This window comes from Gracilibacillus sp. JCM 18966 (genome assembly GCF_055392695.1).
Genome location: NZ_AP043883.1, coordinates 2,076,174 through 2,537,546 on the forward strand (window position 1 = coordinate 2,076,174; position 461,373 = coordinate 2,537,546).

Consider the following 461,373-nt stretch of genomic DNA (forward strand, 5'->3'; position numbering starts at 1 on the left):
AGACAGCGCTCTTTGAAAAAGACAATTTAGCGCCATTTCTTGTGCTATAATGTTATGACAAAAGAACAATAAAGGAGGTATGTTATGTATGATGCTTTTCCAAAAACAAGAGTAAAAGTACAAGGAGGGTTTAATGGATATTCAGCAATTCAGACAGAAATACGACGAACCAAGAGTAATGTTATAGCTGTGGAATGTTATCCTGCTATAAATGAAGAGGAAATTCTAGAGCGGTTAATAGCACCGCTAGAACCGGGGTTAATTATACAAGCTACAGAACAGTTCTATACGGTGGAAAAAGTCACAACCATGATTGAAGAAAACTTAACAGAAGATCGAATTTTTGGTGTAGTTAGTCATCATCAATTGCAAGACTTTATAGATGGAAAACAACAAGAGATATTACAACAAAAAATCCAAACTGTTTTGGCAAGTAATCAATCTGTGGTGGTATATGGAGTTGGAGCTTCTTTGCTCTACCCAGCTGATCTATTGATCTATGCAGATCTGTCCAGATGGGAAATTCAAAAAAGATATCAATCTGGCACCTATAGTAATTGGCAAGCCAATAATGCTGGAGAAGATCCTTTACGTATGATCAAACGTGGTTACTTCTTTGAGTGGCGTGTGGCGGACAGGCTCAAACAGCAATTGTTTAATTCGATTGATTATTTCCTGGACACTCATCAAGCTAATCAACCTGTAATGTTAGAGGCAACGGCTTATTTTGAAGCATTAGAGCAGATTGCCAGACAGCCTTTTCGTTTAGTGCCATTCTTTGATCCTGGAGTCTGGGGTGGTAACTGGATGCAGGAAACCTTTGAAGTGGAACAGTATAAGGACAATTTGGCATGGAGTTTTGATGGTGTTCCAGAGGAGAACAGCTTATTGCTGGCAACAAATACAATTCAGATGGAAATCCCAGCTAATAATCTTGTATTCTATCAACCTGCAGCTTTATTGGGCGAACGAGTCTATGATCAATTAGGCAAAGAATTTCCAATCCGTTTTAATTACTTGGATACAGTAGGGGGCGGTAATCTCAGCCTGCAAGTGCATCCATTAGTAGAGTATGTACAGAAGACATTTGGCATGACCTATACGCAAGATGAGAGTTATTACATTATAGAGGCGAAGGATCAGGCCTCACTCTATTTAGGGGTTAAAAATGGTACCAATAAAAAAGAATTAATGAAAGCGTTGCAACATTCAGCTTCAAGCGGTGAGCGTTTTCCTGATGAACAATATATTTATCAGCGTCCAGTGAAAAAACATGATCATTATTCCATTCCAGCAGGAACTATTCATAGTGCGGGTGCGAACACCGTGGTATTAGAAATAAGTGCTACTCCTAATCGTTTTACCTTTAAACTTTGGGATTGGGGTCGGCTTGGTTTAGATGGCTTGCCTCGTCCTGTCCATTTAAATCATGGAGAGCCTAATATTGTGATATCACGTGATCAAGACTGGGTAGAACAAGAATTATGCAATCAAATGGAGCTTATCGCTGAATATCCAGAATGGCAGGAAGAACGTACAGGGCTTCATAAAACGGAATTTATTGAAACGAGAAGACATACCTTTACTGGCATGGTTTTGCATCAAACTCATGGCAGCGTCAATATGTTGAATTTGGTCGAAGGGGAAGAGGCAATTATTGAGAGCCTTGATCACAGTTTTGATCCGTTTGTGGTGCACTATGGAGAAACCTTTATTATTCCGGAATCAGTGAAACAATATACGATCCAGCCGTATGGCAGGAGTATAGGTAAACAATTAATGACAATTAAGGCATTTGTGCGCTAAATCATAGGAGGGGGAATAGTGTCTCAAATGTTTTATCTATGTTTAGACATAGGCGGTACCGAAATAAAGGTGAATATACTAGATCAAAATTATCAATGTTTCTATCCAGAAGATTATCATTACCCATCTAAGGCACAATCTAGCAAACAAGAGATTCTCAAACATTTTACAGTAATTTTGGAGGAACAATTACAGAACTTCAAAGGCTCGATAGAAGGAATTGGCTTTGCCTTCCCTGGTCCATTTGATTATTTCCATGGGGTTAGTTTAATGCAAGGATTAGGGAAGTTTGAGTCGCTCTATCAAGTAAATATAGCTAACTTTGTTCAACAATGGCTGCTATCTCAAAGATACACAAGTGGGTTTCCAATTTGCTTTGAAAATGATGCGGTTGCTTTTGCCATCGGAGAGTATCAGGAAGGTGTTGCCAAGCAAGCAGAGAAAATGATCTGCCTTACTCTTGGGACAGGATTTGGTTCCACTTTTATTGAGCAGGGGCGAGTAGTTCGCAGTCAGTATGGTTTGCCAGACAGTGGTATGCTTTATCAACAGCCCTTCTTAGATGGTGTAATTGAGAATTACTTATCGGCTAATGGTCTAGCTAGCATTGCTCAGCAATTTTCGTTGGAAGATTGGGATGGATTAAGCGTATCAAAGGCAGCAGCTGCTGGCTCTAATGAAGCCCAGCAGGTGTTTCACCAATTTGGAGTAATGGTTGGAATAGCACTCCACCCTTATGTACATGCCTTTGCGCCAGATTGTATCGTCTTCGGTGGACAAATTTCGAAGAGTTTTACCTGGATGGAAAAAGGTATTGAAGCAGGTATGGATTATCAAAAATCACTGGATATGATCGCAAGCCCGTATGGTTCAAGGAGTACATATAAAGGTTTATGTCACCAATTAAAGCAACTGTAAATAATAGGAGGATGAAAGATGAAGAAAAAGTGGAAATTACAACTGATCCATCATTCGCACACTGATATTGGCTATACCGATCGACAAGAAAAGATTGAACGTCACCATGTAGAATATATCAAATCGGTCCTTGATATATTAGAAGCGAGTGAGAATGGCTCTAGACCGGAATGGAAAGGGTATAAATGGACATGTGAAAACTATTGGCAGGTTGAGCGGTTCTTTGAGCAAAGTAGTGATAGTGACAAACAGAAATTTATCCAATATGTACAGTCAGGTCAGATTGATATCTCTTTAACCTATTTGAATATGACTGACCTTGTCGATAATGACATTTTAGATGCTATGTTTAAAAAAGGAAGAAAATTCTCTAATGAACATCAGCTTGATTTGGATTCAGCTATGACAGCAGATATCAATGGATTTTCATGGGGATATGCAGAAACAATGCATCAGAACAGCATTGTAAATCTCTATTCCTGTTTACATACTCATCATGGCATGTTCCCGCTCTATAAGAAACAGATCCCCTTCTGGTGGGAAACACCAAATGGAAACAAGATTTTAGTTTGGAATGGTGATCATTATCAAATTGGTAATGATTTTATGTTGATTCCAAATAGCTATCGCATAGATAATGGGACAGAGATAGTTACATCAGATGATCAAATGGCCATTGCAGAGCAGCGTATTTTCGAATATTTGGAGAACCTGGAAGCAGAAGACTATCCCTTCGATTTTGTTCCTAATATGATTTCAGGGATTGTAACCGATAATTCACCACCTAATCCTCGGCTAATTGAAATGATTCATAAATGGAATGATAAGCATGGCGGTCAAGTGGAGATTGAATTAACTACTCTACATCAGTTCTTTGATTTTCTACGTAAACAGGAGCTTGATCTTCCAGTGTATGCAGGTGACTGGACAGACTGGTGGTCAGATGGAGTTGGCTCCACCCCTGCCCCAACTAAGATCTATCGGGATGCTCAACAGAAGTATCACTTATCACAGAAACTAGATCCACAAGGTAAATGGGGGCGTGAATCTCTTTTGCAAGAAGCGGAGTATCAATTGATGTTATATGCAGAGCATACATGGGGTTATGCCTCTTCCGTCAGTGAACCGTGGAATACGCTTGTGAATGATTTAGACTATCGTAAGGCAGCCTATGCTATTAACGCCAATCGCCTTATTTCACAACATTTGGATCAGATACTTGGTCACTTGGGAGAAGTGCCACCAACAATTGATCGGGAAAAGTATTTTAAAGTAGTCAATCCCCATGATTATCCAGTGACGGATTATGCTACTGTACCGATAAAACATTGGGAACATATCGATGGCAGGTATTTAGCATGGGATCGAGACAATTATATTGATGTGATCGATTGTGAAACAAATGAGAAACTTGCTGCCCAGCTTACACCAATACCAAATGGTGATGTCATTGAATTTGCCATTTCTTTAGCGACAAAGGAAGAGAAGCTGTTGAAATTAGTGAAAGGTGAAGCACCAAAGAATCCACGACACGCTAACCATGCACATATTGGCACTGACAGAGTAGAAGATATTGCTCCTTATCCGGGTTATGAAGGTGTACCGGATACTCATGTAGTAGAAACCAAACACTATCGATTAGCTTTTGATCAGCAATCAGGAATTACATCCTTACGAGATAAGAAAAATAAAAGAGAATTGATCCATCCAGACGCACTATATGCACCTTTTACAGGAGTATATGAGAAGACACCAATTACAACGGATGCCTGTACTGAAAGAAGATTGATGGGACGAAATCGTAAAGGGAGATTGGTAGATCGTTATACTGCTAGTCTAAAACATATCGATATAACTAAAGACGGAGATTTATTTACTGCCGTTCAAATGGATTTTGAACTAGAAGGTACACAGATGTACACGGTGATCCTTAAGGTCTATAAAGAACTGCCGAAAATTGCTGTAACGGTTAGAATTCAAAAGCAGAATGAGTGGGCACCGGAAAATCTTTATATTCCACTGCCATTTAGTGCGGACAAAGATGGTGAATTATTTATTGAAAAGACTGGTGCTGTGCTTCGACCGGCAATTGATCAACTGCCAGGAACTAATACGGAGTTTTTCTGCTTACAGAATGGGCTTGCCTTTACAGGAACAGACAGTTCACTTCTAATAGCAATCAAAGATACACCACTGATTACCTTAGATTCTTTAGCACATCATCCTATTGAATTAGCAAATGATCAGCAGCATGACAAGAATCGACAACCCGTTTATTCTTGGATTATGAATAATTTCTGGGAAACAAATTTCAAGGTTGATTTATCAGGTTTCTATGAGTTTGACTATCAATTATACCTTGTTTCTGAGCAGCAGAATCCAAAACGATTATTGGAAAAGTGTCAACAATTAAATCAAGGCCTGCTTGCATTCCCGGTTAACCCTAGTAGGGAAGGAGCTTGATGATGAAAAAATTGCATGTCGTGTTTAAGACATACTTAGATCTTGGTTTTACTAGCTGTCGAATAATTCGACCGTTGATTTTTGTTAACAATAAAGTTCAAGTTACTAATATATCAAACCCTTGATATTTGGACCTTGATTCGGATAAAATAGTCTTTGGTGATTTTGGAATCTTTTCGTTCCAAGTGATTTTCTTTTTTCCTTTTACTCCATAAGGTGGTTTAGAAAACCAACTGAGATTTTTATTGGAATGAAGTAGTAAAAGGTAATTTTTAATGTTAAAAAGTGTTAACAGAGACATTTATGTTGGACAAGTATTTGGCCTGTTACCCCAAGATGAGAGGATTGGAATTTTAAATATGAAAGATAATTTTTGGCGTGAATTACCACGACCGTTTTTTATATTAGCACCAATGGAGGACGTGACAGATGTCGTGTTTCGCCATGTAGTAAGTGAAGCAGGTAGACCTGATGTATTTTTTACAGAGTTTACAAATACGGAGAGTTATTGTCACCCAGAGGGTAATCAAAGCGTTCGTGGGCGTTTGACTTTTACAGAAGATGAACAACCAATTGTAGCCCACATATGGGGAGATAAGCCTGAATACTTTCGAGAAATGAGTATTGGGATGGCGAAGCAAGGTTTTCGAGGGATTGATATCAATATGGGCTGTCCTGCACCTAATGTGGCAGGGAATGGCAAGGGGTGTGGCCTTATCCGTCGTCCTGAAGTTGCAGCAGAGCTCATACAAGCAGCAAAGGCAGGAGGGTTACCTGTAAGTGTAAAAACTAGGCTTGGTTACACCTATGTAGAGGAATGGAAGGATTGGTTGACACACCTATTGAAACAAGACATTGTGAATCTATCCATTCATCTCCGTACAAAAAAGGAAATGAGCAAAGTAGATGCACATTGGGAGCTTATTCCAGAAATTAAGAAACTTCGTGACAAGGTGGCACCAGATACACTTTTAACCATTAATGGAGATATACCCGACCGTCAGACAGGCTTGAAGCTTGCTCATCAGTACGAGGTGGATGGGGTGATGATTGGACGTGGTGTTTTTACCAATCCATTTGCCTTTGAGCTGCAACAGCGGGACCATAGTAGTAAAGAATTGCTCGATCTTTTGAGACTGCACTTGGATCTCTTTGATGAGTATTCGAAATTAGAACCTCGTTTGTTCAAGCCTCTTCGTCGCTTTTTTAAGATATATGTTCGTGGATTTCGAGGTGCAAGTGAATTAAGAAATCAGTTGATGAGCACAGAATCAACGGATGAAGTGCGTGAACTGCTTGATGATTTTGAACAAAAGAATATGGATAAGACTTTGTGAAAATATACCTTGTCTCAATAAAAAGAGGCTGGGACGAAAGAGTAAGTAAAGAAAGGAAAATTCAAACGTTAATATTTCTGCACGGATACCGCTCCGTCAAAATACTCCGCTTTCCGTGGGCACGGCTTCAGCTAACTTTGCAAAGAAAACCGCTTTGCAAAGTGGATCTTCAGCTCGTGCTGTTCCCACAGGAGTCTCCGTATTTTGACTACGCTAAAGTAGAATAATGTTCGGATTATAGCGATTGCTGTTTAGTTATGTCCCAGCCCCTTTTTTGACATTAAATTAAGATTCATTGTGATCTTCGCGATTAGCTTCTTTCATCGGCAAAAATTCAAAAATCTCACCAGTCTCAATGGAATGAGCAAGTCGCTCTAACCAGTGGCAATAGCTTTTGTATTCCTCAAGTTGTTGCAAATCTTGTTGTGCCCGCTGCTTTAATTTTTCATTAACTTCCTCATCATGAAGGACTTCTTGTAATTTTTTGATTGCATCATTAATAGAGGATAGATTTAATTTAGCTTCTCTTTCCCATTTATCCCCGAAAAAGTTAGAGAAATATTGAAAGAAATCTTTTTCAGCCATAAATAAGTCCTTACGAGAACCTTTTTTCCAAACTTTCTTTACAATGTTGATATCCTGTAGCTTTCTTACAGCAGTACTCATGCTTGGTTTACTCATGCCAAGATCATTTTTCATATCATCGAGAGTCAATGGGTCATGTTTGAAATACATCGTTGCGTAAAGTCTTCCGATAGATGGTGTGACACCATAGAGATCCATTGTTTCGGCAATGGAGTTAATGACTTCACGTTCTGCATCCTCTAGCAATTCTTCTGCCTTCTGCTGTTTTGCACCATTCTTATCTTCCAATGTTAACCCTCATTTCTTCTTATTATATAAATTAAAATAGTTAAATTTAATTTTAATTACTTTAATTTTAACTATAACGCATCTTTCGTGAAAATCAAAATTAATTTTACTAAAAATAGTGGTTTGTTTACAATGAAAAACGAATATGATATATTTAACTTGTTAAATACGTTAAGAAATAATTTAACAAAATTAATAAAGGGGGCAACTTTATGAAAAAAATGTTCATCAACGGGGAATGGACAGAAGCTCGCTCCGGGGAGAAGAGAAGCATCATCAACCCGTTTAATCAAGAAATTATTGCAACAGTAACAGAAGGAAACGAGGAAGATGCAAAATTAGCTATATCAGCTGCTCGAGAAGCCTTTGATTATGGCGATTGGAAATATACACCTGCAAATGAACGTGGGAAAAAAGTACTTGAAATTGCAAGTTTGATTGAAAGGGATAAAGAAGAACTAGCAGAATTAGAATCACTGGATACGGGAAAAACCATCACAGAAAGTCGTGCAGATATGGACGATATCGTGGAAGTTTTCCGCTATTTTGCTGGTTTAGCGGATAAAGATGGTGGTGAAATCATTGATTCACCGATTCCGAATAGCCAGAGTAAGGTTGTTCGAGAACCTGTCGGAGTTTGTGGTCAAATCACACCATGGAACTACCCACTCTTACAAGCAGCTTGGAAGATAGCTCCTGCACTTGCTGTGGGCAATACGATTGTTATGAAGCCGAGTGAAATCACTCCTTTAACTACCATTAAAGTGACAGAACTAATGGAGGAAGTAGGTTTTCCAAAAGGGGTAGTCAATCTTGTCCTCGGTAAAGGGAATACAGTTGGTAACGAACTAGCCGTGAGCAATGATGTTGATCTTATATCTTTCACTGGGGGAATCTCTACAGGGAAGAAAATCATGCAGGCTGCAAGCGAAAATGTAAAAAAAATTGCGCTTGAACTTGGAGGGAAAAACCCGAATATTGTTTTTGCGGATGCTGACTTTGACACAGCAGTTGATCAGGCTATGAATGCTGTATTCTTTCATGCAGGACAAGTTTGCTCAGCTGGTGCTAGGTTGCTAGTAGAAGATTCTATACATGACCGTTTTGTTGAAGCACTTGCTGAAAGGACAAAACGAATTAAATTAGGAAATGGATTTAATGGAGAAACTCAATCTGGACCATTAATATCCGAAGAGCATCGAGCGAAAGTAGAAAAATACGTGGACATCGGAAAGCAGGAAGGAGCAAATGTGTTAGTTGGAGGCTCACGTCCTGAAGAACCTGAACTGCAAAACGGCTTTTTCTATTTGCCTACAATATTAACGAACTGTCATTCTACTATGCGCATCGTACAGGAGGAAGTATTTGGTCCTGTTTTAACGGTTGAACGCTTTAAAGATGAAGACGAGGCAGTGCGACTTGCTAATGACACGATTTACGGGTTAGCTGGTGCAGTATGGACCAAGGATGTTGATAAAGCAGAGCGTGTTGCAGCTGCATTACGGATGGGAACCGTGTGGATTAATGATTTCCATCCATATTTTGCTCAAGCCCCATGGGGTGGATATAAACAGTCAGGTATAGGGCGAGAATTAGGGAAGCTTGGATTAGAAGAGTATACAGAAACGAAACACATTTATCGCAACCTTAAACCAACACCGCTTCATTGGTTTAAGTGATTTTACTATAAACGTAGGGGAGACTTTGGGCAAGTAGTACGATATCCTTGCCCAATTATTGTTGCTAAGCAATATCTTAAGGAGGTTCGTGAAATGAACGAAACATTTGACTATGTAATCATCGGTGGAGGTAGTGCAGGTTCTGTACTCGGTAATCGCCTAAGTGAGGATGGAACAAACAGTGTTCTTATATTAGAAGCAGGACGTAGTGACTATCCATGGGATCTATTAATTCAAATGCCAGCAGCACTTCCATTCCCAGCTGGAAAAAGCTTATACGACTGGAAATACGCATCCGATCCTGAACCATATATGAATGGAAGGCGCGTCAAGCATGCACGCGGAAAAGTGCTTGGAGGCTCAAGCTCTATTAATGGAATGATCTACCAACGTGGAAATCCGAAGGACTATGAACGATGGGGAGCAGACACCGGTATGGAAACATGGGACTTTGCCCACTGTCTTCCTTATTTTAAACGATTGGAAAATGCTCTAGCAGCAGATGCAGATGATGAGCTTCGTGGACATGATGGCCCGATCAAATTGGAACGAGGACCAGCAACTAATCCTTTATTTCAAGCCTTCTTTGACGCAGCTGTTGAGGCTGGCTATTCCAGGACTAAGGATGTCAATGGTTATCGTCAAGAAGGGTTTGGCCCGTTTGATAAGCATGTGTATAAAGGGAGACGGTTGTCAGCTTCTCGTGCTTATTTACATCCGATTAAGAATCGTAAGAACCTTACAATAAGAACACGTGCCTTCGTGACCAATATTGAAATAAATGGGAACAAAGCTGAAGGTGTAACCTATCGACGCAATGGAAAGATCCATCATGTAAAAGCGGGAGAAGTGATTTTAGCAGGTGGTGCGATTAACACGCCACAGCTACTTCAGCTATCAGGTGTAGGCGATGCAGAACATCTACGTTCAGTTGGAGTCAAACCGAAAATTAATCTTCCTGGTGTGGGGGAGAACCTCCAGGATCATCTTGAAGTATATATTCAACATGCTTGTCCTAAACCAGTATCTGAACAGCCTAACTTAAAGAAATGGAGAATGCCTTGGGTCGGCTTACAATGGATATTCGGTCGTAAAGGTCCAGCGGCAACTAACCATTTTGAAGGTGGAGGTTTTGTACGTTCGAATAATGACGTTGATTATCCAAACTTGATGTTTCATTTCCTTCCCGTAGCAGTAAGGTATGATGGACAAAAGGCAGACACAGATCATGGATTCCAAGTACATGTAGGACCTATGTATTCTGATGCACGAGGATCCTTAAAGATTCGGTCAAATGACCCGAAAGAACATCCAAGCATGGTCTTTAATTACCTTTCTACTGAGCAGGATCGACGTGAGTGGATTGAAGCAATACGAGTTTCTCGGGAGATTCTGTCCCAACCCGCTATGGCACCATATAATTCAGGAGAGATTTCCCCTGGTCCTACCGTCCAGACGGATGAAGAGATACTGAATTGGGTGGCTAGGGATGCTGAAACTGCACTTCACCCATCATGTACGGCAAAAATGGGTCCAGAATCAGACCCGATGGCTGTTGTAGATCCTAATACGATGAAGGTTCATGGGCTTGATAATGTACGAGTAGCTGATGCCTCTGCAATGCCTTATGTTACGAATGGTAATATTCATGCACCAGTGTTAATGCTAGCAGAGAAAGCAGCAGACTTAATTCTTGGTAAACAGCCGTTACAGCCTATTTATGCTAGCTATTACCGTCATGGTTTAGATCCTGCTCATGCAGGTACCATAACGAACTAAAATAATAAATTACTAAAAAGAAGCATCTAGTTGCAAATGTAGTGCAATTAGATGCTTTTTTATTAGAATACCTATCTACTTTTAAGAGGATATAAAGAAATGCAGAGGACGACATCCTCTGCAAGATATGAATAAAATTTTTATATTTATAGTAATCAATGTCCGTAAAAGGCTCTGCCTCAAGCCTCGAAAAGATAAAGCATAACAGCCGCTAAGCATTTGTTTAAAGATGTGAGAACCTCACTGACCTTTACTTTACCCATTCATTGACTAATTCTTGATTCTCATCGATCCATTTCTTCGCACCATCAAGTGGTTTATCGGCACTTTCCACATAGTCGATAAGTTGTCCGATTTGTTCATCATTCATCTTCCAATTATTAAACCATTCACTAACCTCTGGATAATCTTCATTAAATCCATCTCTAGTAGCATGATGAATTTTCTCTACTCCTCCGTAGGTGTTTTGTGGGTCTTCCAAGAATTTTAAATCATATTTGGAGAAGACGGAATGTGGCGTCCAAAGCGGTGCTACGATCGGTTCTTCGTTTTCGACAGCATCTCTTATCTTAACTAACATGGAAGGCTCTGAGCTTGGTAAAAGTTCAAACTCAAGATGATAATCTTGAATAACTTCGTTTGTCACTTCCATTGTTCCTGCACCAGGATCAAAGCCAACAATCTCACCATCGAACAGTTCTTTATGGTCGTTTAAATCTTCTATACTATTCACTTCATTTAAATAACTTGGCACTACTAACCCTACTTTAGCATTGTCAAACCAAGTATTCTCAGAAAAATTAACCGTATCCTTATATTTCTCGTAATAATTGGCATCTTGGACAGGTAGCCACACTTCTAAATTAACATCCAATTCAGCATTTTCTAAGGCTTCCATCATAATGCCCATATCCAATACATTTAATTTCACATTATAGCCCTTATCTTCTAAAATTGCTTTCCACATATTTGTTACGGCGATATTCTCTGCCCAGTTAATTTGCCCAATTGTTATTTCTTCCTTTTTTCCACTTGATCCATTTTCTGAATCACCCTTAGTGTCTCCACATGCTGTCAGTATAGTAATCACGAAAAGTGTTAAAATAATACTGAGTGCTTTTTTTGATTTCTTCATTGAAAATAACTCCTTTTCTATATATTTATTAAAAATATTTCAAATTGATAAATTGTTTAGAAATATTTTAATCATTATACCGAATAACATTCTGCTCAAAAGAACAATAGGCCAATCTAATTAGTAAGTACGTCTATTTTAATTGGTAAATTTGTTAAATTTTTTTTAAACGTTCTTTATACTTTTATCTTAACGTGTTTAGATTAAATGTCAAGAGGTATTACGTGATTTTAGTTAATTCTTATAAAAGCAAGGAATTCAAAATAGTGATTTTAGGAGCTTTTAGATGATGCTCGTTTCCCTTAACCATACACTTGAAAATTGCTGAACTTTCTATTTAAGGCTAAAATAGAAGGAGAAAGGAAAGGTGTTATAAAATGAAACAAAAATATAATCCATCATTGCCACCTAAAACCTGTACAATTGATAAATTAGTTACCATTCCAGCAGATGTGGAAAAAGTATTAATGGGTAGAAAGACGGCAACAAGACGTAATGGACGATATGCAGATATCGGTGAGATTATGGAATTAAACAACAAGAAGTATCGGATAGATAACGTATATAAACAAACTCTTGGAGAATTGAGCGATGAGGATGCGCAGCGTGAAGGCTATAAAAGCCTAGAAGCCTATAAGGAATCAATTTTATCCATGCATCCAGGGATGCCTTGGCTGCCCAAAATGGAAGTTTGGGTACATGAGTTTAGTGAACTTGAGGAATGATCACACAACATAAAAAAGCATCTGAAAAGCAGATGCTTTTTTTCTTAATCCTCTAGATCGTAGCGGCCACGGTCTTCGCCATAGTATTGGTTATATCGCTTCTTGAATTTGTAGAACAGATACGAGCCAAGAACCTTTAAAATAGCGTAACCTGGAATACCTAGTATTACCCCGATGACTCCAAATAAATTCCCAGCAATCAATAATACTAGGATAATGGTTAATGGATGGATTTGCATGGTTTTGCCCATAATGTTCGGTGAAACAAAGTTTCCTTCTAGAAATTGAACAGCAATCCAAACAATCGCTAGCTTTAGTAGCATAAATGGCGAGTCTACAATCGCAATAATAACAGCAGGGATGATCGCGATGGTTGGGCCTAAATAAGGAACTACGCTCGTAATCGCGGCAACAATAGCTAGTGTAAAGGCATAATCTAATCCAATAATTAAGTAACCAATGAATAATAGAATCCCAATAACTGTAGCTACGATGATTTGACCTTGAATGTAAGAACCAACTTGTGTATCCATATTACTTAGAATTTGTTTCGTATCATCTCGGAACTTCGGCGGAAACACCTTGATCATAAAGTTTTTGAATTTTTCTCCATCTTTTAATAAGAAAAATAAAATAATTGGGAAGGTGACAATGGCCACAACTGTACTAGTTACTTTGCTTGCAACATTTTGCACGCCTTGAAAACCGTCAGAAATATAAGTGCCGATTAACTGTGGCAGCTCGCTTAAACGATCCATTAACCATTGATAGCCTTCATCATAATAAGGCCCTAAAAACGAATTTTGTACCCAATTCGTAAAGCTTTCCCCAAATTGTTTTAAATAATTTGGAAAGGATTGGACTAAATCCTTCACCTGAGCCTCGATAGCTGGTGCGGTTAACAAAATAATACCTGTTAAAGCCCCACTAATTCCGAGAATGAGTATTACAATTCCCCAAATACGCTTGATACGAAATTGTTCCAGTAGGTTAACAATCGGATTCAACAAATAGTAGGCAATAAAAGCGAGAATCACAGGAGGGACAATCGTAGATAAAATAACCTCCAATGGATAGAAAATAAATGAAATTTTTGTATAAATATAGATCATTATTCCAATAAGTATGAAGATACCTAATATGTAAAAAATATTTTTTCCACCAATAAATTTTAAAAATCTATTTGATGATTCCATTCTCTGTCTCCAGCTCCTTATCATACAATATAACCTTGCTAACATGCCATCTCGATGTCTTTCCATTAGTAATGTACCATAATATTGCTATATTTCCTATTGATAACTTTAAGATTTTAAACAAAAAAGGTGATCGATACCTTATAGAAGATGTGACATGCTGATTGATATGGATGCTACTATAGAATGGATAGGAAAAATTAACGAGGTTTACCGTACCAGAAGATGTGAAAAGTAGTACTCGGATTGTCAGTCTAGAGGAACTACAAAACTTACAACAATAGAATAAAAGAAAGGGGCTAGGACATAACTAAACAGCAAGCGCTATAATCCGAACATTATTCTGCTTTAGCGTAGTCAAAATACGGAGACTCCTGTGGGAACAGCACGAGCTGAAGCCGTGCCCCCGGAAAGCGGAGTATTTTGACGGAGCGGTATCCGTGCAGAAATATTAAGGTTCGGATTTTCCTTTCTTTACTTACTCTTTCGTCCCAGCCTCCAAATCCTATTATTAATTTCTCGAACCTAACACTCTTAAGCTATTAATTAGTAAGGAAGGATTTTTCAAAAAACTCTAACAAATATTCTAGTGTAATAGGATCACTGTAAGTAGAAGCTTTTGTATCAATTGCATAGACATGATCATTTTGAACAGCAGGTATGTTTTTCCAAGTTTCCGTTTCTAAGAACGAATTCTCCTTTTCTGGATCCCTGCTCAGAATAATATAGTCACCTGCAAATTCAGGTAGTAGTTCAGTAGAGAATGTATGAACTCCAGACTCTAGTGCCATTTCTTTTACCTTTTCTGGCATGTTTAATCCCATAGCCTGGTATAATATTTCTGTACCACGAGCATAATTATCTCCAAAAACATAAAATTCTTTATTACCACTTTCTATGACAGAAACAGTGGCATCTTCTCCGATTTTGTCCTTGATTTGTTCCCCAATTTTACTAGCACGGTCCTTGAAATTCTCTACCCATTCATTCGCTTCTTTTTCTTTGTTTAAGAGTTTTCCGATTTCCATTTGTTGAGCTAAATAGTCTAATTTACCCCAAGTATAAACAACGGTTGGTGCCATTTCATTCAGCTTGTCTATATTTTTAGTCTGAGCACCGGCGATGATGAGATCAGGTTCAAGCTCAAGAATTTTCTCAAGATTTTCTTCAGAAACGACTTCCACACCTTCTAATTTTTCTTGAAAGAGAGGATTGTTTTTTGTCCATTGATCAATCCCTACAATATTACCATCTAAGGAAAGAACATTTGGACCATTTGTGAGTGCCACAATACGTTTCGGTTCATCTGGAACTTCAACGGGGCCAGTTTCAGATTCATATGTAATGGTCTCTTTAGTTGTGTCAGATGCATTACTTGTATTGGCAGACTCTGTGCCACTGCACGCACCAAGGGACAGGGTCAATAAAACTATAATTGGTATAAAAAGCTTTTTCAATATGATCGGCTCCTTTTCGAATTAGTAATGATAATCATTTTCAATTGCTTCATAAAATATACTAATCATAAATAAGAGGAATGTCAATATACTTTATAGACCTAATTCACATTAAATAGCGATTTTTGAACACGTACGGACAAATGCAGATTGACGCTACATACCCATGATGATATGATAGAAATATATATTTTAGAAAACTATCACTAAACGAATACGATTAAAAACGGCTATTTAATAGTATTGCATTAGTTGTACAGACGAGTTTTCGAATAATAAGAGAATCTTTGTTTTGGTCATCTACTAATAAACTTATCTATTGGGGGAAACAGTATGAGTCAAGAAGTGAAAAATGCTATTCAATCAGGCAAGACGGTGCTTGGAATCGAGCTTGGGTCTACTAGAATTAAAGCAGTTCTTATCGGAAAGGATAATGAGACAATTGCTTCCGGGAGCCATGATTGGGAAAATAGTTATATAGACAATATGTGGACATACAGTGTTGAAGAGATTTGGAAGGGGATACAAGATAGCTATCAAAAGATGGCACGAAGTGTAAAGCAGCAATACGGAATTTCTCTAAAAAAGATTGGAGCTATTGGCTTTAGTGCGATGATGCACGGCTACATGGTGTTCGGTAGGGATGGAGAACTTCTTGTACCTTTCCGCACTTGGCGAAATAATATAACCGAAGAGGCTTCCACAGCATTAACAGAACTTTTTAACTATAATATTCCACAAAGATGGAGTATTGCTCATCTTTATCAAGCCATTTTGAATCAAGAAGATCACCTATCAGATATACATTTTCAAACAACGTTAGCGGGTTATGTTCATTGGAAGCTAACAGGTCAGAAAGTACTTGGTATTGGTGAAGCGTCTGGTGTTTTTCCTATTGATTTAGAGGCGAAAAATTATAATCAAGAAATGATACAACAATTTAATAGCTTAATTGAATCTAGAAATCTACCTTGGAAGCTTGAGGAGCTTTTACCTAGGGTATTAGTTGCTGGGGAAAATGCGGGTGTACTGACTGATGAGGGAGCAAAGCTACTCGATATAAGTGGTGAATTAGAAGCAGGAATTCCTCTATGTCCTCCTGAAGGGGATGCTGGAACAGGTATGGTTGCTACGAATAGTATAGCCAAACGCACTGGAAACGTGTCGGCCGGTACCTCTGCATTTGCTATGGTTGTTTTAGAGAAGGAATTATCTAGAGTACACCCTGAAATTGATCTCGTTACTACACCTACAGGTAATTTGGTGGCGATGGCTCATTCTAATAACTGTTCCTCAGACTTGAATGCATGGGTTAGTCTATTCGAAGAATTCTCAGGCGTTATGGGGAACAAATTAGATAAAAATCAATTATACGGTGCTTTATTTAAGCAAGCTCTCCAAGGTGATGCCGATGGTGGCGGACTTCTATCTTATGGCTATCTATCAGGAGAGCATATGACCCATTTTGAAGAGGGACGCCCGTTGTTTGCTCGTTCTTCTGATAGTAATTTCAATCTTGCTAATTTCATGCGTGTTCAATTATTTACAGCCTTTGGTGCAATGAAGATAGGAATGGATATTCTTCTTAAGGAAGAAGGCGTAAAACTAGATGAAATTCTTGGCCATGGTGGCTTGTTTAAAACAGAGGGTGTTGGCCAAAGTGTGCTAGCGGCTGCACTTAATGTTCCAGTTTCCGTGATGGAAACGGCCGGAGAAGGTGGTGCATGGGGAATTGCCTTACTTGGTTCTTATATGCTCAATAAAGAAGATAATCAATCCCTAGAAGAATTTCTAAATGACAAGGTATTTGCAGGTCAGGTAGTGAAAACACTGTCCCCTAATCCAAAAGATGTTAAAGGATTTGAACAATTTATGGAACGATACAAGAAAGGTCTTACAATAGAAAGAGCAGCAGTAGAGAACCTTTAATGAATAAATCCAATTGTGAAAAATAATTGAATTTATTTCAAGTGTGGGGGAGTACCTTTATTGTATGGTAAAATAAAGATAAAGGAAACGCACAAAGTCTACACTTGAGGAGGATTCAACTATGACGGAATCACCGAATAATGATAAAGCATTACGTTTGAAATCAATGCTTGAGGAAGCTCTTCAACCACTAACGGATAAGATTGGTTTATTGGAGCAGGAAGTAAAAGAGCTGCGAAAAGAACAAGCGGAACTCAAGCAAATTATCCATCAAAGATAAAATTAGGAGTCTATTCAGGGGATGGATAGACTCCTTTTTCATCTGGCCAACCTTTTCATAACCAAAATAAGAAAGGCTTGAAATAATAAGCTATTCATATTAAAATAGTAGCAACTTAAGTCGAAGCGGAGGTGGATAGAGGTGTTGAATGATACTGTTTTTGTGCACGGATTTTGGACTGAATTCCTATATTTTTGCCGTGCAAAATTTGCTGTTTTAGTTGTTAACGGGATACGTATGTCCTTTTTTAACAACTAAATAGTAACAAAAACAGTGAAAACATCTCTTACCCACATTATATATAGATGACGCTAGGGAGTGGTCTTTTTCGTGCTCTCTTTTAAATTAATGCGTCGTCAATGCTTTTAAAAAGCCATGGGATGTCCTATGGCTTTTTTTGTTGGGAAAATAGGAACAGGAGGATAGACATCGTGATTGCATGTAGTATCAATCAAGTGACGAAGATGTATGGCGGTCATATGATTTTTGAAAATATATCATTGGAATTAAATGAAAAGGAAAGAGTAGGGCTGGTTGGGCCGAACGGTAGTGGAAAATCAACCCTTCTAAAATTACTGGCAGGCGAGGAACTACCAAACCAAGGACAAATCCATTGGAAAAAAGGATCACGAATTGGCTACCTTGCTCAATTTTCTATGTTTCAACCAGATATATCTGTAAGGGAAGCTTTACGGACAGCTTTTTCTGAATTGATTGAATTAGAAAAGAAGATAGGGAACTTAGAAAAAAGTATGAGTCAAGAAATGGGTGAGAAAGATTTACAGAAGCTTGTCGAGCAATATGGAGTATTTCAAGACCAATATTTATCCAAAGGAGGGTACGCCATCGATAGTGAAATCGATAAAGTGGCAAAAGGGTTAAATATTGAGGGAATGTTAGATCAGACGGTAGGGGCACTTAGTGGTGGCGAGAAAACGAAGGCTGGGTTGGCCTATATATTATTAAAAGAATCAGATTTATTGTTATTGGATGAACCTACTAATCATTTAGATGTTTCAGCGATAGAATGGCTTGGAAATTATATAAAGAATTTCACTGGAACCGTGGTGATTGTATCCCATGATCGGTATTTTTTAGATGAAACGGTGAATAGAATTGTCCATGTCGAGAATGGCGACCTAGAGAGCTTTGACACCAATTATTCTGATTATGTAACGGAAAAAGAAGCTCGTTTACTTCGTGAATTTCATGCATATGAAGAACAGCAAAAGAAAAGGAAGAAAATGAAAGAAACGATAAAAAGACTAAGAGAATGGGCGAATAGGGCAAAACCTCCAAATGAAGGTCTCCATAAAAGAGCTAGAAATATGGAAAAAGCATTAGAAAGAATGGAAAAATTGGATCGCCCTGTGTTAAATCGGAAGAAAATGAACTTGAAAATCGATGCAGGAAGTAGAAGTGGTAAGGATGTGATACAGCTGAAGGCAGTTTCGAAAGCATTTTTTGATAACCAGCTTTTTCAAGATGTCAATCTCCATGTTCAGTATCAACAAAGAACCGCAATCGTCGGAAATAATGGAACAGGAAAAACTACGTTATTAAAGTTAATCTTAGGACATCTTAAAGCAGACAAAGGAGAGGTAAGGATCGGGAGTAATGTGAAGATTGGCTACCTGTCACAGCATACTTTTTCTAAAATGGTAGACAGAACGGCAATCGATGTCTTTCGTGACGAAGTGAAAGTAACAGAAGCGGAGGCAAGACAGATATTAGCAAAATTTCTATTCTACGGCTACAGTGTATTTAAAAAGGTTTCCCAGCTAAGTGGTGGAGAAAAAATGAGGTTGAGATTGGCCCAGCTTATGTATCAGGATACCAATTTATTGATCTTAGATGAGCCTACGAACCATTTAGATATAGATTCATTGGAAGTATTAGAGGAAACGCTTGAACAATACGAAGGCACCATTCTTGCAATATCCCATGATCGTTACTTTCTAAATAAATTATTTGATAGGATTTTCTGGATCGAAGATGGGCATGTGCATGTATGGGAAGGAAACTATGACTGGGCTAAGCTAAAAATGAGTGAGAAAAGAACTTAGCAAAAAAAAATGCCGCATGAGTAAAGACTTCATGCGGCTAAATTTACTGTTTCACTTTTCTACGAGGGAATCCAAACAAAATGGCAGTAATTCCACAAATTCCAAGCAATATTGGATAAAAGGAATAAGGCATAATACTTAAGGGTGATATCGAAGCAAGTCCTGCCACTGCCAGCATTTGGCCACCATATGGTACGATTCCTTGCCAACAAGCGGCGAAAATATCAAGAATACTTGCCGATTTTCTTGGGTCAACATTATACTTGCTTGCAATATCTTTTGCTAACGGCCCCGTCATTATAATGGAAATCGTGTTATTGGCAGTACTAATATCTGCTACACTAACAAGCCCAGCGATACCAAATTCAGCCCCTTTTTTCGATTTGATCTTGTTAGAAACTACATGAAGTAAATAATCTATCCCTCCATTGTATTGAATAATTCCGATTATTCCTCCGATAAACAATGCTACAATTGCAATATCCTCCATATTCAATACGCCTTGTGATGCAGCCTAGAGCAGAGTTGAACCAGTGTAGGAACCATCTATGATACCAATCGCACCAGCAAGGATAATCCCACCGATTAACACAATTACCACATTCACTCCTAAGATGGCTACGATTAATACAGCAAGATAAGGTATAACTTTCGCAAGATTATAAGAATAGTCCTCCAATTGATTGATATGACTTCCTGAAGTAATGAACCATAATATAAGTGCAGTAATCAATGCGCCGGGAAGAACGATAAAAAAGTTTGTTTTAAACTTATCGCTCATCGAAGTGTTTTGGGTTCGTGCGGAAGCGATCGTAGTATCCGAAATCATCGATAGATTATCACCAAACATAGCCCCACCAATCACAGTAGCCATTGCTAATGCCATAGGAATATCCGTTTGATCAGCAATACCAATTCCAATAGGAGCAAGTGCGACGACAGTTCCCATCGATGTCCCCATTGTAATGGAGATAAAACAACCAATTAAAAATAATCCTACCATTAAAAGGTTTGCAGGTAGGAGGGAAAGCCCAAGGTTCACGGTCGCATCAACTGCGCCCATACCTTTTGCTACTTCCGAAAAGGCACCTGCAAGCACAAAAATGATGCACATTAGCATAATATTTTCATGCCCAGCCCCCTTTGTGAAGATTTCAATTTTTTTAGCTAGTTTTACTTTGCGATTCATGAAAATGGCAACAGCTGCCGCAATAATGACCGCCACATTCAGTGGCATATTAGAAAAATCCTTTGTCAACACTCCTGTGCCGATAAATAACAATATAAATATGAGTAAGGGGAATAATGCCGAGGCCTTCCCTTTAGTCTGTTGAGTCATGTTGTATTCCTCCTGTTTATATAGGTTAATGCATGGTCATGCCACCAGTTATGTTAATTGCTTGTCCTGTCATGTAATTCGAATATTTTGAGGCTAAAAAGACCACCACATATGCGACATCTTCAGGAGTTCCTGTTCTTCCAAGTGGCACCTGTGAAAAGTCCTCTTCTCTAATTGCTTCTTCATTCAAACCCCTCAAATTACCACCAATCACTCGTTCTTTACGTTTCATGTCCGTTTCAATAATACCAGGACAGACGGCATTCACATTAATTTGGTCTTGCGCAAGCTCGAGAGCCATCACTTTAGTAAGCCCAATGACTGCATGCTTAGAGGCAACATAGCTCCCCATTAGGCGATAGCCGTTTTTTCCAGCCTGTGAAGCAATATTGATAATTTTACCTCCAAAGCCTTGATCCTTCAGTTTATTCGCAACGACTTGGCTACATAATTGCACACCTTTAGCATTTATATCCATTGTTTTATCCCAATCTTCTTCTTTTATCTCCGTAAAGTAATCCATTGTCGAAATGCCAGCATTGTTCACTAGGATATCTATTTTTCCAAAATGATGAATAACCTGTTTTATCATATTATGGACATCATTTTTGTTAGAGACATCTGCCTGGAAATAGAATAAATTTTCATCATCTGTCTGCTTGGTTTCTTGAATATCAATAGCGGCAACCTTTGCGTTAGATGATAAAAGAGCCTGAACAATAGACTTTCCAATACCGTTTGCTCCACCTGTAACGATGGCGACCTTTCCAGATAAATCAACTTTGAGCATAGAATAACCTCTTTTCTATAATAAAAAACCCTCTTCAAAAGCAAGAAGAGGGTGAAGTAAGATGAATGTCTCTTCTTATCTGTTAGCTATTTGCTACTGGAATTGGCACATTACTCTTAAGAGTTGTTGCCGAGGATTCATAGGGCCAGTCCCTCCCCCTCTCTAGATAAGAACATATAGGAAAGTTAATGCTCTTTAGTTTACAACTAGAAACAAGTTATAGTCAAGTGTTTCACTAGGAATTACACCTGTAAAATTTGCCATTCTTTCGTTAATCATTCTCTCTGCTACTAAACGATGGGAAAAATATTGAATGAATGACAATTTAATGGTAGGTTATAAGAGTGATATAATATATTATTTTAAGAGGTGATGGAATGGAGAAGCATAACACCGAAGATTTACAACAAACGGAAGTAGCAGAGGAACAGGAAACAGAAAAGGAACGATTTGTTTCAAATGAGGAGAAAAAAGAGAACAATTCCTCCATAAATTTTGATTTTGGAGAAAGTGTAAAAGAGACAAAGGGTATTCTGAAGGATGCGATTTTAAGACCACATGCTATCGTGAGCTCTACTCGAACAATCCGTATGGAAACGAGTGCACTAATTTTATTATCATTATCATTATTGATAGGTATTTGTTATTTTCTTTTCTATAAATTTGGATTTGAGGGAATGCTCAGCTTATTTGCAGATGTGGGCGTAATGTTTATCATAACGAGCATCTTATCTTGGATGATTACCTTTGCAATCGGCTATTTTTCTCTTTACTTACTTTTAATGTATTTCGGAGATCGTAAAATGGATCATAAAGAATTGTTAACGAAATATGCGATTGTGAATATTCCTTTTACATTAGTTTTTTGTTTAGTGATTTTATTTTTCGGATTTTTAATGGTAGATTTGTTTGTCGTTACATATGTTTTTGCCTTAATGCTCTATGGGGTAATTCATATTTATCTTTACCTTGTACATATGAGAAAACCGAAATTTGATTTGTACTGGACAATTGCGGGCTACCTATTAGTCTTAATTGTTGCTACACATTTATTGAATGGAATTGATTTTTCAGCATTTTAAAAAGCAGGAGTACACCTCTTGCTTTTTTATTGTTTAGCTAACTCTGTCACTATTAGCAAGATACAAGAAATTTCTCCTCGGAATATATGTTAAGCTAAAGATAAAGTTTTGTTTGAAAGGTGGAGGATAATGGGCAAAGTTGTTTTAGATATCTCGATGTCTCTGGATGGTTATATTAGTGGTCAAAATGATAGTCAGATCCAGCCATTAGGTGATGGTGGAGAGTTTATTCAAAATTGGTTATTTGATGGTAATGAATCAAGCAGTTATAACGATTTCTTCAAGCTTTCTAGTACAAATAAAAAAGTTTTTGACAATACGGTAGCTAATACAGGCGCGATGATAGTTGGGAGGAGAACCTTCGATATTGTAAAAGGATGGGGTGGAAGTCATCCAATTCAAGGTATTCCTATCTTTGTTGTAACACATCAAAAACCAGATAGTTATATAGAAGAGAATACAACGTTCACCTTCGTTACAGATGGGATAAAAAGTGCAGTTGAGCAAGCGAAGAAAGCAGCGCAGGATAAAAATATTAGTATCGGGACCGCACATATTGCACAGCAATGTATTCAAGAAGGTCTATTGGATGAAATGCTACTACATGTATCGCCAGTTCTGCTTGGTGGAGGAATTCGCTTATTTGAGCAAAATAGCAAAGTAAAGCTTAAAAATATAGAAACGATTGCTGCTGATAATGTGACTCATCTAAAATACAGTCTCTTGTATTAATTTACAAGAGACTTTTTCTAATCTTTTTATAATGATGAAACCAAGGCTGTCTTTCTTCGATTTGGGCAGCTAGCTGAAGTAACAGGTCATCTTCACCGAGTCTAGCAAAGAAGTGGGTCCCAACCGGTAATCCATCTTCAGTCCAATAGGTTGGAACACTCATTGCAGGCTGTCCCGTAGCATTAGCAATTGGCATTAGTGGATTGTAATCTAGCATATTATTTAACATTTGTTGATAGGCCGTTTGCTTAGTCTCTTTGTTTTCTCCGATTTTTTTTGGTAACTGATTCAAGGTTGGAGTCATCCATACATCTATTTCTTCAAAGAATTCTAATATTTTTTGTGCTTCGCTTTGAATATAAACACGTGACTCCTCATATTCTAGGGCTGATAAATTTTTACCGAATTCCAAAATCTCATAAGTAAGCTTTTCTACATTATCACGATTCACCTCTTGGCCTATCATTAGTCCAGAATGTTTTATAATGGTAGAGCCACTTCCAAGCCAAATATTAATAAAGTGATGTGCGAGTGAATCTAAATCAAATGTTGGCATTTTGTCCACGACTTCATGTCCCAAATCCTTCATTAACTCTACTGTTTCTTCCATATTCTTTCTTGTATCATTGTCAAATGAAACATGAGAATTAGTCTGATAGCGAACAGCAATCTTTAGTTTATTTGTTTTTTTCGTTACGTTCTCTAAAAAATTCGTATATGTCTTGAAGCTTGGATATATTGTATGTTTTCCAACTCCATTTAAGATATCTAACAATGCAGCACTATCCCTAACAGACCTTGTAACTGCATGATTAATGGAGAAATGATTCACATAAGGGCTATATGGCAAACGCCCTCGGCTTGGCTTAAAACCGAACAATCCGCAAGCAGATGCTGGAATTCGAATCGATCCTCCACCATCGTTAGCATGAGCAAAGGGTATTAATCCAGCGGCTACGGCTGCTGCGGATCCCCCACTTGAGCCACCTGGAGAGCGTTCGAGATCCCAAGGGTTTCTCGTTGGACCGAAAAGCTCGGGCTCAGTGGTAGGAAGAAAGCCAAATTCAGGTGTATTGGTTTTTCCAAGGAAGATGAGGCCAGCTTGTTCAAATCGGTTAACAATTTCATCATTTTCAGGTGCGATGACATCCTGGAGCATAACAGAACCACTTGTATGCCTAGCCCCTTTAATGGCATTTAAATCTTTTATCAGAAATGGAAGTCCCGCAACTTTTCCATTAGTAGCTTGCATTTTCTTTGCTTGTTCTCGACCACTTTCAAACATTTCGAGAACCACTGCATTTAGTATCGGGTTATATTTTTCTATTTGATAAATATAAAAGTCGGTAAGTTCAACGGGAGTAAGTTCTTTATTATCAAGTAGCTGTTTTTGACCTAGTGCATCTAATCCAAGTAAATCATCAAATTGTTTCAATTGTAGACCTCCTTGTTTTTAGTAATTCATTTAGAATAGCATAACAGAAAAAATGAACCTACGATATAACCCTAGAAGTAATAATCATTATGTTAGCTATAGACTAAAATAGCCAAAAAAAGGTATCTGCAAAAATTGCGGTATATCCATGTCGTATTTTGCTGAATTCATCAACAATGATGGTCATTTTGTACTAAAAAATAAACACCACTCACTTCTGATGGTTAATTATTACATAAATAACATTTATCTGAAATAATGATTATTTACTGTAAGCGCATACATGATATGATGAAACTATCTTTAAAGAAAGGAGGGCTGAAGTTTAGAGACGGAATATATAGAACAAAAAAATGAAAAGGACGTGAGAAAATGAAGAGAAAAAATTTTGTTAAATTGCTTGTAACTAGTCTAATTTTCACTCTTCTTGTCGGTTTATCATTTCAATCTGTTTCTGCAAGTACACCGGATTTTAGTATGACGGGCTTTGCTACCTTCGATGGTGGAACCACTGGTGGAGAAGGTGGAGATACGATAACAGCCCAAACTGGAGATGACATTATCCAGGCACTAAAGAATAAGGATGATAATACCCCACTAACGATTTATGTTGATGGTACGATTACACCAAACAATACATCAGATAGTAAGATCAATATTAAAGATGTCTCTGATGTTTCCATTTTAGGTGTTGGTACAAATGGAGAGTTGGATGGAATAGGAATCAAAGTATGGCGAGCAGATAATGTGATCATTCGAAACCTCACGATCCATGAAGTTAGAGCTGGTGATAAGGATGCCATCAGTATTGAGGGTCCTTCTAATAATATATGGGTAGATCATAATGAACTGTATGGTGACTTAAATGTAGATAAAGATTATTATGATGGTTTATTTGATGTTAAAAGAGATGCCCATAATATTACATTTTCTTGGAATTATGTGCACGACAGCTGGAAAGCAATGTTAATGGGCTCTTCCGATAGCGATGATAGTGATCGAAATATTACCTTTCACCACAATCACTTTCAAGATCTAAATTCACGTGTTCCTGCTTTCCGTTATGGAGAAGGTCACTTATATAATAATTATTTCGAAGGGATTATTGATACAGGAATCAATGCTCGCATGGGCGCTGAGCTACTGGTAGAAAACAATGTCTTTGAGGATTCTAAGGATCCATTAGGTTATTGGTATAGTGACGAAACTGGCTACTGGAATGTCTCCAATAATCTATATATCAATAGCACTGGTAGTCAACCAACCACATCAACAACAAATTATACTGTTTCCTATAATTACAATCTAACCCCTGTAGAGGATGTGAAAGCAATGGTAACGCAGTATGCAGGTGTAGGGGTAGTTCAGCCTTAATGATAAGGGGCTGGGACATAACTAATCAGCAAGCGGTATAATCCGAACATTATTCTGCTTTAGCGTAGTCAAAATACGGAGACTCCTGTGGGAACAGCACGAGCTGAAGATCCACTTTGTAAAGCGGTTTTCTTTGCAAAGTTAGCTGAAGCCGTGCCCACGGAAAGCGGAGTATTTTGACGGAGCGGTATCCGTGCAGAACTATTAACGTTCGGATTTTCCTTTCTTTACTTACTCTTTCGTCCCAGCCTCTTGATAAAATAAAGAGAGCATATATGTTTTGACGTTGTGCACGGTTTAAGAGTTTATTGCTTTATCCCAGTATTAATTAGTTTTACATCCACATTAAAATTAATTGTGGTTTCTGGAAATTTTTGGTGCCATTCCTTTGCAGTTAATTTCCCGTCTTTTTTATGTGCCCGATATATGCTACCAAGTCCAAGTGGATCAGAGTTAGCATTTTGTAAAGTAGCTAAAAGCTTTTTGTACTGCCTTTTTACTTCTTCTTCTACTTCTTTTTCTAATAAATTGGCAAACTGTTCATTCTCGTCCTTAAAGGTTTCTGATGTTTCGTTTAAAATGACTTTAAGATTTACATCTGTTTGGTAAGACAATTCCTTAATGTCGGTTAACCTTGTCTTACTTTCTCCATCTATTATTAAGAAACTAAGATGGAGCTGATCCCGATTTGCTTGAGGGGCACTTAAATATTTTAAAAAAGGTTCACGAGAGATGGAGAGATGTATCTGCCTATCGTGTACTTTATTTTGAAATAAATTCACTAAAAAGGCATCCTCCATTGATATTTTCCCCACGTATTCGTCATTTTGAAATAGTGCCATACCAGTTATTGCAATTTTATTATCCGTTAAGGAGATTAAAGGCATGATGGGATCCTTGCCAGGGTCTTCATATGTATGGGTAAGTTTATGAAGGGAAACATTCGGTATACTATCCCCCTTAATTTCCTTTTCAATTAATTTTTCCATATATTGACCCATATCAATATCAGCATTTTCTTGTCCTAGTAAAAGTATGTCCTTTGCGGTCGTTTCACTCACCGCTAAATACATCATATCGGAAAGACGCGCATCTCGAATTAAGACATTCAAATAGTTTTTAAACCCTTTCTCTGCCGTTTCTTTTCCATATAGAACTAAACGAATTTGGCCAGGTAAAAAAGTAAAGGATGATTTTTTTTCTGCGTTTTGATTCGCTTCTTTAATGGTTTTTCCTTTACCATAATTTATCGTTGTTACGTTTTCTGCTTGTTCATCAAAAATATAAGAGAGAATAACGGTTTCTATAAGATTTTCTGATTCTTCGCTAATATCGATACCATATGTATTGATAATGGCATGTTGCTCTATAATTTTGGTCTGCATGCAGGCAGCTAAAAAGACGAATGAAATTAATACAAATACAAACTTAATGCGATAAATCTCGACCACCACTCTTTCGTTTCCATCTTTTTTTTATAAGTACCATTGGAAGAAGTAAGAGAGGATAAACATAAACAATCCAAAAACCAAATTCTGCTACACTATCAATGATTTTTCGGATAAGAAAATAATCATCGATAAAGGTACTAGCAATCAATATGACGATTGCTAAAATATATAAGGTTGTTTTTTGTTTAACCTGATACAGTCTTTTTATTCCATAGGTTATCGCCCACATCAATAAGATCATATTTGGTACGACAACCATCATCCATTCAGCTATGACGATGTAATCAAATCGTTCAATAAAGGTAAGATTTTGTATTTTGAACATGTCTAGAACTGTCCATTCTAGTTTTAACAATTGGTCACGGCTAAAATACCCAATGGATATAACAGTCAATATCAAGACGATCATTGATGACCATATAATTGCTAGATAAGTTGGGAAACGGACCTTCTGTTTGTTTTGAATAAATGGATAAACAAAGAACAGGATTTCAAATCCCATAAAGGTATAAGAGGTTGCCTTTGCCCCTTTCCATAATTCCGTAAATGATGCTTGAAACATTGGTTGAAAGTGGTTAAAATGCATGAACCTTATCGGCTCTACAAGCAATCCAAGTAGCCAAATCGAGAGAAAAAAGAAGAGAAAAAAAACGCCAACAATCGCTTGAAGTCCTCCTCGAACACTGTAAACAACTAAACTTAATAATAGTAAAGCGACCACGAAATTGTTTAAGTTTGGAGCGATAAAAATCTTTAATACTTCGATATAGGTTATTATCACTGATAAAAACGCTAGGATAAAATGGATAATGTAAATAGTCCCGAGCAATTTTCCTAACCATTTCCCGAATAGATCGGTTTGAATTCCTAAAATATCGGCATTTTCATACTGCTTAAGGATAAATAGCATGGCAGATATGACCATTACAATAAAACCAGAAGCAAGTATAACCGAAATCCAAGCATCTTGTTGTGACTCTTTAAAAATAAACCTAGGAACCCCCATTATTCCTACACCTATTTGAATAAAGCTTATAAGGAAAAATAAATAAAATGCTTGAATGCGTAAATGCGATTTTACTTTCACATTAATGTCCATAATTCACCTACTCATCTATGTCTTTCTTTCTCTTCGCTTTGTTTTTCTTGTATCGTTTTATATCTTTTGGCTGGTAGGAATAAAATCTTTTACTCTGATAGGCAATAGGTAACCGGAACAATGCTTTATTGAGATCTTCCCATCTAAAGGGATAAATAGGTGTTAAATATGGTCTTCCTAAAGATTTTATTTTTAATAAATGGATGAGCAAAAAACAAGTCCCAAACATTATACCGATTAAGCCTAATAATCCGCCTAATATAATCATAGGAAAACGAATGATTCGTATGGCTGTACTCATCAAGTAATTAGGGATAGTGAAGGAAGCCAGTGCACTAATTGCGACAAGAATGATTAAGAAATTACTTGTTATCCCTGCCTGAACAGCTGCAGTTCCGATGACAATACCTCCAACAATACCGATGGTCTGCCCAATCTTTGTTGGCAACCTTGCTCCAGCTTCTCGCAGTAATTCGATGAAAAACTCTAGAATTAACACCTCAATAATCGGTGGAAACGGTACGATTGCTCTAGAATTCCCGATAGTTAATAGCTCCTTTATTGGAATAATCTCATAATGAAATGTAGTGGCAGCTACATATATAGGTGTCAGAAAGATGGATAAAAAAATCGCAATAAAACGAACAGATCTTAAAAAGGTACCTGCATGCCAACGCATGTAAAGATCCTCTGTAGATTCAAAAAAACTAAAAAAAGACGAAGGCGCAATAGTTGCTGTCGGACTATTCTCCACTAATAAGCCAATCCTACCTTTATCTATAGCATAGACAAATCGATCGGGTAGCTCTGTTAAATAAAATTGTGGGAAAATAGTTAGCGAAGAGTCCTCAATATATTGCATTAATACAGAGCTGTCTTCAATTTGGTCCACTTCTAGTTCCTTTAATCGCTGACGCATCGTATTAATATCTGTTTCATTGGCGAGAGACTTGACGTAAACTAAACGTGCTTCACGAGGGAAACGCTCACCTATCATTATTTTTTCTAAGACAAGGTCTGTGGAGCGAATACTCCAACGAACAATATTCAAATTAGTAATCATCGACTCAGTAAAAGCAACTTTTGGTCCTAAAACGAGGGATTCTGTTTCTGCTTGTGTTAAATCTCGTTTTTCTTTTTTATCTAATAAATAAGATAACGCCGCGTCTTCATTTTCTACATAGATATATACTTCTCCAATTAGTATTTTATCTAGTATTTCTTCGAGTTTTTCAATCTTGCTCCCACTTCTTAAAGGTATTTCATTTAGAATCGATTGATTTGTCCATTTTGATTTACCATCTAATAAAGGCTTTAACATAAATTGCTCGACCATCTCTGGTTCCACTAAATAGGAGATGTAAAAGACAGCAATCCTCGCTTCAGACTTCTCAAAAATGGTAAAGGATAAATCTGGGTTATTCTCAAATTTACTCTCCATCAATGTTTTTAATTTATCGACACTTATTGGGAAAAGCTTACTAGATTTATTTTTACCCTTCCGCATATAGATCACCCAAAATTATTAGAGTTTTTATTAAAACATTCTCTCCATGAACTGCAAGAAATATAACAAATCGACTTATTTTGATAGTTAATTAATAAAGGGTAGTGGTTAAGCTCGCTTAGTTCCAAAACTCGAAGTCAATGAAGGAGCTCGGTATTTACTAGGAGAGGGAATGAAATAGGAAAAGATCTGGAAGGAAATACTTATTTAAAGCTAAGGTAGAAACAATACCGTTTTCGGTAGTTTCTACCCTTATCAATTTCTAAAACATTTTTTTCCACATCATAATATTTACTATGATTAAAATTGCTAGATAAATGTATTGCCCAGCCACTATATTTAGGAAGATAAAATGAACAAGGACAAATACCCCTCCTAATAATAGTAGGAGAATTGCTTTTCCTGCTTGGTTTTGTTGAGCAAATTTAAAGGATTCTGAAAAAGGTAATCGTTCATTATAGCAAGTGATTCGATAACTAATAATGGCATATATAAATCCTGCACCAAGTAAGCAAAGTAAGAATAGGCTAATATCTATGCCAAATAAAATAAGGAATATCACGCTCAGTAATAGATAAAGCGGAATAAAAAGATTTGATAAAAATGCCTTTAAAGCAGCTTTGTGAATATATTGTATTCGTCTAATTGGAGCAGCCTTGTATATCCATGCGCCTTTATACTTCTCAGAAAAGCCTAGCATAAGCACTCCTGAAGGAAATAAGATGAAAGATAGATACATGTTAATAAACGCATTACTTTGCTGAAAAGATCCATTTCCATCGATAGAAGAAATATTGAATATAAAAATAAATGGAAATACCAAAGCCATCCCTAGAATCGGATATACTTTTAGCTTAAACTCCCTTTCATTTTTCATCATTCTGCTAGAAAACAAGAAGAAAGTCCTTTCCTCCTTGCTTCGACAAAGGATCTTTGCCCATAGCTTCGTCCAACTCTCTCTTGGTTTATGATTCGCAGTAGGTTCTGAGAGCAGTTTTTCTAGATTTTTCTCGAAGGAAGGGAGCAGCTTGATATAAATAAGAAAGGAAACAACAGGTATGATTATCCCGAGTATCATTAGTATAAGGTTGCCTTGATCGAATTGTTGTTTCATGACTAGATCAAACAGTGCCCCATACCACATTGGTGGAATCAGCACTTGCCACCATTGGAAATTAAGTGAAAAACCCATATCTACAAAATCAAAGGAACGTGCAATTAATTGATAGCCAACGACCATTGCAATACTGAGCGTAATCTGAACATAATTAATCATATCTTTTAATTTCTCTCCATCAAAAAAACGGAGTACAAGTAGATATATGGTAGCAGTAATGATCAAGATCAACAAATTTACTAAAATAAGGATAGATAAGCTTAATAGAAAAAAAACAAATCCATGTATAATTAATCCTACAATGAGTGGTAGTCCAGTAAACGCTCCGGTTAGGAAGAATAGATAAAAGGTAATATGAATAAATTTAGCTGCACTGATTGTACGAGTATGAATCGGCTTTGTTCCAAGTATATTGCGATCCCTAACATCTAACAGTACAGTCGAAAAGTCAGAAATCATAGAAGTCGTAATGATAAACATGACAATGCCAAAAAATAAACTCATTTGAAATAGATACTGTTCTCCTATTAAAAAAGGGATTAGGATAATACCCATTAAAGCATAAATTCCCAATGACTTTATGAACTGATTCCCGCGACTTTGTGATCTATTATCATTGAAAATGGTTGGAACCCTTCGACTATCCATCGTGAATTTAATCATTAGAATATGGCGCATCGTTTTATAATCTATTTGAAATTTGGTGAATAATGACTCGAATTTATCTAATATTTTTAATGTCGTGTAATCTGTCATCCTCTATCACCATCTTCTATAACTGATACAAAGGAACTTGCCAGCTCTGTATGCTCTGAAAAGCCAGTTAATTCGTTAAAAATTTGCTCAAGTGATCCTTCTTTATTTTGTTTTTTTAGATCTTCAAATGATCCGTCCGCAACAATTTCTCCATTATTTAATAAAATAATTCGATTACTTATTTTTTCGACAACCTCCATAATATGAGAGGAATAAAATATCGTCTTTCCTTGTTGTGCTAATTGGTCTAGAATTTCTTTCACAATCATCACACTATTAGCATCTAGCCCACTTAAAGGTTCATCTAAAAATAGTAAGTCTGGATTATGTAGGAGACTAGCAATAATTAAAATTTTTTGTTTCATTCCTTTTGAAAAACCTGCAATTCTTTTATTAATCGCATACTTTAAATCTAGCAGTTCCATTAATTGATATATTTTTTTCTCTATAATATTAGTTTCCATTCCGTATAATTCACCAATGAAATGCAAATATTCATAGGCCGTTAAATTATCGTAAATTTCTGCATTTTCAGGAACATAGCCAATTCTCCCTTTATAAGTAGGATCCTGCTTAGCTAATCTTTGACCGAAAATTTCAATTTCCCCTTCATATTCCTCTAATAATCCGAGCATGATTTTGACTGTCGTACTTTTGCCAGCTCCATTTGGACCAATATACCCAATAATTTGTCCCTGGTAGACATCTAAATTAATCGCATTTAAGATTGTTTTCTCTCCAAAGGTTTTCGTTAAGTTTTGGATCGATAAGACTTTTTTAGCATTCATTTGAACACTCCTCTTAAAAATTACAGCTAGAATCCTTATTTTACATGGTATCATAATTTTGGTATAAATTGGAGGTTGCTAAATATAGAAGGAACACTTGCCTATTTTCTAAAGTAACCCTTACCTTCTTATAGGCTGATGCATAGGATAATAAAGAAATATAAAGGAGAGGATGAAATAACGATGCCTTATTGGACAAATCAACAGCATTCTCACTATTGGGGGCATAATCCTAATCAATGGCAAGGCCATCAACAGATGTTTTCAGACCATGGCATGAATCCATTTGTCGTGAACATCGAGCAAGCTTCATTAGTAAATAATACATTTCGTACAGCATTATGGACTGGGAAGCATTTACAAGTTACGTTAATGTCCATAGGAGTTGGGGAGGATATCGGATTAGAAAGACATCCAAGTACTGATCAGTTTTTACGTATTGAATCAGGGCAAGGAATTGTATTGATGGGAGATCATCCAAATCAATTAACTTTTCGACAACAGGTAGCCAAGAATAGTGCTATTATGGTACCAGCAGGTAAATGGCATAATTTGATCAATACAGGAAATTCTCCAATCAAACTTTATTCAATATATGCACCACCTGAGCATCCTTTTGGTACGGTGCATCGTAGAAAAGCGGATGCCATGGCAGCAGAAGGATAATGGCCGAAGTGGAAGGGAAAAGCGTCTGTAAAAAGTTACAGCCGCTTTTTTTATACATTAGGAAAGCATTTTTGCAGGTAATAATACGACGAAACGGAAATTTTGAAGTCCAAAGTATAAGAAACTCTAACGTATCCGTTAAAGGGCGAGCGAATGCGAGATTTTCTAATATGGAAGTTCTTTTTATAGAAGAAGGAATGCACTGGACAAGTTATAATAAGTTTAGCAAATGCTGGGACCATCTTATGTTATGTTTCCTACCTGTTATTCCACTATTTCCGCAACTGATGTGACATTTTGCCAAATGAAAGAAAGAACGTTGCATAATAAGGAACTGTAAAAAATTCTATGAAAACTAAATGGGATGGAAATAAAGTTCCAGATAATAAGGTGAAGTTGTAGATTATAATTTAAAATGGTTGGGAATTCAAGAAGAAAAAAATTAGCACCAGAGAGTGGAGATAAACGAGGCCGTGTCAAATAAACCAGTGCTTTTACTACACTGGCTACTGTGACCTGCTCTGCTGTCGGCCGCCACCCTTGACTTTGTTTGCGGTCGTGGTAGTGATTCCGTTGGCGGATGGCAAAAATAAAGCCTATACGGCTCCCATCCGCCTGTCTAGCGTACCACGACCGATCCCTTCTAAGCTCCAATGGCCGGGGCCCCGTCCCCAACCATTGATCCCTAAGAAGGGGCACGACAGTCAAGGGCAAGCAGTTTCACGGTGGCTAAGTGATTAGCCGTACGGTTGTAGGTTAAGCAGATGTCTTTTCTGCCAAGAAGTCCTCCGCTAACGCCAGTAGTTGTACCCATTTACCAGGCATGAACTGGATATTAGCTAATTCAGGAAGCGTCACAGGTACCTTTTGCTCCAATGAGGCATGAGGACGTAAAAAGTTAAAATAAGCCACAAATAAGGTGACAAAAGATACGGATCCAGCTTCTGAACCAAACCCAGTCGTAGGACGATAGTTGCCTTTGAACGTACGGTTTAAGCGCTCAATGATTTGTTTTAACGGTCGATACTCTTTTGACACCGGATCTTCATTGGTTAAGCCAATCACACGAGTGATATCAAAGTGGATGTCATGTTGCGCAAAGTAATGCTGTGCCAAGATGTAAATAGGATTACCATCTACTACAAAGTTCAAGTTGTCAGGGAGTTTATCTTTCTCACCAAACTTTTGTAAGACATCATCTATCGCGCGAACAGCGACTTCTGTATCACGATGCGGCGATACAGGATAAGCTAGGATGAGCTTTTTCACCGCATCAAAGAAAAAGACAAGATAATGCCAGCGCCCTTTGACACGGATGTAGGTTTCATCGCCACAAAAGCTGTTTGATAGCTGATAAGGATAATGGTCGACAAAGGGTTTCATCCGAAGTGCCACACTGTTTATGTAGTTAAGAATCGTTTGGTGGGAGACCTTCACCCCATGGATATCGTACATCATGGCAGCTGTTTTGCGGGCACCGATCCCGTAATTGACATAATACGTTAAGATCAATCCTAAAACGTGTGGAGAAGCGTGAATACGAGACAAATCCACTTTCGGTTGCACGGGAGATGTAGCTGCCATCGGCTGGAAATCAAAACGAAAAGCACGAAAGAGATACCGCACCTTAAATGCTTGCGGATCTTCTTTAAAACGTTGCTTCTCTTCTTTGGTCATATGGCGTAAGTTACGTTGATAAAAAGAACAACCGTTGTTTTTACATTTGTAAATATCAAAATCTTTACGTTCTTTAATGCGTTCTAGCACGTAAGAACAATGGGGACATTTAAGGATAGCTTCTTTCGCAAAACGATTCTTTTGATTAAATAAACAATCACACACCTTACACAAATACTGTCCTTTGTCTCCATTATTGGCATAAAGGTAATCAGAAGGAGCTGTACATTTTGGGCAGGTGAGCGTCGCTGGAACTTTCACCACACTATTTTTCCGGCGGGCGACTGGCTTTAATACCTTGCCATATTGAAGGTGGTACGCCTTCAATAATTGTTGAAAATCTAGTTTTTCCAGCTTTTCGATGATGGGCATCTCATCGACTTGTAATTTTCGATAAGGTTGATTGAGAGGTTCATCATAAGCTGGTCGAGCAATAGATTTACCTAACACCATGCCTAGTAAAGCATAAATAATTCGTTCTTGATACTTGATATATTGAAGTAAATAGTATATAAATTGAGGTAACAACTTGTCACAACCTTTCTTAGGGATTTTGAGTGTGTGGTTACCTCATAAATACCCTATTTTGAAGGGGGTGGCAAGTTTTTTTGTGTAAAAAGTTATTAAATCAAGCTTAAAAGCTATTTGGGTAAGAAATATTTTGACAATACGCATAATAAAGAAGGAGGGAAAAGATGAAGATACGAATAGATATTGATGCCAAGCATGAAGAGTCATCGATTACCATTCATGCTAAGGAATGGACGAAGGAAGTCGAAGAGCTAGTTAACTTATTGCAAAACAAACAGCCTAAAAGAATTGTATCTGTTCAAGAAGATCGATCCATTCTATTAAACCCTGAAGAAATTGATTATGTGTTTGCTAGAAATCGCAAGGTGTTTGCCATGATAGGTGGGGAATGTATGGAACTAAAGATGAAATTGTATGAAGTAGAAAAACTCCTTCATGTCTCTGGATTTATTCGATTCTCCAAGTCTGTTGTAGGTAACATTAATCAGATCGATCGATTTGAATTATCCTTTAACGGCAATTTGTGTGTCTTTTTTAAATCTGGAAGTAAGGAATATGTCAGTAGAAAATATGTACAGGAATTAAAAGCACAAATTGTGGAAGGGGGAGAATCACGTGATCATTGAAGTATTAAGAAGAAGTTTAATAGGTATTGCGATAGGGGCATTAGTGACATTCGTAGCGTTAACGATTCTTGTTATTTTCTCCATTGAATCTACTGTAATCGAGATATGGAGGCACTTTCTTTCTAGTATGCTTATGGGTGTTTATTTTAGCTTAGCATCACTCATATTTGAATCTGAGCGTGGGAGTTTGTTGAAACAAACCATCATCCATTTTGTACTATCCTTAATAGTCATATCTATTGTATCTATATATGCTGGTTGGGTTCCTTTTACTCTTTGGTCGCTAATAATAGGATTAGGCATATTTCTATTGACGTATTTTATGATGTGGATTGGCATATATACCTATTACAAAAAACTTGAAAAATCAATGAATGAAAGTATTGAAAAAAGATGATGCACAGGAGGTAGGTACATGATTAATGTTCAGGGTATTAGTAAGAGATATGGTTCGATAAAAGCACTGAATGATTTAGACTTCTCTATTAATGAAAGGAGTTGCTTTGGCTTAGTCGGGCCTAATGGTGCGGGTAAATCTACTTTTATGAAAATACTGGTAGGTGTCATTGATCGTTTTGATGGCGATATCCAAGTTTTTAATCAATCTGTGAAAAAAGATCAGTTAGCGGTAAAAAGATGCATCGGTTACGTTCCGCAGGATATCTGTCTAGAAGAAACACTAACAGCTAATGATAATTTAACCTACTTTGGTAGACTTTATGGTTTATCGGGTGAACATTTACGTAATCGAATACGAGTTGTCTTAGAACAAATTGGTTTAAGCGAAAGAGCACATGACAAAATTTCCAAGTTTTCTGGAGGAATGAAGCGCCGTTTAAATATCGGCTGTGCGATTCTTCATGAGCCTTCCGTCATCGTATTAGACGAACCAACCGTCGGAATTGATCCACAATCACGACATTCCATTTTTTCATTGATTTCTGAACTAAAAAAACTCGGAAGTACGATTATTTATTCGAGCCATTACATGGAGGAGGTTGAGCAAATATGTGACAGTGTTGGCTTTATTGATAAAGGGAAATTGGTAGAACACGGAACGATGAAGCAGGTGCTTGATAAACACCGAAATGCTGCCATTTTTGTTGCAAAAGATGGCCTGGTGACAGAAGAATTGACAGCATATGGAGATGTTATGCAAACAGATGCCGGTTTTTTTATAAATTGTGCTGACCCTTTATCGACAATGGGAATAATGATTGAGCATTTTCGTGAAAATGGTATTACTCCAGATAGGCTAGCATTAAGCCAAACTAGATTAGAGGATATTTTCTTTCAATTAACGGGTCTCCGTTTAAGAGACAATGGTTAGGAGTTGATCGTATGTGGGCAATAACATTAACAGAATTAAAAAAGAATGCTCAAGATAAAGGGCTTTGGTTTTGGACTTTTATTCTACCAATTGTATTTATTGTCGGTTTTATCGCTATTTTTTCCGGTGGAGAAGAGATGGACACACAGGCATTAGTAACACAGATTGTCCCTGGATATACAGTAATGTTTTCCTTCTTTATCATGATTTCCATTGTCATTGCTTTTGTAAAAGAACGGGATGGAGGAATGGTTGCTCGAATTGCCAGTACTCCTTTACCCATTAATCGATATTTTATCGGAAAATGGATACCCTTTATGCTTATTGTGATCATTCAGATTATTGTACTATTTACCTTTGGGGTGTTGGTATACGATTTACCTTTAGGAGATCCGCTTTCCCTTATTGTCTTATCATTTGTCCTTGCTTTTCTTTCGACTAGCTGGGGTATGGCAATGGCAGTCCTAGTAAAAACAGAAAACATGGGAATCGCCTTAACGCAAATTATTGCATTAGGTGGTGCGATGCTAGGTGGATTATGGATGCCACTTGACATGATGCCAGCATTTATACAAGCAACTGCAAAATTTCTTCCTCAATTCTGGGCATTAGATGGCTATAAGAATATCCTATTAGAAGGTGGTACAATAATGGATATTTGGCTTTCTATTCTGATTTTGCTATCTTTTGGGCTCATTGGTGCAATCATTGCATTCGTTTCTTACCCACGCTTCTTACGACAGTCTAAAAGCTAACGCCCGAGTTTGTATCTTTATTTAAACCGCTTTTATAGGCGGTTTTTTTGTTTATTGTAGAAATGAAGATTACTCGCTAAAATAAAGTCCATTTTGAAAGGAAAAGCTGCACGAAATGACGTTTATAGCCGGAATAAAAGCCAAAATAAAAGGAAAGCCATTGTGAAATGACGTTTATAGCCAGGATAAAAGCCAAAATGAAAGGAGAGCAGTTGTGAAATGGCGTTTATAGCCAGGATAAAAGCCAAAATGAAAGGAGAGCCGTTGTGAAATGACGTTTATAGCCGGAATAAAAGCCAAAATGAAAGGAGAGCTGTTGTGTAATAACGTTTATAGTCAGGATAAAAGCCAAAATGAAAGGAGAGCAGTTGTGAAATGACGTTTATAGCCGGAATAAAAGCCAAAATGAAAGGAAAGCCGTTGTGAAATGACGTTTATAGCCGGAATAAAAGCCAAAATAAAAGGAAAGCCATTGTGAAATGACGTTTATAGCCAGAATAAAAACCATTTGAGAAGAAACATCCCTTACGTCCCCCATTCACATATTTTTGTTTACAAACATTCAGTATGTATGTTAAAGTGGAATAAAATAAGAAGAAGGTGGGATTATATTGAAACTAAATAGTTTTTATCCAGTTATCATGACAAATGAGGTTAATAGTACAAAGGATTTTTATACTAAGTATTTCGCTTTTCATGTCACATTTGATGCTGATTGGTATGTTAGTTTAAAGCATGAGACAAATGATTATGAGCTTGCCGTTTTAAATCAAGCTCACCAAACTGTTCCAAACCCATTTCGCCAAACAGCCCAAGGCTTAATTTTAAACTTCGAGGTGGAGGATGTTGATTCATTGTATGAAAAATTAATTGTACAAGAAAAGCTGCCTTTACAACTAGATCTTCGTGATGAAGCATTTGGACAACGTCATTTCATGACAAGAGATCCCAATGGTGTGTTGATAGACGTGATTAAAATTATTCCTCCAGATTCATCCTTTTTGGAACAATATAAAGAAGAAGTATGGGAGGAATAGAGGTGGGGGAATACGTATCATTAAAATATTATTTTGGAACGGAATTAGCGATTCGATTAGCAAAGTTGATCGAGCCTCACGATACCAACTTTGAAGCGACTGCTTTTATTAAGACGGTATCATCTTTAGTAGAGAATAAGGAGTTAAAACAACGTGTCGAAGTCATTACAGATGCACTTAGGGAATTTTTACCGGAAAATTATGAAGATAGCTTATCGATTTTATTACAGTGTCTTGGTCCAGAAAATGAAAAGGAAGAGGGGATGTTTAAGGAAGGTTATTTTCTGATGCCGGTTGCCTTTTTTGTTGAGAAATATGGGCTAGACCATTTTGACCTATCTATGAATGCATTACATGAAATCACTAAACGCCATACATCGGAATATGCCATTCGTCCATTTTTAGCAAAAAACACAGAAAAATCTATTGCCTATTTAAAATTATGGTCCGTTGATACCAATCCACATGTTAGAAGGTTAGTAAGTGAAGGAACGCGGCCACGACTTCCATGGGCAAAACGAATCGGTTGGATAAAAGGAGAAGTAGAGCAAAATCTTCAACTTTTAGAACCATTGATGAATGATTCTTCTCGATATGTAAGAAAATCTGTCGCCAACCATCTCAATGACTTAACAAAAGAATCTGCTGACGATGTGCTATTATGGATAGAGAACCATATGGAACAAAAAGCTTTTCATCCGCAAATCCTTACACATGGTTTGAGATCATTAAGGAAGTTAGGAAATGGGAAAGCTTTAGAAATAGAAGAAAGAATTAAGTAAGGTGTGAGCTGTTATGAGGAAAACCAAAGAAGATACAGAATTAACGATTCAAGAATTGCTGAAGATTGCGAGAAGCCTCTTCACTGAAAAGGGCTACGCGAACGTAGCATTAGAAGAGATAGTTAAAGAAGCAGGTTTGACACGTGGAGCATTATATCACCATTTTAAAAATAAACACGGGCTGTTTCTTGCCGTATTTGAAGCTGTTCAACGAGAAGTTGGAGAAAAGGTGGAAGAAGAAGCGGCAAAAAGCTCTGATATGTGGGAGCAGCTTTTGCTTGGCTGTCGAGCGTTTATCACCTCTTCCGTTAAATCCCAAAATCAAAGAATATTATTAATAGATGGGCCAGCCGTGCTAGGCTGGGATACCTTCCGCTTAATGGATGAAAAGTATTCCATGAAATCGCTAAAGGAACAATTGTTAAAAATGAAAGACCATCAATTGTTAATGCCTGTATCCATCGATGCCATGACACATTGTCTCTCTGGTGCAATGAATGAAGCCATATTATGGATTGCAGAAAATCAAGAAGGCGTGGAGAGTAGAACAGAAGAAGTAATGGAAAATTTATTTTTGATGATAAAAGGATTTGAAAAACTATAAAATAAATATTTTGGCCTCCATAGAGAGAAACAATTAATATTAAACTTCCCTAATCGTCCTTTTTATAGTATATTATTACTAGATAAAAAGTTTCACTATGATTTAATCGTGATCATAGGTTCGGGAGGAAATAATGGTGGCAATACTTCATATTAACCAAATACTTAACATTACCATTAGACAAAATAATCAATCACAATTATTTTTGTCAAGGATTGCAGATATCCAAGAGGAAGCTTTAATCATTGAGTTTCCATTATCCCTAGAAAAAGAATGGGATCCCGTCATATTTCACCCTGGTACGAAGCTGAAGATAGATTTGATTCATCAAAATAGCCGCTTTCAATTCACTTCGGAAATCAACGGTAAAACAGAAGACAAAATTCCACTACTACTTTTAAAAAGACCGAGTGAAGCAGATATCGAAAAAATCCAATTAAGGCAGAATTTTCGCGTTCCAGCCAATATTGACATGCAAATCGTACAAGATGGGGAAAATTCTACCTTCTATACTATTGATGTAAGTGCTGGTGGACTTTCCTTTTATGATAAAACTTGTTCTTTTAAGAAAGGTGATCGAGTAGCAGGAATCTTAGAACTTCCTTTTCGTACAGAAAAATACGAGGTTTCTTTCTTAGCAAAGATCGTAAGAGTAGTAGCCCAAAATAGCAATATTAAAATAAAAAAAACGGCGATTCAATTTACCGATATTGAGGAGAAAGACCGAAGAAAAATTATTCAATTTTGCTTTAAGAGACAGTTAGAGTTAAAGGAGAAAGGAATTAGTTATCCATATTAACGATAATTTTACTTAGGCAGTGAGAACCTAGGGCTGAATGCATCTTTTGCATTTCAGCCAAGGTTCAATGGCTGGAGATTAATTTTGGATATATTTATTAAAAACTTCGCTAAAATCCTTTTGTGTATTTTCATCATAAGTCGTATTGAACCAGTCAAAAGCAAATTTAGTTGCTTTTTCAAATTCTGTTGAAATGGTCCCATCATGGAAACGATTGTCCGTAAATAATGATTGAGAAACGTTTAAACTATTTTGTGCAAATTCCTTATTTCGTTCATTTTCATCTTGTATATGGGAAATCGCGACTAAGGATTTATATAAATCTGCGATGGCTTCCCCTTCTTTTTTATCGATATCAACCGATATAGCTTTTCCACCTAAGGAAAATTTAATCTCCAAATCTAAGTCTACTGTACCTGCTGTTTCTACAGATACATTTTTAATAGGATGGCGATAATAGTCATATCTGTAAATATTACGCTTACTACTTGTTGCCTTTTCTCCATCTAAGTGAATAAGAGCACGATTAGTGAAGCAATATTCATCTGATTTCGATTTAATTAAAAAATGAATCTTCTCTCCATCCTCATGCAGAACATAATCATCGGATTCTGTTTTGTCAAAATCCTCTGGTTGAATAATCTTTCCAATATCACTTAACCCTAGTGCATCACTTGCGATTTTTTTAAACATCCATTTTCCTCCTAAGTTTGATAGAATTACTACTTATTATTTTAAAATATTATGTTTTTTAAGTGAACCCTTTATAAATAATTCAAATTTTTGGTAGTAAAATTTACTTTTTAATCATAAATTAGTAGCCCCAAATAAGTGCTGTATCTCATCTATTTCGCTGGAGCGCACATCACTTTCAAGCTCTTGCACCAATTCCATTGATTGCTTCATAGTTTTCCCATCTAGCGTTTCCAACCACATTAAATCAACCGTATAAATATGAGTCAAGACCTTTGCAATCGAGGAAAAACCAGCTTGACAATAATTCTTTGATCCGATTTATGATAACATCGTTAGCCCAAGCATGGTAATCATACATTTTTATAATTGATTTTCCCTTCAAATTATCCATATCTTTTCCTCCCTCATTTTATTATGAGCATTATAATGGGAAATAATTAGATAAATTAATTACGTTCCTCTTTACACGACACAGTAATAGGATGATATTGCTCATAAATTTCGTTAGCATTTCTAACAATAGGATGGAATATGATAAATTATATGATAAATTGTAAATATAGAACGTGATATTAGCAGTATTTAAGTGATATAGAATTATTTGACAATATTAATATATTCATAGTATTATACACATACTTATAATTAAATGGGGGGATGTATTTTTATGAAATTAAAGCGCTTACTATTCATGCTTATTTCACTACTTGCCATATCATTATTTCTTGTAGCATGTGGAAGTGATGATTCAGAAGTAGAAGGAGATGCAGATTCAAATTCAGGTGATGGTGGAGAAGCTACAGAAGAAGCACCTGATTTCTTAAGTATTCTTACTGGGGGAACAAGTGGTACTTACTATCCTCTGGGCGGGGAAATGGCGTCTACGATTACGGATGCTACAGGTATACAAACAGATGCTTTATCCTCAAATGCTTCGGCAGACAATGTGATCGCATTGCAAGAGGGGGAGGCAGAATTAGCTTTTGTTCAAACAGATGTGATCGATAATGCAGTAAATGGTGTCAATGCATTTGAAGGAAACAAAGTAGAAAACGTGCAAGCCATTGGATCACTCTATCCAGAAACGATCCAAATCGTAACAACAAAAGACTCTGGAATAAGTTCAGTGGAAGACTTAGCTGGTAAAAAAGTATCTGTCGGGGCACCTGGCTCTGGTACGTATATAAATGCAGAACAAATTTTAGAAATACACGGGATGACCATCGACGATATTGATGCACAAAATTTAGATTTTGGTGAATCCACTGGTGGAATCCAGGATGGTAATATTGATGCAGCTTTTATTACTGCAGGTACACCGACAGGAGCGGTCGAAGGATTAGGGGCAACAGTCGATGTTTCGATTATTCCAATTGCAGAGGAAAAAATTAATGAACTAGTAGAAAAATATCCATTCTATGCAAAAGATACGGTAAAGAAAGGCACGTATGGACTAGAGGAGGATGTCAACACCGTTGCAGTTCTAGCAATGCTTGCAGTTACTGACGATGTTCCAGAAGACACTGTTTATGAAATTACTAAAGCTATCTATGAAAATGCAGACAGTATGGCACATGATAAGGCATCTCTCATTTCACTTGAAACTGCTCTAGATGGAATTGGCATTGAAGTACACCCAGGAGCACAAAAATATTTCGATGAAAAAGGTATTAGTGCGGAATAAGTGGCATCGATGCTATAAATGAACTACTTAGCCGGCTGCCTACTGTTTTTTAAAAATGGCAGGCGGCTTTTCTGTCTTTATTCAATTATAAATACGGGTGACTATTAAATGAAACGTAAACTATTTGCCTCTAGCATCATTTTCGTTCTTTGTGCTGCACTTGTTACCGTAACTTTTAAGCTTCCTTTTATAACAGCATTGGTTTTCTATAAAGAAAATACAGAACAAATGAATGCATTTTTGCCAATTGAAAAAGGTGAAGTTTTTCAGATTATTTTTACCCACTCGATTCATCTTACAGACGTTGTCGAAAAATATAAAATTACAGACGACTTAGGAATGGAGCAATTTGAAATCATTTATGAGCATTTTGGTATTGGCATGCCCTCAAATGCACAAGAAGGAGAAGAATTTGTCTATGAAGATGGGAAGTATCATATTAAAAATCTAAACAATTATTTTCCATCTATGAATATTCGAAATGGAAAAACTGTTTCAGAAAATCGTCTTGTCTGGGGTACTGCAGGAGAGCCAGATGATGGTCATATGATCTGGTTCAATCAATATTTTAAACCAGGTGCTTGGTTTCATATAGAGGTAGAGAAACTTACCTTGTGGGAATATTGGAAAGGAGTGAGAATTCATGAGTGAAGAAAAACAAGTCAATACAGTAACGGAAGAAGAGCAACGAAAATTACTCGAAAAATATGATGCCGAATCAAATACTAGGAATTTAAAAGGAATCATGGCAAAGGCCGTTTTTGTTATCCTGATTGCTTTTTCCTTGTTTCAAATATATACAGGTGTTTTTGGACAATATACAGCTTATCTCCAACGAACTGTTCACCTTGGTTTTGCCCTAGTTTTAATTTTTCTCCTGTTTCCTGCAATCCGAAAAAAGAAAAAGGATCAAATACCTTGGTATGATTACCTGTTAGCGTTACTTGCCATTGTCGTTTGTGCTTATTGGCCAGTTTACTATGACACTCTCGTTCAGCAAATTGGAGGTATCAACCAAGTACAAATGATAATTGGAGGTATTGCCACTCTCTTGGTTTTAGAAGCAGCGAGACGGGCTGTAGGCCTACCAATCACGATTATCTCCATGCTATTTCTATTGTATGCATTATTTGGTCCTCAAATGCCTGGCATGCTCATACATCGAGGGCTTAGTTTAGATCAATTAATCGAGTCGATGTTTTTTACAACAGAAGGAATTTTAGGGACACCACTACAAGTGTCTTCTACTTACATTTTCTTATTTCTATTATTTGGCGCCTTTCTCGTTCAAACAGGAGTGGGACAATATTTTAATGATTTAGCGATTGCAATAGCCGGCAAACGAACTGGTGGACCGGCAAAGGTAGCTATTTTTTCAAGTGCCCTCAATGGTACGATATCGGGAAGCTCTGTTGCGAACACCGTAACAACAGGGTCCTATACGATTCCAATGATGAAAAAATTAGGTTATCGTAAAAACTTTGCTGGAGCAGTTGAAGCAGCGTCATCTACTGGGGGACAGATTATGCCACCGATTATGGGTGCTGCCGCGTTTTTGATGATTGAATTTGCCGGTGAAAGCTACTGGAATATTGCGAAAGCAGCAATCATCCCTGCAATTTTATATTTTGCTGGAATTTGGATTATGACACACCTTGAAGCTAAAAGAACAGGGTTACATGGATTAAAAGATGAGGAATTGCCAAATAAGAAAGAAGTGTTTAAAAAGATTCATCTTTTATTACCAATCCTTGCTATTGTTTTGTTCCTATTCCAAGGAATGAGTGTAGAAAGAGCAGCATTATATGGTATTTTAGCTACCATTATTGTCAGTTTGTTTAGAAAGGACACGAGAATAACACCACAAAAGTTTGTTGAGGCATTGCAGCAAGGTGCAAGAACAGCACTAGGTGTAGCAGCAGCAACTGCTTGTGCAGGTATTATTGTAGGGGTCGTCACGAAGACAGGACTTGGGTTGAAATTAGGAAATGGTTTAGTAGATATTGCAGGTTCTATCTCTTTTTCAATAGAATCCCAGCTATTACTTACTTTGTTCTTTACAATGATTGCTTCCATTATTCTTGGAATGGGCTCACCAACTACAGCCAATTATATTATTACATCAACCATTGCTTTGCCGGCAATTCTTGCTTTAAATGATAGCTTAGAGGTAGCTATTCCAGTATTAGCTGCACATATGTTTGTATTTTATTTCGGAATCCTCGCAGATATTACACCTCCTGTTGCGTTGGCAGCTTTTGCGGCAACTGGTATTTCTGGTGGTGAACCGATTCGAACTGGCTTGAATGCAGCAAAGCTTGCTATTGCGGCATTCATTATCCCGTACATGTTTGTCCTTAATCCGACCCTGCTAATGATTGAGGGAAGTTACTTGGATATAGGCTGGGCGCTTATCACAGCGATGCTAGGGATGCTCGTCATAGGAGCTTGTATGATTGGCTTCTGGTATCGCAAATTACATTGGACCGAGCGGATTATTACACTGCTGACAGGCCTAATGCTCATGTATCCAGAAGGTTATTCTGATATTATTGGTCTAGGAGTTTTCCTCATATTATTTGTTATTCAGTTCCTGACCAGAGCAGATAAAAAGGGAAAATTACAGCATGCAAATGCTTAGGGAAAAGGTGATCTACCATACTGGGGATCGCCTTTTTTGCACAAAGAACCGGAATACTAGACCAGTAAAAATGACGATAGAAAAACAACGGAGCCGCTATTTTTTAAAATTTCTTCTGAAACTTTTTTTCCCCTTATTACGTATGAATGTTATGATGAAAGAAATTTGATTGGAAATTGAGGTAAGATAAATGGACATCCAACATTATAAAGACTCTTGGATACAACCAAAAGTAGAGAAGGCAAAAGAGTATTTTAATCAGCTATTTGAAGATGTTCGCGAGCAATCCTTTGTCAATACTTTAACGACAGATTTAGAAGCATGGAAGCAGTCTCACATTCGCCCCTCTCTATTAAGAAAATCGAGAAAAGATACGAACTATCAACCTTATTTAAAATGGCTGAAATATACGGGTAAATTAGACGAATATTTAGATCGAAGTATTTCCTACATATACATGCGAGATCTAGGTTATTCATTAGCTGATCATGGGATTCAAGCAAAGATAAATCGTGCAACAAATTTTGTGAAGAATTATGTAATAGACACTAGTAATCACGAGCCTTTTCGATTAAGTACTCTCTATAGATGGGCGCAAAAGGAAGGAATAGAATCGACTTTTTTTTGGTTAATTCAAAAATTAAAATTAGTCTCCAAGCAACTTCCAGAAGCTATGGATAAAGAAAATGCACAACGAAAATTACTAAAAATTATAGCAGGAGTATTGTTGCAGGAGCTCGATCAATTAGATGAACAGTCCTCCGCTGACTTGCGTAGAAATAGACTAGACCAAGCGGTGAGGCTAGGTTATAGCTATGGATTAACCTATCCGTTTATCGATGATTTACTAGATGCCAATATATTGTCCAAAAAAGAGGAAGAGCAATTTTCCTCTTGGATCCGAACAACACTAGCGAAAGAAAAGGTAGCTGAATTAAAGAATTGGGAAGGAGAAAACGGTGATTTAGTCCGATTTGTTTATAAGGAATTGAAGGAAGCCTTTGAGTATATAAGGATGATTCAAGCAAATCTTGATGAACATCATTTTTTCGAGTTAAGCTATCTGTTTTTTCATGCCCAGGAATTGGATCGGGATAAAGATATAGATCATCCTAATTACACGAATGATGAATTGTATTTACCTATTATCTTAAAATCAGCATCCTCTAGAATGATTGTCCGATCCTTGATCGGAATGAAGGACAATGAGACAAATCAACAACGGATGTTCTTTTACGGAATTTATAATCAGTTAGCAGATGATCTAGCAGATATTAATCAAGATCAGAAAAGTGGAGCCGTTTCTTCCTATACTTATTATTTGAAATACTATCAGCAAAGATCAGACTTAGTAAATCCTTTTGAACTTTATTGGACGGTAATTTATCATTTGATTCATCGCGTATATGATTCCGATCAAAAAACGTGTGAAATCATTTTAAATCGTGCGATAAATGGTTTAAAGCGTTTGAAAATTCGTATGGGTGAAAAGGCTTATACAGAACTTATGAAGATTCTGACACAACGAATGCCTGAATTTAATCGCTTCCTACAACATTTAGTCCAGAAAGCCGATAATGTAGATTTCTTCGATAAATTACTTCGGGATCACTTTATTCAGAATCTACGTGATCAAAAACAAGTAAAAACGGATTTTTTCCAAACGATCAAGGATATAAGAAATCAAATTAATCAATTATTACCAATCAAGGAAGGGAATGGAGCAAGAGAATCGATTTCTCATGCAGCAAATTATAGCATAGAAGGGGCAGGGAAGAGATTAAGACCGATTGTTACTTGGTTAATGGGTGTCCAAGTTTATCATTTTCAACCATCCTCCATTATTCCATTAATCCGTTCTTTAGAATATATGCACACGGCTTCCTTAATCTTTGATGATTTGCCATCTCAAGATAATGCCTCCTATCGCCGTGGAAGAGAAACATTACACGAGAAATATAATACAGCCATTGCTGAATTAACAGGCTTATTTCTAACGCAAAAAGCGTATGAAGAACAAGCCTCACTTAATTCCTTTGACCCTAGTACTGTATTACAATTAATTCAATATTCTGCTCAAAAAACAGCAGAAATGTGCAGAGGCCAAGCTATTGATCTAGCGTCAAAAGGAGAGGAACTAACGATAGAAGAGTTAAATGATATGTGTTTTTATAAAACGGGAATTGGCTTTGAGGCATCTTTAGTCATGCCTTCCATTCTCGCAAAAGCATCGGAAGAAGAAAGAAGTTCACTTAAAAAGATTGCCTACCATGCAGGTATCGCTTTTCAAATAAAAGATGACCTTTTGGATGTAGAGGGTGATTTACAATTACTTGGTAAGCCAGTCGGCAATGATCAACAAAACAACAGCTCTACATTCGTAACCATTTTAGGAATGGACGGTGCTAAGAAAGAGATGTGGAACCACTACTGTGAAGCCGTAGAAACGATCGATAGATTACCATATGAAACAAATTTTTTAAGACAGCTGTTAGATTTTTTTGTGAATCGTGAGTATTAAGCCAGCCCGTTGAAATTAGTTGCGTCAAAAGAATAGTAAAGAAAGAAAAATCCGAACGTTAATATTTCTGCACTGAAGCTGCTTCGTCAAAATACTTCGCTCAGTCAGAAGAATGTTCGGATTCTCATTCACCCTATTTAGTTTATGCCTCAGCCACTTTTTCATTTCCTCAATAATAGAAGTATAAAATACGGGGCACCGATTAATGCTGTCATGATACCTGCCGCAATGCCTTCTGGCTCAATAATGTTTCGACCAATCGTATCTGCAATTAATAATAAAAGGCCACCAATCAAAATGGCAATTGGAAGATAAAGCTGGTTTCTTGGCCCTATAATGGATTTGGCAATATGTGGAGCCATTAGACCAACAAAGGCTATTCCGCCTGTTACCGATACGGCAGCTGCAGCGAGTGCAACAGCTGCAACCAAAAGTAACACCCTTTCCTTCTCAACACGAACTCCCACTCCAACCGCAACAGGCTCACTGAAGCTGAGCAGATCAAGCTTATTCGCTTTATATAGAGTGAATGGAATAAGAATTAATAGCCATGGCAGTATTGCTATAATAAATGGCCAATCAGTACCCCATATCGAACCCGCTAACCATTTGGCGATAAAATCTACTTTTTCTCGCTCAGATGAAGATATAAGGACAACCATAAGTCCCGAGCAGGCCATCGAGAAACCAACACCTACTAGTATCAGCTTAATTGGTTGTAACCCAATTCCCTTAGTATAAGAAAAAATATAAATTAATATCGCAATAAGAAAGGCACTGATAAATGCAATGATAGGTAGTGCATAAATAAAGGAACCAACATCAATAGGAAAGTATAAAAAGAAAATGGCAACCCCAATGCCTGCACCTGCATTAACCCCGATAATCCCAGGGTCAGCCAAATCATTTCTCGTGATACCTTGTAAAATGGCACCAGATACTGCCAATGCCATACCTGCCAGGATAGTAATGATTATTCTTGGCAAACGAATAGAATAAATAACAAACTCCTCTTTAAACGTACCCTGCCCTATAAAAGTAGGAATGATGCGATTAAATGAAACAGAAGAATAACCAATCCCTAAGCTGATCACGGCAATTAAAATAACGGAAGCAACAAGACTTATTACGATAATACGCTGTTTTGTTGTTTTACTAGTAGTCGGAATCAAAATGCTTTCCCCCCTCTACGAACGATGATTAAAAAGAAAGGGAGTCCCATTATTGCTACAATGGCTGCAACAGGTGTTTCAAAAGGTGCATTAATTGTTCGGCCAGCCAAATCTGCTAATACCATAAATGTCGCTCCAATAAAAACAGATAGTGGGAGAATTTTGTTATAGTCTGCTCCGATTATAGCACGCACAATATGTGGAACCATAAGACCAACGAAGGCTAAATTCCCTACCAAAGCAACAGCTGCTCCTGCTAAAATACTAATGAGAAGAAATAGTATTGCTTTGATGATAAGTATATTCTGCCCTAATCCAGTTGCTACATCTTCATTCAAACTGAGCAAGGATAGCTGTCGACTTAAAAACAAGGAGATGATGACACTTATTAAAATACAAGGCACAACCATTTTTAGCTGATTCCAATTAGTTCCGATCATCCCCCCAGCAGTCCACATCGAAACATCCTTCGATATTTTGAAATATATGCCAATTCCATCAGCAATCGCGTAAAGAAAGGCAGAAACAGCAGCGCCTGCGAGCACAATTTTTAATGGAGAAAAGCCCCCTTTTTGGACAGATCCTATGCCAACAACAAGTAGTGTTCCAAGTGAAGCACCAATAAAGCAGGCGATCATAATGGTAAAGTAATTAGCAGAAGGGAAAAAAGCTACGGTAATAGCCAGTGCTACATTTGCTCCAGAAGTTACACCTAGTAACCCTGGATCTGCTAGTGGGTTTCTTGTTACCCCTTGCATGATTGTCCCTGAAACTGCTAGTGCAGCACCAACAAAAAGTGCAGCAATAATTCGGGGTAACCGAATCTCCCTAAGCATGGTGAGGGTCTCGCTTTCCAAAGATGTGGTTATAGAAAGCCATACATCGTGTAAGGAAGTGTTAGCCGCACCAAGCCATAAGGCCAATATAGACGAGCCTAGCATGAAACAGATGCTAGCTATTAATTTGAATGAAAAATACTTGGATTTATTGATCATGATATCTCAGCTTTCTTCTTTTTTATCGAGTCAATCGTAATGCAGAACGAAGTTAGAATAATAATTATTCATCCAAAAAATGTTCCTTGAAAAATTCTAATTGGTATTCTAATGTTATTGGATCATTAAAATAGAATCCCTTCGCATCTGCAACAAAGACATGATCTTTTTGAACGGCGGGAATATTTTTGAATGTCTTCGTTTCCATAAAAGATGATTCTGTTTCCTCCGTCTTACTAATGATTAAATAATCTCCAACATAATCAGATAATACCTCTGGAGACAATGTATAGTAACCAGCTTCCAATGCATTCTCCTTCACTTTATCAGGCATTTTCAAGCCCATTTCTTGATAAAGAATTTCTGTACCTCTACCCCAGTTATCTCCAAATACGTATAATTCCTTATCGAAGTTCTCAATAACCGTTACTGTAGCATTTTCACCAATTTTCGCTTTAATTTCTTCGCCAGCTTGTTTAGATCTTGCCTTAAAATCCTTAATCCAGTTAGCGGCTTCCTCTTCTTTATTCAGTAGCTTACCGATTTCAAGGTGCTGTGTTAAATAATCCACTTTGTTATATGTAAAGGTAACCGTTGGTGCAATTTCTTTTAATTTATCAATATTTTTTGTCGTAGAAGCACCAATGATCAAATCAGGATTCAGCTCCATAATTTTTTCAAGATTTTCTTCTGATATCTCCTCTACACCTTCCAGGTCATAGTGTGGATTTTGCTTAGCCCAAGAATCTACTCCAATGAGTGGTACATCAAGTGCTAGAACATTACCAGCATAAGTAGAAACGACAACCACACGCTCTGGATTAGCGGGCACCTCCACAGGACCATTTTCTGACTCATACGTAATGGTTTCTTTCTCCTTTTCATTGACAGTTTCTCCATTCGTTTCTTTATTGCTACTACAACCTGTAATAAATAGAATAACTAAAATAACGAGGGCGAAGCTTATTTTTCTCATAAAAATTATCTCCTTTTAGAAAAACTTATTGATATTGATTATCATTTTCGCTTATAATGATAATAGTTATCATTATCGTTTGTCAATATAAATTTAAATAGAAATACCTTTGGAGGAGGAAATCCATTTGCTTAAAGAAGAATGTTTCGATGTAACCATTATCGGTGGAGGCCCGGCTGGACTTTATTCAGCCTTTTATAGTGGACTGAGAGAGATGAAAACAAAAATTATCGAATTTCAGTCACAATTGGGTGGGAAGATACATGTATATCCAGAGAAATTGATTTGGGATGTTGGTGGATTACCGCCTGTAACAGGAACACAGCTTATTGATCATTTAGTAGAACAGGGCTTAACCTTTGAGCCTGAAGTTGTGTTAAATGAAAAGATAGAATCAATTGAAAAAGACGAAAATAATCTTTTTATTCTTAGAGGAAGTAGTGGGAAAATCCATTATTCCAAAACGGTTATCATTGCAACAGGTAGTGGTATCTTAAAACCACAAAAGTTAAATATTAAAGGTGCAGATCGTTTTGAAGTATCGAATTTACATTATACGGTTCAATCATATAAGCGCTTTAAGGATAAAGTAGTTCTCATTTCAGGGGGACGTGACGCAGCGATTGACTTGGCTAATGAGCTAGAACCAATCGCGAAAAAGGTATATATTACGTACCGAAGAGATAGCCTAACTGGTCACGAATCGCAAGTAACACAGCTATTAAATAGCTCGGTGGAGTGCTTTTTTCAATCCTCGATTACCAAGCTTATCTCCTCTAACAGAAAAACCATTAATCAGGTGGAGATCACTCATAATGAAACGAATGAGTCTACATATGTTGATATTGATGAACTTGTGATTAATCATGGCTTTGATCGAGATTCTACCTTAATAAAAAACAGTAAGATTGAAATTGAATTGTTGGATGACTTCTTTATAAAAGGAAGTACAAAATCAGAATCTTCCATTGATGGCTTATTTGCTGCGGGAGATATTATTAAGCACGATGGTAAGGTACATTTAATAATGGGGGCTTTCCATGATGCTACAAATGCTGTAAATAGTGCCAAAAAGTATTTAGTGCCCAATGCCGCGGAAATCGCCATGGTTTCTTCCCACAATGATATTTTCAAAAAAAGAAATGAAAAGCTTGTCGAAGAAATGCTTCGATGATGAGAGCAGACAGCGATCGGCTGTCTGTTTTTGCTATAATCATCACACATGATTTACTGGAAAGGGGTATAATAAACTATAGGTATAAATATTCAACGAAAGGAAGATAAAATGGGCTCAACAGAAGCAGGATGGAAATTTGACAATAGCTATGAAGATTTGCCTGAGTTTTTTTATAGTAAAGTAGAGCCAACACATGTTAAAGATCCAGAAATAAGAGTACTTAATCATGCATTACTCCAAAGCCTTGGCTTAGCAGCAATATCAAAAACTGAAATGCTCGGAGTTTTTTCTGGTAATAAGATGCCGGAAGATACCCAATCTATTTCACAAGCATATGCAGGACATCAATTTGGGAATTTTACGATGCTTGGAGATGGACGAGCTGTATTAATTGGAGAGCAGCTTACCCCAGCAGGTGATAAATTTGACTTACAGTTAAAAGGGGCAGGGAAAACACCCTATTCTAGAGGTGGTGATGGCAGGGCAACCTTAGGCCCGATGTTAAGAGAATATATTATAAGTGAAGCAATGTATCAATTGGGAATACCGACATCACGTAGTTTGGCGGTGGTTACGACTGGTGAAGAGGTTAGACGAGAAGTGGAATTACCTGGTGCGATTTTAACTCGTGTAGCTTCTAGCCATTTGCGTTTTGGTACATTCCAATATGCTGCTGCTTTTGGTGAAGAAGACGACATTAAACAATTAGCCGATTATGCAATTAAACGACATTATCCAACTTTGAAAAGTAAACCTAATCCATACCTTTCTTTAATAAAAGAAGTTGTAAACAGACAAGGGAAATTAATTGCTAAATGGCAGCTTGTCGGTTTTATTCATGGTGTGATGAACACCGATAATATGACAATAAGTGGGGAAACCATTGATTATGGCCCATGTGCCTTTATGGATGAATACGACCCCGCAACTGTTTTTAGTTCCATCGATATTCAAGGTCGTTATGCATATGGCAATCAACCAAATATAGGTGGCTGGAATTTAGCTAGATTTGCGGAAAGCCTATTACCTATATTACACGATGAAGAAGAACGAGCCCTTGAATTAGCACAAGGTGCGATTGAGGAGTTCTCCGATATATTTTATGCCGAATGGATAAAAGGGATGAGAAGAAAGCTAGGGTTATTTAATGAGGAGCAAGAGGATGAAAAATTAATTGAAGAACTCCTACAATTGATGCAGCAATATAATGCGGATTATACGAACACCTTTCGAGCTTTGACTTTTCATCAAACCAACAGTCAGGTATTATTTGAACGGGATGAATTTAAAAAATGGCAAACAAAATGGAAACAAAGACGCGAAAGACAAGCAGAGTCCGAAGAAGAAGTCCTAGACTTAATGAAAAAAAGTAATCCTGCAGTTATTCCTCGAAATCATTTGGTCGAAGAGGCGATTGAAGCGGCTGTCACAAAAGAGGACGATAGTGTAATGAAGAACCTACTTGATATACTCGCTGATCCTTATGCACATACGAAAGAACAAGTGGAGTATGCAGCACTTCCACCAAAGTCAAAGCGACCACAACAAACGTTTTGTGGAACATAAGGATTAGTGCTTCAAAATGGGAGAGGAGTAAAACGATGTATGAATTAAAAACAAGAGAAAATGATCGAGATGTACTTGAATTTATTGAAGCAATTGAGCATGATAGAAAGCGTGAAGATGCATTAAAACTACTCGATATTTTTACAAAAACGACGGGTTATCCTGCAAAAATGTGGGGCACGACTATCATTGGCTTTGGTTCATATCATTATAAATATGCTTCTGGACATGAAGGAGATGCACCACTCGTCGGATTTTCTCCGAGAAAAGCCAAGATTAGTTTGTATTTTGCTACAGGTGCCGAACGAGAGGAATTGTTATCTCGTTTTGGTAAGCATACTTCTGGAAAAGCTTGTGTGTATATTAACAAATTAGCGGATGTAGACGTGGAAGTGTTGAAGGAATTAATTCAACATTCCATTCAATTCTTACGAAAAACTTATCCAGAAGGTTAAACATACATTTGTCGATATTTTGTTGGAGTCATACCTTCATTTTCTAGAAAAAGCTTATTAAAATAACTTGGATTAGGATAACCAGATTTTTCGGCAATTTCTTTAATCGTAAGTTTTCTCTCTTCTAATAATAATTGCTTGCTCCATTGCATACGGCAAAGTGTTACAAAAGCCATTGGAGTCATCTGTGTTACCCGTTTAAACAATCGACAGAAATAATAAGTACTTACTCCAGTTTCCTTTGCCCAGTATTCTAGGTCAAATGGCTCTGGAGCTTTTTCTTGCATTTTTGGTAACAGTGCTTGGATTCTTAAATCTAATTCTTGTTTAGAAGTTGATTCCATAGGTACCGCTATATTAGTAAACGTAGCTAGAAAAGAGTAAGTAATGGTTGATAATTGGATTAGCTGTAAAAAGCTATTATCATCTGCCTCTTGTAATAACTTTTCATGCACCTTCTCCAATTTTGCGATATCTGGTAATCGCCATAGAATAAACCTACCAAAACCAGTCTCTGATAAAAAGCTATGCAACGTACTTCCATAAAAATGTACCCATCTAATACTCCATGGATCCTTTGTACTACTATAATATCTTTGTTCCTGTTGTGGAAAATAAAGAAAAGCATCCCCTCTATGTAAGGTGTATTGCTTCCCTTCTATTTCTAAAAAACCACTTCCAGAAAGAATAAAATGAATACTAAAATTATCTAATGATCCTGCTTCACGATAGACAGCATGGTCTTTCGCCGATTCGTAACATCCGACTGACTCAGGTAGAATCATATATTCATGTTTTTTTAAGGTTGGTAGCAAAACCTGACGGTACATTTTCATACCTCCATAAGGACAATATTTTGTTATTTGATAGCAAAAAGCTTCTATTTTTATTTTAAATTAAATCGATTATAATAACAATAAAGTTATAGGGGAGGTAATTATATGTCGATAAAATGGGGAGTTATAAGCACAGCAAATATCGCACAAAAAGCAGTGATTCCGGGGATTAAGGAATCGGAAACAGGTGAAATCTATGCGATTTCTAGTCGTAACTTAGAAAACGCAAAAGCAATAGCAGAGCAATTAGACATTCCGGTTGCGTACGGAAGCTATGAAGAATTATTAGCAGATTCGAATATTGATGCCATATACATCCCGTTACCAAATCATTTACATAAAGAATGGTCCATTAAAGCGATGGAGGCAGGAAAGCATGTACTCTGTGAGAAACCTGCGGCATTAAATGCAAGGGAAACTCGGGAAATGGTGGAAGCAAGCAAAAAGGCTGAAGTGGTTTTTGCCGAAGCATTTATGTATCGTTATCATCCTAGGTATCAAATGATCCAAGAGTTATTGGCGAAAGGTGAGATTGGAGAAATTCGTGGACTTCATGGAGTTTTTACCTTTAATAGTGCATCTGCGAAAGAAAATGTGCGCTTTAAAAAGGCGTGGGGTGGAGGTTCCTTGTATGATGTTGGGGTTTATCCAATTAGTGCTGCAAGAATGATTCTGAAAGAGGAACCTCAGGCAGCAACCGTTCATGCACTTTTTTCAGAACAACATGATCAGGTTGACATGATGGCATCAGGAATTTTGGAATTCGATCATGGTGTGGCACTTACCTTTGATTGTGGGATGTGGGCAGACTTCCGTAATCGATTAGAAATTCTAGGGACAGAAGGTAAAATTGAGGTGCCATCTGCATTTGTTGTCAATCAAAACGAACAAGATCATTTCTTTGTTCACACGAGTAAAGGCACTAAAGAAGTAGAGGTTCCATATGTTAATCAATACGCATTGCAAGCAGATGCGGTGGGACAAAGTATTCTAAACGGTAAGCCTTTACCATATCCTGCAAGTGATGCCATTTTGAACATGAAGGTGCTTGATGCTTGTTTGACCTCTGCTGAAGAGAGAAGACGTGTAGAGATTAAGGAGGAGGAATAACGTGAATACCATTCAAATTAACGGACTTGATAAGCCGGTCACTACTTTAATTCAAGGCTCCGATTATTTCAAGCCAAGTGTGTATGATAAAGTTTGTCAGGTGTTAGATCGATATGTTGCAATTGGTGGGAATACAATAGATACTGCCCATATTTATTGTGGTGGGGAAAGTGAAATTGCGATTGGTAAATGGCTGAAGGAGCGCAACAATCGTGAGGATATCGTTATTTTAACGAAAGGAGCGCATCATGACCAAAATGGGCCACGTGTTAATCCTGAGGCGATAAAACAAGATCTTTCCGAGAGTCTAGAAAGACTCGGAACAGATTATATTGATTTATATGCACTCCATAGAGATGATCCAGATGTGCCAGTCAGTGTCATCATTGATGCATTAAATGAGCATATCGAAGCTGGCCGAATAAAGGCTATTGGTGGTTCCAACTGGACGACAGAACGAATCCAAGCGGCAAATGATTATGCTAGTTCAAAAGGTTTGATAGGCTTTTCATTTAGTAGCCCAAACCTTAGTCTAGCAAAGGCAAATGAACCATTTTGGAAAGGATGTGTCTCAACAGATAGTGCTGATATAAAATGGCATGAAAAGACACAATTACCTATCCTATCTTGGTCCTCACAAGCTAGAGGATTTTTCACTGGAAGATTCACACCAGAGGATCGTAGTAATGAGGATCTTGTCCGTGTCTTCTATAGTGACGCGAATTGGGATCGTTTAAGACGAGCAGAAAAATTAGCAAAAGAAAAAGGAGTAACAGCAATTCAAATTGCTTTAGCCTATGTCCTGAATCAAAAATTTCCAACATGTGCATTAATTGGTGCACAGAATGAACAAGAACTAGTATCCTGCTTGGAAGGATCAGAAATTGAACTTTCTTCCAATGAAGTAGATTGGTTAGAAAATGGGGAGTAAACAAAAATACAAGCTGACAGCATTTAGTCAGCTTGTATTTTTAAGTCCGCATTTAAAAGTTTGGTAAGATTCAACAAACATCGCAAACTTGTTTATGGTAATAGCTCTAATAATGCATTTATGTTAGCAGATACCCATTTATCTTTATGGTGAGCAGCATAAATAGCAATACTGTCCTCAAATTTTGTCTTTTCATAATGAAGTTTGCCTTGATCGATTTCCTCTTTAACAACAAATTGCGGGAGCATTGATTTTCCTAGACCCAGGAGAACACATTTTTTAATAGCTTCTATACTTGGTAATTCCAATTTATTCTCTGTAGGCTGACTATGGTAAGTTAAATATTCCTCAATGATTGGTCGCCAGCTACAAGTATATTCTGTTACCAGCATGTTTGTCGTTTCTTTTTTGGGAGGATGTATTAAAACTAGTTTTTCGTCAGTCAGTTTGTGAATTTTTAATTCGGATGAGAGCCAGCTGTTCGTTTCCACAAGGAGCGCCACATCGATTTCATTTTGTTTTAATTGATCCGCTAAATCCTCATAGTCGATCGGTTTTACTGTTAAATGGACTTCAGGGTATTGATGCATAAATGCTGTGATAATGTTAGGGAGCCAATAGATTAGTAAGGATTCACTCACCCCAATGGTTAGATCCCCACTCGGTTGATCTGTTTGTCTTATGACTTCCTTCGATTCCGTATATAAACGAATGATATCTAACGCATATGGGAGAAAACGCTCTCCAGTTTGAGTTAATACGATTTTTTTTCCAAGACGATCAAAAAGTGGATAACCAAGCTCCTTCTCCAATTCCTTTATATGTGCGGTTATAGAAGACTGTGCATAACCTAATTGTTCTGCCGCTTTCTTAAAGCCGCCTACATCTATAATTGTACGAAAGGTAATTAGATGACGTAATTCCATTTTTTCACCTCATTATTATCATTTTTTCTGAACTAAATTATCTAAAATATCTATTTTACTGAACATTAAATGTATTATACACTAAATATAAGGAAAAAACGAGATGTTATAGGAAGGATGAGGAATATGAAAGTATTGACTGTTGTCACACATCCGAGAGAGGAATCGTTAACATTTGCAGTTGCTGATAAATTTATGCAAGGCCTAAGAGATGCAGGTCATGAGATAGAAGTGCTTGATTTATATCGAAGTGGATTTAATCCAGTATTAAAGGAGGAGGATGAACCGGATTGGCAAGCAGAACAACAACAGTTCTCATGGGAAGTAGAAAAAGAAATGGAGCGTTTGGAGAAGTATGAGGCATTAGCTTTCATTTTTCCATTGTGGTGGTGGAGTGTGCCTGCCATGTTAAAAGGTTATATTGATAGAGTATGGAATTATCATTTTGCTTACGGTAACCAAAGATTGAAACATCATCATGTGCTTTGGCTTAGTTTAGCAGGGGCACCAATAGAAAGGTTCGAAAAAAGAAAATATGATTCAATGATGAACCATTATTTTAATATAGGCTTGGCAGATTATTGCGGGATACCTAGTTCTCAATTTGAGCTATTCTATGACACGATAAAGGTTAAGTCGGGCTACACAGAGCATTGGTTCCAACGAGCATACAAGCTTGGATATCATTTTGACAGGAATGATAGATCAAAGAAGAACGTTTTAGATAACGAACGTTAACGTTTCGCTAACCGCACGTCCGCTGATGGAAAATTTCCATTTAATAAAAAGAAAGCAAGAAGGGCTATGATACCCTTTCTGCTTTCTTTTTTTAGTAATAAGGTGGATAATACGGCGGAAAAAGAAATGGATACAGTAGCAGGCCACTTAGTAAACCTAATGGATAACGGTATGGTCGAAAACGACGATAATATCTTCTTGGATAATAGCCATAACCGAATTGACGGTCTGTTTCTCCCTCTTCTACATTTTCTGGTATGAGAATCGTTACATTATCATTATCTACTGCTTGGATAATCCCTTCAAATTGTGTTCCATTACTTAATTGTCCCATTACATAATAATCCTTATAACGATCACACAGGTTCTTCATATTACTAGTTTGATAAGCAGGTAATGTTTGATTTTGATAATGCATGATTTTACTCCCCTCTCTTATAATCGCATTTTTGCTTAATTGTTAATTCTCCTATTTAGGATATTCACCTATACCTTTTAATGTGAAAATATCGATTAAGAAAACCTCAGTGTAAAATCAATGTTAAGTTTGTTAATCCTGTATATATTGTTTGTTTGAATTCTGTAAAAAGAACAAAATTGCTGTATTTATATGTTTTAATAGCTTTAGTTTGATATATGGAGCAACTTTAGTAGGCGAGGAGGTTATAAAATTGCAGCATGTTGAAATGAAAAATATAGCAAAGTCCTATGATAAAGAGCATTATGTGTTAAATGGTATTGATTTAGAAATAGAAGAAGGAGAATTTTTTGTTCTTGTAGGACCTTCAGGATCTGGTAAAAGTACATTATTACGAATGATTGCAGGGCTTGAGGAGATATCTGGTGGAATATTAAAAATTAATGATAAAGTAGTGAATCATTTACGCCCAAAGGATCGAAATTTGTCTATGGTATTTCAAAACTATGCTTTATATCCACATTTATCAGTGGAACAAAATATTTTATTTGGCTTGAATGCGAAAAAGGTCAAAAAACAAGAACAGAAAAAAAGATTGACCGAAACAGCTGAAATGATGGGACTAACAGAACTGTTAAAACGAAAGCCCAAACAACTCTCAGGTGGGCAAAGACAGAGAGTTGCTTTGGCTAGGTCTGTTGTAAGTGAAGCACCTCTTTGCTTAATGGATGAGCCTCTATCCAATTTAGATGCAAAGCTTCGAGCACATATGCGCATGGAAATTAGGCGTCTACAAAAGAAACTAGGATTAACGATGATTTATGTCACCCATGATCAGGTCGAGGCAATGACAATGGGAGATCGGATTATGGTCTTAAATGATGGTAAAATCCAACAAGTTGGCGATCCTATCTCTTTATACAATAACCCCGCTAATTTATTTGTTGCTTCTTTCATTGGATCACCAAAAATCAATCTCGGGCAAGCTATGATCAAAGAGGAAGAAATTATTATTGAGGATTGCTTACATATACCGCTTCAAAATGCTGATATAACAAATCTTAAAAAAAGAGATCATCTTACTATAGGAATAAGAGCCGAGCATTTATTCAAAGGAACACCAGAAAACAAGACACATCAATTAGAAATCATCAATGTGGAACATCTCGGAAATGAAACATTACTTACATTTGAAGTTGGGCAACAGTTTTGGACAGCAAAATGGTTAGGGCAATGGCAAGTTACAGCTGGGGATATGGTTCCAGTCCAAATATCTATTGACAATATGCATTTCTTTGATACTCAAACAACTGAATTGGTACAAGCGGCTCCAAATGTAACAAGAGATCAAGGGGTTATTGCCATATGAATGATATAACGGTTCGTACTGAGACAGATTATGCAATAGAATTTAACAAAATAAAAAAGATACACCGAATTCAGTCATTTTTTAAAGGTATCCTGTTTCTTTTACCTTCTATCTTGCTGTTTAGTGTCTTTTTGTTTTATCCAATGATGAAGACCATTTATCTAAGCTTTTTCTTAACTGATAATAGTGGGGCGACGACAGTGTATGTGGGCCTTGATAATTTTAAAGCAATTTTTTCGTCACCCATATTTTTGCAAAGCTTAAAAGTCACATTGCTATTTGTTGTTTATACCGTTCCGGGAACAGTTTTAATCAGTCTTGTACTGGCCATTCTAGCTAATGAAAAATTGAGAGGAATTGGTATCTTTCGCACGATATTTTCTTCCACAATGGGTATTTCTGTTGCAGCAGCTTCTGTCTTCTGGATGTTTCTATTCCATCCTACGATTGGCTGGCTGAATCAAATTTTAGCAACATTAGGTATAGAGGCTATTGGTTGGTTAACAGATCCAGATTGGGCACTTTTGTCTGTTTCTATTTCAACAATATGGATGAACATAGGTTTTACGTTTTTAATTTTGCTAGGTGGACTTCAATCTATTGATTCCTATTTATATGAGAGTGCTGATATTGATGGGGCAAGTTATTTTTACAAGCTTAGAAGAATCACGATTCCAATGCTCTCACCGACATTATTTTTTGTTATTACGGTTTCCTTTATTAATGCTTTCCAGACCTTTGGACAGGTAGATATGTTAACAAGAGGTGGACCACAGAATGAAACAAATGTTATCGTGTATTCCATTTACCAAGAAGCTTTTATGAATTATCAGCATGGTTCTGCAAGTGCTCAGGCGATCGTCTTATTTGTCATTATATTAGTCCTGACTCTTATCCAGTTTAAGCTAGGGGAAAGGAAGGTGCATTACCAATGACCGTACCGATTCACCAAAAGATAATTTTTTATTTATTGCTTACGATTTCAGCTATAGTAATTTTTGCGCCTGCAATTATAGCCTTTTCAATGAGTTTTATGTCAAATCAAGAGATCATGACAGGGACATTAATACCCTCTTCCTTTACATTGGATAATTATGTGCAAGTCTTTGATAGATTTCCCTTATTTCAGTTTTTGCTAAATAGTCTTATTGTTTCATTAGCTATTATGGTAGGACAACTTACTTTATCTAGTTTAGCAGCATATGCATTTGTTTTCTTAGAGTTTAAAGGAAGAGATATTTTGTTCTTTGTTTTCATTGCAACAATGATGGTTCCTTTTGAAGCATCGATCATTCCGAACTTTCAAACAGTTCGGGACATGGGATGGATTAATACATATACAGGTCTTACACTACCATTTTTTGCGATGGCCTTTGGAACATTCTTGTTAAGACAAAGCTTTAAGCAAATTCCTAAAGAATTGAAGGAAGCTAGTGAGATAGCAGGAATTGGTGATTTTAAGTTTTATTTAACTGTTGTTCTACCGATGGCAAGAACGAGTCTTGTTACACTAGGGGTTTATGGCTTTTTAACCTCATGGAATATGTATTTATGGCCATTGCTCGCTACAACCGATGAAACAACAAGAACTGTTCAGATTGGCTTACGACAATTGCAGTCACAGGAGCAATTGAATGAATGGGGCGTTATTATGGCGGGAGCAATTATCGTAGTTCTACCAACATTAATTCTTTTATTCTTAGGACAAAACAAATTACAAAAAGGTCTGGCAGAAGGGGCACTGAAGTAAGTAAAGCTTTATAGTTTTCAAATAATCAAAAATAAAGGAGTGTTTAAAACAAATGAAAAAAATGTGGTTAGCTTTGATGTTATTATTTTTTGCGCTTATCGCAGTAGGCTGTAATTCGAATGATGCCGATGCAAGTGAGGGAGAAGAAACAAGTAATGGATCTAGTGAAGAAGTAGATTCTAGTGAGGAGAAACAAACTGTGACATTTTGGCATGCAATGGGTGGTGCTGCACAGGAAGCCCTTAACAAAATTGTAGATGATTACAATCAATCACAGGACAAAATTCAGGTTAATGCAGAATACCAAGGTACATATGATGAAGCTTTGACCAAATTTCATACAGTGGCAGGTACGGACAGTGCGCCGACAATGATACAGGTTTTTGAAATTGGTACAATGTCGATGATTAACAGTGGACATATCGAGCCTATTCAAAATTATGTAGATAAAGATGATTATGATATGACAGGCTTAGAGGAAAATATAATCAACTATTATAAAATAGAAGATAAATTCTATTCCATGCCGTTTAACTCGTCTACTCCTGTTATGTACTACAATAAGGATGCATTTGAAGCTGCTGGGTTAGACCCTGAAAATCCACCAGCAACTTTTGAAGAGATTGAAGATGCAAGTAGAAAAATTGCAGAGAGCAATCCAGAAATGAAAGGATTTGCCTTACAAGCATATGGATGGTTATTTGAGCAATTATTAGCAAACCAGGGTGCCCTTTTAATGAATAAGGACAATGGCCGCTCTGATACCCCTACTGAAATCGGCTTTACAGAGGAACAAGGGAAGTCAATATTCAATTGGGTAAAAAATATGATTGATGAGGAAACATTTGCTAATTATGGAACGAATGGTGATAACATGGTTTCTGGTTTCTTGGCGGAAGATGTAGCGATGTTTATGCAATCATCTGCAAGTGCTCGTGATGTCATTGATAATGCACCATTTGAAGTAGGGGTTGCCTTTATTCCACATCCAGAGAGCACGGAGCGAGAAGGAGTTGTCATTGGCGGAGCTAGTCTATGGATGGTAGATGGAAAAGAGCAAGCAGAAAAAGATGCAGCATGGGAATTTATGAAGTACTTGCAAACACCAAAAGTTCAAGCAGAATGGCATGTGGGAACAGGGTATTTCGCAATCAATCCAGCTGCATATGAAGAGCAAGTCGTACTTGACGCTTACAAGGAGATGCCACAATTACAAGTAACAGTCGAGCAATTGCAATCTACCAAATCTTCTTTTGCGACACAAGGTGCAATTATGGATATGATTCCAGAAGGTCGTAGAATTGTGGAAACTGCACTTGAAACGGTCTATAATGGTGGAGATGTTGATGAGGCTTATCAAAATACGGTAGAACAATTAAATCAAGCTATTAAAAACGCAAATGCAGCTAGAGGTGAGTAAATATTATATCTTTCCCATCAAAGTGAATATTATTTCGCTTTGATGGATTTTTCTATCAGGAGGGGAAAGAGATGACAAAAATCTATGGTCATCGTGGTAGTAAAGGGGAATACCCAGAGAATACGCTATTAAGCTTTCAAAAAGCATTGAATGATGAGGTAGAAGGCCTAGAATTAGATGTTCATATGACAAGAGATGGAGAAATTGTTGTGATCCATGATGAAACGTTAGATCGCACGACAGATGGTTCAGGATACATTAAAGATTTGGAGCTAGGTTATATTAAAACGGTAAGTGCGGGAAGCAAATTTGACCATTTCGAAAATTACCATATTAGTTGGGATAACGAAAAAGTGCCAACATTGGAGGAAGTTCTACAGCTTATAACTGGCAAAAATATTGAACTGAATATTGAACTGAAAACTTCTATTATCACCTATTCTGGCTTAGAGGAAAAACTCCTATCTATTGTGAATCGTTGGAATAGCGATGCTAAAATCGTTTACTCCTCGTTTCACTTACCAAGCTTAGTAAGATTAAAAAATACAGATCCAAGCGTTAATATTGCTTGGTTACTACATGCTCCTATTTCTAATCCAAAAGACTATATCGAGACATTCGAACTAGAGGCATTACATGTAGAAAAGGATTTGATTCTTTCTAGCTTATATAATCCATTTCATACAGTGAGTGAGTATGTTCGTGTTTGGACTGTGAATGAAGAAGACGAGATGAAAAAATTGATAGATTTAGGAGTGAATTCAATTATTACAGATTATCCACAAAGAGCAGTAAATGTAAGGATTAAATAAGAAAATTGCTCCTATGGGCACAACACTCATGGGGCAATTTTTTATTACAGCTAAAACCGTTCGTAAGTCTTCTACCTCAAGGTTTTAGAAGATCAAAGTTAGGATAAAAATGTTGATTCTTCCTTTCCTTTTGATTTTGTCCACGAAGTATCCTTTCATCCAGTTCCTCTGCACTTTTTTTATTTAATGTAGAGGGGCTGGGACAAAAGAGTAGTAAAGCAGGAATAATCCGAACGTTAATATTTGTGCACTGTAACCGCTCCGTCAAAATACTTCGCTTTCCGTGGGCACGGCCTCAGCTAACTTTGCAAAGGAAACCACTTTGCAAAGTGGATCTTCAGCTCGTGCTGTTCCCACAGGAGTCTCCGTATTTTGACTACGCTCAGTCAGAAGGTTGTTCGGATTTTCCTTCTTCCTATTTAGTTATGTCCCAGCTTTATTGTTCCTGTCTAATTTGATTCATCCAGTGGTGTATTATTGATAAACGCTTGTTACTAGGGTTTTGTTTTAACATCAAGAGTTAAATTACTTTGACTCTCATTCTCAAATGCATCGATTGCTGTTACCTCTATTGTATAGCCTGTGTCCGGTTTAAGGCCTTGAACCGGCAGTAATAGAGGATCAGGTACCGGATTCCTATAATATTCCGAGAAAGCCTCGTACTCTAGAGCAACCTGACCGGTATCTTTTTCTCTAGCGACCACCTTATAAGAATGTACCAACAGATTGTCGTTTGCTTGTGTGAACTTAATTACAACCCGGTCTGAGGAAGCTGGATTTTTCACAGCGGAAATTTCGGCATCTTTTGTAAAATAAGGGGCTTTATGATCTCTCGTTTCAGTGTATTTAAATGTTTGAGGCTTGAAAGGACGCTTGATAACCCAATCTTCACCCACCCATGCATCATTATGAAAATCACGCCGCTTTATCACAACTTTGTTTTTGTACGCTTCCACGATGAGCCCCTGGCTGATCGTTTCATGACCAGGAGGTAATTCCCCTTGCAAGTAACCGGCTTCTGTCCACATATATTTAACCGAGGAAGTACCGACAGACGTAAAGTTTTCTTGGTGGATTGTTCTAGGATCATCCAAAGGGTAATGGGTATGACCAGAAAAATTTATGCTTTGTGGGTATTTTTTCAAAGTGTTATAGAGAAGATCCCGGTTAGTAACAGTTCCCCATTCACTTCCAAAGACAGTTTCTGTGAGGGGCTGATGCAGGAAGACAAAAATTGGTTTTCTTGGATCGTCCTTTTCTGCTTCGTTCAATTGTTTGTCTAGCCACTGAATCTGTTCTTTGGAGTAATAACCTTCCGTGACCCCGTTTTCCGGGCCCAGCCATATGAAGTGATAATCTTTGATGACTTTGTGCCCATATATCGCACCCATTCCAGTTTCGTCGAGAAATCGCTTTTGGGCATCTTCTATTGAGAGTCCGTTCCAATAATCATGGTTCCCAATTGTGAAGAGGGAAACGGCTTGAGGATTTTTTTTCTCATTATAAATCGAAAAAAAACGTTCATATTCCTCCTTTAATCCGTAATCAGTTAAGTCCCCTACAACTACAAAGGCATCTTGATGGGGGGCATGTTCATTAAGTTGATTCAGAGCGGTTTCAAACTTTGGTAGGTCCTCCATCCCGTTTTTTTCTATATGTACATCGCTGATGACAGGGAAAATGACCTCTGGCCTTTGTCCTTTGTTCATATTTTGCTGATCTGTTTCTTGAGCAGAAAAAGCCGTGAGAGGAAATTGAAAAACAACAAAGACCAGTAAAGAAACCGTAAAACAGACTATTTTCGTTTTTAGGCTAAATCGATTCATGCATATGTTCCCTCCAATTTTTAGTATTGGTCACTAGTATAATGGAAGAGTTTTAAGCCCGCATGAATAGCTCGTAAAAATTGAGTTAAGCATCGGCTACTTCATTTAAAAGAAGACAGATTGAGGAAAAAATTAAGGGAGTCATAAGTCGTTATGTGCAATCATCAGTGGGGATAAGAAAACCCCACTGATGGAAGTGAAACTTTTAATTTTGTTGATGCTATTGCTCATTGTATTCTTCTATTACTTGTGCGCCTCCTGCTTCTTTCCATTCTTCGATTGCCTGATCAAATCCCTCATTATCAATTTGGCCCAAGAAATATTGATAAGTCGCATCTGTTATTATTTGTGTTAAGGTTTCTGATTTGGATGCCCAGGTCGCAGATTCTAGTGCCGCGGTTGGGTCATGCACTAAATAATCATTGTTATCTTTATATAATTCTTCAGCCTTTGCACGTGGTTCATATTCAAAATAACCAATATAACGGCCATTGGTATCTGGTTCACCAATTTCTAATGAAGTATATGGTAATATTTGTCGATTAAACGTATCTCTATTTTCTTCAATTACTTTTCCTTTTCCATCGACAACCTCATAATGCTCGCCTTCCACTCCCCATAATAAGAGATTTGCCCCTTCAGGTGTCATGAGATAATCGAAGAAGGATAAAATGCCTTTGAGCTCTTCTTCTGTTTCAACTGCTGCTTTAGGAAAGATCAGCATACTGCCATAGCCAGGAATTGATCTTGTTCGATATTCACCATCTGGCCCTTCAATATAGTTGTGAACATCTAAAACTACATCTGGATTGATTGCAAGGGCATCTTGATACATGCTTTCCACATCACCCATTGTTCCAATATACACACCAGCAGTTCCATTCTTTAGTAGTTCTTGTTGATCTGTTTTACTTGTTACTGGTGCATCTTTATTTATATAACCATTATCAAATAAACTTTTAAAATAGTCCATTGCTTCTCTATATTCAGGGAACATAAATTGTGGTAATAACTGCCCATCCTTTTCTCCCCAATTATTTGGAGCACCATGCCATGTAGCAAAATTTTCAAAGGTACCTAATATCTCACGGTCTGTTAACCCGATTGTGTCGTCCTTTCCATTTCCGTCAGGATCATCCTCTGTAAATGCTCTCATCATTTCATATAATTCCTCCAAATTGGTTGGAGTACCAAGCCCTAGATTATCGGCCCAATCCTTACGATAGATTAATCCTTGGCGGGATAATGGTCTGCCAGCATACAAAGTATAGATTTTACCATCTACGGCTGTGTTTTTAAGGATATCTTTATTCAACTTTGATAAATTCGGATAATCATCTAAATATGGCCCAATTTCCCAATATTGATCGTCACGGATAGCAGCTTTTTGCTGGTCTAATGTCACATCTTTTAATAAAAAGACATCAGGAAGGTTATTTGTAGCAATAGCAGTATTTAAATTTTCTGCATAATTGTTATCTGGTACCCATCTAATATCTAGCTGGGTATTCGTTTCTTTTTCTATTAATTCTTCCAAACGTTTGTCAGGTACTTCCGGAACGTGCAGATTTAACATGATTGAAATTTCTTGTGGTCCAGAGTCACTATTTCCACCCTTATTATTTGAAGCGCTTTCATTATTGCTGCAACCTAATAACAAAAATCCGATTAAAACAAGGTAACATGGGATAAGTACTTTTGACCAATTTTTCAATATTTCTCCGCCCCTTTATAACTATTTTAAGAGAATACATCACAAGTCAGAATTGCGCGATCGACCTGTGAAAGAAAATAAACCATTTTTTCGTATCATGCCCCCTTTCTAATAGAATGAAAACGTTGTTATTAAATGATACACTGCTGTAAAGCAAAAAACAAGCCTCTTTTTTAGGAAGAGTTAATGCTTTGTTAGTAATTCCATGACTATGCTATAATAGTAAAGAATATTTCCACGAATAAAAATTTATTCCTAGTTTCCTCGGTAAATCATCAACCTACGTACATAAATAATTCAAACGAAGAGAGGAATGTGTAGAGCTTGGGCGTATTATGGTCAAAATTCTCTGAAGTTATCTTATCTGTTTTACCGATAACTGTGATTGTACTCATATTGAACTTCACTTTAACTTCTCTTGATATTTCTCTTATAATCCGTTTTCTGATTGGCGCTGTATTTATTATTATTGGTCTTTCCATTTTTTTATTTGGGGTTGATATTGGTATTACACCTATAGGTACATTAATGGGGAAAACGGTTGCTAAATCGAATAAATTATGGATTGTTATTGGTGCTGGAATCTTTTTAGGATTTTTTATTTCCATAGCAGAGCCTGATCTACACATTTTGGCTGGCCAAGTAGAGACGGTAACATCAGGAGTGATTTCAAAATTCATTATCGTGGTTGTTGTGTCCCTCGGGATTGCAGTGTTATTAGCAACTGGACTTGTACGAATTGTTTATAGCTTCCCCTTATATAAGCTTTTAACGATTCTTTATGGATTAGTATTTATTATTGCTTTATTTGCTTCTAGAGAATTTTTAGCAATCTCATTCGATGCTTCTGGTGCTACAACGGGTGCCTTGACTGTGCCGTTTATCTTAGCACTTTCTTTAGGGATATCTGTACTGAAGAAGGATAGTAAGGCGTCAGAAAAAGATAGCTTTGGGCTTGTGGCTATCGCCTCGATTGGCGCGATTATTACTGTTATGCTGATGAGTATTTTTTCTGGTGCAGAAGAATTAAAAGGTAGTACAGAACAGGATCATACGATTTCGAACTCGATCATTGGACCGTTTTTAACGGAATTTGGTCATATAGCACAAGAGGTATTAATTGCTTTGCTGCCTATTATAGTCATATTTTTAGTATTTCAAAAAATTTCATTCAAATTATCAAGAAAGAGTTTTCGAAAGGTGATCAAAGGTCTTGTTTTTACATTTATTGGATTAGTTTTATTTTTAGTTGGTGTAAATGCAGGATTTATGGATTTAGGTATGGAATTAGGATATAGTATTGCCTTATTGGACAATAAGGTTTATATTGTGGTCATAGGCCTTATTCTTGGTATTGTTACGATTTTAGCAGAGCCAGCTGTATATGTTTTAACAAATCAAATAGAAGATGTTACTAGTGGTTATGTAAACAGAAAAGTTGTATTAATCACTTTAGCAATTGGTGTTGGTATTGCCATTGCTTTATCGATGTTAAGAATATTGATCCCAGAACTACAGCTCTGGCATTATTTATTACCTGGATACTTACTCGCCATTATTTTGACTTATCTTACACCAAAATTATTCGTTGGGATAGCCTTTGATTCTGGTGGGGTTGCTTCAGGGCCAATGACAGCAACTTTTATTCTAGCCTTTACACAAGGGGTTGCTGATGCTGTGGAAGGGGCGGATGTTATTGTTGATGGATTTGGTATGATAGCTATGGTAGCATTGACTCCATTAATTACGCTACAGATTCTAGGGCTCATTTTTAAGGCTAAGTCTAGAAAGGGAGGTTTATCCTAATATGATGAATGAAAGCACCACACCTCACTTCGAATTAATGTATGTCATTGTGAAGTATGGTTTAGGAAGCAAAGTGATCAAAGAGGCCAAAAAATGTGGCGTATCAGGTGGAACAATTGTGCTTGGAAAAGGTACCATTCATCATAAAATATTGAACCTATTAGCTATATCGGATGTTCGAAAAGAAGTAGTTCTAATGATTTCGAATAAACATATTTCTGAAATAGTATTAAAGCATTTGAACAAAGTATTTGAGTTTGATAAACCAAATCATGGTATAGCTTTTACTACTTTAATCACGACTTTGCTCGGAACTAGAAGCTGTCAAATCAATGGTACAGAAGAAAGAGGTGACAGAAAGTCCATGTTTCAAAACATTATGGTTATCGTGGATAAAGGAGTAGCAGAGGATGTCATTAGTGTAGCGGAGTCTGCTGGTTCTAAGGGTGGTACAATTATTAATGCAAGAGGATCAGGAATTCATGAGACAAGTAAATTATTTGCGATGAACATTGAACCTGAAAAAGAAATAGTGATGATTTTATCGGAGGAAAAAGCAACAAATGGGATTGTCGATAAAATTAGAAAAGATTTAAAAATAGACGAACCTGGAAATGGAATTATCTTTGTACAGGATGTAAATGCAACTTATGGTATATACAAATAGAAAAATAGGGTATCAGGAGGACAACATGGAAGATTTACTACAACTAAAAGACAAAAACATTGTAATTATGGGAGTTGCTAATGAGCGAAGTATTGCATGGGGAGTGGCCGAATCTTTGAGTAAAGCGGGAGCCAACCTTTTCTTTACTTATCGTAAAGAGCGTTCATTAAAGAAATTAAATAAACTGTTGGACACAAATGAAGTAGAAGCAAAGGCAGTCATTCAATGTGATGTGAATAATGATGAAAGTATTGCACATGCCTTTTCTGAAATTGGGGAAGACGTGAAGGTTATACATGGTATTGTTCATTCCATTGCTTTTGCGCACTCTGAAGATCTTAATGATGATTTTGTTAATACCTCACGTGATGGATTTGCTTTTGCGCAAGATACAAGTGCATACTCGCTTGTAGCTGTTGCTAGGGCTGCAAGACCATATATGACAGAGGGTGGCTCCATCATTGCGATGAGTTACTATGGAGCAGAGCGTGTTGTTCGTGGCTATAATGTTATGGGAGTTGCAAAAGCTACATTAGAGGCATCAGTAAAATATTTAGCTGCAGACCTTGGAGAAGATAATATCCGAGTCAATGCAATTTCCGCTGGTGCCATTCGGACACTTGCGGCAAAGGGTGTCCCATCGTTTAATGAAGTATTGAACAAAATTGAAGAAAATGCTCCATTAAAACGAAATGTTACAAAAGAAGAAGTCGGTGACATGACACTCGCCATGATGAGCCATTTGTCTCGTGGGGTGACTGGTGAGATCGTTTATGTTGATTCAGGGTATAATATATTAGGTATATAATAGAATAAGGCTGGATTGAGGTCTTTGTTCTCAGTAGTAACCCGGACTTTATCTCATTAACTTGAGGTAAAGTCCGGGTTTTGCATTTTACAAAATCTGTTTTGTTTATCGCTATATCTAAAATATTCATCAAATAAATATTATAAACAGTACCTTGCATTAAACAATAGTGAGTGGTATTATATAATTATAAGTATTATTTTTATTCAGGTACTGTTTATTAAACAGTAGTGAATATAAGTGTAGGTGATAACAATGAATATACAATTTAAAAAGGGTGCCCTAGAACTATGTGTACTCGCTTTACTGGATAAACAGGATAGATATGGCTATGAATTAGTCCAAAAAATTTCGGATCAAATAGCTATCTCTGAAGGTTCCGTGTATCCATTATTAAGGCGTTTAAAGAAGGAGCAATATTTCACAACCTATTTACAGGAATCAACCGAAGGCCCATCACGTAAATATTATCAATTGACAAATAAAGGGCGGGAGCATTTACATGAACTTATGGAAGAATGGCAACATTTCACAAACGGTGTAAATCAGATTATAAAGGAAGGTGTCAAGCATGAATAAAAATGAATTTCTGAATAAGCTAGATAAGTCTTTAAACAGACTACCGTATGAAGAACGGAAAGATATTATACAAGACTTTCAGGAACATTTTGAAATAGGAAAAACAGAAAATAAATCAGAGAAGGAGATCGTTTCAGCATTAGGATCACCAAACCAAATTGCAAAAGAAATTCTAGCTAATTACTATTTAGAGAAAATAGAAACAACTTCATCGACTAAAAATATTTTTAGTGCCATATGGGCTGTAATTGGTTTAGGATTTTTTAATCTGGTTATTGTTGCAGGTCCTTTAATTGCGATAGCAGCGATTATTTTAAGTGGGTGGGTTGCCGGAGGAGCATTTACGATATCGCCACTTTTGTTTCTTATAAATATAATCATTTTCCCTGGACAATTTAATTATCTTGATTTGTTTTCATCTATTGCTCTAACGGGTGTTGGTCTTTTATTAATTATTGGCATGTATTACGTTACCTACTGGTCACAGAAAGGATTTATTCAATATCTGAAGTTTAATGTTCGTATGGTAAAGGGAGGGTTGAAGCATGACTAAATTAAAAAAGGTATTACTAGGAGCATTTATTTGTATTATTGTTGGTGGACTAGGAACTATTTTCTCGTACCGCATGTATGCACAGTCATCTAGTGTGGAAACAAAAGAAATAAATGCTGAAAATATCGAAAATATTAAGATGAAGGTGGATAATCAAAGAGTGGAGGTTATCCCTACGTCTGGCACAACTATAAAGGCTGAACTTACAAGGGAAGGAATAACCAATAGTACGTTTACGGTTGATGAAAAGGATGACACTGCAGAAATTCAGATAGAAGATAAAGAGCGTTCATTTTTTAGCTTTCATTTTCATAATTGGAAACAGAAGCTTAAATTATTTATACCAGAGAAAGACTATCAAGCAATAACAATAAAAGTTAACAATGGAGAGCTTGAGATGGAAGAAGTCCGTACTACTGATTTAGAAGTGGATACAAATAATGGAGAGATTGATATGAACCATTTACAAACTGTAACTTCTATGATTAGTACAAACAATGGGAGCATTCATCTTGAGGATATTATTTCCGATTATATTCAGGTGAGTACTAAAAATGGGGAGATAGAGATGAGTGATATAATAGGCGATTTGAAGGGAAGAACAAATAATGGCTCGATTTCTCTTGTAACAAGCAATTTAGATCGTCCAATTGATCTTGAAACACACAACGGGAAAATAAATATTCAGACGGAAAAAGAGCCAACTAATGTTAGGTTTGATACAAGTGTTCACAATGGGAAGATTACCATTTTGGATGACACTAATTTTTCCAACATTATTGGTGATGGTGATAATCTAGTAAAATTAAAGACCTATAATGGAAGTATTAAGGTGACAAAATAAAAATTAAGGGAGCAATTAAGTTGGCTCCCTTTCAATGATTTCTTTATAACTCATCTGGTAATTTATTTTTGTACATTTCGATGACATTTGAATTATCTTTTAAGGTAGTAATAGTTTTTTGGTTTGGTTTCGTAAAGATTGTTTGATAATCCCTTTCACCATATTGCTCTTGTATCGGAAAGGCTAATTTTTCCTCAGTTAAAGAAAATTCAGCTTTAACACCTGGCTTGTTCCCTCTTGCATCTAATCTGATCCATTTTTCGAGTGAATGAAGATAAATACCATTTAATGCGTGAATAGCATAACCTTTGTCAGGTGTATCAAAGAGCATAAGTTTTTGGTAGCAGAAGCCTGTTGGAATACCCACCCTTCTTAATATTGCAGCTAGAAGATGGGACTTAGCATAACAGATTCCTTGTTGATGTTTTAGCACTTCTGAGGCACTGCAAGTTACCACAGATCCTTGGATATCCCAAGAATGTGGGATCTCATCTCGGACAAATTCGAATGCTATTTTAACCTTTTTCAATTCCGAAGATGAAGATGGCCGATCGAATAGATGATTACATTTCCTTTCAATTAATGGATTAGAAAAATCTATAATATCGGATTCTTCTAAGTAATCTGGAAGATAACTTGATTCGGGTAACATACTTAGTCCTCCTACCTTTTGTATAATAATACAATAAAAATTATTTTTATACAATGGTATGGATCCAAATTCATTTCCAAAAATTAATAAGTTTCGAGATATTCTGCATAAAATCGTCGATTTGGTTTTCTCCGATCCTTCTTTGGCTGTACCATTTTCTAATTGATTCCAATATAAAAATAGGGATAGATTTACCTGCAATGAGGTGATAATATTCATCATACCCCTTTCGTAAATGTTCCCATCGATAGTCATTACCAGTGTTTAAATATTCAGAAACATCAATTACCTTGGCCCTGCCATTTTGTAAAAGAATATTTCTTAGATGGATATCTCTAGGGTTCATTCCTTTCTGGCGAGCATATTCTCTTGCATTATCTACATCCTGTACAACCTGTTTTGGAATGTATATCCCTCTAAGCAGACAGTCGTAAAGCGTTATTCCTTCTTCATATTGCAAAACAAGGTAATTTTTATGATAACCATAGCATGTCGAGAAATAAGAAGAGGTACCGAGTCGATGATAAATCTCAGCTTCTTGTTTTATTTTTTCTTTCCTTTCCTCAGAGTATAGTTTATAAGCATATTGAGGTAAATGTATATATTGAAATACAGCAGCATCTGTTCCGATTCCGATACACTTCAATACATCAGAATTGCCTTCAATCGTTACAGGCTCGTTATCAGAATTTGAAATAACTTTTATTGTTGACAAATAAGGATCTGCTTCCAACCAATCGTTTGGCATCAATGCATGCTCCCTTCGTGTTGAAAAGAACTGTTCCCTCTCCATTGTTATCAAGTATAACCCAAACATCTCAAAAATAGTATTATTTCATTTGGAGATGGAAGTCTCACTTGATGTATTATAGAATTATAGAATATACCGCATAAAGGAGGGGGAAAATATTGCGATCAGAGCAAGAAATAATGAGTCTAGTTATGGACTTTGCTGAAATGGATGAGCGTGTAAGGGTAGTCGGTATGAATGGTTCAAGAACAAATGACAGAGTAAAAAAAGACCTGTTCCAAGATTATGACATTGTCTATATTGTAAAGGATATGTCCTCGTTTATTAGAAATAAAGACTGGATAGATTATTTTGGAAAAAGATTAATCCTACAAACACCTGAAGCAATGACCCTATATCCAGCAACATTAGGTAATTGGTTCTCTTATCTAATGTTATTCGAAGACGGAAATCGCATTGATTTAATGTTAATTCCTTTAGAAGAGTTGGATGCCTATCTTGGGGATGATTCTTTAACAAAAATATTGTTGGATAAAGACGATCGAATCAGAGAGAAGCCAATACCTAATGATCGAGATTATCATGTAAAAAAACCGAGTGCAGCAGAATTTGATGATTGTTGTAATGAATTTTGGTGGGTAACAACCTATGTAGCGAAGGGACTATGTCGTAAGGAATTTCTATTTGCAGCTGATCATTTTGAAAAAATTGTTCGCAAAGAATTATTTCGAATGCTTGAATGGAAGGTTGGTGTGGAAACAAATTTCCAATTAAGTGTAGGCAAATCACATAAATATCTAGATAAATATGTTTCGAAGGATGTATGGAATCGGATTCTTACTACTTATAAGCTAGATAGCATTACTGCCTGTTGGGATGCATTATATATCGCAATTCAACTATTTAGGGAGACTTCGATAGAATTGGCTAAAAACTTTGGTTATCATTATCCAGATTATGATGAGAAAATGAGTGGATATCTAATTGAGTTACAAAAATTTGATAGTTAAATGGTTAGCCAGGCGCAACTTGTTGCACCTGGCTAACATTATGTTAATTGTTGTTCGGCAAATTCCTTATAAAGTGCATGATTTGCGACTAATTGCTGGTGTGTTCCAACACCTGTAATTTGCCCTTTTTCGATAAAAAGGATTTTATCTGCATCTATAATAGTAGACAGGCGATGGGCAATAACAAAGGTCGTTCTACCCTCCATGAGTTTCATTAAAGCTTTTTGAACAATGCCTTCTGACTGGCTATCAAGACTTGCTGTCGCTTCATCCATCATTAGGATTTTCGGATTGCGTAAGAAAGCGCGAGCAATCGCAATTCTTTGGCGTTGACCACCTGATAGCTTCACTCCGCGTTCTCCGACTTCTGTATCTAACCCATTAGGAAATTCTTTAATAAACTGAGCAGCATAAGCCATCTCAGCAACCTGCCATAAACGTTGATCATCAATTTCTGAAATGTCTTCCATCCCGTAACAAAGGTTTTCTCTTATTGTACCTGCCATCATGGGGCTATCCTGAGAAACATAACCAATCTGACCACGCCAAGATTTCATGGAAAGCTTTTGAATAGGTGTATCTCCTATACGTATAATACCTGATGATGGTCGATAAAATTGTTCCATTAAACCGAAGATCGTCGTTTTACCACCACCACTCGGGCCAGCAAAAGCAACCATTGTTCCAGGATGAACCTCAAATGATATATCTTTTAAAACAATCTCTGATTTATCGTAGCCAAAGGTGACATGATCAAAATATATTGTTTTATTTGCAATATCTAGATCAATACCTTCCTTATCCTCTTCTAATTTCAAATCGAGAATCTCCATTATTCTTTCCGTGGCACCCTGTGCTTTTTGTAATTGGGTAAAGAACATCGCAAAGGATGTGATTGGATAAATGATTTGAAAAAGGTAAAGTAGGAAGGCAACAAGAGAACCTGTTGTCATCGTTCCTTCCTCGACTCGAATTCCTCCATAGCCGATGATCATCACTATGACAATCATATTAATCAAATACATCGTTGGCCCGACTAACGCAAAAATTTTGGCTTCTTTTAAACCAAAACTAAAAAGCTTTGTAATGTTTTTAAAGCCTTTCGTTTGCTCTGCCTTTTCCGCATTAGAGGACTTCATTAAGCGTATTTCTCCTAAGGTTTGCTGAATACTACCAGAGAAGTTTGCCGTTTCATCCTGTAGATTCCTAGAAATCTTAGACATTCTCTTTCCTAGTGGTAATAGAACAGTGACCGCAATCGGTACAGAAATAAGCATGAGTAAGGTCATTTTCCAATCCATAATAAATAAGATGATAATCGCACCAATGATTGTAATAATCCCTGTAATAAATTGAGGGAAGTGTTGTGTAATGAGATCTTTCACAATACTCGTATCATTGACAACCCTGCTGACTGATTCTCCACTTTTATTTTTATCAAAGTAGGAGACGGGTAAACGAATAAACTTTGTCCACATCTGTTCTCTTAATCTCGCAACTATTTTCTGACCAACATAGGCCAAGGAATAGGTAGACACACCATCAAGCACTGCTTGTAAGATGAACACGATTACAATAACAGCAATTAATGTAATATTCAGATTGCTGGCATCAAAGCCATCGACCATTTGACGCGTTAAAAGTGGGATGGTTAACCCCACTAATGTCGTGAATAAACCTCCAACTAACCCAATCACAAGTGCTAATCTTGGAATTCTAGTAGATAGAATAAGTGATAGAAATTTATTTTGCTTTTTTTTCAAAATGACCCTACTCCTTTTCAATAAAATAACAAACACTTCGCTTATGTTACATACGGAAGTGTTTGGCAAATTGTTTCATTATTTTTTGTTTTTGCAAAAAAACTCGAATCATTTTTCCTTGCCCATAATTCCGTAGAAGAAAAGATTCATAATATCCTCTGTATATGGAAGAATTTTATTACCGATATTTTTCTGTTGAAGGAAATTTTTATACATTTGAATATGCATCATAATAGACTCTTCGGAAATCTGCTCGTTAATATAACCATCCTTTTTCCCTAATTGAATTAATTGATGGAAGAAAGGAATTGATTTTTCTTGATAGATCTTCTCTAAAAAAGACGGTGCTCCATGCAAGTCGTTTAATAAGTATTCGTAAACTTCTTCATGAATTTGTTCCGATAATTCCGCTTTATGAAAAATGAACTGCTTTATTTTCTCGGGGAATGGTTGATCGGAATCGAGTATTTCCACATACTCGCCAAATAACTCTTCGACATAAAAAATCATGGCTTGCTTTAGTAGCTTATCTTTACTTCCGAAATAATTATAAATGGTCACTTGAGAGACGCTAGCCGTATTCGCAATTTCTGCTATGGACACACTTTTAATCCCTTTTTGTAAAAAAAGAGAAACAGCTGTATTTAAAATGTTGTTTTGTTTTTTTTGTTTTCTTCTTTCAAATCCGTCCATTTCCTTCACCTCACTTCATATTGTATGTAAAGTTTTGAAATAAAACAAGTAAAATATTTCATAAAGAGGTTGCAGAATCAAATGAAATCTAATATTATGAAATATATGAAGTATAATATTTCAAAACTTTTATTGGGTTGATTAAATTGGAGGGGATAGGATGACCGTTGTACAGGTTCAAAATGTAGAAAAAAGGTTTGGCTCCTTTCAAGCATTAAATAAGATTAATTTACAAGTTAATAAAGGAGAGGTTTTCGGTTTTATCGGACCGAATGGGGCAGGGAAATCGACGACTATCCGTGTGTTGTTAGGGATCATCCAAGCTAGTGCAGGAAGTGCAAAGATCTTTGGAATGGATGTATGGAAGGAGGCTGTACAGATCCATCATAGAATTGCCTATGTACCTGGTGATGTTCATTTATGGGAAAACCTAACTGGTGGGGAAGTGATTGATATATTTCTAAGGCTCAGAGGTAAGGTGGATTATAAGAAAAAAGAGAAGCTTATCGATTTATTTCAATTAGACCCAAGGAAAAAATGTGGGACCTATTCAAAAGGGAATCGACAAAAGGTAGCTCTAATCGCTGCATTTGCATCGGACGCAGAATTGTTCATTCTAGATGAGCCAACCTCTGGATTAGATCCATTAATGGAACAAGTATTTCAGCAATGTGTTGCAGAAGTGAAGAAGAATGGAAAAAGTGTTTTGCTTTCTAGTCATATTCTCTCTGAAGTTGAAAAGCTATGTGACCGAGTCGGGATTATTCGACAGGGTGAGATGATTGAAACAGGTACTTTAGAGGAATTAAGTTATTTAACAAGAACAAATTTGAAGCTAACAACAAATAGTGCGATCAAGGATTTGTTTGAATGGTCAGGGATACATGAGCTTCAGAAAGAAAATGGTGATTATATATTCCAGGTTGATACAGATAAACTGCCAGAAACTATGACTAAATTAAGTAGCTATGGAATTATAAAAATCGAGAGTAAGCCGCCAACTTTAGAGGATTTGTTTATGCGTCATTATGAGCAAAAAGGATAGAAAGGAGGATGAATATGCGATTTCATTCCTTACAGAAACTACTAGCATGGAAGTGGAGACAAAGTAGAGTTAGTTTTATGATCTGGGGAGTCTCTCTAGTACTGATTACAGTTGCTACTGCCAGTGCTTTTAGTGGGTTATATCAAAATGAGCAGGAAAGGGCTGCAATGGCACAGACGATGGAAAATCCTGCAATGACAGCTATGGTTGGACCAGGATATGGTTTAAGTAATTATACTAATGGTGCGATGATGGCACATGAAATGCTTTTATTTACGATGATTGCCTTTGCTGTGATGAGCATTCTAATGGTTAGTAAACAAACTAGAGCAGAAGAAGAGGATGGTAAACTAGAATTAATTAGAGCTTTACCTGTTGGAAGGCTTTCACCATTAATGGCTTCCTTCATTACTGTTTCCTCCTATAATATTATCATCGGTTTATTGATAGCTTTTGGTCTTGTGGCCATGAATATCGATGGTATTGGAATAGAGGGATCGTTCTTATATGGAATAACGCTTGCTTGTGGTGGGTTAATTTTTACAGCGATTACGGCAATTTTTGCCCAATTATCACAGACTGCAAGGGGAACACTAGGCTATTCTTTTACCTTTTTACTTTTGTTTTACTTTATTCGAGCTATTGGAGACGTATCAAATGAGGCTTTAAGCTTAAGCTCTCCACTAGGTCTCCTTCTTCGAGTGGAAGTATTTGTGCACAACTATTGGTGGCCAATTCTTATAACGTTCATGGTTTATCTAATCCTTGTCGCTGTCGCCTTTTTATTGAATAATCGAAGAGATGTTGGAGCAGGATTAATTGCTACCAAGCCTGGTAGAAAAAAGGCATCAGGGTGGATTCTTTCAACTATAGGATTAGCTCTTCGAATTCAGAGAACCTCTATCATTGCTTGGTTAGTGGCGATGCTTCTATTAGGGCTATCTTACGGATCAGTGTTTGGAGATCTAGAGGCCTTTTTTGAAAATAATGAAGCAATTAAGCAAATGCTTGGCAGTAATGCGAACTATTCCTTAACCGAACAATTTATTACTATGCTAATGGTAATACTAGCTATATTCTCTACGATTCCAGCCCTTATAACCTTTCTCAAAATAAAAGGAGAAGAGAAGAAAGAACGCTTGGGAATGCTCCTAACAGGTACTGTATCGAGATGGAACATTGTCGGTGTCTATTATTTAATCGGAATCCTTCTATCCACTATCTCACAATTTTTGGCTGTTTATGGATTGTGGATTAGTTCTAGCTTTGTCATGGAGGAGCCGATTCCTTTTATTAACTTTTGGAAGGCAGGGATGGCTTATTTACCAGCAAGCTGGTTTTTACTCACAATCGCTCTCTGTATCTTTGGGTTTCTGCCTAAATGGACCCCAATAATTTGGGGATATTTAGTTTTCTCCTTCATCGTGGTTTATTTAGGTGAAATGTTAGATTTGCCGGAATGGTTAGCACAGTTATCCAGCTATTCACATATTCCACAGCTCCCGGTCGAGGCATTTGATTGGTTACCAATCATCGTTCTAATCGGTCTAAATCTAATAGGCACCGTTGCTGGATTTATTGGTTTTCGAAAAAGAGATGTTATCGGCTAGTGGCTGGGACATAATTAAATAGGGATAATGGGGAATCCGAACAATTTTCTGACTGGGTTACAGTGCAGAAATATTAATGTTTGGATTTTCTCTATTTAATTATTCTTTTGTCCCAGTCTTTTTTTGTCGATATACATAAAGGATTAATTAAATAATATTTGAATTTTTCAAAAAATAAGATATAATTTCTGAAATGATAATAAGAGGGGGAATAAAATGAAAGCATTAGAAAGAGTTAGCAGTTTTGTTGGAAATACCTTTGCGATTTGGGTCGTACTATTTGCAATCTTATCATTTCTCGTACCAGCAGGCTTTACATGGTTAGCAGCATATATTACGCCATTATTAGGAATTATTATGTTCGGTATGGGACTCACACTCTCCACTAGTGATTTCAAAGAAGCATTTAAACGACCAAAGGAAGTAGCAATAGGAGTTGTAGGACAATTCCTAATCATGCCATTAATTGCCTTTGCGCTTGTAACCATTCTACCTGTATCAAAGGAGGTCGCAATTGGAGTGATTCTCGTTGGATGTTGTCCAGGTGGTACTTCATCCAATGTGATGACATACTTATCCAAAGGAGATACAGCATTGTCGGTTTCGATTACTGCGGTTTCTACGATTCTGGCACCGGTTTTGACACCTGCACTTATTTTTCTTTTTGCCAGCCAATGGCTAGAAGTATCGGCCGCTTCCTTATTTGTATCAATCGTACAGATTGTTTTAGTACCGATCTTGTTAGGCTTACTTGTTAAAGGATTGTTGAAGGATAAAGTAGAAGCAGGGGTAAAGGCAATTCCATTAGTATCAGTTATTGGTATCGTAGCAATCGTTGCAGCAGTAGTAAGTGTGAATCAAGAACAAATTGCAAAAATGGGCTTATTAATATTTCTTATTGTCGTCCTTCATAATACATTTGGCTATCTATTAGGTTATGGGCTTGGAAAACTTACTAAAATGGATCCAAAACAGCAAAAAGCTGTATCAATAGAAGTCGGGATGCAAAATTCTGGTCTTGGGGCTACGCTGGCAGCAGCACACTTTAATCCACTATCTGCTGTTCCTAGTGCTATATTTAGTGTATGGCATAATATTTCTGGACCGATTGTAGCAACTGTTTTTCGTAAACTACAAGAAAAAGAGGATAATAATCTGCAGAAGAGTGAAAGTGCCTAATATATAAAAAGATCAGGTTCTCATAAGAGAATCTGGTCTTTTTCTCGTTAGAGACAAAAAATTAGTCCGCTTTCTTGATTTCCATCTTCATCGTGTTTGACACCTTATCTGATTGGTAGCTTCCTTTTGGGAAAATAAAGGTCCAGGGCATGCTTGTTTTTGGAGGGATGTGTAATCTATTTTCTTGAAATGAATGACCAGCAATCATTTCTTGCTCTTGAAAAATAACTAAATCTACCTTGCTTAAATCCACTCCTGTTTCGGAAAAATTGTGAATTAAATTCGTATACAACAATTGATCCTTATGGTTAAAAGCATAGCGAATGGTATTGAAGGTAATCGCTTGTTTCTGATCTTCCTTTGTTGAGTGAAACACCTGTTCAATTATGGCTAAATCACCTTTAGCAATGGTCTTTTCCCAAGCGGCTTCTAATAATAATCGTTGCATTTGCTCATCTCCCTATAACTTTCTTTGATTTAATCATACTTATGAAGGAAAAGCAAAAAGCAGGCACCACATGTTGTGCCTGCTTCTTCGTTATTCTGATACTGGTACAACTGATCCGTTGTATTCTTCTTCGATAAATGTTTGAATTTCATCAGAGCGAAGCACTTCTACTAATTTTGCCAATGCTTCATTGTTTTCGTCTTCGCTACGAGCTGCAATAATGTTAACATATGGTGACTCAGAGCCTTCCAAGATTAATGCATCCTCTGTTGGAACTAAACCTGCTTCCAAGGCATAGTTTGTATTAATAGCTAGAATAGCATCTTTTTCTCTTTCATAGAACTCAGGTAAAAAGCCTGGGTCGATACTAGCATCAAATTCAAGGTTTAGAGGATTCTCAACAATATCATCAACAGTTGCAGATTGTTTATCTACATTCTCATCAATTTTGATTAAACCTTCTTTTTCTAATAGAGCAAGAATTCTTCCATGGTCTGGTACATTACGACTCATAATAAAAGTTGTACCCTCTGGAATATCATCGATATTGTTTATGTTCTTTGAATAAATTCCCATTGGCTCAATATGAATACCACCTAAATTAACAATATCAAAATCAAATTCTTCTTTTTGTTGCTCGAAGTAAGGTATGTGTTGGAAATAGTTCGCATCTAATGTTCCATTATTTAAGTCTTCATTTAAGAATGTGTACTCTTGATAGGCTTCCACCTTAAGTTCAATGCCTTCTTCTTTTAAAATAGGAGCAGCTTTTTCTAATACTTCAGCATGTGGCACACTGGTCGCACCAACTGTAATAGAAGTTGTCTCCTGGTTTCCTTCTTCATTGCTTGCATCCTCATTCTCTGAAGTTCCACAAGCTGCCAATACGATTAATACAGATGCTGTGAATAATAAAGCTAGTAATTTTTTCAAAATAAATCATCCCTTCTAAATTTTATCTTTTATCTACCGCTTTGGATAGTAAATCCCCAATTAATTGAAAAACAAACACAATAGCGATAACAAATATGGTACATATAAGGACTACATCGAAATCTCTTCTTAAGAAACCTTTCATATAGGCAAGATCCCCAAGTCCACCTGCACCAATTATACCAGCCATTGCTGTATAGCCGATTAAGGAAATAGCTGTTACCGTAATACCTGATATAAGAGCAGGCATTGATTCCGGTAAAAGCACCTTAAAAATGATGGTGTGAGGTTTTGCCCCCATTGATTTTGCTGCTTCGATAACACCTTTGTCTACTTCTTTTAATCCTATCTCTACCAGTCGTGCATAAAAGGGAGCCGCTCCAATAATTAATGCAGGGAGTGCAGCCTTCCATCCTCGAATCGTACCTATTAGAAAATCAGTGAAAGGAAATAAGAGTAGGATCAAGATAATAAATGGTATGGCTCGAAACACATTGACAACCGTTGCAGTGACAAAGTTAATAAAGCGATTTTGCCAAAGGTTTCCTCTATCTGTTAAAAACAGCAATAGCCCAAGTATAATTCCAAGAATGAGAGTTCCAGCTACGGAGATGAGTGTCATGTATAAGGTTTCTTCTGTTGCTGTCCATAAATCCTCCATGTTTACATTTGGAAATAATTCTTTAAGCATGACGTAACACCTCAACTTCCACACCAGAGGTTTCAATAAATTGAATAGTTTTGGATAGAATATCTTTCTCTCCGTTTAATTCAATATACAATGTTCCATAGGCACCTTCTCTAGTTGGGGCAATAGAGCCTTGTAGAATATTAATTTCTACATCAAATTTTCTAACGATTTCTGTAATGAGGGCCCTTTTAGCATCATTACCAATAAAGTGTAGCTTGATTACTTCACTATTGTCATGATTGGTTATGAAGTTCTGCAATTTATCTTGTTCATGCTCTAATGGATTTAATTGCTGAACAAATCGCTTTGTAGTAGCTGACTTCGGACGAACAAATACATCCAATACGTCTCCCGTTTCGACAACTTCTCCACTCTCCATAACAGCGACTCGATTACATATTTTTTGAATGACATGCATCTCGTGTGTGATCAAAATAATAGTAAGACCTAGTTTCTGATTAATGGACACAAGTAATTCGAGAATATCATCGGTTGTTTCAGGATCTAATGCAGAAGTAGCTTCATCACAAAGCAATACCTCTGGATCATTGGCAAGTGCACGGGCAATGCCAACTCTTTGTTTCTGACCACCACTTAGTTGTGCAGGATAGGAATTTTCTTTTCCAGATAATCCTACTAGATGAATTAATTCAGTTACCTTTTCAGATCTCTTGGCTTTTGGTACACCTGCTATCTCTAGTGGAAAGGCAATATTATCAAATACGGTTCTAGACCAAAGGAGGTTAAAATGCTGGAAGATCATACCGATCTTTTGACGTTTTTTCCGCAGCTGAGCTTGAGACATATTCGTTATATCAAGCTCTTGTATTGAAACAGTACCATTTGTTGGTTCCTCTAATCGATTAATCAATCGGATAAAGGTACTTTTTCCAGCACCACTATAGCCAATTACACCAAATATTTCTCCTTTTTCTATGTTTAATGAAACATTATTGACAGCTTGCACTTGTTGTTTATTTGTCTGATATAGCTTTGATAAGTTTTCAATCTTAATCAATCAGCCCACTCCTTTCTCTGGGGTAGAAAAACAAAAAATCCTTTCTGTACAAGAGGACAGAAAGGATGTATGCTCCGCTTAGTCCTCTTATCTTTCAAAGCGAACTTGCTTTGATGGAATTAGCACCTATCAGAATCATCTGACGGTTGCTGGGTTTCATAGGGCCAGTCCCTCCACCTCTCTTGATAAGAGTATTACTTTTATTATAAAGGTAATCATAGCATGACAAATAAGTGAAGTCAATAAGTCTACTAATTGTTGTAATCATCGGACTTTTCAGAAAATTCAACTCTAGTACTTTGAATAATTTTTTACTCTTTTACTCTACTATAGTAGCGCATTAGACAATTTTCGACTATAATAGACAATTGGTAGATTAAATGAAAAGAGGTTAAGAGATGAAACATATCGCAATAATTGGTAGTAGTGGTGGGAACCTCTATAACCTTGGTGGAAAAAAACCAGCTAAGCTACTAGAAGAAATTAGAGTTCAAGCAAACAGTGCAGGAATGAAGCTTCACGCTGTCCAGTTCGTTGGTGCTGAAGAAAGCATGGACTCTGCAAAACAAGACACAAAGGCGTCTTTATGGCAACTTGATGAAAGTGGAACATTTACTCAAAGTGAAAGAGCTAATCTTAGTGTCGTAAATGAAGAAGCGCGATTATTGGATCAGAAAATTGCCGATTTAATAGAAGAAGAGCAAATAGATGGATTAATTGTAATGAGTGGTGATCCAAATGATACGAATCAACACGTCATTCGTGCTGCCGCTAAGAAACAAGTACCAGTAGTAGGAACTGGTGGTACTTCTATGGCAACTATTGCCACCTTGGGTGCTAGAGTAATAGCAACCTCTGGTACCACTGGAACAACCAATCGAACGAGGGCTGTTTCGTTTATTACTTCTTTAAGTAAAGAATTTCAACTGTCGTATCGCCCGATTTTAGGAAGCAATCCATCCAATCAAATATCAAATGGGCTCGGATGGCGAAATATCAATATTCGTGGGATCATGATGTCGGCATTACCAGGTTTTATCGCAATGGCTCTTATATTGGCATTAAGTAAAATACCAGCACTTTCTGGTTTAAGTGAGGTGTTCGATCTATTAATTGGTGCACTTCCTGTTGTTATTGCCGTTATTGCCGCAAAGCAGGTTTCAGAATTAGATGAAGTGTCTATTGTTGCAGGTGTTATTGCAGGAGTATTGTCGGTTGATGGCGGGATTATTGGTGGAATGATCGCTGGTATTCTTGCAGGGGTCCTGGTGCGTATACTCTTCCGAAAATTTGTTGAATGGCGCTTTCCAATGACAACAGTCAACATTGCTGCAGGTGGAATTGCTGGATTATTCTCTGGATTATTAGTTTATTATTTTATTGCACCAATTGCTTTATTTATAGGTGATGGAATAAAACAGTTAATTGAGCTTGCGGTAGATTTTAATCCGATTCTTGCTGGTACCATTGCGGGAGTGTTAATTTGGCCAGCCATTATTGGTGGGGTCTATCATGCTGCCATCTTGCCGATTGTATTGCTAGAAATGGAGCGTACGGGGAACAGCTTTTTAGGTGCTGTTGATATGGTGGGATTAGTAATGGTAGCTGCTGGTATTAACTTAGCGAATATTATTCGACCACGTGATAAAGGAGAGGCAGCAGTTGCCGTTCCAGGCTTTCTAATCAATCTTGGCTTTGGAACCTTTGTTGAATCAGCCTACCCATTTATGTTTTCGAGCAAATGGATTTTCGCTGGAGCTCTTCTATCTGGGGGGATAGGTGGTGCATTAGTTGGCTTTTTTGAGGTTCGTGGAACAGCCTATGTTCCTACCTTTACGGCACCATTGCTTGCCAATCACTCTCTTGGCTTCATCATTGCAATGCTTGTACCATGTCTAGTAGCATTTTTTGTTACATTAATTGTAAATCAGATAAAACGAGCGAAATAATGCTAGAAGAAGTCTATGATAGCTGCATTGCTTTTATAGACTTCTTTTAACATTAGTATCTCTGGATCCTTAATTGGTAAGGGATTGAATTGGTGCAGGTATCCTTCCACCACGCTGAATAATTTTCTCAGAACTAAAAGAACTAACTCCGATTATCGGTGCTCGACCAAGTAGTCCGCCAAATTCGACCGATTCGCCTTGTTTTTTGCCGATCACTGGAATAACACGTACAGCTGTTGTTTTTCGATTGATCATGCCTATTGCAGCTTCATCCGCTATGATGGCAGCAATGGTTTCTTCGCTAGCTGATCCATCTAGTGCAATCATGTCTAATCCAACAGAGCAGACACATGTCATCGCTTCAAGCTTTGATAATTCAAGAGCACCATCCTCAATACCACGAATCATTCCATTATCTTCACTTACTGGTATAAAAGCGCCACTTAAACCACCAACGTAGGAGCTGGCCATCGCCCCACCTTTTTTGACCGCATCGTTCATGAGTGCTAATGCGGCAATGGTTCCATGTGTACCGACACGTTCTAAACCAATCTCTTCTAGTATTTCCGCAACACTGTCATTCATAGCATTGGTTGGTGCAAGCGACAAGTCCATTATACCAAATGGGACGTTTAGTCTTTGTGCTACTACACGCCCAATTAATTCACCTGCCCTTGTAATCTTAAATGCCGTATTTTTGATCACATCAGCTATTTCTCCCAAATCGGCATTTGGGAATTTTTTTAATGCATTTAATACAACACCAGGACCACTTACTCCAACACTTAACACTACTTCCCCTTCACCCGTGCCGTGAAAGGCTCCTGCCATAAATGGATTATCCTCAACCGGATTACAAAAAACAACTAGTTTGGCACAACCAATACTATTATGATCTTTCGTTAGCTCCGCTGTTCGCTTTATAATCGATCCCATGCTTGCTACAGCATCCATGTTTATTCCTGTTTTCGTTGTAGCAACAGAAATAGAAGCACATACTCTTTCTGTGAAGCTTAGTGCCTCTGGGAGTGCAGAAAGTAGGGCTTGATCTCCCTTGGTTATCCCTTTATGTACCAATGCAGAAAATCCACCAATGAAATCCACATCTAAACATTTAGCTGCGTCATCTAATATTTTGGCTAATTCTATTACTTGTTGCTTTGATGCATTTCCTAGTAATTCTGCGACAGGTGAGATCGCAATTCGTTTGTTGATAATTGGCACCCCATATTCCTCCGCGACTTGGTCAGCAGTTGTTTGAAGCTCCTTTGCATAGTGCGTAATTTTTTTATAAACATTCTCTTTTAATTTATCAAAATCTGAATCCATACAATCCCGTAAGCTAATCCCCATTGTAACCGTTCGAATATCTAAATGTTCCATTTCTACCATTCGTATTGTTTCTTGTATCTCTGTGAATCCTATTGGCATAATTGATTTCCTCCTTAAACACGATGCATTGCTTGAAAAACATCTTCAAGTTGAATGTTAATATTCAGTCCAAGTTCCTTTTCAACAGGTTCGAATTTTTGTTTTAAATGATTAATATTACTACTGTCTTGAATATCTATAATCATAATCATTGTGAAAAAATCCTGCAAAATCGTCTGACTTATGTCAGAAATATTTATATGATTATCTGCTAATACATTAGTAACTTTAGCTATAATTCCTACTTTATCCTTACCTACAACACTTACTACTGCTCGTTTTTTCAATTTTATCACCTCTATTTCGTTAGTATGCTCATTATAACACGGAATATCGATATCGCATTTTTGCTAAAACCATTATTTTCGCATAAAATATAGGGGTATTAAGAATTGGAGGGCTTCTGATGAAGGAAATTAAAATGATTGCATTAGACATGGATGGCACGCTTTTAAATAATCAGCACCAAGTCTCCGACGTAAATAAAACTGCAATAAAAAGAGCCCAAGATAATGGGGTAGAGGTGATTATCTCAACAGGTCGTCACTATCAAACAAGCTCTATTATTGCAAAAGAATTAGGTTTACATTATTTGATTACGGTGAATGGTAGTGAGATTTGGACAATGCATGGTGACTTAATTGCAAGACAAACATTGGATCCAAGTATTGTTATGAAGCTTGTAAAGCTTAGAGAGGAGCATCAAACATGGGCTTGGCTTGCTTCTGTTGATAAAATTTGGCGGGGAGAGACTCCTGAGGATATTGAAGCACATGAATGGCTGAAATTTGGCTTTGACACAGACGCCCCAGAAATAAAGGAAAAAATTAACCAAACATTGTCAGAATGGGAGGATGTCGAGGTAAGTAATTCTAGTCTAACCAATATTGAAGTCAATGCAGTCGGAGTGAATAAAGCAGCGGCAATTGAAAAGGTTTGTGAAAGAATTGGTATCACCATGGATCAGGTGATGACGGCTGGTGATAGTTTGAATGATATAAAAATGATAGAATTAGCTGGATTAGGCATCGCGATGGGAAATGCTCAGGAACCTGTAAAAAAAGCAGCTGATTGGGTAACCGCTTCTAATGATGAGGACGGAGTAGCCCTTGCTATTGAAAAGTGGGTATTATCATCGACTTAACAGTAAAGTATTTTCGTGTAGTGCTGGATCCTGAAATATTTGCTAGAAATGATAGAAATTTCTGAAAATAGGTAGCTATTACTTGCAGTGAACCATTTGATGTAATAACTTATTATATGGAGTGAATTTTTATACTGGACTTACGCATTGTTCCATTTCGTGCTAAAATAGAGGATATGGAATAATACATAAGTAGTGATAAATTAACAAAAGGAGCGATTAGGAGAATGGCAAAACAACAATTTGGTGTGATAGGTCTTGCTGTTATGGGGAAAAACCTTGCCTTAAACGTAGAGAGCAGAGGTTATTCTGTAGCAGTTTTTAATAGAACTTATCAAAAAACAGAAGACTTCTTGAACAATGAAGCAAAAGGGAAGAATTTCGTTGGAGCAAAAACGATTGAAGAATTTGTTGATTCCTTAGAGAAGCCGCGTAAGATTATGTTAATGGTACAAGCAGGGCCAGCTACTGATGCGACGATTGCTTCCCTACGGCCATTACTTGATAAAGGTGATATTTTAATCGATGGTGGGAATACGTTCTTTAAAGATACCATGCGTCGTAATGCTGAGCTTGATGAATCTGGAATCCACTTTATTGGAACAGGTGTATCAGGTGGGGAAGAAGGAGCACTCAAAGGCCCTTCCATCATGCCTGGTGGACAAAAAGAAGCATATGATTTAGTTGCACCAATTTTCGAAGCAATTTCTGCTAAAGTAAATGGCGACCCTTGTGTAACTTATATCGGACCGAATGGTGCTGGACACTATGTCAAAATGGTTCACAATGGTATAGAATATGGAGATATGCAACTTATTTGTGAAGCATATTTTATTATGAAACACGTGCTAGGTCTAGGTGCTGAGGAGCTTCATGAAGTATTTAAAGAATGGAACAAAGGTGAACTAGATAGCTATTTAATCGAGATAACAACAGATATCTTTAAGAAAAAGGATGCTGAAACAGGAAAACCAATGGTGGACGTGATCCTAGATACTGCTGGTCAAAAAGGTACGGGAAAATGGACAAGTCAAAGCGCACTAGATCTAGGGGTACCATTACCGGTTATTACAGAATCTGTATTCGCGCGTTTTATTTCAGCAATGAAAGAAGAGCGTGTGGCAGCGAGCAAGGTATTACAAGGGCCATCTGCAGCGGACAAGCCGTATGAAGGAGATAAGGATGAACTAATTGAAGCGATTCGTAAAGCCCTTTATATGAGTAAAATTGTTTCCTATGCACAAGGTTTTGCTCAAATGAGAGCAGCATCTGAGGAAAATGATTGGAATCTACGTTATGGAGATATATCCATGATCTTCCGTGGAGGATGTATTATTCGTGCACAATTCCTACAAAAAATTAAAGATGCATACGATCGTGAGCCAGGTCTTGCTAATCTCTTACTAGATCCTTACTTCAAAGAAATTGTAGAAGGCTATCAAGAATCATTGCGTAAAGTATTATCGATCGCAATGGAGCGTGGAATTCCAGTTCCTGGATTTGCAAGTGCCTTAGCTTATTATGATAGCTATCGTACAGAAACATTGCCTGCTAACCTTTTACAAGCACAACGTGATTACTTTGGCGCACACACATACCAACGTGTGGACAAAGAAGGAATCTTCCATACAGAGTGGTTAGAGGACTAATAATAAAATCCCTCTTGCATATATGCGAGAGGGATTTTGTTATTATCATAGACCTTCTTCGAATAATAGCACTCTAGCTGGGGCTGCTTCTGTATCAATTAATTTTAATGGTGCAGCGACCATCAAATATTCTCCAGGTGTGACTTCAGCAAGACGTAGACCTTCCATAATAATAATCTCTTCTGTGAAAAGCTTGCGATGAGTTGGGTTCCCTTCTTGACTACGTTCGATTCCTAATGTATCTATTCCTACACCCGCGACCTGCTTTTGAATGAGGTAGTCAGCGCCGTCTTCTTTTAAATAAATAAAGTCGAAATCAAACTCGTTCTTCGCAAAGGAGGAATTTTTTGTTTTCAATAAAAGAAAATCATTTTCAAAAATAGAATGCGCTTCCAAATCTGTGCGACTTATTCCATCTTTAGCATTCGTTAAATCTAATACCTTTACCTTTCTAATTAATTTTTCTAATGAGATCGATTCAAATGTATCCCCGTCGTTCAACATATGAAGGGGTGCATCAATATGGGTTCCGCTATGAAGGTTTAATTCCATTGTTGTACTTGTAACATAACCGGAGGTATTTCGGTCAAAATGTGGTTTAATTGCTTGAATATTTTCCCATACTTGCATTTCTGGATGAATCGTCATTGAAATATCATAGAATTTCACTTTTAATCTCTCCTTTTTAGATAAGAAAGAGCAACCTAAAACGATTGCTCTTCCTCTTGTTCTACTATTTTTCAGGTGTAATGTTCCACCATTTAAAACCGTCTTTCGCTAATAACTCATCAGCTTCCTTCGGTCCATTTGTTCCTGATTCATAATTTGGAAAGTCTGCTTTTTTCTTGGACCAAGCATTTGCGATAATATCAATAAATTTCCAAGAAAGAGCAACCTCATCCCAGTGTGTGAAATTAGTGGAATCACCGCGCATACAATCATGTAACAGAATTTCATATGCTTCTGGAGTATTCATCTTGTCACCAGAATTATTGTCATAACTTAATGTGATTGGAGTAGAGGTAGCACTATAGTCACCTTTCTTCGCATTAACATGCAATGTGATCCCTTCATGTGGTTGGACATGGATAACGAGTAAGTTAGACTTCGTTTCATGTTCTTTTCCATAATAGAGGTTCATCGGTAAATCTTTAAATTCGACTACAATTTCAGTGGATTTTTTCTCCATACGCTTACCTGTACGAATATAGAATGGAACTCCAGCCCAGCGGAAGTTATCAATCATGAGTTTTGCTGCTACGAACGTATCTGTATTTGATTCAGGGTCCACACCATTTCCTTCGCGGTATGCGGGTAATTCCTCACCATTTACCATTCCACGGCCATATTGACCACGGACAATATATTGGTCAAGATTGTCTTCTTCAAAGAAGCGCAATGCACGCAACACTTTTACTTTCTCACTACGAATTTCTTCAGGTGTTAGCTTAATTGGTGGATCCATAGCGATCAATGCGAGCATTTGCAACATATGATTTTGCATCATGTCTTTTAAGGCACCAGCACTATCATAATAGCGTCCACGCTCTTCAACACCTAGAATCTCACTTGACGTAATTTGAATATTTGAAATATATTGATTATTCCAGAGTGGCTCAAATAATGCATTGGCAAATCGAATTACTTCAATGTTTTGGACCATTTCTTTTCCTAAGTAATGGTCAATACGATAGATTTGATCCTCAGAAAAAGCTTCACGAATTTGGTTATTTAATTTTTCGGCAGACTCATAGTCATGACCAAATGGTTTTTCGATAACAAGTCTAGTCCAACCTTTTGTTGTTGTTAAACCTTCTGACTTTAAGTTTGCAGCAAGTGTACCAAAGAAATTAGGCGCCATCGAAAAGTAGAATAGACGATTTCCGTCAGTTTCATGCTTCTCATCAAGCTGATTGATAAGGTTCTCTAACTCTGCATAATGCTCAAGGTCTTGAATATCGAAAGGGTTATAATGAAAATGGCTAGCAAATTCATCTGGATCAATACTTGGATCATTTAACCCGTTTATAGATTCTTTTACATTATTTCGGAAGTCTTCATTCGTTAGTGGTCGTCTTGCAACACCAATTACGGCAAAGTTCTTTGATAATTTTCCATTACGATAGAGTCGATAGATGGAAGGATAGAGTTTTCTATTTGCAAGATCACCTGTTGCACCAAATATAACAATAACTGCTTTTGGGTTATTCGTTGTCATTAACTTAAACTACCTTTCTTCATTTAATTATTAATAAGCGAGTTATACGCATATGTGTCACGATATGCTATAATCAAAATGTTTCTTAAAAAATAGGAATGCATAATGGCTTTTATTTCATTTGCTAATTATACATGATAACATATAAATTGGTAAAATGACGTGATTGTCATAAATATATACTATCACTTATTAAAAAAATGACAAAACAAAATACATAGAATTTTCAAAAAATTCAGGAGGATATGATGAAAAATTACCAAGGATTTCTAATTGATTTAGATGGAACAGTGTATAAAGGTACAGAAAAAATCATAGAGGCTATAGAGTTTGTGAAAGAATTAGAACGAAAGGGGCTCCCCTATCTATTTCTAACAAATAATTCTACCAAGCATCCAAAGGATGTTTCAGAAAAATTAGTTAATATGGGCGTCCCAAGTACAGCTAAACATGTCTTTACGACAAGTATGGCGACAGCAAGCTATATAAAGGGACAAAAAACGAATGCAAAAGTCTATGCAATCGGTGAAGAAGGACTCTATATGGCGCTTAAGGAATGTGGGCTTGAGCTCGTAGAAGAAGATGCAGATTTTGTCGTAATGGGACTGGATCGAAATATAAATTATGAAAAGCTAACAAAAGGGGCACTAAATATTCGCAAGGGCGCAAAATTTGTCGCAACAAATGGTGATGTAGCATTACCAACAGAAAGAGGCTTCTTACCTGGTGCTGGTTCCCTTATTTCTGTTCTAACTGTTACTACAGGAATACAACCAACATTTATAGGTAAGCCTGAATCAATCATTGTGGACCAAGCTCTAGAAGTACTTGGCACAAAGAAGGAAGAAACACTTATGGTTGGTGACAATTATGCTACAGATATATTAGCAGGAATGAATGCTGGCATTGATTCTGTACTAGTGCATACAGGTGTGACAACGAAAAAAGATTTAGAAACAATAGAAGCAAAGCCAACCTATTCAATAGATAGCTTAGCAGAGTGGACGTTTGGTGAATAACTAATACTATGTTTAAGAAAGAGCCAAGTAGAGGATTTCTTCTATCCTTTGCTTGGCTCTTTTTTTGTACGTACAGTTTAACAAGAATAATTTCTTACTAATCTCAGTCTAAGTTAGGATTCTATTTCCGTAGTACTTTTGTTTTTCTTTTTCCCCATCCGATTTGTAATCATGACCCCGATGATGACGAATAATCCTCCTAAAATTTGAACGAAGGAGATTTGCTCCTTTAAAAAGATGACAGCACCAATCATGGTAAATACAGGAATTAAATTAAGAAAAATAGAAGCCCTTGATGGACCAAGCTCTTGTACTCCTTTGTTGTATGCCATCAATGCGATAAGTGATGGAAATATACCGAGATATAAGGTTCCACCTATGATCGCCCAAGACCAATTAATTTGTTTGATCTCCTCCCACTCGATCGGGAGTAATGGAATAAAGAGGATAATAGCAATGACAGACATAACGAGTAATGCACCATATGTTGGGAATTTCCAAGTGTGTTGCTTAATGAAAATAGAATAAACGGACCAACTTACCATTGCTAGTAGCATAATTAAATCTCCAATATTTATTTGGAGATTGGTAATGACCTCTAATGATCCCTTCGTGATAACAAAAAATACGCCAAATAAAGAAATAAATACACCGAATAGCTGTTTTGCTGTAAAGCGATCGCCAAATAATATAAATGCCAAAAGAAGCGTGAAAATAGGTGTAGATGCTTCTACAATTCCAGCATTAATCGTGGTAGTGTAATTTAATGCTAAATAGACAAAAATATTAAATAATACGAGACCTGTCACAGAAAGTGCTAAAATAGCTTTCCATTCCTTTTTCCAAAGGGCACGGTTGTTCTTCCATTCTCTGTATCCAAGAGGAAATATAACGAATGCTGCAATAATGTAGCGGAAGAAAGATAGTGTAATTGGTGGAATCTCTGCGGTTACTGGCTTTCCGATAATTAGATTACCAGCATAGAAGATAGCAGCCAGAATTAATAATAAATATGCCTTCATCTAATCACCTCCAATTTACCCATCATAACATGTTTATTCGAAAGTGAAAAACAAAAAACCAGTAAGCTCTGATGCAAACTGGTTTTGAGAATCACTCGTTATTTGGATCTAATTTCTTGTCTCATAAAGAGTAAATAGGATAGGGCAAAACATACAAGAGTTGCAGCAATGAGTCCAGTTAATTGAGGCCAAATTAATAAAAGACTTTGGCTCAAAGGAAGCGGACCTGCTATAGCACCTGTCGTTTGCTCAACTGTTAAAGGACCTAGGCTTCGAACAGATGGTGACATGAGTGTCGTTGTCGATTCTGTAAAAAGGTAGTTTGGAGAAATTCTCATTAAATTGAGCACCAGTCCTTGTTTACTTATTGCGTCTGATGTGCTTGCGATATTCTCAGGATTGAGAATCGACTTTGATAATAGCTCTACTAGCATTGAATAGAATAGACTAAAAAAAATCCATATTGCAATCGATGCTAATGCGGATGTAGCAGCTTGCTTGAATCGAACGGAAAACAGGATACCTAAATTAAGCCAGAAGGCAATATAGGCAATACACAAAATTAAGAAACAAATAATTCGTAAGAATTCTTCTAATGTAGGTGGAATACCTAAAATTAGAATACCGAAGGACATTACTAAAAAGCCTAATGCAAAGAACAACAGAGCATTTATAAGTAATGCTGCCGCAAATTTCCCATTCAAAACAAAATCCCTAGGTATAGGTTGTGCCATTAATCTACTTAAGGTCCCTTTATTACGTTCTGAATTAATGGCATCAAACCCAAGAGCAACACCAAGTAATGGTCCTAAAAAACCTACGAATGTAATAAAAGAAGGTAAGGTTCCATCAGAGATGGTAAAAAGCTTTAAAAATAGAAAAGCACTTCTTGCCACTTCTTTTGTTTCCTCAGCTGCGGCATCTAAGGCATCCTGAATATTTGTAATAGCAGTGTAGAGTGAACCGATACAAGTAAAGGTAATAATAAGGAGCAAAATAATTATTCTCCAGCTCGTAATATAATCTGTAAATTCCTTTCGAACGATCGCCTGGAATGCGGTCATATGACTACTTTTTTCTCTGTTCGGGATGGTAAACCATTTTTGTATGTTCCCTTTAAGAGTTTGGAGCCTCTCCACGACTATCACCTCCTTCAAAATATCGATGATAAATTTCGTCGAGGCCATAATTTTTCTTTTGTATTTGTGTTAAGGATATATTGTTCTGAACGATGATTTTCGCTATATCTGCAGATATATCATGATCCACATAAATTTCTAATTTATCTAAAGCTTGTTCAATATGATTGACACCCCTTAATGTCCGGATTTTTTCGATTAATTCAGAATCAATAGGTTCTGCTTTGACATAGATGATGAATAAATCTTCAAAAAATAATTGTTTAGCTAATTCCTCCATATTTCCTTCTGCTAAAAGCTTCCCTTTGACAAAGATGCCAACACGATCGCAAATTTGCTGTACCTGATGTAATTGATGGGAAGAAAGTAGTACAGTAATTCCATCTTCTTTATTCAATTGTTGTATTAATTTCAGTATTTCTCTAACACCTTCAGGGTCAATACCGAGGGTTGGTTCATCTAAAATAATGACTTCAGGATCTTTCATTAAGACATCCGCAAGCCCTAATCGTTGACGCATACCCCGAGAATATTTTCCTGCTTTTTTGTTTGTTGCATCTGTTAGTCCGACCCTTTGTAATAGATAGTTAGCACGTTCTTCTGCAAGTTTGCGTGACAAGCCGTTTAAGCTCGCGGTATAGAGGAGGTTTTCAAATCCAGTCATATGCTCGTAAAAGCCAAGGTCATCTGGCAAATATCCTACTCTACGCTTCACTTCAATTGGATTGGATGTAGAGTTAATTCCACAAACATGAACGGACCCAGTTGTTGGCTCACTTAATCCAAGCATCATTAAGATGGAAGTGGATTTTCCTGCTCCATTGGGTCCTAATAATCCAAAGATCTCACCTTTTTTTATCGCTAAGGAGAGGTGATCAACTGCATATTGTTCGTCATATTGCTTGGAGATTTCGTCTAGTGTAATGATCGGTGATGACATAATTATCTCCTCCCAAATTTTCTAAATATAAAGTAAAGGCCACCTATCACGATGAGAATGATAAGAATAGCTACAATGCCCCATAATGTAGAGGTTTCGACTGCTACACGAAAACTTGCATCCGAGGAAGCTTCCGCAGTTTCCGCTGTGAAGGTGGTTACATAATCCCCTGCAATGGCTTCATCCGGTGCGGTTAGTGTTGCTTTTATTGTTTTGGTTTCTCCTGCTTTTAATGAAGCAATTTTGTCTGAATTGAATTCTGATTCCCAATTAGGCGGAGTGGAAGCTTTTACGGAAATATCAGATAGGGTAGCAGTACCAGTATTTTCGATTACTAAATTCACAGTACGGGAATTTCCTGCTGTAACATCTGTGCTTAAATTTCCTTCTGGAGTACTTATTTTCAATTCGTACGAACCTGTTATAACGGCTTCTAACGTTGTTTCTGCAGAGGTAGAGCTATTAGCTGCTTTTATTGGGATGGAGTAGGTATCTGCTTTTACATTTGTCGGTGGTGTTACTTCCACTGTAATATCCTTTGATGCATTTGGTTCTAGTGCTACTGAAGTTACTGCTTTTCCATCTGCTTTAAATTGTACACCCCAGCCTTCTTTTGTTCCTGCACTCAAAGCATAGGTTTGTTCTTCAGCAGTACGATTTTTTAAGCTCACTGTATAAGAAAAGGTAGCATCAGCATGCCCCTCCATATTTGGCTGTTCCGATGTTAATTCAGTCGCAGATGTACCTTCCTCCGATACCGTTGTAATAAAAGGTAATTCTGCATAATCATCGCCTTCACCATCTGCAATAAGCGTAAATTGATAATCCGCCTTTTTAATTTCTAATGGAACGGTTACATCGAATTGGATACTTTGCTCACCATTTTCGCGTACAGATAATTGACTAATATCATTTCCACCAGCAGTAATTGTGTAGTTCCAACCTTTCGGGAGTCCTTCTACATCAAAGGTCATATTCGATATCGAACTACTTTTGTTAAGCACAGTGACGTCATAGCTTAATGTTTCTCCTGGTGTGACGGATAAGCCTGTATAAGGTGTGTAAAGAGAGATTCCACCTGCTGCTTCTACTTTTCCAATAAATAAAATAGGAAATAATAACAACACGGAACATATTAAAGATATAATTTTTTTATACATGGTTAGATCCTCCTTAAAATGATTTTTCAGTGAGTGATACGTGGAAATTACGTAGTTGGATTTGTTTTTTTGAAAAAAATTTGTACAATGTAAATAAATTGTTGATGAACTCTTAGAGGGGGGATCATGTTGGAAGAAGATCATTTGTTATTAAAACGAATGGCAGATGGACAAAAACAAGCATTTGATAGCTTCTACGAAAAATATCATATCTACATTTTTCAAATTGCTTATAAGGTTGTGAGTAATCGTAGTGAGGCGGAAGATATTTGCCACGATGTTTTTCTCGAGATTTATCAAAAAGCGATACAATACAATCCCGAACGAGGAAGTGTAAAAGCATGGATAGGAGTGAAGACAAGGTCAAGAGCAATAGATCGTTTGCGGAAAAAATCAGGTCTGTTAACAAATAAGCTCGAAGATATCCTGATGAATGCTTCTCCTTCTGCAGATCAATATGTAATAGAAAGAATGGAAAAGGAGCTACTCGTTAATGCGATGAGCCGTCTTCCAAAGGAGCAACAACAAGCAATCTATCATATGTATTTTGAGCATTTTACCCAAAAGGAGATTGCATTTAGGTTTAACCGACCACTCGGTTCTGTTAAATCATCTATTCGTTATGGACTCCAAAATTTACGGAAGCAAAAATCATTACTACGTTGGTATGGTTCTAGTGGAGGTGACAAATAAATGAGCAGTAACCATTTGAAGGAAGAAAAAATCATCGACCTGCTTGATGGTAATGTTTCAGAAGAAGAAAAATTTGAAATTCAAAACCATATAAATACATGCCCAGAATGCCAAGGAGTATATAAATTTTGGCAAAATACGATGGAAAGTATGACAGATGTTTCCCCTTCTCCTTCACTAAAGGAGAGATTAGATGAATCGATCGAAAAGAAAAAAAGTCATCGTTTCATTTCATTTAAACCAATAATTCTCACCGCTAGTCTAGCAATTGTGGCTTTTCTGTTCTGGGGATTAAATGATATTGTTTACCAAAGTAATACGGTTCAACCGGAATATGAAATTTATCAAAATAATGAAATCAATGAGGAAAGTTTATTTACCAATAGTCCACATGTAGAAGTACAACAGCTTGTTTCGTTTTCCAATACTAGTAATATTGACGGTGCTTTATGGGTCAATAAAGAAACACAGGAGATGTTACTTAAAGTAAAGGGGCTAGAGGGCTTGGAGCAAAATGATTATCAGCTTTGGATCGTTGACCAGGATAATCATGCTGAAGGTGAATTATTAATGGTAGATACGAATGGTGAGGCAAAAGTATTATATCGTTTAAATGACTTATCGGAATATAAGCATATAAAAGCAAGTGTAGAACCATTGGGAGGCAGTAAAACTCCTACAGGTCCAGAAACATTCTTTGTCGATTTTGATTAGGTGAAGGAATGGATAAAGAAAGGAACCGAACTACTTAGAGCTTTTTCTTAAGGCTCTAAATATAGTTCGGTTTTTCTAGGCTCAAGGACATAACCCTACTGATGGAAAATTACCTTTTTTCTATTTCAAATAAATCGTCTAGTTTATTACTTACATAAGTATGGGAATCTCTTACCCCTAAATTATAAAAGGTTGGAGCTATTTCCCTCATAAAAAAATCTAGAAGAAATCCTGCCTGTAAATTTCCTAATTCCTCGTTATGTTCTCTTAAGTAGTAATCTTGAATGAGAGTAATAAATTCATTTCTTTCTTCATGACTCAATGTAAAGGGGGATTTCATGTTAATGACTCCTCTCATTAGGTAATGATTTCCTATAGCCTATCAACACGAGCTGTCTTTAGCAAGTTATTTCGCAGCTTTTTGCAATTTTTGAATCATTTTTAGCGATCTACCTGTACCAATTGCTACGGATTCTAACGGGTTTGGAGCAAGATGTACGGGAACATTGATTACTTTAGAAAGCCATTTTTCCATCCCTTGTAGTAATGCTCCCCCTCCAGTCAGTGTAATTCCTTGGTCTACTATATCTCCACTTAGCTCTGGTGGACAATTTTCTAATGTGTCTCGAATGGAGTTTAGAATAGCCTCTAATACTTCTTTTATCGCGTATTGCACTTCGGTAGATTTAATTTCAATCACTTTAGGTAACCCTGTTACAAGGTCTCGTCCACGAACGTCCATTGTTTTTTCATCATGTTCAATGAGGGCATGTCCGATTTCTATTTTAATCTTTTCTGCTGTGCTTTCCCCAATAAGGACATTGAAATGTCTTTTTATATACTGGATAATCTCTTCATCGATGTGATCCCCGCCAATTCGAACAGATCTACTTGCAACAACACCACCGAAAGAAATAATCCCTACCTCGCTTGTTCCGCCGCCAATATCGACAATCATACTTGCTTGAGGCTCTGCCACAGGAAGATCTGCACCGATAGCAGCTGCGATCGGTTCTTCTATTAGATGAACTTCTTTCGCTCCATAGCTTTTAATAGCATTATCAATAGCGCGTCGTTCTACAGCCGTACTACCTGATGGCGTACAAACGACAACGGTAGGCTTTCGCATAGAGATTCCAGCTTTTTTACTGACTTTCTTTAACATAGCTGTTAACATTTGAGTAGTGGAATCAAAGTCTGCAATCACGCCATTTCTTAATGGGCGAATTGGAATAATATGTTTTGGAGTCTTCCCAATCATACTTTTCGCTTCATTTCCGACAGCAACGACATTATTTGTCTTTGTATCTAGTGCCACAACGGCAGGTTCATTTAATATAATTCCTTTGGTTTTGGTATAAATTAATATATTTGCGGTTCCTAGGTCAATACCAATTTCTGTATTTGCAAACATTACGTACCCTCCATTAATTCTATATCATAAATCTCTACCTTTATAATTGTTCTATTTTTCATAGGAAATTATGACCGTATTATGGATGGAAGTTTTTGTTAATGCAAAAAAACTAACTTTAGTGTGAAATTTTAAAAGCGAAAAATTCATTATAATAAAACTTCTGTTGATAATCTAGTATAATAAAGGTAGTTAATAGCATCAGACGTGTGGATAAGATTCCTGTCTAGTCGAATGATAAAATAGATGAGTGAATAGAAGCGTGCCTAAAAAAATAATCTAGGATGATTAATATGGATGTATTTGCACAATTAGCGGAGGAAAGGATAAAAAAGCTATAGAGGAAGGGGAATTTGATCAACTAAAAGGGAGAGGGAAGCCATTAAAGCAAGATGATTTATCACACGTTCCAGAGGATTTGCGGATGGGATACCGTCTGTTAAAGAATAGTGGTTTTCTTCCAGAGGAATTACAAATAAACAAAGAATTAGTAACATTAAGAGATTTGATCAAGTCATGTGATAGCGAATCAGAAAAAAAACGTCTGGAGAAAAAACTTACAGAAAAAGAGCTACGACTAAGGATGCTTATCGAAAAACGCGGTATAAAAAAATCACCTGTGTATAGGCAATATCGTCACAAATTAGATCGTTTATCACAGCGTTAGTTCGTCCTTAGAGATGAAGGAACCTCAAAATTTGTGATATCTAAAGATAACCCTGTCTATGCATATGTCCCAATTGGCATGACAATAATATTTAGAAAATTAAAGGTGACGATAATGTTTCAAACGTTTATAGATCAAATATTAAATAAAACATCACAGCGGAATGAGAGAATAAATCGAATTAGCGAAATGCCGTTCGACAATCGTTATAGATGGATAGAAGATCTCGAAGAGTCGATGAAGTTAGATGCTCAAAGACCAAAGTCGATTCTTTTCTTTGATATAGATCGATTTAAAAATGTGAATGATATTGCAGGCCGACAGATAGGAGATCAGGTAATTGAACTAGTCGAAGACAGGATTAATGAACATCTTCCAGAAACTTGTAATTTGTATCATCTTTTTGGTGATCAATTTTTGGTGTCAATTGACAACACAGTCAGTCAGAGCTTCTCGCTTGCAAACCAGCTCATGAAAGCTATTCAACGACCAATTTTTGCGGAGAATCATGAATTCTACCTTACCGCAACGATCGGCATTAGTCATATTCAAGAGTCTGATATAAAGCCTTCTGAACATATCCATCAAGCAAGGTTCGCAGTAAGGCATGGAAAAACAAAAGGTGGAAATCAAGTAAATGAATATAAAAGCTTTATGGGAGCAATATATAATGAGTTAATCTCACTGGAATCCGATATCATAAAAGCAGTACAATTCAATGAGTTCTATCTTGTCTATCAGCCTAAGGTAGATGTTAAGACAAATAAAATGATCGGACTAGAAGCCTTATTAAGGTGGAAACATCATCAATTAGGAGAAATTTCACCATCTAGATTTATTCCGATAGCAGAGAAAATCGGTATGATCCATTCTATTGGAGAATGGGTATTAAGAGCAGTTTGTCAACAATACCTGGAATGGAAGCGTATTGGTGTTCCACCAATTTTGATTGCCATTAATGTATCTGCACTCGAGTTACAGCAACCTTGCTTTTATCATCGAGTAATCCGTATTATAGAGCAGATGGGGATGGATCCAAAGTATCTGGAGATGGAAATAACAGAAAATAGCTTTATACATAACCCAGAAGAATGTATTGAAACAATGGAAAAGTTAAGAAGTATAGGAATTTCTTTATCGATTGATGACTTTGGTACCGGCTATTCCTCGATAGGGTATTTAAAAAAATTCCCGATAGATTATCTAAAAATTGACCAATCCTTTTTGAAGGATGTATGTACGGATTCTGGAAGTGCCGAAATTATTAAATCAATGATTCATCTTGGTCATACCTTTGGTTTAAAAGTAGTAGCGGAAGGGGTAGAAGGAGAACATGCATTAAGTTTTATTCGTAATGTAGCGTGTGATTACTATCAAGGCTATTTCTATAGTCAGCCACTAGAAGCAGACAAGGTGATGGATAAGCTGCTAACAAGTTAAATCAATAACTTTTCTAGAAAATAGAGTTTTTCTAAAATATTAGGATTAACAAATTAGAATAGGTGGTATTATATGATTAATGTTTTATTTATTTGTTTAGGGAATATTTGTCGTTCGCCAATGGCAGAAGCGGTCTTTCGTCAAATAGCCAAGGAAGATGGAATGGAGAAACGCTTCTTTATTGATTCTGCTGGAATGGGGAATTGGCATATTGGAAAGCCGCCACATCAAGGGACTAGAGCTAAGCTAGATCAAATGAAAATTACATATGAAGGACAAAAAGCGAGACAAATAAATCCAAAGGATCTGGAGAATTTTGATTATATTATTGCAATGGATCAGCAAAATATCAATGATTTAGCAGAACTGGGTAAAAATTCAGAAAAAGTAGTAATCAAAAAGCTGATGGATTTCGTTGAAAATGCTAAGGAAGAAAATGTGCCGGATCCATATTTCACCAAGAATTTTGACTATACGTATGAACTTGTAAAAGAAGGCTGTGAATCATTGTATGCTTATATAAAAAGGAAGCATCTATGAGATAAATGAGAATAAGAGGTGGATAAATTATGGGAAAACAAAAACTTGTCAAAGGAATTATTTTTGGGGCAGTGATTGGAGGATTAGTATCCTTAGGGGATCGAGATACGAGAAGGTATGTTCGTTCTAAATGTCAGGTGACCAAACAAAGGGCCCAATTCTATATCAAAAATCCTTCCGATTTAGTCCGTGAGCTTAATCAATTTTATCAAAAAGGCTCCGAGCAATTATCAACAGGTTTGTCTCAAGCCCTGGAGATTTTAAATCAGCTACAAGAAATGACGAGAAAGATCGATAAAAAATGAGTCTGAACAATAGGGCGGGCTCCTCTATTCTTGCTAATGGTAAGCAATTACTCCATGAGATTATTGATGATGATGTTCCGGGGCTTGGGGCTCAGCTCGCCTATTTTCTTTTGTTATCATTATTTCCTTTTATGATTTTTTTAGTAACACTAATCGGATATCTACCGTTTGATGATATTAGTGTCACAAATCTTATTTCTAAATACGCACCTGAAGAAATTATGACACTTATCAATAACAATCTAACACAAATCATGAATAGTCGTAATGGAAGCTTGTTGTCGATTGGTATTATTGGGACATTATGGTCTGCGTCGAATGGAATTAATGCCTTGATTCGTTCATTTAATCGTGCTTACGATATTGAGGAAGAGCGCCCTTTTTTCATCACTCGTTCAATTGCGATTTTTCTTACGATTGTAATGCTTTTAGTTATTTTGGTCGCCTTTATTCTACCAATCTTTGGGCGGGCGATTGGTGTTTATATTTTCTCCTTTATGGGATTATCCGATGATTTCATAAATCTGTGGAATACGCTAAGGTGGGTAATCTCCTCTGTTATTTTTTTTATTGTTTTAATCGTTCTTTATCGTTTAGCTCCTAGTAAAAAGGTATACTTTAAGCATATATATGTTGGAGCAATTTTTGCTACGGTAGGTTGGCAGTTAACCTCTCTGGCCTTTTCGTATTATGTTTCTACATTAGGTAATTATTCTGCAACCTATGGAAGTCTTGGTGGTGTTATCATTTTAATGATTTGGTTTTATTTATCTGGAATTATCATTATAATAGGCTGTGAAATTAATGCATTCTATGAAAAGAAACGGATGTCTAAAAGCTAGGCATCCATTTTTTCATTTCTGTTATTGCTTATTCTTCTTCAATAATCGTAGTCCATTTAGAATAACAAGTATGGTACTGCCTTCGTGACCAATGACACCTAATGGCAAATTAATTACCTGAAGGAAATTGGAGGCAATGAGTGTAAGGATAACTGCAATGGAAAAGAGAATATTTTGTTTAATAATTCGATTCATTTTTTTGGATAGTTTAATAGAATCTACTATTTTAGGTAGGCTGTTTTTTACCAGAACCATATCTGCTGTTTCTAATGCCACATCCGTACCAGCCCCCATAGCAACACCTAAGTTAGCAGTAGCAAGTGCAGGAGCATCATTAATTCCATCTCCGATCATCGCTATCTTGAAACCACTGTTTTTCTCTTGTTTGATTGCATCTACCTTATCCTCTGGTAAACAATTAGCCCTAAAATCATGAATATCAATTTCTTTTGCTATTTCTTGTGCTGTTTGCTCATTATCTCCTGTTAACATGATGGTTTTGATTCCTAATTGCTTTAAATCATTTACTGCGTCCATAGCCTCTTGTCTTAGCTTATCCTGAAGAACGAATAATCCAAGAATTTCTTCATTTCTTTTTACAAAAATGACTGTTTTCCCCAACCATCTGTCACTTGAAATATCATGTTTTTGGACAAATTGCTCCACACTAGCATCACCCACAAGTCGCGTATTCCCTATTAACCAATGCACATCACCTACTTTAGCTTGAATTCCTTTTCCATCAAGATGAGTGATATCTTCTATTTCTATCGCTTTGATCTCCGTTTGCTCTTCACACCAATTAGAAATAGCGTGTGCAAGTGGATGATTGGAATACCTTTCGACCGAATAAATGATTTCGATAAGACGTTGGTCAATATGTTCGAAAAATGTATTTGTTACGACAGGTTTCCCTTCTGTTAAGGTTCCTGTTTTATCAAAGGCAATTGCGTCGATCTCCCCTAATGTCTCCAAATGCGCCCCGCCTTTAAACAAAACACCATTTCTTGCACTACTAGAGATAGCGGACAAAGTCGCAGGCATAATAGATGCAACTAGTGCACATGGAGATGCTACTACAAGTAAAATCATAGCTCGATAGATCGTATCATTCCAAGACCAGTCTAATAAAAAATGAGGGATAACCATCATCATCGCAACCATCCCAAGGACTACTTTCACATAACTGTTTTCAAAACGTTCAATAAATGCCTGAGAGCGTGATCTTTCCGCTTGCGCTTGTTGTACTAACTGAATGATTTTTTGAAATAAAGTTTGCGATGGAAGGGTATGAATACGAACAGTTATATTACCATTTAGGTTGATTGTACTTGCAAAGACGGCTTCTTCTTTTGATTTGGTAACAGGAAGTGATTCTCCTGTAAGGGCACTTTCATCAACCGATGTATGTCCTTTAACAATTAAACCATCTGCTGGAATTCGTTCTCCTGCCTTTATTAAGATGTGGTCACCTATTTTTAAATTAGCGACAGGTACTTTTTGTACTTTATTATTTAATAATAGGTTCGCAGTCTCAGGTTGCAAGTCCATTAATGCCTTTAATTCATGACTACTTTTGTTTTCGGTATAGGTTTCTAGTGCACCAGATAGAGCAAAAATAAAAATTAAAATGGCCCCTTCTGTCCAATGACCAATCGAAGCAGAGCCGATTGCAGCTAACACCATTAAAAGTTCTACATTCAGTTTCTTTTCTTTTATCGTTTCGATTATTCCTTCTTTGGCCTTGGCATATCCACCAACGATAAATGCGGTAAGTAAGAGAATAATGGATGGTGTTTCGGAAGGTGTTTCATGAAAAATCCATGCAAGCAATATTAGAAGACCACTAGTGAGAGCCATGATTAGCTCAAGGTGTGTTTTTAATTTTTTGCTAATGACAGAAAAAGAAAAAGGAATACCAATAGAATTTTCAAAAAACATCTTAATATAACTCATCATTTTGCCTCCTAACGAGAATGAAATTCATTCTTATTATTTATAATTATTATAAATTAATAATTAATATAATTATAAATTAATTATGACAAAAGTCAATAGGTTCATTCCTTAACTTGTGATTAATGTGTAACAGTTAATTTTTGATGATAAATACAGTGAATTAAAATGTTGAAATATAAAGCATAAACTGTTATCTTTTAAATTAAGAAAAATATATAACAACTTAAAGGGGTGGCGAAAAATGAAGAGATTTTATTTGTTTATTGCTATTTTAGTAATGATGGTTCTTTCTGCCTGTGGAACAGGTGATGAAAAAGAGGAGGCTTCAGCAACGAAAGAGGATGCTGTCTGGAGTGGGATCGAAAAAAGAGGTAAAATTATTGCTGGGACATCTGGTACATTAGTTGGAGCTTCTACATATGAGGAAGGTACAGACAAATTAACAGGATATGACGTAGAGCTGATGCGCGAGATAGGTAAGCGATTAGGGCTTGATGTTAAGTTTGAAATCATGGGAATTGACAGTATGCTACCGGCTATCCAAAGTGGAAGAATAGACGTTGCTGTAAATGATATTGAGATAACAGACAAACGAAAAAAACAATTTGCATTTTCTAATCCATATAAGTATTCCTACACGACAATGGTTGTTCGTAAAGAAGATAATTCTGGAATAAATAGCTTAGAGGATTTAGAAGGAAAGCGTGCTGGTGGTGGAGCAACAACAATTTTTAGTCAAATTGCGGAGCATTTTGGTGCAGAGGTTGTCACCTATGGGAATGCACCAAACGAGGCATATTTAAGAGATGTGCACAATGGGAATACAGACGTGATTGTCAATGACTATTATTTATCAAAATTTGGTGTAGCGGCATTCCCAGAGTTTGATATAACCCTTCATCCAGATTTGAAATTTCATCCAACAGAACAAGCTGTGGTAATGGATAAAGAAGCAACGGTATTACAAACAAAAATAAACGACGCATTGCAAGAGATGCGTGAAGATCGTACATTATCTGAATTAGCAATAAAATTTTATCAAGAGGATGCCTCTAAAAAACCTGAAGGTGAAATTGAGGAGATTGAAGGTCTTGATCTATAAGGTGTGAAATATAAATGCAAGATTTTTTTGATGTCAAACTAGCATTAGAAAATTTACCATTTATTTTAGGCGGGCTCCCGATGACTATTGCTGTCTCATTCGTAGCAATGGGATTAGGGCTCGTGCTAGGGCTATTTATTTCCTTAGCTAGAAGCTCAGAATATCTTATATTGCGTTATCCGGCTAGAGTCTATATTTCTTTTATGCGCGGAACACCAATTCTAGTGTTTTTGTTTATTTTATATTATGGATTACCAATGGTTGATTTAAATTTATCGGCATATCTAGCTGCAGTTTTAGGGTTTGGCCTTAATAGTGCTGCATATATTGCTGAGGTAATTCGTTCTTCCTTAAACAGCGTACCAAAAGGACAGTGGGAATCGGCAAAGGCTCTTGGATTTAATTATTGGCAAACATTAATGAAAATTATATTACCACAAGGAACGAGAATTGCAATGCCACCGTTGACCAATGTTTTTTTAGATTTAGTAAAGGCAACCTCTCTGGCTGCAGTTATTACAGTGCCTGAACTTTTCCAAAAGGCGCAAATTGCAGGTGGTCGTACATTTGATTCCTTAACGATGTATATATTAGTTGCCCTTATATATTGGCCGCTTTGTATTATCATTGCCTATTTTCAAGAAAAAATGGAAGAGCGTTTTAGTAGATATGTGAAATAGAGGGACAAATCAATGATTTGTTCTTTTTTTCACATTTAAGATACATACAATCACTTATGATTAGTGAATTCCCTTTATGGCGTAAATGAACAAGAAAAAAACTTGATCACAAAAAGGAAATATAGTCAACAGGGTAAAGGCTACACTGTATAATTAGCATGCACTATTTCTCTAACATAACTATTTTCCCATTTCTCCTTTAGAAAAATTGGCTTAAATAGCTATGATTGCGTCTCCAAGTTGCTTTACTATATAACTAACCAATTGGTTGTTAGTATTTCAATGGTTTGATGAAAGGTGGGGCGTTATGCTAAAGGTTGCTGTTGTAGGAGTTAACAAAATCGGGAAGCTTCATTGCCAATTTTATCATCAACATAATGACACTGAGCTCGTAGCCGTTTGTGATTTGATTAAGAATCGTGCACAGCAAATGGCAGAAACGTATCATACAGCATGTTATACGGATCTAGAAAAAATGCTTGAAACTGAGGAAATTGATATTGTAAGTATCGCGACTGCAGGGGTAGAAAACGGTAGTCATCATTTTAAGCCGGCTATGACTGCAATTAAAGCAGGAAAAGATGTGTTAGTGGAAAAGCCAATATCTAATAGTATCGAGGAAGCACGTGAAATGGTGCAATTTGCAACACATCAAAATGTACGTTTTGTATGTAATTTAAACCATCGATTTGTCCCTATAGCCAGTAAAGGAAAGAATTTAATCGACAATGGTAGTCTAGGAGCTTTATTATTTCTTAATATGAAGTTAACGATCCAAAATCCAAAGGACATGACAGAGTGGTTCCATATGAGGGCATTGCATCCACATTCGATTGATGTTATGCGTTACTTTGGAGGAGAAATACGTCGTGTACAATCTTTTATGACAAAAGCCCCCGAGAGAAACATATGGTCTACTGTTTCGATAAATATGGAATTTGCTTCAGGAGCAGTTGGTCATCTAACGGGAAGCTATGACATGTCTAGAATTCATCCGATTGAATATTGCGAAGTTGGTGGAACGAAAGGTCGTTTTGAAATAGACAATGTGTTCGAACGATTACTGTTTTTTCCACATAACAGAGATGAGATACTTATGGAACATAATTCTATTTTTTCAGATATTGGAAGCTTCCATGATACCTTTCTGTATCGTTTTGCTGATTTTATCCAACAGGTAAAAGAAGGTGTGCCACCTGCTGAAATGAATGCCTCTAGCCATGATGCTCTTGCTGTACAGGAAGTGATTGAAGCCGCTATTCAATCTCAAAAAAATGGTGGGGAAGTAGTGGATATTTCAAATGTCCAAGGAAAATCAAATGTTTAACTTATAAAATGTAAGCGATTACACGATTCGACAAAAACTATTTTATAAAAGGAAGTGAAAAAATGGGGCGTGTTAATTATCTTACGGTAATAGTTTGGTTTTTACTATCTTCGTTTCTTCTTTTCGGGTGTAGTAGCTCAAATGAAGAAATAACAACTGATGAAAAAGGGAGCACAGAAGGTGAGGCAAGTAATGAAGAAATGACAGAAATTACATTGTTAATGGGAGAGGCAGATGATACGGAAGGTTTTAGAGCGGTAACGGAGGCGATGGAAGAGGATATTGGGATCAAAACAAAAATTGAATTACGTCCAGGAGGACCAGAAGGAGAAAATATTGTAAAGACTCGTCTCGCCACTGGAGAAATGTCGGATATTTTATTATTTAATTCTGGATCATTGTTAATGGCATTAAATCCGGAAAAATATTTTGTCGATTTGTCGGATGAGCCATTCGTTGACAAAATAATGGATTCTTATAAAGAGGTAGTGAGTGAAGAAGGAAAAATATACGGTATTCCAGAAGGATCGAGTCAAGTAGGAGGCTGGTTATATAACAAGCGTGTCTATGAGGAACTAGACTTAGAGGTTCCGAAAACATGGGATGAATTAATGGAGAATAATGAAAAAATTAAGGAAGCTGGTAAAGTACCTGTCATCGGTACCCATGGTGAAATTTGGACTTCTCAATTACCGATTCTTGCTGATTTCTACAACGTGCAAAGAGAGGTGCCAAATTTTGCAGAGGAATACACTGCTGGAAAGGCGAAATTTTCTAATACTCCAGAAGCTCAAAGAGGATTTGAAAGAATACAGGAATTATATGAGCGCGGTTTTATGAATGAGGATTACACTGTTGCAGAATATGGTCAAGGTAGACAAATGTTGGCGGAGGGGGAAGGAGTTCATTATCCAATGTTAACCCAAGTATTAGAAAATATAAATGAAGATTTCCCTGAGCTAGTAAATGATATTGGTATTTTCCCACAGCCTAGTGATGACCCTAGTATTAATGGGTTTACTGTTTGGATGCCGAATGCATATTTAATTAACAAAGATTCAGAAAAGGTGGAAACAGCAAAAAAATGGATGGACTATTTCCTGTCAGATAAGGCAATAAAGCTTTACGAAGAAAACTCGAAAAGTATTGGACCGTACGTCATAGAGGGTGTTGAGCTTCCAGAGGATTCGTATACTGCGGTAAAAGACGTAGTGCCTTACTTTGAGTCAGGGGATGTCGCACCTGCATTAGAGTTTGTCTCTCCAATCAAAGGGCCGAACTTGCCCCAAATATGCACAGCTGTAGGCACTGGACAAATGACAGCAGAAGAAGCTGCTGAAATGTACGATGATGATGTTGAGAAACAAGCGAAACAATTAGGGATGGAATGGGACTAAGGTAATCATGAAACAGTTATTCCCGTTCTGACTCTAAAGGAATTTTACTTTCTGATAGAAAGGAGCTGACATAGATGAATAGTTCGGCCAAGAAAATGTACCCATTCGTTTTTCTCATTCCTGCCGCACTTGTTTATTGTACTTTCTTCTTGTTTCCAACATTAATGGCGTTCTTCTACAGTATGACATGGTGGACATTAGATGATTGGGAATTTATTGGTTTTGAAAACTTTGTGCAGTTTTTTCAAGAGCCTTCCTTAAGAATTGGGTTCCGTAATACATTGATTTATGCTTTCACGACAATGGGCGGAAAGGTGATACTTGGTTTATTCCTTGCAGTATTCCTATGTTCAAAAATAAAGAATAAAGATTTTCTTCGTTCTATTGTATTCTTCCCTGCATTGTTAAGTACGATTGCTGTAGGTTTTACTTTTAGCGCATTAATGCACCCAACAGATGGGATTATTAATAAAGCATTATCATTAGTAGGGATAACAGGACCTAATTGGCTCGGAGATGCAAAGATAGCATTATTATCAGTTGCGATGACAGATATATGGAAAGGGGTTGGGATTGCTACTGTTATTTTTATTGCAGGGATTATGGCGATACCAAATCATTATTATGAAGCATTAAAAATAGATGGTGGGAATGCGTTGCAATCGTTTTTTTACATTACCTTACCACTTTCACGACCAGCCTTAAATACTGTAATCATTCTAGCATTAATCGGTGGATTGCGAACCTTTGACTTAGTATGGGCGATGACTGGTGGTGGGCCAGGCTTTAGCTCTGACCTTTTAGCATCGATTGTCTACAAACAATATGCAAGTGGCTTTTTCGGCCTTGCAACTGCAGGTAATGTCCTATTGTTTTTGTTTGTTGGTTTTATAGCTTTCCCAATCTTCAAACTGCTTAATCGGAAAGAGGTGGACCTATGAGTGGGAAACAAGAAGGGGTTATAGAACAAGCAACTACACGATTAGAAACAAAGAAAAAAGCTTCGAAGAAATGGTTTTTGTTTGAGACTTTCGCTGTTTTATTTGCTGCTATCTTTTTTGGAATTCCATTTTATTTTGTGATTATTAATTCCTTTAAAAATAGTGCAGATGCAGCGAAATTGAGCCTAGCATGGCCAGAGGCATTTCAATTTTTCGCCAACTATAAGGAAGTATTAACATTAAATGACGGGGTCGTATTGAGGGCATTTTTGAATAGCTCTCTTATTACAATCGCATCGATTATAATCATCATTTTTATTTGCTCGATGGCAGGCTTTGTATTATCACGCAGACAAGGAATGGCAAAAAAACTCAATTACGTGATTCTAATGGGGCTGATGATTCCACCAACCATTGTTCCTACTATTTGGGTGTTACAACAGTTAGGACTTTTTAAGTCATTTCCAGGCATTATTTTACTAGAATCTGCGTTGCACTTTTCATTTGCTTGTTTATTGTATACGGCCTTTGTTGCTACCATTCCACGAGAACTTGATGAAGCAGCATTGATGGATGGATGTGGGCCATTTCAATTATTCTTTAAGATTATCTTTCCATTATTAAAGCCAGTAACTTCTACGGTTATCGTATTATCTTCCATACAGATTTATAATGACTTTGAAAATATGCTCTATTTCTTTCCAGGTGCGGAAAATGCCACCGTCCAACTAACACTTTATAACTTTACGGGTGTTTATGGAACATCTTATCACTTATTGTTCGCAGACGTATTGTTGATTTCCATCCCACCGTTAATCTTGTTTATTTTCTTCAATAAAAAAATAGTAGATGGAATGACTGCTGGGGCAGTGAAAGGCTAAAAGGGGTGTCGTAAATGACCTAGTGAAAGGCGTAATAAGCTATGCGGGGCCTATTGCCACCTTATATGCTAGGAGTAGTAGTCTAATGAAGGAGGAGAAAAAATGAAATTAGGCGTTAATTCCGTTCTTTTTAGTGGATACGATCTAAAGACAGCCATTCGATACATCAAATTTTGTGGCTATGACGGTATCGAACTATCATCTATTGTAGGCATGGTGGAGCATTTGACAGATACAGCAAGTGATGCAGAACTTGCTGAAATAAGGAAAATGGTAGAAGAGGTTGGACTTGATCTTTATTGTGTCGAGGCTGCAACAAATATACTTGTTGCCGAGAACCGTGAACGAACCAAAAGAGTTTTTGAACGTGCCGCCAAACTGGGAATTCCGATGGTAACAACAGGAAGTGGTGGAAAGTCTGATGATGAAGAAAGCACAGAAGATTCCATCCGAGCGATTGAAGAATTAACACAGGCAGCAAATGATATGGGTATACAATATGCATTAAAATTACACTATGGGCAAAGTATTTACAATACGAAAACAGCTCTTCGGTTGATGGATGAAGTGAAACATTCAGCATTAGGATTGAATTTTGATGCTACCCATGTTGGTCGTGTGGGAGACGATCCAGTCGAAGCATTGGATGTTCTGTCAGATCATATTATTCATTCACATATCCGTGATACCTTTATGGAACAACTACAGATTGCTTCCCCTGAATTTCAAACAGCAGGTAGGGGAACCGTTCCACTAAAAGAAGTGGTGGATAAAATGACGGAGGTCGATTATCAAGGGGCGACAGTATTAGAGATAATTGGAGCAAAGGACTACGAATTACCTGAGATTACGGCGATTGCCGCAGAAAGTAAAGGATACTTACAGCGTTTAATCGAAGAGGCGAAGGAAAAGAGGGGGGGATTCCAGTGTTAAAAGTAGCAGTTGTCGGTGTTGGTAATATCGGAAAAATACATTGTAAATATTATAGTGAAAATCCAGATGTAAAATTGGTTACGGCATGTGATTTAATCGAAGAGCGTGCACAAGCTATGGCTAATCTGTACGGAATCCAGGCGTATCAAGACATGGCGACAATGCTGAAGGAAGAGGAAATAGATATTATAAGTATTGCTACAGCGGGAGAGGAAAATGGTGGAGATCATTATACTCCTACCGTAATGGCAATAGAAGCAGGAAAAGATGTGCTCGTGGAAAAACCCATTTCCAATAATATCGAAAAAGCTCGCGAAATGGTTCGACTTGCCTCTCAGAAGAATGTTCGCCTAGTAAGTAATTTAAATCATCGTTTCGTTCCAGCAGCTTATAAAGGCAAAGAATTAATCGAAAAAGGTGATTTAGGCACAATACTTTTCGTAAATATGAAACTAACGATCCAAAACCCGAATGAAACAAGTCCATGGTTCCACTTACGGGCACTTCATCCACATTCGATTGATGTGATCAGTTATTTTGCAGGTGATATTAAACGAGTGCAAGCTTTTATGACAAAGGCACCTGGGCGAAATATTTGGTCGACCGCTTCCATTAATCTAGAGTTTGCCTCTGGCGCTGTTGGTCATTTGACTGGTAGTTATGATATGTCTGGTCGTCATCCGATAGAATACTGTGAAGTGGCTGGGAATAAAGGGCGATTTGTTATTGACAATGTCTATGAAAATTTCACGTATTATCCACATGAGAATGAAGAATTACTAGTTTTGCGGAATTCTATCATGACCGGTGTTGGTAGTTTTCAAGAGACATTTAAAAATAGATTAGACCATTTTATCAAGCAAATATTAGATGAAGTAGAACCCGACAATATGGAAGCATCAGGTGTGCATGCACTCGCTAGTCAGGAAGTAATCGAAGCAGCTATTCAATCACAAATGGCAAATGGTAAGGTTATGGAAGTTCCCAAAATAGATAAGGAAATTTAACATAAACCATAGCATGAATTCGTAAGCGTATTCGATTAAACGAACAATAAGATTGTCTAAAATCAGTGGGGACGACGAAGCCCCCACTGATAAAGGTCTCCTATTATCAGTGAATAATTAATTATTTTGTGAATTAGCTTGGCAAATTCTAACGAGTAAAAAAATGATTGTGAAAGGAGTGGGATGTGAATTGAGGATAGAAAGCAGTTTGTATATGGAAGAAGAAGAGTTTCCATTCTGGATTGACCATACTGTTCATACAACCCGTAACACACCACCAATACACGCACATGATTTTATTGAGTTAGTTTATGTCACAGAAGGCGAGGCGGAGCATCTTTTTGAAGGGGAGCACTATCCATTATCAAAAGGGGATGTCTTCATCATTAATCCTGGGGAAGTACACACCTATCAAGTCAAACCAAATAGTGAATTAGGGATTGTTAATTGTCTCTTTATGCCTAGCTTATTTAATGAAGCATGGTTACGTGGACTAGGAATATCTGAATCGATGGACTATTTCTATGTACATCCATTTTTAGAAAAATGCGAACGATTCCATCGTTGTTTAAAATTAAGAGGACAAGAGGCAGAAGATATTCGAGCTAAGTTAGAAGAACTTGCAGACGAATTTAAAAGTAAAAGAAAGGGATATTCTCCTTTAATTCGCCTACAACTAGTACAGTTGCTTATTGTATTATCGAGAATCTACGTAAGACAAAACGTTATTACAGAACCATTAAATGTTAAAGCACATGAAAGGAAAATGTTTATACAACGGATTTGCGGTTATTTGGAAAGACATTACGATCAGAAGATAACCATTGCTAGTCTATCTGAACTATTCAATATTAGTACTCGTCATTTGAATCGAACTTTCAAGGCGGAGACAGGAAAGACAGTTATTGAGTTTATTCATCACATTCGGATTACAAGAGCAATGAAATTGTTAACAGAGACGAATGAAAAGGTAATTTGGATTGCGATGGACGTAGGTTATGATGATCCGGCATTTTTCACTCGATTATTTACGAGGAAGGTCGGTTGCTCACCTGGAAAATATCGTGATCAAAGTAATGTAGAAACCTTACAAAGTGATCTGCCAGGCTGTTAATCAATTGTATAGGGAGGATTCTATAATGAAAAAACCGAATGTTATTATGTTTGGTATCGATAGTTTAAGACGTGATTATATGAGTAGTTACGGATATCATCGCTTGACTACACCACACATGGACAAAATTGCAAGTGAAGGAGTGTTATTTGAAAATCATTTCAGTCCGAGTATACCGACTACGCCAGCATATGCTTCTATGCTTACAGGTATGGATTGCTTTGGTACGGATGTTGTGGCGTTAAGACATCAAGGAGGCCTAGGAAATCATGTGAAAACATTACCAGAAATTTTGGCGCAACATGATTATAATACAACATGTATTGGTTTTACCAATAACCCTTCTTCAAGAGGATTTCAAAAATACTTAGAATATGAAGCATGGCAGCCTGACGAAACAGGAAGATGTCCAAAAGCCGAAAATTTGAATGAAGTAGCTATTCCTGAATTAAAGCGGCTGAATAAAGAAGATAAACCATTCTTTTTATTTTTAAGACATATGGATCCTCACTCACCGTATTTGCCACCAAGACCATTTGAACGCATTTTCTATGATGGTGATGAAAAAGATCCAACCAATCAATCGATGGAACCTGTCTATAACTTTAAACCACATGCAGACTTTTTTAAGTCATGGATTCCACAAGGAGTTACCGATCAACGCTATGTATGCGCCCAATACGAAGGCGCTATAGCCTATATGGATGCATGTATTCAGCATATTTTTACTACGGTAGAAGAGTTAGGAATTGAAGAAGAGACATTGATCGTGTTGACATCAGATCACGGTGAGACATTATATGAGCATGAATGCTTTTTTGATCATCATGGCATGTATGACAATTGTTTAATTGTTCCCCTCATTCTTAAGTTCCCTGGACAATTAACGGAAGGAAAACGTATCACAGATACTACGGTGATCCAAGATATAACACCAACTATTTTAGAGTTATTAGGGATTGAAACAGATATTGCTTTTAATGGACAAAGTCTAGCCCGTGCTATAAAAGGGGAGGAATTGGCACCAATAGCAGAGTTTTATATCACGGAATGTACCTGGATGAGAAAGCATGGCTGGCGTACACCAGAATGGAAGCTGATCCAAGCATTGGAGCCAGATTTTCATTTTAAACCAGAAATAGAATTATATCATTTGGTGAAGGATCCTGAGGAAATTCATAATCTAGCTAGTGAAGAACCTGAAATGGTATACGTTTTACAGCAAAGAATGAAAAATTATATTGCTGAACGTGAAGCAGAGACCGGAAGGGTAAATCCTATCTATACAAATATTCATTATCACGGATTAGAGGAAGGACCACTAAAATCTTCTCAAGAAGCTTATGATAAGTTATATCTTGGTTCGATATCCAATGCACGAAAGATTCAAGCCAAATAAAGAGACTGGGACAATAGGGGAGAATGAGAATCTGAACCAGCTTGACTCTGCCACTTTGCAAAGTAAGCAGAATGCTGTGCACAAATATTAATGTTCGTATTTTTCTTCTTCCTACTCTTTTGTCCCGTTCTCTAAAGGGAGGAAGCTTATGGGGACTTTTGGTATACTTAAAATTCCTGAATGGATAATAAAGTTCACCTATGTTAATCTGTTATGGATTAGTTTTTCTCTAATAGGTTTGTTTCTGTTTGGTTTGATACCAGCTACTATTTCCATGTTTGCGATTTTTCGAAAATGGATCATGGGTGATACAGACATTCCAATACTAAGGAGTTTTTGGTTGTTTTATAAAGAGGATTTTATAAAAAGTAATTTGCTGGGGCTGATTCTGTTTGTTGTTGGAATCACTTTATATATTGATTTTCAATTGCTTCAGCATGCCAGTAATAATGCTTGGATAACGATTATCTCTTACGTAGTTGCCGTGTTAACCTTTATGTATATCTTAACAGCCTTGTACGCATTTCCAGTTTTTGTTCATTATAAAATGTCCGTTATCAGCGTGTTGAAACACTCCTTTTTAACGATGATCGTATCTCCCCTTTCTACATTGATGATAGCTGCTGGAAGTATTATACTATACTTATTGCTCAGGAATTTCTTAGGGCTAGTGGTTATGATAGGACCTAGTCTATTTGCCTTTTTAGTGATGTTTTCTGCATATCAGTCCTTTTCTAATATTTGGCGATTAAAAAGCGTTTAAGTAGTGAGAAATGAATATAATAATAGATCATCTAGTCTTAAAGGATTAGATGATGTTTTGTTGGACAGGAGTAATTCCATTCGACGTTTATTCCTTCACGTCGAATAGAATACTCGTTTATTTTTGTAAAAGTTTCTCGAGTCTTTTGGAGGAAGGATTCTTTAACCAATCCTCCCAGGTTAGCCCTACATTCCTTAGAATTTCTTCAATTCTTCTATGGAAGGGAAGACCTTCTTGTTCCAGTTGCATTTCCATCGGGTCTTCTTGCCCTTCTAAAATGCTCTCGATCCAATTATCTAGTTGATTCTCTAGTTTGTCTGCAATCTGAGGATGAGAAAGTATTAGATTTACTGTTTCTTGTGGATCGTGGTGCAAATCATATAATTCCCTTGGTGGACGAGAGAAGGGGCCGCTGTCTCTTGTACGAATCAATTTGAAACGATCATTCCTTACACCTCTTGCTGCTTGCCATGCACATTCACTTAAATAGATAGTGGACTCTGTTCCGTTAGCTTCCCCCAACATAGACGGCCATAAACTTTTACCATCAATGTCTTTTAGTAATGTGGAAGATAAATCAATTGCTTCCAAGATCGTAGGCATCAAGTCGACTTGTTGAACCATTCCTTTTACTCTTCTTCCTTCAGGGATTTGGTTAGGCCATCTTATAATCAATGGAACTTGTACGGTTGTATCATATAGGCCACAATGATCCCAGTAGATGTCATGTTCTGTTAAACTTTCCCCGTGATCACCAAAAATAATAAGCATTGTTTCTTCCTTAATATTCAGTCTCTCTAAATAGTCATCTATTTCCCTTAATTTATCATCTAAGTAGCGTACTTCTGCATCATATAATGCATTGACGTATTCAGCATCTGTGACAGGACCTAATAAGTCAAAATGATGATGTTTAAAAAAAGGATAGGCTAAATGACTATAGGCTGGTTCCATACTCTTGTTTTGTTTATCATAAGGGTCTTTGCTGAAATCATAAAAATTTTTCACATATTCTTTTGGAGGTAAGTATGGAGTATGAGGATCCCAGTAATGAAGGAATAGAAAAAAGTCTTCATCTTTGTGCTCCCTGAGCCAAGGTTTCGCCAGTTCATTTATCGTGGCACCGTCGATCCAACGTCTATTTCCAACACTATTAATATAGTAACGAAATCCTCGTGCAAACCATTCTTTTAATTGGTATAAGTTATCCACAGCACCAGTTGTAAATCCAGATTGGCGTAACATAGTGGGTAGCCATTGTGTAGATTTAGAAAGGATACTTAGTTGTGATCCGTGCGAGACTACTCTTGTTCGCAGTCCTACTTTTCCAGTAAAAATAGATGTATGAGCAACTTCTGTTGGTATATCAGATGCAAATGCTTTTTCAAACAGCACGCCTTCTGAGGCAATTTGATCAAGATAAGGACTTGTTGGTTTACTATATCCATAGCAACCTAATCTGTTTGCTCTGAGAGAATCAAGTGAAATCATGATGATCTTCAAAAAGACAACCCCCTTCTTCTTGTCATGATATCTTCATTCTAACTAGATTAGATCTTGTTATCGACACGGATCAAGCCATGTTCATGGTCAATTGCGCCAAGAAGGCTCTAAATTTTTTAAAGTAATTCTCTCTTGTTGATGATAAAATGAAAAAAGAAAATCTTACTATAGAAAGGAGATAATTCTATTGATAAACATTCAATTAATGAATGAGCAGGATTTTGACTTTTTCACAGATATGTTATACGAGTCGTTTTACATTCCAGAAAATAAGCCTTCCAAGGAAGTGTTATTAACTTCATCCCAGTTGAAAAAATACAGTGAAAGTTGGGGGAGAGAAGGGGATAGAGCCATTATTGCTTATACGAATGAAGGTAATCCTATCGGGGCAGCTTGGTATCGCTTATTTACAAAAGAAAACCAAGGTTACGGCTATATCGATGAACAAACTCCTGAATTAGGTATTGCGATTAGTAGTGAAGGAAGAGGAAAAGGAGTTGGAACCATACTCATGAAAAGTTTAATCAAGTCGGCTAATGATGATGGCTTTTCCTCCTTATCACTAAGTGTCGACCCAGAGAATTTAACAGCATTACACTTATATCAAAAATTAGGATTTCAAAAATGCGGTGAGTCTGGGACTTCTTGGACAATGGTTTTAGCCATTAATAGACCCCATCTTAGATGAGCATTTACTGTTTTATACCGATAACTCGCAGCCTTTTATAATCTGCTACCCATTTTCCATCGATATACAACTTATCTTTTACTTCGGCTTCAATACTTTCTAGTGTTTTCACCATCGCTTGTGTATCCATATCTATAAACATATTAGAAGCGAACATTTCGATCCAATTTCTTAAGCCATCCTCACCATGAAGAACGGTAGGTCGATCAAAGTGATGAGCAAATACAACTCGAAATCCTACTTTCTCCATTAGAGCAGAGTATTGACCAATACTAGGAAAATACCATGGGTAACGATCAGAATTCTCACTAACTTTTAAATGTTTTTTCAATTGGTCAGTTATAGTTTGAACATTACCTTGACCACCAAATTCTGCTACAAATCTTCCTCCAGGCTTTAAAGCATGGTGAATGTTGCGAAGGGCTATTTCAGGTTGTTTTACCCAATGAAGGGTAGCATTGGAAAACACAGCATCAAACTCATTGGAATAGTCCAGTTGTTGGATATCTTGTACTTGGAAATGAATATTAGGATATTTTGCTCTTGCTTTGTTGATCATATTTTCCGATTGGTCGACTCCGATGACATTTGTCCCGTATTTCGAGATTCTCTCAGCTAAATCCCCTGTACCACAGCCTAAATCAAGAATATTTTCCCTTTTCCTTGGTGCTAAAAGATCAATGACATCCTCTCCGAATTTTGAGACAAATACATGCTTTTGGTCATATAATGTTGCATTCCAAGAGTCAATCGCCATGAAACCCCTCCCACTTAAAATTATAAATAGTATATAAGTAATAAAAAAAGTTTTCAATCAACTTCCAATCGATAAAGCAATATTTAGCCATTTTGGATGGAGTTTTGAGTATGTATAGAGAATAAGCTATTTAAGGGGGAAAAACAATAAAAAGTTTTTTCGGGAGGTTCCTTTTATGAATAAACAAGTAAACAGTGTGAACTATAAGTGAATTTTATAATGCATAGAAAGTTCCCTTCAATGAAACTTGTTTTTGAATAATATAGGATGATCCATCATATGCTATCTTAAAATTGTTTGGTTTCGAAATAGGTACAACTGTTATAAAGGTAGGTTGATTGGATTGAATATCGCGGACATCATGACAGTTATTGGTTTTATCTTTGTTACGGTAATATTGCTTGTTCTAATCGTGATGGGCATCTATCTATACCTAATAGACCGATCGCAAAAACAACACCCTGTACTAAGAAATTATCCTGTAATCGGACGTATCCGTTACTTTTCTGAAAAAATTGGACCAGAGCTTAGACAATATTTTTTTAACAATGATAATGAAGGAAAACCTTTCTCGCGTAGGGATTACCAACATATTGTTCGAAAAGCAAAATATAAGCGTGATGTCATTGGTTTTGGATCACAAAGGGACTTTGAGGAAGCGGGTTTCTATATTCGCAATTCATTGTTTCCGAAGCTAACAGAAGAGTTAAAAATGGATCATGATACAAGGGTAGCTACATATCGTTATTTGCTGTTAAAGGATCCCTTGTTTATGGATAGAGAAGAAAAGCTTGAAAAACATGAATCAGAAGCTTATTTATTACCAGAAGAGGATGCAATAGTAATTGGAGAAAAAACGACACATCCCTTCATAGTAAGAGGGCAAATTGGGATGTCTGCTATGAGCTATGGTTCGCTTGGAGAAAAAGCAATTACGGCTTTGTCTGAAGGGCTAGGTATTGCTAAAGGTACTTGGATGAATACAGGGGAGGGGGGATTATCTGAATATCATTTAAAAGGTGGGGTTGATATTATTATGCAAATTGGCCCCGGCCTATTCGGTGTTCGGGATAGGGATGGTAACTTTGATTGGGATGAACTACTTGAAAAGAGTAAACTACCTCAAGTTAAAGCATTTGAAGTAAAGCTGGCCCAAGGAGCGAAAACACGTGGTGGTCACATTGATGGAGAAAAAGTAACAGAAGAAATTGCAAGAATTCGTCGTGTTGAGCCATATAAATCTATAGATAGCCCTAATCGTTTTACTGATTTTAGCGATATTCCATCATTGTTTGGATTTATTGATCAAATTCGTCAACATACTGGCAAACCTGTTGGTATGAAGATTGTTGTTGGCAGTCCTGATGAAGCAGATGAATTAGCACGAAGTATCCGTGATTTAGCTACCGGTCCCGACTTTATTACAATTGATGGTGGTGAAGGTGGAACAGGAGCATCCTACCAAGAGTTAGCTGATAGTGTTGGCCTTCCGATTCGGTCTGCATTACCACTAATTGATGAAGCATTAAAAAAATATGAGATACGAGATCAAGTCAAAATCATTGCCTCCGGAAAATTATTTTCTCCTGATCGTGTAGCTATCGCATTAGCAATGGGGGCAGATCTTATAAACATTGCTCGTGGCTTCATGATAACAGTAGGATGTATTCAAACATTAAAATGTGCATCCAATGCATGTCCTGTTGGTGTAGCAACAACAGATCCAGAATTGCAGAAGGCACTCGTCATTGATGAAAAGAAATGGCGAACAGCTAACTATGTTATAACGATGAGAAAAGGACTTTATAGAGTAGCCGCTGCAGCTGGTTTAGATTCTCCAATAAAATTTAATCGCCAGCATGTTGTATATAAGGATGAGAAAGGAAAAATAGAACATTGGTAGAAATAGTATTTAATGAGTTAGTCAAAATTTAGTAACAAAATGGATATCTCAAAGTATGGAAGGCCATTTTGCTCAAGGAATAAGATGAAGATATCCGTTATCAAGGCAATATCAGTCATTTTGCCAGATAATTAAGGTGAAAATGGCTGTTATCCAGTGAATAAACACCATTGTACCGAGGAGATCATAGAAAACTAAACCTACATTGTCCTATTATTTTGGGAGGTGATCCATCCAAAAAAAGTCCATACTCACTCTTTCTAAAAATTCTGTAAACATTGTAATTATAATTTTATTCTTTTTTTGACTATGATACTATGAAACAGAATTACTTTAGTTTGAAAGACTTATATGAGAAAAAGAGGTGTCGTATTGATGAAGATTATCGTAGCAGGTGGAGATGGTTTTTGTGGATGGCCTACCGCACTTTATTTATCTAAAAGAGGCCATGATGTTTCTATTATTGATAGCATGGTAAGAAGAAAGATTGATAGTGAGCTACATTCTAATTCACTTACACCAATTGCAAGTCTTGAAGAACGAGTTGCAAAATGGAAAGAACTAACGGGAAAAGAAATCCGAATTTATGAAGGAGATCTTGTGCATTACGATTTCTTAAAAGAAGTTTTGAAAAGAGAAGAACCAGATGCTTTTGTCCATTTTGCTGAACAAAGATCTGCTCCTTACTCAATGATTGATCGAGAACATGCGGTGTATACTCAGACGAATAATGTAACCGGTACACTGAATGTTCTTTTTGGTATAAAAGAATTGGTCCCTGATTGTCATTTGATAAAGTTGGGTACACTAGGAGAATACGGTACTCCAAATATTCAGATAGAAGAAGGCTATATTGAAATCGAACATAAAGGTAGAAAAGATGTACTACCATTTCCGAAACAGCCTGGCTCCTTCTATCACCTGTCAAAAGTACATGATAGCCACAATATTATGTTTGCTTGTAAGATCTGGGGCATCCGGGCAACAGATTTAAATCAAGGAATCGTTTATGGATTAGATACAGAAGAAACACGACTTGATCCCGTACTAACCAATCGATTAGATTATGATGGGGTATACGGTACCGCATTAAACCGATTTATTATTCAATCAACAGTTGGTCATGACCTAACAGTGTATGGAAAAGGCGGACAAACAAGAGGCTTTTTACATATTAAAGATACCGTACGCTGTATTGAAATTGCAGCTGAAAATCCTGCAGATCATGGCGAATTCCGAGTCTTTAATCAATTCACAGAAGAATTTAGCGTTGGAGATTTAGCGAATAAGGTCCAAAATGTAGCACAACAAGAAGGATATCAAGTCAACATTTCGAATTTAGATAATCCAAGAGTAGAGCTTGAAGATCACTTTTTCCATGCAGAAAATACGAAATTAAAAGATCTTGGATTGGAACCACATTTATTAGATGATGAAGTGATAAGAGAAATCCTTAAAACAGTAGAAAACCATAAGGATCGTGTCATCGAAGCGAATATTTTACCAAAAGTTACTTGGAAATAATATGTTGGCTCTCCTGACAAATTCCAAATTCTGAAGGATGATTTCCGAATGAAAATTTTACTGATCACCGAAACATTTTTACCTTCAACCGACGGTGTCGTAACACGACTAACCAATAGTATCCGATATTTCATTAAAGCTGGGCATCAGGTGCAGATTATTGCACCTGATCTCGGTGTGTATGAATTTGAAAGTGCTAAGGTTATTGGTGTTAAGGCCCGTCGTTTATTCTTTTATCGTTCTAAACTATTTGCCTTTCCTACACCAAAAGTAAAAAAGATGATTCGAGATTTCGATCCTGATGTTATGCATGTTGTCAATCCTGCACTTATTGGGGCAGCGGGTATTTACTATGGAAAAAGGTTAAACTATCCATTGCTTGCTTCCTTCCATACGCAAGTACCCAAATATGCTGACTACTACCATTTATCGATTTTTAAAGGATTGCTATGGTGGTATTTTCGGAAATTACATAACAATGCTGATCTAAATCTTTGTACATCTCAGGTAGTGCATAAAGAACTGGTGGAACAGAACTTTAAAAATTTACATGTATGGAAACGCGGAGTAGATACCTCCTTATTCCATCCACGTAATTTTCATAAAAAAATGCGGGAGACTTTATCTGGCGGCCATACAGATAAAAAACTTTTACTCTATGTTGGGAGATTGGCTCCAGAAAAAGAAATTGAAAAGATTAAGCATGTGTTAGAGGCATCATCAGAGTTCGTATTAGCTATCGTGGGGGATGGTCCACATCGCAGTTCATTAGAGCGGCATTTTGCTGGAACGAATACTGTCTTTACAGGGTTCTTGCATGGACAAGCACTAGCTGAGGCTTATGCTTCCTCAGATGTTTTTGTATTTCCATCAACAACAGAAACGTTAGGCTTAGTGATAACGGAAGCAATGGCTTCAGGTCTACCAATTGTTGCAGCGAAAAGTGGACCGACCTGTGAACAAATCAGTGATGGTCAGACGGGTTTACTATATGATCCAAATAGGAAGGAAGACTTTACAACAACTATATTGCAATTCGAAGATGAAACATTAAGAAAAAGGTTAGCAAAAAGGGCAAGAGAAGAGATTGCAGAGATGGGTTGGGATGAACAATCGAAGCAGGTATTAAATTTTTATCTCCAACTAGCGGGCAAAAAGAACAACAGCTATCAAATATCAAAAAAGCAAAACAAATAATAGAGGTTAGTGTCTTGTTATGAAGCGTTCAAAAGAAACGAATAATAAACGAAAAAGTGGTCCCTTTCAGTTTTTACAATTCGGCGTAATCGGGATTGGTAATGCATTAATTGATATTGGTACCTTAAATCTTTTATTAATCCTATTTTATACTGAGGATCGAATGATGCTAACTATCTATAATTCCATCTCGTATACTTTAGCAATAGCGAATAGTTATTTCTGGAATGCGAATATTACCTTTAACCGTACATCGAAAGGGAGTAGCTACCAAAGAATCGGTTTTTTAATTCAAAGCATGATTAGTTTAGGTATAAGTAACGCTGTATTTATTGGATTAAATAATTTCTTGGAATGGCTACATGTTCAAAACTGGTTAAGATATAATATTGCAAAGGGACTAGCAATGCTATTATCTTCATTAGCCAGTTTTTTTATGGTGAAATACATTGTATTTAAAGATTATAAAAGATCTACTAGAAAATAATATGCTGGAAAGTTACAATAAATTCCTTAATAGGAGGGTGGACATGGATTTCTATGTGAAAGAAGGAGGAGTAAGGACCAAGCTTCCCTATGATCAGTTAGACATTTCTGGAAATGAAGAATTTGGATTTCGTCCATTTCAACTAATGGTTGCGTCTGTGGCAGGCTGTAGTGCTTCTGTATTCCAAAAGATTCTCACTAAAAAACGCATCAATATCGATGATTTAACTATATCAGCAGAGGTAAAACGGGATCCTATACAAGCTAACAGGATTAGCTCTATTTCCTTGACATTTATGGTGAAAGGACATCATTTAGACCGGGATATTTTAGAGAAGAGTCTAGAGATTGCAAGAAAAAATTGTTCGATGATACGTACAATAGAGAACTGTGTAGACATTACTGAAAAACTAGAAATTATTCCACTTAGCAAATAATGTATAATTTTCCTATCCTTTTGTCAAACTAAGCAAAAAACGAAAGGGCGAGAGCGATGGAGAAAATAGGGCTAACGGTTGTGCTTTGTTTAATGACACTTAGTGCACCACTATTAGTAACGGCAAAAGAAAAAATACCTGAAAATGTTGAATCGATTAAGGAAGAGAATACGTTTCATCAATCAAATAACAAAGAAAAACAGGTTAAATTAGACAAATCGCTTAAAAAATTATTGGATGATGAAGATATAAAGATCGAAAATGAGAGCTTAATCAAGATGCTGAATGAAACGAAAATAAAACCATCCTTCTTTTCTATAGGTTATCGCGGCAATATTTATTTAGGTCATTGGCCATTAAATTATGAATCGGAGAAATCAAACATTAAGTGGGATTTTCAATTAGTTAACACAAATGAAGTGGAAAATAAAAGTGTTGAAAATGATGAAGAGATTTATTATCAGCAGTTAGAAGAAAAACGCGTAAATGGTGGATTGACTGCCAAAGTAGAAAAGCCTGACCAAATAAAGCAGCTTATTTTAAAAGAAGCAAAGAAAAGTTATTCTTTACCACTTTCCTTCCAGACTGTGTTTGGCGAAGATACGAAATTAAGTAAGACATATGAGGTTCCCGCGGGTCAAAAGGGTGAATTAGCTGCATATGTTCCTGCTTTACTCGAAAAAGGAGAAGTAACCTTTGGGGAGGTTTATATTGAATTAAGAGGGACAAAGAAAAAGATTGTGATTCAGAATGTAACGAAGCAGGAGGTAGGTGCCTTTATTCCTGTTAAGAACTATGTTACTTTACAATACCTCCCAAAGGGGTAAATTGGTAATTATACCATTATTATTATAAAAGGATAAAAGCATAACTTCATCCGTTCACGGGAAGCTAAAAATAAAAAAGGTGATTTGGATGAAAAATTCTTATGTAATCTTATTGGTAATATTTTGTTTCAGTTTTTTTCCACTGCAGGCCTATGCCAATAGCTATGGTTGGGGATACAAAAAAACAACAGATCATACTCAACCAGAAGTGGGAAAATATAAGCCGATTCTAGAGAAATATAATAGCTATTATGTCGATCCCTCAGGAGATAAGCATGTTTATTTAACCTTTGATAATGGCTATGAGGCAGGATATACAGAACAAATTTTAGATGTGTTAAAGGAAAAGAATGCACCAGCAACGTTCTTTCTGACTGGCCATTATGTAGAGGATCAGCCTGAGCTAACGAAGCGAATGCTTGACGATGGTCATACAATTGGAAATCATTCAGATGGTCATCGAGATTTTACGAAGCTTTCTAAGCAGGAATTTACAGAAGATCTTGAGGTTTTAACGAAAAAAATTAAAAAGGTATCAGAAGATGCCAATGTTCAGTATGTACGACCACCAAAAGGAACTTTTAATGAGCAATCATTACAATGGGCGAACGAATTGGGTTATACACATATTTTTTGGTCTTTAGCCTTTGTAGATTGGAATGAAGGCTCAGAAAAAGGCTGGAAGAATGCCTACGATCAAGTGATGGAACAAATACACCCAGGTGCCATTATTTTGATGCATACTGTATCTAAGGACAATGCGGATGCTTTAAGCTATCTTATTGATGATTTACGTAAGAAAGGCTATGAATTTAAAAGCTTAGACGATTTAATGCTAAAACAGCTTTTACCACAGTCTGTACTAGGTTTCGAATAATTTTCTATTGACGGGGATTTTTGTGCAAAAATCCCCGTCCTTTTATTCTTCATCTTCTAAAACTCTGTACGCCATATCAAATAATGTTAACTGGCTATCCATTATAGGCTCAGCGGATTGATCTTTAATATGAGTATAGCTTCCATCACTATCTTGGATGCGCGCTTTTGCTGTATCATGTAGCATAATTTGCAGTATATGATAAATTCTTGATTTAATTCTCCCCTCAAAAATAGGAAACATTATCTCCACACGTTTTACCATATTTCTAGTCATAAGGTCAGCAGAGGAAAGAAACAGTTTTTCTTCTCCATTATGATGGAAATAGTAAATCCGACTATGCTCAAGAAACCGTCCAACAATACTCCTTACCTGAATGTTGTCACTCACTCCATCCAAGCCTGGTTTTAAACAGCAAATTCCTCGAATAATCAAATCAATTTGAATACCAGCCTGAGAGGCTTCATAAAATTTTTGGATTAATGGTTTATCTGTTAAGGAATTCATTTTGGCAATGATTCTCCCATTACCATATTGTTTCTGATAATGAATTTCTGTATCTATATATTGAAGCAAATCATTTCTAATATCAAATGGTGCCATGGATAGATGATGAAAGGTTGGTTTTTCTGTATAACCACTTAAATAATTAAAAAAATTAGTAGCATCAATCCCAAATTTGCGTTTTGTCGTTAAATAAGACATATCTGTATAAAACTTTGCCGTTTGATCATTATAGTTACCTGTTCCTAAATGGACGATTCTTTCAATTTTTTGATTGGTTCGTCTTACAATTAAGGTGATTTTACTATGTGTTTTTAAGGAAATCATTCCGTATATAACATGACATCCAGCCTTTTCAAGTTCTTTTGCCCATTGAACATTATTCTCTTCATCAAAACGTGCCTTTAATTCCACAAGGACGGTCACTTGTTTTCCCATTTCCGCTGCTCGCTTTAACCCATCAATGATCGGAGAGTCGCCACTTACTCGATACAAGGTTTGTTTAATTGCTAATACATTTGGATCAGTAGCTGCTTCGCTTATTAAATCTACAACAGGTTCAAATGATTCGTATGGATGGTGTAGGAATACATCTCGTCTACGTACAGCATCATAGATACTTTCGTCTTCATAAATATCCTGGGGAGGCTGGGGGATTAAGGTTTGATAAATTAGCTGATCAAAATCCTTTTTAACATGGTTGCAGAAATCAGATAAAAAGGTCAAATCGAGGGGACCGTCTATCACGTATAAATCTTTATGATGGATTTCTAATACATGTAGTAAAAAATCAATCATTTTTGGACATTGTGCACGGGCATCGACCTCTAGACGAACTGCCGCCCCCCATTTTCGTTTTTTAAGTTCCTTTTCAATTTCCTTTAATAAATCCCGTGCCCCTTCCTCATGTATAGTCATATCGGCGTTTCGAGTAATGCGAAAAGTAGTTGTTGATTTTACTTGATAGCCTTTAAAAAATTTGCCGATAAAATAACAGATTAAGTCCTCTAACAATATATAGTCATGTCCTGAATTTACTTGGATAAAACGATCCAGTAATGCAGGTACTTGAACTATAGCTGTTTTAACAGCTTGATCATATAAATCCTCAAGTCGAACCGCTAAATTGATCGACTTATTTAAGAGCATAGGAAATGCCCTATATGCATCGATAGCCATTGGGGTAAGCACTGGAAAGATTTGATCATCAAAATATATCTCTAACATGTTGATTTGTTCAACTGTTAGATCTTCCATTGATAAAATCTTTATATTCGTTTTACTTAATGAATCGTGAAGTAGCTTATATATATCATATTGTTCCTCAACAAGCTCATGATTAAAGGAAGAAATATAAGCAAGCTGTTCCTTAGGTGTTAGCCCAGATTTATTATCCTTCCGATTATATCCTGCCTTCACTTGATCCTTTAATCCAGCCACCCTTACCATAAAAAATTCATCTAAGTTAGATGAGAAGATGGCGAGGAATTTTAAACGTTCTAATAATGGATTACTTTCGTCAGCGGCTTCTCCTAAAACTCTTCTATTAAAAGAAAGCCAGCTAATTTCTCTATTATTATAATAGGTAGGATGACCTAGCTCTTCTTTCGTTTCAATTGTAGCCATTCAAATCATTCCTTTTTCGTGAACTATGAACATTTGTTAGTAGTGGTTAATGAGATGATAGACTCACCATTACTTTTCTATCATAACGCTATGAAAAGGAATTTTTGTTAATGCTATGTTAATTTCATGTAAATTAATTCTTTACAATTTTGGCTTGAAGATTAATTCAATATCTGTTTTCACTATTTTCTCGAGATGCTTTTTTTGTTTTTCTGCCTGGTATTCCTCTGGTGACCAATCACCTATACACTCTAGCTCAAATATAAATCTATCTTGCTTTCTTGTTATCGATAAATCAGTAACAATCTGTCTTCTCGTAGCATCTAAGCAATAAGTAAATTTTAATATAGCTCCAAGATGACGAAGCTTTTTACGTTCTTCCTTTAGAAACCATGTTTTGTATGGCTTTATAAATTGTTTGAATAACGTATTATTTTTATAGGATGCAATCAAGGCAATCATTAATCGCTCGCGATGCATTAACCCATCAATCGTACGGTTTGCAAGTAAATAGAACGTATGCTGAGCACTTGCTTCTGCATCAATGTATTCTCCTAAATGACACAAATAGCTCGCTCGTTTTAATAAAGACCAATCTTTCTTGCTAAGATGGATTACACCATTGTCCTTCAAATAGTGAAATAGCCTACGAGTAAGGTATTGGACATGAATGATTTGCTTTGAATCAAGGTTATAATCATTAATTAATTCTTGAATGCTATCTTCCAACACATTAGGGAAGAGTAGAGACCCCATCTCCTTTGACAATTGCTCAAAGAATACACCATCTCGTAATCCTTTCCTACTGAGAATAAAGCAGTCTGCTTGGATGGTTTGATATAGTGTATGGAAAACCTCTATAGCAGGAATGATAATGTCTGCTCTGTCCTTCGATAATCCTTCTACTTTTAATAGTTCTTCCTTGTTCCGTGAGGTTAAATAATGACTAACTGTTTGGATGTCTGTATCATACATCTTATATTGATGGAGTCCTGCTAGCGGATATTTTTTCAGATTTTGTTCGATTTGCACAAGGTTCCGAGCACTTCCACCAATAGCAATTAACGGAACTTCTTTTCCAACTAACCATGGCAGATGATGGAATTCCTTACTTAGAAAATGATGAAGTTTTTCAAGCTCTTCGTAAGTGGGAATATCCTTCTGGAAAAATTCCTTAAGAGTTAATGCTCCAAATGGGAAGCTGTGTGATTCGACTAGTTCTCTTTTTCTAAAATAAGTGACTTCGGTACTACCACCACCAATATCGACGGTAATACCAGTTTCAATAGAAGTAGAGTTTACTACAGCTAGAAAACCATAGAAGGCTTCTTCCTTTTCAGATAAAATGCGCATATGAAGATTCGTTTTTTCCTTCACAATTGCTTGAATATCTAGTTGATTCTCAGCTTGTCTAATTGTAGCTGTAGCAACACATACGATCTCTTTTAAATCATAAGTAGCCAATACATGCTTAAAGCTAAGTAATGTCATGATGAGCTTATCTATCCCTGCATTTGTTAATTGGTTGTTTGTATCCAAGAATGTTCGAAGTCTCGCTACTGCCTTTACATTTTCAACCTCTTTTAACCGACCACCTTTTTCTCGTAGATAGATAACTAAGCGCATAGTATTCGAACCGATGTCAATTATGGCATAATATTGCTTTTTCATTGTAACCACCTATTTTTATTGTTGTGTATTTGGTTTGATTATACCATAATGGAAAGAAAATACTGAAAAAGGAAAAGGTGTGTCTGTAATGTGGAAAGAGCAAATTGATCTAACATCATCTTATGATTTTGATTACATACTTATGCGTTTGGCTATGGATCCACTAAACAATATTAATAAATTGGAGCGAAGAATTACAATTCCTCTCAGAGTAAAAAATAAAAATACATTAGTAAAGGTCACCTCCCTAGGTACGACGGAGAAACCGAGCTTTCTATTGGAAGGAAGTCAAGAGGAACAAAAGGCGACGGTATTGGAACAAGTTAAAAAAATCTTTGCATGGGATGAGGATTTACAGGCAATTCAAAAATTCTTTGAACAGACTGACCTAAAGCAATTATTTAAGAAATATCCTTATACACCACTTGTAAAGGAATTTGATTTGTTTAGCAATCTAATGAAAACAATAATCCACCAGCAATTAAATATGTCTTTTGCCCAAACTTTAACTGAGCGATTCGTGAAAACATATGGAGAAAAAGTAGAAGACACATGGTTTTATCCGGAACCAGACAAGGTTGCAGTGATTCCATACGAAAAGCTGCAAGCAATGCAATTTAGTAGAAGAAAGGCAGAATACGTCATTGATACTGCCAAACAAGTTGTTCAAGGTCATATTAATCTCTCTACCTTCGAGACAAAAAATGATGAAGAAGTCATTTCAACATTGACGAAATTGAGAGGAATTGGCCCATGGACAGCCCAGAATTGGCTCATGTTTTCTCTTGGTAGGAAAGATCTTTTTCCAGTAGCAGATATAGGGGTGCAAAATGCATTAAAGAAGTATTATGATCTAGAAAAGAAGCCAACCCGTGATAGGATGCAAGGCTGGAGCGAGAAATGGAAGCCTTACCGTTCCTATGCAACGATGACACTGTGGAGAAGTATAGAGGAACGGTAAGCACGAAGCGCACAAGCCATCAGTGGGGAAAAACTCTCCACTGATGGGAGCTCAATATATTACGAAGGCATGTTAAGTAAGAGCTGTTGATAATTGTTGGCTTGTTCTTTATCACCGATAGCCTGATAGCTTTTTTGTAAATATTGTAGTGATTTAGGATTTTCAGGATTTAACTCCATTTCCCATTCAAAGCACTGAATAGCCTTCTCGTATTGCTCGAGTTCAAAGTATAATTCTCCTAACGCGAGTTGCTCATCAGGATTGTTCTCATATTGGCCCATTTTACATAGTTTTCTCGCAATAGGTAGCTTTGTATTTGGAAGCTTTTCCACTAATTCTTCGATCGAATAGAAGGGCAGTAGCTTAATAATACAATGATGGATTAATGGCTCTAATTGAGCCGAATCTTCGATAAGTTCACTTAACAAAGGAAATATCTCCTCTGTGTATCGCGACAGCTGTTTTCCATTCATTTGGTGTATAGCATTTACTAACAAATCAAGAGGTATTGCTATTTTTTGCTTTATTAGATGATGGACGATGGTGGTGTATGCTTGTTTTGATTCGAGTTTATTGTAGATCGTTAAGCAGCTAGGATCGTGTTCAAGGAGCTTCTCCCACAACGAAATGATGCAGTCATCAGGTAATAGGTCTTCGATTAATGTATCGAATTGCTCTATAGCTGAAATGCTAATAGGAGGCAGATTTTGAAGGATATGATCATAGTTAGCAAAAAGTATATCAAAAACTCTGTCTTCTTTTTGTAATAATCGTATCACACGGTTAAATTGGGTAGTAGATAATTGTTGTTGAGAAAGCTTTGCTTCTAGATAAAGGGCGTCGTTATCGAAGGAAAGATCTGTCATTTCATCATACAGAACTTTATATTTTTGAAAATCTATGTGATGGATCATGTCACTTGCAAATCGATCATGAGGTCGTACTTGTGCATAAGTTATGAGGGTACTAAACGCTTTTTTTAGTTGTCCATTTCTTCTATATTGGTAGAAAACTTTTTTGCAAAGTGCTTGAATCTTCTTCTCATTAATAAAGTTGTCGAACATGGATAGTATATATAGCATTTCGTTATCGTTATATTTATCTTTTAGTTTTTGAAACATTTGATTGAATGAAATGGTGCGATAGTTTTGAATAGTGGATACAAAAGCTTCAGTGAGAGGGTGTGTAGCATTGTAAGTAGTTCCATAACGGTATGCAGTAGCTAAAAAGCTGTTCCTTCTTACTTCGGTAGTTTTCTTACCATTTATACACTTATTCTTATAAAAAATCACTGTGTAATATTGATTGTTTTTACTAATAGCATCTAATATTTTGGCCTGTTTGAATATCGTTAATTTTGTTACTGTCATTGGGATTTTTTTCTTGTTATGATGTAAAAGGTTAATTTTGACCATATAAAACAACTCCTTAATACCAGGATACGTTTATTTTAACATAGTTAATTTTTTCAATAAAGCGGGACTTTAACATTAATAGATAGAATTAGTCGTAGAGCTCGGTTAAATGTAAATTGTTTGTAATGTTTTATGGAAATGAGATATTTATGGATACGGTTATGCTATGATAGAAAAAAAGCTAACTAGGAGGAATACAATGCTAAAAGAAGTGATTTGGTCAATAATTTTAGCATTAGCCTTTATTTTTATCCCTTTTGGAGTTGTTATATAAAATATAGATACTTAATCAATAGAGCCAATCTACTATAGTAGGTTGGTTTTTGTTTTTTAAATTTAAAGAAAAAAATTTGAGCAAAAGTCTTGAAAGTCAAAAAAGGTCAAAGTATAATATGAGTTACATAAAGGTCAAATATAGTCAAAGTCAAATTGACCTTTAAAATTGAAGGAGGAATGAATGATGAAATGTCAGCATTGTGGTATTCGTCAAGCAACAATTAATGTAAGCCTTCGATTTAATGACCAAACACAATCCTTGCATGTATGTGAGACATGCTTTCAAGAAATACAAAACAAAGCACAAAATCCATCTGGAATGTTTGGAGACAAAGGATTTGAAGGCTTCTTTGCAGGAGGAGCAAGTGGTTCTCATAAGGCAACTTCCAGTACTTATACGACGAATGGATCTAACGGAAATGGGTTACTAGATCAACTTGGTAAAAATTTAACAGATGCAGCAAGAGCAGGTTTAATTGATCCTGTTATTGGGCGTGATAATGAAGTGAAGCGTGTAATAGAAACATTAAATCGTAGAAATAAAAACAATCCTGTACTAATTGGTGAACCTGGTGTTGGGAAAACAGCAATTGCTGAGGGATTAGCACTAAAGGTTGTGGAAGGAAATGTTCCAGCTAAGCTTTTAAATAAAGAAATCTATATCCTTGATGTCGCATCTCTTGTAGCTAATACAGGGGTTCGAGGACAATTTGAAGAAAGAATGAAACAACTTGTATCAGAGTTGCAAGAACGTCAAAATGTTATTCTTTTTGTTGATGAAATTCATTTGTTAGTTGGGGCAGGAACTGCTGAAGGATCTCAAATGGATGCAGGAAACATCCTAAAGCCAGCATTAGCACGTGGTGAGCTTCAATTAATTGGAGCTACTACCTTGAAAGAATATCGAAAAATTGAAAAGGATGCAGCACTTGAACGTAGATTCCAGCCAATTATCGTAAAAGAGCCTAGCATGGAGGAAGCTGAGCAAATCTTGCTAGGGTTGAAAGAACGATATGAGAACTACCATAAAGTTAGCTATCCAGATGAAGTACTTCGCGCTGCAGTAGTACTATCTAAACGCTATATTCAAGATCGTTTCTTACCTGACAAAGCAATTGATCTACTTGATGAAGCTGGGGCTCGTTTAAACCTAGCGGTAGCAGAAACAGACCATGATTCATTACAGCAACGACTTGATGAAATTGCCAAAGAAAAAATGGAGGCAGCAGAACGAGAGGATTATGAACGAGCAGCAAATCTACGCCACCAAGAGATTAAATTAGAGAAAAAACTAGAAGAACAAACAGAATCACCAAAAGCTGTCGTTTCTATTGAGGATATTCAACAAATAATAGAAGAAAAGACAGGAATTCCTGTGCGGAAAATTCAATCAGATGAACAGTCTAAGATGAAAAATCTAGCACAAAACCTAATGGGAAAAGTAATAGGACAAGAAACAGCTGTCAATAAAGTAGCTAAGGCCATTCGTCGAAGTAGAGCAGGCTTAAAAGCAAAAGGTCGTCCAATTGGGTCCTTTTTATTCGTTGGTCCAACTGGTGTAGGTAAAACAGAATTAACCAAGGCACTCGCTGAAGAATTATTTGGTACAAAGGATGCCATGATTCGCCTTGATATGAGTGAATATATGGAGAAACATGCCGTTTCCAAAATTATTGGTTCGCCACCAGGATATGTAGGTCATGAAGAGGCTGGACAATTAACAGAAAAGGTCCGCCGCAATCCTTATAGCTTAATATTGCTTGATGAGATTGAAAAGGCACATCCAGATGTGCAGAATATGTTCCTACAAATTATGGAGGATGGTCACTTAACAGACAGTCATGGTCGAACCGTAAGCTTTAAAGATACGGTGATTATTATGACAAGTAATGCAGGAACAGGTGTGAAAAATATAACTGTCGGATTTAATAGTGACAACAATGAAGCAGTATCAACACTTGAAAATTTAAGTGATTATTTCAAACCTGAATTCTTAAATCGTTTCGATGCAATCATTCCTTTTAATGAGTTGACAGAAGCTAACTTATTAGCGATTGTCGATTTAATGATTGCTGAACTAGAAGAACACCTCAAAGACCAAGATTTAGATATAACTATATCTAAAGAAGCCAAACAATATATCGCGGATAAAGGCTATGATCCACGTTTTGGTGCAAGACCATTACGACGTGTTATCCAAGATAAAGTAGAAGATGGAATCACAGATGTTGTTCTTGAGGAGGAAGAAGTCAAGAAATTAAAAATTGTCTTTGAGAACAATGATATTGTGGTGAAAAAAGCATAAGAAGGAATTAAAACTCTAGCCAGAAACGGCTAGAGTTTTTTATTGGGGTTTGTGGAATCTGAGTTTAATGCAATATATTACATAACAAAAGGAAGCACGATAGACTAGATAGGAAAGTCGACCGTGCTTGTTTAATAGTATTATTTCATTTTATGCAAACATTATTGAAATATGACTCTGAAGGTTAAAATGACAAAGGTAAAAAAATTAGGGTTTTTCATTCTTTTTCGTTTCATGTAAATCCCTCCATTTTTTATTGTAACTCAAGAGTAGCATCGAAAAAGAGAGGGTGAAATGAATTTGTTAGAAAATGTACCCACCTTTTTCCTGAAGGATTCTGTCTGGAATAGAAACAAAGGATAAAGAATGAAAGTATCATTTTTTGGTATAATAAAAGCATGATTTTATTATCTTACAACAGAGGGGGCGCTAGATTTGGTATTTCAACAAAATGAATTCGACGTATTAGAAAAAGTAATGGTGTGCCCACCAACCTATATGAGAATTACAAATGTTATAAATGAAACACAAAAATTTTATAAAGACGAGAATATAGATGTAGAAATTGCCAATAGACAGCATGAGCAATTTGTGAGAACCCTAGAGGAACATGGCGTTAAGGTGCTATCCATTGATCCTAAAGAAGAACTAAATGAACAAGTTTTTACACGTGATATAGGCTTTACAATTGGTGATACGGTTTACATATCGAAGATGGGGAGTGAAATAAGGGAACATGAAGTCGAGCTCCTAGAAGAATTTTTGAAAAATAGAAATTTTAATTACATGAAATTAACTACCCCTTCCATTGAAGGAGGAGATGTAGTACTTGCGGGAGATAGAGTATGGATCGGTATTAGCGAAAGGACCACCTATCAAGCTGTCGATGCTCTTCAGGAAATAATTCAAGATAGGAAACTCATGCCTATACCGATTAGTGAAGACATTCTCCATTTAGATTGCGCATTTAATTTGCTCAGTGAGAAAGAAGGTTTAATATATACATCAGCATTCAAACAAAGAGAACTGGATAGATTAATGGAAATGTATGATCTAATCGAAGTTTCGGATGATGAACAGTTTACACTTGGTACCAATGTCTTTTCGATTGGTAATAAAACAGTGATTTCTCTTCCTGAAAATAAAAATGTTAACTCTGAATTACGTGCCAGGGGTTATCAGGTTATAGAGGTAGAGTTTTCAGAGATAATCAAATCTGGTGGAGCATTTCGTTGCTGTACATTACCAATAAGAAGGACAAATAGATAAAATATTGGAGCTTGGTGACATACCAAGCTTTATTTCATTGTGTTAACCATTCGTATTACTTTTTTGAAACCTTTTATTCACCTTAAACGTAACAAGGATTAGGAGGTGAGTCTTTATGCAAGATTTCACTAATGGTTCGATAGAAGATCTGGTAGAATTCCTCCCTATTATTGCTCCACTTATACTTATTCAATTGATTTTAATGATTATTGCAATTATTTCACTTATAAAGGCGGATGACACAAATGGTCCTAAACCTATATGGGCAGTAATTATTGTTTTTCTCACTTTTATCGGTCCAATCTTATATTTCATTGTTGGAAGGAGACAGTCATAACATGTCGGTTATAAAGGTGGAGCAATTAAAAAAGGTCTTTAAAGGTAAAGAAGTAGTGAAAGGGATAAGCTTTGAATTAAATAAGGGAAGATGTGTTGCTTTACTAGGGCCAAATGGCGCTGGAAAAACAACAACATTACGTATGCTTTCCGGATTATTAAAGCCTAGTAATGGTTCGATCAAGTTTCAAGAGAAGAATGCTCTAAATGATATTAGGTATTCTATTGGTTATTTACCTCAATATCCAGTTTTTCATTCATGGATGTCAGGTAAGGAATTTTTAATGTATGTCGGCGAGCTTGCCTACCTTTCCAAAAAAGAAGCCAATGAAAGAGCCGAAGAATTATTAAAAAAAGTAGCAATTGATGATGCGAAAAATCAAAGAATTAGCAAATATTCAGGTGGAATGAAACAAAGACTTGGAATTGCACAAGCGATGATGCATAAGCCGAAGCTTCTCATGTTGGATGAACCAGTATCCTCACTAGATCCAATTGGTCGGCGTGAAGTACTTACACTGATGGAAGAATTGAAGGAAGAAACAACTATTTTGTTTTCCACTCATATCTTAGGGGATGCAGAAGAAATTTGTGATGATTTATTATTATTACATCATGGTGAAATACTAGAATCAGGATCTATCGATGATCTGCGAAAGAGACATCAATCACCTAAGTTTGAGCTCAGCTTGCGCGATAGTGCAAATAAATATGTGGACAAAATCGAAAGGCTAGAATCTGTGAATACGATCGTACTTGAGAAAGGTGAACTTCATATTTTTGTTAATGATATTGCTAGAGCCCGTGCAGAGATTTTAACAAAAGCAGTGCAAGAAGATTGGCCTATAGTAAAGTTTGAATTAAGTCGAACATCTCTTGAGGATTTGTTTATGAAGGTGGTGCAAAGCTGATGCAATGGAAGACAATTTTTATGAAAGAGTTATTGGAAGATTGGCGGAGTTATAAATGGATCTGGGTTCCACTTGTTTTTATATTGTTCTGTATTATGGACCCATTATCTACGTATTATTTACCACAAATCATCCAAGCGGTTGGTGGCTTACCAGATGGAGCAGTTATTGATATACCTGAAACAGAACCAGAAATGGCAATTATGATGAGTCTCACTCAAATGAGTATGCTCGGCGTGTTAGTAGTTATAGCCATTACAATGGGTGTTATCGCAGGTGAAAGAAAAAGTGGCGTTGCAGAACTTATTCTAGTTAAGCCAGTCCGTTATGTAACTTATATTTTGGCTAAATGGAGTGCCAAGCTTTTATTAGTATTTGTCTCTTATTTAGTAGGAATGCTTGCAAGTTGGTATTATGTAAATTTATTATTTGGTGAAATTACAATTATAGAATTCTTCAGTTTATTCTTGTTCTACTTTGTTTGGCTCATATTTGTTGTCACGCTCACTGTTTTTTATAATACAATGATGAAGGTTCCTGGACTTGTCTTAACATCAACAGTTATAACAATAATGGCGATGTCAGTGTTGAACCAAATTTTTTCATTTCGTTTACCCTGGTTACCAAATAGTATTAGTGAGCATATAACCACTATGCTTACTGAAGGCTCTATTCCAAATGAATTGTGGATGGCATCAGCCATTACCCTGGGTCTCTCATTGATTCTTTTACTATTTTCAAGATATATTTTTCAAACAAAAGAAATGGCGGAATAGAAGAGTATTAATAATTAATGCTCTTTTTTACTTGCTACAACTTTCATTAATTGATAATATAAAATTTACGGGGCATTAGCTCAGCTGGGAGAGCGTCGTGCTGGCAGCGCGAAGGTCATCGGTTCGAGCCCGATATGCTCCATTTTTTTTTTTTTAAAATTAAATAATCACTTCCTAGCTTTCCTTAAAATATTTTTCAGGTGATTTCCCAACAATCAAACGAAAGTCTTTAATAAAGTGTGCCTGATCATAGTAACCCAGTCTTGTGTACAGATCTGCCCAATTCTTAGTACTACCCTTATCAATGCTTTCCACTACTTCATGAAGTCGATAACGCTTGATTACCCATTTAGGGCTAACGCCAACATAGCGGTCAAACAAGCGTTGAAGCGTTCTCACATGCAAATTGAATTTGTTCGCCACATCTTCCACTTTGATAATTGACCGATCTTCTCTAATGAATAAAACAATTTGAGAGATTAAATCAACTTTTTCATCAGGTTCCGGCAGATTAGAACATATTAGCTGGTCTATTAGTGGAATAGAGAGTTCAGCCACATCATGGTTTTGAAAAAGTTGATCTCGAATCGTTTTACTGTCTATATGGAAAACCTCTTGAAAGTCGATCGATTTTTCCGTTAGTTGAGATATATCCTTTTTCCAGAGTGGATAGAAACCTCCAGGCAAAAACTTTACACCAAATACCGAGCCCCTACCTTCTAACAAATGGGAAGAAATAGTGCGCTTTATTCCATGAATACTGGCATAATCTTTTTCGAAAACCAAATTAATATTAGGATGTGAAACAACATGTTGTTCGTATGGTGTGTCCTCTAATAGATCCCATCTTACAAACCAATAATGTTGAACAATAGCAGATGCTTCAATACTAGGTTTATAGCGATGAAGAGTAAACTTCTTACTTCCTTCCTTTGAATGTAGAATCCCTTTTGGAACTGTAATTACTTTTTTCAATAATTCTCACACCTAACTTATATGTTTGTCGCATTTATACAATACATTTTGATGAGGTTATTATACCATACTAGTAAAATGGAATAGGAGGAATGACAAATGGATTTGAGTTACGATTTTTATATCAATGCACCAATAGAAAAGGTATGGGAAACGCTGGTATCCGATGAGGGGGTACAGCAAACCTTTTATGGATGTACGATCCGATCATCTTTTATACCAGGTGAGACTATTTCCTATATCGGACCTGGTAATGATGGTGAGGAGACAGTTCATGTATATGGAAAGATATTGACATGTAATCCATTAGAAAAACTGAGCTTTACGGAACATCCTGGTCCTTCGTATAATCAAGATCATGCTAACCTTGAGACACGTATCACTTATACTTTAACTACTGTTGGAAACTGTACGAAATTAACTTTAATAAATGATCTATGGTCACAAGAACATCCATCCTATAAAAGCACGAAAGACCATTGGCCAATGATTTTAAGTAATATCAAAACTTTTACGGAAACAGGGAAACAACTTGATTTTGGATTTTAAGCCATAGCGATTGATGCTATGGTTTTTTTGAAATTAAAGTATCGAAAGAATAGTCGCCAAACGGTATGAGTTACAAGATAAAAGGCAATATCTTGGTAATGTCACAATTACATTGCACGATAACCAAAAAAAATAATATCAGGTTGAATACCACTGTAACTTTTTGTATTAAAACAATACAAAAAAGGGAAAACGAATAATAAGAATTTTTCATAACATACTAGCAAATAGAAGGTAGGTGAACTGGATGAAAATAGGGGTACCAAAAGAAATGAAAAGTAATGAGAATCGGGTAGCTATGACACCAGCAGGAGTGCTGACACTAACCCAAGCTGGCCATGAGGTGAAGGTGGAAACAGGTGCTGGTGTAGGCAGTGCTATTTCGGATCATGCCTATGAAGAAGCTGGGGCAGTAATTGTACAAACGGCAAGAGAAGCTTGGTCACAGGAACTAGTAGTAAAGGTCAAAGAGCCTCAGCCAGAGGAATTTGTCTTTTTTAGAGAAGGCTTAATTTTATTTACTTATCTACATCTTGCTGCAGAACCAAAGGTAGCTGATGCACTTATTGAAAATAAAGTAACTGGAATCGCGTATGAAACGATTCAAGCTAGAAGTGGAGGCTTACCACTCTTAGTACCAATGAGTGAAATTGCTGGGAGAATGTCTATCCAGGCAGGTGTGCGGTTTTTAGAAAAGGTTCATGGTGGTAAAGGTGTGTTAGTTGGCGGTGTCCCAGGAGTATCCCCAGCGAATGTTGTCATTATAGGTGGGGGAATTGTTGGAACAAATGCTGCACGAATGGCAATTGGATTGGGAGCTAATGTTACGCTATTAGATATAAATATACAAAGGCTGCGAGAATTAGAGGATCTATTCCAAGGTAAAATAAGGACACTTGCTTCTAATGAATACAATATTAACGAACAAATAAAAACAGCAGATTTACTAATTGGTGCTGTGTTAATCCCAGGTGCAAAAGCGCCAAAACTGGTAACAGAAAAAATGATTAAAACAATGGAAGAAGGCTCGGTAGTTGTCGATGTAGCCGTTGATCAAGGAGGAACGATCGAAACGATTGATCGTGTTACTACCCATGATAATCCTATATATGTGAAGCATGGAGTTACTCATTATGCAGTTGCCAATATCCCAGGAGCAGTACCGAAGACAGCAACCTATGCACTAACAAATGTTACCATCCCATATATCGTGCGCCTAGCAAATCTTGGCTTACAGGGGTATGTGAGGAAAGACCCAGCATTTGCTAAAGGTTTGAACACCCATCAAGGAAAGATTGTCCATGAAGCAGTTGCGAAGGGGTTAGACAAACGATTTATAGAGCTTTCGACAATATTTGAATAAAAAAAAGGGCTTATTGTCAGTGCAAGCCCAACTGGATTGCACTTCACTTTAGCCCTTTTTTCTATTTATAGAATGCCAGCTCTTCTTCAATCGCTGCTTTTATTTTTTCTAATGTTTCCTCCGGTGTTTTCCCGTGTACCCTTTTACCATTTACCATAGCGTATGGCTTGAGACGACACAATCCACAAAAATTCAAACAGTCATGTATTAGTACAGCAACCTCCGGATATTCAGATTCAATAATTTCTTCTATATCAAAGGTAGTTATTAAATTACTATCACAAACATCTACCACCACGATTCCTATTTTGATCACCTTCCTTGCCTGCTTACGACTTCCTAGGATCGCTTTTTAAATGAATGCCATCTGCCCTATTTTGTCATTTATCAGAAAAATTATGAATGCTATTATAGCATTATAAGAGCCATTGTAAAAGAAATGGGGCTATGATTGATACAGTTATGGCAGTTATTGTCATCGCCAATGCACTAATAGCACCCTCAAGCTCTCCAAGTTCTAAAGCTTTTGCTGTTCCAATTGCATGAGAAGCTGTGCCAATACCTAACCCTCGTGCAACGGGATGGTCAATACGGAAAATCCTTAACATAAGTGGTGCAAACATTGCCCCACCAATACCTGCAATCATTACACCGATAGCAGCAATAGTCATGTTGCCACCAACTGAATCTGCAATACTTAGAGCTACAGGTGTTGTCACAGATTTAGGAGCAATAGATTGTATGATTACCTCCTCAAAGGAAAACCATTTAGCAAAAACAATTCCACTGGTAACTCCAATGATTGAGCCAATTGCAACACCAATGAAAATGGTTGTGGCATATTTCTTAACTAAATGTCGTTGCCGGTAAAGAGGTAATGCTAAGGCAACGACAAGGGGGCCTAGAAAATGATCTAACCATTGTCCACCTATCATGTACGTTTGATAAGGTATGTCGAAAATGATGAGTAGCAAAACAAAGAAAAGGGATGTGATAAAAATAGGCAATGTGAATGGTGTCGGAATTATGTGATACAATTTTTTACTAAGATAGAAAATAAGCACTGTTAGTATGATGAACAATATTCCAAGTATTAGTCTACTCATAGGATTCAACTCTTTTATGAAGAATTTTCTGAGAAATAATTGCTGTAATAACAGTTACGATTAACGTACTCACGAATGCTATTGGTAGGATTAAAATCCCTTTACCATTTAAAAAATCAAGGTATTCCACTATTCCTACTGTTACGGGAACAAAAAAGATCGGCATATCCTTTAGTAAGAGGTCAATTCCTTTTTCTATCCAATGAACTCTAATTGCTTTTACTTGTAGCAAAAGAAAAAATAGTAGCATGCCAATGATGCTACCAGGAATCAACAAAGAGAAAAGATCTTGAATCCACTCTCCAATATAATAAAATAAAAACAGCATACTGATTTGCGCTGGAACCAGTATATATTTCATCCTGATAAATCCTCCAAATAAAATAATGAAAAATCACTATCTTATCGTAGCACTTTATCCAATCGATGACAAAAAATTAGATTGCTTCTTCGCCCTCCTTTGCTGTTTCCGAATGGTGCAAATAATTCGCTTTCGTGATCACAAATAAGTCATAAATTGGATGATCCATTTCAGAGTGGTTAATTTGTTGGAAAATCTCTGGATAAGTAACATTTGCATATATGACAAAAGGCACCTTCAAAATGGCCTTCATTGAACGGATATTAGATTTACGGATTTTTATAAAAATCGCCTCAATCTCTTGTTGGTAAAAAAGCTCTTCAAAAAATGCGTCTTTTGCTAATTGGTTATATCCCTTTCCAAAATAAGGCTTGCCGATCCACGTCGCTAAAAATCCTGTATTATTCTGAATATCAAACAAGTTTATTGTTCCAATTGGGTTGTAGTAATCATCTAGAATAGTACGAGAAATTAATTCTCCGTTCTCCTCTGCTTCCATTGTCTTTTTGGTTAAAAAATAAAATTCATCTGTGGAATATGCCTTTTGTCTTACATATGGAAAAACCTCTGGGTGCTTCAATAATTCATATAGGGCTGGCACGTCTTGTAAATCTCTCTTTTTTAACATAAAAAATCCCTCCTATTCGATGGAGGGTGTGATGAAAAAGGCAGCTTTGCCCTATAGTGTGTCTCATCCACCCTCGAATTTTTATCAAAAAGCCACAAAAATTCGGGGTGGGAATCGAACCCACTAGAACCAATATCTCAGTATTGGTGGCGCACCATTTGCCTTCCCTTATATGTCATCAAATAACAAAATGAAATTACTAAAAAACTCATTATTATCTTACACAACAATCACTGCAATTGTAAATAGTTTTTTTGTAAAAAAAACAAAAAAATTCTTTGTAATAAGAAGTAATATTAAGGAAAGTTTATAAAATATACATTTAGTTAATGTAAATGCCAAAATATTCAGTTATTTGCTTTAATATGACCAATAATTAAACTATTTAAGTAAATCTTCTAGTGCTTTTTCGATATGAGAATATTGGAACGAGTAACCACTCTTTATTGCTTTTTCAGGAAGAACCTTTTGCCCTGATTCTACAAGTATACTCATTTCACCTAGTAGGGTCTTTATGGCAACTCTTGGAACTGGTAACCAGTTAGGCTTATGAAGTGTTTGAGCAATAACTTCTGCCATTTTGCTATTTTTTATAGGACTTGGTGCGGTCATATGAAAGGCTTGATCAATCGTAGGATGATCTAATGAAAATAAAATCATTCCAATGACATCCGTGATATGAATCCATGATACCCACTGCTCGCCTGAGCCAATTTTGCCCCCAACATACCATTTGAATGGCATTGTCATTAAAGGCAAGGCACCTTCCGTCCCTAAAATGACACCAAACCTTGCAATAACCGTACGTACACCATAAGTATTCGCTTCTAGGGCGGTTTTTTCCCAAGCTTCTGTTACTTCTGCTAAAAAATCATTTCTTGATTCCTTTCTTGATTCTGTAAATGTTTCTGTAAGAGAAGTACCAAAATAGCCGACTGCAGAGGCATTGATTAGCACAGCAGGTTTATATTTCATTTCTTTTATCATATCGATGATTGCATAGGTAGCTTTGATTCTACTTTGATAAATACGATCCTTCTTTGATTTAGTCCAATATCCAAAAAGGGACTCCCCTGCCAAATTTATGATGGCATCCAATGGTGGTAATTGAGCAATGGGATTTAGATTCTCATTTAACCAACCGATATAGGTTATTTTTTGCTTATTCCTATGTTTATTGGGATGCCGAGTTAGGATAAATACCTCGTCTCCACGATCAATTAAATGCTTGGTAAGATGTTGACCAACAAATCCTGTACCACCAGCTATCGCTATTTTCATCGTCTCACTCTCCTATTTTTGTTTTTCAATAGTAAACGACTGTAAGAAAAATCTAAGAATCCCCCCCCTTTGAAGAACGTGTGTTTGTGTGATAAAATGGTAGGGAAACGAGGTGAGTGTTTTGCCAACCATTTCAAAAATTACCGTTCAAAAGAAACAAAAGTATCGATATAATATTTTTTTAAAGGAAAATGACAAGGAATATTATGCATTTAGTGTGGATGAAGATTTACTAATTTCTTATCATCTCCGAAAAGGTATGGAATTAACCAAGGGACTGATCGATCAAATTCAAGAGAAAGATGCCTCCTATAAAGTGTATACCCTATCTATACGTTTCTTAAGTTACCGAATGCGATCTGAGCAAGAATTAATAGAATATTTACAAAAAAAAGACATAGAAATCACATACATCAAGGAAGTTGTCCAAAGATTAAAACGGGAGAGTTTACTAGATGATTTAGCATTTAGTGAAGCATTCGTTCGAACCAGAATCCAAACAACATCAAAAGGTCCTATATTAGTTAGGAAGGAGTTAAAGGACAAAGGTGTGGAAGCAGCTATCATTGATAGAGCCTTAGAGCTTTATACGTATGATAAGCAATTTGAGAAAACGAAACGATTAATTGAGAAAAAAATGACTAATTCGTCTAAGAAATCTTTCAAGCAACAATTGAATGCCGTTAAACAAAACATTCTTCAAAAAGGCTTTACGCTTGAATTAATTCATGACGTTTTGCAGGAAATAGACTTAGGAGAAGACGCCGAAGCAGAATATCAAGCAGTTGTTTATCAAGGTCAAAAAATACAAACCAAGTATCAAAAGAAAGATACAGGTTATAAGCTAAAACAAAAAGTAAAAGCAGCTTTATACAGAAAAGGCTTTGATGGAGAATCCATTCAACGATTTATAGATGAATATATGGAGGAAGACTTATAAGGAAGAGCACGACTCCTTAGCTCTAATTACAAGCTATAGTGTTTGGATTCGTGCTTCTTTCACTTAATTACTCACAAGGCTTGTGATTTGTTCGATTGCTTCATATACATCATCGACGATGTGTTTTGCTTTAGCCTGTACTTCAATCGGTGCTGATGACATACAGAAGCTATTTGGTGTCATTTCAAACATTGGAATATCATTATAAGCATCACCAATAACGGCTATTTCCGAAGGTTTAATATGTAAATGCTTGGCTAATCGCTTTAATCCATCTGCTTTACTTACACCCTTTGGTACGATATCCAAACAATTCGGGTCAGAAATATAGGATTCGATACTTATTCCGAAGAGGTTCTTTATTTCTTCTTCAATAGATACTAACTGTTTGTTTTCTCCTAACAACATATACTTACTGGGATTAATTTCTGTTCCATACTTATCGATGAAATCAATCCCTTCTATTAATGGGAAATAAAGAAAATTCTCCATCGCTTTTAATTCCTCTGTTCTCTTCGAAATATAGATCTCATCCTTTGTAGAAATACAAACAAGATGTGAGTAGCTTGTAATATGCTCATGCAACTTGTAGCTCATTTCTAAATCAAATGTTCTCTGGTGGATAAAATCATGGGAATCAGACAAAACAAATGCGCCATTTTGACTTACTCTATGGGCATTTTTCTTAATTTCTTTACAAATTTCAAGGATGTCTCGATCTAACCTCCCAGTAGCAATAGCAAAGTCGATCTCAGTTTTTGATAAGCTATGTATAGCTTCAATATCCTTATTTTTAATTGTGTTTCCAGACTTTAATAACGTTCCGTCCAAATCTGTTGCAAATAATTTAATCATGAAGAAAACTCTCCCTTCTGCCCCTAGTATACTTCTTTTTCAATAGAAGTTCTAACAGTAAGGATATGTTACTTCCATTCACCTTTTGGATCATGCTACAATAAGAGTAATATTAAATGGTGGTGCGTAAAATGGAGAGAAGATATAGTTCCTATACTGTAGAGGAATTAAGAAAAGAAATGGCAAATCTTAAGGAAAAAGTACAAAAGGCTGAACAGCTTGGTAATATAAGTGAATATGAAATATTAGAACGGAAATTACAAATGGCAGCGGCCTATCTTGTCAATCCGGCTGATTTTAAAAAAGGCGATAAATATGAGCTTGCGAAAGACCCAGGGCATCAATTTCAAATTACCTATATTAATGGCGTATTTGCTTGGGGACACCGCATTAATCTATTGGGACAACACTTGGAACAAGAAGAAGCAGTGCCGTTATCTATTCTTGGCGATAAAATAGAAGGGTGATTATGACACTCCATAATCCTAAATTAAAGGAGCTGACTCAAAAATTGTCAGCTCCTTTAAAAAGTCGAGGAAACCTGTTTATCCACATTTAATTTACTTTGTAGTTTTTCCTCTGAAAAAATCCAGCCTGTATAAGAATTCATTATTCGCTGATTATCGTCGATTTGTACTACAGCGACAAATGGATAATGACCAGCTGTTCGATAACGTAGATCGATAAAACGAATTTCACTGAAGTCATCATACATGTTCCATTCCCAGCGATAAATCGGGGAGAAGGAAAGAAAAGCAGCGATATTTTTATCCTTTTTCGCAATCTCGAATAACCTATTATCTGGTACAGGCATCTTATCAAATTGGTCATTTACGACAATGTGTCCATCTTCTACTTGACCAACATAGTAAAAGTCTTTCGTAGTGATGGCAATTCGCCATATATTTTGCTTCGTTGTCGGTGAAGTAGCAATTTTTTCGGTATGGTCAAAGTGTTCGTAAATCAATTTAACAATTTCTCTCTTGTCCATATATCTTTTAATGTAATACAATAATATAATAAAATAGATGGCAAGCCATGTGTAGCCTGGAGTGGCACCTAATATCCATGCAATAATCCCAATAACATGAAGACTAAAAATATAGGGATCAAAGGTGCTAATAAAACCGTGAGCTACCCATTTTTTTGTGAATGGGCGATAGGCTTGTGTGCCATATGCGTTAAAAATATCAACAAAAACATGCAGAATTACTGCAAGAGATGTCCATAACCAAAGATGTAAAAAATTCACCTCGGGTAAGAAAAGGTAGATTATAGAAGAAATAGCGATTCCCCAAAAGATTACTAATGGAATCGAATGAGTAATACCTCTGTGATGTCTTAAATAGGTGGCATTATTTCGTAATTTCAAGATTGTATCAAAATCAGGTGCATGGGAGCCGACTATGGTACCAACCATAACAGCTGTAAATAGTGCAGAGTCCTGTTGTACAACTGGATCTAAAGTGGCAATACCACCAAGAGCAATGCCCATTGTGATATGTGTTGCAGTATCCATTCTTAGTTGCCCCCTATAAAAAATTATCTAACTCGAATAACACTTTTTCTAACAACATTGTAACATGAAGGATGAATTATTGTGAAAAATAATCATGATCATATAGCCATTACTATTAATATACCCCAATTTCGTAAAGATTTAATCGATTGGTTTGAAAAAGAACAAAGAAATCTTCCTTGGCGCAAAAATCAAGATCCATATCGAGTATGGGTGTCAGAAATTATGCTACAACAAACAAAAGTGGATACCGTTATTCCATATTTTAATCAGTTCACTAAATCTTTTCCTACATTATCTGCCTTAGCAGAAGCAGATGAACAAGAAGTATTAAAGGCATGGGAAGGATTAGGGTATTATTCTCGAGTCAGAAATTTGCAAACAGCGGTACGGGAGGTAGTCGAAAATTATGATGCTAAGGTGCCAGATGACGTGGAGTCACTTGGGAATCTAAAAGGAGTTGGTCCATATACAAGAGGTGCCATACTAAGTATTGCGTATAATAAACCAGAACCAGCGGTTGATGGAAACGTAATGCGTGTATTGTCAAGAATATTATTGATTGAGGAAGATATTGCTAAGGCCAAAACAAGGAAAATTTTTGAACAAGCTGTCCGTGAACTGATATCAGAGGAAAATCCATCTTATTTTAATCAGGGATTAATGGAGCTTGGTGCACTCATATGTACACCGAGAAAGCCAAGCTGCATGCTTTGTCCTGTTCAAGATCATTGCACCGCATTTGCAAAAGGTGTAGAGCAATCATTACCAATAAAATCAAAAAAAACAAAACAGAAAATAGAGGACCACTTTACATTAGTGATCGAAGATGAAACTGAAAAGGTTATGTTAGAACAAAGACCAGATACTGGGTTGCTCGCTCAAATGTGGCAATTTCCAATGGTAAGCAAAAAGGAAGTAAGCGAGTCATTGCTTCAAACCTATATAAAGGAAAAGTTTGAAATAGATGTAATTCAATTAGAAAAATTAAAGCCAGTTAAGCATGTTTTTTCCCATATTACATGGAATATGGATGTTTGGCGAATAAAAGGAGTAGGCCAACCAAAAGGATTGATGCTGCCTCTAGATGAAGTAACACAATATCCGATGCCTGTTTCACATCAAAAGGTATTATCTCAAATACAAGAATATAACGGTAATTAAGCCATCGCGTGGCCGAATTGATTTAACCATTTTTTTCTATTTATAATTCGTGGATAAAAAGTTTTTAGGTGGGTAAATTAATGGTCGTGGAGGTGATTATGATGGCTAAACAACCAAACAAAGCTAACCAAGCACAAGCAAGCAAAACAAATGCTCAAGAGGTTAAGCGCCAAAACCAACAAGCTGCTCAAGGTCAAGGACAATTTGGTACTGAGTTCGCTAGCGAAACAAATGCTCAAGAAGTAAGAGCACAAAACAGAAAGTCTGAAAGCAACAAAAAATAACATTTAAATCAAAGGCTTAGATCATTCTCACAATGATCTAAGCTTTTTCTATATATAGGGATATTTACTTATTTTTACATAGATATATTCGGTTCATTCTAGTTGTATTATTTTATTTTATAAAATTTTATCGTTATAATAAAGGATGACCTAAAAGACGCATCTTAAGATGTAAATAAAAATAAAAAAATTATAGGAAGGAAGATACGTATGGATGGCCTTGAACCAGGTAGAAACATTCAAATACAGAGCTATAAACATAATGGTCAGCTCCATCGTATCTGGGATACAACGACCATATTGAAGGGAACGAACAATCGCGTAATTGGGGCAAATGATAAAACCCTTGTGACAGAAAGTGATGGTAGAACATGGATTACAAGAGAACCAGCAATATGTTTCTTTCATGTGAAATATTGGTTTAATATAATCGGAATGTTACGTAATGATGGCATTCATTACTATTGTAATATTAGTTCACCGTTTGTTTTTGAGGATGGCGCTGTTAAATATATCGATTATGATTTGGATGTTAAAGTATTTCCAGATATGACTTATACCCTTTTGGATGAGGATGAATATGAGCTGCACAAGGAACAGATGAATTATCCCAAAGTATTAGACAAAATATTAAAAAATAATGTAGAGCACTTATTACATTGGATTAGACAGAGGAAAGGACCATTTTCACCTGAGTTTGTAGATCAGTGGTATGAGCTTTTTTTGACCTATCGATCTTAAAACTTACACTAACATAGAGAAAGGTGAATATCATTTGGATAGTATTAGAAGATATATAAAATATGTTGTACCATACAAATGGAAAATTTTATTAACGATATTTATCGGGATCATTAAATTTGGGATCCCTTTATTAATTCCATTAATTGTTAAATATGTCATTGACAACATTATCGGTTCTGAAACAATGAGCTCCAATGAAAAATTAACAGAATTAGCTTGGCTCATGGGTGTAGCTGGATTTGTTTTTGTTGTGCTACGTCCACCAGTTGAATATTACCGCCAATATTTGGCCCAATGGACTGGAAATAAAATCCTATACGATATCCGTGAGAGATTATTTGATCATATCCAACGCTTAAGTATGCAGTTTTACGCAAGGACGAAAACCGGTGAAATCATTTCACGTGTTGTTCATGATGTGGAACAAACGAAAAATTTCGTAATGACTGGACTTATGAATGTTTGGCTGGACATGGTTACCATCTTAATTGCGATCGGAATTATGCTTTATCTTGATGTTTGGTTAACGATTGTGGCCATTGCATTATTTCCTTTATACGGAATATCAGTAAAAATATTTTATGGAAAGCTTCGAGAATTAACAAGAAAAAGGTCACAAGCATTGGCGCAAGTACAGGGACATCTACATGAACGCGTTCAAGGGATTCCTGTTACAAGAAGCTTTGCATTAGAGGAATATGAACAGGGGCAATTCGATAAACAGAATAAAAATTTCTTAGATAGAGCGATTGATCATACGGCGTGGAATGCGAAGACATTTTCGGTGATGAATACGATCACGGATCTTGCTCCATTATTAGTAATTGGCTTTGCCGGATATTTTGCTATAACCTCTGGATTAACGGTTGGAACAATTGCTGCTTTCGTAGGCTATATGGATCTTGTATACAACCCTTTACGACGCCTTATTAGTTCATCAACAGTACTAGTGCAATCCATTGCTTCTATGGATCGGGTCTTTGAATTTATTGACGAAAAATACGATATTAAAGATTCACCAAATGCACAAAATTTAGAAAAAGTAGAAGGCGAAATTGAATTTGATCATGTTTCTTTTCGCTATGACGAGGAAGAGGAACTGGTATTACAGGATATTTCCTTAAAAGCGAAAAAAGGGGAAACCATTGCATTAGTAGGGATGAGTGGTGGTGGAAAATCTACCATTATTAGCCTGATACCTAGATTTTATGATGTAACGAGTGGTCAGATTTTACTCGATGGAACGGATATTCGTGACGTTAAGGTTCGATCATTGAGAGACAAGATTGGTATGGTGTTACAGGATAATATTCTCTTTAGTGAATCAATTGCTGCGAATATTCGCATGGGAAACCCTGATGCCACAGACGAAGAAGTAATAGAAGCTGCTAAAGCGGCAAATGCACATACATTTATTAGTGAATTATCAAATGGGTATGATACTCTAGTTGGCGAGCGTGGAGTGAAATTGTCAGGAGGGCAAAAGCAACGAGTCGCTATTGCACGTATTTTCTTGAAGAATCCACCATTATTGATATTAGATGAAGCAACTTCTGCATTAGATTTGGAGAGCGAAAGCTTAATACAGGGAGCATTAGAGAAACTAGCCTCTGATCGCACAACGTTTATAGTAGCACATCGATTGTCAACCATTACTCATGCTGATCGTATTATTTTAATTGAAAATGGTCTTATTAAAGAGGAAGGAAATCACCAGAAATTAATGCAAAAGCGAGGAAGCTATTATAACCTCTATCAAATCCAGGAATTAGATGAACAAAATAATTGAACCAAATGAAGCCCTTACTATACAGCTCTAGTAGGGGCTTTTAATTTAAGGTAATATTCGTTTTTTCTTTTCCTCTATTTCGATTACCATACCTTGATGAAACTTTTGGTAGCTGTAAAGCAATGTTTGCAGATGAAGAATTTCTTTATGATATTCCATTAAACGAGCGGCTAATGGGAGTAGGGACAATGGATCTTCTTCATCCTTTTCATAAAGTTGAAACAATTGATCTACAACGTGAGGAATGTTTGGTGTTGTAATCTCCTGCACCAATTTTGTTTGGTTTCTTCTAATTCTTCCCATAGCACTTAATAATAATCTCTCATGAGAATAAATAATTTTATCTAACTCCTTCACAAGTACACCTTGGAATTCCTTTGGTATTGTTTCAATCTTGTTGTCATATTGGTGAAACGTTTCTAATGTTTCGAGAGATTTTTTGGATGTGATAATCATTTGCTTAAAAACCGCTAGTCTACGCATTTTAGGGATTCGGTTTTTTTTACGGTAAATTCTCTCCTCGCTAAACAATAAATAAGTATTGTCAATAAGCTTGATTTCCCTTTGTAGCTTTTCTACTTCCACCTTCAATGCTGGCTCATCGGAAAGGTGTCTTGTCGAAATACGAAGCCATTGTAAAATCTCCGTTGTTACTCGGTTAATATGTTTAAATAATTTTTGCTCATAATTAGGTGGTAAAAAAACCATATTTACGATAAATGCTGAAACAATTCCTAAGCTTAACGAAAAAAATCGCAATCCTGCGAAATGTAGGAGCAACATTTCAGTCGTTTCCATAATCGCAAGTATGGCAATAATAGCAAGCGCGATTGTGTTTTCATTCATTTTTAGATATAGACATATTCCAATAACGATAATAGTTGTAAATCCAATAACAATAGGATCATTCCCTATCGTAAAAACAACAATTGCTGCAATACTGACTCCAATTAAATTTGCATAAATTTGTTCAAACATCGTCTGGAAGGAGCGGTAAATGTTTGGTTGGATCGCAAATGCTGCTGCAATTCCAACATAAGTTGGTGATGGAATTCCGATTAGATTGGCAACATATAAAGCTACAGCTACAGCAATACCTGTTTTTAACATCCGTGCCCCGAGCTTCATATAAATGTTCCTCCCAACTTTTAGTTCGTTTTAAAATTAGTTGCAAAAGACGTACCCACAACCTCTTTTGTAGATATACTGCACTTTTTTCACAAGTATACCACCGATAATGGAATGAAAAAACTTCAGAGCATAGAAAGGGTATGAAAATTTTAAATCAGAGAAGAATAGGAAGAAGGTCAACTATAAAGTATACATGAGAAGGAGTAGCATGATGGAAGGCAAAAAAAGGATTTATTCGCTCTAGCATCCATTCCACTAATGATGACATTAGGAAATTCTATGTTAATACCTGTATTACCCATAATCGAGAAAGAAATAAACATTACATCCTTTCAATCCAGTTTAATCATTACTGTCTATTCCGTTGTAGCAATTATATTAATTCCTTTAGCTGGCTACTTATCCGACAAAATAGGCAGGAAGAAAGTAATCATTCCTAGCTTATTATTGACAGGAATTGGCGGATTGATTGCTGCGTTTGCAGCATGGAGTATGGATGAGCCCTATTTTCTTATATTAGTTGGGCGTTTTTTACAGGGGGTGGGGGCATCAGGTGCGTTCCCAGTAGTTATCCCAACAGTTGGTGATTTATTCAAGGATGAAGAAGAGGTCAGTACTGGACTTGGCTTAATTGAGACATCGAATACGTTTGGAAAGGTTTTAAGTCCCATTATAGGTGCCGCTTTAGCTATAGCGATCTGGTATTTACCATTTATTTTTATTCCGATATTCTCGGCAATCTCCATTATATTAGTACTATTTATGGTGAAAACACCGAAAAAAGAACAAGAATCAAATCAAACATTTTCTGAGTTTTTAGGATCTCTAAAAAAAGTCTTTCATTATAACGGCAAATGGCTTATGACAACATTTATTATTGGGAGTATCAATATGTTCGTTTTATTTGGGTTTTTGTTTCATTTGTCAACATTACTTGAGGACAGATACTTAATAGATGGTGTGAGAAAGGGGCTTTATCTTGCCATTCCGCTTTTGTTTCTTTGTCTTGCCTCATATGGTGCCGGAAAAAAAATAGGGAAAAACAAAATAATGATGAAATGGTTAATCGCAATCGGTAATATTATTGCTGCTTGTGCCTTATTTTTTGTGAAGAGTGATGCAAGTATTGTTAGTGTTCTTTTCTTATTAACAATAGCAGGTGTTGGTATTGGTGTGTCATTACCTTGTCTAGATGCCCTTATTACAGAAGGAGTAGAAAAAGATGTTAGGGGGACGATTACCTCATTATATAGCAGTATGCGTTTTTTAGGTGTAGCGGCAGGTCCACCTATCATTGCCATTATTATGGAGAATAACTTGTCGGTTTTATATTGGTTTTTAGCAGCACTAAGCATCGTAGCCTTTCTTATTACTTTGTTTTTAATCAAACCAAGTCAAAAAGTGCAACCATCTCTTTAACAAAGGAAATCCGGACTAAAACTCCGGGTTTCCTTTAACTCATCTTCTGAAATGCTGTGTCAATACAACGAATGGTTTCTAATATATCAGCTTCTGTGTGGGCAATCGTTAAAAACCACGCTTCGTATTTTGATGGAGCCAAGTTAATACCTTGTTCTAGCATTAATTTAAAAAATTGACCGAATTTCTCTCCATCCGTTGCCTCTGCCTGAGCATAATTGGTCACTTTTTCCTTTCCGAAATAAAGGGTTAGTGCACCTTTTAATCGATTTACTGTAATATCAATGCCATATTTTTGAGCAGCTTTGTTCATTCCGTCTTCGAGTATCGCTCCTAAGTAATCAAGGCGATCATATAACCCTTTTTCACTTAAAACCTCTAAACAAGCAATTCCAGCTGATATGGATGCAGGATTACCTGCCATTGTTCCAGCTTGATAGGCTGGTCCTAATGGTGCCACCTGTTCCATTATTTCTTTTTTTCCACCATATGCACCAATTGGTAATCCACCACCGATTATTTTTCCCAGTGCTGTCATGTCTGGTTCGACTCCTACTAATTTTTGCGCAGAACCATATGTAAAACGGAAGGCCGTTATTACTTCATCATAGATAACAAGAGAACCATTTTGGTGCGCGAGCTGATTTACTTTTTCTAAAAAACCAGGGTGGGGTTCCACAATGCCGAAATTACCGACAATTGGCTCAACTAAAACAGCAGCTACTTGGTCGCCCCAATGATGGAGAGCTTCTTGAAAAGCTTCCATATCATTAAAAGGAACAGTAATGACTTCCTTTGCGGTTGCTTCTGTTACTCCAGCTGAATCGGGGTTTCCTAATGTAGATGGACCTGAACCCGCTTGGACAAGTACCGCATCAAAATGTCCATGGTAACAGCCAGCAAATTTAATTATTTTTTCACGATTTGTATAAGCTCTTGCAACTCGAATTGTTGTCATCACAGCCTCTGTTCCTGAATTGACAAAGCGAACCTTATCCATTGAAGGAATAGCAGCTTTTAGTTTTTGAGCAAAAATGTTTTCCAATTTTGTAGGGGTACCAAATAGCACGCCATTTTCTGCTGCCTTTTGAATAGCATTCGTAATATGTGGATGGGCATGACCAGTAATAATAGGCCCATATGCGCCGAGATAATCAATGTATTGATTACCGTCAACATCCCAAAAATAAGCCCCCTTTGCACGCTCCATATATACGGGAGATCCTCCACCAACTCCTTTATATGCTCGAGATGGTGAATTTACTCCACCTACTATATGTTTCTGTGCTTCTTTATGTAAAGCTTCTGAATTAGTAAACTGCATAATAAATCCCTCCATGAAAGAAAATGCATGATTAATTATAGCACTAACTACCATGAAGGGAAAAATAATCTGTTACAGGACATGTTTAATTTTGGAAATATATAAACCTCTAATAAAAAAGAAGTAAACCGCATAAATAGCTAAATAACAACTTATTAACATGACACTAGGCCATAATACAGAAGCACTTAACATATTTTGTAATGCCTTAAAAGCAAATCCTGCGTGAATCACTGCAACTGTAAAAGGGATAAAAAACAAGTAGGCAATCTCTTGAGTAATACTTGCCTTCATTTCTTTTCTCGTTAAACCAATTCGGTACAATGCTTTATATTTGCTAATGTCTTTGTCTAAATCCTGATATAATTTGAAATAGAGAATGGACCCCGCTGCTAAGAAAAATAGTACACTAATGAATAGCCCAAAGAATAAGGTGTGTGCAAGAGTTTTTTTCATCATTACATAGAAATCAGCACTTGCATCTATTTCTACTATGTCATTATTTACATGTTTCATAATCTCTACTATTTGATCTGCTTGATTGGTCCAATTAGGAACATTCATTGCTGTGTAACGATATTGTTCATTTGGATCAGCAACATTGGCGAATTCATCAAAAATTTGATCAGGTACGACGATTGTATAACGAGTGTGTATCGTTGTATTAATGACTGAAGTGATAGTATCAACATTAAGCACAGCTTGAAAATTATTTGAGCTAACGGTTAATTCCTCAGGAAAATCAGCTTCTCCAGGTAAAACGATATTAGGAAGCATAATATACATCTGATCTTCCTTTATACTCTGTTTACTTGAATATTGATTTAGATCTGCTATTTGCTGATAATCGGAAAAAGAAATTAGATCAGCCCAGTTCATTTCCCCTAGATTCTCGAGCTGTGCCTGAGTTCGATTTACCGTGATGGATTGATAGTTGATGTTAGCTTGTTCAAATTTTTGTAAGACAGTATCCATTTCTTTATCCATCATGGCAATATTATCTTCACCTTTGGCTAAAAATGAAACATCTTGCGGGTAATAAGCGTTCGCTTCTGCTTCTGCACTTTTAAAAGCACCAAATAATACCCCAGAGGCAGTGAATGCTACAGCACTTAAAATGGTTACAAAAAATAATAATCTTGCATGATCCTTTAATTTATAGCTTAAGTCAGATATTGTTAGCAAATTTGTTTTATGAAAGTAAAGATTTCTCCTTCTTTTCAATAAATAAATGAATGCAACCGAAAATTGAGTAAACAACAAATATGTTCCAGGGATGATTAATAATAAGATGTAAAACATTCGATAAACGATCGTGATAAGGGTAGAGGTGGCAGCTAAATAATATGCTACTATAACTAGAGCTAATCCTAAGATACTTAATACCCAGGAGAACTTAGGAGGGCGTTTGTTCGCTTTCACTCCTCGTAATAGGTCTACTACTGCATTTGTCTTCAATGTCCAAACTACAAAAATAGAATTGAATTCAAACATCAAGAAATAACTTATGACAGTGATAATGATAGCCTTTGGTGCTATATGAAAACCTAATGTTCCTTCTAGTTCTAGTATCTTGGAAAAACCCATAATAAATAAATTTGCAAATAGCATGCCAACTAGAATTCCTGCAAGTATAGAAACAACACCAATGATCGTATTTTCTAGTATGAGCATCCGGTTTAATTTTGACTTACTAATTCCTAATGTCATTAACAAACCATACTCTTTTTTCCTTGATTTAATGAAGGCACCAGTCGAATACATAACGAACAGAAAAGAAAAACCAAATATGATGATCTCTGCTGCCATAATCCCTCTTTGGACGCCTTCCCGAAATTCATGTCCATCAATTTCAGGATGAAACATAATAACAGCATAGATAAAGAACACGGCAACAGAGAACATACAGCTAAAGAAGTAGCTCATATATTGACGTGCATTGCGCTTTACATTATTAAATGCGAATTGTCTGAAGGTCATCTGTATCACCTCCAAGCATTGATTGAACATTTAATATTTCCTGGAAAAAGGTTTGACGATTTTCCCCTTTATAGAGCTGGTTAAAAATTCTTCCATCCTTAATGAATAGTATCCTTTCACAGAAACTTGCAGCAAAAGGGTCATGTGTTACCATTAGGGTTGTTGCCTCCTGCTTTTCATTTAGAGTGGAAAGGGCCTCCATTACTTGCTTTGATGCTTTAGAATCTAAGTTTCCTGTAGGTTCATCTGCAAATATAATGGCGGGTTGATGAATAATTGCCCGGGCAATAGCAGCACGTTGCATCTGGCCGCCAGATACTTCAAAGATTCTATTTTTTAAAATCGTATCAATCCCTAGCTGTTTGGCAACTTTACTAAGTTTTTTCTCCATTTCATTTACCTTACACCCGTCAAGAGTGAGTGGTAGCATTATATTCTCTTCTATGGTTAAGGTTTCTAATAAATTGAAGTCTTGAAATATAAATCCCATTTGCTTTCTTCTGAATTTTGCGAGCTTTGTTTTGGAGAGTTTTGTAACATTCTCGTTATTAATTTCGATAGTACCTGCAGATAATCGATCAATAGTAGAGAGAACATTTAATAAGGTTGTTTTTCCGCTACCTGATGGACCCATTACCCCAACAAATTCTCCTTTTTCAATTTCAAATGAGATATTATCGATGGCCCTATGTTCAATGCCACGATTGTTTCCGTATATTTTTGAGATATTTTTTGCTTCTAATAATGGCATAGTAATCCAACCTTTCCCACTGTAGTAATTTTATTATAAATGCAATATGTCGAGATAACCTATTCATAATTCTTTCAAAAGTAAAAAGAAACCTTACATTATTGTAAGATTTCTATGAAGCGTTAAAGGAAATGGAGATCTTAGTGCCCTTCTTAACCTCAGAATCAATGGAAACCTGATGATGTAATTCATCACAAATTTGTTTCGTTAAATAGAGTCCCATCCCAGTGGACTCTTGATAATTTCGGCCATTTTCTCCAGTGAAAAAAGGATGAAATACCTGTTTAATGTCTTGTTTAGGAATACCAATACCTTGATCTATTATGGATAAAGTATAATAACCATATTGATTGTCAGTAGAAAAGGTTATGTTAGTCTTTGTTCCACTTGCGTATTTAATGGCATTACTTGTAATTTGTCCAAGGACGAAACCTAGCCATTTTTGATCAGAATAAATATACGTATTAGATGGTATCTCTATTTTTGGATATACATGATGGCGTATAAAGCTGGATTTATACTCTTGAATGACTGTTCTGACTAGTTGATTCAGATCAATCTTTTCCACATGGAAATCTCGTTCGAACTGTTGTAATCTAGATTGGTATAAAGCAAGCTGTAACCCATTCTTCATCCGATCTAGTTCTTCTTCCATATCCTGCTTGAATGCATGGGGGAGATTTATTTGCTCATTTTCGATGGTTAAACTTATTACGGATAATGGTGTTTTCATTTGATGAACCCATTGCTGCATAAACATATTTTCCTGTTTCTTCTCCGCATGTAGCTTTTCTAACTGTTGCTTATAAGCGTGATACTGTTTCTCGTAATGCTCCTTTAATTGTCTCGTTAATTGATCTGGAGCATCTGGAAGCCATGCAGCCTCGTTCGTTTCCTTTGCGGTAAATTGATATATTTCTCGATACTTCATATAACGAAAGATATGATAGATAACTAAAAAACTGGTAGCAACAAGGAGCATATACATCAGATTTGCAGTACTAATCGCTTCAGCACTAACAGAGCTTGCCAGTCTTGCGATGATTAAAAGAATACCAACTTGCGAATAAAAGAAAAGAATGGATATGAGTTGATCCTGTACATATGCTTTCATTTATTGTTCACCCATGTTTTTTCAAGTTTGTAACCCGCACCTCGTATGGTAGAAATGGCTTGATCAATCCCAAGCTCAGATAATTTTTTTCTGATACGAGTGATATTGACACTTAATGTATTGTCATCAACAAAATCTTGATCGTCCCAAAGCCTTTCCAGTAAAAATTCCCTAGAGATAATTTGATCTGGATGTGTTAAAAATGCTTGAGCTAGGAGGCATTCCTTTTTTGTTAATAGTACTTCTTTGTCTTGAAAGGAAAGAATAAACGTCGTTGTATCTAATGTAAGACCTTCAAAATCGATTACTTGAGTCGATTTTTCCGTGCGATACTCTCCATATACACGTCTTAAAATACTTTTAATTTTCGCTAATACAACTTCCAGTTGAAACGGTTTTGTAATGTAATCGTCTGCGCCATTTTCAATAGCCATTACTTGATCCATCCCGCTATCCCTTGCTGATATAAAGATGATTGGACAATTACTACGTGCACGAATTTTACGACACCAGTAAAAACCGTCGAATCGTGGTAGGTTTATATCTAATAGAACTAGATGAGGTTCCCACTGTAAAAATTCCTCTTGAATAAGATCGAAGTCGTCCACCGTTTTTATTTCATAATCATATTTAGATAAAAAATCAGCAAGAATATCTCGAATTTTTGGATCATCTTCTACTATATAAATTTTGATCAATTGTCATCACCTCTACTTGTCCATCGTAAACTAAAAGTAGGAATAAATAAAGTGAGACTGCCATCAAGGGACAGGTTATTCCAATAATGGTTACCTCTGTAGTTCTATTAGTTTAGAGTTAGCTGTGAAAATATAAATAGAGTGGAGATTGGTCTAGAATGATAGCAATCATTTCTGTTTTGATCATTGGGGTATTATTATGTGGGAGCTTATACGCATTTATTTTTGGAAAGGTTCATCAAAGAAGTTATTTTTCATACGAAATTTTTTATACTTTACTCGTAGTGTACTTTACTGTTCTAACATCCTTTGCATGCTTGTATTTCGTTTTGTCCTTCCACGGAGTACTCTTATTAGAAGATGGTGAGCTTAAGAGGTTATCACCGTTTGAAACATTAGCACATTCCTTTTATTTCAGTGGAGTTACTTTAATGACAGTCGGTTATGGAGATATTACGCCAATCGGCTGGGGGAGACTACTTGCTTTACTGGAGGCATTGATTGGTTACATTTTACCGCCCGCGTTTTTTATTAAGATTTGGCAAGGAAATGATAGACGTCACAAGTAGTTTTTAGTTGAGTCTTTCTTCTAATTCCAGTACGCTAGAAGGAGTAAATTTCATTGGAGGGATTTGAAGTGACAGTAGAAGTTGGACAAGAAGTACAAGACTTTGAACTAATGAATAACAAAGGTGAAACAGTTAAGCTATCTGATTATAAAGGGAAACATGTTGTTCTTTATTTCTATCCAAAGGATGATACACCAGGCTGTACAACGGAAGCGTGTGACTTTCGCGATAATTATGAGAGCTTCCAGGATCTTGATGCCGTTATTTTAGGAGTGAGTCCAGATTCCGAAGAAAGTCATAAAAAATTTATTGATAAGCATAGTTTGCCGTTTGAACTACTCGTTGACGAAGACAAGAAGGTTGCGGAGCAATTTAATGTTTGGCAATTAAAGAATAAATTCGGTAAAGAGTATATGGGAATTGTTCGTTCCACCTTTATTATAGACAAACAAGGAATTCTTCAAAAAGAGTTTCGTAATGTACAAGTAAAGGGACATGTTGAAAAGGCATTAAGCTATATTCGTGAAGAATTAAGCTAATCCCTTCGAGCCATAGCTTATGAAAAACCTCAATGAAGGAAACAGGAATCGAAAGCATAGATCGATTCCTGTATTTTTTTGTACGTTAGGAAAGTATAAAATTTCTACACAGTGGCGTTTCGACGTAGCTGAAATGTTAAGGTACCAAGTATAAGCAAAACTAGGCATTCGCCAAAGGACGAGCGAATGCGAGTTTTTCTAATGCGTTAAGAAAGCATAAGAGTTCTACACAGCAGAAGTTCAACGTAGCTGAAATTTTATGGTGCAAAGTATAAGCAAAACTGAGCATTCGCTAAAGGACGAGCGAAAGCAAGTTTTTCTAACAAGAAACAATGGAGCAAATCGAATTTTCCAATATAAAAGTGATTAAAGCATAAAATCAGCAATAATTCGTATACTTTTATTGACAGAAAAGACTTGAAGGGTTTACACTAATTATAAGGATTATAATTTAATAATTGTGTTAATACAGTTTATATTGTAAACTAGTTATTAATAATTAAAAATAATTGTAGGAGAAAGCGAGGTGCATGGCGGGTGTCGGAACATATGTTACAAGAGGCTGTTGAAAAGCTAAAGTCATCTGGAGTTCGTATCACACCACAGCGTCATGCGGTGTTGGAATTTTTATTAAATGCAGAAATTCATCCTACTGCTGATGATATTTATAAGGCTTTAGAAGGTAAGTTTCCAAATATGAGTGTAGCTACCGTATATAATAATTTACGAGTTTTTCGAGAAATTGGTCTTGTGCGAGAGCTAACCTATGGAGATTCTTCTAGTCGCTTTGATTGTAATACTTCTAAGCATTATCATATTATATGTGAAAGCTGTGGAAAAATAGTTGATTTTCACTATCCTAGCTTGGATGAAGTGGAATCATTGGCAGAACAAATTACAGGATTTGATGTTAGCCACCACCGAATGGAAGTATATGGAGTATGTCAAGAGTGTAAAAAAGATAAAAAACAAATTGTTTAATATCAAAACACACGAGTTATTGCTCGTGTGTTTTTCTTTAGACTTAGTATTTCAACAAGGAAAACCTTCACCAATGGAAGTATCATTCTAACTTCTCTTGGAGTTGTAGCTTTCATCAAATTCTTTACCTTCTAAACTCTTATCTAATGTTAAAGGCTGCTTACAATGCATACAAGCATCCACACGACCTAGCATTTTTGTCGGTTTTTCACAGGTTGGACAAATTATTGGAACTGCTCTTGTGGACAATAGCCCAATCCAAAAGTAAACAACTGTACTAAATACGATTGCAATCATACCAAGAATAATAAAAATAAGCATAAGCCATTCTACTTTTTTGACAAGTAAACCAATGTACATAATTCCAAAACCGATAAAAATGAGACTCAATGCAAAGGTACGTATTCGATTAATTTTATTTTTATAAGTTATATCTGACATTTTGCTTCCTCCATGACCTAGCATAAATCAAATCTATTTTGTAGTATAGCATATTTCTACAATTTTTGTGCAAGCACTTGCTTCATCGTTTATGATGTATATAGGAAGATAAGAAGAAGGTGTTCTATGTTGGATTTAAATGTTTTTCCTCAAGCTGTAGCTTATTATTTTAAGGAATGGAAGGAATTTGAGATGCCTTTTCATCACCACGAAGCTACAGAGATTATGTATGTAATTAGTGGAAGCTGTAGGGTTGAGATAAATAATGAATGTATTGGTATGCGAAAGGGACAATATATAATTATTCAAAGCCATATTCCGCATCGCCTTGTTGTTGAGAAGAACAGACCTTGTCGAATGTTAAATTTGGAGTTTGAGTGGAGAAGTGGCGAGCAAAGACTCATTTCACTGGAAAAATTAGCGAAGCTAGATGACTCATTTCCATCTGCAATTTTATCTGAGGAACCTTTTTTTATATTAAGAGATGCTGATCATATATATTATACGTTAAGAAATTTAGTATTTGAGCTAGATAATCAATCAAACGAAAACTCTATGATGATTGATAACCTCCTTTTGCAGTTACTATTAATTATTGCTAGACAGCGTAGGGAACAAAATCATGAAGAAAATGGTAAGAACGAGAACTATGTAAAGAAGGTTATTACATATATTCACGAAAATTATGATCATGACATAACCGTGGAGCAATTAGCGAACGTGGCTCATATCCATCCGAGCTACTTACACCGAATTTTTAAACAGTCTACAGGTATGACATTACACGAATATATCTCAAGGGTTAGAATAGAAAAAGCCAAAATGTTATTAGAGAAAACAGATATTGCTGTAACGGAAATCTCTTCATATGTAGGAATTAATACAAGTCAATACTTTAGTAGTGTCTTTCGTAGAAGTACCGGATTAAGCCCATCTAATTATCGTAGACATTTTAGGGATATATAAATGCTAGGATTTTATACATTTTTCTTCTGATAAGCGATTATTTTTAAATCGCTTTCAATCAAATCGTGATAAGCTATTTTTAAACGATTTTATCAAGGAGGAAATGGTAATGACATTTAAAATTGCTTTTATCGGTGCAGGTAGTATTGGGTTTACGAGAGGACTGTTACGAGATATATTATCCGTACCAGAATTCCAGAAGATTGAGGTTACCTTTACTGATATTAATCAAAAAAATTTAGAAATGGTTACACAGCTTTGTCAGCGAGATATTGATGAAAATGGCTTAGATATTCAAATTAAAGCAACAACTAATCGCAGGGAAGCTTTAAAGAATGCAAAATATATATTTAATGTTGTACGAATAGGTGGATTGGAAGCTTTTAAAGCTGATATTGAAATTCCATTAAAGTATGGAGTAGACCAATGTGTAGGTGATACACTAAGTGCTGGTGGAATTATGTATGGGCAACGTGGAATAGCAGAAATGTTAGAGATCTGTAAAGATATTCGTGATGTAGCAGATGCTGAGGTACTCTTATTAAACTATGCAAATCCAATGGCTATGTTAACATGGGCATGTAATCAATATGGTGGGGTTCGTACAATTGGGCTTTGTCATGGTGTGCAAAATGGGCATAAGCAAATTGCCGAGGTGTTAGGAAAGAAAAGAGAAGAAGTAGATATCATCTGTGCTGGTATTAACCATCAAACATGGTATATTCAAGTGAAAGTAGCTGGTGAGGATAAAACAGCTGAACTATTAGAAGCATTTGAAAACCATTCAGAATATAGCAAAACAGAGAAAGTAAGAATTGATATGTTAAGAAGATTTGGTTATTTTAGTACTGAATCCAATGGCCACTTAAGTGAATATTTACCATGGTATAGAAAGCGTCCAGAAGAAATTAATGACTGGATTGATTTAGGAACATGGATCAACGGGGAAACTGGTGGATATTTAAGGGTATGTACAGAAGGACGTAATTGGTTCGAGACAGATTTTCCTAATTGGTTAAAAGAGCCGGCATTTGAATTTAAGCATGAAAATAGGGGAGAGGAGCACGGTTCTTATATTTTAGAAGGATTAGAGACTGGACGTACATATAGAGGCCATTTTAATGTGGTGAATAATGGTGTTATCGGCAATCTTCCTGAAGATGCGATCATTGAGGCGCCCGGGTTTGTAGACCGAAATGGTATAAGCATGCCCGTTGTTGGCGACTTACCATTAGGCCCAGCAGCAGTTTGTAATGTGAGCATTTCTGTTCAAAGATTAGCTGTAGAAGCAGCTATTCATGGTGATGATTATTTATTGCGACAAGCAATGATGATGGATCCATTAGTTGGGGCTGTTTGTAATCCAAAGGAAATTTGGCAAATGGTTGACGAAATGCTTGTATCGCAAGCGAAGTGGTTACCACAATACCGTGATGCCATTACGAAAGCAGAAATAAGATTAGCAGAAGGTCCTTTAGTACCGACAAAAGATTATCGAGGAGCAGCAAGACGAAAGGTCAAAACTGTCGAAGAAATGGCACAAGACCGTGAAGCAGCGAGCAAAAATGCGGGCGAGGCGGACAAGGGAGACTTCTAATTAGGATATAACCTATAACGGCTATTGATGAGAAAATAGGAGGTGTTAAAAATGAAAATCATTCCTTTAGGTATATGGGGAGGTTATCCAAAAGCAAATAGTGCAACCTCTTCGTTCTTAATTGAAGATAAAGGATTTCATCTCTTATTGGATTGTGGTAGTGGAGTGTTATCCTCTCTGCAAAACTATATTTCTATAGACGAGCTTGACGCTGTCATTCTAACACATTTTCATCATGATCATGTGGCCGATATTGGTCCATTACAGTATAGTAAGTTGATACAAAGTCAATTAAACAATGATGTAAAAACATTGCCTATTTATGCCCCCAATCATGAGAAGGATTTTTTTCAAAAGCTTACATTTAATAAACATACAAAGGGAAAGGTATTAGAAGAAAATAAGGAATACGCAATAGGACCATTTGTGATCCATACGATCAAAACTACCCATCCAGCATATTGCTTAGCGATAAAGCTAACTGTAGAGGGTCAATCAGTCGTATTCACTGCAGATACAGAATGGTTTGTAGAGCTTGGTTCCTTTTCTTCTATGGTCGATTTATTAATTAGTGAATCGAATCTTTACAAGTCTTTTGAAGGTCAAATTCCCGGTCATATGAGTGGTAGACAGGCAGGCCTACTTGCAAAGGAAGCAAAGGTAAAAAAATTAATCCTAACACACCTTCCACATTTTGGTGAACTGAATCAGTTAGTTGCGGAAGCGAAACAAAATTATAAAGGAGAAGTAGAAATAGCAAAAGTGGGGAAAAGCTACTTTCTCTCCAACTAAAAAACGGGCTCTCCCAGAGCCCGTTTTCTAATGGTTATTTATTTTGCTTCATAGCCTGATGCAAAGATCGCGACAAAGAAGGTGATACATACACCTATAACTAATGTAAGACCCACGATAATCCTCCTTTTAAACGTTCGAACCGTTTACAATAACTTTCCACTATTATACCGAAAGATTATTGGTTTGTGAAGTTATTTTATCTTTGGAACTTATGCTTTTAGGAAGTCTCGCTTTATCCTTTTACCGAACCCATCATACCAGCAACAAAGTGTCTTTGCATCACAAAGAAGACGATGGCTGTCGGTAATGTCGCAATAACAATTGCTGTCATAATTAAGCCATAATCAGGTGAATAACCTGCACCAAGATTTGAAATTAATAATGGAATGGTCTGGTTTTCGGGTGATTGTAATACAACCAATGGCCATAGATAATTATTCCAGCTGTTCATAAAGGCAATGATCGCAGCTGCGGCATAAGTCGTTTTCATTGTTGGTAAATAAATTCGGAAGAAGATTCCCAACTCACTGAGACCATCAATCCGTCCTGCTTCCACTAATTCCTTCGCAAACATTTTTGTGTTTTGACGAAAGAAGAAAATAAAAAACGCAGTAATAACTGTCGGTAAGATCGCAGCAGCTAATGTATCAATACCTAGAAAAGGAACATTTGCTGATACACCACCAAAGAAACGATAGAGCGGGATCATAATTGCTGCAAATGGAATCATCATGGATAATAGTAAAATATTAAATACCATGTCCTTCCCACGTGAGCGATAAATCTCAAAACCATAGCCAGCAAGTGAACCAATTAATAGTGTCAAGAACGTAGTGATAACAGCTATAATAGTTGAGTTAATTAGCGCTGTTCCAATATCGACTGTGTTGAATAGTCCTTTAACATTTTCTATAAAATGGGTACCAGGTAACAACTTACCTTGGGTAACATCGACCGATTTATTCGTCATACTTACAAGCATCCATAAAAAAGGGAAGATGGAGATAATCGATGCGATGCTAAGAAATAAATAGGTGAATATTCGTTTTACTTTCTTCATTTTCGATCACCTGCCACTTTAAATTGAATGAAGGATAAGATCACAACTAAGATTACGATGACATAAGACACAGTAGCTGCATAACCGAAATCAGGTGTATATTCAAAGGAAAGGTTATAAATGTACATAGAAATCGATAGTGTTGCATTCCCTGGTCCACCATTTGTAATATTCATGACCTCATCAAATAATTGTAACGTACCGATTGTAGAGACGATGGATGTAAAGAGAATAATCGGCTTTAACATCGGGATGGTGATATAGAAGAATTGTTGAATACTAGAAGCACCATCAATTCTAGCTGCTTCATACATTGATTTATCTACATTTTGAAGGGCAGATAAGTAGAAAATCATATTATAACCAGTCCATCTCCATGTAATCGCAATAATAATCGTTATTTTGGCTAGGAAAGGATCTGCTAACCAATCCAATGGCTCTGAAATAAGGGAAAGATCCATCAAAAATTTATTAACTAAACCATCAACAGCAAATAAATATTTAAAAATTACCGCATATGCAACAAGAGAGGTAACACATGGTAAGAAGATAGCTGTACGAAAAAAACCTCTAAACTTTAAAGTCGAATCATTTAATAGCACAGAAAAAATTAGTGCCAAAATAATCATTGCAGGGACTTGGACAAGCAAATAAATGAATGTATTCGTTAAAGCTGAGATAAATGTTGGATCATTAAAGAGTCTAGCATAGTTTTCAAATCCAACGAACTCAAGGTTTGCCCCCATTCCAGATTTCAGTGAAAGAATGAATGCCTGAACCATCGGATAGAAATAAAATAAACTGATTCCGAGGACAGATAATAAGATGAATAACCAACCAATGTAATTTTTTCGCAATTTATTGGAAAAACTTTTTTTATTACTCGGGTAACTAGTTCCGTGTGTAACCTGACTCATTTTCTCACTCCTCTTACCTTGGGATTAACGATGGAACCTGTAGTGAAAAGAAGCCCTTGGTTGGGAACTATTTCTGTAAAGAGATTTAGCACATACCCAAGGGCTTCTTCACTCACTTATTTAAATTGTGCTTCCGCTTGAGATTGAGCATCTGCTAGTACATCCTCTAAGCTTTTACCATTTAAGTAATTCTGTATTTCTGCTGCTAGAATATCTTCAATTCCGTAAGTGTTCATTCCATAATCAACTTGAGGAATCTCTTCCATCCACTTTGAAAAATCAGAAATAAGCTGTTGACCGCCAAAAAATTCATTTTCAACCTGATATGCTTCACTTTCAGCTGCTGGAGTATATGTTCCTAATGCACCAACCTCTGTAACAAGCTCATCATAAAATTCAACATTGGAGCCAAATGTGTTGGCAAGGAATTCAGCTGCTTTTTCTTTACCATCTATATTTAACACATAGAAAGAGCTTCCACCTTGGTTAGAGGCATTAACTGTTCCTTCGATGTCCAATCTTGGTGTAGGAGCGACTGCCCATTTTCCAGCCTGTGATTCCTCCGCTTCAATACTAGGTGCAATCCAGTTTCCTGCTGGAACGGTTGCGACGTCTCCACTGTTAAATGCTGCAATATATTGTGACCAATCAGAGTTGAGTTTTACCATATCCGCTTCCATAATTGCTTTATAATTTTCTAGGGCTAATCTTAAAGGTTCATTATCTACGAGGTTAATATTCCCTTCTTCATCTGTATACCAAGCACCAGCACTTTGCATCATGACACGAAGAATTCCTAAGTCATTCGGGTCTAATGATAGAAAATTATGTCCAGTCTTTTCTTTTACTGTTTTACCAATTTCGATATATTGTTTCCAAGTTATGTTTGTAAGATCTTCCTTGGTAAATCCTGCTTCTTCCAAATAATCTGTTCGATAAAATAGTCCTGTTACCCCTGTATCAAAAGGTAATCCGTATTGTTTTCCGTCAAGACTCGTTGGTGGTAGTTTATAGCTAGCAAAATCTTCTTTGTTAAAATAGTCACCAATTGGATAAAAAGCGTCTGGATAAGACTGCAAGAAGCTTTGGGCACGTTGATCTTCAATTAAAACAATATTGGGCATACCTTTCATTGTGCCAGAACTTAAACCAGTATTTAGCTTTTGAACAATGTCGTCTTGGGCATTTTCAATAATATCTAATTCAATTTCTTCCTCACCTGAATATTTTTCTTTGGCTAATTCAAGTGCTGCAATATTAAAATTAGGATCCCAAGCCCAAGCAGTAATGGTGTTTCCATCAGATCCTCCTTCATCTGAACCGCTTTCATTCCCTCCAGAACATGCTGCTAGTGTAAGAATTAGAGCTAAGAACAAGAAAAAGAGTAATTTTTTTGATATACGTTTCACTTTATAAAACCCCCTTATAAAAATTTGCAAGCGTTATCAACGCTGTAACATTATCGTAACAAAAAAAACTAAAGGTCGTTAGAACGATCTTTAGTTGATATTTTGAATATTTTTAGATATTTTTATTCTGTCGAATACAAAATGGTATTTATTTTAGAAAATGGTATTATTTTTAGGTAGATATGGTTACTTCTGATTCTCCAGCTCCTCTATAATAGGGAGGGTAATCACTACTTTTGTTCCTTTATTTAATTCACTTGTGATGTTCACACCATAATTTTTCCCATATAACAACTGGATTCTCTCATGGACATTTCGCACACCGATCCCACTAAATAGCTGTCTTTTGCCTTTCATACCAATCGCCTTACGATCGATCTTTTCCTCATTGATTCCATCTCCGTTATCTACAATTTCACAAACTAGTGAATTTTCTCTTTGGGCCATTAAAATCTGAATATAACCATGCTTCTTTTTCGTAAAAGCATGAAAAAAGGCATTTTCAATAAATGGTTGTATGACAAGCTTTGGCAACTGAAAATGGAGGCAATCTGGTGAAACTAAATAATTTACCTTGATTCTATCGCCATATCTTGCATGGTTTATGAGTACATAATTTTTTAAATTACCCAGCTCCTGTTCCACTGTAATCAATTCATCTACATCACCAAGTGCATTCTGAATTAGGGAGATAAAGGCATCTATCGTGTTAAATGCTGTCTCTTTCTTTCCTTGCTTGATCATAAATTTAATCGATGCTAGTGTATTATAAATAAAATGTGGATTAATTTGATGTTGTAATGCTTCTAACTCAGCCTTGCGTTGCTTTTCCTGTGTTCTTAGCAGTATCTCTACATAGTCATGGAGCTCGTTTAACATGTAATTAAAAGAATTGGCGATTTTCTTAGCTTCATATCCACCAGTTTCTTCTAATGGCTTGGTAAATTGATACCTAGCCATATCGGAGATTTGATTAACCAATTTACTAATAGAAACCGTCATTTTCCTTAATATTAAAAAGACAATGAAAACAGCAATCAATACAATGAGAATACTAATCAAGATGATTTCATTTGTATCAACTAAATTGCTTTGCACCTTATCCTTGTCAACAAGGTTGACAATATACATATCTAAAGTTGGCAAATATTCTGCTAACATTAAATAGTCTTCGTTAAAAATGTTTACATTGAGGTATTCGATTCCTTGGTTTTCAATATTCTTAGCAGTTTGTAGTAACTTCGGTTCTTTTTCTCCAATTTTTTGATGGAAATTACTTGAGATGATTTGGCCGGAACTGTTTATCAGAAGAACATTATTTCCTTCACTCGTATAGCCTTCATAGAAGCTTCTCAAATCCTTTTCTCGAATAGAAACATACTGATATCCATAGATTTTACCAGTTGAATGCTCTGTTAAAGCCTTTGATACAATTACCATAGGGATGTTATTGGTTAAATTTGATTGATCAAATTGGTAGATGATTTCATTTGGACGTGCTTCTGTTTGTTTCGTGATCGCATGGTTCCTTAATTCCGTACCTTTTACTGGCCAATTAAAATAATTCATATTAAATATTTCATTATCCAAGCTCATAATAATTAAATTGGCTTCATTCGGATCAATTTCTGCAAAAATACGTTCCATTTGCGTCTTTATTTGGTAATAAGAGCGTGATTTTTCTATATCATTAGACGTTTCTTCCTGAAGTCGTCGTTTTATCGTACCGTTTTCATCTACTTTTATAGAGGTGGAGACAACCGAATAACTAAAAGTATTGAATCGATCTTTTATTTGTGTTAGTACTTTTGTATTGGTAATGCTAAATGTTTCCATAAAAAGATTGCTTGACATACGGATAGAGCTTATCGTTATAAAAATAGATACAGCAATGATGCTAATGACCATTACAAGGAAAATTTTTATAAATAAATTATTATCTTGAATGATATGGACTATTTTTTTCATCATTGCTTCCTCGATTCCTTGCTGTCGAATTCCGCCGATACTGACTAGGTGATAAGCCTGTTGATTTTTTGAAGACCTTACAGAAATAGCTCGGATCAGAATAACCAACCATTTCGCTTACCATAGCTATTGAGACCTTGCTTGTCTCAAGAATTTCCATAGATTTTTTTATTCTAACCTTGCTTAAATATTCACTAAATCCTTCTTCATGATGGGTGCTAAAATAATTGGATAAATAAGAAGGATTAAAATGAAAATGATCTGCTAGGATTTTCAAAGTTAAATGTTCTGCATAATGACTATCAATATAATTTAAGAGCATCCGCATATTAGGAGATTGTTCATCTCGATCTAAGTGAACGATGCTTTTTACTTGTTCTAGAAATTCATGAAAAATGGCAATGGCCTCTTCTGCATCATTCGCTTCATTGATACGTGCAAAATACTGGTACTTGGATTCTTCTAGGTTCGTTATTTCATATTTCATATTACCTAGTAAAACAATAGAATTAAAGATAATATTTTCAAGCCATGATTTAAACTCGAAGACATCACGACTATACTGTTTCCTTAAGATGGTAATATGTTCTGTAAGATAGGAAAATGCATCATCAAATTCCTTCCTTTTAAAGAGAAAAATAAATTGATTCAAATCAAAATTCAGCTCTGATTCATGGTCATGTGGTAATTGATCATAGATGATGTATTTTTTTTCTGGTAAATAAAAAAGGTAATGCTTTAGTTTGCCTAGATGGTCTTGATAGCATTGCTGAAGATTCTCTAAAGAAGAGAATGGTGCAGCAATCAGCCAAGTATGATTAGTATACATAAATTTATCTTTAAAATGTAAGATCGATTTTTTAATAGATGATAATTCATATTTCTCAAAATTATATAACAATAAGAATTCCTTCTCATTCACCGAAATATCATATACTGCTACATCAGGTTTTTTTGTGTATTCTTCTAGTAATGATGTCTTGAATAATGAATCCTCTTGCTCAAGGATTATACTTACAAGTAAAAATTGATTGTACGGTAAAGATTTTTTCCATTGAGTTTTGGATAGTTTCGGTTGGTAGCCTTGTAATATTTTCTTTAACTGTTCTTCAATGGATTGTATCTCTTGTTGTTTAGGTTCCTTGCTTCCTATTGTAATGTTATTTAGTGTCTGAATAAGTTCCTTTGCATTTAACTTCGGCTTGAGAATATAATCAGCTATTCCGTGTTGGAAGGTTGTTCGTACATAATCAAAATTCTCAAAGCTACTCAAGATAATAATGTTGACCGCTGGATTTTTTTCTTTTGCTATTTTCACTAATTCGATTCCATCCATCTCTGGCATAACGATATCCGTAATAATAATGTCAGGCCTTTCCTTCTCTAACAATGCTAAAGCCTCTTCCCCATTCGCAGCTTCCCCAATTATTTGATAGCCTTCCTTTTCCCAATCAATATAATTTATGATCCCTTGTCTAATTAGCATTTCATCATCAACAATGAGAACCTTGTATAATTTATTCAATGGATGAACCCCTTTTAAAGTAATGAATAATGTGCACTATTTCTTTGGATTTGAGTTAAATCGATTATATATATTGTAATCGTTCTCCATTCACTCGTAAACTGCTTGTCTATTTTCTTCTGTATGGGAAAGTGATTCATTTTTTTTGGCTTACTTACATACATTAGATTAAGTATTATCTACTATATTACACATAAACTGGCGGTACGGCTCACTTCGAGTAAGAAATGTAAGTGGGGGGTAACTGCCAGTAATTGTCCATATGGCTAAACAGCATATGAACCCCTCACTCCGAAGATTTTCTCTTAATTATTTTCTCGTTAGTTCCAACATTTTTATAGAAAGAAATGCTTACCAGGAGGTTTTGGAATGGATATACTGAAAAAGGTGCAAGCATACCGGGAGAAACAAAATCAATTAAAATGGGAAGGCACTTTTAGCGATTATTTAGAGCTTTTAAAGGAGAGGCCTTATTTAGCACAATCTGCCCATTCAAGAATTTATCAGATGATTCGAGATCAAGGGGTAGAAGAAGTAGATGGAGTAAGAGAATATGCCTTCTTCCGTAATGATTTATTCGGTTTAGAAGAAGCTTTAGAAAAATTAGTCGAAGAATATTTTCATCCGGCAGCAAAACGATTAGATGTTAAAAAGCGTATCCTGCTTTTAATGGGTCCAGTTAGTGGTGGAAAATCGACTTTAGTTACACTTCTCAAAAGAGGGTTAGAAGAATATACGTTAACAGATAGAGGGGCTGTATATGCTATAAAAGGGTGCCCTATGCATGAGAATCCACTTCATCTTATTCCTCAACATTTAAGATCAGATTTTGAAAAAGAGTATGGAATAAGGATAGAAGGAAGTCTGTCACCACTTAATCAGCTAAGACTGGAGGAAGACTATGGTGGTAGGATTGAAGACGTCTTAATAGAGCGGATATTTTTTTCAGAGGATAGAAGAGTTGGAATTGGTACGTTCAGTCCATCAGATCCTAAATCTCAAGATATTGCCGATTTAACCGGATCGATTGATTTTTCCACCATTGCTACTTATGGTTCCGAATCTGATCCAAGAGCTTACAGATTCGATGGTGAACTGAATAAAGCTAATCGTGGCTTAATGGAATTTCAAGAAATGCTGAAGTGTGATGAAAAGTTTCTCTGGCATTTACTTTCTTTAACACAGGAAGGGAATTTTAAAGCAGGTAGATTTGCATTAATTTCCGCAGATGAGATGATCGTTGCACATACAAATGAATCAGAGTATCGTTCGTTTATATCGAATAAGAAGAATGAAGCTTTACATTCTAGAATGATTGTCATGCCGATCCCGTACAATCTGAAGGTGGATGAAGAAGAACGTATTTATCAAAAAATGATTGAAGAAAGTGATATACAGGATGTGCATATTGCCCCACATACCTTGAAAATTGCAGCAATGTTCACCATATTAACTAGATTGAAGGAATCAAAGCAAAATAATATTAGTCTATTGAAAAAATTGTATCTTTATAACGGTCAGGATGTTGAAGGCTTTAGTGATCAAGATGTTGTGGCATTAAAGAAGGAATATGCTGATGAAGGAATGACAGGTATTGATCCCCGTTATGTTATTAATCGTATTTCTTCTACCATTATAAGAAAAGAGATGCAGGCAATAAACGCTTTAGATGTATTGCGATCATTGAAGGACGGGTTAGATGATCATCCATCTATCACAAAGGAACAGAAAGAGGACTATTTAGATTTCATTTCCATCGCAAGAAAAGAATACGATGAGCTTGCAAAGAAGGAAGTACAAAAAGCATTTGTCTATTCTTATGAGGAATCTGCAAAAACCTTGATGAATAATTATTTAGACAATGTGGAGGCATTTTGTAATAAAACGAAATTAGAAGACCCATTAACAGGGGAAGAAATGCATCCAGATGAAAAATTAATGCGTTCCATTGAAGAACAAATCGGAATTTCTGAAAACGCAAAAAAACCATTCCGAGAAGAAATTCTGATCCGAATTTCCGCCTATGCTCGTAAAGGGAAGAAATTCGATTACCAATCACACGAAAGATTACGTGAGGCGATTCAAAAGAAATTATTTGCTGATCTGAAAGATGTCGTTAAAATTACTACATCAACCAAAACACCTGACGAACAACAATTAAAGAAAATGAATGAGGTTGTGGCAACACTCGTCGATGAGTATGGTTACAATACACAATCTGCCAATGATCTATTGCGATATGTAGGTAGCTTGTTGAATCGATAACAAAGTTATAGCAACTTTACCCGGACTTTCTTTCAAGTTCGGGTATTAGTTGTTTTATGATTAGAAAATAGTATTCATATTTGATAGGAAAGCAGTGAATTTACTAAAAAGGAATTTTCCTTCCAATAAACACTTAGTCATTCAGATAACTCTTAATCGCTTGCTTTAAATGTCCTTCCGCTTTATGAAGATACATTTCGGACTCTTGTAAACTGCTATTTGTAATTGCCATAAAAACAGCATTTTTTAATTGATTATTCGTTTCTTTCATCAAATTTTCTGCTTGTTGATCACTAATACCGGTTAATTCCTTAAGCATCTCATTTCCTCTTTTAACCAGTTTCTTATTAATCAGCATCATATCAATCATCTCATTTTGATAGACCTTCCCTAATCTTATCATGGTGACAGTTGAGATCATATTTATAGCTATTTTTTGTGCAGTACCTGCCTTTAATCTTGTTGATCCACGAATAATCTCAGGACCAACTACTAATTCAATCGCAATATCACTCATTATGGAGGAGATCGATTGTTGATTACAGCTGATGGATATAGTGGTTGCCTTTACTTGGTTTGCATAACGAAGAGCTGCAACAGAAAATGGCGTGGAGCCACTAGCACTTATGGCTATGAGAACGTCTTTTTCACAGAAAGAATCGTGTTGCAATTCTTGGATAACATTATTTTGATCATCCTCATGCTGTTCAAGTGGTTCCCACATAGCTTCTTTTCCACCCGCAATTATGCCTTTCCAGCGTTCAGGATTAATAGAGAATGTAGGGGGGAGTTCCACGGAATCTAAAATACCGATTCTACCACTCGTGCCAGCACCAACGATAAATACTCTTCCCCCAATCTTCCACTTGTTTACGATTAGGTCGATTGCTTCTGCAATTTTTTCTATGTTATCTTGTATTGCTTTTTGAATAGTTTGATCCTCTTGGTGCATTAAATTAACAATATCCAATGAACTCATCTCGTCAATAGTAAGAGAGTTGTTATTAACAGATTCTGTTACAGGAGTTTCCATTAATAGTCTTCCTTTCTCAACGTTCTAAATCTAGCATGAATTTATACCGATCTGCACGGTAAGAAGATTTTACAACTTCAAAGGTGGTTCCATCAGCTAATTGAGTTACTCTTTTCATAAAAAGCACTGGTGAATTTTCTTCAATCTTTAAATATTGAATTTCTTCTTCATTAGCAAGTGTTGCTTCAAATATTTGGCTTGCTTTTCCTATCCTTAATCCCAATTTGTCTTCAATGTAATAATATAAAGAGCTTTGTGCAATTTCGTCAGTTAAGCCCTTGATCAAGTTAGCAGAAATATACGTTCTTTCTAGCGCCATTGGTTCGTCCTCTGCAAGGCGAATACGTTTAATTTCGTAAACAGGTGTATAAACAGGAATATGGAGCTGTTCTGCTAATCCCTCGTTTGCAGGTATAATTTCAAAATTAATTAACTTATTACTAGGTTTCATACCACGTGCCTTCATATCCTCTGTAAAGCTTGTTAATCCATTTAAGTTTTGTTCAAGCTTTTGCTCTGCAATAAACGTTCCTTTTCCTTTTATTCGGTATAGATAATGTTTATTCGCAAGGTTTGTAATGGCCTGCCTTACTGTCATTCGACTGATGCCAAGTTGCTCTGCATACTCTCTTTCAGAAGGCAATGAATCACCAGCCTTATACTCACCACTTTCAATTTTCGTTTTGATTTGTTCCTCTAATTGATGATAGATTGGGATTGGCGAATGTTTATCAATCATAAAGTAAATAACTCCTTCCAGCTAACATTCATGTCTTAAGTAATCTTATTATAGCACTATTGATTTTTGAAATATCCATTTTACTTATCATTCTAGACTATCTTACTCATTACTGTAAGCAATATTTCCACGGCATATGGTCGTAATGACATCATTGTCTTCGTTCAACAAGACAATATCAGCGTCTTTCCCAACCGTAATGCTCCCTTTTTTCTCATAAATACCTAATTCCTTTGCTGCATTTTGCGAGGACATACAAATAGCAGCCTCGATAGAGCAATCTGTAAATTGGATGATGTTTTTAAATCCATCTCCTAGCTTTAAGGTGCTTCCAGCAAGGGTACCATCTTTTAAGGTTGCTTCTTGATTTTTAACGGTTACCTCTTGTCCGCCTAAATCATAAACACCGTCCTTTAAGCATTTCGCTCGCATCGAATCGGTAATAAGTATAAGCTTGTTTTCCTGTTTTTGTTGATAGGCGATTTGAACGGCTTCTTTTGTGGAATGAACACCATCTGCAATAATTTCAACCATTAAGGAATCATTGTTCCATGCGGCACCAACTACCCCAGGTTCTCTATGGTGAAAGCCTCTCATTTGGTTGTACAGATGAGTAATGTGAGATAGGCCGTGTTTTATTGCACGGTTGATCTGTTCGGAGCTTGCATCGGTGTGCCCAGCTGAAGCAATAATTCTATTATTTTTAAAGTATTCAATCAGTTCGCTACTTCCGTCTATTTCAGGGGCTAATGTCACTAATTTAATCTTTCCTTTTGCTAATTCGTTCCACTTTTTGAATAGTTCCAGATTAGGTTTTTGAATATGTTCGGCTGGCTGTGCACCTTTACGGGTTTCATTGATAAATGGTCCCTCTAAATGAATTCCTATTATTTCAGCCTGTGTAGCTGGTTGGTTGCTCATATAATTAACAGTATTAGATAACGCCTTTTCTATCGATGTATTACTTTGCGTCATTGTTGTTGCCAAAAAACTAGTGGTCCCTTCTTTTGGCAAAGCCATTGCCATTTTATGAAGAGCTTCAGAAGTTCCATCCATCACATCCGCTCCATCTGCTCCATGAATATGAACATCAATGAAACCAGGAATGGCCTTTATCGTTTTTCCTGACAAATCCATTATTTCAAAATCATCTGGAGTTCTCAAATCAGTTAAAGTTCCAATTTCAGTTATTTTTGTATTTTCTATTTTGATAAAACCAGAGTCAATAATAGCGGTATCTGTATATATCGTAACATTCTTTATCAATAATTTTTGACTCATCTCTACACACCTCATTCGACGTTTTAGATTCAATAGTAAGCATACCAATTTAAGATATAGTTGTCTATACATAAATACAGGTGTTATTAAAATGAAACACTATTCTTAACAAATGTAGTATTGTTAACTGTTCACGCTTTATTTTCACTAAATTAAATGGAAGGAAGAAAGCATATTGACGTAAAATTTAAATGAAGTTAATATATGTATAGACAACTGTACATTATGGTTGGATTGTTGGAAATAAAAAAGAGAAAATGCTAAGGAGTGGAGCCAATGAAATCTTAAAATATGAACCATGGGAAAATATAAAAGGGATTAATTTAGTTGTAGTAAGTGTTATTGATACAAAATTAATTAAATGATTTAAGATGAATATTAATTGTTTCATTCAATAATATAACGGTAAATAGGTGTCTTAATTCTGTCAGATAATTAACAATAAAAGGGAGGAAGAATGTTATGATGAAATATCTTCAAAATATTGGTCGTTCCTTAATGTTGCCAGTAGCGGTTTTACCTGCAGCGGCAATTTTAATGGGACTTGGATACTGGATAGATCCAGAAGGATGGGGAGAAGCAAGTGCGGTTGCCGCATTTTTAATTAAGGCGGGTGAATCGATTGTTTCAGGACCTAGTATGTCTATTTTGTTTGCTGTAGGTGTTGCTTTTGGTATGTCAAAGGATAAAGATGGATCTGCTGCGTTAAGTGGATTAGTTGCCTATCTTGTCGTGACCACCTTATTATCAACAGAAACGGTTGCTCTATTACAAGGAGTAGATGTGGAAGATGTTAATGCTGCATTTGATAGTATTGGAAATCAATTCATTGGAATATTATCTGGGATAGTAGCTTCCATTATGTACAATCGTTTTAGTCATATAAAGTTACCAGATGCACTAGCATTCTTTAGTGGTAAACGACTTGTGCCTATTATGTCGGCGGTTACAATGTTGTTGGCATCTGCAATTTTATTCTTTATTTGGCCATTCATTTATTCTGGACTTGTTTCTTTTGGTAAGGCCATTATTGATTTAGATGCAATTGGTGCAGGTCTATATGGATTTTTCAATCGGTTACTAATTCCCACTGGATTGCATCACGCGTTGAACTCTGTTTTTTGGTTTGATGTTGCAGGGATTAATGATATTGCTAATTTCTGGTCTGGTCAAGGTGAAAAAGGTGTAACTGGTATGTATCAAGCAGGCTTTTTCCCTGTTATGATGTTTGGATTACCAGCTGCTGCCTTAGCCATGTATCAAACGGCAAAAACGAAAAGAAAGAAAATGGCTGCAGCCTTATTATTAGCAGCAGCATTTGCTTCTTTTTTTACCGGTGTAACAGAGCCGCTTGAATTTTCGTTTATGTTTTTAGCGCCAGCACTATATGTTGTTCATGCAGTTTTAACTGGTCTTTCGTTAGGTATTGCTGCTATGTTTGATTGGACAGCAGGCTTTGGTTTTAGTGCAGGTTTTATTGATTTTGTATTAAGTTCAAGACTTCCCTTAGCCAATCAGCCATTTATGCTATTGGTTCAAGGTATGGTATTTGCGATCATTTATTATGTTTTATTTAGGGTTTTAATTTTAAAATTTAATTTTAAAACACCTGGACGAGAAGAGGATGAAGACATGGAAGAATCTTCAACAGCTTCAACAACCTCAGGAGATAAAATCGCTGAAATGGCTGAGGAGATTTATGCTGGACTTGGTGGTGATGAAAATGTCTTATCTGTAGATAATTGTGTGACAAGGTTAAGGTTAGAGGTAAAGGATATGGATAAAGTAGACCAGCAGCGAATTAAAAATACCGGTATACCAGGAATCAATATTGTAGGAAAAAATAGTATTCAAGTTATTGTTGGTACACAAGTACAATTTGTTGCTGATGAAATAAAGAAAATGAGAGAATAGAGGCCATTATCTTCAGGAGAAGGTTGAAATAGTGATTAGTATATCGATGTTCTATTAGTTTGAGCAAAATTAATAGGACATCTAATTTTTTGGTGTGTTTAGGAATTTGAAATTTTTGTAATAAACAAACTCGACAGATAAGTGCGAAATATGAAATAAACGAGGCTATCACTAGTAATTAAAGTCAAAGGGGACAACTTATTATTTAGTAAGGAAAATACACCTTTCTAAGTAATGTAACGACTATATTTCAAGATTTTCAAATAAACACAAAAAGAATTTAAATAATCTATAGTTTTATGTTGTTTCCCATAGTAAAATAGGTTATATTATGGATGTAATGATTAATCATTACTTTATTTGGATGGGAGTTAAGTAAAGCAGTAGAAAGTACTACTAATGGGGGTATAGGACGTGACACAGCAGGAATCCAGTGAGAGATTCTGGAAAAAATTTTACGGTCCCAATATGGGATACCTTGAGGAACAGTATGAGCTTTATTTACAAGACAGGGACTCTGTTGATGCAACGCTTCAAGAAATGTTTGCACAATATGGAGCTCCTAAAGAAACGGGCAATGGAACAGCAGAGGTCGTTAAGGGGAGTAGCTTGCCGTCTCAATTTAATGCAAAACAGTTAACCTCAGCAATCAAGCTTGTTGAGGCTATTAGGCGTTATGGACACTTGAAAGCGAATATTTATCCAGTTGGTTCAGGGAAGACAAGTGACACTACATTAGTAAACCCGGAACATTATCATCTCTCAAAAGAGATTTTGGAAGCGATTCCCGCGGATTGGGTTTGGGACAAAAACATGGTCGGAGTAACGACTGCAAATGATGTAGTAGAATATCTCATGGCACAATATGCTGGATCAATTTCTTTTGAGTACGATCATGTAAACAATGATGACGAACGCTACTGGTTCCAAGATAATATTGAATCAGGGAATTATCGTTTTACATTAAGTGATGACGAAAAAAGGCAGTTACTAGGTAAAATAGTAGATGTAGAAGGATTTGAGAACTTCTTAGCTAAAACGTTTGTTGCACAAAAGCGATTTTCTATTGAAGGATTAGAGATGATGGTTCCGATCTTAGACCATATCGTACAGAAATCCTTCTATGATGAAACAGAAGAGATTCTAATGGGAATGGCTCACAGAGGTAGGTTAAGTGTATTAACTCATATATTAGGTAAGCCATTTGATAAACTATTCTCTGAATTTCATCCATCAGCTGATAAGGAATTAGTTCCATCATCGCCAGGCTCAAGAGCCATTACTTATGGATGGACTGGTGATGTGAAATATCACTTTGGAGCAAAGCGCCAATTAGGAGAAGAGAAACCTTCCCCAACAAAAATTACACTTGCTCATAACCCTTCACACTTAGAGTTTGTTAACCCGGTTGTAGAAGGATTTACACGAGCAGCACAGGATTTTCGATTTCAAAAGGGAAGAACTGAACAAAATTTTGAAAGAGCATTTAGTATTTTAATCCATGGGGATGCTGCATTTATTGGAGAAGGTGTTGTCGCTGAAACTTTCAACCTTAGTGCATTACCAGGATACAAAACCGGTGGAACTATGCATATTATTGCCAACAATCTAGTTGGTTTTACAACAGGACAGGAACAAGGAAGGTCCACCCGCTATGCTAGTGATCTAGCGAAAGGGTTCGAGGTACCGATCATTCATGTTAATGCAGATGATCCAGAGGCTTGTATTTCGGCAGCAAAGCTTGCCTATGACTATCGTAAAAAGTTTCAGAAAGATGTCTTAATTGATCTAGTTGGTTATCGCAGATATGGTCATAACGAAATGGATGAACCAAGAGCAACCCAACCTAAATTGTACAAAAGTATAGATCAGCACGACACTTGTGCAACTGTGTATGCGAAGAACCTTCAGGACCAAGGCATTATTCAAGAAAACGCTTTTGAAGAAATGAAGGAAGCCGTTTTCAATAAACTTCAAGGTATTTATGATGAAATGACGGAGAGCACGAACGAGAATCCGGAGGCATTACCTGTACCTAAAGCCTTACAAACAAGCTTGAATGATATTGAAACAGCTGTTCCAAAGGAATTACTATTATCACTTAATGAAGGAATATTGAAGCGTCCTGAAGGATTTCAGGCATTTAAAAAGTTAGAAAAGATTCTTCAAAAACGTCATAATACTTTCGCTAATGAGGAAAAAGCAGATTGGGCTGTTGGAGAAGCTTTAGCTTATGCATCCATTTTGCAAGATGGTATTCCAATTCGTTTATCTGGTCAAGATTCTGAGCGAGGAACCTTTGCACATCGTCATTTAGTATTACATGATATAGAGACAAATGACACGTATTGTCCACTTCATGGTTTGGATGAAGCAAAGGCAACATTCGATGTTCATAATAGCCCTTTATCAGAAGCAGCTGTACTCGGCTTTGAGTATGGCTATAGTGTGAAAGCACCAAAGACACTAGTAATATGGGAAGCTCAATTTGGTGATTTTGCCAATGCAGCACAAGTTATTTTTGATCAATTTATTTCTTCTTCACGTGCTAAATGGGATGAGCGATCTAATATGGTCATTCTATTGCCACATGGTTATGAGGGGCAAGGGCCTGAACATTCCAGCGGTAGGGTGGAAAGATTTTTAACAATGGCAGCTGAAAATAACTGGATAGTAGCAAATGTTACATCAAGTGCGCAATTCTTCCACCTATTACGTCGACAAGCGGCATTAGTGGATAGTGAAGCTGCTAGACCATTAATTGTCATGACACCGAAGAGTCTATTAAGAAGCTCTCGTGTAGTTTCCACACTTGATAAATTCACGAATGGTAAATTCCAACCATTAATGCAGCAACCAGGTTTAGAATGGACTTCTAAGAAAGCAAAAAGATTACTAATCGGAACAGGAAAAGTAATGGTAGATATTGAAGACAAAATGAGTGATAATCAAGCAGCGTATGAAGATGTTCATGTTCTACGCTTAGAGCAAATCTACCCATTCCCTGAACAACAAATTCGAGAAGTGATTGAAGGTTGTCCAAATCTAACAGAAGTAGTGTGGGTTCAGGAAGAACCTCGAAACATGGGTTGCTGGAATTTTGTGAAAGAGCTACTATTTAAAATGCTCGAAGAAAAGAAAATTGATTTACATTATGTTGGTAGATGTCAACGCTCATCGCCATCCGTAGGTGACCCACATATCCATAAAGCAGAACAACGAAGCCTAGTAAAAAGAGCATTAGAGCTTTCTGAAGGAGGAAAAAACTAATGAAAGAAATTAAAGTCCCAGAATTAGCAGAATCTATTACAGAAGGTACAATTGCGGAATGGTTAGTGAGTGAGGGGGATGCGGTAGAAAAAGGCGACCCAATTTGTGAATTAGAAACAGATAAAGTAAATGTTGAGGTTAACGCAGAATATGCTGGTGTCTTAAAAGAATTTGTAAAAAATGCTGGCGATGATGTGGAAGTAGGAGAAGTTATTGCCAAAATAGATGAAAATGGTGAAGCAGTAGATACAAAAGAGGAATCGAAGTCAGAGGACTCTGAAGCTACTGCCCCTTCTAAGGAAGAGAAGCAGGCCACAGATAATAACGAAGCCTCTACACCAGAGCCGAAAAAGTCTGGTAAAGAGCAAAAGGTTGTCGCTTCCCCTGCTACGAGAAAGAGAGCACGTGAATTAGGTATTGATTTAAATGATGTCGTACCAACAGATCCATTAGGTAGAATTCGTCCTGAGGACGTAGAACATTTATCCGATGCTTTAAAAGCGGAGAAGCAAAAGCAAGCTTCAAGTGACAGTAAGAGTAAACAACAGATTTCTACTAACTCTTCTCAGCAGGAATTTGATAAGCCTGTGGAAAGAGTAAAGATGACACGCCGTCGTCAAACAATCGCTAATCGTTTAGTTGAAGCACAGCATACAGCTGCTATGTTAACAACCTTTAATGAAGTCGATATGACAGCAGTGATGAAGCTGAGAAGCGAGAGAAAAGACAAATTTTTAGAAAAGCATGATGTGAAATTAGGCTTTATGTCTTTCTTTACAAAAGCTGTTGTTGGAGCATTAAAAGAATTTCCTTATATAAATGCGGAAATTCAAGAAAATGAGATTGTCCTCAAGAAATTCTATGATATTGGTATTGCTGTTTCTACTGACGATGGTTTGGTTGTTCCAGTAGTACGTGACGCTGATCGACTAGACTTCGCAGGAATTGAATCTGAAATTGGTAGGTTAGGTGCCAAAGCGAAAAATAAAGAACTTCAGATTTCTGATTTACAAGGAGGCTCCTTTACCATTACAAATGGTGGGATCTTTGGATCATTGTTATCCACACCAATACTAAATACACCACAGGTGGGTATTTTAGGGATGCATTCGATTCAAAAACGCGCAGTGGTCATGCCTGATGACTCTATTGAGGTGCGACCAATGATGTATATTGCCTTGTCTTATGACCATCGAATAGTAGATGGTAAAGATGCAGTACAATTCCTAGTTCGAATTAAGCAATTGCTGGAAGACCCTTACGATCTCTTGCTAGAAGGATAGATTTGTAAAAACGTTCATTAACCGAAAAGGTTAATGAGCGTTTTTTTGCGTATAAAAATGATTAAAGTACAGCAAATGGGTTGGTGAAGTCTTTGATAATTTGGACATTAGAATAGATGAAAAAATATCGTGAAATACTTAATCATTCTGCCAAAACTTGCATACAATAAAATAATACAAGCAGAGGAGGGGAAGGATGACTGATTATAATTTTGTTATAGCGGAAGAGGATTGGTCCCTCCATAGAAAAGGGTTTGACGATCAGAAGAGACATCAGGAGAAAATAAAGGATGCCATAAAAAAGCGCTTACCTGATATCGTCAGTGAAGAAAACATTATTATGTCTCGAGGCAAGGACATTATTCGTGTTCCTATTCGCTCATTAGATGAGTATAAAATACGATACAACCAGTCGAAGAATAAGCATGTTGGTCAAGGAAATGGTGATAGTAAGGTAGGAGACATAGTAGCTCAAGACGGTACACCACAAAAAGGTCAAAAAGGGCAAAAAGCAGGTGACAAACCTGGTACAGATTACTATGAAGCAGAGGTGGATTTTGAAACACTGGAAGAAGCATTCTTTCAGGAATTAGCTTTACCTAATTTAGAAGAAAAAGAGAAGGATAATATTACGATAACAGATGTTGAGTTTAAAGATATTCGTAAAAAAGGATTAACCGGAAATATAGATAAGAAAAGGACAATGCTTGCCTCTTATCGTCGAAACGCATTAGAAGGTAATCCGTCGTTTACTCCTATTTATCCTGATGATTTACGATATAAAACCTGGGATAATATTATTAAACCTGAATCTAAAGCGGTCGTTCTTGCCATGATGGATACAAGTGGGTCAATGGGCCAATTTGAAAAATATGTAGCTAGAAGCTTTTATTTCTGGACTGTACGGTTTTTGCGGAAAAAATATGAATCAGTAGAAGTCGAATTTATTGCCCATCATACGGAAGCAAAAGTAGTGGATGAAGAATCCTTTTTTACGAAAGGCGAGAGTGGGGGAACAATTTGTTCTTCAGCCTATCGAAAAGCACTAGAATTAATTGAAGAAAAATATCCTCCAAGCAGATATAATATCTATCCATTTCATATATCGGATGGAGACAATTTAACCTCTGATAACCGAAGATCCCTTGAGGCTGTCTCAAAATTATTGGAGCATGCAAGTTTATTTGGATATGGAGAGGTCAATCAATACAACCGTTATTCGACATTAACTCAGGCTTTTAAAGACATTGATCATCCTCGTTTTAAGCAATTTATTTTACGAAATAAAGAAGATGTATTCTATGCAATGAAACACTTTTTCCATGAAGAAAAAGCTATCCTATAGGGTAGCTTTTTTTTATATATTTTATTATCAAAATTGCCCAAATATTGCGAAAATAATTCGAAATGTAAGAGAGTGTAACATTTTTCTCTCTTGTTCAACAAATATCATAAAAATCATTGCAATGGCACACTTTAATATAGTATAAATTAAAGTGTACCTTTTTTAGAAAAAGTCGACTTTACCTTCTAAGTATGAAAATGATCAGATTTAAGTCCATTTTTCTTGTGATATGGTTATCCATACAATATAAAGGGAAAGATTAGAAGAAAGAGAAAAGGAGGAGCTATAATTGGGAATTTTATTAGGTATTATTGCTATTATTTTAGTGTTAGCGATTGCTTATGCAATGAGTAATGACAGGAAAAACATTAATTATCGTGCAATTGTCATTATGTTAATCGCACAGCTAGTTACTACATGGTTTATGTTTATGACATCCATTGGTGCAGCTATTATTAACTGGATTTCCAGTGTATTCAACAAGTTGATTGAATTTGGAACAGAAGGGGTTAATTTTGTTGTTGGAGGAATTGAGGGAGAAGGGGTTTTCTTCTTTAATGTTCTATTAATTATTATTTTCTTTGCCACATTGTTATCTGTGCTTACTTACCTACGAATTTTGCCAATTATTATTAAATATTTTGGGGGACTCATTTCCAAAGTTACTGGGCTTCCAAAGGTGGAATCATTCAATGCGGTAAATAGTATGTTTTTTGGTCAATCAGAAGCATTGCTTGCGGTAAAATCTCAATTTTCAAAATTGAATAATAATCGCCTATATATTGTAAGTGCATCGGCAATGGGATCTGTTTCTGCATCGATCATAGGATCCTATATGCAAATGCTTCCAGCTGAATATGTTCTTGTTGCCATTCCCTTAAACATGTTTAGCGCTCTTATCATTGCATCCATTATTGCACCTGTTAAGGTAGGGGATCATGATGATGAGATCGATGTAAAGAATGTTTCAGAATCAAAAAGCCTTTTTGAAGCAATGGGAAATGGTGCATTAGATGGTGGGAAAATAGCCTTAATCGTAGCTGCAATGCTGATAGCTTTTATTGCATCACTAGAAGCGGTGAACTGGGTAATTCAATTTATTTTTAATGACATTACTTTAGAGCAAATATTAGGTTATATCTTAGCTCCAATCGGCATATTAATGGGGATCTCTCCAAATGAAGTAATCGAAGCAGGAAGTATTATGGGAACAAAAATTATTACAAACGAATTTGTTGCAATGCTTCAGCTACAGCCATTAGTAGATACGTTCTCTGAAAAAACTGTAGGAATTGTTACTGTCTTCCTTACAAGTTTTGCTAACTTCTCTTCTATTGGTATTATTGCCGGTACCGTACAAGGAATTGATAGTGAAAAAGGAGCAGCCGTATCGAAATTTGGTTTCAAACTATTGATCGGAGCAACGTTAGGTTCCATTCTATCTGCAACAATTGCTGGATTATTTTTATAAAATTAATAGCCTGACATATACTAAAAAAGCACAAATGTTTACTAAACATTTGTGCTTTTTAAATAGGATTATAGCTAGTAAAGGAAGTGATGGTAGGATGAAGCATATTGCGGTTTATTGTGGCTCGAGAAAAGGTAAGTCTTTAGCTTATGAAGAGGGGGCACGTGAGCTTGGAAAGGAATTGGCAAAACGAAATATTACTTTAGTTTATGGAGGCTCAAGTACAGGATTAATGGGGTCTGTTGCCGATGCAGTCCTAGATACTGGCGGTAAAGTGATTGGTGTGATCCCTAATTTTTTTGTTGAACAGGAGGTAGCTCATCAGAATTTAACAGAGCTAATTACTGTTGAGTCCATGCATGAGCGAAAGGCAAAAATGGCAGAATTAGCAGATGGATTCATTGCGTTACCTGGTGGTCCTGGAACCTTAGAGGAATTATTTGAAATTTTTACATGGGCTCAAATTGGTATCCATCAAAAACCAATTGGTATGTTAAATATACAACAATATTACCAACCATTGGCAAAATGGTTAGATCATATGGTATCAGAAGGATTTATGAAAGAGGAATTTCGATCCTTAGCGATGTTAGAAGATGAGCCGGCTTTCTTAATAAATAGGTTTATCAAGTATGTTTGAAAGGATGGATACGTGGAATAACCTTAGTAATCAATAAAAAAGAGGTGTCAGATGATGGATAAATATGGATTGTACATAAACGGAAAATGGATCGATACAGAAGATACATTAGAAGTACTGGATAAGTATTCACAGAAACCATTTGCAAAAGTATCAAAAGCATCTGAAAACGATGTGGATCTGGCAATTTCTAGTGCATTGGAGGCATTCGAAACAAAAAATCTATCTCCATATGATCGGTATAAAATCTTGCAAAAGAGTTCAGAATTATTGCTCGCAAATAAGGAGGATTTAGCCAAAACGATTGTTTTAGAAGCTGGTAAGCCATTAAAGCAGGCGCGTAGTGAAATAGATAGATCAGCTCAAACCTTTTTAATAGCCGCAGAGGAAGCCAAAAGAATTCATGGTGAAGGAGTGCCTGTAGAGGCAGCACCAGGTTCAGAGAATCGACTTGCTTTTACTATAAAGGTACCTGTAGGTGTAGTTGGCGCCATCAGCCCCTTTAATTTCCCATTAAATTTAGTAGCTCATAAGGTTGCCCCGGCACTTGCAGCAGGAAATGCTGTTGTATTAAAGCCGGCAAGTAAAACACCTATATCCGCCTTGAAGCTTGCAAAAATTCTTGAAGAGGCAGGACTTCCAGCTGGACTTTTACAAGTCTTGGTAGGTTCTGGTTCTACTGTTGGAAAATTAATGATGGAAGACGAAAGAATTGCACTCTATACATTTACCGGAAGTGCAAAAGTGGGACTTCAATTAAAACAAGAAACTGGTCTTAATCGGCTCATTTTAGAATTAGGCAATAATTCGCCAGTAATTATCGATAAAGAGGCAGACCTTAATCATGCGGCTAAAACACTAGCTGGTCAAAGCTTTGCCTTTGCTGGACAAGTGTGTATTTCAGTACAAAGAATTTATGTGCATGAAACGATTAAAGACATTTTTTTAGAGAAATTGATCTCTGAGATTAACCAATTACAGGTTGGAGATCCTAATGATCCCGAGACAGATGTCGGTCCAATGATTGATGTAAAAGAAGCAGAGCGAGCAGAGAAATGGATTCAAGAAGCAGTAGAAAAAGGAGCAAGAATTGCTATTGGTGGGGAAAGAAAGGGGGCTTTATTAAAGCCTACCATTCTTACGAATGTGCAGCCTCAATTTAGGGTAGTGTGTGAAGAGATTTTTGCGCCTGTCGCAAGTGTGATTCCATTCCATGATCTTGATGCCTGTATTCGTGAAGTAAACCAATCAGATTATGGCTTACAAGGCGGAATTTTCACGCAAAACCTTGACACAGCGTTTTATGCAGCTAAAAATGTAGAGGTTGGCGGTTTTATGATAAACGATGGTTCCCAATATCGTGTTGATTTAATGCCATATGGTGGAGTAAAGGATAGTGGAAACGGAAAGGAAGGACCAAAATACTCCATAGAAGAGATGACAGAAGAACGTTTGATTGTAATGAATTTGAGAAAATAATTAAAGTGAAACCTGTTTCCATCATTTGGAGCAGGTTTTTACAGTTCTCCCATACATACTTACTTGCGTGATTAGAATAAGTATAAGTATAATCATTAATAGCTTCGTTTATTATAAAAAGCATTATTTTATATACATAAATGTAACAGAATGGTGAAGATAGGAGAGGAAGAAACTCTAATGAATAGGAAACAAATAATATTTACAGGTGGAGGAACAGCTGGGCATGTCATGGTTAATATGGCCATTATCCCTGAGTTTATTAAAGATGGGTGGGATGTGGACTATATTGGTTCAAAAACTGGAATAGAAAAAGAGTTAATTGCAACAATAGAAGGAGTAACTTATCATCCGATCTCTACTGGAAAGCTGCGAAGATATTTTTCAAAGGAAAATTTCAAGGATCCGTTTAAAGTGTTAAAAGGGACTTTACAAGCTTATCGCATTATTGGGAAAAAGAAGCCTGCCGTGATTTTCTCCAAGGGTGGTTTTGTCTCTGTACCAGTATTAGTTGCAGCAAAAATGAGAGGAATACCTGCAGTGATTCACGAATCAGATTATACACCGGGGCTTGCAAATAAGTTAGCAATGCCATTTGCTAAAAAGATTTTGGCGACTTTTCCTGAAACGATGAAATATTTACCCGAGAAAAAAGCGGAATGGATAGGTGCAGTAGTACGTGAGGAGCTATTTAATGGTAATCGGAAAAAAGGTTATGAGTTAACTGGACTGGATAGCCGTAAGAATGTATTGCTGATAATGGGTGGAAGTGCTGGGTCGAAAAAGATAAATGATGCCATCCGGGAAGGCTTAGATGAACTACTTTCTGATTTTCACATTATTCATATTTGTGGGAAAGGTTTGGTTGATGATTCTATTCATCGAAAGGGCTATGTACAATACGAGTATGTACAAGACGAATTAAAGGATTTCTTAGCCATTACGGACCTTGTGTGCTCTAGAGCTGGTGCCAATGCTATTTTTGAATTTTTGGCATTACATAAACCGATGCTCTTGATTCCATTATCTTTACAAGCAAGTAGGGGCGATCAAATTGTGAATGCCAATTCATTCGCTAATCAAGGTTATGCCAAAATATTAGAGGAAGCTTCATTAACAACTGAATCTTTAATAACGGCAGTCAAACAATTAAAAAAGGATAAATATGTGATGAAAGATAATATGCGCAATTATAAAACCAGCGAAGCAAAAAGAAGGGTTATCGAAATTATTAAAAATGAAGCAATTCATTAAACTACAATTTCCTTTTAGCATCAAACGTTGTTGAATCTTTCTACCAATTAGTTGTATATAAACTGCAAAACTCAGACGCTTAAATTTTTGGAGCGAAAAACTGGGTTTTGCTTAGTATTTATCACTGTATTCGAGGAAAGTAATCAGATGGAATTTTTGAAATATGTTAGAAACGACTCGCTTACAGCTGAAATGTTTCTTTCTTGATACACACTAAAAAAATAACGATCTAGTCGAATGCCACTTATAGTTAAATACTTTAACGTGTTTAACTTCAATTCTTTAGATATAGCTGACTTTGAAACAATTGATACACCTAGACCAGATTCTACGGCTGATTTAATTGATTCTGTGCTTTCCAATTCTAAAATAACATTCAGATTTTCAGGATTTAGTTGATTTTGAATTAACTTTTCTTCAATAACCTGTCTTGTTCCAGAACCACGTTCTCGCAAAATTATGGGTAATGAGAATAATTCTTTGGGTAAGATTTGATCTTTACTCCCAATATAACGATGCCAAAATAAAAGAGAAGAAATCAGTACTAATTCATCATTCATAAAAATAGACTGATTTAGATTCGAATAAGAAACCATTGATTCAATAAAGCCTAAATTTATCTCTTCATTGAGGAGTTTTTTTACAATTATTTCAGAGTTAAAGACTTTTAAATGCACGTTAACTTGTGGAAATTGTTGTTTATAAAGTCCTAATAGTTTAGGAAGAATATGCTCTGCAATTGTTAGACTTGCTCCGATCTCTAAGTCCCCATTCATTTTTTCCGACAATAAAGTGATTTCATTTTTAGTTTGGTTCACTAGTTTTAATATTTGCTCTGCATTTCGAAAAAGAAGCTTTCCTTCGTTGGTTAAGTTCACTTTCTTTGTGGATCTATTGAACAATAAAACTCCTAAAGAATTTTCAAGCTGTTTAATCTGTGAACTTACCGAAGGTTGTGATAGATGTAAATTTTTTGCTGATTCAGAGAAGTTTCGTTTCATTGCAACAGTATAAAACACTTTCAAATGATCAAAATTCAATTAAAATACCTCCCTAACATTCACTTCTCACATAAAAATCTCATTTTAGCTCTAAAAAAATCGAATTAATATCAAAACTAATATTAATAATGAAACATACCCGACTATAGATACAATAACTGGTCTCATACCAGCTTTCTTAAGATCAACAAAATTCACATTCAAACCTATTCCTGCCATAGCCATCGAAATCAAAAAGGAGCTAATAGTCATCAAAGAATGGGCTATAGATACGGGAATTAAACCAAAAGAATTGATAATTGCCATACCTAAAAAACCGAAAATAAACCACGGTACAGGCAATTTATTACGATATATTAGAGAACCCTCTTCTTTTTTTTGAAAAATCCTTCCTATTATAATTGATACAGGTATAAGTAAAGCAACCCTACCTAGCTTCGTAATAATGGCTGTATCGTAACTGAGTTGATTCGTAGCCAAACCTGTTGCTGCTACATGTGATACTTCTTGAAGAGTAGCTCCTACAATCACCCCAAATTCTACTGAATTTATGTTAAATATGGAAAAAGTCAATATATAGATAATAGTTGCTAATGTTCCAATTATCGAGATACACGCAATGGCTACTACTGTACTTTGTTTATTGCTCTTAATTATTGGTGCAATAGCTAAAATTGCAGAAGCCCCACAAACTGCAGTACCTACTGCTATTAATGTAGTGATTTGTTTTTCCACAGAAAGCAATTTTCCAAAATAAAGAACTAGTGACAAGGAAAATGTGATAACGATTACATTTATACAAAAAATAAAATACCCATCGGCTAAAATTTGGTAGATGTTTAATCTTACCCCCAGTAAGATTATACCAAGTTTTAGCAAAGACTTAGTAGTAAAAACAATTCCTGATTCAGCATTAGTCGGAAGCACAAACATCCTTTTCCACATCATACCAATAAATATAGATAGTATCATAACACCCATTATAGATAAAATCGGTAGCTTGGCAAGAATGGTAGATATTAAAGCAATTATTATAGTTATTAATATACCTTTAAGCTTTATTTGAATAAGTAGCCATATTTTACGTATCAAGCTTCCCTCAACCCCTAACGAAATCTTAATATGCTATTTACTGTAGCATAAAACTTAGTAGTTAAGTTATTACTTTTTATAATAAGTTACATTACAAATTTATATAAGTTATTTCGTTCCCTTGTTTCCTTTAGTTTTGAAAATCAATCCTATATAAAGTTTTTTTTAGCTTGAAAAAGACATAACTAACCATTACAATGAATACAAATGATTTAGTGGTTGGGTCACCCGTTCACTGGTTGATAAAAGCTAGAATGGAGGAATTTGTTGAAAATCCTAGTTACTGAACTGATGTGGAAAGAAGGGTTAGATGTTTTATCGAGAGTAGCAGATGTGAACTATGATAAATCATTATCAGAAAAATACGACGAATTGCTTCAAATGGTTAAAGATGTTGATGCGATGGTTATTCGTAACCAGACCATGATAACGCCACTACTTTTGGAAAAGGCAAAACAATTAAAGGTTATCGGACGTCTTGGAGTGGGGTTAGACAATATAGATATTCAAGCTTGTAAAGAAAGAGGTATAACAGTTGTATATGCTCATAATGCTAATGCTATTTCGGTAGCAGAGTATGTGATGAACGTTATACTATCTTTTAGAAGAAATCTATATGAGGCAAATGCTAGTGTGAAACAGGGAAAGTGGGATAGACAGCAATTCACGGGCAATGAAATATATGGTAAAACACTGGGTTTAGTTGGAGTTGGAGAGATTGCACACCGAATTGCAAAAAGAGCATTTGCCTTTGGAATGGAAGTAATCGGATACGATCCATTTCGTTCCACTTATGATTTCTCGGTTGCAGAAACAGGAATTCGACTAGTCACATTTGAGGAATTACTAAGTAAATCAGATTTTATCAGTATACATGTTCCCTTATTACCAACTACTAAAAAGATGTTTAATATAGACATTTTTAAACTTATGAAAAGTAGCAGTTGTCTAATTAATACCTCCAGAGGTGGTATTATCGATGAACATGCTTTGAATGAAGCATTGAATAATCAATATATAGCTGGTGCCTATCTTGATGTATTTGGTATTGAACCGCCTGATGAAGACAATGAGTTATTATTAAATAATAAGGCAAATCTTACTCCGCATATTGCTGGATTAACGGAGGAATCTCAAATAAGAACTTCTGTTCTAGTTGCTAATGAAGTGTTAAAAGTAATGAATGGAGAATCTTCTCTATTTTCTGTATGAGAAAGGAAGAAAAGCATGTTCCGCTCGATTAATTTTCAAAAAACTACCATTTCAAGATCAGTGGTTGACTATATCAGAAATCTAATTATTAATGAAGACTTAACACAAGGGGAAAAGCTTCCCTCTGAAAGAGAAATGTCTGAGATTCTAAATGTTAGTAGAAATACTGTTCGAGAGGCATATCAGATTTTGTCTTCTTTAGGTTATGTCCATATTAAACACGGGCAAGGTGTATTTGTGTCAAGTGATACAGAATCCATTCAGCAGTGGGCAGCATCATTTTTTAATAAAAATGATCAATTAATTGAATTATTTGAAATAAGAAAGTTATTAGAAACGCAAAGTGTAAAATGGGCTGTGAGCAACATTCAGCATAAACATATCGAGGAACTAAATAGTTTCATTGACAAGGATCTTGATTACATCAAAAATAAAGAGAAATACATTGATATCTCTTTAGCTGATCAAAAATTTCACTTGCTGATTTCAAAATTGTCAGGTAACTCCGTCCTATATAGAATTATGTATAATTTAATAGACTTGATGAAAGAAGTAAGGATGGAAACATTACAAATCCCAGGACGATTGGAAAAATCTGTAGAGGAACATCGGGAAATTTTGAAAGCATTATCGAATAAAGACGCTATACAATCCGAGAGAAAAATGCTAGAACACTTAAACAGTGTTGAAAATGCATTAATCAAAAAAATGTCAGAAAAAAAGAGCTAATTTAAAAAATTTTTAAAAATGTAATCGATTACACAAAGGAGAGTTTTATTTATGAAAATCAAAAGCATGGAATTATTTAAGGTTCCTCCAAGATGGCTATTCTTAAAAATAGATACCGATGAGGGTATAAAAGGTTGGGGAGAACCAATTGTAGAAGGAAAGACTGACACTGTAAGAACAGCTGTGAATGAATTGAGCGAATATTTAATTGGCAAAAATCCATTACATATAGAAGATCATTTTCAAGTGCTCACTCATGGCTGGTTTTATAGGGGTGGACCAATATTATCTAGTGCCGTTTCTGGAATTGAACAGGCTCTATGGGATATTAAAGGGAAATATTATAATGCCCCAGTATATGAACTGCTCGGAGGAAAATGCCGTGACAAGGTTCGAGTGTATAGCTGGATAGGAGGTGATCGTCCATCTGGCGTAGCAGAGGCAGCAAAAGAACGATTAGAAGCTGGCTTCACTGCAATTAAGATGAATGGAACGGAGGAACTTAATTATATTGATTCTCATTCAAGGGTAACTGCAGCAGTTGAGCGGTTAGCAAAAGTTAGAGAGATAGCAGGAGAGGATTTCGGTATTGCTATCGATTTTCATGGCCGTGTTCACAAAGCAATGGCAAAAACTTTAGTGAAGGAAATGGAAGCGTTTCACCCTATGTTCATTGAAGAACCAGTTTTACCTGAACACAATGAAGCATTGAAACAGTTAGCTGCATATACATCCATTCCAATAGCTACAGGTGAGAGGATGTATACAAGATGGGGATTTAAAAGCATTATTCAGGAAGGTATAGTAGACATTATTCAGCCAGATCTATCCCATGCAGGTGGAATATTAGAAACAAGAAAAATTGCAGCAATGGCTGAAGCCTATGATATTGCAGTTGCTCCTCACTGTCCATTAGGTCCAATTGCTTTAGCATCTTCCTTACAATTAGATGCTTGTACACCAAATGCACTCATCCAAGAGCAAAGCAAGAATATTCATTATAATGTCGACTATGATTTAACTGATTATCTTAAAGATCCATCCGTATTTGATTATCAAGAAGGTTTTGTACGAATACCAGAAGGTCCTGGATTAGGAATTGAAATCAACGAAGAGAGAGTACGACAGGCTGCAATAATAGGTCACAATTATAGAGCACCAATCTGGCGTAATGAAGACGGGTCATTAGCAGAAAGGTAAGCAAGGAACATTTACAAATAAATTTAAGGAGGTCAATAATGAAACCGCTTTATATATTAATGTATGCATTATTATTATCGATTACTTTCATCGTAGGCTGCCAAGATGATGAAAATACGAGTAAAGATGAGGAAGGTAAAACGGTTATAACCATGTGGAATCGCCTCTCAGGTTTGGATGTCTATCTTCCTGAAATAATCACCTCTTTTGAAAAAGAGTACCCAGATATTAGAGTTGATCTCGAGAATCTGCCAGTAGAGGCCCAGGAACAGCAGTATCAAGCTGCAGTTCAAGAAAATAAATTACCAGATCTTTTTACAACAGGTGGAGGATACGGTGTACCACAACTAGTTGCAGCGGATCAGATCCGGTCTTTGGACGAAGTCTTTACAAATGAGGTAAAAGAAAAATTTGTAACAGGTTCATTTGAATCAGGGCAAACTGTAATGGATGATAAAGTTTACGCATTTCCTGTTTTTTCTCCTTCTCATGGTGCTTTTATGACTTATTATAACAAAGATCTGTTAGAAGAACTTGATATTAAGCCAGAGGTACCTGACTCATGGGAAGGCTTCATGGAATTGGGACAAGAAATTTATGAGAAATCAGATGGGACTAAATATGGATTACTTATCGGTATGCAAGCAGGCTGGTTGATTTCAGATGTAACCTTACAAATGGCAAAAGCTTTAACACCAAAGACAGAAAGAGATTGGACAACAGGTGAGTTTAATTTTGCGACTGAAGGTGTGATTGAAACAGCCGAATTCTATAAAACAATGCTTGATAATAATGTCATGTCTATTCAGAGCCTAGAATTAGGTGCGCAGGACGTCTATACTCAGTTTGCTAATGGCCATTCTGCATTTATGTTTGCTGGAAATTATGTGGGGGCGCAACTGAAAGAGCGTGGATTAGAAGATTTTGGAGTTGCAAAATTACCAACCAAAAATGGTGAAGGTATACAATACGGGGAGAAGGCCACTCCGGAAATGATCGCAGTTTCAAAATATACAGATAACTGGGAAGAAGTGAAAATTTTTATTAATTACTTGATAGACCATATGTATGATTACATCGTTGAAAGTGGGACCTCTGCACCAGCTTTAAAACTAGAACATGTCGGAACAACAGAATCAAAATTAGCTCAGTTTAATGAGATTGCCGAAATTATGAATGAAGTTATGGTAGTAGCACCAAATCCTGCTCAAATTAACCCTGATACAATCAAGGTCAATCAAGAACATGGTGAAATGGCTCCAAAAGAAGGATTAGATACCATTATAAATGGTTATTTGACCGGACAGATCAAAGACTTAGGGGGTACACTTCAAGAATTGACAGATGCGAATAATAAAGCGCTTATGGATGCGATAGAGCAATCTGAAGGAAAAGTGTCGATAGAGGATTATATGTACAAAAATTGGGTACCTGGTCAAAATTACGTTAAGGAGGATTATCAATCCCGATAATTCGGTTGCAAATAGCAACAATGAGGAGGTGTAAAATGTGAAAGATAGTAGAGTGTTTGAGCAAAAGAATCACAATAAAAACGTATTCTCAATCAACAGGAAACGGTATATTTGGGCGTATACTTTCATGATGCCGCAAATAATTTGGTTCATTGGTTTATCTATTTATCCGATAATAATGAGCTACGTATACGCTTTTTACGATTGGAATGGGCTGGAAGAGCTAGATAACTTTATCGGCTTAGCTAATTTTAAAGAATTACTGCAAACACCTGAATTCTGGAATGCCTTTCAAAATTCACTTATTTACGCGATAGGTTTTACTACTGTGTCAGTGACACTAGGTTTAATATTGGCATTAATTCTAAATGAACCAAAATTTAAAGCAAAAGGTTTTTATCGGACGATTTTTTTTCTTCCTGTGGTCACCACTGCTGCAATCGTTGGTATCATAATGCAGACCATGTTTGGAACTCAAGGGACAGTTAACCAGCTTTTAATAGCGCTAGGAATTATGCAAAAACCAGTTTCCTGGTTATTAGACCCAATTCTCGCGATGATTTTATTAATTGTGGTTGGTTCATGGAAAAACATTGGAATAACAATGATTTATTGGTTAACTGGATTACAAACCATTCCTCAAGACATACATGAGGCAGCTCAAATTGATGGAGCGGGGTATTGGAAGAGGTTAAGATATATTACATTACCCTTACTCGCGCCAATTGGTTTTACCATTTTACTCCTCACTTTAACAAGCAGTATGCACGTATTCGACCTTGTAAAAACTTTAACCAATGGTGGTCCTTACTATTCTACTGAGACGTTAGAATTATATATTTATCGATATGCTTTTGCTTCTGTTGGCGGAGGGGCTCGAACAGGTTTTGCATCTGCGGCAGGTGTATTATTAGGCTTGTTTGTGTTTCTAATTACTGGTTTATTCGCTGCAATTGGTTGGACCATTAATCGGAGGAGGAAAAATAATCTCATTAAAATTAATAGGGGGATACAAACATGAAATCAATGCGTATAACCCATCTTTTTGTCCATTTTCTTTTAATTATAGTTGGGATTGTTTGGATATATCCATTTGTATGGATGGTTTTTTCCTCGTTAAAAACGAATAATACATTCTTAAGCTCAGGCGTTAATCCGATACCAGAGAAATTCCATTGGGATAACTTCTCCAGGGCATGGCAGGTTGCTAATTTTGAGGGGTATTTTCTAAATACAGTGATCATTACATTAACTGTCATTCTAATTGTGGTAGTACTCAGTTGTCTTACGGGATATGCGATTGGAAGGGTCAATTTTCCTGGAAGAAAAGTTATTATTGGGATTATTATTGGATTTACTTTCATTCCAAAAGGTTACACCATTATTCCATTATATCAGTTTATGGTTCTATTAGGATTAAATGATTCATTGCTAGGGGTGATTGCAGCAGAATCATCGGGGGCACATGTGTTATTTATTTTATTGTTCGCTTCCTTCTTTGCGAGGGTTCCAAAAGAATTAGAGGAATCTGCAATGTTAGATGGGTGTGGTTTTTTAGGAACATTTTTCAAAGTAATCTTGCCTACTGCAAAACCTGTTTTTGCAACTGCTGTTATCATGCAATTTATTTGGACGTGGAGTTCTTATTTAGTACCACTTGTGTTAACGATTACAAAACCTGAACTTAGAACTTTGGCAGTTGGTATGACAGCATTTACGGAACAATATTCAACAGATTGGACAGGAATGGCTGCAGGAGCAACCATCTCACTTCTGCCTGTTATGCTTATTTTTATTGTGATGCAACGCTATTTCATTGAAGGAATTGCCGGATCAGTAAAGCAATAAGCTTTTTAATGTTAAACTTTACTATTTTTATAAAAAAGGGTGTCTCTATGGAAATAATAAAACAATTGAAAGAATCTTCTGTGGTCATCATTTACCGGGGGTATAGCGCAGAGAAGTGTTTAGAACTAAGTAAAATACTCATGCAAGCTGGACTTCGATTTTTTGAAGTAACAATGAATTCGGAGCATGCATTAGAAGCCATTAAATTACTTCGAAATAGATTACCAAGTAATATTCATATCGGTGCAGGTACAGTAACTACAGTTAAACAGGTAAGATTGGCAGCTGAAATGGGCGCAACTTATATAATTTCGCCTAATACAAATACGAAAATTATTAGAACAACAAAAGAGTTGGGATTAGTTTCTATACCAGGTGCGTTTACACCAACAGAAATTGAGTTAGCTTGGAAAACAGGTGCTGATATGGTAAAAGTGTTCCCAATTAACATCGTTGGACACCAATATATAACCCAGATTCGAGGACCACTTAATCAAATACCATTGATGCCAAGTGGTGGCATAACGTTAGATATGGCAGAAAATCTTTTTAAGGCGGGAGCATCAGCAATTGGAGTTGGAGTCCATTTATTAGGAAAAGAATATGTTGATACAATTAATCGAGAAGGTTTACAGGCAAGTGCAAGAAAATTAATCCAAGCATCTTCGGTGTCGAATTAAAAATATATTAGTAGTTTTTCTTTAAATGTGGCTAGCCACAGGGGTGAACAGAATTCTCCCAAATGATCCTTAAGACCATTATCTAGGAACATCACAAGACGCCCAAGTGTTTTTTAAAAAATTATTGCAGGTCAAAAGAGTAAAAAATAAGTCCAAAAGATGGGCTTAAATATAATATACGAGGGGTGATGATTATGAACCATTTTATCAAAATGCAACAAAAGTTAAATATTCAAAAAGGACAGTTAGGTCTAGCCTGGACTGGTCAAGCAGGATTTGTCTTTGTTGACGAAAACAAGATAGTCTATCACATTGATCCCTATCTTTCTAATGCATGTTCCAAAACGGTAGGATTTCATCGCATGATTGAACCACCTGTCCAAGCAAACCAATTGGAAGCTGATTATGTTTTTATTACGCATCATCATAAAGATCATTTAGATCCCGATTCCATTCCAGAAATATATAAGGCAAACCCTGCTGTTACTTTTCTTGCACCACCTTCATGTCTCGACCTATTTATCGAGATGAACATTCCGAAAGATAACATCAATGTTATAAGGAGGGGAGAAAAGCAAAGAATAGGGAATTTAAATGTAGAAGCCGTTTTAGCTATTCACACAGAGGATAGTTTAGGTTATGTACTGGAATTAAATGGTGTGAAATTATATATAAGTGGTGACACCACTTATTCTGATGAGCTAATTCTCAACGAGCAATTGGATTTAATGATGGTATGTATCAATGGTAGGCTAGGATGTATGAATATACCTGACGCTACAAGACTTACAGCACACATCCAACCAAAATATGCCATTCCAATGCATATTGACATGTTTAAAGAAAATACTGCAAATCCAAAGGAATTTGTGAATCAAGTGGAAAATTATAGTGGAATTGTAAAAGGATTTACGATGAAGCATGGTAAATGGCATATCTATGATCAAGCTTTTGGGCTTTTTTTAGCAAATGAATAAGAACCCGCGAACTATAGTTTTCATAATCTTGAAGTTAGTATTTCGTTAATTATTAACTATCTATTTCTATTCATTCAAAAGGATGTGTTTAATTTGAAGCATAAATTTCTTATTCACTATAAAGGTGATCATGTAGGAGTAGCAACAAATGAAATTAAGAAAGGGGAAGAGGTGAAAGGAGTTTACATGGATGATGATACTTCCATCGTGATACATGCAAAACATGATATACCACTTGGGCATAAGATAGCTTTAGTAGATTTAAAGGAGGGGGAATTTGTTATTGAATATAAGACCCAAATTGGTTTAACAACAAAGGTTTGGCATGCTGGAGACTATGTTCACACACATAATATTAAAACGGCGAGGTGGTAATAATGACGAAACAATTGTATGGATATCGTAGAGAAAATGGAAGGATAGGTATACGAAATCATGTAATAATTTTACCAGTAGACGATATTTCGAACACAGCATGCGAGGCAGTCGCCAATCAAATTAAAGGTGCGTTGGCACTACCTCATTCCTATGGAAGACTTCAATATGGAGAAGATTTAGAGTTGCATTTTCGAACAATGATAGGTACAGGGAGTAATCCAAACGTTGCTGCAGTAGTAGTTATAGGGATTGAGGAAAATTGGTCAAAAAGAATTGCAGATGGTATTGCTAAAACAGGAAAACCTGTCACGTATTTTTCCATTGAAAGATATGGAGACCTAGAAACGATTCGGAATGCCTCTTGGAAGGCAAAAGAGTATGTACAATGGGCATCTGAAATGACAAGAGTACCAATAGAATTAGGGGAATTAACTGTCAGTATAAAATGTGGGGAATCTGATACTACAACAGGATTAGGATCTTGCCCGACTGTTGCAAGGGTAGTAGATCGATTAGTAGATGAGGAAGCCACCGTATTGTTCGGTGAAACATCTGAACTAACTGGTGGAGAACATATTATTGCAAACCGCATGGTGACACCAGAATTGAAACAAAGGTTTCTAGAAATGTATAACAATTACGTTGGTTTTATTAAAAATCAAGGTGTTGATCTGTTGGGCTCACAGCCAACACAAGGAAATATTGCAGGAGGACTGTCAACGATCGAAGAAAAAGCTTTGGGTAATATTGCAAAAACAGGTACAAAAGAGATTGTTGGTGTTTTGACGCCTGCAGAAACTCCAGCTAATGGGGCGGGATTATACTTTATGGATAGCTCATCTGCAGCCGCAGAGCATATTACATTAATGGCAGCCGGTGGTGCAGTGGTACATTTCTTTCCAACCGGACAAGGTAATATCGTTGGCAATCCTATTGAACCAGTGATTAAGTTAACTGCTAATCCGATTACTGCTACGACTATGAGTGAGCATATTGATGTCGACGTTAGTGGATTACTAACGCGTGATATTAATTTGCATGAGGCGGGTAATCAGTTGATGGAGATGCTTTATCGAACAGCAAATGGCCGATTGACAGCAGCCGAGGCATTAGGACATAGGGAGTTTGTCATGACGAAGCTATATCCAAGTGCTTAACAGGAAATACAAATTTCAATTATTAGAGGGTGTCTAGTTTAGTATGGCAAAATTACAGTTCCAAATTGATCAAGTTTATCAATATGGAGTTAATCTATTAGTAGAAGTAGGTTTAAATGAGTATGATGCAAATATGGTAATGGATTCACTAGTGAGAGCAGAGCTTGAGGGAGCGAGTAGTCATGGTATTAATCGATTAGTAACCTATGCAAAAAGAGTGAGAGAAGGAAGAATAAATGCAAATCCGGATGTGAACATAGAACAAATAGGCTCATTTTTAAAGGTTGATGGAGATAATGGTTTAGGACAGATTGTGGCGATTAGAGCTTTAGAGAGAGCGTTCGCAGTTGCTGAAGAATTAGGTATGGTAGGAGTATTTATTAAAGGAAGTAATCATTTTGGAACAGCAGCTTTCTATTGCCAAAAAGCATGCCAAAATAATATGGCATTGATGGCGACTACTAATTCGCCACCCGGTATTGCTCCTTGGGGAGGGAAAAAAGCATATTTCGGTACGAATCCTATTGCTTTTGGCTTTCCTGTCCGTAATAAACCACCAATAATCATTGATATGTCTTCGAGTGTTGTAGCACGAGGGAATATTATTTTAGCCAAAAAAAATAATCAACTAATTCCTTCTGGATGGGCAGTTGATCAGAAAGGAAAAGCGACCGAAAACCCAGAGACAGCTCTGAATGGTGCTTTACTTCCATTTGGTGGTGTTAAAGGCTATGCCTTAGCATTGGCTGTAGAGGTTTTATCCGGGATATTAACTGGAGCTGCGTTTGGCCCATATGTTCATAATCTATACAGTGAAAAGAATGCAGAGGCAAACGTCGGACATAGCTTTATCGTAATGGACATTCGTAAATTAGGGGATTTAGAGCAATATTTTGAAAGAATTGATTGTTTAATAGATGAAATGAAAGACTCTCCCAAAATAGAAGGAGTTAAAGAAATCTATTATCCGGGTGAGAGGAGAAATAAAACTTATAAAAATAGTAAGATTAATGGAATGAGTTTAACAGAAGAAATTGTGAAGGAATTGAGCAGTTTTGGATTAGAACACGGTTTGATATTTCCTAATCCAATATAATCCTCTTGTAATAATTACTCTACAAAAGGTGGTAATAGTTATGAAGAATACGGTAGAGAATAAATCTTTATTTATCAATGGTATTTGGACCGAACCAATACAACAAGCTACCATTCCCGTTATAAATCCTTCTACTGAAGAGGTTATACGTAAAATAGGATATGGTGGAAAAGATGACGCAGCTTTAGCAGTGGAAGCTGCGGAAAAAGCTTTTCGAGAATGGTCCCAATTTTCAGTACGAGAAAGATCAAATATGTTACATCATGTTGCAGATTTACTAAGAGAAAAAAGAGAGCAAATTGGTAAAGTTTTAGCAGAGGAATCTGGTAAAAGATTACATGAGGGAATCGGTGAGATTAATTTCGCTGCTGAGTATTTTCAGTGGTTTGCTGAAGAGATTAGAAGACCTCATGGACATATTGTGCCAAGTGATGTACGTAATAAATCACACATCTATTATACAGAACCAGCAGGGGTTGCTCTAACACTAACACCATGGAACTTCCCTATATCTATACAAGCTCGAAAGATTGCTCCGGCTTTAGCTGCTGGTTGTACCGTTGTTGCTCGGGGGTCGCAATTAGCTCCTTTATCAGTAATAGAACTATTTAAGTGTTTAGAAGAAGCTGAATTTCCAGACGGTGTAGTAAATTTAATACATGGTCCGGGGGCACAAATGACAGAAGCTCTGATGTCTCACCCTGCAGTTAAAGTTGCTAGTTTTACAGGTTCAACAGAAATAGGAAAAACAATTGTACAACAATCTGCAAAAGGACTCATACGGCTGGCACTTGAATTAGGTGGGGATGCACCATTTATTGTATTTAACGATGCTGATATGGATAAAGCTGTAGAAGGGGCAATGATTGCAAAATTTCGAAATAATGGCCAATCTTGTATAGGAGCAAATCGATTTTATATTCATGACAGTGTATATGATGAGTTCGTTACTAAGTTTAGAGAATCTATCAGTGCAATGAAAGTTTCAGATCCAGTCAATGACCTATCTTCTGACTTAGGACCCGTAATAGATTTAAAAAACAAAGATCGTTTAGAACAGTTGGTAAGGGAAGCAGAGGAATTTGGAGCAAGGCGTTTAACATCAGATGTAAAGATACCTTCTATAGGTTATTATGTAGCACCTGTAATGTTAGATAACATCCCAAGTAAATGTAATTTGGCACAAACTGAAATATTCGGACCAATCGTAGCAGTGTATAGATTTTCAGAGGAAAAGGAAGCAATAGAAAAGGCTAATAACACAAACATGGGATTAGCTGGCTATCTTTATACGAATGATATTTCACGAATTGAGCGATTACAAAGAAGTTTAAAAGTTGGTGTATTAGGTTTAAATAACGCACTTCCATCAGTAGCGTATGCACCGATGGGTGGAATGAAGCACAGTGGCTTAGGAAGAGAAGGCGCAAGGCATGGTCTCGAAGAATACCAGGAAGTAAAATATGTTGCACAGGAATTTGATCTTTAATATTCGAATCATAGGTATAGTTACCAACCCTTATGAATAAAGTCTTGCCAAATATGATAACGTTTACATTATATGAGTGTAAAGTGTATGATAATACGCTTTCACATATTTTATCAAAGTAAAAGGAGGGGAGAGGTTCACAAAAGGTGTTCTCTAGATACTAATAAAATTACAGGAGGAACCTAATATGAAAACAAGGACAATTGTAGTGTTAATGGTTTTTATTACATTATTTTTAGTTGGTTGTTCCATCGGTAGTACAGAGAGTAATACTGATAATACATCTGATAGCACCAATAACAGTGAGATAAGTGAAGGCGATGGTAGTGCCGGGGGAGGTACACAGAGTATTGAATTAACTTATGATTCCGATTTATCAGGAGAAATAACATTTTGGACTTGGACTACTGACACATATGACGATATTATAAAAGCATTTAATAAAACTTACCCAAATATAAAAGTAAACAAGGTGGTACTAGAAACTGGTGATCTACACAATAAGCTACAAACAACTTTAGCTGCTGGTGAAGGAGCTCCCGATGTATCGATGGTTGAAATAGGAAATTTTCCGAGATATAGTGTGGATAACTTCTTAGAAGACCTGTTACAACCTCCTTATAATGCAGGAAGATATCAAGATTTAGTACCTGAATTTTATTGGGAGCAATGGAAATCTATTGATGGAAAAAGGCTATTAGGAATGCCTTCAGGTATTGCACCAGGAGTGTTCTTTTACAGACAAGATGTTTACGAACAGTTAGGCTTACCAAGCGAACCAGAAGAACTAGGGGAATACATTAAAGACCCAGAAAACTTTATGACAGTAGCCCAAACTTTAACCGCTAATGGTATGTATATTATGGAATTCAATGATTCACCATTTATTCATACAGTAGATTCAGTAGGCTACTTTGATAGTGAATTGAATTGGTTGCGAAATACAGACTTAATCGCTGAAAGGTTAGATTATGTGAAACGAGGTGCACAATTAGAGTGGGCACCACATTTATCAGGATTGTACAGTGAAGAAGGTAAACAGTTATTGAAGCAAGGAAAATTAGTTTCCTTACCTTCAGGAAGCTGGGCAGTCAGAGCTATTGAAGCCGCAGTACCTGAACAAGAAGGAAAGTGGCGTGCTACTAGTATGCCTCTAGGAATAAATGTAGCAATTGGAGGATCGACCTGGGTTATACCATCACAAAGCGAGAATAAAGAAGCTGCCTGGGCATTTGTTGAGTGGATGAATGTTACTGAAGAAGCATGGAAAATTTTTGTGGATAATAATCTTCAACCTGCATGGAATCATATTACTAGTTTGCCTTGGTATCAAGAGACAACTAATCCATTCCTGGGTGACCAGAAAGCAAATCGGTTATATGCAGAATTAAGCGATCAACTTCCAATTCGCAGATATACCCCACTCGACGGAAAAGCATGGCCTATATTTATTGAGAAAATTAATGAGTCTATTGCAAAAAATATAGATTCGAACACTACTTTGCAACAAATAGAGGATGCTGTTCTTAAACAATTAGCTGATGACATCCGTGATTTAAAAACAAAAATAGAAACCCCAACGGAATAATAACTTTAAAATAATACGAAAAATCCATAGAAATACTCCATGGATTTTTCTTCTTTCCATTTTAGCTAGAAAAATTGTTCAATCGATCCACTCTTTGAAAAATAGAGTGACACAACGAATAATTCACAAATGCTAATAAACTAAAAGCAATTAGTCCAGTTAAAGGAGCAATGTATAGAATAACCACTAACAAAGCAATATTCAGTAATATGATTAAAGTAGTCGGAAAATATACGATAGATAATAGAAATGAATTTTTTATCGCATATTTTATATTCACTTGATAGTGTGTGACGACTGGAAATAAAAACACTGATGTAGCTAGGAATAATAAGCATACAATTAATAAGCAAACAATTAATACCGTTTTCATATTTGAAGAAATTTGTGCTAAAAAAAAGTAATCGATAGAAAGGATAGCTGCAAAGATCAACCAGATAACACCAAGGATAAAGTTTTGGACAAAGTTATTTTTAAAATATTTAAAATACGTATGGGTAATTCTAGTAACCCCACCTTGCGTTTTCCAGTGTCTAATAACACTTACCATAGCAGAAGTGGCTGGAAAAATAGTGACAATCGGTATACAAGACAAAATCCAAAGAAAGTTAAGAATAATTAGATGTGAAAAACCCTCTACAAATATGTATAATTTACTGTTCACATTATCACCTGATTTATATGAATTGTTTTCTAAAGAAAGTAACTATTATTTAGTTTTATGACGATTTCGATAGTATCTCGGACTTACACCATAGTAAGCTGTAAATTGTCTAGTAAAGTAATATGGATTTTTAAATCCTACTTCTTCAGCAATTTCAAGTATTGGATCAGACGTGTATTCCAAGAGATTTGCAGCTTGTCGTAGTCGCATTTTTAACAAATATTGTACAATGGAATCCCCCACCTCTTGTTTAAACAGGTGTGACAATCTTGATGGAGATAGGGCCACCGTGTTAGCGAGTGATTCTATCGAGTGTTTCTTTTTTAAATTTACTTGGAGATAGTCTAATAACTTTTCTACTCTTTCATCAATTTTTGGAGCTTTATTTTTTGCATTATATTGAGCAAGCAGTAAGAGAATATACTCTAATGAATTATAAGCAATGCGATTATGAATAGCATCTTGTTGTATACTGCAGTGCTGAAGTTGCTTGAAAGTCTGTAATAATTTATTATGAGTAATTTGATTTTTGATACTAAGAAAAATAACATTATTCGACTTCTCTAACGATTTTAATAGATCTAACCAATCTCCTTTTGGAGTAAAATGTGCCCATATAAAATTCCATGGTTGTTCACTGTTTGTTGCATAATAGTGTGACATATTAGGGGGGATTATAACGACATCACCAGCTTGACAATTCCAGTTTCTCCTTAATACTTTATAAATCCCTGTACCAGAAAGGGTAAAAGTAATATGCCAATTCCTTGCTCCATCAGTACGGTTGACGACATATCCTACAGCCTTATTGTAATGGTCACATACTAAAATACCCGGTGGACGTGTATGTTTAGTTATAGCAGGATTGTTAATGAAATCAGTCATTTTCTGCATTCCTTTTTTAAAGAATTTCTTCATATAATAATTAGAAGCATCTTTTACGAGAATCAAAGGTTTTGTATAGTATAAAACGGAAATATCTTCATCTATTATACAATTGTTCCATAATATTTAACAACAGTTTTCTATAGGTTTTCGTTAAGGGGCTTAATTTTGAAAGGGAGAGTGTTTAATATGAAGCAGAATGTCAAAATTGGTACAACTTATTATCCAGAACATTGGCCAAGGGATAGATGGCAAAAGGATATTCAATTAATGAAGGAAGCAGGAATTAATGTATTAAGACTTGCAGAGTCAGCTTGGGCCAAACTTGAACCAAGAGATGGAGATTTCGATTTTAGCTGGTTGGATGATTTTATTTCCATGATATCGGAAGAAAATATGGAAGTTGTTTTAGGTACACCAATTGAAGCATCTCCAGTCTGGCTGCGCCATGTGAATCCGGAAGTTGTTGCACATGATCGATTTGGTCGTATCCATGCTGAAAGGGGATTTCATTGCCATAACAACTCAAATTTTAAATATTATGTCGATCGCTTAGTAAATAAATTGGCAGAACATTATGCCAAGAATCCGATTGTAGTTGGATGGCAGATTGACAATGAACTTCGGAGCGTACCTTGTTACTGTTCTGAATGTGAAGAGGGATATCGGAATTGGTTAAAGGACAAGTATAATACTTTAGATAACCTGAATAGAGCATGGGGGACAACATTCTGGAGCCAGGTGTATAATGAGTGGGAAGAAATAAAACTGCCAACTGCTGATCAATTAACAAAGTCAGTAAGTCAAATACTTGACTACAAGCGATTTCAATCTGATTCCACTGTAAATCATCTAAATCGTCAGGTTGAAATTATCAAAAAACACGCACCACATCATTTTGTCACTCATAATACAATGGGCTTGTATCCTGGTTTGGATGTATATAACTTATCTGAGAAGCTAGACTTCATAAGTCTTGATATTTACCCAGATGTGGATGCGGATAATACTTGGACATGCCTGAGTTTGGATATACATCGTAGTGCAAAAAAGGATAATGTCTGGGTAATGGAACAGAAAAATGGCTATTTTAACTATAGTAATTATAATTTAGCAATTGAACCTGGATTAGTACGATTGTGGGCATTACAGGATATAGCTAGAGGATCCAATGCAGTACTTTTTTATCGATGGAGATCTAATGGATATAGTTGGGAGCAAAATCCGAACGGTATCCTTAGACATGACGGTTCGCCAAGAAGAGCCTTTGATGAAATAAAACAATTAACAAATGAATTGCAAGATTTCAGTGAAGCATTAGCAGAAACAAAAATACAGTCACCTGTTGCAATTATTCACAGCTATGACCATATCTGGTCCTTTGAAGCACATACTCAATATAAAAATTTTGATTATCGAAAGCACATCGTTTCGTATTATAAGGCGTTACTTCAAATGGGCATAACTCCTGATTTAGTAGATCCTCGGATGGATCTATCTGAATATCGTTTAGTTATCGCGCCATCATTAACAATGGTATCGGATGAAATACAAGCTAATTTGAAAGAATATGTGGAAAATGGTGGTCATCTTATTATTGGAGCAAGAAGTGGATTTAAAACGTGGGAAAATACCACCATTGATACTCCATGGCCCGGATTGTTGACAGATTTGGCAGGTGTTAATGTAGATGAATTTGAAGTATTACCTGATCGTTACTCAAACAGTATTTCCTATAATAATAAGGAATATGAAGTAAAAGTCTGGTTAGATATGCTAGAGTTAAAAACAGCAGAAAGTTTAGCCACCTATACGAAAAAATTCTATGCTGGTCGGACAGCTATATCCAAGAATCTTTACAAATCTGGAATCGTTTACTTTGTCGGAGTGATGGGAAACGACACCTTAGTGAGTGATTTGCTAAAAGATATAGCTAATGAATCTGCTTTAGCTTATACATTATTACCAAAAGGTGTTTACAAAACTTGTAGAGAAAACAAGGAAGATAAGTATTATTTTTATGTGAATATGAATACAGAGCCGAAAGAGATAACCATTCCAGAAAAAGGAATAGATATCCTCACAGGTAAACATGTAACAGGTAAGGTTATGATAGAAGCGTTAGATGCTATAGTAATTCAATGAGTGAAAATAAATGGATGTTCAGAGCTAACTAAAACTTGTTAGCTCTGAAGTCTCGTGAATATCTTGGAAATATGAATGGAGGAGGAATTATTAAGTGAAAAAGCATATGGATATAAAATATGGTAAGAGGATTTTAAGCAATTATTTAACACAACTAGAACGCTACATTGTTGTAACGATGGATATACCCTGGAAGCTATGTAAGCATTTATTTGAAGAGAATATGCCAGTGCAAGTAGTAATTATCGATACGCTGGACAAAGAGACATTAGATAGGTTAAGTTGTTCATTCCCTAAAGTTAATAGCATTGTCGGTCTCGGTGGAGGGACGGCCATAGATGCCGCTAAATATTTTGCCTATCTACAAGATTTGACTCCAATATTAGTACCAACGATTTCCTCAACAAATGCACCTTTCAGTGATTTTATTTCTATTAAAAAAGATGGAAGTGCATTTGGCTTTAAAATAGCTAGTTACCCGAAACAGTTAGTAATTGACTATGATATACTATCTTTATCAGACCAGCGTCTTAACCGTGCAGGATACGGAGACCTATTATACATGCAAACAACATTAAATGATTGGTTGATTGGAGCGAAAAAAGGAAGACTTGCGTCAGTTAATCCAAAAGTGAGGCAAAGAATCGAGGAAATGATGGGTAAAGTAACGAAACATGCAAAAGAAATAGGAAACGTAACGGAGGATGGATTGCATCTTCTGATGGAAAACACAAGATTCTCGACAGAATTATATAAGGAACACCCAGATGCACCCATAAGTGCGGGATCAGAACACTTATTTGCCTGGAATTTAGAAATGACCACTAAGAAAAACTATATACATGGTGAAATAGTTGCCCTCGGAATTGTAATTGTCTCCTATTTACAGCAATTTTATTTGTCTAATAGTAGTTTAAAGATTCTCCGTCAAGCCTTGGAGGATGCACAAGTAATCTATCATCCAGATGACATTGGAATCACCTGGCAGGAAATAAAAGAAACGTTAATGACTGTCAACGGGTATAACCATAAATTTCGTCGGTTTCACACGGTGTTTGATTATGTAACTTTTACTTCTGATGTATTAGCTAATTTAAAGGATTACTTATATAAAGAGTGTAGTGAATGTGAGGTGTAAAATCGTTGAAAAATAAAGAAAGCAAGGGAGTGGGAAAAGGTGTCAAAATATATTCAGCATACAATTAACCAATTAGAATTATATCGCCCTTCACAAAGAAAGAGAAATGACCATAATGCCTTTTGGAAAGAGACCTACAATGAAATAAGGAAGAAACCTCTAAACAGTGTATTGAAAGAGCTTGATTATCCGATCTCGCAAATCAGTGCTTATGAACTAACCTATCATGGGTTTGATGAAACAGCCATAAAAGCTTATTATTTGTTGCCAAAGAAGTTTCAAGGAAAGCTACCATGTTTAATTTCTTTTCATGGATATGCTGGTAGTAAAGGCGCTATTGCTGATTACATGAAGTGGCTGATTCAAGGATATGCGGTTATTGCAGTTGATTGCAGAGGACACGGACAAAGTGGTGATTATTCCAATTATTCTAGCAATGAGATGGGAAGTTGGGTAACACAAGGTATTTTGGATAAAGAAGAGTATTATTATCGAAAGGTTTATATGGATGGAGTTAGAGCTATTGATTTTGCTTGTACTCGTTCTGAAATTGATCATAATAGAATGGCTTTAATAGGCACAAGTATGGGCGGAGGGATTACATTAGCAGTAGCAGCACTTGATAGTCGGCCGAAATTAGTAATTGCTGATATACCTAATATGTGTGATATTGAATTGGCTATACACGAAAAATTAGAGGGTTCATTAACTTTTATTGAGCGTTTTTTAGATCGCCACCCTGAGCAAATAGAACAAGTATTTTCAACTTTATCTTATTTTGATAATTTGAATTTAGCTGCTAATATTAATTGCAGAATTAGAGTTTCTGTAGGTTTAAAAGATCCGATCTGCCCTCCGAAACCTGTGTTTGGGGTATATAATCAGATAAATGCACCGAAAACATTAGAAGTTTATCCTTTTGCTCAACATTTTGTACATCAAGAAGAGCATATTAAAAAGACACTTTTATTTGTAAATGAGTATTTATAAAAGACAAAACATTTTAAAAAAAGATATTGTGTTTTATTATTTAATATAGTATCATATGTGTAATCGATTACTTAATCTATATACATAGTTCTTTAATTTTTAGTTTTGCCGATAAATAAAAAGTTTAACAATATGATAACGATTACACATATTGCGTAGAGAAAGAAACTTAGAAACTAATTATTTTTTAAACAAAATAGATAATTAATTTATGTGATAACGATTACACATAGAATTTTACAGAAAAGGAAGTAGATTTGTTGTGAGTATATTAGTTATTGGTAGTTTTATGATGGATTTAGTTGTTCGAACCCCAAGAGCACCGGAGGATGGAGAAACAATTATAGGGGATAACTTCTCGAGATTTCCAGGTGGAAAGGGGGCAAATCAAGCTGTAGCAGCTGCGAGACTTAATGAGAAAGTAACGATGATAGGTAAACTCGGAGGGGACCAATTTGGTGATGAAGCCATTAAAACCTTAATTAATGAAGGTATAGATACGAAATATCTGCTTCAGGATTTCAATGAGAACACGGGAGTTGGATTAGTAACATTAGAAAGAAACGGGAATAATCGAATTATTGTCGTTCCAGGTGCTAATTTACGTTATTCTGTAACCGATTTGGAGAAGGTTAAAGAGGTAATTAAAGCTTCAAAAATACTAATTGTCCAATTAGAAATGGATATTGAGATGGTAGAAAAAGCGGTATCGATGGCAAATTATTATCATACTCCTGTTATCTTAAATCCTGCCCCAGCAAGAGAACTAAGTGATAAGTTATTAAGTCAAGTCACTTATTTAACCCCCAATGAAACAGAAGTAGAAATATTAACTGGAATTAAAGTTAATGAAATAGGAGATGCAGAAAACGCTGGAAAGGTATTATTAAAAAAAGGAGTAAAAAACGTCATTATTACATTGGCTGAAAAAGGATCACTAATAGTTAATGATAACGGAGTAGAACATGTTTCTGGCTTTTCAGTAAAGCCAGTTGATTCGGTTGCTGCAGGAGATTCCTTTAATGGTGCATTAGCAGTTGGAATTGTTAAAGAGTTGCCTTTGCCTGAGGTAGTCAGATTTGCAAATGCTGTTGGAGCAATAACAGTGACAAGAGAAGGTGCGATACCTTCATTGCCATATGCTTCTGAAGTCGAATCGTTTATTACAAATTTAAATGGTTCAGTTGTAAATTAAGCTGATTTTTATTCTCAATTTAAAGGAGGTGATTGTGAAGATAGTAAAAAGCTACAAGATTAATAGATGCAATAGTGAATACGCTTACATAATGAGATTTTCTATTCTATTGTATAAGTGTTCTACTCACTGAAAAATAAAAAATGACTAAAAGGGGTGTTGTTATGTTACGTAAAAAACGATTTGTATTATTAATAATTATGAATGCTCTAGTACTCTCATTACTCGTTGCGTGTGGCGATGGTCCTACTTCAAAAGCTGGGAGTGGAGGGGGAGAAGCAAATACTGATAGAACAGTGATTAATTTTTGGACACCTAAATGGGGTGAATCAGAAGAAGAGTGGTTTAATAAATGGATTGATGAATACAACAACTCCCAAGACGAAGTGTTGGTGAAGATGGAAGTAATTCCAGGTGATGCATGGGATCAAAAAATTACAGCAGCACAAGCTTCTGGTGAAGGTCCGGATATTACAACAATGAACTATAACAAAATCATTTTCTCAGCTGATCAAGGCAAGATACAAGCTCTGGATGAATACTTGGATCCGGGGGTTTGGGAAGATCTTCATGATAATATTGAAGAATTTGTAACATACAACGGTAAACATTATGCGATGCCATTACTTGCTGAACCTTCTTCCTTGTTATATTACCGGAAAGATTTCTTTGAAGAGGCGGGTTTAGACCCTGAACAACCACCTACCACATGGGATGAGTTGATAGAATATGGTAAGAAACTAAAAAAAGACAGAAGGTCTGGACTAACGGCAGCTGGCACTACCGATGAACTGGCATGGACACATTGGGGTCTTCAGGGAATGATTGGAGGACACCCAATTAGTGAAGATTGGTCAGAGGCAACGGTTAATAATGATAAGTATAAAGAGTTATTTGAATTTTGGAAAACACTATATGATGAAAAAATAATGCCTGTACAAATGCCAGGCGGATACACGGATATTCAAGCATTTGCTGAAGGAAGAACAGCTATGACAATTAATGGATCATGGGCAGCAAATCAGTTAAAAACGGATTTCCCTGATGTGGTAGAAAATGTAGGTGTTGCAGTATTGCCAACACCAGATGGAAATCAAGAAAAAACTACTGCTTCATTAGGTGGCTGGACGTTAACCATTGACGGAAACTCAGAGCATCCTCAAGAAGCTGCTGATTTTATATCATATCTTTTAGCTGGAGACACAGAGATCTTAGTAGAATTTTTTAGAGATGCAACAAAATTCTCAAAGTTCTCAGCGCGTAAATCAGTAGATGAGGCAATTAATTCTGATCCAGAAGCACAGAGTGATCCATGGAGAAAATTAGTCGCAGAAGAAGTTATTCCTTATGCAATTCCTGAACCAATTTATGCATGGGAAATTAGTTTAGCTTACGCGACTGCACTGGAACGAGTATATAAAGAAGATCAAGCTATTGAAAAATCACTTGCACAAGCTGAAAAGGAAATTAAGGACTATATAGAAGCAAATGATTATTCTGAAGCGAAACCTCAACAATAAAGACTAAAATTTGCACAGTGGGAGGTTAGTATATATGTAATTAACCTCCCCTATTAGAAGGTGGTGTCTATAGTGGATAAATTTACTACACAGAGAAAGAACGATGTGAAAACAGCATATATGATGCTCCTCCCACTTTTGGGTTTATTATCAATCTTTGTGATTATTCCTTTAATATATGCAGTAAATGTAAGCTTCAACCAATGGAACTTCTATCAGGAAAATGTATTCATAGGATTTAAAAATTACAAAACGGTATTAACTGATCCGTTGTTCTATGATGCATTGCTAACTGGCGTGAAATTTACATTGTTAGTTATCCCAGCTCAATTTATTTTAGCGTTTCTATTCGCTCACTTAATTAAAATTTTGACAGGGAAAATTGGTGGCTTTGTCAAAACTTCCATATATATTCCTCACGTAATATCTGGAGTAGTGGCATCCATTATCTTTATTTTCATCTATGACTATGATGGTGGTTTTGCCAATTACATCATCGAGTTAGTTGGAATTGGTCAAATAGCTTGGCTTGCGGATGTAAAATATGCATTGGGCAGTATTGCAGTACCAGCGGTGTGGCTGGGGTTTGGAATGACTACACTTATTATGCTTGCTGGCTTAAATGACATACCTAAAACATATTATGAGGCTGCAGTAATTGATGGTGCAAATGCATTCCATAAAATGATATACATCACTATACCATTATTAAAAAATGTATTTTTGTATCTCACAGTTGTTGGAGTTACGGGTGCTATTCAGCAATTTGATCTTCCATACATGATGACAGGTGGGGGCCCTTTAAACTCGACAATGACCCCTAATTTATTTATATATAACCATTTTAAAAGCGATCCTTATATGGGTTATACCGTAACATCTGCTTTGCTGTTATTTGTTATGTTAGGAACGTTGTCAGCAGTCGTGTTTAAATTGTTTAATTCCAAAAAAGGACTAGATGGTTAAGTGAATATGAGGGTGAGTAATAATGAAAAACATGGTTCAAGATGTGTTTCTGAAAATAATAGGTATATTTGTGGCAATTGTCTCCATTTTTCCTTTAGTTTGGATGGCCATTGCTGGATTTAAAAAAGAATCGGAAGTTTTAGCTTATCCATTTAAATTTTTCCCATCGGAGTGGATTTTTACTAACTATATGGGATTATTTGAAACTTCGGAGTTTATACGGTCTATTGGGATTACACTAATGGGGGCGGTGATATTTACCTTTTTGATAATATTAATTAATTCTATGGCAGCTTATGTCTTTGCCAGAATAGATTTTCCATTAAAAAATTTCTGGTGGATGTATGTCATTATGACACTTTTTATCCCATCTATGGCAATTCTAATTCCATCATATATCGTAGTTGCTAAACTACAAATGCTTAACACTTTGGCAGTATTAATTGTTCCTGGAATTGCATCAGCAATGAATGTGTTTTTGATACGCCAATTCTATCTGAATATTCCGACAGAGTTAGAGGATGCTGCATTTATGGATGGTGCATCAAGATTTAAAATCTATTGGTATATTTTTGTTCCACTCTCGGTACCTGTGTTTGTTCTTGTAGGTATTACAGCATTTCTCGGTTTCTGGAATTCATTTATTTGGCCAATTATGGTTATATCAGATGAGAATTTGTATCAGATTATGCAATTGCTAGCTTATTTCCGATCTGATCAAAATAATGAGTGGGGAATGGTAATGGCAGGTTCCACTGTTGCTGCATTGCCAGTAATCATTTTGTTTTTCATTTTCCAAAGATATTTAATAGAAGGTATTAAGATTTCCGGAATAAAATAATACACATGGGAAGGGAGATGACCATGTTAAATCTTGAAAATGAGTATATACTAGTTGCTATTGATAAAGAAACGGGGAGTGTTAAACGTATTTTTGATAAGCAAAAACAGATAGATTATATTTCTCAGCAAGCAAATAGCGTTCCATTTCATGTTGAATATGAACAAGCTACTATTACTAGTGAATTTTCTGAATTTAAATATACATTTTGGAAGAGAGATGAAGCAACAGGTTACAACTTTCAATGGACAATTACTCCTACCATACAGGTATATGCAAAGGTTTATCTAGAAAAGAAATCAAAAGACATTTACTTTCATTGCGAACTTGTGAATGAATCCGAGTTACCCGTAGTAAATTTGGAGTATCCAATTATCTCCAATATTCTTCCGATTACAGAAAATGGGGAGCAAGATTATTTTATCCATAGTTTTGCTACAGGAATTAAAATGAATAATCCACTGGAACATTTTGGGGATAACTCCAATGGTTTTAGGTATATGCCTTATCCAGAAGGTTTTTCGGGATCAACGATGCAATTCTTTAGTTATTATGGACTGAATAAGGGGGGGTTGTATTTTGCTACAACGGATAGTGAGTCCTATTCGAAGTGGCATAATTTTTACATAAATGAAAACAAATGGCTTGAAGCATCATTTGGTCATGCGTGTCAGGACATCGGTCCGAAAAAAGGAATAAAAGTTCCGTATCGAGTTACAGTAAAGCTGTTAGATGGGTTGGATTGGTATGAATCTGCAGATATCTATAAAAGGTGGGCTGTTAAACAATATTGGTGTAAAAATGGGCCAATAGCTGATGTAAGTGAAACGGAAAAATCCACATGGCTTATGGAAGAAATGGGTGTAGCAACTTTTGGAATTAATGCAGGTCATGATCGTTCCAAGTGGCTGGATAATTTTCACGACTATATTGATACGAAAATGTTTCATATTTTAGGACCTGATTGGCCACACACTGTTCAAGACTTTGGAAATCATATTCCTGGAGGAATGGCGGATTGGTTCCCAACTAAATTCAATGCACAAACTTTAAATGCTATTACCAGACATGGGGATAAATATGCACCATTTGAATTTGATTATCTATTTAATATTAATGGAGCTGATGGAGATAAAGGGAGAAAAGCATTACAGCAATTTCCTCAGGATTCGCTTAAAAGTATTGATAAATATAAATTTTCATTATTATGTCCAGTAGATCCATTTGTCCAGCATTTACATGTAGAAAGAGATTCCTATTTGCAGGAAGAAATGGCTGTAGATGCTATTTACTATGATATATCAGCAAATAATATTTTGAAGGTTTGTATGGATAATTCACATGGACATCCAATAGGTGCGGGAAAATTAATTACCGAAGCTTATAGGGAAAACTATCTCAATACTAAACAATCTATGAAAGAAGCTGCTTCCGGAAAGTATATTCCAATGGGTACAGAAATGATGAATGAGGTTTTTTTGGATGTATTAGATTATTATCAAGCTCGAGCTGGCGGACAGCCAGCAGCACCACTTGAAGGATGGAATGTCAAAGAATTATTCAGATTTGGAAAAGTAGAACTGATACCAATGTTCACATATGTCTATCATGAATTTGGGGAAGTAAGGATTGACGGCTGGGGAAAACTAGTGGAGGAAATTGGAGACTTATTTTATTTTACAGTGGCTCGCACGTATCTATGGGGGGGATTATATGAACTAAACTATGAATATAGCCCGATGGAAATGGTTGAAGGGGAGGAAAATTTAGGAGAGGAACATTATTATAAGTTTGAAGAGCGAAAATATGCTTTCTCTCCTGAAAGAGCAAAGTATCTTTCTCAGTTTGCTAGATTAAGAACAGGTCTAGGGAATAAATATTTAGCCTATGGGAAGATGCTGAAACCTTTGAGGTTCACATGTGAAAGTATCACGCTTGACTGGTTTCATTATAATTGTAATGTTCATTTCAAAGAATATGAGGATACTGGAGTAATTGAAGTACCCTCAATAGTTCATTCAGCATGGCAGTATCGACAAAAAAGTGTTGGTTTATTTTTTGCAAATGTTCATAAAGTAAAACAAAACATTCAATTAGAACTAGACTTAAATGAGTTTGACTTAAATAATAAAGACAGAGATATCAGGGTGCTTTCTATAGCCGGTAATGAATTATCTAGAAGTAAATGTGATTCAAACGCTAAACGAAAAGTAGAGATTTCCATTCCAGGTCGAGATGCAGTCCTGATAGAGATATGTTAAGAACAATGTATGAAATAAAATCATAACATTGTTGATAATCTTTAATAGTGGAAAAGCAATCACCATTTTTATCCTGATTTGTGCTTATTTTTGTTGATTAATTATTTACGGTGTATTACAATATCTGTAAACGATTACAGGTGAGAGGCCGTGATAATATGAAAAATAATGTAACAATTAAGGATATAGCAAAAGAATCAGGTGTTTCAACTGCTACAGTTTCAAGAGTTCTAAGTAACAGAGGATACGCTAGTGACGAAATTAAAGAAAATGTTTTAGCTGTTGCTAAAAGATTAAATTATCGTCCTAACGGAATTGCCAAAAGCTTGAAAATGCATAAAACGAATACTATCGGTGTTATAATCCCTGACATATCGAACCCTTATTTCATGAAAATTGCAAAGGGAATTGAAGATGTGGTTCAAGAAAAAGGCTACAATTTACTTTTTATGAGTGGTGATGAAAATCCTAAAAAAGAAAAAAAATTATTAAAAGTACTCATGGAAAATAGAGTAGATGGTATCATTTTAGCAACTTCAGGCGGAAATGATGAAATAATTAAAAATATTTATGAAAGTACACCAGTAATTTTGCTAGATAGAAAACTAAAAAACGCAAATGAAAAGATGGATCTAGTAGTAGAAAATAATTTTGAAGGTGCATACCAATTAGCTAGTTATCTTATTCAAAAAGGACATGACAAAATAGGTATAGTAAATGGTTCTTTAAATGTAAGTACTGGTGAAGAAAGATTTTCAGGTTTTAAGAAGGCTATACAGGATTACAGCTTAAGTCTTGATGAGGAATTTATTTTTAATGGTCACTTTACTGTAGAAGATGGAAGGCAGGCAGTAGAAAATTTTATGTCGTTAAAAAATAAACCAACTGCCATTTTATCTTTTAATAACACGATGACTGTTGGTATTATTCTTGAGTTAACAAAAAGAGGAATGCAAATCCCAGAAGATGTATTCGTTGCATCATATGGTGAAACAGAACTTACTCAGCTAATCGATCCTTTAGGAACAATATGTATAAAACAATCGCCATATAATATGGGAATTCGTGTCGGTCAAATTGCCATGGATCGTTTAGTTAATAATTTGAACGGACCTACTCATGAAGTCTTTAATCCGATTATTGAATTACCAGAAGCTGGTGAAATATTGGGAGAGTAAATTAGAAAAGGAGGGAGAACAATGTCGGTTTTAGACTATGTAAGAAAAGCGATGGAGATAGAAGCGACAGCTATTAATACGTTGTTAGAGCAAGTTGGAGGTAAATATGAAGATGCTATAGAACTTATCCGAAGTGCTACTGGTAAAGTAGTTATTACTGGAGTCGGTAAATCAGGACATGTGGGGAAAAAAATAGCAGCATCTTTATCAAGTACAGGAACTCCAGCATTTTTTGTTCATAGTACAGAAGGGGTCCATGGTGACTTGGGTATGATAGAGTCTAATGATGTGGTAATAATGATATCCAATAGTGGGGAGACTGCCGAGTTATTGAACCTTCTTCCGTCATTAGAGGAAATAGGTGCGAAGAAGATTGCCATTACATCAAAGGTAAATTCTTCATTAGCAAAGGCATGTGATGTGGCACTTACCTATCAATATGAAAAGGAGGCTGATCATTTAGGATTAGCTCCTACTACAAGTTCAACAATTGTGCTTGTGATTGGTGATGCTTTAGCCGTAGCGCTTTGTGAACTAAGGAATTTTACTAATAAGGATTTTCACCTATATCATCCAGGTGGAAGTCTTGGTAAAGAATTATCGAAGTAAAAATTATTTGATGGAGGCAAAAAAATGACTTTTTTAGGAACGTCAATACGTGATTTATACCGTCAGAGAGACGCAAAACGGAAGAGGGCATCAAGCTATGATACAACAGGTGGGAATCGAGATTTTCTGAAAATATACCCAGGAGATAAAGTAGATATTTGTACACTTCAAGGTTCAGGTTGTATCACACATATTTGGATGACGATGGCTCCTTTAAATGATGATATGGAGGAGTTTCTTCACCGTAAGGTAGTCATTCGTATGTTTTGGGATGGGGAAGAAAATCCAAGTGTTCAGGCACCGATTGGTGATTTTTTTGGAATGGGTCATGGTATTACGAAGAATTACTCATCAGCACCTTTGCAAATGAGCCCGGAAGATGGGAGGGCATTAAATTGCTTCTTTCCGATGCCTTTTGGAGAGAAAGCAAGATTAGAAGTTGAAAGTAATGCAGATGAGGCAATAAAGTTTTATTTTTATGTGGACTACGAGCTATACAATAACGATATTGACAGCCCCTTGAGATTCCATGCAGTCTGGAATAGAGAGTTAACAGAAGGAATAGATGATAATATATCTAATGCTCTATACTGCTTCGGAGGTAAGAATAAGACTGGAGAAGAAAATTATGTGCTTTTAGATGCTGTTGGAAAAGGACACTATGTAGGTTGTAATTTAAATATTCATAATTTAAGATTTACCCAAGAGTGGAATTGGTATGGTGAAGGAGACGATATGATCTTTATCGATGGCGAGCCTTGGCCTCCTTCATTGCATGGGACTGGTATGGAAGATTATTTTAATACTGCTTGGTGCCCTCAGCAGGAGCAGAACACGCCATATCACGGAATTATATTGGGCGGTGGTCCCAACTGGTCGGACAAGATTTCTGCATATCGATATCATATTCAAGATCCCGTTACATTTGATAAATCTATTAAAGTAACAATTGAGCATGGTCATAATAATAATAGAAGTGATGATTATTCTAGTACAGCATATTGGTATCAGACGGAGCCACACCAAACAATCCATCCGATACTATCTGTAGAAAAAAGGCTACCATTACCAGACATAAAACCATTTGATTCAAAAGATATGAAAAAGTGCTTTGATTATTAAATTCAACTCAAAAATTATTATGATTTATCGTAATAAATCTAAAGACTAATAACCAGTTTCTCTGAAATATTTTTTCATAAACTGCAAACGTTTACAAATCATTGCCCAACACAGGTGATTACTAGAGATATTTACAAGAAAGAGGGGTGAATCGAATTAATAATTATGGAAAGCTTACTTATCCTGTATTTTCATCAGAACTAATATCTTTAATTAGCAAAGGGAAAATATACAGTCTTCAATACACATTAGAAGATGAAATTCCTGTCATACCAGGTCATGCTCCTTTTTCGATAAGTTCCTACTTACGTCATAGTGATACAGAAAATGAGTTCGAAGGGTCCGCCGGAGCTGCTACTGAAATGGTTATTATGGGGCAACACACAGGAACTCATATCGATGCACTCTGTCACTTTAGTAAAAAAATAGGTGATCAACGGTATTTCCATGGAAATAAACCTGTAGCCGGATCAGAAAATGAAAAAGGTATTCATACTTGGAGTATTGAGAAAATGCCCCCAATTATTCAGAGGTGTGTGTTACTTGATATTGCAGGATCTTTAAGTAGAGATGTATTAAAAGACAGTTACGTGATTACAAAGGCGGATATAGAATCCTGTCTAAAATATCAGGGTATTAAATTAAAACCTAAGGATTGTGTCTTATTAAGAACTGGATTCTCGAAATATTGGAAAAAGGATAATGAACGATTTTTGACTAGTCATGCTGGTGTTAATTTAGAATCAGCAAGATATTTAGTGGAACAGGGTGTGTCCGTTGTTGGTGGAGACACACCCACCTTTGAAGTATTACCTTCTCCCAAACATGATGTACATGTCTATTTACTTGTTGAACAAGGGGTGCCAATAATAGAAAATTTATATCTAGATGAATTAGCCCAAGATAAAGTTTATGAGTTTGTGCTAATTGTTACCCCACTCAAACTGAAAGGTGCTACTGCATCTGTTATACATCCAATAGCAATTTGTTAAATAAAAAATAAACAAATGGGAGGTAGAACTATTGATCAAATTCAAAAAAATAGCTATCGGTATTTTGACAGTATCTATGGTATCACTATGTTTTCTGTTATTTGTGGAAGCGGAATCAAATAAGGATGGTGGAGAGGTAATGAGTGGACTTATCGCAACAAAAGCAAAGAAAGTCGCGAGAGTTACTGGACCAACACTAGAAGGAGAGGATATACCTAATCCCAATCAGACAGATGTCAATTATGGTTTAAGAGCTACTGATCTAGGTGTTATCTGGGATGCTACAACGAATCCAGAAGATAGAAAAGTTATGATTGCATTTGGTGATTCTTATGATGAGGGCTGGGGTGGCTTTGGCGGCGGAGGTGACAGGGAAGGTTGGAGAAGCAATTTACTTGCCCTGTCAAAGGATAATGATCTTTCAGACGGTTTAGCATTTTCGTCTATGATTACATCCGAGGATGACCCAGACTATGCGAAGGAAATTATTTACTCAGAGAAAGATACATCAGGAAATGGGGATTTTACTGCTATTCCAACAGCAGGTGTGACGATAGAAGATCGGCATTATATTCATTACATGCAGATTAGAAATTGGGGTTCTGCTGGGAGATGGAATACTAACTTCTCAGAAATAGCTTATTCGGAAGATGAAGGACAAAACTGGACAAAATCTGGTGTGAAATGGGGAGCTGATAGTAAATTTGCTCAAGCTGCCTATGTAAAACATGAAGGCTTTGTATATATGTTTGGAACGCCTTCCGGAAGAATGGATCATGCTTATTTGGCTAGAGTGGAGGAATCAGAATTTCTTAATAAGCAGGAATATGCATATTGGAATGGAAATGAGTGGATAAAAGATAAAGAGGAAGTAGCTATTCCTGTCATCGATACACCTGTTAGCGAATTAACAGTAGTATATAACTCTTATTATAACAAATGGATTATGGTGTACTTGAATGAAAATCGTTATGCAATGGTAATGAGAAGTTCAGGAAATTTAACTCATGGGTGGTCTCCTGAAACAGAGATTGCGACAGGAGCAGAGTTTCCAGGACTATATGGAGGTTATATCCACCCTTGGACAAATGATGGACAAGATTTATATTTCTTAATGTCTGAATGGGGACCTTACAATGTTGTCCTAATGAAGTCTGAATTAAAAGAGGGTGACCCTAAGCCAAATCTTATCTCCGACCCTTCCTTTGAAGATCAATCCACAGAGGAGATTGCAGAACCATGGTCCCTAGAAAATGGAGAAGGTGGAGTAGATGTAGATAGTAATCACTCTAGAAGTGGCAGTAACAATGCGTATTTAAGAAATGATACAGGCTGGAATGGCCTTACGCAAAAGATTACAGTAAAACCGAATACTAAATATAGACTACATGGATTCATAAGGACCTCTCAAAATAATAACGCTGGCTATTTTGGTATCAGAGATGTGAATGGAGAAATCCTAAAGGAACAAAAGTTCGATAGACATGATAATTATAAAAAGTTAATAGTAGAATTTGACTCCGGAAACAATGATTTTGTTACAGTATTTACTGGAATGCATGCGAACGGGGATACATGGGTACAAATGGATGACTATTTATTGGTTGAAGTTGATACTAATCCTCCAGAAATTACGTTAAATGGTGAATCGACAATCGAAATACCGCTTGGTGGTGATTTTAGTGATCCTGGAGCAACCGCCTTTGATTACTTAGATGGTGATATTACCGACAAAATAGAAGTATCAGGTGAAGTGAACACAAATATAGTTGGTAATTATTTATTGACCTATAATGTAACTGATTATGATGGTAATCAAGCAAAAAAAGTGGAACGTAAAGTAATTGTATTAGGTGAAAATTACACAATGTCGAATGTGAAATTCCATGATTCAGAAGGTAATACATTAAAAACACTTCCACAGAAGGGATTTATTTCAGCAACGGCAGACTTTCGAAATAATTCTAAAGAAGATAAAGACGTAACCTATGTGCTTGCTTTATATAATAAAAAAAATGAAGTTATGAATGTTTCTAGTGTAACAAAAAAATTGAAATCTGGAGAAATGGAAACCTTTACAGGTGGATTTAATATGCCTGGCAACCGTTCTGGCTATTACGCAAAAATTTTCCTAAGTGACATATCAACAAAGTTAAATCCAATTTCAAATGTCGAAGAAATTACGCAATGATACAGGTTAGAAAGGAGGTAATAATATTGCCATGTAGAATTCCTGGATGGCTTTCCAAATGGTTGGTCTTTAGAAATAGTGATCCTTCTATTCAAATAACGTTAAACGAAGAACAAAAAGATAAAACCAAAAATATTGCTTTAATAGAAGCGAAATGGCAACGGGAAACGAAAGAACATGCAGACATACAACTAAATATGCAAGTGCGAAGTCCAAAGGCAAGCTGTAGCTGGAAACCACATCTGTGCCCACAAGAAAATATGGTGGTTGGAGATTTAGTTTTCCGATCACCAGCTATTATATTAGAGAACGAAAATGAGATGCTTGCATTGATTCCGGATTTAGATTTTTTAGAGACACATCGAACTGCTCCGCATGTAATGGACTATGTGGAAACAGATAAATGTCTTTACTATGGTTTGACCCATTATGAGAAGGTAAATCATGTCTACTTTCAGAGAACAAAGCAACCGTACTTAGTAAAAAATAATCAGCCATTGTTTCGATTTTATTTAGTTTGTTGGGAGAAAAACCAACCATCTAGAGATTTTTCACCTGTTACAACCTTTATTTGGGAGAAATTTGCTAGGAAAAGGATGATTTTAGAACAAGATCAACAATCGGATTTTAATACTACGATTGAAGACCTTGAGATTTTTGCTAAAAGGACCTATGATTGGGCATTTAACAAGTGGTCAAAAGTAGTGTGGCAAGAATTTGATTTAAACCAACTAAAAGTAGGTGGCTGTGTTTTTATTGTTCGAGCATCTCAATCCCCGAATAATGGAGACTCGGATAGTTGGCGTGAAAAGAAAAGTATATGGAATCAAGCCTGGTTCTCTAGTTTAAGAAGTGCCTATGGATACCGAATTTGGGGAGAGCATTGGAATAATCAGGAGATGATTCGGAAGGCAGAGTTAGCTAAAAAATTTGCTTTATCAGCACCACAAACACATGGTCTTTTTCCATCAGTTTACCGTGCAAGTAAACTACAGCAATGGGAAAACGGCACATGGGGGCATTCAGATAGGAGACCTCAGAGCCATGAAGAATTCGGTCATCTTTTAGATATGTCATGGACAGGAATTTGGATGCTGAAGTGGTATAAGGATATTGAGCGTGATCAGAGATTAATAGACTACGTCGAGACTTATGTAGAGCGTTTACTAGAAACACAGGCAACAAATGGGAGTTTCCCAGCCTGGGTACATATGCAAACAGGAGAGCATTCACCTTATTTAGCAGAGAGTCCTGAAACATCCATGCACGTGTGGCTATTAACGAAAATGTATGAGGTTACCAATGAAAGTCAATACTTAGAAGCTGCTTTGAAAGGTATAAAATTTGTGATTCATGAGATAATTCCAACAGGACGTTGGGAAGATTTTGAAACCTATTGGTCTTGTTCCAGACAATGGGATGGAAAGCAATATGGTGTAAAAGATGCTCGAAGTGGTTTGTATAACCAGTGTAACTTCTCTATATATTGGACAATAGAAGCCCTGCAATTACTCTATACAATTACAAAAGAGTCTGTATATCTTCAAAAGGGAGAACAGTTATTAGCAGAACTCTCCTTGTATCAGGCTGTGTGGGAGCCTGAATATGTAACAGTACCTGTATTAGGTGGATTTGGTGTAATGAACTCAGATGATGAGTGGAACGATGCAAGGCAAAGTCTGTTTGCATGCACCTATTTTAATTATTATCGAATTACTGGAAAGGAAGAGTACAAATATAGAGGTATTTGGGCGATGAGAGCTGCTTTTTACATGATGTATTGTCCTGAGAACCAAGTAATGAAAAAAATATATGAAGATAAATTTCATTATTTTAGTGAATTGGATTATGGATTTGAAATGGAGAATGCCCATCACGGAGCAAATGGGTCTTATACTGACATTGAACCAGGTGAGTTTACCATATTTGACTGGGGAAATGGGTCAGCTGCTGCAGCACTAGGCGAATTAATGCTAGTCACAGGAGACAAATAGGGACTATTAACAATAGTGTTATAACTTTACGGAGATTATGGTCGGTCGAAGTAAAGTTGAATATAAGATTAATAATAGAGAAAGGAAGGATCAAATGGTTGAATTTAATGGATTAGGTATGGGATTAGGAAACTTATCTAGGCTATCGAAAGCAAAAACCAGATCAATAAGTGCTGAAAATTTTGATGGTGCGAAGGGAAAGGGTGGAATGGCAACAGAAGGGACAGGTGCCAATGCAGGCCGTGATCTAGGTCGGGGGTGGAAAATTTCACCTTCAATTATGATTGAGGCAAATCAATCATATACAATCGCTGAAATTGATGGCCCTGGAGTTATCCAACACATTTGGATGACTTGTTTCCCAGCTCATTGGCGAACCCTAATATTAAGAATGTATTGGGATGGGGAAGAAAACCCATCAATAGAAGTACCTTTTGGAGATTTTTTCTGTAACGGATGGAATGAAAGATGTCATGTTAATTCAATACCAGTTGCTGTGAATCCAGCTGGTGGTATGAATGCATACTGGGAAATGCCGTTTAGAAAATCAGCGAAAATCACAGTGGAAAATATTAGTGAAGATGAATTCCCTTTATACTATCAAGTGGATTATAGCTTAACAGATATTCCAAATGATATCGCCTATTTTCATGCACAATGGAGACGGAGTAATCCTTTACCATATAAAGAAGTACACACCATAGTAGATGATATAAAAGGTCATGGACATTATGTAGGTACTTATATAGCTTGGCAGGTTAATAACAATGGCTGGTGGGGAGAAGGAGAAATTAAATTTTATATGGATGGAGATGAAGAATTTCCAACTATATGTGGAACAGGTACGGAGGATTACTTTGGAGGTGCTTGGAATTTTGAGCATCCTAAAGGCGAATATGGGACCTTTTCTACCGCCTATCTAGGAATGCCACAGATCATAAAACCAGATGGACTTTATCGTGCTAATCAACGTTTTGGAATGTACAGGTGGCACATTATGGATCCAATTCGTTTTGAAGAAGATTTACGTGTAACTATCCAGGCATTAGGCTGGCGTTCTGGAGGTAGATATCTTCCATTGCAGGATGATATTGCTTCTGTTGCATATTGGTATCAAACTGAGCCACATCAATCTTTTCCTAAACTACCAAGCAAAGATGGATTAGAAAATATCTAATGCAATAAACAATATCACGTACTCTTCTTGATAGGAGTGCGTGATTATCATGAGGAAAATTTTTCGTATTGATTAATTGAACTAATACTATGATGAATAACGATATTGGCACTTTGATATAGTTATAGTAACAACACAGAAAGACAAAAAGACTTAGAAAATCTCACTTCAAAATAAGGAGAAGATTCATGCCGAAAAAACTAACAGCATTAAGTATCCTTCTATTATTAGCAGCCGTAATAGGAATTGCTGTATATTATCAAAATAGTACCATAACCAACGATTTAGATGGTAAATTATCGAAAAGTAAGGATCGAGAGGAAGGGTCAACTGGAAAAAAATCTAAAAATAAAGGAAAGTATCAAAATCCTGTTTTTACACCTGTATTCGCAGATCCTTCGATCATTAGAGGGGATGATGGCTTCTTTTATGCTTATGCAACAGAGGATGATTGGGGAGATGGTATGGGGACTAAGGTTGCCCCTGTAATTCGTTCGGAAGACCTTGTGAACTGGAAGTATTTAGGTTCAGCGTTTGAAAGTAAGCCCAATTGGAAAGAAGGCTGGGTTTGGGCACCTGACGTAAGTGAGCTAAATGGCAAATACTATATGTACTATACTAAATCAACTTGGGGAGACCAAAACCCTGGTATTGGGGTAGCAGTTGCAGACCATCCTGCAGGACCTTTTGAAGATCATGGAAAACTATTAGATTCAGAACAAATGGACGTATATGCCATTGATCCGATGTTATTTGTGGATGGAGGTACTCCATATCTGTTTTTTGGTGGAATTACATCAGGCATTTTTGCTATAGAATTAACCCCAGATGGTCTGTCAACTGTTGGTGAAAGAAAAGATATAATTGGTACGGGTTATGAAGCACCTTATATTATAAAACGAGATGGATATTATTATTTCTTTGGGTCGAACGGATCATGTTGTAATGGTGCCGATAGTTCATACAATGTTGGAATGGGACGATCAAAATCACTCTTCGGTCCTTACTTAAATAAAAATGGCGAAGATTTGTTATATCACCGTGGAGACGTTCTATTATTTGGAAATACACCATCAGAAGAAGGGAAGGGGCATATTGTTGGACCTGGCCATAATGCGATAATTACAGATGATGTAGGTGTAGATTGGATCGTTTATCATGGTATTCCTGCAGATAATCCTACACTGAGTAGTGGTGCAACAAGAAGACCATTATTCATAGATAAAATTGAATGGGTGGACGGTTGGCCAAAATTGGAAGATATAAATCCCAGTATCACCCTTAAAGAAAAGCCAGTCATTAATAATTAGATTGAATTATGTACTTATCAGCCTAAAGAGGTGCATTGATTAATACAGTATAACTTAGCTGAGAGCCTTGCCAAATGATTATTGCATATTCTGCTCCAGTTCATCAAACGGTCACAGTGTAAGTTATTAGAAAAATAACAAGGAAGGGTGAAATAATGGATCAAGCAATAACGATTGGTGCAAGCTATTATCCTGATCATTGGCCAAGAGAACGTTGGCAAACAGATATTCAATTGATGATCGAAGCTGGCATTAAAACATTAAGAGTAGCTGAGCTCTCTTGGTCTAAGCTAGAATCGAGAGAAGGTCAATTTGATTTTGGTTGGCTAAATGACTTTATAGAAATAGCTTCTAAGGAAGGTATTGAATTTATTCTTGGTACACCAATAGAGGCATCACCGGTATGGTTACGAGATAAATATCCAGAAGTCGTAAGACATAATAAATTTGGTAGAATTCATGGTGATAGAGGCATGCATTGTCACAATAACTCAACATTTCGTTTTTATGTTAATCGCATTGTGACAAAAATGGTCGAACACTTTGGTGATCATCCTGCTGTTATAGGCTGGCAGATCGACAATGAACTAAGAAATGTCGATTGCTATTGCAATGAATGTGCTCACAAGTTTCGTGAATGGTTAAAGGATAGATATGGAACATTAGATAAGCTAAATGAAACATGGGGAACTCATTTTTGGAGCCAGATTTATCATGATTGGGAAGAAGTTATGTTACCATCTGCAGATCAATTAACGATTTCTGTTAGTCAAAAGCTAGATTTTACTCGTTTTGGTTCCGATTCTACAGTCAATCATTTAAACGAACAAGTCGATATTATTAAGAAACATGCACCACACCAATTCGTAACCCATAATATGCTAGGATGGTATCATAAATTAAATTCTTATGATATTTCGAAAAGATTAGATTTTATTAGTTGGGACAGTTATCCTAGCGTTGATGGAGATAATAATATTGAATGTTTTCTTCATGACCATTTCCGGGCAACTAAACAAAAAAGTCATTGGGTCATGGAACAAAAAAATGGTTATTTTAATTATAGTGATTATAACTTAGCGATTGAACCTGGACTTGTAAGATTATGGACATACCAAGATATTGCCAGAGGGGCTAATGGTGTCATGTATTATCGTTGGCGTTCTAATAGATGGAGCGGTGAGCAGAATCCAAATGGTTTGTTAAGACATGACGGTACACCTAGAAGAGCCTATTATGAAGCACAACAGGTAACGACAGAAATAGCAGCATTTAGAGAGGATCTAGCGAATACAAAAGTAGAAGCACCAGTTGCCATTATTTACAGTTTTAATCAGATGTGGGGCTTTGATTCACATGTTCAATACAAAAAATTTGATTATCGGGGCCATTTGTTAACCTATTATAAAGCATTAAATCGTATGGGTATTACCTCAGATTTGGTTGATCCTACGACTGATTTGTCTTCTTACAAGTTAGTTATTGCACCATCAATGGCGATGGTGAATGATCAAATATACAATAATTTCAAAAAATATGTAGAAAGTGGTGGGCATTTAATTATCGGAGCAAGAAGTGGTATGAAGACATGGGCAAATACGACGACTGATAGCCCGTGGCCAGGCCTGTTTGCAGAACTCGCAGGTATTGAAATTGATGAATTTGAAGTACTACCTAATCGTTATATGAATACGATTACATATAATGGTAGAGATTATGATGTAAAAATATGGTTAGATATGCTTGAACCTAAAACGGCAGAGTCACTAGCCATTTATAATAAGAAATTTTATGCTGGCAGAACAGCAATCTCGAGGAATACTTATGGTAGAGGAATCGTGTACTATGTTGGTGTAATGGGAAATGATGAGCTAGCTAGTGACCTTCTGTATGATATGGTAAGAGCATGTAATTTAAATCCGATACGCTTACCAAAAGGAGTCTATTTATCTAGTAGAGTTAATGAGAATAAGCGATATACTTTTTATATTAATAGAAGTAATCAAACTGCTCATGTTCATATACAAGAAAGAGGATATGATATTCTGAATAGAAAGTCAGTTTATGGAAAGGTTCAACTTAATGGATTAGACGTTTTAATCTTACAAACAGACCTTTAGTGGAAAATAAGTATGATCTCCACCTGTATGGGATAGGCCTGATGACTAATCATGTAAATGTTGCGCTCTAATGTAGCGGTCTTAGTTTGTGTACTCCTCTATTACTGGGGACTTAGAAAAAACAATCTACATGCTTAGAGCTAGGAGGGGTTATATAATGGACAAAAAGAATGTAATCTTTATTATGACTGATCAACAACGCGCGGATTCTATTGGACCAAATCGTAAAGAAAATGCTGACTATCCTCATATGGAGCAGTTACGGAAAGAGTCAGTTGCATTTGATAATTTCTATACAGCAGCTTCGCCATGAGTGCCATCCCGTCATTCGTTTTTAACGGGAAGACAGCCATGGAAAAATCAAGTACACGGCAACCTTAAATTTGGGGAAGAAGGGGATACAACCTGGATGCAAATTCTTCGTGATTACGGATATAAATGTGTTTCTGTAGGAAAAACGCATATGGTGCATGCGGGAAGTTTCCATATTCAAATCCCAGTTGGTAAAACATTTGGAAATAGTGGTGATTGGAATCACTTTGAACCTAGTGCTTCACCAGAGCAAGAAGATTTATATTATGATATTCATGCTGCTAGACGGGCATGTGATGCGCCGGATAGATTAGATGATGGTGCGGATCCGTTTGCTATGTTTATAGGTTTTCATGCCCCACATGAACCGTATATGATGCCTGAAAAATATTTGGAATATTGCAAACCAGAGGATGTGAGCCTTCCTAAAAACCGACACGAGAACGAATATGAAACTAAATCTGAAGCATATCGCAGACGAGTGGATTTATTTCATGAGAAGTTTGGAAAAATGACTGACGATATGGTTCGAAAAGGCATTGCCGGTCATTATTGTTTACTGAAAATGGTCGATGATTGTTTAGGACTGATTATGAATAAACTTAAAGAGAGGAATTTGTTAGAAAATTCAATTATTGTATTTGCGTCTGACCATGGAGAAATGCTAGGAGAACACGGAATTTTTAATAAAGCTGCTACTTCATACGAAGCAGAAATACGTGTACCATTTATGATACGTTTTCCAGATGGATATAGAGCAGGCGAAACAGTAGAAAGCTTTGGTTCTAGTATAGATTTTGTCCCTACACTATTGGATATAATGAATCTAACATTGGATATATCCTTACCAGGACATTCATTATTCCCTTCTGTTAAGAATGGTATATCTGTTAGAGAATATGTAACCTTAGCAGATGGAAATGGAATGATGGGTATTCGGACAAAGGGTTATAAGCTTTGGTATAATCCTCATTTTAAAGATGGAGAAATGTATGATCTAAACAAAGATCCAAAGGAGATGAATAATTTATACCATGAACCAGCTTATAAAACATTGCGTGGAGAACTATTTGAACTAATGCTTCATGCACGAGTAATAGATGATGTTTGTGATAATGCGCCAACAAAAAAGGATATATTGCGTCATAAAGAAGTAAAATCCTCTTATGAACCAGAGGTAGTCTGATTTATTAGCAAAATCTTCTTAAATAGAGGAGGTTTGGAAGAAGGATAAAAAAATCGATTTTGAATTCCAAAAAAATTAATCTTTATGAAAGACGTAACAAACGTACTTCTTATATTAAGTTTGCACAATTGATCATGAGTAAAAGATGTGAGTTGAGTTACTCACATCGTTTGCTCGTATAAAGTTTTTTAATTATCTAAAAAAGTACCGGAATAGTAGGAGCATAGTTTGAATGATCTTATTAGTTATGTTTTTAATGGGCATTTTATTAGGTTTTACCGGAACAGGTGGTTCAGGGTTTATTATTGGACTATTGATTGCTTTTTTTAATATTCCCGTACATACCGCACTAGGTACATCCATAGCTGCAATGGTTTTTACGACTTTATCAGGTTCCATTAGTCATTTTAGGGAAGGAAACACAAAATTGAGAACAGGTATATGGATAAGTATTTATGGTGGAATTGGTGCATTTTAAGGAACTTTATTATCACGGCAAATTGAATCCAATCAGCTAGTGTGGATGACTAGCAGCATGTTAATTTTATCTGGAATATTAATATGGATGCGCACCAAAATGCATCAACCCCAAGAAGAAAAGAAAAATAATAAAAGTAGCTTGTCCTATTGGTTACGTGTTATCATTGTCGGACTTGGAACAGGCGGTTTATCTGGGGTATTTGGAATCGGCTCTACACCGTTTATCCAGCTCTCGTTACTGGTGTTCTTTGGGTTTTCAATGAGAAAAGCGATTGGAACAACTATGCTTATCATTTTACCAATCGCATTTTTCGGGGCTGTTGGATTTCTGCAAGCCGGTTTTTTTAATTGGATTCTTTTTTTAAAAGTGGTTGCAGGACCAATGATAGGTTCATACATTGGTGCAAAATTTACAAATAAGGCACCTTCTGCGGTTGTTCGTTTTGCTATGATATCAACCCCGATTATTGGTGGGATAATTATGTTATGGTAATTCAAAAGGAAAGGAGTTGAAAACATGGAACCTGTTCAAATGATAGTTCAAACAAAGTATGGGAAGGTTAAAGGGAAATATGATGTTAATTCCACTACTTTACAATGGCTTGGAATCCCTTATGCTAAGCCCCCGGTGAAAGAACGACGTTGGAAAGTATCAGATCCACCGGAAAAATGGGAGGGATTATTAAATACCACCGAGTATAAAGACCGTTCCGCTCAATTGGTTGACGGAAAACTAATAGGAAGTGAAGATTGCTTATATTTAAATATATGGAAACCTTTAAAACAAAAAACAGTGCGACCTGTATTGGTATTTGTACATGGAGGTGGCAATGTAACAGGATCTGGGGAAGATTTTAATGGTGAAAATCTTTGCAAAGCTACTGACAGTGTAGTTGTGACGATTAATTACCGCTTAGGGGCAATGGGATTTTTTCGTCATCCTTCCATCAGAAGTGGTGATCCAGCTACTGATTCTGGTAATTTTGCTATTCTTGATATACTACAAGCATTTGACTGGGTAAAAAAGAATATTGCAAACTTTGGAGGAGATCCTCATAATATTACAGCTGCTGGGCATTCTGCCGGTGCCAGAAATCTGTTAGCAACATTAATATCACCTCTAAATCATTCATTATATCATAAGGCAATCATTTTAAGTGGTGGTATGACTAATTGTGATCCTGCATTAGGGGAAAAGCGTTCACAAGATATCGTGGAACAGCTTTTAGTCATGAAAAAAGTAGTGAATTCTAGACAAGATGCAAAAAAGTGGTTGAAGGATAACAATTCTACCACCGTTTATTCTTTTCTAAGTAATTTGCACGCTAAGGAAATTCTTAGTCTTTACTCAGACTCACCGTTACAGATGCAACCTTTTCCTCACTTATTTAAAGATGGAGCAGTTATTCCAACAGAAGGGGTTCCATCCAAAGGGATACCTGTAATACCAATGATAATTGGTAGTACAAATTCTGAATTTTCTTCATTCGTAACGAGGCACGCTTACTTTTCTTCATTCGTTTCAGATAGATTTTTAAGAAATTGTAAAAAAGAAGAGAAGCTATTTTATGCAGCTACAAATTATGGTAGCAAACTATTTGCAGCTTTTAACGCGGAAAGTACAGCAACATCTATTAGTAAGGGTAATCATAATGATTCTATCTACGTGTATCGGTTTGCGTGGGGAACAAAAAATGACGTTATTTCATCAGATTTGCAATTATTATTTGGAGCCTTTCATGGTGCAGATTTAGATTTCTATTCAGGTATGGTTACTGGATTAGCAAGAGACGCAGGATCAAATTATTTTAATGAACATAATAAAAGAGGGCGTCAAAAACTAGCTTACAGGATGAGACAGTATTTGAAAAATTTCATTTATACAGGCAATCCTAATGGTGAGCAAAAAAGAGATCTGTCCTTAATAGAATGGAAGGATTGGTTGTCAAGTAAAGGTATTCTCCTATTGGATGCAGACTTAAAACGTGAATGGATTAGCATGACAACAGACACCTTGAGGAGGGAAGAGATAATTGTAGAAATGGAAGAAGAGCTAGATAAAACCGATCGTGAGAAGCTGGAAAATTTATTTTTTAAAGAGAGATTTTTCTGGTAGTACGTTAGATATATCTTTTCTCATTGTGTCAAAGGTCGATGAGACTACGATTAATGTGGAGTCAGTGGAGATGAAGAAATCTCCCCATAGATGAATAGATAACTGTAAAATTACCAAAAAATCTAAGCTTAATTCTTAAACAGCCATTTGTTTCTACTATCTACCAGAGTATTTTTTCGAAAAGACGAAGGTGTACTTTTAACAATTTTTTTGAACTTACGAATGAAATAAGTAGTATTTGTAAATCCAACTTCTTGCGCAATTTCATTAATGGTCAACGATGAATTAAGGAGTAGTAATTTCGCTATATAGATGCGGTACTGATTAACAAATTCCAATGCAGTCATTCCGTATATTTTTTTCATGCAACGATTTATATAGGCTTCATGGAAATTAATTGCAAGACTAAGCTTTTGATTTGTAAAGTTTTCATTATAATGTTGCTTTAGGTAGGAACATGCTAATTCAGCAACTTTATGGGCCGTAGTGGGATAAGTTGTTTGTTCTGATAAGGCTAATTCAATCAATATATCTTGAAAAATTAATTGTTGTTTCCATTTATTAAGCACAATAGATTGTTGCTCTAAAATACCTAGCTCTGTTAACATATCATAAATTACTTCTGCAGAGGAGATTTTCTTATACTGATGTAGGACGATCTCGAATTGATAGTTCTGGCTGTTCCAACTATTAAATGGAGATGGTTCGGTTTCCCATTGCCATCCCCCTATTGTGTTGAACTGTACCCAAAACAAATTAGTTGTAGAAGGGGCAAGTTGGTGAAAAAAATATTTAGATTGAGGTCTTAAGATTACATACTCCCCAGCATTTACTTTCCACTCTTTATTATTAGCTTCTCTTATATGAATTGCACCTTTCGTAACAACAATTAAATGAAATACACCATTTTGAATTTGCCCTAATTGATTATCCACTTCTTGAAAAGTAATGGTATGACTAACCATATAGTGAGGTAGTGGAGGACATTGTAAATAAAGTATTGTCATTTTCACACCTCCAATAAAGGGTTCATAATGTACGATTTTTGGTTCGTATCATCTATTGTGAATGGTGGTAAAAAAACTTATAATTTCAGTAACTTTATTGATATACCATTATTTTATTAAGTTAATAAAGTAATATTCCTATAAATGATAACGCTTACGTATTATGACTTAAGTATTCTGCCTTACTTTGGCGTATTAACGCTAACCATAAGAGGGGAAGGTAGCAGTCTAAAAGCGTAGCATTGACAAATAACGTTTACAACTTTATTGGTTGGATTACAAATTATTACTAAGATTTTTCCATTTATTAATGGATAAAAGTCTAGAACATTTTGAAAGGAGGTTGTTTGACTTTTAAAAAAGCTTAGACATAATAAACGGGGGGGAAGACATTTGAAAAAGTATACTTATGTTCTTATGTTTTTTATGTTATTTATGCTATTATTGACAGGCTGTTCAATTGGCGGAAGTCAAGTTGGTGGTCCTTCACAGGGTGAGACCAATCAAGAAAGCGATGGTGAGGGTACCTCTGAAGAAGGAGAAACAACGGAGATAGGCAGTTTAACGGAAAAGCTAACATATGATTCTAGCCTTTCAGGTACAGTTACCTTCTGGACGTGGACTCCTGATATTTATGAACAAATCATTGTTGAATTTAATAAGGATTATCCGAATGTTGAAGTAGAATTGGTTGGATTAGAGTTTGGAGATTTACATGATACCTTACAAACAACACTTGCAGCGGGAGAAGGAGCTCCAGATGCAGTACAGGTTGAACAAAATCAATTTGCAAGGTATTCAACTGGTGATCTTGTAGAAGATTTACTACAGCCACCATACAATGCAAGTCGTTATCAAGACGGTACATCTGAGTATAATTGGGAGAGATGGAAGTCAGTCGATGGAGAAAGGTTATTAGGAATGCCTTGGGACGTTACGCCAGGTGTATTTTACTATCGTGAGGATCTTTATGAACAGGTAGGGCTTCCTAGTGAACCTGAGGCATTAGGAGAATTTCTTAAGGATCCTGAAAATGTTATAACTGCAGCGCAAACGTTAGCATCTAGTGGTATGTATATGTTTGAATGGAGAGATTCCCCTGCTGTTCAATACGGAGATGCTATTGGTTACTTTGATAGTGAATATAATTGGCTTCGTAATGATGAAAAAATGGCAGAATTATTAGATCTTGTAAAAAGAGGTCATCAACTAGGATGGGCCCCACAAATATCAGTTCTTGCTTCAGATGAAGGGAAGCAGCTTGTAAATCAAGGGAAAGTTGCCTCTTTTCCAATTGGAAGCTGGGGGGCAAGGGAACTAGAAAATATATTTCCTGAGCAAGAAGGAAAATGGAGAGTTACGACAATGCCGCTTGGGCTGTATGTTGGGTTGGGAGGGTCATCTTTTATGATCCCCTCTCAAAGTCAGAACAAAGAAGCTGCTTGGGCATTTATAGAGTGGATGAATATGGCAGAAGAGGCTTGGAAAATATTTGTAGAGCATTCCGTTCAGCCAGGGTGGAGACATATTACTAGTCTACCATGGTATCAAGAGCATACAAATCCATACTTAGGTGGGCAACAGGCTTATCAGCTCTATGATCAGATTGCTTCTCAAATTCCTGTACGAAGATTGACTCCATTGGATGGGCAAGCATGGCCACTTTATATTGAAAAAGTTGCGGAAGCCATTGACCAGAATATTGATTCCAAAACAACCTTACAACAAATAGAGGACAACGTACTTAATCAACTTAGTTCGGAGATTGAAGAGTTAAAAACAAAAATGGATAATTAAAATTATTATCTATAACGGCTGTCAGATTACTGACAGCCGTTAATTTAGGGAGGAAAGACTATCGTATTTCGCTAACCATTCGTTTTAAGAAAACTCCCACAGATAATAGTCTCACTTTATTTCTGTTAAAACCGTACCTATGCTTGATCCATTATGTATATTTATGAAGTTATTCCTTGCATTAATTTTTAACGTAATAATACTCATATCATCTATCTTAAGGTTCACCTCATAATTTTCTTTGATAAGAACAATATGATGAAATACATCCGTATTAAAAATATTCGATAAGTTATAAGAAGCAAGCAGTTGCTCTTTATTTGTAGCGTAAATCTTTTTTTTCGGAATGTCAATTTTCCAATCAATTGTCATTATTTCATTCACTAATTGAAATAATGTACAAACACCGTTCTCCCCTTTAAAAGATTGATTTGTCTCAAACAGGAAGGAGAAAAAACGGTGCTTCTTTAGTTTGTCATTCAGCTCCGTAACCGAATCGATAAACCTTCCATCAAAAGTTGGCAAAACAGGTCTTGCCAGCTTATCTTTTGAAGGAAGCTCCAATATTAAATTGGTATCATCCCACGCTAAACGACCAACCCTTACTTTTCTTCCGTTCATATCATGTGGTTCAAAACCATGATAAACAATATAATCATCTAATCCGTTTGGCCCTTTGACAACAACATGGTGTCCAGGGCCAAAACAGGCTTCATTCGTTTGAAGTACTGGTTTGCCGTTTCTCCATTTCTTCCAGCTTGTATCCTTCATTCCTTCAGACCCCATAGGTGTATCTGACGTAGCATAGTAAACACCATAAGAATCATCTCCAAAAAATCCTGCACTATACATCTGGTAATATAAGCCTGATTTTTTTACTACAAACGGTCCTTCATTCCAATAGAATGTGCCTTCCTTATTTCCTTCCCAGCGATATTCTGGTTTTACAACCAAAGTAGGATTCCCACTCAGAGTAGTTAAATCAGTCATCCGATCCACCACATTTCCAGTACCAATTACACCATTTGGCCCTCTTGTGTATTTATTTCGGACATTGTAAAACAGATAATAAGAACCATCTTCATCCTTAAAGGGATGCGCATCAATGGACCATTCATCTGTTAAAGGTTCACTAGCTAATTGAAATGGACCGATTGGGGAGTTACTTGTTGCCACTCCAATTCGTCTAATTTTATCATTACCTGTTCCGTCATCATTCATAACTGTACCGGTTACATACATATAAAATCTACCATTTTCGTATATAACTTCTGGTGCCCACAAATCAATTTGTGCCCAATGATTTGGTCCATTCGAAGCTTTTAAAGCTATTCCAACTTTTTCCCAATCAATAAGATTGTTCGAACAATAAACAGGAATTTCTTTCGCAGCGGTATGATATAAGTAGTATACACCGCTGTATTTTAGTACAGCAGGGTCTCCGTGATCTGTATTTTTAATGGAAATAACAGGATTTTTATAGGTCATGTTCTATTCCACCTTACTTGAAAATTTATATATAACTAATCCCTTTAGATTCGAAGGATTCGAAGAATTTTCCGAATAACTTCAACCATTCCAATCACTTTTTATACGATATGTTGCCAAACACTATTTCGTATTGATTCATTTTGGTTGTTGGAGGAACTGCGAGGTAAGGCACTAATTTCACCACTATAGTTTCTGATACTGAGTTTTAAAGCATATTATTAAACTATATTAACAAAGACTACTCAACGCATTATATCAAATCAAAAATTTATTATCTACCATAGATTCATCCAAAGCATATACTATGTATGTATTATATGTATAATTAGCTGTATCCAATTATTTTTAAAATTACAAAAAAAGCTTGTCAATCTCATAGATGCATGTTAGGATAAAAAAAACAAGGTAAGTGAATGAAGTGAAAGAACTTTTCAAATCCTAAATGGATACGGAAACAATAGAAATAAAGACAATTGCATTTGTGTAAATATGTAATCGATTACATATAATGAGTGGCTAGAAGAGCTGATTCTAGTTCCAAGATGACCTCCATCTGTCGTAACTATACATGTCCCTCACCACCATGAAAATACAATCCAAATTGAGTGGATCCTTTTCATTAACTCCAAATTCTTTTTTAATTGTGTAAACGTTATCACACCTAAGAAATTATCTAATTTTAGGAAATAGAATATTAAGTATTGATTTGTAAACGCTGACATTAATGAAAGTTAGTTAATCTAAACCTTCTCTTAGTAAGTTTATCAGTAGTTTGTTTTCTTTGAAAGGAGTGATGTATCTTGAATGAATAGTAAAACGCTTTCATATAATAATTTTAGGGAGGATCATTTAGATGGAAACAAAAATCAAAGTAATATTTCTATTTTCTATTTTGTTTATGATTTTATTAGCTGGCTGTAACATTAATTCTGGCGCAGATACAAAAGAACCGACAGCAGCAGATACTGATAATGAGGTAGGTGAAGAAGGTAAAGAAGGTGAATCAGGCGAAATAGAGTATACATATGACTCTAGTGTTTCAGGTGAAATAACTTTTTGGTCTTGGGATGCTATGTTTGAAGATATAATCAAGGAATTTAACAAAGTATATCCCAATGTAAAAGTGGAATTAGTCAATATGGAATTAGGTGAATTACACGATAATTTACAAACTACCATTAATGCAGGAGAAGGAGCACCAGACGTTGCTCATATGGAACAATTTCAAATAGCTAGATTTCAATCAGAGGGCTTGCTGGTAGATGTTTCTCAGCCTCCTTATAATGCTGACAGATTCCAGGACCTGTTTTCAGATTACAATTGGACCCGCTGGCAATCTTACGATGAAACACGACAATTGGCATTGCCGTGGGATATTGTGCCAGGAGTGTTTTATTATAGAACAGATATATACGAACAAATGGGATTTCCAACAGATCCTGAAGAACTAGGAGAATTCCTACAAGATCCGGAGAATGTTCTAACAGTAGCACAGACATTATCTGCAAACGGTATTTACATGTATGAATGGAGAGATTCCCCAGCTATTCAATATGGTGATTCTGTTGGCTATTTCGATAGGGAATACAATTATTTACGTAATGATGATAGGATGGCTGAACTTTTAGATATTGTAAAGCAAGGAGTTCAATTAAATTGGGCACCACAAATGTCCATTCTATACAGTGATGAAGGAAAACAATTAGTTAATCAAGGAAAGGTAGCATCATTTCCAGCGGGGAATAATGCAGCACGTGCCCTCGAAGATATTTTCCCTGATCAGTCAGGAAAATGGAGTGTTACCCGAATGCCTCTAGGGATTAATGTCGGACTAGGTGGATCAACGTTTGTTATTCCTGAACAAAGTGAGAATAAAGAAGCTGCATGGGCATTTATAGAATATATTACTTTAGCAGAAGAGGCTTGGAAAATATATGTAGAAAAAGCGGTACAACCAGGTGTAAGTCACATTACTAGTCTGCCATGGTTCCAGGAGCATACTAATGAATACTTAGGGGGAATTCAAGACTATAAATTCTATGACACACTCGATGAAGCAATTCCAGTTCGTAAATTTTCTCCATTAGAAGGAGCAGCATGGCCACTTTACATTGATAAAATAAATGAAGCTATTGATAAGAACATTGACTCAAAAACAATTTTGCAACAAATCGAGGATAATACACTAAAACAGCTAGGTCCTGAAATAGAAAAACAGTTAGAGGAAATGAATATGAACTAAAGTATATAGGGCTAAGTTATAACTAAAGTTGGAAAGAGAGAATCCGAACAATCTTCTGACTGAGTGCTGTCAAAATGCGTAGATTCCTGTAGCAACAGCACGAGCTGAAGATTCTCCTTAAAAAGTTAGCAGACTGCCGTACTCATTGTAAAGGAAACACTGCGAAAGTTTACTTGAGAAATTTTGACTTATGCTCTATAGGTAAAAGCAAGTATTTTGACAGTGCGGTTAGAGTTCACAAATATTAACGTTCGGATCTTTCTTCCTTAGCTAACCATTTGTCCCAGCCACTTGATTTGTACTTGAAGATAGGAGGGATGACCAAATTGTTAAAGATATTCCATAGATATTTAGTCAGTATTATTGTTTTTGCCGTACTCATTACATTTGTTGTTATATGGAATAACAATCGGGGATATGATGACACAGTTATGGCCGGAATACCAGAATATAACGAGGATGAACTTCAGTCTATCTTGGAAGATGAAAACATTCAAAATAAATTAGAACCATCTTTTTTTGAATACTATGAAACCCATAATAGTAATGGGGCAGAGGATACTAAAGGATTTAATTTAAATATTCCTTCGATAGAATATACACAGATAAGTGAAGTAAACGCAACTGTTTTAGAAGATGTAGGTGGAAAATCAAATGAAGTAGTTGCATTAATGGAAGAAAATAGTTGGGTGGAATACACGATTGAAGTACCGGAATCTGGTTATTACCAAATAGGAATGAGCTACTACCCATTAGAAGGAAAACGATCCTCTGTGATAAGGAGTATTCAAATAGATGGAGAATATCCATTTTTTGAGGCGAAGAAATTAACCTTTCAACGAATGTGGAAAGAAGATGAAGAAACTTGGTTTGATAATCAAGGGAATGAATTTAATCCTGCTAGAGTAGAAGTGCAAGGATGGCAATACAAAGAAATAAGAGATTCTGAATCAAAAGTAGCTGAACCACTAAGGTTTTATTTAACTAAAGGCAAGCATACGCTTCGCATCAATGCAATTCGAGAACCTGCTGCTATTGGAGAAATAAAGATCTTTTCACCAATAGTGTTGCCAACTTATGAAGAAGTAGTACGAGACTATAAGAAAATGGGATACAAGGAAACAGAAGGAATCCAAGTCAAGATTCAAGCGGAAGAATCTATCCTTAGATCTGATCCTACACTGAAACGAGTGGAGGACCGTGAAGCAATAACCGAACCATTTAATCCAGATGTTATCACACTAAATACATTCGGTGGTCAAGGATGGAGAACAGGTGGACAATGGGCAGAATGGGAATTCGAGGTTCCTGAAAGCGGTTTATATAATATCGGGATGCGCTACGGACAATGGTATTTAAATGGAGTCCCAACTCAAAGAAAAATCACGATTGATGGGGAGTTACTATTTAAAGAAATGAATGCAGTGACTTACCAATATAAACAGAATTTCGATATGAAGAGATTAGGAACAGGTGATGGTGAGTATTTATTTTATTTGGAAAAGGGTAAGCATACGATTCGAATGGAGGTGCAAGTAGGCGCATTAGGTAAATTGCTTGATACTGTCCGTTTAACAACTAACAAACTATCGCTAATAAGTCGAGAGGTAATCAGAGTTACAGGGACTGAGCCCGACCCTAATGTTGATTGGAATTTAGAAGAAAGCATTCCAAACCTAGTCCCTCGTCTTCATGCAATGGCGAGGAATTTGGATAATGTGATCCAAGCATTGTATGACTTTGGGGTGGATGAAGGTAGCTCAGACATTAACACCTTATATGAAGCAAGGGATACGTTTATCAGTATGGCAGAAGATACTTCCAGCATTCCTGGGCAATTTGAAACAATTAATAATTTGCAATCTAATTTAGGACTTTGGATGAATGGATTAAGTTCGCAGAGCTTATTACTTGATTATATTTTAATCCAGTCGCCAGATGTTCCGTGGCAACGTGCAACAGCAAAATGGCATGAAAAATCGAAGATAGCTGCATATGATTTAGTCAGCTCTTTTACAAAGGATTACAGTGGAATTGGAAATGTCTACGAAGGTGAAGATGTGTTAGACGTGTGGGTCGCACGGGGTAGAGATTGGGTAGATATTATTAAACAAATGATTGATGAAGAATTTACACCTGAAACAGGTATTAAAGTAAATGTAAATACAGTTCCTGCAGGGAAAATGGAGGTTCTGTTATTAGCAAATACTGCAGGTCTTGCACCAGATGTTGCACTTGGGGTTGAAGGGGAAATGCCGATTGATTTTGCAGTAAGAAATGCACTGGTTAACTTAAACGAATTCTCCGACTATAAGGAGGTAGCATCGCGATTTAGACCAGGTGCATTAATACCATATAAGTATAATAGTGGAGATTTTGCATTACCAGAGAATCAGAATTTTAATATGCTTTTTTATCGCTTAGACATCATGGAAGAACTAGGTATTTCAGAGGACGAAATACCAGAAACATGGGATGAGGTTATGGAAATTATTCCACTATTGCAACAAAATGGAATGGATTTTTATTATCCGCATGCACCTAATGATACGACTCAAGCAATTAACGAATTTGCGCCTTTTTTATTCCAGCACGGTGGAGATTTATATGATGAGGCAGGGATGAAATCTGCATTAGATACACCTGAGGCATTAGAAGCAATGGAAATGTGGACAGAACTGTTTACCAATTACAAGATTGAAAAACAAGCTGATTTTTATAATCGTTTTAGATCAGGGGAAATGCCTATCGGTGTTGCAGATTATTCCACTTATATTCTTCTTTCAACCGCAGCACCAGAATTAACTGGTTGGTGGAAGATGGTACCTATGCCAGGTATTAGACAAGGAGACGGACAAATAAACCGTTCTACTGGTGGTCTTGGTCAAACAGGAATTATTTTCAAAGACACAAATATGAAAGAGGAATCCTGGGAATTTTTAAAATGGTGGACTAGTGCTGATTCCCAAGAGAGATTTGGCTCTGAGTTAGAGGCACTACTTGGTGTTGAGGCTAGGTGGAATACTGCGAATGTTGAAGCATTGGAGAGGCTGCCTTGGAATGAAGACGATTTAAATGCAATCCTAGAGCAATGGGAATGGTTTAGGGAGCGAGAAGTGGTAATTGGAGGTTACTTTACAACAAGACATATAGCGAACATGTGGAATGAAATAGTACTAAATGGAAAACTGCCGAGAGAAGCAGTTGAAGAAGGTGTTAAAGAAATTAATAAGGAACTCCGTAAAAAGCGTGAAGAGTTTGGTTTAGATGTAGATGAAGGAACTGAGGACGGAGGAGGCGGTGAATAATTATGAATACACTTAAAGATGCATCGATCTTTAATGAATCAGTGCGTCCAACTCCTAAAGGGAAATGGGCACTGTTATGGTTTAATTTAAAAAGAAATAGGGCTTGTCAAGAAAAGTGTGTAAGTTATTCTAAATACTTCAGCACACGTTCATTAAGGTGATCATGAATTAACAGCTGATTCATGACCATTGCCCATTGTTGAATATGGCCGCCTTCCCATTTATTTTCAAGTTCTTTGGTTCGTAAATATAATACTTTTAGAAGGGCGTTCTCGTTTGGGAATGCTCCTTTTTTTGTCACTTTTCTAAAGCTGGAATGTATACTTTCTACGGCATTCGTAGTGTACATAATTTTGCGTATCGCACTTCCATAATCAAATAATTGTTCCACATGGGAGAAGTTTCGTTTCCAAACGTCAACTGCTCCAGGATAGGTAGCCCATTGTTGTTGAAAGGTTTCAAATGCACTATGACATGCTTTAAGGCTTGGTGCTGCGTAAACCTTTTTTAATGCAGCAGTAAAAGCTTTATAGTCTTTACTTGGAACATACTTAATCGAATTTCTAATGAGATGAACCATACAGCGTTGTACGACAACTTGTGGGAAAATGGCACGAGCTCCATCTTCTAATCCACTTACTCCATCCATAGAAATAAAGAAAATATCTTCTACACCACGAGCTTTTATTTCATCAAAGATTTGCATCCATTTATGCTTACTTTCCGTTTCATTTAACCATAAACCAAGAATGTCTTTCTTTCCTTCCATGGTATAGCCTAACATGGTATAAACAGCGTATTTCTTGGTTTCGTAGTCGTTACGTACGGTCGTATAAAGACAATCTACGAACACAAAAGGATAACAGTTGCTTAAAGGACGACTTTGCCACTCTTCTAAATCAGGAAGCACTGTATCCGTAATATCGGATATCATTTCATGAGACACGGAGAATCCATAGATATCTTCAATCGTGGATGAAATATCTCGCTGAGACATTCCTCTTGCATACATGGAGATGACTTTATCCTCGATGGCAGAAACATCTCTTTTACGCTTGGGAATGAGGTGTGGTTCAAATGAACCGTCACGATCACGAGGTACAGCAATATCCACTTCGCCAGCAGTCGTTTTGACTGTCTTTTTTCCGTACCCGTTCCGTCTATTGTTTGTTTCCTTTTCTCCTTTATCATTGGATTCATAGCCCAAATGATGATTCATTTCACCTTTTAACATCGATTCAAACATCGGTCCGAATATGTCCTTTAATGCATGTTGCATATCTTCTACAGACTTTGGTTGATACTGTTCAATAATCTTGTTAGCTAATTCTACGGAGTTAGGATCTCTTTTGGGTTTGCCCATTTAAAACACTCCTTTAGCTTTATAGTTATTATTCTACCAAATAAAAAACTGTGTGAGTAAGAAACCGTACGCATTTCTTACTTACACAGTTAATATTACACTCCCAAGAAATAAGATTTCCTATCTGTTGCTTTCTCCATTCCTGCTTTTTTTTACTTTTTTCACCATCATTCCAATTATTGTTTCTGTAGCACTTAGTTTTTCTTATTACAATATTGTAGAAGCTCCAGAATTTATTGGTCTATCAAACTACAAATTATTGTTTGTTGATGATGATATTTTCCTGAAATCCGTAGGTATTACGCTGAAATTTGCGTTTATCACTGGACCATTAGGTTATATAATCTCTTTTTTCCTAGCATGGTTAATTAGTCAAATTCCGCAAAAGTACCGATTTTTTTATACCCTTTGTTTTTATACACCATCGATTACAAGTGCTGTTGCAATGTCGGTTGTTTGGTTGTATTTATTTGCTGGGGATCGTAAAGGTTTATTCAACCACTGGTTAATTGAATTAGGGATCCTAGATGAACCATACCTATTTCTGCAAAATGTTGAATCAATCGTTCCAGTAATAATCATTGTATCACTGTGGATGAGTATGGGGACTGGATTCTTAGCTTTTTTAGCAGGTTTGCAAAATGTCCCAACAGTATTGTATGAGGCAGGTAAAATTGATGGAGTCAAGTATCGATGGCAAGAATTAATTTACATCACACTACCATCTGTCAAACCACAATTATTATTTGGGGCAGTATTACAGGTAGTGTTTTCCTTACAAGTATTCGATGTAAGTATGCAACTTGTTGGTATGCCTAGTCCACTATATGCAGGACATACGATACTTGCACATTTGCATGATTATGCGTTTATTCGTTTTGAGATGGGTTATGCATCAGCAATTGCGGTAATTCTATTTCTATTAATGCTAGGGTTAAATAGGCTAGTATTTAAAGTGTTAGGGAGGGATTAAGTCATGAGTCGTGGAATAGTGAAAAAGAAATTTGATTGGGGCGGTTTGTTTCTGTATGTTTTCTTAACCGTTGGCGGATTGTTGATGTTGGCACCACTAGTTTATATGGCCTCAACAGCAGTCAAGCCGATAAGTGAACTATTTTTATTTCCACCTAGGTTTTTTCCGATAAACCCTACACTCGTTAATTTTCGTGATTTGCTTTTGGTTACAGGTACTTCTGTTGTACCCTTTTCGCGATATATATTTAACAGCGTTGTTGTTACAGGGTCTATTGTTGGTTTAGGAGTGCTCATATCTGCTATGGCTGCTTACCCATTGGCAAAACATAATATGCCATTTAAGAAAACTATTTTTAATTTAATTGTTACAGCTATCATGTTTTCTCCGATGGTGCTACAAATACCTCAATATTTAATGATTAGTAAATCAGGGTTAATGAATACTTATTTTGCCATGATTTTACCTTACCTCGCAGCACCTATCGGTATCTTTTTAATGATCCAATTCCTGAAGCAAATTCCGGATTCATTAATCGAGTCAGCAAGAATAGATGGTGCCTCGGAAATGCGTATATTATTTACTATTATTATACCTTTGTTAAAGCCTGCTCTAGCGACATTTGCTTTATTAAGTTTTATTCAAGCTTGGAATGATCCCTATGCTTCCATGATGTATACCACGAAAGAAGAATTGAAGACGCTTCCATTAGCCATTCAGACGATTCAAGGTGGTGCTGGAGTAATTGCTCGTGTTGGCACATTTGCCGCAGCAAGTTTTCTTATGATTGTTCCAACTATCATTGTGTTTATTATTACACAGAAAATGGTCCTACAAACAATGGCACATTCGGGGCTAAAGGAATAGGAGGGATATTAGTTGAGAAAATTGTTTAAGAGACTAAGTGTACTCTTCATTACAATTATAATCCTATTAACTCCAATACGAGTGCTAGCTGAAACACCTTATGAAGGTTATATATGGAGTAATGCGGGAAGAGATATTGAGTCCATTAATGGCTATTTGTATGAGGAATCAATTGATGGCGCATATCTTTCTACAGGCGCATTCAATGGTCCGGAAGATATCTTTATTACAGAGGATGACTCGATATATGTTGTTGATACTGGAAATAATCGTATAGTACATCTAAATGAAAACTTTGAAGTTATTAATACGATAGGTGATACGGAAGGACCCGGAATGTTAAATGGACCTAAAGGAGTTTATGTAAAAGAAGAAGATGGTACTATTTACGTAGCAGATACAAAAAATCAAAGAATTGTTATTTTTGATAAAGATGGAAACTTTCTAAGGGAGATGAAGGCACCGGAAAGTCCTTTATTAGGAAAGAACTTTACCTACTCCCCTTCAAAGTTAGTGGTAGATAAACGAGATTATCTCTTTGTTGTGAGTGAAGGGAATACGAAAGGCTTAATGCAAATTGATCCAGAGGGTGAATTTAAGGGATTCTTTGGTGCAAATGATGTAGGTTTTAGTTTGAAAAGATTAATTGTACAATTGATAGCCACTGAAGATCAAGAGGCGAAGTTAGAGTCCGTTCAACCCCTTGCTTTTTCTAATCTTGATCTTGATAAAGACGGATTTATATACACGACAACACTTGGAACAAATGAAAATCAAATAAAACGATTATCCCCTGTAGGTGTTGACACTTTAAATAGTGAAGTAAATAAATATGGCGATTTGGAAAATTATGGTGCATATATTGAAAATACTGCTTTTATCGATTTATCTGTAAATGACCATGGTTTAATTACAGCGATAAACTTACAAACAAGTAGGATTTATCAATATGATAGATTAGGTAATTTATTATTTATATTTGGTGGTTTAGGGGACCAAAATGGTGTATTCACAACGCCTTCTAGTATTGAGCAGAATTCCAAGGGCGAAGTATTTGTAGTAGATAAAGGTCGTAATCGGGTGGATGTTTTTCGAACAACTCCTTTTGCTAATTTAGTTCATGAAGCATCAGAATTGTATGTACAGGGTAGATATGAAGAAGCTCGAGAAATATGGGAGCAGGTTATAAAGTTGAACGGTAATTATGATATTGCCTATCAAGCCATTGGCAAAGCACTTTACCGAAATGAGCAATATAAAGAAGCTATGGAATATTTTAAATTAGCTAATTCTCGCTCCGATTACTCAGAGGCATTCAGGGAATATAGAGTTGAATTTACAAGAGAAAACTTTGCTTGGATTTTTTTTGGAGTTATACTCCTTTTCCTTTTCTTTAAAATTGGAGTTCCTTTATTGAGAAAAAGCATATTCAGAAAAAATATAGTAAAAAAGTCGGCTAATAGAAGGGGAGGGAAGGTAATTTGAGTACTTTTCAGATGATGCAACAGATAATGATGCATCCTATAGACTTTTTTCGAGACTTGCAGCATCCCGAACGTGTAAGATGGATGGATGGGTTATTACTCCTTTTTTTAGCTTATATCGTTAGAATGGCCTCCCTTCTATTAATTGGGTACCACTTTGAGTCAAGAGAGCCATATGAAATTTCATACCTTCATGAGTTCATTTGGTTATTTATTCCTTTGTTAACATGGTGTGTGTCTAATTGGAGTGTTAGTACGATATTGGATGGTGAAGGAAAATTTAAAGAAATACTAGTTGGTACTTGTTATTGTCTCGTACCATACATCATTTTTAGTATTCCTCTTTCGTTAATTACTAATATCATTGCATTGAATGAAAGCTTTCTATATGTATCAACGGCAAATCTAATTTATATATGGGTTGGCTGGCTAATCCTTTGCAAAATGAAAATATTACATGATTTTGAGCTTGGTAAACTAATATGGATTACGTTCATAACGATATTAGGAGTATTGATTATATGGTTTATCGGGATTCTTTTGTTTGGTTTAATGAGTCAGTTTATCAATTTTTTCTTTGACATATTGAAAGAATTAAGATTTCGCATGTAGGAGGTGGCTATAAAATGAACTTATCATCACACCAACCATTAATAAAGCTTCTGATTATCGTGTTAATATTTAGTGTCCTTCCATTAACTAGCTCTGCAGAAGAAACGAAAGAGAATGAAATCGATCAAACAAACGAAGTAATAGAAAACGTAACCGAAAATTCTGAGACTAATAGTAATAATGAGCAATCTCCAACAAACGAAGGAGCTCCGCCACTTATGGAGGAAAGTGGTGAACTATTCCCAGTTACAGCGACAGAAAAAGTTGCAGAGAATGAAATGTTTGAAATGTATATAGATAGAGAAAACGGAAACATGAGAATTAAAAACAAACAAACAGAGAAGGAGTGGCTTGGTGCACCTCAAGTGGATAAAAACACGCTACCGAATAATAAAGCCTATATGGATTCACCAATTCATATAACTTATACAGATGGGGCTAGTATTTCTAGTACTTATACATTAAAAGACTCGAGTAATCAGCAAGATATAGAATTAATAGACGAAGGAGTAAGAGTCACATTTAATGTGTCTGAATTAAAAATGTCTTTTATAATCGAATACCGACTTACAGAGAATGGATTTGAAGTTAACATACCATTTGATTCAATAAAGGAAGAAGGTTCTGTGAGACTCGTTAGTTTATCCGTATTACCATATTTCCATTCAGCAAAAGAGTCAGATAACGGTGCTGTATTAATACCGGATGGATCCGGTGCGTTAATGCAATTTAAGGAAACACATCCAGTCTATTTTAGTGGTTATTCGCAGCCTGTATACGGCCCTGATCATGCATTTGCTGATGAGATAGGTGAAGTTTTGGCAGATGACTGGCGACGTGCAGATCCACCAATGGAAAAAATAGCACTGCCGGTATTTGGTCTTTACAAAAACAAATCTGCATTTTTAGGAATTATTACAGAAGGTGAAGGAGCAGCGAAAGTTAATGTAACCCCAGCTGGAATTCGTAATATACCTTTATATAATACAGGTGTTGAATTTGTATATCGTAAGCAAGATATTTCATTTATCGGTTCATCTGGACAGATTCCTTTGTTTCAAGCTAGTAAAATTGAAGGAGAACGAAAAGTAAAGTATGTATTATTAGAGGATGAAAAAGCGGATTATGTAGGAATGGCTCATGCTTATCGCGATTATTTAACCGAAAATGTTGGTCTTAAGGAGCAAAGCGATGAAAATATCCCTTTACATGTAGAGATTCTCGGGGGAATTAAAAGAGATGAAATACTAGGCTCTACATTCATTGAGATGACGACATTTGAACAAGTAAGATCGATAATTGATGACTATAAGAATAAGGGAATTAAACATCTGGAAATTACTCTAAATGGCTGGGGCAAAGATGGTTTGTATGGCAATCAACCAAAGCATTTCCCTATCGAAGGAAAACTTGGCGGTAAAAAAGAGTTGGAAAAATTAATAAAATATGCTAACAAAAAAGGAGTTTCACTGTACTTACAAACGAATTATGTAAGACCTTTTCAAAAAAGTGATGGATTTAATATTCGCAGGGATACAATAAGAGGAATAAATCGAGAAGTAATGACTAGTCCAAACTGGTTTGTATCAAGCAGGTACAGCAACTCAGACGAATTCTTCAACTTATTGAAGCCGGATAAGGCATTGGAGTATATAAAAAAAGAGATGGACGATTTCAGCGATCTGAATATAACAGGTGTACATTTGGAATATCTTGGGGAAATGTTGTACTCAGATCAAGATTCAAATCATTTTGTCAGTCGTGATCAATCTACAAAGGTGTGGAAAGATTCTTTAGAAACACTAGGTCAAAAAGTAGATAAAATTAGTGTTGATTATGGCTTAGCATATACTTTAGGAAAAATAGATGTCATTAAGAATATTCCTTTAGATTCTAGCCATTTTGTTTTTGCTGATAGGTCAATACCATTCTATCAAATAGCAATTCACGGATTAATACCTTATACTGCAGAACCATCAAATCTAAGAGATGATCAGAAATATCAATTTTTAAAAGCTTTAGAATATGGTGCATTACCAAGCTTTGAATTAACCTATGCACCTTCAAGTGATTTACAAAGAACAATGGAGGATCGGTTATTCAGTTCAGAATTTGATTATTGGTTTGAAGAATCAATAGAAGAATATGAAAAATATGCTGATATTTATGAGGGCATATACAATCAAGCTATTGTAAATCATGAGCAATTAGATCAAGAGCTCTTCAGGACTACTTATGCTAACGGTAATCAAGTAATTGTTAATTATGGTCGTGAAGTGGTGAAGCTAGATGGAGTGGACATAAAAGGTAACAGTTATGCTTTAGTGAAAGGGGAGAATAATTAAGTATGAAATTATCAATGAAAGCAAGAAACGTACTTGAAGGATATTCATTTGTATCTATATGGATTATCGGATTCTTCCTTTTTATGGCAGTTCCTTTAGGTCGTTCACTCTTTTACTCATTTAATGAAATGAATCCATCCAAAGGAGGACTTAAGGCATCATTTATTGGTCTAAACAATTTTAGAGAAGCTTTTACAACAGATATCCACTTCTTGCCTTTATTATTGGAAACACTTACAAGTATGGTAACACAAGTGCCACTCATTTTAATTTTTGCGATTGTTAGTGCCTTATTATTGAGTCGTAATATGGTAGGAAAAACTTTTTTTAGAGGAATATTTTTCCTTCCAGTAATTATTGCCTCTGGAGCAGCACTTCGAAAATTACTAGAGCAGGGTGCTGCTAATTTACCAATCTTTTATGATTATGATTTATATCGTGTTCTCAACAATTTTATTCCAGAAGATATTCTGGATGTACTATTAAAATATGCAGACTCTTTAACACTTGTAATGTGGGATTCTGGTGTACAAATTCTCATATTTCTTGCGGGATTACAAACGATACCAAGATCATTATATGAAGCGGCCACTATCGATGGTGCAACAAGCTGGGAACTTTTTTGGAAAATTACATTCCCAATGCTTATGCCAATGATTCTAGTCAATACATTGTACAGTATAGTAAATTCCTTTACGAAGCCTGATAATGTCTTGATGAATCATTTGTTACATGTTGTTTTTGTTTCAAACGATTACGGATATGGTTCAGCTATCGGTTGGTTGTACTTTATTACCATTTTTATCGTACTTGGTATTGTTTTACTTATCTTTAGAAAGTCAATGAGAGAATTATGAAAGGAGGTTAAATTTTATGAATTTACCGCTTATTCAGTCTATTCAAAAACAAAAGAAGAAATATCATAGTGCAATCTATCTGGCGAGACGAGTGAAATTAGTCTTAGGTAAAGTTTTTCATTATGCGATGTTATTTTGCTTATCCTTCGTATTTGTATATCCATTATTATATATGATTTCAGAATCGTTAATGCGATCTCAAGATGTTGCAGATGCAACGATACAATGGATCCCAAAAGTATTTACTTTGGAGAATTATGCGATAGCATTTAATGCGATTAACTACTGGAATGGACTGTTAAATAGTGTCTTAATTTCATTTGGTAGTGCTCTATTTCAAATTATAAGCTGTTCCTTTATAGGGTATGGATTTGCTCGATATAAATTTCCTGGAAAGGGTCTCTGGATGGCATTATTAATTTTTACATTTCTGGTGCCTCCACATACGATTGTTGTTCCACTTTACACCTTTTTTAGTGATTTAGGATGGATAAATACTTTGTACCCATTTATATTCCCATCATTATTTGGGTTTGGTTTAAAGGGAGCATTATTTGTGTTGATTTTTATCCAATTCTATCGAGGTTTACCGAATGTATTGGTGGAAGCTGCAAGAATAGACGGTGCAGGACCTTATCGAATATATTGGAGGATTATGTTCCCTTTAGCGAAACCAGCAATGTTAGTTGTTTTTCTGTTCTCGGTTGTGTGGAATTGGAATGATGTTTTTCAACCAAATATGTACTTGCTAGTACCTGACTTTTTTAATCTTGCTCAAAACCTAGCCACTTTTAATGGAAGTGCAAATCAGGAGGGGTTAGCTCAGGTCTCCAATCAAATTACAGCTAGTGATGCACTAGGACTTGCACCTACGAAAATAAATCAGATAATGGCAGCAGTCATGCTGACTATTCTGCCAATAATGATACTTTATCTGTTTGTTCAACGATCCTTTGTAGAAAGTATTGAACGATCTGGAATCACTGGGGAATAATTCTTGTTTTTAGGAAGGCCTTCTGAAGAAAGCATAGAGGAAACGCATCTCTATGCTTCTTACCATAAGGTGTGGATGGCTTTAACAAGTTTAGGGTGGAGCTAGAAGATGGAAAGATATTACTTATCCAAATATTAAATATCACTGTAGGTGGCATACAATCTTTAAGCGAAAATAAATTTCTTAGGTGTGAAATTATAATAAATGATAAAGATAGGTGAAAAAGATGAAGATAGTAAACAGTCAATGGTATGGAGCCTTAGAACTTCTTTCTAATTTGTTAATTTTAAATTTCCTATGGTTGATCTCCTGTCTTCCAGTGATAACGATATTTCCTGCAACAACAGCAATGTATAGCGTTATCCGTAGGTGGAAGAGAAATGGAGAAACGAAGGTTCTGTCTGTATATTTTCATTTTTTGAGACGTCATTTCAAACAAGGTATTTTCATTGGAGCTCTATGGGGAATATTCTTAATTGTGTTTTATTTAGATTTCCAACTTTTTTTACAAATCGAGTCAAACATGATTATATTAATACCCCTGTGTTTTATGGGCCTTATTTTTCTATTTACTTCCTTGTTTTTATTTCCTATAATGTCACATTATCGAATGAACTGGAAGGCAACGATTAAAAATTCTTTTATCATGTCATTTGCTTATCTGCCTACTACGTTGCTAAATTTATTAATTATGGTTTTACTTACGGTAATATTACTCTACATTCCGATCACTATAGTGTTAGTGTTTGGTATTGGGTCTTACTTGAATTTATCTCTTTGCTACAGAGTGTTTCAAAAAGTCGATGCATTACAAAATGTATAAAAATCGTAAGTTAATTCAGATACCTTAAAGCATAAATTTCATTACTATTAATATAGCGCCGCCTAGATAACTAGGCGTATGCTTTTCATTAATATCCTTTTTTCACTAAATCAAGTTTACCTGTGGCTGGGTCGATTACTAGACCATGTACTGGTACATCCTCTGGCAATAATGGATGGTTTTCAATAATTTCAACCGATTTCTTGACAGATGCCGCTGGATCCTCAAAGCCAACTAACCATTCATTTGGATCTACTTTTAGTTGATCAATGGCCGATTGTTCAATTCCTCTATCCTTCGTTAATTCAAGAAAAGCATCTGAATCGAAGTTCGTCATACCACAGCCGTGGTGAGCAATGACAAATACTTCGTCTGCTTGAAGTGCATGAATGGCCACTAATATACTTTTCATTGTACTATCATAAGGATCATCTAAAATTGCCCCAGCATTTTTGACCATTTTGACATCACCATTTTTTAGGTTTAATGCTTTTGGTAAAAGTTCAACGAGTCTCGTATCCATGCAAGTAAATACAACGGCACGCTTATTCGGAAACTTGTCTGTAGCGTAAGCCTCATATTTTTTGTCTACTACAAACTTCTCGTTGAATGAAAGAATTTCATCTAATAACATGATGTCCATCTCCTTTTTTCTATACATAAATATCATAATACAATTTTCGGCAGGTTTCAAACCTGTTTCTTATCGTCAAACTATTACTCTATGAAAATTGACGAATTGTCTATTAAACTTTAATATTAAAAGAGATATTCGTAGGCAAACGATCCTGCACAGAAGAGGAGAGGAAATTTTGAAACATGTAAATTGGTATAGAATGGTCGTAGTGTCCGTTTTCGCTTTCGCTTTCTTTCATTTATTTATACCTATGACGAGTGCACAAACAGAAGAAGAAATGATCGATATTATTGTTACATATAATGATGGTGTACCTAATAATAAAGAACTATCAAAAAACTATCATGTGGAGAAATATGAAAATGAGCGTAACCTCCATAATTTATCGATGAAAATAGTCACAGTGCCAACTACAGAAATGGAAAAATTTAAAAAAGACCCAAATGTAAAGTCTGTTTCCATCAATCAAAATTATACGATAGATATTGCGGAAGAAAATCCTCAAGCTACGATAAATGAGACAAACTTAGAAATGATTGGGGCAGATGATGCGCATAGGCATAAGCTTACTGGTGATAATGTGAAAATCGCTATACTAGATACAGGCTTTGCTAAGCATGACGATTATCAAATAAAAGAGGGCTTTTCAGCCATTAACGAGAATGAGGAAGAGAATAGTAACACAGAGGAATATGATGTTGATTACGAGGGACACGGCACACATGTGGCAGGAATTATCGGGTCAAGTACTTATGGAGTAGCACCAGATGCAGATCTTTATGGTGCAAAAGTATTTGAATACGATGAAACAAAAGGAAAAATAAAAGGTAACTCGATTGATTTAATTCAAGCGATTAGTTGGGCGATTGAAAAAGAGGTTGATATTATCAATATGAGCTTAGGAACACCAACAGAGGATGAAGCTGTTCATGAGGCGATAGTAAAAGCTTATGAGGAAGGAATCCTACTAGTTGCTGCAAGTGGAAATAATGGTGGAGCTGTAGAGTATCCTGCTGCCTTTGAAGAGGTGATTGCAGTTTCAGCAGTGGAAAGTGATCAAAGTATTGCAAGCTTTTCTGCAACAGGTTCAGAAAATGAACTAACAGCACCTGGGGTTAATATTACTAGTTTGTCTACGGAAAATAGCTATACCCAAAACAGTGGTACTTCCCAAGCAACACCACATGTAACTGGAATCCTTGCGATTCTGAAACAAAAATTGCCTAATCATTCGGCAACTGAATTAAGAGAATTAGCACAAAATCTCGCCAATGACTTAGGGCCACAAGGTCGTGATTCTGAATACGGTTTTGGACTTGTACATTACTCTGATAAACCACCAGTGATTGCATATGAGGGGGAAAAGGATACGTTAACAATATCAGTTGGCGAGCCCTTTGATTTTCCTGAGATAACGGCAACAGATGATTTTGATGAAACGGTTCCGGTTGAGAATCTACTAACAAACAATGCGACAGGGGAAGAAATTAAGTGGGAGGAATTCTCCAAATCCCCAGCTATAGGAGAATATACACTTCAAGCAACTGCTGTTGATTCTGTGAAAAATACGGATCGACTTGTCCTAAATATTATCGTCAAACAAGATACGGAGGCTCCGATGATCACTGGCGTGGAGGAGGACCAGAAAACCCTCGCTTACGGAGATAAATTCACTTTTCCAGAGGTACAAGCAGTAGATAATATAGATGAAAATGTTGAGTTATTATTAACCATTAAAAATAGTGATGGAGAAACAATAGATAAGAATGCCTTTTCCACCAAAAAACCAGGAGAATACCAATTCCTTTATCAAGCAACAGACGATAAAGATAATTTCTCTGAGCATCTAATAAAGGTAACTATTCTGCCGGAAGAAATGAAGGAAGACATTCAAACAAAAGAACCAATAGTAAACAATAAAGAAGAGGAATCAGCAAATGCAGAACCTACTTCCAACCAGCCTGAAAATGACGCTGACGTTGTAAAAAGTGAAAGAGAACGAAATATTGCAGACAATAAAGAGAGCCAAATGAACGAATTACCAGACACCTCCAGCTTCTTTGGTAATTTTATTTTAGCAGGACTCGCCCTTCTCTTGGTTGGGTTGGTTCTCATACGAAGGAAGAAAAGAACTCTGTAAATGAATAACAAAAGTATAGAAACGAATCCGGTCGAATTATCGATCGGATTTTTCTGTATTAAACATTTAATAAAGAAGCATTTACCAAAAATCCTAATTCCCACTATTCCTGTGAAAAGTGTTATAATCTATTCTAAGTATGTTGTGTAAGGTGGGTGATGTAATGCGAAATTCGGATGACAAGGAATGGGATATCATAGATGAGGATTTGTATGAAGAACTGAGTGCCGAAGAAATGCTCGAATTATTAGAAGAAGAACGACGACAATTATTAGAAAAAGAAGAGCAAAACGAAAAAAAGAAAAGAACACTTCATATTCCAAAATGGGCATTAATGTCTATTGTTATCGCCATGTTTATCCAGGTTATCGCTATTTTTCCACAGACCTTCTCCATACCCGCCATTGATTTTATTAGAACCTCCACTATATTAATGCAAGACGACCAAGTGAACCAATATCGCGAAGCAGTTGTTGTTATCGAAGGAGAAAACAACAAGGGAACAGGTTTTGCTATTTCTGAAAATGGGTATATCTTAACGAATTATCATGTCATAGAATCACAGCCGACTATAACTGTAGCTTTTGAAAAACAAGGGCTTTATCATGCAGAAGTAGTCAAGGCTTTACCAGAAATAGATATTGCTTTATTGAAAATAGACGGGGAGAAGCTACCATTTCTTCGTTTAGCGGATAAAGTGACAGAAAAAGATTATCAGAATGTCTTATTTATCGGAAATCCACTACGTTTTAATGGAATTGCCAATAAGGGCCAAATTATTGGGACAACACAACTAACAGATTGGAATACCCCTGTGTATATGTTAAATGCCCCTGTGTATAGAGGAAATAGTGGTAGTCCAGTATTAAACCAAGCAGGAGAAGTAATAGGTGTCGTATTCGCAACGATAAATCACGAACAGTATAGTAAAGTAGGTCTAGCAATTCCAATAGAAGAAATTAACAACCAATTACCGGTTAGGTAGGTAAATTTTCATAAAGATATCGAGTGTTTTACCGCAACGTGACTTTTATACTAGGTTTTGAAAATGAAATTTAATGATTTGTAATGAAAGCATGGTAGCACTGTAACTTTGTTATCAATTAAACTAGAACAGTGTAAAGTTTTTATTAAAAGTTGGTGAATGAAAATTGTTACAATATAAACAACTAGATAACATTCTCAAAAATATTATGGATAATACAGCCAAAAATAATATAAATATAGCGAAAATTATAAATGCTGGTGGTGATCTACAATGCTAGAGAACCAGTTAGCAAATGAAATAACATTAGAAGATCAGATCGAAATGATACAAAGAGGTGATGAGCAGCTAAAGAATGATATAATTAAAGCATATCAGCCTTTTATCGCGAAATGTGTATCCGAAGTATGTAAAAGGTATATTGAACAATCGAGTGATGATGAATTCAGTATCGGTATGATTGCCTTCCATGATGCTATGAATATGTATTCAAGAGAAAAAGGAACGTCTTTTCTCGCTTTTTCGCAGGTGATTATTAAGCGAAAAGTAATTGATTATATAAGAAAAGAAAAAAGGCAGTATATTGTTCCATCCCTTGAAAACATGGAGGAAACAGAATTTAATCAGACACCTCAAGAGATTAAAGAAGCAACACGTATTCATCAATTAAAGATGGATGCATGGAACCGACAACAGGAAATACTAGAATTAACGAGGCAATTAAAAGCATATAAAATAACGTTTCAAGAATTAACGCTTATTTCACCGAAACACCAGGATGCAAGGGAATCAGCAATGTTTGCTGCGAATATTCTAGCGAAAAACGAAGCCTTAAGGGAATATGTATTGACTAAGAAAAGGGTTCCAATAAAAAAATTACTAAAGGAAGTTCCAGTAAGTAAGAAAACACTAGAAAGAAACAGAAAATATATTCTGACTATTTTTATCATCTTAACTGGTGATTTCGTTTACTTGAGAGAATACCTTGAGGGGGTAGATCCGTGAAAAAAGGTATTATTGTGGAACATAAAAAAAGGTATTCCATTGTCATGGACAGGCAAGGATTGTTCCACAAGGTTAGGCCATTACAAAAGGAAGAAATTGGGATGGAGATCCAATTTAAATCTAAATCCTACATATGGGATCATATATTGCCACTATTTAGAGGAGTACCGTTCAAAATCGCTACAATGGCCATTATATGTGTTTTACTTTTAAGTCCTATATATTTATGGGTTTCGAAGGAAGACGTATACGCAGTAGTAAGCATTGATATTAATCCAAGTATCAATGTGTCGATTGACCAAAACTTTCAAGTTTTGAAATTAGAGGCGCTAAATGAAGATGCAGAGCAGGTTGTTAGTCAAATTAATTGGCAAAACAAATCATTTTTTATAGTATCTGAAAAAATTATTGAATTATCCCAAAATACTTTTGAACTTTCCAATGATTCTCCTGTTTTAATGGCGATTAGTTATCTTCATCAAAAAAATGAGAAGAATATGATGGATGAACTTAATCAGTATTATGGGGAGAATCAACATGAGATGGCGATATATGAGGTAAAGGAAGCAATTAGAAACGAGGCTCAAAAAGAACAAAAGTCAATGAATGAGGTTGCGGCACAGGAACTAGAGAAAGAGGCAACGGCTATTTCGACATCTTCGGTAGAGGAGAATGAGGAGTCACTTCCTGATTTGGATGAAGAAGAAGAAGAACTTATTCATAATTTTTACCAAGATCATCTAGAGGAAGACGAAGACGATAGCGATCCTGTACCTGTTGAAAGCGAAAAAAGTAAAGAAACAAACGATTCTGTTGCCACTCTGTTACCTCCACAAGCTAATGATCAAGCAAGGGAAAATAACGCAATAAAGGGGCAAAACTCCCAGAAGCCTGGTCTTGCAATGAGCCAAAACAAAGTTAAAGATACAATAAACGAACGAATACCTGAGCATGCGAAGGAAAAAAGCCGTGTGAACCAAAACAATAGCTATACTAAACAGATCAGTCAAAGTAAAGACAACCATAAGAAGCAAAAAGCTAATCAAAAGAAACAAGAAAGTCGACCAAATGTCAACAAGAAGAAACAAGAAAAAAAAATTTAATTCCAAAGCTAATCATAATGCAAAGAATGGAAAATCAAACGCTGCTCCTAATTCGAGAAGGGCATATCCATAATCTTTATTTGTTCCATAACCGTTCAGATTGTGAATGGTTTTCAGTCATGTCATCATAATTTAATTTTATATGTATGAGAAATAGAAAGTGACCAAATTAGTGGCCACTTTCTTTTAATTACAGCGTAAAGCGTCCGTAATCCTCCTTAAAAATGGAGAAGCTCAAGGAAGTTAAGGAGGAAACGGTCGCTAAACATCCTGGTAAGTTTCGCTAACCATCAAGGGGGAAAAATCACCCCCTTGATGGAAGTCTCACTTTACCACAGCGTAAAGCGTCCGTAATCCTCCTTAAAAATGGAGAAGCTCAAGGAAGTTAAGGAGGAAACGGTCGCTAAACATCCTGGTAAGTTTCGCTAACCATCAAGGGGGAAAAATCACCCCCTTGATGGAAGTCTCACTTTACCGTCATTTGGCTTAGTAAGGCATGATCTATATAGTGTAACAATTCTTCATGTGTCATCGATAACCATTCCCTTGAAATAGGGTAATGATAGGCGTGGAGAAATTGTTCAATTTTTTTTGCAAGTAAATCATCATTTGTTCGAACCATTAAGACTAACAAATCGTCCCAATGCCCCCATAAAGTAAAGTATAAAGCTTTGTCATAGTCTATATTTTGCACCATTCATTCCCCTTTCTTACCTTTTTATTTCATCTAGTGGAGGGGATTCTTCGTTTTATCATTTCCATACCGCCCAATAATCCAAAATTAAGAGTTAATATAGGCGATAATTATTCATGTGAATTTTTGCTAACCAACAGTAGAGGATGAATGGAAGAAAAACACCTCATCGTCGTGATCATGGCAGGTCCGACATGCCCAAACCGTTGGAAAGTCTCGCTTTATACATAGTATGCACGACTTCTAGGTTGTGAAACCATCAGTTTTTATGGTGGATTTTCCAAGATTTTTATATGGAATACAAGGATAAACCTTTATTTTTCAACAAATAATAATGATAATTCTGATGAAAAGGAGGGAATGTCATGAATTGGAAAAGAACTGCTCTAGCCATCACATGTGCTACGACAATTTCTTTAGCAGCTTGTGGTAATAATGATTACGGACAAGGTAATAATGATGTAAATAATAATACTAGGCCAATTGGATATAATCAGACCTCTGATGATCCAATGAACGATAGAGATATAAACAGAGGTCATGGACCAAATGATCAATATCAAAACCAAGAAGGTCGAGATCCAGGTAGCTTTATGAATAATCAAAACCCTGGCTATAATGGTAATAATGGGACGAATAACAATAACCAAAATACTAATCAAGAGTCCGACAATTATGAAGTCGCAGAAAAAGCACAGGATCGTATTAAGGAAGAACTTCCAGAAATTAATCGCGTATATGTATTAACGACTGAAAACAATGCTTATGTTGCTGCATCTTGGAACAAAGATGGAAATGATACAAGTGAAACAGGGAACGAAATTAGTGATAAGGTCCGAAAACAGATTACCGATATTGTGAAATCTGTTAATAAAGATATCGATAATGTGTATGTTACTACAAATCCAGACTTCTTCGATTTAGCTGATCGTTATGCACAAGATTTAGATGCTGGCGAGCCAGTGGAAGGCTTTTTTAATCGAATTGGAAATATGTTAAATCGAGTTTTTCCTGAGCAAGAAGAAGCTTCCTAATTATTTATATATAAGGACAGGTACCGAACATGGATACCTGTTCTTTTTTTGCATATTCTACTTATTTATGATATAGTGGTAACAATTCCGATAAAACAGAGTAAAATAGTATGAATTAAATAATATTGACGGAGGGTTTAAAGTGGGGAGAGAATTTTTGGATGTATTTGAAGAATGGGCGTCTTCCTATGATGATGCAGTGACTGGAAATGACCCTCAATATAGAGATGTATTCGAAGGATATGATACAATACTAAATGAAGTGGCAAAGCTCACGGTAGGGAATGTATTAGAATTTGGGGTTGGGACAGGGAACCTTTCGGCAAAGCTCATCGCAAAAGGCCACACCGTGTTTGGCATTGAGCCTTCAGATCCAATGAGAGAGCTTGCTCAAAAGAAATTTCCACAATTAGATATTAAAGACGGAGATTTTCTTCAATATCATAAACCAGCTGTTGAAATCAATACGATTGTGAGTACCTATGCCTTTCATCATTTAACAGATGAAGAAAAGAATAAGGCAATCACACAGTTCTATGAAATACTGGCAGACAATGGTCGTATAGTATTTGCTGATACGGTATATAAGAATCAAGCAGCGAAGCAAAAACTTCATCAGGAAGCAGAAGCAAATGAATATACGGACTTATTACATGATTTACAAACAGAATATTATCCTTTTCTTCAAGATTTAAAGGTCCTATTTACACAAAATGGATTTCAATTTGAGGCAAAGCAGTGTAACAAATATGTTTGGTTAATTATGGCAAGAAAACAATGAAAAAGGAGTGTTTAACTTGGTTAAAAAAATGAATGTAGAAAGCTTTAATCTAGATCATACAAAAGTAAAGGCGCCATATGTGAGACTTGTCGGAGTCACTACCGGTCAAAATGGTGATAAAGTGTACAAATATGATATTCGTTTCCGTCAACCAAATAAAGATCACATGGAAATGGCAGGACTACACTCTATTGAGCATTTAATGGCTGAGAATATACGTAACCATATTGATAATGTATTAGATATTAGTCCAATGGGATGTCAAACAGGATTTTATTTATCTATTCTTAACAATGATAACTTTGATGATGTAGTTGATGCATTAGAAAAAACATTACATGATGTGCTAAATGCTACAGAAGTTCCAGCATGTAATGAAGTTCAATGTGGTTGGGCTGCTAATCATAGCCTAGAAGGTGCGAAGGACATCGCCAAAAAAATGTTAGAAGGTAAAGATGAATGGCATATTGTTTTTGCTGAATAAGAGGGATTAACGTTGACACTTTATAGGAATATACAGCAATTGATTGGAAACACACCATTATTAGAAATCACCAACTTTGATCTCCCAGATGATGTGAGACTTTTTGCGAAATTAGAGTTTTTTAACCCTGGTGGTAGCATAAAAGATCGATTAGGCTTGTATTTGATAAATCAAGCTATTAGATCTGGGGAATTAAAGCAAGGTGGAACGATTATTGAACCGACCGCTGGTAATACAGGTATTGGTATTGCTTTAGCTGCTGTAAATAAAGGTTTTCACATTATATTTTGTGTACCTGAGCATTTTAGCCAAGAAAAACAATTGCTTATGCGAGCTTTAGGGGCAGAAATTGTGCATACACCTAAAGCAAAGGGTATGCAAGGTGCAATCGAGAAAACGAATCAACTATTAAAGGAGATTCCGAATAGTTATACTGTTCAGCAATTTGCTAATCCAGCGAACCCAGACACTTATTACAAATCAATCGCACCAGAAATTTATCAAGAGTTAGATGGGAATATTTCCGTTTTTGTAGCCGGCGCAGGTACTGGTGGAACTTTTATGGGTTCTGCGCGATATTTTAAGGACAAAGACCCTAATATTAAGACCGTAATTGTTGAGCCTGAAGGATCAGTTATTGCTAACGGGAAGCCAGGCCCCCACAAAACGGAAGGGATAGGGATGGAATTCCTCCCCGAATATATGGATCGTTCTTATTTTGATCAAATTTATACTATAAATGATGATGATGCATTTAAAATGGTAAAGAAGCTGGCGTTGAAGGAAGGGTTGCTTGTAGGTAGCTCCTCTGGTTCAGCAATGTGTGCAGCATTAACAGAAGCTCAAAACGCGAGAAAAGGCAGTAATATTGTCACCATTTTCCCAGATAGTAGTGAACGTTATCTAAGTAAAGAGATCTATTCATTTGATTGAGGTGGAGAAAATGAGAAGAAAAACGAAAATGGTTCATGGTGGTATAACCGGAGATGAAAGGACGGGTGCAGTTTCTGTCCCTATTTACCAAGTAAGTACGTACAAGCAACCTGAAGCAGGAAAGCATACGGGGTATGAATATTCAAGAACGGGAAATCCGACAAGACACGCTCTTGAAACGGTTATAGCTGAACTAGAAAATGGTACTCATGGCTTTGCGTTTGCATCAGGAATGGCAGCAATTAATGCGGTTATGATGCTGCTAAAGGCTGGGGATCATGTTGTCTTAACGGATGATGTTTACGGGGGAACCTACCGATTAACAACAAAAGTGTTAAACCATATGAATTTAACCCATAGCTTCGTGGATACAAGTGATCCAAATGCAGTGGAAAAGGCAATTCAACCGAACACAAAAATTCTCTATATAGAAACACCAACAAATCCTTTATTAAAAGTCACTGATTTAAATAAAATGAAGCAATTGGTAGAGAAGCATGATTTACTTCTTGTGGTAGATAATACCTTTGCCACACCTTACATTCAATTACCACTTGACTTTGGAGCAGACATTGTTCTTCATAGTGCAACAAAATACATTGGGGGACATAGTGATGTTGTGGCAGGTTTAGTGGTTGTCCAGGATGATCAACTAGCAGAGAGGATTCATTTCATCCAAAACTCTGCTGGAGCAATATTAGGACCGCAGGATTCTTGGTTATTACTACGTGGAATCAAAACCTTAGGACTACGTATGGAAGCTATTGAGAAAAATGCTAATAAAATCGCTACTTTCTTAGATCAGCACGAGAATGTTACGAAAGTATATTATCCAGGTCTTAAGCAGCATCAGGACCATGTGCTTGCAAGTAAACAGGCAGCTGGATACGGTGGTATGATTGCATTTGATGTAGGAAGTAGTGAAAAGGCTGATCAAGTCTTAAGTAAAGTAAAATATTTTACCTTAGCCGAAAGTCTAGGTGCAGTGGAAAGCTTAATTTCGATACCAGCTAGAATGACCCATGCATCTATTCCGAAAGATCGACGAGAGGAACTAGGTATCACAGACGGTTTAATCCGTTTGTCCATTGGAATAGAGGATATCGAAGATCTAATCGAGGATTTATCTCAAGCTTTAGTATAGTTTAAGAACCATTCTTCTTAGGAAGGATGGTTTTTTGCTATTTTATAGTGCAAAAAACATGAATGTTCTGTATCATCCGTGTTACACTATGAAATGGATAGAAAAGGAAGGGATTGAGTAGATTGGATGAACAAGTCATCAAGTATTTGAATGAACATCAACAAGAAAATCTCGATCAATTATTAAAGTTCTTAAAAATTCCAAGTGTAAGTACAGATTCGACATATAAAAAAGATGTGAAGGATGCAGCAACATTTGTTGCAGGCTATTTAAAAGAAGCAGGATTTAATCAAGTGGAGATTCAAGAAACAAAAGGACATCCGTTAGTATATGCAGAATGGTTAGAAGCAAGTGATAATGCGCCAACTGTCTTGTTCTATGGTCATTATGATGTACAGCCTGCTGAGCCTCTTCATGAGTGGAAAAGTGAACCATTTTCTCCAGAAATTAGAGATGGGAGAATTTACGCTCGCGGTGCAAGTGATGATAAAGGGCAAGTCTTTATGCATTTAGCAGTATTTAAAGCCTATCTTCAAACAAAAGAAAGGCTACCTATCAATGTAAAGATCTGCATTGAAGGGGAAGAAGAGATTGGAAGTGCGAACCTTTATGAACGGTTAAATGAAAAAAAAGACCAGTTCCAAGCAGATTTTGCTGTTATTTCTGATTCTGGCATGGTGGACAATGATCAACCGACTATTCTTTATGGATTAAAAGGATTTACGGGTCTTGAGTTTACGATAAAGGGACCTGATAGTGATTTGCATTCCGGTATGTATGGTGGAGCAATAAGGAATCCAGCGATGGCGATGGCTCATGTCTTAGCATCAATGAAGAACTTAGAGGAAGTCGTATTGGTAAATGGATTTTACGATCAAGTAGAAGAATTAACAGAAGAGGAAAGGGAACTCATGGCGCAAGCGCCTAGTGAAGATTATGCTACAACGACTGGAGCAAGCGGAACGGTTTCTGAAAAAGGATTTACGGCAAAAGAACATACAATGGCCCGACCAACACTGGAGATCAATGGATTATATAGTGGATATCAGGGAGAAGGTACGAAAACTATTATTCCAGCAACCGCAACCGCTAAATTGACTTGTCGTTTAGTACCAGGACAAGAACCTCAGGAAATTCAGGATTTACTCATTAAGCATATAGAGAATCATCTACCAGAAGGAGTTACAGCAGAAATAAAAAAAGAACCTCTATCTGCAAAGGCATATCGAGTCGATCCTAATCATCCATTAATGAAAAAGGCAGCAGAAAGCTTCGAGGAGACGTTTGGAAAAGAAGCAGTTTATGTTCGAATGGGTGGTTCCATTCCTGTAGTTGAATGGCTTGATAGTATTTATCATATTCCTGTTGTATTACTAGGGTTTGGAACACCAGAAGATCGCTTGCATTCTCCAAATGAAAGCTTTCCTGTAGATCATTTTGAGAAGGGTATGCAAACCATCGCAACATATTGGGAAAAAGTAAGCCAATAAAATTTTCAAAAAAGGAAAAGCTTGACAATTTAACAGTAAATTTATACGATATGTAATGTCTTATGTTTTGTTAAAATCTAAGCTCTTCTATGAATTTGGAGGAATAAGAAAATGCTGATAACAGCAATTATTGGATTGGCTATATTGGCTTTGATCGTTCAATGGTTATACGTTAGATATGTTCCAATAAAAGGAATTCCTTGCCTTGATTTTCATAAGGAAGATTCGATGGAGAATGTATTATTGGATATTCGTGATTATCAGCAGGCTTCCAATGACAAGATTCATGATGCAGTGGTCATGCCTGTGCCTTATTTGCATCGGTATTATCAGGAAATACCACGACGTTCTCTTCATATCATTGCATCTGATCATCTTGAAAAAAATGTAGCCATTCGCTTTTTGAAAAATAAAGGCTTTCATATTAAAGGCTACAGCTTAACAAATGGTAAATGCAAAGATAAATTTGGTAAATTAGCTTAAGATTAGGATTAATACACTAATAATTGACATTAAGAGAGATTTCCATCAGCAGAAGCTCGTACGTCCCAGACTAATAGGTAGTGTTGTAATAAAAATATATAGTAGATCAAGGACATCTGGAATCAGATGTCCTTTTTTTAGCATTCTTTCATATACTATAACAATCGTTAGTTGGGGGTGTAGATGCTTTGAAGAGTGAGGAAAAAAAGCAGTTAGAAGCGGCTATCAGTGAAATTACAGAAGTAGCCGAAGAATTTGGCCTAGATTTTTATCCGATGAGGTATGAAATTTGTCCACCAGAAATACTCTATACTTTTGGGGCATATGGGATGCCAACCCGATTTTCCCATTGGAGTTTTGGTAAGCAGTTCCATCGGATGAAGCTTCAATACGATCTCGGTTTGAGTAAAATATATGAGCTTGTCATTAATTCGAACCCTTGTTATGCTTTTTTATTAAATTCCAATTCACTAATCCAAAATAAATTAATTGTTGCACATGTGTTGGCCCACTGTGACTTTTTCAAAAATAATATTCGCTTCCAAAATACGAAACGGGATATGGTGGAGAGCATGGCTGCAACTGCTGAAAGGGTTAATGGATATGAAAAACAATACGGAATTAAGGAAGTGGAACAATTTTTAGATGCAGTACTTGCCATTCAGGAGCATATTGATCCAACATTGCTAAAAGCAAAGCTGAATTGGGAAAAGGATCAAGAGGAGAATGTACAAAAGCCTAGAATCACAGCTTATGATGATCTATGGGAGCTAGATAAAGACACCGAAAATAAATCGTCAAACCAACCAAAGCGGAAAAAACCCTTTCCACCAGAACCTGAGAAGGATTTATTGTTATTTATTGAGGAACATAGCAAGGAATTGGACGATTGGCAGCGAGATATTTTAACAATGATGAGGGAAGAAATGCTCTATTTTTGGCCACAGCTCGAAACGAAAATCATGAATGAAGGTTGGGCCACTTTCTGGCACCAAAGGATTTTAAGAGAACTAGACTTAACGAGTGATGAAATAATTGAGTTTGCTTCATTAAATGCGAGCGTGGTTCAGCCTTCCAAAACTCATATTAATCCGTATTATCTCGGGGTGAGGATTCTAGAGGATATAGAATCGCGTTACAATAATCCAACAGAAGAAATGAAGAAGATGGGAATAAAGCCAGGTACAGGTCGTGAGAAAATATTTGAAGTTCGTGAAATAGAGTCTGATATCTCTTTTATGCGAAACTATTTAACCAAGGATTTAGTCGATCGTGAAGATTTATATTTATTCCAGAAACAAAACCACCAATACAAGATAGTTGATAAAAATTGGGAGGAGGTAAGAGACCAGCTGATTTCTGATCGATTAAATGGTGGTTTTCCATATATTACAGTAGAAAATGGGGATTATTCAAGAAATGGGGAGCTTTATTTAAAACACCATTTTGAAGGTCAGGAATTAGATATAAAATATTTGGAAAAGACGCTTCCCTATATTTATCGGCTCTGGGGGCGGGATGTTCATTTAGAAACGGTTATGGAGGGCAGGGATAGCCTTTTTTCCTGTCATGAAACAAAAGTAGTAAAGAAGTATTTATAATATTTTAGCCTAGAAGAATTATATATTGCTATTTTCCATAATGAGCTTTCTCGGCTTTTCAAGCAGGAATATGTCTCCGTTTATCGAATAATAGAACTAATAAGCTAATGTAAACGGAGGTAAACATATGGAAAAGATTAAATTACCAGAATTTCATGCAATAGGAATCACTGTCGAAAGTAATTGGGAAGGACTTCATCGTGAGATGCCACTGAAATGGGAGCATTTTAAAAAAAGGTTGCCAGAGATAGAAAACAGAAAAACGGATGTAATGATGGATATTAGTCTTTATGAAGAGAACGGGGTTTATACTCAGTTTATTTGTGTAGAAATGGAAGGAGAAAGTCAAATTCCAAGTGATATGAAAAGGATAACGATACCAGAGAAAAACTATTTGTATCATCTTCACAATGGTAAACGAGAAAATATCGCTAACACCTTTGGAGCAATGTATGATTATGCGAAATTCAATGGTTTATCAGCTGGAAAGATGAAAATAGATAAAGGCTATACTGTGGAAGGAAAAGAGTTAGAGCACCATCTTTATATCGAACTGCCATGGACTTGACCGAGAATCTTGTGATGGACAAATTGCCTATTTTGTTTTACATCATATAGTGTAAGAGATAGGAGGTTATAATAGTGGAATATATGTATCCATCTCACTCTGAAGTATATGATCATCATGGTAATTTGGTTTATCAGGATCGGCAGTTTCCTTTCTTTCCTGGCGGAGGCTTTCCGGGATTCCCTGGATTCCCAGGATCAGGTCAAGGGCAAGCACCTCCTGGACCTCCACCACAAGCAGCACCTGGTGGAGCTCCATTAGGACCACCACCTCAGCAGATCCCACAGCAGCCACAAGCATTAGGAGGACCACAAGTAAAAGCGGTTGATCCAGGTGGAATAAGAGGTTGTTTATATCGATATACGTATATTTGGCTCAATCGTTTCCAAGGCTTTTGGTTTTATCCAACTTTTGTTGGGAGACGATCAGTAGCTGGTTATCGATGGACTGGATTTAATTGGATATACTTTGGTATAGATCTAGAACGTATTGATTCATTTACGTGTGTTTAAAAGATTGTAGCCATCCAAATGTTTTTATTTAAACTTTTGGATGGCTTTAGTACTGCCACAACCTTATTCAAAGCATTAAAGCTTTAATGATGACAGGCGTGATCGATGGATTGCTGTAATATCTTCATAACATGCTCATCATCCTGAGAGTAATAGACTGTTTTTCCATCGCGACGATATTTAACCAGACGTAAATTTTTTAAGAAGCGCAATTGGTGTGAAACATTTGATTGATTTAGTTCTAGGGTAGTAGCAATGTTTGAAACAGATAGCTCCTGTTCAAATAAAAGATGTAAAATACGAATTCTAGTTGGATCTGCAAGTGCTTTAAAGGTTTGTGACACAAGGAAAAGCGTTTCTTCATCAAGTTCTTCATATTTGCTTTCAGTCATTGCTCTGTTTGCCTCCTTTAGTTACAGCTATCTTCATGGTTCTCAATATTTGCGTCAATACCTTCTATCTGGATCGTAGAGTGGTGAATTCCAAACTGATCATGTAAGATTTTCGAAGCTTTTTTCAATAGTTCATCACGGTTGACTTCCCTTTCAACGATCATGTGACAGCTAAATGCAGGAAAATTAGAGGTGATCGTCCAAAGATGCAAATCATGAATACTTATGACACCATCTATTTTTACTAGTGAATTTTCCACCTTTTCAAAAGAAACATTGATCGGTGTGCCTTCCATTAAGATGTGAATGGAATCTTTTGTCACACGAAAGCCACTTATTAAAATGAGGATGGCTACTAAAATACTTGCTATAGGATCTGCTAAATACCAATCAAAAAATAAAATTAGCACTCCAGCTACAATGGCTCCGACAGATCCAAGAAGGTCTCCTAATACGTGTAGAAAAGCACTTTTCATATTCAGGTTATCTTCTGTATCACCACTAAGCATCAAAATTAATGCAACCACAATATTGACTACAAAACCAACAATAGCGATCCAAAGCATTGTCGGACTAACAGTAGGAGGTTCTAAGAAACGATGATATGCCTCCCAAAAGATATAAACAGAAATCGCAATAAGCGTTATTCCATTGATAAAGGCTGCCACTATCTCAAATCGTTTATAGCCAAATGTTTTAGATGGACTTGCCATCCGTTCACTTAATTTAAATGCAAATAAACTCAATCCTAAGGCAAATGCGTCACTGAACATATGTCCTGCATCAGATAAAAGTGCAAGACTATTCGTTAATAATCCTCCAATTATTTCCACGATCATATAACCAAAAATGATAAAAAAGCTAAGCATTAAAGCTTTTTTATTATTCGTATGATGGTGGTGTCCATGACCGTGATCATGTGAATGTCCCATAAGAATACCTCCATAATATAATATATGAACATATATTCATATTATAATACTTAATAAAAAATGGTGCAAGAAAAGTTTAAAATCTTCAACACCATTTTCATAAGTATGATAAGATTTGCTAAAAGGGTAGATATGGTAATAGTATGCCACCGATTAGTCCGATTATGACAATTATCCATGAAGGCAATTTCCAGAAAGCTAACAAGCTAAACAAGATGACGGCGAGAATAAAATCCTTACCTGAGGTGATGGTACTTGTCCAAATAGGCTGATAGAAGGCTGCAATTAATATTCCGACAACCGCTGCATTAACAGCAATTAAAGCACCCTGTATAGCCTTCACATGCCTTAATGCATGCCAAAATGGTAATGCCCCAATAATAAGTAGGAATGCAGGTAAAAAGATGGAAAATGTAGCTAGTAGTCCTCCCGGAATCCCGTTGATAACAGTCCCTAAATAAGCGGCAAAAGTAAATAATGGTCCAGGAACTGCCTGGGCTGCTCCGTATCCTGCAAGAAATTCTTGTTCTGTAAGCCAACCTGTAGGTACAAATTCTTGCTCAAGTAGTGGTAAAACAACATGACCGCCGCCAAAAACTAATGCACCTGAGCGATAAAAGCTATCGAACATAGCTAACCACTGCCAATTCGTTAATTGACTAAAGATAGGGAGAATGAGCAAGAATAAAAAAAATAGTAAAATACTAAATAGTCCTGTTTTCTTGGATAACACTAAGGAAGTAAAGGTAGATTCGGTTGTATCCTTCTTCTTAAAAAAAAGTAAACCAATCAATGCTGCCATTAGAATAATAGCAACCTGAGTTAAAGTGGATTGCCATGCAACCATGATAATGAGCGCTATAAGTGCAATGGCTTTTCTCGAAAGATCTGGTGCTAGCTTCGTCCCCATACCCATAATAGCATGTGCTACTACAGCAACTGCCACAATTTTTAAACCGTGAATAAAGCTTGCATCATAAAAAGAGAATTGATGGAGCGCAAGCGCGAATAACATAAGGACTATAACGGAAGGTAAAGTAAATCCGATAAATGCAAAAATTCCACCTAAGATACCTCCACGTATCATTCCAATCCCAATACCAACTTGACTACTAGCTGGTCCTGGTAAGAACTGGCATAGTGCCACTAAATCTGCATAGCTTTTTTCATCTAGCCATTTTTTACGACGCACGTATTCCTCGTGAAAATAACCGAGGTGTGCGATCGGCCCACCAAAGGAGGTGAATCCCAATCTTGTCGCGATCCATAAAATATTAAGATAGTTTTGTAAATTTTTTTTCATAAAGCCTCCTTAAAATGAAATAGTTAGTTCTCATTCTACTAATAGATACATTAATCGACAAGGCTATATTTTGTAAATTTTTCTTTACAATGGATATTAAAAATTTATAAAGTAAATGACAGTAGCTAAGATGAGGATAACAATACTTACAAAAAGCAGTGCATATTTTTTAGAAGTATAGGCAGCTTGAAGGTCACTCCAATTGTTCGGTTCGATTCCACTAATCCAAAAAATAATAATAGCAGAAAGTAAGATGGCACTAATATTGACTAGTAATAACAAAATAGGGGTAACAGCTTCTTCAAACGCTGCAGAACCAATCATCATCCCGAATACAATAGCTGGGGGAAGTAATGCCACAGATACCATAACGCCTACAAGCGCCTCCGATACTCTTCTTGCAAAAGACAACGCGCCAGCGGCACCTGCTGCAATGGCCACAACGATATCCATTAATTCAATATTCGTTCGAGCTAGAAATTCTCTACTTTGGCTTGGTAATGGAAAGATGACTCCAAATAAGATGGCAATACTAATAGGAATTACAAGACCGAGTAGCGCGGTTGTAACAGCTTTTTTTATTATTTGATAATCTCCTAGGATGGAAGAAAATGCAATAGCAGTAAATGGTCCAATTAAGGGAGCAATCACCATTGCACCAATAACAATAGCAGCACTGTCTTTGACAATTCCTGCAGTTGCTACAATAGCTGATAAAATAAGCAACCAAATGTAATTCAAGTTAATTCTACTAGAAGATTGAACTACATTATATAACTCGTGCCTACTCGCTCGAGCGATTTCTCTATTTTCTTCTTCCTTTTCATTTGGAGCAACTTCTTGTTTTATTCGGGGTAAATAGGTGGAGATGTTGTATAGAATTACTTTCAATTCATTTGTTTGATCATCATTCACTTCAAGAAAATCAAGGATTTCCTCTGTTTGTTTTTTATTAAGGACTATTTTCACTAGTTGTACTTGCTTAGAGACTTGGTGATGCCATTTTTCAATATATTCATATGCCTTAATCTCTTTTTCAAATGCCTCAAACCGGTCAGTAGGAATATATACTTCGATTAATTGGAGTTCCATGCTTGCCAATCCCTTCACAACAACATTAGTAAGATTTTACCCAATGATAGGATTATTATAAGTGTAGGGGGGGCTAACCATAGAACTCCATCGATTATTTATTTAGGGAATGTTAATGTAACTGTTGTTCCTTTGTTTAATTCACTATCAAAGTCAATTGTTCCTTCGTGCATTTCCACAAGATTCTTCACAATCGAAAGTCCTAAACCTGTTCCACCATTTGCTCTAGATCTAGATTTATCGACTCGATAAAACCGTTCAAATAAGAACGGAATATCTTGTTTTTTTATTCCAATACCTGTATCGATAATTTTTACCTGAATGTGATTTCCTATATCGGTTACTTCTATTTTTATTTCTCCTTTTTCTGTATAACGGACTGCATTTTCGATAAGATTAGTAAAAATTTGCTCCATCCGATTCTTATCTGCATATAAGTGAAGAGGGGTATTCGGTGTATGGACATTTAGCTTTAAACCCTTTTGATTCGCTCTAAATTGTGAACGACGCATCATTTCTTCTGCTAGCATATTGAGATTAAATGCTTCCTTGTTTAAATCAATTTTACCCTCTTCAATTTTGGATAAATCGGTTAAATCATCCATTAAATTACTAATATGGTCTGCTTCATTTTCAATAATTTCAAGAAACTCTTGTTTTTCTTCTTCTGATTGGTACATTTCATGTCTTACTGCATTAGCATATCCCTTTACGTAGGTTAATGGTGTTTTTAACTCATGGGTAATATTAGAAAAAAATTCATTTCTGTTTGTCTGATATCTCTCAAGAGTTTGTGACAGATGATTGATGGCAGTTGCGAGTGATCCAATCTCATCATTTGCTTGATAGTCTACTTTTCGAGAGAAATCTTTTTTCTCCGCTATTTGTTTTGCGACTTTCTCCATAGCTATTAGTGGACCACCAATTTTTTTGGAAATAAAGATAGTAAAGCCTATTGCCAGACCAATTGCACCTAGACTTGCTAAAATTACGAGGATGATAATATTATGAATAGAATTACTGATTAAACCAAAGGACGAGAATAAGATCACACTAGCATTTTCCTCATTTTTATTTTCTTTCACAATCGGTTGACCGACCTTTAAATAGGTAGAACCATTAAAGGAGACCTCCTCAATAACTGTTTCGCCTTTATGAAGATGCTGTAATTGATCGTCTGTTACTATTTGATTCGTTAATTCATCATGCCAATTTGCCTTTGTAATAATTTTACCATCTTGATCGACAATGACAGCACTTGTATTCGTCATTTCTGTTAAATGCTCTAATAACTGAATATTTTCAGGATCTTCTAATTCATTAATTTCCCCAGCATATTTTTCCGATAATTGCACAAGCTGTGTTTCTGTTTGATTAATGGAATAATTTAGAATAAGCTGTAAGACAATATATCCAAATGGAATTAAAATGATTAATTGCAAAAATAAAATCGTCGCACCAATTTTAAAAACCACACTATTTAACCTCATTGGAATCCTCCGTTATAAATTTATAACCAACTCCCCAAATAGTTTGAATTGGCTGATAAGGAAGTCCTGCTTTTTTTAATTTATCTCTCACATAGCGAACGTGTGAATCCACTGTTCTTATATCGACAATCTCATCCATTCCCCAAATCATATCCAATAATTGTTCCCTCGTATATACGCGATTTGGATGGGAGGCAAGCAAGTATAGAAGATCGAATTCTTTTGGGCTATACTTCAGTTCATTTCCTTTTACCTTCACAGATCTAGCTTGAGGATCAATAGACCATTCTGCAAAGTTTACCTGCTGATTCGTCGTCTTTTCCTTTGTATGGGAAAAATGTCTGAGCTGTACTTTCATACGTGCAATCAACTCTTCTGGCTCAAATGGCTTGACGATATAATCATCTGCACCAATGTTTAACCCTTCTACCTTTTGTGATGTATCATTTAATGCGGTCAATAAGATGATAGGTACATCTGGTCTCATTTCCTTCATCTTCTTACATGCTTCCATCCCATCTAATTCCGGCATCATAATATCTAGTAACACAATACTTACATCGTTCTCTTTCATTTTATCAATGGCTTCCCTACCATTGGAAGCTTCTATCCATTCATATTTATTGCGAAGATGTAGCTTAAGCATTGTTCGCATTTGCCTTTCGTCATCTACAATTAAAACTGTCGGTTTTATCATGTCTATCCCTCTTTAGCTAAAATAATCCTCATTAAAATAGTATAGAAATTTGATGGAATAGTAAAGGTTCCAGTCTTTTTCAATTTGTTGTATCACAGTGCTAACCATCTAATCATAAAAGTTATGTTATCAATGTCTGTGATCTTTTTCACTATTTCCTATTTGTGCATTACGTAAAACACTTTCACTTCCTTTTCTATTCCCTCTTTGGTTCAAAATTGAACTTTCTATGACAAATTTTCTTTCATCATAATTTCATCATATTTAGATGTAACAATGGAGAAGAAAGAGGGGTAATCATTCCCATTACTGAACTGGATTTGTTTTGTATAGATGCTTTATGGAGGGAGTAATAAGATGAAGGCATTGAAAAAGGTCTATGGTCTATTTTTATTATTAGTCACACCGCTAATACTTGCTGGTTGTGAAAATAAATTAATAGTTTTTGATCCGAAGGGACCTGTAGCTAGAAATTTATCAGATTTAATTATATTCTCTATTATTTTTATGCTCATTATAGTAGCAGTAGTATTCATTTTGTTCACTGTCATTGTGTGGAAATATCGGGCAAGACCAAATGATGGAGATTTTGAACCGAAAGAAGAGAAAGGGAACCATATTTTAGAAATCATATGGTTTGGTATCCCTGTATTGATCGTTATTGCATTGATGATCCCTACAACAAAAACGATCTATGAAGTGGAAGATATCCCGCAAGGATATGAAGAGGAAGAACCACTGGTTATCCATGTAACTTCAGCTGACTGGAAATGGATATTTAGCTATCCAGACCAAAATATTGAAACAGTGAACTATATTAATATTCCGAAGGATCATCCAGTGCAATTTAAACTAACCTCAGCTGGAACGATGCAATCCTTCTGGGTACCTGAATTGGGTGGCCAAAAATATACCATGGCAAATATGCAAACAAACCTTTACTTAGTCGCAGACCAAGAAGGCTCTTTTTATGGTAGAAATACTAACTTCAATGGTAGAGGTTATGCCCATATGGATTTCGAAGTCCAAGCACAATCTAAAGAGGACTTTAATGAATGGATTCATGATGTGAAGAAAACAGCAAACAAACTAACAGAGGATCAATATGATGAGTTGTTAGAGCCTGGAGTGGTTGGTCGTATGACCTTTAATAATACTCATTTAGATTGGATAGACCATGCTAAAGGCGGATCAGCCGATTATATTCATCCTGAACTTTATGAGATTCAGCATGGAGAAGAAAAAGAGCAAGAATTAGATGGTCAACCTGAAATAGAATCTAAGCATCAATCAGAAAACGACCAGTCCGAACAACATAGTGATTCCTCCCATATGGAAGATCACTCTAATCATTAAAAGAGGTGGTGAAGAACATGTCCTTAGATGAATTTTTTGTAACTGGTGATCCATTAATACTAGGATCTCAAATTGCAATTGGCTTAACGATGATTGGGCTTTTAGCATTGATCACTTATTTAAAGAGATGGAAATGGTTGTGGAATGAATGGTTTACAACTGTTGATCATAAAAAAATTGGAATTATGTACATTATCTCAGGTGTCTTAATGTTTTTCAGAGGGGGAGTTGATGGGCTATTAATGAAGGCTCAAACCTCCAGACCTGAGTTAGACTTTTTAGATGCACAGCACTATGATGAGATCTTCACAACACATGGTGTGATCATGATTTTATTTATGGCAATGCCAATGTTAATCGGGATTATGAACGTTGTTGTTCCATTACAAATAGGAGCACGAGACGTTGCTTTCCCTAAATTAAACGCATTAAGTTTTTGGCTATTCTTTGCTGCAGCGATGCTATTTAACGTATCCTTTGTTATTGGCGGTTCGCCAGATGCAGGATGGACATCTTATTTTCCTCTAGCAGGTAAGGAATTTACTCCTGGCGTCGGAAATAACTATTATGCAATAGCCATTCAGATCGCCGGTATTGGGACATTGATGTCAGGGATTAACTTTGTTGTGACAATTATAAAAATGCGTGCACCTGGTATGTCTTGGATGAAGATGCCTATCTTTGTATGGACTAGTTTAATCACATCCATCATTATCGTGGCAGCATTCCCAATCTTCACTGTTGCTTTACTATATATGTCCATGGACCGTTTATTCGGTACACACTTCTTTACTGTGGCGAGTGGTGGAGATCCAATGCTATGGCTCAACTTGTTCTGGTTATGGGGACACCCAGAAGTTTATATTGTTGTGCTACCAGCTTTCGGTATGTTCTCTGAGGTTATTGCTACTTTTGCACGTAAAAATTTATATGGCTATAAATCTATGGTATTTGCCGTTGCGGGTATCGCATTTCTAAGTATGCTCGTATGGGTACACCATTTCTATACAATGGGTAATAGTGCGGCAGTTAACTCAATCTTCTCCTTAACTACCATGATGATTGCCATACCGACAGGAGTAAAAATATTTAACTGGCTATTTACTTTAAGAAAAGGTCGAATTGAATTTTCAACGTCGATGCTTTGGGCTTTGGCCTTTATTCCATGTTTTACAATCGGTGGGGTAACTGGAGTAATGCTTGCGATGGCAGCAGCTGACTACCAATATCACAATACCATGTTCTTAGTGGCACACTTCCACTATGTATTGATTCCAGGTGTCGTATTTGCTGTATTTGCAGCTCTATATTACTGGTGGCCAAAAATGTTTGGATTTAAATTAAATGAAAAAATTGGAAAATGGCATTTCTGGTTATTTGTTATAGGCTTTAACCTAACCTTTATGCCAATGTTCTTTGTCGGATTAGATGGTATGTCTCGTCGTCTATACACCTATGCGGAAAGCACTGGCTGGGGAGCATGGCTAGGAGTCTCTGCAGTAGGATCACTGATTATGGCGGCAGGATTTGCAGCATTATGCTATAACATTTACTGGAGCTTCCGCTATGCGAAACGTGATGCAGGCAATGATCCTTGGAATGCTCGAACGCTAGAATGGTCAACAGCATCACCTGCGCCACACTACAATTTCGCAGTAGTTCCAAAAGTTGATCGTTTAGATGATTTCTGGCACAAGAAGAAATCAGGCAAGCTAGGTCTGAAAAAATCTGAATTGAAGCCTGTCCATATGCCAAGTAATAGTTGGACTCCAGTTTTCCTTGGTGTAGCATTTGGCATTGTTGGATTTTTCCTAGTATTTGAATGGTTTACGCTAGCGATTATATCAAGTGTATTGATTATTATTGGATTAATTGCGAATAGTTTTGATTACGATGATGGGTATCATATACCTGTTGAGGAATTAGAGGAAGAAGAACGAGAATGGAGGGGTGAATTAAAATGAGCTCACACACAGAAACACCTTTAGAATATAAATCACAACAGAGTCAAATGAATATATTAGGCTTTTGGATATTTTTAGGTGCTGAGATTGTCCTATTCTCTACCTTGTTTGCTTCCTATTTCGTTCTAGAGCATAACACAGCAGCTGGTCCTGCAGGTCAAGACATTTTTGTTTTAAAGGATGTCTTGATCGAAACTTTTTTACTATTAACTAGTAGCTTCACTTCAGGCCTTGCTATTCACGCTATGCGAAATCACGATAAAAAAGGCTTACTCACTTGGATGATTGTGACCTTATTATTGGGTGCAGGATTCTTATATTTTGAAATTAATGAGTTTCTTCATTTCATTCATGAAGGTGCAACCATTCAAACGAGTGGTTTTACTGCTGGATTATTCACGTTATTAGGTACTCATGGTGCTCACGTAACCTTCGGGATTATTTGGATTAGTTTATTACTAGTGCAATTAGTTCGCCGTGGAATTACTGAAAAGACTTCCAGTAAATTGTTTATCGCAAGTTTATATTGGCACTTCTTAGACGTTGTATGGATTTTTATTTTTACATTCGTCTATCTGAAAGGAATGGTGATATAGATGAGTGCAAAGTCAAATCATTTTCCATGGAATCTTTTAATTGGGTTTCTTCTGTCGATTGCACTAACATTACTTGCTGTTTTTGTTAAGTTTTATACAGACTTCTCAAGTTTGGTGATCTTGTGGATTATTGGTGCATTTGCCATTTTCCAAGCATTAATTCAGTTGTTTATGTTCATGCACGTAACGGAAGGTAAAGAAGGGGTCATTAATATTGTAAATATTGTTTATAGTGTGTTCTTAGCACTTGTTATTGTATTTGGATCCATTTGGGTTCTAACATCAGGCCATGCAGCGCACTAAAAAAGCGGAGAGGGAGACCTCTTCGCTTTTTTTACACCTTTAACAATGGAGAAAGTCGAACATAGCGAAATTATCTAAGTTGCTTTATACAAAATAAAAAATAGTGAAAGACTAATACTGTGATAATTTGTCGAATAATTTTACTTCTTATATATTGTTCGATAAAATATAAGGTAATAAATAATTGCAGAAAATGGGGCGGTTAGATGAAAAAGATAGCATGGATTACCGATAGTTCTTCAGGTTTATCAAAGGAATTCGCGGAGAAACATAATATATACATCCTTCCACTTAATGTTATTATAAACGGGAAAACCTATCGTGAGGATGTCGACTTAACGAAAGAGGAATTCTATCAGCTTTTACAAAAGCATGGGGACGGGGCGAAAACAAGTCAGCCAGCCTTTGGTGATTTTGTGGAATTATATGAAAAACTTAAAAAAGAGTATGACTGCGGTATTGCTCTCCATGCTTCAAGTCAACTAACAGGCACGTACCAAAGCTCTGTTTCTGCATCTGAATTAACCGGATTTGAAGTGGAGGTCATTGATTCTAAGATAGGTGATTTTGCTTTAGGGAAAATGATTAAAAATGGTCTGGAAATGCACAGAAATGGTAAGAGCTTTCAACAAATTGTTGAAAAGATTCGCGATTTGCCTAAGCTTGCTCAAATGTACTTAATGCCACAAAGCTTTGAGCAAATGCGTAAAAGTGGTAGAGTAACCACTACACAATCCATATTTGCTTCCTTGTTAAATATACATGTTATTCTTGGATTTGATAATGGTAAGGTGGTCATCAAGGACAAAGTAAGAATAAAAAAAAGGGCAAAGAAGAAAATGTTTCATTTAATAGATGAAGCGATGAATGCTTATTCATTAAAGGAAATATGTATTCTACATGGTGGGGTAATCGACCAAGCCCAGCAATGGAAGAGTGAGCTTGAACAGCTCTATCAGGAATTGAAAATTCAAATACAAACATTAGTACCAGTAGCAGGTGTACACACAGGTCATGGAACAATGTGTGTGGCATGGTTACGCGATCAATAAGGATAGGAGATGTCAGAGGTAGCTCTCTGACATCTTCTTATTTGGAAATAGGTTGAGATTGCGTTAAAGTAATACATAGACAAATAGAAAGGAAGAGGAGAATGGGACAAGGATTTGATACAAAATCTGTACATATTACAATGAAACGAGACGGAATTCCAACAAAGGTTACACCAATTCATCAAACCTCTGCTTTTACATTTAAAGATTTAGAAGATATTGAAAACTTTTATACAGGGGAACGTGATTATTTATATACACGTGTTGGAAATCCTAACACAGATGAGCTCGGTCAAGCAGTTGCGAAGCTTGAGGGTGCTCCGAGTGGAATAGCAACATCGTCTGGATTATCGGCTATACTTGTGGGATTACTTTCTGTAGTGAAATCAGGAGATCATGTATTAGCATCCAATGATTTGTACGGAGGTACCTATGAGCTACTTGCCAATGAATTGACGGAATTCGGAATAGAGGTTAGCTTCATATCCTTTGATGCAGAAATAGAAGAGCATATTCAGCCAAATACTGTCTTATTATATACAGAATCCATTACGAATCCGTTATTACGTGTGGAAAATCTTAAAAAAGTTGTCGAAATCGCAAAGAAACATCAGCTGAAAACAATGATAGACAATACATTTGCAACACCTTACTTAGTTCAACCATATGTATTAGGAGTAGATTTAGTTGTCCATAGTGCTACGAAATATTTAGGTGGGCATAGTGATATTACTGCTGGTGTTGTGGTTGGCAGCGAGAATTTAATAGCTTCCGCACAAAAGAAGTGTGTTAACCTAGGAGCAAACCTGAGTCCGTTTGAAGCATGGTTAACAGTAAGAGGGATGAAGACATTAGGGGTAAGAATGGAACGTCATGTACAAAATGCCCAAAAACTAGCAAAATCGTTAGAGGAACATCCAGCTGTTAGAAGGGTTTATTATCCTACATTTGTGTCTGAACAGGGAAATGGTGCTATTGTTACAATAGAATTAGCAGAAAATGCTGATATTGATACCTTTTTCCAATCATTAGCATGGATTAAAATTGTCGCAACATTAGCAGGGGTGGAAACAACGGTATCCTATCCAATCGGAACCTCTCACCGAAACTTGCCTGAAGCTGCTCAAAAGGAGTTAGGAATTACAAAAGGTTTAGTGCGGATTTCTGTAGGAATTGAGGAAGCATCTGATATTATTGAAGCAATAACACATGCGTTAAATATTGCTAAAAAATGAGGTGAGTTTAATGAAATATGCGGTCATTACTGGTACGTCTAAAGGATTAGGTGCTTCTATTGCAAAATTGCTTATGGAAGCTTCTTATCATGTGATTGGTTTAGCACGTAGTCAAAATGATGAGTTGAAGCAATTATCAACACATGGGAGCTATCAGCATTATCAAACAGACTTGTCAGATCTAAAAGCAACAGAAGCTACTTTTAACCAAATCATTCATTCATTACAAGATAAAGAGCTAGAATCGTTAGTACTGGTACAAAATGCAGCAGTTGTGACACCGATTGAACAGGTTGGTAAACAGAACAATGATCAAATTATAGATCATGTTCATATCAATTTAGCATCACCGATGATCGTCACTAACATATGGCTCGATGCTTGGAGAAATACAACATTTCCACTTATTCTCGTTAATGTAACCTCTGGAGCAGCAAATCGATCCGTTTATGGTTGGAATGCTTATGGAAGTACGAAAGCAGCTCTCGATCGATATACTAAAACAGTTGCATTAGAGCAAGAAGAGTTAGAAACAGAAAATAAAGTATTCCTTTTTGATCCAAGCATCATGGATACAGATATGCAGGGAGAGATTAGATCTGCTGATAAAAGCCAATTTATAGATGTAGAGAAATTTAAAGCATATAAAACCGAAAACAATCTACGTGATACAAGTAAAGTAGCAAAAGTATTAGTAGATCGTCTATTGAATCCTACATTGGTCAAAAATGGAGAGTACTTAAGTGTAAAAGACATCCTATAGCCGAGTATAGGTAACAACCCATTTTTTAAAAAACGAAGGACATTTTCCCCTTTTTTACATACGTTATAAGTGTAAGTATTAAAGGAGGGATGAATCATGGGTGCACAACAATGTGGAGGATACGGTTCAGGCTTCGCGCTAATCGTTGTCTTATTTATTCTATTGATCATTATCGGTGCTTCTTGGGGTTACGGCGGATACTAAGGTTATTCACACAAGGCTTCTCGCAATTTAGCGGGAGCCTGCGTTTTATTCATCTATATATTATCTTTAATAAAGAAAAAACTGGCATGGCTAAAAGCTCCACGCCAGTTTTTTGTAGGTGAAGAGGTCAGTACACAACTTCTTAGCAAAATATGATAAACTGTTTAAGGAATGATATAAGTTTTTGGTATCGGTAGAAAGGAAGTTTGAAATGATTACAAGAAAAAGTAAACGTGAAATAGAAATGATGCACGATGCAGGAAAATTACTTGCTAAGTGCCATAAAGAAATCGCGAAAAGAATAAAGCCAGGAATAACAACAAAGGAAATTGATGATTTTGTTGAGGAATTTCTTGCAGAACATGGGGCAACACCAGAACAAAAAGGCTACAGTGGCTATCCCTATGCTACTTGTGCGTCTGTGAATGATGAAATCTGTCATGGATTTCCACGGGAAGAAAAACTAGTACAAGGTGATATTGTTACAATTGATATGGTAGTGAATTTAAAAGGTGGATTAGCCGACTCTGCATGGACTTATGTTGTTGGCGAAGCGGACGATAAAACCAAAAAATTATTAGATGTAACAAAAAATTCTTTGTACAAAGGGATAGAACAAGCACAGCCAGGAAATCGTATTGGAGATATCGGCCATGCTATACAGCAATATGCTGAAGGAGAAGGTTACTCAGTCGTTAGAGATTTTACCGGTCATGGAATTGGTCGAACAATTCATGAGGATCCACATATTCCACACTATGGACTAGCGGGAAAAGGCCCTCGTCTAAAAGAAGGAATGGTCGTAACAATCGAACCAATGATTAATGAAGGTGATTGGAAAAGTAAAATGGATGATAATAATTGGACAGCTCGAACTATTGATGGAGGTCGTTCTGCGCAATTTGAACATACGATCGTTATTACTAATGATGGTCCATTGATTTTAACAGACCAAGAAGGAGAAATTGACTGAAAGCTAAAATGGACAAACAGAAGCGATCACTAAAAAGAATACAGATAAGGGATGGCTTTATAGCAGGTTCCCCAATTGTTATTGGTTATATCCCAATAGCGATAGCGTATGGTGTACTTGCTAAACAAGCAGGTATGAGCCTATTTGAGTTAACTGGCATGAGTATTCTTGTTTATGCTGGTGCTTCTCAATTTATGGGAGCTGGGATGATTGGCCTAGGTGCAAGTGCTTTAGAGATTATTGTAGCAACCTTTGTTCTTAATTTTAGGCATTTTGTTTTAAGTCTTTCCTTTGTCAATCAAATGAAGCAATATCCTTTAAAATGGAAGCTACCTCTTGTCCTTGGGCTAACCGATGAAACCTTTTCCGTTTCCTCCATTTACAAAAAGCAAGTAGATCATAGATATGGAGCCTACTTTTATGGAACCATTATACTAACCTCCTACTTATCTTGGGTAATAGGATCATTATTAGGAGGAGTTTTAGGTGATGTTATTCCAGAAAGGCTTAGTCAAAGTATGGGAGTTGCACTTTATGCGATGTTCATTGGACTATTAATTCCTTCAGTTAGGAAATATAAACGTGTTGCAGTAATTAGTGTTGTTGCAATGCTTATCAATTATTTAGTCACACCGTATATTGGACAAGGATGGGGAATTGTTGTTGGCACCATTCTTGGTGGTCTTGCGGGAGTGTTTATACTGGAGGAGGATAAGGTATGATTTGGGTGATTATTATTGGGATGGCATTAGTGACGATAATTCCTAGGATAATCCCGGCTTTTATCGTAGATCTTATTCATTTTCCTGAGTGGGTAAATAAATGGTTAAAGGCAATCCCTTATGCCGCATTAGGTGCTCTCATTTTTCCAGGAATTCTATCTGTCATTCCTGATAAGCCTTTCGTCGGGTTAGTTGCAGGAGTTGCTGCCATATTATTAGCATGGTTTAGGGTACATATTATTTTCGTTGTTCTGTTGAGCATCCTCACCGTTGTGGTTCTTTCGATCTCAGTGGGGTGAATAACCCCACTGGATCCTCACTATTTCTTAAAGGGCTCAATATGAATATGCGTATGGGGCACATTGTGATTATGCTTAAGCATATCCTCTAGATGATCTGTTATACGATGACTTGCCTCAACCGTAAGCTGAGGATCAACAAAAATCGTTGCTTCAATAAGAGCCTGATTTCCATGCATTCTTCCTTTCACATCTTTAATTTCCAGAACCTCAGAATGAGAATAGATCGCTTGTTTAATTTCCTCAAGATCATCCGGCTGAAATCCATCTGTCAACGTGTGAGTGGCTTCGCGGAAGATATCCCAAGCTGTTTTACAAATAATGATTCCCACAATAGAGCCTGCTAAAGGATCAAGCCAAAATAGTTGAAATTGTGCACCAATTATACCAATAAAAGCACCAATGCTGACTAAAGCATCTGATTTATTGTCTTGTGCTGCTGCTAATAGTGCCGTACTATTCACTTTTTTGCCAAGCCGGAGGTTGTACAAATAAACGAGATACATAAAGATTGCAGAGCCGATAGCAACCCAAGCTGTAAGTAAATTAGGCTCTGTGTAATGACCTATAACAATTGACCGGATTGTATCATATAATACTTGTAAACCGATTGTCATCATAATAAATGCTGCAAGGAGAGATGCAATCATTTCTGCTCGAAAATGACCATAATGGTGATCTTCATCAGGAGGTTTTCGAGAGATTCTTAAACCAATTAACACAGCGACAGATGCAATAATATCTGTAGCGTTATTTAGTCCATCTGCTTTTAGAGCAGAAGAGTTCCCAATTTGAGCAACAATCAATTTTATCGTAGCAAGCAATAAATAGGCAACAATGCTTATCCATGCTCCTATTTCCGCCTTCTTATATTTTTCATATGGATTCATGAATCGTCCCCGCACTTTCGGTTTTTGGTATAATAAGCTTATCAAATGTATGAAAGTAATGTCTAGTCTTACTCTTTTCTCTACGGATTAGTATTACCTAATTGTTTAGATTTACAGAACAATGATCGGTGATAAATTTCACGAACTGAAATACACAGCATCTCTTGAGGTTTAATGGCGTTCTATTTAGGGAATTACTTAGTAACAAAGAATTAAAGGAGGCGTGCTCCATGAAAAAGCAGAAGGTAAGTTATCGTTTAAAATCATTTCAACAAAACGGTGATAAAAAGCTGATCGCCAAAAGAGAAATACCATTTGAAATTAAGCTTGCTTCACAGTTAGTGCTTGATGATCTTTGTTTTAGTTGGAACAAAGCACGCTTAGAAGAGAAATTAAATGAAGCTATTGATCAACAGGACATCGAATCATTTAAGCGCTTAAGCGATTCTTATAAAAGTTATATATGGGAAGCATAGAGATAAACCTCGTCCGTAATTGAGTGACGAGGTTTATTATATTTGTTATAGTAGAAGAAGTGAAAAAATAGAGAGGATAGAAATTTGATGAAGGAAAAGCTTTTCGTTATGCTACTAATGGGGACCATTTTAGTAGGATGTCAACAAGAGAATTCAACAGATAAAGACCAGAAAGAAGAAACACCTACTGTGGAAAACAACCAACAGGAGGAAATCCCTTCTGATCAAGAAAAAAATGATCAGCAAGAGGAACAAAATAAAGCAGAAGAAGCAAGTACTACAGAAGATAAAAATGTTTCAGATGAAGAAGAGCTCAAGGTGGATGAGAATGGGCTTTTCATCGTTGATAATCCAAAAAGTGTAGAAGTAATTGTAAATAAACAGAGAAGGTTGCCTGATGGGTATGAGCCGACAGATTTAGTGGAACCAAATGTTTCTTTTTATGCAGAAGAAGGAGATCCAAAACGTCAATTACGTCAAATAGCTGCAACGGCCTTGGAGAAGTTATTTGAAGGTGCTAAAGCTGATGGCTTAGAGTTAGTGGCGGTTTCAGGCTATCGTTCCTATGATAGACAAAAAGCAATATATGAGAACAATGTGGCACAAAACGGTCAGGAGCATGCGGATAAATATTCTGCAAGACCTGGAACAAGTGAACATCAAACAGGTCTTGCGATGGATGTTGCCTCAGCAGCCTTAGTTTCTGTTCTTGAGCCAAGCTTTATCCAGACGGAGGAAGGACAGTGGTTAGAGGAACATGCCCATGAATATGGCTTTATTATTCGATATCCAGAAGGCAAGGATGATATTACAGGATATAGCTATGAGCCGTGGCATGTCAGATATGTCGGAAAAGAAATTGCAACAGAAGTGTATGAACAACAAACAACGCTGGAGGAATTTTTTGGGTTATATCCGTAAAAATTAATGATGTCATTTCACCAAACATCACTTATGATCATAGCCTATAACATACAATGTTTTGAAGGAAGCTGGTGATTTGGTGAAACTGATGACTGGAATGCTAGTAACGAGATATTCCCATCAACATGATATTGTTTTTCGTATTAAGAATATCGTTGAGAATACAGTAATTCTCCATGGTGAGGATTTACGTTTAGAAGCAGATGCTCCTATTGAAGATGTTAGAGTTCTACCTGAGGATGATATACGAGAGCGACAAGAGGAGATGAAGGATAAAGAGGAATATTCTTATCGTATGTTCCGTCAAGATTACCAATTAATGAAAGAAAAGAAGGATATGAAACATAAACGGGATGAGCCTAGTAATATTGCTCGCTTTCAGCTACCTGTTAAAGTTCTCCATATCGATGGAGACCGGCTCTACTTAAAAAAATGCATTGATTTATATCAAAGACTTGGATTGCAAGTCCATGGTGTCTATCTTCAAGAAAATGAGCTTCCTTTAGAAATAGATACTATTATCCGAAAGATACAGCCAGAGATTTTAGTAGTAACAGGACATGATGCCTATTCCAAATCTAAAGGGGCAAAAAAGGAACTAACTGCCTATCGGAACTCCAAATACTTTGTGGAAACGGTAAGAAAAGCAAGAATGTGGGAGCCTAATCTAGATCAATTAATCATTTTTGCTGGTGCCTGTCAATCCCATTTTGAGTCGATCATCCGTGCTGGAGCAAATTTTGCTAGTTCTCCGGAACGCATTAATATTCATGCATTAGACCCCGTATATGTCATTGCAAAGATCGCTTATACGCCGTTTATGGATAAGGTCAATGTATATGATGTTTTAAAGAATACGATGACAGGAGAAAAAGGATTAGGTGGCATGGAAACAAAAGGCTTGTTTCGAACAGGCTTACCATATGTGGAGACGAAATAGTGGCATGGATGTCACTATTTTTTTTTACTTAAATTAACAAGTGGCGGACGTAAAGTTTTCACATGATAGAAGAATACAATTATCGCTTTTTTTGGTACAATAAAAGGGAATGAAGATTAGAGAGGGAGAGTGGAAATGGATTATCGTTTGGAACGTGACACGATTGGTGAAATCAAAGTCGCAAGTGATAAATATTGGGGGGCACAAACACAGCGTAGCAAGGAAAACTTCCCAATTGGCAACGAAAAAATGCCACTTGAAATAATTGAAGGCTTTGCTATTTTAAAGCGAAGTGCTGCTATCGTTAATAGTGAATTAGGATTAATGGAAAAAGAAAAAGCTGAGGCTATAACCTATGCAGCAGATAAAATATTAGCAGGTGAACTAACAGAGCATTTTCCACTAGTTGTTTGGCAGACTGGTAGTGGTACTCAATCGAATATGAATGTGAACGAGGTTATTGCATATGTTGGTAACCAATGGTTAAAAGAACAAAATAGTGAGATAACCTTACATCCAAATGATGATGTAAATAAGTCGCAAAGCTCGAATGATACTTATCCAACCGCCTTACATATTGCTGCAGTGAGAAAATTAGAGGATGTATTGATACCTGCCTTACACATTATTAAGCAAACATTAAAAGAGAAGATGGAAGCGTTTCATGATGTTGTGAAAATCGGGAGAACACATCTTCAAGATGCTACACCATTAACGTTAGGTCAGGAAATTAGTGGCTGGCATCGTATGATCGAAAAAACGGAGTTAATGATCGAGAACAGCCTCCCACATGTGAAGGAATTAGCAATTGGTGGTACAGCAGTAGGAACTGGTTTAAATGCCCACCCTGAATTCTCAGAACGAGTGACCGAAAAAATTAGTGCATATACGGAAAAACAATTTATTTCAGCCCCGAATAAATTCCATGCTTTAACAAGTCATGACGAACTAGTATTTGCTCATGGTGCTTTAAAAGGGTTAGCAGCAGATTTAATGAAAATCGCAAATGACGTTCGTTGGTTAGCAAGCGGACCACGTTGCGGAATTGGTGAGATTGCTATCCCTGCTAATGAACCGGGTAGCTCGATCATGCCTGGTAAGGTTAACCCAACACAGAGTGAAGCAATAACAATGGTAGCAACACAGGTAATGGGGAATGATGCAGCAATTGGCTTTGCGGCAAGTCAAGGAAACTTTGAGCTAAATGTTTTCAAACCAGTTATTGCATATAATTTTCTTCAATCTGCCCAACTTTTAGCTGATAGTATGCTATCATTTAATGATCGTTGTCTAGTTGGACTTGAACCAAATTATGAGCAAATCAAGAAAAATCTTAATGATTCCTTGATGCTTGTAACGGCGTTAAATCCTCATATTGGTTACGAGAATGCAGCTAAAATTGCCAAAAAGGCATTTAATGATAATACAACATTGAAAGAAGCGGCAATCGATTTAGGTTTATTAACGGCAGAACAATTTGATGAGTGGATTAAGCCTGAAGAAATGACTTACCCTAAATAGAAATGACCTTTATTAAATGGATATATTGCTAGAAATTACTAATGGGATTTTGGCATATTGATTTCCTTTTTGTTCACAATATGGTGTACAGGAGGTGATTATAAATGGCAACTAACAATTCCAATCAATTAGTTGTTCCTGGCGTTGAACAAGCTCTAGATCAAATGAAATATGAGATTGCACAAGAGTTTGGAGTAAACTTAGGTGCAGATTCAACTTCTCGCGCTAACGGTTCTGTTGGTGGAGAAATCACTAAAAGACTAGTACAAATGGCTGAACAACAGTTTGGCGGAAGACCACAATAACGAAAATTGTTTGATATGAAGAAAGGGGCGCAATGATGCGCCTCTTTTTGTACTGATAAGTTGTCACAATACTAGTCGTCAATAGAATGTGATTCGAGAAGGTGATCATGATGTTTGTATGTTTAGTTTGTAATGGGATGGAATCCTTTTCCTATACTTGTCCTGCTTGTCATACCGAGATGCGGGATGGTGGGAAGGTCGTTGACTTTTATGGAGATTATTCCCCTTATATAGAGATAGAAGACGGAAAAATGATTGATGGTGATCCAGTAAGTAGTGATGAACACAGGTGTATACATTTTGGGGTTTGTCCTGCGTGTAGCTATGTCCAAGAAGTTAGTCTTGAAGAAGACACAATCTAGGTTATAGAATGTAATAAAATAAACGCATAGCACCACTTGCTATGCGTTTACTCATATAGTTGAAAATTGGCAGACTATTTAATACGTTCTTCTGAATCCTTATCAAAGAAGTGAGACTTATGCATATCAAAAGCAAGATCGATTTTCTCTCCACCATGAATATCCGTACGAGAATCTACACGTGCTACAAATTCTTGACCATTTACTTCTGAATAAAGGTAAGACTCAGAACCCATTAATTCAGAAACGTCGATCGTTGCAGTAATCTTGGAACCAGGGTTTGCATCTAAGAAAACTGGCTCATCATGGATATCTTCAGGACGAACACCTAAAACAATCTCTTTACCAACATAACCTTGCTCACGTAGAACCTTCATTTTACCTTCTGGTACTGCTACCTTAGTATCACCAAGATTAACGTGACCTTCATCTAATGTTCCAGTAAAGAAGTTCATTGCTGGAGAACCGATAAATCCACCAACAAAAACGTTGTTAGGCTTATCGTATACTTCTTTTGGTGCACCAACTTGTTGAATAATTCCGTCTTTTAATACAACTAGTCGAGTTGCCATCGTCATCGCTTCTGTTTGATCGTGTGTAACGTAAATAGTAGTTGTTTGAAGGCGATGGTGAAGCTTTTGAATTTCTGCACGCATTTGTACACGGAGCTTTGCATCCAAGTTTGATAAAGGCTCATCCATTAAGAATACCTTTGCATCACGGACAATCGCACGTCCTAACGCAACACGTTGACGTTGCCCACCGGAAAGTGCTTTTGGTTTACGATCTAGGTATGCTTCTAGTCCAAGAATACGAGCAGCTTCCTTTACACGACGCTCGATTTCGTCTTTCTTAAATTTACGTAGTTTCAAACCAAATGCCATGTTATCGTATACATTCATGTGAGGATAGAGGGCATAGTTTTGGAATACCATCGCAATATCGCGGTCTTTTGGAGCTACATCATTCATTAATTTATCATCAATATAGAATTCTCCACCTGAAATTTCTTCTAGACCTGCAATCATTCGTAATGTGGTTGACTTACCGCAACCTGAAGGACCTACGAAAACGATAAACTCTTTGTCTTTAATTTCAAGGTTAAAGTTATCTACTGCTTTACCTTCATCTTTGTTATAGATTTTGTCAATATTTCTTAATGATAGTTCTGCCATTGTATTCCCTCCTAAATTTGTTGAAAGCGTTTCATCTATAGGTTATAGTTTACTAATAAAGTATCCAAACGTAAATAGCTATCGTGCACAAAAAATGTCGAGGGCTTTGTGCACGATTACAGAAAACGGATACAAGCTTTTTCACAGCGTGCTTATCGACCTAGAGATCCACCTTTCACGGTTGGAGAAACATCAAAAATACTAAGCCAATTGTGTTCTTAAAATTAGGCACAGATATACCGCTAAGGCACCATCAAATTTCTTCACATCAATCCCCGTTTTTTCAATGAATTTATCTACACGGTATTGGAGACTATTTCGGTGCATAAACATTTTCTTAGCTGCAAGAGTGGTGTTTGAATTGGATTCCAAGAACACTTGTATCGTCTTAAGTAATTCCTCTTCTTCTATAACAGTATGAAGAATGGAGTGATAAAGAAGATGCTTCTCCTCATCAGATAAATGTTGCATGACAAGATATGGAATAGCCTTAATATAATACATTACTTCTCTGTTTTGACTTTTCGTTAGCTTATAACATTTTTTTAACCATTGGTAATATTTCGCTGCCTCTGTGATATGGTAGAGAGTAGGCCCGATAAATAATTGGATGTTCATATAGAAATCCGTTGTTAATACTTCAATAATCTCAGAATAGGAAATATCCTCGTCCGTTGTTTGTTCTCCTTCTATGATAAGTATCCCTTCATGATTATTTTCCCACAGAATCGGTATTTGTACAGGAAATAACCCATAAATAGCTTCACGAAATGCTTCAGGATCTACGGTATCATCTGAAAAGGAGAAATAAACAAAATAATATTTTTCAAAACTATCCTCCATTAATGTTCTAGGAATTTCATGATGAAATAAAACATCCATCCATTTTTTTTCCCGAGCATTTGTAGGAGGTTCATTTGCAAAATATGGTGTCAACAAAATCTCCAGTAGCTCTTTTTCTCTATCGGATAGATCACTCGCAGGTATACCAATAATTTCATTATCCTTCGTTATAAACCATTTGTACTCTGCAGAATCATAGCTACTTTCTTCTGTTGCTTTGGTTAAATTAGGGAACATTTGTTGTAATTGCACAAGCATATTCTAGCCTCTTTCATTCAGTCTTAACTTTAGTATAACAAAGTGTACAGTGATTGCATAAATGATAAATAGAAAAAACGCACTTGAGTGTGCGTTTTTCGTGTAGTGCAAGCGGAGACCAAACATCATGGGGGGCTGAGACATAACTAAATAGAGTAGGGAGAATCCGAATAAACTTCTAACTGGGCGGTTTCAGTGCACATAGGATTTTTCCTTCCAGTCATTTTATTTAATCATCGCTTTCTGATGGAAATTTGTCGTTTTGCTTTGGTAATTCTCTAGCTTGTTCGATTTGCATTCTACCATGAATCGAATAGGTAGTACCACCTGCCATTCCTTCATTAATCATGCGATCTACATCTAATTCATGTGTTTCTCTTGGATCTTTTTCTTTCTTTGAAGATGGTTTTGCCATATTCATCCCTCCTTGCCTTTTATTTTGCACAAACTAGGAAAGGTTCATTCTTTTATGATTGTGTAAATAGAAGGAGTAGCGGAATAGGTGCCCAATCATATCCAGAGCAAATGGATATAGCGTACCGTGGTCTAGAATTCTCCAGCTCGGACGAGAGTAGACATCAAGTAACCATGTTCTTTTTTCTTTATCGATAGCAACATCAAAAGCAAGCTCACCAAGGTTTTTATCTAACCGATTTTCTAAAATTTTACTTAATGTGACAGCCATTTTTGCAATCTTTATTTGAAAGGCTTCCTCCTCTTTTTCGGAAAAAAGGTTGGACAATGGGACTAAGTTTGAGCGATTAGAATGTCTAACTTGATAAGCTGCAATTACCGTGGTTACCCATTTATTGTTTTCATTTTTATTACTGTGTACACGAAAGATAATCTCACTATCCTGATAAGTAAATAGAGCATGTGCTTCCTCCATGACATAATGCTGAAAGCCTTTTGGAAAACGTCTAGTTTTTAATAGATCAAATGAAGGAAAATACATCTCTTTGCTATTAGGTGGCGCATCCGTCTGAATAAGAATAAATTGCTCCTTTCTTTTTACTATTAAATAGCTTTCTTCCCCACGATATTTTTGTAATGGTTTCAAATAGATGGAGGTAAAATTTAGCCAGTCCTTAACCGACTGTTCGGAAGGCTGGAATATTGCATGTGGTAAAAGATGTCTTGATTCATTATCCTGGAAAAGATATTCATACACCTGCCATTTGTTAAAAAAATCATGATTAAATATAATAGAAGTGGATTGTAATCCTTGCTTTATTTTTTTGATTTGATGGTGAGCTTCTAATTTTCTGTTTGGAATTCTGTTATAAATAACGAATGGGATGTCAACATTAGTTGTTAACCATTGCTGCTTATCATATTGATAAGCCTGTATTTTTTGTTTCGATAAATCTACATCCTTATATCCAAAAACATAAGTGATAAAACCATATTTCTCCCCTACTTGGACAATCTCTTTTAATTGGTGAGCACTTCGATGTAATTGTCTCGAATTGGCGATGAATATGCCTAAGGTATAAGTAATCATACAAGTATCTCCAATAAATCGCATAGAATAATGATGATTATTGTGGAGATGCAATTGTTGCATCAGCGCAGAGGAAATATATATGGTGTCCGATCGCTGGTAATGACTTAGACATTCACAAGTAGTGGAGTATGGTCCATTTTTAATTTTGCGGATGACAGTATTATATCGATAAATGTCGTGTGGCACAATAATGCGTGGTTTTGGGTTCGTATATTCCTTAATTTGAAGTTGATCCATGATCATACTTCCTTTCTTTATCACAGTAATTGTCCGTAGACTACATATTAAAATGTGGAAAAGTTAATCCATTATATGATACTAAATGATGCTCTATTCCTTTGGTTAGTGGTAGTAAATATCTAAGAAAGGTGTTAACTATAAATGAATATATTCCTTACATTATGTATGATGATCGTCGTAGGTGCGTTGATTGGAGGATTAACCAATTCTCTAGCAATAAAAATGCTTTTCCGACCATATGAAGCGAAATATATAGGTAAGTGGAGAATACCATTTACTCCAGGTCTTATTCCTAAAAGGCGTGATCAGTTAGCTGTACAATTGGGACAGCTTGTCGTCAACCATTTAATTACGGAGGAAAGTATTCAAGCAAAATTAAAGGAAGAACGTTTAAGGAATCAACTGATCAAGCTTTTATCTAAAGAATTCGATCAATTCTTACAAAAACAAATAACCATTGATCAATTGTTACGGCAATTCCATTTGTCAATATCGAAGCAAGATGTAGAAAAAAGAGTTGGTGAGTGGATAGTGGAACTATACCAACAAAGACTGGATCAACACCAATCTACCCAGTTGAAAGATTTTTTCAATACCGAAGCAGAAAAAGAGATAGAGGAAGTACTTGAAAAGGTTTCTACCTATTTGCACAAACGAATTGTTTCTATGCTAGAAGCACCATCAACACAGGTCAAAATAGAAAAAGTTATCAACCAGTATGCACAGTCAAAAGGTTTTTTTGGGAACATGGTTCTATCTATGTTTAGTAGTGAGGATTTATCCACAAAGGTACAAGTCTTGTTCGTTCAATATATACAGTCAGCAGATGGTTATAGATGGTTACATCAAGCAGTCCAACAGGAATGGATTAAATTAAAGGATAGTACGCTCTCTGATTATCGTCATGTTTTAGAAAGGGATTTAATAAAAAGTATGATTAACCAATTAGTTAGAAGCAATCTGCCTATTCAAAAATGGCTTCAAACCAATGCGCCTAGCCTTTTACGACCATTTGCAACTACAATAAAGCAAAAAGTAGTTCCAGATGTGGTGAATGCTATTTTTAAGAAAATGGTAAAGAACATACCAGAAGCTTTCAAGCATTTAGAAATGGAGAAAATGGTGGAAAAGCAAGTGGCAGCCTTCCCAACGGAAAGAATTGAACAAATTATCTTGTCAATTTCTAGGAAGGAATTCAAACTAATTACTTACTTAGGGGCACTCTTAGGCGGGATAATTGGACTAATTCAAGGACTTCTCTTTATCTTAGTTGGATAATGATAATAATCTCTGTTATAGTGGTAGATGCACGCGAGAAAATAGCAGCTAGTTAAGCTTAAATATTAGGAGGATTTATTTTTATGGCAACGATCCAAGATAGCGCAAAAGAGTTAGAAAAAGCGATTGAGCAGAGTGAGGAGTTCCAAGACCTAAAAGCCGCTTACGATAAAGTAATGGGAGATCCATCATCTAAACAAATGTTTGATAATTTCCGCAATACACAATTAGAATTACAGCAAAAGCAAATGCAAGGAATGGAAATCACAGAAGAAGAAGTAGAAAAGGCAAAGAAAGTTGTCGAGCTTGTTCAACAGCATGAAGATATTTCAAAATTAATGGAGCAGGAACAACGAGTGAATGTGCTCATTAATGACATAAGTCGCATTATTACAAAGCCACTAGAAGAATTATATAGTGCAGAACAGCAATAAGAAATAGTAAAATAGGACAATACAAAAATACGAGCTCTATTCGGTGAAAGGATTCCTACTGAATAGGCTCGTCATTTTTTATATGTTAGGAATAGCACAAATTTAAGCATTAAATTATAATAAAATTGAATGCATTCTGTAAAGGAATGCGAGTTTTTCTAGGAATAAGTGAAACTTTTTCATTATTTAATCGTATCTAAAGGAGAAGGGAGTGTAGAGCATTGACATTAGAACTAAAAAATGTGACAAAACGATTTGGCTCATTTACAGCGGTGGATAATTTATCGTTGGAAATACCTGAGAACAATATATTCGGTTTCTTAGGAGCGAATGGAGCTGGAAAAACGACGACATTTCGTATGATCTTGAATTTAATCGATCAATCTGATGGCTCGATTACGTGGAATGGTGAGGAAATTAACTACAATAATAGTGACAGAATTGGCTATCTACCGGAGGAAAGAGGCTTATACCCTAAACTCAAGGTGCGTGACCAGTTAATTTATCTTGGTAAATTAAGAGGTCTATCTAAGAACGATGCTTCCAATGAGTTAAAGAAATGGTTAGATCGATTAAAAGTACCACAATATCTAGACAAAAAAGTAGAAGAGTTATCCAAGGGGAATCAACAAAAGATACAATTCATCTCAGCAGTGATACATAAACCTAAGCTATTAATTCTGGATGAACCTTTCTCAGGCCTCGATCCAGTTAATGTAGAAATGCTTAAAGAAGCAGTTGTGGAGCTTGGAAAGAGTGGTACATCTATTGTATTTTCTTCCCATAGAATGGAGCATGTGGAGCAGCTTTGTGAGCATCTTTGTATGCTTCAAAAAGGAAAAACGATCTTGCATGGGAATTTAAAAGAAATTAAGCGTTCCTTTGGGAAAAAGAATTTATCCATTGAAGCAGATTGTAATTTAGACTTTGTTAACCAAGTACCAGGTGTTCTAAAAACAACTCCGTATTCTGGAGGTATGGTTTGTCAGATTGAGAATGAAGCAGTATCACAAGCAGTTTTAGAAAATTTAATCGGTAAAGGATTTATACGAAAATTTGAGTTAGACGAACCTAGTTTAAATGATATTTTTATTGAAAAGGCGGGTGAATCCTATGAATAAATTCTGGATTGTCTTTTCTCATACGTTTATGTCTAAAATAAAGGCCAAATCCTTCATTATTACTACTGCACTTTTTCTAGCTTTTATTATTATTATGTCAAACATACAATCAATTATGGATATATTTGACCAAGAAGAAGCGGTCGACCAAGTAGCTGTTGTAACGGAGATAGATTCTTTTTATGAAGCGTTAGATAATAGTCTACAGACCACCGAATCAGAAATTGAAATTGTAAGATATAATGATGCGTTAGAAAAAGCGCAAGAACAGGTTATAGATGGAGAGTATAAGGCAGTTTTAGAAATTACCGAACAAGAACAATTACCAGCAGCTGTTTACTATACAGCAGAAATGAGTAGTACTTCTATTGAATCAACTCTGAATCAAGCATTGGAACAAATTAAAACAGAAATAGCTACAAACAAGGCTGGATTAGATCCTAGAACTATTGCAACAATTTATGAACCAATCAGCTTCGAGAAAGAACCAATTGTAGCTGAGGGTGAAGAGGGAAGTGTCAAAACAGAGGAAGAATTAAGTGGTGCCAGAGGATTAGTATATGTTATTCTCTTTCTCCTTTATTTTGCCGTCATTGCATATGGCAATATGATTGCAACAGATATTGCCAATGAAAAAACTTCTCGTGTCATGGAAATATTAATATCAAGCTCCTCTCCTGTTAGCCAAATGTTTGCCAAAATTTTAGGGATCGGTAGTGTTGGATTAGTGCAAATGTTACTCTATTTAGGAGTAGGTTATATTGTCATTCAACAAAAGCAAGAAGAGCTAGTCGGTGGATTTTTTGAATTTTTCGGACTTTCCGAAACAAGTGCTTCTACATTTGTTTATGCCATTGTCTTTTTCTTGTTAGGCTATTTTCTATATGCGACATTATCAGCTATGCTCGGTTCCCTTGTAAGTAGAACAGAGGATGTCCAGCAATTGATGACTCCAGTCATTTTATTAATTGTAGTCGCCTTTATGATCTCGATCTTCGGCTTATCCAATCCGAGTTCTCAGTTTGTTACCATTGCATCGTATATACCGTTTTTCTCCCCTATGGCAATGTTCTTACGTGTCGGAATGTTAAATATTCCGTTCTGGGAGGTAGGTTTAAGTATAGCTATTTTAATCATCACCATAGTTATTCTAGCTATTGTTGGTGCAAGAGTTTATCGTGGTGGTGTACTCATGTATGGAACATCAACCTCGTTAAAAGATTTCAAAAAAGCCTTACAATTATCTAAAAAAGACTAGACAAAAAAGCTATTTCGCAATTTAAAGCGGAATAGCTTTTTTAACACATTAGGAAAGTATTAAATTTTTACACAGCAGAAGTTTCGACATAACTAAAATTTTAAGGTACCACATATAAGCAAAACTAGGCATTCACAAAAGAAGATCGAAGGCATAACTTCTAATGAAGCTTCTTGATAGAATGATCGAACGTGCATTCTGTTTCTGCCTTTGATAAACTAGTATACAGAAAGTAGGTGATCAAATGGGCAAAGGTATTTCTTTTATCCATTGTGCGGATTTACATTTAGATAGTCCATTTAAAGGATTGAGCAATTTGCCAGCACATCTTTTTGATGAAGTTAGAAATAGTACCTTTCTTGCACTAGAGAAATTAGTACAAACAGCTATCGAACGCCGGGTTGATTTTGTTCTAATGGTTGGCGATATATTTGATCAGGAAGAGCAGAGTATGAAAGCACATATCGCATTAGTTGGTGCGTTTAAAACATTACAAAACTATAATATTTCAGTCTATTTATCCTTTGGAAACCATGATTATATAAATAGTCAAACCTTTTCTCGAAATTATCCAAGTAATGTATTTGTTTTTGAAAAGGATGTAGTGGAGGCATATCATTATAGAAAGGATGAAGAAATACTTGCAACAATTTACGGTTTTAGTTATATAGAAAGAGCAGTCGATATCGATAAATCAAGAGAATTCATCAAAACAGGAAATGCTAGTTATCATATTGCAATGCTTCATGGTAGTCTCGGAGCTTCGGAATCAAAAGATCATGCAAATTATGCTCCTTTCCAATTAAGCAGACTGAAGGAGTCAGGATTTGATTATTGGGCATTAGGTCACATCCATCAGAGGGAGCACTTATCGAATCAACCACCCATTATCTACCCAGGGAATATGCAGGGTAGATCGATAAAAGAAAGGGGCATAAAAGGTTGTTACCATGTAATCTTGACCGGTGACCATTCAAGATTGGAATTCTGCCCTTTAGGTCAAATTCGTTTTGAAAGACTAGACATTGATACGACAAATTGGACAGACATTGCGGATGCAACTGAGCAATTAGTAACAGTTATTCGTCGTCATTGTAACAAATTAGGCAAGGTATTTCTTGAAATTGAATGGACGAATACGACCGAAATGTTTGAAGTATGGCAAAGGCAAGGTTTAATAACAGACATGATAGAAATTATCAATTCGACTCTTATTGATCAAGAAAATTGGGTGCAAATCATCTCAGTCAAAAGCAAACAACCTGCTAGCTTTCATGAATGGCACCATGGAGAGCAATTTTTGGAGCAATTAGTAGCTACATTTGAAGATAGTAATCATACAATGACATTGCTTTCATCGCTTTGGCAACATCCAGAGGGTCGAAAATGGTTAAAAAATCTGTCCGATCAAGAGCAAGAAGATCTGAATAAACAAGCAAAGGAGAAAGTCTATCAAATGCTCCATGAGAGGGAGGTGTGAAAAAGATGAGAATAGAGTCCGTACATATTTATGGTTTTGGAAAATGGCAAAATAAACAGTTCTATTTAAATAATTCTTCCTTGCTAGAAATAACAGGAGAAAATGAGGCTGGAAAGTCTACATTAAGACAGTTTATTTTATATATGTTGTTCGGGTTACCGAGTAAAAAGCTCGAAAAATATCTTCCAAAACAAGGAGCACAAATTGGTGGTAGAATGGTGATATCAGCTTTGTCAAGTAAGGAAGTAACGGTTGAACGTGTGCAGGGGAAAAATAAAGGAAAGGCCATTATCTACTTGGAAAATGGGAAGAGAGAAGAGGAAGCCTGGTTACTACAACACATAAGAGGTATAGATAGAGCACAATATGAAGCTATTTACTCTTTTGATTCTGCAGATCTAAGACAGATTCATCAATTGAATAATGATAGTCTAAATGATGTACTACTAGCAGTGGGAATGACAGGATCTGACAGGATCTATTATGCAGAAAAAAATCTAGAAAAAGACCGCTCAGATCTATTTAAACCATTTGGAAAAAAGCCAGCTATTAATCAAGTATTAGCAGAGTTAAGCCTGCTGAAAAAGAAGTTAAGCGTAGCGAAAGAGGAAGAAGCAACTTACAATGACAGGCTAACCAAAATTAGAGCATTAGAAGAAGAAATCGTTCAATTGGAAAAGTCAATCGAAGAAAAGCAAGCTCATCAATTACAGCTTGAGAAGATCTTATCCTATTATGCACAAATAGAAGAGTATTATTTAACGATCCAACGGCTTGATCGTTTAACGGGATTGACTGCTTTTCCTGCACACGGGTTAGAGCGGTATAAACAATTGAAGGAAGAGCTGCTCCCATACAAAAGTGAAAACCTCATGCTTCAAAGGAACATAGAAGAGATCAAGCATAAACTTGATACACTTTCTGACACCGTTTTTTCAGAAGAAGATATAGGCTTATTAAAGCAAGCAATGGAGCTATCAGATGCAATAAAGCAATGGAAAAAACAAAAGAATGAGCACGAGCAGAAAATAAAAAATATCGAAGTGGAAGTGCATACGAAACTACAATCACTTCAAATTACTTTATCAGTAGAGGAATTAGAAGCCTTAACATTACCTTTTTACTTAGAAGAATTATGGACAGACCTAAGTAAACAAAAGGATCAGCTAGAACTAGAAAATCAATATATTAGGAACGAACTTCAAGCATTGGATAAAATAATCAAGGAGTTAAAGGAAAAAAAGCAGAGCTGTCAGTCAAGCTTAGTCGATGCAGCGATTATATCAAAATATCAACAAGAGGTAGAAAAATCCAAACTAAACAGAGAACAACAGTCTCAAATAAAGCAAATGACAAACCAACAAGCAGGAAAGACAAGCTATCTACTATCGATGATGCTTTTAATTGTTGGTCTCATTATTGCAATAGGCTTAGTTTTTTGGAAAAATGAATTGCTTTGGGGAAGCCTACTAGTCATTGTGACCGCTCTACCATTTATCTATTTCCAATTAAATCGAAGAATATTTAATAAATGGATGCTTCAAATGAATCCTACCGAGACGTTCCTAACCGATGAAGACCTCACCAAAAGGGAAGAAATAATTTCCGAACAAGAAAAGGTACAACAGTTATTAGATAAAGTAGAAAGGGATTTAACAGCAAATCAAGTGGAAAAGCTAAAACTAGAAGAGAGAGCAAGCTCTATTCAAAGTCGGTATCAACAGTTACAGGAGAAAATAACTGATCAAATCGAAGCATATCCCTTTTTAGAAAATATCGTGTTAACCTACTGGCCAAAGTTATATCAACAGCTAATGCTTTTACAGGAAAGAATAATAGAGAGGTATAAGGAACAGGAAAAAAACTCCTCTTGTAGGGATCAGCTTAAGCAATTAGAAAGCAAACAAGCAGAAGCATTGAATCCTCTAAATATCGATGCTACAGAAATAGAGGAAAAACTAACAGTAGAAGAGATGAAAAGAAAAGAATATTTACAATTACGAAATCACTATCAACAATTAGTCGATGAACAAAATCAATGTATCGACAGACAGCAGCCTTATTTGGAGGAAATTTCTCTTTTATTCCAAGCAGCTAATACGAAGGATGAGCATGAATTTATTGAAAAAGGAGAAAGAATACATGAGAAACGAGAATTAGAAAAAAAGGCTAGCCAATTATTCGATAGTCTTACTGTTTGGATGGACGTAACGGAAATCAATAAAATTAAAGCAGGGGAATATGATGATGAAGTTCTGCTTAAGAAACAATTAACGAAAATAAGCAAGGAAATAGACGATGTAAAAGAGAAATGGAAACAAAAAAGTCAGCAGCTAAGTGATCAACGGGCAGCACTAGAAATGCTAGAAGATAGAGAGGAAGTGTCACTATTAAAGCATCAAATTGCCTTAAAAAAAGAGAAATTAGAAAAGCTAGCAGGAGAATGGGCCATTGATCAAATTGCCTTAGAAAGATTACTACAAGCCAAAAATCGTTACTACGAAATTTATGTGCCAAAGGTTTTTCAGCATGCAAGTAATTATTTCTCTAGGCTAACATTAGGAAGATACCGACAGCTTGTACTACTAGAAGAGAGTAATTGGATTCAAGTAGAGGATCGTGAGGGATTTTTCTATACTGTAGATGAATTATCACAAGGGACAAAAGACCAATTATATATTGCCATTCGGCTAGCCTTGAGTAATGTGATGGCAAAGGATTTATCGTTACCTTTTTTAATAGACGATGGTTTTGTCCACTTCGATCAATACAGAAAGGAGTCCATTTTAGAAATATTACAAGAATTAAGTGAGGACCACCAAATATTATACTTCACTACTCAGGTTTCCAGTGGCAGTATGATAAAAATAAATTAGAGAATAAAAGCTCCATTCCAGAAGGAAGGAGCTTTTTTTATACGTTAGGAAAGCATTCCTGTAATAAAGCAAAATGAGGATTGAATAAAAAATGCCCCCTTGGTATGATACGAGGTGTCCGATCACTGCAGTGTAAAAGGACCCTTAAATTAGAACCAAGGAGGACTATTATGTATTATAAACAAAATGACAAAATAGCACAACTAACGGAACAAACATTAATTATCGGAATTGATATTGCTAAGAACAAACACGTAGCTCGAGCACAAGATTTTCGTGGTATCCAGTTTGGAAAAGCTTTATACTTTGATAACTCATGGGAAGGCTTTGAATCCCTCATGTGTTGGAAAGATGAACTATGCGTTCAGCATGGAAAAATAAACATCATCATTGGGATGGAACCAACGGGACATTATTGGTTACCTTTAGCTCATTGGTTGAGAGAAAAGCAGATAAAAGTCGTCGTTGTCAACCCGGCGCATGTCAAGAAATCAAAAGAGTTGGATGACAATTCACCAACTAAAAATGATGTGAAAGATGCGAGAGTGATATCCCGTCTCATCCAAGATGGCCGTTATTCGGAACCGAATTTGCCAGAAGGCATCTATGCAGAACTTCGAGAAGGTATGAATTTGTATGAGCAATTAATGAAGGATTTTCAGACGATAAAAGGTCGTGTCCATCAATGGATTGACCGGTATTTCCCCGAATATACAACAGTCTTTTCCAAATGGGAAGGAAAAGCCTCTTTGGAAGTCCTGAAGATGGGATTGTTTCCGGATGAAATCGCCGAAACAGAGGACATAACCATCTTGAATGCAATCCGTAAAGCAGTTAAAAGAGGGGTGGGACTGAAAAAGGTTCGACAATTACAAGAAGTTGCAGGCCATTCTGTTGGCATACAAGAAGGAAAAATCCTAGCTAGGTTTAAACTGAAAACGCTAATGGAACAATATATGCTGATTCAAGAGAAAATAGAAGAGGCATGGGCAATGATAGAGCAATTTCTAGATACCATTCCAGGCGTAAACGAAATGGATGATATTGAAGGGATTGGCAAGGTAACAATAGCTGCATTCTATGCAGAAGTAGGTGATTTAGAAAACTATACACATCCAGAACAAATCACTAAATTGTCAGGATTAAATTTGAAACTGGCTACGTCTGGTAAATGGAAAGGCAGAACCATCATCACGAAGAGAGGGCGCCCTAAATTACGTGCTCTGTTGTTTAAAGTCATTCTGCCGTTAGTTAATCACAATCGTGCATTTAAGGCATTACATGAATATTTTACGACAAGAAAAGAAAATCCATTGAAGAAAAAACAATCCTTAATTGCATTATGTTGCAAGTTAATTCGAGTATTGTTTGCCATTGGAAAGAAACAAGTAGCATTTAGTCCAGAGAAGATGTTACAAGATATCCCGCATTTTCGTTTAAAAGATGCCGTTTAACAAAGGTTTGGTAATGTTCTCTTCATTGAGTGACATTTATACCTAAGTGGCTTGACATGGAGCCTCTATGGGCATGATCTCCTCGCCAAGGAACCAAATGGTAAAAAATTGGCTCAGTTGGATCAGGGTATCATGCCCACCTCTCCACATCAAGCCGTGCAATGAATAGAGTGTAGTGGAAGACTATTGACGATGGTAACGTATGAATAAAAGAATATCTTAATTAGAAGCTCATGTATTTCATCAAGAAAACAAACACAACATCTGAAGCACGGAGCAGCCGGCAAATTTATATACGATCGGGCAATGACCCTGTAGGAAAGCATCGCCGGCCCCACTTCATGGATAGACCGAACGAAGGAATGTATGCGCATCGGACGCTGTGAGATATGGGAGGGTTTGTCGCCATGAGTATTGTGGGAAAAGAGTGCGATCATAGCACAGTTAGTTACCATTTTTTTCAAAAATAAAGAAATGGCTTATTAAGTAAACCCTTTTTCACCATTATTTCATCCATCATTCGGTTGACCTAATTAAAGTTGTGAAATTACACTTGATATTTATATAATATTCTAAGAAAAATAGAGTAATCAAGAGAATTCGTTAGTATATAGAGGGAGTATAAAATTTCTACACAGTAGGGTTTCGACGTAGCTGAAAATTTAAGGTACCAAGTATAAGCAAAACTAGGCCTTCGCCAAAGGACCAGCGAATACGAGTTTTTCTAATAATTGGTTTACAGAGAATCTGGTCTTTCATCCCGTTCATTCACATGGATTGCTCTAACAGGAACTGCTACTTTGACTCCTTCTTCTTCTAATATTTCTAGAATGAGAAGGTTGGTCTCCTCTTGAATTCGTAAATATTCTCCCCAATTTGTCGTTTTCGTGAAGAAGTATAGCATAATATCCATACTACTCTCACCAAAATCAGTAAATCTGGCAAATATAGTTTCCTTATGAATTTCCTCGTGGTTCTCAAGCAGGCGTCGAATTTTTTTCGTCACTGCTTCTATTTTTTCCTTAGGGGTGCCATACTCTAATCTTAAATGGAAACTAATTTGCCTTTTGCCCATTTTACTCCAGTTCGTAATGGGTTCATTGGATAAAGTGGAATTTGGAATGGTGATTAGGGCATCGGCAAATGTTCGGATAATCGTACTTCTGAAATTAATATCCTCAACAACCCCTTCGACACTTGGTGTTTGAACCCAATCCCCTATCGAAAAAGGTTTTTCGGTTATGATGACAATTCCACCAAATAAGTTTTTGATCACCTCTTGAGCAGCTAGAGCGAATGCTAATCCACCAAGACCAAGTCCAGCAACAAATGTACTGACCTCATAACCGAACTCTTCAGCAATCACACTAATACTGATGAGGATGATGATCACTCGAACTGTCTTAGATAAAAATGGGATGAGAATCTGATCGATTTCGATTGCTGAGTTATTACTAATTTTCATAAATAATATGGAAGTTTTGGAGGATAAGTTAAACAGTCCCCAAGTAATAAGTAAAATATAGCCAGCTCTAAGTAAATCACCAAATAATTCATTTCTATGATTAAAAAACGGAAAATAGATGGCTGCAATATAAAGGCCAATTAGAATAAACACCCATCTTAATGGTCGTTCAAATGCCTCTAATACTTGATTGAGGAAATCTGATTTCGTTTTTTTGAAGAGCTTTACAAGTAGGTAGAATACGTACTTTGTAAACAGCTTGCGTAATACTAGGAAGAAAAGGATAATCCCAATCGAAATGGCGATTTGAATCCAATCTTCGAGACTAATCTTTTCCCATAATCTCCAGTTCATTTTTCTAATAAACTCCTTTATTCATAGATGTAACTTACTTCTGATCAAATGTTTCTGTATTTTCATAACGGCTGTCTAAATAATCTACTATGTGAATAATATAGCCTTCTAGATTTAGAGGTTTTCGGACAGCACTACCCCATTCTGGTAAGCCGTGATGACACAAAATACAGTGTGACATTAAATGAATTTCTTCCATGCTTATCGATATCTTCTTTTCCTCGATAATTTTTGTTAATAGAAGTACACCATAAGGAATATGTCCAATCAATACACCTAATGGATCCATGGTGATCCCAGCTTGCTTACGCGTATCGTTTTCAGCAAAATGTGCAGTTGGGTATAAATAACGAAAAATATCTAATGATTTTCCGGCATAGTCGTATTCCATTAGTTTACCAATATCATGGAAAAGAATACTTGTTATCAAGGCATCGTAATGCACATCATCAAACTTATGTGCTGTCATTCCTTGTAACATATGGTATAAATGGTCGATCGTATCCTTCCAGACAAAGGAGGAGACTTGGTCGTCTGATTTTAATGAGTCCCAGATTTCCAATTTATATTGTGTTTCAATTTTGTTAATTAGTTTCATGACTGCTTTAAAAGGATTTTCCTCTTGTAGCACGATATATCGGCAAAATCGCATTAACCCAACCGTATGTTTTAATAGACCACCGAGATAATTATGATGATGCCCTTTAGCAGCTGGGCTCAGTCGAAAGGCGTCCCATAATTGTTCCATTGCTTGTATCGAAATTTGCTGAAAAGGTTCTTTTAATTCATATAAATAGGCGAATAATTCCAATCGGAGCTGCGATAAATCCTGCTTCGTGTATGCTAGCAATTGAAATGGATCGATTTGATCCTGACAAGGTGCTAAGCTATTAATGGTGAGACTCTTATAACCATTGAACTCATCTACCTGTGCATGAATATCAAAAATAGCTTCCTTTTCTAGTAATGGTATTGTATTCAGTACAGCCCCATTATTATCCCACATTTTAGCAGGAATATTTCCAGCTTGATTACTGAAGGTGATCTTGAGAAAGGATTTTTTTGTCTTTGTTTGTCTTATCTCAAACTCATTCAGTAATACTCTAGTTGCTATCGTTGTACCCTTTTTTGATTGGTTTAAATCGAAAATAGCCGTTTCTTCAGGGAGTGGTGGTAGTGAGAATGTGGAAGTAATATGTGCTGCTAATTCATCGCTTACCTCATATTGAATGGGAATCATATCATAAAAATAGGTGAGTTGAGTCATGATAACACTCCTTATATAGAAATCTCGAAGATTACCGAGCCGAGTTAAATTTCGATGCTTAGAAAAACCCTATCTCTTCGTGTGGAGAGATAGGGCGAAAAGATAAATTATTCAGCTGAAGATTCATCTCCGTCATTTGCATTAGACTCTTTCTCAGCGTCAGAATTTGATTCTGTTTCTTCCTCTGCAGAATCACTGTTGGATTCTGTTCCTTCCTCTGATTCAGCACCTTCTCCAGATTCTGCATCCGTTCCAGGCTCTGTTCCGCCTGATTCAGCAGGTGCTTCTTCTTTCTTGAATAGATCTTTAAACTCATCGAGTTTAACATCCACTTTAGCATTATCAATTAGGCTTTGAAGTTTTTCTTGACCTGCCGTTTGATCTACTTTAGATAGCGCAATTTCTTGGCGAATTTGATCTTTGATATCTTCTAATGGTTCAAGTTCTTCTTCACTTTCTACATGATCAGTTACTTTAATGACATGCCATCCATGAGAAGATTGTACTGGCTCACTAATTTCATCAATTTCTAAATTGTAAGCAGCATCTTCAAATTCTGGTACCATTTCCCCTGGTCCGAACTCTCCAAGTTCACCACCATTAGCGGCACTTGCTGTATCTGTTGAGTATTCCTCTGCTAAGGCAGCGAAATCTTCCCCGGCATCTAATTTCTCAATAACCTCATTCGCTGTTTTCTCATCTGCAACAAGAATATGACTTGCCACTAGCTTTGTACCCATACGATCATAACGTTGTTGAATCTCTTCATCGGTTACTTCCACATCTTCGGTCACAGCTTTTTGTTGAAGTAGGCTAACACGGATATCCTCCCGTAATGCATCTTCATCTGCATAACCACTACCACTTAAAGCTGTTTCCCATTGATCGCCATATTGTTCTTTCATTTGGTCGATTTGTGCATCAATTTCTTCATCAGAAACTTCATATTTATCATTTAAGATCGTTTCAAGCACTAGTTGCTGAAGAACTTGCTCTCCACTGTTTGCCTTTAATTCTTCATAGAATTGCTCTTTTGTCACTTCACCTGAATCTGTTTCTACCACTGTTTCGGGATCTGAGGAACAGGCAGAAAGGGTTAATACACTAGCTGCTAGAGTTGCTGTTATTGCTAACTTTTTCATAATACATACACTCCTACTGTTTTCTAAGACTATTTTTTCGTTCTTGCAATAATATAACATACTTTTTATAAAAATAAATAGAGAAAAAGAAGATTACTCTATTTTTACATATTTTAATATTATTATGTATAGATTACTTCCACATAGGATGAAATAAGCAGGATGGTAATGAGAATATTAATCGTTCGAAATACGTTTGGCTGTTTCTCTTTCGCCATATCGGTTTGTAGACATAACCTATATGTTAAAGAATTAAAAATAAATAATACAAATACAGAAAATACTATAAATACAAAAATCATGCATTTACCTCCTTCTCTCATGTTACTACTTTATCAAAAAATTGTATATTTGAACAGTATGTCCTTTAGGTAAAATAGAAATAATACAAGGATAAAAATCCTTGTATTATTTCTGAATTAGTATATCATAGCCTCGATCATCGTTTGCAATCACACAGTGTCTCGGTGCACGCCATAATCTATTGACGTAAACAAAATCAACATAGGAGAGGCTCAAATTAATGGCACCAAATAAGATAAAATATGGATAATAGCCAGAAGAAAGGTATCCCATGATAACACAAGGAATGGTAATAAAGATTGTCGGTGCTAATAGACCAATTAATAAGACAGGCTTTGATGTCTTAGTATTGCTACAAACCTCAAAATATGGAAGTACCTTCAGCTTTAAAGACCATTTTAATTTCAGATGTTTATTTGCGCATTTTAGAGGTACAATATGCAAGAATTTGTGTAATAATGGTAGTATAGCTAATCCAACAATCAATGGGAATAGTCCATATTCTCGAATCGACGTATTTTCATGTATAAAATTAAAAGGCAAATATAATAATATAAAGGATAAGAAACCGAATAATAACGAAAGGATCATACTACGATAAAACCCTAATTGCTTAGTAACATTTATGGAATCCCAACAATTCAATTGGATCACCTCTTTCTTACATAGGATGATTGGGTTTTTATTTTCATTTTAAAAAAGCACCTCATGAATATAGTATGTTTCATAAGAAAAATCAATAGGTTTTACGAAAAAATTACGAAAGAATTTTTGATTGAAATTGCCTGCAAAAATTTAGAATAGAACAATGGTTTTTGGAAAGGTGGTAGGAAACGTGTCAAAAATGGAGGCAGAATTGAAAAAACAACAATTTCAACTTTATTTATTGCGCTCTATAAGCAAATTAAATGACCATCCTTTTACCCAAATGTTATTTGAAAATGAAGTAACAGAATATGAATATCAAGAAACCCTAGATCTTTTAAAACGATTAGAGGGTCAATTTGAGGAATGGATAGAGGAAGGCTACCTTCATTTTGAACCATTACTCGTCCAATTCGTTGGAGCACTTTGTGAGAAATTGGAGCCGGAAAAAACGATGATTGCACTCAGAGATGAGGGAATGTATAAAAAAATGATGAACCAGTTTATTAAGCTTCATTTTAAGTATAAGAAGAATGATTATGTCATGTAGAATTACGAAGAAAAGCAATACCCGTTCAAATAAAAAAATGGCTCCTGTCATTATATTGACAGGAGCCATTTTTGATAATTAGTAGCTTTCCGTACGATTTTTGGTTTTGTCCTCTAGTTCTTTTAAGCTTTTTTCTATTTGATTTAAATACTTCTGGATATTTTTCTGATGGGGCTCGACGGTTTTCTTCCATGATTCAATCGATTCTTTAACATCAAGAGAGAGATCTTTAATTAGTGATACCCCTTCTTTAGAGGTTTTGGTGATTTGTTCTTTAATATCCATCCCATCTTCACGAAAGCGATTGAATGAATCAATGGCTTCATTGCTATAATGCTTCATATTATTACGAAGGTCTTTACCAGACTTCGGAGTGCTTAGTAATGTAGCTGTAGCACTAACTACACCACCTACAACGATTCCAAGCATAAGTGATTTCGTATTAATCATGATCAACCACGTCCTTTCTATTCTTATTATTCTCTATTTATTATCGGATCAAACTATATTTTTCAAATCTTCTAGGATGAAATCTTTTGATTTATCTGTTCGGCAATCGATGAAAGGTCTTCTCGTGTATACCGATCATCATGTGTTACCCATTTCATACCAAATCCGTCTTCTTTATTATAGCGGGGAATTAAGTGGATATGTAAATGAAAAACAGATTGCCCTGCAGGTGCCTCGTTATTATTCAATATGTTTAATCCAATTGGTGAAAACGATTCTTTAATAGCATTAGCGATCTTTGGAACACGGCTAAACACATTTGCTGCGATATCTTCCTCTGTTTCATAAATATCCTTCGCATGTGTTTTCGGTATAACTAATGTATGTCCTTTTGTTACCTGACTGATGTCTAAAAAGGCGTAAACCAATTCATCCTCATAAACCTTAGCAGACGGTATGTCTCCTTTGACAATTTTACAGAAAATGCAATCACTGTGTGTAGCCAACGATATCGCTCCTTTTAATTTTATATTTAGCATATTCATTTAGTATGTAATCATTAATTCTATTGTATAAATAAATATTAGGTTGCGCAACAATGACCATCACATTTCTTTCATCTAGTGAAATTCTTTGGCATAACACCAGTAAAATGATAATATTTTAGCATGTAAGGTAATAGAAAGGATGGTTGGAAATGGAGCCACTATTACATATTGAACAATTAGAAGGTGGATATACTCATCGGAATGTATTGCACGGGATTTCCTTTGATGTATTTCCTAACGAAATCGTCGGTTTGATCGGTTTAAATGGCGCTGGGAAAAGTACAACTATTAAACATGTCATTGGATTAATGCAGGCGAAAAAAGGTTCTGTTGCGATCAATGGAAAAACCTTTAATCAGCAAAAAGAAGCCTATCGACAACAGTTTTCATATATACCAGAAATGCCTGTTTTATATGATGAGCTAACATTGGAAGAGCATTTACGCTTAACAGCTATGGCTTATGATATTCCAGAAGAAATCTTCAAGAAACGGGTAGAGCCTTTATTAAAGGAATTTCGACTAGATGGAAAGTTAAAATGGTTTCCAATCCATTTTTCTAAAGGGATGCGTCAAAAGGTGATGATCATGTGTGCTTTTCTTGTGGAGCCCGATTTATACATAGTGGACGAGCCGTTTGTTGGCTTAGACCCACTTGGAATCCAGTCTTATTTGCAATGGATGAATCGAATGAAGGAGCAAGGGGCAGGCGTACTAATGTCAACGCATATTTTAGCAACTGCAGAACGGTATTGTGATCGTTTTGTCATTCTTCATGATGGGAAGATCAGAGCACAGGGAACGTTAGAAGAATTAAGACATGCCTTCGGTCGCCCTGAAGCGACACTTGATGATTTATATATTCAATTAACAAAGGAAGCAGATGCTCATGCTTAACGCGAAGGAGTTTTTTTTCGAACGTCTCAAGGCACATGTAAAAGAATTGAATCGCTATTTGCGTTATATTCTAACAGGTCACCTAGCAATCGCGATGTTTTTTATTTTCTCTGCTATGGCTGTTTATTACCAAAAATGGTTAGAAGAGCTCCCAGAAAACTTTCCAGTAGCCATTGTAATTGCCGTTTTGTTAGGCTTTTTTACTATGTATAGTCCGATTCAAACACTATTAAAAAAGGCAGATGTGGTTTTTTTAATACCTGCTGAACAGAAGCTTGCTAGTTATTTTACTCGTACGCTAATCTATAGTTATCTTACTCAAATCTACCTTGTCTTGTTTGTTTATGCTGTAATGGCACCATTGTATTTTGCATCCTTTTCCGATGGATCACTTTACTTCCTTCTACTCTTTTTACTTTTACTTATCAAAGCATGGAGTATACTGGCCAATTGGTGGATGTTAAAGATAAGGGAGCGATCCTCACGAGTTATCGATCAGCTTGTGCGTTTATTACTTATTATTGCTATCGTTTATTTCTTTTTGGAAAGGGAAACGATGTATTTATTTATGGTGACGGCTATACTTGTTGGTTTGTTCCTATACAATTATTTATTAGCAAAAAAGCAGCCTGGTATCCAATGGGATTTGTTAATAGAACGGGATTATTTAAGAATGCGCTCCTTCTATCGTCTGGCTAACATGTTCACAGACGTACCACACTTAGAAACGACAGTGAAGAAGCGACATGGATTGGCGCGCCTACTAACAAGCTCTATTCCTCATAAACAACATAATAGCTATACCTTCTTGTTCCGTTTAACTACGGCAAGAAGTGGAGAATACTTTGGAATATATATCCGGTTACTAGTTATTGGCTGCCTACTCGTTTACTATGTACCAAATCCATGGCTCAAGCTCATCTTTGCGATTCTCTTTGGTTATATGACATTCATACAATTAATGCCATTATGGAAACATCATTTTACCTTAGTATGGTTGGATCTATATCCAATTACTGAAAAAGTTAGGGAAGCGTCCTTTATTAAGTGGTTAAAGCAATTAATGATTATCCAGCTCGTTATATTTGCTGTATTTTTATTCTTTGTCGGAAATCTAGAGCTTGGTCTGTTCATGTTTATTTTTAGCATTTTATTCATTCAATTTGTTATCCCTGCTTATGTTCATAAGAAGTTGAAGGGGTAAAAACGAAACAGGTAAACAAATAATAGGAGAGGCTATCCCATTTTTTATTAGGGGATAGCCATTTTTAATGGTGGTTAACTATGTAATAGTTATCTACTGGTTGGCACGATATACTGCTGAAATCAAAGTTTTTGCTGCGATTTTCATTGCTCGTTCATCAAAGTCAAACCTAGGATGGTGATGTGGTATAAATCCATCCTCTATTTGTGCGCCCGTAAAGAAAAATGCCCCAGGTTTACGTTCTAAATAATAAGCAAAATCCTCTCCTGTCATGCTTGGTTCAACCATTTCAGCTTTTTTAACCTCTGAAACCTGTTGGGCAGCTTCAATAATCCATGCTGCCTGTTCCTTATGATTCACGACAGGTGGATATCCTTTTTGGTAATCAAAATGATAGGAAACATCATAGCTATGACAAGTACCTTTGATGATCCTTTCCATTTCAGAGATGATGAACCGCTGTAGTTTTAAATCAAGCGTTCTTACAGTACCTTCAATGATTGCGGAATCTGGTATTACATTATAAGCATTCCCTGCATGAAAGGTACCGATGGATAGAACGGCTGTGGCTAATGGATCAAGCTTTCTACTAATAATTTGCTGAAGATTTGCGATTAATTGGGAACCTATCACGATAGGATCCTTGGTTTGATGTGGAATACCTCCATGACCACCGGTTCCATTAATTTTAATCGTAAACTTATCGGCAGCAGCCATAAAATTTCCAGGTGCTGTCTGCACAACTCCATATGGCGTATTTGTCCATAAGTGTGTTCCAAATACAAGCTCCACCTCATCTAATATTCCTGTATCAATCATTGGTTTTGCGCCTCCAGGTGCGACTTCCTCAGCATGCTGATGGATAAAAACAATTTTGCCAGGAATAACTTCTTTATATTGTTTAAATATTTTTGCAATGGTTAACAGTGTCGTAGTATGACCATCGTGGCCACAGGCGTGCATCACACCTTGACTTTTGGAACGATATTCCACCTTTTTTTCATCTTGGATGGGAAGTCCATCAAAATCTGCTCGCAATGCGATGGTCTTACCAGGTTTGCCTCCAGTTAGTGTAGCGACAACACCGTTTCCACCGACATTTGCTTGGTATGGTATTTCTAGTCTCTGATAGTGCTCTGCAATAAAGGCAGCGGTTTTGTATTCATAAAAGGAAAGCTCAGGGTATTGATGCAAATATCTTCGCATATTTACCATCTCATCATAATGTTGGTCTATTTCTATAAAAAGATTGTTTAGCATATATGCATCATCCTCTTACATTTTTTCTCATTATATCACAGTATTCTAGATGTGCATGGTGACTCAAGCTAAAAAAAATAACCCGAGCTTGTGAGCCCGGGCTAACATTAATCTATATAAAAAGGGGGGTATTTACATTTTAGAAAAGCATAAAGGCATCGCAAGAAGTCAGGTTTTTCCTAAAAGAAGCTTTTATCAGCTAGAAGTCTTTGCGTTTCTTCTTTATGTCCTGTTTCATCTGCGATCATATCGTCTAATTTAACGACAAGCTCTGTAAAACCTAATTCTTCTGCTTGTTGTTTCCTTTTTTCATAGCGTTCAATTGTCTCGGTTTCTGCTTTTAATGTTGCTTCAAGCATTGCTCTTACATCTGTTAATTGTTCTACTTTAGCTGGTGTCGTAGTTGGAGTCCCGCCTAATGTTTTGATCTTGTCTGACAAATATAGGGCATGTCCAATCTCATCATCAATCTCATCTTCAAAGAAAGGCTTTAATAAGGAGCGATACAACCCAGATACTACAGATGCATGATAGGTATACATAATAGTAGAAGCATATTCATTCGCTAAGTCTACATTTAATCCATCAATTAATTCTTGTAATTTTTTTTCATCTTGTGCCATGTTAGCTAACATCCTTTCACGTTTTAATCTTCCATTATATGTCTACCCTTAAATTTTAAAATTAAACATAAAAAAACTCCCTTATTGGCAAATCCGTGAATCTATGCTATTCTTTTCCTGTAAGCAACTAACTTCATAACGAACACTAGGGGAGCCTTTAAGGCTGAGACGGATTATTTCGGACCCTTTGAACCTGATCTGGTTAACACTAGCGTAGGGAAGTGGTAGAATAGCTTTGCATGTTTTTAGCATAATCAAGCCACTTGTCTTTATTAGATAAGTGGCTATTTACGTTTCAATTTAAGTTTTTCTTCCATTTCCCATTGCGTGTGACAAAGGAGTGAAAGATTTTGATCGAGAAACATCTGCACTTAATATCTAATGGGAATTTTTCTAACCAACATCTCCCTATCCTTAAAGAAATCCAACATGATATTGACTTTCTCCATATTAGAGAAAAAGAAAAAACTGCAAAACAATTAATGGATTCTATTAATTCATTAATAGGGATTGGGTTCCCTCTATCCAAAATCATCATAAATGATCGGATCGATGTAGCATACATGATGAAGTGCGCTGGGGTGCAGCTTGCTTACCATAGTGCTTGTGTATCTGCAGTAAAAAAACATTTTCCATCCATGTTATGTGGGAAATCTGTTCATTCCGTAAAAGAGGCAAAGCGAGCAGAAGAAGAAGGTGCAGATTTTTTGTTGTATGGACATATTTTTGCTAGTAATTCTAAACCTAACCAGGTTCCAAGAGGATTAATTGCACTTAATAGGTTAATAGACAGTGTTGCAATTCCAGTTTATGCAATCGGTGGAATAACTCCAGCTCTAGCACGGGATATACTGAAATGTAATGCGAGTGGCATTGCGATAATGTCTGGAATATGGGAGGCAGCTCAACCTCTTCAAGCTGTAAAGGCATACCGGAAAGTGTTGAAGGAAGCAAGGAGGGATAGGTATGAATAATTATGATCAAATCATTGTCGGTGCTGGTGTCATAGGTTGCTCAATTGCGTATCAATTAACGAAAAGGGGGTATAACGTTTTAGTATTGGAACAAAACAAAATAGGATGTGAGGCATCAAGTGCTGCTGCTGGAATGCTCGGAGCACAAGCGGAATTTTCAGAGGATTCTCCTTTGTTTCGATTTGCAAGAGAAAGTCGCTCCCTTTTTCCAGGGTTAGCAACAGAGCTAAAGGATCAAAGTGACGTGGATATCCATTATATGAACAATGGGATGTATAAGCTTGCCTTCCATGAAAAGGAATGGCAGCAATTAGAGGAAATCGCTCGTTTCCAAGTTGATGCAGGCGAAGAGGCATATATTTTAGGGCGTGATGAGGTAGTTAAGGAACTAAAAAATATTACCTCTCATTTTCTAACAGCATTATACTTACCGAATGACGGTCAGGTGTCAGCACCAGATTTAACAATAGCATTTGCTCTTGCTGCAAGAAACAATGGAGCAACAATAAAGGAATATACGGCTGTAACTAAACTTCTGATCAAAGATGGGCAAGTTCAAGGAGTAAGAGCAAATCAATGTTGTTATTATGCAGATCAAATAATATTGGCAACAGGAGTAGGCGGAAATCATTTGCTTCCTTTTTTAACAGATCCGTATATTATTTCACCTGTAAAAGGGGAGTGCTTATCGTTAATCACAGAAGAGCTGAAGGTAGAATCAACAATAGTTACCAATGGCTGTTATCTCGTTCCTAAGAGTAAGCAAAGAATCATCATTGGTGCGACTTCTATGCCTAACGATTGGGATAAAGAAGTGCGTGTTGAAGGAATTTATCAATTATTAACTCGTGCTCAAAAGATTTTGCCATGTTTGAAGAAGGCAAAAATGGAAGGCTTTTGGTCGGGATTACGACCACAATCAGCAGATGGCTTCCCTTTTCTAGGAGAAGTACCCGATATAGCAGGTTTATATATGGCAAATGCTCACTTTAGAAATGGTATTTTGCTTTCACCTATTACGGGTGAGTTTATGGCCGATTTAATAGAAGGAAAAGAAGTAAAGGCAGCATATAAGGAGAATTTTTCTCTTCATCGATTTCAAAAAGCATTTACATGAAGGTAGGTGAAATGATTGAAGCTTTTGGTCAATGGAAATGATTTAACAGTTAATAGCAGTGTGAATAGCATACAGCAATTGATCGAACATTTAGAGCTAAGGAACAAATCTTTGATTGTAGAACATAACCAGCAAATATTGAAAAAAGAGGACCATGAGAAGACTATCATAAACGATGGTGACAGAATCGAAATCGTTCATTTTGTAGGAGGAGGATGAGCAATGCTTACAATAGGAAAGTATCAATTTAACTCACGATTATTTTTAGGAACAGGTAAATTCTCGGATTTTGATGTGCAGAAAAAAGCGGTGGAGGTGTCCCAAACAGAAGTATTAACCTTCTCTGTTCGGAGAATGAATATTTTTGATCCAAACCAACCCAATTTTCTTGAAAAAATCGACCTTGAAAAATTTACTTTCTTGCCAAATACAGCAGGAGCAAGTAATGCAGAAGAGGCAGTTCGAATCGCTAAATTAGCTGATGCTTCAGGGTTATGTGATATGGTGAAAGTAGAGGTTATTGGATGCTCCAAAACATTGCTCCCAGATCCAGTAGAAACATTAAAAGCAACAGAAGCTCTATTGACAGAAGGCTTCACTGTATTGCCATATACCTCGGATGATGTTGTACTAGCACGTAAATTAGAGGAATTAGGTGCTCACGCTATTATGCCAGGAGCTTCTCCAATTGGAAGTGGCCAAGGCATTGTAAATCCATTAAACTTGCAATTTATAATCGAACAAGCAAAGGTCCCAGTTATCGTGGACGCAGGTATTGGCTCACCTAGTGATGCAGCGTTAGCAATGGAATTAGGAGCAGATGGTGTTTTGTTAAATACGGCAGTTTCTGGGGCGGATAATCCAGTACAAATGGCAGAGGCTATGCGGCTAGGGATTGACGCAGGAAGACTCGGCTATACAGCAGGTAGGATAGAAAAGAAGAATTATGCTGTAGCCAGTAGTCCTAAGGATGGGATAAGTGTTGGAAGCTAGTCGTTATAGTAGACAAATATTGTTTGAGCCAATCGGGGAAGAGGGGCAATTGCGACTTTCTAAAAGCCATGTACTTATCATTGGGGTAGGTGCCTTAGGATCTATTAGTGCAGAGACATTGACACGTGCTGGAGTTGGAAAATTAACCTTGGTAGATCGTGACTATGTGGAAGAGAGTAATTTGCAGAGACAGCAGCTGTTCACTGAAAAGGATGTAATCAATCAAACTCCAAAGGCAATTGCTGCTAAGGAACGCTTAGAGTCGATTAATCATTTGGTCAAAATTGACGCAATGGTGATGGATGCAGATGTCAGTAAGCTGGAACAAATCATACCAAAGGTTCACTTAGTCATTGATGCGACCGATAATTTTGAAACCCGTTTGCTTATAAATGACCTTTGTCAAAAATATCGAAAGCCATGGATTTATGGTGGCTGTGTTGCTAGCTATGGCATCACATTTACCGTTTTACCTAATGAAACCCCATGCTTACAATGCCTAATGAAACATATTCCACAGGATGGCGCAACCTGCGATACTGTTGGTATTGTTAGCCCTGTAGTACAAATGGTCGTATCTCATCAAATGATCGAGGCATTCAAGATTTTAACTGGTAACAAGCAACAATTATCAGGAAAACTAATAGCGTTTGATCTATGGCAAAATCAGCGAATGGAGTTAGCAGTCGAATCTTTAAGAAAGAAAGATTGCCCATCGTGCTCCGAAAATAAACAGTTTCCAAATCTTTCTTATGAGCAACAATTAAAAACCGCCGTTTTATGTGGAAGAAATACGGTTCAAATTCGTTCCCCACATAAACAAGTACATTTAGAAGAAATCGCTAGACATTTACAAAAAAAACAATCATTAAAGGTTTTTCAGAATCCATACCTTCTTTCATTTGAAATAGAGAACCATCGTATGGTCGTTTTTCAAGATGGTAGAACATTGATTCATGGCACAAAAGATTTGACAGAAGCTAAAAAATTATATTATCAATTTATCGGTTAAAAATTACAGGGGCTACCTTCACGGCTAGCCTCTGTTTAAATTTTTTGTAAAATCGCTCAATCTATTTTGTAAATAGAATGGTTATCTGTATAATAAGATGGGAGAGGAGAGAGGTGGATAATGGATAGTAAGAAAGATACGCTATTGTTTATCATTTGGGCGCAAAGTTTAGTTGCTATGCTAGGCAGCCTATTTTACTCAGAAGTTATGGATTATATACCCTGTGAACTATGCTGGTATCAACGAATTTTAATGTATCCACTAGTTCTTATTTATGGGTATGCTCTTTATAAAAAAGATATCAGATATGCATTTCCTGGAATCATAATGAGTGGAATCGGTATTCTCGTTTCTGGCTATCATTATTTAATTCAAAATGTACCAAGCTTACAATCTGCTGGGGATGCATGTGGAGTGGTTCCTTGTAATGCTATCTATGTAGATTTTCTAGGGTTTATCACCATTCCTTTTCAAGCATTTGTAGCTTTTTTAGTCATTTTTAGCCTACACCTTGCATTAATTGTTCAACAAAGGAGAGCTTAATTTTGAAAAAGATGATTATATTTATCATAGTGCTAGTAGTAATTTTTTTAGCCTTATTCTTCGTCGTGAAATATCAAAAGGACAAGGCGTCAGAAGGAAATCCGTACGATAAATCAGACCTTCATTCTGCAACCATCGAACAATTAGATGATGAAAACTATCAAAATCAAATTCTACCAGATGAGCTAGCAGACAAGCTTGAAAATGGTGAAGATGTAACGGTTTATTTCTATAGTCCTACATGTGTACACTGCCAACGTACTACCCCAGTTGTCGTTCCAATGGCAGAAGGCTATGGGATTGATCTAGTTAAATTAAATTTATTAGAGTTTGAAGCACAATGGGATGCATATGGAATTGAGGCAACACCAACCCTTGTCCATTTTGAAGATGGAGAAGAATCTGCCCGTATTGTTGGGGAACAAGAAAATGAAAGATTCGAATCATTTTTTGAAACAGAAGTATTAGAATAATGGAATAAAAAAGGTATAAATCCAGACTTTTATCTAGTTAGAAAAGTCTGGATTGTTTTTTAGTGAAGTAACATTTCGGGCGATTCCACATTTTAAAAACTCTGTTATCAAAGCGATGATACACGTCCCAACACCCATGCAATCCTTCAGTCCCTATTTCTCCAAGTACTTACGCTTCCTCTTCTCCTACTTGATATACATTAGTATAGGCAGGGCCTGCACTATATGGCTTTTGTTCTATTGCCATTCCTTCGTCATTTTTCCATCTTTGATAAGCATATTTATTTCGCCACTCTGTTAGTAAGATATACGTTTTCCCCTTGGAAGGACGTAGGAGTCTAAGTGCGATAAATCCTGGGTGATCTGTTATGTTCTTAGCTGTTTCCTTTAATTCCAATTCAAAAATAGGAGCACCTTCGTCTGTAATGGGAAGATGTGTAAGAGCGATAAAACCAGTTTCTTGCAAATCATTTTGTGATAGGACTACTTCATAATTTCGGCTTGTTTTGAAAATAGAAGAATTTTTATCATCTTCATAATATGCAATGGCTGTATCCGCATTATGCATTAGAATAAAGGGGTGTTGATCTTCTAACTTCGATAAGTATTCAAAAGTACCATTTGTCATAAATGCCTTCATTTTCTTTCCTCCTCGATTATCAATTCTTTAAAATCGTTTTTCCCGTATGTTGTGTGATAAAATAAAAATATTGTGTGTTAAAATGTGACAAAAGATGCAAGTGTAGATACCAAAATTTGATGAAAGGTGGTGCAAACTGTTGGGATTTCTCCATAAATGGATGCAGAACAGCTGGGTAATGATAAAACGCTTTAAAGTGTTGGTTATTATCTTTACTGCAATGATTTTCTTCGCTTTCTGTGGTTATTTATTCTTATTATTTGGTGGAAGTTTAGTTTTTAATGAAGCTGCTACATATTTACCCCAAACCTCTAAGGTTGTAACTGAGGATGGGACAATTCTAGGAAAACTTTATAGCGAAAATCGTGAGTATGTCTCCATAGATGAAATACCTGAACATGTGGAAGCTGCCTTTTTATCATTAGAGGACAAGGATTTTTATGAACATTCCGGAATATCCTTTCCAGCAGTTGCACGGGCATTATATCGTGACATTCTCGCCATGAGCAAAGTCGAAGGCGGAAGTACGATTACGCAACAGCTAGCGAAAAACTTATTCTTAGTTAATGATAAAACATGGATGCGAAAAACGAAAGAGGTTATGGCTTCCATCTATTTGGAACGTAATTATAGTAAGGAAAAAATTCTTGAGCTTTATTTAAATGAAGTGTATTTTGCGCATGGAATTTATGGTGTCGGAACAGCAGCGGATTACTTTTTTGGAAAAGATATTTCAGAGCTTACGATCGATGAAGGGGCACTCCTTGCTGCAATGGTAAAAGCCCCTAACACTTATTCTCCTTATATTGATAAGGAAAAGGCAAAAGAAAGAAGAGACCTTGCCCTTTCTCAAATGGAGAAGTATGGAGAAATTTCAACAGAAGAGATGCTCTCCTTCCAAGCAAAAACGATAAACGTTCAAACACATGAGCAGGAGGAGGAACCATGGTTAGATGACTATTTTGACCATGTATTGAAGGAAGTAGAGTATGTATATGGGCTCAGTAGGGAGGCGTTGAAGCGTGGTGGCTATACGATAGAGGTATATATGGATCCACTAATGCAAAAAATTGCCTATCAAAAAATGCAGGACGATAGCTTTTTTCAAGCTTCTAATCAAAAGGTGGATGGGACCTTCGTATTAATGGAACAAGAATCAGGACATTTAAAGGCATTAATTGCTGGTCGTGATTTTTCCTTCTCGGAAATTAATCAGCTTCATGTTGCTAAACAGCCTGGGTCTATTATGAAGCCTTTAGCAGTCTATGGTCCAGCTATGCAATTAGGGGAATATAAACCATACGATTTACTCCTTGACAAAGATATCGATTATGATGGCTATCACGTTAAAAATGCAGACGGTCAATATGATGGGCAAGTCACGATGTATGAGGCGATCAACCAATCGAAAAATGCTCCAGCAGTCTGGTTATTAGATCAAATCGGAATTGATTATAGTAAAGCTGTTTTAGAAAAAATGAATCTTACTATAAAAGATAAAGGACTTGCTATCGCATTAGGTGGGCTAGAAAAAGGATTAACACCTATAGAAATAACAGAAGCATATCGTACCTTTATTCATCGAGGACAATGGACGGAATCGAGAAGTATCCAATCCATAACCGATTCCTCAGGAGAGATTATCACTCCACAAGAACAAAAAACAACGGAGATTTTTAACCAACAGGTCGCATGGAATATGGTACGGATGTTAGAGGGGGTTGTCCAAACGGGTACAGCACAAAATGGAGATTTTTCCAAAGCATTAGCAGGAAAAACAGGATCGACAGAGCATCCACACTCACCGGGGAATATAAAAGATGCCTGGTTTGCGGGATTCACTCCTGACTATGTGATGTCAGCATGGATAGGGTTTTCCGAAGCTCCAGCAGAAAATTATCTCACCACTGGTAGTGAAGCACCGACTCGATTGACAAAATCGATTTTACAAGAGATAGATAAACATTATTCGTTAAAGCAAAACTTTGAAAAACCTAATCAAGTGAAGGAGTTGCCTAAGCCAATCGGAGAATTACCTGTCATTACGGATTTATCGACATCGATAGAATTTGGCGGTTTCACCGTAATTCAAGGAGAATTAAACTGGACAGTAGCTGATGATGAACGAATTGTTTATCAAATTTATGAACAGAGGGAAGAAAAGGATAAATTAGTTGGAGAAGTGAAAGGGAAAGGGAATTATACTGTTGGATTAGGTGATGTTTTTCAATCAAAGCAGTATTATGTAGTTCCATATAATCCGTTAACAGAGCAATCGGGACAACCATCGAATATCACAACCTTTAGAGAATAAGAATTAATTTTAGCTTTATAATTGTTTTTTAGTTATAATAATTACAATTTAGTGAACAATTGTGAAAAATGCTATACATGTACGATTAAACATTTTATAGTTAAATAGAATGAGGAAAAAGGATGGAATAGATATGACAGCATTTAATGATACGATTTTAAAAGCGTTTCGTGGTGAGGAAACAGACTATACGCCTGTCTGGTATATGCGTCAGGCTGGAAGGTCCCAAAAAGAATATAGAGAATTAAAAAAGAAATATTCTTTATTTGAAATTACTCACCAGCCGGAACTATGTGCCTATGTTACGAAGCTTCCTGTAGACATGTATAATGTCGATGCAGCTGTTTTGTACAAGGATATCATGTCACCATTACCGGCAATTGGTGTAGATGTAGAGATCCAATCTGGCATTGGTCCAGTAATTGAGAATCCTATAAAGTCATTAAAAGATGTGGAGAAATTAGGAACAATCGATCCCGAAAGTGACGTTCCATATGTATTAGAAACGATTCGAATATTAACAAAGGAACAGCTTCAAGTACCTTTGATCGGTTTTAGTGGTGCTCCTTTTACCATAGCAAGCTATATGATTGAAGGAGGTCCATCGAAAAATTATCATCGAACAAAAGCATTGATGTATAGTGACCCGAAGGCATGGTTTGCTCTGATGGACAAATTAGCTGATATGACAATAACGTATGTCAACGCCCAGATACAAGCTGGTGCCCAAGCTATTCAAATTTTTGATTCATGGGTTGGTGCGTTAAATGTTGCTGATTATCGTACCTACATCAAACCAATTATGCAGCATATTTTTACAGAATTGAGAAAAAATAATGTACCTCTTATTTTATTTGGAGTAGGTGCAAGTCATTTAGTGAAGGAATGGAATGATCTCCCTGTTGATGTGCTTGGATTAGACTGGCGCTTATCTATTCGTGAGGCGAGAAGCTTAGATGTAACAAAGGCATTACAAGGGAACTTAGACCCAGCCTTCCTGCTCTCAGATTGGGCAACGGTTGAAAAGAAAGTGAAAGAAATCATTGATGAAGGAAAACAATATCCGAGTCATATATTTAACCTTGGACATGGAGTGACACCAGAAATAAATCCAGATCGTTTAAAAAAATTAACTGAATTTATTCATACTTATTCCAAGCAAGCATAGAAAGGATGTTTCATGATGACAAAGAAAAAAATCGGACTACTCGTAATGGCATATGGTACTCCTTATGAGGAAGCAGACATAGAACGCTATTACACAGATATTCGCCATGGACGTAAACCATCCCCAGAGATGTTAGAAGACTTAAAAGAGAGATACAAAGCAATCGGTGGTATTTCTCCACTTGCTAAAATCACGAAAGATCAGGCAAAGGCATTAGAAGACCATTTAAATGAAGTACAGGATGATGTGGAATTCGTTCACTACTTAGGCTTAAAGCATATTGAGCCATTTGTAGAAGACGCAGTGAAAAAAATGGCTGATGATGGGATAACAGAAGCTATTTCTATAGTACTTGCCCCACATTATTCTACTTTTAGTGTGAAGTCTTACAATGGTCGTGCTCAAGACGAGGCAGCTAAATTTGGTATCACGATAAACTCTGTGGAAAGCTGGTATGATGCAGAAGGATTTATCGATTATTGGAAGGAAGCCATCTTAGCAGAATATGAAAAAATGGAAGAAACAGAAAAAGAGAACGCGGTGCTTATTGTCTCTGCCCATAGCCTTCCTGAGAAAATTTTGCAATATGGTGACCCATATCCAGAGCAATTACAAAAAACGGCAGACCTTATTAAAGCAAAAACAGGAATCAAAAATTTGGAAATTGGCTGGCAAAGTGAAGGAAATACGCCTGATCCTTGGTTAGGTCCAGATGTACAGGATTTAACCCGTGAGTTATATAATGAAAAAGGATACCGCAGCTTTATTTATGCCCCGGTTGGGTTTGTTGCAGACCACTTAGAAGTTCTCTATGACAATGATTATGAATGTAAGGTTGTATGTGAGGAGCTTGGTGCGAACTACTATCGTCCATCCATGCCGAACGCTCATCCTAAATTTATCGATACTTTAGCAACCGTTGTGTTAAATAAATATAAAAGTAATGATCGATCATGAAAAAGATTGTAATCATTGGCGGTGGTATTGCGGGACTTACCGCCGCTTTTTACTTAAAAAAGCAGATAAAAGAAGAAAATCTACCATATGAAGTGAATGTAATAGAAGCGAGCAATCGTCTTGGTGGAAAAATTAAAACAGAGCGTCGGGATGGCTTTACAATGGAACGTGGGCCTGATTCCTTTCTCATTCGAAAGCAGTCGGCTGAGCGTCTTGTCCGTGAGGTTGGCTTAGGGGATAAGCTAGTAACAAATGGGACAGGGAAATCTTATATACTAATTGGAAATGAACTCCATAGTATGCCTCAAGGATCATTTATGGGTATTCCTACTCAAGTCAAACCATTTTTATTATCCGATTTATTTAGTATAGCGGGCAAGCTTCGAGCAGGGATGGATTTTATTAGACCTAAAGGAATGCCTCAAGACGATCAATCACTAGGAAAATTCTTTCGCAAGCGATTTGGTGATGAATTGGTTGAAAATTTAATAGAACCATTACTATCTGGTATTTATGCCGGAGATATCGATGATTTAAGCTTAATGGCTACTTTCCCAAATTTTTACGAACTGGAGCAAAAGTATGGCAGTATTGTAAGGGGCTTGCAAAAGTCGATGCCAAAGACGAAGAATACGGGTAAAAAGAGAAGCATGTTCTACAGTCTTGAAGGTGGTTTACAAACACTCGTGGAAGCATTAGAGCAAGCTCTTGGGGATGAAATGATCTATAAAAATACAAAGGTTAAATCATTGGAAAAAATAAATAGTAACTACCAACTTTCCTTATCAGATGGCTCAATAGTGAATGCTGATGCGGTGATGGTGGCAACACCTTTTGCATCCATGAAACAAATGTTAGGTTCTTATGATTTTATCCAAAAGCTAGGGGAAATGAAGGCAACATCTGTAGCAAATGTTGTGTTAGCCTTTGATCAGTCTGCTATTAAAGAAGATATTGATGGTACTGGTTTCGTCGTATCACGCAATAGTAGTAATCGTATAACAGCTTGTACATGGACACATAAAAAATGGCCGGAAACCACTGTACCAGAAGGAAAGGCATTGCTTCGTTGTTATGTAGGAAGACCTGGTGATGAAGAAGTGATTCATCTATCAGATGATGGATTAGAGGAGCTAGTTCTTGCCGATTTGAATAAGATTATGAGGATTGATGGTAAACCTCTTTTTTCTGTTGTGACACGTTGGGAAAATGCAATGCCCCAATACCGTGTTGGGCATAAGCAGATGGTAGAAAAATTAGAAGGAGATTTGATGGAACACCTCCCTGGCGTATATGTAGCTGGTAGTCCCTATAAAGGGATTGGGATTCCGGACTGTATTGATCAAGGGGAAGAGACCGTCAAGAAAATGTTAGAGTTTTTAGCCGAGTAGAGTTGCTTAGAAAAGCACTCTACTTTTTTTTGTGTTTATACCATATATAAAAAAAGAGCAGCTTTAGAAGCTGCAGGTGTCTGTCTTTCACATATATCTTGATTAATTGGATGGGAATGTTCGTCATCCTTATTCAGCAGGATAAGAAGGATGAAAGGAACGAAAGATATAGGGTAAAAGACGTATAGGTTAAATGGCGGGATGATTGCAGCTGTCACAAATGTTATGATAACAATCTGCTTGTTCTACAATATCATTTCCGCACTTTACACACTTTTTTCTAGGGATATTACGAAAGAATTCTAAGATGTTTATCATAGACAAATCCCTCCAAAAATCGTGTCGTACATTTATTGTATTATAACAAAATCAAAAAATCAATACTTTGTATTAGTACAATTTCAAAAAATTGTTTTATCCTCTTTCTTCTTTTATACTTAGGTAGAAAAGCTTAGATAAAAAGGGGTGTCACTATCAAATGAAATTTATTGATAATAAAGGAATTACAGATCCACACATTAATTTAGCTATTGAAGAATATATATTAAAACAGTTCGGAGAGAAGGATACCTATTTGCTGTTCTACATAAATGAACCTTCGATCATTATTGGTAAAAATCAGAATACAATTGAAGAGATCAATACAGACTATGTAGAGGAAAAAGGTATTCACGTTGTCCGTCGTCTTTCTGGTGGCGGTGCAGTCTACCATGATCAAGGAAATCTGAATTTTAGCTTTATTACAAAAGATGATGGTAACAGTTTTCATAACTTTGCAAAATTCACAGAACCCGTTGTGGATGCATTGAAGGCACTGGGGGTTCCTGCCGAATTAAGTGGACGTAATGACTTAGTTGCAGAGGGGCGCAAGATCTCAGGAAATGCCCAATTTACAACACGTGGTCGAATGTTTAGTCATGGAACATTAATGTATGATTCTGAAATTGAACATGTGGTAAGATCACTCAATGTAAAAACAGAGAAGATAATCTCTAAAGGAATAAAATCCATCAGAAGTCGTGTAGCAAATATTTCAGAATTTATGGAAAATAAGCTATCAATGGATGCATTAAAGGAGCATATACTTTGTCATGTCTTTCATGTTGATAAGCTAGAAGAGGTACCACGTTATGAATTAACAGAAGAAGACTGGGAAAATATTCATCAATTATCGAAAGAACGCTATCAGCAATGGGAATGGAATTATGGAAAATCACCGAAATTTAACATCCAGCATTCACACAAATTCCCAGCTGGTTTAGTTGACATACGCTTGGATGTGCATAAAGGAATGATTGAGGATTGCAAAATTTATGGTGACTTTTTCGGTGTTGGAGATGTTAGTGAATTAGAGGACAAGCTAAAAGGGGTACGATATGATCGTCAAGCAATGGATGATGCACTAGAAGATATCGAAGTATCTCATTACTTAGGTAAAATTTCGAAAGAAGAGCTTTTAGGATTAATTTATTAATGGCATCTAGTTAGCGATTGATGGAAGCATACAAGAGGCTGTGCCATTCTTGGCTACAGCCTTTTTGCGTAAGAGAATAGGAAAGGAGGAAGTAGATGAAGAAGCTAATCATTACTTATGGCTTGTATGTATCCGTACTGTTTGTTTATTTCTTTTTTTATTATCCACTAGAGTCCTTCGGTAATTCTCGCTATGGTGCTCTCTCACATGCCTTTTACTTTTCCATGCTACCATTACAGCTTCTTGTACCTGTTTTACTTTTGAAAAGAAAAGCTTCCTACCAATGGATGGAGCGTTATTCATTGCTTCTCCGAACATTTTTCCTTGCTGCAGTGATTATGCTCATCGATTTTCTCATTCATCTCCCTTTTCGTGTGCTCTGGTATATGATTTCTAGAAATGAGGGCACACGAACACAGTTGTTCTGGCCATGGCTCTTAGAACGTCTCATTAGCTCATTCATCACTTTACTTGTGCTTGTTATTATTTTTTATATCGCTTCAATAATCATGAAGCAATGGCCAAAAATATGGGGGTTTATGCTTTGGTTATGGTTGATTCCAGCGGTTATTTTCATGGTGTTTATTCAACCAGTGTTGATTGATCCATTATTTGATGATTTTTCTCCTTTAGAACAAGGTAATTTACGCAATGAAATAGTAGAGCTAACGGGAAATGCGGGATTAAATGATGTCGACTTATTAGTTGTTCATAAAAGTGAGAAGGTATCCACCTACAATGCTTATGTTACGGGTATTTTTGATAATGCTAGAATTGTGATCTGGGATACGATGCTCAAAGGAATGGAAAGTGCTGAAATATTATTTATTATGGCACATGAAATTGCCCACTACTTGTATAACCATGTTTACATTGGTACGGGCTTGTACTTATTACTCGGATTAGTTTTATTATTGTTCCTGCAAAAATTTAGCACTCGTTGGACTAAACAACAACAAACACCGAGCTTAACAGTGCTGTTGAAATTATTTTTGACTGTCAATATAGTACTTATTATTACAGAGCCGTTATCCCTGTTTATTTCACGTCATATGGAGCAAGCAGCAGACCAATATGCAATAGAACATACAGAAGATTTAAATCCAGCCTTAGCAAGCTATTATCAATTAGCAGAGCAATCAAAGACAGATATATCTCCTGCTACTTGGATAAAATTACTTCGCTCGTCCCATCCATCAATAGCAGACCGAATCGTTCGAATAGAGCAAGAAATGATTAAACGTGAAACCAATCCATGATTTCATTCGTATAATGAATAGAGGTGATGAAAGATGGACGTATATGATCAAAAACTAGTAGAAGAACAAGAAAAGAAACGGAAGGTAATGCGCCTTCAAAGGGAAAAGAAGAAATTGACAGAAGAATTAAATCAATTAACCAATCGACAAGAGGATCTCTATCACAAGCTACAAGAGGAAAAAGTAGATGTTGAGAAGCTAGAAGGATTTAGTGTAGCGAATTTATTTTATACATTATCAGGTAAAAAACTTGAAAAATTAGATAAAGAAAAACAGGAGCTAGCAATCGCCCAGCTTCAATATGAAGAGGCCAAGGAAGCGGTTAATGACTTGAAAGAGGATTTGGAGGTCATTAATCAACAAATTCGTGAATTAGGTGATCCTGACACTCGATTTCATCAACTGTTAAAGGAAAAATACGAGCAATTATTAAATACAAATGATCCAAAGGGAAAAGAAGCCCTTCAATTATTAGAACATCTAGGTACATTAAAAGACGAGAAAAAAGAAATAGCGGAAGCGATTCAAGCTGGTGATCAAGTGAAGTCCGCACTAAATAATGCTAGCATCTCCTTAGATAAAGCCAAAAATTGGGGAACTGCGGATATGTTTGGTGGCGGTTTTATCTCCACTTCTCTAAAGCATAGCCACATAGATGATGCTAGACGTTCTAGTCACAATGCCCAGCGTTTATTAAGGAAATTTTCTCACGAATTAGCAGATATCGGTGAATCTTTTCAAGCAGATATAAAAATCTCAGGTGGACTCACCTTTGCTGATTATTTCTTAGATGGTTTAGTAATGGATTGGTTCGTACAGGATAAAATTAATCAATCTGCTAATGAAGTAAATAGTATGCGGGAAAAGGTATCACAAACAGTGACACAGTTAAAGAAACTTGAAAAAGATATTGTACATACTATTACACATGCAGAGAGCGAGTGGGAGAATTTAATCTTTCAGGCATAAGCATTCGTTCCATATAGTTCAAAAGCCCAGTACAAATTACTGAGGCTTTTTTGTAGTGACTAAATATTCTTGGTCTGTGATGAAAAAATCGATTTCTGGTCGTTCCTGTATGAGATTCAATTGCTCAAGCTTAAAGAAGCTAACCTTTCGATACGGATCATGATCAATAATTGGTAACGATTTCTTTTGTGCAATATATTGATCTAATGCTCGTTGGACTTGATCCAATGCAACGGCAATATGTCGTTCTTCTTCTTCAAATAAATCATATGTTTCCTTCGACATGTAAAATGTTTTTTTCGGTATCGCCTTAAGGTATGGAAGAAGAAGCGTGTGATCAACCGACAAGTCATCTTTAATCAGAACTTGTAAAGGGATATTTTTCGGTAGCTCTAGACTATATTCTTGGATGGCTTTTTTCATTTGAGCATAAGATATTTCTTTTACAGGGTGCTTATCTTCTGGCTTCTTTTTAAGTAGTATCTTTCTCCACATATTTCTCACCACACTTGATTCAAATTTTTGAAAACATCCTTAATGAGTGAATAATTGCTACATAGATTTTATCACATTTTGATCGATTTCATGGAAAATTTAATAGTCTAAGTAAATTTACCTAATTTTTCTATCATATTTTATCAAATTTTGGTACATTATAGGTGGTTTTAAACCAAACCACACAAAAGGAGGAATTAATGATGGAAACATTACAAGAGAGACTTACGGAAATTAGTCCAAGTACATTAGCCGTTATCGGTGAGAGAGAGGAGGGAGACTATTTAACTAAGGTTATGGAATATGACGAAGAGGATGATTATGAAACAACTCATAGTGCTCAGAAAGTTATGGATATTACCTGTAGAGAATTCGGTATAAGTTTAAGAGGGTTAATTGAAGGTTCACGAATGCTCACAGGTATTACACATAAGCCACCCATTGCCATAGATCGAATGAGTGGCATGTATTTTTTTCCTGTCGAATCTCCATTAAGGAAATCCTGTTCATGGATTGCTCACTCTCATGTTCAACAAGCAGAAAAGCTTGAACGAAATCGCTCCAAAATCATCTTTAAAAACAACCGCACCATCACCTTAGATATTTCCTATGCAACGATCATTAATCAAATCTACCGTACTGCTCAATACCGATACTTACTAGGGAACAAAATGGAGGATGTCCTTCAATTATCTCACTATGTTGCTGAATCTGGATGGAAACGAAAAGAGCCAGGTATTAAAAATAGACATATGTGAAAGAAGGAGTCGTTATCATCTAGGTAGCGACTCTTTCTGCACACACTTTAAAGAGAATTTATAGCAAGGATGAAACTCGATGGGGTCGTTAGAGGATGAGCAGATGTGAGTGGTACGTTCGATCCTATTTTGTTCATTTGCCTTTTTTGAAAGATTTATAGACAATCATAAATGCCAAACCCTCTATGCTCTCATAGCTTGTAAAAAAGGTAGAAATGAGGGGATAATTTGTTTGGCTATTCCATGATTCAGACAGTACGAAACTATGCGAGTAAATTAGATCGTCCTCTGCGCAATGAGTTAGTTAATCTCTATAAGCCTCTAAAATTTACACCGTGCTTTTTACACCGAGTATTAGAGAATAGGTTAAAACAGAAGAAGAAAATATCTGTCATTGTACAGTTTCATCAAGAGGCTTATGAGTCTGGTTGTCATCAAATAGAGGGAATTATCAATAGTCATAGAAAAAATAAGTTATACCAATATTATTCTAGAATTTCTTGTTGCTCAGCTGATATGACTCCAGACAGTTTGGAGATATTGCTAACTAATTGTAAACATGTGAAGAAGGTTTATAAAAATAGAGAGGTTCATGCATTACTAGACGTCGCAGTGGAATCAGCTAATGCAAAGCAAGTGGTTCGCAATAATACCATGTTAACTGGTAAAGGGACAAAGATAGCGATACTAGATACTGGAATCTATCCACATCAAGACTTATCAGGGAGAATTACTGATTTTGTAGATTTTATTAATTATCGTTCCGAACCTTATGATGATAATGGCCATGGAACACATTGTGCTGGGGATGCAGCAGGAGATGGATCTCTTTCATCCGAGAAATATAGGGGGCCCGCTCCAGCAGCCAGTGTAGCGGGAGTAAAAGTTTTAAATGACACGGGATCGGGCTCTTTAGATACCATTATGCAAGGTGTAGAGTGGTGCATTCAATATAATGAAAGCAATTCCGATAGTCCAATAGACATTATTAGTATGTCTCTAGGAACCGAACCGTATGATTATGGGGAAGAGGATCAGGATCCTCTCGTACAAATTGTTGAAGAAGCATGGAGCAGTGGAATTATTGTTTGCGCAGCAGCTGGCAACAGTGGTCCAGATCCACAGAGTATTTCAAGTCCTGGCCTCAGTGATCTTGTTATAACTGTTGGAGCCTTAAATGATCGTGATACTCGAGATACACGAAGTGATGATGAGGTAGCTAGCTTTTCAAGCAGAGGTCCAACCATTTATGGGCAAGAAAAGCCAGATATTTTGGCACCAGGTGTTGACATTATATCATTGCGTTCACCAAATTCTTATATAGACAGATTGCAAAAATACAATCGCGTCGATGGGGATTACTTTGTCATGTCAGGTACATCGATGGCAACCCCTATTTGTGCTGGAATTGTGAGCTTGATCAAAGAGCAAAATCCTCAATTAACGCCAGATGAAATAAAAGAATTACTGAAAAACGGTACCGATTTATGGGAAGACCGTGACCATAATATATATGGAGCAGGTTATATTAATGCTGAAAACTCGATACCAAAGTAATGGACTGGTTAATCAAGCAGAATAGGGCAACCTTTCAATTTTGACTCAGTTGATACAATCTACATTTTTGCAAGGCTTTCCTCATACAATCATGTAGAGGTGATAAAAGATGCCAAGAGTTAAATATACCGATAGTGATGTTGCTTTGATGGCAAGGATGATGAGGGCTGAAGCCGAAGGTGAAGGTGCTTTAGGAATGCTTATGGTCGGTAATGTTATTGTAAATCGCTTAAAAGCCGGTTGCTTAGATTTCCAAGGCTTAACATCTATACCAGATGTTATTTATCAAGTACAGGGAGGAAATTACTCGTTCGAAGCGGTACAAAAAGGAAATGTTTTTTACAACAGAGCAAGGAGTAAAGAAAAAAGACTAGCCAAACAAACATTAGATTATTGGCGTCAACATCCTTCTAAGTTTGCACTATGGTATTTTAATCCATATGATGTATGTCCACCTACTTGGTATGGCCAACCTTTTACCGGCCAATTTAAACAACATTGTTACTATGAACCGGAAGCTAATACGTGTGAAGGTGTCTATAGATGGTGAAAATCTCCACAGCTGTGGAGGTTTTTTTCTTTTATATGAAGTAAAATGAGAAATAGTAAGTATCATGGTAATAGAATAAATGTTAATTTGAGCTAATCAAGATTAGGAGCTATATCTTGGCAATAATGCTAATATTACGAGAGATAACCAAGATAAAGAGCTATAACTTGGCAATAATGCTAATACCACGAGAGAAAACAGAGGTAAAGAATTATATCTAGGCAATAATACCAATACCACGAGAAAGAACCGAGATAAAAGCAATAGAACAAATAAAATAAAAATTAGTGAGATACCCCCGATATAAATTATAGAGAAGGAAGTATATAGATAATGGTGCTTAATTAAAAACACACTAACATTTTCTGTTAGGAAAATCAGTTAAAAAGTATTAAAATAAGGATAAATATGATTCCAGCAAACTTTTTTCCAAAGATTTGTTAAAGAGGGGTTCATTTATTTATGTTTACATATAATATAAGTAATATTGACAATATTAATATAGAAGAAATCAAACAATTAATTGAAGCAAATGATTTTGACCGACTTGTTTCCTTCCTGCTTAGAAGCTATGAAAGCCTAGGACCAATTCCAGGCTTTTTACTTCCATTTTTGGAGGCATTTTTGCCATTTTTACCTTTAGTTGTTTTTGTCATGACGAATGCTGCAGCGTACGGACTGTTAGAGGGATTTCTCCTTTCATGGAGTGGGGCAAGTATGGGGGCTATCGTAGTTTTTATGATCGTCCGAAGATTTAAGGATATACGTTTATTGAAATGGATTCGAAAAAATAAACAAGTCAAGAAAGTCATGAATTGGTTAGAAAAGCATGGATTTGGTCCATTGTTTTTATTACTATGCTTTCCGTTTTCGCCTTCGGCCATTATTAATTTGGTTGCAGCATTGTCGGGGATTAGTCTTTATCAATTTGCATTAGCGGTTTTGTTAGGGAAATCGGTAATGATTTTCACTGTATCCTATATTGGAGATAGTATCGTTTCCTTTGCGCAAAATCCGGTAAAGACTATTTTAGTAGCCATAGGGATTGCAATTATTTGGATATTTGGAAAGTATTTAGAGAAACGATTACAAAAACGTGCAGAACGAAAAAATTGGAAATAAAAAGGATTAAAGTTGATGGAATGGGGGTAAATTAGTAATATTAATCCCTTTGGAGGGAATATTATGAAACAAAAAAGAATATGGCCGATTGTTAGAGTTGTGTTATTTGCACTTTTACTTGCTTTTTTCTTTCGCTCCTATTTATTTGCAAGTTATGTGGTAAATGGCAAGTCAATGGAACCTACTTTACATGATGGGAATCTATTAATGGTGAATAAAATGATATATGACTTAAAAGAAATAGAACGGTTTGATGTCATCGTCTTTCATGCGAATAAAGAAGAGGATTATGTTAAACGTGTAATTGGGATACCAGGTGATCACATTGCCTATCGGGACGATACGCTTTATTTAAATGGAAATCCAGTAGAAGAACCCTATTTAGAACCATTCCGTGAAAGTGAAGAACGACCATTAACGGACGAGTTTACCTTAGAGGAGTTAACAGGTGAAAGTAAAGTTCCACCAAATATGCTGTTTGTATTAGGGGATAATCGCACCAAAAGCTTTGATAGTAGAGAAATAGGCTTTATAGATCAAAGTTCAGTCGTTGGTAAAGTAGATGTCCTTTATTGGCCGATGTCAGATCTTAATTTTCAATTTATCCAATAAAGTGAGAGATATTACGGACCGTTAGCACGATAATAAATCAAAAAGTAGAAGGCACAAGCTTACTTGGCCCTCTACTTTTTTCTTTGTTCCAAAGAAAACAACCGAGATTTTTCCACTAAACAAAAGAACATTAGTTTGGTATAATGAGTAAAAGAGAGGACAGAGAGTAGGTGCTTGAATGTTACGTTTTATTGTAGGTAGCTCTACTGTAAATAAAAGTGAACAATGTTTAATGGAGATAAAAAATAAGCTTCAGCAAAACCCTCAGGGATCGCCAATTATTTATTTAGTTCCAGACCAAATGACGTTCCAACAAGAATATGCCTTACTAAACGATCCAGAGCTAAATGGATCCATACGTGCCCAAATCTATAGTTTTTCAAGATTAGCTTGGAGGGTTATGCAACAAACAGGAGGGGCAACAAAGAAATTTATTACTTCCACAGGGATTCAAATGATGTTACGTAAAATAATCGAACAAAGAACATCAGATTGGAAGGTTTTTCAAAAGGCAGTAGAAAAACAAGGCTTTATCGAACAGTTAGAAGAAATGATGATAGAATTTAAACGTTACTGTATTACGCCAGAGCAAGTCACCGCACAATTGATGGAAATGGATCGCTTTAAGCATCAATCAATGGGGGAACATGCCTTAAGAAATAAGCTGGATGACTTATATTATGTTTATCATCATTTAGTCAAGGAACTAGAAGGAAATTATATTGATAGTGAGGATCAGCTCCAGCTCTTAACGAAGAAGCTAGTGGAATCCAACTTCCTAGAAGAAACCGAAGTGTACATTGATGGATTCCATCGATTTACTCCACAGGAATTGCTTGTTATAGAAGCAATGCTTCAAAAGGCACAAAATGTGACGATAACCTTAACTATGGATCAAGCAGATGAGATTATTGCAGAGCCATTAGATCTTTTTTACCAAACGAAAGAAACATTCTTACAATTGGAGCAACTAGCACAGAAGCATAGTATTAAAATAGAAAAGGAAACACTCAGTAAACAAACAAAAGAAAACACTGCCTTTATTCATTTAGATCAACATTTTGATAGTAGACCCGCAGTACCATATGAAAAAAAAGCACCAATTAGAATGGCAGAGGCAGTCCACCCAAGGGCAGAGGTAGAAGGTGTAGCACAGGAAATTATTAAACTTGTGCGTGATGAAAACTATAGATATCGAGATATCGCGATATTGCTTCGTGAGCCTGATGTTTATCATGACTTAATTACGACGGTTTTTGATGATTATCAGATTCCCATTTTTGTGGATGAGAAACGAACCATGCTTCACCATCCCTTAATTGAATGCTTACGATCACTATTAGATCTCATCGAAGGAGATTGGCGTTATGACGCTGTTTTCCGTGTATTAAAGACAGGTCTAATTCCAGAAGGAAAAGAGCAACCAAGATTAGATCAAGAAGCGATTGATGAGCTCGAAAACTATGTCTTAGAGTACGGAATTAGAGGGAAAAATAGATGGACAAACGATCAGCCTTGGGTTTTTCAGCGCTTTAAAGGCTTTGATGAATCAGCACAAACAGATAGAGAAATGGCTATCCAAGAAAGAATCAATGCATACCGAATGCAAGTAGTGGACGCACTAGCACCGATAGATCAAGCGTTAAAAGAAGCGAAAACTATTGAGCAAAAAGCGATTGTACTTTATCAATGGCTTGAGGAAATGCAAATTCCAAAGCATTTAGAAAAAATTCGTGAACAATATGATGAAGAAGGTCTTGTGGAAAAAGGACGTGAGCAAGATCAAGTATGGGATGCGGTTATTCAATTGCTTGAGGAAATTACGGAAATAGCAGGCCAGGAAGAAACGGATTTGAAGCTATTTCGAAGTATCTTGGAATCCGGGTTTGAATCACTACAATTCTCTCATGTTCCACCAAGTCTTGATCATGTCGTCGTTGGATCCATTGACCGTTCAAGAATGCAAGGGGTAAAATGTGCACTTTTACTTGGAGTGAATGAAGGTACATGGCCAATGAAGCAGAGTAGTGATGGAATTATTACGGAGGAAGAACGTGCTTTGTTGCAGGATAATGGTTTTCAACTAGCAGAAGGAAGTAAACGGCAATTATTGGATGATTGGTTTTACGTTTATCTTGCGTTTACACTGCCTGAAGATTATCTCTGGATTAGTTATCCTATAAGTAATAGTGAAGGAAAAGCAAAGGTGGCTTCTTCTTTAATTAAAAGAATGGAGGAGCTTTTCCCACAACAATGGGATAAAATCCTACTTCAAGATCCTGAAGAGATGACAGATGCTAGAAGATTTGTTACGACACCAAGAAAAACAAGAGGTGCTCTAACCTCCCAATTAGCAAGACAGCTACGCGGCTATCCCATTGATCCAATATGGCAGAATGTGCTGAACTGGTATATAGAAAATATAGAGGACAAGCTCACGAATCAGCGAGTTTTGCGAGGGCTATTCTATCAAAACAAACCAACTAATCTTTCCTCTACTACGGTTGAGAAAATGTATCCAGAAAAAATAAAGGCGAGTGTCTCTAGATTAGAGATGTTCTACCGTTGTTCCTACCAACATTTTGCTAGATATGGTTTAGGATTAGAAGAGAGACAAACCTATAAGCTTGATGCTCCAGATATAGGTCAACTCTTTCATGAAGCTTTAAAACAAATAACCGAATGGATCCAAAAGGATGGATTGAGGTTTGCAGATATTCATGAACAAGAGGCGAGAAATTATGCGAACAAAGCGATCAGTTATTTAGCACCAGTATTGCAGCATCAAATCCTACACAGTTCGAAACGTTATCAATATATACAAAGGAAGCTGGAAAGTATTGTCGCTAGGGCCACCTTTATCCTTAGTGAACAATCAAGACTAACGAACTTTTCTCCTGTTGGTTTAGAAGTTGGATTTGGATATCCAAACCAGTTGGATCCTCTAGAAATTCCATTAACAGATGAGCGAAAGCTTTTACTAAGAGGAAGAATTGACCGAATTGATCAAGCGACAGACGAAGAGCAGCTCTACCTTCGAATTATTGATTATAAGTCAAGTGCCAAAGGCTTGAATTTAGCAGAGGTTTATTATGGATTAGCTTTACAGATGATTACTTATTTGGATGTTGTCTTACTGAATGCAGAAAAATGGTTAGGTCAAAAAGCAACTCCTGGTGGTGTATTATATTTTCATGTGCATAATCCCATGCTTTCGTTATCTGAAAGCTTAGCGGATGAGAAAATTAATGCAGAGCTTTTTAAGCAATTTAAAATGAAAGGTTTACTACTAGATCAAGAGAATGTTGTGAAAATGATGGATACCTCACTGGAGTCTGGTAGAAGTAATGTTATTCCAGCAGGATTTAGTAAGTCAGGTAGATTCTATAAAGGATCAAAAGTAGCGGAAGAAGAAGTATTTCAAGATTTGCAAGCCTACATAAGGCAATTAATGAAAAACGCAGGTTTATCGATGATAGAAGGAAACTTGGAGTTAAATCCTTTCCAAAAGCAAGATCAAACAGCTTGTACATTTTGTTCCTTTCGATCAGTTTGTCAGTTTGACTCAACATTGCCCGAAAATAATTATCGTAGACTGCAGGATTTACAAGACGAAGAAGTAACAGAGGCAATTAAGCGAGGTGAGTTGTAATGCCACAATGGACAAAGGAACAAGAAGAGGCAATTTATCAATCTGGAAGCAACATTCTCGTTGCTGCAGCAGCTGGTTCAGGTAAAACAGCAGTCCTAGTAGAACGAATTATTCAAAAACTATTAAACAAAGAAACTCCTGTTGATATTGATCAGTTACTCGTGGTAACTTTTACAAACGCAGCTGCTCAAGAGATGCGTAACAGAATCGGTGAAGCTTTAGAAGAAGCATTAGCAGCAGATCCGGGATCGAATCATTTGAAGAAGCAAATATCCTTGCTACAGCATGCCTCGATTTCTACTTTACACTCATTCTGTATGGAGCTTGTACGTAAATACGCTTATCGTTTAGATATCGACCCGAGTTTTCGAATTGCAGATGAGGTTGAGGCAGATATGATTCGCCAAGATGTATTAGAGCAGCTTTTTGAAGAGTGGTATGGATTAGAAGAGGACGCGGAACAGGAGGCATTTTTCCAAGTTGTCGATCGTTTCTCCAATGATCGGAATGATTTGGAAATTGAAGGTTTAATCTTGACTTTATATGAATTTTCGATTCAACACCCTAATCCTGATTTATGGTTAGAGCAGCTTGCAGAAACCTATGCTGTAGAAGAAACAACAGATGAGTCTACGTTAACCTGGCTAACCATTTTGAAGAAAGAGGTTGCACGTCAATTAGAAGTAATGGAGATGCAAATCACCCAGGCATTAGAGTTAACGAAAGAGGCAGATGGACCATATCACTACGCAGAAGCTCTAGATTCGGACAAAGAGATGATACAGGAGGCAAAAGGAGCTATTGCACTATCATGGCAAGAAGCACGAGCAGTTTTTACTAATGGAAAATTCAAAGCATTATCTAGAAAAAAGGTGGAATGTAGTGAGGATAAAAAGGATCAGGTCAAAGCTTTTCGAGATGATCTAAAAAAAAGGTGGAATAAGGTTGCCTCTGATTGGTTTAGTCGAGATTTATCTTTCCACCTTGCTGATATGAAGGAGCTTTATCCAATAATTAATCATTTAACTAAAATGATTAAGGACTTTCGTTTCCACTACCAAGAAGCCAAAAAAGAAAAAGGACTCGTCGATTTCAGTGATTTGGAGCATTTTGCCTTAGATGTATTATTAGAAGACAAGTCCGATAAGCTTCCTTCTTCAATTGCTCTAGAGCTAAGAAAAAAATACCGTGAAATTATGGTGGATGAATATCAGGATACAAATATTGTTCAGGAAACGATTCTTACAAGTATTGCAGATCAAGACAATGGCAATATGTTTATGGTAGGGGATGTGAAGCAAAGTATTTACCGATTTCGCCATGCTGAGCCATCACTTTTTATTGACAAATATACTCGATTTTCTGAGGAAGAAGATCCAGGCTATCGAATTGATCTAGCGCGCAACTTCAGAAGTCGAAAAGAGGTATTAGTTGCCGCAAACTATGTGTTTAGGCAATTATTTGATCAAGAGGTAGGAGATTTAGAGTATGATCAAGATGCAGAGCTCATTTATGGAAATAAGAGTTATGACGACATACCACTTGCTCAGCCTGACACAGAGATCATCATTATTGATCAAGAATCGAATGAAGCAGAAAGAGAAGCCCTAGATATGGAGTTAGAGGATAGGGAAGACCTGGAAAAAGCACAGCTTGAAGCAAGAGCGTATGCTAAAAAAATACAATCTTTTATTGGACATGATGACCGACCTCCACTTCAAGTTATGGATAAAAAAACATCTATGCCTAGAAAAGTTGAGTACCGAGATATTGTTATTTTACTACGCTCGATGACATGGGCTCCGACCATTATGGAGGAATTCAAAAAACAAGGAATTCCAGTCTATGCTGAACTATCTACCGGCTATTTGGCTGCAATCGAAATTCAAGTAATGATGAGTTTATTAAAGATAGTCGATAACCCAAGACAGGATATTCCTTTAGCAGCAGTGCTGAAATCACCAATTGTTGGATTAGATGAAAACGAGCTAGCAGAGATTCGTTTGACTAAGAAAAACAGTACCTATTATGAAGCGACTAAAGCATATTTGGCTAAAACAGCTGGTGGGCAAACAGAAGGCAAGCTTGATGGCTTTATGACAAACTTAGAAAAATGGCGTAAAGAAGCAAGACAGGGGGCGCTATCTGCTTTAATTTGGCAAATTTATCAGGAAACAGGTTATTATGACTTTGTTGGTGGCATCCCTGGTGGTAGACAACGTCAAGCAAATCTAAGAGCACTATACGACAGGGCAAAGAGCTATGAATCGACTTCCTTTCGAGGACTTTTCCGTTTTCTCCGCTTTATTGAACGAATGGAGGATAGAGGAGAGGATCTTGGTGCAGCAAAGGCATTAGGTGAACAGGAAGATGTAGTGAGAATTATGACTATTCATAAAAGCAAAGGACTAGAATTTCCAGTCGTAATCGTTGGTGCGATGAATAAGCAGTTCAATCAACAGGATTTAAAAGAAAAGTACTTGCTCCATAAAGAGCTTGGCTTTGCAACGAAATATATTGATCCATTAAAAAGAATCATGTATCCAACCTTGCACTATCATGCCTTAAAGAAGGAAATGCAACGAGAAATGCTGGCAGAAGAAATGCGTGTATTGTATGTTGCCTTAACAAGAGCAAGAGAGAAGCTGGTCATGGTTGGTACCGTTCCGTCCCTAGATAAGAAGAAGAGAAAATGGGAAATGATGCTCCATCATAATGATTGGGTACTTCCACATTATTATCGATTAGAGGCATTATCCTATTTTGATTGGATAGGAGCAGTCTTGACAAGACATCAACACGGCGAGATCTTAAGAAATGAATCCACTGTTACCCATATTCCTGAGTCGATCCTGTATGATTCGTCTAAATGGAGTATCGCTCGAGTCCACAGTAGCCATTATCAAAATATGGAAGAAACAAATAAAGAAACTATAATAGCGTTAGAAGAGGCAATATTTGAATGGAAGCCTATAGAGACAGGGGATGAATTGGAGCGAGAGATAGTCGACAACTATTTGAACTATCAATATCCATACCTAAATGCTACTTCCTTTCGGGCTAAACAGTCGGTAACCGAATTAAAGCGACAACAAGAGGTAAGAGATATGTACAGTGATTCTGCTATTATCGATCCGTTCCGTGCACCTATTAATCGCAGACCACGTTTTATGCAGCGTCAAAAGGAATGGACGCGTGCAGAAATTGGAACAGCCATGCACACTGTTATGCAACATATCCCTCTAAATAGAGAGTGGAACATAGATACACTTGAAGAGTTTATTGTACAATTAGAAGAGAAAGAAATATTGACAAGAGAAGAAACAGAGGTCATTGACACACAATCCATCCTTGCCTTTTTTAAAAGCCAGCTCGGGGAGCTTGCCCTTTATGCGAAACGTATAGAGAGAGAAGTTCCGTTTAGTTTAACACTACCCGCGAATGACATATATCCAGACTGGTCAGAAGCAGAAGAGCGCATCTTCCTTCAAGGTGTGATTGATTGTTTAATAAAAACAGAAGAGGGATGGATTATGTTGGATTATAAGACTGATAGAATCGAAGAAACAGTCGATGACCATGTTAGGGAGAAGCTAAAAGAAAAATATAATATTCAGCTTGAATTATATGCTAGAGCGTTAGAAAATATATGGCATGAACCCATTTATCGAAAATATTTGTACTTCTTTGATAAGGAATTGATTATAGAAATATAATGCGTAAGGGAGATCTCTCTCTTACGCATTTGCATTCATCACTTGATCTACAGCATCAGGATCAATCGCATTGGTAATATTAAATCCAGTGTTTGTATTATGCAGATCACCTGTATTAATCGATCCTGAGCCAGATGCAGATTTGGAGGCACTCTTAGGTGATAGGTAAAAGGTGTCTCCAAAATTAACTACTCCACCGTCAACACTTGTAATTTTAATCGGGCCTACAATGGATGGCATGTAGGTTCACACCCCTTCTTTTTTAATCTTTCAAAATTCGAATATGCTTAATTCTTGATCTTGAAAAAGTTTGATTTACTTGCCCTAGCTGTAAAATGGCAGAGGAAGAGATACCGTTGACACGAATATTAGGAACATGAATGGATGAACAGTGATGAGAATGAGCTTGGGTCATTGGTGTTTTTTCCAGGAAAGGGAGTTCTGTTTGGAATATGGGGTATTTTTCTAGTTCAAATCCTTTATCTGAAGAAATTCCTCCTTCTCTTTGAACAGCTAATACATCTGTCTTAGGCTGGAGTGTATGGATATCTCCAATATTGAATACCGAACTATAAGATGAATTGATTACCTTTATTGCTTTAACTTTAGTCACCCGCTGATTGGACATTCGTTGCTCCTTGTACCGGTGCTGGAATATTAGCTCCAACAATATAAGATTCAGGTGGTGTATCAAATAAAGAAGAAAGCTGAATCTCATTCGTATCTCCAACGATAAATAAAGAAGAGCTAGATATACCAAGGATTGATACATTTCCGACTTCTAAATTCCAATTATGGACATCAAATTGCATAAGTCTCTACTCCTTTTTCGTTTGTTGATCAAACCACTTTTTTAAACCTCTCATTAGTTCATCTTTAACTTGACTGTATACATATTGTGTGGAGGCTGGGTTTTGTTGTTGTTCATAAAAGGAAATACGTTGTGGTAATTGTTTTTTGACATCTTCCAATAATAGCTGACGATAATCCTCTTCTAAAGGATACTGGTGTTCTCTCTCTAATTGCTCGATATAGCTTGGTAAATCTTGATCTATATACTGATATAAATTTTGATGAACAGGTGATGGGTTAGCTTGTTTTATTGGCAATGACAGATCATCTGCTTGCTTTAGTTCTTCTGGGGTTACTCCAATATGCAAGGTACCGTCTAATCGTTCGATTTTCAGCTGATCAAAATGATATTCTAATTTCTCAATCGTTGTTTTTTGGTTTGTTTGGCCTTCTAATTGCTGGAGACGATTCGTTAAGGAGGTCACTTCATTTTGTAGATAATGGATCTGTTGCTCAAGCTGTTGAATGTAGAAATACATTTGCTGATACTCCATTTTCGATCACTCCTTAAGACTAGACTAGGTTTTTTTAAAGCTTAAGGTGGTGCTAATGGTACTAAAGGCGCGCTCAATCCTTGTGGTTCAGCAGGCTCCGCTTTTTCTTCATAACCACCTGTATTATATAGCTGAGATAGTGCTTGTATTTGACCAGTGCTTCCAATTTGTAATACTGATGAATTAGTTACACTGCCCACCTTTAGAAGATGTATATAAATGGATTGATGTACTGTTAACTGCATAGAATCACTCACTTATTACAAAGCATTTATATTTTGATCAAATTGATCCTCATCGACAAGACTTGTGTAGGCATTTTCAAGATGTACTTGGATGCCATCCCCCGTATTAAAGGATCCACCACCTGCAAAGGTTTTAACTTGGCTATATGGTTGGACTCGATAGACATCCCCAATATGAAAGATGCCCGATGAACCAATACTTACCACTTTTACAGCACCTACGATGGCTGGCATATACAATCTCCTAACATTTAAAGTTATCCATGATTAGTTTATGAAAAAGTAAAGAGTTTGTGAAAATGACATTAAAACTAGTCTCTGCAAAGGTTATAGGATAAAATAAACACAGTATGTTATTTTTTAGAGTATAAGAAAACTAACGCTTCCACTAAAGCACAAGCGAATGTGAGTTTTCTAAGGGGGATGTAATCATGAATCAATTAAAACCAGTTCAAGAAAAACTAAGATTACCTTGGATAGATGCAGCGAGAGGTTTTGCAATTTTTGGCATATTTATCGTCAATCTTCCATCGTTTCATGGTCCTTACTTTTTATATGGAAATGGTACGAATTACTGGGGAAATGAAGAATCTGGTATCCTTTCGATGATTATTGATATCTTTTTTCAAGCTAGCTTTTATTCTTTATTTTCCTTCCTATTTGGTTTTGGGATTCAAATGATGTTAGAAAATCTGCATTCTAAAGGAATTCAAGCTACCCATACGCTGTCACGTAGATTAACCATGTTATTAGTATTTGGAGTTATCCATGCTTTTCTTATATGGCACGGGGATATATTAATTAGCTATAGCATTATCGGTTTTCTTCTGCTTTTCTTTCTAAATAGAAAAAATACAACGTTAATCATCTGGAGTGTCTCCTTGTTACTTGCACCAGTAGTACTATTTACTGGATTATTATATTTAGCAAGTCAGTTTACTTTAGATATAACAAACCAGGCTGCAATTGAGGCATCCTACCAACATTACGGATCAGGCTCGATACTTGATATCCTCCAGCAAAACCTTGCAGATTGGCTTTTTGCCAATAATGTTTATTCATTTATTTTGATTGCATGTAATCTCTTACCGATATTCTTACTTGGTACACTGTTTGCACGTAAGAAGTGGTTACATCAAGTGGACGTCCATTTACCGATATTGAAGCGAATTTGGCTAATTTCGTTGTCGTTATTTTTTATTTTTAAAGCAGGGCCCCATTTTATAGGAAATCCTTTATGGCTTTCGATGCTACAGGATACTGTTGGTGGAGTGAGCTCGGCCATCTTTTATATCACCACGATCACCTTACTATATCGAATGATACCTTCATTGTTCAGAGGATTGGAATACGTGGGAAAAATGGCGTTATCCAATTATATTTTGCAATCACTTGTAGGGGTACTATTATTTTATTCGATCGGTTTTGGTTTGTACGGGGAATTGAGTCCACTACAAACAATACTAATAGCATTTTTTGTATTTCCTATTCAAATAATTCTCAGTTGGCTCTGGCTGAAACGTTATAAGAGAGGACCACTCGAGTGGGTATGGCGGAGCTGGACATATCGAAAAAAACTTACAAATAAAAGAAAGCAAGAGCTTGCTAGCTAAGGATTGTGTGACAATGTAGTGAAGTGTAGGCTCGGAAATGAAAAATTTAAGATTACATGGTATGATACTCTTATCTAGTGAGTTTATTAAAAACTTTGAAATGATTGGGGGAAGGAAGATTGACACATTTACATATCACAGCATGGGTGTTGGCACTAATTTTATTAGTGATTTCGTACTCCATGTATAAAAAAGGGAATAACAAGGTAGGCAAAATAATACACATGATTGTTCGCTTGGATTACTTATTAATCTTATATTCAGGTGGATCATTGTTCGCGGATTATGCAACAGCAGGCTTGCCTGAATTTCCACTATTAGGCGAGCTAATTGTGAAGCTAATTGCAGGGTTATGGGTGATTTCTTCAATTGAGATGATTTTAGTCAAAGCCTCAAAGCAAAAGCCAGCGAAAAGCTTCTGGATACAATTCGTGATTGCGTTTATTATTGTTTTAGTATTAGGTTTTTTCCGCTTACCAAATGGTTTTTATTTTGGATAATAGAATGTAGCCCCTGCTTCTTGCTGAAGCAGGGTTTTTTCCTATCCTCGTTATTGTCCCACCTATTATTCTCCACACACCTTTCTATATAGAGAAATTTTTCAATCATTTTCCCTTTAAGTAAGCATAAATTAATAAAAGCGAGGCAGTGAAGAAAGGTGTGAGACGAAGTATGTGTGGCATTGTAGGGTGGATAGACTTTAGTCGTAACGTGCATAAGGAGCACCATAAGCTTGAAAAAATGGTTGAAGCAGTAGCGCATAGAGGTCCCGATGAAACGGGTTATTGGTATGATACACATATAGGCTTTGGTCACCAACGGTTAATTGTCGTTGATCCAGAAGGCGGAAAACAGCCAATGAAAGAAATGGTGGATAAAAATCGATATGTGCTCATTTATAATGGCGAGCTTTATAATACAGAAGATTTAAGAAAGGAATTGTTAAAAGCTGGCTGGACCTTTCATTCTCATTCTGATACGGAAGTTTTGCTAAAGAGCTATATAGAATGGGGAGAATCTCATGTAGAGAAGCTAAATGGTATATTTGCTTTTGCAATATGGGATTCAGCAAAGGAACAATTATTTCTAGCAAGAGATAGAGTAGGCGTGAAACCATTATTCTTTAAAAAACACGAACATGGACTTTTATTCGGATCTGAGATAAAAGCTATTTTAGCAAATAATGAAGTCAAAGCGGTTATCGATCAACAAGGATTAGCAGAGTTATTTGCTGTAGGGCCCTCCAGAACTCCTGGGAATGGCGTGTTTCATCAAATTGAAGAATTGCGAGCAGGACATGTTGGAATATTTGATAAAAATGGCTGGAGAACAGCTAGATATTGGAATGTTGTTAGTGAGAAACATACAGAGTCAGTGGAGGAAACAGCACAAAGAGTGAAGGAATTACTAGAGGACGCAGTCGAAAGACAGCTTGTTTCCGATGTGCCGCTTGGAACATTTTTATCAGGAGGAGTTGACTCTAGTGCAATAAGTGCGATTGCAGCCAATTATTTAGCAAGTCAAAATCAAAGCCTGCGAACGTTTTCTATTGATTATATCGGTAATGATCACTATTTTCAGAGTAGTGATTTTCAGCCAAATCAAGATAAAACCTATATCGGGAAAATGGTTCATGCATTAAATACGAAGCATAGCAATTATGAAATGGATAATCAAACACTTGCTACACTGTTAAAAGATGCCGTGAAATATCGAGATCTGCCTGGAATGACAGATGTGGATTCTTCTTTATTATGGTTTTGTGAACAAACAAAAAAACAAGTGACGGTAGCATTATCCGGTGAATGTGCAGATGAAATCTTTGGAGGATATCCATGGTTTTATCGAAAAGAAGATTTAGAGCGAAAAGGCTTTCCATGGATTCGATCTTCAGAGGTAAGACAGCAGCTACTTAGAAACGAATTACAATCGAAGCTTTCTTTAGAAGAATATGCACTCAATAGATATAAAGAAACCATAGATGAAACCCCCTTACTAGATGGAGAGGATAAGGAAGAGACAGAACGTAGACAAATGTTTTACCTGAATATGCAATGGTTTATGCCGACATTATTAGACAGAAAAGATCGAATGAGTATGGGAGCGAGCTTTGAGGCAAGGGTTCCATTTAGTGATCATAGACTAATTGAATATGTTTGGAATATTCCCTGGGAAATAAAGACCATAGGTAATCGGGAAAAAGGAATTTTGAGAAAATCTTTAGAGGGAATTTTGCCTAAGGATATTCTCTACCGTAAGAAAAGTCCCTATCCTAAAACACATCATCCGGCATATACACAAGCTGTTGTCGAATGGATGCATACAATATTAGAGGATAAAGATGCGCGCTTGTTTGAAATATTAGATAAATCTGAGGTCAAACAATTAGTCGAGCAAAAAGCGACAAATATTCAAGTACCATGGTTTGGTCAATTAATGACAGGCCCACAGTTATTAGCCCATTTAGGTCAAATGGATTTTTGGTTAAGAGAATACAATATTGAATTAAGGCTATAAGATAGATTGGTAAAGGGAAGTAGTGACAAATATGCGAAAAAGCTGGATCATTATCTTTATTGTTTTTCTACTTCAACCATTCCTCCAAATAAAAGGAGTAAATCTCGATTATCCTTTTATTGTAATGGATGGAAGGATATATCGGGTGGTGGTTGAGGAAGAGGTAAGTACAGATTTAATTGGGAAATCAGTCGGTCGAGTGTCCGCTTTGATTGACGAATCGGATTCAATAAAGGGCAATGCCTCTAATTTTTATCCAGTTGGTACAAAATATCATATCATTTACGACACGGATCCGAGAAAGGTATTAGCAGTCGCAGATGATGGAAAATTTAAAAAGGCGATTTATCAAATGGATATCCCTTTTCACTGGAGTACACTAGTATATAATTTTATTCCATTTTTATTTTTAGGTTGTTTAATTGTATTACACGTTAGGAAAGAAAAATATCGAAAGCAAGTAAGAAGAGAGCGTTGATTAGCTTTCTTCTTTATTTTTAGACAGAACTAACCACCACTTTTTTTAGCTCGAGAAGAAGCATCATTTACTAATACCGATGCTAAACAGATGAAAAAACTTCTACTCTCTTTATTCTCTCTCTCATTTGACATTTCTCTGTTGTCTAGGATAATAGAAGACGAACTATGAAAAAGAGGGGACAATAGATGAAAAAAACAAAATATAGCATCATTTCACTAATCGGGCTTATGATCGTCACTTTGTTTCTCCCACTTCATGTTACAAAGGCTGAGGAAGTCAGGGATGAGACGATTTATTACATACTAGTAGATCGATTTGTCAATGGGGACAGTTCTAATGATGGAGAATTGAATATTGAAGATTCAAAAGCGTTTCATGGAGGAGATTTAGATGGGGTAATGGAAAAAATACCTGATCTAAAAAAGCTAGGCATTACCACGATTAATCTTAGTCCAATAATGAGTACTAATGCCTATCATGGTTTTAGCACACTAGACCACCAAACGATCCATAAGTCATTCGGAAGTATTGTCAGGTTGAAACAATTAGTCGAGCAAGCACATAAAGAAGAGATGAAGGTAATATTAGATTTTGTTGCAGATAATGTAGCTCCAAATCATCCTTTAGCTTCCGATCAAGACTCCACCTTATTCGGTGAGCAAGTAGCTACTATCGATACAAGAAATGAGCAAGTACAGCAGTATTTATTAGAAGCTGCAAGTTATTGGCTGAAAGAAGCGAATATAGATGGTTTTCACCTTTATCTAGATGGAGAGGCAGACGAAACCTTTATTCAAGCATTTGAACACCAAGTAAAAGAGGAGAAAGAAAATGCCATTGTTCTAGTAGATGGAGCAGAAGAAGGAAATTTAGTAGTAAATCATGAATTTCAAAACGAAGCTGTTGCTCTATTGAAACAGGCAGGAACTTCCTTGAAGCCTTTATTTGATGAGGAGGATTTTCTGCAATCTGACCAAATTCTATCGATGGAAACAGTCTTTTCCAATCGTTTCGCTTTCGAATCAATGCAAGAAGAATACCATCCTGTAACAAGGTGGAAGCTTGCCGCAACCCTTCTTTACGCATTACCAGGCTCTGCTTTCTTTTATCAGGGTCTCGAAGTGCCAATGGATAATGGTGTAGCTGAGCCTGATCACCGAATGGCAGAATTAAATAAAGAGGATGAAGAGATTACGCAACATTTGGAAAAGCTTGCAACTATTCATCGTGAATCAAAGGCATTATCAGAAGGAGATATGGAATTTGTTGAACAAGTCGGGGAGATGACAGTATTTAAAAGGACTTATCAAGATGAGACATTGTATGTTGCGATAAATAATGATACACAAACGCAAACGGCTACGATTGAGAATTTGGGATCAAATAAGCAGTTAAAAGGTTTACTAGAGGATAACTTGATAAGAGAACAAGAAGATGGAAGCTACAAAATCACCTTAAACCGGGAGACAAGCAATATTTTTGTCCTAGAGGAAAACACAGGATTAAACTGGTTCTTTATTGCAATGATGATCGTTATTTTCGGAGGATTTGTTGCTTTTGTGATCGCACTAAATAGAAGAGCAAAAAAAGGGGCTGGGACAAAAGAGTAGTAAAGCAGGAATAATCCGAACGTTAATATTTGTGCACTGTAACCGCTCCGTCAAAATACTTCGCTTTCCGTGGGCACGGCCTCAGCTAACTTTGCAAAGGAAACCACTTTGCAAAGTGGATCTTCAGCTCGTGCTGTTCCCACAGGAGTCTCCGTATTTTGACTACGCTCAGTCAGAAGGTTGTTCGGATTTTCCTTCTTCCTATTTAGTTATGTCCCAGCTTCTTTTTTAGATAATTTGCCCACCATTAACATGAATCGTCTGTCCAGTTACATAGTTGGCATCATCACTAGCTAAATAGACATAGGCTGGGGCGACTTCACTTGGCTCACCAGGTCTCGCCATTTCAGAATCTGACCCAAAGGTAGAAACAGCATTTTCATCAAAGGTAGCAGGAATGAGTGGTGTCCAGATTGGACCTGGAGCAACACTGTTCACACGAATTCCTTTAGATACAAGTGACTTCGCTAGCGACTTGGTAAAAGTAGTAATCGCACCTTTTGTGCTCGAATAGTCAATTAAGTTTTCACTACCTTTGAATGCGGTAATAGAAGAGGTGTTAATAATAGAGCTCCCTTTTTGTAAATGAGGGAGAGCTGCTTGTGTCATATAGAAAAATGAAAAAATATTTACTCGAAAAGTCCGTTCTAATTGCTCCTCTGTAATCGCTAGAAAATTTTGCTGTGGAAATTGCATGGCAGCATTATTTACAAGGATATCCATTTTTCCAAATTGCTCGATGACTTGCTCCACTACCTGATAACAGAAATTACGATCTGCTATATCTCCTCTGAATAGTTGACATGTCACCTGTTCTTGCTCAACCAATTGCCTTGTATCGTTTGCATCCTTATCCTCGTCAAAATAAATAATGGCAATATTTGCTCCTTCTCTTGCATAATGCAGAGCAACTGCCTTGCCAATTCCACTATCTCCACCAGTAATGACCGCAACTTTACCCTTCAGTTTATTACTGCCTACATAATTTTTCGTTATGCTTATTGGAATAGGATTCATCTCATACTCCAAGCCTGGCTGGCGGTTTTGATGCTGCTTTGGGAGAATTGGTTTCTTTTGACTTTTAGTCATTTTACTCACCTCATACTATTGTTTTTCCTAGTATGAGCTATTTCGAGCGAAAAATGCTAATTTTTTGGAGGTTGATTTAAGAAAAACAAGGCGAGTGTTCCTGGCCCTGAATGAGCACCAATAGACGAGCCAACCATATTCATTTTGATTTCCTTTACTTTCCATTTCTCTTGAATCAATTCAGCGAGCTGGTTAGCGACATCCTCTACATCTCCATGACTAATACCTATCGTTTGCTTTTCAAGATCAACACCACGCTCTTCCATGACTTCCACCATACGTTTCAATACCTTTTTGGAGCCACGGACCTTTTCTAGAGGGATTAGTTTGCCATCTTCCATATGTAATAATGGCTTGACCTTTAGTAGGGTGCCAACGAAAGCAGCTGTTTTACTAACACGTCCACCACGATATAAATATTCTAAATCATCGACAGTAAAAATATGTTCCATGTTTTCGTAATAATATTGACTTACTTCGAGCACTTCCTCTAGAGTTGCTCCATGCTTTACCATCTCAGCAGCCTTTATTACAACTAATCCATAACCAAGAGAAGCACACTTCGTATCTAAGATATGAAGATTAAAATCCGGATAGTTCTCCTTTACTTGCTGTTCCATTAATTTCGCAGATTGATAAGTTCCGGAAAGTTCTGAAGAAAAGGCTAAATAAATTACATCATCACCCGCCTTGGCGTGCTTCTCAAAAGTATCCTGAAATACCTGTGGACTCACTTGTGCTGTTTTGGGTGATTTTCCAGCTCTCATTTCCTCATAGATAGTCTTCGGTGAAATGGAAATCCCGTCCTCGTAGTTTTCTCCATCTAATTGAACCGTAAGTGGCACCATCTCAATGTCATACTGTTTATAATCTTCTACGGATAAATCTGATGCAGAGTCAGCAATAATTTTAATTGTCATTTTCCTTGCCCTCCTTTATGATAGATAGGTCATGTATGGATGTCCTATTTTTGCTTAATATAAGTTTAAGCGTAACAGGGTCATCCGTCAAAACAAATTATGTAATATTTTCATGTAAAGCATGATTTAAAAGTGTTAGGATAGGGTATGGGAAGGTAGCCATCCTTTGCTTACTAGGCAAGGGGTGATTAGCGTCTGTTGATCGAATTAGGTGAACAAATGCTAGGATAAATGGGAGGTGTACATATGTTTTTAATTCAATCTAAAAGAATTGCTATTGTTATTATAGGTGCTTTATTAAATGCGATTGCCCTGAACTTCTTCTTTATAGCTGCAAATGTTTATGCAAGTGGTTTTACTGGTATCTCTCAAATACTATCCACAATTTTTACAGACTATTTTGGCTTTGAAAATGTTAGTACTGGTATTATGCTCTTTATCTTAAATATTCCTGTTGCGATTTTAGGATGGTTAAAAGTTGGGAAAGGATTTACGATTTATAGTTTTCTTTCCGTCATTTTTACTTCATTATTTCTTGAAATTCTCCCGATTATCGAATTGTCGAATGATATTATCTTAAATGCGGTATTTGGTGGTGTGATTGCTGGTTTCGGTGTAGGGATTACTCTAAAATGGGGTGCTTCAACAGGTGGCTCCGACATTATAGCAATGGTCCTTTCTCGAATGAAGGATAAACCGATCGGTGGCTATTTGATGGCGATAAATGGGGCTGTTATTGTCATTGCAGGTTTATTAAATGAACCTGAAAATGCGCTCTATACATTAATTGGTTTATATGTCACTACAAGAGTGATTGATGGTATTCATACAAGACATGAAAAGGTTACAGCTATGATTGTGACAAAGAAAGCCGATGAGCTACAACGTGCCATTCATGACACTATGATACGTGGAATTACGATTTTGCCAGTAAAGGGAGCTTACACAAAGGAAGATAAAAATATGCTATATTTAGTAATAACGAGATATGAGCTCTATGATTTAGAAAGAATTATTCAAGAAGTGGATGAGAATGCATTTACGAATGTTATCCAAACCGCAGGGGTCTATGGCTTCTTTCGAAGAAATGATTGAAACTTTTATCAGAGAAAAACGACTATTCCATTAAGGAAGCCTTACGGGGTTGGCTAAATCTGTGGGATAGGAAGGAGTTTCCAATGAAGAGAATCGTTTTATTAATTTCTATGATTATCCTGCTTACCAGTTGTGGAACAAGTGATAAAGAGGAGACAGCAACGGGGGAAACACAAGAAGAAATGGCAAGCGAGGAGATAGTAATGGACGAGGAAACGAAACAATTAATTGAAAATTTCGAAATGACGGCTGGGGCAGAGCAAACTGAAGAAGGAATTATCTTTACGATGGAATTACAAAATAAAAATGAAGAAGATCTTAGCTTAACTTTCTCTTCGGGGCAACAGTTTGAAATATTATTAACAAAAGATGGCGAAAATATTTATCGATATTCTGAAGAAAAAATGTTTACACAAGCATTAATTGATAAAGAGATAAGAAGCGGGGAAAAGCTATTTTGGAAAGAGATATGGCAGCCTAAAAGGGAGTTAGAACCAGGTAAGTATCAAGTAGAAATAATGCTTTTACCTCAAGAAATAAACCGTCAAAAAATAAACCAATCTGCTTTTACAAAAAAGCTTACTCTTGAGCTTTCCGACATACAAGAAGAATTAGAGGAAGTACAAGAGCCTTTTCGGAATATAGAGGTCTCAGGTAAGCATGGAAATTATCAATTAAAAGGAGAAATCCATGGTTCTATTGGAGAAGCCTACTATGAGGTTGAAGATGGTCATCAATATTTAGTTGAGCAAACTCCAATAGAGGTAGAAGGTGAGACATGGCAGGAATTTCAGTTAGATATTATCATTTCAGAGGATTTAATTCCACAAAACGGTACATTAATGCTTCTATTGTTTAACAAAGACCGTTCTATTCAATTACCTGTAGTTCTTGAACAGCAATAAAAAAAGGCGAGGATGAATGTCCTTGCCTTCAATCACTAATAACCATAGCTTGTAATGGTTTCTTCAATTTGTTTTGTTAATAGATCCCACTCAACATCTGGTTTTTTATTAACGGTAATAAAATGTTGAAATCCAAAAACATTATCAACACCATCAAGTTTCATTAGATCATTTAAAATATCATGTTCACTTGTTTGACCAGGCATAACCGAAATACTACTATTACCTTCAAAGATCATTCTATCACTTGTGAATTTCATTGCATTCGGGTTTGGAGTTGCTTCAATGTGAATACTCATAATCTTCCCTCCTATATGTATCCGTACTCGCCTCTATCATATCAGAAATCATGGAATTTAAAAAGAAAAAAAGATCTAAACTCCACCCCTTTACAAAAAAACATGAAAATCAACCAACTGAGCATGAGCTCAGCTGGTTGTGTAAGTCCTCTAGCCTTATATTTAACGATTGTTTTGCTTTAACTGTTGCTCTAATTGACGTAACTCCTGTTGCTCTTCTGCAGTAGCATTTGTATAAGCTGATTGAATTGCATCTTGAGCAGCTTGCTTATCCTGCTCACTCATGCTGTTACCACCCATAAGACGATTGACAGCATTTTTAGCTTGTTCAAACATTCTGTTTTGTTGTTGCATCATAAGGCCCTCCTTGTTGAAAGAAAAATAAGCACGAACACCTCAAGGGGATGTTCATACTTATTATGACTAATCATTCGTTTGTTATTCGATTTATTCTTTAACAATGACTGGGTTTTTCACTAAATTTAAATAATCCGCTAAAAATGTACCGATTCCATCCTCTTGATTTGTGGACGTTTCATGGTTCGCGATCTTTTTTAGTTCCACTATAGCATTCCCCATAGCGACTCCAATCCCAGCATATTCAATCATTTCTAGATCATTATCCTCATCTCCAAAGGCAATAATGTTCTCTTGTGGGATATGGAAATAATGGGCTATTTTCTTTAATCCGACAGCTTTATGGACGCCTTTCCGTACAACCTCAATAATTTCCCAAGGCACTCCCCATTTTCGGTGCTCAATGACAGAAGCATGTTCGTCACTTAAATATTGCCTCAATTCGTCAATATGCTCCTCCTTCGGATGGATTAACAAAGAAGTAGGGTCTTCCGTTAATTGGTTTTTCAAACTTCCTACAGTAATCAGTTCTTTATCTCCTGGTTCCGTAAAGAAATCGATAATTTTATCACTATGTCTATCTAGGTACATATTATCTTGAATTTCGGCAAAAATATTCTCTACTTCAAAATCATAGCATGTTTGAATAATTCTTTTTGCTGAACGATTTGGTAATGGGGAATGTATCGCATCCCAATTGGAATCAAATGGATGGTGGATTAACGCACCATTAAAGTTAACCATAGGAGTCTGTAAACCGAGCTCCTTATAATACATAATACTGGATCGATGAGGTCTTCCTGTTGCAATTACGACAATATGTCCTTCGTTTATTGCTTCCTGAATTACTTTTTTGGTAAAAGGACTAATTTTTTTCTGTTCCGTTAATAAAGTACCGTCCAAATCCAGTGCAATAAGATGTCTTTTACTACTACTCATTTTTATCCCCCCACTCTGTAAGTCGTATTGTCAAAATATTTCTTACCCAAATAGCTTTTAAGCTTGATTTAATAACTTTTTACACAAAAAAACTTGCCACCCCCTTCAAAATAGGGTATTTATGAGGTAACCACACACTCAAAATCCCTAAGAAAGGTTGTGACAAGTTGTTACCTCAATTTATATACTATTTACTTCAATATATCAAGTATCAAGAACGAATTATTTATGCTTTACTAGGCATGGTGTTAGGTAAATCTATTGCTCGACCAGCTTATGATGAACCTCTCAATCAACCTTATCGAAAATTACAAGTCGATGAGATGCCCATCATCGAAAAGCTGGAAAAACTAGATTTTCAACAATTATTGAAGGCGTACCACCTTCAATATGGCAAGGTATTAAAGCCAGTCGCCCGCCGGAAAAATAGTGTGGTGAAAGTTCCAGCGACGCTCACCTGCCCAAAATGTACAGCTCCTTCTGATTACCTTTATGCCAATAATGGAGACAAAGGACAGTATTTGTGTAAGGTGTGTGATTGTTTATTTAATCAAAAGAATCGTTTTGCGAAAGAAGCTATCCTTAAATGTCCCCATTGTTCTTACGTGCTAGAACGCATTAAAGAACGTAAAGATTTTGATATTTACAAATGTAAAAACAACGGTTGTTCTTTTTATCAACGTAACTTACGCCATATGACCAAAGAAGAGAAGCAACGTTTTAAAGAAGATCCGCAAGCATTTAAGGTGCGGTATCTCTTTCGTGCTTTTCGTTTTGATTTCCAGCCGATGGCAGCTACATCTCCCGTGCAACCGAAAGTGGATTTGTCTCGTATTCACGCTTCTCCACACGTTTTAGGATTGATCTTAACGTATTATGTCAATTACGGGATCGGTGCCCGCAAAACAGCTGCCATGATGTACGATATCCATGGGGTGAAGGTCTCCCACCAAACGATTCTTAACTACATAAACAGTGTGGCACTTCGGATGAAACCCTTTGTCGACCATTATCCTTATCAGCTATCAAACAGCTTTTGTGGCGATGAAACCTACATCCGTGTCAAAGGGCGCTGGCATTATCTTGTCTTTTTCTTTGATGCGGTGAAAAAGCTCATCCTAGCTTATCCTGTATCGCCGCATCGTGATACAGAAGTCGCTGTTCGCGCGATAGATGATGTCTTACAAAAGTTTGGTGAGAAAGATAAACTCCCTGACAACTTGAACTTTGTAGTAGATGGTAATCCTATTTACATCTTGGCACAGCATTACTTTGCGCAACATGACATCCACTTTGATATCACTCGTGTGATTGGCTTAACCAATGAAGATCCGGTGTCAAAAGAGTATCGACCGTTAAAACAAATCATTGAGCGCTTAAACCGTACGTTCAAAGGCAACTATCGTCCTACGACTGGGTTTGGTTCAGAAGCTGGATCCGTATCTTTTGTCACCTTATTTGTGGCTTATTTTAACTTTTTACGTCCTCATGCCTCATTGGAGCAAAAGGTACCTGTGACGCTTCCTGAATTAGCTAATATCCAGTTCATGCCTGGTAAATGGGTACAACTACTGGCGTTAGCGGAGGACTTCTTGGCAGAAAAGACATCTGCTTAACCTACAACCGTACGGCTAATCACTTAGCCACCGTGAAACTGCTTGCCCTTGACTGTCGTGCCCCTTCTTAGGGATCAATGGTTGGGGACGGGGCCCCGGCCATTGGAGCTTAGAAGGGATCGGTCGTGGTACGCTAGACAGGCGGATGGGAGCCGTATAGGCTTTATTTTTGCCATCCGCCAACGGAATCACTACCACGACCGCAAACAAAGTCAAGGGTGGCGGCCGACAGCAGAGCAGGTCACAGTAGCCAGTGTAGTAAAAGCACTGGTTTATTTGACACGGCCTCGTTTATCTCCACTCTCTGGTGCTAATTTTTTTCTTCTTGAATTCCCAACCATTTTAAATTATAATCTACAACTTCACCTTATTATCTGGAACTTTATTTCCATCCCATTTAGTTTTCATAGAATTTTTTACAGTTCCCTGTAAGTATAGTCTAAATGGGAAACATATGGTTGTAAAGTTCTTGTATATTTTCGTTTCTATATTTTGCAAGTTTTTCTGGAAAAAGCTATCATGAAGATAGAATAGATATAGAAAGGACAAAATGTTATGATCATCGTAAATAGAGAATCCTGGAATGAGATCCCATTACTTCATGTAGTGGAAGCGGAAAAAAAAGAACAGCCTTTACCTACCTTAGTATATATACACGGTTATACGAGTGCAAAGGAGCATAATCTAGATATTGCTTATATAATAGCTGAAAAGGGCTACCGTGTACTCTTACCAGACTGCTTACTTCATGGGGAAAGAGAAGGAGATATAAAGTCAGAGGAACGAGAATTACGTTTTTTTGAGATTGTAAAACAAAATATAGATGATGTGGAAAGTATTTATGAGACGTTAGTTACAAAGCATTTATTGGAAAAAGATCGTTTTGGACTTGCAGGTACGAGCATGGGAGGGATCACAACAGCTGCAGCCCTTACCCAATTTTCTTGGGTGAAAGCAGCAGCGATCCTAATGGGTTCTCCTAAATTGACAGCCTATGCGGAATTACAAATCCAATTGATGGAAAAGAAAATGGGTGAGCTTCCTATTCCTGAGCAAGAAATCAACCTTCTATTATCAGAATTGAAGGAAATGGATCTATCCCTGCAAGTGGAGAAGCTTTTCGGACGTCCATTATTCTTTTGGCACGGGGAAGAGGATAACGTTGTTCCATTTGCCCATGCATATAATTTTTATGAGCAAGCTATCGATCATTACAAAAACCCGGAAAATATTCGATTTTTCCGAGAAATGGGACGTGGACACAAGGTTAGTCGATTTGCTATCGTGGAGTTTACTAATTGGTTAGAATACATGCTTTAGCATCAGAGCATTTATAACAGAGCAAGCCATTTTTACTTTATGGAGATATTGTTACAAAAGACGTAAATGATTTAAATTTTCTTTCATTTTGTTATAATGTTATTAAGTAATGCTTTACTTTTTTTAAGGAGGGGTTATAATGGATCAAGCACTTGAGGATAATCTAATGGGAGCTTTGGAAAATGTTATTGACCCAGAGCTTGGAATAGATATTGTTAATTTAGGATTAGTATATGGCGTTGATCTGAATGAAGAAGGAATTGCAACAGTAACGATGACACTGACAGCAATGGGCTGCCCGCTAGCAGGTCATATTGAGCAAGACGTCAAGCGTGTAATGGAAGATATTCCAGAGGTAAAGGATACAGAAGTAAATATTGTCTGGAGTCCACCTTGGTCCAAGGATCGTATGTCCCGTTATGCTAAAATCGCTCTAGGTATTCCAGATTAAACCATTACTTAAATAAAACCCTTGTCTTAATCGAAGACAAGGGTTTTATTATGGATCTGTTTGTTTAATTACTTTCTTTTAATACGCCATCACCGAGCAAGATAACAATAATACTAAAAATGGCAGCAAGTGATAATACAGAAGGTACATGTAAAGTCTCACCAGCCATGCTTGCAAGTACGTATCCTATCACGAAAGAAATGATAACCGCCCAAACAATTGTCATAATATATTTCATCTAACATTCACCCCACTTTTATAGGACCAATATGTATTTTGAATAATTTAATAATCTATTTTACACCAAATTAATTTTATCAAAACTTTGGAAGAAAATAAAGAGTAATCTTTGAACACTTCATTTCTGGACAATTTTGGTTTACCTTATCTGCTGAAAACGGTAAAATAATAGTTATATACCTATAAATTGAACATTTGTACGAATCATTATGCATTTCAAGGAGTGCGTATATTGGAAAAACGACTAGGAATTATATTATTCACATTATTAGCCATGTTAACCTTAACGGGATGTTTTCCATCAAATTCGTCCCAGAATATTGAGAAGGTGGGTATGCTCATTGAGCACTCGATAAATGATCAAACATGGGGAAGTAAAGGATATCATGGTTTACTCGATATAGAGAAAGAATTGGATATGGAAGTATACTTTAAAGAAGGTGTACAAACCCAACCACAGGTAAATCGTGCAATCGAAGAGTTTGCGAATCAAGGAGTCCAGTTAATAATTGGTCATAGCAGTACATATGGACAATTCTTTCATACGATTGCCTCTTCTTATCCTGATATTCAGTTTGTTTATGTCAATGGTGCTTATTCAGATGACAATCTTATTAGCTTAAATTTCAACTCTATGTCGATGGGATTCTTTGCTGGAATGGTAGCGGGTAGAATGACAGAATCTGATCATGTAGGCATTATTGCAGCATATGAATGGCAGCCAGAAGTAGAGGGTTTTTATGAGGGAGTAGCTTATCAGAACCCTGATGCAAACATAAATATTCAATATGTCTATAGTTGGGATGAGTCAGAAATTGCTATGGATCACTATCGCAATATGGTAGATAATGGGGTAGATGTGATTTATCCGACTGGGGATGCCTATAGTATGAAAGTAGTAGAGGAAGCTCAAAATGACCAGATTTATTCGATTGGCTATGTTAATGATCAGCAGTCGATAGGTGGACAATCTGTCTTAACAAGCACCATTCAGCATGTAGATAAATTATATCTTTATGCGGTAGAACAGATTGAAAAAGGCGAGCTAGAAGGTGGTATTTATAATTACGGCTTCACGGAAGAAGTAATTTCAATGGGACCTTACAGTGATGAAATACCAGAAGATTTTCAAGATCATTTAGATGAACAATTAAATGAATATATAGAGACAGGACTACTTCCAGATCACAAATAGGTGTGGTAACCTTTCTATTTACTTTTGTGTCCGAGCCTCATTGGAATGGATAGCCATAACAATTTGTAGGGAAGGATGAACATTTTCGTTATGTATCATGAAAAATAGACCAGTTGTGAGAAGATTTGATACTTGAAAATTTACTTGTTTTCGCTTAAAATTAGTACCAAGTCTTAATAATTGATATTAATTCCTTTGAGAGGAAGGATAATAATGAAAGCAGGAGTTTTAGGAACTGGTCATTATGCTCCAGAGAAAATTTTAACCAATAAAGATTTAGAGAAAATAGTAGATACTACGGATGAATGGATTCGTACTAGAACAGGAATAGAGGAGCGAAGAATTGCCTCAGATGATGAGAACACCTCTGATATGGCATTAAAAGCTGCAGAGGATGCCTTAAAAGAAGCAGATCTTACTGCTGAAGAACTAGACTTAATACTTGTGGCCACTGTTACACCAGATCAGCCATTTCCTACGGTCTCATGTATTTTGCAGGAGAAGCTTGGTGCAACAAAAGCAGCTGCAATGGATATAAGTGCAGCATGTGCTGGTTTTATGTATGGGATGATTACAGCCAAGCAATTTATCGAATCAGGTGATTATAAGCATATCTTAATCGTTGGTGCCGAAAAATTATCCAAAATTACCGATTGGGAAGATCGTAATACATGTGTCTTATTTGGAGATGGTGCTGGTGCTGCGGTTATGGGTCCAGTAAGTGATGGCAAAGGCGTTTTATCCTTTGAGTTAGGTGCAGATGGAAGTGGTGGAAAGCATCTAGCCCAACAGGATGAGCATATCATAATGAATGGAAGAGAAGTATTTAAATTTGCTGTACGTCAAATGCCAGAATCATCTGTTAAGGTGGTTGAAAAAGCCGGACTTGCTAAAGAGGATGTTGATTATTTAATACCTCATCAAGCAAATATTCGAATTATGGAAGCTGCAAGACAACGGTTAGGAATCGATGAAAGTAAAATGGCAGTCAATGTGAATCATTATGGAAATACATCAGCTGCTTCGATACCAATTGCTTTGTCTGAAGCTGTAAAAAAAGGTAAAATAAACGATAATGATTTAGTTGTCTTAGTAGGTTTTGGTGGTGGTCTTACATGGGGAGCCGTTGCTTTAAGATGGGGAAAATAACGTAAAATTAGATAAAAGGAGGAATATTCATGGGTAAAAATAGGGTTGTCGTGACCGGATTAGGAGCAATCACACCATTAGGAAATGAAGTAGATCAATTTTGGGATCATTTAAAAAATGGTGTATCCGGTATTGATATTGTTACTAAAGTAAATAAAGATGATTTTCCTGCAAAAGTAGCAGGCGAAGTGAAGGACTGGGATCCTACACAATATATGGACAAAAAAGAAACCAAAAGAATGGACTTGTTTACCCAATATGCAGTGGCTGCAGCGAAAAATGCGGTAGAGGATGCCAATCTTGAAATTACCGATGAAATTGCGCCAAGGGTAGGTGTTTGGATTGGTTCTGGTATTGGCGGAATGGCAACATATGATGAACAATTTAGAAGGTTTATGGACAAAGGCTATCGTCGTGTCAGTCCATTCTTCGTACCTATGCTTATTCCGGATATGGCCGCTGGTCAAGTCTCGATTCAGTTAGGTGCAAAAGGAATTAATAATTGTTCTGTTACTGCATGTGCATCTGGAGCTAACTCCATTGGAGATGCTTTTAAAGTCATTGAGCGTGGGGATGCAGATTACATGATCACTGGTGGTGCGGAGGCTCCACTAACACCAATGGCATATGCCGGATTCTCCACAGCAAAAGCATTATCTTTTAACGAAGACCCAAAAACGGCCAGTAGACCATTTGACAAAAATCGTGATGGATTCGTTATGGGAGAAGGTGCAGGAATTATTATTTTAGAATCATTAGAATCCGCCCAAAAACGTGGAGCAAAGATTTATGCGGAAATTGTTGGTTATGGTGCTTCAGGGGATGCTTATCATATTACTTCACCGGCTCCAGAGGGAGAAGGGGCCGCAAGAGCGATGCAACAAGCGATTGAAGATGCGGATATACAAGTAACGGATATAGATTATATTAATGCACATGGTACTAGTACAGAATATAATGATTCATTTGAAACTCAAGCCATTAAGACAGTTTTCGGAGATCATGCCTATCAATTAGATGTTTCTTCGACGAAATCAATGACTGGACATCTATTAGGAGCAGCAGGTGCAGTGGAAGCCATTGCATGTGTGAAAGCTATTCAAGATGGGATCTTACCTCCGACCATTAATTATGAAACACCTGATCCAGATTGTGATCTTCATTATGTTCCGAATAAAGCAAAACAAAAAGAAGTGAATATTACTTTGAGTAATTCATTAGGTTTCGGTGGGCATAATGTTTCTCTAATTTTTAAAAAATATCAGTAATACAAGTACAATAAATCCTGTTTCCATATTGGGGAACAGGATTTATTATGTTTATAGCCTTCCAATTGCAGAAATGATGGGTGGGAATTTACACTCTATATTGATCCACTCATATGTGAGGATACTTGTACATATAATGAAATAAATTAGGTGGACAAGCGGGTGAGTAGTTTTGATCTATGCATTAATATTTCTAATAGGATTCGGTTTTTCAGTCTCTGGAGGCATGTCACTTATATTGTACTTGAATTTTATACCGGCTGGGCTCACTTTATATGACTATATCGCACTTATTCAAACAAAAGTAGAATGTTATTTTTTTATCATAGGTCTGATTCTCATGGGTTTATCGATCCAGAAGCTGACCATTTTATCTGTTAAATAATAGAAGAAAAGAATAATTCATTCCATTTTGGTCATACTGTTTGATAAGAAAAAGCATAAAGTGAGGTTTGGTCATATGTTATATTTGCATGATGTATGGGTAAATTGGTTTGAGGGTGAAGAAAATGGTTATAATGTATGTCCATTTCATGAATGGAGAACCTCTGATGGTATTGAGATACTAGATCAAGTTCCTGTTCTACTTATTGATCCCAAGACTTATCAATACATTGAAAACGACTTACAGGACTTACCTAAAAAGATGCTTGACACCATTTATAAAAGAGCTTACATAAGAAAAAATCAAGAACGAAAAGTATTGGAATATGCAGCCATCATATCTGACGGCAGATCAATAATGGCATTTGATACTATGGGTTTTCAAATTCCTGTCCGAAAGAGCAGGTTAATTCCAAGGCAAGAGAGATTGGTTCTTGAATTAATTGAGAGTCGAGAACCCACGGTATATCAAGTACCCTATCAAGAAGAAAAGGAATATCATATTCTTTCACTTCCACCTGAAAGAATGAAGGGATTGACTAGAAAAGAAAGACAGCTCAAGCAATTGCTAATGGTTGCATTGGACCAGTTAGAGGTTTCAAAATGTCTCGAGGAAATAAGGTACTGGCTAACGGAATGGAAGCCAGATCAATATCATGCTATTAAACGGATGAGTTTTCAAGAGGCATGGAATACACTATATAAAGAATTAATCGAAGGATGGTCGGAAAAACACGAATATTTCTGCAAGCAAATCATTAAAGGTCAAACCTATTATGAAACGATTTGGGATCAAGAACATGATAATTCAACTACAAAATCTGTGCGATAAGGAATTGAAAACCGGACTTTATTTTTTAGCAAAGTCCGGTTTTTCTTGTAGAGATAATTTGGAACAACAGAGAGGAAGAAATCCTTTACGTTTACCTTTTTTTCTTCACTCGTCCGAGACCTATGGCTTTCTTCGCTTTTGCTAGCATTTTGTTAGCAACAAAATTCGCTTTTTCCGCACCTTCATCTAGAAGTCTATCTAGCTCATCGGAAGCCATTAATTTCTCATATTTTTCTCTAATAGGGCGTAATGTTGCCATCACCGCATTTGCTGTTTCCTGTTTAAATTCTCCATAACCTTTTCCGTCATACTTTCTCTCAAGATCTTCTACACTCTCACCAGTGCAGCTAGCATGAATGGTAAGTAAATTACTAATTCCAGGCTTATTTGTTTTATCAAATTTTACGATCCCATCCGAATCAGTAACCGCACTTTTAATTTTTTTCTCGATTTGCTTATCTGTGTCTAACATAAGAATCGATGCTTTTAAGTTCTCATCAGATTTACTCATTTTTTTTGTTGGTTCCTGTAAGGACATTATTCGTGCACCTACCTTAGGGACACGAATTTCAGGAATCGTGAAAATATCGTTATATCTATTATTGAATCGTTGAGCAAGATCCCGGGTTAGCTCTAAATGCTGCTTTTGATCATCACCTACTGGTACGATATCTGTTTTGTAAAGTAATATATCTGCCGCCATCAATGGGGGATAGGTAAGAAGTGCGGAAGAAACTGCTTCTTTTCCATTCGATTTATCTTTAAACTGTGTCATTCGTTCTAACTCACCGATATAGCTTATTGATTGTAAAATCCAGCCGAGCTGTGTATGTGCTGGTACCTCTGATTGAATAAACAAAATAGACTTTTTCGGATCAATACCTGAAGCTATGTATAATGCAGCAAGAGATTTTATATTTTCTCTTAATTTTAGTCTTTCTTGTGGAACAGTAATGGCGTGTTCATCAACAATACAAAAATAGCAATTGTTTTCTTCCTGTAGATCGACAAAATGTTTCATTGCGCCTAGATAGTTTCCAAGTGTTAAAGTACCACTTGGTTGAATTCCTGAAAAAATTGTTTTCATTATCGTCACCTCTTGATATATAGTTAAGATCACTTTTTGGTATAAAACGGGCTAAATAGAGTTTATCATATGTTTTAAATAATTTCTTATTTGTTGGATTTTGTTACTGAACTGAGGCATTGATTACGTATTTTGTTCCTACCCTCCCCAGCATTATAGCATAGACACAAAAAGTACTAAATTCTTTCGAAAATAGAATGGATTGAAACTCATTTTTAAGCCCAGATTCCCAGAAAATGAAGTTTACAGGTCTTATAAAACGCATATCAAACCTACTTTCCTCACCAAATGAAGTTTACAGGTCTTATAAAACGCATATCAAACCTACTTTCCTCACCAAATGAAGTTTACAGGTCTTATAAAACGCATATCAAACCTACTCTCCTCACCAAATGAAGTTTATAGGTCTTATAAAACGCATATCAAACCTACTCTCCTCACCAAATGAAGTTTATAGATATAATAAAACGTATTCCAAACCCAAGATCTGGCTAAAATAAAGTTCACTACCTCTGTAGGATTTTACGATTTCAAATTATAGTGTGAATTAGATATTTAGTGGAAGAGCATACTATAAAAAATTTTAACGAAAGGAAGGAATCATATGTCTAAAAATCCGATTGTAATTGATGCTATTATCAATGGGGAAAAGTATAAAACGGAAAAACAAGCCCCACGTGAAAACCCAACAAATCCAGAGGAAATAGTTGGGTTTTCACCAGTAAATACACGAGAAGACACAAGAAAGGCCATTAATGTAGCATATGAAACGTTTACTACTTGGAGAAGATCGTCTATGGATGAAAGAATAGAACGGATGAGTAGGGCGATCCAAAAAATAAAAGATGCTACCCCAGAAATTGCACAACTATTATCACGGGAACATGGCAAAGCACTTTATGATTCGAAAGGAGAAATAGCTGTCTCTCTAATGTGGATGGAATTTGCGTGTGATAATGTAAAAGAAGTTTTGAAAAATGAAGTGCAAAGACATGATAATGGTAAAACTATTATAGCCAAAGATGCTATTGGCGTCGTATCTGCTATCACACCATGGAATTATCCGATTTCCCTTTCGACAATTAAGGTTGCACCAGCATTATTAGCAGGTAACACGATGGTCTTAAAACCGAGTCCGTTAGCCCCGTTAGCTGTAAGTAAAGTAATTGAATTAATTGCAAACGAATTTCCACCAGGAGTGTTAAATCTTGTTCACGGGGAAGCGGACGTTGGTGTAGAGTTAACATCCAATCCAAAGGTTGCCAAAATTGCCTTTACAGGTGGGACAGAAACAGCTAAACATATTATGAAAGCAGCGGCAGATACAATCAAACATATGACACTTGAATTAGGTGGTAATGATGCAGCAATTGTTTTAAATGATTTTGATGTAAATGATGAGAAAGCAATGAGGCGGATTGTCATATCTAATTTTCTTACTGCTGGACAAATATGTATGATTGCTAAAAGAATTTATGTTGATAAATCAATCTATGATTCATTTGTTGAAAGGTATATTGAGGCAGCTAATAAATGGATTCGAGTAGGAGACCCATTTGATAAAAATGTGACGATTGGTCCTGTTAATAATGAAAAGCAAGCAAAGTATGTCCAAAGTCTAATTGATGATGCTAAAAGTAAAGGGGCTCAAGTTGTGAAACTTGGTGAAATACTTGATCAAGCTCTTTATGAGAAAGGTTACTTTATGCAGCCTACCGTCGTTTTAGGAGCAAGTCAGGATGATCCAATCGTTGTTGAAGAACAGTTTGGTCCGACGGTTCCTATTTTACCTTTTGAGGATGAGGAACATGCAATCCATCTTGCTAATGACAGTATATTTGGATTGACTAGTTCTGTATGGGGAGAAGAAGAACATGCCATTGAGGTTGCCAAACGTATACAGGCAGGTACGACGATGATTAATACAGCCGCCGTTCAAGGACTTGATGTACGTTTTCCATTCGGTGGTGTAAAGCAGTCTGGAATAGGACGTGAATATGGAAAAGAAGGGCTTCTAGCTTATACAGATACACATGTCATAAATGTTCCTGATCAGTTAGATTTGCCGTATATCCCTGAGTAAAGAGTGTGAATGAGAAAAGCAGTGAATACAACAAAAAGTAATAGGGACTGTATAATTCTATAATGGCATAAAAGTTTGAATATAAAACAATCAAGCTAAGAACGTCTCTTACATTCTTAGCTTGATCTTATGTTTACTGAAAGAATTTCTATCCTTATTGATTAAAATCTTTTCTTTGTCCCCATCTACCACCTTTAGGATTGGATTGTTGTTCAGTGACACCCTCCTCGTTTAAATAGGTCATAGCAGTGTTTAAAGTGAATTCAATTGCTTGAATTCCCTCTTGATAGTCAGCATTCTCATATACACCATCTACCTTATCTCCTGTTATGCTTCCACCATTATAAAGGATGTAATTTTTACCTTGTTGTAAGTCCTCTGAGCTTATTAAAATTGTTTGAAAATCTTTTTCAGGTTCAATAGCAAGTATTTTTTCCCCATTACTATTTTCCAGATATAAGGTAGTTTCTGCGTTTTGAATTTCTGAGTATGTCATCATAATAGTAGATTGGCTGGAGTCTTCTGATACTCCTTGAGCCATGCCACTACTACCAACAGCCACTAGTGTGCCACCTTCGATGTTAAACGATTGATCATAATCAAGTGATCCATTTCCAGATGAGGATGGTCCATAAACTAGCACTATTCCACCTGTCATGGTTATCGAGGTATTTGAATCTAGTCCATCACCATTTGCGTCAACATATAAATAACCATCTTCAATTAGAAGTTCACCAGTTTCTGTAGTCTCTTCGTTTGATTCACTTGTTGTCTCGGTATCTGTGTTACTCATTCCCGGCATGTTAGCATAATTACTACTACTATTCACATTAACCCCATCATCCTCAGCATGAATATGAATATCACCACCGGTTATTGTAATATTTAATCCTTCTAATCCTTCATAGCTTTTCTTCACATCTATCGTTCCATTTTCTATTTGTACATCACCATCTGCATGAATTGCATCATCCCCAGTGGATAGAAAAAGATCTCCGTCAGATATAACCAAATTTTTATTACTGTGTAGAGCATCATCAAAGGAGTCAATTGTGAAAGAACCATTAAGAATATGAATTTCTTCGTTTGCCTTTATTCCTTTTGTACTTTCTGTATCTTCTGTTTCATCTTTATTTTGACTAGAAGCTTGAGGTGGATCCCCACCATTAGAAGGAAAGTCTCCTTCTGGTAAATCCGATCGATCAGTATTGCTTGGCATTTGTGGCATATTTTCGGGAGGATTTTCTCCATTAGGAATTTCTCCCATTCGATCAAAATCTGTAGTAGTGCCTTCTATTTCTTCTGGACTTCCTCCACCAGATATAATAGAATACTTTCCATCTATACCATATACAGATTTTTCTGCCTGAATACCATCCCCACCTGCCTCGATGTTAAGCTCTCCATTTTCTAGGATGATATTACCTTTTGATTCATCCTCATCATTGGATGACTTTACTCCATCACCTTTTGCATCGATCGTGATCGAAGCCTTCTTCATTGCAAACAGATCTCGACCGACGATACCGTCATCTATAGAAGTGATATTAATAGTACCACCAATAATCTTAAGGGCATCACGACTCGTTATACCATCGTTATAATTTCCATTTATTTTTAGAGTACCTGAACCATTTATTGTTAAATCATCTTTGCTAAAAATCGTTGCTTCTGGTTCATCTGTTTCTTCATCCGCGTATACATATTCTGTTGCGTCAGTTAATGTGTTTTGGGTGTCTTCTTCTAATGAAATAACTGTTTTCTCTGCTTGGTTAATATAAATAGGTGCACTCGTCGAGGATTGGAGCGAGACACCATTTAATATTAGTCGTACTGTTCCACTATCTTCTGCATCTACTACAATTTGTCCATCCTCTAATGTTCCATCTATTACATATGTCCCTGAAGTGTATATATTGATTTGATTTTGAGAGACAAGGACAGAATCATTTTCTTCTGCGATTACTTCTTTCCCATCTAGATGAATGGAGATGGCCTCTTGGTCCTCCCAGCTCGTATAAGCATCATCCGTGTCATATTGCACCAGATTATTTATAAGCTCATCCGTAGCTTCTCCGTTCTCCTGACTACAACCACTTATGGTGATAATCAAGATCACAGAAAGGGTTAAAAACCACCTATAATTAATAATTCTTTCCATAATGTTCACCCTTTTTTAGGCTGTAAAGTTTCCATCATAGCTAAGCATTACAGCGGTTTGGACTCCTTTTATTCTAGCAAGTTCAGAAGTGATATTAGAATCATTATCTTTCACACGAATTTCATAGGTTATCTCTTCATAGTCCTCTATCATTGATTTTGATTTTAGGCTAAACCTCTTCGTATAGGTTTTGACAATTTGTTCTAACTCTTCATTAACTGCATTTTGATCATATTTTATAATTAATAGATAGGGATTTTCGACTTTGATCTTATTAGCGAATATAAGTAACACTAATCCTATGAGAACAGAGCCAATTACTGCTAATAGAATAAAACCTGCACCACATAATATTCCAGCTATGACGGACCAGAATAAGTATACTAAATCCATTGGATCCTTAATCGGTGTACGGAAACGAACAATCGATAAAGCACCAACCATACCAAGAGATAACAGAACATTCTGACTAATCCCCATAATGACTAAAGCAGTAGCCATTGTCATTATTACTAAAGAGATATTGTAGGAATGGGAATATATGACCCCATTAAAAGTTTTCTTATATATGAAGTAGATAAACAACCCGACCATAAATGCCACACCAATTCCAAGTAAAGCATCAATAATAGAAAAGGATGAGGTTGTTTCTAAAAAGCTTGATTTAAAAATATCTGAAAAATTTGTGATAGAATTCATTTTTTCTCTCCTAATGATTTAATATTTTTACTGTTAGCCATACATCCGACTTAATTGATATTTAGAGTAGGCTTCTTGTCTTGTATCTGATAGCTGTAGCAAATGTTTTATTATTTCAGGTAGATATTCATCATATTTCACCTCCAAGATGATAAGATTTGGCTCGAGAACATCGACCATCGGTAGCTGCTTATGAAACATGTCTGTATTGTAAAGACTGGATTGTATTTTGCTATCAAAGGTAATGCGAACATTTCCAAATGGGTATATTAGCGGCTCTCGTTCGTAATCGACAACTGTTGTAGGTTTGATTTGGTTATATTTCATTTCTGTGTATAAATCTCGAATGAGTGGTCTTTCGTCATGCTCCATCCAATCAATATCTCCAATTCGCCATTTTTCAAATTCCCTACGGGTGACCATACATTTTGATTTGAAGGTTAAATTATTACGTTTACTCTTTCTTTCAAGATTAATGTAGTGATCCCTTTTTTCATAAATGCGAACTCGATATTTGTCTCGATTTAAATAACCTTCCTTCTTCTCATTTAGAATACGATTGGAAAAGTTATCAAAATAAGTAGAACGAATGCGATACTTTCCGCTTGACCCTGCATTGGGATCCCTGCTCATAAAATGAAGTAGCTTGCCGCGCAGGATATGATATTCTGTTTGTGATATTGCGTACTTACGTTCACGACGTCCATTAGGATGAAAGGATGTCTGAAAGGTCATTGAGCTGCCTCCTTCTGTTCGTTTTGTTATCATGTTAATCGCTGGAACAATTTTTAGTTTATAAAGGAAATGTGTCAGGAAAATGTCAAGTAAATTTTTTGTAAATATTCATTTGGTTTTTAGACATATGGCTGACTTATGGATCTGATAAAAAGAAGTATGGCAAGTTTCTCGATTTCTCATTATGTGGTAATCTAAGGATAAACTCGCCAAATATAAAGAAATCAAGGTGAAATTAATGGTCAAAATATTAATAATTGAAGATGAATTTTCAATTAGTCAAGTTTTAAAGGCATATTTACAAAAAGTGAACTATCAGGTAGAACAAGCTTATGATGGAGAAGAAGCGTTGGATAAGTTCGATACCATCTATCCAGATTTAGTTCTATTAGATGTTATGCTTCCGGGTAAGGATGGCTGGGAAATATTAAGAGAGATAAGAATGGAAAGCAACTGTCCCGTTATTATGTTAACCGCGCTAGGAGAAGTGAATCATCGATTAGAAGGGTTAAATGAAGGGGCAGATGACTATATTACGAAACCCTTTGTGGCCGATGAAGTAGTGGCTCGGGTAAAAGCTGTGTTAAGACGGTCACGGGCAGACCATGAAAATCCTATAAAACGGTATGGACAGTTAGAGATTAATATAAGAGCACATCAAGTAATCCTTAATAAAAAGAATGTTACACTCACGCCTCGCGATCTTTCTGTATTAATGTTCTTAGCAGAAAATCCAAACCAAACATTTACAAGAGAGCAGTTAATTGAACATGTATGGGGCTGGGATTATGAAGGTAGTGATCGTGCAGTCGATCTTGCTATTAAACGAATTCGTAAAGTACTAAATACTTGGCCAAGTTCTGAAGGAGAAATTAAAACATTAAGAGGATTGGGGTATCAGCTACGTGTTAATCAAAAATAAGAGAAGAGTCTCACTGAGACGGTACTGGACCAGCCGATATTTATTAACACTTTGCATTGGACTAATCGTCATTGCACTTATTTCCGCATTTTGGATTAGGCATACGACATTAGAAAATCGACTAAATATGATGACGATTATGGCGGAAAGTATGGCTGATCGTATTGTATCGGCAGAGGATGAGGGACCAGAACCAGGTAGAAATGACTTTTTTAGAGAGAAAGAAGGAGAAAAACATTTCGAGATTGACCCGTTTACTTATATTATCGACACTTCAGGGGCTATCCTTTCAAGTAACCGACCTGGAGGGCCGATGGCAGGGGAAATTCATTCTTCAGTTTTAGAAAATGATGATACGATTCAACAATTTACACTTAGCGATACTCGTTTTTATGTAGTTAAATATCCGATAGAAATCGATGGATCCACATTGGGCTGGGTCGTTATGTTTGAGTCAAAGCAAAATCTATCACGAGTAAATCAGGAATACACTCAGCTAGCCATTATGATCATCGGACTTGCTATACTTGGATGGGCTGCTATCTACTTTTTGTCTAAGCGGTTATCTAAGCCAATTCAAGAAGTGGCAAAGGCTGCGAAACAAGTGGAGGAAGGGAATTATCAGATTGATTTGCCAAATGAAAGTAAAGAAAAAGAAGTTCATGAGTTAATTCATTCCTTTAAAGAAATGGCATATAAGCTTGAAAAATTAGAAGCATTACGAACAGAATTATTAGCAGGTGTTACACACGAGTTAAAAACACCAGTTACCTCTATTAGTGGATTACTCCAAGCGATGAAGGATGAGGTGGTTACAGGTGAGGAGGCAAAGGAATTTTTGACGATTTCCTTAAACGAAGCAGATAAAATGAAAAAGATGGTAGAGGATTTACTTGCCTTTAATCAATTTGCTGCAAATGCTTTCGATGTTAATATGGAGGTACACGATATCAATGATGTTGTGGAAACTGCCGTTTATAGCTGGAATATACTACATGAGGATATGAAGATTAACCTTACCAAGCTAAAATCACCGACTAAGGTAAATGTTGATCCAATTCGTTTACAGCAAATCATGACAAATCTTTTAAACAATGCAAAGCAGGCGATGGAAAATCATCAAGAACCAGTAATTAATATAAGGTTACAAGAGGATAGTTCACAAATTAATATTGATGTAGAGGATTGTGGAAGGGGAATTCCGAAAGACGAACAACCCTTTATTTTTGAACGCTTTTACCGAGGAGAAGAAAAGAAATATAAAATGAGAGGACTTGGACTAGGATTACCTTTAAGTAAAATGATTGCCCAAGTACAGGGGGGAGACTTAACCTTGCTAAGTAGTTCACAGAAAGGTACCACTTTTCGAATATATCTACCAAAAAACAACAGTTGATTTTCAACTGTTATTTTTTTGTGAAACAGATAAATCTAGTTTAGACATCTTCCTGACATATTCGCGGATTATAGTAAAAAGTGTAATAGACAGAAAAACACCATTAACTATCGAATATGGAGGGCTAGAAATGTTTCAAGATAAAAAAAATCAAAATAAAGATGTACAAAGGGAAATAAATAAGAAAAACGATAAATATAAAGGGATTTTTAAATCTATTTCTGCTGGAGTCGTAGGTTCTGTTCTCACATTAACGATAGTTGCTCAGACAGGTTTTCTTCAGACAGAAGAGCCAGCGAATCTTGCTGTTGAGGAGCCTATTGCAGAGGAACAAACGGTAAATTCAACATCGGATATAAACATCGAGCAAGTAACAAATTCTAGTTCAACCACTGCTGACATTGTAGAACAAACTTCTCAAGCAATTGTAGGTATTACGAATATACAAGTGCAACAGTCCAATCCATTTTATAGTCAGGGATTTGGACAGCATCAAAATCAAGAAAGTGAAGAGATAGAAAGCGGAACAGGCTCTGGAGTTATTTATCAAGTAACTGACGACGCTTTATATATTATTACAAACCACCATGTAATAGAGGATGCATCTACTATTGAAGTAACACTTTATACGGAGGAAACAGTAACAGCAGAGCTAATAGGTTCTGATTCTTTAACAGATCTCGCAGTATTAAAAGTAGAAGGTGAATACGATATAACTTCGTTAGCTTTTGGTGACTCTTCCGAGCTAAGAGCAGGAGAAGAGGTAATTGCAATTGGAAACCCACTTGGTCTTGATTTGTATGGGACGGTAACTCAAGGAATTGTTAGTGCAGTGGATCGTACAATTGAGGCATCTACGTCAGCTGGAGTGTGGGATATGGAAGTAATTCAAACAGATGCAGCAATTAATCCTGGAAATAGTGGTGGTGCTTTAATCAATACTTCTGGAGAACTTGTAGGGATTAACAGTATGAAGATTGCAGATAATGATGTGGAAGGCTTAGGTTTTGCGATACCGAGTAACAATGTCACTACTATAATTGACCAGCTCATGGAAAATGGTCAAATTATTCGTCCATATTTAGGCATAACAATGGCAAATATTTCGGATTTACCGTACTACACAAATACTACATCAAGTGAAATTACAGATGGTGTTATCATTACAGCAATCGATGAAAATGGAGGAGCTGCTCAAGCTGGTTTGCAAATCGAGGATATTATCGTATCAATCAACAATCAAAATGTAGCAACAGCAAGCAATTTAAGAAAATATTTATATTCAGAGCTTTCAGTCGGTGATGTTGTGAATATTCAATTCTATCGTCAAGGCGAATTACAGGAAGCGAATGTTACCCTATCTAGTAATTAAAGGGAGAAATATTATAAAAAAATAGCAGGATTGCAAAGAAAAGCAAGTGAGAAATGGTCAGGAAGTTCTTCACTTGCTTTTTCCATATCTAAATCAATGAATTAGTAATAAAAGAGGATTAGCAGAATAATCATTAGTAATAATAGGAAGCTTCCCTGTAAAAGGAAAAATATCATCCAATTTTGATTTATTTTTTCTGAAGGTAATTTATCGTCACTCCACGTGGACGCCCAGTTTTTTTGTTTGGTTATTCGAGTGAATACTTTGCGAAAACTATTTGCCGTAATATCAAAGAATCGTCTAGAAATAACGAATAATAGGAGCCCTATAATCAGGTAAAAACTGCTTATATAAAAAATACTATTAATCAAATGCAGTAATGTAAGCCCTTTATTGAGTAAAACTGTCAGAATGGAACATAGTATTACATGGAGGAAAAATATGAAGAAATGTTTTTTCATCTATTGAAGCTCCTTTCTGGTTCTGTTCCTATTATTAAAAATTAACACGAATTTAGCAAATAATAAAATAGAATTTCGTAAATTAACTGAAAAATGAGAAAACTCGAAAAAATCGGAGTATTCGGACGATTTACTGAGATATAGTTCATTAAGATTATAAAAAATAGGTATTATGAATCAATTTAGTCGGTTTAAGTAAAAAAATGCTGAATAAAAAAAGGGTTCTCTGTATAATAGTCATTGCAAGTTTACAATTACTTTACAAATCAAATTACTTTAGGAGGATTTATGAGATGAAGCAAAAAAGTGGGCTTTTGCTACTAATTTTTACCATTTTAACTTTTGTCTTAGCGGCTTGCTCGTTTGAAAACGATAACAGTTCAGACGACAAGCAAAGTGAAGAAGGTAGTTCAGAGGAAGAGAATGTCTTAAGAATTGCAGAAACTGCAGATATTCCAACAATGGATCCGATTATGACGGAGGACAATGTTTCAACACTTTGGATTGATACTGTTTATGAAGGTCTTTATCGACAAGCTCCAGGTGGCGAAATTGTATCAGGAATTGCGAAAAAAGAAGAGACAGAAGTAAGTGATGATGGTTTAACATATACTTTCCATTTACGTGAAGACGCGAAATGGGCAAACGGAGATCCGGTAACAGCACAAGATTTTGTTTATGGTTGGCAACGTGCTGTGAACCCAGATAATGGTTCTTTTTATGGTAATTACTTAATGAGTGGAAAAATAAAAAATGCAGAACAAATATTTGCAGGTGAATTACCTCCTGAAGATTTAGGTGTAAGTGCACCAGATGACTATACTTTCGTTGTTGAATTAGAAGTTCCTGTTCCTTATTTTGATTCATATGTTATTAATTCTAACTTCTTACCTGCACATAAGGAATTTGTTGAAGAACAGGGAGATCAGTTTTCTTTATCTCCTGAGGGCATTTTAGCGAATGGACCGTTTAAAATGACAAGCTGGCAAGCTGATAGTGGTTGGGAGTTAGAAAAGAATGAAGAATATTGGGATGCTGAAAATGTAGCCTTAGATGGGATTTCTGTTAAAGTAATTAAACAGGCAGACACGAGACTATCTAATTATGAGGTTGGAGAATTAGATAGAGTGACTTTACAAGGTTCACAAGTAAGTGAGAATAGAACAAGCCCAGAATACCAAGTATTATCAGAAACTGCTGTATTTTATATGAAGATGAATCAAGAGTCTTTAGAGAAAAGTGAATATATGCAAAATAAAAACTTTAGAATGGCATTGGCTAAAGGTTTTGATAAACAAGCATATATAGATGTTGCTTATGGTAATGATTCAACTCCTATTGATTTTTATGTTCCAACAGAATTTATTCAACATCCAGAAACGGAAGAAGACTTCCAAACTGGAAGTGATTTATTATCATTTGATGTAGAGGCAGCGCAAGAATATTGGGCAGCTGCTAAAGAAGAATTAGGTTTTGAAGAGGTATCTTTAAGCTTCTTAAGTGGTGATACAGATACGGCGAAAAGTATTAGTGAAGTAATGAAAACGGAATTAGAAAAAAATCTAGAAGGTCTAACAATCGAAACGAAGAATGTACCATGGGCACAGCAATTAGACCTCATGCGCGAAAAGAATTATGAACTTGCTGTTTCTGGTTGGGGGCCAGACTATTTGGATGCTGTTTCATTCCTTGATGTCTTCGTAACTGGTGGAGAGAACAATGATGTTGGCTATTCAAATGAAGAATACGATTCGCTTGTTAAATCAGCGAAAACTGATTTAGCACTAGATCCTGTTGCACGATTTGAAGCATTGCAAGATGCTGAAAAAATTCTACTAGAAGATGCAGCAATTGCGCCAATTATGCAAAGAAAAACATCTGTACTAGTTAAGGATTATGTAGAAGGTTTAGATGTTCGAAATCCGTTTGCTAATAATTACAGCTTTAAATACGTGGAACTAAACAAATAAAAATCACTGATTAACTTTAATTAATTAAGAGAGTATAGCGAACATATTGTTGGCATACTCTCTTTTCCCCTGTTATCTAAAAAATTTGGAAAATTTTGAATTTTAAATAAGATAAGAAAATATAAAGAGAGATGACTAGCTCCAAGCGCCAAAACTAAGTGACTTCCCGAATCCGTAATACGAAGAGTCACATCAATTTGTATTATTTCGGCTTTGTGAATTGATTGACTAAAACTGTCACTTCGACGGACAAAGTCGATCCACCTGTAGGATACTGGTGCAGTCGCTACGTTTTAATCTGGTGCTTTGTGCTTTTCATTCTAATAAAATAGGAGGTGGTTGGAATGGCAAAATATATTACAAAACGAGTGATTTATATGGTCATCACTCTATTTATAATCATATCGGCAACCTTTTTCTTAATGAAAATGATGCCAGGCTCCCCTTTTAATAATATCGGCGGGAAATTGACGGTGGAGCAAGAGGCGTTCTTAATGGAACAATATGGCTTAGATGAGCCTGTCCCTGTTCAATATGTAAAATATATAACGGGTATTTTCCGTGGTGATCTAGGCGTGTCATTTCAATATGATAATCGTCCTGTTACAGACATAATACTTGATCGAATTGGGCCATCTGCCCACTTAGGAGCACAAGCATTAATTATTGGTTCCATACTAGGTATCATTTTAGGGATGTTTGCAGCAATAAGACATAACACTTGGGTAGATTATACATCCAATATTTTAGCGGTTATTGGAATATCAATACCGTCTTTTGTGTTTGCTGGTTTACTTCAATATTACTTAGCGGTAAAATGGAGACTTTTTCCTGTTTCGTTCTGGGAGTCACCGATTTATTCTGTCCTTCCAACAATTGCTTTAATGATTTTCCCAATGGCAATATGTGCAAGGTTTATGCGGACGGAAATGTTAGAAGTATTAGGGTCTGATTATATTGAATTGGCACGAGCAAAGGGAGTATCTAATAGGATCGTTATGTTTAAGCATGCTTTAAGAAATGCACTTATCCCTGTGATTACAGTGTTAGGACCTATGACAGTTAGCTTAATGACAGGAACCTTAGTTATCGAACAAATTTTTGCTATACCTGGTATTGGGGAGCAATTTGTTATTTCAATTAGTACGAATGATTATCCAGTTATTATGGGGACAACCATTTTATTTGCGATACTATTTGTTTTAGTTATTTTAATTGTCGATCTATTATACGGCTTGATTGATCCAAGAATTAGAATTGCAGGAGGGAAGGATTAATGGACAAAGATACAAAAGGAGCTAACAAAGAAAAGTTTCAACGTGTCCATTTGCAAGAGGATTTAGGTGAAGAGCTTACTCGTCCTCAACTCTCCTATTGGAAGGATGCTTGGATTCGTTTAACGAAAAATAAAGGCGCAATTGCTGGGTTAATAGTCATTGTATTTATTGTTTTGCTTGCATTAATGGGTCCTTTAATGAACGATTATTCGATGGAAGAAGCAAATTATGATGCAGCATATTTACCAGCAAAAGTAAAAGGCTTAGAGTGGCTAGGACTAGATGGGCTTCAAACGTATGAAGTACAAGGGAAATCAGAGGAAGAAGCACTTAAACGTGGTCTAGAAAGCTATGATATTGAAGAAAAATATGTGGAAAATGTTGAAATAGTTCAAGAACCAAGTGAAGATAATGATAATTATTATACTGTTGCAATGGAAGTAGACATTTATGCAGCAAGAGGACAAGAGGATAGCTATTATTGGTTTGGAACAGACAGCATGGGTCGAGATCTTTGGACAAGAATTTGGAAAGGTACACAAATCTCTTTATACATTGGTATCTTAGCAGCCATGATTGATATGATTGTTGGTGTACTATATGGCGGTATTTCTGGCTATTACGGTGGTCGTGTTGATAATTATATGCAACGTGTCATTGAGGTTTTATCAGGTATACCTAATTTGGTTGTCGTCATCTTAATGATCATGTTACTTGATCCAGGTTTATTAGCGATAACAATTGCCTTAACGATCACAGGCTGGATTGGCATGGCACGTATTGTACGCGGGCAAGTTTTAAAATTAAAAAATCAAGAGTTCGTGCTTGCGGCAAGGACTTTAGGTGCTAATGATAAACGAATTCTAATGAAACATCTAATTCCAAACGTAACAAGTGTCATTATTATAAACACAATGTTTACCATACCAAGTGCGATTTTCTTTGAATCGTTTTTAAGCTTTATTGGATTAGGTCTACAACCACCAGTCGCATCATTAGGTACTTTAATCGATACAGCATTTGATGATTATCGTGTATATCCTTATATGTTACTATTTCCTGCTGTGATTATATCTCTATTGATGATTGGTTTTAATATATTAGCAGACGGTCTAAGGGATGCATTAGATCCTAAGATGAGAAAATAGAAAGGGAGGTGGACGAAAGTTGGATTCTATTTTAGATGTAAACAATCTACATGTTACATTTGATACGTATGGTGGAAGTGTACAGGCCGTGAGAGGTGTGAATTTTTCTTTAAATAAAGGAGAAACTCTCGCAATCGTTGGAGAATCTGGTTCAGGTAAGTCTGTTACTACAAAAGCATTAATGGGGTTAGTAGCAAAGCCAGCTGGTAAAATCCCTAAAGGGGAAATTTTGTTTGAAGGAAAAGACTTAACGAAATTATCAAATAAACAAATGCAAAAAATTCGTGGTAAGGATATTTCGATGATTTTTCAAGATCCGATGACTTCCTTAAACCCAACAATGAAGGTTGGAAAACAAATTATGGAGGGCTTAATTCTTCATCAGAACCAGTCCAAGCAAGAAGCAAAAAAACGAGCACTAGAATTATTACAATTAGTTGGTATTCCTGATCCGGAAAAAAGAATCAATCAATATCCACATCAATTTTCAGGTGGGATGCGTCAGCGTGTAGTTATTGCGATTGCACTAGCTTGTAATCCAAAGGTATTAATTGCTGATGAGCCAACAACGGCATTGGATGTGACTATTCAAGCACAAATTATTGAGTTGATGAAGAATATTCAGAAAAAAATGGAAACATCCATTATCTTTATTACACACGATTTAGGCGTAGTTGCCAATGTGGCAGACCGTGTTGCGGTAATGTATGCGGGGAAGATAGTTGAAATTGGAACAGTCGATGACGTTTTTTATAATCCGAAACATCCATATACTTGGGGATTATTAGGTTCAATGCCAACAGTCGATAGTCAAGAGGAAAAATTAATTGCCATACCAGGTACACCACCTGATTTAATTCATCCACCAAAAGGAGATGCATTTGCAGCAAGAAATGAATTTGCCCTAGCGATTGATTTCGAAGAGGAGCCACCAATGTTCCAAGTATCTGATTCTCATTATGCTGCGACTTGGTTATTGCATGAAGATGCTCCACATATCGAGCCACCTGAGGCTGTAAAAAGACGGATGAAGGGCTTCTCGACTGAGGGGGACAACAAGAATGAATAAGGATAAGATTTTAGAAGTTAAAGAATTGAAACAACATTTTCGCACAAGTAAAAAAAGTGTCATAAAAGCAGTTGATGGTATCAGCTTTGATATTTACCGTGGGGAAACTTTTGGACTTGTAGGCGAATCTGGTTGCGGAAAATCAACGACTGGAAGAACGATAATCAGACTTTATGATGCAACAAGTGGTGAAGTGAAATTTAACGGTGTCGATGTCCATAGCTTGAAATCAAAGCAAGAAATAAAATCCTTCAATAGACAGATGCAAATGATCTTTCAGGATCCTTATGCTTCGTTAAATCCTAGAATGACGGTGAAAGAGATTATTTCAGAAGGTATTGATATACATGGATTAGCCAAAAATGAAAAAGAAAAAACTGATCGAGTTCATGAATTATTAGAAACCGTTGGCTTGAATAAAGAGCATGCATCTCGTTATCCTCATGAGTTTAGTGGTGGACAACGACAGCGTATCGGAATTGCAAGAGCATTAGCGGTTGATCCTGAATTTATTATTGCGGATGAACCAATTTCTGCATTAGATGTATCGATACAGGCGCAGGTTGTTAATTTAATGAAGGAATTACAACAAAAACGAGGGCTCACTTATTTATTTATTGCTCATGATTTATCAATGGTAAAATATATTAGTGATCGAATAGCAGTTATGTTTGCTGGGAGAATTGTGGAATTAGCGGATAGTGAGGAGCTATACAGCAACCCACTTCATTCCTATACCAAGTCCCTGCTTTCAGCTATACCCGTTCCAGATCCAGATTATGAGAGAAACCGTCAAAGAGTTGTTTTTGATCATGATAGCTACAATCCCGAAGGAGCCACTTTAAGAGAGATAAAGAATGGTCACTGGGTGTTATGTACAGAAGAAGAGTTTAAAAAAATGAAGTAAAAAACCGGGTTCACACCCGGTTTTTTACTTTTTCTTCCATAGTTTGTTTGGCCAGAAGGAAAATCTCCCGAGAACGGTAGTAATGGCAGGAACGAGCAATGGTCGAACAATAAAGGTATCTAATAATACGCCAATTGCTGTAACAATTCCAAATTGAACAAGCACTTGCATTGGTAGTACTGCTAACACAGCAAATGTACCTGCTAAAATTAGCCCAGCTGAGCTAATGACACTACTTGTTTCACTGACACCTTTTGCAATAGCTTGTTTCAATGGCATCTTCTTTCTATTTTTCCATATACTTGATACCATGAAAATATTATAATCTTCCCCTAAAGCAACAAGAAACACAAATGCATAAAGCGGGATTAATCCTTGCATGGCAGGTGCATCCAGAAGATAATGAATGACTAGCCATCCTAAACCTAGTGCAGATAAATAAGACAGTACGACGGTTAGTAACAGGTAAATTGTTGCGACAATAGAGCGCAAATACGCAAGTAAAAGGACAGCGATAATTAATAGTACAACTGGGATAATAAGATTTTGGTCATCTGTCGTGATCTCTTCTGTATCATATAAGGTTGCTGTTTCTCCACCAATCCAGACATGGTCACTAGCATTATTCATTTCGGCAGCACGTAGCTTCTTTTCTACAACTGATTTGATCACAGGAATTTCATTCACTGCTTGATCGGAATAAGGATCAATAGCTAAGGTGACTTCATAGGAATGATAGTTAGGATCCTTTTCGCCAGTTGCTATATCAGATACACTCTCTACGATTTCCAAATTGGAAAGCTCATCTTTTACATCGATATCCTTACCATTTGTCTGCATTATTACTTGAACAGGTGCAATATTTCCTGGTGGATAGTGCTCCTCAATTAGGGTATAGCCTTCTCTTGAAGGCATATCCTCTGGAAAGGAATCAAGTACTCCAAATGTATAGGAAATTTTAGGGACGATCAGGGCTAAACCAATAAGAAAGACACTACATATGACAATGATGCGCCAAGGTTTTTCCGTTACTAATTTCCCAATACCTTTACGAAGCTTACTTCGTTCTTTTGGGAGACGAACCGCTTTTCCTTTCTTTTTAGCAAGATCTTCTACCATACTTTCGGTTCTTGGAATAAAAGGAAAAAAAGCGACACGTCCTAACATAGATAAAATCGATGGTAGGAAGGTCAGAACAGCAAAGCCCATAATAAATATTGCTAAACTAAATGGAACAGCGAATCGGTCATAGGAAGCATAATTAGCTAACCCAAGTGATAATAGCCCTATACAGGTAGTAAGGCAGCTCATGGCTATTGCTCCACCAGAACCTTTAATAGCTTGTTGCAATGCAGTGAACTTGTTATGAATGTGCTGAAGTTCATCACGATACCTTGATATAAGGAACAAACAATAATCCGTTCCAGCACCAAATAATAGTACAGTCATAATGGAAATGGCTTGTGCATCGACTTCAATCCAACCCTTGTTAGCCATAAAACCAAGTAGGGGACTAATCAAACCATATGCTATTCCGACACCTATTAGAGGAACGATTGCCAGAATAGGTGATCGATATAAAATAATGAGTAATACTAAAACTAAAATAACCGTTGCAATTAATAAGGTTATATCGGCTTCACTAAACAATTCAACTGCATCTGTAGAAATAGCTACTGGCCCTGTTAGACGAATATGAAGATTGTCACTAGATAATTTCTCATCAAATGGATTATAGTCCAATTGCTCCGTTATTTTATCTCTTAAAGTAGTAAGTGATTCCGCTAATGCTTCTGTTTCTGTATTTTTTTCAAAGAAAATTGGAGTGATAAGGGCTGATCCATCGCCTGATGCACTTTGCTTTAAGGCCTGTAGTGGCATTTCCGCAAATGGAGGAACCATGGATTGATGTGCAAGCGGGTTCTCTTTTAATTCTTGGTATATGCGCTGGACTAATTGATAATCCTCATCTGTTAACTGATTATCATGGTGCCATACAAGTAATAACGGAATTCCATTTTCATTTGGAAATTGTTCCTCCATTATTTGGTCTGCTTGTACTGACATGGCATTTTCCGGTAATAAATGGTTAGATCCTGTTTTTTCTTCATTGACTTGTGGCCATATAGATGAAAGTAAAGCTATAATGACTAGCCAAATAATGAATGTAACAAACCGGCTTTTTTTGTTAGCGACTAAATTACCCCAATTTTCTAGTAACTTCATCTAATAATCTCTCCCTCGTTGTATGTATTTAATTAGTCTGCTTTATAGAATTAATTATATATACTGGTCGGTTAATTATCAAACATTACTTATGAAAATTATGTTATAATTGTAGAACACAAAAGTTTTATAAGGAGAGAAAATCTTTGAAAGAGAAGGGATTTAGACGCTTGGGTAGGCCAAAGGATAGTGACATAAAACAACCTACCAATGAATTAATATTACAAGAGGCATTAAGGCTCTTTCTTGAAAATGGTTATCTTAATGTATCGATTGCAAGTGTTGCAAATAAATGTGATGTAACGAAAGCTTCGGTATATTATTATTATGCTAGTAAGGCAGAATTATTTACGGAAGCCATGATTATGTTAATGATCCGTATTCGAGATCAGATACAAATTTTTTTAGAAGAGGAATTACCATTAAAGACTCGGCTAGTTAAAATAACTAAGATTCACTTAGAGAAAACAATTGATATCGATGTAGAGAACTATTTAAAGGGAGCTAGAAAGGAATTATCCGAAAGTCAGCTTGAAAAAATAAAGCAGTCAGAGGAAGAAATGTATCAAGTGTTAGAGAGCGCATTTCGACAAGCGATAGATAGTGAAGAGATTCGTCCATTTCATCCTGCCTTTTTGACTCATTCCTATGTTTCCTTGTTAAAGGTCGGCTATATGAATAAGCAGCACCCTACCTTAACTTATTCTGTGGAAGAGACGGCTGAACAACTAATTGAGTTACTTTGGCACGGTATAAACGTTACTAATTAAGTCTAATGACTCAATTTTGATAAATTTCAAGGAAATTACCGATATTTTAACAAAAAACTCTATTTTTTCTATATAATGAGAGTATAAAAGTAAAAACAGGTAGGAGATTGATAAAAATGAAGAAAAGCAAGAGCATCATGGAAAAACTACTTCTTCTCATTATTATTGGCTTTATTGTTCTTCCATCATATCAAGAGACGAAAGCGGCATCGTCAGATCCATTACTTGCATACCCCCATACAAGTAAAAAACTATTTAGTGCTTTATATAACATTCCAGAAACTTTTCCTTTATTCACCTATCAATCCGGATTGGAGTTTAAGTATCCTGATGCGGTAAGAGGGATTTATGTGACAGGACCGTCTGCAGGTGGAAGTCGATTTAGCCAGTTAGTGGATCTAGTAGATTCAACAGATTTAAACTCTATGGTAATTGATGTGAAGGAGGATCATGGCAATTTAACCTTTACACCAGAGAACGACTCTCCTTATAAGGATATTTCCTTGAATTACATAAGTGATATGAAGAAGCTATTAAAAACATTAGAGCAAAAACAAATTTATCCAATTGCAAGAATCGTGGTTTTTAAAGATTCCGTTTTAGCTGAAAAACGACCGGAACTTTCCTTCACGCAAAACGGTAAAGTGTGGAAAAATAGTAAAGGTGAAGCATTTGTTAGTCCTTTCCAGAAGGAAGTCTGGGAATACAATCTAGAAATTGCCAAGATGGCTGCGAAAATGGGGTTTCAAGAAATTCAATTTGATTATGTGCGATTCCCTGAAGGTTTTGAGACGAGAGATAAAGAACTCGAATATAATCAAGGTGATTATAAGGATATGGAATTAAATGAGGTAAAAAAACGTGTTGAGGCGGTAACTGATTTTGTTGCATATGCTAAGAAGGAATTGTCGAATTATGATGTGGATGTGTCTGTGGACATATTTGGTTATGCAGCGACGATTGAGGAAGCCCCTGGAATTGGGCAAAATTTTTCTAGAATATCTAGTAATGTTGATGTTATTTCATCCATGATATATCCTAGCCATTGGACTCCTTATTTCGGAATTGATTTTCCGGATAAAGAACCTTATAAACTCGTTAATGAATATGCCAAATTAGAAAATAAAGTGCTTGGAGCATTGGAGTCGCCTCCTGTTTCTAGACCTTGGATTCAAGATTTTGAAGCTCCTTGGCTTTACAGTGGACCTACCTTCCAATATGGTAAAGAAGAAGTAGAAGCACAAATAAAGGCATTAAATGAGAATGGTATCGAGGAATTTCTTATTTGGAATGCAGGAAATAGCTACACAGAAAATGTTGATTATACGCCATTAGATTAACCTCACAATTTTGTGGGGTTTTTCCACTAATGTTTTTTCTTAGCTTTTTAGGATTAATGCAATAAAATTAAGGGTATAGTAAATATAGTGAAAACAGATTGTCAAAAAGGGGATTCAAGATTTAATGAATTGGTATGATAAATTGAAGCAATATTTTCCGATAGAAGAAATGAAGTCAAAGGAACATATGGAAATTCTTTTAAAAGAAAAAGGGGACGTCTATTATAAGGATGAAGGTCCACATCACGTGCTAATGTATGCGGAGTTTCCAACCTTTCTGTTTATAGATTATGTCTATGTATCTAAAGAGTCGAGAGGACAAGGGATTGGACATCAGCTTATGCAAAAGCTTAAGCAGAAGAATAAGCCAATTATTTTAGAGGTCGAACCTTTTGATTATAAGGACACAGATTCGACAAAGAGATTACGTTTTTATCGTCGTGAAGGGTTTAAGCATGCACAATCGATTGGTTATACACGCAAATCCTTGGCAACAGATGAAAGCAATACATTAGAAATTTTGTATTGGTCACCTAGTGGTGAAAATGAGGAACAAATCTATAACCAAATGAGAAAAATGTATGAGGATATACATACATATAAAGATGAAGAAATCTATGGGAAGTCCTATCAGCCTGTTGACGAGGTGCTCACCTATGAACAAGATATTGATGGGGATGACATATTCCATTCATTGGAGCAAAACAAAGAAAATGAAAAGAAATAGTCGACTAGGATGTTTAGTCTGTCCTTAATAGGGTATAATCTACTGAAGATAGAAATATGTAAAAAGTGAAGAAAAACACATAATACTCTATCTTTCAAACACAATATGTAGTATAATGAAAACATATCCAAGTTAATTAGATTGATTTTAATGTAATAAATGATGTAAGAGGCATCAATATTATAAATTTATCCATTTGAGGAGTGAAGTTACATGGTAACACTTTATACCTCGCCAAGTTGTACATCATGTCGGAAAGCGAAAGCATGGTTAGAGGAGCACGATATCGCATTTCATGAACGAAATATTTTCTCTGAACCATTGACGCTTGATGAAATTAAAGAGATTCTACGAATGACAGAGGATGGAACTGATGAGATTATCTCTACACGTTCCAAAGTTTTTCAGAAATTGAATGTGAATCTTGACCAATTACCTTTAAAAGATTTATTTCAATTGATTCAGGATAATCCTGGCTTACTTAGAAGACCGATTATCTTGGATGAAAAAAGATTACAAGTTGGATATAATGAAGATGAAATAAGACGTTTCTTACCACGTACTGTAAGAACATTTCAGTTACGTGAAGCCCAACGAATGGTTAATTAAAGGAAAAGCAGATCTTACATGAGATCTGCTTTTTTTCACAAAGAAGGATATCTCGTTACAGTAAATTCGTTATTACAGAAAAATAGACGAAAAATGATGTATATATCTAATGACAAATGACAAAGAATAAGCTACAATCTAAAATAATACCTTATACTTATAAAGGGTAAAAATGAAAAAAATAAGTTGTTATGTTTCCAAATAAGTGTTTATTGTCATACAATAGTAATAGCATCTTTTCCATCAGGTATGGCTTATAACAATAGGGTATAAGAAAGAAGAGGGTTTAGAAAGAAAAGGTGATTCCCTTCCAACCCAACCATTTATTCATGAAGGGAGAGTTAATGTATGGAGATCGAGAGAATTAATGAGAATACCATTAAATTTTATATCTCATATATGGATATAGAAGATCGTGGTTTTGATCGCGAAGATATTTGGTATAATCGTGAGAAAAGTGAACAGCTTTTCTGGCAAGTGATGGACGAAGTCAATTATAATGAAGAAGATTTTCAAATAGATGGACCATTATGGATACAAGTGCAAGCATTAGAGAAAGGTTTAGAAATTGTTGTAACAAAAGCACAGATATCAAAGGATGGTCAAAATCTACAATTACCAACAGAGTCTGGCAAAACGATTGATATGCCAGTTGATGACAAAATAGAATCTTTGCTGGAGGAAAAGTTTGGTCCAATGAATAAGGCGGACGAGATTGAGCAGCAGTATGGTCAGGATTTTGTAGTTGTAGTAAGCTTTAAGGATTTAGAAGATATTATTCAATTAAGTCATGTCTTTGAACCTGTAGAGGGAATGGGAGAAGAGCTATATTATTATGATGACAAATATATGCTGATCACCCGTTTTGATGAGGATTATTTGTCTGATGATGAACAAGAGGACTTAATTAGTCAAATTCTTGAATTTGGCCAAGAATCGCCTCTAACTATGTTTGTTGTTCAGGAGTATGGTAAGGAAATTTTTGAAGAAGATGCGTTAGCTCAAGTAAAAGAGCACTTTAGTTTATAGGCTAGGTATTTCAGTTATGGAATACCTAGCTTTCTTTTTTTTTACCGTCTGTATAGTATTCCTTCATTGGTTATGTTTACTAGAAAGGTAATTGGGTAAACTACAATCATCAGAATAGGCTAAGTGCATATATTTCGATTTTCGAAATATATTATGTTAAGATGAAGGATATTGCAAAAAAGAGAGGAATACAATTTTATGAGTGACACTTCAACAATCAACCGTACTCCACTGATGATTGTGCTCATTTCGGGTGCTTTTGTAGCTATTTTAAATCAAACATTGTTAGGTACTGCTCTACCGCATATCATGGATGATTTAAATATTGAGACTGCTACCGCCCAATGGTTACAATCTATTTTTATGCTTGTAAATGGTATTATGATCCCAATTACGGCATTCTTAATTGAACGATTTACAACACGAGCACTATTTTTAACAGCGATGGGTAGCTTTGCATTAGGTACTGCTGTTTGTGCCATTTCGCCAGACTTCACGGTCTTATTAATAGGTAGAATTCTGCAAGCGGCTGGAGCAGGAATTATGATGCCATTAATGCAAACGATTATGTTTCTTGTTTTTCCGATTGAGAAAAGAGGCTCTGCAATGGGGTTATTTGGTCTCGTCATCGCGTTTGCGCCGGCGATTGGTCCCACATTATCAGGATGGTTAGTAGAGCATTTCCCTTGGAGAAGTTTATTTTATATTGTACTACCGATTGCGATTTTGGATATTATCGTAGCGTACAAAATACTCGTTAATGTTACAAAACAAACCTTTCCGAAAGTTGATCCAATTTCTATTTCCCTTTCTACTGTTGGATTCGGTGGATTATTGTTCGGATTTAGCTATGCAGGGGATGAGCATCATGGATGGGGAAGTCCATTTGTGTATATACCATTAATTATTGGAGCGATTACGTTATTTTTCTTCATCATGAGACAATTAAGAATTGAGAAGCCAATTCTTGAATTTCGAATATTTAAATATAAAATGTTTACATTAACTACTGCTATTGGAATGATTTCCTTCTTTGCTATGATTGGTGGAGCGATCATCCTACCAATTATGATGCAGCAATATCTTGGGTTTACAGCCTTTGAATCAGGACTAGCTTTATTGCCAGGAGCAGTACTTATGGGGTTAATGAATCCTGTTACCGGACGACTATTTGATAAGTTCGGTGGCAAATGGCTTGCCATTACTGGTCTAGGACTTATTGTGATTACAACCTTCATGTTTGCCGTTTTAACAACTGAAACAACGTTTTTCTATTTAACGGTTGTGAATGCAATAAGGATGTTTGGAATTGCTATGGTCATGATGCCAGTTACAACTGCAGGCTTAAATCAGCTTCCAGCTGAACTAATGCCTCATGGGACAGCCATGAACAATACAATGCGTCAAATGTCTGGAGCAATAGGTACGGCATTACTTGTATCCGTGATGATGAATCAAGCCAATCCAGATCGAGGATTACAAGGAATGGTTCATGGAGTAAATGTCTCGTTCATTGTTGCTGGTGTATTCGCACTTGTAGGTTTCGTTTTAGCCTTTTTTATTAAAAATTCTATTCCAGGAAAATTATCTAATTAAGCAGGGTAAAGACACCACTACGTCGAACTATGTAGACTGGAGGTGTTTTTTTGTATGTTACAAGCCCAAAATGAAAAAGGAGAGCATATCTCCCTTTATACGTGTACAACAGAAGAAATTAATCAGTATAAAGAAGCCACTACTTTTATCTGCCCAGAATGTGAGGAGAAATTAATCATTAAAGCAGGAGAAAAGGTGATCCCTCATTTTGCACATCGGTCGAATACGACATGCTCCCAAGGCGGAGAAGGCGCTTATCATGAAAAAGGTAAAATAGATTTATATCAAAGGTTTAGGAACCAAGGGATTGAGGTAAGTTTGGAACAATACTTGCCAGAAATAAAACAAAGACCAGATTTGTTAGTCCAGATTGAGAATAGGCAAATACCGATTGAATATCAATGTGCGAAAATCTCAACGAACGAAATGATGAAACGTACAAATGCTTATCGGAAAAATGGTTATCATCCAATATGGATCCTCGGTGCGAATCGCTTCCATCGCCTTTCCTCCCAAACTATCAAACTAACATCAAACGACCAATCCTACATCCATCAATTTCATTCCAAATTTCCTTTGACGATATATTTTTACTGTAGTACGGAAAGACAATTCATTCTTTTTCAAGATTTTTATTTTTTGACGAGAACAAAAGCAATCGGTAAATTAAAAACAATTCCATTAGAAGAGCTTGGTTTTCGGCTACTATTTCAACAAATGCAGTTGGATATGTCGATTCTTAAGTCTCACTGGCTAAATCAAAGAAAGAAGTGGAGGATTAGACCAGTACCGATATATCAGTCTAAAGAAACGGCTTGGCGACAGTGGCTTTACTTACATCAGTTTACAGTACAAGACCTTCCATCCTTTATTTATCTCCCTGTTCGTTCGCAATTTTTAATGAACTCTGCTCCATGGATTTGGCAAACACGAATATTTATTGATTTAATGAAGAAAAGATCATGCTTTTCCCTTCAAGAAGCAATCTACCTCCTTCAAAGTCATCAAATAAATCCTTCTCAATTTCCGTTGATTTCTTCACCAAACAATCCTATCGCCGAATATTTACAGTTGTTGGAGCGTATAGGTATTTTAAAGGCTAAAACAGAAGATAACTATACTGTAACAATTCCTAGTAAGCATATGTAAAAACATCATACTGTATGAATAATGGTATTATAAGTTATAATAAAAGAAACAGATAGAAATAAAGGAGGAAGCAAAATGGCAAAAGCACAAAAATCTTTACCAACTCGTGAAGAAATTCCTGTAGAATTAACTTGGAAATTAGAAGATATTTATGCCTCAGACGAGGAATGGGAAAAAGAGTGGAAGGATGTAAAGGAGCTACTACCAAAGTTTGAAACCTTTCAGGGTAAGCTACATGAGTCCCCAGAGAAGTTATATCAATTATTTCAGTTGCAAGATGAGGTTTCTGATCGTCTAAGCACATTGTATACATATGCTCATATGCGCTATGATCAAGATACAGCCAATTCTTTCTACCAAGCGATGAACGGAAAAGCAGAAAATCTTATCACACAAGCATCTAGTGTCATGAGCTTTATCACCCCAGAAATATTAAAGCTAGAAGAATCAACATTAAAAGAATATTTAGCACAATATGAACCGCTTCAATTATATCAGCACACACTAGATGAGATTAATCGTCAGAGACCACATGTTTTGTCTGAGAAAGAAGAAGCACTGCTAGCGGAAGCATCAGAAGTTACAGATAGTGCTTCTCAAACCTTTGGTATGTTGAACAATGCTGACATGACATTTCCAGAAGTCAAGGACGAAAATGGCAATGAAGTGGATTTGACACATGGTCGTTATATTAACTTCCTCGAATCCAAGGATCAACGTGTACGTCATGATGCTTTTAAAGCGATGTACGATACATTCGGTAGCTTCCGCAACACCTTTGCCTCTACTCTGCAAGGTGTGGTGAAAAAGGATAATTTTTATGCAAAGGTTAGAAATTACCAATCTGCTCGTGAAGCTGCACTAAATCGTAATAACATTCCAGAATCTGTTTATGATAACCTTATTGCAGCAATTCATGAAGGTTTGCCATTACTACAGCGCTATGTGGCACTTCGTAAAAAAGTCCTCGGACTAGATGAACTCCATATGTATGATTTATACACCCCGCTTGTTAAGGATGTTGATATGACCTTTACTTATGATAAGGCACAGGAAACGGTATTAAAGGCATTATCGCCATTAGGTAAAGACTATTTAAATGTAATGAAAAGAGCCTTTGAGGAAAGGTGGATTGATGTAGAGGAGAACAAGGGGAAAAGAAGTGGTGCTTATTCTTCTGGATCCTATAGTACGAACCCGTACATCTTAATGAATTGGCAGGACAATTTAAACAACTTATTTACTCTTGCTCATGAATTAGGACACTCCATGCATAGCTATTACACACATGAAAGTCAACCATACCGTTATGGAAACTATTCTATTTTCGTTGCAGAGGTTGCTTCAACGTGTAATGAGGCATTGTTAAACGATTATTTAGTGGAAAATACCTCTGATCCTAAGGAAAAGTTATACTTATTAAATCATTTCTTAGAGGGATTTAGAGGAACAGTATTCCGACAAACAATGTTTGCAGAGTTTGAACACGAGATACATGTTCTTTCCCAAAATGGTGAAGCATTAACCGCAGATAAACTGACGGAGCTTTACTATAATCTAAATAAAAAATACTTTGGCGATGATTTGATAGTGGATGAAGAAATTGGACTGGAATGGGCAAGAATCCCTCATTTCTATTACAATTATTATGTCTATCAATATGCAACAGGCTATGCAGCAGCACAGTCATTAGCAAATCAAATCTTAGAGGAAAAAGAGCCTGCGGTTGAGCGATATTTAGATTATTTAAAAGCTGGAAGTAGTGATTATCCAATTGAAGTCCTCAAACGAGCAGGTGTGGACATGACAGAAAAAACACCCGTAACAAATGCCTTAAAAGTTTTTGAAGAGAAATTAACAGAGATGGAAAATCTGTTAGAGGAAATCGATAAGTAAAGGAAAAACGGCTGGGACAAAACCCATTAGATTAAAATCAAAGAAACCACACAATAACCTTCGGCGGTGTGTCCCTATGAACCATTACAGGAGAAAGTAAAATACACATAGAACCAGTTTTTTTGATTTCTTACTCCTACTAAAATGGGGCTGGGACATAACTAGCCAAAAAAGTATAAAAAGTGTCTCTGAACAATTTATTTTGTTCAGAGACACTTTTTGTTTGTTTATTTTCTATTTTCAACAAAAGTTTTCCATCCTTGGCGGTATACTTTCTCAAGTTTACCGCCATAAACGCAAATCCTAATTCATTTTTAACTTTGTCTTTGCCTCTTAAAGACATTCGAGTGAAACCCAAATTAGCCTTCAAGAATCCAAAAACTGGTTCCACATCGATTTTACGTTTACCGTATATTTCACCAGTTTTCTCATCTGAAAGCTTCGCTCTCACATATTCTTTTTGAGTTTCCCACTTTTCATTGTAATGAACTTTCCGATTATTTCCTTCTTTTGCTTTCGTACAAAGTGAACGTAAAGGACAATCAGTACAATCTTCACACTCATACACTTTGTACTGTCGGGAATAACCATATTTATCTGTTCGATTAGACACATAGCTAAACGACACTCTTTTGCCATTTGGACATGTATATGTATCGTCTTCCTTGTTGTACGCCCAATTATCTACATGAAAAGCGTTATTTTTATGCTTCTTTTTTTTCTCCTTTCGGTATTGATTATATGTAATGAGAGGTATTCTTTTTCTTTGTTCGAGGACATCTTCATAATTTTGCTCGCTACCATATCCGGCGTCGGCCACAATGTATTTAGGTAATTCAAAGAAATTGTTTTCTATATGATTGAGAAATGGAATGAAGGTTCGCGTATCCGTAGGATTCGCAAAAACATCATAGGCTAAAGTATACTGACCTTCGGTCGCGATCTGTATATTATAGCCTGCTTTTAATTGACCGTTCTTCATATAATCATCTTTCATTCTCATAAACGTGGCATCTGGGTCTGTTTTGGAATAACTGTTGCGATCTCCAAAGATTTTCATAGCTTTTTGATATTTATGTTTACGCTGTATAAAATCCATAAAGTGCTTGCGAGATTGCTTTGGTAGCTTCCGTTCACTACGTAATTGTTTTCGTTCACTTACAATTTTATTCTCTTCAATTCTTGTATCATATTCTTTTATCTTTTCATCAAGTTTTTCCACTACTTCTTCCATTTCTTCTGTCGATAATTCCTCAAGATTTTCTCGTTTTATTTCTGGGATGATTTGCTTCTCTAGTAGTTCATCATACATTTGATTCGACTTTTTAATCAGGCTAGAACTGTATTTCTCCACAGACTTCCGCCACACAAACGTAAACTTATTTGCATTCGCTTCAATCTTTGTGCCATCAATAAAAATAGCTTCTTCCTCAATTAAATCTTCTTTCACTAAATGAGAACGAAATTGAACAAAGCATTCCCTTAGTAATTCTTCAACCAAAGGATTGGAACGGAATCGATTAATGGTACGATAACTTGGTTCATGACCTTGAGCTAACCACATCATTCGAACACTATCTACTAACATCGCTTCAATCTTTCTTCCTGAGAAAGCTGACTGCGTATAGCCGCATAAGATAATCTTCAGCATCATGCGAGGATGGTAAGCAGGACAACCAGTTTTTCGTAGAAAACTCTTGAACGCTTCCTCCGGAATGCTTTCCACTAATTCATTAATGGCAAAAGCAATATCATTTTTTCGTAGTTTAACTTCTAAATCTAAAGGCAAAACAACTTGGTTCATGGTATAATGTTTAAACATAAGGACACCCTTTCTGAATTATGGTTTGGTCACTTTAATTCTATCAAAAGGTGTCCTTTTTGTTTACATAAATTTCGAAGAAATATAAAAACGTGATACCATCACTACGCTGAGTGACGGCATCACGTTTATTTTTTATCTACTGGGGTTTTGTCCCAGCCTCATTTTTCTGTTCTTATGTAACGAATTTTTCTCGATCTGTTTCGGAGACACTCTTATCTTTTATGTAAGGTTACAGTTATTAATGAGATTATTGAAGTGGTTATTAGGCAAAAAGGAGGATAGATATTTGTGAAAGTTGTTATTCTAGCGGGAGGTTACGGTACTCGTCTTAGCGAAGAAACTCACTTAAAACCAAAGCCTATGGTCGAAATAGGAGGAAAACCTGTTTTATGGCATATTATAAAAATTTATTCCTCATATGGATTTAACGTTTATTATTTGTCTTGGATACAAGGGACATGTGATAAAAGAGTATTTTAATGTACAAAACTCCAATTTAATATTTGATTTTACTAAACAATCCCACAAGTTTTACCTTCAATCGATGGCTGAACAATGGAAAGTTACTTTAGTTGATACTGGTGATAATGTAATGACTGGAGGAAGGTTGAAGAGGATACAACCTTATATTGGAAATGGACCGTTTATGCTAACTTACGGTGATGGCTTGGCAGATATTGACTTGTTAAAGCTTCGCGATTTTCATAACACTCATAAAAAATTAGCTACAGTCACTTCGATTCAGCCGGCAGGAAGATTTGGAGTCCTTGAATTGGGAAGTGATTCACAGGTCAACGGCTTCCAAGAAAAACCTAAAGGTGGCATGTTCACTCACATTCCGTCCAAGGAAGGATGGAAGCAGAAAATGCCCTCTTCATTTAATAGACTAAACGATTCTTTCTATCAAAAATAAGCACCGATTATCTAAATAAGGATAATCGGTGCTTATTATTGTGTGTTACTTTTTTTCAGTCATGTCACAGCCACTATATAGTGAGATAATCGTTATTTTAAATTGTAGTCGTTAATTAGGAGTGAAACCCTTTAAATTGCTTTCGATCATGGTAAAAGTATACAGCCAGGTAAATGGATACAAATAGTATAGGGATGGTTATGTACATTGGAATAAATCGCAGTAACCCTAAAAGGTTAAGTAAGGCAGCAAATACGGCAAGTAGAATAAATATTAACCTCATTAGCATTGTCAAGCCTCCTCTATAAATAATTCTACCCAAAAATAATGTATGAAGAATAGGACCATTTTAGAAGTGTGACACTTTTGTGAAATGTTGCACATAACTATTGCCATTTGTACTTGTCCTTGATATATTCTATATGAGACGTTTTACAAACAAAACCCCTTTGTTTGACTTGAAACTTTCTCCCATCCCTTATCTTTATATAGAAAACTAGAACCTGAAGAAAGAGGACTAAAACTAGTCCTCTTTCTTCATTACCATCCGATTAAAAAACTAACACAATAGTAGAACAACCATTGTGTTAGTTAGACATTATTTATTATATTTCCAAAAGGATCCGAATTTTACAGGAACCTTTTCTACATCTTGTCGAAGCTGGAGCTTTTTCATTTCTTTTTCGGCTTTATCCATTGTCCAGTCATAGACAACAGCTACTTCCTTTGTACCAACAAATTCATAATGGGATAAGAAATCTAATAATTTCGGTTTTTTTGCTGGTAAAGGTTCTTTTTGTAGCATTTGTTTTAAGACTTTTACATAGATATCATATGGATAAATACCAGAGATCTTCAAGCCTTCTTCATTTTCTGATTCATTGAAGAAAACCATCGTTGGAATATATTCTACTTCCATTTCTTTCGTGATTTTCAGATCACACTGTAATGCTTTTTTGGCAGATTTGGAATAAAGATCATTTCGGAACTCTTCGATGTCAAGATGAACAGCTTCCGCGCAATGGAGTAAGACAGTTTCGCTTGAAATATCCTGTTTATCTAGGAAAGCCAATTCCTGAATCTTTCTAAGAAATTTCTTTCCCGCCTTTTTACCTTGAAGCTCTGCTGCCTTAATCGCAATAGAGGTTAGCCATGGATAATAAATCGGGTTCTCTATCCATAGGTCACCATCGCAGCTCATTCCCGTTCGCTTTGCCGTCTTTTCCCAAATATCCTTTAGTTTTTTGGGGCGTTCAAATTTATCCCTATGCAAATCGGTTAGTTGCCCGCTTAATACAGGTCTAATGGTGAAAAACCTTCCATACTCAACGGTCAACTTTTTTAAATAAGGTTCTAATGACCAGCATTCAGGACATAGAGGATCAACAAATACATAAATCTCAACCGGTTTTTTTAACACATCAATAAAGTGATATTGTGCTATTTGGTTACGATCTTGTGGTTGCCATGAACCGGCAGAATTCCAATTCACAATGATTCTCCTTTCTCTTTTTCAGGTTCAGGTGTGTTCATCATGTGATTGGCTGTTAAGATAAGCCGATCAAACATCGCACTTCGAAACGGTTCTTCTATTTGCGCCTCTTCCAATGCACCCTCCATGCATGTTAGCCAGGCATCTCTTCTTGTAGGTGTAATGGGAAAAGGAGCGTGTCGTCTTTTCATCATCGGATGCCCATGTTCTTGTATATATAACGGTGGTCCACCAAAGAATTGAGTTAGAAATTGTTTTTGCTTTCGAGCTATCTCTGTAAAATTATTGGGAAAAATCGGAATTAAATCAGGATGCTTTTGAACTCGAGCATAAAACGCATCTACCAATTCATTAATTTTTGCTTGACCACCAATTGCTTCAAAAATGGAGCTTGCCTCTTTCATGCTATTCCATACCTTTCATGATCATTTAAAGAAATTCTTTCACTATATTGTAACAGTGAACAGTAAGAACAAGCAAATAAAGTGATTTGGTAATCTAAACCTTTAAAGGTAAGCATTTATCTGTTATTGAACAGTTTTAACCTATAGAAACTGTTGTCCTATCCTTATGTGTATGTCTTGTACATTGTTTATTCTAGTGTATGATAAAATCGCTCAATTTTGCTAGGAGTTTCTCTTTTTTCGATCTGAAATGCATCGAGCAGCTCTGTAAAGACTTGATTGCCGTATTGCTCATCCGTTGCTTCTAACTCCAATTCAAAATCCTCTTTTCCATTATATACACTGTGATCTAGAACAAGGATTGTTTCTTGATAGTTTGTTTCTTTTCGCGTTGTTTGTAGCTTGCCACCATATCGTAGCTCTTTCCAATGAACAGATAGTTTTTCTAACAATGGAGTTATTTCATTTACATGTGTCATTTTACCGGATAGCCATAAGCCTGCTTCCTTTTCAGACAACCATTGATGGGTCTCCAATAAACCAGAACCAGATGGATTGGGCTGCTTTAAGGTTAGTTGATATTGATTTTGTTTTACACGAATTCTAAGGGCTGCACCATGTCTTTTAAGCGCGAAATCAGGTGTTTCAAAATAGTGGTTGATTTGAACAATAGGTGTAACGGAATGAAAAAGTGGATCAAGCTTTCGATACTCCTGGCTAGTAAGTAAATTTTTAAATTCAATCTCGATTTCTTGTGACATAAGAAGCCCCCTATATGGTCTATAATACTTTCCCTTAAATATTTTCGCTGTTATAGCGTAAAATTGCAAAAAATTAATCTATTATCAAATTGAAAGGAAGATGTGGTAAAATATACTTATAAGAGAAAGTAGACTAAGGTGGTGCAGGGCATGGACTGGAGAACATTTTTGGCACCTTATGCACAGGTGGTCGATGAATTAAAGGTTAAACTTCGCGGAATGCGTGCACAATTTGAATATGAGTCTCATCACTCACCAATCGAATTTGTAACAGGTAGAGTTAAGCCGATTTCCAGTATCAAGGAGAAAATGAAAAGAAAACATATACCTTTTGAAAAGATAGAAACAGACCTACAGGATATTGCTGGGCTACGAATTGTCTGCCAATTTGTTGATGATATTCATGACATCGTCAACCGACTTCGATCAAGGGAAGATTTTGAAATTATAGAAGAAAGAGATTATATTAATCATAAAAAAGAGAGTGGATACAGATCCTATCATCTAATCATCCAATATCCAGTTGAGACGATTCATGGTTTGCGTCAAATTATTGCAGAAATTCAGATTCGAACCTTAGCCATGAATTTTTGGGCAACCAATGAGCATTCTTTAAATTATAAATATGAGGGGCAAATCCCTGAGAAGATACAAACACGATTAAAGCGAGCGGCAGAAGCGGCATTCAGGTTAGATGAGGAAATGGCCAAGATAAAAGACGAAATCCAAGAAGCGCAAAGAATATATCATACGAAAAAACATAATCATACATGATGGAGGGTATCAGTCATGCGGTTTTACATCCTTTCAAAAGGTGACCATAAATCGGATATAATAAAAGGAAGAATGAAGCAGTATTTAGAAGGATTTTCCCTTGAGTATGATGAGAAGGAGCCAGAGCTAGTTATTTCTGTTGGGGGTGATGGTACTTTTTTAGAGGCTTTTCATACCTATCAGGATCGTTTAGAGCATACTGCTTTTATTGGTATACATACAGGACATTTAGGATTCTACGCAGACTGGTTACCTGATGAGGTGGAGAAATTAATTATTGAGATTGCGAAGAAGCCTTATGAAATCGTCGAATATCCTTTATTAGATATAGTTATTTATCCAGCTGGTGAAAAGAAGGCAAAGCAGTTTTTAGCGTTAAATGAAGCGTCCGTTAAGTCAGCAGATGGCACAGTGGTTCTTGATGTATTTATTAAAGGAGCTCACTTTGAACGATTTAGAGGGGACGGTTTGTGTATATCTACACCTTCGGGTAGCACAGCCTATAACAAAGCACTTGGAGGGGCAATTATTCATCCATCATTAAAGGCACTTCAAATCACGGAGATGGCTTCCATTAATAATCGTGTGTTTCGGACCGTTGGATCACCATTAATACTGCCAAAGCATCATGTGTGTGAATTAAAACCATTACATCATGAAAAAAACTTTCTCATTACGATTGATCATTATACCGATACGTATTCTAATATAGATACAATAGAGTGCAAAGTTTCGGAGAAAAACATCCGCTTTGCTCGATTCCGTGCATTACCATTCTGGAAAAGGGTGCATGATTCCTTTATTTCAGATGAAAGATGAAAGAAAACTTCTCAGGCGAGATGACAGAAAGGAAACGAAATTAAGTTGAAATGGATCATTAACAAGAAAGAGGAGCAAATATTGCTTAGGGAATATTTGTATAGTGTAAGGGGATTTTCAAGAAGGACGCTTGCAGCAGTGAAGCATAAGGGTGGAAAGTTGTTAATCAATGGTAAGGAAGTAACCGTCCGTTACATGCTTCAGAGAAATGATGTAGTGGAGGTTATTTTCCCCCCTGAAACTCGCAGTGAATTCATGAAGCCCCAACCAATCTCCTTTCCAATTATTTTTGAGGATGACGATGTACTAGTGGTAAATAAACCTCCCTTTATGGCAACAATCCCATCAAGGCATCACCCGGATCAAACGCTTGCTAATGCTATATTATATCATTATGATGAACAAAAATTGCCTTATACAGTACATGTCGTTACAAGACTAGATCGAGATACGTCTGGATTAATATTAATTGCCAAACATCGTTATAGCCATGCTACCCTTTTTCAGGACCAGTTAACAGGAAGAGTGAATCGTAGGTATGTTGCGATAGTAGCAGGGCATCTGAAGGAGAAGGAAGGTACGATCAACGCAGCCATTACAAGAGATCCAAGCTCTATTTTAAAAAGAATGGTGAGTGAACAAGGACAAGAGGCTATAACTCATTACAAGGTGGTAAAGGAATGCCATGGCTATTCCTTCGTACAGGTTCAACTCGAAACAGGCAGAACACATCAAATAAGAGTACATTTTACTTCCATTGGGCACCCATTAATAGGGGATTCCTTATATGGTGGAGCTATGGATAAAATGGCTCGTCAAGCATTACACTGCAATAAATTGACGTTCCACCATCCTATGACAAAGGAGATAATGAACTTTACATTAGATCTACCTAAGGATATGGCGCCATTACTAACATAGTAAGAAAGAGGCTAGGAGTCGAGATCCTAACCTCTTTTTTTTATTACCTAGTAAATACTAAAATAAAAACGAACAAAGTCAAAATAGTACTTACGAGAGGATTAAATGCCAAAAAAAGAAAGATTGCTGCCAATTTGGTATTTAAAATAGGTATAAGTACCAAAATGAATTCTCATGATCATAGAATTGGAGCTAAGAATAAGTAGTAGAAAAACAAATTCGTTGCTAAACAAGAGAATAAAAAGCAACCGACTAGTATGAATGAAATTTTTCTTCAACGAAGGGTTGCTTTGATGGCACAGAAATAATTTTTTCCTCTGGTAAGCGAAAGGCGGTTAATTTATTTCCAAACACACAGCCTGTATCAATATTGACGGTCTTATTAACAAATCGCGCTTCTAGGACGGGGGTATGTCCATAAACAATCCATTTATCCCCATGATAATGCTGAGCCCAATCTCGTCTGACAGGTCTTCCATCAGGTAAAGTCTCACCCGTAATATCACCATAAAGCACAAAGGTCCTGACCTTTTTATCTTTTCTGCCAATTAAATCTTCTCGAATTCCTGCATGTGCGACGATTGCATCGATCTCAGGGAGATCTAAATAAAGTGGAGCATTTTCATATAATTCGATCATTTTTTTTTGGATTTCTTTTTGCTCCTGCTTCGATAATTGCTGTAATTCAGCAACCGTTGTTTCTAAACCATGCTGTTGTTTCACATTATTGCCAAGGAAATATCGATACAATTTATTACAATGATTTCCTGGTACATAATAGCTTACCTTCTGGTTCCTCACGATTTCATAAACAAAACGAATAACATGAATAGAATCAGGTCCTCTATCGGTTAAATCACCGACAAAGGCTACTCTCCGATTCTCGGGGTGAGATAAGTTTTGATGTTCATCAATATGGTAACCTAAACGGTTTAATAAAGACAAAAGCTCTTGATAGCAACCATGAATATCTCCTATAATATCTACCTTCATGAAATCATTCCCTTTCACTTGTTATAAGTATTGTTAGGATTCATCAAACATGTAGGTTTTTATACGGTAATAAATGTTCAAAACAATTCCAATTGCTATCATATAGGTTAATGTAGAGCTCCCACCGTAGCTAATAAAAGGTAGTGGCAATCCAGTGATTGGAAGTAGTTTTACGGACATCCCGATATTTTGAAAAATCTGAAAGGCAAACATTCCAATAATTCCTGTGATCATATAGCTTCCAAAGGGATCCTTAGATTTAATTGCAATATGAATAAGACGATAAATCAATAAGAAATAAATGGTAATAACAATACTAGAACCAAAAAATCCAAATTGCTCAGCGATGGAAGTGAAAATCATATCTGTATGAAATTCTGGAATATCTTGAGATACTTCAAAGCCGCCAATTCCTTTCCCTGTCAACTGACCAGAACCAATTGCTAGCATGGCACGAATAAGCTGATAAGCATCCCCTTGAGTATTTTCATCAGTGTTGAGCCATGCATTAAACCGTCCTTCGACGTGATCTAGTCCAGTACTTTCCAAAAATGTTTCAGTCTGTTCGGGAAAACTAATATATAAAATAACCACTATACAGCCTGCAATGATAATACCTCCAAGGATGGATAGAATGATTCTCCATTTGATACCTGAAACGAGAATCATACATGCAGTAATGGCGATTAGGACGAGTACACCACCTAAGTCAGGCTGTTTTACTAAGAAAAAAATAGGGATAACTGCTGCAATGCCTATTTTAACTAGTAACCACAAATCCATTTTCACGGTATGCTCTGGATATTTTTCATTATGTGTCACCATGATATGGGCAAGAAAAATAATTAAGAACACCTTCATAAATTCGGCTGGTTGGAGTGAACCAAAGCCAGGAATTTGAAACCAACCCCATGCTCCATTTACGGATTTCGCAATACCTGGTGGGAAATGAAAAAATAACATTAATAAGGCGATGACACCTAATCCATATAGAATCCATGATATTTGTCTGAAACGGTCATAATCGAATATCATAATTACGGCAATTGCCATAGAACCAGCAATATACCAAACAATTTGTTGAATATAATACGACTGATCAAGGAAGGGATTTAATGTATATAACGTGAAAATGCTAATGATCGCTAATAATATAATAATGAAGATAAGTGTATAATCAATTTTTGAATTATAATTTTGTTGATCCATAAACCAGAACCATACCTCTTTCGTAAATTATTGTCTCTTCCTAGTATAGTGGAAAATGTGTAATTTGAGAAACAAAAATGAAAAATATGCCCGATTTTTCTTTTATCATCGTGTTAGTTGTCCGCAATCCTCCTCTGATAGAGACTAGCAAACGTATAAGACAAATTTAGATAAGTTTTTGAAAAAATAGTGTAAAATTGGCGCAATTGGTTGAAGGATATGTTATTCTTTTAAAAACAGAAAATGATTATTTTTGCTTCAGGCAAAAGATCGAGACGTCATAGAGGATTTTTGCAGCGTTAGGAGGTAGTGTGATGGAGCATTTAGAACAACAAGAGAGACAGCGAGTTTGGGAGAAAATACAAAAGGCCCTACTAAATGAACAAATTGATCAATTTAGGGCTGAATTTTTAGAATTACATCCATATGATCAAGCGAGAATATTTGAGGAGCAAGAGGAAGATATTCGTTTTCTCATTTACACGTATCTATCTCCAAACGAAATGGCTGATGTTATCGAGCATGTGGATCGTGATTTAGTTAACGAGTTTATTATTGAGATGGTACCAGCGTTTGCTGCCAAGATATTAGAAGAAATGTCTACAGATGATGCCGTCGATATTCTAAATGAATTAGACAAAAATAAAGTGGCAAGCTTCCTTACTATTATGGATAAGGAAGAGTCAGAAGAAATAAAAGAATTGCTCCACTATGAAGAAAAAACGGCTGCTAGTATCATGACAACAGAATTTGTTGTTATTCACCACCAGATGACCGTAAAGGAAGCAATGAGACATCTGCGAAAGGAAGCACCAGATGCTGAGACGATTTATTACATCTATGTGGTAGATTCTGATAAAAAGCTAGTAGGTGTTATATCTTTAAGAGATTTAATTATTGCAGAAGGGGACTGGCTTATTCAAGAGGTAATGAGTGAGCGCGTAGTCTCTGTTCCTGTTGGAGAGGATCAAGAAGAAATCGCTCAAATGATGAGAGATTATGACTTTCTTGCCTTGCCAGTTGTCGACTTTCAAAATCATTTATTAGGGATCATTACAGTTGACGATATTATGGATGTCATGGAAGAAGAGGCTAGTGATGATTATTCCAAGCTAGCCGGTATCTCTGAGGTAGAACGTTTTGGAGATACAGCAATACAATCTGCTAAGAAAAGATTACCTTGGCTGATTGTATTACTTTTCCTCGGTATGTTTACTGCTAGTATTATTGGTCGTTTTGAAGAAGCACTAGATAAAGTAGCCTTATTAGCTGTGTTTATTCCTGTTATTGCTGGTATGGCCGGTAACACTGGGACACAAGCACTAGCGGTAGCAGTACGCAGCATTTCAACAGGTGATATGAATAAAATTGGGAAAGCAACTGTCATTTGGCAAGAGGCAAAAACAGGGATTATAACAGGAACAGTCTGTGGTATCCTAATCACTGGTATTGTCGGCTTCTGGTATGGAGATCTTTATTTAGGTATCCTTGTCGGGATTTCGATTATGGCTACCCTCTTTGTTGCAACCATTGCAGGTGCCTTCGTTCCAATCGTGATGGACCGTTTTAATATAGACCCTGCAGTTGCATCAGGTCCTTTTATTACGACATTAAACGACATTATATCGATGTTGATTTACTTTGGTTTGGCAACAGTATTTATGGATTTATTGATAGGGGGATGAATGAATGGAGCATGGAGGATCAATCACTTCTCTTTTGATTGTGATCATTGCAGCTTTTTTAACACCAATCCTATTACATCGATTTCGACTAAAGATGATACCTGTCGTCGTTGCAGAGATCATCGTTGGGATTATTATTGGTAACACCGGATTGGACTTAGTTGCAGAAAGTAGTTGGCTAGAGACATTGTCCACATTAGGATTTATCTTCCTGATGTTCTTAAGTGGATTAGAAATAGATTTTACCCTTTTCTCGAGTAAAAATAGAAAGAAAACAGAGAACACCATCCCGAACCCTGTTTTAATTGCTAGTTTAATTTTTGTAGGGATATTAGTACTGTCATTTGGTTTGTCCTATTTGTTTGTATTGTTTGGTTTTATCGACAATATTTATTTAATGACATTGATCATTTCCACAATCTCATTAGGTGTAGTTGTACCAACATTAAAAGAAACACAAGCAATGCAAACAACTGTTGGACAAACTATCCTGCTGATAGCAGTGATTGCCGATTTAGCAACAATGATTTTACTGGCAGTGTTTGTTTCCTTCTTTGGAGAAGAAGCAGGAAATATGTGGTTGTTATTAATCTTGTTTGGTGTCGGACTTGTGCTTTATTTTGTTGGTAAATATTTTAGAAACCAGTCATTCATTGAAGCCATGTCAAAAGGAACGATCCAAATAGGTACAAGGGCAGTCTTTACTTTAATTATATTTCTAGTTGCCTTGTCAGAGTCTGTAGGAGCAGAGAATATATTAGGTGCGTTTATTGCTGGAGCACTGGTTTCCTTATTAGCACCAAATCAAGATCTCGTTCAAAAGCTAGACAGCTTTGGGTACGGATTTCTTATTCCGATATTTTTTGTTATGGTAGGGGTCGACTTAGATTTACGAGCATTGTTTGATGAACCTAAGGTGTTGGCATTAATACCATTACTCTTTATTGCCTTGTTAATTTCAAAGGTATTGCCAATCGCCATATTGAAAAAGTGGTATGATACGAAAACGGTATTTGCAGCAAGTATGCTATTAACTTCTACGTTGTCATTAGTGATTGCTGCTGCAACTATTGGTGAAAGGCTAGAAGTTATTACTAGTGAGATGCATAGTGCCTTAATTATGGTTGCTGTCCTATCTTGTATCATTACCCCATCCTTCTTTAAGAAGTATTATGAAAATAAAGAAGAAGTAGAATATCAACAGACGGTTTCATTCGTTGGGGTTAACCAAGCTACGATTCCAGTCTTACGAGAATTAGAACCAAAAGATTTTGAAACATATCTTTACCATACGAAACAGGATAAACTTGAAGAAAATAATAACGGTACACGCTCTATCTTTGATATTCATCATGTAGATAATTATGAATTGAATACATTAGCCTCTGCCGGGGTGTTTGACCATGATATTGTGGTTGTTTCGACAGGAGAAGAAGAGAGAAATGAGCAAATTGCAAGATTTGCAAAAGAAGCTGGTGTGGAGCGAGTTATCGCTAGAATCGAAAGACCAGATGTGGAAAAACGTTTGAAGGAAATAGGTGTAGATGTCTTCTCCGTGTTAATGTCCACGAAAACATTGCTGAAAGCATTAATAGAATCACCAAGTGTAGTAGATATTTTGACAGGACAAGAGCATGCTTTATATGAAATTAATATGAATAATACCCAATATGAAGGTGTGTTCTTACGGGAATTTCCATTTACAGGTGATGCTATCATCGTACGTATTTTCCGCGGGAAGGATTCGATTGTCCCTCATGGAGATACCGAGCTTCTGTATGGAGACCGAATTATTGTTACAGGCTCGCAGGAATATGTGGAAGAATTACAAGACTTATTGGAATATGTATAGCTGGTAGTCTTCTTATATTTGAGTAATAGGTGCGATTCAGATAAAATATTAGTAGGTACTAATAATAAGTAATAAACGGATGAGGAGGCTTTATGATGAATTTTTCCTTAGAGGGGCGTACTTATGTTGTAATGGGTGTCGCAAACAAAAGAAGTATTGCATGGGGGATTGCGAAGTCCTTACATGCTGCTGGTGCTCGACTTATTTTCACTTATGCCAATGATCGCTTTGAACAGCCTGTGAAGGACCTTGTCTCTACATTAGAAGGTCAAGATGCACTGTTCTATGAATGTGATGTAACGGACGATCAGGCAGTGGCAAAAACTTTTCAAGAAATGAAACAAGATGTTGGCACGATTCATGGACTAGCTCATTGCATTGCTTTTGCAAATAAGGAGGATCTACAGGGAGATTTTATTGACACTAGTAGAGATGGATACTTACTCGCACACAATATTAGTGCTTATTCCTTGGTTGCAGTTGCACGAGAAGCTGCCCCATTAATGACTGATGGTGGAGGCATTGTAACAATGACTTATTTAGGTGGAGAAAGAGTGGTTAAAAATTACAATGTGATGGGTGTGGCTAAAGCAAGTCTTGATGCAAGTATGAAATATTTAGCAAACGACCTTGGTAAAAAAGGAATTCGCGTTAATGCCATATCTGCTGGACCAATCCGTACACTCTCGGCAAAAGGGATTGGAGATTTCAACAGTGTATTGAAAAAAATCGAAGAAGAAGCCCCATTACGACGTACGGTTACCCAAGAGGAAGTAGGGGATACTGCTTATTATTTGTTAAGTGATCTTTCACGTGGAGTAACAGGTGAAACGATTCATGTCGATTCTGGCTACAATACTTTAGGTTTATCCTAATATAAGTGGAAAATCCTCGAACATTTGGTTTGGGGATTTTTTCTTTAAGAAAGCTTCAGACTATGATAGGTTAAAGATAGGGAGGGGAAGCAGTGAAGAAAGTGATACTATTCGATGGTGTATGTAACTTTTGTAATCACAGTGTTCAATTTATTATTAAGCATGATCCAAAACAAAAGTTTCAGTTTGCCTCATTACAAAGTAAGATAGGTGAGCAGTTTAAAAAAGATTATCATATCCCACATCATATTGACAGTATCGTATTAATAGACGAGGAAAAAGCTTATACCAAATCAACCGCTGCTCTTCGGATTGCAAAAGAGTTAAAAGGATTGTACAAAGGACTCTATGTACTACTGATAATTCCAAAGCCCATTAGAGATAAAATTTATCAAATCGTGGCCAAAAACCGCTATAGATGGTTTGGGAAAAGGACCTCCTGTATGATACCAAACCCAGAAGATAAGCAACGATTTTTAGATTAAAACCCCCATTATTGCAATTCTTGCAGTAATGGGGATTTTTGATGAGCTATTCTGCCTTTTTTCGCTTCAATGTATAGTTTCTACCTTCTTCTTGAAAAGCTTTGAAGACGGAGATGACCACAAGGATCAATATAATGGCAAATGGGAATGCGGCTATTATAGACGCTGTTTGAAGGGCTTCTAAGCCACCTTGCCATAATAATACGGCCGCAGTACCTGATTGGACAACTCCCCATGCAACCTTAATTCTTACGTCAGGATTTAAATCTCCATTTGTTGTTTGCATACCAAGAACAAATGTCGCAGAGTCGGCAGAGGTGATAAAGAACGTACTTATTAAGAGTACAGCTAAAGTAATGGTAATGGTAGCTAATGGAAAGTTCTCTAATACAGTAAATAAAGCGGCTTCTGTACCTGAATCATCCATTACACCAGAAACATCGATTCCGTTATTCATTTGTAAAGAAATAGAGGATCCACCGAATACACTAAACCATAATGCACTAAAAATGGTTGGAACAAGGAGTACCCCTAGCACGAATTCACGTACAGTACGACCACGAGATACCCTTGCAATAAACATACCGACAAACGGTGCCCATGCAATCCACCATGCCCAGTAAAATATGGTCCATCCCTCTAACCATGTAGCATTATCCTCATTAAACGGAGCCATTCGAAAACTCATTTCAGGTAAGTTGGCTAAATAGGAGCCTAATGTTGTGGTGAAAAAGTTCATAATAAAGTTCGTCGGACCTGTGAACAAAACGAAAAGCATTAACAACACAGCTAAGACAATATTAGTATTACTTAAGTATTTGATTCCTTTGTTTAGACCAGTAAGCGCTGATGACATATATAAGACTGTCACGACACCGATAATAATTAATTGAAGTGTTATATTATTCACAACATTTCCAGTTAAAAATTCAATACCACTTCCAATTTGCTGTGCCCCTAAACCTAGTGACGTTGCGACACCGAATACCGTTGCAAATACGGCAATGACATTAATGAGAGTACCTAAACCACCATTCATTTTATCACCATATAATGGCTTAAGTGTACTACTTATAAGTCCAGGCTCGTCCTTTCTAAACTGGAAATAAGCAAGCGCTAAAGCAAGTGTTGCATAAACAGCCCATGGGTGGAAGCCCCAGTGGAAAAAACTATATTGCATTGCTACTCTTGCTGCTTCTGCTTCAGATTCTGTCGCATATGGTGGAGCAGTTAAATGAGAAATAGGTTCTGCAGCTCCCCAGAAGACAAGTCCAATCCCCATACCGGCACTGAATAACATAGCAAACCATGTTATGAAATTATATTCCGGCTTATCGCCATCTTTTCCGAGAACGATATTTCCGTATTTTGAGACAATTAAGAAGATCGCGAAGATTAAAAATGTGGTTGCAACGAGTAAGTAAAACCATCCAAAGCGTGTTACTAAAAATCCTTGAATATTAGTAGTAATGCTTGCTAGATTCCAAGTTGGCCAAACTTCCTTTGGGACGATACCCCAAATGATAAATAATAATGATATGATTAAAGAAATGTAAAATACTTTAGTCGTTTTTCGCACACAACCATCCTTTCTGATATTAAGTTTGATAAATATAAGACTATATTCTCCAATTCCTTATTGGAGTATCCGCATTTCACATACAAAGACGAATTTTAACAGATGATATGGCATAAATGCAAATGATATGGATATGTTTCCCTTATATATTGGAAATAAACCATCTCATTGGCAATCGAGTAGAGGGGAAAGTTAAATAACTATCCGCCCCTCTCACACCACCGTACGTACGGTTCCGTATACGGCGGTTCAATTTATATCACAGTGTGTACTTTTAAATAGTAGTCTAAGACAAAGGGTATACCCCTTTGCTTGAGACGTTTGTTAGATAAAGCTCTTTGAACCACCTTCGATAGCCCAATGAAACGATACCCTCTTCGACAGTAAGTTAAGCCTTTTGCTTCCTCTTCGGGAATGCCAAGCTGGATAAGAGATTTTATTCTCTTCTTGTTGTTCTTCCATTGCTTCCAGATGATTACTCGAAGTCGGGAGCGAAGTTTTGCGTCTACCGCTCCAAGTGCTTTCTTCATGTTGGCTATCTTGAAGTAGTTGACCCAACCAAGAATGACCTGTTTTAACTTGACGATTCTGTCATCTAGTGAGATGCCCAGATTCCGTTTCGTTAGCTTTCGCAGTTTCCTTTGAAATTTCTGAATCGATTTTTCATGTGGTCTTGGTTGGAACTTTTCCTTATTAAAATCATAGTAGAAACCGAATCCTAGAAATTTTGTTTCACCAGGACGGGAGATTCTACTCTTTTCCACATTTACCTTTAATCCCAATTTCTTCTCGATAAATTTTGTAATGGAAGTGAGCACTCTATTCGCTGCTTTTTCGCTTCTTATGAAAATGAGACTATCATCTGCGTATCTGACGAAACGCAGTCCTCTTGCTTCTAGTTCCTTATCCAACTCGTTCAACATAATGTTGCTTAGGAGTGGGCTAAGATTGCCTCCCTGTGGTGTTCCAACTGGCGTATCTTCATATTTACCATGGACCATTACTCCACTTACGAGATATTTCCGTATAAGGGAAATCACATCTCCATCTTTTATCGTATGGGAGATGATTCTCATCAGCTTGTCGTGATGAACCGTATCAAAGAATCGCTCTAAGTCAATATCTACTAACCATTCATATCCATCATTTATATATTCTAGTGCTTGAATAATTGCCATTTCACAGCTTCTTCTAGGTCGGAAACCATAGCTGTATTCACTGAATTGTTTTTCAAATATGGGGTTAAGTTTTTGACTGATTGCTTGTTGTACCACTCTGTCGACAACCGTTGGGATACCTAGTTTGCGCATTTTTCCATTTTCTTTTGGAATCTCGACTCGCAATGCTGGCGAAGGTTGGTATTTTCTTTTCCGGATTTGAGCACGAAGTTCATCCTTCTGTTCTTTCAGATATTCCTTTAATTCTTCTACACTCACTCCGTCTACTCCACTTGCACCTTTATTGCGATACACGCGCTTATAAGCTTGATTCATATTTTGATTGCTTAAGATTTCTTCTAAAAGCTCCACACTCGTTTCTTCCTTTCCGTTAACGTGACGATCAGACACTTCTCTTTTGAGTATCCTCTGAGATACGCTCATACTTTCCTCATTAACACATTCTGAAATATATCTGCCGTGCATTCATGGCGTAGAAACACTATAAATTGTTCAGCCCTTCATGATTTCATCACTACTATGGCTTCGGCTGACTTCTCACGGTAAACCTTTTTCGACCAGCTTTCTTTATAGGGGACTCCTCAGCTGTCCGTGAGACCTCCTAGGGTAAGACAACTATCTTTCCTCTTTTACTCGTCTGATTTACTCTATAGGATTACGCACATCTTTTGGACTTTGACTTGTTATGGAGCCTTATCCGCCTATAAAGCCTTGGTATCAGATTTCTGTTCGTCGAGCCAAGATTTTGATACACGCTTCCTTCAGCCCTTACCTCACGATAAGTACCTTGCGCTTCTCTAGTGGTTGGTTGATGTGTACCCCCACAGTGGACTTTCACCACCTAGATAGTCGCCATGCCTGGCGCACATAGAAAAAGGACTGCTAGGCAGCAGTCCTCTAATCAGAGAAAAGGGTTCATTTAGAATAAAGATACAGCTGGTAAACAAGTGATTGCACAGAAGCAGTTAAGATCTACTGTGATACAAATTCCAGTACGTTCAAGATCTGCTACTTCCTCTTTGTTGATTTGCTCACAAGGATCGTGGCAAGCATCATGCTCATTGTCGAATACTAACAATTCTAATACAGCACAGCAGTCATCTCCGACTTCTTTTACACGGAAGATAAAGCTCTCCACACAGTCAAATTTTGCTGGACCATTTCCGTGGGATTTGAATTCCGCACCAAATCCTTTAAATGGTTTATGATCTTTTCCATATAGGATAAATGGTACAGTGTCTAAACCATTTGTAGTTACAGGAGAGACAAGGCTTCTTATCGAACGTACGCAGCTAACATCACAAGTTCTATCTGCTACGTCATCTTGAGCATCAGCGATTGTACGAACAACGTCACAGACACAATTTCCGCTTTGGATGCCACCTACTTCGTTATCATTACAGCTATCGTGGTGTTTTCCCATAAATTACTACACTCCTTTTTATAAGATTTCCTTAACAATAATAATCTATGGAGAATTAGCGAATGTGTATGGACGAATGTCTCTATTTTGTAGGTAAATTTCATTCTTCTCGCACATTTATTGGGCTCTTCACATATGATTAATATATGAATTGGTGAGATAGGGAGGAATGGACAGTGAGTTCCATTAAAAGTAATAACCAAGAACCTAAGTTATATTTACACCAGCCAAAATTAACAAAGCCCGATCGTAAAATGCAAAGCTTTTATCATGCAAAGCATCCATTGAATGATAGTGACGAAATGTCTACAGAGGATCATGGTGAAGAAATAGTGGAAGATAGAAGTTCTTCTAAAAAACGATTTAAAGATATGACAATATTGGAGAAGATAGAACACTTTTCAAGAATACCTTCATACTTACCAAGAGTAAGATGTGAAATCATAACAGAAAGAAAAAAATACTATGGATATATTCTAGGTAGTAAAAGTAATATGGCACTAGTCCAAACTGTCAGTAAAGAGGAAGAAATTTCTGTTCCTATTGAGCAGATTACGGAAATAAACCTTATTGGCTTCTAAATAGGAGTGTGACACCCAATAGGTAAAGCTGCATAGGATATATCGATAATGATTTTGGGTAAAAGGGAGTGAAACAAATTGTCAGAAAAGAAAAAAGTGATTTATGTAAAAGATTTGGTTATTAAAGCAGATAATGTCCGAATCGAACCAACACGTCGCCGTGATCCTTTATTCGGGGGTGCTAGGCAGGAACCTCAAGCGGATGAGCGTGAACACCATCATGACAATGATGATGTGAGAGAAGAGAGAGATGAGAGACACGATCATGAGGAGCATGATGATCACAAGGATCGTGACGATCGCCCACCTTTTTCCTGGTTATAATGCGGATAAACAGCCAAATAGATGTTTAAGAAAACGAATATATGGGTATAGTTTTAAAATGGTGTGAATGGGGGAGGGTTTTCGATGGGGTATGTTATTCCAGTTGAGAATTATCAATATCAACAGTACCAACAGCGAGTGACGAAAAGAGAACGTGATCCTTTTCCAATTGAAAGACTATACCCAATTCAACTTGACAGTAATTATGACCGACTTCGCGAAAAGGATGTAGAACAAGCATTACTAAAAAAAGCGGGAGTAAAACAAGAGCAAAAGGATTTAGAATACATGAAATCGATAAACAATCAGATATATGCAAAAATGACGGGAAAGGGTCGTCAATTCATTGCAAAAGTATAGCCAGACATCGGTGATGTCTGGCTATATTTGTTTTCTAGAATCCTTGAATATACAGTCCGTTATTTTTATCATATTCTGCATAAAATACATCTCGTATCGAATACACTTCTTCTTTTTTTAATTCTTCCTCCAGCCAAGCTTTGTCATAGCCAATCTCGGAGAGGTTATCATAAAGAATTTCCCCGTCATTAATGATCATAAACGTAAGGGCAACACTTTCTAAAGGAAGATTGAAGTCTTTACGGACAGGTGACTGATAATTTGTCTTCTTCAATACAGATACCGTCCCATCTGTTTCCAAAATAGCATATTCGACTTCTTTAACGGAAAATACCCCTTTGGAGCGAAGTAAATGCAAGAGCTGGTTCATATCTAATTTTGCTTTCCTCATTTGCTCGCGCTGTATTTTTCCTTTATGAATCATGATCGAGGGGCTACCCTCTAATAATGAACGAGACTTTTTATATTTTTGGGTAATGATCTCTGTTACATAAAGCAAAACTCCCCATAAAATAACGGCAAAACCCATGTGGAGAATGCCGACCTCTTTATCATATAAACCATTTCCAATTAATTCTCCCAAAATTAAAGCAGAAATGAAGTCAAAGGCGGTTAATTGCTTAATTTGTGTTTTTCCAAGGCTTTTAGCTAAAATAAATAAGATAATGAACCCAAAAAAGGTTTCCAGTAAAATGGCACCATACTCCATTAGGCTTATCCCTGCCTTTATCTTTAATCTAACAATAGGATAGCCAATTTAGGAAGTATACATACCTATCTATTCCATTCGGTAAGGCTTTTGATCATTTCGACATGAGGTATTCCTGCATCCATGAATTGGTCTGATACGGTTTTATACCCAAGTTTTTGATAAAACTTTTCTGCTTGAATCTGTCCGTGTAATTTTGCCTTATTCAAACCATTTTCTTTTGCATAATTTTCCATAAACAATAAAATGTCTTTTCCGTAGCCCTTTCCACGAAAGTCCTTTCGTATACAAATCCGTTCCATTTTACCATAATCATTTTGAAAGCGAATCCGGCTTGCTGCAATAGGTTTGCCTTCACTGTAACCAACGAAATGAGTGGCCATTTTTTCTAGTTCATCAATTTCCAATTCAACTGGTACGTTCTGTTCCTCGACAAATACTTCTTTCCGCACTTGATAAGCATCTTGAAGCTGCTCATCTGTTTGTACTATTTTGATTTCCAATTCCTTCACTCTCCCAATATATGTATTAGTATTTTGCGTAAGTCCTGTTGCCAATATGTCCATGTATGATCACCATTAAATTCCTCATAAGTATAATTCGATACTTTTTTAGCTAATAAATGCTGAAAGGTACGATTCTCAGCTAAAAAATCCAGCACCTCCCCAGTCGTTATCTTTACATCTGTTTCTTCTGTACCGACGGAGTGATATACCTTTAGTCCCTGAAGTTGATTGGTTTCACGAATTTTTTTTAATACCGTTTCATTGACAAAAGGGGATTGCATAACCACTTTATTGATCGTACTAGGATAACTACTTGCAATCATAAAGGCTAACGTACCAGCAAGTGAATCTCCCATCAATGTATAGGAAAGAGGGGTTATATGTAACTTTTCCTCAAGTGATGGTATTACCTCACGGATTAGGAAATCGATATACTTCTTTTGTAGTTTCCCGTCAGGATGATATTTATCCAATCTATCATATCGATCCTGATAATGAATGCCAACAAAAATAGTTGGCTCAATCTCCATTGAAGCATGAAGCTGATCACTTAATGTTGCTATACGTCCGATTCGGAAATAATCATCACCGTCCTGCATGATACATAGCTGGTAATCATGAAAAGGTGAAAATCCCTCTGGAACGTAAATTTTAACCGTTAGAGCTTCCTGTAAATATTGACTTTCAATCACTAAATCCTCCATTTTTCCTTTACGCTTCATTCTATTTCCCCCATATAAACAGTACTTTTTAAAAAGTGTATCATAATTGCTCGAAAAGAGAAGAAATTTGCATGAAACGGTTCAAGATGTGCAACCTAATGAAAAAAGAAGGGTGTGTCAACGAATGAATTGGAAAAAAACAACTGCCATCTATTTATCGATATTTCTTGTCCTGTTTAGTGTTACTGGATTAGCGGTAAATGCTAATGAATCAACAGGAAAAACAGCCACCGTTCAAGCTGAATATTATAAAAATAACGAACAACTAAAATATCCTCAAGTAAGTGATGTTACTGATAAAAAGATGGAAAAAAGGATAAATCAAGATTTTACAAACTATATTAAGAAAGCCTATAAGGAATATAAAGAAAATGAAAAACAAGCAGAAAAGCATGGGTTTGCAGCAGATTTTCAGACAGAATTTGAAGTGAAATATAATCAACTCCCAAGGCTTAGTATCTTAATGAGTAAATATATCTTTAGTGGTGGAGCCCATGGCAACACAACTGTTGAGTCCTTTAATTATAATGTAGAGACAGGTAAAAGGGTTTATCTAACTGATATTTTGACAACAGATGAACAGATTAAAGCTGTTACCGATTATGTGTGGGAATACGCAATTGAACGTCCGGAAATCTTCTACCCAGATCTTAAAAAAGAGGATATACAATTAGGAAAACAGACAGCATTTTATTTTAATAATCAGGGCATCACATTAGTATTTCAGCAATACGAAATTGCCCCTTATGTCTCAGGCAATCAAGAAATTGTTATCCCAAGTGAAATATATGAAGAAACCTGATTCTCTGGATCAGGTTTTTATTTCGCAAATAAAGTAAGGCAGAGTTAATTGACAAAATAATAATAATTCCCTATAGTTATAATACAGTTACATATCATGATTCCGTAGCTCAGCTGGGAGAGCGCCACCTTGACAGGGTGGAGGTCGTTGGTTCGAGCCCAATCGGAATCATAGCCCTAAACCCTTGGTATATAGCGATTCTTGATTTAATTCGAGAGTCGCTATTTTTTTATGAGAATAACCAAAATGCCGACATGTATTTTTAAAGACCTTATCTTGCGATAGGAAATATTTCTGTTTTCTTACTAGCGGCATCATGGTTCCCGCTAGTATATATTCTTGTTTTATACTTGCAGCAGATTTTACAGCTTTCTCCATTTGTTGCAGCAATCGCAAAGCTACCCAAAATAGTACCCATTAATCACAAATATTATAAAAGTTTCAAGCTTTATTGATAGGAGACGAAAGTTCTATATTATTTGACAAATATACCATAAGGGGGTATAGTATAAGTATAAAATAAAAAGGAAGTGATTTATTTGGATAAGTTCTTACAGGATCACCCAAGTAAACCTAGAACAAAAGATGAAAAGCAAAAAGTAATCAACCGTTTAAAACGTATCGAAGGACAAGTACGCGGAATTCAGAAAATGGTTGAGGAAGACAGGTATTGTGTTGATATTTTAGTACAAATTAGTGCAATACAGTCCGCGTTAAAAAATGTTGGTTTCTCTGTCACAGAACGACATCTTAACCATTGTGTTAGTGATGCGATTAAGCAAGGTGACGGGAAAGCAACGATTGATGAATTAATGAGTGTGATGAAGCAGTTTTCCAAGTAAGGAGGAAACGATTATGGGAGAAACAAATCATGCAACACTTGGTATAACGGGAATGACCTGTGCTGCTTGTTCAACGCGAATTGAAAAGGTATTAAATAAAATGGATGGAGTTGAGGCACAAGTCAATTTAACTACCGAAAAAGCAACTGTAGATTACGATTCTGAGAAGACTTCCATTGAGGATATTACAAAAAAAATTGAAAAAGTTGGCTACGGGGTTTTAATGGAAAAAACAGAATTAGATGTTTTTGGAATGACTTGTGCTGCATGTTCAACCCGAATTGAAAAAGTCTTGAATAAACAAGAGGGTGTTAAGTCTGCTTCTGTAAACTTAACAACAGAATCTGCATCAATACAATATAATCCAGGATTGGTAAACCCGAAAGCAATCATTGAGAAAATTAAAAAGCTTGGCTATGATGCAAAGCCAAAAGTGGAAGCAGCAGAAAAACAAACACATAAAGAAAAAGAAATTAAGAATATGAAGACAAAATTAATAATTTCTGCCGTTTTAGCTGCACCGCTTTTAGTTACGATGCTGGTTCATTTATTTAATATGACAATACCGGCCATCTTTATGAATCCATGGTTCCAGTTTACTTTAGCAACACCTGTCCAATTTATTATCGGCTGGCAATTTTATGTTGGGGCATATAAGAACCTTCGTAATGGTGGAGCGAACATGGATGTGCTTGTTGCATTAGGTACAAGTGCGGCTTATTTTTACAGTTTATATGAATCATTTAAGACCATTGGTAATCCTGAATATATGCCTCATCTATACTTTGAAACAAGTGCTGTTTTAATCACTTTGATATTATTTGGTAAGTATTTGGAAGCAAGAGCAAAGAGTCAAACGACGAATGCACTGTCTTCTTTACTTAATTTACAAGCGAAAGAAGCACGTGTGATAAGAAATGGCGAGGAAACGATGATACCAGTGGAAGAAGTTGCCGTTGGGGATCGTTTAGTTGTAAAACCGGGTGAGAAAATACCTGTTGATGGTATGGTTGTAAAAGGAAGAACATCTGTCGATGAATCGATGATTACAGGAGAATCTATTCCAATTGAAAAAGAAATAGACGCAATTGTTATAGGGTCAACGATCAATAAAAATGGTTCGATTGAAATGGAAGCAACAAAAGTTGGTAAAGATACTGCCCTTGCATCGATTGTGAAAATTGTAGAGGATGCCCAAGGTTCTAAAGCACCAATCCAGCGATTAGCTGATATCATTTCAGGTTATTTCGTACCGATTGTTGTGGGGATAGCCATTCTCACATTTGTCATATGGATAGCATTTGTCCAACCTGGCCAGTTTGAACCAGCTCTAGTTGCAGCAATTGCTGTCCTTGTTATTGCCTGTCCTTGTGCTTTAGGCCTTGCAACACCTACATCCATTATGGTTGGAACAGGAAAGGCTGCAGAGAATGGAATCCTGTTTAAAGGTGGAGAGCATCTCGAGCGTACACATGCATTAAATGCAATCGTGCTCGATAAAACAGGTACCATCACAAAAGGAAAACCCGAAGTTACAAACTTTACTGGTGATAAGGAAACATTACAGTTACTTGCTAGTGCGGAGAAAGGCTCAGAACATCCGCTGGCGGAAGCTATTGTAGCGTATGCAACCGAAAAAAATATCGAATTAGTTAATGTAGATGATTTTACTGCAATACCTGGACATGGTATCGAAGTAACGATATCAAATAAACAAATTCTTGTTGGTAATCGAAAACTCATGCAGAATCACCAAATCGACGTTGGTGGAGCTGAACAAGAATTGATTGATTATGAGATAGAAGGAAAAACAGCAATGTTAATAGCAATTGATGGACAGTTTCGTGGAATTGTTTCGGTCGCTGATACCATTAAAGAAACAGCACCACAAGCAATTAGAGAGTTAAAAAAAGAAGGCTTAGAAGTTATCATGTTAACAGGTGATAATGAGCGAACTGCACAAGCAATTGCCAAACAGGTTGGCATCGACAAAGTAATTGCTCAAGTTTTACCAGAAGAAAAAGCAGATAAAGTGAAAGAAATTCAGGATAAGGGTAAAAAGGTTGCAATGGTCGGTGATGGGGTAAATGATGCCCCAGCATTAGCAATCGCTGATATTGGAATTGCTATTGGTACGGGAACGGAAGTAGCCATTGAAGCTGCCGATGTCACGATTCTTGGTGGGGAGTTATTGCTTATTCCAAAAGCAATCAAAATTAGCCATGCCACAATCAAGAATATCCGCCAAAATCTTTTCTGGGCCTTCGGTTACAATACAGCAGGAGTCCCGATTGCAGCATTAGGTCTACTGGCGCCTTGGATTGCTGGTGCAGCAATGGCATTAAGTTCGGTAAGTGTTGTCTCTAACTCATTACGCTTAAAACGAGTCAAGTTATAAAGTCCACCTTAAAGGAGGTGAATGGTCATGGAAAAAACGTTAATCGTACAAGGCATGACATGCGGCCATTGCAAAATGTCCGTTGAAGGGGCATTAAAAGAAATAGATGGCGTGTCAGCTGCTGAGGTTAATTTAGAAGCTGGTAGTGTAGATGTAACTTATGATGAGTCTAAAGTAAATATTGATGTCATGAAAGAAGCTATTGAAGAACAAGGCTATGACATAGAAGCTTAATATAAGGAGAAGCTGGTTTTCAGTAATGAAAATCAGCTTTTTTCATTATAAAGCTAAACCACAATCGGAATCATACACCGTGCATGGTTACAGCATTTTAGGTCGAAGTGTTAACACTATTTTTTTACATTGTGTTGTGGTACCTAAGTCGTAAGTGTTCCGCCTTTTAGCGTTAAAATTATTACATAGAAGGCTTTTTAAAGGAAAATGGACATCACATAAGAGTTATAATGGTAGTACGTTTGAATGGTCAAAAAAAGAAAAAAGCAATGCCGAAAGATTAGCATTGCTCTTCATATATTATTGGTTATGCTTTTTACTTGCTCCGAACAGGAATCCAAATTTCACTATAAGCATAGTTATCATTATTATCCATTTTAGTAAATGAAAAAGCAGGAGCATTGATTACTTCATAATTAGAAGAAGGAAGCCATTCTGAATATGTTTTTGCCATTGTTTCTTGTAAAGTAGATGGAAATGGTCCTTCGTTTGGAAATATTGCCCAAGTGCATGCTTCAACGGCTACTTTATCTAATTGATCACTTACTTGATTTTTAGTCGTTAAAACTCCTATCAAGTGTGTTAAATCCCCTTCTTCTTTTAAGAAATTTGCGTCAGCATTATAAGAAGCATTAACAATTTCATAGGGCTCTATATTTTGAAGTGAATGCATTTCTTTTCTTTGTTCTTCTGTTATACTTTCTGCCAATTTTACAATTTCGTTATTTACACCTTCAAATTGCATTGGAACACGTTTACTTACACCAACTAAATTAAACGCTGGTTTATCTTCAATTCTAAATTCCATAGAAATTCCTCCTTTAACAGTAATTACGAATGAAAGTTTAGGAAATGATTTGCTTATCCTTTTTTTTATTACATCTGAAGGTAAAAAACCACACCATTTTTTAAATGCCCTTGTAAAACCATCTACTGATTGATAACCATATTTAAAAGCAACATCCGTAACCTTTTCTCCACTCAATAAATCCTTATTCGCTTCAGATAGTTTTCTGTTTTTTATATATTCATTCAGGGTCAACCCTGAAAGATGAAAAAATACTGTTCTAAAATGATAGTCCGAAACCCCAGCATATTCAGAAATGTTTTCAAGAGACAGGTCATCGGTTAAATGAACTTCAATATAGTCAATCACTTCGTTTAGTTCTTTTAACAACATATCCCTCCTTTCATGAATACATCATACCAAAGCAAATATAAAAGTACTCGACATTTTTAACAAAAAAATATCGTGTTGTTAATGGTTATGAAAACTCTGACTAAATGCATCACATCATGGTAAGATTATTTTGGTGCAAGTTCTTGCTTAGTAACTTGGGCCTTACTTAGTTTCTGCACTAACGTTGCGTGAGTACGTCTTAATAGACAGTAGGGGTACACCTACACTTGGTGACAAAAAAAGACCGCTTAATAAAGTGGTCTCCCGTACAATGTTATTAGTTAGCGATTACTTAGTATATAATTTTACTTTTTTTATTTGATCGCTCAGTTACTTTGAATTTTAGTGTATCGTGTGGTACGACTGTTTCTTCTTTTTCGTCTATGTTTTTATTAAGTATCCAGCCTGAAATAGTATCTACATTTTCATTTATTAAAGTAATTTCAAAGAAAGCATTTACAACTTGAATTGAAGTTTTGCCATCAATTAAATACGTATTATCGTTCAACTCAATAATTTATAGCATAATATTAATCTTAAATGTTAATCTACTATTTAAACGAAACGAAAATAGTTACATACAAATATCAAAAAGGAAGATGAAAATTCAACTCGATATAAGACTATATGCACCCATATTCCCTCTAACGTACTCGAATAATATTTAAGCTTTTACGTTTCTTTATCACTGAATTTGCTTTTATTGCTTAATATTTTATAATAAAGGAAGATGAATGGAGGTGAAAAAAGTGAGGAGTTCTTTTTTACTGTGTTTAGTATCTTTTTTCTTAACTGCGACATTGGTAGTCAACACAACAGATGATATATCTGTCAATGGAAATGCTAACGATGTGGCTGTCTCTGCACAAGAGCTGGTTATTAATGATGAAGCAATAACTGATAGTGTTTTTTATACCGTGCAGAAATTTAAGTTGTTTATTTTATTGAAAGCTGATAACGAAGCGATAAATAAAAACATCAATTCTTTAGAGAAAAACAAGTTTAATCTGACAGATGAGAACAAACAATTTTTAGAGAATTGTAAAATCGTTCAACACACCTCAAACTACCTCTAACTTACATATCTACTTAGTCTAGTCTCTTCTCTAGGCTTATTTTCACGACCATAAAATTTATTTTTTTTATTTTTGCCTTGCTTAGGCTTATTTTGTTATGCCTTAAAAACTATAATCAAAAAGAAGTGTGGAAGGAATAGATAATGAAAAATAAAAAAGAGTTTTTACAAACGGTGGAGTGCTACTTAGTTATGCTGCTTTTGTTTCTAGTATTTTTTGGCTCTATTTATATTGCGGGCGAAATATCGGGAAGTAATGAAATACTTTCTGAACTACCTGACTTTTCTTGGGATATGATAAATACATGGGATGAAATTAAAAATAAAAGTAATTAAATTAGAGGGAGAAATGGATATTGAAGGAAATTTTTATAGCATTCATATTGGGAATTGTAGAAGGGTTGACAGAATTTGCCCCCATCTCCTTTACCGGCCACATGATTATTGTGGATGATCTTCTGTTACAATCCAAGAAAACTTTTTCAACTGAAATAGCAAATACATTCAAAATTGTTATTCAGTTAGGCTCCATATTAGCCGTTGTGATTGTATTCAAAGACAGGATGAAGCTATTACTTAATCTGAATCAGAAGACAGGATATAAATCTGTAAAAAGATTAACAATCCGTCATATTGTCATTGGGCTATTACCTGCAGGTGTTCTAGGAATTCTATTCGATGATTATATTGATGAATATTTATTTTCAGTTGAGACAGTCATTGTAGGGTTAGTTTTTGGTGCGATTTTGATGATTATAGCGGACTGGAAATCAAAGCGTATGATAAAAACTAATTCTATAGATCAACTAACTTTAAATCAAGCGTTCATCATAGGAGTTTTTCAGTGTTTCGCATTATGGCCCGAATTTTCACGATCTGGTTCAACAATATCTGGAGGGGTTATTTTAGGTGTCAGTCATCGTGCAGCAGCAGACTTTACTTTCATCATGGCTGTACCAATCATGTTGGGTGCAAGTACTATTTCATTAGTAGACAACTGGCAATACTTCACATTAGATACAGTGCCATTTTTTATATGCGGATTTGTTAGTGCATTTGTATTTGCGTTAATATCCATTAAGTTTTTCTCGAGTTGATAGATAAAGTGAAATTAACTCCATTTGCTAGTTACCGATTCCTAGTAGCAAACGTAAATCCTTATAAATAAAGGATATAATGCGAGTATGTTTTTGATAGATGACCTCACTTTATTTTGACAGGGTGGAGATCGTTGGTTCGAGTCAAATTCGGAATCATAAAAATAAGCCTTAAACCTTTATAACACTGGTTTGGGGCTTTAGTTAATCAAAAAAATAATAATTTTTTTGTTGACAAAATACCTATAAGGGTATATTATAGACTTCGTCAGATCGACATCACAGTTGATATATAATAAAAATGGGATTATACTCATTTTTATTTTTTTAATATCAATTATACCCGCAGGGGTAATTGTTGAGTGAATAAATATAGGAGGATTAACATGTTGGAAAAGGGAAAAACAACCATCGTTTTATTTAGTGGTGACTATGATAAAGCAATGGCAGCTTATATTATTGCGAATGGTGCAGCAGCATATGATCATGAAGTTACCATCTTTCATACATTTTGGGGCTTAAATGCACTTAGAAAAAATGAAAAGATTGATGTCAAAAAAGGTTTTATGGAAAAAATGTTTGGAAAGATGATGCCAAAGGGTGCAGATAAAATGGGGTTATCCAAAATGAATTTCGCTGGAATTGGACCTAAAATGATTAAAAATGTAATGAAAAAGCACAATGTGATGAGCTTACCCAACTTAATTGAAATGGCTCAAGAACAAGAGGTTAAGCTAGTTGCATGTACAATGACAATGGATCTATTAGGACTTCAAAAAGAAGAATTACTAGATGACATCGACTACGCAGGAGTGGCAGCTTATCTAGCTGATGCGAAAGATGGTCATGTAAACTTGTTTATTTAAATTTTCTTCGAGAGTGATAGATTGGAAAAATCCCTAGAAAAATCCGGAATGCCATACTTGAAAGAACAAGAGAATAAGAAATTTTAAGTATTTGGAGGTATTAATATGAGAGCAATTAAAGCAAATTTGTTATTAGATGCAAAAGGTCTATCGTGTCCAATGCCTATCGTGAAAACAAAAAAAGCGATGAAGGATTTAGAAGCAGGGCAAGTTATGGAAGTGCAAGCAACAGATAAAGGATCTAAGGCTGATATACAAGCATGGGCTAATAGCTCTGGACACCAATATTTAGGGACGCTGGAAGAAGGTGACGCTTTAAAACATTATTTAAGAAAAGCGTCTGAAGAAGATACTGTAGAAAGGAACCATCCAGTAACTGCTACTAATGATGAATTGGAATCTAACCTAGATAAAGATATTGTGGTTCTCGATGTAAGAGAGTCAGCAGAATATGCCTTTAATCATATTCCCGATGCCGTATCGATTCCATTAGGTGAATTAGAGGAAAGAATGAATGAGTTGAATAAAGAGGATAAAATTTATGTGGTGTGTCGAACCGGTAGCAGGAGTGATTTAGCTGCACAAAAATTAGCAGAAAATGGTTTTTTGAATGTATTAAATGTTTTACCAGGTATGAGCAACTGGACTGGTAAAACAACTAAACTAGATGGCTAATATCACTATAGACTATAGGAAGTTAAATTTTTTTACAACAAATGATACTATAGGGGGTAATTGGTGATGGCAGTAAATAGGATGACTGCACATGAGGTAACGCAAAAAATAATAGATAAACGGGAATTATTTATTTTGGATGTACGTAATGAAGATGCATTTGAAGATTGGAAGATTGAAGGAGAAAACATTGAATATTTAAACATTCCCTATTTCGAACTTTTAGACGGAGTAGATGAAATCTTTGAAAAAATTCCTTCCAATAAAGATATATTAGTAGTTTGTGCCAAGGAAGGCTCATCTGTCATGGTAGCAGAAATGCTATCTGGTGCAGGATTAAATGTATCTTATCTTCAAGGTGGAATGAAGGCATGGAGTGAGCACCTAGAGCCTGTTAAAGTAGGTGACTTAAAAGACGGTGGAGAGATTTATCAGTTTGTCCGTATCGGTAAAGGATGTCTTTCTTATATGATCCTTTCAGATGGAGAAGCTGCTATTATTGATGCTACAAGAATGACTGATATTTTCTTAGATTTTGCTAGAAAGAAAGCGGTAAGTGTCACGAACGTGCTCGATACACATTTGCATGCAGATCATATATCAGGTGGTAGAAAGCTAGCAGAATTAACAGGTGCTAGCTATTGGTTACCTGCTAAAGATGCCGTCGAGGTAACCTTTCAGTACAATGCTTTAGAAGATGGAAATGTCGTAAAAATCGGTAAAACAGCGATAGAAATTCAAGCATTGCATTCACCAGGTCATACGATCGGTTCTACATCTTTTGTGGTAGAAGAGAAATTCTTGTTATCTGGAGATATTCTGTTTATTGATTCGATTGGAAGACCTGACTTAGCTGGAAAAGCAGAAGATTGGGTTGGAGATTTAAGGGAGACTTTATATTCTCGTTATAAAGAACTGTCAGGAGATCTAGTAGTTCTACCAGCACACTTTATGAGGATGGAAGAACTAAATGACGATGGTAGGGTTGCAGAAAAATTAGATGTTCTCTTTACAAAGAATCATGGACTAAATATCGAAGATGAAACTGATTTTCGCAAAATAGTGACAGAAAATTTACCACCACAACCAAATGCATACCAAGAAATACGTGAAACAAATATGGGGAAAATAACACCTAAGGAAGAGGAGCAAAGAGAAATGGAAATCGGGCCAAATCGTTGTGCGGTACGTTAAATAACAATTAAAGGAGGAAGAGGTAAATGGATGTTACTAAAGTAATAGATGCAAAAGGTTTAGCATGTCCAATGCCAATAGTAAGAACAAAAAAAGCGATGGATGAATTGGAATCTGGCCAAATCTTAGAAGTTCAAGCTACAGATAAAGGTGCTAAAAGTGATTTAACAGCATGGGCGAAATCTAGTGGACATGAGCTACTAAATTTTTCAGAAGAAAATGATGTATTTTTGTTTTGGATTAAGAAAAGTTAATGAAAGGGAACCACGAGGATGGTTCCCTTTTATTTAGGATAGGAAGTGTGAAAATGGATTTTGCTTTTATGATTACCGTATTTTTAATCGGTTTTGTTGGATCATATATTTCAGGAATGTTAGGGATAGGCGGTTCGATCATCAAATATCCGATGCTTTTATACATTCCACCATTATTTGGTGTGGCAACTTTTTCAGCACATGAGGTATCTGGAATTAGCGCAGTCCAAGTTTTGTTTGCAACAATTGGTGGCGTTTGGGCATATCGAAAAGGAGGATATTTAAATAAAACACTGATTGCTTATATGGGGATAAGTATTCTAATAGGTAGTTTTATAGGTGGGTATGGATCGAAGCTATTATCCGGAGGTGAAATTAATCTAACATATGGCATATTGGCACTAATTGCTGCCATCATGATGTTTGTTCCGAAAAAGGGAATTGACGATATCCCTCTAGAAAAAGTTACATTTAATAAATGGTTGGCAGCATTCTTTGCTTTAGTTGTCGGGATTGGAGCTGGAATTGTTGGAGCAGCTGGGGCGTTCTTATTAGTTCCGATCATGCTAGTCTTTCTTAAAGTTCCGACACGTATGACGATCGCTTCGTCATTAGCGATAACTTTTATCTCGTCTATTGGTGCTACTATAGGGAAGATCACGACAGGCCAGGTAGACTACTTACCAGCTGTAATTATGATTATTGCTAGCTTAATCGCGTCCCCCTTAGGAGCGAATGCAGGCAAAACAATCAACACGAAATACTTGCAGATTATTTTAGCCATCCTTATTGCAGGTACAGCCATTAATATCTGGATGGATATTTTGTGAATGGAAAGGAGTAGGCATCTATGGAGTATAATGCTCAATTGAAAAATAGAATAAAAAGAATAGAAGGCCAAGTCAGAGGTTTATTACGTATGATGGAAGAACAAAAGGATTGTAGAGATGTGGTGATACAAATGACGGCTGTAAGAAGTGCTTTAGACCGTACAGCTGCATTAATTGTTAGTACAAATCTTGAGCAGTGTATTCGTGAGGAACAACAAACTGGTGAAAAATCAGAAGCGTTAATAAAAGAAGCAGTAAATTTACTTGTGACAAGTAGGTAATAGTTTTTTTGTTTATATAACACTATTTAGGTGAAAATATAATAGAAAACTGGTTTCCATTTAATAATAATTATCCAATAAGGAGGTAGACTTATGTCTGAGAAAAAATTAATCCCGATAACGCACATAAGATAATAAGTGAAGAAAGAAGATCATCATTACCACCTGAAAAAATTTTAGCAAACTTAGCAGTAAATTTGAATGATGAGGATATTGAAACAAGACTAATTAACTGTATAGATAAATGTGTTTTTCGTTACCAATCTTAGCGATAGAGGATATTATTTTCCTTTATCGTTTTTTGCTATATTCATTAAATTTTCACAATACTTTATTATCCTAAAGGAAGGAGGGAGTAATATGCCATCTGCTTGGATGATTGGATCGCTTGTGATAAAAAGTGATTTAGTTGTATTAATTGGTAGTTTTATTGTGGGGTTTCTCTTCTTTTGGTTTATGAGCCCCCACTCAAAAATGGAAACAAAAAAGTGGATAGAAGAGGCCAGTAATCTACTGGTAGTATTTGTTATTACTTTATGGATTGGAAAGATTTTTACCAATCTTCACTCCTTTATCAGTGATCCAATTTCTATATTAGCATACCCAAGTGATTCGAAGGCGTTTTACATTGCTGTTTTACTAACGGTGATATTTGAGTCCTATAGAAAAACTAAGAGAGATAAGCAAGTCATTGATTTACTGTATACGTTTTTGAACATTTTTTTCACCGCATCTTTTACATATGAATTTATCCAAGTCATATCCAGATCAGAAATTTCATGGCAATCCAAAACCATGCTTCAGATGAAATGGGAGAATTTATTGATCACTTCAATCAATTGGTAGTACAGTTAAAAATAAAAGAACAGCAACGTCAAAGAATTGTATCTGATCTATCACATGAATTTCGCACACCATTATCCAACCTAAATGGGTATTTAAATGCATTGAAAAGCGGTTTGATTGAAGGAGATAGCAAATTGTATGAATCTCTTCTGAAGGAATCCAAACGATTAATAAAATTAGTTGAACAAATGGATCAATTAAAAGAGTGGGATGTTGATTCAGAACAGCCCTTGTCTGAAAAGGAGTCTACAAATATAGTAATTTTAATTGAACAATCGATAGAAATGTTTCGTTGGTTATTGAATAAAGAAGGGCTTCGTTGTGAGATGCAAGCAGAATATCAGAAGTTGCATCTCAATATTGGGGGAATTTCACAAGTGATTAGCAACCTAATCGATAATGCAATACGATATCATAAAGGGAATAGTCTAGTAACAATTAAAGGGGAGAGTCTCGATCAAGTGTACAGAGTCTCCATTACAAGTGAAGGTCAAACTATTCCTCAAGGAGAGCAGGCAAAAATATTCGAGAGATTTCATCGGATAGAAAACTCTAGAAGTCGTGAGCTTGGAGGAAGTGGACTTGGATTAGCAATATCAAAAGAAATTGTGGAAAGGCATAAAGGCAGCATAGGATTAATTTCAAATGGCAATAGACATACATTCTGGTTTACTTTACCAATTGAAGCACAGTAATAATAGTTGAGAAGGGTTGAAAATAAACTTTTGAAGGTAGACTTTCCTTGCCTATAGACATCTTGTTTGAAAATATAAACTGGAGAATTTATGCAAAGATCGATATGCTGTAAAAATTTTGGTATAATTACATTAAAGTGTGGAGCTTATAAGCAATTTCTAGTAGCACGTATGAACATTAAAAGCGTGAGGAGGTTCTTATATGGGGTTTGTTATGGCAATTGCTCCTGTTGTTATTATCGGTGGGATAGTAGTGTTTGTTCTGACAAGGCTTAAGCTTAAATATAATCAAGGTACCTTAGGGAAGAAAAAGTCAAAAAATGCTCAATATTTATTAGATAGTTTAATACCAATCGGAATGCTCTTTGGTTGTGCTATCGGTGTTATACTAGGTATATTTCTCCCAGTGTTTTTACACCTTACCGTTAGTTTAGGAGCTGGATTAGGCTTTTTATTTGGATACATTGCTTATGAAATTTATAGTAAGAAGGAATTTGTCATTGATAAATAGCTAAATAGAACGATATTATGGAATGTCTAAGCCATAAACCTTTAAGTATAAAGGATTATGGCTTTTTTTTGAAAATAGAAGGCTCAAATTAGATGACGATTCAGTAAATAATTAAAATGCAGAAATGTGCTAATCTGCGCCTCTGTAGTTGCTTTAGGTACAAAATCCCAACCCATTTTCTTTATATAATTTGCGTATTTTTCTTTTATTTGATTTTGTTGTAATGCCATTTCGATGTGTGCATTTTTTACATTCATATTCTTCATTAACATTGCAGATTGGTAATTTTCTATAGACATATTTTTTGCTGTACTATGTGATTCTAATGCAACCCATTTATTATTTTCATCATTCCCTGCTCTTTGGAAATTATATTTCTGTTCAAAAGTACTTAATTGCGGGACTTCTATATCGTTATGATAGCTCGGATTAATAAATGCTAACATAATCCATACATGAGTGCGCATTACTTCTTCTTGTAATTTTAGGATGTTTTGTAGTTCAGTGCTAGTTACTAAATTTTGATAGTATACTAACTTATGAATGACTCCATCATGTGCTAATAAATGCTCCGACATCAGGCCGAGATCAATTGCTGGTAACGAATTCATATAATCCCTCTTTCACTAGGCTGATTTACTACACTATATGACTAATCAAATTTTTTGTTCTAGTACGATGAATGAAGAATATAAAAAAATGCTGAGATCCTCAACAGGATTCAGCTATATGATCTTAATTAGAACTATAAATTTCTATTTTATTATTTTTATGAATATCTTCTGTCCCAGCATCTAATGCTTCTTGATAGTAGGAACACTTATATTCGATGAGTTCCATCGTTTTCTTAAGTTCTTCCATTTGTGCTACTACGCTAGCTTTTCTCTCCATAAACATATCATATCTTTCTTGTAAAGTAGAATCACCTTCAGAGCACCAATCGATAAATTTTTTAATTTCTTTAATAGGCATCCCAGTCGATTTGAGACATTCAATGACTCTTAATGCTTCGATATCAGACTCCTTAAATCTTCGTATTCCACTGTCGGTACGTTCTACGAAAGGAAGGAGTCCCTCTTTGTCATAATAACGTAATGTATATACCGTAAGATTCAATTCATGTGCCACTTCGCTAATAGAATAGGTTCTCATTATTTCTCTCCTCGTTTCATTTAAACTTCGAGTTAACTCTAAGAGTCTAAAAATATTATCACACCCATTCGTTATTGTCAAATCAATGTTTACGACAAACGTGATCGATGAAATGAGCCAAATAATCAAATAATGCTTGACCTAGAGTTAACTATAAGTAATATCATAATATTGCAAGGGAAATATTACGAATAATAGATTTTCTCTTGAATAACCAAAAAATTACTAGGAGGTTTTTATTCATGGTAATTGCTAAAGCACGGGCTGTTGATGGACCTGACAAATTATTTCGAAAAGCGGAAATTCAACGTCGTGATCTTGATTCACATGATGTATTAATTGAGATTAAGTACGCGGGTATCTGTCACTCAGACATTCATACCGCTCATGGAGAATGGGGAGAAGTGAACTATCCGCTTGTACCAGGACACGAGATTGCCGGTATTGTGACAGACATCGGTTCCGAGGTGACAAAGTACAAGGTTGGCGATCGAGTAGGTGTCGGATGTATGGTTGACTCCTGCGGTGAATGTGAAAACTGCCGTCAAGGAGAAGAACAATATTGCTTAGAAGGTAATGTCCCCACCTATGCGGGAGTGGACAAGTATGGTGAACCAACTCAAGGTGGGTATTCTACACATATAGTAGTAACGGAAGATTTTGTTGTTAGCATCCCAGAGAACATTTCACTTGATGAAGCAGCACCATTACTTTGTGCGGGTATTACAACATATTCCCCATTAAATCATTGGAATGCTGGTCCAGGTAAGAAAGTAGCGGTCGTAGGGATGGGCGGACTCGGTCATATGGCGGTCAAAATCGCACATGCCATGGGTGCAGAGGTTACCGTACTATCACAAACGTTGAGTAAAAGAGAAGATGGCTTGCAATTCGGTGCAAATGATTACTATGCCACTAGTGATCCAGCTACATTTGACAAGCTTGCGGGCACTTTTGACTTAATTATCAACACTGTAAGTGCAAAGATTGATATGAATGCTTACCTCTCGTTGTTAACACTTGATGGTACGTTAGTAAATGTTGGTGCACCTGCAGAGCCATTGGCAGTAAATGTATTTTCTCTTATCGGCCATCGACGCTCATTTGCGGGATCCATGATTGGAGGTATTCGTGAGACACAGGAGATGTTAAATTTTTGTGCAAAGCATAACATTGCTCCAAAAATTGAAACAATTTCTGCTGATAAAATTGATGAAGCTTATGAACGTGTACTAGCTTCAGACGTGAAGTATCGATTTGTTATCGACGTTAGTACCATGTAAGAGTATATAATAAGTATAGATGTCTTAAAGACTTATCTTTAGGGCATCTCCTTATATATTCCTCATGTATTATTAAACGGAGAAAGATTTATCTATTCTAAAATAGTTTTGATGATATAAAACATATATGATATACTTTCTCTAAGCAAAAAAATGAAAGAGGTTACATGCACATGCCGATCATCCAGTCTGTCGATAGAGCTTTAAGAATACTAGATTTATTTAATGAACATAACAGTGAAATGAAAATTACCGAAATTAGCAGAAAATTAGATCTAAACAAAAGTACCACTCATTCCTTGTTAAAAACATTAAAGGAACATGATTATATTAAGCAGGATGTAAATAGTGGCAAGTACAGCTTAGGATTAAAGCTGTTAGAACGTGGCCAGTTTATGTTAAATAGTATGGATATAAGAGAAATTGCTCGAAAGTACTTAATTGAATTATCTGTAACAACTGGTCAAACAACACATTTAGTGATATTAGAAGATATGTACGGTGTTTATATTGATAAGGTAGAGGGTGCTTCAGCAGTTGTATACTCCAGAATAGGAAAAAGAGTCCCCATCCACAGCAGTGCTGTAGGGAAATCACTAATGGCATTTAGACAGCAAAAAGAGACAGTGGAACTTTTGCAGAATTATGAGTTTTATGCTCAAACACCAAACACTATCACAGACAAGCAAGTATATCTAGATGAGCTGGTAAAGGTTAGGAAACAAGGTTATTCGGTTGATAATGAGGAAAATGAACCTGGCATCTATTGTATTGCCGTACCGATATTTGATCATACCAACAATGTAGTGGCGGCTATTAGTATCTCTACTACAAAACAAACTATTACACCAACACTGGAACAAAAAATTGTCCTTACACTTCAACAAACGTGTACGGATATTTCTAAAGCTTTGGGAAATAGAAAAATTTAAATAGACCATCAGTGGGAGAAAGAGTAACCCACTGATATGGATTTCATTTTATCTGTAAAAGGATAAATTTTTTAATAGTTATATTAATGAACGTAGTTTTATATTATAAAACTAAAGAGAAAAAAGGAGGAATTATTCAATTGAAGATAATCAGATTTAAAAAGGATTCGGGTGTAGAACAGCTTGCTGTTGTGAATGATGACAATCAAATCTATGAGTTATCTACAGATTCTTTTCAGGATCTAATTCGTCAGGCAGATAAGGCGAGCAAGAGCTGTAGCCAGATTATCGAAGAAGAAATAATAAGCAAAAAGCCAATGAATAAGGATCTAACAGAATTAGAATTGTTGACTCCTATTGTATCAGAAGAAGTGTGGGCTGCAGGCGTTACCTATTTAAAAAGTAAGGAAGCAAGAAATAGAGAAGCAAAGGTAGAAAGCAATTCTTTCTATGATAAGGTGTACGATGCGGAGAGGCCTGAGATTTTTTTGAAATCTACTGCTAGAAGGTTAATAGGTCCTAATGAACCAGTAGGTATTAGAACAGATTCAAATTGGCAGATACCTGAACCTGAATTAGCATTAGTCGTAAAAGCTGAAGGAGAGATTTTAGGCTATACAATAGGTAATGATATGAGTAGTCGTGATATCGAGGGAGAAAATCCACTGTATTTGCCACAGGCGAAAATGTGGAAGCACTCTTGTTCTATTGGGCCGTCCATTTTGTTAGCGGATACAATGATTGATCCTTATAACTTAAATATAGAATGTCGAATTACACGAGAAGGTGAAATAATATCGAAAGGGTCTGCCAACACGTCTATGTTGAAAAGGACATTTAAAGAATTAGTTTCTTATTTAATAAAAGATAACGACATTGTAGACGGAACCACGTTATTGACAGGAACATGTATTATTCCAGATGACAGCTTTACATTAGAAGAGGGAGATGTTATTGAAATAGAAATTGAGTCAATTGGCATCTTAAGAAATCCAGTTAAATTAGCCAGCAATATTCATAAAAAGGAGAGTCTAATATGAGTGGAAATGTATTCTTGAATTATATCGGTGGAGAATGGAAGAAATCATCCTCTGGGGAATTGTTAGAAAGCTATAATCCTGCAAAAAAGAATGAAGTAGTTGGAAGCGTGCAAAATTCTTCAAGCTCTGATTTAAATGAGGCAATAGCCCGTGCCAAAGATGCACAAAAAGCTTGGCGGAAATTATCCGGAGCAGAAAGAGGAAATTATTTGTATCAAGCAGCGACGTTTTTAGAAGAAAATCTGGAAGAAATTGCGACAACTATGACGAAGGAAATGGGAAAGTCCTTTCCTGAAGCACAAGGAGAAACAACTAGAGGTATTCAAATACTCAAATACTATGCAGGGGAAGGCATGAGATCTGATGGAGATCTCATCCCATCTACAGACGCTAGCGCACTTATGTTTAGTAAAAGAGTACCTATCGGTGTTGTCGGTGTGATTACTCCATGGAATTTTCCAGTCGCTATTCCAATCTGGAAAATGGCGCCAGCTTTAATATATGGTAATACGGTTGTTTTAAAGCCTGCAACGGAAGGGGCGGTGACAGCTGCTAAGGTAATCGAATGCTTTGAAAAGGCTGGTTTCCCAGCAGGTGTGGTGAATTTTGTAACAGGAAGTGGCTCTGTAATAGGTCAAGGATTGGCAGAAAATAAGGATGTCCATGCCGTTACATTTACTGGCTCGAATAACGTAGGAAAAAATATTGGAAAAATTGTCGCAGCACGTGGAGGGAAATATCAATTAGAAATGGGTGGTAAGAATCCCATTATCATAGCTGAAGATGCGAATATAGAAGCAGCAGTAGATGCCACTCTAAGTGGTGGATTGAAATCAACCGGGCAAAAATGTACCTCTAGCAGTCGTGTTATTGTTCAATCCAGTATTTATGAGCAATTCAAAAACCGTTTAATTGAAAAAGCAAAGAAAATTACAGTAGGTGATGGAATGGATCCATCAACTTGGATGGGGCCATGTGCAAGTGAAGGTCAGTTTAAGACAGTCAAGCATTATATTAATAGGGGAATAGAAGAAGGAGCAAGCTTAATACTAGGAGGTAAACAACTAACAGAGGGAGATTTAAAGGAAGGCTACTATATAGAGCCAACTATTTTCGAAGATGTAACTACTGATATGTCAATAGCTCAGGAAGAAATCTTTGGTCCTGTTTTGGCTTTGATGAAAGCAGATTCGGTGGAAGAAGCAATTGATTTAGCAAATGATGTGGAATATGGACTGAGTGCATCGATTTTTACTAAAAATATTGACCACATTCTATCCTTTATCGATGATATCGAAGCGGGATTGGTTCGGATCAATTCTGAAACAGCAGGGGTAGAATTGCAAGCGCCATTCGGGGGAATGAAGGCATCCAGTTCCTACTCAAGAGAACAAGGGCAAGCAGCAAAAGAATTCTTTACGACAACAAAAACAGTTTTTCTTAAAGGATAACAAAGAAAAAAAAGCAGAAACTCCTTCATATGGGTTTCTGCTTAATAGTTTGGGTTTAATAAGTCGATTCTTTCGTCTTCCTATTTTCCCTTAATACCCTCTCTCCAGCCTCTAATACTTCGATAATACGATCGACGTCATAAACACTACCTTTCCATGTACCACCACTTACTTTTTGCAAGGCAGCCCAAAGACGTGTATCATCAGGTAAATTGTCAGATGGCTTAATCTCTTTATTCATTTTTCTGGATGCAAGGATGCGAGCACCTTCTTCTGGTGTGATTTCACGTTCCTGCGTGCCTAAAAAGTTAATCGAACCCTCCAAGTTTTTAGCATCGATTCGTACTTCGATTAAATCGCCATCTTGTATTTTACCGATAGGACCATCAGCTAATCCTTCTGGCCCAACATGACCTATACAAGCACCTGTCGATACCCCTGAGAAACGAGCATCTGTAATTAACGTTACATATTTTCCATAGGATAAATGCTTTAACGCAGAGGTAACCTGATAGGTTTCCTCCATTCCTGTACCTAGGGGACCACAGCCGGTTAGAACCATGATATCGCCTTTTTTAATTTGTTGTGTTTTGATTGCCTCAATCGCGTTTGCCTCACTAGTGAATACTTTTGCCTCGCTTTTGTGATAATAAACTTTATTTTTATCTAATCTAGACGAATCGATCGACGTAGATTTAATAACAGCTCCCTCTGGTGCAAGGTTACCTGTGGGGAAGGTAACGGTAGAGGTTAGTCCTCGTTCTATTGCTTTCTCCTTTGACATAATGACTTCATCCGCATCAATCTGATCCTCTTCCTTTAGTTTTTCCTTCATTTTTTGTCGCCGTTCCGATTGTTCCCACCAATCTAAATTTTCACTAAGAGTATGTCCTGTCACCGTCATGACATGTTCACGTAGCAAACCTAAATTACGAAGATGTAGCATGACTTCTGGAACGCCACCTGCTAAAAAAGCACGTATGGTTGGGTGTGGAGTAGGACCATTTGGTAACACACTCACAAGACGAGGAGTTTTTTTGTTAATATGATGCCAATCTTCCAATGATGGTATTTGACATTTTGCAGCATGTGCGATTGCTGGAATGTGTAATAATAGATTAGTAGATCCACCGAAAGCAGCATGTACGACCATTGCATTATGAATAGCATCATCTGTGACGATATCCTTTGTTGTTATTTTTTTATTCTCCATTGCAATAATCGATCTGGCAGATTGACGAGCCATCTCTTTCCATACCTTTTGCCCTGATGGTGCTAGTGCTGCATGAGGAACAGTCATACCTAATGCTTCCGCAACTACTTGTGCTGTGGCAGCTGTTCCAAGAAATTGACATCCTCCACCAGGGGTAGCACATGCCATACAACCTAATTCGGCAGCTTCCTCTAATGATAATTCATTGTTAGAGTATCTTGCTCCTATCGTTTGAACCTTCCCAGCATCCTCCCCGTATAACGGAGGTAGAGTAACCCCTCCTGGTATGACAACAGTAGGTAAATCGTGCATAGATGCTAATGCAATGATCATTGCTGGCAAGCCTTTGTCACATGTAGCGATCCCGAGCACAGCATCCCTAGTAGGTAATGAGCGGATTAAGCGACGGTATACCATTGCCGCATCATTGCGATAGGGAAAGGAATCGAACATTCCTGTTGTGCCTTGTGATCTCCCATCACAAGGATCGCTAACATAGGCAGCAAAAGGAATCCCAGCTTGTTTACTAACTTCATTTGCTGCTTCCTTCATGAGTATGTCTACTTCCCAGTGTCCTGTATGGTAGCCTAATGCTAAAGGGTTACCATCTTCATCCTTTAGTCCGCCCTGTGTACTTAATAATAATACTTGCTTACCATCTAACATGTTAGGACTCCAACCCATTCCCACATTTTGTGACAACCCGAATAAATTTCCGCTTGGGGATTTCCTAAGCATTTGATCAGTCAGTGGTAGCTTGCCAACCGGACCTCTTGCCACGGTCTTAATATCATATATCTTTTCGGAATGATGCATTAATTGTTCTAATTTATTCATCGAGACACCTCTCTTTAAAGCGTTTACATTTGTAAATTAAGTATAAAAGTTAAATAGAGATGTGTCAATAATATAAAATATAGTTTTATATTATAAAACTATAGATTATTAAACATAAGGATATACTTATTAATACTTTAACCTAAATGAAGTTTTACCCGAGAAATAAGTTCTGAATAATTATATTGTTTGAAAAGTGAAAAAAGAGGATCGTTGATTAACAAAAAGGAGCTTGATAGTATGGACAAAAAATGCTTTGGTTTATAATATTCTAGGAATTATGGCGACCCTTACCCTTGGAAGTTTACCTCTTTTATTAGTATACTTTATAGCACAAGAGAAAATTGTTACAGGTCTTGTGGCTGGTTCGATAAAGGGGTAGAGTTTTAAGCCTGGACACTCCTCGAACAGAATCGAATAATTTTAATGAAACTATTAGCTTTATCTAATCGTACCTTAAACATGGAGGTTATGTTATGTTTAAAAAATTTATGAGAAAGATTTCACATGAGATGAAAAAGTATGGTAGTAGTAAGAGACATAGATACCATCGTTACAGTTCTAATAAAAGAAAACACCGCTATTACGGAAGTAGCAGTGGTCGTCGTCACCGTCATCCTTATTCAGGCTCACACCGTTATAAAAGACGTAGCTTCTTTGGGAGTAGCAGTAGCTAACTACTAAATTTTTTCAATGCGTGGTTTACATCTATTTGTATTTCCTCAGCAGAAGCGTAAGGTTTCTCAATTTGCAGTAACCTTTTCAAGATTCTCGTGGTGAGGTTATCAAGATTTAACTCCTCGGTCCATGGCTGATTTTTTTTAGACTTATCATCAAAGGTGGAGTATAGAATGAATAGTAAAAAGTCTCCTAAGTCATAGAAATCATCCTGGACCATTTCTTTCTTATTATCAGATTTGAATAATTCCGCTAGCCCAAAGTCGATTAAGTATGGTTGATTGTGATGGATGATGACATTCGGAATTCTAAGGTCTCGATGAGCAATACCTTGGTCATGTATAAAGGAGACAAGTTTCACCAGCTTTTTGAAAAATAACAAAGCATCCTTCTCATTAAATTTCTTTTTCTTTTTAAACAATGAATCCTCCAAATTAACTCCATCCATAAATGTCATCGAGAAAAATTTATTATTTTCATAAGTGAATGTTCGGACAACTTAGGAATGCTTGGATGGTCTAGCTTTCTAAGTATGGAAATTTCTTGCTTATACAACTCTTGATTCTCTTTTTTCTTACTTTTACGTAATTGTTTGACCACAAATTTCTGTTTGGTGTTTACCTCGATACATAAATAAACAATCCCATAACTCCCATCACCCAATACCTTCTCAACCTGATAACGGTCGTTCAAGAGGTGATTAGCAGAATATATTTTGTCTAAGAAGGCTTGCCGAATCCTTTTTATCATCCAATGTATTAATTCCATAGTTACCCCATCATTTTAAAAATATTAATTTAATTATAACAAATGAAAATAGCTAACACTATATATGAAAAATCAAAAAACAGTATAAAATAATCAAAATAAACTATTTTTATATGGAATAATATTATGTACAATACATGTAATGTTATCGATAACGTATAATTAAGAAAGGGTGATATGGATGAGAAAGCTTCAAGTTAAGCTATTGTTAGTATTTTGTCTTATGTCGTTGTTAGTTGCATGCAATAATGAAAGCGCTTCAAGTGGAGAGGATAATGATGGGGACAGTGATGGTCGTCCAACGATCCACTTTATGACTAACCTTTTAACTCCAAATGTCCCTAATGACAAAATCTTGACCAAAGTGGAAGAGGTCACAGGCTATAACTTAGAAATTGATTGGGTTCCTGATAATAATTATAATGAAAGATTAAATTCTGCTTTTGCCACAAATTCCCTTCCTGATGTAGTAGGTATCGGATTTCAACAAATTAATCAGTTTAAAGATGCTATTCGTGATGGTCAATTTTGGGAGATTGGTCCATATCTTGAAGAATATGAGAACTTGAGTAAATTAAAAGAAGAAATCATCAATAATTCCAAAGTAGATGGAAAAGTTTATGGAATATATCAGGGGCGTCCTTTATCAAGATCTGGTATTATTTACCGAAAGGACTGGGCAGATAATCTGGGTCTTTCAGCACCAACGACAACAGAGGAGTTCTATGAAATGGCTAAAGCATTTACTGAGGATGACCCAGATGGTGATGGAAAAGATAATACGATCGGCTTAACAGACCGAAATGATTTAATCTATGGTTCTTTTAAAACGATAGCTTCCTGGTTTGGTACACCGAATTATTGGGGAGAGAAGGATGGAGAAATAGTGCCTCAATTCATGTATCCTGAATATATCGAGACAATGGATTTTATCAAAAAATTGCATGAGAATGGATATATGAATCAGGATTTCCCTGTTACAAGTAAGGAAGATCAGACCGAGATGTTTAAAAACGGAACGGCTGGATTATACGTTGGTTCCATGTCTGATGTCAAAGCAATGTATGATGATGCATCAAAAATTAATCCCGATGTCGAATATGATGTTCAAAATTATGTAGAAGGCCCTCATGGGGAATATGGTATTTGGTCGATACCTGGATTTGGGAGTTTAATGCTGTTTCCAAAATCATCAGTTGGATCAGAAGAAGAGCTGAAAAACATATTGGAGTTTTATGATTATCTCATGACACCCGAAGTAGCTAATTTAGCGCTGTGGGGAGAAGAAGGGGTTCACTATGAATTAATCGATGGTCGAGCTAAGGTAATTGATCAAACAAAGTATGATGCAGAGGTTAGACCATATAAGATCTTTGAGATTGGTGAACCAGAAACAAGTGGAAAATATGAACCTTATAATGAATATGAACCAGCTATAAAAGCAATAGAGTTGGAAAAGGATAATGAAAATTATCTTATTAAAGATCCAACCGTCACCCTAGATTCGGAAACTTACGCGAAAAATGCTGGACAGCTAGATCAAATTATTTCAGATGCAACCTATCAATATATGCTAGGAGAAATGGATGAAGATGGATTCCAGGCAGCCATTAAAAAATGGGAAGAAGCCGGAGGATCGGATGTATTAAAGGAATTTAATGAGAGTTTGAAAAATCAATAAAATGGATAATGAATGGGTGGAATCAATTTAACAGGATGATGTTTTCACCCATTTCCATAAAAAGGTGAGGTGTTTCAATGGGAAAGATACTTTGGTACAATAATCCCGCTTCTAATTGGAACGAAGCATTACCAATTGGAAATGGTCGACTTGGTGGTATGGTATATGGTGAAGTAGTAAAAGAAAAAATTCAATTGAATGAGGATTCCGTTTGGTATGGAGGACCAAGAGATAGATTGAATCCAGATGCTCTAGATCATTTGCCTAAAATAAGAAAACTCCTATCTGAAGGAAAACTACAGGAAGCGGAGGAATTAGCTAGGTTAAGTTTCTCGGGTATTCCTATGAGTCAACGTCATTATGAGCCATTAGGTGAGTTGAATATTCTTTTCAAAGGATTGGAAGGTTTCAAAGATTATAAGCGAGAGCTTGATCTCGATACAGCCATCGTTAAGACATCCTTTTCAGTAGATAATCGTACCTACAAAAGAGAGGTTTTTACAAGCTACCCTGATCAGATTATGGTAACAAGATTAACTTGTACAGAAACTAATTCCATTACCTTCCAGTTGAATTTAGACAGAGGAAATAGTAGGAACTTAGATGAAAACAGTGCTCTTTCTGATACTAGTATCTTAATGACAGGGGAGACAGGTGGAAAAGGTGGTATTTCTTTTTCTACTTTAGTAAAGGTTATTGCAGAGGATGGAGAAGTGAACACGATTGGTAATCGAATATGTGTTAATAATGCAAGTGCAGTCACGATTTTATTAAGTGCTGCTACCACTTTTCGATACCAGGATCCTACACAGCAATGCAAGAGAACAATAGAACAAGTGAAAGTGATAGATGATGAGCTTTTGAGAAGGAGGCATATAGAGGATTATCAAAAGCTATTTCATCGTGTCGAATTAGATATCACCGATCATTCTGAGACAGCTGAATTTATACCTACTGATGAAAGGTTAGAAAACCTTAAACAAGGAGGAACAGACCTAGATTTAATCAGTACGTATTTTCATTTTGGACGTTATCTAATGATTGCTTGTAGCCGGCCAAACTCTTTACCTGCGACCTTACAAGGTATTTGGAATGATCAAATGCTTCCACCTTGGGATAGTAAATATACCATCAACATTAATACACAGATGAATTATTGGCCAGCAGAAGTATGTAATCTCTCAGAATGCCATGCACCTTTACTGAAACATATTGAGAAAATGAAAGAGACCGGAAGAATGACAGCGCAAAAGATGTATGACTGTCAAGGATTTACCGCACATCATAATACCGATATTTGGGGCGATACAGCTCCACAGGATATTTATACACCAGCAAGCTATTGGCCATTAGGTGCTGCCTGGATCTGTCTCCATCTTTGGGAGCATTTCGAATATACAGGTGACATCGAGTTTCTTCATGAAGCTTATGAAACAATGAAGGAAGCTGCTTTATTTTTTGTTGATTATTTAGTAGAAAATAGCGAAGGATGGATGATTACTACACCATCTGTCTCACCTGAAAATACTTATTTACTTCCAAATGGCGAGAAAGGGAATCTATGTGAGGCACCTTCTATGGATAGTCAAATAATCTACGCCTTATTTACTAGCTGTATCAAAGCAAGTGAATTGATGAAAAGTGATGAGGTTTTTCGTCAACAATTGATCGATATTAGGGCAAAATTGCCAAAAATCCAAATAGGAAAGCATGGTCAAATTCAAGAATGGCTAGAGGATTATGAGGAAGCGGAGCCTGGTCATCGTCATATTTCTCATTTATTTGCATTACATCCTAGCAATCAAATTTCGCCAATAACTACTCCGGAATTAGCCAATGCAGCGGTCGTAACTTTAAATAGAAGATTAAAACACGGAGGAGGCCATACCGGTTGGAGTAGGGCATGGATTATTAATATGTGGGCACGTTTATTTAGGGGTGAGGATGCCTATCAGAATATTCTAGAACTATTAAAGCAATCTACCTTGCCAAATTTATTCGATAATCATCCACCATTCCAAATTGATGGAAACTTCGGTGGAACTGCTGGAATTGTAGAGATGATCGTCCAAAGTCACCTTCAAGAAATCCATCTATTGCCATCAGTTCCAAAGGCATGGAGAAATGGTTATGTAAAAGGGTTAAAAGCAAGAGGTGGTTATGAAATAGAATTAAAATGGCAGAATCATCGATTGCGATATGCTTCCATCTTTTCCAGCCAATCAAGAAAGTGTCGAATAAGGATTCCTTCATCTTATAGTGTTTCTATTGATGGATCTCCATTAACAGAGGTTGATGCTTGTTTATATGAGCTTACCGTTCGTGAAGGGGAAATGTACAGACTTGATTTTGCATAAGAATTGAAAATGGTGGTAGAAGAAATGCTCCGATGACAGTGCATTAAGAGGGGCATTTCTATTTAGGTTAAAGAGGATTAAGTAAGGAGGTGAGGGAATATCCAATACCTCTTCTTAATGACATTTTTACGAGTTTATGACATAATAATAGTGTTGAATAATGCAACAAGTGAGGAGTAATGTGAAATGATTAAGGCACTATTGATCGCACCATACTCAGGTTTAGCAGAAATAGCGAAAAAAACGGTCTTACCGAATGATGTTCAATTAGATGTTGTCATCGGAAACTTGGAAGAAGGGTTAAAAATAGCTCAAAAAGCTGAAAAACAAGGATATCAATTGGTGATTAGTCGTGGTGGAACGGCTACAATGATTCAAGATGCTATTTCTATACCTGTAGTTCATATCGATATTACTGGTTATGATATGCTGCGAGTGTTTACCCTTTTACGTGGACTTGAAGGTGGTGTTGCATTAGTCGGTTATCCTAATATATCAGAAGGCGCTAACACTATTTGCAATATTTTAGAATTTAATGTCAAAATGATTACGATTAAAGATAGAAAAGAAGTTAGAGGACATTTACAACGATTGAAACAAGCTAACTTTTCCGTTGTTATAGGGGATGTTATTACTGTTCAAGTTGCGGAAGAGCTTGGATTGCGGGGAGTGTTAATAGCATCTGGAAGGGAGGCGCTTATGGATGCTATCGAGGAAGGGAAGCGCGTTTATCATTTCTTTCGTAAGGTTAATCGTCATTTTAATTACTTGAGAAATGCTTTTACTAATACTCCATTGCCAATCGTACTATTGGACCAGCGACAGAACATCATTGCAAAAAATGCCAAATTCGATCAAGATATTCAACCTCAACAAGTCTCCAAATCTTCTACTATTGCGCAATTAATTCAGCGAGTAATAACAGGTGAAGGTACACATTGGACTGAATTAAGAGAAGGGGATAATTGCTATGATGTTCAAGCGTTTATCGTTAATAAAATTGAAGGAATTGTCGGATTAATATTCCATTCCCCTTTATTAAATAAAAAAATCCAATCCGTAACTATTTATAATAGTGTAGGTCATGTACCTATCCTTGGTGATAGTTCCTTTGCTCGAAGATTAAAGGAAAATATCGGACATTATGTACGTATTGATGAACCTATGTGTGTGATGGGTGAACAAGGTGTAGGAAAGCTTACTCTTGCAAAGGAAATACATTTTCAACGGTTTGGTCTGGATGCACCTCTAATGATAATTGATGGTGAAAAGGTAACAGATTCGGAGATAAAGACGATTAAAAGTAAAATAAATCGATTGGATAAAGGGACCCTGTTGATAAAAAATATAGAAAAATTGACTGGGGCATTATCAGCCACGATGGAAGAAGTCATAAGTTTATTCACTCATTTGAAAGTAATTACGTTAACGAACCGAACATTGGATCATTTAGTTGCAGAGGGAAGTTTCTCGAAAGAGCTTTATCAACAGATTATGAAGTATCCGTTACATATTCCACCATTAAGGCAGAGAAAAGACGATATCCAGGCATATGTTAATTTCTTTATTACGGAGTTTCACACGCGAGAAGGAATGGAGACATTGGGAATGAAACAAGAGGCAGTGGAACTAATGCAACAATATAATTGGAAAGGTAATCTCAGTCAATTAAAACAAGTTGTACGTGAATTAACGCTGTTATCAGATGGAAGCTATATTGAATATTCACAAGTGGAACAATTGTTAGCTCAATTTGAAAACGAAGAGATAAATGAATTATCCTTACAAGGAACATTGAAGGAAATAGAACAACAGATTATAAAAACTGTCTTAACAGAAGAAAATCATAATCAATCTAAAGCAGCCAATCGCTTAGGGATCAACCGTTCAACATTATGGAGAAAGCTGAAGTCATAATGTTTATTATGTTATAAAGATAACAAAAGACTCGGAGATAATACCGAGTCTTTTGTTGTTGCAAAATAAAACAATTATTTTATAAAGTTTAAGTAATTTGCCTTTTTTATAAAAAAAAGTGTTGCAATTTATTGTTATTTTTAATATAATCATAAATGTAAACGGTTTATGTTTTTAGGTGTGTTGCAAAAGATAACAAATTAATTGGGGGAGGATTTACTATGAGAATAAAAGCAACCTTAGAGAAAATACCAGGTGGAATGATGGTTGTTCCGTTATTACTAGCTGCCGTATTAAATACATTTGTACCTGATTTATTAAGAATAGGTAACTTTACTCAAGCGTTGTTTGTAGATGGGGCGAGTACATTAATCGCATTATTCTTACTATGTACTGGTGCTCAAATAAACGTAAGAAGTGTTGGTGTTAGTCTTGGAAAAGGCGCAACATTATTGGCAACAAAATGGATAGTAGGTGCTGCTGTAGGGTTGATTGCTTACATGTTTGCTGGAGACAATGGATTATGGTTAGGTCTTGCGCCAATTGCAATAATTGCAGCGATGACAAACAGTAATGGAGGACTTTATGTAGCAATGGTAGGTCAATATGGCGATAAGACAGATAGGGCAGCTTATTCGCTACTTGCTTTAAATGATGGACCATTCTTTACAATGGTAGCGTTAGCTATTTTTGGCGCAATGGGATTTGTTGATGGTATGTTCTCATTTGTATCCTTTATTTCTGTCCTATTACCAATTTTAGTTGGTATGGTACTAGGTAATCTAGACGTTGAGATGAGGGAGTTTTTAGACAAAGGAAGCTCGATGTTAATCCCGTTCTTTGCATTTTCACTAGGTATGGGAATTGATTTTAAAAGTATTATTGAAGGCGGATTATCAGGAATTATTCTCGGATTATTAACTGTGTTTGTTACTGGTACAGTTGGATACCTCGTATTTAAAGCATTAAAATGGAATCCGATTGCAGGTGCTGCAGAAGGATCTACAGCCGGTAATGCCGTAGCAACGCCTGCAGCAATAGCAGCTGCTAGTGCAAGCTTTGCAGTAAATGTTGATATTGCAACTGTACAGGTTGCAGCATCAACGGTGACAACTGCCGTTCTTCTACCATTTTATATTGCCTTTTTAGTGAAACGACTAGAGAAAAAAGGGGTACGTTTACCAGACGATTACGTTATCAATGAATGAGTTTAATATCGATAGAATGAGGGATCAACATGAGTAGACTATTAGGAATTATTGCAGATGATTTGACTGGGGCAAATGATAGTGGCGTACAATTAACTGAAAAAGGAGTCAAAACCTCGGTGTTGTTTGATATCCCTGAGCACTCTCATAATTTAGATAGTGGATTAGTGATCGATACAAATTCACGAGCATTATCGAATCAAGAAGCTAGGTCAATTACAAAGCAAGCCGCTTTATTTCTTAAAGAAGCTGGTTATCGCTATGTCTATAAAAAAATGGATTCGACATTAAGAGGTCATATTGCTACAGAGTTACAAGCACTATCTGAAGTGTTTTCGCCAGAGTTTGTTATCATTGCTCCTGCCTTACCTGCATATGGAAGAACAACTAAGGATGGGGTTCATTATGTGAATGGCATAAAGCTATCAGAAACGGAAGCTGCCAAAGATCCAAAGCACCCTGTTAGACAATCATATATACCAAGTTTGATAGAAGATGAAATTGATGAAGCGGTAGGTTTATTAACTACAGAAGATATAAAAGGATCTACTTTACAGGCAAAACTACAATCTTATCAAGTAAAAAATATTCAATATATTGTTTGTGATGCAGAATCTCAAGAAGAATTATTACAAATGGCACAAAAGGTTGTAAAGATTTCTGAAAATATCATTTGGGCAGGTTCAGCAGGTTTAGCTGAAGTACTGCCAGAAGTATTAGGAATTAGTCAAAAGATGGGGAAACATTCATTGACTAAATCTGAGCATGTTATGACAGTATGCGGAAGTTTGTCTCAAGTAACACAACATCAAGTACGGTTTGCAGCGGAACAGGCGGACGTTACAGCTATTGAATTAGATCCAATTCAAATGTTTACGAATGATTGGGAAATGCTAAAAGACAATCATATTGAAAAATGTGTAGATGTGATTAAGTCAGGTGATGATATTGTCGTTTATGTGCCTTCGAATGAACAAATTCGTGACAAGGTGAAACGAATTGGACGAAAACGAGATTTGTCTGACTATCAAATCGGAGAACACATCTCACAATCAATTGGTGAAATTGTTGTAGGGGTATCTGAGAGAAATAAGAATCTATCCGGACTTGTTTTAACTGGCGGTGATACAGCAAAAGAGGTTGCTCGTCAGTTAGGTGGAATTGGCTTTCGTTTGTTGAAACAATTGGAAGCAGGAATCCCGGTTGGTACATTGATCGGAACAGAGAAAGAATTTAGAATTGTAACTAAAGCAGGCGCATTTGGCAACCAACAGTCTATTTATCATGCCATGCAAGTATTGAAGGGAGTTTTAAACAATGAGTAAAAAGCCAATTATAGGGATTACAATGGGAGACGCTGCAGGTGTAGGGCCTGAGGTAATCGTGAAAAGTCTGCAACATAAAGAGGTTTATGAACAAGCTCATCCAGTAGTAATTGGTGATGCTAACATGCTAAAACGAGCTGCTGATATTTTGGATGTGGAGATTACAGTAAAATCGTTCGATCATCAAGCAGATTTTACAGAAACAGCTTTTGGCGAGATTGCATGTGTAGACTTAGATTTACTGCCAGAAAACCTTCCGTTTGGAGAGGTTTCTGCTGATGCAGGTAATGCAGCATTTCAATATTTGAAAACAGCCATTGAACTAGCAAATGAGAAAAAAATTGATGCGATTTGTACAGCCCCACTAAATAAAGAAGCGCTGCACAAAGGCGGCCATATTTATCCAGGCCATACCGAAATTCTTGCGGAGTTAACCGATACAAAAGATTTTTCTATGATGCTATCATCGCCTAAGTTAAAAGTGATCCATGTAACTACTCATATGGGCCTTATTGATGCGATCAACAGCATTGAACCCGAGCGTGTATACAATGTTATTCGGTTAGCGCATGATACCCTTTATAAATCAGGGGTTAAGCAACCGAAGATTGGCGTTTGTGGCATTAATCCACATGCAGGAGAAAATGGCTTGTTCGGAAATGGAGAGGAAGAAGAAAAAATTGATCCTGCTATCCAACGTGCGAAGAAGGAAGGGATTGATGTCGAAGGAGCTTTACCAGCAGACACGCTGTTTTTCCGTGCGCAACGTGGTGATTTCGATATAGTAGTTGCAATGTATCATGACCAAGGACATGGTCCAATTAAAGTGCTTGGCCTTGAAGCAGGAGTGAATATTACGGTCGGACTACCCATTATTCGTACAAGTGTTGACCATGGTACAGCATTTGATATAGCAGGAAAAGGCATGGTTGATGATGGAAGTATGATCGAAGCTATACACCAAGCAATCGAATTATCACCTGAAAAATAATGAAAAGGGAAACTGGTCTATTTTTGGGATATAGACCAGTTTTTGCTACATTGTCATATCAATCCTTTTAATAGGTTGGCCACCCATTAGAATCCCAATACAAGTCATTTATTAATAATCTTGGTGCGCCATTATTATTGGCATCATATGCATGGCGGACAATTACATTATTATTATAAACATCCTGGTGACCTGGTCCGATCCAACGTTCATTACCAGCATCCAAGATGGTTCCTCCCCCATTCAGCATGTTCACACCATTTTTATCATAGTAAGGTCCTGTTATGTTTTTAGATCTGCCATAGGCAATTTTGTAGTCACTATCTACACCGCGGCAGCAGTGATCAAAGGATACAAATAAGTAATAATAACCATCCTTATAAGTGATGTTAGGTGCTTCAATGGCATGGTCTGATACATTTGGTCTTGCAGCAATGGAATAAATTTGACCAGTAGGTTTCATTGTATTAGGATCTAATTTCGTTAGTTTAATACCATTCCAAAATGAACCAAATGAAAGCCATGGTTGGCCATTTTCATCCATGACTAAATCTCCATCAATCGCATTAAAGTTGTCTGAGGTAGTTGAACGGATAACTAAGCCATCATCTCTCCAATTATCTGATGTAATACTATCAGTCGAAGTTAAACTAATTAGTGAGTTATTCGAGCCAAATGAGGAAACAGAGTAGCCAAAAAAGTATAGAAAATGGCACTGAACAAAATAATTTGTTCAGTGCCATTTTTTGTTTGTTTATTTGCCATTTTTATCAGAAGTCTTCCATCCTTGGCGGTATACTTTCTCAAGTTTACCGCCATAAACGCAAACCCTAATTCATTTTTCACTTTGTCTTTGCCTCTCAAAGACATGCGAGTGAAACCCAAATTAGCCTTCAAGAATCCAAAAACTGGTTCTACATCGATTTTACGTTTACCATATAATTCGCCAGTTTTCTCATCTGAAAGCTTCGCTCTCACATATTCTTTTTGTATTTCCCACTTCTCGTTGTAGAGAACTTTGCGATTGTTTCCTTCTTTCGCCTTCGTACAAAGCGAGTGTAGAGGACAATCGGTACAGTCTTCACATTCATACACTTTGTACTGTCGTGAATAACCATATCTATCTGTTCGATTGGATAGATAGCTAAACGATACTCTTTTGCCGTTTGGACATGTGTAGGTATCTTCTTCTTCATTGAATGGCCAATTATCTACATGAAAAGGGTTGTTTTTATATTTCTTTTTCTTCTCCTTTCGGTATTGATTGTAAATAATAAGGGGAGTTCGTTTTCTGTGTTCGATAATATCTTCATAATTTTGTTCACTACCGTAACCTGCGTCCGCAACAATATAAGGAGGCAACGTAAAGTAGTTTTTATCTATATGATCAAGAAAAGGAATTAAAGTACGTGTATCCGTAGGATTTGGGAAAACGTCGTAAGCTAAGGCATACTGACCTTCGGTCGCAACTTGCACATTATAACCAGCCTTTAATTGTCCGTTCTTCATGTAATCGTCTTTCATACGCATAAACGTGGCATCAGTATCCGTTTTAGAATAACTGTTGCGGTCGCCAAAAATTTTCATATCATTTTGATATTTTTGTTTCCGTAGTATAAAATCTTTAAACTTGTTACGAGCTTGTTTGGGTGCTTTCCTTTCAGAACGCAATTGTTTCCGTTCGCTCACCACTTCACTCGTTTTAATTTTTTCATCGTACTCTTTCACTTTTTCATCGAGTTTTTCCACTACTACTTCCAGTTCATCCATCGTTAGCTCGTCAGGGCTTTCACGTTCTATTTCTGGGAGGATTTGTTTTTCTAAAAGTTCATCATACATGTGATTTGATTTCTCCATCAGATTGGCACTGTACTTCTCCACGGATTTCCGCCATACAAACGTAAACTTATTCGCGTTTGCTTCAATCTTTGTTCCATCAATAAAAATGGCTTCTTCCTCAATTAAATCTTCTTTGACTAACTGGGAACGAAATTGAACAAAGCATTCCCTCAGTAATTCTTCAACTAAGGGATGGGAACGGAATCGGTTGATTGTACGATAACTCGGTTCATGGCCTTGAGCTAACCACATCATTCGAACACTGTCTGCTAACATCGCTTCCATCTTTCTCCCTGAGAAAGCAGATTGCGTATAGGCGCACAAGATTATCTTCAGCATCATTCAAGGATGATAAGCAGGACAACCAGTTTTTCGAAGAAAACCCTTGAACGCTTCCTCCGGAATGCTTTCCACTAATTCATTGATGGCAAAAGCAATATCACCTTCTCGTAATTTAACTTCTAGTATGTGTAAAATAGTTCTCGGTGGTATTTCTACAAAATCCTAGCCAAAAAAGAAGAGGCACTCTATCATAAATGTATGCCTACCAGAGCAAATACATCGTAGAAAGAGGCCTCTTCATGAATACTATTATATCAAAATTATACAGATTAATACACCAAACAGATAATTTAATTGATTTCGAGGAAAGTGTTCGTACCTTGATGTATGAGTTGTTTGCGTCCTTGTTGGGGGACGTATTCACCAATATGAACACTGTCATTGTGAAGAAAAAACAAGCGGAAGGCTGGAGGGTTGAAAGAAATGACGAAAGGGAAATTCAATTCACTTTTGGTGGAGTGAGATTTACACATACGCTTATGCATGATTTAGAAGGTCATTCCCACTATCCTTTTGATGAATGGATTGGATTTAAAAAGTACAAGCGTAGAAGTCCTTTTGTAGAAGTAAAGGTTGCCGAAATGGCCGCTGAAAGTACCTACAGAGAAGTGGCTCATGTACTGAAGGAGTGGACAGCTGTAGATATTAGTCACGCAACGGTTGGAACGATTGTGAGAGAGGTTGGGAGAGCACAAGCTATAGCGGATAAGGACATGGTCATTGATTTAGAGGATTCCGCTGAATTGCCAGAAGGTGAAAAAGTTGAGTTTCTTTATGCAGAAGCTGATGGGGTATTCGTTAGGGGAACGGAAAAGAAAAAGAGTCACGAGGTAAGCCATGCGATTATTTACGAAGGCTGGGATAAGAGTGGGAAACGCGTATCTTTGCGTAATCAGAAAGTGCTTATGACAACCAAACCAACCTCGGAATTTTGGAAAGAAGTTCAGGCACTTACTGCCAATCATTATTCTTTGGAAAAGACACGAGTTGTAACGAATAGTGATGGTGGAGCCGGTTACACAGCTGAGAAGTTTCAAGAAGCCTTTTCCCAGTCAGAATATCCTGTTCTAAACCAACTAGACCCTTACCATGTATTCCAAGGGCTTAATCGAGCACTTGGTGCCAAACAGAGTGACTATAAAACGGAATTACGAAAAGCGTTAGAGAATCATGACTTAGAGCATTTTAACTTATGGCTGGATACTTACGAAAGCACGCTTGAAGACTCCAAAAAAACCGAAAAAGTTAAGGTGTTTCGTACGTATATCTTGAACAATTGGGATCGTATTTTGAATTGGAAAAAGCGTATAGATAATCCTCCAGAAGACGCAAGAAATCTAGGTGCGATGGAATCGAATCAGCGACGTGTTACTTACCGTATGAAGAAACGAGGCATGCATTGGAGTCCAGAGGGCGCAGAGGCGATGGTAAAGGTAAAACAAGGCATACTAAACGGCACCTTACGAGAAGTTTATCTTGCGGATCTTAAACGAAGTGCAAGAAAGCAACGAGAAGTGAAGAAGGTTGTCCGCATGTCTTCTTATTTGCATCAACCTACACGCCCGTCGATGGGTGCTAAGCAAGGCGTAATCGGTGTGTATGCACCTCATTCATCCGCCATAGGAAAGCTAGCTAAAAGTTTTAGATAACCATCCTGGCATTTTAAGTTAGGTTCTTGGTCTTTAGAACGTAACTTAAAATGACGGGGAACCAAGCGAAGACATTCGCGCGGTAGCTGGAAAAGCGTACAAATTTAGAGTGCCAGAAATACTGGGATGAATAGGGTACCGAGAAAAGTTTGACACAAACTAACTTCTAAATCTAAAGGCAAAATAACTTGATTCATGGTATAATGTTTAAACATAAGGACATCCTTTCTGGATTATGGTTTGCTCACTTTAATTCTATCAAAGGGTGTCCTTTTTGTTTATCTAAATTTCGTAGAAATTCTAAAAAACGTGGCACCTTCACTATGCTTAGTGTCGGTGTCACGTAATTTCTATTTTTCTGGGTTTTGTCCCAGCCTCTTTTATAGCCACATCACTTGTTTCATCAATGTCTATATTGTGGTTTTCTTACCAAAGTGATAATACCCGCGGCAATATAGAATAGACCAGGAATTGCGGCAAAAAGTGATAGGAAACAAACCACCACGGTCACGATAATCATTCCCCAGCCTGCTATGAACGGACGGCGGTTACCTCTTAGTAGGATTACTGCACAAACGCCGAGAGCCATCGTGATCAATCCAGGGGCGATAAACATCGTTCCTGCATGACCCAACTGTTCCAACGTGTACGCATTCTCGCTTGCACTCCATCCGGATTCCAAATATTGCAGAAATTTATCACTCTTCGTTAAAATTTTAAATACAATGCCGGTTACTATCATGACGAAACTAGCAATAATTCCAAGTACGCTTAAGGTAATTTCCAATGTTCGTCTCATAAAAAAACCTCCATTTATATCAATATTTTTGCTTTTTAGCCATTTGTTTAGCATTGACAACCCCATCGTTGCACTCAGCAAGGCAATCCCTGCTATGGGAATTCGATGATCTGCATGATAGAGCGAAGTACTAACAATCGGTGCGATAATCGCAGAAATTCCTTGTACAGTTGTAACCAATCCGGCTACACTGCCTTGCTGTTCACTTGTAACAGAGATAGAGGCACCGGCCATAAACCCCGTCATCATGAAGCCGGCTCCGGCACCCAATAGGACAAATGCAAAATAATAACCTGGCAGCTGATGAGCAAACAGAAAGGTAACCATACTTGCGAACATAAAGATGGAACCGCACAAACTCATCGTCGATGGCTTCCATTGCAGCCATTTGGACTGAATGACCTGGGCGATAAGTATAGCCAAACCTGTACACATCAAGCCAAAGGAAACGGACCACGCCAGTCGATCAGACGGAAGGCCGAGTTGATCTTGCAAATAAAACCCGGCAATAACTTGGATTGTAAACAGACCAATCATCGTAATGAATGAAGCGAATAAATAAAGTCGCAAACCGCGTTGAAGCGGTTTGAGTCTAAGTTTTACAATCCGGCCCTGCGGCATAGTAGCTGGCATGAGAAACACAATGATCAACAAGGCGACTGCTGTGATCGTGATGCCAAAGTACATCGGCCATAACAAATCAACCAAACTAAAAATACCTGCTATGGCTGGGCCGAAGATTAACCCCATACCATTGGCAGCGCTGATAACAGCCATTCCTTTGCCCCGCTCCTGCTCTCCTGCTTCATCTCCCATTAATGCTTGAGATGCCGACAGAATGGCCGGGATGAACAAGCCAACTACGCTTCGCATTGCGATCATTAAGAACAGCAACCATCCACCGCTTATCCAGTGTTGGAGACCGCTATAGAACGTGATGGTCAACAATATGGTACTGATGGTCAATCCAAACAATCCGATAATAATAACCGGTTTCCTACCTCTTCTGTCACTAATTTTCCCCCACACCGGAGCCATGACCGCCGTCATAATCGATCCGGTTGAAATTAGGATACCGGAGTGGATTTCTTTCAGGCCTAACTCGCGGATCAATGAGGGGGTGATAGGGGCAAGAATCATCACACCTAACATGGCGACAAAAACGCTTATAAAAACACTGACATTTTTTCTATTCATACAACTTGACTCCTCATAGATTGATCATAGAGTTACTGAACTCTTTTAACGTTACGGCGTAATATGAATGAATAAAGTAAAATTCATTCATATTACTTTAATAAAATCGCATCAATCATGATGCTTAGTCAGACCTTTTATGATAAATTCAATTAAATATTGCATCGCTTTTGGGAAATATTCGATCCCAATTTCATCTTTATGCATGTCAATGCAGACTAGGGAATCAAAGAAAACAGGCAGAAGCTCTTCATCTACATCATCCCTGAGCCTCCCTTGTTGTTTCCAATTCAGTAATAAATCCAAAAAGAAGTCGCGTACGGAATCCATGCTTTGGCCGTCTTCATCTCG

General features: G+C 36.4%; 422 protein-coding genes, 2 tRNA genes, 7 pseudogenes and 3 riboswitches (1 of these 434 cut by a window edge). Of the genes and pseudogenes, 288 read left to right on the top strand and 143 right to left on the bottom strand.

The window, feature by feature from the left end; all coding sequences use genetic code 11:
* The first annotated feature begins 84 nt into the window (after nt 1-84).
* From ACZ5N5_RS09980 to ACZ5N5_RS09995, 4 genes are all read left to right on the top strand, one after another.
* Entirely contained in the window at nt 85-1,806 is a 1,722-nt protein-coding gene (locus ACZ5N5_RS09980; RefSeq protein WP_464373724.1) for a class I mannose-6-phosphate isomerase, read from the top strand.
* Nucleotides 1,807-1,833: 27 nt separating this feature from the next.
* A complete protein-coding gene (locus tag ACZ5N5_RS09985) occupies nt 1,834-2,724 on the top strand; it encodes an ROK family protein (RefSeq protein WP_464373774.1) in 891 nt (296 codons plus the stop codon).
* A gap of 18 nt (nt 2,725-2,742) precedes the next feature.
* Nucleotides 2,743-5,187: a glycoside hydrolase family 38 N-terminal domain-containing protein gene (locus ACZ5N5_RS09990; RefSeq protein ID WP_464373725.1), complete on the top strand. Its 2,445-nt coding sequence runs from the start codon at nt 2,743-2,745 to the stop codon at nt 5,185-5,187.
* A gap of 359 nt (nt 5,188-5,546) precedes the next feature.
* Nucleotides 5,547-6,524, top strand: coding sequence for a tRNA dihydrouridine synthase (locus ACZ5N5_RS09995; protein WP_464373775.1), 978 nt, complete (start codon nt 5,547-5,549; stop codon nt 6,522-6,524).
* Nucleotides 6,525-6,809: 285 nt separating this feature from the next.
* Here ACZ5N5_RS09995 and cudC read toward each other — a convergent pair whose 3' ends face one another.
* A complete protein-coding gene (gene cudC / locus ACZ5N5_RS10000; RefSeq protein WP_054788917.1) occupies nt 6,810-7,397 on the bottom strand; it encodes a choline uptake/conversion transcriptional regulator CudC in 588 nt (195 codons plus the stop codon).
* Nucleotides 7,398-7,609: 212 nt separating this feature from the next.
* On the opposite strand from cudC, the gene betB reads away from it, so the two are divergent.
* Together betB and betA are read left to right on the top strand one after the other, a co-directional pair.
* Nucleotides 7,610-9,076 carry a betaine-aldehyde dehydrogenase gene (betB, locus tag ACZ5N5_RS10005; protein ID WP_277678815.1) on the top strand — a complete coding sequence of 489 codons (1,467 nt, stop codon included), beginning with the start codon at nt 7,610-7,612 and terminating at the stop codon, nt 9,074-9,076.
* Between the two features lie 93 nt (nt 9,077-9,169).
* Entirely contained in the window at nt 9,170-10,855 is a 1,686-nt protein-coding gene (gene betA, locus ACZ5N5_RS10010) for a choline dehydrogenase (RefSeq protein ID WP_464373726.1), read from the top strand.
* Between the two features lie 250 nt (nt 10,856-11,105).
* Here betA and ACZ5N5_RS10015 read toward each other — a convergent pair whose 3' ends face one another.
* Nucleotides 11,106-11,990: a glycine betaine ABC transporter substrate-binding protein gene (locus tag ACZ5N5_RS10015; protein WP_109983896.1), complete on the bottom strand. Its 885-nt coding sequence runs from the start codon at nt 11,988-11,990 to the stop codon at nt 11,106-11,108.
* Nucleotides 11,991-12,367: 377 nt separating this feature from the next.
* Between ACZ5N5_RS10015 and ACZ5N5_RS10020 the strand changes: the two genes are divergently transcribed.
* On the top strand, nt 12,368-12,715 hold the full coding sequence (locus tag ACZ5N5_RS10020; protein WP_054788915.1) for an ASCH domain-containing protein: 348 nt from the start codon (nt 12,368-12,370) through the stop codon (nt 12,713-12,715).
* Between the two features lie 44 nt (nt 12,716-12,759).
* Here ACZ5N5_RS10020 and ACZ5N5_RS10025 read toward each other — a convergent pair whose 3' ends face one another.
* Both ACZ5N5_RS10025 and ACZ5N5_RS10030 read right to left on the bottom strand, forming a co-directional pair.
* Nucleotides 12,760-13,911: an AI-2E family transporter gene (locus tag ACZ5N5_RS10025; RefSeq protein WP_109983895.1), complete on the bottom strand. Its 1,152-nt coding sequence runs from the start codon at nt 13,909-13,911 to the stop codon at nt 12,760-12,762.
* A 542-nt stretch (nt 13,912-14,453) separates the two neighbouring features.
* The gene (locus ACZ5N5_RS10030; RefSeq protein WP_109983894.1) at nt 14,454-15,368 is read right to left on the bottom strand and encodes an iron-hydroxamate ABC transporter substrate-binding protein; all 915 of its coding nucleotides are present in this window, start codon (nt 15,366-15,368) and stop codon (nt 14,454-14,456) included.
* Between the two features lie 333 nt (nt 15,369-15,701).
* Here ACZ5N5_RS10030 and ACZ5N5_RS10035 point away from each other — a divergent pair, with 333 nt between their 5' ends.
* From ACZ5N5_RS10035 to abc-f, 4 genes are all read left to right on the top strand, one after another.
* Nucleotides 15,702-17,297 (top strand): xylulokinase, encoded by a 1,596-nt coding sequence (locus ACZ5N5_RS10035; RefSeq protein WP_054788914.1) that lies wholly within the window; start codon nt 15,702-15,704, stop codon nt 17,295-17,297.
* 121 nt (nt 17,298-17,418) lie between these two features.
* A complete protein-coding gene (locus ACZ5N5_RS10040) occupies nt 17,419-17,577 on the top strand; it encodes a hypothetical protein (protein ID WP_181397454.1) in 159 nt (52 codons plus the stop codon).
* A gap of 162 nt (nt 17,578-17,739) precedes the next feature.
* A complete protein-coding gene (locus ACZ5N5_RS10045) occupies nt 17,740-17,835 on the top strand; it encodes an RAxF-45 family protein (protein ID WP_464373776.1) in 96 nt (31 codons plus the stop codon).
* Between the two features lie 173 nt (nt 17,836-18,008).
* Nucleotides 18,009-19,643 (top strand): ribosomal protection-like ABC-F family protein, encoded by a 1,635-nt coding sequence (gene abc-f, locus ACZ5N5_RS10050; protein ID WP_464373727.1) that lies wholly within the window; start codon nt 18,009-18,011, stop codon nt 19,641-19,643.
* Between the two features lie 43 nt (nt 19,644-19,686).
* On the opposite strand, the pseudogene ACZ5N5_RS10055 reads toward abc-f, so the two are convergent.
* Together ACZ5N5_RS10055 and ACZ5N5_RS10060 are read right to left on the bottom strand one after the other, a co-directional pair.
* Nucleotides 19,687-20,982: pseudogene (locus tag ACZ5N5_RS10055) on the bottom strand (Na+/H+ antiporter NhaC family protein).
* 25 nt (nt 20,983-21,007) lie between these two features.
* The gene (locus tag ACZ5N5_RS10060; RefSeq protein ID WP_054788909.1) at nt 21,008-21,772 is read right to left on the bottom strand and encodes an SDR family NAD(P)-dependent oxidoreductase; all 765 of its coding nucleotides are present in this window, start codon (nt 21,770-21,772) and stop codon (nt 21,008-21,010) included.
* Nucleotides 21,773-21,844: 72 nt separating this feature from the next.
* Nucleotides 21,845-21,945, bottom strand: a riboswitch (SAM riboswitch).
* 204 nt (nt 21,946-22,149) lie between these two features.
* Here ACZ5N5_RS10060 and ACZ5N5_RS10065 point away from each other — a divergent pair.
* Together ACZ5N5_RS10065 and ACZ5N5_RS10070 are read left to right on the top strand one after the other, a co-directional pair.
* Complete coding sequence (locus tag ACZ5N5_RS10065; RefSeq protein WP_054861512.1) at nt 22,150-22,854, top strand: hypothetical protein; 705 nt, start codon at nt 22,150-22,152, stop codon at nt 22,852-22,854.
* Nucleotides 22,855-22,983: 129 nt separating this feature from the next.
* Nucleotides 22,984-23,586 (top strand): dihydrofolate reductase family protein, encoded by a 603-nt coding sequence (locus ACZ5N5_RS10070; protein WP_109983890.1) that lies wholly within the window; start codon nt 22,984-22,986, stop codon nt 23,584-23,586.
* A gap of 1 nt (nt 23,587) precedes the next feature.
* Here ACZ5N5_RS10070 and ACZ5N5_RS10075 read toward each other — a convergent pair whose 3' ends face one another.
* Nucleotides 23,588-25,021, bottom strand: coding sequence for an amidase (locus tag ACZ5N5_RS10075; RefSeq protein WP_464373728.1), 1,434 nt, complete (start codon nt 25,019-25,021; stop codon nt 23,588-23,590).
* Nucleotides 25,022-25,393: 372 nt separating this feature from the next.
* Here ACZ5N5_RS10075 and ACZ5N5_RS10080 point away from each other — a divergent pair, with 372 nt between their 5' ends.
* Nucleotides 25,394-26,395 carry a pectate lyase family protein gene (locus tag ACZ5N5_RS10080; RefSeq protein ID WP_277680223.1) on the top strand — a complete coding sequence of 334 codons (1,002 nt, stop codon included), beginning with the start codon at nt 25,394-25,396 and terminating at the stop codon, nt 26,393-26,395.
* Between the two features lie 305 nt (nt 26,396-26,700).
* Here ACZ5N5_RS10080 and ACZ5N5_RS10085 read toward each other — a convergent pair whose 3' ends face one another.
* From ACZ5N5_RS10085 to ACZ5N5_RS10105, 5 genes are all read right to left on the bottom strand, one after another.
* Nucleotides 26,701-27,849 (bottom strand): Ger(x)C family spore germination protein, encoded by a 1,149-nt coding sequence (locus tag ACZ5N5_RS10085; protein WP_464373729.1) that lies wholly within the window; start codon nt 27,847-27,849, stop codon nt 26,701-26,703.
* Nucleotides 27,824-28,945 carry a GerAB/ArcD/ProY family transporter gene (locus ACZ5N5_RS10090; protein WP_464373730.1) on the bottom strand — a complete coding sequence of 374 codons (1,122 nt, stop codon included), beginning with the start codon at nt 28,943-28,945 and terminating at the stop codon, nt 27,824-27,826. The genes ACZ5N5_RS10085 and ACZ5N5_RS10090 overlap by 26 nt, the downstream gene beginning before the upstream one ends.
* 7 nt (nt 28,946-28,952) lie before the next feature.
* Nucleotides 28,953-30,452: a spore germination protein gene (locus ACZ5N5_RS10095; RefSeq protein WP_464373731.1), complete on the bottom strand. Its 1,500-nt coding sequence runs from the start codon at nt 30,450-30,452 to the stop codon at nt 28,953-28,955.
* Nucleotides 30,453-30,714: 262 nt separating this feature from the next.
* Nucleotides 30,715-32,325 carry a hypothetical protein gene (locus ACZ5N5_RS10100; protein WP_277679922.1) on the bottom strand — a complete coding sequence of 537 codons (1,611 nt, stop codon included), beginning with the start codon at nt 32,323-32,325 and terminating at the stop codon, nt 30,715-30,717.
* Nucleotides 32,322-33,113, bottom strand: a complete 792-nt coding sequence (locus tag ACZ5N5_RS10105; RefSeq protein WP_464372422.1) for an ABC transporter ATP-binding protein — start codon at nt 33,111-33,113, stop codon at nt 32,322-32,324. Before ACZ5N5_RS10105 ends, ACZ5N5_RS10100 begins: the two co-directional genes overlap by 4 nt.
* 183 nt (nt 33,114-33,296) lie before the next feature.
* On the opposite strand from ACZ5N5_RS10105, the gene ACZ5N5_RS10110 reads away from it, so the two are divergent.
* Entirely contained in the window at nt 33,297-33,779 is a 483-nt protein-coding gene (locus ACZ5N5_RS10110; protein ID WP_109985651.1) for a cupin domain-containing protein, read from the top strand.
* Nucleotides 33,780-34,535: 756 nt separating this feature from the next.
* Here ACZ5N5_RS10110 and ACZ5N5_RS10115 read toward each other — a convergent pair.
* On the bottom strand, nt 34,536-35,984 hold the full coding sequence (locus ACZ5N5_RS10115) for an IS6 family transposase (RefSeq protein WP_464372423.1): 1,449 nt from the start codon (nt 35,982-35,984) through the stop codon (nt 34,536-34,538).
* A 167-nt stretch (nt 35,985-36,151) separates the two neighbouring features.
* Here ACZ5N5_RS10115 and ACZ5N5_RS10120 point away from each other — a divergent pair, with 167 nt between their 5' ends.
* From ACZ5N5_RS10120 to ACZ5N5_RS10155, 8 genes are all read left to right on the top strand, one after another.
* Nucleotides 36,152-36,613: a LytTR family DNA-binding domain-containing protein gene (locus ACZ5N5_RS10120; RefSeq protein ID WP_464372424.1), complete on the top strand. Its 462-nt coding sequence runs from the start codon at nt 36,152-36,154 to the stop codon at nt 36,611-36,613.
* Nucleotides 36,603-37,010 (top strand): DUF3021 domain-containing protein, encoded by a 408-nt coding sequence (locus tag ACZ5N5_RS10125; RefSeq protein WP_464372425.1) that lies wholly within the window; start codon nt 36,603-36,605, stop codon nt 37,008-37,010. The genes ACZ5N5_RS10120 and ACZ5N5_RS10125 overlap by 11 nt, the downstream gene beginning before the upstream one ends.
* A gap of 18 nt (nt 37,011-37,028) precedes the next feature.
* Nucleotides 37,029-37,943, top strand: a complete 915-nt coding sequence (locus ACZ5N5_RS10130) for an ABC transporter ATP-binding protein (RefSeq protein ID WP_464372426.1) — start codon at nt 37,029-37,031, stop codon at nt 37,941-37,943.
* An 11-nt stretch (nt 37,944-37,954) separates the two neighbouring features.
* A complete protein-coding gene (locus ACZ5N5_RS10135) occupies nt 37,955-38,698 on the top strand; it encodes an ABC transporter permease (RefSeq protein ID WP_277679924.1) in 744 nt (247 codons plus the stop codon).
* A gap of 611 nt (nt 38,699-39,309) precedes the next feature.
* Entirely contained in the window at nt 39,310-39,735 is a 426-nt protein-coding gene (locus ACZ5N5_RS10140) for a VOC family protein (RefSeq protein ID WP_054789035.1), read from the top strand.
* Nucleotides 39,736-39,737: 2 nt separating this feature from the next.
* Nucleotides 39,738-40,517, top strand: a complete 780-nt coding sequence (locus ACZ5N5_RS10145; RefSeq protein ID WP_109985647.1) for a DNA alkylation repair protein — start codon at nt 39,738-39,740, stop codon at nt 40,515-40,517.
* 13 nt (nt 40,518-40,530) lie between these two features.
* On the top strand, nt 40,531-41,121 hold the full coding sequence (locus ACZ5N5_RS10150; RefSeq protein ID WP_054789036.1) for a TetR/AcrR family transcriptional regulator: 591 nt from the start codon (nt 40,531-40,533) through the stop codon (nt 41,119-41,121).
* 136 nt (nt 41,122-41,257) lie between these two features.
* A complete protein-coding gene (locus ACZ5N5_RS10155) occupies nt 41,258-41,920 on the top strand; it encodes a flagellar brake protein (RefSeq protein ID WP_277678982.1) in 663 nt (220 codons plus the stop codon).
* A 78-nt stretch (nt 41,921-41,998) separates the two neighbouring features.
* Here the strand turns inward: ACZ5N5_RS10155 and ACZ5N5_RS10160 are convergent, their stop codons facing one another.
* The gene (locus ACZ5N5_RS10160; protein WP_464372427.1) at nt 41,999-42,613 is read right to left on the bottom strand and encodes a PH domain-containing protein; all 615 of its coding nucleotides are present in this window, start codon (nt 42,611-42,613) and stop codon (nt 41,999-42,001) included.
* Between the two features lie 114 nt (nt 42,614-42,727).
* On the bottom strand, nt 42,728-42,883 hold the full coding sequence (locus ACZ5N5_RS10165; RefSeq protein ID WP_277678984.1) for a hypothetical protein: 156 nt from the start codon (nt 42,881-42,883) through the stop codon (nt 42,728-42,730).
* 400 nt (nt 42,884-43,283) lie between these two features.
* On the opposite strand from ACZ5N5_RS10165, the gene ACZ5N5_RS10170 reads away from it, so the two are divergent.
* From ACZ5N5_RS10170 to ACZ5N5_RS10185, 4 genes are all read left to right on the top strand, one after another.
* Complete coding sequence (locus ACZ5N5_RS10170) at nt 43,284-44,300, top strand: TAXI family TRAP transporter solute-binding subunit (protein ID WP_277678985.1); 1,017 nt, start codon at nt 43,284-43,286, stop codon at nt 44,298-44,300.
* 108 nt (nt 44,301-44,408) lie between these two features.
* Nucleotides 44,409-44,951 (top strand): DUF1850 domain-containing protein, encoded by a 543-nt coding sequence (locus ACZ5N5_RS10175; protein WP_054789039.1) that lies wholly within the window; start codon nt 44,409-44,411, stop codon nt 44,949-44,951.
* A complete protein-coding gene (locus ACZ5N5_RS10180) occupies nt 44,944-46,941 on the top strand; it encodes a TRAP transporter permease (protein WP_464372428.1) in 1,998 nt (665 codons plus the stop codon). Before ACZ5N5_RS10175 ends, ACZ5N5_RS10180 begins: the two co-directional genes overlap by 8 nt.
* Nucleotides 46,942-47,131: 190 nt before the next feature.
* The gene (locus ACZ5N5_RS10185) at nt 47,132-49,462 is read left to right on the top strand and encodes a polyprenyl synthetase family protein (protein WP_464372429.1); all 2,331 of its coding nucleotides are present in this window, start codon (nt 47,132-47,134) and stop codon (nt 49,460-49,462) included.
* A 161-nt stretch (nt 49,463-49,623) separates the two neighbouring features.
* On the opposite strand, the gene ACZ5N5_RS10190 is transcribed toward ACZ5N5_RS10185, so the two are convergent.
* The 3 genes from ACZ5N5_RS10190 to ACZ5N5_RS10200 all read right to left on the bottom strand — a co-directional run bounded on the left by ACZ5N5_RS10190 (nt 49,624) and on the right by ACZ5N5_RS10200 (nt 52,605).
* The gene (locus tag ACZ5N5_RS10190; protein ID WP_109985639.1) at nt 49,624-50,637 is read right to left on the bottom strand and encodes a FecCD family ABC transporter permease; all 1,014 of its coding nucleotides are present in this window, start codon (nt 50,635-50,637) and stop codon (nt 49,624-49,626) included.
* On the bottom strand, nt 50,631-51,629 hold the full coding sequence (locus ACZ5N5_RS10195; RefSeq protein ID WP_277678988.1) for a FecCD family ABC transporter permease: 999 nt from the start codon (nt 51,627-51,629) through the stop codon (nt 50,631-50,633). Before ACZ5N5_RS10195 ends, ACZ5N5_RS10190 begins: the two co-directional genes overlap by 7 nt.
* 64 nt (nt 51,630-51,693) lie before the next feature.
* Complete coding sequence (locus ACZ5N5_RS10200; protein ID WP_277678989.1) at nt 51,694-52,605, bottom strand: iron-hydroxamate ABC transporter substrate-binding protein; 912 nt, start codon at nt 52,603-52,605, stop codon at nt 51,694-51,696.
* A gap of 127 nt (nt 52,606-52,732) precedes the next feature.
* On the opposite strand from ACZ5N5_RS10200, the gene ACZ5N5_RS10205 reads away from it, so the two are divergent.
* The 3 genes from ACZ5N5_RS10205 to ACZ5N5_RS10215 all read left to right on the top strand — a co-directional run bounded on the left by ACZ5N5_RS10205 (nt 52,733) and on the right by ACZ5N5_RS10215 (nt 55,803).
* Nucleotides 52,733-53,779, top strand: coding sequence for an NAD(P)/FAD-dependent oxidoreductase (locus ACZ5N5_RS10205; RefSeq protein ID WP_464372430.1), 1,047 nt, complete (start codon nt 52,733-52,735; stop codon nt 53,777-53,779).
* A gap of 111 nt (nt 53,780-53,890) precedes the next feature.
* Nucleotides 53,891-55,348: a protein adenylyltransferase SelO gene (locus ACZ5N5_RS10210; RefSeq protein WP_464372431.1), complete on the top strand. Its 1,458-nt coding sequence runs from the start codon at nt 53,891-53,893 to the stop codon at nt 55,346-55,348.
* 35 nt (nt 55,349-55,383) lie between these two features.
* Nucleotides 55,384-55,803, top strand: a complete 420-nt coding sequence (locus ACZ5N5_RS10215) for a DUF1801 domain-containing protein (protein WP_109985634.1) — start codon at nt 55,384-55,386, stop codon at nt 55,801-55,803.
* On the opposite strand, the gene ACZ5N5_RS10220 is transcribed toward ACZ5N5_RS10215, so the two are convergent.
* Complete coding sequence (locus ACZ5N5_RS10220) at nt 55,800-56,633, bottom strand: AraC family transcriptional regulator (protein ID WP_109985633.1); 834 nt, start codon at nt 56,631-56,633, stop codon at nt 55,800-55,802. The two genes, ACZ5N5_RS10215 and ACZ5N5_RS10220, sit on opposite strands and share 4 nt — an antisense overlap.
* 111 nt (nt 56,634-56,744) lie before the next feature.
* Here ACZ5N5_RS10220 and ACZ5N5_RS10225 point away from each other — a divergent pair, with 111 nt between their 5' ends.
* Nucleotides 56,745-57,749 carry a Gfo/Idh/MocA family protein gene (locus tag ACZ5N5_RS10225; protein WP_054789040.1) on the top strand — a complete coding sequence of 335 codons (1,005 nt, stop codon included), beginning with the start codon at nt 56,745-56,747 and terminating at the stop codon, nt 57,747-57,749.
* A gap of 1 nt (nt 57,750) precedes the next feature.
* The gene (locus tag ACZ5N5_RS10230; protein ID WP_464372432.1) at nt 57,751-58,680 is read left to right on the top strand and encodes an aldo/keto reductase; all 930 of its coding nucleotides are present in this window, start codon (nt 57,751-57,753) and stop codon (nt 58,678-58,680) included.
* Between the two features lie 92 nt (nt 58,681-58,772).
* Here the strand turns inward: ACZ5N5_RS10230 and ACZ5N5_RS10235 are convergent, their stop codons facing one another.
* On the bottom strand, nt 58,773-59,606 hold the full coding sequence (locus ACZ5N5_RS10235) for a LysR family transcriptional regulator (RefSeq protein WP_464372433.1): 834 nt from the start codon (nt 59,604-59,606) through the stop codon (nt 58,773-58,775).
* Between the two features lie 126 nt (nt 59,607-59,732).
* Here ACZ5N5_RS10235 and ACZ5N5_RS10240 point away from each other — a divergent pair, with 126 nt between their 5' ends.
* The gene (locus tag ACZ5N5_RS10240; protein WP_277678994.1) at nt 59,733-60,344 is read left to right on the top strand and encodes an NAD(P)H oxidoreductase; all 612 of its coding nucleotides are present in this window, start codon (nt 59,733-59,735) and stop codon (nt 60,342-60,344) included.
* A gap of 91 nt (nt 60,345-60,435) precedes the next feature.
* On the opposite strand, the gene ACZ5N5_RS10245 is transcribed toward ACZ5N5_RS10240, so the two are convergent.
* Nucleotides 60,436-60,762 (bottom strand): hypothetical protein, encoded by a 327-nt coding sequence (locus ACZ5N5_RS10245; RefSeq protein WP_054789041.1) that lies wholly within the window; start codon nt 60,760-60,762, stop codon nt 60,436-60,438.
* Nucleotides 60,763-61,015: 253 nt separating this feature from the next.
* Between ACZ5N5_RS10245 and ACZ5N5_RS10250 the strand changes: the two genes are divergently transcribed.
* The 5 genes from ACZ5N5_RS10250 to ACZ5N5_RS10270 all read left to right on the top strand — a co-directional run bounded on the left by ACZ5N5_RS10250 (nt 61,016) and on the right by ACZ5N5_RS10270 (nt 66,113).
* A complete protein-coding gene (locus ACZ5N5_RS10250) occupies nt 61,016-62,131 on the top strand; it encodes an ABC transporter ATP-binding protein (protein WP_277678996.1) in 1,116 nt (371 codons plus the stop codon).
* Nucleotides 62,128-63,066 carry a carbohydrate ABC transporter permease gene (locus ACZ5N5_RS10255; protein ID WP_109985628.1) on the top strand — a complete coding sequence of 313 codons (939 nt, stop codon included), beginning with the start codon at nt 62,128-62,130 and terminating at the stop codon, nt 63,064-63,066. Before ACZ5N5_RS10250 ends, ACZ5N5_RS10255 begins: the two co-directional genes overlap by 4 nt.
* Entirely contained in the window at nt 63,063-63,881 is an 819-nt protein-coding gene (locus tag ACZ5N5_RS10260; protein WP_277678998.1) for a carbohydrate ABC transporter permease, read from the top strand. Before ACZ5N5_RS10255 ends, ACZ5N5_RS10260 begins: the two co-directional genes overlap by 4 nt.
* Nucleotides 63,882-63,933: 52 nt before the next feature.
* A complete protein-coding gene (locus ACZ5N5_RS10265; protein ID WP_464368313.1) occupies nt 63,934-65,301 on the top strand; it encodes an ABC transporter substrate-binding protein in 1,368 nt (455 codons plus the stop codon).
* A gap of 71 nt (nt 65,302-65,372) precedes the next feature.
* Nucleotides 65,373-66,113, top strand: a complete 741-nt coding sequence (locus tag ACZ5N5_RS10270; RefSeq protein ID WP_464372434.1) for a glycerophosphodiester phosphodiesterase — start codon at nt 65,373-65,375, stop codon at nt 66,111-66,113.
* A 494-nt stretch (nt 66,114-66,607) separates the two neighbouring features.
* Here ACZ5N5_RS10270 and ACZ5N5_RS10275 read toward each other — a convergent pair whose 3' ends face one another.
* Together ACZ5N5_RS10275 and ACZ5N5_RS10280 are read right to left on the bottom strand one after the other, a co-directional pair.
* A complete protein-coding gene (locus tag ACZ5N5_RS10275; RefSeq protein ID WP_464372435.1) occupies nt 66,608-67,939 on the bottom strand; it encodes a metallophosphoesterase family protein in 1,332 nt (443 codons plus the stop codon).
* 220 nt (nt 67,940-68,159) lie between these two features.
* Nucleotides 68,160-69,653, bottom strand: a complete 1,494-nt coding sequence (locus ACZ5N5_RS10280; protein WP_054787265.1) for an extracellular solute-binding protein — start codon at nt 69,651-69,653, stop codon at nt 68,160-68,162.
* A 324-nt stretch (nt 69,654-69,977) separates the two neighbouring features.
* Here ACZ5N5_RS10280 and ACZ5N5_RS10285 point away from each other — a divergent pair, with 324 nt between their 5' ends.
* The 6 genes from ACZ5N5_RS10285 to ACZ5N5_RS10310 all read left to right on the top strand — a co-directional run bounded on the left by ACZ5N5_RS10285 (nt 69,978) and on the right by ACZ5N5_RS10310 (nt 74,910).
* Nucleotides 69,978-71,459 carry a DUF1538 domain-containing protein gene (locus tag ACZ5N5_RS10285; RefSeq protein ID WP_464368309.1) on the top strand — a complete coding sequence of 494 codons (1,482 nt, stop codon included), beginning with the start codon at nt 69,978-69,980 and terminating at the stop codon, nt 71,457-71,459.
* A 1-nt stretch (nt 71,460) separates the two neighbouring features.
* Complete coding sequence (locus ACZ5N5_RS10290) at nt 71,461-72,126, top strand: P-II family nitrogen regulator (protein WP_054787266.1); 666 nt, start codon at nt 71,461-71,463, stop codon at nt 72,124-72,126.
* A 25-nt stretch (nt 72,127-72,151) separates the two neighbouring features.
* Nucleotides 72,152-72,934, top strand: coding sequence for an enoyl-ACP reductase FabI (fabI, locus tag ACZ5N5_RS10295; protein ID WP_054787373.1), 783 nt, complete (start codon nt 72,152-72,154; stop codon nt 72,932-72,934).
* A gap of 255 nt (nt 72,935-73,189) precedes the next feature.
* A complete protein-coding gene (locus ACZ5N5_RS10300) occupies nt 73,190-73,513 on the top strand; it encodes a PadR family transcriptional regulator (RefSeq protein WP_054861195.1) in 324 nt (107 codons plus the stop codon).
* Nucleotides 73,506-74,066 carry an HAAS signaling domain-containing protein gene (locus ACZ5N5_RS10305; RefSeq protein ID WP_054787267.1) on the top strand — a complete coding sequence of 187 codons (561 nt, stop codon included), beginning with the start codon at nt 73,506-73,508 and terminating at the stop codon, nt 74,064-74,066. The genes ACZ5N5_RS10300 and ACZ5N5_RS10305 overlap by 8 nt, the downstream gene beginning before the upstream one ends.
* On the top strand, nt 74,059-74,910 hold the full coding sequence (locus ACZ5N5_RS10310; RefSeq protein WP_464372436.1) for a DUF4097 family beta strand repeat-containing protein: 852 nt from the start codon (nt 74,059-74,061) through the stop codon (nt 74,908-74,910). Before ACZ5N5_RS10305 ends, ACZ5N5_RS10310 begins: the two co-directional genes overlap by 8 nt.
* A gap of 43 nt (nt 74,911-74,953) precedes the next feature.
* Here ACZ5N5_RS10310 and ACZ5N5_RS10315 read toward each other — a convergent pair whose 3' ends face one another.
* Together ACZ5N5_RS10315 and ACZ5N5_RS10320 are read right to left on the bottom strand one after the other, a co-directional pair.
* A complete protein-coding gene (locus ACZ5N5_RS10315) occupies nt 74,954-75,562 on the bottom strand; it encodes a transglutaminase-like domain-containing protein (protein ID WP_054861218.1) in 609 nt (202 codons plus the stop codon).
* A gap of 70 nt (nt 75,563-75,632) precedes the next feature.
* Complete coding sequence (locus ACZ5N5_RS10320; protein WP_464368307.1) at nt 75,633-76,310, bottom strand: serine/threonine protein kinase; 678 nt, start codon at nt 76,308-76,310, stop codon at nt 75,633-75,635.
* A gap of 161 nt (nt 76,311-76,471) precedes the next feature.
* Here ACZ5N5_RS10320 and ACZ5N5_RS10325 point away from each other — a divergent pair, with 161 nt between their 5' ends.
* Entirely contained in the window at nt 76,472-77,323 is an 852-nt protein-coding gene (locus ACZ5N5_RS10325; RefSeq protein WP_277678240.1) for an aminoglycoside 6-adenylyltransferase, read from the top strand.
* Between the two features lie 38 nt (nt 77,324-77,361).
* Here ACZ5N5_RS10325 and ACZ5N5_RS10330 read toward each other — a convergent pair whose 3' ends face one another.
* Nucleotides 77,362-79,086: an ABC transporter ATP-binding protein gene (locus tag ACZ5N5_RS10330; RefSeq protein WP_054787269.1), complete on the bottom strand. Its 1,725-nt coding sequence runs from the start codon at nt 79,084-79,086 to the stop codon at nt 77,362-77,364.
* Between the two features lie 108 nt (nt 79,087-79,194).
* A complete protein-coding gene (locus tag ACZ5N5_RS10335) occupies nt 79,195-79,779 on the bottom strand; it encodes a TetR/AcrR family transcriptional regulator (RefSeq protein ID WP_109985617.1) in 585 nt (194 codons plus the stop codon).
* A 160-nt stretch (nt 79,780-79,939) separates the two neighbouring features.
* On the opposite strand from ACZ5N5_RS10335, the gene ACZ5N5_RS10340 reads away from it, so the two are divergent.
* The 3 genes from ACZ5N5_RS10340 to ACZ5N5_RS10350 all read left to right on the top strand — a co-directional run bounded on the left by ACZ5N5_RS10340 (nt 79,940) and on the right by ACZ5N5_RS10350 (nt 83,613).
* Nucleotides 79,940-80,824, top strand: coding sequence for an ABC transporter ATP-binding protein (locus ACZ5N5_RS10340; protein ID WP_464372437.1), 885 nt, complete (start codon nt 79,940-79,942; stop codon nt 80,822-80,824).
* 14 nt (nt 80,825-80,838) lie between these two features.
* Nucleotides 80,839-82,434, top strand: a complete 1,596-nt coding sequence (locus ACZ5N5_RS10345; RefSeq protein WP_464372438.1) for an ABC transporter permease — start codon at nt 80,839-80,841, stop codon at nt 82,432-82,434.
* Between the two features lie 216 nt (nt 82,435-82,650).
* Nucleotides 82,651-83,613, top strand: a complete 963-nt coding sequence (locus tag ACZ5N5_RS10350; RefSeq protein ID WP_054787271.1) for a bile acid:sodium symporter family protein — start codon at nt 82,651-82,653, stop codon at nt 83,611-83,613.
* A 61-nt stretch (nt 83,614-83,674) separates the two neighbouring features.
* Here ACZ5N5_RS10350 and ACZ5N5_RS10355 read toward each other — a convergent pair whose 3' ends face one another.
* The 4 genes from ACZ5N5_RS10355 to ACZ5N5_RS10370 all read right to left on the bottom strand — a co-directional run bounded on the left by ACZ5N5_RS10355 (nt 83,675) and on the right by ACZ5N5_RS10370 (nt 86,703).
* A complete protein-coding gene (locus tag ACZ5N5_RS10355) occupies nt 83,675-84,061 on the bottom strand; it encodes an SLAP domain-containing protein (protein ID WP_054787272.1) in 387 nt (128 codons plus the stop codon).
* Between the two features lie 90 nt (nt 84,062-84,151).
* The gene (locus tag ACZ5N5_RS10360) at nt 84,152-84,994 is read right to left on the bottom strand and encodes a MetQ/NlpA family ABC transporter substrate-binding protein (protein ID WP_054861202.1); all 843 of its coding nucleotides are present in this window, start codon (nt 84,992-84,994) and stop codon (nt 84,152-84,154) included.
* Between the two features lie 22 nt (nt 84,995-85,016).
* Entirely contained in the window at nt 85,017-85,685 is a 669-nt protein-coding gene (locus tag ACZ5N5_RS10365) for an ABC transporter permease subunit (RefSeq protein WP_054787274.1), read from the bottom strand.
* Entirely contained in the window at nt 85,678-86,703 is a 1,026-nt protein-coding gene (locus tag ACZ5N5_RS10370; protein WP_109985611.1) for a methionine ABC transporter ATP-binding protein, read from the bottom strand. The genes ACZ5N5_RS10365 and ACZ5N5_RS10370 overlap by 8 nt, the downstream gene beginning before the upstream one ends.
* A gap of 84 nt (nt 86,704-86,787) precedes the next feature.
* Nucleotides 86,788-86,895: riboswitch (SAM riboswitch) on the bottom strand.
* Nucleotides 86,896-87,101: 206 nt separating this feature from the next.
* On the opposite strand from ACZ5N5_RS10370, the gene ACZ5N5_RS10375 reads away from it, so the two are divergent.
* Nucleotides 87,102-88,652 (top strand): PTS sugar transporter, encoded by a 1,551-nt coding sequence (locus ACZ5N5_RS10375; protein ID WP_109985610.1) that lies wholly within the window; start codon nt 87,102-87,104, stop codon nt 88,650-88,652.
* Nucleotides 88,653-88,721: 69 nt separating this feature from the next.
* Here ACZ5N5_RS10375 and ACZ5N5_RS10380 read toward each other — a convergent pair whose 3' ends face one another.
* Together ACZ5N5_RS10380 and ACZ5N5_RS10385 are read right to left on the bottom strand one after the other, a co-directional pair.
* Nucleotides 88,722-90,083: a PFL family protein gene (locus ACZ5N5_RS10380; protein ID WP_109985609.1), complete on the bottom strand. Its 1,362-nt coding sequence runs from the start codon at nt 90,081-90,083 to the stop codon at nt 88,722-88,724.
* Between the two features lie 14 nt (nt 90,084-90,097).
* On the bottom strand, nt 90,098-90,370 hold the full coding sequence (locus ACZ5N5_RS10385) for an ACT domain-containing protein (RefSeq protein ID WP_054861205.1): 273 nt from the start codon (nt 90,368-90,370) through the stop codon (nt 90,098-90,100).
* A 119-nt stretch (nt 90,371-90,489) separates the two neighbouring features.
* Here ACZ5N5_RS10385 and ACZ5N5_RS10390 point away from each other — a divergent pair, with 119 nt between their 5' ends.
* Both ACZ5N5_RS10390 and gndA read left to right on the top strand, forming a co-directional pair.
* On the top strand, nt 90,490-91,227 hold the full coding sequence (locus ACZ5N5_RS10390) for a Cof-type HAD-IIB family hydrolase (RefSeq protein WP_109985608.1): 738 nt from the start codon (nt 90,490-90,492) through the stop codon (nt 91,225-91,227).
* A 227-nt stretch (nt 91,228-91,454) separates the two neighbouring features.
* Nucleotides 91,455-92,876 carry an NADP-dependent phosphogluconate dehydrogenase gene (gene gndA, locus ACZ5N5_RS10395; RefSeq protein ID WP_109985607.1) on the top strand — a complete coding sequence of 474 codons (1,422 nt, stop codon included), beginning with the start codon at nt 91,455-91,457 and terminating at the stop codon, nt 92,874-92,876.
* Between the two features lie 45 nt (nt 92,877-92,921).
* Here gndA and ACZ5N5_RS10400 read toward each other — a convergent pair whose 3' ends face one another.
* Together ACZ5N5_RS10400 and zwf are read right to left on the bottom strand one after the other, a co-directional pair.
* Nucleotides 92,922-93,545, bottom strand: coding sequence for a cyclase family protein (locus ACZ5N5_RS10400; RefSeq protein ID WP_464372439.1), 624 nt, complete (start codon nt 93,543-93,545; stop codon nt 92,922-92,924).
* Nucleotides 93,546-93,609: 64 nt separating this feature from the next.
* Complete coding sequence (zwf, locus tag ACZ5N5_RS10405; protein ID WP_054787276.1) at nt 93,610-95,094, bottom strand: glucose-6-phosphate dehydrogenase; 1,485 nt, start codon at nt 95,092-95,094, stop codon at nt 93,610-93,612.
* 248 nt (nt 95,095-95,342) lie between these two features.
* On the opposite strand from zwf, the gene ACZ5N5_RS10410 reads away from it, so the two are divergent.
* Complete coding sequence (locus ACZ5N5_RS10410) at nt 95,343-96,113, top strand: TIGR01457 family HAD-type hydrolase (RefSeq protein WP_464372440.1); 771 nt, start codon at nt 95,343-95,345, stop codon at nt 96,111-96,113.
* Between the two features lie 113 nt (nt 96,114-96,226).
* Here the strand turns inward: ACZ5N5_RS10410 and ACZ5N5_RS10415 are convergent, their stop codons facing one another.
* The 4 genes from ACZ5N5_RS10415 to ACZ5N5_RS10430 all read right to left on the bottom strand — a co-directional run bounded on the left by ACZ5N5_RS10415 (nt 96,227) and on the right by ACZ5N5_RS10430 (nt 100,374).
* Nucleotides 96,227-97,135, bottom strand: coding sequence for a DMT family transporter (locus ACZ5N5_RS10415; RefSeq protein ID WP_109985603.1), 909 nt, complete (start codon nt 97,133-97,135; stop codon nt 96,227-96,229).
* A gap of 98 nt (nt 97,136-97,233) precedes the next feature.
* Entirely contained in the window at nt 97,234-98,244 is a 1,011-nt protein-coding gene (locus ACZ5N5_RS10420) for an ABC transporter permease (RefSeq protein WP_464373777.1), read from the bottom strand.
* 7 nt (nt 98,245-98,251) lie between these two features.
* A complete protein-coding gene (locus ACZ5N5_RS10425) occupies nt 98,252-99,214 on the bottom strand; it encodes an ABC transporter ATP-binding protein (RefSeq protein WP_109985601.1) in 963 nt (320 codons plus the stop codon).
* A 2-nt stretch (nt 99,215-99,216) separates the two neighbouring features.
* Nucleotides 99,217-100,374: a COG1470 family protein gene (locus tag ACZ5N5_RS10430; RefSeq protein WP_109985600.1), complete on the bottom strand. Its 1,158-nt coding sequence runs from the start codon at nt 100,372-100,374 to the stop codon at nt 99,217-99,219.
* A 129-nt stretch (nt 100,375-100,503) separates the two neighbouring features.
* Between ACZ5N5_RS10430 and ACZ5N5_RS10435 the strand changes: the two genes are divergently transcribed.
* Together ACZ5N5_RS10435 and ACZ5N5_RS10440 are read left to right on the top strand one after the other, a co-directional pair.
* A complete protein-coding gene (locus ACZ5N5_RS10435; protein WP_054787279.1) occupies nt 100,504-101,067 on the top strand; it encodes a sigma-70 family RNA polymerase sigma factor in 564 nt (187 codons plus the stop codon).
* The gene (locus ACZ5N5_RS10440) at nt 101,068-101,781 is read left to right on the top strand and encodes an anti-sigma factor domain-containing protein (protein ID WP_464372441.1); all 714 of its coding nucleotides are present in this window, start codon (nt 101,068-101,070) and stop codon (nt 101,779-101,781) included.
* A 109-nt stretch (nt 101,782-101,890) separates the two neighbouring features.
* Here the strand turns inward: ACZ5N5_RS10440 and ACZ5N5_RS10445 are convergent, their stop codons facing one another.
* Both ACZ5N5_RS10445 and mreBH read right to left on the bottom strand, forming a co-directional pair.
* Nucleotides 101,891-102,121: a DUF2164 domain-containing protein gene (locus ACZ5N5_RS10445; protein ID WP_109985597.1), complete on the bottom strand. Its 231-nt coding sequence runs from the start codon at nt 102,119-102,121 to the stop codon at nt 101,891-101,893.
* Between the two features lie 66 nt (nt 102,122-102,187).
* Nucleotides 102,188-103,195: a rod-share determining protein MreBH gene (gene mreBH / locus ACZ5N5_RS10450; protein WP_109985596.1), complete on the bottom strand. Its 1,008-nt coding sequence runs from the start codon at nt 103,193-103,195 to the stop codon at nt 102,188-102,190.
* Nucleotides 103,196-103,532: 337 nt separating this feature from the next.
* Here mreBH and ACZ5N5_RS10455 point away from each other — a divergent pair, with 337 nt between their 5' ends.
* The 5 genes from ACZ5N5_RS10455 to ACZ5N5_RS10475 all read left to right on the top strand — a co-directional run bounded on the left by ACZ5N5_RS10455 (nt 103,533) and on the right by ACZ5N5_RS10475 (nt 106,989).
* Nucleotides 103,533-103,862 carry a DnaJ family domain-containing protein gene (locus ACZ5N5_RS10455; protein ID WP_245902392.1) on the top strand — a complete coding sequence of 110 codons (330 nt, stop codon included), beginning with the start codon at nt 103,533-103,535 and terminating at the stop codon, nt 103,860-103,862.
* A gap of 33 nt (nt 103,863-103,895) precedes the next feature.
* A complete protein-coding gene (locus ACZ5N5_RS10460; protein WP_109985594.1) occupies nt 103,896-105,302 on the top strand; it encodes a putative bifunctional diguanylate cyclase/phosphodiesterase in 1,407 nt (468 codons plus the stop codon).
* Nucleotides 105,303-105,374: 72 nt separating this feature from the next.
* Nucleotides 105,375-105,842: a low molecular weight protein-tyrosine-phosphatase gene (locus ACZ5N5_RS10465; RefSeq protein ID WP_054787283.1), complete on the top strand. Its 468-nt coding sequence runs from the start codon at nt 105,375-105,377 to the stop codon at nt 105,840-105,842.
* Nucleotides 105,843-105,871: 29 nt separating this feature from the next.
* The gene (locus ACZ5N5_RS10470; RefSeq protein ID WP_054787284.1) at nt 105,872-106,147 is read left to right on the top strand and encodes a hypothetical protein; all 276 of its coding nucleotides are present in this window, start codon (nt 105,872-105,874) and stop codon (nt 106,145-106,147) included.
* Nucleotides 106,144-106,989 (top strand): YihY/virulence factor BrkB family protein, encoded by an 846-nt coding sequence (locus ACZ5N5_RS10475; protein ID WP_054861217.1) that lies wholly within the window; start codon nt 106,144-106,146, stop codon nt 106,987-106,989. Before ACZ5N5_RS10470 ends, ACZ5N5_RS10475 begins: the two co-directional genes overlap by 4 nt.
* A 21-nt stretch (nt 106,990-107,010) precedes the next feature.
* Here ACZ5N5_RS10475 and ACZ5N5_RS10480 read toward each other — a convergent pair whose 3' ends face one another.
* A complete protein-coding gene (locus tag ACZ5N5_RS10480) occupies nt 107,011-108,930 on the bottom strand; it encodes a heavy metal translocating P-type ATPase (RefSeq protein WP_430735806.1) in 1,920 nt (639 codons plus the stop codon).
* 259 nt (nt 108,931-109,189) lie between these two features.
* On the opposite strand from ACZ5N5_RS10480, the gene ACZ5N5_RS10485 reads away from it, so the two are divergent.
* The 11 genes from ACZ5N5_RS10485 (at nt 109,190) to ACZ5N5_RS10535 (ending at nt 120,492) form a co-directional block, all read left to right on the top strand.
* Nucleotides 109,190-110,050, top strand: coding sequence for a transporter substrate-binding domain-containing protein (locus tag ACZ5N5_RS10485; RefSeq protein ID WP_464372442.1), 861 nt, complete (start codon nt 109,190-109,192; stop codon nt 110,048-110,050).
* 14 nt (nt 110,051-110,064) lie between these two features.
* Nucleotides 110,065-110,730, top strand: a complete 666-nt coding sequence (locus ACZ5N5_RS10490; RefSeq protein WP_109985592.1) for an amino acid ABC transporter permease — start codon at nt 110,065-110,067, stop codon at nt 110,728-110,730.
* A gap of 307 nt (nt 110,731-111,037) precedes the next feature.
* Nucleotides 111,038-112,057, top strand: a complete 1,020-nt coding sequence (locus tag ACZ5N5_RS10495; protein ID WP_464372443.1) for a Gfo/Idh/MocA family protein — start codon at nt 111,038-111,040, stop codon at nt 112,055-112,057.
* Nucleotides 112,058-112,119: 62 nt separating this feature from the next.
* The gene (locus ACZ5N5_RS10500; protein WP_464372444.1) at nt 112,120-113,454 is read left to right on the top strand and encodes an ABC transporter substrate-binding protein; all 1,335 of its coding nucleotides are present in this window, start codon (nt 112,120-112,122) and stop codon (nt 113,452-113,454) included.
* A gap of 74 nt (nt 113,455-113,528) precedes the next feature.
* Nucleotides 113,529-114,395 (top strand): carbohydrate ABC transporter permease, encoded by an 867-nt coding sequence (locus tag ACZ5N5_RS10505; RefSeq protein WP_054861536.1) that lies wholly within the window; start codon nt 113,529-113,531, stop codon nt 114,393-114,395.
* Nucleotides 114,392-115,276 carry a carbohydrate ABC transporter permease gene (locus ACZ5N5_RS10510; protein WP_109985589.1) on the top strand — a complete coding sequence of 295 codons (885 nt, stop codon included), beginning with the start codon at nt 114,392-114,394 and terminating at the stop codon, nt 115,274-115,276. The genes ACZ5N5_RS10505 and ACZ5N5_RS10510 overlap by 4 nt, the downstream gene beginning before the upstream one ends.
* 102 nt (nt 115,277-115,378) lie before the next feature.
* On the top strand, nt 115,379-116,209 hold the full coding sequence (locus ACZ5N5_RS10515) for a sugar phosphate isomerase/epimerase family protein (RefSeq protein ID WP_277678257.1): 831 nt from the start codon (nt 115,379-115,381) through the stop codon (nt 116,207-116,209).
* A complete protein-coding gene (locus tag ACZ5N5_RS10520; RefSeq protein ID WP_054787290.1) occupies nt 116,203-117,216 on the top strand; it encodes a Gfo/Idh/MocA family protein in 1,014 nt (337 codons plus the stop codon). Before ACZ5N5_RS10515 ends, ACZ5N5_RS10520 begins: the two co-directional genes overlap by 7 nt.
* A gap of 190 nt (nt 117,217-117,406) precedes the next feature.
* Nucleotides 117,407-118,330: an AraC family transcriptional regulator gene (locus ACZ5N5_RS10525; protein ID WP_181397669.1), complete on the top strand. Its 924-nt coding sequence runs from the start codon at nt 117,407-117,409 to the stop codon at nt 118,328-118,330.
* Nucleotides 118,331-118,355: 25 nt separating this feature from the next.
* A complete protein-coding gene (locus ACZ5N5_RS10530) occupies nt 118,356-119,729 on the top strand; it encodes a sulfatase (protein ID WP_277678259.1) in 1,374 nt (457 codons plus the stop codon).
* Between the two features lie 148 nt (nt 119,730-119,877).
* The gene (locus ACZ5N5_RS10535; RefSeq protein WP_054787292.1) at nt 119,878-120,492 is read left to right on the top strand and encodes a DUF624 domain-containing protein; all 615 of its coding nucleotides are present in this window, start codon (nt 119,878-119,880) and stop codon (nt 120,490-120,492) included.
* A 117-nt stretch (nt 120,493-120,609) separates the two neighbouring features.
* Here ACZ5N5_RS10535 and ACZ5N5_RS10540 read toward each other — a convergent pair whose 3' ends face one another.
* The gene (locus ACZ5N5_RS10540; RefSeq protein ID WP_464372445.1) at nt 120,610-121,995 is read right to left on the bottom strand and encodes a sulfatase; all 1,386 of its coding nucleotides are present in this window, start codon (nt 121,993-121,995) and stop codon (nt 120,610-120,612) included.
* Nucleotides 121,996-122,182: 187 nt separating this feature from the next.
* Here ACZ5N5_RS10540 and ACZ5N5_RS10545 point away from each other — a divergent pair, with 187 nt between their 5' ends.
* Nucleotides 122,183-122,683 carry a GNAT family N-acetyltransferase gene (locus ACZ5N5_RS10545; RefSeq protein WP_054787295.1) on the top strand — a complete coding sequence of 167 codons (501 nt, stop codon included), beginning with the start codon at nt 122,183-122,185 and terminating at the stop codon, nt 122,681-122,683.
* Between the two features lie 4 nt (nt 122,684-122,687).
* Here ACZ5N5_RS10545 and ACZ5N5_RS10550 read toward each other — a convergent pair whose 3' ends face one another.
* A complete protein-coding gene (locus ACZ5N5_RS10550) occupies nt 122,688-123,440 on the bottom strand; it encodes a class I SAM-dependent methyltransferase (RefSeq protein WP_464372446.1) in 753 nt (250 codons plus the stop codon).
* A gap of 343 nt (nt 123,441-123,783) precedes the next feature.
* Here ACZ5N5_RS10550 and ACZ5N5_RS10555 point away from each other — a divergent pair, with 343 nt between their 5' ends.
* From ACZ5N5_RS10555 to pdaA, 7 genes are all read left to right on the top strand, one after another.
* Nucleotides 123,784-125,343 (top strand): FMN-binding glutamate synthase family protein, encoded by a 1,560-nt coding sequence (locus tag ACZ5N5_RS10555; RefSeq protein ID WP_464372447.1) that lies wholly within the window; start codon nt 123,784-123,786, stop codon nt 125,341-125,343.
* A 375-nt stretch (nt 125,344-125,718) separates the two neighbouring features.
* The gene (locus tag ACZ5N5_RS10560; protein ID WP_277678264.1) at nt 125,719-126,867 is read left to right on the top strand and encodes an NAD-dependent epimerase/dehydratase family protein; all 1,149 of its coding nucleotides are present in this window, start codon (nt 125,719-125,721) and stop codon (nt 126,865-126,867) included.
* A gap of 48 nt (nt 126,868-126,915) precedes the next feature.
* Nucleotides 126,916-128,064: a glycosyltransferase family 4 protein gene (locus ACZ5N5_RS10565; protein WP_464372448.1), complete on the top strand. Its 1,149-nt coding sequence runs from the start codon at nt 126,916-126,918 to the stop codon at nt 128,062-128,064.
* A 19-nt stretch (nt 128,065-128,083) separates the two neighbouring features.
* Nucleotides 128,084-128,551 (top strand): GtrA family protein, encoded by a 468-nt coding sequence (locus ACZ5N5_RS10570; RefSeq protein ID WP_109985580.1) that lies wholly within the window; start codon nt 128,084-128,086, stop codon nt 128,549-128,551.
* Nucleotides 128,552-128,594: 43 nt separating this feature from the next.
* Nucleotides 128,595-128,987 carry an OsmC family protein gene (locus tag ACZ5N5_RS10575; RefSeq protein WP_109985579.1) on the top strand — a complete coding sequence of 131 codons (393 nt, stop codon included), beginning with the start codon at nt 128,595-128,597 and terminating at the stop codon, nt 128,985-128,987.
* 56 nt (nt 128,988-129,043) lie between these two features.
* A complete protein-coding gene (locus tag ACZ5N5_RS10580; protein WP_277678266.1) occupies nt 129,044-129,814 on the top strand; it encodes a YfkD family protein in 771 nt (256 codons plus the stop codon).
* 88 nt (nt 129,815-129,902) lie between these two features.
* Nucleotides 129,903-130,691 carry a delta-lactam-biosynthetic de-N-acetylase gene (pdaA, locus tag ACZ5N5_RS10585; RefSeq protein WP_277678267.1) on the top strand — a complete coding sequence of 263 codons (789 nt, stop codon included), beginning with the start codon at nt 129,903-129,905 and terminating at the stop codon, nt 130,689-130,691.
* Nucleotides 130,692-130,733: 42 nt separating this feature from the next.
* Here pdaA and ACZ5N5_RS10590 read toward each other — a convergent pair whose 3' ends face one another.
* Both ACZ5N5_RS10590 and ACZ5N5_RS10595 read right to left on the bottom strand, forming a co-directional pair.
* On the bottom strand, nt 130,734-132,821 hold the full coding sequence (locus ACZ5N5_RS10590) for an RNA degradosome polyphosphate kinase (protein WP_109985576.1): 2,088 nt from the start codon (nt 132,819-132,821) through the stop codon (nt 130,734-130,736).
* A gap of 141 nt (nt 132,822-132,962) precedes the next feature.
* Entirely contained in the window at nt 132,963-134,492 is a 1,530-nt protein-coding gene (locus ACZ5N5_RS10595; RefSeq protein WP_464372449.1) for a Ppx/GppA phosphatase family protein, read from the bottom strand.
* 88 nt (nt 134,493-134,580) lie between these two features.
* Between ACZ5N5_RS10595 and ACZ5N5_RS10600 the strand changes: the two genes are divergently transcribed.
* Nucleotides 134,581-135,453 carry a DNA-3-methyladenine glycosylase family protein gene (locus tag ACZ5N5_RS10600; protein ID WP_109985574.1) on the top strand — a complete coding sequence of 291 codons (873 nt, stop codon included), beginning with the start codon at nt 134,581-134,583 and terminating at the stop codon, nt 135,451-135,453.
* Nucleotides 135,454-135,512: 59 nt separating this feature from the next.
* On the opposite strand, the gene ACZ5N5_RS10605 is transcribed toward ACZ5N5_RS10600, so the two are convergent.
* Nucleotides 135,513-136,868, bottom strand: a complete 1,356-nt coding sequence (locus ACZ5N5_RS10605; RefSeq protein ID WP_054861549.1) for a tetratricopeptide repeat protein — start codon at nt 136,866-136,868, stop codon at nt 135,513-135,515.
* A 460-nt stretch (nt 136,869-137,328) separates the two neighbouring features.
* Between ACZ5N5_RS10605 and ACZ5N5_RS10610 the strand changes: the two genes are divergently transcribed.
* The 6 genes from ACZ5N5_RS10610 to ACZ5N5_RS10635 all read left to right on the top strand — a co-directional run bounded on the left by ACZ5N5_RS10610 (nt 137,329) and on the right by ACZ5N5_RS10635 (nt 142,883).
* On the top strand, nt 137,329-139,449 hold the full coding sequence (locus ACZ5N5_RS10610) for an ATP-dependent Clp protease ATP-binding subunit (RefSeq protein ID WP_464372450.1): 2,121 nt from the start codon (nt 137,329-137,331) through the stop codon (nt 139,447-139,449).
* 435 nt (nt 139,450-139,884) lie between these two features.
* Nucleotides 139,885-140,718, top strand: coding sequence for a dimethylarginine dimethylaminohydrolase family protein (locus ACZ5N5_RS10615; protein WP_054787300.1), 834 nt, complete (start codon nt 139,885-139,887; stop codon nt 140,716-140,718).
* A gap of 115 nt (nt 140,719-140,833) precedes the next feature.
* Nucleotides 140,834-141,055, top strand: a complete 222-nt coding sequence (locus ACZ5N5_RS10620; RefSeq protein WP_054787301.1) for a PLD nuclease N-terminal domain-containing protein — start codon at nt 140,834-140,836, stop codon at nt 141,053-141,055.
* A 1-nt stretch (nt 141,056) separates the two neighbouring features.
* Nucleotides 141,057-141,965, top strand: a complete 909-nt coding sequence (locus tag ACZ5N5_RS10625; protein WP_109985572.1) for an ABC transporter ATP-binding protein — start codon at nt 141,057-141,059, stop codon at nt 141,963-141,965.
* Nucleotides 141,965-142,741 carry an ABC transporter permease gene (locus tag ACZ5N5_RS10630; RefSeq protein ID WP_054861552.1) on the top strand — a complete coding sequence of 259 codons (777 nt, stop codon included), beginning with the start codon at nt 141,965-141,967 and terminating at the stop codon, nt 142,739-142,741. The genes ACZ5N5_RS10625 and ACZ5N5_RS10630 overlap by 1 nt, the downstream gene beginning before the upstream one ends.
* A 69-nt stretch (nt 142,742-142,810) precedes the next feature.
* Nucleotides 142,811-142,883 (top strand) — tRNA-Ala (locus tag ACZ5N5_RS10635).
* Nucleotides 142,884-142,915: 32 nt separating this feature from the next.
* On the opposite strand, the gene ACZ5N5_RS10640 is transcribed toward ACZ5N5_RS10635, so the two are convergent.
* Entirely contained in the window at nt 142,916-143,716 is an 801-nt protein-coding gene (locus ACZ5N5_RS10640) for a helix-turn-helix domain-containing protein (RefSeq protein WP_054861553.1), read from the bottom strand.
* Nucleotides 143,717-143,815: 99 nt separating this feature from the next.
* Between ACZ5N5_RS10640 and ACZ5N5_RS10645 the strand changes: the two genes are divergently transcribed.
* Nucleotides 143,816-144,265, top strand: coding sequence for an SRPBCC domain-containing protein (locus tag ACZ5N5_RS10645; protein ID WP_054787302.1), 450 nt, complete (start codon nt 143,816-143,818; stop codon nt 144,263-144,265).
* 247 nt (nt 144,266-144,512) lie between these two features.
* Entirely contained in the window at nt 144,513-145,628 is a 1,116-nt protein-coding gene (gene ald / locus ACZ5N5_RS10650; protein ID WP_464372451.1) for an alanine dehydrogenase, read from the top strand.
* A 61-nt stretch (nt 145,629-145,689) separates the two neighbouring features.
* Here the strand turns inward: ald and ACZ5N5_RS10655 are convergent, their stop codons facing one another.
* The 5 genes from ACZ5N5_RS10655 to ACZ5N5_RS10675 all read right to left on the bottom strand — a co-directional run bounded on the left by ACZ5N5_RS10655 (nt 145,690) and on the right by ACZ5N5_RS10675 (nt 149,004).
* Nucleotides 145,690-145,935 carry a YuzB family protein gene (locus ACZ5N5_RS10655; RefSeq protein WP_054787375.1) on the bottom strand — a complete coding sequence of 82 codons (246 nt, stop codon included), beginning with the start codon at nt 145,933-145,935 and terminating at the stop codon, nt 145,690-145,692.
* Nucleotides 145,936-146,044: 109 nt separating this feature from the next.
* Nucleotides 146,045-146,734 (bottom strand): LrgB family protein, encoded by a 690-nt coding sequence (locus ACZ5N5_RS10660; protein ID WP_054787303.1) that lies wholly within the window; start codon nt 146,732-146,734, stop codon nt 146,045-146,047.
* On the bottom strand, nt 146,727-147,095 hold the full coding sequence (locus ACZ5N5_RS10665; protein WP_054861557.1) for a CidA/LrgA family protein: 369 nt from the start codon (nt 147,093-147,095) through the stop codon (nt 146,727-146,729). The genes ACZ5N5_RS10660 and ACZ5N5_RS10665 overlap by 8 nt, the downstream gene beginning before the upstream one ends.
* A 76-nt stretch (nt 147,096-147,171) precedes the next feature.
* Entirely contained in the window at nt 147,172-147,723 is a 552-nt protein-coding gene (locus ACZ5N5_RS10670) for a GNAT family N-acetyltransferase (RefSeq protein ID WP_054861558.1), read from the bottom strand.
* Nucleotides 147,724-148,104: 381 nt separating this feature from the next.
* Nucleotides 148,105-149,004, bottom strand: a complete 900-nt coding sequence (locus tag ACZ5N5_RS10675) for a TIGR01777 family oxidoreductase (protein ID WP_464372452.1) — start codon at nt 149,002-149,004, stop codon at nt 148,105-148,107.
* 121 nt (nt 149,005-149,125) lie between these two features.
* Here ACZ5N5_RS10675 and recX point away from each other — a divergent pair, with 121 nt between their 5' ends.
* A complete protein-coding gene (gene recX, locus ACZ5N5_RS10680; protein ID WP_054861465.1) occupies nt 149,126-149,944 on the top strand; it encodes a recombination regulator RecX in 819 nt (272 codons plus the stop codon).
* Nucleotides 149,945-150,007: 63 nt separating this feature from the next.
* On the opposite strand, the gene ACZ5N5_RS10685 is transcribed toward recX, so the two are convergent.
* Nucleotides 150,008-150,799: an HAD family hydrolase gene (locus tag ACZ5N5_RS10685; RefSeq protein WP_054787309.1), complete on the bottom strand. Its 792-nt coding sequence runs from the start codon at nt 150,797-150,799 to the stop codon at nt 150,008-150,010.
* Nucleotides 150,800-150,930: 131 nt separating this feature from the next.
* Here ACZ5N5_RS10685 and ACZ5N5_RS10690 point away from each other — a divergent pair, with 131 nt between their 5' ends.
* Nucleotides 150,931-151,266, top strand: coding sequence for a YfhH family protein (locus ACZ5N5_RS10690; protein ID WP_054787310.1), 336 nt, complete (start codon nt 150,931-150,933; stop codon nt 151,264-151,266).
* A 56-nt stretch (nt 151,267-151,322) separates the two neighbouring features.
* Here the strand turns inward: ACZ5N5_RS10690 and ACZ5N5_RS10695 are convergent, their stop codons facing one another.
* Nucleotides 151,323-152,318: a metal-dependent hydrolase gene (locus ACZ5N5_RS10695; RefSeq protein WP_277678161.1), complete on the bottom strand. Its 996-nt coding sequence runs from the start codon at nt 152,316-152,318 to the stop codon at nt 151,323-151,325.
* 81 nt (nt 152,319-152,399) lie between these two features.
* Between ACZ5N5_RS10695 and mutY the strand changes: the two genes are divergently transcribed.
* From mutY to ACZ5N5_RS10715, 4 genes are all read left to right on the top strand, one after another.
* Nucleotides 152,400-153,482 (top strand): A/G-specific adenine glycosylase, encoded by a 1,083-nt coding sequence (mutY, locus tag ACZ5N5_RS10700; protein WP_277678160.1) that lies wholly within the window; start codon nt 152,400-152,402, stop codon nt 153,480-153,482.
* Nucleotides 153,483-153,583: 101 nt separating this feature from the next.
* Nucleotides 153,584-153,766, top strand: a complete 183-nt coding sequence (locus tag ACZ5N5_RS10705) for a gamma-type small acid-soluble spore protein (protein ID WP_054787376.1) — start codon at nt 153,584-153,586, stop codon at nt 153,764-153,766.
* Between the two features lie 210 nt (nt 153,767-153,976).
* The gene (gene ntdP, locus ACZ5N5_RS10710; RefSeq protein ID WP_109985567.1) at nt 153,977-154,507 is read left to right on the top strand and encodes a nucleoside tri-diphosphate phosphatase; all 531 of its coding nucleotides are present in this window, start codon (nt 153,977-153,979) and stop codon (nt 154,505-154,507) included.
* A 34-nt stretch (nt 154,508-154,541) separates the two neighbouring features.
* On the top strand, nt 154,542-156,299 hold the full coding sequence (locus ACZ5N5_RS10715; protein WP_277678159.1) for an ABC transporter ATP-binding protein: 1,758 nt from the start codon (nt 154,542-154,544) through the stop codon (nt 156,297-156,299).
* Between the two features lie 45 nt (nt 156,300-156,344).
* On the opposite strand, the gene ACZ5N5_RS10720 is transcribed toward ACZ5N5_RS10715, so the two are convergent.
* Nucleotides 156,345-157,427, bottom strand: coding sequence for an FUSC family protein (locus ACZ5N5_RS10720; protein WP_277678158.1), 1,083 nt, complete (start codon nt 157,425-157,427; stop codon nt 156,345-156,347).
* 261 nt (nt 157,428-157,688) lie between these two features.
* On the opposite strand from ACZ5N5_RS10720, the gene ACZ5N5_RS10725 reads away from it, so the two are divergent.
* Nucleotides 157,689-158,849, top strand: coding sequence for an MFS transporter (locus ACZ5N5_RS10725; RefSeq protein WP_464372453.1), 1,161 nt, complete (start codon nt 157,689-157,691; stop codon nt 158,847-158,849).
* Between the two features lie 34 nt (nt 158,850-158,883).
* Here ACZ5N5_RS10725 and ACZ5N5_RS10730 read toward each other — a convergent pair whose 3' ends face one another.
* From ACZ5N5_RS10730 to ACZ5N5_RS10750, 5 genes are all read right to left on the bottom strand, one after another.
* Nucleotides 158,884-160,173: a glutamate-1-semialdehyde 2,1-aminomutase gene (locus ACZ5N5_RS10730; protein WP_109985563.1), complete on the bottom strand. Its 1,290-nt coding sequence runs from the start codon at nt 160,171-160,173 to the stop codon at nt 158,884-158,886.
* Between the two features lie 72 nt (nt 160,174-160,245).
* The gene (locus ACZ5N5_RS10735; RefSeq protein ID WP_277678155.1) at nt 160,246-162,153 is read right to left on the bottom strand and encodes an FtsX-like permease family protein; all 1,908 of its coding nucleotides are present in this window, start codon (nt 162,151-162,153) and stop codon (nt 160,246-160,248) included.
* Nucleotides 162,128-162,904 (bottom strand): ABC transporter ATP-binding protein, encoded by a 777-nt coding sequence (locus ACZ5N5_RS10740; protein ID WP_109985562.1) that lies wholly within the window; start codon nt 162,902-162,904, stop codon nt 162,128-162,130. The genes ACZ5N5_RS10735 and ACZ5N5_RS10740 overlap by 26 nt, the downstream gene beginning before the upstream one ends.
* Nucleotides 162,905-163,016: 112 nt before the next feature.
* Complete coding sequence (locus tag ACZ5N5_RS10745) at nt 163,017-164,018, bottom strand: sensor histidine kinase (RefSeq protein ID WP_054861469.1); 1,002 nt, start codon at nt 164,016-164,018, stop codon at nt 163,017-163,019.
* Complete coding sequence (locus ACZ5N5_RS10750; RefSeq protein ID WP_054861470.1) at nt 164,015-164,716, bottom strand: response regulator transcription factor; 702 nt, start codon at nt 164,714-164,716, stop codon at nt 164,015-164,017. The genes ACZ5N5_RS10745 and ACZ5N5_RS10750 overlap by 4 nt, the downstream gene beginning before the upstream one ends.
* Nucleotides 164,717-164,874: 158 nt before the next feature.
* Here ACZ5N5_RS10750 and ACZ5N5_RS10755 point away from each other — a divergent pair, with 158 nt between their 5' ends.
* From ACZ5N5_RS10755 to perR, 3 genes are all read left to right on the top strand, one after another.
* On the top strand, nt 164,875-165,285 hold the full coding sequence (locus tag ACZ5N5_RS10755) for an ion channel (RefSeq protein WP_277678154.1): 411 nt from the start codon (nt 164,875-164,877) through the stop codon (nt 165,283-165,285).
* A 68-nt stretch (nt 165,286-165,353) separates the two neighbouring features.
* A complete protein-coding gene (gene bcp / locus ACZ5N5_RS10760; RefSeq protein ID WP_054861482.1) occupies nt 165,354-165,824 on the top strand; it encodes a thioredoxin-dependent thiol peroxidase in 471 nt (156 codons plus the stop codon).
* Nucleotides 165,825-166,373: 549 nt separating this feature from the next.
* Nucleotides 166,374-166,805, top strand: coding sequence for a peroxide-responsive transcriptional repressor PerR (gene perR / locus ACZ5N5_RS10765; protein WP_425454603.1), 432 nt, complete (start codon nt 166,374-166,376; stop codon nt 166,803-166,805).
* 87 nt (nt 166,806-166,892) lie between these two features.
* Here perR and ACZ5N5_RS10770 read toward each other — a convergent pair whose 3' ends face one another.
* Entirely contained in the window at nt 166,893-167,246 is a 354-nt protein-coding gene (locus ACZ5N5_RS10770) for a DUF2614 family zinc ribbon-containing protein (protein ID WP_054861472.1), read from the bottom strand.
* A gap of 126 nt (nt 167,247-167,372) precedes the next feature.
* Between ACZ5N5_RS10770 and ACZ5N5_RS10775 the strand changes: the two genes are divergently transcribed.
* The 3 genes from ACZ5N5_RS10775 (at nt 167,373) to ACZ5N5_RS10785 (ending at nt 170,601) form a co-directional block, all read left to right on the top strand.
* Nucleotides 167,373-168,212 carry a helix-turn-helix domain-containing protein gene (locus ACZ5N5_RS10775; protein WP_277678153.1) on the top strand — a complete coding sequence of 280 codons (840 nt, stop codon included), beginning with the start codon at nt 167,373-167,375 and terminating at the stop codon, nt 168,210-168,212.
* Between the two features lie 109 nt (nt 168,213-168,321).
* Complete coding sequence (gene melA, locus ACZ5N5_RS10780; RefSeq protein WP_277678152.1) at nt 168,322-169,809, top strand: alpha-glucosidase/alpha-galactosidase; 1,488 nt, start codon at nt 168,322-168,324, stop codon at nt 169,807-169,809.
* A 51-nt stretch (nt 169,810-169,860) separates the two neighbouring features.
* The gene (locus tag ACZ5N5_RS10785; RefSeq protein WP_109985558.1) at nt 169,861-170,601 is read left to right on the top strand and encodes an MBL fold metallo-hydrolase; all 741 of its coding nucleotides are present in this window, start codon (nt 169,861-169,863) and stop codon (nt 170,599-170,601) included.
* A 235-nt stretch (nt 170,602-170,836) separates the two neighbouring features.
* Here the strand turns inward: ACZ5N5_RS10785 and ACZ5N5_RS10790 are convergent, their stop codons facing one another.
* The 5 genes from ACZ5N5_RS10790 to ACZ5N5_RS10810 all read right to left on the bottom strand — a co-directional run bounded on the left by ACZ5N5_RS10790 (nt 170,837) and on the right by ACZ5N5_RS10810 (nt 177,483).
* Nucleotides 170,837-171,664 carry a carbohydrate ABC transporter permease gene (locus tag ACZ5N5_RS10790; RefSeq protein ID WP_277678151.1) on the bottom strand — a complete coding sequence of 276 codons (828 nt, stop codon included), beginning with the start codon at nt 171,662-171,664 and terminating at the stop codon, nt 170,837-170,839.
* Nucleotides 171,661-172,581 (bottom strand): carbohydrate ABC transporter permease, encoded by a 921-nt coding sequence (locus ACZ5N5_RS10795; RefSeq protein ID WP_109985556.1) that lies wholly within the window; start codon nt 172,579-172,581, stop codon nt 171,661-171,663. The genes ACZ5N5_RS10790 and ACZ5N5_RS10795 overlap by 4 nt, the downstream gene beginning before the upstream one ends.
* Nucleotides 172,582-172,697: 116 nt before the next feature.
* A complete protein-coding gene (locus tag ACZ5N5_RS10800) occupies nt 172,698-173,990 on the bottom strand; it encodes an ABC transporter substrate-binding protein (RefSeq protein WP_277678150.1) in 1,293 nt (430 codons plus the stop codon).
* 186 nt (nt 173,991-174,176) lie between these two features.
* Complete coding sequence (locus tag ACZ5N5_RS10805) at nt 174,177-175,958, bottom strand: sensor histidine kinase (protein ID WP_277678149.1); 1,782 nt, start codon at nt 175,956-175,958, stop codon at nt 174,177-174,179.
* A complete protein-coding gene (locus tag ACZ5N5_RS10810; RefSeq protein WP_277678148.1) occupies nt 175,927-177,483 on the bottom strand; it encodes a response regulator transcription factor in 1,557 nt (518 codons plus the stop codon). The genes ACZ5N5_RS10805 and ACZ5N5_RS10810 overlap by 32 nt, the downstream gene beginning before the upstream one ends.
* A gap of 369 nt (nt 177,484-177,852) precedes the next feature.
* Between ACZ5N5_RS10810 and ACZ5N5_RS10815 the strand changes: the two genes are divergently transcribed.
* On the top strand, nt 177,853-179,748 hold the full coding sequence (locus ACZ5N5_RS10815; protein WP_109985552.1) for a PrkA family serine protein kinase: 1,896 nt from the start codon (nt 177,853-177,855) through the stop codon (nt 179,746-179,748).
* Nucleotides 179,749-179,881: 133 nt separating this feature from the next.
* On the opposite strand, the gene murQ is transcribed toward ACZ5N5_RS10815, so the two are convergent.
* The 3 genes from murQ to nagA all read right to left on the bottom strand — a co-directional run bounded on the left by murQ (nt 179,882) and on the right by nagA (nt 182,801).
* A complete protein-coding gene (murQ, locus tag ACZ5N5_RS10820; protein WP_277678147.1) occupies nt 179,882-180,781 on the bottom strand; it encodes an N-acetylmuramic acid 6-phosphate etherase in 900 nt (299 codons plus the stop codon).
* A gap of 16 nt (nt 180,782-180,797) precedes the next feature.
* Nucleotides 180,798-181,520 (bottom strand): GntR family transcriptional regulator, encoded by a 723-nt coding sequence (locus ACZ5N5_RS10825; protein WP_054787318.1) that lies wholly within the window; start codon nt 181,518-181,520, stop codon nt 180,798-180,800.
* Nucleotides 181,521-181,622: 102 nt separating this feature from the next.
* Nucleotides 181,623-182,801: an N-acetylglucosamine-6-phosphate deacetylase gene (gene nagA, locus ACZ5N5_RS10830; protein ID WP_277678146.1), complete on the bottom strand. Its 1,179-nt coding sequence runs from the start codon at nt 182,799-182,801 to the stop codon at nt 181,623-181,625.
* A gap of 462 nt (nt 182,802-183,263) precedes the next feature.
* Between nagA and nagE the strand changes: the two genes are divergently transcribed.
* The 8 genes from nagE (at nt 183,264) to ACZ5N5_RS10870 (ending at nt 195,457) form a co-directional block, all read left to right on the top strand.
* Nucleotides 183,264-184,715 (top strand): N-acetylglucosamine-specific PTS transporter subunit IIBC, encoded by a 1,452-nt coding sequence (gene nagE, locus ACZ5N5_RS10835; protein WP_464372454.1) that lies wholly within the window; start codon nt 183,264-183,266, stop codon nt 184,713-184,715.
* A gap of 468 nt (nt 184,716-185,183) precedes the next feature.
* The gene (locus ACZ5N5_RS10840; protein ID WP_245902391.1) at nt 185,184-187,985 is read left to right on the top strand and encodes a 2-oxoglutarate dehydrogenase E1 component; all 2,802 of its coding nucleotides are present in this window, start codon (nt 185,184-185,186) and stop codon (nt 187,983-187,985) included.
* Nucleotides 187,985-189,268 carry a 2-oxoglutarate dehydrogenase complex dihydrolipoyllysine-residue succinyltransferase gene (gene odhB, locus ACZ5N5_RS10845; RefSeq protein ID WP_277678145.1) on the top strand — a complete coding sequence of 428 codons (1,284 nt, stop codon included), beginning with the start codon at nt 187,985-187,987 and terminating at the stop codon, nt 189,266-189,268. The genes ACZ5N5_RS10840 and odhB overlap by 1 nt, the downstream gene beginning before the upstream one ends.
* Nucleotides 189,269-189,464: 196 nt before the next feature.
* Nucleotides 189,465-190,613, top strand: a complete 1,149-nt coding sequence (gene yhbH / locus ACZ5N5_RS10850; RefSeq protein WP_109985547.1) for a sporulation protein YhbH — start codon at nt 189,465-189,467, stop codon at nt 190,611-190,613.
* Between the two features lie 289 nt (nt 190,614-190,902).
* Nucleotides 190,903-192,084: a NupC/NupG family nucleoside CNT transporter gene (locus ACZ5N5_RS10855; RefSeq protein ID WP_277678144.1), complete on the top strand. Its 1,182-nt coding sequence runs from the start codon at nt 190,903-190,905 to the stop codon at nt 192,082-192,084.
* Nucleotides 192,085-192,181: 97 nt separating this feature from the next.
* Nucleotides 192,182-192,724 carry an LOG family protein gene (locus ACZ5N5_RS10860; protein ID WP_464372455.1) on the top strand — a complete coding sequence of 181 codons (543 nt, stop codon included), beginning with the start codon at nt 192,182-192,184 and terminating at the stop codon, nt 192,722-192,724.
* A 54-nt stretch (nt 192,725-192,778) separates the two neighbouring features.
* Entirely contained in the window at nt 192,779-194,203 is a 1,425-nt protein-coding gene (locus ACZ5N5_RS10865) for an aldehyde dehydrogenase family protein (protein WP_464373778.1), read from the top strand.
* 180 nt (nt 194,204-194,383) lie between these two features.
* Nucleotides 194,384-195,457 (top strand): undecaprenyldiphospho-muramoylpentapeptide beta-N-acetylglucosaminyltransferase, encoded by a 1,074-nt coding sequence (locus tag ACZ5N5_RS10870; protein WP_464372456.1) that lies wholly within the window; start codon nt 194,384-194,386, stop codon nt 195,455-195,457.
* Nucleotides 195,458-195,600: 143 nt separating this feature from the next.
* On the opposite strand, the gene ACZ5N5_RS10875 is transcribed toward ACZ5N5_RS10870, so the two are convergent.
* Nucleotides 195,601-196,497, bottom strand: coding sequence for a selenium metabolism-associated LysR family transcriptional regulator (locus tag ACZ5N5_RS10875; protein WP_464372457.1), 897 nt, complete (start codon nt 196,495-196,497; stop codon nt 195,601-195,603).
* 51 nt (nt 196,498-196,548) lie between these two features.
* Complete coding sequence (locus tag ACZ5N5_RS10880; protein ID WP_464372458.1) at nt 196,549-197,550, bottom strand: YeiH family protein; 1,002 nt, start codon at nt 197,548-197,550, stop codon at nt 196,549-196,551.
* 267 nt (nt 197,551-197,817) lie between these two features.
* Here ACZ5N5_RS10880 and ACZ5N5_RS10885 point away from each other — a divergent pair, with 267 nt between their 5' ends.
* The 13 genes from ACZ5N5_RS10885 (at nt 197,818) to ACZ5N5_RS10945 (ending at nt 211,376) form a co-directional block, all read left to right on the top strand.
* A complete protein-coding gene (locus ACZ5N5_RS10885) occupies nt 197,818-198,762 on the top strand; it encodes a hydroxyacid dehydrogenase (RefSeq protein WP_054787321.1) in 945 nt (314 codons plus the stop codon).
* Nucleotides 198,763-198,777: 15 nt separating this feature from the next.
* Nucleotides 198,778-199,491, top strand: coding sequence for a FadR/GntR family transcriptional regulator (locus ACZ5N5_RS10890; protein WP_464372459.1), 714 nt, complete (start codon nt 198,778-198,780; stop codon nt 199,489-199,491).
* 51 nt (nt 199,492-199,542) lie between these two features.
* Complete coding sequence (gene dgoD / locus ACZ5N5_RS10895; RefSeq protein WP_054787324.1) at nt 199,543-200,691, top strand: galactonate dehydratase; 1,149 nt, start codon at nt 199,543-199,545, stop codon at nt 200,689-200,691.
* A 38-nt stretch (nt 200,692-200,729) separates the two neighbouring features.
* Nucleotides 200,730-202,163 (top strand): ABC transporter substrate-binding protein, encoded by a 1,434-nt coding sequence (locus ACZ5N5_RS10900; RefSeq protein WP_464372460.1) that lies wholly within the window; start codon nt 200,730-200,732, stop codon nt 202,161-202,163.
* Nucleotides 202,164-202,290: 127 nt separating this feature from the next.
* Entirely contained in the window at nt 202,291-203,184 is an 894-nt protein-coding gene (locus ACZ5N5_RS10905) for a carbohydrate ABC transporter permease (protein ID WP_464372461.1), read from the top strand.
* Entirely contained in the window at nt 203,181-204,011 is an 831-nt protein-coding gene (locus ACZ5N5_RS10910; protein WP_464372462.1) for a carbohydrate ABC transporter permease, read from the top strand. The genes ACZ5N5_RS10905 and ACZ5N5_RS10910 overlap by 4 nt, the downstream gene beginning before the upstream one ends.
* A gap of 47 nt (nt 204,012-204,058) precedes the next feature.
* A complete protein-coding gene (locus ACZ5N5_RS10915; protein WP_464372463.1) occupies nt 204,059-204,691 on the top strand; it encodes a bifunctional 4-hydroxy-2-oxoglutarate aldolase/2-dehydro-3-deoxy-phosphogluconate aldolase in 633 nt (210 codons plus the stop codon).
* 194 nt (nt 204,692-204,885) lie between these two features.
* Nucleotides 204,886-205,668, top strand: a complete 783-nt coding sequence (locus ACZ5N5_RS10920; RefSeq protein WP_464372464.1) for an MBL fold metallo-hydrolase — start codon at nt 204,886-204,888, stop codon at nt 205,666-205,668.
* Nucleotides 205,669-205,761: 93 nt separating this feature from the next.
* Nucleotides 205,762-206,043 carry a UxaA family hydrolase gene (locus ACZ5N5_RS10925; RefSeq protein ID WP_464372465.1) on the top strand — a complete coding sequence of 94 codons (282 nt, stop codon included), beginning with the start codon at nt 205,762-205,764 and terminating at the stop codon, nt 206,041-206,043.
* Between the two features lie 2 nt (nt 206,044-206,045).
* A complete protein-coding gene (locus ACZ5N5_RS10930) occupies nt 206,046-207,203 on the top strand; it encodes a UxaA family hydrolase (protein ID WP_054787330.1) in 1,158 nt (385 codons plus the stop codon).
* A gap of 43 nt (nt 207,204-207,246) precedes the next feature.
* Nucleotides 207,247-208,299, top strand: coding sequence for an Ldh family oxidoreductase (locus ACZ5N5_RS10935; protein WP_464372466.1), 1,053 nt, complete (start codon nt 207,247-207,249; stop codon nt 208,297-208,299).
* A 40-nt stretch (nt 208,300-208,339) separates the two neighbouring features.
* The gene (locus ACZ5N5_RS10940; protein WP_464372467.1) at nt 208,340-209,788 is read left to right on the top strand and encodes an NAD-dependent succinate-semialdehyde dehydrogenase; all 1,449 of its coding nucleotides are present in this window, start codon (nt 208,340-208,342) and stop codon (nt 209,786-209,788) included.
* 187 nt (nt 209,789-209,975) lie between these two features.
* Nucleotides 209,976-211,376, top strand: coding sequence for an ABC transporter substrate-binding protein (locus ACZ5N5_RS10945; RefSeq protein ID WP_464372468.1), 1,401 nt, complete (start codon nt 209,976-209,978; stop codon nt 211,374-211,376).
* Between the two features lie 61 nt (nt 211,377-211,437).
* On the opposite strand, the gene ACZ5N5_RS10950 is transcribed toward ACZ5N5_RS10945, so the two are convergent.
* Both ACZ5N5_RS10950 and ACZ5N5_RS10955 read right to left on the bottom strand, forming a co-directional pair.
* Nucleotides 211,438-212,040 carry a YesL family protein gene (locus tag ACZ5N5_RS10950; protein ID WP_464372469.1) on the bottom strand — a complete coding sequence of 201 codons (603 nt, stop codon included), beginning with the start codon at nt 212,038-212,040 and terminating at the stop codon, nt 211,438-211,440.
* A gap of 45 nt (nt 212,041-212,085) precedes the next feature.
* On the bottom strand, nt 212,086-212,958 hold the full coding sequence (locus tag ACZ5N5_RS10955; protein ID WP_464372470.1) for a helix-turn-helix domain-containing protein: 873 nt from the start codon (nt 212,956-212,958) through the stop codon (nt 212,086-212,088).
* A gap of 156 nt (nt 212,959-213,114) precedes the next feature.
* On the opposite strand from ACZ5N5_RS10955, the gene ACZ5N5_RS10960 reads away from it, so the two are divergent.
* The 21 genes and pseudogenes from ACZ5N5_RS10960 (at nt 213,115) to ACZ5N5_RS11060 (ending at nt 240,768) form a co-directional block, all read left to right on the top strand.
* Nucleotides 213,115-215,070: a beta-galactosidase gene (locus ACZ5N5_RS10960; RefSeq protein ID WP_464372471.1), complete on the top strand. Its 1,956-nt coding sequence runs from the start codon at nt 213,115-213,117 to the stop codon at nt 215,068-215,070.
* 94 nt (nt 215,071-215,164) lie between these two features.
* Nucleotides 215,165-216,208 (top strand): iron-containing alcohol dehydrogenase, encoded by a 1,044-nt coding sequence (locus ACZ5N5_RS10965; RefSeq protein ID WP_464372472.1) that lies wholly within the window; start codon nt 215,165-215,167, stop codon nt 216,206-216,208.
* A gap of 39 nt (nt 216,209-216,247) precedes the next feature.
* Nucleotides 216,248-217,198 (top strand): acetylxylan esterase, encoded by a 951-nt coding sequence (locus ACZ5N5_RS10970; protein WP_464372473.1) that lies wholly within the window; start codon nt 216,248-216,250, stop codon nt 217,196-217,198.
* 262 nt (nt 217,199-217,460) lie between these two features.
* Nucleotides 217,461-218,393 (top strand): ribokinase, encoded by a 933-nt coding sequence (gene rbsK, locus ACZ5N5_RS10975; RefSeq protein ID WP_464372474.1) that lies wholly within the window; start codon nt 217,461-217,463, stop codon nt 218,391-218,393.
* A 164-nt stretch (nt 218,394-218,557) separates the two neighbouring features.
* Nucleotides 218,558-219,913 carry an ABC transporter substrate-binding protein gene (locus ACZ5N5_RS10980; protein ID WP_464372475.1) on the top strand — a complete coding sequence of 452 codons (1,356 nt, stop codon included), beginning with the start codon at nt 218,558-218,560 and terminating at the stop codon, nt 219,911-219,913.
* A gap of 72 nt (nt 219,914-219,985) precedes the next feature.
* Nucleotides 219,986-220,879, top strand: coding sequence for a carbohydrate ABC transporter permease (locus tag ACZ5N5_RS10985; protein WP_464372476.1), 894 nt, complete (start codon nt 219,986-219,988; stop codon nt 220,877-220,879).
* Nucleotides 220,880-220,901: 22 nt separating this feature from the next.
* The gene (locus ACZ5N5_RS10990) at nt 220,902-221,720 is read left to right on the top strand and encodes a carbohydrate ABC transporter permease (protein ID WP_464372477.1); all 819 of its coding nucleotides are present in this window, start codon (nt 220,902-220,904) and stop codon (nt 221,718-221,720) included.
* Nucleotides 221,721-221,743: 23 nt separating this feature from the next.
* On the top strand, nt 221,744-223,981 hold the full coding sequence (locus ACZ5N5_RS10995) for a DUF6259 domain-containing protein (protein WP_464372478.1): 2,238 nt from the start codon (nt 221,744-221,746) through the stop codon (nt 223,979-223,981).
* Between the two features lie 158 nt (nt 223,982-224,139).
* Entirely contained in the window at nt 224,140-225,159 is a 1,020-nt protein-coding gene (locus ACZ5N5_RS11000) for a LacI family DNA-binding transcriptional regulator (RefSeq protein ID WP_464372479.1), read from the top strand.
* Nucleotides 225,160-225,180: 21 nt separating this feature from the next.
* A complete protein-coding gene (locus ACZ5N5_RS11005) occupies nt 225,181-225,768 on the top strand; it encodes a KpsF/GutQ family sugar-phosphate isomerase (RefSeq protein WP_464372480.1) in 588 nt (195 codons plus the stop codon).
* Between the two features lie 24 nt (nt 225,769-225,792).
* A complete protein-coding gene (locus ACZ5N5_RS11010; RefSeq protein WP_464372481.1) occupies nt 225,793-226,890 on the top strand; it encodes a glycoside hydrolase family 172 protein in 1,098 nt (365 codons plus the stop codon).
* 146 nt (nt 226,891-227,036) lie between these two features.
* Entirely contained in the window at nt 227,037-227,882 is an 846-nt protein-coding gene (locus ACZ5N5_RS11015) for a cyclase family protein (protein ID WP_054787346.1), read from the top strand.
* Between the two features lie 31 nt (nt 227,883-227,913).
* Nucleotides 227,914-230,073, top strand: coding sequence for a DUF4185 domain-containing protein (locus ACZ5N5_RS11020; protein WP_464372482.1), 2,160 nt, complete (start codon nt 227,914-227,916; stop codon nt 230,071-230,073).
* Between the two features lie 26 nt (nt 230,074-230,099).
* Nucleotides 230,100-232,067, top strand: coding sequence for a hypothetical protein (locus tag ACZ5N5_RS11025; protein WP_464372483.1), 1,968 nt, complete (start codon nt 230,100-230,102; stop codon nt 232,065-232,067).
* Between the two features lie 94 nt (nt 232,068-232,161).
* Nucleotides 232,162-233,244, top strand: a complete 1,083-nt coding sequence (locus ACZ5N5_RS11030; protein ID WP_464372484.1) for a glycoside hydrolase family 172 protein — start codon at nt 232,162-232,164, stop codon at nt 233,242-233,244.
* A 188-nt stretch (nt 233,245-233,432) separates the two neighbouring features.
* Nucleotides 233,433-234,554, top strand: coding sequence for a family 43 glycosylhydrolase (locus ACZ5N5_RS11035; RefSeq protein ID WP_464372485.1), 1,122 nt, complete (start codon nt 233,433-233,435; stop codon nt 234,552-234,554).
* Between the two features lie 155 nt (nt 234,555-234,709).
* Nucleotides 234,710-236,674 (top strand): beta-galactosidase, encoded by a 1,965-nt coding sequence (locus ACZ5N5_RS11040; protein WP_464372486.1) that lies wholly within the window; start codon nt 234,710-234,712, stop codon nt 236,672-236,674.
* Between the two features lie 157 nt (nt 236,675-236,831).
* Nucleotides 236,832-236,987, top strand: a complete 156-nt coding sequence (locus ACZ5N5_RS11045) for a sulfatase-like hydrolase/transferase (RefSeq protein WP_464372487.1) — start codon at nt 236,832-236,834, stop codon at nt 236,985-236,987.
* Nucleotides 236,988-238,172 carry a sulfatase family protein gene (locus ACZ5N5_RS11050; RefSeq protein WP_464372488.1) on the top strand — a complete coding sequence of 395 codons (1,185 nt, stop codon included), beginning with the start codon at nt 236,988-236,990 and terminating at the stop codon, nt 238,170-238,172.
* A 256-nt stretch (nt 238,173-238,428) separates the two neighbouring features.
* Nucleotides 238,429-239,145 (top strand): annotated as a pseudogene (locus ACZ5N5_RS11055) (sulfite exporter TauE/SafE family protein).
* A 24-nt stretch (nt 239,146-239,169) separates the two neighbouring features.
* The gene (locus tag ACZ5N5_RS11060) at nt 239,170-240,768 is read left to right on the top strand and encodes a carboxylesterase family protein (RefSeq protein WP_464372489.1); all 1,599 of its coding nucleotides are present in this window, start codon (nt 239,170-239,172) and stop codon (nt 240,766-240,768) included.
* A 128-nt stretch (nt 240,769-240,896) separates the two neighbouring features.
* Here the strand turns inward: ACZ5N5_RS11060 and ACZ5N5_RS11065 are convergent, their stop codons facing one another.
* Complete coding sequence (locus tag ACZ5N5_RS11065) at nt 240,897-241,775, bottom strand: AraC family transcriptional regulator (RefSeq protein ID WP_464372490.1); 879 nt, start codon at nt 241,773-241,775, stop codon at nt 240,897-240,899.
* Between the two features lie 393 nt (nt 241,776-242,168).
* Here ACZ5N5_RS11065 and ACZ5N5_RS11070 point away from each other — a divergent pair, with 393 nt between their 5' ends.
* Nucleotides 242,169-243,572: an ABC transporter substrate-binding protein gene (locus tag ACZ5N5_RS11070; RefSeq protein WP_464372491.1), complete on the top strand. Its 1,404-nt coding sequence runs from the start codon at nt 242,169-242,171 to the stop codon at nt 243,570-243,572.
* 111 nt (nt 243,573-243,683) lie between these two features.
* Here ACZ5N5_RS11070 and ACZ5N5_RS11075 read toward each other — a convergent pair whose 3' ends face one another.
* Nucleotides 243,684-245,060 carry a glycoside hydrolase family 43 protein gene (locus tag ACZ5N5_RS11075; protein ID WP_464372492.1) on the bottom strand — a complete coding sequence of 459 codons (1,377 nt, stop codon included), beginning with the start codon at nt 245,058-245,060 and terminating at the stop codon, nt 243,684-243,686.
* An 856-nt stretch (nt 245,061-245,916) separates the two neighbouring features.
* Here ACZ5N5_RS11075 and ACZ5N5_RS11080 point away from each other — a divergent pair.
* Together ACZ5N5_RS11080 and ACZ5N5_RS11085 are read left to right on the top strand one after the other, a co-directional pair.
* On the top strand, nt 245,917-247,305 hold the full coding sequence (locus tag ACZ5N5_RS11080; RefSeq protein ID WP_054787369.1) for an ABC transporter substrate-binding protein: 1,389 nt from the start codon (nt 245,917-245,919) through the stop codon (nt 247,303-247,305).
* Between the two features lie 326 nt (nt 247,306-247,631).
* On the top strand, nt 247,632-250,613 hold the full coding sequence (locus ACZ5N5_RS11085; RefSeq protein ID WP_464372493.1) for an extracellular solute-binding protein: 2,982 nt from the start codon (nt 247,632-247,634) through the stop codon (nt 250,611-250,613).
* 124 nt (nt 250,614-250,737) lie between these two features.
* Here ACZ5N5_RS11085 and ACZ5N5_RS11090 read toward each other — a convergent pair whose 3' ends face one another.
* On the bottom strand, nt 250,738-251,976 hold the full coding sequence (locus ACZ5N5_RS11090) for an IS256 family transposase (RefSeq protein WP_464372494.1): 1,239 nt from the start codon (nt 251,974-251,976) through the stop codon (nt 250,738-250,740).
* A 52-nt stretch (nt 251,977-252,028) separates the two neighbouring features.
* On the opposite strand from ACZ5N5_RS11090, the gene ACZ5N5_RS11095 reads away from it, so the two are divergent.
* From ACZ5N5_RS11095 to ACZ5N5_RS11130, 8 genes are all read left to right on the top strand, one after another.
* The gene (locus ACZ5N5_RS11095; RefSeq protein WP_464372495.1) at nt 252,029-252,949 is read left to right on the top strand and encodes a carbohydrate ABC transporter permease; all 921 of its coding nucleotides are present in this window, start codon (nt 252,029-252,031) and stop codon (nt 252,947-252,949) included.
* A 3-nt stretch (nt 252,950-252,952) separates the two neighbouring features.
* A complete protein-coding gene (locus ACZ5N5_RS11100; RefSeq protein ID WP_464372496.1) occupies nt 252,953-253,816 on the top strand; it encodes a carbohydrate ABC transporter permease in 864 nt (287 codons plus the stop codon).
* 12 nt (nt 253,817-253,828) lie between these two features.
* Nucleotides 253,829-255,301 carry a hypothetical protein gene (locus tag ACZ5N5_RS11105; RefSeq protein ID WP_464372497.1) on the top strand — a complete coding sequence of 491 codons (1,473 nt, stop codon included), beginning with the start codon at nt 253,829-253,831 and terminating at the stop codon, nt 255,299-255,301.
* Nucleotides 255,298-255,912: a Yip1 family protein gene (locus ACZ5N5_RS11110; protein WP_464372498.1), complete on the top strand. Its 615-nt coding sequence runs from the start codon at nt 255,298-255,300 to the stop codon at nt 255,910-255,912. Before ACZ5N5_RS11105 ends, ACZ5N5_RS11110 begins: the two co-directional genes overlap by 4 nt.
* 14 nt (nt 255,913-255,926) lie before the next feature.
* Nucleotides 255,927-258,257, top strand: a complete 2,331-nt coding sequence (locus tag ACZ5N5_RS11115) for a DUF5696 domain-containing protein (protein ID WP_464372499.1) — start codon at nt 255,927-255,929, stop codon at nt 258,255-258,257.
* 2 nt (nt 258,258-258,259) lie between these two features.
* On the top strand, nt 258,260-259,114 hold the full coding sequence (locus tag ACZ5N5_RS11120) for a carbohydrate ABC transporter permease (RefSeq protein WP_464372500.1): 855 nt from the start codon (nt 258,260-258,262) through the stop codon (nt 259,112-259,114).
* 16 nt (nt 259,115-259,130) lie between these two features.
* Entirely contained in the window at nt 259,131-260,108 is a 978-nt protein-coding gene (locus ACZ5N5_RS11125) for a carbohydrate ABC transporter permease (RefSeq protein ID WP_464372501.1), read from the top strand.
* Nucleotides 260,109-260,334: 226 nt separating this feature from the next.
* Complete coding sequence (locus ACZ5N5_RS11130; RefSeq protein WP_464372502.1) at nt 260,335-260,931, top strand: YesL family protein; 597 nt, start codon at nt 260,335-260,337, stop codon at nt 260,929-260,931.
* Between the two features lie 88 nt (nt 260,932-261,019).
* On the opposite strand, the gene ACZ5N5_RS11135 is transcribed toward ACZ5N5_RS11130, so the two are convergent.
* Nucleotides 261,020-261,568, bottom strand: a complete 549-nt coding sequence (locus ACZ5N5_RS11135) for a beta-class carbonic anhydrase (protein ID WP_464373779.1) — start codon at nt 261,566-261,568, stop codon at nt 261,020-261,022.
* 175 nt (nt 261,569-261,743) lie between these two features.
* Between ACZ5N5_RS11135 and ACZ5N5_RS11140 the strand changes: the two genes are divergently transcribed.
* From ACZ5N5_RS11140 to ACZ5N5_RS11155, 4 genes are all read left to right on the top strand, one after another.
* Nucleotides 261,744-263,708 (top strand): S8 family peptidase, encoded by a 1,965-nt coding sequence (locus ACZ5N5_RS11140; protein ID WP_464372503.1) that lies wholly within the window; start codon nt 261,744-261,746, stop codon nt 263,706-263,708.
* A gap of 163 nt (nt 263,709-263,871) precedes the next feature.
* On the top strand, nt 263,872-264,693 hold the full coding sequence (locus tag ACZ5N5_RS11145) for a S1C family serine protease (RefSeq protein WP_109985543.1): 822 nt from the start codon (nt 263,872-263,874) through the stop codon (nt 264,691-264,693).
* 273 nt (nt 264,694-264,966) lie between these two features.
* The gene (gene sigI / locus ACZ5N5_RS11150) at nt 264,967-265,698 is read left to right on the top strand and encodes an RNA polymerase sigma-I factor (protein WP_277678138.1); all 732 of its coding nucleotides are present in this window, start codon (nt 264,967-264,969) and stop codon (nt 265,696-265,698) included.
* Complete coding sequence (locus tag ACZ5N5_RS11155; protein ID WP_464372504.1) at nt 265,695-266,801, top strand: anti-sigma-I factor RsgI family protein; 1,107 nt, start codon at nt 265,695-265,697, stop codon at nt 266,799-266,801. Before sigI ends, ACZ5N5_RS11155 begins: the two co-directional genes overlap by 4 nt.
* Nucleotides 266,802-267,267: 466 nt before the next feature.
* Here the strand turns inward: ACZ5N5_RS11155 and ACZ5N5_RS11160 are convergent, their stop codons facing one another.
* Nucleotides 267,268-267,498 carry a YhdB family protein gene (locus ACZ5N5_RS11160; protein WP_054788515.1) on the bottom strand — a complete coding sequence of 77 codons (231 nt, stop codon included), beginning with the start codon at nt 267,496-267,498 and terminating at the stop codon, nt 267,268-267,270.
* Nucleotides 267,499-267,860: 362 nt separating this feature from the next.
* On the opposite strand from ACZ5N5_RS11160, the gene ACZ5N5_RS11165 reads away from it, so the two are divergent.
* The 10 genes from ACZ5N5_RS11165 to ACZ5N5_RS11210 all read left to right on the top strand — a co-directional run bounded on the left by ACZ5N5_RS11165 (nt 267,861) and on the right by ACZ5N5_RS11210 (nt 276,525).
* Entirely contained in the window at nt 267,861-268,529 is a 669-nt protein-coding gene (locus ACZ5N5_RS11165; RefSeq protein ID WP_109985540.1) for a YhcN/YlaJ family sporulation lipoprotein, read from the top strand.
* Nucleotides 268,530-268,671: 142 nt separating this feature from the next.
* Complete coding sequence (locus ACZ5N5_RS11170) at nt 268,672-269,310, top strand: class I SAM-dependent methyltransferase (RefSeq protein ID WP_054788514.1); 639 nt, start codon at nt 268,672-268,674, stop codon at nt 269,308-269,310.
* Between the two features lie 16 nt (nt 269,311-269,326).
* Nucleotides 269,327-269,794, top strand: coding sequence for an S-ribosylhomocysteine lyase (locus tag ACZ5N5_RS11175; protein ID WP_054861363.1), 468 nt, complete (start codon nt 269,327-269,329; stop codon nt 269,792-269,794).
* Between the two features lie 12 nt (nt 269,795-269,806).
* Nucleotides 269,807-270,727, top strand: coding sequence for a PLP-dependent cysteine synthase family protein (locus ACZ5N5_RS11180; RefSeq protein ID WP_109985539.1), 921 nt, complete (start codon nt 269,807-269,809; stop codon nt 270,725-270,727).
* A 10-nt stretch (nt 270,728-270,737) separates the two neighbouring features.
* Nucleotides 270,738-271,871, top strand: coding sequence for a bifunctional cystathionine gamma-lyase/homocysteine desulfhydrase (locus ACZ5N5_RS11185; protein WP_464372505.1), 1,134 nt, complete (start codon nt 270,738-270,740; stop codon nt 271,869-271,871).
* A 122-nt stretch (nt 271,872-271,993) separates the two neighbouring features.
* Nucleotides 271,994-273,361, top strand: coding sequence for a dipeptidase (locus ACZ5N5_RS11190; RefSeq protein ID WP_464373780.1), 1,368 nt, complete (start codon nt 271,994-271,996; stop codon nt 273,359-273,361).
* 111 nt (nt 273,362-273,472) lie between these two features.
* Nucleotides 273,473-273,844, top strand: coding sequence for a rhodanese-like domain-containing protein (locus tag ACZ5N5_RS11195; RefSeq protein WP_054861362.1), 372 nt, complete (start codon nt 273,473-273,475; stop codon nt 273,842-273,844).
* Between the two features lie 188 nt (nt 273,845-274,032).
* Nucleotides 274,033-275,445: a SpoVR family protein gene (locus tag ACZ5N5_RS11200; RefSeq protein ID WP_464368279.1), complete on the top strand. Its 1,413-nt coding sequence runs from the start codon at nt 274,033-274,035 to the stop codon at nt 275,443-275,445.
* A 127-nt stretch (nt 275,446-275,572) separates the two neighbouring features.
* Complete coding sequence (locus ACZ5N5_RS11205; protein WP_109985536.1) at nt 275,573-276,013, top strand: GyrI-like domain-containing protein; 441 nt, start codon at nt 275,573-275,575, stop codon at nt 276,011-276,013.
* A gap of 83 nt (nt 276,014-276,096) precedes the next feature.
* Nucleotides 276,097-276,525 carry a hypothetical protein gene (locus tag ACZ5N5_RS11210; RefSeq protein WP_181397674.1) on the top strand — a complete coding sequence of 143 codons (429 nt, stop codon included), beginning with the start codon at nt 276,097-276,099 and terminating at the stop codon, nt 276,523-276,525.
* A gap of 83 nt (nt 276,526-276,608) precedes the next feature.
* Here the strand turns inward: ACZ5N5_RS11210 and ACZ5N5_RS11215 are convergent, their stop codons facing one another.
* The 6 genes from ACZ5N5_RS11215 to ACZ5N5_RS11240 form a co-directional block, all read right to left on the bottom strand.
* Nucleotides 276,609-276,917, bottom strand: a complete 309-nt coding sequence (locus ACZ5N5_RS11215; RefSeq protein ID WP_054788511.1) for an ArsR/SmtB family transcription factor — start codon at nt 276,915-276,917, stop codon at nt 276,609-276,611.
* A gap of 17 nt (nt 276,918-276,934) precedes the next feature.
* Complete coding sequence (locus ACZ5N5_RS11220) at nt 276,935-277,849, bottom strand: cation diffusion facilitator family transporter (protein ID WP_054861359.1); 915 nt, start codon at nt 277,847-277,849, stop codon at nt 276,935-276,937.
* 118 nt (nt 277,850-277,967) lie between these two features.
* Nucleotides 277,968-279,152 (bottom strand): chromate efflux transporter, encoded by a 1,185-nt coding sequence (gene chrA / locus ACZ5N5_RS11225; RefSeq protein WP_464372506.1) that lies wholly within the window; start codon nt 279,150-279,152, stop codon nt 277,968-277,970.
* A 96-nt stretch (nt 279,153-279,248) separates the two neighbouring features.
* A complete protein-coding gene (locus ACZ5N5_RS11230; protein ID WP_109985533.1) occupies nt 279,249-280,244 on the bottom strand; it encodes a TIGR00341 family protein in 996 nt (331 codons plus the stop codon).
* 98 nt (nt 280,245-280,342) lie between these two features.
* The gene (locus ACZ5N5_RS11235; protein WP_277678132.1) at nt 280,343-281,734 is read right to left on the bottom strand and encodes a sensor histidine kinase; all 1,392 of its coding nucleotides are present in this window, start codon (nt 281,732-281,734) and stop codon (nt 280,343-280,345) included.
* On the bottom strand, nt 281,721-282,431 hold the full coding sequence (locus ACZ5N5_RS11240; RefSeq protein WP_109985531.1) for a response regulator transcription factor: 711 nt from the start codon (nt 282,429-282,431) through the stop codon (nt 281,721-281,723). The genes ACZ5N5_RS11235 and ACZ5N5_RS11240 overlap by 14 nt, the downstream gene beginning before the upstream one ends.
* A gap of 357 nt (nt 282,432-282,788) precedes the next feature.
* Between ACZ5N5_RS11240 and qoxA the strand changes: the two genes are divergently transcribed.
* The 11 genes from qoxA (at nt 282,789) to ACZ5N5_RS11295 (ending at nt 291,898) form a co-directional block, all read left to right on the top strand.
* Complete coding sequence (qoxA, locus tag ACZ5N5_RS11245) at nt 282,789-283,787, top strand: cytochrome aa3 quinol oxidase subunit II (RefSeq protein ID WP_109985530.1); 999 nt, start codon at nt 282,789-282,791, stop codon at nt 283,785-283,787.
* A 17-nt stretch (nt 283,788-283,804) separates the two neighbouring features.
* The gene (gene qoxB, locus ACZ5N5_RS11250; protein WP_464372507.1) at nt 283,805-285,751 is read left to right on the top strand and encodes a cytochrome aa3 quinol oxidase subunit I; all 1,947 of its coding nucleotides are present in this window, start codon (nt 283,805-283,807) and stop codon (nt 285,749-285,751) included.
* Nucleotides 285,748-286,347, top strand: coding sequence for a cytochrome aa3 quinol oxidase subunit III (gene qoxC / locus ACZ5N5_RS11255; RefSeq protein WP_464372508.1), 600 nt, complete (start codon nt 285,748-285,750; stop codon nt 286,345-286,347). The genes qoxB and qoxC overlap by 4 nt, the downstream gene beginning before the upstream one ends.
* Entirely contained in the window at nt 286,348-286,650 is a 303-nt protein-coding gene (gene qoxD / locus ACZ5N5_RS11260; RefSeq protein ID WP_054788510.1) for a cytochrome aa3 quinol oxidase subunit IV, read from the top strand.
* A 206-nt stretch (nt 286,651-286,856) separates the two neighbouring features.
* Complete coding sequence (locus ACZ5N5_RS11265; protein WP_277678129.1) at nt 286,857-287,702, top strand: DegV family protein; 846 nt, start codon at nt 286,857-286,859, stop codon at nt 287,700-287,702.
* Nucleotides 287,703-287,803: 101 nt separating this feature from the next.
* Entirely contained in the window at nt 287,804-288,937 is a 1,134-nt protein-coding gene (locus ACZ5N5_RS11270; protein WP_464372509.1) for a trans-sulfuration enzyme family protein, read from the top strand.
* A 10-nt stretch (nt 288,938-288,947) separates the two neighbouring features.
* Nucleotides 288,948-289,700, top strand: a complete 753-nt coding sequence (locus tag ACZ5N5_RS11275; RefSeq protein WP_054788509.1) for a (S)-benzoin forming benzil reductase — start codon at nt 288,948-288,950, stop codon at nt 289,698-289,700.
* Nucleotides 289,701-289,796: 96 nt separating this feature from the next.
* A complete protein-coding gene (locus tag ACZ5N5_RS11280; protein WP_109985525.1) occupies nt 289,797-289,904 on the top strand; it encodes a YjcZ family sporulation protein in 108 nt (35 codons plus the stop codon).
* A 211-nt stretch (nt 289,905-290,115) separates the two neighbouring features.
* On the top strand, nt 290,116-290,877 hold the full coding sequence (map, locus tag ACZ5N5_RS11285; protein WP_277678127.1) for a type I methionyl aminopeptidase: 762 nt from the start codon (nt 290,116-290,118) through the stop codon (nt 290,875-290,877).
* A gap of 8 nt (nt 290,878-290,885) precedes the next feature.
* The gene (locus ACZ5N5_RS11290; protein WP_054788508.1) at nt 290,886-291,599 is read left to right on the top strand and encodes an AzlC family ABC transporter permease; all 714 of its coding nucleotides are present in this window, start codon (nt 290,886-290,888) and stop codon (nt 291,597-291,599) included.
* Complete coding sequence (locus ACZ5N5_RS11295) at nt 291,596-291,898, top strand: AzlD domain-containing protein (RefSeq protein WP_054788507.1); 303 nt, start codon at nt 291,596-291,598, stop codon at nt 291,896-291,898. Before ACZ5N5_RS11290 ends, ACZ5N5_RS11295 begins: the two co-directional genes overlap by 4 nt.
* A gap of 20 nt (nt 291,899-291,918) precedes the next feature.
* On the opposite strand, the gene ACZ5N5_RS11300 is transcribed toward ACZ5N5_RS11295, so the two are convergent.
* The gene (locus tag ACZ5N5_RS11300; RefSeq protein WP_109985522.1) at nt 291,919-292,788 is read right to left on the bottom strand and encodes a cation diffusion facilitator family transporter; all 870 of its coding nucleotides are present in this window, start codon (nt 292,786-292,788) and stop codon (nt 291,919-291,921) included.
* 230 nt (nt 292,789-293,018) lie between these two features.
* Between ACZ5N5_RS11300 and ACZ5N5_RS11305 the strand changes: the two genes are divergently transcribed.
* The 6 genes from ACZ5N5_RS11305 (at nt 293,019) to ACZ5N5_RS11330 (ending at nt 297,316) form a co-directional block, all read left to right on the top strand.
* A complete protein-coding gene (locus ACZ5N5_RS11305; RefSeq protein ID WP_054788506.1) occupies nt 293,019-293,264 on the top strand; it encodes a hypothetical protein in 246 nt (81 codons plus the stop codon).
* An 87-nt stretch (nt 293,265-293,351) separates the two neighbouring features.
* A complete protein-coding gene (locus tag ACZ5N5_RS11310) occupies nt 293,352-294,185 on the top strand; it encodes a M15 family metallopeptidase (protein ID WP_464372510.1) in 834 nt (277 codons plus the stop codon).
* An 82-nt stretch (nt 294,186-294,267) separates the two neighbouring features.
* Nucleotides 294,268-295,128, top strand: a complete 861-nt coding sequence (gene yabG, locus ACZ5N5_RS11315; protein WP_109985657.1) for a sporulation peptidase YabG — start codon at nt 294,268-294,270, stop codon at nt 295,126-295,128.
* Between the two features lie 135 nt (nt 295,129-295,263).
* A complete protein-coding gene (gene fumC / locus ACZ5N5_RS11320) occupies nt 295,264-296,649 on the top strand; it encodes a class II fumarate hydratase (protein WP_464372511.1) in 1,386 nt (461 codons plus the stop codon).
* A gap of 104 nt (nt 296,650-296,753) precedes the next feature.
* A complete protein-coding gene (locus ACZ5N5_RS11325) occupies nt 296,754-296,954 on the top strand; it encodes an alpha/beta-type small acid-soluble spore protein (protein ID WP_054788504.1) in 201 nt (66 codons plus the stop codon).
* 110 nt (nt 296,955-297,064) lie between these two features.
* Nucleotides 297,065-297,316, top strand: coding sequence for a hypothetical protein (locus ACZ5N5_RS11330; RefSeq protein WP_464372512.1), 252 nt, complete (start codon nt 297,065-297,067; stop codon nt 297,314-297,316).
* A 74-nt stretch (nt 297,317-297,390) separates the two neighbouring features.
* Here the strand turns inward: ACZ5N5_RS11330 and ACZ5N5_RS11335 are convergent, their stop codons facing one another.
* The 4 genes from ACZ5N5_RS11335 to ACZ5N5_RS11350 all read right to left on the bottom strand — a co-directional run bounded on the left by ACZ5N5_RS11335 (nt 297,391) and on the right by ACZ5N5_RS11350 (nt 301,336).
* On the bottom strand, nt 297,391-298,491 hold the full coding sequence (locus ACZ5N5_RS11335) for an ABC transporter ATP-binding protein (protein ID WP_054788502.1): 1,101 nt from the start codon (nt 298,489-298,491) through the stop codon (nt 297,391-297,393).
* Nucleotides 298,492-298,692: 201 nt separating this feature from the next.
* Nucleotides 298,693-299,592 (bottom strand): PucR family transcriptional regulator, encoded by a 900-nt coding sequence (locus ACZ5N5_RS11340; RefSeq protein ID WP_054861350.1) that lies wholly within the window; start codon nt 299,590-299,592, stop codon nt 298,693-298,695.
* A gap of 229 nt (nt 299,593-299,821) precedes the next feature.
* Nucleotides 299,822-300,007, bottom strand: a complete 186-nt coding sequence (locus tag ACZ5N5_RS11345; protein WP_054788501.1) for a hypothetical protein — start codon at nt 300,005-300,007, stop codon at nt 299,822-299,824.
* A gap of 33 nt (nt 300,008-300,040) precedes the next feature.
* The gene (locus ACZ5N5_RS11350; protein ID WP_464372513.1) at nt 300,041-301,336 is read right to left on the bottom strand and encodes a YheC/YheD family protein; all 1,296 of its coding nucleotides are present in this window, start codon (nt 301,334-301,336) and stop codon (nt 300,041-300,043) included.
* 144 nt (nt 301,337-301,480) lie between these two features.
* Between ACZ5N5_RS11350 and ACZ5N5_RS11355 the strand changes: the two genes are divergently transcribed.
* The 7 genes from ACZ5N5_RS11355 to ACZ5N5_RS11385 all read left to right on the top strand — a co-directional run bounded on the left by ACZ5N5_RS11355 (nt 301,481) and on the right by ACZ5N5_RS11385 (nt 311,240).
* The gene (locus ACZ5N5_RS11355) at nt 301,481-302,617 is read left to right on the top strand and encodes a DUF445 domain-containing protein (protein ID WP_054861347.1); all 1,137 of its coding nucleotides are present in this window, start codon (nt 301,481-301,483) and stop codon (nt 302,615-302,617) included.
* Between the two features lie 83 nt (nt 302,618-302,700).
* Nucleotides 302,701-303,051 carry a YlbF/YmcA family competence regulator gene (locus ACZ5N5_RS11360; RefSeq protein WP_054788495.1) on the top strand — a complete coding sequence of 117 codons (351 nt, stop codon included), beginning with the start codon at nt 302,701-302,703 and terminating at the stop codon, nt 303,049-303,051.
* 221 nt (nt 303,052-303,272) lie between these two features.
* Complete coding sequence (locus ACZ5N5_RS11365) at nt 303,273-304,172, top strand: ABC transporter ATP-binding protein (protein ID WP_464372514.1); 900 nt, start codon at nt 303,273-303,275, stop codon at nt 304,170-304,172.
* The gene (locus ACZ5N5_RS11370; protein WP_277678502.1) at nt 304,165-305,430 is read left to right on the top strand and encodes an ABC transporter permease; all 1,266 of its coding nucleotides are present in this window, start codon (nt 304,165-304,167) and stop codon (nt 305,428-305,430) included. Before ACZ5N5_RS11365 ends, ACZ5N5_RS11370 begins: the two co-directional genes overlap by 8 nt.
* A gap of 244 nt (nt 305,431-305,674) precedes the next feature.
* Entirely contained in the window at nt 305,675-306,910 is a 1,236-nt protein-coding gene (locus ACZ5N5_RS11375) for a metallophosphoesterase family protein (protein WP_464372515.1), read from the top strand.
* A gap of 5 nt (nt 306,911-306,915) precedes the next feature.
* On the top strand, nt 306,916-309,786 hold the full coding sequence (locus ACZ5N5_RS11380; RefSeq protein ID WP_464372516.1) for an ATP-binding protein: 2,871 nt from the start codon (nt 306,916-306,918) through the stop codon (nt 309,784-309,786).
* A 170-nt stretch (nt 309,787-309,956) separates the two neighbouring features.
* Entirely contained in the window at nt 309,957-311,240 is a 1,284-nt protein-coding gene (locus ACZ5N5_RS11385) for an IS110 family RNA-guided transposase (RefSeq protein ID WP_464372517.1), read from the top strand.
* Nucleotides 311,241-311,976: 736 nt separating this feature from the next.
* Here ACZ5N5_RS11385 and ACZ5N5_RS11390 read toward each other — a convergent pair.
* From ACZ5N5_RS11390 to ACZ5N5_RS11410, 5 genes are all read right to left on the bottom strand, one after another.
* Complete coding sequence (locus tag ACZ5N5_RS11390; protein ID WP_464372518.1) at nt 311,977-313,059, bottom strand: mechanosensitive ion channel family protein; 1,083 nt, start codon at nt 313,057-313,059, stop codon at nt 311,977-311,979.
* Nucleotides 313,060-313,093: 34 nt separating this feature from the next.
* Nucleotides 313,094-314,326, bottom strand: a complete 1,233-nt coding sequence (locus ACZ5N5_RS11395; protein WP_464372519.1) for a hydrolase — start codon at nt 314,324-314,326, stop codon at nt 313,094-313,096.
* A gap of 107 nt (nt 314,327-314,433) precedes the next feature.
* Entirely contained in the window at nt 314,434-315,468 is a 1,035-nt protein-coding gene (locus tag ACZ5N5_RS11400; RefSeq protein ID WP_464372520.1) for a peptidylprolyl isomerase, read from the bottom strand.
* A 122-nt stretch (nt 315,469-315,590) separates the two neighbouring features.
* Complete coding sequence (locus ACZ5N5_RS11405) at nt 315,591-315,770, bottom strand: hypothetical protein (RefSeq protein ID WP_054788841.1); 180 nt, start codon at nt 315,768-315,770, stop codon at nt 315,591-315,593.
* A gap of 106 nt (nt 315,771-315,876) precedes the next feature.
* Entirely contained in the window at nt 315,877-316,416 is a 540-nt protein-coding gene (locus ACZ5N5_RS11410) for a DUF3267 domain-containing protein (RefSeq protein WP_054788840.1), read from the bottom strand.
* Between the two features lie 199 nt (nt 316,417-316,615).
* Between ACZ5N5_RS11410 and ACZ5N5_RS11415 the strand changes: the two genes are divergently transcribed.
* The gene (locus ACZ5N5_RS11415) at nt 316,616-316,966 is read left to right on the top strand and encodes a DUF1878 family protein (RefSeq protein ID WP_245902390.1); all 351 of its coding nucleotides are present in this window, start codon (nt 316,616-316,618) and stop codon (nt 316,964-316,966) included.
* A gap of 78 nt (nt 316,967-317,044) precedes the next feature.
* Here the strand turns inward: ACZ5N5_RS11415 and ACZ5N5_RS11420 are convergent, their stop codons facing one another.
* Together ACZ5N5_RS11420 and ACZ5N5_RS11425 are read right to left on the bottom strand one after the other, a co-directional pair.
* A complete protein-coding gene (locus tag ACZ5N5_RS11420; RefSeq protein WP_109985096.1) occupies nt 317,045-317,416 on the bottom strand; it encodes a YtxH domain-containing protein in 372 nt (123 codons plus the stop codon).
* A gap of 71 nt (nt 317,417-317,487) precedes the next feature.
* Entirely contained in the window at nt 317,488-317,922 is a 435-nt protein-coding gene (locus ACZ5N5_RS11425; protein WP_245902352.1) for an HIT family protein, read from the bottom strand.
* A gap of 191 nt (nt 317,923-318,113) precedes the next feature.
* Here ACZ5N5_RS11425 and ACZ5N5_RS11430 point away from each other — a divergent pair, with 191 nt between their 5' ends.
* Nucleotides 318,114-318,860, top strand: coding sequence for an ABC transporter ATP-binding protein (locus tag ACZ5N5_RS11430; protein ID WP_109985095.1), 747 nt, complete (start codon nt 318,114-318,116; stop codon nt 318,858-318,860).
* On the top strand, nt 318,853-320,064 hold the full coding sequence (locus tag ACZ5N5_RS11435) for an ABC transporter permease (protein ID WP_277678506.1): 1,212 nt from the start codon (nt 318,853-318,855) through the stop codon (nt 320,062-320,064). Before ACZ5N5_RS11430 ends, ACZ5N5_RS11435 begins: the two co-directional genes overlap by 8 nt.
* 93 nt (nt 320,065-320,157) lie before the next feature.
* Here ACZ5N5_RS11435 and ACZ5N5_RS11440 read toward each other — a convergent pair whose 3' ends face one another.
* Nucleotides 320,158-321,324, bottom strand: a complete 1,167-nt coding sequence (locus ACZ5N5_RS11440) for an amidohydrolase (RefSeq protein WP_464372521.1) — start codon at nt 321,322-321,324, stop codon at nt 320,158-320,160.
* 179 nt (nt 321,325-321,503) lie between these two features.
* Nucleotides 321,504-321,947 carry a ferritin-like domain-containing protein gene (locus ACZ5N5_RS11445; protein ID WP_054788842.1) on the bottom strand — a complete coding sequence of 148 codons (444 nt, stop codon included), beginning with the start codon at nt 321,945-321,947 and terminating at the stop codon, nt 321,504-321,506.
* A gap of 137 nt (nt 321,948-322,084) precedes the next feature.
* Nucleotides 322,085-322,184: riboswitch (TPP riboswitch) on the top strand.
* Nucleotides 322,185-322,297: 113 nt separating this feature from the next.
* Here ACZ5N5_RS11445 and ACZ5N5_RS11450 point away from each other — a divergent pair.
* The 7 genes from ACZ5N5_RS11450 (at nt 322,298) to ACZ5N5_RS11480 (ending at nt 327,059) form a co-directional block, all read left to right on the top strand.
* Complete coding sequence (locus tag ACZ5N5_RS11450) at nt 322,298-322,921, top strand: thiamine phosphate synthase (protein WP_342767752.1); 624 nt, start codon at nt 322,298-322,300, stop codon at nt 322,919-322,921.
* Complete coding sequence (thiO, locus tag ACZ5N5_RS11455) at nt 322,914-324,038, top strand: glycine oxidase ThiO (RefSeq protein WP_464372522.1); 1,125 nt, start codon at nt 322,914-322,916, stop codon at nt 324,036-324,038. The genes ACZ5N5_RS11450 and thiO overlap by 8 nt, the downstream gene beginning before the upstream one ends.
* Nucleotides 324,039-324,053: 15 nt before the next feature.
* The gene (thiS, locus tag ACZ5N5_RS11460; RefSeq protein WP_054860523.1) at nt 324,054-324,257 is read left to right on the top strand and encodes a sulfur carrier protein ThiS; all 204 of its coding nucleotides are present in this window, start codon (nt 324,054-324,056) and stop codon (nt 324,255-324,257) included.
* Nucleotides 324,258-324,260: 3 nt separating this feature from the next.
* Nucleotides 324,261-325,031, top strand: coding sequence for a thiazole synthase (locus ACZ5N5_RS11465; RefSeq protein WP_464372523.1), 771 nt, complete (start codon nt 324,261-324,263; stop codon nt 325,029-325,031).
* On the top strand, nt 325,021-326,043 hold the full coding sequence (locus tag ACZ5N5_RS11470) for a ThiF family adenylyltransferase (protein WP_054788834.1): 1,023 nt from the start codon (nt 325,021-325,023) through the stop codon (nt 326,041-326,043). The genes ACZ5N5_RS11465 and ACZ5N5_RS11470 overlap by 11 nt, the downstream gene beginning before the upstream one ends.
* 120 nt (nt 326,044-326,163) lie before the next feature.
* Nucleotides 326,164-326,586, top strand: coding sequence for a disulfide oxidoreductase (locus tag ACZ5N5_RS11475; protein WP_109985089.1), 423 nt, complete (start codon nt 326,164-326,166; stop codon nt 326,584-326,586).
* A gap of 2 nt (nt 326,587-326,588) precedes the next feature.
* Nucleotides 326,589-327,059, top strand: a complete 471-nt coding sequence (locus ACZ5N5_RS11480) for a thioredoxin family protein (protein ID WP_464372524.1) — start codon at nt 326,589-326,591, stop codon at nt 327,057-327,059.
* A gap of 169 nt (nt 327,060-327,228) precedes the next feature.
* Here the strand turns inward: ACZ5N5_RS11480 and ACZ5N5_RS11485 are convergent, their stop codons facing one another.
* On the bottom strand, nt 327,229-327,699 hold the full coding sequence (locus ACZ5N5_RS11485; protein ID WP_054788833.1) for an antibiotic biosynthesis monooxygenase family protein: 471 nt from the start codon (nt 327,697-327,699) through the stop codon (nt 327,229-327,231).
* 139 nt (nt 327,700-327,838) lie between these two features.
* Between ACZ5N5_RS11485 and ACZ5N5_RS11490 the strand changes: the two genes are divergently transcribed.
* The 4 genes from ACZ5N5_RS11490 (at nt 327,839) to hemY (ending at nt 333,529) form a co-directional block, all read left to right on the top strand.
* Entirely contained in the window at nt 327,839-330,013 is a 2,175-nt protein-coding gene (locus ACZ5N5_RS11490) for a transglycosylase domain-containing protein (protein WP_464372525.1), read from the top strand.
* A 133-nt stretch (nt 330,014-330,146) separates the two neighbouring features.
* Nucleotides 330,147-331,181, top strand: coding sequence for a uroporphyrinogen decarboxylase (gene hemE / locus ACZ5N5_RS11495; RefSeq protein ID WP_464372526.1), 1,035 nt, complete (start codon nt 330,147-330,149; stop codon nt 331,179-331,181).
* Between the two features lie 15 nt (nt 331,182-331,196).
* The gene (gene hemH, locus ACZ5N5_RS11500) at nt 331,197-332,138 is read left to right on the top strand and encodes a ferrochelatase (RefSeq protein ID WP_277678513.1); all 942 of its coding nucleotides are present in this window, start codon (nt 331,197-331,199) and stop codon (nt 332,136-332,138) included.
* Nucleotides 332,135-333,529, top strand: coding sequence for a protoporphyrinogen oxidase (hemY, locus tag ACZ5N5_RS11505; RefSeq protein ID WP_109985084.1), 1,395 nt, complete (start codon nt 332,135-332,137; stop codon nt 333,527-333,529). Before hemH ends, hemY begins: the two co-directional genes overlap by 4 nt.
* A gap of 189 nt (nt 333,530-333,718) precedes the next feature.
* Here the strand turns inward: hemY and yhfH are convergent, their stop codons facing one another.
* Nucleotides 333,719-333,847: a protein YhfH gene (gene yhfH, locus ACZ5N5_RS11510; protein WP_109985083.1), complete on the bottom strand. Its 129-nt coding sequence runs from the start codon at nt 333,845-333,847 to the stop codon at nt 333,719-333,721.
* Nucleotides 333,848-334,007: 160 nt separating this feature from the next.
* Here yhfH and ACZ5N5_RS11515 point away from each other — a divergent pair, with 160 nt between their 5' ends.
* From ACZ5N5_RS11515 to ACZ5N5_RS11525, 3 genes are all read left to right on the top strand, one after another.
* Nucleotides 334,008-335,003, top strand: coding sequence for a lipoate--protein ligase (locus tag ACZ5N5_RS11515; protein ID WP_054788832.1), 996 nt, complete (start codon nt 334,008-334,010; stop codon nt 335,001-335,003).
* 95 nt (nt 335,004-335,098) lie between these two features.
* Nucleotides 335,099-336,262 carry a M48 family metalloprotease gene (locus ACZ5N5_RS11520; RefSeq protein WP_054860530.1) on the top strand — a complete coding sequence of 388 codons (1,164 nt, stop codon included), beginning with the start codon at nt 335,099-335,101 and terminating at the stop codon, nt 336,260-336,262.
* Between the two features lie 33 nt (nt 336,263-336,295).
* The gene (locus tag ACZ5N5_RS11525) at nt 336,296-337,231 is read left to right on the top strand and encodes a hypothetical protein (protein WP_277678516.1); all 936 of its coding nucleotides are present in this window, start codon (nt 336,296-336,298) and stop codon (nt 337,229-337,231) included.
* 36 nt (nt 337,232-337,267) lie between these two features.
* Here ACZ5N5_RS11525 and ACZ5N5_RS11530 read toward each other — a convergent pair whose 3' ends face one another.
* Nucleotides 337,268-337,726, bottom strand: coding sequence for a DUF3939 domain-containing protein (locus ACZ5N5_RS11530; protein ID WP_464372527.1), 459 nt, complete (start codon nt 337,724-337,726; stop codon nt 337,268-337,270).
* Between the two features lie 203 nt (nt 337,727-337,929).
* On the opposite strand from ACZ5N5_RS11530, the gene ACZ5N5_RS11535 reads away from it, so the two are divergent.
* The 7 genes from ACZ5N5_RS11535 (at nt 337,930) to addA (ending at nt 349,693) form a co-directional block, all read left to right on the top strand.
* Entirely contained in the window at nt 337,930-338,484 is a 555-nt protein-coding gene (locus ACZ5N5_RS11535) for a competence protein ComK (protein ID WP_054860533.1), read from the top strand.
* A gap of 228 nt (nt 338,485-338,712) precedes the next feature.
* Nucleotides 338,713-340,041 (top strand): S8 family peptidase, encoded by a 1,329-nt coding sequence (locus ACZ5N5_RS11540; RefSeq protein WP_054788826.1) that lies wholly within the window; start codon nt 338,713-338,715, stop codon nt 340,039-340,041.
* Nucleotides 340,042-340,150: 109 nt separating this feature from the next.
* Nucleotides 340,151-340,591: a cell wall hydrolase gene (locus tag ACZ5N5_RS11545; protein WP_109985080.1), complete on the top strand. Its 441-nt coding sequence runs from the start codon at nt 340,151-340,153 to the stop codon at nt 340,589-340,591.
* Nucleotides 340,592-341,053: 462 nt separating this feature from the next.
* On the top strand, nt 341,054-341,713 hold the full coding sequence (locus tag ACZ5N5_RS11550) for a TVP38/TMEM64 family protein (RefSeq protein ID WP_054860535.1): 660 nt from the start codon (nt 341,054-341,056) through the stop codon (nt 341,711-341,713).
* 63 nt (nt 341,714-341,776) lie between these two features.
* On the top strand, nt 341,777-342,325 hold the full coding sequence (gene lepB, locus ACZ5N5_RS11555; RefSeq protein ID WP_109985079.1) for a signal peptidase I: 549 nt from the start codon (nt 341,777-341,779) through the stop codon (nt 342,323-342,325).
* Nucleotides 342,326-342,503: 178 nt separating this feature from the next.
* On the top strand, nt 342,504-345,977 hold the full coding sequence (gene addB / locus ACZ5N5_RS11560) for a helicase-exonuclease AddAB subunit AddB (protein ID WP_464372528.1): 3,474 nt from the start codon (nt 342,504-342,506) through the stop codon (nt 345,975-345,977).
* Nucleotides 345,977-349,693, top strand: a complete 3,717-nt coding sequence (gene addA / locus ACZ5N5_RS11565) for a helicase-exonuclease AddAB subunit AddA (protein ID WP_464372529.1) — start codon at nt 345,977-345,979, stop codon at nt 349,691-349,693. The genes addB and addA overlap by 1 nt, the downstream gene beginning before the upstream one ends.
* A 21-nt stretch (nt 349,694-349,714) precedes the next feature.
* Here addA and ACZ5N5_RS11570 read toward each other — a convergent pair whose 3' ends face one another.
* Genes ACZ5N5_RS11570 through ACZ5N5_RS11595 form a run of 6 tightly spaced genes read right to left on the bottom strand, consistent with a single transcriptional unit; the run spans nt 349,715 to nt 351,518 of the window.
* Entirely contained in the window at nt 349,715-349,933 is a 219-nt protein-coding gene (locus ACZ5N5_RS11570; RefSeq protein ID WP_054788824.1) for a spore germination protein, read from the bottom strand.
* Nucleotides 349,934-349,955: 22 nt separating this feature from the next.
* A complete protein-coding gene (locus ACZ5N5_RS11575) occupies nt 349,956-350,306 on the bottom strand; it encodes a spore germination protein GerPE (protein ID WP_464372530.1) in 351 nt (116 codons plus the stop codon).
* Complete coding sequence (locus ACZ5N5_RS11580; protein WP_054788822.1) at nt 350,299-350,505, bottom strand: hypothetical protein; 207 nt, start codon at nt 350,503-350,505, stop codon at nt 350,299-350,301. The genes ACZ5N5_RS11575 and ACZ5N5_RS11580 overlap by 8 nt, the downstream gene beginning before the upstream one ends.
* A 6-nt stretch (nt 350,506-350,511) precedes the next feature.
* A complete protein-coding gene (gerPC, locus tag ACZ5N5_RS11585) occupies nt 350,512-351,039 on the bottom strand; it encodes a spore germination protein GerPC (protein ID WP_109985075.1) in 528 nt (175 codons plus the stop codon).
* 41 nt (nt 351,040-351,080) lie between these two features.
* The gene (locus tag ACZ5N5_RS11590; RefSeq protein ID WP_054788820.1) at nt 351,081-351,284 is read right to left on the bottom strand and encodes a spore germination protein GerPB; all 204 of its coding nucleotides are present in this window, start codon (nt 351,282-351,284) and stop codon (nt 351,081-351,083) included.
* A 15-nt stretch (nt 351,285-351,299) separates the two neighbouring features.
* Entirely contained in the window at nt 351,300-351,518 is a 219-nt protein-coding gene (locus tag ACZ5N5_RS11595) for a spore germination protein (RefSeq protein WP_054788819.1), read from the bottom strand.
* A gap of 197 nt (nt 351,519-351,715) precedes the next feature.
* Between ACZ5N5_RS11595 and ACZ5N5_RS11600 the strand changes: the two genes are divergently transcribed.
* The 5 genes from ACZ5N5_RS11600 (at nt 351,716) to ACZ5N5_RS11620 (ending at nt 357,505) form a co-directional block, all read left to right on the top strand.
* A complete protein-coding gene (locus tag ACZ5N5_RS11600; protein WP_277678520.1) occupies nt 351,716-352,897 on the top strand; it encodes a DUF418 domain-containing protein in 1,182 nt (393 codons plus the stop codon).
* Between the two features lie 119 nt (nt 352,898-353,016).
* Nucleotides 353,017-353,397 (top strand): YisL family protein, encoded by a 381-nt coding sequence (locus ACZ5N5_RS11605; protein ID WP_054860540.1) that lies wholly within the window; start codon nt 353,017-353,019, stop codon nt 353,395-353,397.
* 172 nt (nt 353,398-353,569) lie between these two features.
* A complete protein-coding gene (asnB, locus tag ACZ5N5_RS11610; RefSeq protein WP_277678522.1) occupies nt 353,570-355,414 on the top strand; it encodes an asparagine synthase (glutamine-hydrolyzing) in 1,845 nt (614 codons plus the stop codon).
* Between the two features lie 31 nt (nt 355,415-355,445).
* A complete protein-coding gene (locus tag ACZ5N5_RS11615) occupies nt 355,446-355,892 on the top strand; it encodes a hypothetical protein (protein ID WP_054788818.1) in 447 nt (148 codons plus the stop codon).
* Nucleotides 355,893-356,080: 188 nt separating this feature from the next.
* Nucleotides 356,081-357,505 (top strand): alpha-amylase family glycosyl hydrolase, encoded by a 1,425-nt coding sequence (locus tag ACZ5N5_RS11620; RefSeq protein WP_277678523.1) that lies wholly within the window; start codon nt 356,081-356,083, stop codon nt 357,503-357,505.
* Between the two features lie 228 nt (nt 357,506-357,733).
* Here the strand turns inward: ACZ5N5_RS11620 and ACZ5N5_RS11625 are convergent, their stop codons facing one another.
* Together ACZ5N5_RS11625 and ACZ5N5_RS11630 are read right to left on the bottom strand one after the other, a co-directional pair.
* Nucleotides 357,734-358,594 (bottom strand): SDR family oxidoreductase, encoded by an 861-nt coding sequence (locus tag ACZ5N5_RS11625; protein WP_277679633.1) that lies wholly within the window; start codon nt 358,592-358,594, stop codon nt 357,734-357,736.
* 56 nt (nt 358,595-358,650) lie between these two features.
* Nucleotides 358,651-359,514, bottom strand: a complete 864-nt coding sequence (locus ACZ5N5_RS11630) for a DegV family protein (protein ID WP_054860546.1) — start codon at nt 359,512-359,514, stop codon at nt 358,651-358,653.
* 246 nt (nt 359,515-359,760) lie between these two features.
* Between ACZ5N5_RS11630 and ACZ5N5_RS11635 the strand changes: the two genes are divergently transcribed.
* Complete coding sequence (locus tag ACZ5N5_RS11635) at nt 359,761-360,609, top strand: YitT family protein (RefSeq protein WP_109985071.1); 849 nt, start codon at nt 359,761-359,763, stop codon at nt 360,607-360,609.
* Nucleotides 360,610-360,692: 83 nt separating this feature from the next.
* A complete protein-coding gene (locus ACZ5N5_RS11640) occupies nt 360,693-361,514 on the top strand; it encodes a BsuPI-related putative proteinase inhibitor (protein WP_277679634.1) in 822 nt (273 codons plus the stop codon).
* Between the two features lie 35 nt (nt 361,515-361,549).
* Here the strand turns inward: ACZ5N5_RS11640 and ACZ5N5_RS11645 are convergent, their stop codons facing one another.
* From ACZ5N5_RS11645 to ACZ5N5_RS11655, 3 genes are all read right to left on the bottom strand, one after another.
* A complete protein-coding gene (locus tag ACZ5N5_RS11645; RefSeq protein WP_054789347.1) occupies nt 361,550-361,813 on the bottom strand; it encodes a NifU N-terminal domain-containing protein in 264 nt (87 codons plus the stop codon).
* A gap of 162 nt (nt 361,814-361,975) precedes the next feature.
* Entirely contained in the window at nt 361,976-362,167 is a 192-nt protein-coding gene (locus tag ACZ5N5_RS11650) for a DUF3813 family protein (protein WP_054789346.1), read from the bottom strand.
* 93 nt (nt 362,168-362,260) lie between these two features.
* Nucleotides 362,261-363,109: a Cof-type HAD-IIB family hydrolase gene (locus ACZ5N5_RS11655; RefSeq protein ID WP_109985069.1), complete on the bottom strand. Its 849-nt coding sequence runs from the start codon at nt 363,107-363,109 to the stop codon at nt 362,261-362,263.
* Nucleotides 363,110-363,276: 167 nt separating this feature from the next.
* On the opposite strand from ACZ5N5_RS11655, the gene ACZ5N5_RS11660 reads away from it, so the two are divergent.
* From ACZ5N5_RS11660 to ACZ5N5_RS11670, 3 genes are all read left to right on the top strand, one after another.
* On the top strand, nt 363,277-364,725 hold the full coding sequence (locus ACZ5N5_RS11660) for an IS6 family transposase (protein WP_464372423.1): 1,449 nt from the start codon (nt 363,277-363,279) through the stop codon (nt 364,723-364,725).
* A gap of 555 nt (nt 364,726-365,280) precedes the next feature.
* Nucleotides 365,281-366,045, top strand: coding sequence for a prolyl oligopeptidase family serine peptidase (locus tag ACZ5N5_RS11665; protein WP_109985068.1), 765 nt, complete (start codon nt 365,281-365,283; stop codon nt 366,043-366,045).
* 139 nt (nt 366,046-366,184) lie between these two features.
* Nucleotides 366,185-366,496 (top strand): metal-sulfur cluster assembly factor, encoded by a 312-nt coding sequence (locus ACZ5N5_RS11670; RefSeq protein WP_054788995.1) that lies wholly within the window; start codon nt 366,185-366,187, stop codon nt 366,494-366,496.
* Nucleotides 366,497-366,560: 64 nt separating this feature from the next.
* Here the strand turns inward: ACZ5N5_RS11670 and ACZ5N5_RS11675 are convergent, their stop codons facing one another.
* Nucleotides 366,561-366,734 carry a DUF2929 family protein gene (locus ACZ5N5_RS11675; protein WP_109985067.1) on the bottom strand — a complete coding sequence of 58 codons (174 nt, stop codon included), beginning with the start codon at nt 366,732-366,734 and terminating at the stop codon, nt 366,561-366,563.
* A 234-nt stretch (nt 366,735-366,968) separates the two neighbouring features.
* Between ACZ5N5_RS11675 and ACZ5N5_RS11680 the strand changes: the two genes are divergently transcribed.
* The 5 genes from ACZ5N5_RS11680 to ACZ5N5_RS11700 all read left to right on the top strand — a co-directional run bounded on the left by ACZ5N5_RS11680 (nt 366,969) and on the right by ACZ5N5_RS11700 (nt 371,564).
* The gene (locus tag ACZ5N5_RS11680; RefSeq protein ID WP_054788994.1) at nt 366,969-367,931 is read left to right on the top strand and encodes a BMP family ABC transporter substrate-binding protein; all 963 of its coding nucleotides are present in this window, start codon (nt 366,969-366,971) and stop codon (nt 367,929-367,931) included.
* Nucleotides 367,932-368,144: 213 nt separating this feature from the next.
* Nucleotides 368,145-369,080 carry a beta-ketoacyl-ACP synthase III gene (locus ACZ5N5_RS11685; RefSeq protein WP_109985065.1) on the top strand — a complete coding sequence of 312 codons (936 nt, stop codon included), beginning with the start codon at nt 368,145-368,147 and terminating at the stop codon, nt 369,078-369,080.
* Between the two features lie 29 nt (nt 369,081-369,109).
* Nucleotides 369,110-370,348 (top strand): beta-ketoacyl-ACP synthase II, encoded by a 1,239-nt coding sequence (fabF, locus tag ACZ5N5_RS11690; protein ID WP_109985064.1) that lies wholly within the window; start codon nt 369,110-369,112, stop codon nt 370,346-370,348.
* A 226-nt stretch (nt 370,349-370,574) separates the two neighbouring features.
* Nucleotides 370,575-370,733, top strand: a complete 159-nt coding sequence (locus ACZ5N5_RS11695) for a hypothetical protein (protein ID WP_464373781.1) — start codon at nt 370,575-370,577, stop codon at nt 370,731-370,733.
* Between the two features lie 75 nt (nt 370,734-370,808).
* Nucleotides 370,809-371,564 carry a DUF3603 family protein gene (locus ACZ5N5_RS11700; RefSeq protein WP_054788993.1) on the top strand — a complete coding sequence of 252 codons (756 nt, stop codon included), beginning with the start codon at nt 370,809-370,811 and terminating at the stop codon, nt 371,562-371,564.
* Nucleotides 371,565-371,655: 91 nt separating this feature from the next.
* On the opposite strand, the gene trpS is transcribed toward ACZ5N5_RS11700, so the two are convergent.
* On the bottom strand, nt 371,656-372,651 hold the full coding sequence (trpS, locus tag ACZ5N5_RS11705; protein WP_277679636.1) for a tryptophan--tRNA ligase: 996 nt from the start codon (nt 372,649-372,651) through the stop codon (nt 371,656-371,658).
* Between the two features lie 604 nt (nt 372,652-373,255).
* Between trpS and ACZ5N5_RS11710 the strand changes: the two genes are divergently transcribed.
* The gene (locus ACZ5N5_RS11710; RefSeq protein ID WP_277679628.1) at nt 373,256-374,734 is read left to right on the top strand and encodes an aldehyde dehydrogenase family protein; all 1,479 of its coding nucleotides are present in this window, start codon (nt 373,256-373,258) and stop codon (nt 374,732-374,734) included.
* A 154-nt stretch (nt 374,735-374,888) separates the two neighbouring features.
* Here the strand turns inward: ACZ5N5_RS11710 and ACZ5N5_RS11715 are convergent, their stop codons facing one another.
* The 3 genes from ACZ5N5_RS11715 to ACZ5N5_RS11725 are packed head-to-tail and all read right to left on the bottom strand — an operon-like array spanning nt 374,889 to nt 378,329.
* Nucleotides 374,889-376,895 carry a carbohydrate-binding domain-containing protein gene (locus ACZ5N5_RS11715; protein WP_464372531.1) on the bottom strand — a complete coding sequence of 669 codons (2,007 nt, stop codon included), beginning with the start codon at nt 376,893-376,895 and terminating at the stop codon, nt 374,889-374,891.
* A 15-nt stretch (nt 376,896-376,910) separates the two neighbouring features.
* Complete coding sequence (locus ACZ5N5_RS11720; protein ID WP_054788990.1) at nt 376,911-377,594, bottom strand: DUF4956 domain-containing protein; 684 nt, start codon at nt 377,592-377,594, stop codon at nt 376,911-376,913.
* Nucleotides 377,595-377,627: 33 nt separating this feature from the next.
* Nucleotides 377,628-378,329, bottom strand: a complete 702-nt coding sequence (locus ACZ5N5_RS11725; RefSeq protein WP_464372532.1) for a polyphosphate polymerase domain-containing protein — start codon at nt 378,327-378,329, stop codon at nt 377,628-377,630.
* 238 nt (nt 378,330-378,567) lie between these two features.
* On the opposite strand from ACZ5N5_RS11725, the gene ACZ5N5_RS11730 reads away from it, so the two are divergent.
* From ACZ5N5_RS11730 to ACZ5N5_RS11740, 3 genes are all read left to right on the top strand, one after another.
* A complete protein-coding gene (locus ACZ5N5_RS11730) occupies nt 378,568-379,251 on the top strand; it encodes a response regulator transcription factor (protein WP_054788989.1) in 684 nt (227 codons plus the stop codon).
* Complete coding sequence (locus tag ACZ5N5_RS11735) at nt 379,235-380,647, top strand: HAMP domain-containing sensor histidine kinase (protein ID WP_109985056.1); 1,413 nt, start codon at nt 379,235-379,237, stop codon at nt 380,645-380,647. Before ACZ5N5_RS11730 ends, ACZ5N5_RS11735 begins: the two co-directional genes overlap by 17 nt.
* Before the next feature lie 130 nt (nt 380,648-380,777).
* Complete coding sequence (locus ACZ5N5_RS11740; protein WP_054788988.1) at nt 380,778-382,019, top strand: trypsin-like peptidase domain-containing protein; 1,242 nt, start codon at nt 380,778-380,780, stop codon at nt 382,017-382,019.
* A gap of 101 nt (nt 382,020-382,120) precedes the next feature.
* Here ACZ5N5_RS11740 and ACZ5N5_RS11745 read toward each other — a convergent pair whose 3' ends face one another.
* On the bottom strand, nt 382,121-382,480 hold the full coding sequence (locus tag ACZ5N5_RS11745) for a DUF3899 domain-containing protein (protein ID WP_054860558.1): 360 nt from the start codon (nt 382,478-382,480) through the stop codon (nt 382,121-382,123).
* 293 nt (nt 382,481-382,773) lie between these two features.
* Between ACZ5N5_RS11745 and ACZ5N5_RS11750 the strand changes: the two genes are divergently transcribed.
* The 5 genes from ACZ5N5_RS11750 to ACZ5N5_RS11770 all read left to right on the top strand — a co-directional run bounded on the left by ACZ5N5_RS11750 (nt 382,774) and on the right by ACZ5N5_RS11770 (nt 388,851).
* Nucleotides 382,774-384,450 carry a peptide ABC transporter substrate-binding protein gene (locus tag ACZ5N5_RS11750; RefSeq protein WP_464372533.1) on the top strand — a complete coding sequence of 559 codons (1,677 nt, stop codon included), beginning with the start codon at nt 382,774-382,776 and terminating at the stop codon, nt 384,448-384,450.
* Nucleotides 384,451-384,794: 344 nt separating this feature from the next.
* Nucleotides 384,795-385,727, top strand: a complete 933-nt coding sequence (opp3b, locus tag ACZ5N5_RS11755; protein ID WP_109985052.1) for an oligopeptide ABC transporter permease — start codon at nt 384,795-384,797, stop codon at nt 385,725-385,727.
* Nucleotides 385,727-386,875 carry an oligopeptide ABC transporter permease gene (gene opp3C / locus ACZ5N5_RS11760; protein WP_464372534.1) on the top strand — a complete coding sequence of 383 codons (1,149 nt, stop codon included), beginning with the start codon at nt 385,727-385,729 and terminating at the stop codon, nt 386,873-386,875. Before opp3b ends, opp3C begins: the two co-directional genes overlap by 1 nt.
* A 19-nt stretch (nt 386,876-386,894) precedes the next feature.
* Nucleotides 386,895-387,944, top strand: a complete 1,050-nt coding sequence (locus tag ACZ5N5_RS11765; RefSeq protein ID WP_109985050.1) for an ABC transporter ATP-binding protein — start codon at nt 386,895-386,897, stop codon at nt 387,942-387,944.
* The gene (locus ACZ5N5_RS11770; RefSeq protein WP_109985049.1) at nt 387,937-388,851 is read left to right on the top strand and encodes an ABC transporter ATP-binding protein; all 915 of its coding nucleotides are present in this window, start codon (nt 387,937-387,939) and stop codon (nt 388,849-388,851) included. Before ACZ5N5_RS11765 ends, ACZ5N5_RS11770 begins: the two co-directional genes overlap by 8 nt.
* A gap of 24 nt (nt 388,852-388,875) precedes the next feature.
* Here the strand turns inward: ACZ5N5_RS11770 and ACZ5N5_RS11775 are convergent, their stop codons facing one another.
* Nucleotides 388,876-391,077, bottom strand: coding sequence for an MMPL family transporter (locus ACZ5N5_RS11775; protein ID WP_464372535.1), 2,202 nt, complete (start codon nt 391,075-391,077; stop codon nt 388,876-388,878).
* A 146-nt stretch (nt 391,078-391,223) separates the two neighbouring features.
* Here ACZ5N5_RS11775 and ACZ5N5_RS11780 point away from each other — a divergent pair, with 146 nt between their 5' ends.
* The 8 genes from ACZ5N5_RS11780 (at nt 391,224) to pepF (ending at nt 400,193) form a co-directional block, all read left to right on the top strand.
* Entirely contained in the window at nt 391,224-391,847 is a 624-nt protein-coding gene (locus ACZ5N5_RS11780) for a TetR/AcrR family transcriptional regulator (RefSeq protein WP_464372536.1), read from the top strand.
* Nucleotides 391,848-391,963: 116 nt separating this feature from the next.
* Nucleotides 391,964-393,187 carry a putative glycoside hydrolase gene (locus tag ACZ5N5_RS11785; RefSeq protein ID WP_277679632.1) on the top strand — a complete coding sequence of 408 codons (1,224 nt, stop codon included), beginning with the start codon at nt 391,964-391,966 and terminating at the stop codon, nt 393,185-393,187.
* A gap of 124 nt (nt 393,188-393,311) precedes the next feature.
* Nucleotides 393,312-393,914, top strand: coding sequence for a GNAT family N-acetyltransferase (locus ACZ5N5_RS11790; RefSeq protein WP_054788982.1), 603 nt, complete (start codon nt 393,312-393,314; stop codon nt 393,912-393,914).
* A gap of 213 nt (nt 393,915-394,127) precedes the next feature.
* Nucleotides 394,128-394,523 (top strand): transcriptional regulator SpxA, encoded by a 396-nt coding sequence (gene spxA / locus ACZ5N5_RS11795; RefSeq protein WP_054788981.1) that lies wholly within the window; start codon nt 394,128-394,130, stop codon nt 394,521-394,523.
* 348 nt (nt 394,524-394,871) lie between these two features.
* On the top strand, nt 394,872-395,552 hold the full coding sequence (gene mecA / locus ACZ5N5_RS11800) for an adaptor protein MecA (RefSeq protein ID WP_054788980.1): 681 nt from the start codon (nt 394,872-394,874) through the stop codon (nt 395,550-395,552).
* 198 nt (nt 395,553-395,750) lie between these two features.
* Nucleotides 395,751-397,148 (top strand): MDR family MFS transporter, encoded by a 1,398-nt coding sequence (locus ACZ5N5_RS11805; RefSeq protein WP_464372537.1) that lies wholly within the window; start codon nt 395,751-395,753, stop codon nt 397,146-397,148.
* 54 nt (nt 397,149-397,202) lie between these two features.
* Entirely contained in the window at nt 397,203-398,297 is a 1,095-nt protein-coding gene (locus ACZ5N5_RS11810) for a competence protein CoiA (RefSeq protein ID WP_464372538.1), read from the top strand.
* Between the two features lie 75 nt (nt 398,298-398,372).
* Nucleotides 398,373-400,193: an oligoendopeptidase F gene (gene pepF / locus ACZ5N5_RS11815; RefSeq protein ID WP_464372539.1), complete on the top strand. Its 1,821-nt coding sequence runs from the start codon at nt 398,373-398,375 to the stop codon at nt 400,191-400,193.
* 139 nt (nt 400,194-400,332) lie between these two features.
* Here the strand turns inward: pepF and ACZ5N5_RS11820 are convergent, their stop codons facing one another.
* Nucleotides 400,333-402,015, bottom strand: coding sequence for an IS1182 family transposase (locus ACZ5N5_RS11820; RefSeq protein ID WP_464372540.1), 1,683 nt, complete (start codon nt 402,013-402,015; stop codon nt 400,333-400,335).
* Nucleotides 402,016-402,306: 291 nt separating this feature from the next.
* Between ACZ5N5_RS11820 and ACZ5N5_RS11825 the strand changes: the two are divergent.
* Nucleotides 402,307-402,838 (top strand): annotated as a pseudogene (locus ACZ5N5_RS11825) (sugar phosphate nucleotidyltransferase); the annotation flags it as partial.
* A gap of 208 nt (nt 402,839-403,046) precedes the next feature.
* Here ACZ5N5_RS11825 and ACZ5N5_RS11830 read toward each other — a convergent pair.
* The 4 genes from ACZ5N5_RS11830 to ACZ5N5_RS11845 form a co-directional block, all read right to left on the bottom strand.
* Nucleotides 403,047-403,220: a hypothetical protein gene (locus ACZ5N5_RS11830; RefSeq protein WP_181397599.1), complete on the bottom strand. Its 174-nt coding sequence runs from the start codon at nt 403,218-403,220 to the stop codon at nt 403,047-403,049.
* Between the two features lie 309 nt (nt 403,221-403,529).
* Entirely contained in the window at nt 403,530-404,423 is an 894-nt protein-coding gene (locus ACZ5N5_RS11835; RefSeq protein ID WP_109985038.1) for a ClpXP adapter SpxH family protein, read from the bottom strand.
* Entirely contained in the window at nt 404,420-404,827 is a 408-nt protein-coding gene (locus ACZ5N5_RS11840; RefSeq protein ID WP_054788643.1) for a globin domain-containing protein, read from the bottom strand. Before ACZ5N5_RS11840 ends, ACZ5N5_RS11835 begins: the two co-directional genes overlap by 4 nt.
* Before the next feature lie 188 nt (nt 404,828-405,015).
* Nucleotides 405,016-405,588 (bottom strand): CYTH domain-containing protein, encoded by a 573-nt coding sequence (locus ACZ5N5_RS11845; protein ID WP_277678590.1) that lies wholly within the window; start codon nt 405,586-405,588, stop codon nt 405,016-405,018.
* A gap of 150 nt (nt 405,589-405,738) precedes the next feature.
* On the opposite strand from ACZ5N5_RS11845, the gene yjbM reads away from it, so the two are divergent.
* Genes yjbM through ACZ5N5_RS11860 form a run of 3 tightly spaced genes read left to right on the top strand, consistent with a single transcriptional unit; the run spans nt 405,739 to nt 408,102 of the window.
* Entirely contained in the window at nt 405,739-406,362 is a 624-nt protein-coding gene (gene yjbM / locus ACZ5N5_RS11850) for a GTP diphosphokinase (RefSeq protein ID WP_277678589.1), read from the top strand.
* 15 nt (nt 406,363-406,377) lie between these two features.
* Entirely contained in the window at nt 406,378-407,181 is an 804-nt protein-coding gene (locus ACZ5N5_RS11855; RefSeq protein ID WP_109985036.1) for an NAD kinase, read from the top strand.
* A gap of 45 nt (nt 407,182-407,226) precedes the next feature.
* On the top strand, nt 407,227-408,102 hold the full coding sequence (locus tag ACZ5N5_RS11860) for an RluA family pseudouridine synthase (protein ID WP_109985035.1): 876 nt from the start codon (nt 407,227-407,229) through the stop codon (nt 408,100-408,102).
* A 252-nt stretch (nt 408,103-408,354) separates the two neighbouring features.
* Here the strand turns inward: ACZ5N5_RS11860 and prpE are convergent, their stop codons facing one another.
* Together prpE and ACZ5N5_RS11870 are read right to left on the bottom strand one after the other, a co-directional pair.
* Nucleotides 408,355-409,095, bottom strand: coding sequence for a bis(5'-nucleosyl)-tetraphosphatase PrpE (gene prpE / locus ACZ5N5_RS11865; RefSeq protein ID WP_464372541.1), 741 nt, complete (start codon nt 409,093-409,095; stop codon nt 408,355-408,357).
* A gap of 33 nt (nt 409,096-409,128) precedes the next feature.
* A complete protein-coding gene (locus tag ACZ5N5_RS11870) occupies nt 409,129-410,304 on the bottom strand; it encodes an FtsW/RodA/SpoVE family cell cycle protein (RefSeq protein WP_109985033.1) in 1,176 nt (391 codons plus the stop codon).
* A gap of 314 nt (nt 410,305-410,618) precedes the next feature.
* Between ACZ5N5_RS11870 and mgtE the strand changes: the two genes are divergently transcribed.
* From mgtE to ACZ5N5_RS11890, 4 genes are all read left to right on the top strand, one after another.
* A complete protein-coding gene (mgtE, locus tag ACZ5N5_RS11875) occupies nt 410,619-411,989 on the top strand; it encodes a magnesium transporter (RefSeq protein WP_464372542.1) in 1,371 nt (456 codons plus the stop codon).
* A gap of 4 nt (nt 411,990-411,993) precedes the next feature.
* The gene (locus tag ACZ5N5_RS11880; RefSeq protein WP_109985031.1) at nt 411,994-413,841 is read left to right on the top strand and encodes a monovalent cation:proton antiporter family protein; all 1,848 of its coding nucleotides are present in this window, start codon (nt 411,994-411,996) and stop codon (nt 413,839-413,841) included.
* 95 nt (nt 413,842-413,936) lie between these two features.
* Nucleotides 413,937-414,716, top strand: a complete 780-nt coding sequence (gene fabI, locus ACZ5N5_RS11885; RefSeq protein WP_109985030.1) for an enoyl-ACP reductase FabI — start codon at nt 413,937-413,939, stop codon at nt 414,714-414,716.
* 92 nt (nt 414,717-414,808) lie between these two features.
* Complete coding sequence (locus ACZ5N5_RS11890) at nt 414,809-415,201, top strand: thiol-disulfide oxidoreductase DCC family protein (RefSeq protein WP_054860575.1); 393 nt, start codon at nt 414,809-414,811, stop codon at nt 415,199-415,201.
* Between the two features lie 46 nt (nt 415,202-415,247).
* Here ACZ5N5_RS11890 and ACZ5N5_RS11895 read toward each other — a convergent pair whose 3' ends face one another.
* The 3 genes from ACZ5N5_RS11895 to ACZ5N5_RS11905 form a co-directional block, all read right to left on the bottom strand.
* Entirely contained in the window at nt 415,248-416,780 is a 1,533-nt protein-coding gene (locus tag ACZ5N5_RS11895; protein ID WP_109985029.1) for a glycine betaine uptake BCCT transporter, read from the bottom strand.
* A 254-nt stretch (nt 416,781-417,034) separates the two neighbouring features.
* Nucleotides 417,035-418,309, bottom strand: coding sequence for a group II intron reverse transcriptase/maturase (gene ltrA / locus ACZ5N5_RS11900; protein ID WP_109982985.1), 1,275 nt, complete (start codon nt 418,307-418,309; stop codon nt 417,035-417,037).
* Between the two features lie 568 nt (nt 418,310-418,877).
* Entirely contained in the window at nt 418,878-419,381 is a 504-nt protein-coding gene (locus ACZ5N5_RS11905) for a CotY/CotZ family spore coat protein (RefSeq protein ID WP_054788645.1), read from the bottom strand.
* A 176-nt stretch (nt 419,382-419,557) separates the two neighbouring features.
* On the opposite strand from ACZ5N5_RS11905, the gene ACZ5N5_RS11910 reads away from it, so the two are divergent.
* The 3 genes from ACZ5N5_RS11910 (at nt 419,558) to ACZ5N5_RS11920 (ending at nt 420,646) form a co-directional block, all read left to right on the top strand.
* Nucleotides 419,558-419,962, top strand: coding sequence for a CotO family spore coat protein (locus ACZ5N5_RS11910; RefSeq protein ID WP_054860576.1), 405 nt, complete (start codon nt 419,558-419,560; stop codon nt 419,960-419,962).
* Between the two features lie 78 nt (nt 419,963-420,040).
* Nucleotides 420,041-420,286 carry a hypothetical protein gene (locus ACZ5N5_RS11915; protein WP_277678585.1) on the top strand — a complete coding sequence of 82 codons (246 nt, stop codon included), beginning with the start codon at nt 420,041-420,043 and terminating at the stop codon, nt 420,284-420,286.
* A gap of 84 nt (nt 420,287-420,370) precedes the next feature.
* A complete protein-coding gene (locus ACZ5N5_RS11920; protein WP_464372543.1) occupies nt 420,371-420,646 on the top strand; it encodes a hypothetical protein in 276 nt (91 codons plus the stop codon).
* 34 nt (nt 420,647-420,680) lie between these two features.
* Here ACZ5N5_RS11920 and ACZ5N5_RS11925 read toward each other — a convergent pair whose 3' ends face one another.
* The 3 genes from ACZ5N5_RS11925 to ACZ5N5_RS11935 form a co-directional block, all read right to left on the bottom strand.
* Nucleotides 420,681-421,355 carry a DUF421 domain-containing protein gene (locus ACZ5N5_RS11925; protein WP_464372544.1) on the bottom strand — a complete coding sequence of 225 codons (675 nt, stop codon included), beginning with the start codon at nt 421,353-421,355 and terminating at the stop codon, nt 420,681-420,683.
* Between the two features lie 65 nt (nt 421,356-421,420).
* Nucleotides 421,421-421,858 carry a GNAT family N-acetyltransferase gene (locus tag ACZ5N5_RS11930; RefSeq protein ID WP_054788660.1) on the bottom strand — a complete coding sequence of 146 codons (438 nt, stop codon included), beginning with the start codon at nt 421,856-421,858 and terminating at the stop codon, nt 421,421-421,423.
* Nucleotides 421,859-421,863: 5 nt separating this feature from the next.
* Nucleotides 421,864-422,583, bottom strand: coding sequence for an alpha/beta hydrolase (locus tag ACZ5N5_RS11935; protein ID WP_464372545.1), 720 nt, complete (start codon nt 422,581-422,583; stop codon nt 421,864-421,866).
* 124 nt (nt 422,584-422,707) lie between these two features.
* On the opposite strand from ACZ5N5_RS11935, the gene ACZ5N5_RS11940 reads away from it, so the two are divergent.
* The 5 genes from ACZ5N5_RS11940 (at nt 422,708) to copZ (ending at nt 426,859) form a co-directional block, all read left to right on the top strand.
* Complete coding sequence (locus tag ACZ5N5_RS11940; RefSeq protein WP_109985024.1) at nt 422,708-423,385, top strand: DUF3298 and DUF4163 domain-containing protein; 678 nt, start codon at nt 422,708-422,710, stop codon at nt 423,383-423,385.
* A 98-nt stretch (nt 423,386-423,483) separates the two neighbouring features.
* A tRNA-Val gene (locus tag ACZ5N5_RS11945) sits at nt 423,484-423,556 on the top strand.
* A gap of 368 nt (nt 423,557-423,924) precedes the next feature.
* Nucleotides 423,925-424,227 (top strand): metal-sensing transcriptional repressor, encoded by a 303-nt coding sequence (locus tag ACZ5N5_RS11950; RefSeq protein ID WP_054860589.1) that lies wholly within the window; start codon nt 423,925-423,927, stop codon nt 424,225-424,227.
* A 13-nt stretch (nt 424,228-424,240) separates the two neighbouring features.
* On the top strand, nt 424,241-426,625 hold the full coding sequence (locus tag ACZ5N5_RS11955; RefSeq protein WP_464368228.1) for a heavy metal translocating P-type ATPase: 2,385 nt from the start codon (nt 424,241-424,243) through the stop codon (nt 426,623-426,625).
* Between the two features lie 27 nt (nt 426,626-426,652).
* Entirely contained in the window at nt 426,653-426,859 is a 207-nt protein-coding gene (gene copZ / locus ACZ5N5_RS11960; RefSeq protein ID WP_054860591.1) for a copper chaperone CopZ, read from the top strand.
* A 316-nt stretch (nt 426,860-427,175) separates the two neighbouring features.
* On the opposite strand, the gene ACZ5N5_RS11965 is transcribed toward copZ, so the two are convergent.
* Together ACZ5N5_RS11965 and ACZ5N5_RS11970 are read right to left on the bottom strand one after the other, a co-directional pair.
* The gene (locus tag ACZ5N5_RS11965; protein WP_109985013.1) at nt 427,176-428,036 is read right to left on the bottom strand and encodes an AraC family transcriptional regulator; all 861 of its coding nucleotides are present in this window, start codon (nt 428,034-428,036) and stop codon (nt 427,176-427,178) included.
* A gap of 295 nt (nt 428,037-428,331) precedes the next feature.
* Nucleotides 428,332-428,547 (bottom strand): transporter associated domain-containing protein, encoded by a 216-nt coding sequence (locus tag ACZ5N5_RS11970; protein WP_181397584.1) that lies wholly within the window; start codon nt 428,545-428,547, stop codon nt 428,332-428,334.
* Nucleotides 428,548-428,773: 226 nt separating this feature from the next.
* Here ACZ5N5_RS11970 and ACZ5N5_RS11975 point away from each other — a divergent pair, with 226 nt between their 5' ends.
* From ACZ5N5_RS11975 to ACZ5N5_RS12030, 12 genes and pseudogenes are all read left to right on the top strand, one after another.
* Entirely contained in the window at nt 428,774-429,115 is a 342-nt protein-coding gene (locus ACZ5N5_RS11975; RefSeq protein ID WP_464372546.1) for a hypothetical protein, read from the top strand.
* A gap of 143 nt (nt 429,116-429,258) precedes the next feature.
* On the top strand, nt 429,259-429,450 hold the full coding sequence (locus ACZ5N5_RS11980; RefSeq protein WP_109985010.1) for a hypothetical protein: 192 nt from the start codon (nt 429,259-429,261) through the stop codon (nt 429,448-429,450).
* A 20-nt stretch (nt 429,451-429,470) separates the two neighbouring features.
* Nucleotides 429,471-430,282, top strand: a pseudogene (locus ACZ5N5_RS11985) (undecaprenyl-diphosphate phosphatase).
* A 315-nt stretch (nt 430,283-430,597) separates the two neighbouring features.
* Entirely contained in the window at nt 430,598-431,077 is a 480-nt protein-coding gene (locus ACZ5N5_RS11990) for a DsrE/DsrF/DrsH-like family protein (RefSeq protein WP_109985009.1), read from the top strand.
* Nucleotides 431,078-431,182: 105 nt separating this feature from the next.
* Complete coding sequence (locus tag ACZ5N5_RS11995; RefSeq protein WP_109985008.1) at nt 431,183-431,752, top strand: sulfurtransferase TusA family protein; 570 nt, start codon at nt 431,183-431,185, stop codon at nt 431,750-431,752.
* Between the two features lie 66 nt (nt 431,753-431,818).
* On the top strand, nt 431,819-432,946 hold the full coding sequence (locus ACZ5N5_RS12000; protein ID WP_109985007.1) for an MBL fold metallo-hydrolase: 1,128 nt from the start codon (nt 431,819-431,821) through the stop codon (nt 432,944-432,946).
* A 26-nt stretch (nt 432,947-432,972) separates the two neighbouring features.
* Nucleotides 432,973-433,200: a sulfurtransferase TusA family protein gene (locus ACZ5N5_RS12005; protein WP_054860594.1), complete on the top strand. Its 228-nt coding sequence runs from the start codon at nt 432,973-432,975 to the stop codon at nt 433,198-433,200.
* A gap of 53 nt (nt 433,201-433,253) precedes the next feature.
* Nucleotides 433,254-434,030, top strand: a complete 777-nt coding sequence (locus ACZ5N5_RS12010) for a sulfite exporter TauE/SafE family protein (RefSeq protein WP_054788661.1) — start codon at nt 433,254-433,256, stop codon at nt 434,028-434,030.
* Nucleotides 434,031-434,050: 20 nt separating this feature from the next.
* Nucleotides 434,051-434,311: a metal-sensing transcriptional repressor gene (locus ACZ5N5_RS12015; RefSeq protein ID WP_054788650.1), complete on the top strand. Its 261-nt coding sequence runs from the start codon at nt 434,051-434,053 to the stop codon at nt 434,309-434,311.
* Between the two features lie 360 nt (nt 434,312-434,671).
* The gene (locus ACZ5N5_RS12020) at nt 434,672-435,157 is read left to right on the top strand and encodes a hypothetical protein (protein WP_464372547.1); all 486 of its coding nucleotides are present in this window, start codon (nt 434,672-434,674) and stop codon (nt 435,155-435,157) included.
* Complete coding sequence (locus tag ACZ5N5_RS12025; protein ID WP_464372548.1) at nt 435,091-435,852, top strand: sensor histidine kinase; 762 nt, start codon at nt 435,091-435,093, stop codon at nt 435,850-435,852. Before ACZ5N5_RS12020 ends, ACZ5N5_RS12025 begins: the two co-directional genes overlap by 67 nt.
* Before the next feature lie 202 nt (nt 435,853-436,054).
* The gene (locus ACZ5N5_RS12030) at nt 436,055-436,363 is read left to right on the top strand and encodes a hypothetical protein (RefSeq protein ID WP_054860596.1); all 309 of its coding nucleotides are present in this window, start codon (nt 436,055-436,057) and stop codon (nt 436,361-436,363) included.
* Nucleotides 436,364-436,446: 83 nt separating this feature from the next.
* Here the strand turns inward: ACZ5N5_RS12030 and ACZ5N5_RS12035 are convergent, their stop codons facing one another.
* Together ACZ5N5_RS12035 and ACZ5N5_RS12040 are read right to left on the bottom strand one after the other, a co-directional pair.
* Nucleotides 436,447-436,974, bottom strand: coding sequence for a hypothetical protein (locus ACZ5N5_RS12035; RefSeq protein WP_054860597.1), 528 nt, complete (start codon nt 436,972-436,974; stop codon nt 436,447-436,449).
* A 124-nt stretch (nt 436,975-437,098) separates the two neighbouring features.
* Nucleotides 437,099-437,515: a MerR family transcriptional regulator gene (locus tag ACZ5N5_RS12040; protein ID WP_464372549.1), complete on the bottom strand. Its 417-nt coding sequence runs from the start codon at nt 437,513-437,515 to the stop codon at nt 437,099-437,101.
* Nucleotides 437,516-437,757: 242 nt separating this feature from the next.
* On the opposite strand from ACZ5N5_RS12040, the gene ACZ5N5_RS12045 reads away from it, so the two are divergent.
* From ACZ5N5_RS12045 to gucD, 4 genes are all read left to right on the top strand, one after another.
* Nucleotides 437,758-438,798 carry an alcohol dehydrogenase catalytic domain-containing protein gene (locus tag ACZ5N5_RS12045; protein ID WP_054788653.1) on the top strand — a complete coding sequence of 347 codons (1,041 nt, stop codon included), beginning with the start codon at nt 437,758-437,760 and terminating at the stop codon, nt 438,796-438,798.
* A 173-nt stretch (nt 438,799-438,971) separates the two neighbouring features.
* Complete coding sequence (locus ACZ5N5_RS12050) at nt 438,972-439,730, top strand: IclR family transcriptional regulator (RefSeq protein WP_464372550.1); 759 nt, start codon at nt 438,972-438,974, stop codon at nt 439,728-439,730.
* Nucleotides 439,731-439,870: 140 nt separating this feature from the next.
* Nucleotides 439,871-440,770, top strand: a complete 900-nt coding sequence (locus tag ACZ5N5_RS12055) for a fumarylacetoacetate hydrolase family protein (RefSeq protein ID WP_109984999.1) — start codon at nt 439,871-439,873, stop codon at nt 440,768-440,770.
* The gene (gucD, locus tag ACZ5N5_RS12060; protein ID WP_464372551.1) at nt 440,767-442,221 is read left to right on the top strand and encodes an alpha-ketoglutaric semialdehyde dehydrogenase GucD; all 1,455 of its coding nucleotides are present in this window, start codon (nt 440,767-440,769) and stop codon (nt 442,219-442,221) included. Before ACZ5N5_RS12055 ends, gucD begins: the two co-directional genes overlap by 4 nt.
* A 55-nt stretch (nt 442,222-442,276) precedes the next feature.
* Here the strand turns inward: gucD and ACZ5N5_RS12065 are convergent, their stop codons facing one another.
* Nucleotides 442,277-444,271 (bottom strand): YjhG/YagF family D-xylonate dehydratase, encoded by a 1,995-nt coding sequence (locus tag ACZ5N5_RS12065; protein WP_277678569.1) that lies wholly within the window; start codon nt 444,269-444,271, stop codon nt 442,277-442,279.
* Nucleotides 444,272-444,793: 522 nt separating this feature from the next.
* Here ACZ5N5_RS12065 and ACZ5N5_RS12070 point away from each other — a divergent pair.
* The gene (locus ACZ5N5_RS12070) at nt 444,794-444,955 is read left to right on the top strand and encodes a hypothetical protein (protein ID WP_277678568.1); all 162 of its coding nucleotides are present in this window, start codon (nt 444,794-444,796) and stop codon (nt 444,953-444,955) included.
* On the opposite strand, the pseudogene ACZ5N5_RS12075 reads toward ACZ5N5_RS12070, so the two are convergent.
* A pseudogene (locus ACZ5N5_RS12075) lies at nt 444,945-445,717 on the bottom strand (protein kinase domain-containing protein). The gene ACZ5N5_RS12070 and the pseudogene ACZ5N5_RS12075 sit on opposite strands and share 11 nt — an antisense overlap.
* Nucleotides 445,718-445,898: 181 nt before the next feature.
* Between ACZ5N5_RS12075 and ACZ5N5_RS12080 the strand changes: the two are divergent.
* The 6 genes from ACZ5N5_RS12080 (at nt 445,899) to pdxA (ending at nt 455,196) form a co-directional block, all read left to right on the top strand.
* Nucleotides 445,899-447,398, top strand: coding sequence for an extracellular solute-binding protein (locus tag ACZ5N5_RS12080; protein WP_464372552.1), 1,500 nt, complete (start codon nt 445,899-445,901; stop codon nt 447,396-447,398).
* Between the two features lie 77 nt (nt 447,399-447,475).
* The gene (locus tag ACZ5N5_RS12085) at nt 447,476-449,755 is read left to right on the top strand and encodes a glycoside hydrolase family 95 protein (protein WP_464372553.1); all 2,280 of its coding nucleotides are present in this window, start codon (nt 447,476-447,478) and stop codon (nt 449,753-449,755) included.
* 186 nt (nt 449,756-449,941) lie between these two features.
* Complete coding sequence (locus ACZ5N5_RS12090; RefSeq protein ID WP_464372554.1) at nt 449,942-451,672, top strand: PrpR N-terminal domain-containing protein; 1,731 nt, start codon at nt 449,942-449,944, stop codon at nt 451,670-451,672.
* Nucleotides 451,673-451,893: 221 nt separating this feature from the next.
* Nucleotides 451,894-452,880 (top strand): 2-keto-3-deoxygluconate permease, encoded by a 987-nt coding sequence (locus ACZ5N5_RS12095; protein ID WP_464368215.1) that lies wholly within the window; start codon nt 451,894-451,896, stop codon nt 452,878-452,880.
* 29 nt (nt 452,881-452,909) lie between these two features.
* Nucleotides 452,910-454,205 carry a four-carbon acid sugar kinase family protein gene (locus ACZ5N5_RS12100; protein WP_464368214.1) on the top strand — a complete coding sequence of 432 codons (1,296 nt, stop codon included), beginning with the start codon at nt 452,910-452,912 and terminating at the stop codon, nt 454,203-454,205.
* Nucleotides 454,198-455,196, top strand: a complete 999-nt coding sequence (pdxA, locus tag ACZ5N5_RS12105) for a 4-hydroxythreonine-4-phosphate dehydrogenase PdxA (protein WP_464372555.1) — start codon at nt 454,198-454,200, stop codon at nt 455,194-455,196. The genes ACZ5N5_RS12100 and pdxA overlap by 8 nt, the downstream gene beginning before the upstream one ends.
* A gap of 67 nt (nt 455,197-455,263) precedes the next feature.
* Here the strand turns inward: pdxA and ACZ5N5_RS12110 are convergent.
* A pseudogene (locus ACZ5N5_RS12110) lies at nt 455,264-455,899 on the bottom strand (family 43 glycosylhydrolase); the annotation flags it as partial.
* A pseudogene (locus ACZ5N5_RS12115) lies at nt 455,851-457,527 on the bottom strand (IS1182 family transposase). The pseudogenes ACZ5N5_RS12115 and ACZ5N5_RS12110, both read right to left, overlap by 49 nt.
* 89 nt (nt 457,528-457,616) lie before the next feature.
* On the opposite strand from ACZ5N5_RS12115, the gene ACZ5N5_RS12120 reads away from it, so the two are divergent.
* Complete coding sequence (locus ACZ5N5_RS12120; protein WP_188699124.1) at nt 457,617-459,026, top strand: ISLre2 family transposase; 1,410 nt, start codon at nt 457,617-457,619, stop codon at nt 459,024-459,026.
* 403 nt (nt 459,027-459,429) lie between these two features.
* On the opposite strand, the gene ACZ5N5_RS12125 is transcribed toward ACZ5N5_RS12120, so the two are convergent.
* Both ACZ5N5_RS12125 and ACZ5N5_RS12130 read right to left on the bottom strand, forming a co-directional pair.
* Nucleotides 459,430-461,022: an MFS transporter gene (locus ACZ5N5_RS12125; protein ID WP_347403256.1), complete on the bottom strand. Its 1,593-nt coding sequence runs from the start codon at nt 461,020-461,022 to the stop codon at nt 459,430-459,432.
* A 111-nt stretch (nt 461,023-461,133) separates the two neighbouring features.
* Nucleotides 461,134-461,373: the 3' portion of a TetR/AcrR family transcriptional regulator gene (locus ACZ5N5_RS12130; protein ID WP_277679141.1), read on the bottom strand. 336 nt of this gene lie beyond the right edge of the window; only the last 240 of its 576 coding nucleotides appear in the window; the start codon falls outside the window, past its right edge — the gene reads right to left on this strand; it ends in the stop codon at nt 461,134-461,136.

What these genes read in the sequence shown, in the direction of transcription:
- ACZ5N5_RS12065 (WP_277678569.1), bottom strand. Translation starts at nt 444,271, where the DNA reads ATGAATAAATTAGAACAATTAATGCATCATTCCGAAAAGATATATGAT.
- thiO (WP_464372522.1), top strand. Translation starts at nt 322,914, where the DNA reads ATGAATAATTATGATCAAATCATTGTCGGTGCTGGTGTCATAGGTTGC.
- ACZ5N5_RS10320 (WP_464368307.1), bottom strand. Translation starts at nt 76,310, where the DNA reads ATGCCAAACGATTGGTTGGAAGCAGATCCTTATTTGTCAACAATAAAA.
- ACZ5N5_RS11700 (WP_054788993.1), top strand. Translation starts at nt 370,809, where the DNA reads ATGTTATATTTGCATGATGTATGGGTAAATTGGTTTGAGGGTGAAGAA.
- ACZ5N5_RS11730 (WP_054788989.1), top strand. Translation starts at nt 378,568, where the DNA reads ATGGTCAAAATATTAATAATTGAAGATGAATTTTCAATTAGTCAAGTT.
- ACZ5N5_RS11645 (WP_054789347.1), bottom strand. Translation starts at nt 361,813, where the DNA reads ATGAGTATTCACATTGAAGCAACTCCAAACCCGAATGCAATGAAATTC.
- ACZ5N5_RS10995 (WP_464372478.1), top strand. Translation starts at nt 221,744, where the DNA reads ATGTTAAATCTTGAAAATGAGTATATACTAGTTGCTATTGATAAAGAA.
- ACZ5N5_RS10275 (WP_464372435.1), bottom strand. Translation starts at nt 67,939, where the DNA reads ATGAATCGATTTAGCCTAAAAACGAAAATAGTCTGTTTTACGGTTTCT.
- ACZ5N5_RS10150 (WP_054789036.1), top strand. Translation starts at nt 40,531, where the DNA reads ATGAGGAAAACCAAAGAAGATACAGAATTAACGATTCAAGAATTGCTG.
- ACZ5N5_RS11220 (WP_054861359.1), bottom strand. Translation starts at nt 277,849, where the DNA reads ATGGGACATTCACATGATCACGGTCATGGACACCACCATCATACGAAT.
- ACZ5N5_RS10695 (WP_277678161.1), bottom strand. Translation starts at nt 152,318, where the DNA reads ATGGATACTGCAACACATATCACAATGGGCATTGCTCTTGGTGGTATT.
- ACZ5N5_RS10315 (WP_054861218.1), bottom strand. Translation starts at nt 75,562, where the DNA reads ATGTTACCCGAATCAAGTTATCTTCCAGATTACTTAGAAGAATCCGAT.
- murQ (WP_277678147.1), bottom strand. Translation starts at nt 180,781, where the DNA reads ATGGAAACTCCTGTAACAGAATCTGTTAATAACAACTCTCTTACTATT.
- odhB (WP_277678145.1), top strand. Translation starts at nt 187,985, where the DNA reads ATGAAAGAAATTAAAGTCCCAGAATTAGCAGAATCTATTACAGAAGGT.
- ACZ5N5_RS11300 (WP_109985522.1), bottom strand. Translation starts at nt 292,788, where the DNA reads ATGAATCCATATGAAAAATATAAGAAGGCGGAAATAGGAGCATGGATA.
- ACZ5N5_RS11030 (WP_464372484.1), top strand. Translation starts at nt 232,162, where the DNA reads ATGGTTGAATTTAATGGATTAGGTATGGGATTAGGAAACTTATCTAGG.
- ACZ5N5_RS10355 (WP_054787272.1), bottom strand. Translation starts at nt 84,061, where the DNA reads ATGCAACGATTATTATTAGAAGCCGCTTGGGAAAAGACCATTGCTAAA.
- ACZ5N5_RS10490 (WP_109985592.1), top strand. Translation starts at nt 110,065, where the DNA reads ATGCAAGATTTTTTTGATGTCAAACTAGCATTAGAAAATTTACCATTT.
- ACZ5N5_RS11475 (WP_109985089.1), top strand. Translation starts at nt 326,164, where the DNA reads ATGGATAGTAAGAAAGATACGCTATTGTTTATCATTTGGGCGCAAAGT.
- ACZ5N5_RS10705 (WP_054787376.1), top strand. Translation starts at nt 153,584, where the DNA reads ATGGCTAAACAACCAAACAAAGCTAACCAAGCACAAGCAAGCAAAACA.
- zwf (WP_054787276.1), bottom strand. Translation starts at nt 95,094, where the DNA reads ATGACAACGAATAACCCAAAAGCAGTTATTGTTATATTTGGTGCAACA.
- ACZ5N5_RS10040 (WP_181397454.1), top strand. Translation starts at nt 17,419, where the DNA reads ATGACGGAATCACCGAATAATGATAAAGCATTACGTTTGAAATCAATG.
- ACZ5N5_RS10505 (WP_054861536.1), top strand. Translation starts at nt 113,529, where the DNA reads ATGAATAGTTCGGCCAAGAAAATGTACCCATTCGTTTTTCTCATTCCT.
- ACZ5N5_RS11080 (WP_054787369.1), top strand. Translation starts at nt 245,917, where the DNA reads ATGGAAACAAAAATCAAAGTAATATTTCTATTTTCTATTTTGTTTATG.
- ACZ5N5_RS11045 (WP_464372487.1), top strand. Translation starts at nt 236,832, where the DNA reads ATGGACAAAAAGAATGTAATCTTTATTATGACTGATCAACAACGCGCG.
- nagA (WP_277678146.1), bottom strand. Translation starts at nt 182,801, where the DNA reads ATGAGTCAAAAATTATTGATAAAGAATGTTACGATATATACAGATACC.
- ACZ5N5_RS10105 (WP_464372422.1), bottom strand. Translation starts at nt 33,113, where the DNA reads ATGAATGCTAAAAAAGTCTTATCGATCCAAAACTTAACGAAAACCTTT.
- ACZ5N5_RS11775 (WP_464372535.1), bottom strand. Translation starts at nt 391,077, where the DNA reads ATGAAGTTACTAGAAAATTGGGGTAATTTAGTCGCTAACAAAAAAAGC.
- ACZ5N5_RS10120 (WP_464372424.1), top strand. Translation starts at nt 36,152, where the DNA reads ATGAAGATACGAATAGATATTGATGCCAAGCATGAAGAGTCATCGATT.
- dgoD (WP_054787324.1), top strand. Translation starts at nt 199,543, where the DNA reads ATGAAAATCAAAAGCATGGAATTATTTAAGGTTCCTCCAAGATGGCTA.
- ACZ5N5_RS11710 (WP_277679628.1), top strand. Translation starts at nt 373,256, where the DNA reads ATGTCTAAAAATCCGATTGTAATTGATGCTATTATCAATGGGGAAAAG.
- ACZ5N5_RS11870 (WP_109985033.1), bottom strand. Translation starts at nt 410,304, where the DNA reads ATGGATCAACAAAATTATAATTCAAAAATTGATTATACACTTATCTTC.
- ACZ5N5_RS10180 (WP_464372428.1), top strand. Translation starts at nt 44,944, where the DNA reads ATGAGTGAAGAAAAACAAGTCAATACAGTAACGGAAGAAGAGCAACGA.
- fabI (WP_109985030.1), top strand. Translation starts at nt 413,937, where the DNA reads ATGAATTTTTCCTTAGAGGGGCGTACTTATGTTGTAATGGGTGTCGCA.
- ACZ5N5_RS12125 (WP_347403256.1), bottom strand. Translation starts at nt 461,022, where the DNA reads ATGAATAGAAAAAATGTCAGTGTTTTTATAAGCGTTTTTGTCGCCATG.
- ACZ5N5_RS11405 (WP_054788841.1), bottom strand. Translation starts at nt 315,770, where the DNA reads ATGATTTTTGTATTTATAGTATTTTCTGTATTTGTATTATTTATTTTT.
- ACZ5N5_RS11090 (WP_464372494.1), bottom strand. Translation starts at nt 251,976, where the DNA reads ATGGGCAAACCCAAAAGAGATCCTAACTCCGTAGAATTAGCTAACAAG.
- ACZ5N5_RS10200 (WP_277678989.1), bottom strand. Translation starts at nt 52,605, where the DNA reads ATGAGAAAAATAAGCTTCGCCCTCGTTATTTTAGTTATTCTATTTATT.
- ACZ5N5_RS10770 (WP_054861472.1), bottom strand. Translation starts at nt 167,246, where the DNA reads ATGTCAGATATAACTTATAAAAATAAAATTAATCGAATACGTACCTTT.
- ACZ5N5_RS11440 (WP_464372521.1), bottom strand. Translation starts at nt 321,324, where the DNA reads ATGCTAAACAATCTTTTTATAGAAATAGACCAACATTATGATGAGATG.
- ACZ5N5_RS11165 (WP_109985540.1), top strand. Translation starts at nt 267,861, where the DNA reads ATGAATTGGAAAAGAACTGCTCTAGCCATCACATGTGCTACGACAATT.
- ACZ5N5_RS10210 (WP_464372431.1), top strand. Translation starts at nt 53,891, where the DNA reads ATGGGCTCAACAGAAGCAGGATGGAAATTTGACAATAGCTATGAAGAT.
- ACZ5N5_RS10990 (WP_464372477.1), top strand. Translation starts at nt 220,902, where the DNA reads ATGAAAAACATGGTTCAAGATGTGTTTCTGAAAATAATAGGTATATTT.
- ACZ5N5_RS11745 (WP_054860558.1), bottom strand. Translation starts at nt 382,480, where the DNA reads ATGAAAAAACATTTCTTCATATTTTTCCTCCATGTAATACTATGTTCC.
- copZ (WP_054860591.1), top strand. Translation starts at nt 426,653, where the DNA reads ATGGAAAAAACGTTAATCGTACAAGGCATGACATGCGGCCATTGCAAA.
- ACZ5N5_RS11295 (WP_054788507.1), top strand. Translation starts at nt 291,596, where the DNA reads ATGATTTGGGTGATTATTATTGGGATGGCATTAGTGACGATAATTCCT.
- ACZ5N5_RS10060 (WP_054788909.1), bottom strand. Translation starts at nt 21,772, where the DNA reads ATGCTCAAAGTTGATTTATCTGGAAAGGTCGCCATCGTTACAGGTGGA.
- ACZ5N5_RS11400 (WP_464372520.1), bottom strand. Translation starts at nt 315,468, where the DNA reads ATGAAAAAGTTAGCAATAACAGCAACTCTAGCAGCTAGTGTATTAACC.
- ACZ5N5_RS11145 (WP_109985543.1), top strand. Translation starts at nt 263,872, where the DNA reads ATGCGAAATTCGGATGACAAGGAATGGGATATCATAGATGAGGATTTG.
- ACZ5N5_RS10860 (WP_464372455.1), top strand. Translation starts at nt 192,182, where the DNA reads ATGAAGCATATTGCGGTTTATTGTGGCTCGAGAAAAGGTAAGTCTTTA.
- ACZ5N5_RS12020 (WP_464372547.1), top strand. Translation starts at nt 434,672, where the DNA reads ATGCCATCTGCTTGGATGATTGGATCGCTTGTGATAAAAAGTGATTTA.
- hemH (WP_277678513.1), top strand. Translation starts at nt 331,197, where the DNA reads ATGACAAAGAAAAAAATCGGACTACTCGTAATGGCATATGGTACTCCT.
- trpS (WP_277679636.1), bottom strand. Translation starts at nt 372,651, where the DNA reads ATGAAAACAATTTTTTCAGGAATTCAACCAAGTGGTACTTTAACACTT.
- ACZ5N5_RS11955 (WP_464368228.1), top strand. Translation starts at nt 424,241, where the DNA reads ATGGGAGAAACAAATCATGCAACACTTGGTATAACGGGAATGACCTGT.
- ACZ5N5_RS10815 (WP_109985552.1), top strand. Translation starts at nt 177,853, where the DNA reads ATGGATATACTGAAAAAGGTGCAAGCATACCGGGAGAAACAAAATCAA.
- ACZ5N5_RS11270 (WP_464372509.1), top strand. Translation starts at nt 287,804, where the DNA reads ATGGGACAAGGATTTGATACAAAATCTGTACATATTACAATGAAACGA.
- ACZ5N5_RS10945 (WP_464372468.1), top strand. Translation starts at nt 209,976, where the DNA reads ATGAAAACAAGGACAATTGTAGTGTTAATGGTTTTTATTACATTATTT.
- gucD (WP_464372551.1), top strand. Translation starts at nt 440,767, where the DNA reads ATGAGTGGAAATGTATTCTTGAATTATATCGGTGGAGAATGGAAGAAA.
- ACZ5N5_RS11370 (WP_277678502.1), top strand. Translation starts at nt 304,165, where the DNA reads ATGAATAAATTCTGGATTGTCTTTTCTCATACGTTTATGTCTAAAATA.
- ACZ5N5_RS12010 (WP_054788661.1), top strand. Translation starts at nt 433,254, where the DNA reads ATGGATTTTGCTTTTATGATTACCGTATTTTTAATCGGTTTTGTTGGA.
- ACZ5N5_RS11335 (WP_054788502.1), bottom strand. Translation starts at nt 298,491, where the DNA reads ATGGCAGAACTATCATTAAGAAATATTGACAAAATCTATAACAAAGAT.
- ACZ5N5_RS10260 (WP_277678998.1), top strand. Translation starts at nt 63,063, where the DNA reads ATGACCGTACCGATTCACCAAAAGATAATTTTTTATTTATTGCTTACG.
- ACZ5N5_RS10565 (WP_464372448.1), top strand. Translation starts at nt 126,916, where the DNA reads ATGAAAATTTTACTGATCACCGAAACATTTTTACCTTCAACCGACGGT.
- ACZ5N5_RS10960 (WP_464372471.1), top strand. Translation starts at nt 213,115, where the DNA reads ATGAAGCAGAATGTCAAAATTGGTACAACTTATTATCCAGAACATTGG.
- ACZ5N5_RS12030 (WP_054860596.1), top strand. Translation starts at nt 436,055, where the DNA reads ATGGGGTTTGTTATGGCAATTGCTCCTGTTGTTATTATCGGTGGGATA.
- ACZ5N5_RS12080 (WP_464372552.1), top strand. Translation starts at nt 445,899, where the DNA reads ATGAGAAAGCTTCAAGTTAAGCTATTGTTAGTATTTTGTCTTATGTCG.
- pdxA (WP_464372555.1), top strand. Translation starts at nt 454,198, where the DNA reads ATGAGTAAAAAGCCAATTATAGGGATTACAATGGGAGACGCTGCAGGT.
- ACZ5N5_RS10195 (WP_277678988.1), bottom strand. Translation starts at nt 51,629, where the DNA reads ATGATCAATAAATCCAAGTATTTTTCATTCAAATTAATAGCTAGCATC.
- ACZ5N5_RS10390 (WP_109985608.1), top strand. Translation starts at nt 90,490, where the DNA reads ATGAAGGAAATTAAAATGATTGCATTAGACATGGATGGCACGCTTTTA.
- ACZ5N5_RS10740 (WP_109985562.1), bottom strand. Translation starts at nt 162,904, where the DNA reads ATGCCATTATTAGAAGCAAAAAATATCTCAAAAATATACGGAAACAAT.
- nagE (WP_464372454.1), top strand. Translation starts at nt 183,264, where the DNA reads ATGATGAAATATCTTCAAAATATTGGTCGTTCCTTAATGTTGCCAGTA.
- ACZ5N5_RS11280 (WP_109985525.1), top strand. Translation starts at nt 289,797, where the DNA reads ATGGGTGCACAACAATGTGGAGGATACGGTTCAGGCTTCGCGCTAATC.
- ACZ5N5_RS11160 (WP_054788515.1), bottom strand. Translation starts at nt 267,498, where the DNA reads ATGGTGCAAAATATAGACTATGACAAAGCTTTATACTTTACTTTATGG.
- ACZ5N5_RS10480 (WP_430735806.1), bottom strand. Translation starts at nt 108,930, where the DNA reads ATGTTTTTTGAAAATTCTATTGGTATTCCTTTTTCTTTTTCTGTCATT.
- ACZ5N5_RS10720 (WP_277678158.1), bottom strand. Translation starts at nt 157,427, where the DNA reads ATGAAGCTCGGGGCACGGATGTTAAAAACAGGTATTGCTGTAGCTGTA.
- ald (WP_464372451.1), top strand. Translation starts at nt 144,513, where the DNA reads ATGAAAATAGGGGTACCAAAAGAAATGAAAAGTAATGAGAATCGGGTA.
- ACZ5N5_RS11230 (WP_109985533.1), bottom strand. Translation starts at nt 280,244, where the DNA reads ATGGAACTCCAATTAATCGAAGTATATATTCCTACTGACCGGTTTGAG.
- ACZ5N5_RS11720 (WP_054788990.1), bottom strand. Translation starts at nt 377,594, where the DNA reads ATGAATTCTATCACAAATTTTTCAGATATTTTTAAATCAAGCTTTTTA.
- ACZ5N5_RS10220 (WP_109985633.1), bottom strand. Translation starts at nt 56,633, where the DNA reads ATGTACCGTCAGGTTTTGCTACCAACCTTAAAAAAACATGAATATATG.
- ACZ5N5_RS11770 (WP_109985049.1), top strand. Translation starts at nt 387,937, where the DNA reads ATGAATAAGGATAAGATTTTAGAAGTTAAAGAATTGAAACAACATTTT.
- sigI (WP_277678138.1), top strand. Translation starts at nt 264,967, where the DNA reads ATGCTAGAGAACCAGTTAGCAAATGAAATAACATTAGAAGATCAGATC.
- ACZ5N5_RS10240 (WP_277678994.1), top strand. Translation starts at nt 59,733, where the DNA reads ATGAAAGTATTGACTGTTGTCACACATCCGAGAGAGGAATCGTTAACA.
- ACZ5N5_RS10015 (WP_109983896.1), bottom strand. Translation starts at nt 11,990, where the DNA reads ATGAAGAAATCAAAAAAAGCACTCAGTATTATTTTAACACTTTTCGTG.
- ACZ5N5_RS11635 (WP_109985071.1), top strand. Translation starts at nt 359,761, where the DNA reads ATGTTTTTAATTCAATCTAAAAGAATTGCTATTGTTATTATAGGTGCT.
- ACZ5N5_RS10345 (WP_464372438.1), top strand. Translation starts at nt 80,839, where the DNA reads ATGCGATTTCATTCCTTACAGAAACTACTAGCATGGAAGTGGAGACAA.
- ACZ5N5_RS12070 (WP_277678568.1), top strand. Translation starts at nt 444,794, where the DNA reads ATGGTAGTAGTAAGAGACATAGATACCATCGTTACAGTTCTAATAAAA.
- ACZ5N5_RS11435 (WP_277678506.1), top strand. Translation starts at nt 318,853, where the DNA reads ATGCTTAACGCGAAGGAGTTTTTTTTCGAACGTCTCAAGGCACATGTA.
- ACZ5N5_RS12095 (WP_464368215.1), top strand. Translation starts at nt 451,894, where the DNA reads ATGAGAATAAAAGCAACCTTAGAGAAAATACCAGGTGGAATGATGGTT.
- pepF (WP_464372539.1), top strand. Translation starts at nt 398,373, where the DNA reads ATGGCAAAAGCACAAAAATCTTTACCAACTCGTGAAGAAATTCCTGTA.
- ACZ5N5_RS10940 (WP_464372467.1), top strand. Translation starts at nt 208,340, where the DNA reads ATGAAGAATACGGTAGAGAATAAATCTTTATTTATCAATGGTATTTGG.
- ACZ5N5_RS11580 (WP_054788822.1), bottom strand. Translation starts at nt 350,505, where the DNA reads ATGCAATTTGATGTCCATAATTGGAATTTAGAAGTCGGAAATGTATCA.
- ACZ5N5_RS10070 (WP_109983890.1), top strand. Translation starts at nt 22,984, where the DNA reads ATGGGCAAAGTTGTTTTAGATATCTCGATGTCTCTGGATGGTTATATT.
- ACZ5N5_RS11115 (WP_464372499.1), top strand. Translation starts at nt 255,927, where the DNA reads ATGAACTTATCATCACACCAACCATTAATAAAGCTTCTGATTATCGTG.
- ACZ5N5_RS10365 (WP_054787274.1), bottom strand. Translation starts at nt 85,685, where the DNA reads ATGCTTAAAGAATTATTTCCAAATGTAAACATGGAGGATTTATGGACA.
- ACZ5N5_RS11290 (WP_054788508.1), top strand. Translation starts at nt 290,886, where the DNA reads ATGGACAAACAGAAGCGATCACTAAAAAGAATACAGATAAGGGATGGC.
- ACZ5N5_RS10100 (WP_277679922.1), bottom strand. Translation starts at nt 32,325, where the DNA reads ATGACAGATTACACGACATTAAAAATATTAGATAAATTCGAGTCATTA.
- perR (WP_425454603.1), top strand. Translation starts at nt 166,374, where the DNA reads ATGTTACAAGAGGCTGTTGAAAAGCTAAAGTCATCTGGAGTTCGTATC.
- ACZ5N5_RS10440 (WP_464372441.1), top strand. Translation starts at nt 101,068, where the DNA reads ATGAGCAGTAACCATTTGAAGGAAGAAAAAATCATCGACCTGCTTGAT.
- ACZ5N5_RS10350 (WP_054787271.1), top strand. Translation starts at nt 82,651, where the DNA reads ATGAAAGCATTAGAAAGAGTTAGCAGTTTTGTTGGAAATACCTTTGCG.
- ACZ5N5_RS11215 (WP_054788511.1), bottom strand. Translation starts at nt 276,917, where the DNA reads ATGACTGAAAGCAAATATGAAGAACTTGATGAAGAAACGCTTTTCCTT.
- ACZ5N5_RS11530 (WP_464372527.1), bottom strand. Translation starts at nt 337,726, where the DNA reads ATGTGGAGAAAGATACTACTTAAAAAGAAGCCAGAAGATAAGCACCCT.
- ACZ5N5_RS11345 (WP_054788501.1), bottom strand. Translation starts at nt 300,007, where the DNA reads ATGGCAAAACCATCTTCAAAGAAAGAAAAAGATCCAAGAGAAACACAT.
- opp3b (WP_109985052.1), top strand. Translation starts at nt 384,795, where the DNA reads ATGGCAAAATATATTACAAAACGAGTGATTTATATGGTCATCACTCTA.
- ACZ5N5_RS11130 (WP_464372502.1), top strand. Translation starts at nt 260,335, where the DNA reads ATGAAGATAGTAAACAGTCAATGGTATGGAGCCTTAGAACTTCTTTCT.
- ACZ5N5_RS12085 (WP_464372553.1), top strand. Translation starts at nt 447,476, where the DNA reads ATGGGAAAGATACTTTGGTACAATAATCCCGCTTCTAATTGGAACGAA.
- gndA (WP_109985607.1), top strand. Translation starts at nt 91,455, where the DNA reads ATGGCAAAACAACAATTTGGTGTGATAGGTCTTGCTGTTATGGGGAAA.
- ACZ5N5_RS11485 (WP_054788833.1), bottom strand. Translation starts at nt 327,699, where the DNA reads ATGAAGGCATTTATGACAAATGGTACTTTTGAATACTTATCGAAGTTA.
- ACZ5N5_RS10430 (WP_109985600.1), bottom strand. Translation starts at nt 100,374, where the DNA reads ATGTATAAAAAAATTATATCTTTAATATGTTCCGTGTTGTTATTATTT.
- ACZ5N5_RS10515 (WP_277678257.1), top strand. Translation starts at nt 115,379, where the DNA reads ATGAAATTAGGCGTTAATTCCGTTCTTTTTAGTGGATACGATCTAAAG.
- ACZ5N5_RS11520 (WP_054860530.1), top strand. Translation starts at nt 335,099, where the DNA reads ATGAAGAAGCTAATCATTACTTATGGCTTGTATGTATCCGTACTGTTT.
- ACZ5N5_RS10475 (WP_054861217.1), top strand. Translation starts at nt 106,144, where the DNA reads ATGAGTCTGAACAATAGGGCGGGCTCCTCTATTCTTGCTAATGGTAAG.
- ACZ5N5_RS11655 (WP_109985069.1), bottom strand. Translation starts at nt 363,109, where the DNA reads ATGAGTAGTAGTAAAAGACATCTTATTGCACTGGATTTGGACGGTACT.
- gerPC (WP_109985075.1), bottom strand. Translation starts at nt 351,039, where the DNA reads ATGGAGTATCAGCAAATGTATTTCTACATTCAACAGCTTGAGCAACAG.
- ACZ5N5_RS10130 (WP_464372426.1), top strand. Translation starts at nt 37,029, where the DNA reads ATGATTAATGTTCAGGGTATTAGTAAGAGATATGGTTCGATAAAAGCA.
- ntdP (WP_109985567.1), top strand. Translation starts at nt 153,977, where the DNA reads ATGGATGGCCTTGAACCAGGTAGAAACATTCAAATACAGAGCTATAAA.
- ACZ5N5_RS12120 (WP_188699124.1), top strand. Translation starts at nt 457,617, where the DNA reads ATGAATACTATTATATCAAAATTATACAGATTAATACACCAAACAGAT.
- mgtE (WP_464372542.1), top strand. Translation starts at nt 410,619, where the DNA reads ATGGAGCATTTAGAACAACAAGAGAGACAGCGAGTTTGGGAGAAAATA.
- ACZ5N5_RS11125 (WP_464372501.1), top strand. Translation starts at nt 259,131, where the DNA reads ATGAATTTACCGCTTATTCAGTCTATTCAAAAACAAAAGAAGAAATAT.
- ACZ5N5_RS11625 (WP_277679633.1), bottom strand. Translation starts at nt 358,594, where the DNA reads ATGACTAAAAGTCAAAAGAAACCAATTCTCCCAAAGCAGCATCAAAAC.
- ACZ5N5_RS10080 (WP_277680223.1), top strand. Translation starts at nt 25,394, where the DNA reads ATGAAGAGAAAAAATTTTGTTAAATTGCTTGTAACTAGTCTAATTTTC.
- ACZ5N5_RS11550 (WP_054860535.1), top strand. Translation starts at nt 341,054, where the DNA reads ATGTTTACATATAATATAAGTAATATTGACAATATTAATATAGAAGAA.
- ACZ5N5_RS11810 (WP_464372538.1), top strand. Translation starts at nt 397,203, where the DNA reads ATGTTACAAGCCCAAAATGAAAAAGGAGAGCATATCTCCCTTTATACG.
- ACZ5N5_RS10805 (WP_277678149.1), bottom strand. Translation starts at nt 175,958, where the DNA reads ATGAAAAAAATAGTCCATATCATTCAAGATAATAATTTATTTATAAAA.
- ACZ5N5_RS11695 (WP_464373781.1), top strand. Translation starts at nt 370,575, where the DNA reads ATGTCACTTATATTGTACTTGAATTTTATACCGGCTGGGCTCACTTTA.
- addB (WP_464372528.1), top strand. Translation starts at nt 342,504, where the DNA reads ATGTTACGTTTTATTGTAGGTAGCTCTACTGTAAATAAAAGTGAACAA.
- ACZ5N5_RS11235 (WP_277678132.1), bottom strand. Translation starts at nt 281,734, where the DNA reads ATGAGGTTAAATAGTGTGGTTTTTAAAATTGGTGCGACGATTTTATTT.
- ACZ5N5_RS10755 (WP_277678154.1), top strand. Translation starts at nt 164,875, where the DNA reads ATGATAGCAATCATTTCTGTTTTGATCATTGGGGTATTATTATGTGGG.
- ACZ5N5_RS11375 (WP_464372515.1), top strand. Translation starts at nt 305,675, where the DNA reads ATGGGCAAAGGTATTTCTTTTATCCATTGTGCGGATTTACATTTAGAT.
- ACZ5N5_RS10215 (WP_109985634.1), top strand. Translation starts at nt 55,384, where the DNA reads ATGTATGAATTAAAAACAAGAGAAAATGATCGAGATGTACTTGAATTT.
- ACZ5N5_RS10065 (WP_054861512.1), top strand. Translation starts at nt 22,150, where the DNA reads ATGGAGAAGCATAACACCGAAGATTTACAACAAACGGAAGTAGCAGAG.
- ACZ5N5_RS11310 (WP_464372510.1), top strand. Translation starts at nt 293,352, where the DNA reads ATGAAGGAAAAGCTTTTCGTTATGCTACTAATGGGGACCATTTTAGTA.
- ACZ5N5_RS10580 (WP_277678266.1), top strand. Translation starts at nt 129,044, where the DNA reads ATGGAGAAAATAGGGCTAACGGTTGTGCTTTGTTTAATGACACTTAGT.
- ACZ5N5_RS11675 (WP_109985067.1), bottom strand. Translation starts at nt 366,734, where the DNA reads ATGAAATATATTATGACAATTGTTTGGGCGGTTATCATTTCTTTCGTG.
- ACZ5N5_RS11385 (WP_464372517.1), top strand. Translation starts at nt 309,957, where the DNA reads ATGTATTATAAACAAAATGACAAAATAGCACAACTAACGGAACAAACA.
- ACZ5N5_RS11100 (WP_464372496.1), top strand. Translation starts at nt 252,953, where the DNA reads ATGAGTCGTGGAATAGTGAAAAAGAAATTTGATTGGGGCGGTTTGTTT.
- asnB (WP_277678522.1), top strand. Translation starts at nt 353,570, where the DNA reads ATGTGTGGCATTGTAGGGTGGATAGACTTTAGTCGTAACGTGCATAAG.
- yhfH (WP_109985083.1), bottom strand. Translation starts at nt 333,847, where the DNA reads ATGATAAACATCTTAGAATTCTTTCGTAATATCCCTAGAAAAAAGTGT.
- hemE (WP_464372526.1), top strand. Translation starts at nt 330,147, where the DNA reads ATGACAGCATTTAATGATACGATTTTAAAAGCGTTTCGTGGTGAGGAA.
- ACZ5N5_RS10870 (WP_464372456.1), top strand. Translation starts at nt 194,384, where the DNA reads ATGAATAGGAAACAAATAATATTTACAGGTGGAGGAACAGCTGGGCAT.
- ACZ5N5_RS10465 (WP_054787283.1), top strand. Translation starts at nt 105,375, where the DNA reads ATGATTAATGTTTTATTTATTTGTTTAGGGAATATTTGTCGTTCGCCA.
- ACZ5N5_RS10225 (WP_054789040.1), top strand. Translation starts at nt 56,745, where the DNA reads ATGTCGATAAAATGGGGAGTTATAAGCACAGCAAATATCGCACAAAAA.
- ACZ5N5_RS11465 (WP_464372523.1), top strand. Translation starts at nt 324,261, where the DNA reads ATGCTTACAATAGGAAAGTATCAATTTAACTCACGATTATTTTTAGGA.
- ACZ5N5_RS11845 (WP_277678590.1), bottom strand. Translation starts at nt 405,588, where the DNA reads ATGTCACAAGAAATCGAGATTGAATTTAAAAATTTACTTACTAGCCAG.
- ACZ5N5_RS11805 (WP_464372537.1), top strand. Translation starts at nt 395,751, where the DNA reads ATGAGTGACACTTCAACAATCAACCGTACTCCACTGATGATTGTGCTC.
- ACZ5N5_RS11240 (WP_109985531.1), bottom strand. Translation starts at nt 282,431, where the DNA reads ATGATAAAACCGACAGTTTTAATTGTAGATGACGAAAGGCAAATGCGA.
- ACZ5N5_RS11420 (WP_109985096.1), bottom strand. Translation starts at nt 317,416, where the DNA reads ATGATTAATACGAAATCACTTATGCTTGGAATCGTTGTAGGTGGTGTA.
- ACZ5N5_RS10595 (WP_464372449.1), bottom strand. Translation starts at nt 134,492, where the DNA reads ATGAAAAAGCAATATTATGCCATAATTGACATCGGTTCGAATACTATG.
- ACZ5N5_RS12040 (WP_464372549.1), bottom strand. Translation starts at nt 437,515, where the DNA reads ATGAGAACCTATTCTATTAGCGAAGTGGCACATGAATTGAATCTTACG.
- ACZ5N5_RS09990 (WP_464373725.1), top strand. Translation starts at nt 2,743, where the DNA reads ATGAAGAAAAAGTGGAAATTACAACTGATCCATCATTCGCACACTGAT.
- ACZ5N5_RS11360 (WP_054788495.1), top strand. Translation starts at nt 302,701, where the DNA reads ATGGCAACGATCCAAGATAGCGCAAAAGAGTTAGAAAAAGCGATTGAG.
- ACZ5N5_RS11545 (WP_109985080.1), top strand. Translation starts at nt 340,151, where the DNA reads ATGCCAAGAGTTAAATATACCGATAGTGATGTTGCTTTGATGGCAAGG.
- melA (WP_277678152.1), top strand. Translation starts at nt 168,322, where the DNA reads ATGACATTTAAAATTGCTTTTATCGGTGCAGGTAGTATTGGGTTTACG.
- ACZ5N5_RS10685 (WP_054787309.1), bottom strand. Translation starts at nt 150,799, where the DNA reads ATGATTAAATTATTTGCAACAGATTTGGACGGAACGTTATTAAAGTCT.
- map (WP_277678127.1), top strand. Translation starts at nt 290,116, where the DNA reads ATGATTACAAGAAAAAGTAAACGTGAAATAGAAATGATGCACGATGCA.
- ACZ5N5_RS11035 (WP_464372485.1), top strand. Translation starts at nt 233,433, where the DNA reads ATGCCGAAAAAACTAACAGCATTAAGTATCCTTCTATTATTAGCAGCC.
- ACZ5N5_RS11880 (WP_109985031.1), top strand. Translation starts at nt 411,994, where the DNA reads ATGGAGCATGGAGGATCAATCACTTCTCTTTTGATTGTGATCATTGCA.
- ACZ5N5_RS10335 (WP_109985617.1), bottom strand. Translation starts at nt 79,779, where the DNA reads ATGGACGGATTTGAAAGAAGAAAACAAAAAAAACAAAACAACATTTTA.
- qoxA (WP_109985530.1), top strand. Translation starts at nt 282,789, where the DNA reads ATGAAGGCATTGAAAAAGGTCTATGGTCTATTTTTATTATTAGTCACA.
- ACZ5N5_RS11920 (WP_464372543.1), top strand. Translation starts at nt 420,371, where the DNA reads ATGGGGTATGTTATTCCAGTTGAGAATTATCAATATCAACAGTACCAA.
- ACZ5N5_RS11940 (WP_109985024.1), top strand. Translation starts at nt 422,708, where the DNA reads ATGAATTGGAAAAAAACAACTGCCATCTATTTATCGATATTTCTTGTC.
- ACZ5N5_RS10020 (WP_054788915.1), top strand. Translation starts at nt 12,368, where the DNA reads ATGAAACAAAAATATAATCCATCATTGCCACCTAAAACCTGTACAATT.
- ACZ5N5_RS10090 (WP_464373730.1), bottom strand. Translation starts at nt 28,945, where the DNA reads ATGGACATTAATGTGAAAGTAAAATCGCATTTACGCATTCAAGCATTT.
- ACZ5N5_RS10175 (WP_054789039.1), top strand. Translation starts at nt 44,409, where the DNA reads ATGAAACGTAAACTATTTGCCTCTAGCATCATTTTCGTTCTTTGTGCT.
- ACZ5N5_RS11430 (WP_109985095.1), top strand. Translation starts at nt 318,114, where the DNA reads ATGGAGCCACTATTACATATTGAACAATTAGAAGGTGGATATACTCAT.
- ACZ5N5_RS11415 (WP_245902390.1), top strand. Translation starts at nt 316,616, where the DNA reads ATGGAGGCAGAATTGAAAAAACAACAATTTCAACTTTATTTATTGCGC.
- ACZ5N5_RS12005 (WP_054860594.1), top strand. Translation starts at nt 432,973, where the DNA reads ATGGATGTTACTAAAGTAATAGATGCAAAAGGTTTAGCATGTCCAATG.
- ACZ5N5_RS10170 (WP_277678985.1), top strand. Translation starts at nt 43,284, where the DNA reads ATGAAATTAAAGCGCTTACTATTCATGCTTATTTCACTACTTGCCATA.
- ACZ5N5_RS10035 (WP_054788914.1), top strand. Translation starts at nt 15,702, where the DNA reads ATGAGTCAAGAAGTGAAAAATGCTATTCAATCAGGCAAGACGGTGCTT.
- ACZ5N5_RS10575 (WP_109985579.1), top strand. Translation starts at nt 128,595, where the DNA reads ATGGATTTCTATGTGAAAGAAGGAGGAGTAAGGACCAAGCTTCCCTAT.
- ACZ5N5_RS11515 (WP_054788832.1), top strand. Translation starts at nt 334,008, where the DNA reads ATGAAATTTATTGATAATAAAGGAATTACAGATCCACACATTAATTTA.
- ACZ5N5_RS10670 (WP_054861558.1), bottom strand. Translation starts at nt 147,723, where the DNA reads ATGTTAAAAAAGAGAGATTTACAAGACGTGCCAGCCCTATATGAATTA.
- ACZ5N5_RS11040 (WP_464372486.1), top strand. Translation starts at nt 234,710, where the DNA reads ATGGATCAAGCAATAACGATTGGTGCAAGCTATTATCCTGATCATTGG.
- ACZ5N5_RS11275 (WP_054788509.1), top strand. Translation starts at nt 288,948, where the DNA reads ATGAAATATGCGGTCATTACTGGTACGTCTAAAGGATTAGGTGCTTCT.
- ACZ5N5_RS11065 (WP_464372490.1), bottom strand. Translation starts at nt 241,775, where the DNA reads ATGACAATACTTTATTTACAATGTCCTCCACTACCTCACTATATGGTT.
- ACZ5N5_RS10730 (WP_109985563.1), bottom strand. Translation starts at nt 160,173, where the DNA reads ATGCAGTTTACTAATTCAGAAGCTTTACATAAAGAAGCACAGAAACAT.
- ACZ5N5_RS10410 (WP_464372440.1), top strand. Translation starts at nt 95,343, where the DNA reads ATGAAAAATTACCAAGGATTTCTAATTGATTTAGATGGAACAGTGTAT.
- ACZ5N5_RS11615 (WP_054788818.1), top strand. Translation starts at nt 355,446, where the DNA reads ATGCGAAAAAGCTGGATCATTATCTTTATTGTTTTTCTACTTCAACCA.
- ACZ5N5_RS10915 (WP_464372463.1), top strand. Translation starts at nt 204,059, where the DNA reads ATGGAAATAATAAAACAATTGAAAGAATCTTCTGTGGTCATCATTTAC.
- ACZ5N5_RS11000 (WP_464372479.1), top strand. Translation starts at nt 224,140, where the DNA reads ATGAAAAATAATGTAACAATTAAGGATATAGCAAAAGAATCAGGTGTT.
- qoxD (WP_054788510.1), top strand. Translation starts at nt 286,348, where the DNA reads ATGAGTGCAAAGTCAAATCATTTTCCATGGAATCTTTTAATTGGGTTT.
- ACZ5N5_RS09985 (WP_464373774.1), top strand. Translation starts at nt 1,834, where the DNA reads ATGTTTTATCTATGTTTAGACATAGGCGGTACCGAAATAAAGGTGAAT.
- ACZ5N5_RS10920 (WP_464372464.1), top strand. Translation starts at nt 204,886, where the DNA reads ATGAACCATTTTATCAAAATGCAACAAAAGTTAAATATTCAAAAAGGA.
- ACZ5N5_RS11685 (WP_109985065.1), top strand. Translation starts at nt 368,145, where the DNA reads ATGAAAGCAGGAGTTTTAGGAACTGGTCATTATGCTCCAGAGAAAATT.
- ACZ5N5_RS11265 (WP_277678129.1), top strand. Translation starts at nt 286,857, where the DNA reads ATGAAAAAGATAGCATGGATTACCGATAGTTCTTCAGGTTTATCAAAG.
- qoxB (WP_464372507.1), top strand. Translation starts at nt 283,805, where the DNA reads ATGTCCTTAGATGAATTTTTTGTAACTGGTGATCCATTAATACTAGGA.
- ACZ5N5_RS10725 (WP_464372453.1), top strand. Translation starts at nt 157,689, where the DNA reads ATGATGACATTAGGAAATTCTATGTTAATACCTGTATTACCCATAATC.
- ACZ5N5_RS10660 (WP_054787303.1), bottom strand. Translation starts at nt 146,734, where the DNA reads ATGAGTAGACTAATACTTGGAATATTGTTCATCATACTAACAGTGCTT.
- ACZ5N5_RS11210 (WP_181397674.1), top strand. Translation starts at nt 276,097, where the DNA reads ATGTATCCATCTCACTCTGAAGTATATGATCATCATGGTAATTTGGTT.
- ACZ5N5_RS10955 (WP_464372470.1), bottom strand. Translation starts at nt 212,958, where the DNA reads ATGAAGAAATTCTTTAAAAAAGGAATGCAGAAAATGACTGATTTCATT.
- mreBH (WP_109985596.1), bottom strand. Translation starts at nt 103,195, where the DNA reads ATGTTTGCAAATACAGAAATTGGTATTGACCTAGGAACCGCAAATATA.
- ACZ5N5_RS10510 (WP_109985589.1), top strand. Translation starts at nt 114,392, where the DNA reads ATGAGTGGGAAACAAGAAGGGGTTATAGAACAAGCAACTACACGATTA.
- ACZ5N5_RS11640 (WP_277679634.1), top strand. Translation starts at nt 360,693, where the DNA reads ATGAAGAGAATCGTTTTATTAATTTCTATGATTATCCTGCTTACCAGT.
- ACZ5N5_RS10470 (WP_054787284.1), top strand. Translation starts at nt 105,872, where the DNA reads ATGGGAAAACAAAAACTTGTCAAAGGAATTATTTTTGGGGCAGTGATT.
- ACZ5N5_RS10560 (WP_277678264.1), top strand. Translation starts at nt 125,719, where the DNA reads ATGAAGATTATCGTAGCAGGTGGAGATGGTTTTTGTGGATGGCCTACC.
- ACZ5N5_RS12015 (WP_054788650.1), top strand. Translation starts at nt 434,051, where the DNA reads ATGGAGTATAATGCTCAATTGAAAAATAGAATAAAAAGAATAGAAGGC.
- ACZ5N5_RS11980 (WP_109985010.1), top strand. Translation starts at nt 429,259, where the DNA reads ATGAAAAATAAAAAAGAGTTTTTACAAACGGTGGAGTGCTACTTAGTT.
- ACZ5N5_RS11630 (WP_054860546.1), bottom strand. Translation starts at nt 359,514, where the DNA reads ATGACAATTAAAATTATTGCTGACTCTGCATCAGATTTATCCGTAGAA.
- mecA (WP_054788980.1), top strand. Translation starts at nt 394,872, where the DNA reads ATGGAGATCGAGAGAATTAATGAGAATACCATTAAATTTTATATCTCA.
- prpE (WP_464372541.1), bottom strand. Translation starts at nt 409,095, where the DNA reads ATGAAGGTAGATATTATAGGAGATATTCATGGTTGCTATCAAGAGCTT.
- ACZ5N5_RS11185 (WP_464372505.1), top strand. Translation starts at nt 270,738, where the DNA reads ATGAGAAGAAAAACGAAAATGGTTCATGGTGGTATAACCGGAGATGAA.
- ACZ5N5_RS11740 (WP_054788988.1), top strand. Translation starts at nt 380,778, where the DNA reads ATGTTTCAAGATAAAAAAAATCAAAATAAAGATGTACAAAGGGAAATA.
- ACZ5N5_RS11715 (WP_464372531.1), bottom strand. Translation starts at nt 376,895, where the DNA reads ATGGAAAGAATTATTAATTATAGGTGGTTTTTAACCCTTTCTGTGATC.
- ACZ5N5_RS11925 (WP_464372544.1), bottom strand. Translation starts at nt 421,355, where the DNA reads ATGGAGTATGGTGCCATTTTACTGGAAACCTTTTTTGGGTTCATTATC.
- pdaA (WP_277678267.1), top strand. Translation starts at nt 129,903, where the DNA reads ATGAAAAATTCTTATGTAATCTTATTGGTAATATTTTGTTTCAGTTTT.
- ACZ5N5_RS11830 (WP_181397599.1), bottom strand. Translation starts at nt 403,220, where the DNA reads ATGCTAATGAGGTTAATATTTATTCTACTTGCCGTATTTGCTGCCTTA.
- ACZ5N5_RS10620 (WP_054787301.1), top strand. Translation starts at nt 140,834, where the DNA reads ATGCAAGATTTCACTAATGGTTCGATAGAAGATCTGGTAGAATTCCTC.
- ACZ5N5_RS10495 (WP_464372443.1), top strand. Translation starts at nt 111,038, where the DNA reads ATGCTAAAGGTTGCTGTTGTAGGAGTTAACAAAATCGGGAAGCTTCAT.
- ACZ5N5_RS10270 (WP_464372434.1), top strand. Translation starts at nt 65,373, where the DNA reads ATGACAAAAATCTATGGTCATCGTGGTAGTAAAGGGGAATACCCAGAG.
- ACZ5N5_RS10825 (WP_054787318.1), bottom strand. Translation starts at nt 181,520, where the DNA reads ATGATTGATAAACATTCGCCAATCCCAATCTATCATCAATTAGAGGAA.
- ACZ5N5_RS10135 (WP_277679924.1), top strand. Translation starts at nt 37,955, where the DNA reads ATGTGGGCAATAACATTAACAGAATTAAAAAAGAATGCTCAAGATAAA.
- fabI (WP_054787373.1), top strand. Translation starts at nt 72,152, where the DNA reads ATGGAAGATTTACTACAACTAAAAGACAAAAACATTGTAATTATGGGA.
- ACZ5N5_RS10445 (WP_109985597.1), bottom strand. Translation starts at nt 102,121, where the DNA reads ATGAAATCCCCCTTTACATTGAGTCATGAAGAAAGAAATGAATTTATT.
- ACZ5N5_RS11060 (WP_464372489.1), top strand. Translation starts at nt 239,170, where the DNA reads ATGGAACCTGTTCAAATGATAGTTCAAACAAAGTATGGGAAGGTTAAA.
- ACZ5N5_RS10910 (WP_464372462.1), top strand. Translation starts at nt 203,181, where the DNA reads ATGAAATCAATGCGTATAACCCATCTTTTTGTCCATTTTCTTTTAATT.
- ACZ5N5_RS10300 (WP_054861195.1), top strand. Translation starts at nt 73,190, where the DNA reads ATGAATATACAATTTAAAAAGGGTGCCCTAGAACTATGTGTACTCGCT.
- ACZ5N5_RS10290 (WP_054787266.1), top strand. Translation starts at nt 71,461, where the DNA reads ATGATGAATGAAAGCACCACACCTCACTTCGAATTAATGTATGTCATT.
- ACZ5N5_RS11305 (WP_054788506.1), top strand. Translation starts at nt 293,019, where the DNA reads ATGAAAAAGCAGAAGGTAAGTTATCGTTTAAAATCATTTCAACAAAAC.
- ACZ5N5_RS11525 (WP_277678516.1), top strand. Translation starts at nt 336,296, where the DNA reads ATGGACGTATATGATCAAAAACTAGTAGAAGAACAAGAAAAGAAACGG.
- ACZ5N5_RS10305 (WP_054787267.1), top strand. Translation starts at nt 73,506, where the DNA reads ATGAATAAAAATGAATTTCTGAATAAGCTAGATAAGTCTTTAAACAGA.
- ACZ5N5_RS12000 (WP_109985007.1), top strand. Translation starts at nt 431,819, where the DNA reads ATGGCAGTAAATAGGATGACTGCACATGAGGTAACGCAAAAAATAATA.
- ACZ5N5_RS12050 (WP_464372550.1), top strand. Translation starts at nt 438,972, where the DNA reads ATGCCGATCATCCAGTCTGTCGATAGAGCTTTAAGAATACTAGATTTA.
- ACZ5N5_RS11010 (WP_464372481.1), top strand. Translation starts at nt 225,793, where the DNA reads ATGACTTTTTTAGGAACGTCAATACGTGATTTATACCGTCAGAGAGAC.
- ACZ5N5_RS10645 (WP_054787302.1), top strand. Translation starts at nt 143,816, where the DNA reads ATGGATTTGAGTTACGATTTTTATATCAATGCACCAATAGAAAAGGTA.
- ACZ5N5_RS10570 (WP_109985580.1), top strand. Translation starts at nt 128,084, where the DNA reads ATGAAGCGTTCAAAAGAAACGAATAATAAACGAAAAAGTGGTCCCTTT.
- ACZ5N5_RS12035 (WP_054860597.1), bottom strand. Translation starts at nt 436,974, where the DNA reads ATGAATTCGTTACCAGCAATTGATCTCGGCCTGATGTCGGAGCATTTA.
- ACZ5N5_RS10930 (WP_054787330.1), top strand. Translation starts at nt 206,046, where the DNA reads ATGACGAAACAATTGTATGGATATCGTAGAGAAAATGGAAGGATAGGT.
- ACZ5N5_RS11905 (WP_054788645.1), bottom strand. Translation starts at nt 419,381, where the DNA reads ATGGGAAAACACCACGATAGCTGTAATGATAACGAAGTAGGTGGCATC.
- ACZ5N5_RS10665 (WP_054861557.1), bottom strand. Translation starts at nt 147,095, where the DNA reads ATGAAATATATACTGGTTCCAGCGCAAATCAGTATGCTGTTTTTATTT.
- ACZ5N5_RS10865 (WP_464373778.1), top strand. Translation starts at nt 192,779, where the DNA reads ATGGATAAATATGGATTGTACATAAACGGAAAATGGATCGATACAGAA.
- ACZ5N5_RS10775 (WP_277678153.1), top strand. Translation starts at nt 167,373, where the DNA reads ATGTTGGATTTAAATGTTTTTCCTCAAGCTGTAGCTTATTATTTTAAG.
- ACZ5N5_RS10890 (WP_464372459.1), top strand. Translation starts at nt 198,778, where the DNA reads ATGTTCCGCTCGATTAATTTTCAAAAAACTACCATTTCAAGATCAGTG.
- ACZ5N5_RS11670 (WP_054788995.1), top strand. Translation starts at nt 366,185, where the DNA reads ATGGATCAAGCACTTGAGGATAATCTAATGGGAGCTTTGGAAAATGTT.
- ACZ5N5_RS10025 (WP_109983895.1), bottom strand. Translation starts at nt 13,911, where the DNA reads ATGGAATCATCAAATAGATTTTTAAAATTTATTGGTGGAAAAAATATT.
- ACZ5N5_RS11445 (WP_054788842.1), bottom strand. Translation starts at nt 321,947, where the DNA reads ATGGCACAAGATGAAAAAAAATTACAAGAATTAATTGATGGATTAAAT.
- ACZ5N5_RS10415 (WP_109985603.1), bottom strand. Translation starts at nt 97,135, where the DNA reads ATGAAGGCATATTTATTATTAATTCTGGCTGCTATCTTCTATGCTGGT.
- ACZ5N5_RS11620 (WP_277678523.1), top strand. Translation starts at nt 356,081, where the DNA reads ATGAAAAAAACAAAATATAGCATCATTTCACTAATCGGGCTTATGATC.
- ACZ5N5_RS10605 (WP_054861549.1), bottom strand. Translation starts at nt 136,868, where the DNA reads ATGGTCAAAATTAACCTTTTACATCATAACAAGAAAAAAATCCCAATG.
- ACZ5N5_RS11590 (WP_054788820.1), bottom strand. Translation starts at nt 351,284, where the DNA reads ATGCAGTTAACAGTACATCAATCCATTTATATACATCTTCTAAAGGTG.
- ACZ5N5_RS10935 (WP_464372466.1), top strand. Translation starts at nt 207,247, where the DNA reads ATGGCAAAATTACAGTTCCAAATTGATCAAGTTTATCAATATGGAGTT.
- ACZ5N5_RS10840 (WP_245902391.1), top strand. Translation starts at nt 185,184, where the DNA reads ATGGGATACCTTGAGGAACAGTATGAGCTTTATTTACAAGACAGGGAC.
- ACZ5N5_RS11535 (WP_054860533.1), top strand. Translation starts at nt 337,930, where the DNA reads ATGGAAACATTACAAGAGAGACTTACGGAAATTAGTCCAAGTACATTA.
- fumC (WP_464372511.1), top strand. Translation starts at nt 295,264, where the DNA reads ATGGATTATCGTTTGGAACGTGACACGATTGGTGAAATCAAAGTCGCA.
- ACZ5N5_RS10185 (WP_464372429.1), top strand. Translation starts at nt 47,132, where the DNA reads ATGGACATCCAACATTATAAAGACTCTTGGATACAACCAAAAGTAGAG.
- ACZ5N5_RS11785 (WP_277679632.1), top strand. Translation starts at nt 391,964, where the DNA reads ATGAAGAAAAGCAAGAGCATCATGGAAAAACTACTTCTTCTCATTATT.
- ACZ5N5_RS10735 (WP_277678155.1), bottom strand. Translation starts at nt 162,153, where the DNA reads ATGACCTTCAGACAATTCGCATTTAATAATGTAAAGCGCAATGCACGT.
- ACZ5N5_RS11075 (WP_464372492.1), bottom strand. Translation starts at nt 245,060, where the DNA reads ATGACCTATAAAAATCCTGTTATTTCCATTAAAAATACAGATCACGGA.
- ACZ5N5_RS10095 (WP_464373731.1), bottom strand. Translation starts at nt 30,452, where the DNA reads ATGCGGAAGGGTAAAAATAAATCTAGTAAGCTTTTCCCAATAAGTGTC.
- ACZ5N5_RS11355 (WP_054861347.1), top strand. Translation starts at nt 301,481, where the DNA reads ATGAATATATTCCTTACATTATGTATGATGATCGTCGTAGGTGCGTTG.
- ACZ5N5_RS10500 (WP_464372444.1), top strand. Translation starts at nt 112,120, where the DNA reads ATGGGGCGTGTTAATTATCTTACGGTAATAGTTTGGTTTTTACTATCT.
- ACZ5N5_RS11395 (WP_464372519.1), bottom strand. Translation starts at nt 314,326, where the DNA reads ATGACTCAACTCACCTATTTTTATGATATGATTCCCATTCAATATGAG.
- ACZ5N5_RS11855 (WP_109985036.1), top strand. Translation starts at nt 406,378, where the DNA reads ATGCGGTTTTACATCCTTTCAAAAGGTGACCATAAATCGGATATAATA.
- ACZ5N5_RS11195 (WP_054861362.1), top strand. Translation starts at nt 273,473, where the DNA reads ATGCTGATAACAGCAATTATTGGATTGGCTATATTGGCTTTGATCGTT.
- ACZ5N5_RS11725 (WP_464372532.1), bottom strand. Translation starts at nt 378,329, where the DNA reads ATGACCTTTCAGACATCCTTTCATCCTAATGGACGTCGTGAACGTAAG.
- addA (WP_464372529.1), top strand. Translation starts at nt 345,977, where the DNA reads ATGCCACAATGGACAAAGGAACAAGAAGAGGCAATTTATCAATCTGGA.
- spxA (WP_054788981.1), top strand. Translation starts at nt 394,128, where the DNA reads ATGGTAACACTTTATACCTCGCCAAGTTGTACATCATGTCGGAAAGCG.
- ACZ5N5_RS11340 (WP_054861350.1), bottom strand. Translation starts at nt 299,592, where the DNA reads ATGCTTGTGCAATTACAACAAATGTTCCCTAATTTAACCAAAGCAACA.
- ACZ5N5_RS11650 (WP_054789346.1), bottom strand. Translation starts at nt 362,167, where the DNA reads ATGCAACAACAAAACAGAATGTTTGAACAAGCTAAAAATGCTGTCAAT.
- ACZ5N5_RS10795 (WP_109985556.1), bottom strand. Translation starts at nt 172,581, where the DNA reads ATGAGTCAGGTTACACACGGAACTAGTTACCCGAGTAATAAAAAAAGT.
- ACZ5N5_RS10980 (WP_464372475.1), top strand. Translation starts at nt 218,558, where the DNA reads ATGTTACGTAAAAAACGATTTGTATTATTAATAATTATGAATGCTCTA.
- ACZ5N5_RS11840 (WP_054788643.1), bottom strand. Translation starts at nt 404,827, where the DNA reads ATGAAAGAGGCAAGCTCCATTTTTGAAGCAATTGGTGGTCAAGCAAAA.
- ACZ5N5_RS10530 (WP_277678259.1), top strand. Translation starts at nt 118,356, where the DNA reads ATGAAAAAACCGAATGTTATTATGTTTGGTATCGATAGTTTAAGACGT.
- ACZ5N5_RS11390 (WP_464372518.1), bottom strand. Translation starts at nt 313,059, where the DNA reads ATGAACTGGAGATTATGGGAAAAGATTAGTCTCGAAGATTGGATTCAA.
- ACZ5N5_RS10235 (WP_464372433.1), bottom strand. Translation starts at nt 59,606, where the DNA reads ATGGAATTACGTCATCTAATTACCTTTCGTACAATTATAGATGTAGGC.
- ACZ5N5_RS10785 (WP_109985558.1), top strand. Translation starts at nt 169,861, where the DNA reads ATGAAAATCATTCCTTTAGGTATATGGGGAGGTTATCCAAAAGCAAAT.
- hemY (WP_109985084.1), top strand. Translation starts at nt 332,135, where the DNA reads ATGAAAAAGATTGTAATCATTGGCGGTGGTATTGCGGGACTTACCGCC.
- lepB (WP_109985079.1), top strand. Translation starts at nt 341,777, where the DNA reads ATGAAACAAAAAAGAATATGGCCGATTGTTAGAGTTGTGTTATTTGCA.
- yhbH (WP_109985547.1), top strand. Translation starts at nt 189,465, where the DNA reads ATGACTGATTATAATTTTGTTATAGCGGAAGAGGATTGGTCCCTCCAT.
- betA (WP_464373726.1), top strand. Translation starts at nt 9,170, where the DNA reads ATGAACGAAACATTTGACTATGTAATCATCGGTGGAGGTAGTGCAGGT.
- ACZ5N5_RS10550 (WP_464372446.1), bottom strand. Translation starts at nt 123,440, where the DNA reads ATGGCGATTGACTCTTGGAATGCAACATTATATGACCAAAAGCATGTA.
- ACZ5N5_RS11975 (WP_464372546.1), top strand. Translation starts at nt 428,774, where the DNA reads ATGGAGGTGAAAAAAGTGAGGAGTTCTTTTTTACTGTGTTTAGTATCT.
- ACZ5N5_RS11205 (WP_109985536.1), top strand. Translation starts at nt 275,573, where the DNA reads ATGGAAAAGATTAAATTACCAGAATTTCATGCAATAGGAATCACTGTC.
- chrA (WP_464372506.1), bottom strand. Translation starts at nt 279,152, where the DNA reads ATGAAAAAAAATTTACAAAACTATCTTAATATTTTATGGATCGCGACA.
- qoxC (WP_464372508.1), top strand. Translation starts at nt 285,748, where the DNA reads ATGAGCTCACACACAGAAACACCTTTAGAATATAAATCACAACAGAGT.
- ACZ5N5_RS11570 (WP_054788824.1), bottom strand. Translation starts at nt 349,933, where the DNA reads ATGCCATCCATTGTAGGCCCGATTAAAATTACAAGTGTTGACGGTGGA.
- ACZ5N5_RS10625 (WP_109985572.1), top strand. Translation starts at nt 141,057, where the DNA reads ATGTCGGTTATAAAGGTGGAGCAATTAAAAAAGGTCTTTAAAGGTAAA.
- ACZ5N5_RS11990 (WP_109985009.1), top strand. Translation starts at nt 430,598, where the DNA reads ATGTTGGAAAAGGGAAAAACAACCATCGTTTTATTTAGTGGTGACTAT.
- ACZ5N5_RS10535 (WP_054787292.1), top strand. Translation starts at nt 119,878, where the DNA reads ATGGGGACTTTTGGTATACTTAAAATTCCTGAATGGATAATAAAGTTC.
- ACZ5N5_RS12100 (WP_464368214.1), top strand. Translation starts at nt 452,910, where the DNA reads ATGAGTAGACTATTAGGAATTATTGCAGATGATTTGACTGGGGCAAAT.
- ACZ5N5_RS10600 (WP_109985574.1), top strand. Translation starts at nt 134,581, where the DNA reads ATGTGGAAAGAGCAAATTGATCTAACATCATCTTATGATTTTGATTAC.
- opp3C (WP_464372534.1), top strand. Translation starts at nt 385,727, where the DNA reads ATGGACAAAGATACAAAAGGAGCTAACAAAGAAAAGTTTCAACGTGTC.
- ACZ5N5_RS10375 (WP_109985610.1), top strand. Translation starts at nt 87,102, where the DNA reads ATGAAACATATCGCAATAATTGGTAGTAGTGGTGGGAACCTCTATAAC.
- ACZ5N5_RS11750 (WP_464372533.1), top strand. Translation starts at nt 382,774, where the DNA reads ATGAAGCAAAAAAGTGGGCTTTTGCTACTAATTTTTACCATTTTAACT.
- ACZ5N5_RS11325 (WP_054788504.1), top strand. Translation starts at nt 296,754, where the DNA reads ATGGCAACTAACAATTCCAATCAATTAGTTGTTCCTGGCGTTGAACAA.
- ACZ5N5_RS10340 (WP_464372437.1), top strand. Translation starts at nt 79,940, where the DNA reads ATGACCGTTGTACAGGTTCAAAATGTAGAAAAAAGGTTTGGCTCCTTT.
- fabF (WP_109985064.1), top strand. Translation starts at nt 369,110, where the DNA reads ATGGGTAAAAATAGGGTTGTCGTGACCGGATTAGGAGCAATCACACCA.
- ACZ5N5_RS10245 (WP_054789041.1), bottom strand. Translation starts at nt 60,762, where the DNA reads ATGCATTATCAAAATCAAACATTACCTGCTTATCAAACTAGTAATATG.
- ACZ5N5_RS10790 (WP_277678151.1), bottom strand. Translation starts at nt 171,664, where the DNA reads ATGAAGAAAGTAAAACGAATATTCACCTATTTATTTCTTAGCATCGCA.
- ACZ5N5_RS10675 (WP_464372452.1), bottom strand. Translation starts at nt 149,004, where the DNA reads ATGAAAATAGCGATAGCTGGTGGTACAGGATTTGTTGGTCAACATCTT.
- ACZ5N5_RS10690 (WP_054787310.1), top strand. Translation starts at nt 150,931, where the DNA reads ATGGAGAGAAGATATAGTTCCTATACTGTAGAGGAATTAAGAAAAGAA.
- ACZ5N5_RS09995 (WP_464373775.1), top strand. Translation starts at nt 5,547, where the DNA reads ATGAAAGATAATTTTTGGCGTGAATTACCACGACCGTTTTTTATATTA.
- ACZ5N5_RS10610 (WP_464372450.1), top strand. Translation starts at nt 137,329, where the DNA reads ATGAAATGTCAGCATTGTGGTATTCGTCAAGCAACAATTAATGTAAGC.
- yjbM (WP_277678589.1), top strand. Translation starts at nt 405,739, where the DNA reads ATGGACTGGAGAACATTTTTGGCACCTTATGCACAGGTGGTCGATGAA.
- ACZ5N5_RS11330 (WP_464372512.1), top strand. Translation starts at nt 297,065, where the DNA reads ATGTTTGTATGTTTAGTTTGTAATGGGATGGAATCCTTTTCCTATACT.
- ACZ5N5_RS11995 (WP_109985008.1), top strand. Translation starts at nt 431,183, where the DNA reads ATGAGAGCAATTAAAGCAAATTTGTTATTAGATGCAAAAGGTCTATCG.
- ACZ5N5_RS11820 (WP_464372540.1), bottom strand. Translation starts at nt 402,015, where the DNA reads ATGTTTAAACATTATACCATGAACCAAGTTGTTTTGCCTTTAGATTTA.
- ACZ5N5_RS11350 (WP_464372513.1), bottom strand. Translation starts at nt 301,336, where the DNA reads ATGGATCAACTTCAAATTAAGGAATATACGAACCCAAAACCACGCATT.
- ACZ5N5_RS10160 (WP_464372427.1), bottom strand. Translation starts at nt 42,613, where the DNA reads ATGTTTAAAAAAATCGCAAGTGATGCACTAGGGTTAAGTGATATTGGA.
- ACZ5N5_RS10745 (WP_054861469.1), bottom strand. Translation starts at nt 164,018, where the DNA reads ATGAAAGCATATGTACAGGATCAACTCATATCCATTCTTTTCTTTTAT.
- ACZ5N5_RS10425 (WP_109985601.1), bottom strand. Translation starts at nt 99,214, where the DNA reads ATGTCATCACCGATCATTACACTAGACGAAATCTCCAAGCAATATGAC.
- ACZ5N5_RS10905 (WP_464372461.1), top strand. Translation starts at nt 202,291, where the DNA reads ATGATGCCGCAAATAATTTGGTTCATTGGTTTATCTATTTATCCGATA.
- ACZ5N5_RS11935 (WP_464372545.1), bottom strand. Translation starts at nt 422,583, where the DNA reads ATGAAGCGTAAAGGAAAAATGGAGGATTTAGTGATTGAAAGTCAATAT.
- ACZ5N5_RS11600 (WP_277678520.1), top strand. Translation starts at nt 351,716, where the DNA reads ATGAATCAATTAAAACCAGTTCAAGAAAAACTAAGATTACCTTGGATA.
- ACZ5N5_RS11665 (WP_109985068.1), top strand. Translation starts at nt 365,281, where the DNA reads ATGATCATCGTAAATAGAGAATCCTGGAATGAGATCCCATTACTTCAT.
- ACZ5N5_RS10630 (WP_054861552.1), top strand. Translation starts at nt 141,965, where the DNA reads ATGCAATGGAAGACAATTTTTATGAAAGAGTTATTGGAAGATTGGCGG.
- ACZ5N5_RS09980 (WP_464373724.1), top strand. Translation starts at nt 85, where the DNA reads ATGTATGATGCTTTTCCAAAAACAAGAGTAAAAGTACAAGGAGGGTTT.
- ACZ5N5_RS10485 (WP_464372442.1), top strand. Translation starts at nt 109,190, where the DNA reads ATGAAGAGATTTTATTTGTTTATTGCTATTTTAGTAATGATGGTTCTT.
- ACZ5N5_RS10255 (WP_109985628.1), top strand. Translation starts at nt 62,128, where the DNA reads ATGAATGATATAACGGTTCGTACTGAGACAGATTATGCAATAGAATTT.
- ACZ5N5_RS11005 (WP_464372480.1), top strand. Translation starts at nt 225,181, where the DNA reads ATGTCGGTTTTAGACTATGTAAGAAAAGCGATGGAGATAGAAGCGACA.
- ACZ5N5_RS10110 (WP_109985651.1), top strand. Translation starts at nt 33,297, where the DNA reads ATGCCTTATTGGACAAATCAACAGCATTCTCACTATTGGGGGCATAAT.
- ACZ5N5_RS11790 (WP_054788982.1), top strand. Translation starts at nt 393,312, where the DNA reads ATGAATTGGTATGATAAATTGAAGCAATATTTTCCGATAGAAGAAATG.
- ACZ5N5_RS10265 (WP_464368313.1), top strand. Translation starts at nt 63,934, where the DNA reads ATGAAAAAAATGTGGTTAGCTTTGATGTTATTATTTTTTGCGCTTATC.
- ACZ5N5_RS11120 (WP_464372500.1), top strand. Translation starts at nt 258,260, where the DNA reads ATGAAATTATCAATGAAAGCAAGAAACGTACTTGAAGGATATTCATTT.
- ACZ5N5_RS11380 (WP_464372516.1), top strand. Translation starts at nt 306,916, where the DNA reads ATGAGAATAGAGTCCGTACATATTTATGGTTTTGGAAAATGGCAAAAT.
- ACZ5N5_RS10310 (WP_464372436.1), top strand. Translation starts at nt 74,059, where the DNA reads ATGACTAAATTAAAAAAGGTATTACTAGGAGCATTTATTTGTATTATT.
- ACZ5N5_RS10380 (WP_109985609.1), bottom strand. Translation starts at nt 90,083, where the DNA reads ATGCCAATAGGATTCACAGAGATACAAGAAACAATACGAATGGTAGAA.
- ACZ5N5_RS11595 (WP_054788819.1), bottom strand. Translation starts at nt 351,518, where the DNA reads ATGCCAGCCATCGTAGGTGCTGTAAAAGTGGTAAGTATTGGTTCATCG.
- ACZ5N5_RS12025 (WP_464372548.1), top strand. Translation starts at nt 435,091, where the DNA reads ATGGCAATCCAAAACCATGCTTCAGATGAAATGGGAGAATTTATTGAT.
- ACZ5N5_RS12090 (WP_464372554.1), top strand. Translation starts at nt 449,942, where the DNA reads ATGATTAAGGCACTATTGATCGCACCATACTCAGGTTTAGCAGAAATA.
- ACZ5N5_RS10900 (WP_464372460.1), top strand. Translation starts at nt 200,730, where the DNA reads ATGAAACCGCTTTATATATTAATGTATGCATTATTATTATCGATTACT.
- betB (WP_277678815.1), top strand. Translation starts at nt 7,610, where the DNA reads ATGAAAAAAATGTTCATCAACGGGGAATGGACAGAAGCTCGCTCCGGG.
- ACZ5N5_RS10590 (WP_109985576.1), bottom strand. Translation starts at nt 132,821, where the DNA reads ATGGCTACAATTGAAACGAAAGAAGAGCTAGGTCATCCTACCTATTAT.
- ACZ5N5_RS12045 (WP_054788653.1), top strand. Translation starts at nt 437,758, where the DNA reads ATGGTAATTGCTAAAGCACGGGCTGTTGATGGACCTGACAAATTATTT.